Genomic DNA, 356,624 nt, shown 5'->3' on the forward strand with positions numbered 1-356,624 from the left:
TTTATTCCGCCCACGGCACGCCACCACCCCCACGCCCCTCCTTACAGCAGGAAAGCCCCGGGCTTTTATTTACCCCCCGCCCCCCCCCCCCCCCCCCCCCCGGGGGGGGCCCCGGGCCTCTTCGTATGCACGTATATGCGTGCGCGAGCTCTCAGTCCTTCGCGGCCTTCTTCTCCTCCGCGTCCTGAATAACCGCCTCAGCCACCTGCTGCATCGACATCCGACGATCCATCGACGTCTTCTGAATCCACCGGAAGGCCGCCGGCTCGGTCAGCCCATACTCCGTCTGCAAAACCGACTTCGCACGATCCACCAACTTACGCGTCTCCAAACGCTGCGTCAGATCGGCGATCTCCTTCTCCAACTGCTTCAACTCCGTGAAGCGCGAGACAGCCATCTCAATAGCCGGAACCACATCACTCTTACTGAACGGCTTCACGAGATACGCCATCGCACCGGCGTCTCGGGCCCGCTCGACGAGATCGCGCTGCGAGAAGGCGGTCAGCATCAGCACGGGGGCGATGGACTCCTCAGCGATCTTCTCGGCGGCGGAGATCCCATCCAGCTTCGGCATCTTCACATCGAGGATCACCAGATCCGGACGGTGCTCGCGAGCCAGCTCGACGGCCTGCTCGCCATCGCCCGCCTCCCCCACCACGGAGTAGCCCTCCTCCTCGAGCATCTCCTTGAGGTCGAGACGAATCAGCGCCTCGTCCTCAGCGATGACGACACGGGTCGTCAGCGGAGGCACGTGCGACTTGTCGTCGTCGGGCGCGTCTACGGGCTGGGGCGACTCGGGGGCGGTCACGGGGGCTCCTTGTTCAGGGCAGAGGTACTGCTTTCCAAGAGGGTACCCAGCTGCGGTATGGTGGACGGGCAGCGGGTCGGGGTAAACCTTCGATTCACTGGGCCCCGGTAGCCCAATTGGCAGCAGGCAATGGATTCAAAACCCATACAGTGTCGGTTCGAGTCCGACCCGGGGCACTTTTCCTTAGATTCCAAGGTCACAATCAAGAAGCGGATGCTCACGTTGTCGTGAGCATCCGCTTTTTGCTGCGCCCCACTACTTGGGCGCGTCGTCCTCGCCAATGTGATGCACCCGGACCAGGTTCGTCGAACCCGAGACGCCCGGCGGTGACCCGGCCGTGATCACGACGATGTCGCCCTTCTGGCAGCGGCCGATCTTGAGGAGCTGTTCGTCGACCTGGTCGACCATTGCGTCGGTGGAGTTGACGTGGGGGCCGAGGAAGGTTTCGACGCCCCACGTGAGGTTCAACTGGGAGCGGGTGGCGGGGTCGGGGGTGAAGGCCAGGAGAGGGATCGGCGAGCGGTAGCGGGACAGGCGGCGGACCGTGTCTCCGCTCTGCGTGAAAGCGACCAGGAACTTTGCGCCCAGGAAGTCGCCCATTTCGGCTGCCGCGCGGGCGACGGCGCCGCCCTGGGTGCGGGGCTTGTTGCGTTCGGTCAGGGGTGGCAGGCCCTTCGCGAGGATGTCCTCCTCGGCCGCTTCGACGATGCGGGACATCGTGCTGACCGTCTCGATCGGGTACTTGCCGACGCTTGTCTCGCCCGAGAGCATCACCGCGTCCGTGCCGTCGATGACGGCGTTGGCGACGTCGGAGGCTTCCGCGCGGGTCGGGCGGGAGTTGTCGATCATCGAGTCGAGCATCTGGGTGGCGACGATGACCGGCTTGGCGTTCCGCTTGGCCAGCTTGATCGCGCGCTTCTGGACGATCGGGACCTGCTCCAGCGGCATTTCAACGCCCAGGTCGCCTCGGGCGACCATGATCGCGTCGAAGGCGGCGACGATGTCTTCGATGTTGTCGACGGCTTGGGGCTTTTCGACCTTGGCGATGACGGGGAGGCGGCGCCCCTCCTCGTCCATGATCCGGTGGACGTCCTGGATGTCGCGTCCGCTGCGGACGAAGGACAGGGCGATGACGTCGAAGCCGGTGCGCAGGGCCCAGCGGAGGTCGGCCTCGTCCTTCTTGGAGAGGGCGGGGACGGAGACGGCGACGCCGGGGAGGTTCAGGCCCTTGTTGTCGGAGACCATGCCGCCTTCGACGACGGTGGTGTGGACGCGGGGACCGTCGACGGCGGTGACTTCGAGGCAGACCTTTCCGTCGTCGACGAGGATGCGTTCGCCGGTGGTGACGTCGGCGGCGAGTCCGTCGTATGTGGTGCCGCAGGTCTGGCGGTCACCCTGGACGCCGTCTTCGACGGTGATGGTGAAGGTGTCTCCGCGTTCAAGGAGTACGGGGCCTTCGCTGAAGCGGCCGAGCCGGATCTTCGGGCCTTGAAGGTCGGCGAGGATTCCGACGCTGCGGCCGGTCTCGTCGGAGGCCTTTCGCACACGCTGGTAGCGCTCCTCGTGGTCGGCGTAGCTGCCGTGGCTGAGGTTGAAGCGGGCTACGTCCATTCCGGCTTCGACCAGTGCTTTGATCTGGTCGTACGAGTCTGTGGCGGGGCCCAGGGTGCAGACAATCTTTGCTCGGCGCATGGTTTCGAGCCTAGGGCTTACCGGTGGGTAGGGAATTGGCCGTGCATGACTACTCAACGACCTTTACGTGAAGGGCTATTGACAAGTGTTGAATTGTGCGCCGGGGCGCTCCGATGAGCATTTGAGCCAGTTATCAGAGCTCCGGCGGCGCCATCGTAAAGCGGGCATTGACATGGGCGTAGACGTGTTGGCGTTGGGGTTCGAGGTCCAGGGGTGCGGCGGTGGAGTCTTCGGCGGCTGCGGCGTAGCCGGCGCTGCGCATGCGACTCGAGCTCAGAGTTGCGTAACGCTCGCCGTCTTCCGCGCCGATGTCGGCGAGTTCGACCAGCGCCGCGAGTGTCGTACCGAGTGCTTCGGCGTATTCGCGGGCGCGTTGGACGGCTTCGCGTACTGCTTGCTGGCGAGCCTGGCGGTAGGCGGGTGAGTTGGGGCGCAGTGCCCAGAAGGGCCCGTCGACGCGGGTGAGGTCCAGGTCCGCCAACCGTGTTGTCAGTTCGCCCAGTGCGGTGAAGTCGGTGAGCTCGGCGGTGGTGTGGACGCGGCCGTGGTAGGCGCGGATGCGTTCTCCGCGGCCGTGTTTGGTGAGTTCGGGGCTGATGGAGAAGGCGCCGGTTTCCAGGTGCTCGACGGCCTGACCGTATGTCTTGATCAGGTCGAGTGCGGTGGCGTTGCGGCGGGTGAGGTCGTCGAGGGCGGAGCGGCGGTCGGTGCCGCGGGCCATGACGGTGACGCCGATGCGAGCGATTTCGGGGTCGACTTCGAGTTGGGCTTCGCCTCGGACGGCGATGCGTGGTGCCTCCGGTGTGCCGTAAGGGGTTGCGGGCCGGGGTTCCTCTGCGGCTGTGGTCATACGTCCCACTCTGTCACCGGTGGCCCGGTTCTGGGACTGGCCGGTCATCAGATCGAAACCTGAGGGGTCTGTTGCTGCTGGTCATGATCGGGTCAGAATCTACGCGCGTTGTTGACCATGCGTACAGGTGACCGGTTCCCCCGAGGAGTTACGAGACATGCCGTTGAACCGCCGGAAGTTCCTGAAGAAGTCCGCCGTGACCGGGGCGGGGGTGGCGCTCACCGGTGCGGTCGCGGCTCCGGCGGCACGGGCTGCGGAGGCTGCTGCGACGAAGAAGGGCGGGAAGCCGGTGAAGCGGTATGCGTTGACGGTCATGGGCACGACGGATCTGCACGGCCATGTCTTCAACTGGGACTACTTCAAGGACGCGGAGTACACCGACTCGGCGGGCAACGCGCAGGGCCTGGCCCGTATTTCGACCCTGGTGAACCAGATACGTGCGGAGAAGGGCCGCCGCAACACCCTGCTTCTGGACGCGGGGGACACGATCCAGGGCACTCCGCTGACGTACTACTACGCGAAGGTCGATCCGATCACGGCCGAGGGCGGGCCCGTGCATCCGATGGCGCAGGCGATGAACGCGATCGGGTATGACGCGGTGGCGCTCGGCAATCATGAGTTCAATTACGGCATCGAGACATTGCGGAAGTTCGAGGAGCAGTGCGACTTTCCGCTGCTGGGTGCGAATGCGCTGGATGCGAAGACGCTGCGGCCGGCTTTTCCGCCGTACTTCTTCAAGACGTTCCGTGTGCGGGGTCTGCCGCCGGTGAAGGTGGCGGTGCTGGGGCTGACGAATCCGGGGATCGCGATCTGGGACAAGGCGTATGTGCAGGGGAAGCTGACGTTCCCGGGTCTTGAGGAGCAGGCGGCGAAGTGGGTGCCGAAGCTGCGTTCGATGGGTGCCGACGTGGTGGTCGTTTCGGCGCACAGTGGGTCGTCGGGGACGTCTTCGTACGGTGATCAGTTGCCGTATGTCGAGAACTCGGCGGCGTTGGTGGCGCAGCAGGTGCCCGGTATCGACGCGATTCTCGTGGGGCACGCGCATGTGGAGATTCCCGAGCTGAAGGTCACCAACGAGAAGACCGGGAAAACCGTGGTGCTGTCGGAGCCGTTGGCGTATGCGGAGCGGTTGTCTCTCTTCGATTTCGAGCTGGTCTTCAAGGGGGGGCGATGGGTGGTCGAGTCCGTGACGGCCTCGGTGCTGAACTCGAACTCGGTCGCAGATGATCCGGAGATCACGAGGCTGCTGAAGGACGACCATGACGTCGTGGTGGCGTATGTGAATCAGGTGGTCGGGACGGCGACCGAGACGCTGACGACGGTCGAGGCCCGCTACAAGGACGCGCCGATCATCGACTTGATCACGAAGGTCCAGGAGGACGTGGTCAAGGCGGCGCTGGCGGGCACGGAGTACGCCTCGCTGCCGGTGATCGCGCAGGCGTCGCCCTTCTCCCGTACCTCTGCGATCCCGGCCGGCGATGTGACCATCCGGGGCCTGTCGAGTCTGTACGTGTACGACAACACGCTGGTCGCGAAGGTGATGACGGGTGCGCAGGTGCGGGCGTATCTGGAGTATTCGGCGGAGTATTTCGTGCAGACGGCGGCGGGCGCACCCGTCGATGTGGAGAAGCTGACCAATGCGGGTGGCCGCCCGGACTACAACTACGACTACGTATCGGGGCTGACCTACGAGATCGATGTCGCGCAGGCGGCCGGTTCGCGGATCAAGAACCTCTCCTACGAGGGTGCGGCGCTGGATGACGCTCAGGAGTTCGTGCTCGCGGTGAACAACTACCGGGCCAATGGGGGCGGCGCGTTCCCGCATGTGGCAGCGGCTACGGAAGTGTGGTCCGAGTCGACGGAGATCCGTACGCGGATCGCGGAATGGGTGACTCAGAAGGGCACGCTGGACCCGAAGGAGTTCGCTTCGGTGGGCTGGAAGCTGACGCGGGACGGTGCCCCCGTTTTCCCGTGATCCCGCCTTCGATCCTCTCGCCGGGCCTCTCTTCACGCCTGCCTTCGAGGCCGAAGGTGGTGAAGGCCGTGCGCCGCGGCAATGGATAGGGGTCTTTGCCGGTGAGGGAGTTGAGGATGGTGGCGCTGCGCCAGGCGGCGAGGCCGAGGTCGGGGGTGCCGACGCCGTGGGTGTGGAGTTCGGCGTTCTGGACGTACAGGGCGCCCGTGACGGCCGGGTCGAGGGTGAGGCGGTACTGGTCGTCGATGTGGGGGCGTCCGGCGCCGTCTCGGCTCACGTAGGGGTCGAGTCCGGCGAGGAGTGGGTCGAGGGGGCGTTCGCGGTAGCCGGTGGCGAGGACGACGGCGTCGGTGGTGAGGCGGGTGCGGGTGCCCTGCTGCACGTGTTCGAGGTGGAGCTCGATGGCCGTCCTGGCGATACGCCCTGCGGTGCGGACGTGGACGCCGGGGGTGAGGACGGTGTCGGGCCAGCCGCCGTGGAGGGTGCGCTGGTAGAGCTCGTCGTGGATGGCCGCGATGGTGTCGGAGTCGATGCCTTTGTGGAGCTGCCACTGGGCGGGGACGAGCCGGTCGCGTACCGGTTCGGGCAGGGCGTGGAAGTAGCGCGTGTAGTCGGGGGTGAAGTGTTCGAGGCCGAGTTTGGAGTACTCCATGGGGGCGAACGCTTCGGTTCGGGCGAGCCAGTGGATCTTTTCGCGGCCGGCTGGGCGGCGGCGCAGGAGGTCGAGGTAAACCTCGGCGCCGGACTGTCCTGAGCCGATGACGGTGATGTGTTCCGCGGTGAGGAGCCGTTCGCGGTGTTCGAGGTAGTCGGCGGCGTGGATGACGGGGACGCCGGGGGCTTCGACGAGGGGGCGGAGCGGTTCGGGGATGTGGGGGGCGGTGCCGATGCCGAGAACGAGGTTCTTGGCGTACGTACGGCCGTGTGCCGCCCCGCCTTCGCCGCCTTGGCCGTCGGGGTCGAGTCGTCGGGTGAAGTCGATCTCGAAGAGATCCCGCTCGGGGTTCCAGCGGACGGCGTCGATCTGGTGACCGAAGTGGAGCCCGGGCAGGTGGTCGCTGACCCAGCGGCAGTACGCGGCGTATTCGGCGCGGTGGATGTGGAAACGCTCGGCGAAGTAGAACGGGAAGAGGCGGTCGCGGCTGCGGAGGTAGTTGAGGAAGGACCAGGGGCTCACGGGGTCGGCGAGGGTGACCAGGTCGGCGAGGAAGGGGACTTGGAGGGTGGCGCCGTCGATGAGGAGGCCGGGGTGCCAGTCGAAGGCGGGGCGTTGGTCGTAGAAGGCGGTGTCGAGTTCGGTGAGGGGGTGGGCGAGGGCGGCCAGGGAGAGGTTGAAGGGACCGATGCCGATGCCGATCAGGTCGCGGGGTGCTTCGGGTTCGTGGGGTGCGCGGCGGGGCGTCGGGATCATCGGGAGGTGTGTCCTTCCACCAGTTTCAGGAGTGCGGCAAGGTCGCCGGCTGTGGTGTGCGGGTTGAGCAGGGTGGCTTTGAGCCAGAGTCGGCCGTCGGGGCGGGCGCGGCCGAGGACGGCGTGGCCCTGGGTGAGGAGGGTGCGGCGTACGTCGGCGACGGCGTCGTCGGACCAGCGGGCGGGCCGGAAGAGGACGGTGCTGATGCTGGGCGGTGCGTAGAGCTCGAAGCCGGGGTGTGCCGCGACGAGGTGGGCGAACTCGCGGGCGTGGGCGCAGACTTGGTCGACAAGTGCGCCGAGTCCTTCGCGGCCGAGGGATTTGAGGGTGACGGCGATCTTGAGGACGTCGGGGCGCCGGGTCGTACGCAGGGAGCGGCCGAGGAGGTCGGGGAGGCCGGCCTCGGTGTCGTCGTCGGCGTTGAGGTAGTGGGCCTGGTGTTCCAGTACGCGGAGGTCGTCCGGGTCCTTGACGGCGATCAGGCCTGCGGCGATGGGCTGCCAGCCGAGTTTGTGCAGGTCGAGGGCGACGGTGTGGGCACGGGCGAGTCCGTCGAGTCTGCTGCGGTGGCGGTCGCTGAAGAGGAGGCCCCCGCCGTAGGCGGCGTCGATGTGCAGGCGGGCCGCGTGGGTGTGGCAGACGTCGGCGATGGCGGGCAGCGGGTCGATGAGTCCGGCGTCGGTGGTGCCGGCGGTGGCGGCGACGATCAGAGGGCCCGGCAGCTTGGTGAGGGTTTCGTCGAGGGTGGTGGGGTCGAGCGTGCCTCCGGGCGCCGGGACGGTGATGGGTTCGGGGAGGCCCAGGAGCCAGGTGGCGCGGCGGAGGGAGTGGTGGGCGTTCTCCGCGCAGACGAGCTGGACGGTGCCGTTCAGTTCACGGGCGAGGAGGAGGGCGAGCTGGTTGGACTCGGTGCCGCCGGTGGTGACGAGGGCGTCGGCCGGTCTGCCGTACACCTCCTTGGCGAGCGCTGCCGTGACCAGGGCTTCCAGCTCGGAGGCGGCGGGGGCCTGGTCCCAGGAGTCGAGGGATGGGTTGAGGGCCGAGGCGGCGAGGTCTGCGGCGGTGGCTACGGCGAGGGGCGGGCAGTGGAGGTGCGCGGTGCACAGGGGGTCGGCGGGGTCGGCGGCGCCTGCGGCGAAGGCGTGGACGAGGGTGCGGAATGCGTCCGGGTCGCCGTGTTGGGGCAGGGGGTCGCCCAGGACGGTGCGTATGCGTGCGGCGACTGTTTCGGGACCCCCGGTGGGGAGTGGGCCTCTTCTTTCGGCGGCGCCGGTGCGCAGTGCGTCGAGGACCGTTGTGAGCAACGGGCGTAGGGCGGCAAGGCCTTGGGGGCCTGAGGCAAGGTCCGATGCGGGGCCTGTTGCGAGCGGGCTCATGGTCGTCCTCCGGGGCGCGGGGTTGGGCGCGGGGGTTGGGCTGCGCGCCCGGAGGCTCAACGATCGTTACCCGAATGGGGGTACGGGGCGCTCCGCGGGTTGAGCGGAGCGCCTACAGAGGTGGTGCGTTCGGTTCGTGGGCGAGTGCGGGTTCGTCGTGGCTTGTCGCGCAGTTCCCCGCGCCCATGACCGGCCCTGCCCATAAAGGCGCCGTTACGCCTCCCTCACCCTCAACGCTCGCTCCATGTCATCCAGTTGGTCCACCAGCTTGCGGTGCAGCGCCGGTGTCGGATTGCCCTTTGTCAGGCACTTCTTGCCCAGGCGGAGTGTCTCGGTGGAGATCGCGTGGATCGGGAACGCCCAGCGGCCCGCTGCCTCGGCGATCGCGGGGCCTCGGCGGGCAGCCACTGCCGGGGCGTTCTTGAAGTAGCGGGGGACGTAGTCGCGGACCAGGTCGGTCTGTTCGGGTTGCCAGAAGCCCTTGGCTGTGGCGGTGAACAGGTAGTTGGAGAGGTTGTCGGTGGTGAACATGGCCTCCCAGGCCTGGCGCTTGGCTTCGGGGTCGGGGAGGGCGGCGTGGCAGCGGGCGGCGCCTTCCTGGCCGGTGGCGCTGGGGTCCTGCACGAGTTCGGCCTCGATGACGGCGTCGTCGATGGCGCCGAGTACGGAGAGGCGGCCGAGGATGCGCCAGCGCAGTTCGGGGTCGAGTTCCGGGCCGCCGGGGACGGTGCCTTCCGAGAGCCAGGCGGTGATCGTGTCCGGTTGGGCGGCGGCGTCGATGAAGTGGCGTACGGCGGTCAGGCGCAGCCCGGGGTGGGAGCCGTCCTCGGTGCGGCGAATCAGGTCGCGGCACAGGGAGGTGAGGGTGGTGAGGGCGGCGGGCCGGTCCGGGGCGGGCAGGTAGCGGTCGGCGACCTGGGTCGTGGCGAAGGCGAGGACACCCTGGACGAGGGCGAGGTCCCTCTCGTGCGGCAGGTGGGTGCGGGCGGCCTCGAGGTAGGCGGTGGGGGCGAGTTCCCCGTCGCGTACGCAGTCGCGCAGGGCGTTCCAGACGACGGCGCGGGTCAGCGGGTCGGGCAGGGCGGACAGTTCGGCGCGTACGGTCGCGAAGGAGTCGGCATCGAATCGGATCTTGGCGTAGGAGAGGTCGGCGTCGTTGAGGAGAAGCAGGGCGGGGCGTTTGCCGATGGGGTGGGCCGGTTCGTTCTGCGGGACGTCGACTTCGAGGCGTTCGCGGAGGCTCAGTCGTCCCCCGTCGCCGAGATCGCGGTCGTAGAGGCCGACGGCGATGCGGTGGGGGCGGCTGCCGTCCTGGGTGATGGTCAGGGTGCAGGTGCCGTTGCCGGTGGGGCCGATCTTCGGGGTGAGGGTGTCGACTCCGGTGGTGCGCAGCCAGGAGTCGGCCCAGGCGTGGACGTCGCGCTCGGTGCCGTCGGCGAGGGATTCGATGAAGTCGGCGAGGGTGGCGTTGGCGAACTTGTGCCGGGCGAAGTGGGTGTTGATGCCGGCGAGGAAGTCCTTCTCGCCGAGCCAGGCGACGAGTTGGCGCAGCGCGGAGGCGCCCTTGGCGTAGGAGATGCCGTCGAAGTTGAGGAGCGCGGAGGCGGTGTCGGGGACGGCTTCGGGGTCGGGGGCGACGGGGTGGGTGGAGGGCCGCTGGTCGGCTTCGTAGCCCCAGGGTTTGCGGGTGACGCCGAAGGCGGTCCAGGTCCGGCTGAACCGGGTGGCTTCGATGAGGGTCTGGACGCCCATGTACTCGGCGAACGACTCGTTCAGCCAGATGTCGTCCCACCAGCGCAGGGTGACGAGATCACCGAACCACATATGGGCCATTTCGTGGGCGATGGTCACGGCGCGGGTCTGCCGTTCGGTGTCGGTGACGGCGGAGCGGAAGACGTACTCGTCGCGGAAGGTGACCAGGCCCGGGTTCTCCATGGCGCCGGCGTTGAACTCGGGGACGAAGGCCTGGTCGTAGGAGTCGAAGGGGTAGGGCTCCTCGAACTTCTCGTGGTAGCGGTCGAAGCAGCCGCGGGTGATGGTGAGGAGTTCGTCGGCGTCGGCGTCCAGGTAAGGGGCCAGCGAGCGGCGGCAGTGGATGCCGAAGGGCAGGCCGCGGTGTTCGGTGCGTACCGAGTGCCAGGGGCCGGCGGCGACGGCGACGAGGTAGGTGGAGATCAGCGGGGTGGGGGCCGCCTTCCACAAGCCGTCACCCTGGTGCTCGGTGATGCCGTTGGCGAGGACGGTCCAGTCTTCGGGTGCCTTTATCGACAGTTCGAAGACGGCTTTGAGGTCAGGCTGGTCGAAGGCGGCGAAGACCCGCTGGACGTCGTCCATGAACAGCTGGGTGTAGAGGTACGTTTCGCCGTCGGTGGGGTCGGTGAAGCGGTGCATGCCCTCGCCGGTGCGCGAGTAGCGCATGACGGCGTCGATGTGCAGTTCGTGCTCGCCCGGGGTGAGGTCCTTCAGGGGCAGCCGGTTCTCGTCCAGGGTGTCCAGGTCGAGCAGGTGTCCGTCGAGGGCGGCCTTGCGCAGCTCGGCGGGCTTGAGCTCGACGAAGGTGTCCACGGCCTCCAGATCGCTCCGTACCGTGAAGTGGATGACGGTGCGGGAGTCGAAGAGTTCGTCGCCGCGCGTCAGGTCGAGTTCGATCTGGTAGCGCTGGACGTCGAGAAGCCGGGCACGGGTCTGCGCTTCGGCGCGCGTCAGTACGGACATGGGGACATGCTGCCTGATGGATGGGGCGCAGCGCAGGTGAGGTCCGGTTCCGGTCGGCTGCGCCGTACGGGCGCGGTCCTCGTGCTCGTACGTCGTCCTACGCGGTCTGGTCGTGCTTGCGGAGGATCGGCCGCTGTGGCGGTACGTGGGTGTCGAGGCGCGAGTCGGGTTCGAGGGTCTGGCTCGGAGGCGGTAACTCCTTTACCAGCTCCCGGAGTTCGCGTACCTCCTGTGTCATCCGCAGATAGCGCTGGTGGGCGTCGTACAGATAACGCACCTTGGTGCGCAGCGCCCAGGGATCTATGGGTTTCATCACGAGGTCGGCGACGCCGAGCCGGAAAGCGGTGGTGGTGAGCTCGGCGTCCGGGCCGAAACCGGTGACGAGGATGACGGGGATGTGCTGGGTCTGTTCCAGGCGGCGCAGGTAGCGGACGACGTCGAAGCCGTTGACGTCGGGCATGTGCACATCGAGGACGAGCAGGCCGACCTGGCCGCGCAGGACTTCCTTGAGGGCGTCGTCGCCGCTGGTGGCGCGCGCCAGCCGGTAGCCGAGCGGGGCCAGGGCGCTTTCCAGCGCGTAGAGCGTTTCCTCATGGTCGTCGACGATGAGGATCTTGGCATCCGACGGCATCGCGCGAAGTCCCCTCGCTCTGGACAACCAGAATCGTGCCCGAACCGGCTGACAGGGAGTACTCACAAACTGACAAGGAGTGCTCCGCGCAGGATGCCTCATTTCGGCCCCGAGGCCGAGGGGGTGCGCGGACAAAAGCGCGAGAAATGGGTCAGCCGGTTGAAACACCGTTGCCGGAAACGCAGTTGGCGTCGGGACGACTGAGGACGCGCGGGCTACGGCTGTGGCTGTTGGTGCTGAGCACTGCTTGTGTTGTCACTGCTTGTGTTGTCACTGCTTGTTCTGTGGCTATTTGTGTTGTGGCTGTTCTTGTTGTCGGCGATGCTCTCGTGGTGCCGGATGACCTCGGCGATGATGAAATTGAGGAGCTTCTCGGCGAACGCGGGGTCGAGCTTGGCGTTCTCCGCGAGCCGGCGCAGCCGGGCGATCTGGTGGGCCTCGCGGGCCGAGTCGGCGGGCGGCAACTGGTGGGCGGCCTTGAGGTGGCCGACCTGCTGGGTGCACTTGAAGCGTTCGGCAAGCATGTGGACGACGGCGGCGTCGATGTTGTCGATGCTGTCGCGCAGCCGGGCGAGCTCGGCGCGGACGGCCGGGTCCACGTCGCCGGTTCCGTTGTTGCTGTTGGTCATGAGCGTTCACCCTACGGCTCGGCCCAAGGACCCTCGACCCCCACCCGCAGTCGCCGACGGCTTATCGTGGATGTGGGTCAGGGCCTCTTGGGGGGTGCGGGCGTGGCGAACGGCGGTCCCGTCGAGCATGGCTACCCGCACCTGGACACGGTGCGGGCGGCGATCACCGCGCTGTACAAGCGGCTCTCGTACGACACCATCCACACCTTCGACACCAGCGTGGCCCCCGCCGACGTGGCCTTCGCCGATCATGACGACCTGTACCTGGGCACTCAGCGCGTGGCCCGCGAGCTGGTCCACCACTTCCGGCTGCCGGACGCCCGCATGATCGTCAGCTTCCGCGAGATGCACCATGCGGCGAACGTCGAACTCGCCGCGGGCCCCGAGTACTTCATCGAGCTGAACGACCGCTTCCGCACCCACCGCAGGGACATCGGCGCCGCCCTCGCACACGAGATCATGCACGTGTACCTGCACCGTCTGGACCTGTCGTTTCCGGGCACGCGGGACAACGAGATCCTCACGGACACCGCGACGACGTATCTGGGCGCGGGCTGGCTGCTGCTCGACGCGTTCCGCGAGGACGGCGCCTCCTCACAGAAGCTCGGCTATCTGACTCCGGAGGAGTTCGGATACGTCCTCGCCAAGCGGTCGCTGGTCTTCGCCGAGGATCCCTCGACGTGGTTCACCAGCCCGCAGGCGTACACGGCGTACACGAAGGGCATGGCGCGGGCCCGCCACGACGAGCAGCAGCCCCCGCTGACCGCGGCCGGCTGGGCAGGCCGCCGCCGCTACGCCAAGGACCGCCGCCACGCCCAGGACCACCACGGCCGTCCCGTCGGAGTCCCGTACGACTTCACCCCGGACACCCATGGCCCGCTGCGCGTGTCGTTCCCCTGCCCGACCTGCCACCAACGGATCCGGGTACCGGTACGGGGCCGGGTGCGGGCCCGCTGCGCCCTGTGCCGCACGGTGCTGGAGTGCGATACCTAGCCGAGTGCGACGTATGGGCAACGTCACGTAGTTCACGGCGAAATGCTTTGCCCCACACGCGCCTGACGGGCGAAGGTCGAAGGATGAACACGCAAGACCCGGCGGCCGGTCTGTTCACCGCCGTGTACGAGGCCGACCAGGACGCGGTCGTACGGCAGCTGCGCGCGGGCGCGAGTCCGGAATCGGTGGACGAGGACGGCCAGACGGCCCTGTATCTGGCGGCCATGACGGACGACCCCGGTGTCGTACGCCTCCTCCTGGCGGCCGGAGCGGCACCGGACCGCCTCAGCGCGGGCACCGACTCGCCGCTGTGCGGGGCGGCGTGCGGCGGGCACACCGAGGTCGTACGCGCCCTGCTGGCGGCCGGGGCGCGGCCGGATCAGGTGGAGGAGGGCGGGTTCACGGCCCTGACCTGGGCTGTCCAGCGCGGCCACGCACCCGTGGTGGCCGAGCTGCTCGCGAACGGCGCAGACCCGAACCGTCCGGGCCCCACCGGCGAGCCCCCGCTGGTCACGGTCGCACGCCGCGGCTCCCCGGGCTGCGTACGCGCCCTGCTCGTGCACGGGGCGCGGGCCCGGTCCGAGGCGCTGACCGAGGCCCGGCGCTGGCTGAACGTGAACGTGGAGGCGGAGCTGCGGGCGGGCCTGGAGCGCACGCACGGGCCCGGCCATGAGTACGTCACCCACCGTTTCCCGGAGGACGGCGGCGTGACCGTCGAGGTCCAACTGCTCAAGGACGGCCGCCCGAGCTCGGGCAACGACCAGCAGACGGGCCACGCGGCCATCGTCACCCTCCTGGAGACGTCCCTGGGCGTCGCGGCGCCCGCCCCGGAGCTCGCCGCCCGCGCCCTGCGCTGCGGCGACCCCGACAACGACGACTGGACCGAGTCGGTGACCGCGCTCGCCCGGCGCGACGACGAGGAGACGTTCCGGGCGGCGGCCATGTGGTGCGGCGACAGAACGAATCCATTGCGCCAGGCGTTCGGGGCGGATGTGCTGGGGCGGTTGGGGACGGAGGGCAGGCCGGCTCAGGACGAGTCAGCCGTACGTCCCTACGCGGCCCACAGCGTGCCGCTGCTGCGGGAGTTGGCGCGCGAGGCCGAGGAGCCGCTGACGTTGCGAACCGTCGTCGCGGCGCTCGGGCAGCACCAGGACCCCACCGCCCTCCCCGAGATCCTCCGGCACGCCGGCCACCAGGACACCGGCGTACGACGCGCCGTCGCCGTGGCCCTGTGCGGGCTGGTCCCCGCCTCGCACGGGGAGGGTGTCGCGCGGCTCGTCGCCCTGGCGGGGGACGCGGACAGGGACGTACGCAACTGGGCGACAACGGCACTTGCCGTACTCGACACGGACACCCCCGCGCTGCGGGACGCGCTCGCCGCGCTTCTCGACGACCCGGATCCGGAGGTGGTGGCGGAGGCGGCACGCGGCCTTGCGGTCCGTCAGGACCCGCGCGCGATCGCCGCGCTGGAGCGATTGCTCGCCGAGTCGAAGCCTGACAGCACGCCGCGCACGACTGCCGAGGAGGCGGTCGAGCACATACGGGACGACCGCGTACGGACACTCCTGGCGTCGACGCTGCCGCGCCGGATCTGAGGACGCGGGTGGGTGGGGGAAGGGTTCTTTTCCCCAGGCCCGCCCCTTCCCGAAACTGGGGCTGCGCCCCAGGCCCCCGCCAGAGGGTGGGGGTGACAGGTCGTGTCGCGGCTACAAGTGCGTCGTGGCTGGTCGCGCAGTTCCCCGCGCCCCTTGAAAGCAAAAGCCTGCGCCACAACGAACCCGCAGCTTACGAACCGCCATACACCGCCCCCGGCACCTCCGCATCCGCGAGCAACTTGAGCGCCGCGTCCCCGGCCTCAGACGGCGTCCACCGGGCACCCTTGTCCGCGCTCGGCCCGGCCCGCCATCCCTCCATGACGGTGATCCGCCCGCCCTCGGCCTCAAAGACCCGCCCAGTGACCCCCGCACTCGCGGCTGACCCGAGCCAGACGACAAGCGGCGAGACGTTTTCGGGCGCCATCATGTCGAAGCCGCCGCCGGGCGCCGGCGCGGCCATCGCGTCGGCGAAGGCCCGCTCGGTCATACGTGTCCGCGCGGCCGGCGCGATCGCGTTCACCTGCACTCCGTAGCGCCCCATCTCAGCGGCGGCCACCAGCGTGAGCCCGACGATGCCCGCCTTCGCCGCGCTGTAGTTGCCCTGCCCGACCGATCCCAACAGCCCCGCACCAGAGCTGGTGTTGACGACACGCGCCACAGGCGTACGCCCCGCCTTCGCCTCCGCCCGCCAGTACGCAGCGGCCTGCTGAAGCGGCAGAAAGTGCCCCTTCAGATGGACGCGCACAACGGCGTCCCAGTCATCCTCGTCGAGGTTCACAAGCATCCGGTCGCGCAGAAACCCTGCGTTGTTGACGAGCGTGTCGAGCCGCCCGAAGGCGTCGAGTGCCGCCGCGATCAGCGACTCGGCGCCCGCTCGCGTGGCGACGTCCCCGCCGTGCGCGACGGCCTCGCCGCCGGCCGCGCGAATCTCCTCGACGACAAGCGCGGCCGGGCTGTCGGGCCCGGGCGAACCGTCGAGGCCGACACCGAGGTCGTTGACGACGACCCGAGCCCCCTCGGCCGCGTACGCGAGGGCGTGCGCCCGCCCGAGGCCCCGTCCCCCACCGGTGACGATCACGACCCGGCCGTCACAGATTCCGGTCATGTCACTTCTCCTCGTTGACGGTCGCAGCGTCCAGGAAGGCGGGCCGCTCTCCCCCGCCATGCACGAGCAGGCTGGCCCCGGTGATGTACGCGGCGGCATCCGAGGCGAGGAACACGGCCGCCTGGCCGATGTCGGAGGGCGCGGCGAGGCGGCCCAGCGGGACCGTGCGAGACACGGCGGCGATGCCCTCCTCGTCCCCGTAGTGGAGAGGGGACAGTTCGGTACGGACCATCCCGGCGACCAGCGTGTTGACGCGGACGTCCGGCGCCCATTCCACAGCCATCGACCGGGCCAGGTTCTCCAGGCCCGCCTTGGCCGCACCGTAGGCCGCAGAACCGGGAGAGGGCCGCGTCCCGCTGACGCTGCCGATCATCACGACCGAGCCCCGGGCGCGTCTGAGGTGCTCGTAGGCCGCCAGGGACACGGTCAGCGGTGCGGTGAGGTTGAGCTCGATCACGCGAGCGTGCCGTTCGGCGTCCGCGTCGGCGAGCAGCCGATACGGGGTGCCGCCCGCGTTGTTGACCAGGACGTCGAGCCGGGGCAGCGCGTCGAAGAAGGTGCGTACCGCAGCCGGGTCACGCACGTTGAGGGGCATGAACTCGACGCCTTCGACCGGCACTTCGGGTGGTCTGCGGGCGCAGGCCACGACCTCGGCACCCGCCTCGCGGAACGCCCGAGCGATCCCGGCGCCGACGCCGCGGGTTCCGCCGGTGACCACCACGAGTCGCTTGTCCTGCCGGTTGTCCACAGGGCCTCCCGCTGGTCGGCATTCGCTGTTACCTTCACATCAGATCGCACCTAACAAATGTTTGGTGGAAAGGTAGCTGATGCGTCCATGGGTGTCTCCACCTCGTCCCCGGAAAAGGGGATTTCCGTAGTCACGGTCGACTTCCCGCCCGTGAACGCGCTTCCGGTGCACGGCTGGTTCGACCTGGCCGACGCCGTGCGCACGGCGGGCCGCGACCCCGAGATCCGCTGTGTCGTGCTGACCGCCGAGGGGCGGGGGTTCAACGCGGGCGTCGACATCAAGGAGATACAGCGGGGGCAGGACCGGCAGGAGTGCGGGCGGCAGGAGGACGGCCGGCGTGACGCGACGGGCCATGGTGCGCTGATAGGCGCCAACCGCGGCTGCGCGGAGGCGTTCGCTGCGGTGTACGAATGCGAGGTGCCCGTGGTGGCGGCGGTGCGGGGCTTCTGCCTGGGCGGCGGCATCGGGCTCGTGGGGAACGCGGACGCGATCGTGGCGAGCGACGACGCCACGTTCGGGCTGCCCGAGCTGGACCGGGGCGCGCTGGGTGCGGCCACGCATCTGGCCCGCCTCGTGCCGCAGCACCTGATGCGCGCGCTGTACTACACCTCGCGTACGGCCACGGCGGCAGAGCTGCACGCGCACGGTTCGGTGTGGCGGGTCGTGCCGCGTGCCGAAGTCCTGGACGCTGCCCTGGCGTTGGCGCGGGAAATCGCGGCCAAGGACGGGCAGCTGATCCGGCTCGCCAAGGCCGCCATCAACGGCATCGACCCCGTCGACGTGCGCCGAAGCTACCGCTTCGAGCAGGGCTTCACCTTCGAGGCGGGCCTCAGCGGGGTGGCGGACCGGGTCCGGAGCACATTCGGCCATGACGCATCCGGAGAGGAGGACCGGTGAGCGACAAGACCATGTCGGCGGATGAGGTCGTCGGCCGTCTGGAGAGCGGGATGACGATCGGCATCGGAGGCTGGGGGTCACGCCGCAAGCCGATGGCCCTGGTGAGAGCACTGCTCCGTTCCGAGGTCACCGATCTCACCGTCGTCTCGTACGGCGGCCCGGACGTAGGCATGCTCGCGGCTGCCGGGCGGATACGGAAACTGGTCGCCGCCTTCGCGACCCTCGACTCGATCCCGCTCGAACCGCACTATCGCTCAGCGCGCGAAAGCGGTGCTCTCGAGCTGATGGAGATCGACGAGGCGATGTTCATGTGGGGCCTGCATGCCGCCGCGAACCGGCTGCCCTTCATACCGGTGCGGGCCGGCCTCGGCTCGGACGTGATGCGGGTCAACCCGGGGCTGCGGACGGTCACTTCACCGTACGAGGACGCGTCGACGGGACTCCAGGAGACCTTCGTCGCCATGCCCGCCCTGCGCATGGACGCCGCGCTGGTCCATGTGAACCGTGCGGACCGCTGCGGCAACGGGCAGTATCTGGGCCCGGATCCGTACTTCGACGACCTGTTCTGCGAGGCGGCCGACACCGCGTATGTCTCCTGCGAACGACTCGTCGAAAATACCGTCACGGCCGAGCTGACGAAGGAGGCCGCCCCGCAGACCCTGCTGATCAAGCGGCACAGCGTGACCGGCGTGGTGGAGGCCCCGAACGGGGCGCACTTCACGTCCTGCGCGCCCGACTACGGCCGGGACGAGGGCTTCCAGCGGCTGTACGCGACCACGCCCTGGCCGGAGTTCGCCGAGCGGTTCCTGCACGGAGGCGAGAAGGACTACCAGTCCGCCGTACAGGCCTGGCACACCGGGAACGAGCCGGACGCCTCTGACGCCTCGGCCACCTCGGCCACCTCGGCCACCTCGGACAAGGAGCGGCGATGAGCGAGGTACTGAGCGACGTGACGCGAGCCGAGTACTGCGTGATCGCCTGTGCCGAGGCATGGCGGGACAACGGCGAGGTGCTGGCCAGCCCCATGGGCGTCGTCCCGTCCGTCGGAGCCCGGCTCGCCAGGCTGACCTTCGCCCCCGACCTGCTCCTCACCGACGGCGAGGCGATGCTGGTCGGCCCGGACGGCACCGTGGAGGGCTGGCTGCCGTACCGGCAGCACCTCACGATGGTCACCGGCGGCCGACGCCACGTGATGATGGGCGCGAGCCAGATCGACCGGTTCGGCAACCAGAACATCTCCTGCATAGGCGACTGGGAGCGGCCCGCACGGCAGCTTCTCGGGGTGCGCGGCGCGCCGGTCAACACCCTGAACCATCCGGTCAGTTACTGGATCCCCCGGCACTCCACCCGGGTCTTCGTCGAGAAGGTCGACATGGTCTGCGGGGTGGGTTACGACAGCGCCGCGACGGCCGGTCCCACGGCGAGCCGTTACCACCGCATCCCCCGGGTCGTCTCCAACCTCGGTGTGTTCGACTTCGCGACCCCGGACCGCTCGATGCGGCTCGCCTCGCTGCATCCGGGGGTGACGGTCGAGGAGGTCAGGGAGGCGACGGGCTTCGGGCTGACGGTTCCCGAAGAGGTGCCGTACACACGCGAACCGGCCCCGGAGGAGCTGGAGTTGATACGCGAGGTGCTCGACCCGCAGGGGCTGCGCGATCGTGAGGTCAGGAGCTGATGGAGACCGCGCTGACGAAACTCGTCGGGGTACGCCATCCGATCGTGCAGACCGGTATGGGCTGGGTCGCGGGCCCCCGTCTGATCTCCGCCTCCGCGAACGCGGGCGCTCTGGGCATCCTGGCCTCCGCGACGATGACCGTGGAAGAGCTGAGGGAGGCCGTCCGGGAGGTGAAGTCCCGTACGGACGCGCCGTTCGGCGTGAACCTGCGGGCGGACGCGGGCGATGCCCGCGACCGGGTGCGGATCATCATCGACGAGGGCGTGAAGGTGGCCTCCTTCGCGCTCGCGCCCTCCCGTGAGCTGATCGCCGAACTCAAGGACGCGGGTGTTGTCGTCATCCCGTCCGTCGGGGCCCGACGCCATGCCGAGAAGGTCGCGTCGTGGGGCGCGGACGCGGTGATCGTGCAGGGCGGCGAGGGCGGCGGGCACACGGGCGAGGTGGCGACGACGGTGCTGTTGCCACAGGTCGTGGACGCGGTGGAGATACCCGTCGTGGCGGCGGGCGGCTTCTTCGACGGCCGGGGCCTGGTCGCGGCCCTCGCGTACGGCGCGGCGGGCATCGCGATGGGCACGCGCTTCCTGCTCACCTCGGACTCCACGGTCCCGGACGCGGTGAAGGCCAAGTACCTGGCTGCGACGGTCAAGGATGTAACGGTGACGAGGGCAGTGGACGGTCTGCCCCACCGCATGCTCCGCACGGACCTGGTCAGCTCCCTCGAGGGAGCTAGCCGCACGAGATCCTTCACCCAGGCACTGCGCCGAGCCGCCGGCTTCCGCAAGCTCTCCGGCCTCACCTGGCCCGCGATGCTCCGCGACGGCCTCGCCATGAAGCACGGCAAGAACCTGTCCTGGAGCCAGGTCCTGCTCGCCGCGAACACACCGATGCTGCTGCGCGCGTCGATGGTCGAGGGACGCACGGATCTAGGGGTGATGGCCTCCGGCCAGGTGGCGGGAGTGATCGACGACCTGCCGTCGTGCGCGGAGCTGGTGGAACGCGTGATGGCCGATGCCGAACGGGTGCTCCAGGAACTGGCTGCCGCCAGCGGCTGAGGTGACCGGCGGACGTCAGAGCCGCTCGATGATCGTCACGTTCGCCTGACCGCCCCCCTCGCACATCGTCTGCAGGCCGAACCGGCCTCCCGTGCGCTCCAGTTCATGCAGCAGTGTCGTCATCAGCTTCACGCCCGTGGCACCCAGGGGGTGCCCGAGGGCGATCGCGCCCCCGTTGACGTTCACCTTCGCCGGATCCGCGCCCGTCTCCTTCAGCCACGCCAGGACGACCGGGGCGAAAGCCTCGTTGATCTCCACGAGGTCGATGTCGTCGATGGTCAGGCCGGTCTTCTTCAGGGCGTGTGCCGTAGCCGGGATCGGAGCCGTGAGCATGCGGATCGGGTCCTCGCCGCGTACGGAGAGGTGGTGCACGCGCGCGCGGGGCGTCAGGCCGTGTTCGCGTACCGCCCGCTCGGAGGCCAGCAGCATCGCGGCAGCGCCGTCGGAGACCTGGGAGGAGCAGGCGGCGGTGATGGTGCCGCCGTCGATGACCGGCTTCAGGCCCGCCATCTTCTCCAGTGAGGTGTCCCGGCGCGGCCCCTCGTCGACCGTGACGTCGCCGTACGCAACGGTCTCGCGCTCGAAGCGGCCCTCGTCGATCGCCCCGATCGCCCGCTGATGGGACCGCAGCGCGAACTCCTCCTGGTCGAGGCGGCTGATTCCCCACTTGGCGGCGATCATCTCGGCGCCGACGAACTGGTTCACCGGCTGATCCCCGTACCGCGCTCGCCACCCCTCGCTGCCCGCGAACGGCCCTTCCGTGAGCCCCAGCGGCTCGGTGGCCCGCCCGGAGGCGTACCCGATGGGGACCTGCGTCATGTTCTGGACGCCGCCCGCCACCACGAGGTCCTGCGTACCGGACAGGACACCCTGCGCGGCGAAGTGCACGGCCTGCTGCGACGAACCGCACTGCCGGTCGACCGTCACCCCCGGCACCTCTTCGGGCAGTCCCGCCGCCAGCCAGCACGTCCGCGCGATGTCACCGGCCTGCGGGCCCACCGTGTCCAGACAGCCGAAGACGACGTCCTCGACGGCAGCCGGGTCGACGCCGGCACGCGCGACCAGAGCCTTCAGCACATGCGCGCCCAGGTCGGCGGGATGCACCCCGCTCAGGCCCCCTTTGCGCCGCCCGACGGGCGTACGGACCGCTTCGACGATGTAGGCCTCGGCCATGACAACTCCCAGTCAAATCAAGTCGATCCAGTTCGCTTACGGTCGATCCAGTGCGATGTCGATCCAGTTCGGTTACGTACGTACGGCGATCCCGTCCAGCACCATCGACAGGTACTGCCGGGCGATCTCCTCGGGGCCGTGCTGTCCGCCGGGCCGGTACCAGGACGCGGCGACCCACACCGTGTCGCGCACGAACCGGTAGGTGAGGCGTATGTCGAGGTCCTCCCGGAAGACCTCGGCGGCCACCCCTCGCTCCAGCGTGCTCAGCCAGGCCTTCTCGAACTTGCGCTGCGAGTCGGCGAGAAACGCGAAGCGCTCCTGTGACGCCAGATGCCGGGACTCCTTCTGGTAGATGGCAACGGCCGCGCGATGCCGGTCGATCTCCCGGAAGGACTCGATGACCAGGGCCTCCAGCGTCTCCCGGGGCCCGAGCTGGGCATCGAGGACGGTGTCGTACCCCTCCCACAGCTCGTCCAGGAAGGTCCGCAGGATCTCCTCCAGCATCGATTCCTTGGAGTCGAAGTGGTAGTAGAGGCTGCCCGCGAGCATGCCCGCGTGATCGGCGATCTTGCGGACGGTGGTGGCGTTGTAGCCCTGCTCGGCGAAGACCTCTGCCGCGGTGCCGAGGAGTTCACTGCGTCTGGCGGGCGAGGCGGTCACCTGAGGCTTCTTCTTCGTAGGCACGGTTCCATTGTCGTCCTAGGCGTGCTGGCTGCTGACGGAGACGACCTCGCCGGTCATGTACGAGGAGTAGCCGGACGCGAGGAACACGATCACGTTGGCCACCTCCCAGGGCTCGGCGTACCGCCCGAAGGCCTCGCGCTCGGTGAGCTCCTCCAGCAGTTCGGGGCTGGTGACCTTCACGAGGTGCGGGTGCATGGCGAGGCTGGGCGACACCGCGTTCACCCGCACTCCGTACTCGGCCGCCTCCATGGCCGCGCAGCGGGTCAGCGCCATCACGCCCGCCTTCGCGGCGGCGTAGTGCGCCTGGCCGGCCTGGGCGCGCCAGCCGACGACGGAGGCGTTGTTGACGATCACGCCGCCACCGGACTCCCGCATCGCCCGCAGTGCCGCCCGCGTACACCGGAAGGTGCCGTTCAGCGTCACGTCGAGCACCCTCGACCACTGCTCGTCCGTCATGTCGACGAGGTCCGAAGTCCCGCCGAGACCCGCGTTGTTGACCACGATGTCCAGTCGCCCGTGGAGCCGCTGCGCGGCGTCGAACAGCGCCTGCACCTGAGCCTCGTCGGTGACGTCACAGGCGAGCGCCGCAACCCCCTCGAACTCGGCCGCCAGCTCCCCCTCGTACTCCTTCAGCCGCCGCGCGTGCGCGTCGCTGATCAGTACGCGCGCACCCTCCTCCAGGAAGCGGCGTGCCGTGGCCCCGCCTATCCCCGCGCCCGCGGCAGCCGTGATGACGGCCGTACGCCCCTTCAGCAGCCCGTGCCCGGGCACATACGCCGGACCCTCGACGTCTGTCATGGAGCCACGCTAACCTACCAAACACTTGTTAGGGAAGGCCGTTTTCGATTCGATGAGCATCGAGGGACTCCGAGGAAGGTGACCGTGGACCTGAACCACTCCCCCGCCGACGAGGCGTTCCGCGCCGAAGCCCGCGCCTGGCTCGCCGCGCACGTACCGCCCGCACCCCTCCCCTCCCTGGAGACCGAGGAGGGCTTCGCGGCGCACCGCGCGTGGGAGGCCGAACTGGCCGCGGACCGCTGGTCGGTGGTGTCCTGGCCGGTCGCGTACGGCGGCCGGGGCGTCGACATCCTCAAGTGGCTGATCTGCGAAGAGGAGTACTACGCGGCGGGCGCCCCCGGCCGCGTCAGCCAGAACGGCATCAGCCTCCTCGCCCCCACCCTCTTCGACCACGGCACCGAGGAGCAGCGCGCCCGGATCCTGCCGCCCATGGCGTCCGGTGAGGTGATCTGGGCGCAGGCGTGGTCCGAGCCCGAAGCCGGTTCGGACCTGGCCTCGCTCAGGTCCAGGGCGGTGCGCACAGACGGGGGCTGGCGCTTGAGCGGGCAGAAGACATGGTCGTCGCGGGCCGCGTTCGCCGACCGCGCGTTCGGCCTGTTCCGCAGCGAGCCCGACGCCCCGAAACCCCACCAGGGGCTCACGTACGTGATGTTCGACCTGCGCGCGCCAGGCGTCACCGTCCGCCCCATAGGCCGCCTCGACGGAAAGCCGGCCTTCGCGGAAGTCTTCCTGGACGAGGTCTTCGTGCCGGACGAGGACGTGATCGGCGAGCCCGGCCAGGGCTGGCGGGTCGCCATGTCGACAGCGGGCAACGAACGCGGGCTGACCCTCCGCTCCCCCGGCCGTTTCCTCGCCGCTGCCGACAGGCTCGTCGACCTGTGGCGGGCGCACGGCGACCCTGCCGACACGGCCCTGCGCGACCGCGTGGCCGACGCGGTGACCGGCGCCCGCGCGTATCAGCTCTTCACATACGCCCACGCCTCCCGCTTCCTCCAGGGCGAGCCCCTCGGCCCCGAGTCCAGCCTGAACAAGGTCTTCTGGTCCGAGTACGACATCGCACTGCACGAGACGGCGCTCGATCTACTGGGCCCGGAGGGCGAGTTGGCGGACACCGACTGGTGCGACGGCTACGTCTTCTCGCTCGCCGGCCCCGTCTACGCCGGCACCAACGAGATCCAGCGCGACATCATCGCCGAGCGCCTCCTCGGCCTGCCGAAGGGACGCCGCTGATGCGATTCCTCCTCGACGACGAGCAGCAGGTGTTCGCCCGCTCGCTGGACGCGCTGCTGACGGCCGCGGACACCCCGTCGGTCATACGGTCCTGGAGCGCCGGGGATCCCACGGCCGGGCGCGCGCTGTGGACCCGTATGGCCGAGGCGGGAGTCTTCGCGCTCGCGGTTCCCGAGGCGTACGAGGGAATCGGGCCGCTGCCCGTCGAACTGGCCGTGGCCTTCGTGGAGCTGGGGCGGCACGCGGTGCCGGGGCCGCTGGTGGAGACGGTGGCGGCGGCCGTGCTGCTCACCGAGCCGGAGGCGGCCAAGCGGCTGCTCCCCGCGCTGGCGTCCGGCGAGGTGATCGCCACGTTGGCGCCGGAGGGCTCGTACGCCCTGGACGGTGACGTCGCCACGGTCCTCCTCGCGGTCGACGGCGAGGAACTGCGACTGGCCCCCGGACACGGCCCGGTGCGTACGTCCTTGGACCCGGCTCGCCGCCTCACCCGCCTCGGCCCCGGCGGTGAACTCCTCGTCAGGAACCCGCCCCTTCCCCGGGCCCGCACCTGGGCCCGGCTCGCCACCGCCGCCCAGGCCTTGGGGGTCGGTCTCACTCTCCTCGACAGAACGGTCGCGTACGTCAAGCAGCGCACCCAGTTCGGCGTGCCCATAGGCTCGTTCCAGGCGGTCAAGCATCAGCTGGCCGACGCGAAGCTCGCGTTGGAGTTCGCGCGCCCGCTCGTCTTCGGCGCCGCCCTGTCGATGGACCCGGCTGATGTCGCCGCGGCCAAGGTCACGGCGTGTGAGGCGGCGTACGCCACGGCGCGCACGGCACTGCAACTGCATGGCGCGATCGGCTACACCGGGGAGTACGACCTGTCCCTGTGGCTGACCAAGGCACGCGCCCTGCGAACCGCCTGGGGCAGCCCGGGCGAGTGCCGGGCCGCGGTGCTCGGCAGCGGGCTCAGTGGTGGTGGTCGCCGCTCGTGAGTTCCCGGTACTCCTCGGGGGTCGGTTTGGGGATGTGCGTGCCCGGCCCGTACATGACGCGGGCGAGCCGGGCGCGCAGCCGTTCCGTGGGTCTGACCTTCCGGACGACACCGTTCTCGTCGACAGTCGGACCCACTTCGTACGGCGGGGCCTGCTCATGCTGGGTGAGGGTGTACCGCTGGGCCTGCGAGAGCGGCTCGTGCACCTCGATGAACTCGCCGTTCGGCAGCCGCTTGATGGTGCCGGACTCCCTGCCGTGCAGCACCTTGTCCCGGTCGCGGCGTTGCAGCCCCATGCAGATCCGTCTGGTGATGATGAAGGCGAGGACCGGCACCACGAAGAAGCCGATCCGCACGGACCACGTGATCACGTTGATCGACAGATGGAAGCGCGTGGCCACGATGTCGTTGCCTCCGCCGATCAGCAGCACCCCGTACAGACTCAGCCAGGCCACGCCGAGGCCGGTGCGCGTGGGCACGTTGCGCGGGCGGTCCAGGACGTGGTGCTCGCGTTTGTCGCCGGTGATCCAGGCCTCGATGAACGGGTACACGCCGATCGCCAGCATGATCAGCGGGAAGAGGGCGAAGGGGATGAAGACGCCGAGCGCCAGGGTGTGGCCGAAGGCGTTGATCTCCCATGCCGGCATCACCCGGATCAGTCCCTCGGAGAAGCCGAGGTACCAGTCGGGCTGAGCGCCCGTGCCGACCAGGTCGGGTCGGTAGGGGCCGATGGCCCAGACGGGGTTGATGGTCGCGACGGCACCCATCACCGACAGCACACCGAAGACCAGGAAGAAGAAGCCGCCGGCCTTGGCCATGTAGACCGGCAGGAAAGGCATCCCGACCACGGACTTCTGGTCGCGTCCCGGCCCGGGGTACTGGGTGTGCTTGTGATAGAAGACCAGGATCAGATGGGCGACCACCAGGCCGAGCATGATCCCGGGCAGCAGGAGGATGTGGATCGGGTACAGCCGGGCGATGATGTCGTCCCCCGGGAACTCTCCACCGAAGAGGAAGAAGGAGAGATAGGTTCCCACGACCGGCACCGAGAGGATCGCGCCCTGCGCGAAGCGGATGCCGGTGCCGGAGAGCAGGTCGTCGGGGAGCGAATAGCCGGTCAGCCCGGTGATGATGCCGAGGAACAGCAGCGTCCAGCCGAACAGCCAGTTCAGCTCGCGCGGCTTGCGGAACGCGCCGGTGAAGAACACCCGCATCATGTGGATCAGCATCCCGGCGACGAACACGACCGCCGCCCAGTGGTGGATCTGCCGGATGAGGAGTCCGCCGCGCACGTCGAAGCTGATGTCGAGTGTGGACTCGTACGCCCTGGTCATGATGATGCCGTTCAGGGGCTCGTACGAGCCGTGGTAGACGGTCTCGGCGCTGCTCGGTTCGAAGAACAGCGTGAGGTAGACGCCTGTGAGGATCAGGATGAGGAAGGTGTAGAGGCAGATCTCACCCAGCATGAAGGACGGGTGGTCCGGGAACACCTTGCGCATCTGGGCCTTGGCAAGCCCGTAGACCCCGAGCCGCCCGTCGGCCCAGTCCGCCAGCCGCTCGCCCTTGCCCATCTGCACCGGCCGCCCGCCCGTACCGTGCCGGTCCGCCGATCGCGCGCCCATATGCCGCCTCTCGCCGCAGATCCTCCCAGACTGACACGACGGTCACACAAATCCAACGAGGTCGCGAGCGGTCTGTCAGTGGACGATCCCCCGGGCCCGGGCCGCCGACAGCCACTGCGGGAACTCGGCCACCAGACGGTCGTACAACTCACGGTCGGAGACCCGTCGCGGATTGGAACCTGCGTGGAAGAAGCCGGCGTTGTCGACGATCCGCTTACCCGGCACCGCCAGTTCGTCGAGCTTGCGGAGGAAGTCGAACTGTTTGCTCGTCGCGTCGCCGAAGCCGATGAACTGCCAGAAGAGGGGGAGCTTCGCGGCCTTGCACAGGTACCGCTCGGCGGCGAGCTTGTTGATCGGGCCGCCGTCGGTCTGGAAGACGACCAGGGCCGGGTCCTTGGAACCGCTGTCCAGGTAGTGGTCGATGACCGCGTCCATGGCCAGGTGGTAGCTGGTCTTGCCCATGTGGCCGAGGCCCGCGACGATCCGTCCGACACGGCCCTGGTGGTCGTCGAGCGCGATGTCCGTCACCGCGTCGATGTCCGTGGAGAAGAACACCACGGGTACGGTCCCGTCGTCGTCGAAGTGCGCCGACAGACCGAGCACCCGGTCGGCGAGCGCCTGCACGCTGCCGTCCTTGTAGTACGGCTTCATCGAACCCGAGTAGTCGACGACGAGATAGACGGCGGCCCGCTGTCCGCTCAGCCCGTGCTCGGCGAGGCTCGCTCCCGCGCTCTTGTAGAGGGAGACCAGCGCGGGCGCCGTCTCCTCCACCTTTCTGAGGCTGATCCCGGCCAAAGCGGCTCCTTCCGGTCATGCGCCGACCAGCTGAGCGTAGCTCGGGGAACCACTCGCCACGTCCGCGTGCGGCAGAAAGTACCCTGAGCGCCATGAAGCGTGCTGGTTGCCTGCTATTCGCCGCGGTGCCCGTCTTTGTCACGGCCACGGTCTACTTCTTCACGCCCGGGGAGACGGGGTCGGACGGCTCCGGCTCCGGGGCAAAGCCGTCGGCTTCGCAGCCGACCGGGCGGGCAGCCGAGGATGCGCTGATCGCGGATCTGCCGCCCGGGCTTGCGGCGCCGCAGAAGAAGGAACTCGCCAACAAGCTCGTGGCGAGTGCGGAGAACTCCACGCTGAACTGGCGCGGCCAGTACGGCTATATCGAGGACATCGGCGACGGTCAGGGCTACACCGCGGGCATAGTCGGCTTCTGCACCGGCACGCACGATCTCCTCGTCCTCGTCGAGCGCTACACGAAGGAGCACCCGGACAACGGGCTCGCGCGCTATCTGCCCGCTCTTCGCAAGGTGGACGGAACGGACTCCCATGAGGGCCTGGATCCCGGCTTCACGGCTGACTGGAAGAAGGAGGCGGAAGTGGCGGCGTTCCGCGAGGCCCAGAACGAGGTGCGTGACGCCATCTACTTCGAGCCCGCGGTGCGGCTCGCCAAACTCGACGGTCTCGGTACGCTCGGTCAGTTCATCTACTACGACGCCATGGTCATGCACGGTCCGGGCATCGGTCCGACCGGCTTCTACGGTCTGCGTGAGCGCGCCGTCTCCGAGGCGGATACACCTGCGCAGGGTGGCAAGGAGAAGGCGTACCTCGACATCTTCCTGGACATCCGCCGCGCGGCGATGAAGTCCCGGAAGTCCCATCGCGACACGAGCCGTATCGATACGGCACAGCGGCGTTTCCTGTACGACGGGAATCTTGCCCTCGAGGCTCCGCTGGAGTGGAAGATGTATGGAGAAACGTTCCGGGTGTCCAAGTAGCCGGTCGGGCGACTGCGGGGTTTTCGCGGGGGCGGAACACCACAACGCCCGCCCAGCGTCCGGTCGGGGACAAGGGGCGGGCGATGTGTGTTCCGTACGCCTTTGTACGGGACGTTTCGGGGGGTGTCAGACCGCGAGTGCGCGGTCCGTCGGGCGGATGGGGGCCGGGAGGTCGCTCGCGCCCGCGAGGAAGCGGTCGACCCCGCGGGCGGCAGAGCGGCCCTCCGCGATGGCCCAGACGATCAGCGACTGGCCGCGTCCGGCGTCACCGGCCACGAACACACCCGGAACGCTCGTCTGGAAGTCGCCGTCACGGGCGACATTGCCCCGCTCGTCGAGGTCCAGGCCGAATTGCGAGACCATCCCGTTCTCCTGGTCGATGCCCGTGAAGCCCATCGCAAGCGTGACCAGCTGAGCCGGAATCTTCCGCTCCGTACCCGGCTTCTGGTTCAGCTTGCCGTCCACGAACTCGACCTCGACGAGGTGCAGCCACTGCACGTTGCCGTCCTCGTCACCCTCGAAGTGCGTCGTCGAGACGGAGTAGACACGCTCGCCGCCCTCCTCGTGCGCGGAGGTGACCTTGTAGAGCATGGGGAACGTCGGCCAGGGCTGCCCGGCGTTCCGCTCGTCGCCAGGCCGCGGCATGATCTCCAGCTGCGTGACGGAGGCCGCGCCCTGGCGGTGGGCCGTGCCCACACAGTCGGCACCGGTGTCACCGCCACCGATGACCACGACATGCTTGCCCTCGGCGGTGATCGGAGGCGACACATAGTCACCCTCCTGCACCTTGTTGGCCAGCGGCAGGTACTCCATCGCGAAGTGGATGCCGTTCAGCTCACGCCCGGGGACAGGGAGGTCACGCGAGACGGTCGATCCGGCCGCGATGACCACGGCGTCGTACCGCTTGCGCAGATCCGTCGCCTTGATGTCGCGCCCGACCTCGATGCCCGTACGGAAGCGGGTGCCCTCCGCGCGCATCTGCTCGATACGGCGGTTGATGTGCCGCTTCTCCATCTTGAACTCGGGGATGCCGTAGCGCAGGAGGCCGCCGATGCGGTCCGCTCGCTCGTACACCGCCACCGTGTGGCCGGCCCGCGTCAGCTGCTGAGCCGCCGCCAGGCCCGCCGGGCCCGAGCCGACGACCGCGACCGTCTTGCCGGACAGCCGCTCGGGCGCCTGCGGGGCGACATCGCCGCTGTCCCACGCCTTGTCGATGATCGAGACTTCGACGTTCTTGATGGTCACGGCGGGCTGGTTGATGCCGAGGACGCAGGCCGACTCGCACGGGGCCGGGCACAGCCGCCCGGTGAACTCCGGGAAGTTGTTCGTGGCGTGCAGCCGCTCCGACGCCGCCGACCAGTCCTCGCGGTACGCGTAGTCGTTCCACTCGGGGATCAGGTTCCCCAGCGGACAGCCGTTGTGGCAGAACGGGATACCGCAGTCCATGCAGCGCGAGGCCTGCTTGGAGATGATCGGCAGCAGCGAGCCGGGGACGTAGACCTCGTTCCAGTCCCTGACGCGCTCCTCGACAGGACGGGTCCTGGCGACCTCGCGGCCGTGGTTCAGAAAGCCCTTCGGATCAGCCATTGGTCGCCGCCTCCATCATCTTCTCGGTGATCTCGGACTCGGAGAGCCCGGCTCGCTCGGCGGCGTCCTTGGCGGCGAGCACTGCCTTGTACGTACTGGGGATGATCTTGCTGAAGCGGTCCACCGACTCGGACCACTCGGCGAGGAGCTTCCCGGCGACCGTGGAGCCGGTCTCCTCCGCGTGCCGGCGCACCACGTCGTGCAGCCACTGCTTGTCGGTGTCGTCCAGCTTCTCGATGGCGCCGACGTTGCCGACGTTCACGTTGTCGCGGTTCAGGTCGATGACGTAGGCGATGCCGCCCGACATACCGGCCGCGAAGTTGCGGCCCGTCTCGCCGAGGACCACCGCGTGACCGCCGGTCATGTACTCGCAGCCGTGGTCGCCCACACCCTCGGACACGACCGTCGCGCCGGAGTTGCGCACGCAGAACCGCTCGCCGCTACGGCCGCGGAGGAACAGCTCGCCGCCGGTCGCACCGTACGCGATCGTGTTGCCCGCGATCGTGGAGAACTCGGCGAGGTGGTCGGCACCCCGGTCGGGACGCACGATCAACCGGCCGCCGGACAGACCCTTGCCGACGTAGTCGTTTGCGTCGCCCTCCAGGCGCAGCGTGACACCGCGCGGCAGGAAGGCGCCGAAGGACTGGCCCGCCGAACCCGTGAAGGTGATGTCGATGGTGTCGTCGGGCAGGCCCGCGCCACCGAACTTCTTCGTCACCTCGTGGCCGAGCATGGTGCCGACCGTGCGGTTGATGTTGCGGATCGCGACCTGGGCGCGGACCGGCTGGGCGTCGGTCGCACCGGCCGCGGCCAGGGCGTCGGCGGAGAGCTTGATCAGCTCGTTGTCGAGCGCCTTCTCCAGGCCGTGGTCCTGCGCGACGACCTGGTGGCGCACCGCGCCCTCGGGCAGCTCGGGCACGTGGAACAGCGGCTCCAGGTCCAGGCCCTGCGCCTTCCAGTGGTCGATGGCACGCGTGACGTCGAGCGCCTCGGCGTGGCCGACGGCCTCCTCGATGGAGCGGAAGCCCAGCTCGGCGAGGAGCTCGCGGACCTCCTCGGCGATGAACTGGAAGAAGTTCACGACGTACTCGGCCTTGCCCGTGAACCGGTCCCGCAGCGTCGGGTTCTGCGTGGCGATACCGACCGGGCAGGTGTCCAGGTGGCAGACGCGCATCATGACGCAGCCGGAGACGACGAGCGGCGCGGTCGCGAAACCGAACTCCTCGGCGCCGAGCAGCGCGGCGATGACGACGTCACGGCCGGTCTTCAGCTGGCCGTCGGTCTGCACGACGATGCGGTCGCGCAGGCCGTTCAGCAGCAGCGTCTGCTGGGTCTCGGCGAGGCCGAGCTCCCAGGGTCCACCGGCGTGCTTCAAAGAAGTGAGCGGCGACGCGCCCGTACCACCGTCGTGACCCGAGATGAGTACGACATCGGCGTGCGCCTTGGAGACACCCGCGGCGACCGTACCGACACCGACCTCGGAGACCAGCTTCACGTGAATCCGCGCCTGCGGGTTCGCGTTCTTCAGGTCGTGGATCAGCTGGGCCAGGTCCTCGATGGAGTAGATGTCGTGGTGCGGCGGCGGGGAGATGAGGCCGACACCAGGGGTGCTGTGCCGGGTCTTGGCCACCCACGGGTAGACCTTGTGGCCGGGCAGCTGGCCGCCCTCGCCGGGCTTGGCGCCCTGGGCCATCTTGATCTGGATGTCGTCCGCGTTGACCAGGTACTCCGACGTCACACCGAAGCGGCCGGAGGCGACCTGCTTGATCGACGAACGGCGCGCCGGGTCGTACAGCCGGTCCGCGTCCTCGCCGCCCTCACCGGTGTTGGACTTGCCGCCCAGCTGGTTCATCGCGATGGCGAGCGTCTCGTGCGCTTCCTTCGAGATGGAGCCGTACGACATGGCGCCGGTGGAGAAGCGCTTGACGATCTCGCTGACCGGCTCGACCTCGTCGACGGAGATCGGCTCGCGGTCCGACTTGAAGCCGAACATGCCGCGCAGCGTCATCAGCCGCTCGGACTGCTCGTTCACGCGGTCCGTGTACTTCTTGAAGATGTCGTAGCTGCCGCTGCGCGTGGAGTGCTGGAGGCGGAAGACCGTCTCCGGGTCGAACAGGTGCGGCTCGCCCTCGCGGCGCCACTGGTACTCGCCGCCTATGTCGAGGGCGCGGTGCGCGGGCGCGATGCCGCTCGCCGGGTACGCCTTGGCGTGGCGGGCGGCGACCTCCTTGGCGATGACGTCGATGCCGACGCCGCCGATCTTGGTGGCGGTGCCGTTGAAGTACTTCTCGACGAAGGCCTGGTCGAGGCCGACGGCCTCGAAGACCTGGGCGCCGCGGTATGAGGCGACGGTCGAGATGCCCATCTTGGACATGACCTTCAGAACGCCCTTGCCCAGGGCGTATATCAGGTTGCGGATGGCCTTCTCGGGCTCGATGCCGGGCAGGAACGTCCCTGCGCGGACGAGGTCCTCGACGGACTCCATCGCCAGGTACGGGTTCACGGCCGCGGCGCCGTAGCCGATGAGCAGGGCCACGTGGTGGACCTCGCGGACGTCACCGGCCTCGACGAGCAGGCCCACCTGGGTGCGCTGCTTCGTACGGATCAGGTGGTGGTGGACGGCCGCGGTGAGCAGCAGCGACGGTATAGGCGCGTGCTCGGCGTCGGAGTGCCGGTCCGAGAGGACGATCAGGCGGGCGCCGTTCTCTATGGCGGCGTCGGCCTCGGTGCAGATCTCCTCGATACGGGCCGCGAGGGCGTCGCCGCCACCGCCGACCCGGTAGAGACCCGACAGCGTCGCGGCCTTCATGCCCGGCATGTCGCCGTCGGCGTTGATGTGGATGAGCTTGGCCAGCTCGTCGTTGTCGATCACCGGGAAGGGCAGCGTGACACTGCGGCACGACGCGGCGGTCGGCTCCAGGAGGTTGCCCGCGGGCCCGAGGGACGATCGCAGCGAGGTGACGAGCTCCTCGCGGATGGCGTCCAGCGGCGGGTTGGTGACCTGCGCGAACAGCTGGGTGAAGTAGTCGAAGAGGAGACGCGGGCGGTCGGACAGGGCCGCGATCGGCGAGTCCGTGCCCATCGAACCGATCGGCTCCGCACCGGCCTTGGCCATCGGCGCGAGGATGACGCGCAGCTCCTCCTCGGTGTAGCCGAAGGTCTGCTGGCGGCGGGTGACCGAGGCGTGGGTGTGCACGATGTGCTCGCGCTCGGGCAGGTCGGAGAGCTCGATCTCGCCGGCTTCCAGCCACTCGGCGTACGGGTTCTCGGCGGCGAGCTCGGCCTTGATCTCGTCGTCCTCGATGATGCGGTGCTCGGCGGTGTCCACGAGGAACATCCGGCCGGGCTGCAGCCGGCCCTTGCGGACGACCTTGGCCGGCTCGATGTCGAGGACGCCGACCTCGGAGCCGAGGACGACGAGGCCGTCGTCGGTCACCCAGTAACGGCCGGGGCGCAGTCCGTTGCGGTCGAGGACCGCCCCGACCTGGGTGCCGTCGGTGAACGTGACACAGGCCGGGCCGTCCCAGGGCTCCATCATCGTGGAGTGGAACTGGTAGAAGGCGCGCCGGGCCGGGTCCATGGAGTCGTGGTTCTCCCACGCCTCCGGGATCATCATCAGCACGGAGTGCGGCAGCGAACGGCCGCCGAGGTGGAGCAGCTCCAGGACCTCGTCGAAGGACGCCGAGTCGGAGGCCTCCGGCGTACAGATCGGGAAGACCCGGTCCAGGTTCTCCTGCGGGCCGAACAGGTCGGAGACCAGCTGGGACTCGCGGGCGCGCATCCAGTTGCGGTTGCCCATGACCGTGTTGATCTCGCCGTTGTGCGCGACGAAGCGGTACGGGTGCGCGAGCGGCCAGCTCGGGAAGGTGTTGGTGGAGAACCGGGAGTGCACGAGCGCGATCGCGGAGGCGAAGCGGCGGTCGGACAGATCCGGGAAGAAGGGCTCCAGCTGACCGGTGGTGAGCATGCCCTTGTAGACGATGGTGCGCGCGGAGAGCGACGGGAAGTACACGTCGGCCTCACGCTCGGCGCGCTTGCGCAGCACAAAGGCCTTGCGGTCGAGGTCGATGCCCTTGCTGACGCCGTCGCTCACGAAGATCTGCCGGAAGGCGGGCATCGTGGAGCGGGCGGTGGCGCCCAGCAGTTCGGGGGCGACCGGGACCTCGCGCCAGCCGAGGACGGTCAGGCCCTCGTCGGCGGCGATCGCGTCGATCCGCGCCACGGCGTCGGCCGCGTCGTGCTCGGGCAGGAAGGCGATACCGACCGCGTACGCACCGGCCTCGGGCAGCTCGAATCCGGCCACCTCACGGAAGAAGTCGTCGGGCACCTGGGACAGGATGCCCGCCCCGTCACCCGAGTCGGGTTCGGAGCCGGTGGCACCGCGGTGTTCCAGGTTGCGCAGGACGGTCAGCGCCTGCTCGACCAGCGCATGGCTCGCCTCGCCGGTGAGGGTCGCCACAAAGCCGACGCCACAGGCGTCGTGCTCGTTGCGGGGGTCGTACATACCCTGCGCAGCAGGGCGAGCATCCATGAACGACCAGTTCTGGCCGTTCTCGGAATGCTGGGACGGCTGGCGCGGCGTACGCATCGGCTCTCCCGTCGTCGTCATGTGGCATATGCAGATTGCCGAGGGACGACGTTGGCCCTCTGCTGAGATCAAAATTTCGTGCAGGTTACATGATGGAGCGGTTCTCGGGAACCGGATACCGCGTTCCAACATGCGGACACCGCAGGTCGCGGTGGGGGTACCGCTCGTGGCGGTGGAATAAGGGGACCAACGGGGACAGATCCATGCCCGTCGGTCCGGGCACGCGGCGGGCAACGTCGCCCACCGCACTGGTGCACAGCAGGCCTCATTGCCCGCAGCGCTTACGGCTCATGCCCAGTGGTTAAGGAATCGAAACCGCTGAGTAACAGCTACTTATGCAGTCCCATGCATAGAACCCTCAGCCGATCCATCATACGGCCGCACCGAACAGACTGCCCAGGGCGTACGTCACACCCGCCGCGGCACCGCCCAGGGCGAGCTGCCGCAGCCCGCTGTACCACCAGGACCGAGCGGTCACCCTGGCCACGACAGCCCCGCATGCGAAGAGCCCGAGCAGCGCCAGCAGCACGGCAGGCCACAGCGCGGTGGCACCCAGCAGATACGGGAGTACGGGCAGCAGGGCGCCCAGCGCGAACGAGCCGAAGGAGGAGGCGGCGGCCACGGTCGGCGAGGGCAGGTCACCGGGGTCGATACCCAGCTCCTCACGCGCATGGATCTCCAAGGCCTGCTCGGGGTCCTTCGACAGCTGCCGGGCCACCTCGCGGGCGAGTGCGGGGGTGACGCCCCGGCCTTCGTACAGCTGGGCGAGCTCTCGCTCCTCGTCCTTGGGATGCTTGCGCAACTCCCGGCGCTCCACGTCGAGTTCGGCCTCCACGAGCTCGCGCTGCGAGGCCACGGAGGTGTACTCGCCGGCCGCCATGGAGAAAGCGCCGGCGGCGAGTCCCGCGAGGCCGGTGAGGACGACCGTCTGGTGGGAGACGGCCCCGCCCGCCACACCCGTCATCAGCGCCAGGTTCGAGACGAGACCGTCCATCGCACCGAAGACCGCGGGACGCAGCCAGCCACCGTTGACGTCCCGGTGGGTGTGGTTGTCGCGGTGCGCTTCGTGCAGGCTCGCTTCGGTCTCGATGATGGCCACGTCAGGTCCCCCCAGAGAGTTTGATTGGACTAATTCCATTTCTCGACAGCATTAAAAGTACGCCGGAAATTTCCCCTCTGCCAGCAAGGAAGGCCGTACTTACCTGCGCTTTTGTGCGCGTCCAGGCTGCGTGAGGCTCTGCTCATGACGCCTGTCGCCGTACTCGGCACGTCACTGCGGCCTGCGCGGCTGGGTCGATGCCGTACCGCGCCGAGATCGAGGATCGGTACGCCGCGAGGGCGGGCACACCTCATGACGAAGGGGGCGCCCCAAGCACTGGGGCGCCCCCTTCGACGTACAGGCCGAGGTCAGGTCTTCTTCGCCGCCTCGGCCTCGTCCTTCACAGCCTCGTCCTTCACATCGGACTTCGCATCGGAGGAGTCACCGGATTCCGCGGTGGCGGCCTCCTTGGACTCCTTGGACTCCTTCTCGGACTCCTCGCCGGAAACCTCGGCCTCGCCCGCCGGACCGTCGCCGGCAGCCGCCGGCTCCACGACCTCTTCCCGTCCGGGGCGCCGCTTGGCCGACAGCACCATGTACAGGACGGCGAGGAGGAAGACCACGATCGCGGTCCAGTTGTTCAGACGCAGGCCGAGGAATTCATGGGCCTCGTCGACGCGCATGTACTCGATCCAGAACCGGCCCGCGCAGTACGCGGCGACGTACAGGGCGAACGCCCGGCCGTGCCCGAGCTTGAAGCGCCGGTCGGCCCAGATGACGAGCAGTGCGACGCCGATGCACCACAGCGACTCGTAGAGGAAGGTCGGGTGGTACGTGCCAGGAATGCGCCCGTCGTCCGAGGACGTGATCTTCACCGCCCAGGGCAGATCCGTGGCCCGCCCGTACAGCTCCTGGTTGAACCAGTTGCCCCAGCGGCCGACGGCCTGCGCGAGAGCGATGCCCGGGGCGACGGCGTCGGCCCAGGCGGGCAGCGGGATCCCGCGGCGGCGGCAGCCGATCCACGCTCCCAGGCCGCCCATCGCGATGGCGCCCCAGATACCGAGGCCGCCCTCCCAGATCTTGAAGGCGTCGACCCAGTCCTCGCCCTCGCTGAAGTACAGCTGGTAGTCCGTGACGACGTGGTACAGCCGGCCGCCGACGAGACCGAACGGCACCGCCCACACGGCGATGTCGGCCACGGTGCCGGACCGGCCCCCGCGGGCGATCCACCGTTTGTTTCCGAGCCAGACGGCCAGAAAGACGCCGATGATGATGCAGAACGCGTAGCCGCGCAGCGGAATGGGACCGACTTCGACCACACCGCGCGACGGGCTGGGGATATAGGCAAGTTCCATGACAGGGACGACGCTACCCTGCCGGGCGAGAAGTGCGGCAACCCGCCCGGGCTACGGCTCCATAACGGGCACGGGCCCCGGCCCCCGAATTCCTCGCCGACGCTACGACTTGTCCGATTCCTCGACTTCCTCGGCCATCCGCTTCAGCTTCGCGGGGGTCATCGCCCGGTCCTGGTAAATGTTCTCGCCGTTCAGCAGCACGGTCGGGGTGCCCTGGAAGCCGCCGCTCTGGAAGGCCTTGTTGGACTTGGCGACCCAGCTGCTGTGCGTACCGTCCTCGACGCACTTCCTGAACGTGGGGGTGTCGAGTCCGTCGACCTTGCCCGCCAGCCCGATCAGCTTGCCGTTGTCGGCGAACTCGTCGCTCGTCTCCGGAGGCTGGTTCTGGAACAGCACATCGTGGTACGCGGGGAACTTCCCGGCGTTCTGAGCGCATGCGGCGGCATTGGCGGCGCGCAGGGAGCCGCTGCCGCCCATGTTCCCGTCGATCAGCGTGGCGAGATGGTACTCGACCTTCAATTGGCCGGAGTCCGTCAGCTCATGAATCGTCGAGCGGTACGCGTCCTCGAAGCTCCTGCAGGCCGGGCAGCGGAAGTCCTCCCACACCGTGAGCGTCGATCTCGCGCTCTCCTTGCCGACGGGGATGGCGGGACTGTCGTCGCCGTTCGCCCCGGAGGGTGCCCTGACCGGCCCCGCCGTATCCGCCTTGCCGTTGCCCGCGTTCGCGGCCAGGGCACCGATCACCCCCGCCAGTGCCAGTACGCAGACCACGGTGGAACTCACGATCAGCACACGGCGGCGCTTCTCCCCGGCCTTCTGCTTCGCTCGCTCGACCGCCAGCCGCTCGCGGGCGGTGCGCTTTCCTTCACGGTTCTTCTCGCTCACATGTGGCAGAACGAACCGGGGAGACAACGAGCGCCTCCCCGGTCCCAGGTCCACCCGTACGAGTGAGCGGATTGTCCGTTACGTACGCGGAGTTCGGCGGCCGGCCGGACCGCCCGTCACACCGTCCCCCGGACGCCCTTCGCGAGGTCCGCGGCGAGTGTGCGTACGGCCTCCACGGCAGCCGCCTCGTCCGGCGCGTCCAGCATGCGCTTGACGAAGGCCGAGCCGACGATGACGCCGTCGGCGAAGCCGGCGACCTCGGCGGCCTGTCCGGCGTTGGAGACGCCAAGTCCGACACAGACCGGCAGCTCGGTGGTGGCCTTGGTGCGTCGTACGAGGTCCTGCGCCTGCGTGCCCACCGACTCGCGGGTGCCGGTGACGCCCATCAGGGAGGCCGCGTACACGAAGCCGGAGCCCGCCGCGGTGATGTCGGCCAGCCGGGCGTCCTTGCTGCTGGGCGCGACGACGAAGACGGTCGCTAGGCCGTGCTTCTCGGCGTGCTCCCTCCAGAGAGCCGACTCCTGGACGGGAAGGTCGGGCAGGATGCAGCCTGCGCCGCCGGCCGCCGCCAGCTCGGCGGTGAAGCGCTCGACGCCGTAGCGGTCGATGGGGTTCCAGTACGTCATCACGAGCACCGGCTTACCGGTCGCCTCGTATGCCTCGTGGACCGTGCGCATCACGTCCGCGATCCTGACTCCGCCGCGCAGGGCGATGTCGTCGGCGGTCTGGATGACCGGGCCGTCGAGCACGGGGTCACTGTGCGGCAGCCCCACCTCGACGACATCGGCGCCGCCGTCGAAGACGGCCTTGATGGCGTCGATCCCGCCGTCGACGGTCGGGAAGCCGGCCGGGAGGTACGCGATGAGGGCGGACCTGCCCTCTGCCTTCGCTGCCGCGAGGGTGTCGCTCAACAGCTGGATGTTGCCGCTCACTTGGCGTCCCCCTCGATCTCGGCGGTGTCACTGTCGGCATCCGCGGCGACGACGGCGTCGGCGCCCTTGTCGTACAGGCCGAAGTAACGGGCGGCCGTGTCCATGTCCTTGTCGCCGCGCCCGGACAGGTTGACGATGATCAGCCCGTCCTTGCCCAGCTCCTGGCCCACCTCCAGGGCACCGGCGAGCGCGTGCGCACTCTCGATGGCCGGGATGATGCCCTCCGTGCGCGACAGCAGGCGCAGGGCCTGCATCGCCGCGTCGTCGGTGACGGCCCGGTACTCGCCGCGGCCGCTGTCCTTGAGGTACGAGTGCTCGGGGCCGATGCCCGGGTAGTCGAGGCCGGCCGAGATCGAGTACGGCTCGGTGATCTGGCCTTCCTCGTCCTGCAGTACGTAACTCCTCGAACCGTGCAGGATGCCCGGCTCACCTGCGGTCAGGGTGGCCGCGTGCTCGCCGGTCTCGACGCCGTGGCCGGCCGGTTCGCAGCCGATGAGGCGTACGTCCGTGTCGGGGATGAACGCGTGGAACAGGCCGATGGCGTTGGAGCCGCCGCCGACGCAGGCGATGGCGGCGTCGGGGAGCCGTCCGGCGCGCTCCAGGAGCTGGCGCCGGGCCTCGACGCCGATCACCCGGTGGAAGTCGCGCACCATGGCGGGGAAGGGATGCGGACCTGCCACGGTCCCGAACAGGTAGTGGGTGTGCTCTACGTTGGCGACCCAGTCGCGGAACGCCTCGTTGATGGCGTCCTTGAGGGTCCGGGAGCCCGACTTCACGGCGATGACCTCGGCGCCGAGCATGCGCATACGGGCGACGTTGAGGGCCTGCCGCTGGGTGTCGATCTCGCCCATGTAGATGGTGCACTCGAGGCCGAAGAGGGCGCAGGCGGTGGCGGTCGCGACGCCGTGCTGGCCGGCTCCGGTCTCGGCGATGACGCGGGTCTTGCCCATGCGCTTGGTGAGCAGGGCCTGACCGAGCACGTTGTTGATCTTGTGCGAGCCGGTGTGGTTCAGGTCTTCCCGCTTGAGGAAGATCCGGGCGCCACCGGCGTGTTCGGCGAACCGGGGCACCTCGGTCAGTGCGCTCGGACGTCCGGTGTAGTTGACGAGCAGATCGTCCAGCTCGCGCGCGAACTCCGGATCGGCCTTCGCCTTGTCGTACTCCACGGCGACCTCGTCCACGGCGGCGACCAGCGCCTCCGGGATGAACTTGCCGCCGAACGCGCCGAAGTACCCCTCGGCACTGGGAATCTGACCCTCCGGGTCAGGGATGAAGAACTCGCTGGGCATGCGGTTACCTCACAGGGGCGTGGGCCCCGGTTGCAGGTCGGATGACGGTCACGGTGTGCGCGCGTGTGCCTTCAGAGGTGCCCATCGAGTCATGCGGACACCTGCCGGCGGCGAAGGCGCGAGGCGCCGACGCCATCGCATCCCGTTGACCTGCCCCGGCTCGTCCCCGATCACGTACCGCACCCGGCGCCCGTGCACCCGTCGCGCGGGCGCCCGGCACCCTCGCGGACGGCAGCCGCGGGCGAGGCGGGCGTAGGGGTCCCGCGGCGCCGAGGGGGCCGCGGCGGCCGACCGTGCGCACGCCGGACCGCCGTCGGGGCGAGAGCCCGGACGGGTCGCGGTGAGGGCGCGGTCGGCGTACATCCGTGGGTCAGCCCCGTCCGTGGCGCAGGGCCGGGTGGGCGCCCGCTGCCACCAGGTCCGAGACCGCTGCCTTCGGGTCACGGCCGGTGACCAGGGACTCGCCGACCAGGACCGCGTCGGCGCCGGCGTTGGCGTAGGCGATGAGGTCATGGGGGCCGCGGACGCCGGACTCGGCGACCTTGATGATGGTGTCGGGGACCTCGGGGGCGACGCGGTCGAAGGTCGTGCGGTCGACCTTCAGGGTCTTCAGGTCGCGCGCGTTCACGCCGATGACCTTCGCTCCGGCGGCCACCGCCCGCTCGACCTCGTCCTCGTCGTGCACCTCGACGAGCGGGGTGAGCCCGATGGACTCGGCGCGCTCGATGAGGGACTCCAGGGCGGCCTGGTCGAGGGCCGCGACGATCAGCAGGACCAGATCCGCGCCGTACGCCCGTGCCTCCCACAGCTGATACGACGTGACGATGAAGTCCTTGCGCAGTACCGGGATGTCCACCCGGGCGCGTACGGTCTCCAGGTCCGCCAGCGAACCTCCGAAGCGCCGCGTCTCGGTCAGTACCGAGATCACCGCCGCGCCGCCCGCCTCGTAGTCCGCCGCGAGCCCCGCCGGGTCGGCGATCGCGGCGAGCGCGCCCTTGGACGGGCTCGAACGCTTCACCTCGCAGATGACCTTGACGCCTTCACCACGCAGGGCGGCTACGCCATCCTTGGCCGCAGGAGCCTTCGCCGCACGCTCCTTGAGCTCGTCGAGGCTGACGCGTGCCTGCCGCTCCGCGAGGTCGGCACGGACTCCGTCGATGATCTCGTCGAGCACACTCACGCGAGCGGCCCCCTTCCTGACGGTGAACGGTTCAAGCTGTCGAGCTGCTGAGCGGTTGAGTCGAGCGTCGCCCGCATCAGACGAAACCGATGGTCACTGCGATGGTATCCGCAGGAGGACGCTGCCCTCGCATCCGGTTGACGCCGGTCCCACTACCTGGACATTCGCCAGTGGATCAAGGGATGAGCCAGCCACCGAACGGCAGGTTCCGGACAACGGTGAAGACGAACAGCAACGCCCCGATCCCCCACAGATGAACGGACCGCAGGTCGAGATTCAACGGACGGCCCCGGACCGAGCGGACCGCCCAGAGGGTCCACAGCACCGCGAACACGAAGTACGCCAGGACCGCGACCGCGTTTGCTTGAAGCGCCGCCGCGAGGTCCCCGTGCGCGAAGGCGTGCGCGCTGCGCAGTCCGCCGCAGCCGGGGCAGTACACGCCCGCGTACTGCAACAGCGGACAGGCTGGGTAGTGCCCCGGCTCGTTCGGATCCACGGCGGCGACGTACACGAAAGCCCCGGCGACCGCCGCGAGCACACCGCCGGGCACGGCCAGTCGCCGCACCACGGATCCGGGAGGGGACGTCACCCTCTGGCTTTCTGTGTTCACTCGACGCATTCTCCTCGCGAGCAGCAAACCGCGCACACGAAAGAGCACAGGAAAAGGCGGCCCCGGCGAGGGAAGCCGGGACCGCCTTCCTCGACGCCGTGGGCGAGGATCAGCTGTCGGAGGCCACCTTGTGCGGCTGGTGCGTGGACTTCGGCTGGCCGAGGCCCGCAGCGCTCATGGCCATGCCGACCACGCCGCCGAGGACGACGATCACCAAGCCGGCCCAGAAGCCAAGCGGGTTGGCCAGCACCATGAAGGCACCCGCGACGCAGAAACCGATGAAGGCGATGATGACACCGGTCCAGGCGGCCGGGGTGTGACCGTGGTGGTTGCCCGCCATGACTTGCTCCTCGTTGCTGATTGCGTGTGTGGCTGTGTGTGCCTGTGCGAGTCGCCTGAGTGAGTCTGACGCTCGCAGGCCCATTGTCCCGCACGCGCGCGTGCACGTTGATCGGGGGTCCTGCCTCACGCACCCGCGCTAGGCGCCGGTCGGGTCCTCGCCGCGGTCCAGCGCCTTCCACATCTCCTCGGGCCGGTCCGGGTCCGCGGCGGGTCTGGGCTTACGGGGCCTGGGGGTGCCGTCCCGCTCGTAACGGCCCGACATGGCCGGCCACAGCCGTCCGTAGCGCAGCGCGAGCAGTCCCGCGAGCAGGAGCAGCACTCCGCCCGCGGCGGCCACGTACGGCCAGGCTGTATGGCTCATGGAGTCGACGGTCGCGGCGGTGTCGCCGGAAGCCTGCGCGGCCTTGTCGTCGAGTGCGGAACTGTCGGAGGCGCCGAGGAGGGCCGCGGCCACGGTGCCCGCGCCGGAGAGCGCGAGGAGACCGGCGACCAGGAAGCGCCCGGCGCGGCGTACGGCGAAGACGGCGACGAGGGCGGCCAGGCCCACTATGGCGAGGGCCGCGGGCACACCCGTGACGTCGCTGCCGGTGGCGCTCAGCGGGAAGTCGCCGCCGGCCACCGTCGCGGTGCCCTCCGACCAGCCCTGCCGCGAGGCGAGCAGCGCCACGGCCGCGCCGAGCGCGCCGCACAGCAGGGCGATGGCAAGGCTTCGGCGGCCGGACCGGGCGGGTCCAGCCGCTTCGTATCGATAGTGAGGTACAGCAGTCACGTACCCCACTATCGCTTGAACCCCGGGCGAAGGGTCACCCGGGGTTCACGTGAGATGCGTCCCTAGCGGTGGTTCTGCCGGCCGAGCCGGTTGGCCGTGTGCACCGCCCTCAGTACCGCCGCCGCCTTGTTGCGGCACTCGTCGTCCTCGGCCACGGGGTTCGAGTCGGCGACGATTCCGGCGCCGGCCTGCACATATGCCGTGCCGTCCCGCAGCAGGGCCGTACGGATGGCGATGGCGGTGTCGGAGTCGCCCGCGAAGTCGAGGTAGCCGACGCAGCCGCCGTACACGCCGCGGCGGCTCGGCTCCAGTTCGTCGATGATCTGCATCGCGCGGGGCTTGGGAGCGCCGGAGAGCGTGCCCGCGGGGAAGCAGGCGGTCAGCACGTCGAAGGCGGTACGGCCCTGTGCGACCCTGCCGGTCACCGTCGACACGATGTGCATGACGTGCGAGTAGCGCTCGATGGACATGAAGTCGACGACCTCGACGGAGCCTGGTTCGCAGACACGGCCGAGGTCGTTGCGCCCGAGGTCGACGAGCATCAGGTGCTCGGCCCGTTCCTTGGGGTCGGCGAGGAGTTCGTCGGCGAGGGCCTGGTCCTCCTGCGGGGTCGCGCCGCGCGGCCGCGTACCGGCGATGGGGTGCACCATCGCGTGCCCGTCCTCGACCTTGACGAGGGCCTCCGGGGAGGAGCCCACGACGTCGAAGCCGTCGAAGCGGAAGAGGTACATGTACGGCGAGGGGTTGGTGGCCCGCAGTACCCGGTAGACGTCCAACGCGCTTGCCGTACATGGGGTTTCGAAGCGCTGGGAGGGTACGACCTGGAAGGCCTCGCCGGCCCGGATGCGCTCCTTGATGTCCTCGACGGCGATCTGGAAGTCGGGGCCGCCCCACAGCGCGGTGTACTCGGGGAGCTCGGAGGGCGGGAGCACGGCCGGGGGCTGGGAGACGGCACGCGAGAGGTCGGCTTCCATGGCGTCGAGGCGGGCGACGGCATCCGCGTACGCCTCGTCGACACCCGTGTCGAGGTCGTTGTGGTTGATCGCGTTGGCGATCAACAGGACCGTGCCGTTCCAGTGGTCGAGTACCGCGAGGTCGCTGGTGAGCAGCATGGTCAGCTCAGGCAGCTTCAGGTCGTCGCGCTCGCCGGGGCCGATCTTCTCCAGGCGGCGCACGATGTCGTAGCCGAGGTAGCCGACCATGCCGCCGGTGAACGGGGGCAGTCCGCTGTCGTGGACGAGGTCGTGCGGGGTGTGCAGCGCCTCGACGGTGGCGCGCAGGGCGGCCAGCGGGTCGCCGTCGACGGGGACACCGACGGGCGGGGTGCCGAGCCAGTGCGCCTGCCCCTCGCGCTCTGTGAGAGCGGCGGCCGAGCGGACGCCCACGAAGGAGTAACGGGACCAGGAGCGGCCGTTCTCCGCGGACTCCAGCAGGAAGGTGCCGGGGCGCTCGGCGGCGAGCTTGCGGTAGAGCGCGACGGGGGTGTCGCCGTCCGCGAGGAGCGTGCGGCTGACGGGGATGACACGCCGGTCGGTGGCCAGCTTGCGGAACGTCTCGAGGTCCATGGCGGCTGACCTTACTGACCGAGGGGCGGTGCGTCGGACACGGCGTCCTCGCCGGACACGGCGTCCTTGATGACATCGGCCTCGAAGCAGGTGCGGGCGCCCGTGTGGCAGGCGGCGCCCACCTGGTCGACCTTCACCAGGACGGTGTCGGCGTCGCAGTCGAGGGCGACGGACTTGACGTACTGGACGTGCCCGGAGGTGTCGCCCTTGACCCAGTACTCCTGGCGGCTGCGCGACCAGTAGGTGCAGCGGCCCGTGGTCAGCGTGCGGTGCAGCGCCTCGTCGTCCATCCAGCCCAGCATCAGCACCTCTCCGGTGTCGTACTGCTGGGCGATCGCGGGGACGAGCCCGTCGGCGCTGCGCTTGAGGCGCGCGGCGATGGCGGGATCCAGGCGACCGGATGGAGAACTGTGGCGCGAAGCGCCTCGATGGGGGGCGGTGGCCGGGTGACGGGCGGGCGGGGGCGTGCGGGTCATGGAAGCCATTGTGCCGCGCCGGTAGGGGCCGTCCGGCGGGCGTCCACTGTCCGGACCGCGAGCCCGGTCGTAGGCTGGCATACATGTCGACCCATGCAAAGCGTGAACGACTCCTCCTCGCCGACCTGTTGGAAGCCTCGGGCCCGGATGCCCCCACCCTGTGCGAGGGCTGGAACACCCGGGATCTCGCCGCCCACGTGGTGGTGCGCGAGCGCCGCCCGGACGCCGCCGGCGGCGCTCTGATCAAGCAGCTCGCGCCGCGCCTGGACCGGGTGATGGCGGAGTTCGCCGAGAAGCCGTACGAGGAACTGATCCAGCTGATCCGTACCGGCCCGCCCCGCTTCTCGCCCTTCTCCCTCAAGCAGATCGACGAGGCGGCGAACACGGTCGAGTTCTACGTCCACACCGAGGACGTACGGCGCGCACGGCCGGACTGGACCCCGCGCGAACTGGACCCCGTCTTCCAGGACGCCCTCTGGTCCCGCCTGGAGCGAACGGCCCGCCTCGTGGGCCGCGGCGTCCCCACCGGCCTGGTCCTCCGCCGCCCCGACGGCCAGACGGCGGTGGCCCACCGCGGCGCCCCGGTGGTGACAGTGACCGGTGAGCCCTCCGAGCTGCTGATGTTCACGTACGGCCGCCAGAACGCGGCCGACGTCGAACTGGACGGCGACAAGGACGCGATCGCGAAGCTGCACGAGACGAAGCAGCTGGGCATCTAGCGCCGCATCAGGCACCCCTCGCCCTGAACCAGACCGCGATGCGGTTCGGCCACGAGCCGTCGGTGAGCGTGCAGTGGAGTTCAGCAACAACTTCGGCTGTCAGCGGCGGCGCGTCTGGTACGGCACAGGCGCGGGTTGCGGTTCGGGAGGCGCCGGGCACCGTGGTCGTTCACCGATCCGTGGCCGTGAGACCGGCGTCGGCCGGACAGGCGCTGCCGAGGCGGTACTGGCCGGGGAGTTCGGCGCGGCGCACGGGTTCGGGTGCACAGGCCGTAGATGCCGCCCAGGCCGCAGAGCGCGGCGCTGGCGGTGAAGACGGGGGCCGTGCCCCAGAGGCCGATCGCGGCGCCGGTCGGCGGGAAGGTGAGCGGGGCGAGGCCGAGGCCGAAGAGGGTCGAGACGGAGGTCACCCGGCCGAGGTACGCCGGGTCCCGACTCGGTCTGGATCAGCGCCCCGCACAGGGCACCGCTGAGCACGGCGAGCAGGCCGATGCCGAGCGCCACGGCGACGGCGGCGGCGACCGCCGGAACGTACGCGAGCCCGCCGATCGCGACGGCGCCGAGGGTAATCGTCACCGCGTGGCCGAAGATGCTCACGGCGAAGGTCACGGCGGCGGTGACGAGCAGCACGACCACCTTGACCGGGCCCGAGACGGTCAGCCCCAGATGGTCGGCCAGCGCGAACCCGGCGAGCGACCCCAGAGCGAGGTTGACGGCCTCGTACGCGATCGCGACGAGCCAGCCGATGCCCGCGCTGAGCGGCCGGTTTCCGCGTACGCCGTACATCGCGCGGGTCACGACGACGCTGGGGGTGCCGGACGGCGGTCCGCTGACGGCGAGGGTGCCCACGCCCACCCAGTACAGGTTGCCCACGACGAGCACCAGCACGGACTGCCACAAGGTCAGTCCGAGCAGCAGCACGACACCGCCGAGCACGAAGTAGAGGTACGTGATGTTCGCGGCGAACCACACCCAGAAGAGCTCACGCGGACGCCCGTGGCGCTCCGCGTCGGGAATGTGGTCGATGCCGCGCACCTCGACGCGGCCGGGCAGATCGCCACCCGAGCCGCCGGAGCCGCCAGGCCCGCCGGAGCCGTCCGAACCGGGCGGGCCCGTCGCCGACACGGGTGTCAGAACCGGCTGAGGGTCCATGGGTACCACCGCCCAGAAGTTGTTGGCCACGACACTATTGGCCATGAGGCCAACAGATCAGGACGGCAGGAGTCGACCACGGGCGGTGAGAACCGGTCAATAGCTATTGGCCTGTAAGCCAATAAAAGTAACCTGGAGTTTGCACGGGCCGTACCGGCTGACGTAGGAAGACCTCCATGAGCGCACCGCAGCCCACCGCCAGGAGCCGACGTCTGGCACCCGCCGAGCGGCGACAGGAGATCATTCAGGCAGCCGCGGCGGTCGCACTGGAGGAAGGGCTCGCGGCCGTGACGTACCGGGGCGTCGCCGCCCGGCTCGGCTGTGCGCCGGGCCTGGTCCACCACTACTTCGACGCCGTGGAGGCGCTGGAGGCGGAGGCGTTCACCCACGCCGTCACCACCGACTTCGAGCGCACGTTCCAGGAGGTCGAGGAGCTCGGCGACGCGGTGGAGGGACTGCGTCACATGCTGCGCGTCTGGGTCTCGGAGAGCCCGGAGCCGCACAAGACGGTGTGGCTTGACGCCTGGTACATGGCGGCCCGCAAGCCGAGGGTCCACGCCGCCGTGGACCACGCCATGCGCGTCACCCACAGCCGCCTGGCCGCGGTCCTGGAGCGGGGCGTACGCGAGGAACGCTTCACGCCGCACGACCCGGACGCCCTCGCCTGGCAGTTGCTCACGGCCCTGGACGGCGTCATCGTCCACTCCTCGATCGGCGTGAACCAGGGCATCGTGGATGTCCGCCGTACCATCGCCCGCTTCACCGAGAGCGCGTTGGGCCTCGAACGGGACGTGCTGGCGTCGGCGTTCGAGGACTGACGAGCGGTGCCCCAAGGGGCGGACGACGGGAGTTCGACGACAGGACCTAGCGAACCGGAAGCCCCGCCCCCCGCAGCGTCTCCTTCACCTGACCGATTCGCAGGTCCCCGAAGTGGAAGACGGAGGCGGCGAGCACCGCGTCCGCGCCCGCTGTGATCGCCGGCGGGAAGTCGGCGAGCCGGCCGGCGCCGCCGCTGGCGATCAGCGGGACGGTGACGTGCTTGCGTACCGCCTCGATCATCTCGATGTCGTAGCCGTCCTTCGTGCCGTCCGCGTCCATCGAGTTCAGCAGGATCTCACCCGCGCCCAACTCGGCCGCCCGGTGCGCCCACTCGACGGCGTCGATGCCGGTGCCGCGCCGGCCGCCATGGGTCGTCACTTCGAAGGAACCGCTCTCGGTCCGCCGCGCGTCGACCGAGAGGACCAGCACCTGCCGTCCGAAGCGTTCGGCGATCTCACGGATGAGGTCGGGCCGGGCGATCGCGGCAGTGTTCACGCCCACCTTGTCCGCCCCGGCCCGCAACAGCTTGTCGACGTCCTCGGCGGTACGGACCCCGCCGCCGACCGTCAGCGGAATGAACACCTGCTCCGCCGTGCGCCGCACCACGTCGTACGTCGTCTCGCGGTTGCCCGACGAGGCCGTGATGTCCAGGAACGTCAGCTCGTCGGCGCCCTCGGCGTCGTACACCTTCGCCATCTCGACGGGGTCGCCCGCGTCGCGCAGGTTCTGGAAGTTGACGCCCTTGACGACCCGGCCGTTGTCGACGTCCAGGCAGGGGATGACTCGTACGGCGAGGGTCATGCTGTGGACTCTCCGTGTTCTCCGCCGGGGCGGAACGCCTCCACCTCGACCTCGACGACCAGGCTGGGGTCCACGAAGCCGGAGACGATGATCATGGATGCGGCGGGCCTGACGGAGTCGAACAGCTCCTTGTGAGCACGTCCGATGTCGTCCACGTCCCGGGCGTGGGTGATGTACATGCGCGTGCGCACGACGTCGTCGCGGCCGAGACCCAGTTGCTCCAGCGCAGCGAACGCGACGTTGAAGGCGTTGATCGCCTGCTCGTACGGGCCGCCTCCGGCGATCTGGCCGTCCACTATGGACGTGCAGCCGGAGACCAGCACCAGGCCGTTCGGCAGCTCCACGGCTCGGGCGTACCCAAAGGTCTCCTCCCAGGGCGCGCCGGTCACGACGCGTCGTACGTCGCTCACTTGGCTACCGCCTCCAAAGCCTCTTCCAGGGTGAACGCCTTCGCGTACAGGGCCTTCCCGACGATGGAGCCCTCGACACCGACGGGTACGAGCTCGGCGATGGCCCGGAGATCGTCCAGGGAGGACACCCCGCCGGAGGCCACCACCGGGCGGTCCGTCGCCGCGCACACGTTGCGCAGCAGCTCCAGGTTCGGGCCCTGCAGCGTGCCGTCCTTGGCGATGTCCGTCACCACGTAGCGCGCGCAGCCCTCGGAGTTCAGGCGCTCCAGCGTCTCGTACAGATCGCCGCCGTCACGGGTCCAGCCGCGACCGCGCAGCGTCGTACCCCGTACGTCGAGACCGACCGCGATCTTGTCGCCGTGCTCGGCGATGACCTTGGCGACCCACTCGGGGCTCTCCAACGCGGCCGTGCCCAGGTTCACGCGCGTGCAGCCGGTGGCCAGGGCCGCCGCCAGAGAAGCGTCGTCCCGGATGCCGCCGGACAGCTCCACCTTGATGTGCAGTTCCTTCATGCGTTCCGCGACCTCGGCGATCAGCGCACGGTTGTCGCCAGTCCCGAACGCCGCGTCCAGGTCCACCAGGTGCAGCCACTCGGCACCCGCCCGCTGCCAGGCGAGAGCGGCCTCCAGAGGGGAGCCGTACGAGGTCTCCGTACCGGACTCGCCGTGCACCAGGCGGACCGCCTGGCCGTCACGGACGTCGACGGCGGGGAGGAGTTCGAGCTTCCCGGAGGGATTCGACGTCATCAGAGGGTTCCGATCCAGTTCTTCAGCAGCTGCGCTCCGGCGTCGCCGGACTTCTCGGGGTGGAACTGCGTCGCCCACAGGGCGCCGTTCTCCACGGCTGCCACGAAGGGCTTGCCGTGCGTCGACCAGGTCACAATGGGCGCCCGCATCGCCGCGTTCGCGGTCTCCATGGACCAGTCGTGGACGGCGTACGAGTGCACGAAGTAGAAGCGGGCGTCGGCGTCCAGGCCCGCGAACAGCTCCGAACCGGCCGGTGCCGTCACGGTGTTCCAGCCCATGTGCGGCACGATGTCGGCCTGGAGCGGCTCGACCGAGCCGGGCCACTCGTCCAGGCCCTCGGTCTCCACGCCGTGCTCTATGCCGCGCGCGAAGAGGATCTGCATACCGACACAGATGCCCATCACCGGGCGCCCGCCCGACAGCCGGCGATCGATGATCCAGTTGCCGCGGGCTTCCGTCAGTCCCTGCATACAGGACGCGAAGGCGCCGACTCCCGGCACCATCAGCCCGTCCGCGTTCATGGCCTTGTCGAAGTCGCGGGTTATCTCGACGTCGGCGCCCGCGCGCGCGAGAGCACGTTCGGCGGAACGTACGTTCCCAAAGCCGTAATCAAAGACGACTACTCGTTTTGGAGTGGGGCTCAATTCCATACCTCCAGCCGGAGGATCCCCGCCACGAGACACATCGCGGCACCGATGGAGAGCAGCACGATGAGGCTCTTCGGCATCTGCTGCTTGGCGAAGGAGATGATGCCGCCGACCAGGAAGAGTCCGACGACGATCAGTACGGTGGACAGGCCGTTCATGGCTTTACAGCGCGCCCTTCGTGGACGGAAGGATACCGGCGGCCCGCGGGTCGCGCTCGGAGGCGTAACGCAGCGCACGCGCCAGCGCCTTGAACTGGCACTCCACGATGTGGTGCGCATTGCGCCCGTAGGGCACGTGGACGTGCAGCGCGATCTGCGCCTGGGCGACGAAGGACTCCAGGATGTGCCGGGTCATCGTGGTGTCGTACTCGCCGATCATCGGCGCCATCTTCTCGGGCTCCGTGTGCACGAGGTACGGGCGGCCGGAGAGGTCGACGGTCACCTGGGCCAGCGACTCGTCCAGCGGCACCGTGCAGTTGCCGAATCGATAGATCCCCACCTTGTCACCGAGCGCCTGCTTGAAGGCCGCGCCCAGCGCCAGAGCCGTGTCCTCGATGGTGTGGTGCGAGTCGATGTGCAGGTCGCCCTCGGTCTTCACGGTCAGGTCGAACAGACCGTGACGGCCGAGCTGGTCGAGCATGTGGTCGTAGAAGCCGACCCCCGTCGACACATCGACCTTTCCGCTGCCGTCCAGGTCGATCTCGACCAGGACGGACGTCTCCTTCGTGTTCCGTTCGACACGGCCTACGCGGCTCATGCGTTCTGCTCCTTCTTCAGTTCGCGCACCGCATCGAGGAACGCGTCGTTCTCTTCGGGCGTACCGGCGCTGACCCGCAGCCACCCAGGTACGCCGTTGTCCCGGACCAGGACGCCCCGGTCGAGGATCTTCTGCCAGACCTCATGGGCGTCGGCGAACCGTCCGAACTGCACGAAGTTGGCGTCGGACTCGGTCACTTCGTAGCCGATCGCGCGCAGCTCGGCGACCAGCCGGTCCCGCTCGGCCTTCAGCTGCTCCACATATCCCAGCAGCGTGTCGGTGTGCTCCAGTGCGGCCAGCGCGGTCGCCTGTGTGACCGCCGACAGGTGATACGGCAGCCGTACGAGCTGGACGGCGTCCACCACCGCCGGGTGCGCAGCGAGATAGCCGAGGCGCAGCCCGGCCGCGCCGAACGCCTTCGACATGGTCCGCGAAACGACCAGATGCGGCCGGGCTTCGAGCAACGGCAGCAGCGAGTCGCCGTGGCTGAACTCGATGTACGCCTCGTCCACGACCACCATGGACGGCTTCGCCGCCTGCGCGGCCTCGTACAGCGCAACGACCGTCTCGGGCGGAACCGCGTTGCCCGTGGGGTTGTTGGGGGTCGTGATGAAGACGATGTCCGGCCGGTGCTCGGCGATCGCCCGCTCGGCGGCGGCGAGGTCGACCGTGAAGTCGTCGTCGCGCGGGCCGGAGATCCAGCCCGTCCCCGTGCCGCGCGCGATCAGGCCGTGCATCGAGTACGAGGGCTCGAAGCCGATCGCCGTACGACCCGGCCCGCCGAAGGTCTGCAGCAGCTGCTGGATGACTTCGTTCGAGCCGTTGGCCGCCCATACGTTCTCGAGGCCGACCGCGTACTTACCGGTGTCCGTCAGGTACTTGGCCAGTTCGGTGCGCAGCTCCACCGCGTCCCGGTCGGGGTAGCGGTTGAGGTTCCGGGCAGCCTCGCGTACCCGCTCGGCGATCCGCTCGACGAGCGGTTCGGGCAGCGGGTACGGGTTCTCGTTGGTGTTCAGGCGTACGGGGACGTCGAGTTGGGGCGCGCCGTAAGGGGACTTGCCGCGCAGCTCGTCGCGTACGGGGAGATCGTCGATGCCGAAGGCACTCACTTGCTCGGCACCTTCCAGTCGAAGCGCGCCTTGATGGCCGCACCGTGCGCGGGCAGGTCCTCGGCCTCGGCGAGCGTCACCACGTGGTGAGCCACCTCCGCCAGCGCATCGCGCGTGTAGTCGACGATGTGGATGCCGCGCAGGAAGGACTGGACGCTGAGCCCCGAGGAATGGCAGGCGCAGCCGCCGGTCGGCAGGACGTGGTTGGAGCCCGCCGCGTAGTCGCCCAGCGACACGGGCGCCCAGGGGCCGATGAAGATCGCGCCCGCGTTCGTCACGCGGTCGGCCACCGAGGTGGCGTCGGCCGTCTGGATCTCGAGGTGCTCCGCACCGTACGCGTTCACGACCCGCAGGCCTTCGTCCACACCGGAGACCAGCACGATCGCGGACTGCCGGCCCGCGAGCGCCGGGGTGATCCGGTCCTCGATGTGCTTGGTGGCCGCGACCTGTGGCTGAAGCTCCTTCTCGACGGCATCGGCCAGCGCCACGGAGTCCGTGACGAGGACGGCGGCCGCGAGCGGGTCGTGCTCGGCCTGACTGATCAGGTCGGCCGCGACGTGCACCGGGTCGGCGGTGTCGTCCGCGAGGATCGCGATCTCGGTGGGACCGGCCTCGGCGTCGATACCGATCCTGCCCGCGAAATAGCGCTTGGCGGCGGCGACCCAGATGTTGCCAGGGCCCATGACCATCGGCGCCGGGGCGCAGGACTCGGTGCCGTACGCGAACATCGCGACGGCGGTCGCACCACCGGCCGCGTACACCTCGTCGACGCCGAGCAGCGCGCAGGCGGCCAGGATCGTCGGGTGCGGCAGGCCCCCGAAGTCCGGCTGGGCAGGAGAGGCGAGCGCGATCGACTCGACGCCCGCCTCCTGCGCCGGGACCACATTCATGATCACGGTCGACGGGTACACGGACCGCCCACCGGGCGCGTACAGCCCGACCCGGTCGACCGGTACCCACTTCTCGGTGACCGAGCCGCCGGGCACGACCTGGGTGGTGTGCGTGGTGCGGCGCTGCTCGCGGTGGACGAGCCGGGCGCGGCGGACGGACTCCTCCAGGGCCGCGCGCACGGCCGGGTCCAGTTGTTCGAGAGCCGTGGCCAAAGCCTCGGCCGGAACCCGCACCGACTCCAGCCGTACGCCGTCGAACTTCTCGGCGAAGTCGATCAGTGCCGCGTCGCCCCGATGGTGCACGGCCTCGCAGATCGGACGCACCTTCTCCAGGGCGGCCGAGACGTCGAAGTCGGCTCGGGGCAGCAGGTCGCGCAGGGCAGGGCCCTCGGGGAGGGCGTCGCCGCGCAGATCGATTCGAGAGATCACGAAGCCAATTCTCTCAGACGGGGATCGGACGCCGGACGGCTGTATCAATCGCTGATACGAAGCCCGTACCGGCAGATCGCCTTCACTCTACGCGTTCGCATGGTCACTCAGCGGGCATCACATGAACAGCTGTACGAACGCTGAGTGGCACGAGTAGCAGAGGAAGCAGGGAAACCGTGACCGAGGGTGCCGGCATCCGGGACGGGGTCCGGGACGTGGATCCGCCGGGCGATCTCACCGCCGCCGAGAGGGGAATGTGGCAGGCGTTCCGCAACGGCAGCATGTACGACCTGCGCACCGGGGACCCCACCGCGGACGATCCGCACGGCGGCCGTCCATGGGGCCCGGAGCGCAGTGTGCGGGCCCGCGTCGTGGCCATGCTGTTGCTGAACGGGCCGCCCGCGCTGGACGGCCGCGTCTCGTCCCTGAAGCTGACCGGCATCCAGATCACCGGCGTACTCGATCTCGCGGGCGGCACGATCGTCCCGTACGTCGAGATGAAGGACTGCCGTTTCGAGAAGGAACTCCTGCTGCCGGAAGCCCGGTTCACGACCGTGCGCCTGGTCGGCTGCTCGGTGCCGCGTCTGGAAGCGGCCCGGCTGCACACCGAGGGCGATCTGCATCTGCCTCGCTGCCGCTTCCACCACGGCGTACGCCTCACGGACGCGCAGATCGGCACGGATCTGCTGCTCAACCAGGCCGTGGTCCACCGGGATCGGCACGGCCGCTCCATCACCGGCGACGGGATGACCGTGGGTCAGGACCTGCAGGCCGAAATGCTGGAGTCCGACGGGGAGTTGAGCCTGCGCGGCGCCACGGTGGGCGTTTCTCTCAGTCTGCGCGGCAGCCGGCTGAAGAACCCGCACGACCGGCTGGCGCTGAACGCCCCGCAACTGACCGTCGAGCGCACGCTCTATATGACGCCCGCGGGCGTCGGCAATCCGCTGCAGACCAGCGGCCGGACTCCGGCGCGCGGAACGCGGGTGCAGCGCTTCGCGTGCGAGGGCGGGATCCGCCTGGACGACGGGCGGTTCGGGGACGCGGTGGACTTCGAGCAGGCCCGCTTCGTCCTCAGGGACGACCAGGAGATATCGCTGCGTCGCGTACAGGTACCCGAGCTGCGCTTCCTCGGGGAACGGCCGAGGCGCGGGCGGGTCGTGCTGTCCGGCGCCCGGATCGTCAACCTCATGGACGCTGCGAGCAGTTGGCCGGGCGCGGGCCAGCTGCAGATGGGCGGCTTCCAGTACGAGAACCTCGTGCCGCGCGGCCCGTTCCCGCTGGCCCGGCGCCTGGAGTGGGTGGCCGCGGCGACCCCCGAGTACAGCCCGGAGCCGTACGAGCGGCTGGCGGCCGTGCTGCGCGACGGCGGCGAGGACGAGGATGCGCGCGAGGTGCTGCTCGCCAAGCAGCGCCACCGCCGCGAGTTTCTGCCGCTCGCGGCCAGGCTCTGGGGGTACGTACAGGACTGGACGGTCGCCTACGGCTACCGGCCGGGACGGGCCGCCCTATGGATGGCGGTTCTGTGGGCGGCGGCCTCGCTCGCCTTCCGTCATGCCGACCATCCGCCGATCAAGACGGGCGAGCATCCGCCCTGGAACCCCTCCCTCTTCGCCCTGGACCTGCTCCTGCCCGTCATCGACCTCGGCCAAGTGGGCTACTGGCAGCTGCACGGGGGCTGGCAGTGGCTGGCCGCGGCGGTGATCCTGCTTGGCTGGATCCTGGCAACAGCGGTGGCAGCGGGCGCGACACGGCTCCTGCGCCGGGGCTGAACCGTTGCCCGAACACATGCAACCCTTGGGTCGTTTCAGCTGTCTTCCCACCGCAACCATCAATCGAGCAACCACGACGGCGAGCACACGGTCCGCGAGAGCGGTCGCCGGCTCAGGCACAGAGGGGGGAGTCCCAATGGCACTGCTACGCGCGTTCATCCGTACCGCCCGGATGGCACGGAACACCTCCCCGCTCGCCGCCGGTCTGCCCGGCGACGGCGAGGTGCTGCTCGACGCCCCGGACGAGCGGCTCGCGCCGGCGCTGGTCGCCGCGGGCCGGGGCGAGTACGAGGCCGCGGCCAAGCTGCTGGCCACCACCCGGGAGGCCGCCGAGTGGGAGGACCGCAACCGGTACGCCACGCGCCTCGCCGCTTTCGCGCGCTCCCGCCCCGAGTGGTTCGCGCTCTGGCGGTACGCGGCCCCGCACGATCCCGACGCGCTGCTCGTCAAGGCCGAGCTGGCGGTGTGCCAGGGCTGGGAGTCGCCGGCCCGTGCCGAACTGCTGCGCCAGGTCGCGCCGTTGATCACCACGGCCGCCGAGGCCGACCCGCGCGATCCGGTGCCATGGCGGATCGCGCTGGACCACGCCCGGGGCACGAACGCGCCGCACACCGAGTTCGAACAGCTGTGGTCGGAGGCCGTTCGCCGCTCCCCGCACCACCACGGCTGCCATGTGTCCGCCCTCCAGTACCTTTCCGCCGCCTGGTACGGCTCGCACCGCGAGTGCTTCGACTTCGCCGAGCGGGCCGCGCAGGACGCGCTGCCGGGCTCCCTCGTCCAGGCGCTGCCGGTGCGCGCGGCCTTCGCGTATCTGACGGAGGAGGGTGGCGGCTGCACGGTGCCGCGCGAGCGCCTGGATGCGGCGGCCGATCTCGCGATCGCCCTGTCGCAGGAGTACGCGCCCGCCGACCCGTGGCCCGCCCAGGTCCGCAACCTGCTCACCTACGTGCTGGTCCGGCTCGAACGCTGGGAGGACGCGCTGGCTGAGCTGCGCCGGATCGGGCCGTACGCCACCTCCTTCCCGTGGGACCGGATCTCGGACGACCCGCTCGGGCAGTTCCTCGAACTCCGGGACGGCGTACGGCTGGAAGTGGCCGCGCTCACGCCGTTCAAGCTGCGGAGAGCGGCGCCCGCGCGTCCGCTGAGTGACCACGGCGAACCCGCCCACCCCGGCGACCATTAGGCTTTTGCGTCGTGACCACCGTCCGGCTGCCCCTCTTCCCCCTGAACACGGTGCTGTTCCCGGGCCTCGTGCTGCCCCTGAACGTCTTCGAGGAGCGCTATCGCGCCATGATGCGCGAGCTGCTGAAGACTCCCGAGGACGAACCCCGCCGGTTCGCCGTCGTCGCCATCCGCGACGGCCACGAGGTCGCGCCGAGCGCGCCGGGGCTGCCGGACCTGACGGCCGTACCGGAGCGGGGGCCCGCCGCAGGTTTCGGCGACGATCCCGCGCAGGCCTTCCACAAGGTGGGCTGTATCGCGGACGCGGCGACCATCCGGGAGCGGGCCGACGGCAGCTTCGAGGTGCTGGCCACCGGGACGAGGCGCGTACGGCTGCTCTCGGTGGACGCCTCCGGCGCGTTCCTGACGGCCGAGCTGGAAGAGCTGGAGGAGGACCCGGGCGAGGAAGCGGGGGCACTCGCCGAGGGAGTACTGCGGGCCTTCCGCCAGTACCAGAAGCGGCTGGCCGGGGCGCGCGAGCGGTCTCTGTCGACCGGGGGCGAGCTGCCGGACGAGCCGTCCGTCGTCTCCTACCTGGTAGCGGCGGCGGCGATGCTGGACGTCCCGGCGAAACAGCGCCTGCTCCAGGCACCGGACACGGCGTCACGCCTGCGCGAGGAGCTGAAGTTGCTGCGCGCGGAGACGGCGATCATCCGTAACCTGCCCTCACTGCCCGCGTCGGAGCTCACGCGCAGTCCGACGAGCCTCAACTGAGGCGATCGGCGGAATCAGGGAGATCTGCTGAGTCAGCGGGTACGAAATCAGCCACCCAGGCGCCCTGAAATCGATGGAAACCCCGTGATCACCGTCCTTATGGTCACCGCGCCGGCCATGACCGTGGCCATGACCATCGGCAAGGGGGAACAACCAGATGAGTCGTCGGAGCACTGCGACCGTCGCCGCCTGTGTGGCCGCCGGTTCCACGCTCATGATCGCGCCTGCTCACGCGTCCGAGACCAAGGACGCGGGAATCCAGGCCAGGGTCGAGTGCACGCGTCTGAGCAACGGGCAGCTCTGCATTTCCCTGAACACGAGCCCCAGCCGCATCGAGGTCTTCTACACGAAGAGCGGCGGCTCGAAGATCAGCGCGCAGCTCGGACACCGATCCAGCGGCGGTGACACCAGGTGGGGGCCGACGAAGAGCATCAGCACGGGTGAGCGGGCCAACACCACCTGGACCGTGAGCTACCGGTGCGACGTGGACTGGAAGGGGCTGATCAAGGTCTCCGGGCAGGGGACCTTCGAGACCCCGTGGGCGACCTGCTGACCGAGGTCGGCCTCTGACTGAAGGGGCAGTCGCGAACCGCCCCCGCCCGGGCACCGTTCCGGGCGGGGGCGGCCGCGTTCGGCCGTCTGGGATGATGCAGGCCCATGGCGAAGAAGTCGAAGAAACAGCAGCAGTCCGGGGGGACGCCCGCGACGGTGGCCCTGACGGCGGCGGGCGTCGCGTACACGGTCCACGCGTACGAGCACGACCCCTCCCACCCGTCGTACGGCGAGGAGGCCGCCGAGGCGATGAACGTCTCTCCCGACCGGGTCTTCAAGACCCTGGTGGCGGAGGTGGACGGCGAGCTCACGGTGGCCATGGTCCCCGTGGCAGGTTCCCTCGACCTGAAGGCCCTGGCGGCAGCAGTGGGCGGCAAACGCGCCACGATGGCCGACCCGGCGGCTGCGGAGCGCACGACGGGCTACGTCCGCGGCGGCATCTCCCCCCTGGGCCAGCGCAAGAAGCTCCGCACGGTCCTCGACGCCTCGGCCGCGGTCCATCCCACGATCTGCGTCTCGGCAGGCCGCCGCGGCCTGGAGATCGAACTCTCCCCGAACGACCTGACCAAGCAGACGGAAGCGATCTCGGCACCGATCGCCCGCACGTGACCTCTCGACGAATGCCGCACTCTCGGCTAAACCGAGAACATGTCGAAGAAAACACGCAAACGCAAGTGGCGTATGAAGAAGGGCCGCTCGAATCATGGGCATAGGCCCGCATAGGGAAAACGGTGGGCGGCAGGTACCGCCGAGGCGGACCAACCGCCCACCTGCACTCAGCTGCACTGTTCAGCGAAGCCCAGCCACAACCGGCCCGTCTGGGGGCACCTGTCGGCGGTGGCTGGGGAGCTTGAGGACGAGGCCGTTCAGGCCGATGGGGGTCCGGGCGGAGCCCCATCGAGGTCCGGGGCGGAGCCCAGGGATGACGGGGGTTCCCCCGGTCGAGTGAAGCCGAGAGTGGGGAGGGTAGGGGCGGCGCCGAAGAACCGTGGCGCCCGCCCCGCAAGGAACCGCGCCCTATGCCGGGGGCGCCCCGTACGGGCTCTGCGCATAAGGATCCGGCTCAGGATCCCGTGGCCCGAACAACGCGGTCAGCCCCAGATGAACGACCAGCGCCCCCAAGGACCACGCCAGCAACGCCCCCTTCGCCCCAAGCTCCAGCGGCGCAGCGAACGTAACCCCCCGCCCCACCTCCCGCGCATGGGCCGCCACATCCTGCGTAGGCCCCAGCCATATCCCCAGTCGCCAGGCAAGCAACGAACCGACCACACCCCCGACCGTGAGCGCGACAACGATCGGAATCCCACCACGTCGCCGCAGCAGAAACACGAGCAGCGCACTCACCAGGCCGAACCCGAGCGCGAGCAGAGTGAACGTCCCGTCCACCCCGATCGCCTGCTCCCCCTCCGTGTCCTTGAGATAGACCGCGGACGAGTTCGAGACCAACGGCACCTCAGGTGCCAGCCACCACCACAGCACCCCGAGCAACACCCCACCGAGCGCCATCGCCATCGCGATGACACCGGCCTCCCGCAGTTCCGTCTTCATCCCGGGACCGTCCTCCTGATAACCGACGGATCCGCCCGCACCAGCGGCGGCAGGCGGCGACGCCTGCCAGGCAGGGTGCGGAGACTGGTACTCCGGAGGCTGCTGATCCGGAGAAGGACGATGCGGCGGCTGGGGCGGAGTAAGCGGTGCGGTCACCCTGACATCGTGCCAGGCTCGCCCGTCAACCGCGTCATCGGACGGCAGCCCGACGATAAGCCCAGGTCGCAACGGCCAGCGAGACCACCCCGACCCCCGCGCACACGGCGAGGTCGAGTACGACGATCCCCCAGTCGGGATGCGCCCCGAAGGTCAGCCCGAAGGCCTCGACACCGTACGTGGACGGCAGCAGATCACGCGCGTACTGGACGACCGTAGGCAGCCGTTCCGCCGGCAGCACCCCGAGCAGCAGAGCCGCCGACATCCCCAACTGCCCGAGCAACGTGGCCAGTTCGGGCCGCGGCGCCAGCAGTCCGAGCGCGGCTCCGAGTCCGGCGAGCGCCGCGCCCGCGAGCGGGATCACGGCGGCGAGGATCCACAGATGAGACAACGGCAGGCCGAACAGCACGCACCCGAAGACGGCGGTGACCACAGTCCCCGGCACGGTGAAGGAGGCGTACGCACCCGCGGCGCCCAGCACCACCGCCGCCGGTGGCACCGGCAACGTCGCGTAATGGTCGAGGCCACCACTCGCACGCAACTGCCCGAAGTACTGAGCGAGCAGATTCAGCGCGACGAACGCGACGACAAGCACCGACGAGCCCGCCACCACGGCCCGCGCCTCTCCCCCGCCGTCCACCACCCCGCGCATCAGGACCATGATCCCGATCGACTGGAAGGTGGCCACGAACAGCAGCGGAATCCGAGCGACCCGCGCCCGAGACAGCTGCGCCCGGTACACAGCGCACAGCGCAGGCCACAGCCGGGCACGCGGTCCGAGTTCGGCGGCTTGTTCCGCGACGGCGTCCTCGACGGGGAGGGCACGGCCCGGCAGGACCTCGGCGGGTACGACACTCACGTCGCGCGGCTCCTGTTCGCTTCAGCGGTCGTCCTGTTCCGTACGGCCAGAGCGGCCCGAACACTCACGCCTTGACCAACCCCCGTACATTGCCGGCGCTCCCGCCCAGCGCGAGATACACGTCTTCGAGGCTCGGTGTGGCGAGCGTGAAGTCGTCCAGGGCGGCGAACGCGGCCCCGCCCGTGACGGCGGCGACGGCCGCGCGGGCCTCCTCCGGGGCGAGGCGCAGCGCCCAGCGGCGGCCGGACTCGACGGCACGGTCGCGCAGCGCGGCGACCTCGGGAACGTCGAGAGGCGCGCGCTCGCGCCAGACGAGTTCGAGGCGCACCTCGCCCGCGACCTGCTCCTTCAGCCCGGAGGGGGTGTCGCAGGCGATGACACGGCCCTGGTCCATCACCGCGACACGGTCGAGAACCGTCTCGGCCTCGATGACGTTGTGGGTGACCAGGAGAACCGTCGTGCCGTTCTCGGCCCGGCGCCGGTCGACGGCGCCCCAGACTGCGCGACGAGCGATCGGGTCCATGCCGGCGGTCGGCTCGTCGAGTACGAGCAGCGGCCGTTCACCCACCAGCGTGGCGGCGAAGCAGGCTAGCCGCCGCTGCCCGCCGGACAGTTTCCGCAGCGGCCGCGAGGCGAGGGCGGTGAGACCCAGCTCCTCGAGGACGGTGTCCCGCTCGGCCCTCGCGCTGCGCACATCGAGACCGCGCAGCCGCCCGGTGGTCTCCGCGGCGAGCGACACCGTCAGTTCGTCGAGCGCGGTCGACTCCTGTCCCAGGTACGCGAGGATTCGTGCCGCCCGCTCGGGATGGCGCACGACGTCGTGCCCGAGGATCTCGACGCTGCCGCGATCGGGGCGCATCAGTCCGGTCAGCTGCCGTACGAGGGTGGACTTCCCGGCACCGTTGGGCCCGAGCAGCCCGAAGATCTCGCCGCGCCGGATGTCGATCCGAACGCCGTCGGTGGCCCGCACTTCGGGTGTCCCGGGTGCTCCGCGCCGTCCGCGCACCGCCGGATAGGTCTTGGTCAGATCCCGCACCGCGCACACGACATCCCCACCGTGCCCGTTCTGGGCTGTCTGTGCGGTGCGCGTACTCACGAGGGACGAGCCTACGGGGTCGCGGGCGCCGCATCGCGCTCGGGGCACCATCGAGGTGGAAACCGGGACACGGCAGCGCCCGCCGTCCCACTCCCCCGCGGGAGCGTGCTCCGGGCCCCGTCAGGGGCGAAGCGGCCTCGGTGAAGTCCGGAGCGGTACCACGCCCCGTTGATACGGGGCGCGGGGCTGTGACATTTGCGGCTCCGCGCGGGGCGCGACCAGCCCACCGGCCCGCGGGTTTGTCACCACTCGACCAGCGGAGCGCTCAGACGCTCATTCCCCAGCGGGAGCGTGCTCCGCGGCCGTCCGTACATCGATCTCACGCCAGAACCCCGCCCGGATCGCGTACCGGTCATGCTCGTCGATCTGGTCGTCCTTGTGCGCGAGCAGCCCGAACCGCGCCGCGTACCGCAGCAGCTCGCCGTCGATCCGGTGCGGTACCCGCGGATACATCGTGGACAGCTTCTGCAGATGCGCTGGGTCGGACAGCCGCTCCATCCAGCGCCGGGCGAACACCTGCCCGACCTCGTACGGATCCCCGCCCACCGTCGTGATGTCCTCCTCACGGTCGGCCCACCGCTGCTCGGCCGTGGTGAGCTGCGCGAGCGTCGGCAACGCGGCCGCGTCCGCGGACTCGGCGGCGCCGGGCCGGTCGACCCACCCCTTGTCGGACGACCACCGCAGCGTCGCGTTCGCGGGGTGCTGGGCGGCCTGTGCACCGGGCGCTCGCAACGCCGCCAGATCCTTCGGCGTCGGCACCCCCTTCGCGGCCGGCACCCGCTCCTGAGTGCCGTTCTCACTCGGCGCCGACTGCGGGTGCTGCCGCTCCCGCGCGCCCCGCTCGCTCCCGGAGGGCAGCGCGGACTCGGGCAGCGGCGCGGAGAGGATCGCGGCGATCTCGGGCCGCGGCGCGGGCGGCGGCGCGCAGACCCCGCCGAACTCCTTGGCCCGTACGGCTTTGGTGATCCATGTCCGGTCCAGTACGCGGCGCTCGTCGGCCTCCGCGACGAGGTCCTCGGACTGGTTGTAGTCGCCGTCGGCAGCCTGCACCGCCCACAGGTGTACGGCGACCCCGTGCTCTTTGGCGGCCATCATGCCCGGCAGCAGATCCCCGTCACCGGTCACAAGAACCACGTCGGAGCAGGCCCGGTTGCGCGCCAGCTCGGTTAGCTCGGCATGCATGGCGGCGTCGACGCCCTTCTGCGCCCACCGCCCGTCACTGCGGGTCAGCGCACCCAGACGTACGGTCACCCGGGGCATCACACGCAGCCTGCGGTGCTCGGGCTGCGGTACGCGATCGGGGGCGCCGTCGAACCAGTAGATGCGCAACAGGGGCCGTTCCGTGTCGGACTCGGCGCGCTCGCGCAACCCCTGGATCAGGGCAGCGTGGTCCACGGTGATCCGGGACCTCGAAGGCTCCCCGGCGAGGAGACTCGCGGCGGCCCCGAGCAGATACCCGGCGTCCACCAGGACGATGCAGCGGTCCACGCGATCCACCCTCTTTCCGGGAGGTTTGCTTCGGGCTTCCTTCGAGTCTGCCCGACTGCGCGGAGGTTAACGGCCGGAACTCGATCTTCGGCGTGGCGTATCGGAACTTCACTCTCCGACAGGCCTTATTACGCACGGTAATTCTCCGACATGCGCGGCTTCTGCGCCTATGTGAATCTGATCCCGGTCCTGACCCCTAGGTACCCCCACAGGAGGCAGATCACCATGGCCAAGAACAAGAACCGCAAGCAGAGCGGCCCGAACCAGCGCGGCGCACAGGATCAAGCCCGGCGCGGAGCCGAGGAGTTGGCGCCCGCCGCCGATCAGACAGAATCCGCGCCGGGTTCCGCCCAGTTCGTCTCCGGCGGCGGCAAGCGGCAGAAGAAGTTCGGCCACAACTAGGGGGCTGCACAGAACGAGAGGGGCGCACCCGGATTGACCGGGCGTGCCCCTCGTCGCTTTCCGTACGCGGTGCTCCGTACGTACGTCGTTTCAGTACGGGCCTGCTCAGCCGGCCAGGCAGGACGGGCCGAGCAGTACCTTCAAGTCCCCGAAGAGCGCCGGGTCCGGCTTCACCCGATGCCGGTCGAGCCGCAGGACCGTCGTCTTGCGCGGACCCTGGAGCTTGATGCGTACCTCGCTGTCGCCCTTGTGATGGCTGAGGATCTCGCCGAGCCGGCTGACCATGGGCGGGGTGACCTTCAGCGCCGGGATCGTGAGGATGACGGGGGCGTTGGTCCCCGCGTTCGACAGATCCGGGACCTGGAGTTCCATGGCGACGAGGCGGGGTACGTCCTCGCGCTTGTCCAGGCGTCCCTTGACGAACACCACGGCGTCCTCGACGAGTTGGGTTGACACCAGCTGGTAGGTGGCGGGGAAGAACATGCACTCCAGGGAGCCGGCCAGGTCCTCGACGGTGGCGATGGCCCAGGCGTTGCCCTGCTTGGTCATCTTGCGCTGGAGGCCGGAGATGATGCCGCCGATGGTGACGACCGCCCCGTCGCCGAAGTCGCCGCCGGTGAGCTGGGCGATACCCGCGTCGGCCTTGTCCGACAGCACGTGCTCCAGGCCGAACAGCGGGTGGTCGGAGACGTACAGGCCGAGCATCTCCCGCTCCTGGGCGAGCAGGTAGGCCTTGTCCCACTCGTCGTCGGTGAAGCTGACGTCCAGGCCGAAGCCGGGTTCGCTGCTCTCCTGTTCGCCCATGCCGCCGAAGAGGTCGAACTGGCCCTCGGCCTCCTTGCGTTTGACCGCCACCACGTTGTCGATCATCGGCTCGAACTGGGCGGTCAGCCCCTTGCGGGTGTGGCCCATGGTGTCGAAGGCGCCCGCCTTGATCAGCGATTCGGTGGTGCGCTTGTTGCAGACGACGGCCTCGACCTTGTCGAGGTAGTCGGGGAAGGAGGCGTACTTTCCCTTGGCCTTGCGCGAGCGGATGATCGACTCCACGACGTTCGTTCCGACGTTGCGCACGGCCGAGAGGCCGAAGAGGATCACGTCGTCGCCCTGGGCGGCGAAGTTGGACATCGACTCGTTGACGTTCGGCGGGAGCACCTTGATGCCCATGCGCCGGCATTCGTTGAGGTAGACGGCCGACTTGTCCTTGTCGTCCTTGACCGAGGTGAGCAGCGCGGCCATGTACTCGGCGGGGTAGTTCGCCTTCAGGTACGCGGTCCAGTACGACACGAGTCCGTACGCGGCGGAGTGGGCCTTGTTGAACGCGTAGCCGGCGAAGGGGACCAGCACGTCCCACAGGGCCTGGATCGCCTCGTCGCTGTAGCCCTTCTTCCGGGCGCCCTCCTGGAAGAGGACGAAGTTCTTCGCCAGCTCCTCGGGCTTCTTCTTGCCCATCACTCGGCGCAGGATGTCGGCCTCGCCGAGCGAGTAGCCGGCGATGATCTGGGCCGCCTTCTGCACCTGCTCCTGGTAGACGATCAGGCCGTAGGTGACGGCGAGCACCTCTTCGAGGGGCTCTTCCAGCTCCTTGTGGATCGGTGTGATCTCCTGGCGGCCGTTCTTGCGCTCCGCGTAGTTGATGTGCGAGTTCATGCCCATCGGGCCCGGCCGGTAGAGGGCCGAGACGGCGGAGATGTCCTCGAAGTTGTCGGGCTGCATCTGGCGGAGCAGCGAGCGCATCGGGCCGCCGTCGAACTGGAACACGCCGAGGGTGTCACCGCGGCAGAGCAGTTCGAAGGTCTTGGGGTCGTCCAGCGGGAGGGCGAGCATCTCCAGATCGATGCCCTTGTTGGCCTTCACCATCTTGATGGCGTCGTCCATGATCGTGAGGTTGCGCAGGCCCAGGAAGTCCATCTTCAGCAGGCCGAGCGACTCGCACTGGGGGTAGTCCCACTGTGTGATGGTCACGCCGTCGGTGTGCCGCACCCAGATCGGGGCGTGGTCGACGATGGGCTCGCTGGACATGATCACGCCGGCCGCGTGCACACCCATCTGCCGGACGAGTCCCTCGACGCCCTTCGCGGTGTCGATGACCTTCTTCACGTCCGGTTCGTTCTCGTACATCCCGCGGATCTCGCCGGCCTCGCTGTAGCGGGGGTGCGAGGGGTCGGTGATGCCGTTCAGGTCGATTCCCTTGCCGAGGACGTCGGCGGGCATCGCCTTGGTGAGCCGGTCTCCCATCGCGTACGGATAGCCCAGCACGCGTGCGGCATCCTTGATCGCGTTCTTCGCCTTGATCTTGCCGTAGGTGCCGATCATGGCGACCTTGTCGGCGCCGTACTTCTCCGTCACGTATCGGATCACCTCGACGCGCCGACGCTCGTCGAAGTCGATGTCGACATCGGGCATCGAGACACGCTCGGGGTTGAGGAACCGCTCGAAGATCAGACCGTGCGGGATCGGGTCGAGGTCGGTGATGCCCATGGCGTACGCGACGATCGAACCGGCCGCGGAACCACGGCCCGGACCCACAGCGATGCCCTGCTTCTTGGCCCACATGATGAAGTCGGCGACGACGAGGAAGTAGCCCGGGAACCCCATCTGGATGATGACGTCCATCTCGTACTCGGCCTGCTTCTGCCGGTCCTCCGGGATGCCGCCGGGAAAGCGGCGCTCCATGCCGCGGCGCACCTCCTCCTGGAACCAGGTGACCTCGGTGTAGCCCTCCGGGATGTCGAACTTCGGCATCAGGTTCCGCGACTCGAACATCCCGGTGGTGTCGACCTGCTCGGCCACCAACAGCGTGTTGGCACACCCCTGCTGCCAGGCGTCCGAGGAGTCGATGGCGTACATCTCGTCCGTCGTCTTCAGGTAGTAGCCGGTGCCGTCGAACTTGAAGCGGTCCGGATCCGAGACGTTCTTACCGGTCTGAATGCACAACAGGGCATCGTGCGCGGCCGCCTCGTGCGCATACGTGTAGTGCGAGTCGTTGGTCACCAACGGCGGAATGCCCAGCTTCTTGCCGATCTCCAGCAGCCCGTCCCTGACCCGCCGCTCGATCTCGATGCCGTGGTCCATCAGCTCCAGGAAGTACCGGTCCTTGCCGAAGATGTCCTGGTACTCCGCGGCCGCCTTCAGCGCCTCGTCGAACTGGCCCAGCCGCAACCGGGTCTGCAACTCCCCCGAAGGACACCCGGTGGAGGCGATGAGCCCCTCCGACCACTGGGAGATGGTCTCCTTGTCCATCCGCGGCCACTTCTGCAACCAGCCCTCCGCATACGCGTCCGAGGACAGCCGGAACAGGTTGTGCAGCCCGGTCTTGTTCGCCGCCCAGATCGTCTTGTGCGTGTAGCCACCGGAACCGGACACGTCGTCACGCTTCTGGTGCGGCTGGCCCCACTGGATCTTCCGCTTGTTGCGCCGCGACTCCGGCGCAACATACGCCTCGATCCCGATGATCGGCGTGACCCCGGCCTTCTTGGCGGAGTGGAAGAAGTCGTACGCCCCGTGCAGGTTGCCGTGGTCGGACATGGCGATGTGCGTCATGCCCATCTCGTTGCACGCGTCGAACATGTCCTTCAGCCGCGCGGCACCGTCCAGCAGCGAGTACTGGGTGTGGACGTGCAGGTGCGTGAACGGCGGCTTTGACACGGTTTCGGCCTCCAATTAGCAGGTGCGGCGCGAAGCGCCTCGTTGAGGGGCGGTGGTCGGGTGACGGGCGGGCGCGGGTCGACGGGGATCCGACAGGCTGCGGACAGTCTGGGGACAGCGTCGAAGTCTATGCCTCGGCACTGACAATTCGAGGCGTCCCCCGCGTACGTTCACATGCGGAGAACGGGCACTCCCGCGTACCTTCGTCCGTTGGAAGAGGACGGGCGATTTCCGTCCCACTTGTCATGCATCATCCTGCACCTGGAGGCACCCCGCGATGTCGGATCCGCAGCTCAGCGCCGAGCAACGCGGCGAACAGATCCTCGCCGTCTTCGACACCGCCTTCGGCGAGTTGCTGGCCGCCGACCCGGCCGCGTTCCGCGTGAAGTTCCGCAAAATGGCGGCCTCGGCGTTCGCCTTCTACCGCGGCACGGCGTGCCTCTTCTACCACGACCTGGAGCAGGAGAACGCCGGGCGGGGTGGGGGGAGGATCCTCAGTGGGCCGTACCTCGACGAGCGCACCTCGCGCGTGTGGATCCACGGCGATCTGCACGCCGAGAACTTCGGTTCGTACATGGATTCCCAGGGCCGCCTGATCTTCAACGTCAACGACTTCGACGAGGCGTACGTCGGCCCCTTCACCTGGGACCTCAAGCGCCTCGCGGCCTCCGTGGCACTGATCGGGTACGCGAAGGCGCTCAGCGACGAGCAGATCACCGAGCTGGTGCGGATCTACGCGGCCTCGTACCGCGACCGGATCCACGCGCTCGCGACAGGCGCCAAGAGCGACGAGGTGCCTCCCTTCACGCTGGACACCGCCCAGGGCCCTCTCCTGGACGCGCTGCGTGACGCCCGCTCGCTGACCCGCTTCGGGCTGCTCGAGTCGATGACGGAGATCCGCGACTTCGAGCGCCGCTTCGCGCCGGGCGGCGGCTCCATCGAGCTGGACGCGGCCACGCGCTACAAGGTGCTCGCGGCCTTCGACGGCTATCTGGAGACGCTGCCGGAGGCATCCCTGGCCCGCCCGGACTCGTACCGCGTGAAGGACGTCGTGGGCCGCCGCGGCATCGGCATCGGCTCGGCCGGTCTCCCCTCGTACAACATCCTTCTGGAGGGCGCCACCGACGCCCTGGAGAACGATGTGGTGATCTACATCAAGCAGGCCCAGACCCCGGCCGTCTCCCGGCACATCACGGACCCGGCCATCCGCGAGTACTTCCAGCACGAGGGCCACCGCACGGTGATCTCGCAGCGCGCCCTCCAGGCGCACGCCGACCCGTGGCTCGGCTGGACCGAGCTGGACGGCTCGGGCCAGCTCGTCGCCGAGGTGTCGCCGTACGCGGTGGACCTGGACTGGGGCGACATCGACGACCCGGAGGAGATCGCGGCGGTCGTCGCCGACCTGGGGCGGGCCACGGCCACCATGCACGCTGCGGCGGACGACGAGAGCGGCCACTCCGAGCTGGTGCCGTTCTCCACGGAGCGGGCCATCGACGCGGCGATCGCGGCGGACGAGTCCGGCTTCGGCGACCTCCTGGTGGACTTCGCCCACGCGTACGGCGCACGCGCACGCACCGACCACCAGATCTTCGTGGACCTGTTCCGCAACGGACGGATTCCGGGACTGTAGACCGGTCACCGCGCCCTCACGCACAGGGAGCTTTTAGCGCTCCCTTACAGGAGTACGTGACACACTCTCCACTGCTATGGACATGTCCGGGACCCAACTGAGAGCCGTACGCGCGGCACTGTTCACGGCACTCGTCGTGACACTGTCCGTCGCGTCGCACGTGCTGCTGTCCCGGGCCCCGCTGCCGCTGGCCACCGTGGCCGCGCTCACCGCCGCCGTCTTCGTCATCACGTACGCGATGGCAGGCCACGAGCGCGGCTTCGGGCGGATCGCCGCCCTGCTGATCCCGCTGGAGCTGGCCGCCGACACTCTGTTCACAGCGGGCCAGCACGCCTGTTACGGCAGGGCGGGCGGCCCGGTGGCGGGCCCACTGCGGTCGGTCGGCCTCGACTTCCTGTGCGCCGGCGAGGTCGGCACTCCGCTGGCACAATTCAGCGGGGGCGGCGCGCAGCGCCTCTATGAGGGGCGGTGGTCGGGCGGCGGGTGGGATGGTGACGGCGACGGTGCCGCCGCATTCCTCGCCCACGCCGACCCGGCGGCCGCCTGGCTGCTGCTCGCCGCACACGTCTGCGTCGGCCTCCTCGCGGCCGTCTGGCTGCGGCGCGGCGAGCGGGCCCTGGCCCAAGTCCTGTGCGCGGCCGTCGCGTCCACCTTCCGGCCGCTGCTGATCGCCGTCGCCACAGTGACCGTGCGGCCGGCGCCGGTACACCGGCTGCCGCGCCCCTCGCGTCGTACGAGCGCGCCTCGCAGCCACTTCTTCGTGCACTCCCTGGGACGGCGTGGACCGCCGTGCTCGCTTGTTCCCGCCTCAACGGCGTGAACAACGGCTGAGCACAACCGTCCACATCCCATGCCTTCACACGGAGAAAACGATCATGAGCAAGAGGAACAGCCAGTCGGCCAAGATGGCGGCCCGTGAGCGACTGCGCGCCGAGCGCGAGCGCCAGGCCAAGCGGGACAAGGCCAAGCGGCAGATCATCGTCGCCTGCTCCGTCGTCGGTGTCCTCGCGGCAGCCGGCGGCATCAGCTACGCCGTCGTCCAGGGCAACAAGCCCGGCTACTGGGAGGCCGCGCAGGACGACAAGCTCGTCAAGCCGGCCCACACCACCGGCGAGAACGGCACGACCGTCGTCATCGGCAAGAGCAGCGCCAAGAAGACCCTGGAGATGTACGAGGACCCGCGCTGCCCGATCTGTGCCCAGTTCGAGCAGGCGGTCGGCTCGACGGTCGACAAGGGCATCGAGGACGGGACGTACAAGGTCCAGTTCATCGGCGCCACGTTCATCGACGACAGCACCCGGGGTGAGGGCTCCAAGAACGCGCTCAGCGCGATGGGCGCCGCCCTGAACGTGAGCACGGACGCCTTCCTGGAGTACAAGGCCGCGCTCTACTCGGCGAAGTACCACCCCGAGGAGAGCCAGGACAAGTTCAAGGACGACTCGTACCTGATCGAGGTGGCCGACACCGTCGACGCGCTGAAGGGCAACAAGAAGTTCCAGACGGCGGTGGAGAACGGCACCTACGACAAGTGGGCGCTGCTCATGTCGGAGAAGTTCGACGACAGCGGTGTCACAGGCACGCCGACGCTGGAGATGGACGGCAAGAAGCTCACCGGCTCCGACGGCAAGAACACGCCGATGACCGTCGCCGACTTCCAGGCGGCGATCAACAAGGCGCTGGCGGCCTGAGCCCGCTGAGAGCGCTCAAGTCCTGAGCGAACCCGTGTCAAAGAGCGGGCGAACTTTCCGAGTTCGCCCGCTCTCGCCATGTACTGATCAGTAATCTGAGCGCCTGTGACCAGTCGCATCAGATCCCACAACAGCCCCAATTCCCTCAAATCCCCCAACTCGCCCACCCCACGCCGCCGTACGGTCGTCAAGGCGGCAGCCGCGACCGCCGCGCTCGCGGGCCCTCTCACCGCCGCGATACCCGCCCGGGCCGCCGCCGAGGCCCCCGCGTTTCTGCACGGTGTCGCCTCCGGTGACCCGCTGCCCGACGGAATCCTGCTGTGGACGCGGGTGACGCCCACGCCGGAGGCCGTGCCCGGCTCCGGGCTCGGCCCGGACACCGAGGTGAGCTGGACCGTCGCCCTGGACAAGGCGTTCATGAACGTCGTCGCCAAGGGCTCCACCACCGCGTCCGCCGCATCCGACCACACTGTCAAGGCGGACATACGCGGTCTGAAGCCCGCCACCGCCTACTGGTTCCGCTTCTCCAGCGGCGGCACCGACTCCCCGGCCGCCCGCACCCGCACCGCCCCGGCCACCGACGCGGCCGTGCCCGGCATGCGCTTCGGCGTGGTGTCCTGCGCCAACTGGGAGGCCGGCCACTTCTCGGCGTACCGGCACCTGGCCGCACGCGGCGACCTGGACGCCTGGCTGCATCTGGGCGACTACATCTACGAGTACGGCACGGGTGAGTACGGGACGCGTGGCACCGTCGTACGCCCGCACGCTCCCGCCCACGAGATCCTCACGCTCGCCGACTACCGCACACGGCACGGCCGTTACAAGTCCGACCCCGACCTTCAGTCCCTGCATCAGGCAGCCCCCGTCATCGCCATCTGGGACGACCACGAAATCGCCAACGACGCCTGGTCGGACGGCGCCGAGAACCACACCGAGGGCGCGGAGGGCACCTATTCGGCCCGCCAAGCGGCCGCCAAGCAGGCCTACTTCGAGTGGATGCCGGTCCGCCCTGCGATCGAGGGCACGACCTATCGCCGGCTGCGCTTCGGCAAGCTGGCCGATCTCTCACTGCTCGACCTGCGGTCCTTCCGTTCGCAGCAGGTGTCGGTCGGCAACGGCGGCGTCGACGATCCGAACCGTACGCTCACGGGCAGGGCCCAACTCGACTGGCTGAAGGCGGGGTTGGCGGCGTCCGACACCACCTGGCGGCTGGTCGGCAACTCGGTGATGATCTCGCCGTTCGCCATCGGCTCGCTCTCCGCCGAGATCCTGAAACCGCTCGCCAAGCTGCTGGGCCTGCCGCAGGAGGGCCTCGCCCTCAACACCGACCAGTGGGACGGCTACACCGACGATCGCCGCGAACTGCTCGCGCATCTTCGGAACAACGCCATCCGCAACACCGTCTTCCTCACCGGCGACATCCATATGGCCTGGGCCAACGACGTGCCGCTGAATGCCGGTACGTACCCCCTGTCCCCCTCCGCCGCCACCGAGTTCGTCGTCACCTCCGTCACCTCCGACAACCTGGACGACCTGGTCAACGTCCCCGAAGGCACCGTCTCGGCGGTGGCCGCACCGGTGATCCGCGCCGCCAACCGGCATGTCCACTGGGTCGACACCGACCGGCACGGCTACGGCGTACTGGACCTCACCGCCGAGCGCGCGCAGATGGACTACTACGTCCTCTCCGACCGCACAAGCACCAACGCAACAGCGTCCTGGGCCCGTTCGTACCGAACGCGCAACGGCACCCAGAAGGTCGAGCGGGTGTACGCGCCCGTGAACTGACCCCTTCTCCTCTCGCTCAGAGGCTGTCGAGGAAGCCGAGCGCCACCCGCCAGGTGGCCTCGGCCGCCTCCTTGTCGTAGTCCGGCAAGCCGGGATCCGTGTAGAGGTGACCGGCCCCCGCGTATCTGTAGACCTCCACCTCGGCGCCCGCCCTGCCCATCCGGAGATACCAGGCGGTCAGCCAGTCGTCGGGCTCGAAGGGGTCCGGCTCCGCGACATGCAACTGGACCGGCAGCTCGTCCACCGAGGCGGTCTCCGCGATGTCCGAGGTGCCGTGCAGCAGCAGGAGCCCACGCGCCTTCTGGTCGCCGAGCGCCAGCGTCTGGGCGGTCGCGGCGCCGAGGGAGAACCCGGCGTAGACGAGACCTCGCTCCGAGTAGGGCGCGGCGGCCAGGACCGCGCGCTTGAGCAGCTCGTCCTTGCCTATCTCGTCCTGGAAGGCCATGCCCTCCTCGACAGTCTCGAAGGTCCGCCCCTCGAAGAGGTCGGGCGTCCACACGTCGTGGCCCGCCGCGCGCAGCCGGTCCGCCGCGTCACGCACCGCGGGCCGCAGCCCGTAGGTCGAGTGGAAGAGCATGATGTCCATGAGCCCATCGTGCCAGCCGACACCGACAACGTCGCCGGACCGGGATCAGGACTGAAACGGGGACTGGGACCGGGCCTGCATGTCCATGGCGGGCCCGAGCCAGTTACCGTCGAGGGCATGGAGAACGTACTGCGCCCGCTGATCGTTGTCGGCGGCTCCGTCGTCCTCACCCTGGTGATCGGCTGGGCCGTGGACCAGATGATGCGACGCATCGACGAACGGCACAGCGAGACCCCTCTGTGGGGCCTGCTGCGCCGCGCCCGCATCCCCTTCCAGGTCGTGCTGCTCACGGCCTTTCTGAGAGGCTCGTACGACCAGGCACGGATCTTCCCGTCCTACTCCTCCGTGATCGGCCGGACCCTGACACTGGTGCTCATCGGGTCCACCGCCTGGCTGGTGGTGAGGATCGCGGCGGCGATCGTCGAGACGTCGTACGCCCGTTACGCGTCCGCCCACCGCGATCCGGCCCGGCTCCGCCGTGTACGGACCCAGGTGTCACTGATCATGCGCGTGGTCACGGCGATCGTCGGCGTGGTGGCGATCGCCGCCATGCTGTTCACCTTCCCCGCGATGCGGGCGGCCGGAGCCTCGCTGCTTGCTTCGGCGGGCATCCTCGGCATCGTCGCCGGTGTCGCCGCGCAGTCCACGCTCAGCAATCTCTTCGCGGGGCTGCAGATCGCCTTCGGCGACATGGTGCGGCTCGGCGACGTTGTGGTGGTGGACGGTGAATGGGGCACGGTCGACGAGATCACGCTGACGTTCCTGACCGTACGCACCTGGGACGAGCGCCGGATCACCATGCCGGTCTCGTACTTCACGTCCAAACCCTTCGAGAACTGGTCCCGCGGCGGCGTCCAGATGACCGGCACGGTCTTCCTGCACGTCGACCACAGCGCGCCCCTGGAGGGGATGCGCGAACGGCTCCGCGACATCCTGCGCGAGTGCCCGGCGTGGGACGGACGCCACTACGACCTGACCGTCACCGACTCGACCCCCACCACCATGGAGCTGCGCGCCCTGGTAACCGCCAAGGACCCCGACGACCTGTGGACAGTCCGCGTAACGGTCCGCGAACACCTCCTCCGCTGGCTGGCCGAACACCACTCCTACGCACTGCCCCGAGTCAACACAGCCGACGCAATCCTGCCCCCGGGCTCCCGACCGGACGGTTCGGCACCGCGCACAAACCGAGGCCGCGTCCACGCCCCACCACGAACAGACCGCGCCCCCTGAACCAAGGGCCGCGCCCCCGAAGCCACCAGCCACCACGCGCCCGCACTCTCCCACCTGCGGAAGTCGCCGGCCACCATGTGCCCGCACTCTCCCACCTGCGGAAGTCGCCGGCCACCATGTGCCCGCACTTGCCCACCGGCGGGAGGGGACGTGGGCCGGTGCGTCGTATTGCCCGTCGCGTAGTGGAAGCCGAAGGGCCGTATGCCCACCCTGCGACGGGCTGACGCACGGCCCACGGCCCGCACCCACCACCCACCCAGGGGCGCGGGGCTGTACCAATGTGCGGCTCCGCCGCGATGGGGTCCCCCCGCTTGAGCGAAGCCCAGAGTGGGGAAGCGACCAGCCACCCACAAACCCGCACCCGCCCGCAAAGCCTCAGTGGCTACGTTCCGCGCCGCCGTTGACCTGGATGACCTGGGCAGTGATATGGCCGGCAGCCGCTGAGGCCAGCCAATGGAGCGTCGCGGCGACGTCACCAGGCGTCCCGGCGCGCCCGGTCGAAGTCTCCGCGATCAACCGCTCGCGCCGCGCGTCATCCATGGCCTCCCCGAAGAACCCGGTGTCCTCGACATAGCCAGGTGCCACCACGTTCACGGTGACGCCGCGCGACCCCAACTGCCGTGCCAGATCAAAGGCGTACGGGTGCAGAGCGGCCTTGGAGGCGGCATACGGCCCGCTCCCGGACCCCCGGTAGGCGGCGATCGAGCTGAGAAACAGCACCCGCCCACCGGGCGACGCGAGCCGGTCCCGCAGCGCCTCGGTGAGCAGCGCCGCCGTCAACGTGTTGAGGCGGAAGTTGAGCGTCCAGTTGTGCGCGGCGATCACCAGCGGATCATCGCTGCCGACCTTCGGCTCCAGATACCCGGCGCCACCCGCGCTGTGGACGAGTACGTCGACGGTGCCCAGTTCGGCAGCCACGAACCGCTCGACCCCACGCACCCCGTCGACCTCACTCAGATCGGCCGCGTACGTGAGCGCCCCCGGCACCTCCGCCTTCTCAAGCACCTCAGCCCGGCGCCCGAGCAGCAGCACCTGATCCCCGTCCGCTGCGAAGGCCCGAGCCGCCGCGAGCCCGATCCCCGTACCGCCACCACTGATCACCACGTTGCGCGCCATGAGATCGATCCTACGAAGCCTCAGCCACGGCGGCAGGCGACGCTACGCAGGCCGGCTAAAGAGGCTGAAGAGAGCGCCTCATCGCCTGATGAGGAATCCCCGCTTCGAGATACTCCGGTCCATACGCCACATACCCCAGCCGCTCATAGAACCCCAGCGCATGCGTCTGCGCGTGCAGATCGACCGCCGTCAGCCCACGCGCGCGTGCCGCGTCCTCGATGCCCTGAACGAGCGCGATGCCGACACCGAGCCCGCGCGCGGACTTCAGTACGGCGAGCCGTCCCAGGGACCCGACACCCGGGTCTCCCCCGGTCTTGGCGACCGCCGCCGCGCCGTACAGCAGACGCCCCGCCCCGATCGGCACCCCGTCCTCGCGGACGGCGAGGACATGCACAGCGTCGGCGTCGTACGCGTCGTACTCCAGGTCCTCGGGGACCTGCTGCTCGCTGACGAAGACCTCCTTGCGCACCGCAAAGCAGGCCTCGCGGTCGGCGGGGTCCTGGGCCACCCTCACCGCGTACGACGCGCTCATGCGTAAGTCTCCTCCCGCACCTGGTCCAGCGCCTGCTGCAGGTCCGCGGGGTAGTCGCAGGCGAACTCGGCCCACTGCCCGTCCCCGGGGTGCTCGAAGCCGAGCCGCACGGCGTGCAGCCACTGCCGGGTCAGCCCGAGGCGCTTGGCGAGGGTCGGGTCCGCGCCGTACGTCAGGTCGCCCACGCACGGATGCCGGTGGGCCGCCATGTGGACGCGGATCTGATGCGTGCGCCCGGTCTCCAGCTTGATGTCGAGCAACGAAGCCGCGCGGAACGCCTCGACCAGGTCGTAATGCGTCACGGAGGGCTTGCCCTCGGCCGTGACCGCCCACTTGTAGTCGTGGGTCGGATGCCGGCCGATGGGAGCGTCGATCGTGCCGCTGGTCGGATCCGGGTGCCCCTGCACCAGCGCGTGGTAGCGCTTGTCGACCGTGCGCTCCTTGAACTGGCGCTTGAGCGACGTGTACGCGTACTCCGACTTGGCCACCACCATCAGCCCCGATGTGCCCACGTCCAGGCGGTGCACGATGCCCTGGCGCTCGGCGGCGCCCGAGGTCGAGATGCGGTACCCGGCAGCCGCGAGCCCGCCGATCACCGTGGGGCCCGACCAGCCGGGGCTGGGGTGCGCGGCGACCCCGACGGGCTTGACGATCACCACCACGTCCTCGTCGTCGTGCACGATCTCCATGCCCTCGACGGGCTCGGCGACGATCTGCACGGGCGCGGGCGCCTGCGGCATCTCGACCTCCAGCCACGCACCGCCCTGCACCCGCTCGGACTTGCCGACCACCGTGCCGTCGACCAGCACCTTGCCTGCCGCGGCCAGTTCCGCCGCCTTCGTACGGGAAAAGCCGAACATGCGTGATATGGCGGCGTCGACGCGCTCGCCCTCCAGGCCGTCGGGCACGGGCAGGGTACGGATCTCGGGAACTGTGCTCACCCGACGAGTATGCCGGACGTGACCGACAGCGCCGTCGGCGATCGAGCACGGGCCACGGGGGCGCGCTCAATCCTGCGGGCTCAGTTCTTGTGGACGGTGCCGTCCGGGTCGAGGCCGCGGAACGACAGCAGCACGATCAGGATGCCGCCGCAGACGATCGCCGAGTCTGCGAGGTTGAAGACCGCGAAGCCCTTGGGGGCGATGAAGTCGACGACCGCGCCCTCGAAGACGCCCGGCGAACGGAAGATCCGGTCGGTGAGGTTGCCCAGCGCGCCGCCGAGGAGCAGGCCGAGCGCGATGGCCCAGGGCAGGCTGTAGAGCTTGCGCGCGAGGCGGGCGATCACCACGATCACGGCCGTCGCGATCACCGTGAAGATCACGGTGAAGGCCTCGCCGAAGCCGAAGGCCGCGCCCGCGTTGCGGATCGCCTCGAACCTCAGCCAGTCCCCGATGATCTCGATCGGCTCATGGTGCTCCAGCTTCGCGACCACGATGATCTTGCTGATCAGGTCCAGGGCGTACGCCAGGGCGGCAACCGTGAACAGCACGGCGATCCGGCGCTTGCCCCTGGGCCTCTCGGCCTGAGCCGCCTTCTCCTCGGAACCGGAGCCGGATCCGGACGGCTCGGCCGGCTCTCGCGCTCCAGGGGAGTCGGACCGCTCGCCCGACGCCGCGCTCTTGTCGGTGTGCTCCGGCTCGGCCCCAGCCGCCTCCGGGATATCCGGCGTACCGATGATGCGCTCCGCCTCTGCCACGTGTGTCCCTCAACCTAGGTGCCTGACTGAGGACGAGAGTACGGCACGGTCACCCGCCCCCAGGAGTTCCTTGGGCGCACCGGGCGCTCAGTAGCGGCGTTCCGTCTTCTGCTTGCACTCGACGCACAGGGTGGCGCGCGGGAAGGCCTGCATACGTGCCTTGCCGATGGGATTGCCGCAGTTCTCGCAGAGGCCGTACGTGCCCGCGTCCAGGCGCTCCAGGGCGCGCTCGCTCTGCTCCAGCATCTCCCGGGCGTTGGCCGCGAGCGCCATCTCGTGCTCACGCGTGATGTTCTTGGTGCCGGTGTCCGCCTGATCGTCGCCGGCGCCATCGCCGGAGTCGCGCATCAGGCCCGCCAGGGACTCCTCGGAGTTCGCGATCTCGGCTCCCAGTCGCACCACCTCCGCGAGCAGCTCCGCACGTGCCTCAGCGACCTCTTCCGAGGTCCAGGGGTCCTCACCGGGGCGTACGGCGAGCTCGCCGGGCTCCGCCGCGGCGAGCCGCGCCTTGGGAACCGCGGTGGCCTTGCCCGCCGCCGTGGCCGTACCAGGAGTCTTCTTAGCAACCACCGTCGTGGCTCCCGTCGTCTTCGCGGCCTCGGCCGCACCCTCGGCCGCGGAGGCGACCGTCTTCTTGGCCGTACGTGTGCGCGTGACGCTGCGCTTCTTTCCGGCGGCACCCTTGTCGGTGCCCTCCTTGCCGCCGGTCTTCCCGGCCGCGGCCTCGGTGGCCACTCCGGTGGTCTTCTTCAGCGCGGTCTTCTTGACCGCAGCCTTCTTGTCCGATGCCCCCTTGGGAGCGCCGCCCTTTGCCGCTGCCTTCTTGGTGACTGCCTCTCCGGCGGCGGCCTTCTTGGTGGCCCCCTTCTTGGTGGCCACCTTCGATGCCGCCTCCTTGGTGGCCGTTTTCTCAATGGCCGACTTCGTAGCCGCCGTCTGCCCGGCGGCCTCTTCGGTAGCGGCCGTCTTCGTAGCGCCCGTTTTCGTAGCGGACGTCTTCGTGCGAGCCGTCCCCGTAGCGGTCTCCCTGGCAGTCGCCCTCTTCGAAGCGCCCGCTTTCGCCCCGGCAGGGCCGGGAGCGGCGGCCGCCCCTGTAGCCGCCGCCTTCGAAGCCGCCCGCTTCGAAGCGCCGGCTCCCGAACCAGCCGTCTTCGCGGCACCCCGCATGCTCTTCTTGCCGTTCACATCCTTGGCCGCCGCTCCGGCACCGCCCGCCGCCCCCGTGGTTCTCCTGGACGCCGACTGCGGTACGGCCGTCTTCTTCGCCACCATGGCTGCGGCCCCTTCACATATTGTGATCTTGTTCGCGAATCGTGCTGGGACGATAAATCGACTTCTGGCCCGCGGCAACGGGGCACGCTGCCCGATTCACCCGCCTCTCAGGTGCCACGTGGCGAGCCTGCAAGCGTTGTGCCCAGCTCCCCGCCAGGTAATCCGCCGAGTCGGCCGTACCGGGACCCGAACCCCGGACCCTGGCCATTCGGGTCAGTCCGTGCGCCTCCCCTCACGCCGTGTGAGCCCCTGCCCACGGGTCCCGGAAAACCGGTCGGCCGCTGTCTGTCCGGCGCCGTACACTGGGCGGAGCGAAAAGCGTGGATGGGGACGAGTAGCGACGTACGCAGCCATGAGCGACCCGGGGACGGTGCGAGCCCGGGGGCGAGCGCGACGTGAAGATCACCCCGGAGCCGCCGGAAGAAAGCCGCACCCCAGCAGCGGCGAGTAGACCCGGCATCGCGACCCCAATGAGGGGGCTCGCCGGAGCACACAGGGCACCGGAGAGCCAAGGAGGGTGGTACCGCGGGAGCGCGCCGCACACGGCGTAGGTGGCAACACGACTCTCGTCCCTCCGACGGAAGGCAGAAAGTCCGCCGGAGGAAGCTCGCCGATGAAACCGACGCAGTACCGCCAGGTGCCCGCCCAGGTTGACCTGCCCGCCCTTGAGCACGCAGTGCTCGACTTCTGGCGTGAGCAGAAGATCTTCGCCAAGAGCCTGGAGCAGTCCGAGGGCCGCCCGGAGTGGGTGTTCTACGAGGGCCCGCCCACGGCCAACGGCATGCCGGGCACCCACCACATCGAAGCCCGCGTCTTCAAGGACGTCTTCCCCCGCTTCCGCACCATGCGCGGCTACCACGTGGCGCGCAAGGCCGGCTGGGACTGCCACGGCCTGCCGGTGGAGCTGGCGGTGGAGAAGGAGCTCGGCTTCAACGGCAAGAAGGACATCGAGGCGTACGGCATCGCCGAGTTCAACGCCAAGTGCCGGGAGTCCGTGACCCGCCACACCGACGCCTTCGAAGAGCTCACGAACCGCATGGGGTACTGGACCGACCTCAGCGACCCGTACCGCACGATGGACCCGGAGTACGTCGAGTCGGTCTGGTGGTCGCTCAAGGAGATCTTCAACAAGGGCCTGCTGGTCCAGGACCACCGCGTGGCTCCCTGGTGTCCGCGCTGCGGCACGGGCCTGTCGGACCACGAGCTGGCGCAGGGCTACGAGACGGTCGTCGATCCCTCGGTGTTCGTCCGTTTCCCGCTCACCTCCGGTCCCCTCGCGGGCGAGGCCGCGCTCCTGGTCTGGACGACGACGCCCTGGACCCTGGTCTCCAACACGGCCGTCGCCGCGCACCCCGACGTCACGTACGTGGTCGCGACGAACGGCACAGATGGCGCAGATGGCGCAGAGAAGCTCGTCGTCGCGCAGCCCCTCGTGGAGAAGGCCCTCGGCGAGGGCTGGGAGCCCACCGGCCAGACGTTCACCGGCGCCGAAATGGAGCGCTGGACCTATCAACGTCCGTTCGAGCTCGTTGAGTTCCCCGCCGGGGAACAGGCCCACTTCGTGGTGAACGCCGAATACGTCACGACCGAGGATGGTACGGGTCTGGTCCACCAGTCCCCCGCTTTCGGTGAGGACGACCTCAAGGTGTGCCGTGCCTACGGGCTGCCGGTAGTGAACCCGGTCCGTCCGGACGGCACGTTCGAGGAGGACGTCCCCCTTGTGGGCGGCGTCTTCTTCAAGAAGGCGGACGAAAAGCTCGTCGCCGACCTCGAGGCCCGCGGCCGGCTCTTCCGGCACATCCCGTACGAGCACAGCTACCCGCACTGCTGGCGCTGCCACACCGCGCTCCTCTACTACGCGCAGCCGTCCTGGTACATCCGCACCACGGCCGTCAAGGACCGCCTCCTGCAGGAGAACGAGAAGACCAACTGGTTCCCGGAGACGGTCAAGCACGGCCGCTACGGCGACTGGCTGAACAACAACATCGACTGGGCCCTGTCCCGCAACCGCTACTGGGGCACGCCGCTGCCCGTCTGGCGCTGCGAGGACGACCACCTCACCTGCGTGGGCTCCCGGGCCGAGCTGACCGAGCTGACCGGTACGGACCAGTCGAACCTCGACCCGCACCGCCCGTTCATCGACGAGGTCACCTTCCCCTGCCCGCAGGGCGGCTGCGGACAGCCGGCCACACGCGTGCCGGAGGTCATCGACGCCTGGTACGACTCGGGTTCGATGCCGTTCGCGCAGTGGGGCTACCCGTACAAGAACAAGGAGCTCTTCGAGCAGCGCTACCCGGCGCAGTTCATCTGCGAGGCCATCGACCAGACGCGTGGCTGGTTCTACACGCTGATGGCCGTCGGCACGCTGGTCTTCGACAAGTCCTCGTACGAGAACGTCGTCTGTCTGGGCCACATCCTCGCCGAGGACGGCCGCAAGATGTCCAAGCACCTGGGCAACATGCTCCCGCCGATCCCGCTGATGGACCAGCACGGGGCGGACGCGGTCCGCTGGTTCATGGCGGCCGGCGGCTCCCCCTGGGCGGCTCGCCGCGTCGGCCACGGCACGATCCAGGAGGTCGTCCGCAAGACGCTCCTGACGTACTGGAACACGGTCGCCTTCCAGGCGCTGTACGCCCGTACGTCCGACTGGGCGCCCAGCGAGGCCGACCCGGCTCCGGCCGACCGCCCGGTTTTGGACCGCTGGCTCCTTTCCGAACTCCACGCGCTCACCGACCAGGTGACCCAGTCCCTGGAGGCGTACGACACCCAGCGCGCCGGAAAGCTCCTGTCGGCGTTCGTCGACGACCTGTCCAACTGGTACGTACGCCGCTCCCGTCGCCGCTTCTGGCAGGGCGACAAGGCGGCACTGCGCACCCTGCACGAGGTCGTCGAGACGGTCACGCGCCTGATGGCCCCGCTGACTCCCTTCATCACCGAGCGGGTCTGGCAGGACCTGGTGGTGCCGGTGGCGCCGGGCGCCCCCGAGTCCGTACATCTGTCGTCCTGGCCGGAGGCGGACCTGTCCGTCATCGATCCGGAGCTGTCGAAGCAGATGGTGCTCGTACGCCGTCTTGTGGAGCTGGGCCGTGCCACGCGCGCGGAGTCGGGCGTGAAGACGCGTCAGCCGCTGTCGCGCGCGCTGGTCGCGGCGAGCGGGTTCGAAGCGCTCGACCCCGAACTGCACGCGCAGATCACGGAGGAGCTGAACGTCTCCTCGCTGGCGTCGCTGAGCGAGGTGGGCGGCTCGCTGGTCGACACGACCGCCAAGGCCAACTTCCGTGCACTGGGCAAGCGGTTCGGCAAGCGCGTCCAGGACGTGGCCAAGGCCGTCGCGAACGCGGACGCGGCCGCGCTGTCCCTGGCCCTGCGCGAGGGCACGGCCTCGGTGGAGGTCGACGGCGAGACCGTGACGCTCGCCCCGGACGAGGTCATCATCACGGAGACCCCGCGCGAGGGCTGGTCCGTCGCCTCGGACTCCGGCGCGACGGTCGCCCTCGACCTGGAGATCACCGAGGAACTGCGCCAGGCGGGCCTGGCCCGTGACGCGATCCGCCTGATCCAGGAGGCCCGCAAGAACAGCGGCCTCGACGTGGCCGACCGCATCGCCCTGCGCTGGACCTCCACGGACCCGAAGGTCACCGCGGCCCTCACCGAGCACTCCGGCCTCATCGCGGACGAGGTCCTCGCCACGGCCTTCTTGAATGAGCACAGCGGCTCCTGCGAGGCGGACGACACCTACGGCACCCCGTTCACGGACGAGTCGCTGTCGCTGACGTTCCGCCTCCGCAAGGCGTAAGCACGCACGGCACGCACGGCACGCACAGCGGCCCGGGCCCACCGAACTTCCTCGGTGGGCCCGGGCCTTCGGCGTTGCGTACCCACGTACAGACGCTCGCAGGGTCAGCACAAAAGCGCGAGACAAAAGGGCGAGGCCCCCGGAAATCCGGGGGCCTCGCCCTGAACGCTGCCGACGCCTAAGGCGTACTAGAGGCCGTCAGTTGTCGTCCTCGTCAATCAGGAACCCACGCATCGGCGAGGGAGCCTGGCCCATCGGCGACGGGCCCTGCGGCCGCACCGGCGCCATCGGCTGGGTCATGGCCGGCGACATCTGCTGCTGGCCGCCGTAGGACGGACCAGCGGGGGCCGGGCCACCGCCCATCGACTGGTTGCCGCCGTACGACGGCGCGCTCGCACCGGCCGGCGCCATGGACGGCGACGACGACGGCAGCGAGGCGGTCGCGGGCTGGCGCGGCGGAGCCAGCGAGTCGTCCGCCTGGGTCTCCAGCTGACGCAGCTGGGACTCGAGGTAGGACTTCAGCCGCGTACGGTACTCGCGCTCGAAGCCGCGCAGGTCCTCGACCTTGCGCTCCAGCGTGGCGCGAGCGGACTCCAGGGAGCCCATCGCGACGCGGTGCTTCTCCTGCGCGTCCCGCTCCAGGGCGTCCGCCTTGGCACGGGCGTCCCGCTCCAGGCCCTCGGCACGGCTGCGTGCCTCACCGACGATCTTGTTGGCCTCGGAACGCGCCTCAGCGATCGCCTGGTCGGCGGTCTGCTGAGCCAGCGAGAGCACGCGGGCCGCGCTGTCGCCACCCGGACCGCCCTGGCCGTGGCCGCCCATTTGCTGCGGGGGACCGCCCATCGGGCCACCCATGGGACCGCCCATCGGGCCACCCATCTGCTGCGGCAGCTGCCCCTGCATCGGGCCGGGACCCTGGCCCATCGGACCCTGACCCATCTGGCCGGGACCCTGCGGACCGCCCTGCCCGCTGGGGCCCGCGGGCAGCTGCGGTGCACCGCTCGGCAGCTGGGGCGGACCACCCATGGGGCCACCCATCTGCTGCTGCGGCGGGCCCGATATACCGGCGGGCACAGGAGAACCCGGACCGCGCATGCCCTGCGGCGGCCCCTGTTGCCCCTGATCCTGGGGTTCGGGCGGCTTGCGCATGCCCTGCTGCTGGTTCTGCGCGGCGGCACGCGTGGCGGCGGCCAGCTTGGCGCGCAGGTCCTCGTTCTCGCGGAGCAAGCGAGTCAGTTCGGCTTCGACCTCGTCGAGGAAGGCATCGACCTCGTCCTCGTCATAGCCTTCTCGGAGGCGGACGGTCGTGAACTGCTTGTTCCGCACGTCCTCGGGGGTCAACGGCATCTCTTCACCTCAACGTAGTCGTCGGCATCGTCGGCGTTCGGCAAGACCGTATCGTTCACAGCCGGCTCACAACGGAGATCAGGATGTAGACGATGATCATCAGTACGAAGAAGGACAGGTCGAGCGCCACGCCCCCGAGACGCAGCGGCGGGATGAACCGCCGCAGAAGCTTGAGCGGTGGATCCGTGACAGTGTAGGTGGCCTCCAGAACGACCACCATCGGCTTGCCGGGTTGCCATGAGCGGGCGAACTGGAAGACGTAGTCCATGACAAGCCGGAAGATCAGCACGATGAGGAAACACATCAGCGCGATGTAGACAACATCCAAGACCACGCTCATGATCCGCGCTTCCCTCTCCCCTGATTCCGTACTCTGTCCGGTCCTGCGTCTCAGCTCTGGTTGAAGAACCCGCCCTCTGCGATGCGAGCCTTGTCCTCCGCCGTGACATCGACGTTAGCAGGCGACAACAGAAACACCTTCTGCGTCACCCGCTCGATACTCCCATGAAGACCAAACACCAAACCGGCAGCAAAGTCGACAAGTCGCTTGGCATCGGTGTCATCCATCTCGGTCAAGTTCATGATCACCGGGGTGCCTTCACGGAAGTGTTCCCCGATGGTACGGGCCTCGTTGTAGGTCCGAGGGTGCAGTGTGGTGATCCGGTACGGCTCTCGTTCCGACACGACCTTGGGCATGATCACCGGTGCGTTCTTCTCCAGGCTTTGACGTTCTTGTGTGATGGACGCCACGGGGGCGATTCGCGCCGGACGCCCGGATTCCGCCGATAGCGAAGCGGAATGTGACACGGGATCACGCTGCACGGGGGGCTGCACCACTCGTACCGATTCGTCCCGTTGGGACTGATGCGACTGGTGTGACTGGTGCGGCGGCTCGTGCCGCCGGCGGTCCCGCTCAGGCTCCGGATCAAGCTCGGGCTCGAAGTCGTCGTCGGGGTCGAAGCCCCTGCCGTCGTACCCATCGTCCTCCACGAGGCCGAGGTAGACCGCCATCTTGCGCATCGCGCCGGCCATTGCTCTGAGTCCTCCGCTCTGTGGTGGATCGGCTGACTATTGCCAAGTGCCCGCGATCCACGAGGTCGTTATGCCCGCTTTCGGCGGTAATGACCATATTTTCTGCTGTGGTCCGACTTCTTGGCGACGTTACCCGAGCCCGGGACGGACGCCGAGTACCGCGGTGCCGACGCGTACATGTGTCGCTCCGACCGCCACGGCCTGTTCGAGGTCCGAACTCATCCCTGCCGAGACCATGTTCGCAGCCGGATGAGCCCTGCGCAGGTCAGTCGACAAATCCATCAGCCGCTCGAAGGCCGCCCGTTCACGCCCCGCGTACGGTCCGGTGAGCGGAGCGACGGTCATCAGTCCGTCAAGTCGCAACCCCGGAGCCTCGGCGACAAGCTCACCCAACTCTTCGACTCCGTCCGGCCCCACGCCCCCGCGCACCCCCCGGCCGCTCTCGTCCGCGTCGAGCGCGACCTGGATGAGGCAGCCCACCTCGCGCCTGGCGCGTACCGCTTCCTTCGACAGAGCCGTAACGAGCCGGGATCGGTCGATCGACTGCACAATTCCCGCATAACCGACCACGGACCGCACCTTATTGGTCTGCAACTGACCGACGAAGTGCCAGGTGAGGGGCAGATTCGAGCACTCGGCGGCCTTGGGCGCCGCATCCTGGTCCCGGTTCTCGGCGACGTGACGTACACCGAGCTCCGACAGGATCCGCACATCGCTCGCGGGGTAGGTCTTGGTGACCACGATCAGGGTCACCTCTTCGCGCTTGCGGCCCGCGGCCACACAGGCCGCCGTGATGCGTTCTTCAACTTGTGCGAGGTTTCTGGCGATTTGCGCCTTACGGTCCGTCATGCCCCATCAGTCCAGCCACACATAGCCCGCGAGCCGACCGGTGGTGCGATCGCGGCGGTACGAGAAGTGGTCGCCGGATTCGAGCGTGCACACCGGCGACTGCTCCCGGTCGCGCACCCCGAGCCGCTCCAGCTGTGCGTGTACTCCCGCGGTCACGTCAACCGCCGGAGTGCCCCAACTGGTCTCGGCGTACGCCGCCGGCTCGACGGCGGCGACCTCGGCGCGCATCGCCTCCGGCACTTCGTAGCAGCGGCCGCAGACGGCGGGGCCGGTGCGGGCGACGATCCGGCCCGGCTCCGCGCCGAGTTCGACCATCGCCGAGACGGCCGCGGGCACGACCCCGGCGACCATACCGGGCCGTCCCGCGTGAGCGGCGGCCACGACTTCGGCGACCGGGTCGGCGAGCAGGACGGGCGTGCAGTCGGCGGTGAGGACGGCGAGGGCGAGACCGCGGCGGGTGGTGACGACGGCGTCGACCTGCGGCACGGGACGATCTCCCCAGGGTTCGTCGACCACTGCCACCTCCGGCCCGTGCACCTGGTTCATCCAGACGACCCGGCCCGGGTCGAGGCCGAGTGACTTGGCGGCCAGTTCGCGATTGGTGCGTACGGCGTCGGGGTCGTCGCCCACCGCTCCGCCGAGGTTGAGCTCCTCGTACGGAACGGCGCTCACCCCGCCCCACCGGTCGGTGAAGGCGAAGTGCGCGCCGCCCGCTGTGCTCGTTTCGGAGCGATGTCCTATCACTTGAGGAAGTCCGGCACGTCCAGCTCTTCGGCCGCGCTGTCGGAGTAGGTCCGCGACGGCGGGACCGGCGGGGAGACCGGCAGTTCGTTCACCGGCTCGGGGGCGGGTTCCGGCGTCTCCTCGCGCGGCGTGACGCTGCCGAGCGAGCCGAAGGACGGGCGGCTCTCGGAGGGCCGTACCGGCGTGGACTCCTCGCGCTTGGCGGAGGAGCCGAGGACGTTGTCCCGCTTGGACGGGGGCTGCCCGCCGTCGAAGCCGGCCGCGATGACGGTGACCCGGACCTCGTCGCCCAGCGCGTCGTCGATCACCGCGCCGAAGATGATGTTGGCCTCGGGGTGTGCGGCCTCGCTCACCAGCTGGGCGGCCTCGTTGATCTCGAACAGGCCGAGGTCGGAGCCGCCGGAGATGGAGAGCAGGACGCCTCGGGCGCCGTCGATGGAGGCTTCCAGGAGCGGCGAGGAGATCGCCATCTCGGCGGCGGCCACCGCACGGTCGTCACCGCGGGCCGAGCCGATGCCCATGAGCGCCGAACCTGCTTCGGACATCACGGACTTGACGTCGGCGAAGTCGAGGTTGATGAGACCAGGGGTGGTGATGAGGTCGGTGATGCCCTGAACACCGGAGAGCAGCACCTGGTCGGCGGACTTGAAGGCGTCGAGCACGCTGACCTGGCGGTCCGAGATGGACAGCAGCCGGTCGTTCGGGATGACGATGAGGGTGTCGACCTCTTCGCGGAGCTCGGCGATGCCGTCCTCCGCCTGGTTGGCGCGGCGCCGGCCCTCGAATGTGAACGGGCGGGTGACCACGCCGATGGTGAGGGCGCCGAGGGAACGGGCGATGTTGGCCACGACGGGCGCGCCGCCGGTGCCGGTGCCGCCGCCTTCACCGGCTGTCACGAAGACCATGTCGGCCCCCTTGAGGACCTCCTCGATCTCCTCGCGGTGGTCCTCGGCGGCCTTGCGGCCGACGGCCGGGTTGGCTCCGGCGCCGAGTCCGCGGGTGAGTTCACGGCCGACGTCGAGCTTGACGTCGGCGTCGCTCATCAACAGAGCTTGCGCGTCGGTGTTGATGGCGATGAACTCGACGCCCTTGAGACCGACCTCGATCATCCGGTTGATGGCATTGACACCACCGCCGCCGACACCGATGACTTTGATGACTGCGAGGTAGTTCTGCGGTGCTGCCACGTCGAAGGCCTCTCGCCTCGAGTTACGTGTCGCCGCCTCGCGGTGGCCCGCGATCCGACGACTGATGCCGAATGGGACGGTCCGAACGCCGACCCGAACCCTAACGCTGAAGTTTAGGGTTACCAGTGTGTCTGTTCTCTGGACTCTTCCGAACAGGACACTAAGTCGACAAGTGGCGCACGTTCAACGAACACGCCGAACCTCCCGTTTTTCTTTTCACCCTATGTGATCAGCCGTAGCGCTGCCCAACCAGGGTGCTGGCCTGCGCGTATGTGCGTCAACTCCCTGATGACGCAGGGGCGGTGGGAACGCTGACATCGAAGTGCCGTGCCCCGGATGCGGCTTTCATGAGAGCGGTCAGTGTTCTGGCCTTCGCGCGGCCCTTCTCGGCACTACCCCACGCGACGGTCCGGTTTCCGCTCAACTCAAGCGAGATGGAGTCGTACGAACGGACCTTGACCGTTCGGGTCTCGCGTGCGACGGCGGCCGGAAGCGCACCCGCGACGCGCACCGCCTCGCGCACCAGCCGGCCCGTCCCGAAGCGTCTCAGGCTCGCGGACTGAGAGGTTCCGGAGGAGGACTGAGGCGCCGTCAATTTCAGTTCCGGCACGCCCTTCGGGGCGCGCGATACCGTTGCGTATCGCACTCCCTTGGCGTCCACTTCTACGAAGTTTCCACCTTTTTTCACCATCAGAACCGGAGTGCGCTCTTTCACTTTCAGCCCGATTTCGTCGGGCCAGGAACGGATGACATCAACCGAGTCAATTCGGGGCAATTTCCGACGCAGTCTTGCCTCAATCGCCTCGGTGTCGATGGAAATCAACGGCGACCCGACCGGAACGTCCGCCGCCGCGAGCACTTGCTCGTCCGTCAGGACCCGCATCCCCGAAGCCGATACGCGCTCCACCCGCATCCATTGCGAGCCGTAGAGCACCCAGACGCCACCCACGGCAAGGAGCACGACGCAGACGAGCAGCACGAGAAGCGTACGAGGCCGGGGCAGCCTCCTGAGGCGGGGCGGACGGGGTGGGCCGGACTGAGGTCGCTGTCGTTCGCCTCGCTCTGCGGTCGTCGGTCCGGCCACGCTCCCCTGCCTTCTGCCACGCGCTAACGGCGTGACGCGATCGCCTCGTACACCATCCCGACGAGCAGTTCGTCGGCGTCCCGGCGGCCGAACTCCGAGGCGGCGCGGGACATCTCGAACAGCCGGTGTGGATCCGCGAGCACGGGCAGGACGTTGGCCTGGACCCACTGGGGCGTCAGTTCCGCGTCGTCGACGAGGAGTCCGCCGCCTGCCTTGACCACCGGCTGGGCGTTCAGCCGCTGTTCGCCGTTGCCGATCGGCAGCGGGACGTACGCGGCGGGCAGTCCCACCGCGGCGAGTTCGGCGACGGTCATCGCGCCCGCCCGGCAGAGCATCATGTCGGCCGCGGCGTACGCGAGATCCATCCGGTCCACGTACGGTACCGGGATGTACGGGGGCATCCCCGGCATCTGCTGGACGTGCGGCAGTTCGTTCTTGGGGCCGACCGCGTGCAGGACCTGGATGCCGGCCTGCTGGAGGTACGGGGCGACCTGCTGGACCACCTCGTTGAGGCGGCGGGCGCCCTGCGAGCCGCCGGAGACCAGCAGGGTCGGCAGGGCAGGGTCGAGACCGAAGGCGGCGCGGGCCTCGGGGCGTACGGCGGCACGGTCGAGCGTGGCGATGGTGCGGCGCAGCGGGATGCCGATGTAGCGGGCTCCGCGGAGCTTGCTGTCCGGAGAGGACACGGCGACCTGGGCCGCGTACCGCGAACCGATCTTGTTGGCCAGTCCGGGCCGCGCGTTGGCCTCGTGGATGACGATCGGGACGCCGAGGCGCTTGGCCGCGAGGTAGCCGGGCAGGGCGACATAGCCGCCGAAGCCGACGACGGCGTCGGCCTTGGTGCGCTCCAGGATCTGCTCGGCCGCCTTGATCGTGCCGCGCAGCCGTCCGGGGACGGTGATCAGCTCGGGGGTGGGCTTGCGGGGCAGCGGGACGGCGGGGATCAGCGCGAGTTCATAGCCCCGCTCGGGTACGAGCCGGGTCTCGAGTCCGCGCTCCGTGCCCAGGGCCGTGATGCCCACGGTCGGGTCCTGCCTGCGCAGGGCGTCCGCGAGGGCGAGCGCGGGCTCGATGTGGCCGGCGGTCCCTCCACCGGCGAGTACGACATGCACCGAAATTCACCGCTCTCCGGACGAACGCGCCGAGGCACGCCGTCGCATCGTGTTCCAGCTCCGAGGTCTCCGACTGGTTCCGGAACCTCCAGCCCGCTTTCTACCAAAGCGTGGTTGTCGCATCGCAAGCGCCGCCCGCGCAGCGGGATCCTCCCGCGCGAAGGCGATCAGGAGCCCGATGGCGAACATGGTCGGCAGCAAAGCGGAACCCCCGTAGGAGAACAGCGGGAGCGGGACTCCGGCGATCGGCAGCAGACCGAGCACCGCACCGATGTTGATCACGGCCTGGGCCGTGATCCAGGTGGTCACGCCTCCCGCGGCGTACCTCACGAAGGGGTCCTCCGTGCGTCCGGCCACGCGGATACCCGCATAGCCTAGAGCCGCGAAGAGGGCGAGTACCGACAGCGTCCCCGCCAGGCCCAGTTCCTCACCGGTGACGGCGAAGATGAAGTCGGTGTGCGCTTCGGGGAGTTGGCCCCATTTCTCTACGCTCGCGCCGAGGCCGGAACCGAAAATTCCGCCGGAGGCGAGGGCGTAGATTCCGTGCACGGCCTGCCAGCAGGTGTCGTTCGGTCCGGGCTCGGTGGCGCCGATGCAGCCCAGCCGCGCCATACGGTTCGGGCTGGTCGTGATCAGCATCAGACCGATCGTCCCGGCGATGGCCAGTACACCCGCGAAGAGCCGCGTGGGGGCTCCGGCCAGCCAGAGCAGCCCGAACAGGATCGCGGTGAGGATGATCGCCGTGCCCATGTCGCCGCCGAGCATGATCAGTCCGAGCAGCATGAAGGCCACCGGCACGAGCGGCACCAGCATGTGCTTCCACTGGGTGAGCAGCCGCTTGTCCTGTTTGCGGGCGAGTAGATCGGCGCCCCACAGCACGAGCGCGAGCTTGCCGAACTCGCTGGGCTGGAGCTGGAACGGGCCGCCGATGGAGATCCAGTTCTGGTTGCCGTTCACCGCCACCCCTATCCCCGGGATCTGCACCAGGACCATCAGGAAGACCGAGCCCAGGAGCATCGGATACGCCAGCGCGCGGTGCAGCTTGGACGGCATCCGTGAGGCGAGCAGGAGCAGTACCGTGCCCAGCACGGCCGCCAGGAACTGCTTCCGGAAGAAGTACGTCCCCGGCAGCGACAGTTGCAGCGCCGTGATCTGGGAGGCCGAGTACACCATCACGATCCCCAGCACGGTGATCAGCATGCTGCTGCCGAGGATCAGGTAGTACGCGGTCAGCGGCCGGTCCCAGGCACGGCGCGCACTCGTGTAGAGACGGCGCACGGGGTTGTCACCCGGCGGGCTGGAGACTGCGGGGCGCCCGGTGGCGCGCGGAGCGGAGGGCCGGCCGGTGCGGTTACCGGACATCGGCACCGCCCAGCGGCCCACGATGCACCGGCCACGATGGCGTCACGCGTCCCTCCCAGAGGTACCGGGCGCCTCCCGGCGCGGCAGCAGCCGAGTCAGGCGCCGGCGGCGCCGAGTTCGCGGACGGCCTCCGCGAACATGTCGCCGCGCTGGTTGTAGTTGGTGAACATGTCCATGGAGGCACAGGCGGGAGCCATGAGCACCGTGTCTCCCGCGCGGGCGAGCCGCGTCGCCTCCCGAACGGCCTCGAGCATCGCCCCAGTGTCGGTCCGGTCGAGGTCGACGACCGGTACTTCGGGCGCGTGTCGCGCCAGCGCCTGCCGGATCAGGGCCCGGTCGGTACCGAACAGGACGACGCCCCGAAGTCGCTTTGCCGACTTGGCGACCAGCTCGTCGAAGGTCGCTCCCTTGGCCAGCCCTCCCGCGATCCACACAATCGACTCGTATGCCGCCAAAGAGGCTTCCGCGGCATGCGTGTTGGTGGCCTTGGAGTCGTCGATGTAGGCGACCCCGCCGACTTCGGCGATGTGCTGGATGCGGTGCGCGTCCGGACGGAACGCCCGCAGACCGTCTCGTACGGCCGCTGCGGGCACCCCGTAGGCGCGCGCGAGGGCCGCCGCCGCAAGGGCGTTGGTGATGTTGTGCGGGGCGGGCGGCTGGACGTCGCCGACCTCCGCGAGTTCCTGGGCCTGCTTGTGCCGGTCCTCGACGAAGGCGCGGTCGACCAGCAGGCCCTCCACGACGCCCAGTTGGGACGGCCCGGGTGTGCCCAGCGTGAAGCCGACCGCCCGGCAGCCCTCCTCGACGTCCGCCGCGCGCACCAGGTCCTCGGTGGCCTTGTCCGCGACGTTGTAGACGCAGGCGACCCGGTTGCCCTCGTAGATACGGCCCTTGTCGGCGGCGTACGCCTCCATGGAGCCGTGCCAGTCGAGGTGGTCGGGCGCGATGTTGAGCACGACGGCGGAGTGGGCGCGCAGGGAGGGCGCCCAGTGCAGCTGGTAGCTGGAGAGTTCGACGGCGAGGACGTCATACGGTTCCTCGCTCAGCACGACATCGATGATCGGCGTGCCGATGTTGCCCACGGCGGCCGTACGCAGGCCCGCGGCGCTCAGGATCGACGCGAGCATCTGCGTGGTGGTCGTCTTGCCGTTGGTGCCCGTGACGGCGAGCCAGGGCGCCGCGTCCGGGCCACGCAGAAGCCAGGCGATCTCCACGTCACCGACGACGTCCACGCCCGCCATCGCGGCTGCGGCGAAGAGCGGCGAGGTGGGCTTCCAGCCCGGCGAGGTGACCACGAGGTCGGTGCCCTCGGGGAGGGTCTCGGCGTCGGCGAGACGTACCGAAATGCCTTCCGCCTCAAGGGAGTCGGCCCGCTCCCGGTGTGCCGGGGAGGAGCCCCCGTCGACGACCGTGACGGACGCGCCGAGGCCGGCCAGGGCGCGGGCGGCGCTGATGCCGCTCACGCCGAGGCCGGCGACGGTGATGTTCCGGCCCTGCCAAGTGGTCACTTGTCGGCTGCCCACCCTGCGTAGAAGAGACCCAGACCCACGATCACGCACATGCCCTGGATGATCCAGAAGCGGACCACGACAAGGACTTCGGACCACCCCTTGAGTTCGAAGTGGTGCTGGAGCGGGGCCATGCGGAAGACGCGCTTTCCGGTCAGCCGGAAGGAGCCGACCTGGATGACGACCGACATGGTGATCAGGACGAAGAGACCGCCGAGCAGCGCGAGCAGCAGCTCGGTGCGGGAGCAGATGGCGAGTCCGGCGAGCGCGCCGCCGAGCGCCAGGGAGCCGGTGTCGCCCATGAAGATCTTGGCGGGCGAGGTGTTCCACCACAGGAAGCCGAAGCAGGCACCCATCAGTGCCGAGGCGACGACCGCGAGGTCGAGTGGATCGCGTACTTCGAAGCAGGCGGTCGGGTTGGTCAGCGTCTCCCCGTTGGCGCAGGACTCCTGGAACTGCCAGACACCGATGAACGTGTACGCGCCGAAGACCATGACGGAGGCGCCGGTGGCGAGGCCGTCCAGACCGTCGGTGAGGTTCACGCCGTTCGACATGGCGAGGATCATGAACAGCGCCCAGACCACGAACAGCACCGGGCCGATGGTCCAGCCGAAGTCCTGCACGAAGGAGAGCTTCGTGGAGGCCGGCGTCTGGCCCCGGCTGTCCGCGAACTGCAGCGAGAGCACGGCGAAGCTGATGCCGACGATCAGCTGGCCGGCCATCTTGGCCTTGGCCCGCAGACCGAGCGACCTCCGCTTGACGATCTTGATGTAGTCGTCGAGGAAACCGACCAGGCCCATGCCGCCCATCAGCCCGAGGACCAGCAACCCGGAGAACGTCGGCGGCTTGCCGGTGATCACCTTGCTGAGGAAGTACGCGATGATCGTGGCCAGGATGAAGGCGATGCCGCCCATGGTCGGCGTACCGCGCTTGGCGTGGTGCTCTCGCGGGCCGTCGTCGCGGATGTACTGGCCGTAACCCTTGCGGGCAAGGAGTTTGATCAGCAGAGGGGTGCCCACGAGAGTCAGGAAGAGGCCGATGACTCCCGAGAACAGGATCTGGTTCATCATCGGGCGGCGACCTCACCCTCGGCACCCTCGAGCAACGCCTGGGCCACCCACTCGAGACCCACCGATCTGGACGCCTTCACGAGCACGACGTCCCCTGGGCGCAGCTCATTGCGCAACAGGTCGACAGCCGCCTGTGCGTCGGACACGTGCACCGACTCCTCACCCCACGAACCCTCGTTATATGCGCCCAGTTGGAGCCAGGACGCTTCCCTGCCCCCGACCGCGACGAGCTTGCTGACGTTGAGCCGGACGGCGAGCCGCCCGACCGCGTCGTGCTCGGCGAGCGCCTCGTCCCCGAGCTCGGCCATCTTGCCGAGCACCGCCCAGGTCCGGCCCCCCCTTGCCCGTGAGGCTCCGCCCATGGCAGCCAGCGCGCGCAGAGCCGCCCGCATGGATTCGGGGTTCGCGTTGTAGGCGTCGTTGACGACCGTCACGCCGTCCGGGCGCTCGGTGACCTCCATCCGCCAGCGGGAGAGGGAGCCCGCCTCGGAGAGCGCGACGGCGATCTCGTCTGCGGACATGCCCAGCTCATGGGCGACGGCGGCCGCGGCGAGCGCGTTCGACACGTGGTGCTCACCGTACAGGCGCATGGTCACATCGCTTGCACCGGAGGGTGTGTGAAGCGTGAACGAGGGCTGCCCGCTCTCCGTGAGCCGCACGTTCTCGGCCCGTACGTCCGCTTCGCCGGACTCTCCGAAGAGGAGCACGCGTGCCTTCGTCCGGGATGCCATGGCGCGTACGAGGGGATCGTCGGCGTTGAGAATCGCGGCGCCCTCTTCTGGGAGCCCTTCCACCAACTCGCCCTTGGCCTGGGCGATCTGCTCCCGCCCGCCGAACTCGCCGATGTGGGCGGTGCCGACGTTCAGGACGAGGCCGACCCTCGGCGGGGTCAGCTCCGCGAGGTAGCGGATGTGGCCGATACCGCGGGCGCCCATCTCCAGGACGAGGAACTTCGTCTCCTCGGTGGCGCTGAGCGCGGTGAGCGGCAGCCCGATCTCGTTGTTGAGCGAGCCCGGCGTGAAGACGGTCGGCGCCTTGCGCCGGAGTACCTGCGCGATCAGGTCCTTGGTGCTGGTCTTGCCGGCGGAGCCGGTGAGGGCCACGAGGGTCGCGCCGAGCCGCTGGACGACATGGCGGGCGAGGGCTCCCAGGGCCGCCTGGACGTCGTCCACGACGATCGAGGGCACGCCGACGGGCCGGGACGCCAATACGGCGGTGGCGCCACCGGCGACGACCTGTGCGGCGAAGTCGTGGCCGTCCACGCGCTCGCCCACGAAGGCGACGAAAAGGCTGCCTGGCTCCACCTCACGGGAGTCCCTGACGACCGGTCCGGTGATCTGGACCGACGGATCCGGTATGTCGTACGTCTGCCCGCCGACGACTGAGGCGATCTCGGCGAGAGAGAGGGCGATCACAAGTTCATCCCTGGGTCTTCTGGATAGCTTCGCGAAGCACCTGGCGGTCGTCGAAGGGACGGACCACTCCGGCGATGTCCTGGCCCTGCTCATGGCCCTTGCCCGCGACCAGCACGGTGTCGCCTGGCTCGGCACGGGCGACGGCTGCGGCGATCGCGGCGGCCCGGTCCTCGAAGACCTGGACCTCGCCGCGCTCGTGCGCCGGCACGTCGGCGGCGCCCGCGAGCATGGTGGCGAGGATCGCGAGGGGGTCCTCTGAGCGGGGGTTGTCCGACGTCAGTACGGCGGTGTCGGCGAGGCGGGCCGCGGCGGCGCCCATCGGCATCCGCTTGGACTTGTCGCGGTCTCCGCCACAGCCGAGCACGATGTGCAGCTTGCCCTCGGTGACCTTGCGGAGTGCGCGGAGCACGGATTCCACGGCGTCCGTCTTGTGGGCGTAGTCGACGACCGCCAGGTACGGCTGGCCGGCGTCCACGCGTTCCAGGCGGCCCGGCACGCCCGGTACGGCCGCGATGCCGTCGGCCGCGGTCTGCGCGTCGAGCCCCGCGGCGGCCAGGGCGACGATCGCGGCGAGCGTGTTGGCGACGTTGAAGGGGCCCGCGAGCGGCGACTTGGCGCTGATCCGCTCCCCCTTGGGGCCGATCGCGACGAATGTCGAGTCCAGCGGACCCACCTCGACGTCCTCGGCGCGCCAGTCGGCGTCCGGGTGTCCCTCGGCGGAAAACGTCACCACAGGGACGGTGGCTTCCTTGACGAGCCTCCGTCCGTACTCGTCATCAAAGTTGACTACGCCGAACCTGCTGCGCTTCGGCGTGAACAGCTGCGCCTTGGCCCCGAAATAGTCCTCCATGTCGGAGTGGAACTCCATGTGCTCCGGGCTGAGGTTGGTGAAGACCGCGATGTCGAAGACACAGCCGTCGACCCGGCCGAGGACCAGTGCGTGGCTGGAGACCTCCATGGCGACCGCGTCCACGCCGCGCTCGCGCATCACCGCGAACAGCGCCTGGAGGTCGGTGGCCTCGGGAGTCGTCCGCTCCGACTTGATGCGCTCGTCGCCGATGCGCGTTTCCACGGTGCCGATGAGTCCGGTGCTGCGGACCGTCTTGAGGCCGCCCTCGATGAGGTACGCCGTCGTGGTCTTGCCCGAGGTACCGGTGATGCCGATCTGGAGGAGATCGCGGCCGGGGTGGCCGTAGATCGTGGCCGCCAACTCGCCCATCCGTCCGCGCGGATCGTCGACGACGAGGACCGGAAGGCCGGTCTCGGCGGCGCGCTCGGCGCCGGTCGGGTCCGTGAGCACCGCCACCGCACCCAGGCCGGCGGCCTGCGTCACGAAGTCGGCGCCGTGCAGCCGGGCGCCGGGCAGGGCGGCGTAGAGGTCGCCCGGGCGCACGGCCCGGGAGTCGTGGGTGATGCCCGTGACCTCGGCCGCAGCGGGGGCGGTGACACCCAGCTGATCGGCGAGGTCCGCCAGGTCTGTGGCGGAGACCTGAACCGGTCGCGGCGGCCCCGGAAATGTCACAGGAACGCCCTTCTGGGTGGTTTGGGACTGATCAGCGTGTGGCACGGCGGTGAGCGTACCGGGCGCGCCCCCGGCTGGGCGAAGCGAGGGGCGGGGCTCCGGATGTTTCCCCGGATCGGGAGTGATGGTTGTCATGAATTGGTTCCTGCTCGGTGTTCCGGGTTACCGGACGTGTCCGGCGCTGATCAGGGTGTGAAGGTGACCGGAAGCCGGGCGGGCGCGTCTCCGGTGGGCGGCACCTGGAGGGTCTTGAGGGCGAACTCCAGGACCTCCTTGTAGACGGGCCCGCAGATCTGGCCGCCGAAGTAGCTGCCCTTGGTGGCGTTCTGGATCGCGCAGTACACGGTCACCCGGGGGTTGTCGGCGGGTGCGAAGCCGGCGAACGACGAGGTGTAGCCGCGGTAGCGGCCGGTGGCCGGATCCACCCGGTTGGCGGTGCCCGTCTTCCCCGCGACGCGGTAGCCGGGGATACGGGCCTTGGTGCCGGTGCCCTCCTCGTCGTCCACGACGGACTCCAGCATCTGCGCCAGCGTCTTCGCCGTCTTCTCGCTCACGACCCTTGTCTTCTGGGGCTTTGGGGCCGGCGTGAAGCGGCCGTCCGCCCCCTTGGTGCCTCGTACGAGGGTCGGCTCGACGCGCACACCTCCGTTCGCGATCGTCGAGTAGACGGAGGCCGCCTGCATCGCGTTGATCGACACGCCTTGGCCGAAAGGAATCGTGTACTGCTGCGAGGTCGACCACTTCTCGGCGGGCGCCAGAATGCCGTCCGTCTCGCCCGGGAAGCCGAGCCCGGTGGGGCTGCCGATACCGAACTTGCGCAGATACGAGTAGAGGACCTGGTTGGCCTTCTGCTGCGTCTTGCCGAGCTGGCCGGTCGCCAGGATGGTGCCGATGTTGCTGGACTTGGCGAGGACGCCGTTGAGCGTCAGGTACCAGGTCGGGTGGTCGATGTCGTCCCGGAAGAGCCGGTCGCCGCGGTGCAGCCGGTTGGGCACCGTGACATGCGTCGAGGGCGTGGCGACGTTCTCCTCCAGTACGGCCGCGATCGACATGACCTTCGCGGTGGAGCCGGGTTCGTACGCGTCCTGGAGGGCCGCGTTGCCGAGCGCTGTCGAGCGGGCCTTGGAGAGGTCGTTCGGGTCGAAGCCGGGCGAGTTGGCCATCGCGAGGACCTCGCCGGTCTTGTTGTCCTGCACGATCACATAGCCGCGGTCCGCCTTGGACTTCTTCACCTGCTTCGCGATGGCGTTCTGCGCGGCCCACTGAATGTCGCGGTCGATGGTCAGCTCGACCTCGGAACCGGCCACGGCGGGCGTTTCGGTACTGCCCGCGGTCGGGACCCGGTGGCCACCGGCCTGGGCGTAGCGGATCTTGCCGTCCTTGCCGGACAGTTCCTCGTTCAGCTGCTGCTCGATACCGCCGCCGCCCTTGCCGTCGGCGTTGACCCAGCCCAGTATCCCGGCGCCGAGGTCGCCATTCGGATAGACCCGCTTGCTGCTGGGCTCCTGGAAGACGCCCGCGAGCACGTTCACGGCCGTCCTGTCCTTCTGGGCCTTCTCGGCGAGCGTCGTCTTCAGGTCGTTGATCTGCGTCCAGACCTGCGGGGTCTCGCGACGGGCCAGCAGGACGTACTGGGTGCCCTTAGTCCTGAGCTTCTCGGCGAGCTCGGCGGGTTCCTTGCCAAGGATCGGGCCGAGCAGCGCGGCGGCCTGCGCTGGGGCGTCGTCGACCTTCGTCGCCTTCCGCGTGAACATCGTGGGGTCGGCCGTGATGTCGTTCGCGTCCACGCTGGCTGCCAGCTCGACGCCGTTGCGGTCGGTGATCCCGCCGCGTTCGGCCGTCAGCGTGCGGCTCAGGTACCGGTTCTGTTCGGCCTTGGCCGAGTACACGCTCGCGTCGACCGCCTGCACCTGAAGCAGCCGCACCACGAAGGCGATCATCACCAGTGTCAGGGCGAGGCTGACCAGGCGCAGCCGGGGGCGGGGGCTGCCCAGACGGATCATGCGCGGCCCGGGTGAGCGCCCCGCGCGGGCCGCGGCCGGGCGGCCCGCGGGGCGGGCACCGGACCCCGGGCGCCGACCAGGCCCCTGGCGCCGACTGGCGGGGCGCACGGGCCTGGCGGGCGACGGCACGCGGCGGCGCGGGGGTTCCTTGTCGGACACTTCCGTCACCTGCCGGGGGTCGTAGGGGGCTGCGTGGACGGGGTGGAGGGCTTGGCTTTCGGGGAGGGGGCGCGGCTCGCGGTGGGCGTGGGCTTCGGGGTGGGTCTCGACTTCGGCGTGGGCGTGGGCGTCGGCTTCGCAGTCGGCTTCGGCTTCCTCGCGGAGTCGAGCGTCTCGGGCGACAGCACCAAGGGGACGCGTACCGAGGACTGCTGGGCGGCTTCAGGAACCCCTCGCACTGTCCCGTCGGGGTTGAGGAAGGCGGGGTCGCCGCCGGGGACCATACCCAGCTCGCGGGCGCGGCGCTGGAGGGCGTCGGGGGCGGAGTAGGCGTCCACGTCCCGCTGGAGCGCCTGCTCCTCGTCGGTGAGGCTCTTCGTGTCGTCCTGGAGGTCGTCCAGCTTGAACGCCCCTTCGCTCAGTGCGGAGTTCAGCATGAGCAGCCCGATGAGGCCGCCACCCAGGAGGAGCACTACGAGCAGGACGAAGGGCGTACGGGCAGCCTGCCCGGAACCGGACGGGATGAGCCGGGCGAGCCGGGCGGCCCGCCCCCTCAGTTCGGGTTTCCTACTCACTCACCCGCCCCCTTCTTGTGCCTCACGCCCCTCATTCCATGGACTCCCTGATGCGCTGCGCCCCGCGCAGCCGCGCCGGTGCAGCACGCCGGTTCTGAGCGATCTCTTCCTCGGTTGGCAGCTCCGCACCGCGCGTCAGCAGCTTCAGCCGGGGCTGATAGCGCTCGGGCACCACCGGCAGGCCGGCTGGCGCGGTGGTGGCGGCACCGGCCGCGAACACCTGCTTGACCAGCCGGTCCTCCAGCGAGTGATACGACAGGACGGCGATCCGGCCACCGACGGCGAGCGCCTGCACGGCCGCGGGAATCGCCCTCTCCAGGACGGCGAGTTCGCCGTTGACCTCGATACGCAGCGCCTGGAAGGTCCGCTTGGCCGGGTTGCCCCCGGTGCGCTTGGCGGCCTGTGGCAGCGCGTTCCGGATCAGCTCGACGAGACGTGCGCTGTTGGTGAAGGACTCCTTCTCGCGCTCACGCACGATCGCGGACACGATCCGCTTGGCCTGCTTCTCCTCGCCGTACAGCCGCAGGATCCGGACGAGTTCGCCCGGCGGGTACGTGTTGAGCACCTCGGCCGCGCTCACGCCGGTCGACTGGTCCATGCGCATGTCGAGCGGGGCGTCCTGGGCGTACGCGAACCCGCGGTCAGCCTCGTCGAGCTGCATGGAGGAGACGCCGAGGTCGAAGAGGACGCCCTGGACGCGCGGGAGCCCGAGCCGGTCGAGTACGTCCGGGAGCTCGTCGTAGACGGCGTGCACCAGGGTGGCCCGGTCACCGAAAGGGTCGAGCCGCTCTCCGGAGAGGCGCAGCGCCTCCTTGTCGCGGTCCAGGGCGACGAGGCGGGCCTGAGGGAACCGGGTGAGCAGGGCCTCGCTGTGGCCGCCGAGGCCGAGGGTGCAGTCGACGACGACCGCTCCGGGCCGCTCCAGCGCCGGGGCCAACAGGTCCAGGCACCGCTGGAGCATCACCGGGACATGTCGTTGGCTCAAGGGGCCCTCTCAAGTCCGGCGTGGCGTACGTACCACCGGGTCCCCTCTCGCTCGGTGAAGGGGAAGGCCTGCCGGCGCCGGAAGCGTCGTCGACCGGGAGCGGGAGGAGGCCGAGCCGTACGTACGCGCCGCGCACGCGGGGAGATTCCGGCAGGCGCCGGGTCCTCCGGGGGACAACAGTCCAGTTGGGAGACTCTCGCCTCCCAGTTCGCGTCACTTTAGTCCACCGTGTGACGCGGTCAATCAGCCGCCCTGCGCGTCGCGGGACCTCGCCGCCATCGACGCGGCACGCCGCGGAGAACCACCCTTACGGGCAGCTTCGCAGCCGCCATGTGGGTTAGCTCACAACAATGCTTGTTGATGTTCTTTGTCCCCTCTCACAGCAGGCATGTACGGACTGTGACGATTACCGTCATGGGTATGACGACTTCCGCATCCGCTCCCCCCGAACCCGAAGACGCCATAAACGGCGGCGGCACCGTCACCGACCGTCTCGTCGAGGCCAACGAGCGGTACGCCGCCGCGTTCAGCGACCCGGGCATGGATGCCCGCCCGGTGCTGCAGGTCGCGGTCGTGGCCTGCATGGACGCCCGCCTGGACCTGCACGACGCGCTCGGCCTGGAGTTGGGCGACTGCCACACGATCCGTAACGCGGGCGGCGTCGTCACCGACGACGTGATCCGCTCCCTCACCATCAGCCAGCGGGCGCTCGGCACCCGCAGCGTCGTACTCATCCACCACACCGGCTGCGGTCTGGAATCCCTCACCGAGGACTTCCGGCACGACCTGGAGATGGAGGTCGGCCAGCGTCCCGCATGGGCGGTGGAGGCCTTCCGGGACGTCGAACAGGACGTACGGCAGTCCATGCAACGAGTGCGCACTTCTCCGTTCCTTGTTCACACCGACGACGTACGTGGTTTTGTGTTCGATGTGAAAACGGGACTCCTGCGTGAGATTGACCCCACCTGACCCCACCCAAAGGCCGCAAGCCCCGACATATCACAGCCAGTTGTCCACAGGCGAGTGACACGAACCGGTAACGGCAACAAGAATGCGGGTGTGGCGTCACGCGGAACTATTCACGCGTGGTGTCCGTGTTCGAGATGGGCCGGTTCGCGTCGTGAGCGTCGGCCCGGAGAAAGAACGGGCCGAGGAGGGCCGGGTGACGACCTATGACGATCGAGCGAGCCTTACGGATCTGACCACCACTGTGGAGCGAGTCCGCAGTTCGGTGGAGGGAGTGATCGAGGGCAAGCCTGAGGTCGTACGGCTTTCGCTGACCGTACTGCTCGCCGAGGGACATCTTCTGATCGAGGATGTTCCCGGCGTCGGCAAGACCATGCTGGCCAAGGCACTGGCGCGGTCCATCGACTGCTCGGTGCGGCGTATTCAGTTCACGCCGGACCTGCTGCCCTCGGACATCACCGGGGTGTCCATCTGGGATCAGCAGCGCAGCGAATTCGAGTTCAAGCCGGGCGCGATCTTCGCGCAGATCGTGATCGGCGACGAGATCAACCGCGCGTCGCCCAAGACGCAGTCCGCGCTCCTGGAGTCCATGGAGGAACGCCAGGTCACCATCGACGGGCATACCTACGAGCTGCCCAGCCCCTTCATGGTGGTGGCCACCCAGAACCCGGTCGAGATGGAGGGCACCTATCCGCTGCCGGAGGCGCAGCGCGACCGCTTCATGGCCCGTGTCTCCATCGGCTATCCCAGCGCGGAGGCCGAGCTGGAGATGCTGGACATCCACGGCGGTGTCTCGCCGCTGGACGACCTCCAGCCGGTGGCGCACGCCCACGACGTCGTGAAGCTCATAGACGCGGTCCGCACGGTCCATGTCGCCGACCCGGTGCGGCGTTACGCGGTGGACCTGGTCGCCGCCACCCGCACCCACCCCGACCTGAGACTGGGCGCCTCCCCGCGCGCGACACTGCACCTGCTGCGCGCGGCCAAGGCATCCGCGGCGCTCAGCGGCCGGGACTACGCACTGCCGGACGACATCCAGGCGCTCGCGGTGGCGGTACTCGCCCACCGTCTGCTGCCGACCGCGCAGGCACAGCTGAACCGCCGTACGGCCGAGCAGGTCGTGCTGGAGATCCTGCAGCGCACACCTGTGCCCGCGGCTCCTGTGTCGCAGAGCGGTCTGACGATGGGCCGGGCGGCTCCGGAGTACGGCCAGCAGCCGCCCCGGAGGCTGTGATGACCACCGGGGGCATGCCGGCGGCGCAGACCGAGGAGGACAAGGGCGGGCTGCGTACGGCACTCGCCGGGCTCACCACGCGCGGGCGGTCCTTCCTGGCGGCGGGCGTGGCGGCCGCGGTGTGTGCCTACGTCCTGGGGCAGAGCGATCTGCTCCGGGTCGGGCTGCTACTGGCCGTGCTGCCGCTCGTGTGCGCAGCCGTGCTGTACCGCACGCGCTACCGGGTGGCGGGCAGCCGTCGCCTTTCGCCCGGGCGCGTGCCCGCGGGGTCCGAGGCCCGGGTCCACCTGCGGATGGACAATGTCTCGCGGCTGCCCACGGGGCTGCTGATGCTCCAGGACCGGGTGCCGTACGTGCTGGGGCCGCGGCCCCGGTTCGTACTGGACCGGATGGAGGCGGGCGGTCGGCGCGAGGTGTCGTACCGCGTGCGCTCCGACCTGCGGGGCCGTTATCCGCTCGGCCCGCTCCAGCTGCGGCTCAGCGACCCGTTCGGGATGTGCGAGCTGACCCGTTCCTTCTCGACGTACGACACCCTGACGGTCATCCCGCGCGTGGAGCCGCTGCCGCCGGTGCGGCTGACCGGTGAGGCCAAAGGGTACGGCGACGGGCGGAACCGCTCGCTGGCCCTGGCCGGCGAGGACGACGTGATCCCGCGCGGGTACCGCTACGGCGACGATCTGCGCCGGGTCCACTGGCGCTCGACCGCGCGCTACGGCGAGCTGATGGTGCGCCGCGAGGAGCAGCCGCAGCGAGCCCGCTGCACGGTGCTCCTCGACACCCGCGGCATCGCCTTCGAGGGCGCGGGCCCGGACTCGGCCTTCGAGTGGGCCGTGTCCGGCGCGGCGTCCACGCTGGTGCACATGCTCGAACGCGGCTTTTCGGTACGGCTGTTGACGGACACCGGCAATTCGGTGCCCGGCGAGGGGGCCGACGGGTTCGCGGGCGCCAACCAGGAGTCGGCGGACGCGGCGGGTCTGATGATGGACACCCTGGCGGTGATCGACCACTCCGACGGTACGGGCCTTTCCTCGGCCTACGACGTGCTGCGCGGGGGGAACGAAGGACTTCTGGTGGCTTTTCTCGGCGACCTCGACGAGGAGCAGGCGACGGTGCTCGCCAAGATGCGGCAGCGCAGCGGCGGGGCGGTCGCCTTCCTGCTGGACAGTGACTCGTGGGTGCAGGGTGAGGCCCACGAGGACAGCGAGGAGCAGCTTCGGATGCTGCGGGAGGCGGGCTGGACCGCTGTGACCGTGCTGCCGGGTACGGATCTCGCCGATCTTTGGCGGGAAGCGGACCGGCAGCGCAATCAGGTCACGCCGACGGGCGCGGCGGGAGGCCGCTCATGAGCGGGGGCGCGCGACTGGCGCTGTGCGCCACGGCGGCGACTCTGCTGTCGGCGTGCGCGCTGCTGCCGCTGGTCACTCCGGCGACCTGGCTTCTCCAGGCGGCGTTCCTGCTCGCGATACAGACCGGTGTGGGCGCGGCGGCCCGGCGGGTCCCCCTGGCCCGGCCGCTGACGATCGCGGCGCAGGCTCTGGTGACACTGGTGCTGCTGACGCTGACGTTCGCCCGCGAGCAGGCCATCCTCGGGATCATCCCCGGCCCCGAGGTGTTCGAGCACTTCGGGGTGCTGCTGCAGACGGGCGGGGAGGACGTCGGGCGGTTTGCGATTCCCGCGCCGCTGTCCGACGGCATCCGGCTGATGATGGTCGGCGGTGTCCTGGTGATCGGGCTGGCGGTGGACGCCCTCGCGGTGACGCTGCGCAGCGCGGCCCCGGCCGGGCTGCCGCTGCTCGCGCTGTACTCGGTCGCCGCCGGGCTCTCGGACGGCGGCGCGGGATGGCTGTGGTTCCTGCTGGCAGCCGCCGGTTATCTGCTCCTGCTGCTCGCAGAAGGCCGTGACCGGCTCTCGCAGTGGGGCCGGGTCTTCGGCGGCGCGCCCCGCACCCCAGGTCCCGACACGTCGCCGGGCGCGGTCGCTCCGGTCCGCACGGGACGGCGTATAGGCGCCGTCGCACTCGGCATCGCCCTGGTGGTGCCGCTGGGCCTGCCGTCCCTCGACGGCGGCCTGCTGGACGGAACGGGGACGGGTGTCGGCTCGGGCTCCGGAGGCGGCGGCACGATCTCCGCGGTGAACCCGCTGGTCTCGCTCCGCGACAATCTGAACGTGGACGAGGACCGCCAGGTCATGTCGTACAGCACCAACTCCGAGGAGACACAGGACCTTTATCTGCGGATCGTCTCGCTCGACGAGTTCGACGGCACGGCATGGAAGCCGTCCAAGCGCAACATCACGGATGTGCCGGGCAGCTTCCCGACGCCGCCCGGTCTCGGGGACGACGTCCAGCGCACCGAGGTCGAGACCAGGATCTCGGCGGCGGACTGGTACGCGCAGGACTGGCTGCCCATGCCCTACCCGGCCAGCCAGGTGGGGATCAGCGGCAAGTGGCGATTCGAGCCCGTGGGGCGCACGCTCGTCGGCGACCACGGCCAGACCACGCGCGGACTCGACTACTCCGTCAAGAGCCTGATCGTGCAGCCGACCGCCGAGCAGCTCGCCGACGCGCCGGAGCCGCCCGGATGGCTGCGGCGCGAGTTCACCGATGTGCCGGACTCGCTGCCCCCCGTGGTGTACGACACGGCGCGGCAGGTCACGGCGGGTTCGAGCAACAACTACGAGCGCGCGGTGAAGCTCCAGGACTGGTTCGCCCTGGAGGGCGGCTTCGTGTACGACACGGAGGTGCAGGTCGGCAGCGGTTCGCAGGCGATCGAGCGCTTCCTGAGGGACAAGGAGGGCTTCTGCGTCCACTTCTCCTTCGCGATGGCCTCGATGGCCCGCACGCTGGGCATACCGGCCCGTGTCGCGGTCGGCTTCACACCCGGCTCACCCCAGTCGGACGGCACGATGTCCGTGGGCCTGCGGGACGCGCACGCCTGGCCCGAGCTGTACTTCGAGGGCGTGGGCTGGACCCGCTTCGAGCCGACGCCGAACCGCGGCACGGTTCCGGAGTACACCCGGTCGACCACGCCGGGCACCACTCTCCCCGAGCCGGGTACTTCGCAGGAGGCCGCGCCAAGGGCACCCTCGGCCGCCCCGTCGACCAGCGAGAGCTGCACGGCGGAGGAGAAGAGGCTGCAGGAGCCCTGCGGCAGCGAGTCTCCTGAGGCGGCGATCACGGCGATGGACGACGGTCCGCCGTGGCCCCAGATCCTGCTGTGGGTCCTGGGCGGTCTTGCCGTGCTCGCGATACCACTGCTGCCGATGATGTGGCGGGTGAGAGTACGGGCCGTACGGCTCGGCACGCACGGCCGCACCGAGGCCGACGCAGCGGCTCACACGCTGGCCGCGTGGCATGAAGTGACCGATACGGCCTGGGACTTCGGTATCGCGCCGGACGAGTCCCAGACGCCCCGCAAGGCGGCGGCCCGGATCGTGCGGATCGGGCACCTCGATCCGGCGACCGCGACCTCCGTGCACCGGATCGCGGACGCCGTGGAGCAGGTCCTGTACGCGCCGCGGCCCCGTCCCACGCCGGGTCTGGCCGACGACGTCCGCACGATGACCGACGGCCTGCGCGCCACGGTCAGCACCGCCACCCGCCTGAGAGCACTGCTCGCGCCCCGCTCGGCTGTACGGGTGGCGTGGGCGGTCTCGGCGAGCTGGGCCTCGCTCAAGTCCCGGGCGACGGCTCGCTTGACGACGCTGATCCGGCGGCCGTCGGCGGGAGAGGGCAGCGGCTGAGGGGCCTGATCCTGGCCCCTGGAGGGGCGCCTGCCCGGTCGGGTGGGCGCCCCCTTGGTCGTATCGGCCGGGTGTGGTGTCGTACGCCGGTGGGTGCGGGTGCCGTACACCGATGAGGTCCGGTGTCGTACCGGTGAGGTGCGGCCGTCGTACGCCGGTGGGTGCGGGTGCCGTGCTTCAGCGAGGCGCAGGTGCCGTATGCCGGTGCGGCGCGAAACGCCGGGTGAGGCGCGGTGTCGTACGTCAGCGAGGCTCAGTGCCGTACGCCGCTCAGGTGCGGTGCCGTACGCCTCGTGAGCGAGGGCCGGTGAGCGTCGCGTGGGCGAAGCGCGCCGTGCGCGACCGCGGAGGCCGCCGTACTGCACGAACGCGGCCCGCGGTCGACGCCGGAGGAGTGCCGTACGCCTCGTGGGCGAGGTCAGTGACCGAACTCGGCTGAGCAAGCCTCAGTCGGGCAGCAACTCCGGTCCTCCGCGGAGGTGCACGCAGGCATGCCGAAGGGGCGGCCACCGCTGGGTGGTCACCCCTTGCGCGCTGTATTGGCTCTCCGCCCGGGGGCTAATGGCCTTGTTCGTCGCGGCGCCGCTGCCAGCGCTCCTCGATGCGGTCCATCATGGAGCGCCGCTGCCGGCCCTGACGGCGGGCTTGTGGAGCGCTCGGCGCACTGGCACCCGCGGCGGGCTGCTCGCCCGGCTTGGGGGCTTTGCGCCAACCGGTGACGGCGAGCACCGCGCAGCCCAGCATGACGAGGAATCCCACCACGCTGACCCAAATCTGCTGTGCGACCATTCCGGCCATGAGGAGCGCGATACCAACCAGGAAGCCGACGACCGCCTGGTAAACCCGTCGCCGGGTGTACGTACGCAGCCCGCTTCCCTCAAGCGCTGTCGCGAACTTGGGATCTTCGGCGTACAGCGCTCGCTCCATCTGCTCGAGCATTCGCTGCTCGTGCTCCGAGAGCGGCACGGAGTCCTCCTCATCGTGCAGTCGCCGGGGCGACCGGGGGTCCCCTTCAGGATAGGCAGGGAATCGCCCCCGTGAAACCCGCCCCTCTACGCCAATTAGCCAACCGGATTCCGCCATGGCACCCCGGTTCACTGAAGCGTGCATTCCCCAGCGACGGGCCCGTCATGCCGGACGGTCTCCTCCGATCATACGGCTCCGAGCGCCCGATCGGGGGCGCTGTGGCGTACTCCATCTGCCGCCGCGCTCCTGATCAGCGGCCGGGGCAGGGGAGCCCGCTCAGGCATCGGCGGCTTCGCGGGTCTCGCCGAGCACATGGAGCTGGGTCGCCACGGAGTGGAAGGCGGGCAGCTCAGCCGCCGCGGCCTCCAGCTTGAGCAGGGCGTCCAGGGCCCCCGGCTCGGTGTCGACGAGGACTCCGGGGACGAGGTCCGCGAAGACCCGTACGCCGTGTACCGCGCCCACGCGCAGACCGGCGCCCTCGACGAGAGCGGTGAGCTGCTCGGCGGTGAAGCGCCGGGGCACGGGATCGCCCTCGCCCCACCGGCCGTCCGGGTCGCCGAGTGCTTGCCGGGCCTCGGTGAAGTGTCCGGCCAGGGCGCGCGCGAGCACCGCGCCGCCCAGGCCCGAAGCGAGCAGGCTCAGGACTCCCTCGGGGCGCAACGCGGCCACGGCGTTGGCGACGCCCTCGGCGGGGTCGTCCACGTACTCGAGCACGCCGTGGCACAGAACCACGTCGTAGCCGCCGCGCTCGACGACGTCGAAGAGGCCGTGGGCGTCGCCCTGGACGCCCTGGACCCGGTCGGCGACGCCGGCCTCGGCGGCTCGGCGCTCCAGCGCGAACAGCGCGTTCGGGCTGGGGTCCACGACGGTGACGCGGTGACCGAGGCGGGCGGCGGGCACTGCGAACTTGCCGCTGCCGCCTCCCGTGTCGAGCACGTCGAGCGACTCCCGGCCGGTGGCCTTGACCCGGCGGTCGAGGGCGTCTTTCAGGACGTCCCAGACCACAGCGGTACGGAGAGAAGCGCGGGGGCGCGACGGGTCCGACACGGCAGTTGACTCCTCGGCGCGGCACCGCCTCGGCTACGGCGGAGCGATAGGGATGTCTTCCCCGGACCTGTGTGGCCAGGGGAAGGTGCGGGCTCTGCCAACCCTATTGCCTCCGGCCCTCCGCCCGGCCCTCCGTCTCGCGCGACGGACGACCGTGCCTCGCCCCTGGGCGGACGCGACCTCGCTCATCGGGCTCCTGCGCCGTTCATCCCGCATCTGGTACCTCCGGTACCTCCGGCTCCTCCTGGTCGGCGTCCTGCCGTGGCTGGGGCAGTACGGGCTGCAGGACGAGCATGCGCTCGACGAGGCGCAGGAACATCGCCACGTCGCGCAGCAGGTCGTCGGCGTCGCGGCTGCTGGCCGCGCCCTGTATGCCTGCCTCCGCGCGGGCACGACGGCGGGCGCCGGAGGCGAACAGCGCGCTCCACTCGGTTAGTTCGGGCGCGATCTCGGGGAGCACTTCCCAGGCGCTCCGGATCTTCGCCCGGCGCCTCGGGGTGGACTCCGGGCGGCCCCGGGCGGCGAGCACGGCGGCGGCGGTGCGCAGGGCCGCGAGGTGGGCCGTCGCGTAGCGCTCGTTCGGCGTTTCCAGCAGGGCCGCCTCGTCGAGTCCGGCGCGGGCCTGGGCGAGCAGGTCGAGGGCGGCGGGCGGGGCCGTGGCCCGGCGGAGCACGGGGTGCACGTCGCTCGCCGGGCCGGTCAGTGAGGGGGCAGGGCCGGTGGCGCGGCGCCGACGGGCGGCGGCTGCGTGGTGACTGGCCATGACGAACCTCCTGTCGTCTGTGTGACGGCATCGCCATGTCAGGTCGTGCCGTATGTGCCCATCGTGAGGTATGCCACTGACAACGCGTTCTGACCTGGCCTTTTGCTTCGATCTAGCGTTCGGGCTATCTTTTGCACTGACCAGTCAGTTCAAAAGTTCCCGGCTTGTGGGAAGGGGTGCGGAAAGTGGTGGGGGAAGGTTCCGACGGACCGCGTGGTCTCGGCGTCACGGCTGAGGGCTTCGGCCTCAGGGGCCCTCGCGGCCGGGCGTTCCAAGGAGTGACCCTCGACGCGGAGCCCGGCTCGCTGATCGCGATCGAGGGGCCGTCGGGCTCCGGGCGCACATGCCTGCTGCTCTCGCTCACCGGGCGCATGAAGCCCACCGAGGGGCACGCGGCGGTCGGGCCGTTCCGCCTGCCGAAGCAGATGGCGGCCGTCCGCAGGATCAGCGCGCTCGCGCACGTGCCCGGGATCACGGACCTCGATCCCGCCCTGACCGTCGGCGAGCACCTGCGCGAACGGGCGCTGCTCCAGCGGCGGTTCGGCGGTTCCGTACGGGGGCTGCTACGGCCCCGCAGCGAGCATGCGGCGGAGGCCCGGCTGCGGATCGACGCCGCGCTGAACGCCGCCGGGCTGGACCGGGAAGCGCTGCCGAAGGGCTCCCGGACCGCTGTACGCGACCTGGAGCGGGTCGAGGCACTGCGGCTCTCCGTGGCGCTGGCCCTGATCGGCCACCCGCGCCTCCTCGGCGTCGACGACACCGACCTGAAGCTCTCGGAACCCGAACGGGCCGAGGTCTGGACGCTGTTGCGCGCACTCACCGAAGCGGGGACGACCGTCCTCGCGGTGTGCCGGGAGGCACCCGAGGATGCCGTCACCGTGTCCACCGGGTCCGCCGACGAGCCCACCCCCGAGGAAACCGACGAGCCCGCCCACGCGGAACGCGACGAGCCCTCCGACACGGAAGGCGAACAAGACCGACAAGACGGAGACAAGGAGGCGGCGGATGCGCTCGCCGAAGCTGGCCGCGCTTGAACTCAGGCGGTTCGGCAGGGGGAAGCTCCCGCGCGCGGCGATGACCTCGCTCCTACTGCTGCCGCTGCTGTACGGCGCCCTGTACCTGTGGTCGTTCTGGGACCCGTACGGCCGTCTCGACCGCATCCCCGTGGCCCTCGTGAACGACGACAAGGGAACGACGGCGAACGGCGCGAAGATCGCGGCGGGCGACGACATCACCAAGGGCCTGCACAAGAGCGACACCTTCGAGTGGCACGAGGTCAGCGCCGCCGAGGCGCGCAAGGGCGTCGAGAACGGCACGTACTACCTGTCGCTGACCATGCCATCCGACTTCAGTGAGCGCGTCGCCTCCAGTTCGGGCGACTCCCCGGAGACGGGCGCCCTCCAAGTGCGTACGAACGACGCGAACAACTACATCGTCGGGCAGGTCTCCAGGACGGTCTTCGGCGAGGTAAGGACGGCGGCGTCGACGAAGACGTCGCGGTCGTTCCTCGACAGGATCTTCATCTCGTTCTCGGACATCCACGGTCAGACCGTGAGGGCCGCCGAGGGAGCCGATCAGCTGAAGGGCGGGATCGGGAAGGCCAAGAAGGGCTCGAAGGATCTCGCCGACGGGCTGAAGGACGCCAAGAAGGGCAGCGGCAAGCTCTCCGCGGGCCTGAAGAAGCTCAACAAGGGAGCAGGCGACCTGGAGAAGGGCTCACGGCAGGTCTCGGAGGGGACACGGGCGCTGGCGGAAAAGGCCAACGGCGTCGCGGACAAGGTGGGCCCCTTCCTGAAAGGCAACGAGAAGGAGATCGGCGACACGGCACAGCTGGTCGCGGACTCCGCGGCGGCCATCCGTCGCAACCTCGACACGCTGGTGAGGACCGCCCCGGCCGCCGCCAAGTCGGCCCGCACGGCCTCCGACACGCTCAGCGGCGTCTACCAGGCGCGCTGCGAGACCGCGCCGCTGCCCGACGCCGCCTGCCCGCAGCTGAAGGAGGCGAAGGACGCGGCCGCGGACGTGGCGAAGGTCGCCGACGACGTCAACACGCTGGTCGCGGGCCAGGACGGCGATCTGGACGCGCTGGACCGGCACCTGGCCACGCTCCAGAAGCAGGCACAGACGCTCGCCGACCGCTCGCCGCGCCTCTCCGAGGACCTCGCCACCGCCGTCTCCAAGATCAACGCACTCGACAAGGGAGCCGGACAGGTCGCCAAGGGGGCGAAGACCCTGCACACCGGACTCGGCACGGCCAAGACCGGCGCTGCCGACCTCGACACCGGCGTCGGTGCCCTCAAGACAGGGGCGATCGACCTCGAAGGAGGCATGTTCAAGCTCGTCGACGGCTCCGGGAAGCTCGCCGGCGGACTGCACGACGGCGCCGGAAAGATCCCCGACTACGGCAAGAAGGACCGCGACCAACGCACCGAGGTGATGGCGGACCCGGTGCGGCTCGCTTCGAAGGACCTGCACAAGGCGCCCAATTACGGCACCGGATTCGCCCCGTATTTCATCCCGCTCTCCCTGTGGGTGGGCGCGATGGTGGCCTACATGGTGATCCAGCCCCTCAACCGGCGCGCTCTCGCGACGGGCGCCTCCGCCTGGCGCATCGCGCTCGCGGGCTGGCTGCCGGTGGCCGCCCTGGGCGTGCTCCAGACGGCCACGCTGATGGCCGTACTGCACTGGGGGCTGGGCCTTCAGATGGCGCGAGCCGCCGGGACGGTGGGGTTCCTCTGCCTGGTGACGGCGTGCTTCGCGGCGATCGTGCAGTGGCTGAACGCGCGATTCGGAGCCGCGGGCCGAATCCTCGTCCTCGCCTTCCTGATGCTGCAGCTGACGTCGGCAGGCGGCACGTACCCCGTGCAGACCAGTCCGGCCTTCTTCAACGTGATCCACCCCTTCATGCCGATGAGTTACGTCGTCGACGCCCTGAGGAGGCTCATCACGGGCGGCGGCCTCGTACCGGTCTGGCAGGCATGCGTGGTCCTCACGGCTTTCACCGCGGGCGCCCTCGCGCTCACCGCCGTGGCCGCACGCCGCAGGCAGGTGTGGACACTGGACCGGCTGCACCCGGAGCTGAGCCTGTGACAATCAGGGCCATGGAAAGCAGCAAGGCCGTGGACAGCGGCAGCAGCCGGAGACAGGTGACCCGGCAGAAGCTCTACGAGGCGGCCGTGACACTCATCGCGGAGCAGGGCTTCTCGGCCACCACCGTGGACGAGATCGCCGAGCGCGCCGGGGTCGCGAAAGGCACCGTCTACTACAACTTCGCGAGTAAATCCGTCCTCTTCGAAGAGCTGCTCCGGCACGGTGTGCGACTCCTCACCGCCTCCCTCCGGGAGGCGGCAGAGAAGACCGCTCAGGACGGCGGCAGCAAGGTCGACGCCTTGGACGCGATGATCCGGGCGGGGCTCGTCTTCATCGACCGCTATCCGGCCTTCACACAGCTGTACGTGGCGGAGCTGTGGCGTACGAACCGGGCCTGGCAGTCCACCCTGATGGTGGTCAGGCAGGAGGCCGTCGCGGTGGTCGAGGGAGTTCTGCGCGACGGCGTCGCGAACGGCGAGCTGAGCGACGAGATCGACATCCCGCTCACGGCGGCGGCCCTGGTGGGCATGGTCCTGGTAGCTGCCCTGGACTGGCAGGCCTTCCAGCCGGAACGCTCCCTGGACGACGTCCACGCGGCGCTGTCGCGGCTGCTTCAGGGGCGGGTGAGCGGCAACCGCTGAAGCACCGGGGAGCACAGGGGGCCGAAAAGCGAGCGCCGGCCCGAGGTGGCCGCGTCCCCCGCGGGCCACGCCGGACCGGCGCCCTTCTTGTTCCCCCGTAGTCCCCCGTAGTCCCCCGTTTTCGGTCTCCCCCCGGTCCCCCCGTGCCTCGCTCCCGCCCGGCTTCTCGGCGGAAGGAGCGGCCAAGGGCGCTGCACCGTTCCGCCGCCCCGTGTCGGCAGTGCCGGAGCCGCGCCCCTTTCCGTGCCCCCACTCTCCCGTTCGCGCAGGTCGTGCCCCATCCGCGCGCGTACTCATCTCTCTGACTAGGTACGGATACCTAGTCCTGCGCATTCAGGCCCAGAACGCACCGTTGCCGACTGGTTACGAACGCGTCCGCGCTGCTACTCCCCCGCTGCTCCCCCGGCCGGGAATCCGGGACCCGCGCGTGCGAGGCGGTGACAGGCGGACGGTGGCGGCAGGGTTGTCAGTAGCGGCCGATACAGTCCCTGGCATGGCACGAATTGCGGTGATCGGCGCCGGGATGGGCGCGCTGGCGGCCGCCGCCCGGCTGGCCGTCGCGGGCCACCGGGTGGTGGTGTACGAGCGCGCGGCGACGTACGGCGGGTCGGTGGGCGTCGTCGAGCGTGACGGCTTCGTCTTCGACACGGGCCCGGGGCTGTTGCCGCTGCCCGCTGTGTACCGCGATCTGTTCGTCAAGACCGGCAAGGAGCCGCTGGAAAAGTGCGTCGACCTGGTCCAGGTGGACCCGGCCTCGCACCACGTCTTCGCGGACGGCACGGAGGTCTCGCTGCCCAACGCCTCGCGTGCGGGAGTCGTCTCGGCCCTGGACGCGGCCCTGGGGGCGGGCGAGGGAGAGCGGTGGGGCGAGTTCCTGGTACGGGCGCGAGAGGCCTGGGACCGTACGCGCCGACCGCTGCTCGAAGAGACCCTGTGGCCCAACTGGCAGGTTCTCGCCGATCGTGACCCGTATCCGTCGCTCAAGCAGCGCCGTCTGCTGCGCCCCCGGGTGGCGACCACACTCGCGGAGGTCGGCGCCTGGGAACTGCGCGACCCACGGCTCGCGGCCCTCCTGGAGAGCCAGGCCCTCGCGTATGGCCTCGACCCACGCGTCACCCCGGCCGCCGCGGCCGTGCTGCCGTACATGGAGCACGCCTTCGGGACGTGGTATGTGCGCGGTGGGATACGGGGGTTGGCGCGGGCGGTGTACGAGCGGTGCCTGGCCCGCAGGGTCGAGTTCCACTTCGACACGGCCGTCGAGCGGATCGTCGAGAAGGACGGTCGAGCGGCGGGGCTGGAGCCGGCCGACGGCACCATCGAGGAGGCGGACTTCGTGGTCGCGGGCGTGGCGCCCGGAATGCTGGACGGGCTGATCTCCGGGACCGCGCCGCACGGCGACGGCGAAGTGCTGCCCCAGCGGGGACTGCCGAGCCGCCTGACGGTTCACCTGGCGCTGCGCGGCGGGCGGCCGGAGGGGGTGGCTCATCGGACGGTCGTACACGCGGCGGATCGCGAGGCGGAGTTGCACGCGCTGTTCGGCGACCGACCCGGGCGTACGGCTTCTCCGGGCTCCGGGCTCCCGGCCGCGCCCACTGTGACGGTGCTGCGCCCCGGCGATCCCGCGCTGGTGCCGGACGACGACCACGAGGCGGTCACGCTGAGCGTCACGGTGCCGTCAGGCGTGGCGCCGACCGAGGACGATGTGGATCGGGTACTCACCGCCGCTGGGCGCGCGATACCCGACCTGCGCGAGCGCCTCCTCTGGCACGAGGTCCGTACGCCGCTGGACATCGCGGAGGCGACGGGTGCGGACGGCGGCGCGGTTCCGGCCCCGGCGCTGGCCGCCGCGGGCGGACGTCTGCTGCACCCGTCCAACAGCACCCGCCTGCCGGGCCTGTTCACGGTCGGCGGCTGGGCACACCCCGGCGGCGGACTGCCGCACGCGGGCATGTCCGGTGCGCTGGTCGCGGGACTGATCGTGGAGGGACCGGGCTTCCAGGGCTCGCAGTAAGGCGGTTGTCAGAACCGGTACTGCTCGTCGTACCCGTTTCCGTTCCCGTTGCCCTCGTACGGATACTGCTGCTGCTCCGGCGGGAGTTCGCCGCCGTACGGATCGTCGGTGGAGCGCTGCTGTGGGACCCAGACGCCGCCCGGCGGGGTCTCGCCGCCGCCGTAGCTCCCGCCCGCGTACTGGTCCTGGGCGTAGCCCTGCTGCCCGTACTGCTGCTGTGAGGCGTCGTAGGAGGAGTCGTACGAGGCACCCCCGTACGTCTGCGTGCCGAGGTACGGGTCGGAGTAGGCGGCGTACTGCTGCTGGCCGTTGTCGTAGCCGTACTGCTGCTGGTCGTAGCCGGAGTATCCGTCGTACCCGTAGTTCTGGCCGGCGTCCGGGGACTGGGCGGACGCGGCGTAGGACGGGTCGGTGGCCGCGGCGTAGGCGGCGTCGCTGTAGACGCCGTAGTTGCCCGTGTCGTCCGGCAGGGGCTGCGGCTCGTAGACGGCGGTGGACTCGGCCGCCGTCTCGGCGTGCTGCCCGAAGCTCGCGGACTGCTGTCCGAAGGCGTCGGACCGCTGTCCGAAGACGGAGTCCTCGCGGCCGTAGAGGTCGTCGCCCTGGCCGAAGTCGTCCCGCGGACGCATTCCGCTGTCCGCCGCCTGGAGGTCGGAGACCTCGAGCGTCGGATCCCGGTCCGGCTCGCCGCGGCGCCGCTTGCTGGCGCCCGGGCGGCCTGCGACGGCCCAGCCGGCCGCGAAGCCGCGGCGGAACGACAGTGTGACGTATGTCTGCCCGACCGCGAAGGCGGCGGCGCCCAGGCCGATGACCGGCACGGACGGGATGAGCACGCCGAGCACCACGCCGAGGAAGCCCGCGAAGGCCAGCAGCCTCCAGCGCAGCCGTGCCTTGTACTGCAGCAGGACCTCGCCGAGCAGCCACAGCGCGACGATGCCGAACGCGATGTAGAGGACCGTCCAGCCCATGTACGCCCCTCTCCCAGTGACCGTTACGCAGTGTGTCGTACGAGGATGCGTGCGGTCTAGGCCTGCTGTGGGTGGTGCAGCCCCAGATTTTCGTAGATTTCCAAAGACGCGGTCGAGTTGTTCAACGTGATGAAGTGCAGTCCGGGGACTCCCTCGGCCAGCAGCGTCGCGCAGAACTCCGTAGCGAACTCGATTCCAATGGAGCGTACAGCCGTCGGATCGTCCTTGGCTGTGAGGATCCGCTCTTTGAGGGCGTCCGGGAACGAGGCGTTGCTGAGCTTCGGGAGCCGCTCCAGCATCTTCACGCTGGTCACGGGCATGACCTCGGGGATGACCGGGGTCTCGCAGCCGGCCGCGTCGACTCGGTCACGTAGCCGCAGGTACGACTCGGGATGGAAGAACATCTGCGTGATCGCGTAGTCGGCGCCGGCCCGGCATTTGTCGACAAAATGCGCGACGTCCATGTCCCAGTCGGCAGAGCGCGGATGCATCTCGGGGAAAGCCGCGACGCCCACGCAGAAGTCGCCCGACTCCTTGATGAGTCGGACGAGTTCGGCTGCGTAGGTCAGGCCCTGAGGATGCGGGATCCAGTCGCCCATGGGGTCGCCCGGCGGATCGCCGCGCACGGCGAGGATGTTCCGGATCCCGGCGTCCGCGTACTGGCCGATGATGTTGCGCAGTTCGGCGATGGAGTGGTTCACGGCGGTGAGGTGGGCGACCGGGGTGAGCGTCGTGTCCGCGACGATCTGCTCGGTCTCCTTCACTGTGCCGGCGCGGGTCGAGCCGCCCGCTCCGTAGGTCACCGACACGAAGTCGGGAGCGACGGCCTCGACGCGGCGGAGCGCGTTCCACAGGTTCCGCTCGCCCTTCGGGCTCTTCGGCGCCGCGAACTCGAACGAGTACGTCGTCTTGCCAGTGGCGAGCATGTCACGCACAGTGCGTGCGCGGTCAGTCCTGGTGGACGCAGATCCTAGGGCCATACCCGCAGGTTAGTCAGGGGCTGGCGGTCCCCCAACCGGACGATGGAAATTGCCCGGTTTGTCGGCCACTTGTCCACACCTCGGACAACTAACCGTGACGCAATCGTTTCGCGAACTCCCGGGCCGCCGCGCCCGGGTCATCGGCCTCCGTGATCGCCCGTACGACAACGACGCGCCGGGCGCCCGCTTCGAGGACCTCGTCGAGGTTGCCGAGGTCGATGCCGCCGATGGCGAACCAGGGACGGTCGGTGCCGAGCGCGGCCGTGTACCGGACGAGGTCCAGGCCCGGCGCATGGCGGCCCGGCTTGGTGGGCGTCGGCCAGCAGGGGCCCGTACAGAAGTAGTCCACTCCGTCCTCGACGGCGGCGGACGCGGCCTCCGCATCGGCGTGTGTGGAGCGGCCGATCAGGACGTTGTCGCCGAGGATCGCGCGGGCGGCGGGGACGGGCAGGTCGCCCTGGCCCAGGTGCAGCACGTCGGCGTCCGCCGCATGGGCGACGTCCGCGCGGTCGTTCACCGCGAGCAGCTTGCCGTGCCGCGCGCAGGCCTCGGCGAACACCTGGAGGTGCTCCAGCTCCTCGGCGGCTTCCATGCCCTTGTCGCGCAGCTGCACTATGTCGACACCGCCGGCGAGGACCGCGTCCAGGAACTCGGCGAGGTCACCCTGGCGCTTTCGGGCGTCCGTGCAGAGGTAGACGCGGGCATCGGTGAGCTGCGTGTGTGCGGTGGCTTCGGGCATGCGAAAATCCCCCGTTGTCGGTGGCGTACGGACCCTGCCGTGCGGGGCACGGCCCGTACGCCGGACGGTGTGTTCAGGTCAGACGGCGAGCGCCTGGGCTCGGCGCTTCACCTCCGTACCTCGGTTCTCGCTGAGGGCCTGCGCGGGGGTGCCGGGCAGGCTCGGGTCGGGGGTGAAGAGCCACTCCAGCATCTCTTCGTCCGTGAAGCCGTCGTCCCTCAGGAGCGTCAGGGTGCCGGACAGGCCCTTGACGACCTTGTCTCCGTCGATGAAGGCGGCGGGGACGTGCAGCGCTCGGTTCTCACCACGGCGTACGGCGATGAGCTGGCCCTCCTTGACCAGCTGCCGCACACGGGTCACCTCGACGCCGAGCTGTTCGGCGATGTCGGGGAGGGTGAGCCAGGCGGGGACGAGAGCATCGATTTTTGCGTCAATCTCGGTCACGGGATTAAGCGTGCCATCCCGGACTGACAGTCGGAAGTCGTGGCCGCCCCGCCTGGGCCGTTCGCCGGACCCCGGCGGCCCGCCCTGTCGCCCTACGCGGTCGCCGATTTCGCCGATTTCAAGGGCCGGGACGGGTCCGACAGCAGTTCCGGAATCATCGGGACACCTGCTTCGATCAGCTTGCGGCCCTGCGCCAGGTCCCGGGGCCGTCCCACCGCGAGCACGGCGACCAGCCGGTTCTCCCGGAGCCAGCACACCGACCAGGCCGGGCCCGTCGGGTCGCCGCGCCAGATCGTGGCGTCCGCGCGCGCGTGGTGCCCCGCGTACTGGACGAAGCGGCCGAACTGCTCGGACCAGAAGTACGGCACAGGGTCGTAGGCGGCGGGCGTCTCGTCGATGATGTTCGCCGCGACCGTACGGGGCCCCTGGAGGGCGTTGTCCCAGTGGTGGACCAGAAGACGCTCGCCGTACCTGCGCGAAGGGAAGGAGGCGCAGTCGCCGACCGCGTACACGTCCGGGACGGATGTGCGCAGGTGGTCGTCCGCGACCACCTCGCGATGGGCGCCGAGCTCGATCCCGGAACCGGTCAGCCAGGCGGTGGCGGGCCGCGCCCCGATGCCCACGACGACGGCTCCCGCGGGCAGCCGCGAGCCGTCGTCCAGCACGACCGCCCCGGGTTCGACGTGCTCCACGCGCGCGTGGGTGCGCAGCGATGCGCCGCTGTCCGCGTACCAGGCGGTCATGGGCGTGGCCACCTCGGCGGGCAGTGCGCCGGCGAGCGGCCGGTCGGCGGCCTCGACGACGGTCACCGCGCACCCGGCCTCGCGCGCCGCCGTGGCGAACTCGGCGCCGATCCAGCCCGCGCCGACGACCACGATGTCGTGCTGCCGGGCCAGCACGGGCCGCAACCGCTCGGCGTCGTCCAGGGTGCGCAGCAGATGCACTCCCGGTACGCCCTCCGCGCCCGGCAGCCGCATGGGTTCCGCGCCCGTGGCGATGACCAGGACGTCGTACGGAACGGGCCCCATGGCCGTGTCGAGTTCATGATCAACAGGACGTACGCCTGTCACCTCGAGCCCCAGGCGCAGCTCGATGCCCAGGGCCTCGAAGTCGACGTCGAAGGCGGAGCCCTCGGCCGTGCCGAGCAGGACGGCCTTGGAGAGCGGCGGGCGGTCGTACGGCTGGTGCGGCTCCGCGCCGATCAGCGTCACGGTGCCGGTGAAACCCTGCTCCCGCAGGGCGACCGCGGTCTGCACGCCGGCCATGCCCGCGCCGACGATCACGACACGTCGTCGCGCTGCCCGGCTCCGTTCCCGCGTCTGCTCGTTCACCCGATCACCATAGTCAACTGACGTTGTGTCAGTCAGCGGGAGCGATCAGTGACGTCCTGCACAGCCGTCATGACGTCTCGCACGGCCGTCAGAGATCGTCGGCGAGCTGTTCCACCACGCTCGTCCCGCTGCCCGTCTGCGACTCCCACTCCCAGGTCTCCTCCAGGCGTACGCGCCCGTCGGCGAGCTCGACCACTCGGGACAGGCAGTGCCCCGAGGAGGTGCTGCCGTCCCGCTTCAGCTGCACGTACCGGAAGTCGAGGCGGTCACCCTCACGTGTACCCACCAGGTGGCCGCGTACGACGTCGCCGCCCGCGTACTCGGCCCAGATCTCGCCGTCCTTCTCGTGGTACGAGAAGCGGGTGCGCGTACCGACCTGACCTGGGGCTTGGTCTGCGACCGGGGCGAGGACGAGACCGTCGAGCGAACCGGCCATGCCGTGCGGCTCCCTTACTGAGGTGTGACACGAAGAGTTAGGGTGGCCAACCTAGAGCACTCGCGGGAGTCCGGACGCACCGGACTGAGAGGGAGGCTGGGACGGCCTCCGACCGTACGAACCTGATCCGGGTCATGCCGGCGAAGGGAGGGGCTGGACGCCCATGTCGCGTACATCGCTCGCATCACACGCGTCGTCAAGCACATCCGACACATCCGACGTCCTGATCGTCGGGGGCGGGATCATCGGCCTGGTGACCGCCTGGCGTGCCGCGCAGCGCGGCTTCGCCACCGCACTCGTGGACCCCGACCCCGGCGGCGGAGCGGCCCAGGTGGCCGCCGGAATGCTGGCCGCCGTCACCGAGCTCCACTACGGCGAGCAAACCCTGCTCGGCCTCAATCTGGCGTCCGCCCGGCGCTACCCGGAGTTCGCCGCCGAACTCACCGAAGCGACGGGCCTGGACCTCGGCTACCGCGAGTGCGGCGCGCTGGCCGTCGCGCTGGACGCCGACGACCGCGCCCATCTGCGCGAACTGCACGCCCTGCAAGTCCAGTCGGGCCTGGAGTCGGAGTGGCTCAGCGGCCGCGAGTGCCGGCGCCTGGAGCCGATGCTCGCGCCGGGCGTGCGAGGAGGGCTCAAGGTCGACGGCGACCACCAGATCGATCCACGGCGGCTCGCCAAGGCGCTGGTCGCGGCGTGCGAGCGGGCCGGAGTGACATTCCACCGGGTGTGGGCGGAGCGGCTCAGCGTCGTACGGGACCGAGCCACCGGGATCGTCACCACCGACGGGACCGAGCTGATCGCGGGCCAGGTCGTCCTCGCCGCGGGCAGCCTCAGCGGGCGGCTCGCGGGCGTTCCCGACGCCGTACTGCCGCCCGTACGGCCGGTGAAGGGGCAGGTACTGCGGCTGACCGTGCCGAAGCGGTACGCGCCGTTCCTGAGCCGTACCGTGCGGGCCGTCGTCCGGGGCAGCCATGTGTACCTGGTGCCGCGCGAGAACGGTGAGCTGGTCGTCGGCGCCACGAGTGAGGAGCTGGGCTGGGACACGACGGTGACCGCGGGCGGCGTGTACGAATTGCTGCGCGACGCCCACGAGTTGGTCCCCGGCATCACCGAACTCCCGCTCACCGAGACCCGCGCGGGACTGCGCCCCGGCTCCCCCGACAACGCGCCCCTGCTCGGCCCCACAGAACTGGACGGCCTGCTCCTGGCCACCGGTCACTACCGCAACGGCGTCCTGCTCACCCCCGTCACGGGCGACGCCATGGCGCACCTGCTGACCACCGGTGAACTCCCGGAGGAAGCCCGCCCGTTCACACCCAGGCGCTTCAGTACGGCCCGCACGGAGCAGCCCGTATGAACGTCTACGTCATGAACGTCTTCGTCAACGGTGAGCGGCAGGAGATCGCCGCCGGCACCGCCCTCGACACACTGGTCGCCACCCTCACCGCGGCGCCCTCCGGGGTCGCCGCCGCGCTCAACGAAACCGTCGTCCCGCGCGCGCAGTGGCCGGACACATCCCTCTCCGAGGGAGACCGCATCGAGGTCCTCACCGCCGTCCAAGGAGGCTGAACCATGGCCGACGACCCGTTTCTCATCAGCGGTACGTCCTTCACGTCCCGCCTCATCATGGGCACCGGCGGGGCGCCCAGCCTCGATGTGCTGGAGCGGTCGCTCGTCGCCTCCGGCACGGAGCTGACGACGGTCGCGATGCGGCGCGTAAACGCTTCCGTGCATGGTTCGGTGCTGTCCGTGCTCGATCGGCTCGGTATTCGTGTGCTGCCGAACACGGCGGGCTGTTACACCGCCGGGGAGGCCGTGCTGACGGCTCGGCTCGCTCGCGAAGCGCTCGGCACCTCGCTGGTGAAGCTGGAGGTCATCGCTGACGAGCGCACGTTGCTGCCGGATCCGATCGAATTGCTCGACGCGGCCGAGACGCTCGTCGATGACGGGTTCACGGTGTTGCCCTACACGAACGATGATCCCGTTCTCGCGCGGAAGCTGGAGGATGTGGGCTGTGCCGCGATCATGCCGCTCGGGTCCCCGATCGGGTCCGGGCTCGGAATTCGGAATCCGCACAACTTCCAGTTGATCGTGGAGCACGCGCGCGTGCCGGTCATTTTGGACGCGGGGGCCGGGACGGCGTCCGATGCAGCCCTTGCCATGGAGTTGGGGTGTGCCGGTGTGATGCTTGCGTCTGCCGTCACTCGGGCTCAGGAGCCGGTGCTGATGGCCGAGGCCATGAAGCATGCGGTGGAGGCGGGGCGGTTGGCTCGGCTTGCGGGGCGGATCCCTCGGCGGCACTTCGCTGAGGCGTCGTCTCCTGTGGAGGGAGTGGCTCGGCTGGATCCGGAGCGGCCCGCTTTCTGAGCGGGTGGGGGCCAGGGGGTCCTTTCCCCAAGCCCGCCCCTTCCCGGCTGTATCAGTTTGCGGCTCCGCCGCGTGGGGGGGGGGCTGCGCCTCCAGGCCCCCGGGTTGTATCTCGGCTGCGGCTCCGCGCCCCTTACGGGGCGCGACGGGACATAAACCAGCCACCGGCCTCGGAGACGGTGCCACCGGCCTCGGAGACGGTGCTCCCCTCGCGATCACCGGCCTCTGAGACAATGGTCCCCTCTCGATGATGATCCCGGTCTGACCTGCGGTCTCGTCACAGCTCGGCTGCAGTCCGGCTCCGAATCTCCACCGATCACGCGGCGTTGACAGCCTCGGCTCGTACACTCACCTGCGTGGATACGACCCTTCAGGACCCGTTGGTCGGTCAGGTGCTCGACGGCCGCTACCGCATCGACGCACGTATCGCGGTCGGCGGGATGGCCACGGTCTACAGGGCTGTGGACACCCGCCTGGACCGTGTGCTCGCGCTCAAGGTGATGCATCCGACGCTGGCCGCGGACGCCACGTTCGTCGAGCGGTTCATCCGCGAGGCCAAGTCGGTGGCCCGCCTTGCGCACCCCAATGTGGTGCAGGTTTTCGACCAGGGGACCGACGGGCCGTACGTCTATCTCGCCATGGAGTACGTCGCCGGGTGCACCCTGAGGGACGTACTGCGCGAGCGCGGGGCCCTGCAGCCGCGGGCGGCGCTCGACATCCTGGAGTCGGTGCTCGCCGCGCTCGGCGGCGCGCACCGCGCCGGGTTCGTGCACCGCGACATGAAGCCGGAGAACGTCCTCATAGGGGACGACGGCCGGGTCAAGGTGGCCGATTTCGGCCTCGTACGAGCTGTTGACACCGTCACGAACACGACAGGGTCCGTGCTCGGCACGGTGTCGTATCTGGCCCCGGAGCAGATAGAACACGGCACGGCCGATCCACGGGTCGACGTATACGCCTGCGGAATCGTCCTCTACGAGATGCTGACCGGCGACCGGCCGCACCTCGCGGACTCGCCCGCGGCGGTGCTCTACAAGCACCTCCACGAGGACGTCCCGCCGCCGTCGGCGGAAGTGCCGGGCCTTGCCTACGAACTCGACGAACTGGTCGCGTCGGCGACCGCGCGCACCGCGGATGTACGTCCGCACGACGCGGTGGCCCTGCTCGCACAGGTCCGGGACGCGCGCAGCGGGCTGACCGCCGAGCAGCTGGACGCGGTGCCGCCGCAGGCGCTCGCCGAGGGCCACGACATCGGTGCGGACCGTACGAGCGTGATCCCGCGCTCGCTGTCCGTGCCGCGGCCGCTCCCCGTGAACGAGGACGGCGGCGATCACGGGTTCCAGCACACGAGCATCCTGGCGACCCCGCCTCCGAACGCCCCTTCGCGCCGCCGTACCCGCACCCCACTCCCCCGGCGCGGCGTACTCGCGATCGTCGCCGCCGTGCTGCTGGCGCTCGGCCTCGGCGCGGGCGTCTGGTACATCAACTCCGGCCAGTTCACCAAGGTCCCACCGCTGCTCGCGATGACCGAGGCGAAAGCCAAGGATCGGCTCGAGAGCGCCGGGCTCGATGTGGGACCGGTCGAGCGCGAGTACAGCGACACCGTCGAGCGCGGCACGGTCATCAGCAGCGATCCCGAGGCGGGCGCCCGGATCCGTGACAACGACCCGGTGTCGCTGACGATCTCCAGGGGTCCGGAGACCGTACGGGTGCCGAATGTGGAGGGCTTCAAGCTGGACAAGGCCAGGGCGCGGCTGAAGGACGAGGGCCTGAAGGCGGGCATGATCACCAGGGACTTCAGCGAGGAGGTCCCCTTCGGCTTTGTGATCCGTACGGAGCCGGGTGCGGGCACCACGCGCCGCGCGGGCTCCGCCATCGCCCTCACCGTCAGCAAGGGCAGCCCCGTGGATGTGCCGGAGGTCGTGGGCGACGAGCTCGCCGACGCACGGCAGGAGCTCCAGGACGCGGGTCTGAAGGTCGAGATCGCCCCCCAGCAGATCAACTCCGAGTTCGACGCCGGCCAGGTCGCCGAGCAGTCGCCGTCCCCCGACCGGCAGCTGAGCGAGGGCGACACCGTCACCCTGACGATCTCCAAGGGCCCGGAGCAGGTCGAGGTCCCGGACGTGGTGGGCGACAACGTCGACGACGCCAAGCGGGAGCTGGAGGCCGCCGGCTTCGAGGTCAAGGAGGACCGAGGCTTCCTCGGGCTCTTCGGGGACACGGTCAAGGACCAGTCGGTGGACGGCGGCGACACGGCACCGAAGGGCTCGACGATCACCATCGAGATCGAGTGACGGCAGGTCGGCAGGGCTGATGGCATCCGCCGACGGGGCGCGCAGGACCCCATGGCACCCTGAACGGGTGAGCACTCCGCAGTCCCGCAACCCCGTCGGCAGCCATGTCCCGGTGTCCGGCGGCCTTGCCTCCGTAGGCCTGTCGTACGCGCGTGATCTGGGCGCCGAGACCGTCCAGGTCTTCGTCGCCAACCCGCGCGGCTGGGCGACACCACCGGGGAATCCGCGGCAGGACGAGGAGTTCCGCGCGGCCTGCGCCGCGGGGTCGATCCCCGCGTACGTCCACGCGCCCTACCTGATCAACCTCGGCTCGCACACCGAGGCGACCTTGGAGCGGTCCGTGGAGTCGCTGCGGCACTCACTGCGGCGGGGGCGCGCGATCGGGGCACGGGGAGTCGTCGTACACACCGGTTCGGCGACCGGCGGTCGGACACGTGCGGTCGCGCTGAAGCAGGTACGCGAGCATCTGCTTCCGCTGCTCGACGAGTTGACCCACGACGACGACCCGGACCTGCTGATCGAGTCGACCGCGGGCCAGGGCGCTTCCCTGTGCTCCCGGACCTGGGACTTCGGGCCGTACTTCGAGGCACTCGACGCCCACCCTAAGCTCGGCGTCTGCCTCGACACCTGCCACATCTTCGCGGCGGGCCACGACCTCACCGGCCCCACCGGAACGCACCAGACCCTCGACCTGCTGGTGGACACGATCGGCGAGGGCCGCCTGAAACTGATCCACGCCAACGACTCCCAGGACATCGCAGGCGCCCACAAGGACCGCCACGCCAACATCGGCGCCGGCCACATAGGCGAGGACCCCTTCCGCGCCCTGATGACCCACCCCGCCACCGCCGACGTACCTCTGATCATCGAGACGCCCGGCGGCAAGGAGGGCCACGCGGCAGACGTGGAGCGACTCAAGAAACTCCGGGACGGCTGAGTCTCAGAGCCAGGAGACTCAGAGCTCGGGGCCGTCCCCCGGCTCCTCCTGGTACGAGTAGCGCTGTTCGCGCCAGGGGTCGCCGATGTTGTGGTAGCCGCGTTCCTCCCAGAAGCCGCGGCGGTCGGCGGTCATGTACTCGATGCCGCGGACCCACTTGGGGCCCTTCCAGGCGTACAGGTGGGGCACCACCAGGCGCAGGGGGAAGCCGTGTTCCGCGGTGAGGAGTTCGCCGTCCTTGTGAGTGGCGAAGATCGTGCGCTCGGAGGTGAAGTCGGTGAGGCGGAGATTCGAGCTGAAGCCGTACTCCGCCCAGACCATCACATGCGTGACGCTGGGCGCGGGCGGGGCGATCTCCAGGAGTGTACGAGCCGGGACGCCGCCCCATTCGGCGCCGAGCATGCTGAACTTCGTCACGCAATGCAGATCGGCCACGACCGTGGTATACGGCAGGGCCGAGAACTCCTCATGATTCCAGCAATGTTTCTCGCCATCGGCAGTAGCTCCGAAAACCCTGAACTCCCAGCGCTCGGGCCGGAACTTGGGGACGGGCCCGTAATGCGTGACCGGCCAGCCGCGCTGCAGTCGTTGCCCCGGCGGAAGGTCCGACTGCGCTGCTTCTCCAGATTCACGCTCCACCGGCTGACCCATGTCTCCATCCTGACAGACCAAAGACGGTGCAGATGACCAGGCCTGTCCCGATTCGGGCATCTACTACTAAGCCTGCACTTACTGGACGGCCCCAGGTACCGGTGGAATCATGCGGCGCATCCCGCCAGTCCCCCGCGTGGAAGGAGCCTCTGCAATGCAGGGCGACCCCGAGGTCATCGAATTCCTCAACGAGCAGTTGACCGCCGAGCTGACCGCGATCAACCAGTACTTCCTGCACGCGAAGATGCAGGAGAACTTCGGCTGGACAAAGCTCGCGAAGTACACCCGGGCCGAGTCGTTCGACGAGATGAAGCACGCGGAGGTGCTCACCGACCGGATCCTCTTCCTGGAGGGCCTGCCGAACTACCAGCGGCTCTTCCACGTCCGGGTCGGGCAGACGGTCACCGAGATGTTCAAGGCGGACCGGCAGGTCGAGGTCGAGGCGATCGACCGCCTCAGGCGCGGCATCGAGGTGATGCGGAACAAGGGCGACATCACGTCCGCGAACATCTTCGAGTCGATCCTCGCGGACGAGGAACACCACATCGACTACCTGGACACCCAGCTGGAACTGGTGGAGAAACTCGGCGAGGCGCTCTACATCGCCCAGCTCATCGAGCAGCCGGACAGCTGAGCGGCCGCACACCTACGCGGCTTCACGCCTAAGCGGCTTCGTCCAGCTCTGCCAGCTCGGCGAGCGCGGACGGCGCCTGGTCGGCCACCTCGGTACGGCACGCGCCGCGGCCCAGCAGTGCCTGAATCCGCCGTACGCACGAACCGCAGTCGGTGCCCGCCTTGCAGGCCGAGGCGATCTGGCGTGGCGTGCACGCACCCGCTTCCGCGTGCTTCCTCACCTGCGCCTCGGTGACCCCGAAGCAGTTACAGACGTACACGCGGTTCACCACCCGACGGGACAGAAAGCGGGACAGACAGGTCGCCATCCCGATTGATCGGTGAGGCAAACCTAACCTTACCCGTCCGGTGCGCGTCCTAAAAGTGTGATGGGGCGCGGATCGTATGTGATCCGCGCCCCATCGCATGCCCTGTGCACCAACCGATCCGCTACTGGTCGCGGTACATCTCCGCCACCAGGAACGCCAGGTCCAGGGACTGGCTGCGGTTCAGGCGCGGGTCGCAGGCCGTCTCGTAACGCTGGTGCAGATCGTCGACGAAGATCTCGTCGCCGCCGCCCACGCACTCGGTGACATCGTCACCGGTGAGTTCCACGTGGATGCCGCCCGGGTGCGTACCCAGCTCCTTGTGGACCTCGAAGAAGCCCTTGACCTCGTCCAGCACGTCGTCGAAGCGTCGGGTCTTGTGACCGGAGGCCGCCTCGTAGGTGTTGCCGTGCATCGGGTCGGTGATCCAGGCGACGGTCGCACCGGAGGCGGTGACCTTCTCGACCAGCTCGGGCAGCTTGTCCCGGACCTTGTCGGCGCCCATGCGGACGATGAAGGTCAGCCGGCCCGGCTCGCGCTCCGGGTCGAGGCGCTCGATGTACTGCAGCGCGTCCTCGGCCGTCGTCGTCGGGCCCAGCTTGATCCCGAGCGGGTTGCGGATCTTCGAGGCGAACTCGATGTGCGCACCGTCCAGCTGACGGGTGCGCTCACCGATCCACACCATGTGCCCGGAGACGTCGTACAGATGCCCCGTGCGTGAATCGACCCTGGTCAGCGCCGACTCGTAGTCGAGCAGCAGCGCCTCGTGCGAGGAGTAGAACTCGACGGTCTTGAACTCCTCCGGGTCGGTCCCGCAGGCGTGCATGAAGTTCAGCGCCTGATCGATCTCGCGCGCCAGCTGCTCGTAGCGCTGCCCGGACGGGGACGACTTCACGAAGTCCTGGTTCCAGGCGTGCACCTGGCGCAGGTCGGCGTAGCCGCCGGTGGTGAAAGCGCGGACCAGGTTCAGCGTGGAGGCGGAGGCGTGGTACATCCGCTTCAGGCGCTCGGGGTCCGGGATGCGGGCGGCCTCGGTGAACTCGAAGCCGTTGACCGAGTCGCCGCGGTAGGTCGGCAGGGTCACGCCGTCGCGGGTCTCGGTCGGCTTGGAGCGCGGCTTGGAGTACTGGCCGGCGATGCGGCCCACCTTCACGACCGGCACAGAGGCCGCGTACGTGAGGACGGCGCCCATCTGAAGCAACGTCTTCAACTTGTTGCGGATGTGGTCGGCCGACACCGCGTCGAAGGCCTCGGCGCAGTCGCCGCCCTGAAGCAGGAAGGCCTCGCCCCTGGCAACAGCTCCCATCCGGGCGCGCAGCTGGTCGCACTCGCCCGCGAAGACGAGGGGCGGATAGCTCGCCAGCTCGGCGATCACTTCGCGCAGGGCCTCGGCATCGGGGTAGTCGGGCTGCTGCGCCGCGGGCAGGTCTCGCCAGGTCGCCTTGGTGGCGACGGCTTGGGTATCAGCGTTCACGGTCACCTCGCCAACATTACGGGGTCGTGTCGAGCGATTTTCGTCCGGTTCGGCTGGTGAGACAAAACCGTCGATGGAGCGTCCGAGCGGCGTGCGCCCCGCGACCGGGCCCCGGCACGGGATCCGTATGGGATAAGGTGCCGCACATGTTCGCGCACTCGACCAAGACCCAGAACCAGAACTGGTGGTGGACCGCTCACCCGGCGGCCCACTGACTGCGCGTACGCAGGACTTCGCGAAGGCCGCCCGAGGGGCGGCCTTCAGTGTTTCCACGACCAGGGCCGTTCCTCCCGATCACGACATCGATCACCGGCATCGATCGCCGGCGATCACGAGGGAAGAGGAACCCATGCACCTGGCCCGGCTCCTGCACGACGACCGCCCGTTCGCACTGCTGCGGCGCCGTACCCCCGGAATCGACCACGACACCGTAGAAGTCATGCTCGGCCCGGTCGCCACGTACGACCGGCTCGCCGACATCCCCGACGAGGGCCTGGCCCTCATCCCGTTCCGCCAGATCCGCGAGCGCGGCTTCGACGTCCGCGACGACGGTACGCCGCTCGCGGTGCTGACCCCCGAGGAGGCGTACGAACTCCCCCTGGACCAGGCCCTGTCGCAGCTGCCCGCACACGATGTGAAGGTGACGGGCGGTGGCTTCGACGTGGGCGACGAGGAGTACGCGGAGATCGTCGGGCGCGTGCTGCGGGAGGAGATCGGGCAGGGCGAGGGCGCGAACTTCGTCATCCGGCGTACGTACGAGGGGCAGATCCCCGGCTTCGGCAGGGTCGACGCGCTCGCGCTGTTCCGGCGGCTGCTGGAGGGTGAGCGGGGTGCGTACTGGACGTTCGTCGTGCACACCGGGAAGCGGACGCTTGTCGGGGCCAGCCCGGAGGTGCACGTCCGCATGTCAGGTGGAAGGGGCGCGCCCGAAGGGCTCTCGGTTGAGGGCGGTGGTGGGAGACGGGCGGGCGGGACCGTCGTGATGAACCCGATCAGCGGGACGTATCGCTATCCGGCCGATGGGCCGACCCCCGAGGATCTCCTGGACTTCCTCGCCGACGGCAAGGAGATCGAGGAGCTGTCGATGGTCGTCGACGAGGAGCTCAAGATGATGTGCACGGTCGGCGACATGGGCGGGGTCGTCATCGGGCCACGGCTGAAGGAGATGGCTCACCTCGCTCACACGGAGTACGAGTTGCGGGGCCGGTCGTCGCTCGATGTGCGCGACGTCCTGCGCGAGACCATGTTCGCGGCGACCGTCACCGGGTCGCCGGTACAGAACGCCTGCCGGGTGATCGAGCGGCACGAGGTGGGTGGCCGCGCGTACTACGCCGGAGCGTTGGCGCTCGTCGGCCGTGATTCCGGCGGCGCCCAGACCCTCGACTCCCCCATCCTGATCCGTACCGCGGACATCGACTCGGTCGGCCGGCTGCGGGTGCCGGTCGGCGCCACGCTCGTACGCGGCTCCGATCCGGCGAGCGAGGTGGCCGAGACGCATGCGAAGGCGGCGGGGGTGCTGGCCGCGCTGGGGGTACGTCCCGGAAGGCGGCCGGACGAGCGCGTACGGCCGGGGCTGGCCGAGGACCCGCGGGTGCGGGCCGCGCTCGACGGGCGGCGGTCCTCGCTGGCGCCGTTCTGGCTGCGGATGCAGGAGCGTTCGGCTGACTTGGACGGCCATGCGCTGGTCGTCGACGGGGAGGACACCTTCACGGCGATGCTCGCGCACCTGCTGCGTTCGTCGGGTCTCGAGGTGTCCGTGCGGCGGTACGACGAGCCGGGCCTGCGGGAGGCGGTGCTGGCGCACGAGGGGCCGCTGGTCCTGGGCCCCGGTCCGGGCGACCCCTCGGACACCGCCGACCCCAAGATGGCGTTCCTGCGCGGGCTCACCGCCGAGGTGATCGGCGGTCACCGGCACGGCGTGCTCGGTGTCTGTCTCGGGCATGAGCTGATCGCGGCGGAGCTGGGTCTGGAGATCGTACGGAAGGAAGTCCCCTACCAGGGCGCACAGACGGAGATCGACCTCTTCGGGCGGACGGAGACCGTCGGCTTCTACAACAGCTTCGTGGCGCACTGCGACGACGAGCGTGCGGCGGAGCTGGCGGCGCACGGTGTCGAGGTGAGCCGGAGTGACACCGGGGAGGTGCACGGGCTGCGCGCGAGAGGGTTCGCCGGGGTGCAGTTCCACCCGGAGTCGGTGCTGTCGCTCAACGGCACCACTGTCGTACGGGAGTTGATCAGTCAGCTGCGGGGCGCCGGCACGGTCTCCGAACGGCGCCCCGCCGTTTAGGTCGTTTACGTGCGGTTACGCGGCCTCAGCCGAAGAACACACCGACCTCCTCGTACAGCTTCGGGTCCACCGTCTTCAGCTTGGCCGTGGCCTGAGCGATCGGGACGCGAACGATGTCGGTGCCGCGCAGGGCGACCATCTTGCCGAAGTCGCCCTCGCGGACCGCGTCGATGGCGTGCAGGCCGAAGCGGGTGGCGAGCCAGCGGTCGAAGGCGCTGGGGGTGCCGCCGCGCTGGACATGGCCGAGGACCGTCGTGCGGGCCTCCTTGCCGGTGCGCCTTTCGATCTCCTTGGAGAGCCATTCGCCGACGCCGGAGAGCCGGACATGCCCGAACGCGTCCAGCGAACCGTCCTTGAGCACCATGTCGCCGTCCTTGGGCTTCGCACCCTCGGAGACGACGACGATCGGGGCGTACGAGGCCTTGAAGCGGGAGGTGACCCAGGCGCAGACCTGGTCGACGTCGAAGGGCTGCTCGGGGATGAGGATGACGTTTGCTCCGCCGGCCAGTCCGGAGTGGATGGCGATCCAGCCCGCGTGCCGGCCCATGACCTCGACGACGAGGACGCGCATATGCGACTCGGCGGTGGTGTGGAGGCGGTCGATGGCCTCCGTGGCGATATTGACGGCCGTGTCGAAGCCGAAGGTGTAGTCGGTGGCCGAGAGGTCGTTGTCGATGGTCTTGGGTACGCCGACGCAGGGGACGCCGTAGTCGTCGGAGAGGGTGGCGGCGACGCCCAGGGTGTCCTCTCCGCCGATCGCGATCAGCGCGTCGACCTCCTCCTTTTCGAGGTTCTCCTTGATCCGGCGAATGCCGTTGTCCACCTTGAGGGGGTTGGTGCGCGAGGAGCCGAGGATGGTGCCGCCACGGGGCAGGATGCCGCGTACGGCGGGGATGTCGAGCTGGATGGTGTCGCCTTCCAGCGGACCGCGCCAGCCGTCCCGGAAGCCGGTGAAGTCGTAGCCGTACTCCTGCACGCCCTTGCGGACGATGCCACGGATGACGGCGTTGAGCCCGGGGCAGTCGCCGCCTCCGGTCAGTACTCCGACCCGCATTGGAAATGTCCCTTCGCCGCGGTTGCCTGATGAAGGTCACGCTAATAGTGATCCAGGTCACTTAGGCATGGTGCGAACGGTCAATTCCGGTGAATTGTGGGGAGCTTGATCACCGGGATTCACTCGAAGGTGGGTCGCTGACTATTGGGTTGACTCGGTTTCCGGCGGATGCGGGCTACTCGTCGTCGAGGCCGCGCTCTATCGCGTAGCGGACGAGTTCCACGCGGTTGTGGAGCTGGAGCTTGCCCAGGGTGTTCTGGACGTGGTTCTGGACGGTGCGGTGGGAGATGACGAGGCGTTCGGCGATCTGCTTGTAGCTCAGGCCCTTGGCCACCAGGCGCAGGACCTCGGTCTCGCGGTCGGTGAGCTGCGGGGCCTTGGGCCCGTCGGCGCCCGGGGCGGGGGCGGGCTCGGAGGCGAGTCTGCGGTACTCGCCGAGGACCAGGCCCGCGAGGCCGGGCGTGAAGACGGGGTCGCCCACGGCCGTGCGGCGCACCGCGTCGATCAGCTCCTCCGTGGAGGCCGACTTCAGGAGGTAGCCGGTGGCTCCGGACTTGACCGCCTCCAGGACGTCGGCGTGTTCGCCGCTCGCGGAGAGGACCAGGACGCGCAGGGCCGGGTTGGCTCCGACCAGCTCCTTGCAGACCTGGACGCCCGGTTTGGCGGGAAGGTTCAGGTCGAGTACGAGCACGTCGGGGGCTGTGGCGTGGGCACGGCGTACCGCCTGGTCGCCGTCGCCTGCCGTGGCGATCACGTCGAGGCCGGCCTCGGCCAGGTCGCGGGCGACGGCGTCCCGCCACATGGGGTGGTCGTCGACGACCATGACCTTGATCGGGTCCTGTTGCTCACTCATCGCCGCTCCAGCTTCGCCGTGGCTTTTGCTTTTCCCCAGCCCCGCCCCTTCTCGAATCCGGGGGATGCTTCGCCCCCAGACCCCCTAGTGGGTCGTATCTCGGCTGCCGGGCCGTTGTGTGGGTGGTCGCGCAGTTCCCCGCGCCCCTCCGGGGCGCCTTCATCGCCGAGTCGCCTTTCTCGGCACCCTCAGCTCTACCTCCGTGCCCTGGCCCGCGATCGAGATCACCTCTGCCGTGCCGCCCAGGTCGCGTAGGCGGCCTCGGATGGAGAGGGCCACGCCCATGCGGCCTTCGCCCTCTGCCTGGGCCAGGCGGCCCTCGGGGATGCCGGGGCCGTCGTCTCGGACGGTGACGATCACCGCGTCCGGTTCGTCCTCGACGAGGATCCAGGCTCGGGCGTTCTCGCCTGCGTGGCGGTGGACGTTGTCCAGGGCGGCGCCTACGGCGGCCGCCAGTTCCTTCGCCGCGGAGGGGGCCAGGAGGACGGGGGCGCCGGGCTCGGAGAAGGTGACCTTCGCGGTGGCGTACTGGGTGAGCAGCGCGCGGAGGTCGCGGGGGTCGTCCTCGCCGGACCCGTCGCTCTCGTCGGGTTCTTCCACCGCGCGTACCAGGGCTCCCTGCGTCGCGTCCTCCGAGACTCGGGACGCCGGCAGGCCGCCCGAGACCAGCGTGCGCAGCGCCACCTCCTGCTCGCCCGCCATACGGCCGAGCTCCGCCGCCTCGCCACCGAGCGTGGAGCCGCGGCGTTGCACCATCGCGAGGACCTGGAGGACGCTGTCGTGGATGTCGCGGGCCAGCCGCTCACGCTCCCGCGTCGTGGCCTCGATCTCCAGGGCCCGCGCGAGGGTGCGCTCGGAGGCGCGGGCGACCTCGACGACGTATCCGATGGCGATGGAGGCGACCCAGACGAGCAGCACGTTGTGGAGCGTGTCCTGGCTGAGCGTTCCACGCTGGATGACGTTCGCGATGCCGACGAGCGTCGACGCGAAGGCCGCCCAGCGCCAGCCGCCCTTGACCGCGAACGCCAGGACGGAGCCCGCGGTCCATATCGACGGCAGCGTCGGCCCGCCGGCCACGATCCGGTCATGGGAGTCCGCGACCGGCGTGAGCAGGATGCCGGTGAGCGCGACGGTCAGGTCGGCGGCCAGAAACGGCTTGGTGCAGCTCGCCTCGCCGGCCACCTTGGGCAGCGTCACCAGCGTCCACACGAGGAGCACGGAGAGGAAGGCGACGGCCACCTCCGGTCGGGGGAACTCGTCGTACGCGGTGACGAAGAGCCCGATCGCGTAGCACATCGTCAGTACGCGGTAGGCCGAGAGCGCGCGCCACAGCGGCTGCTCGACCGACATCCTCATGACTCTCTCGCGCTTGGCCATGTCCCCCGCCCCCACCTTTGACGATCACCCCACCCCAGACGGACGCTCCTAGGGGCCGGATCGTTCCTTCCCGGCCGCCTTCTCCGCTTCCCGTTCGGCCGCTTGCCGTTCGGCCGCCTTCTCGGCTTCCTTACGTGCCTGCTCGGCCTGCTTCTGCGCCTGTTTCTCCGCCTTCGCAGCCTCCACGAGCTGCCGTTTGGCGGCGGTCGCGTAGATGTCGACGTACTCCTGGCCGGAGAGCTTCATGATTTCGTACATGACCTCGTCGGTCAGGGCACGCAGCACGAACCGGTCGTGTTCCATGCCCTGGTACCGGCTGAAGTCCAGCGGCTTCCCGATGCGGATCCCCGGGCGCATCAGCTTCGGGACGACCTTGCCGGGCGGCTGGATCTTCTCCGTGTCGATCATGGCGACCGGGATGACCGGCGCCCCGCTGGCGAGCGCCACGCGCGCGAGGCCGCCGGGCTTGCCCCGGTAGAGGCGGCCGTCGGGCGAGCGCGTGCCCTCGGGATAGATGCCGAAGAGCTCGCCGCGCTCGAGAACGTCGAGGCCGCTCTTGATGGCCGCCTCGCCCGCGCCACGGGCTCCGGAACGGTCCACCGGGAGCTGGCCGACGCCCTTGAAGAACGCGGCTGTCATACGGCCCTTGATGCCGGGCGTCGTGAAGTACTCGGCCTTCGCGATGAAGGTCACCTTGCGATCGAGGACCGCGGGCAGGAAGAAGGAGTCGGAGAACGACAGGTGATTGCTCGCCAGGATCGCGGGCCCCTCGGCGGGAACGTGCTCGAGGCCTTCCACCCAGGGCCTGAAAGCGAGCTTCAGGGGCCCTCCGATGGAAAACTTCATGGCGCCGTAGATCACCCGAATGCCTCCTGTGTCCGTGGATCAGACCCTAACCCGGAGCACCGTCAAAGGACCCGACGGCCCTGGTCGGTGTCAGTGCCGTCGCGTACGGTGAAGTACACCTCGAAGTCCTGGGGTGATCGTCTTGTCGCCCCTGTGGGATGAACGCCCCTTTTGGACGCCCCTTTTTGTATGTCCCTTTGTACGCCCCTTCAGACGAACAGGAGACCGAAGGTGCCGGTCCTTCCTGGAGCCGAGCCGTACCGCCACGAGGGCGGCGAGGTCGGTGTCCTCCTCTGCCATGGCTTCACGGGTTCCCCGCAATCGCTGCGCCCCTGGGCGGAGTACCTCGCCGAGCGCGGTCTGACCGTCTCGCTGCCCCTGCTGCCCGGCCATGGCACACGCTGGGAGGACATGCAGCTCACCGGCTGGCAGGACTGGTACGCGGAGGTGGACCGTGAGCTGCGCGCCCTGCGTGAGCGCTGCTCCCGGGTCTTCGTCTGCGGCCTCTCCATGGGCGGCGCGCTGGCCCTGCGGCTGGCCGCGAAGCACGGGGACGCGGTGAGCGGCATCGTCGTCGTCAACCCGGCTAACAAGGTGCATGGGCTGTCCGCGTACGCCCTTCCACTGGCCCGCCACGTGGTCCGTACGACGAAGGGAATCGCCAGCGACATCGCCAAGGAGGGCAGCGTCGAGATCGGCTACGACAAGGTCCCGCTGCACGCGGCGCATTCGCTGCGGAACTTCTTCCGGCTGGTCGACGGCGAGCTTCCGCAGGTCACGCAGCCTCTGCTGCTCCTGCACAGCGTGCAGGACCATGTGGTGCCGCCGGCCGACTCGGCGCGTGTGCTGAGCCGGGTGTCGTCGACGGACGTACAGGAGATCGTGCTGGAACAGAGCTACCACGTCGCGACGTTGGACCACGACGCGGACCGTATTTTCGAGGAGAGCTTCGCCTTCGTCGAGCGGCTGGCGCCCGAAGCCGGCAAGGAGACCGACGCGGTTCGGATGGACCAGACAGGTCAGGCAGGTCAGGTGGGTCAGCAGGAAGGGACGGCCACTGGTGGCTGAGCACGACGCGGACCGCGAGCCCGAGGAGAAGGACGCGCCGCCCGGCGAGGAGCAGGGCCCGTCGTTCGACGAGGCCGCGGCCTGGGCTGCGATCGTCGCCGGATACGGCGAGGAACCGCCGGACCCGCCCGGCGCCAAGCCCTTCAAGTCGGTTGAGGACCTGGCCCTCCTGGAGTCGGAGACGAACGGCGCGAACGACGCCGACTCCGAGCGGCCCGGGGACACCAAGGAGAAGCCCAAGGGCTCCGAGGGCGATACGGCGGCCGACAAGAAGGCCGACGCCAAGGCCGACGACAAGGGGGACGACAGGAAGGTGGGCGACAAGCCCGCCGCCGAGAAGCCGCTCGGCAGCTCCGTCGCCTTCCCACCCGGCGTCGGCGGCCCGCGCGACTACAAGGCGCCGGAGCCCTCCGAGGAGGATTTCGACGCGGACGACGAGGGCCACTTCGTACCGCCCGAGCCGCCCCCGCTGCCCGCAGCGGACACCACGGCCAAGTTCGCCTGGCTCGCCGTGCTCGGCGGCCCGCTTCTGCTGCTGCTCGCCGTTCTGCTCGGCTGGCACATGACCTGGTGGCTGGCCACGCTCGGCATCGGCGGCTTCGTGGGCGGCTTCGGCACGCTGGTGCTGCGGATGCGTCCGGACGACGAGGACGACGAGGATCCGGGGCGCGGCGCGGTGGTGTGACCCGCAGCCCCGCACTCCTAGACGGCGGGAACCCTGAGGGCGGCCAGTACGGGCAGATGGTCCGTGGCCGCCCTCAAGTCTGTTTCCGTGATGCCCGGCAGCCCCAAGGGCACGCCGCAGCCCAGGACTTCGATGCCCTCGGTGGCGAAGAGGGCGTCGATCCGCTGATGCGGCTCGACGGGCGTGGAGGTGTACTCGCCGCCCCAGGGAGCGACCGCCCAGCAGTCCTGGAGCTCGGTGGCGAGACGCTTGAACGTACGGCCGCCCGGGCGTTCGTTCAGGTCGCCGCCCCCGATCGCGTACGGCGTCCCCGACGCGGCCAGGCGGTCGAGCAGCATGCCGCCCTGCTCGTACCGCTCGTCCTTCTGCAGCGAGAGGTGGCAGCTCAGCACGCCCAGCCGGGCGCGCCCGAACCGTACGACCGCGGTGGCGAAGCCCCGCCGGTGAAGGCCGGGTGTGAGCGGCAGGAGTACGTCCTCGGTGTGCTCCACCGTTGCTCGGAGCGAGGAGAGGAGGGCGGGGCCGGAAGCGGTGGCCCCGCCGGAGAGGATCACCTGGCCCGACGCGGCGGCCAGGCGGGCCAGCTTTTTGCGCCAGCGGAAGAAGCGGGGGGCTTCTTGTACGAGTACGAGGTCAGGGGCGCAGGCGCGGATGACTCGGGCCAGCGCCTCGGTGTCGTCGCGCATGGAGCGGATGTTGTAGCTCAGCACCCGGATGACTGCCGAACCGTCCGGCTCGGTACGGGAGGTTGGGAGCGGCGTTGCCATGCGGTCAATTTACGTAGGGACCGCGGGTCGGGGGCGCTTAATAGCTCGGGGCGCGAGGTTGTGTGTGCGACTGACGGTCAGGTGTGGCTTGTCGCGCCCACCCGGCGGAGCCGCATATCGACACAATCCCGCGCCCCTTACGGGGCGGGCCCCGCGCGCTACATGATCGGGTCCGGCTCCCTCGCCAGGTCCGCCGCGCCCACCAAACCCGCCTTGTTGCCGAGCTCTGCGGCGATTACGTCGGCCACGGGGCGCCAGTTTCCGCCTACGAGCCAGCGCTTGTACGACTTGCGGATGGGGTCGAGGACCAGCTCGCCCTCGTCCGAGAGGCCGCCGCCCACGATGAAGGCCGAGGGGTCGAAGAGGGAGGCGAGGTCCGCCAGGCCTGCGCCTGCCCAGCGGGCCAGTTCGCGGTAGGAGTCCACGGCTACCGGGTCGCCTTGCCTTGCCGCCATCGAGATGTGCTTGCCCTCGATTCCCTCGGGGGTTCCGTCGCCCAGCGCGAGGAGGATCTCCGCGTTCTCGGGGGTGGCGTTGGCCCGCTGCTTCGCGTACCGGACGAGGGCGCGGCCGGAGGCGTACTGCTCCCAGCAGCCCTGGCTGCCGCAGCCGCAGAGGATGCCGTCGGGGACCATCCGGATGTGGCCGAACTCGGCGGCGACGCCGAAGTGGCCGCGGCGGAGCTTGTTGCCGATGATGATGCCGCCGCCCAGACCGGTGCCGAGTGTGATGCAGATGACGTTGCGATGGCCCTTGCCCGCGCCGAACTTGTACTCGCCCCAGGCCGCCGCGTTCGCGTCGTTCTCCACGACGACCGGCAGCTTGACGCGTGCCTCGACCTTCTCCTTCAGCGGCTCCTGGCGCCAGTCGATGTTCGGCGCGAAATAGACCGTGGAACGCTGCCGGTTGACGTACCCTGCGGCGCCGATGCCCACGCCGACGATCTCGTGTCCGGCACGGGCGCCCTCGACGGCGGAGGCGATGGCGTCCACGATGGCCTCGGGCGTGCCCGGAGTCGGCACCTTGTGGGTCGAGAGGATGTTGCCTTCCTCGTCGACCACGCCGGCCGCGATCTTCGTGCCGCCGATGTCGACGCCGATGGTGAGTCCCATGAATCCCTCAGTTTCGGTCGAGCCCCGCTACGGCCAACCGTACCCGAGGGCCTTCAGTCCAGGTCGATGTGTTCCCCGGGACCGGAGTCCTCGTCGGGCCGGTTCGGGGGCCGGTCCTGGGTCCAGCGGCGCTCCTGCGACTCGACGGCGGAGCGGTACGCGGCGAGCAACTCGTTACCGGCCGCGGCCAGGTGGTCGAAGAGGTCGGGGTTGCGCTCGATCACCGGCTCGACGGCGGCCTTTGCCTGCTGCACGACCTGGTTCACCATCTGCTGGGCCGCACCGCCGGCCACGGCACCGAGCAGCGGCGACTGCAGTCCGGACAGCCGGTCGGTGACGGCGTCGAAGAACTTGCGCAGCTCCTCGCCGGCCGAGCCCGGAGGCGAACCGTACTGGGCGCGACGGCGGGCCTTCTCCGCGGCCAGGTCCTCCGCGCACGCCGTCGCCCAGGCGTCGGCGTCGGTCGCTCGCACCTCGTTGCCGTGCGGCTTTTCGAGCGCGTCCTCCGCGGATTCGGACGTGGGGCGCTCATCGCTCATGGCGGACTCCAAGCATTGGCTCTGTGTCTCTCGACGTTACCCGAACCGGGATGTGCCGTTCACCGTCTCCGGCGCCACAGAATCCCGGACGGGCACGTACGCGGCAAACTCAGCCAACGTACCGGGGTCACAGTCACGTTCCCTGCGGCCACAGCTCCGGGTCCGGTGCGAAACGGATGCGCAGCTCGCCGTCGCGCAGGGCCGCACCGTGCACGGTGCAGCGGCGCAGGGCCGACGGGAGCGGGACGATGCGGTGGAACGGGCCGACTGTGACGACGAGTTCGTCGCCGCGCCGGATGAGCTCGAGGTCGTCCCGTACCGCACCGGGCAGCGGGATGTGCCAGACGATCACGCCGTCGGCGGCGAGGCTGTCGGTCATCGTCCACTCGACCGGGCGCGGGGCCTGGCCCGCGCCGGGCACGGTCAGCGCCGTGAGGTCGTCGGTGCCGCGCGGATCGTGGCCGAGGTGCGGCACCTCACACACCTCGTACGTGCCCCGCCACTCGTCCAGCGCCTTGCGCTGCTGGGCTCCGAGGGCGGCCAGCCAGGTATCGGGGGACGCGTCGGGCAGGACGCGGTTCGCGATCAGTGCGTCGGGGCGCAGTCCGCGCAGGGCGAGGCCGGTGGTGGCGGTGCGTACGGCGTCGGTGCCGGCCGGGCCGGGCTCGGCGACCAGGCGTACGGTCGTCGCCCGGTCCGCCAACACCGCCTCCACGGCGGCGAGTTCGATGTCCCAGCGGGCGGCCGTGTCGTACAGCCGGTCCGTGGGCATCGGGACGCCGGCGAGGCGGCCGAGTACGGGGCGCAGGGCCCGCGCCGCCTGACGCTCCGCGGGGAGCAGGCGGCTGAGGTAGCGGCGCAGTTGCTCCGGGAGCGCGAGGAGGGCGAGTGCGTGCGGGGTGGGCGGCATGTCGACGATCAACAGGTCGTACGTGTCTGCCGTCGCCGCGTCGCGCAGGGCGCGCAGGAGGGCGAGTTCCTCGGCGCCGGGGAGCGGGGTGAGTTCCTCCGCTTCCAGGCGGGTGGCGCCCAGCAGGTCCAGGGCGGAGGCGGCCCGTTCCTGGAAGGCGAGGAGGTCGTCGCGGAAGTCCTCGCCTGCGTCGGGGCGCCAGGTAGCCAGGGACGGCTCCGCGTCCGCGGGGGTTGCGCCGGTGGGTTTGCCCAGAGCGGCGCCGGGGGTGTCTGTGCGGTCTGCGCTCAGGAGCAGGGTTCTTGTGCCCTGGCGGGCGGCTTTCAGTGCCGTGGCTGCGGCGACCGTTGTGCGGCCGGAACCGCCGGGGCCGGTGATCAGGACTGTGCGCATGCGCTCCGCTCGGGGGTGCTTGGTGTGCGGCCTCGCTTATGGCGGCACCCGGTACTCGTGAACTGTGCCCACCCGTTCCGCCGCTGCGGAACGATTGCCCACAGCCGGCCTACTTGCCCGTCTCCACCCTCTTCTTCAGGCCCGCCAGTGCCCTGTCGATGATGACCTTTTCCGCCTTGCGCTTGATCATGCCGAGCATGGGGATCTTGACATCCACCGTCAGTTTGTACGTCACCTCGGTGGCGCCCGAGCCGGCCGGCTTCAGGATGTACGAGCCGTCGAGGGACCTCAGCATCTGGGACTTGACCAGGGTCCAGGAGACCTCGTGGGGACCGGTCCAGGTGTAGGCCAGGACCTGGTCGTCCTTGATGGCGCCGGCGTCCATGACGAGGCGTACCTGCTCGGCGCGGCCCTGCTCGTCGCTGGCGAGCACCTCCGCCTCCTTCACCTCGCCGGTCCAGTCCGGGTAGCGCGCGAAGTCGGCGATCACCCCCATGACGTCGGCCGGTGCCGCCTCGATCGTGATACTCGAGCTGGTGTGCTCCGCCATCGCTGTGGCTCCTCCAGTTGCGGTCCGGACAAGAGGGGTGTTTCTCGGTGCCTTTTAGGTGCTTACCTGCGTATGCAGCGTGAAGGCTACCGCGTGACAGCAGGCCACCCGTCGCCGGGAGCCCTCACCACTCCAGAACCCACGGCTTCCCCGATCCCGCGAAGTGCCCGACGTTGACGCACTCGGTCGCCCCGAGCCGCATCCGCCGCACCAGCGGCTGGTGGACGTGCCCGAAGAGGGAGTACCGCGGCCGGGTCCGCCGGATCGCGTCCAGCAGCGCCCGGCTGCCCCGTTCGAAGCGCCGCGCCACCGTGTCGTAGACGAGCTCGGGGACCTCCGGCGGGATGTGCGTGCACAGGACGTCGACCTCGCCGAGGGCCTCGATCTTGGCCGCGTACTCCTCGTCGCTGATCTCGTACGGCGTCCGCATCGGCGAGCGAAGGCCGCCGCCGACGAAGCCGAAGGTCCAGCCGCCGATCTCGACACGCTGGCCGTCGAGCACGGTGGTGCCGGGTCCGGCGTATTCGGGCCACAGGGCCGGCATGTCGACATTGCCGTACGTGGCATACGTCGGCGTGGGGAACGCGGCGAACAACTCGGCGTACTGCTTGCGTACGGCCTTCTCGATGGCCGAGCCGCGGTCGACGCCCGCCCAGAGCCGGTTTCCGAACTCCCGCGCCTCCTCGTAGCGGCGGGCGGTGCGCAACTCGACGATGCGGTCCGCGTTCTCGGCGCCGAACAGGTCGGGGAAGATGCCGCGCGAGTGGTCGGCGTAGTCGAGGAAGAGCACGAGGTCCCCGAGACAGATCAGGGCGTCCGCGCCGGTGCCGGCTCTTGCCAGGTCACGGGCGTTTCCATGGACGTCGCTGACGACGTGGATCCGCGTTCTGGGGGTACCGCCTCGTGTGCCTGCCATGGCGATCAAGCGTAAGCGTGTGGAGCAAACGTGTGTAGACGTGGTTGGACCTGCGGTGACTTCGTGGGTCGGCCGCAGACTGGACTACGCTCGTCGGAGAACGTCCGAACGCGTGACGCCGTTGTGACGGAGGGAACATCTCCCCGGACCCCCCTGTCGTAGAGGTGGTACTGGCGGGTAACGTCCGGGCAGTCCAGTGTGCTCAGGGTTTCAACAACTGATTCCCCGAGCACCCGCCCGAGCCTTGGACCGCTCCGTCGCAACACACGAGGTCGTGGCGTCGGTGCCCTATGAGGAGCAGCAGTCTTGCGCGAGTTCAGCCTTCCGGCTTTGTACGAGGTCCCTGCGGACGGCAATCTGACCGACATCGTCCGCAGAAACGCCGCGCAGCATCCGGATGTCGCGGTCATCGCCCGCAAGGTGGGCGGCAGTTGGACGGATGTCACCGCGACCGTGTTCCTCGCCGAGGTGCAGGCCGCCGCCAAGGGCCTGATCGCGTCGGGGGTGCAGCCCGGCGACCGGGTCGGCCTCATGTCCCGTACCCGCTACGAGTGGACACTGCTGGACTTCGCGATCTGGAGCGCGGGCGCGGTCACCGTGCCGGTGTACGAGACGAGTTCGCCGGAGCAGGTGCAGTGGATCCTCGGTGACTCGGGCGCGACCGCCTGCATCGTGGAGCTGGACACCCACGCCGCGTCCGTCGAGTCGGTGCGCGACCGGCTGCCCGAGCTGAAGCACGTCTGGCAGATCGAGGCGGGCGGCGTCGAGGAGTTGGGCCGCGCGGGCAAGGCCGTCACCGACGAGACGGTCGAGGAGCGCAGTTCGCGCGCCAAGGCGGACGACCCTGCGACGATTGTCTACACCTCCGGAACCACCGGCCGCCCCAAGGGCTGTGTGCTCACCCACCGCAGTTTCTTCGCGGAGTGCGGCAACATCGTGGAGCGGCTGCGGCCCCTGTTCCGTACGGGCGAGTGCTCGGTCCTCCTCTTCCTGCCTCTCGCCCATGTCTTCGGGCGGCTCGTGCAGGTCGCGCCGATGATGGCGCCGATCAAGCTGGGCACCGTCCCGGACATCAAGAACCTCACGGACGAACTGGCCTCGTTCCGGCCGACGTTGATCCTCGGTGTGCCGCGGGTCTTCGAGAAGGTCTACAACTCGGCGCGGGCCAAGGCGCAGGCGGACGGCAAGGGCAAGATCTTCGACAAGGCGGCGGACACGGCGATCGCGTACAGCAAGGCCCTGGACACCCCGTCGGGCCCGTCGCTCGGTCTGAAGATCAAGCACAGGACGTTCGACAAGCTCGTCTACAGCAAGCTGCGCGCGGTACTCGGCGGCAAGGGCGAGTACGCGATCTCCGGCGGCGCCCCGCTGGGCGAACGGCTCGGACACTTCTTCCGCGGCATCGGCTTCACGGTCCTGGAGGGGTACGGACTGACCGAGTCCTGCGCGGCCACGGCCTTCAACCCGTGGGACCGGCAGAAGATCGGTACGGTCGGTCAGCCGCTGCCCGGCTCCGTGATCCGCATCGCGGACGACGGTGAGGTGCTGTTGCACGGCGAGCACCTGTTCAAGGAGTACTGGAACAACCCGGGCGCGAGTGAAGAGGCGCTGACCGACGGCTGGTTCCACACCGGTGACATAGGCACGCTCGACGAGGACGGGTACCTGAGGATCACCGGCCGCAAGAAGGAGATCATCGTCACCGCGGGCGGCAAGAACGTCGCTCCGGCCGTGATCGAGGACCGTATCCGTGCGCATGCGCTGGTCGCGGAGTGCATGGTGGTGGGCGACGGGCGGCCGTTCGTGGGCGCGCTGATCACCCTGGACGAGGAGTTCCTGGGCCGCTGGGCCGACGAGCACGGCAAGCCGGCGGGTTCCACCGCGGCGTCACTTCACGAGGACGCGGACCTGCTGGCCACCATCCAGTCGGCGGTCGACGACGGCAACGCCGCGGTGTCGAAGGCGGAATCGGTGCGGAAGTTCCGCATTCTGTCCTCCCAGTTCACGGAGGATTCGGGCCACCTGACGCCGTCCCTGAAGCTCAAGCGGAACGTGGTGGCGAAGGACTACGCGGACGAGATCGAGGCGATCTACCGGAAGTAGCACCCGGCGTCCGGGCTCATGGCGCGGTGTCCTCGGCGAGGACCCGCGCCATGGTCCGTTCGGCGAGCGCGGTGATCGTCACGAACGGGTTCACTCCGATCGACCCGGGCACGAGCGAGCCGTCGGTGACGTACAGCTTCGAGTACCCCTTCACCCGGCCGTAGTTGTCGGTCGCCCTGCCCAGCACGCAGCCGCCGAGCGGGTGGTACGTGAAATCGTCGGCGAAGACCTTGTTGGACGAGCCGAACAGGTCGTACCGGTAGATCGTCGAGTTCGCGGAGTTGATCCGGTCGAACAGCTTCTTGGCCATGGAGACGGAGACCGCGCTCTGGGCGGCCGTCCAGCCCAGCCTCACCCCGCCTGTGCCGCTGTCGTACGAGAACGACGCCCGCTGCGGGTTCTTGGTGATCGCCAGATAGAGGCTGACCCAGTGCTCGAGGCCCGTGGGCAGCGGGGCGATCTCGGCGAAGACAGGGTTGGCGGTGTTGGCCCAGTCGTCGATGCCCATGACGGGCATGGTGGACTGGTTGGCCCCGACGGTGTCCCACAGATGGTTGGCCCGCCCGAGCATCACGTTCCCGTTGGTCCCCCAGCCGCTGCCGACGCTCGCGTCCAGGGCGGGAAGCGTCCCTGTCTCCCGCGCGCGGACGAGGAGTTCGGTGGTGCCGAGGCTGCCACCGCCGAGGAAGAGGTACGTGCAGTTGTACTGCTTGGTCTCGACGACCGTGCCGGTGGCGTCGATGCGGTCGGCGGTCAGCACGTACGTGCCGTCGGCGGCCCGGTCGATCTGGCGCACCTTCTCCAGCGTGTGGATGGTCACGTTCCCCGTCCCCAGCGCCGATGCCAGATACGTCTTGTCCAGGCTGCGCTTGCCGTGGTTGTTGCCGTAGATCACCTCCTGGCCGAGCGCCGACCTGGTCGCCGTACCGGCCGCCTCGCGCTGCATGTAGCCGAAGTCGTAGACGTTCGGCACGAACCTGGTCCGCAGGCCGGTGTTCTGAGCGTGTTTGCGGGACACACGCGTGAACTGGTACCACTCGGTCGACTCGAACCAGGCGGGGTCGACGTTGTTGACGCCGAGCACGGACCGGGCGCGCGGGAAGTACGTGCCGTACATCTCGTTCACGTCCACGGTGGGGAACTGCTCGGCGAAGTACGACTGGAGCGGGGTGACCGCCATGCCGCCGTTGACGAGCGAACCGCCCCCGACGCCCCGGCCTACGAACACGGACATGTTGGCGAAGCGCACGCGGTCCAGGACCCCGGGGTACCGACTGATGTCCCTGTTGACGACGTCCAGCCACAGGAAGGTGGCGAGCGGCGCCTCGGTGCGCGTGCGGAACCACATGGAACGCTGGTCGGGGACGGCCGTGGAGCAGAAGACCTTGCCGTCGGAGCCCGGCGTGTTCCACAGCCGGCCCATCTCGAGGACGATCGTGCGGATGCCTGCCTGACCGAGGCGGAGGGCGGCGACGGCACCGCCGTAGCCCGAGCCGATCACGATGGCGGGAGCGTGGTCGACGGCGGCCGGTTCGGCGGCCGACGCCGACTGCAGTCCGATGCGGGTGAGACCGGAGGCCGCGGCGGTCTGGAGGGCCACCATCCCTAAGATCTGACGTCTTGTCAGCTGATGCTGCATCAGTTTTACTGTCATGTGCGCAGCATGTGCGGATTTTCCCGTTCCGCCTAGGGCTCTCGCTACAGCAACGTCCTCAATTTCTCCGCCAGCAGATCCCAGCGCCATGTCTCCTCGACCCACTGCCGCCCTCGCTCCCCCATCCGGCGACGGAGTTCCGCGTCGCCGAGGAGCGTCACGATGCGCTCGGCTGCCGCCTCGGGGGAGCCGCCCCGGACGACCCAGCCCGTTTCGCCGTCCAGCACCGCGTCCGGCGCGCCGCCGGAGTCGCCGGCGACGACCGGCAGGCCCGTCGCGGAGGCCTCCAGGTAGACGATGCCCAGGCCCTCCACGTCGAGCCCGCCCCGGCGGGTCCGGCAGGGCATGGCGAAGACGTCGCCCGCGCCGTAGTGGGCAGGGAGTTCGGACCAGGGCACGGCGCCGGTGAAGTGCACGGAGTCGGCGACCCCGGTCTCGTACGCGAGCTTGCGCAGCTCCCTCTCGTACGGTCCGCCGCCGACGATCAGCAGGACCGCCTCGGGCTCGCTCGCGAGGATGCGCGGCATTGCGAGGATGAGCGTGTCCTGACCCTTGCGCGGGACGAGCCGCGAGACGCAGACGACGACCGGGCGGTCGGTGAGGCCGAGGCGTGCCCGTACGGCGTCTCCGCCCGAACCCGGGTGGAAGGTCTTCTCGTCGACACCGGGCGGCAGTTGGACCATACGGCCCGCCGCCTCGGGCGTCAGCGCGGTGGCGATCCGTGAACGGGTGTACTCGCCGAGGTAGGTGATCGTGTCCGTGGACTTGCCGATACGGCGCAGGAGTTGGCGCGAGGCGGGCAGCTGGGCCCAGCCCGCCTCGTGGCCGTGCGTGGTGGCCACGAGACGCTCGGCACCGGCCTTGCGGAGTGCGGGCGCCATCAGGCCGAGCGGAGCCGCCGCGCCGAACCAAACCGACGTGCAGCCGTGTCCCCGCAGCAGCCCTGCGGCCCGCCGGGTGACGGCCGGTGTCGGCAGCAGCATCGTCGTGCGGTCGCGTACGACGGTGAAGGGCTGCTCGGCGTCGAAGGCAGCGGTTGCCTCGATGCCGTCGCGCCCGCGTTTCCACGTGGACGCGTAGACGACGAGCTGGTCGGAGTCCAGGCGCAGGGCCATGTTGTGCAGGAAGGCCTGGATGCCGCCGGGTCTGGGCGGGAAGTCGTTGGTCACGATGAGGGTCTTGTGCATCTTGCCTCCGGCGGTCGAGCAGGGTGCCTACGGGGGTGGGGGGTTGGGTTCGTTGGGCGGGTGCGGGTGTTCTGTGGCCGGTCGCGCCCCGCGGCGGAGCCGCTGATGTCACAGCCCCGCGCCCCTGGGGTCCGTGCGTGGGTCGGGGCCGTGGGCCGGTACGTCAGCCCGTCGCGGGGTGGGCATACGACCCTGGGCCGGCACAAGGCGCTGGTTTCCTGAGACAGAACCTACGCGACGGGCATACGACGCACCGGCCCACGTCCCCTACCGCCGGTGGGAGGGTGCGGGCACTTCGGGGCGCAGTCTTGTTCGGGGCCTCACAGTCGGACACGTCATCATGGTCGTACGCGGGATCCGTACGAAGAGAACTGGGTGGTCATGGCGCGCGCGAGGGCGACGAGGACGTACGGGCTGCTCGCGGCGTGGTGCCTGACCAGACTGCTGCTGCTCCTTTTCGTCTTCAAGGTGGTCGTGTTCCCGGGTCCGGACGTCACCAGCGACGTTTCGGGGATCTACCAGGGCTGGTATCACACCCTGCGCGACGGCACCTTCCCGCTGAGCGACGTGGCCTGGCAGTATCCGCCCGCCGCCGCGCTCCCGATCCTCTCCCCCGCGCTGCTGCCCTTCCTCGACTACGCCTCGGCGTTCTTCGTCCTCGTCTGCCTCGCCGACCTGTGCGTCCTCGCTCTGCTCCAGTACGCGGGCCGGCGTCCCGGCCAGAGCCCGCGCGGCGCCTGGGTGTGGACGCTGGGTGTCCCGCTGCTCGGTCCGACGGTGTACGCCCGCTATGACGTGATGGTGACGGCCGTCGCCGTGGCGGCGCTGGTCGCCGGGCTGCGGCGGCCGCGGCTGTTGGGTGCGCTCGCGGCCTTCGGCGCGCTCCTGAAGGTGTGGCCGGTGCTGCTGCTGGTGGGCACCACGAAACGCAAGCCCTGGGCCGCCGCGGCGGTGACGGCCGTGGCGATCGTGCTGGTGTTCACCCTGACCATGCCCGGCCCGTTCGCGTTCCTGACCGCACAGCGCGACCGGGGCACCGAGGTCGAGTCCCTCGGTGCCCTGGTCTTCCACGTCGCCCGGCACTTCGGCTGGGAGGGCGAGGTGCTGCTCAACTACGGCTCCGTGGAGTTCGTCGGCCCGTACGTCGGCGTCGTGAGCACCGCGGCTCTCGTGCTGACCGTGCTCGCCTTCGGCTGGCTCCTGCTGTGGCGGCTGCGCGCCAGGCGATTCGCACCGCACACGCTCGCGGACGCCGCGTTCGTGGCCGTGCTCCTGTTCACGGTCACCAGCCGGGTGATCAGCCCTCAGTACCTGGTGTGGCTGATCGGCCTCGCCGCCGTCTGCCTGGTCTTCCGCGACAGCCGGATGACGCTGCCGACCGTCCTGCTCCTCGCGGCGGCCTTCGCGACGGTGCTGGAGTTCCCCCTCTGGTTCGGCAATGTCGTGGTCAGCGACGCCCTCGGCATCACCCTCCTCTTCGCACGCAACGGCCTGCTGCTCGCCGCGACGGCCGTCGCCGCGGTACGCCTCTGGCGCGATACGGTCTCGTACCCGCCGCCGGCTCCGGAGCCCGGGCAGGCGCCCCCGCCCCGTACCGGGCAGCTGATTCAGCCGAGTTGAGAGTTGAGATACGCCCGCCACTGCTCGGTGAACTTCTCCGGGGTCGTATCCAGCACGTCCCGCATCGCGGCCTCCACCGCACCCTCGCGCGTCCCGTTCGCGCCCACCGCACGGTAGAACTCGCCGAGGCGGACCTCGCCCCACCGTTCGGCGATCAGCCGGCAGGCCATCCAGCCGGCCTCGTACGCCTGCGCCAGCTCGCCCGCCTCCCCGCCGAACTCGAAATCTTTGTCGGCCGGGAGACCGCCGGAGATCCGTCCCTCGCGCACCGCACTGCGCAGTTCGGGGGCGACCTGTGCCGGGGTGCGGCCGGTGCCGCGGTAGCCGACCCAGTCCGCGTAGCCCTCGGAGAGCCACAAGGGGGTGGCCGCCGTGGTCTGTGCGCGGGTTGCGACATGGGTGGTCTCATGGGTGAGGACGACCTGCCGGCCGAAAGCGCCGAGGACGGCGTACGCGTCGGGGTTGACCACGATCCGGTCCGCGGGCGCCTTCTCCGCCCCGCCCGCCTCGCCGGTGGTGACCGCCGCTATCCCCCGGTATCCGGACGCGGGCGCCCCGAGCAGCTCCGCCATCTCCTCCAGCGACTTCGGTACGAGGACGACAACCCGTCCCGACCATTCCTCGCCCCACGCCTCGCGTACCGCCGGCACCGCGCGGTCGGCCAGTTCGGTGTACCCGCGCAGGGCTTCGGCCGTCTGCCCCACGCCGAGGACGAGGCTGTGTTCCCCGCGTACGACCTCGACGGCCCCCTGCTCCCACAGCTGCTCGCTGGCGTCCTCGGCGGGCCGGTCGGAGGCAACGTACCAGTGGCCGTCGGCGCGTCTCAGGCTCAGGGTGCGGGCGGCGACCAGGGGCGCCCTGTCGTAGCCGGCTATGCGGTAGCGGAGGTCCGCTTCGGCCGTGGCGCGGTCGCCGGAGCGGTGGAAGCCGGTCACGCGGTAGGACCAGGACTCCAGCGGCAGGGCTCGCAGTCGCTCGAACTCGGTGCGGGCGGCGGCCCGTTGACCGCTCGGCGCCCACGTCGTGACGTACGCGCTCCCGTTGCCGTCGAGCACCGCCCTCGCCCGCCGGTCGAGCAGCCGCTGGACGTCCGTGGCAGCGGGGTCGGAGCCCGTGGAGCCGCAGGCCACCAGACCGGCCAGCAACAGCCCGATCATCCACCACGGCGCACGCCCACGACCAGCCACAGGTCCCGATCGTACGGGCCCGGCAGCGCGTGGTCAGGGGCGCGTCACGGACGAGATCGGCATCATGCCGACAGGGTCGTAGCGCACGGGAGCGCCCGGGTAGGGCGCGTGGACCACCTGTCCGTTGCCCATGTACATCCCGATATGGCTGGCGTCGCTGCGGTACGTGACCAGGTCGCCGGGCTGCGCCTGCGAGAGCGGCACCTGGCGTCCGGCGTGCGCCTGGGCCTGTGAGGTGCGCGGCAGACCGACGCCGGCCTGCGCGTACGACCACTGCGTGAGGCCCGAACAGTCGAAGGCGGTGGGCCCGTTGGCGCCCCAGACGTACGGGCGGCCGACGGCCGAGCGGGCCGCGGCGACGGCGGCTGCCGCGCGTGCGGAGGGCGGGACGACGCCGCCGAGGTCGGGGACGCGGCCGGAGCGGGAGGCCCGGTCGTAGGCGGCGCGCTCCTCGTACGGCAGCGCGTTGAGGAGCCGCCGCGCTTCGGCGAGTTTCTGCTCGACGGTGCGTTTGTGGCGGGCCACGGCCGCGCGGCTCTTCTCCAGCTCGGCGAGGTCGTGGGTGGCTTCCTGGCGGTCCTGGGAGAGCTGCCTCATGGCGCCGCGGAGGTCCCTGAGCGCTCCGGCCTGGCGGGCGCCGATGCGGTCGAGTACGGCCGCCTTGTCGAGGTAGTCGTCGGGGTCGCCGGAGAACATCAGCGCCAGGGTGGGGTCGAGGCCGCCCGAGCGGTACTGGGCACCGGCGAGCGAACCGAGCGCGTCCCGCATGGTGTTGATGCGGTCCTGCTGGCGGGCGAGCCGGTCCTGGGCCGTGGTCACCTTCTCGCGCAGGGTGTCCGCGCGCTCGCCGGCCTTGTTGTGCGCTTCGGTGGCCCGCTCGGCCTCCGCGTACAGCCGGTCCACCTCGGCGCGTGCGTCGTCTTGCGGCGCGGACGGTGCGGACGGTGCGGCGCCGGCGGGAACGAGGCCGACGGCCGCTGCCGCGGCGGACAGTACGCAAAGGGTGGCGCTGCGGGCGCCCCGGTCGAGACCGGATGGTGCGGGACGGCGATGTGACCCCACGGGAAGCCGCTCTCCCTTCCGCTGACGGAACCCCCTGAGTTGGGGGAAGCGCGCCAGACAGTAGCCGCGCGACTACACAACGAACAAAGCCCTCGGCGTGCACGCACCGTGACGGCGCGCCTCAGACGCAGGTCATCGGCGGGACGTACGGCGAGTGGGAGGCGGCGGAATTCCCCCGTTCGGACGGGTGGCGCCGCAGCTCAGGAGCCGCTCGCTCAGCGCAGGTGCCACTCGAAGAACGCCATCGTCCGGTCCATCGAGTCCGGCCACCGGGGCGCGAACGTATGCCCTTCACCGGCGTACTTCACGAACTCGACCCTCTTGCCCGCCGCCTCGAAGTCGGCGACCGTCCGCTCCGACCAGGCGATCGGGCAGGTGTCGTCGGCGGTGCCGTGGTGCAGCAGCAGCGGCTCGGTCACCCGGTCGACGTAGGTGAGCGGCGAGACCTGCTCCCAGAACTCCGGGTTCTCCTTGGGGGTGCCGTGCTTCGCCTCGATCTCGGCGACGATCGGATCGCCGTTACGGCGCTGGAAGTGGTCGAGGTTCTCGGCCGGACGCGAGCTCACGGGCGCGAAGACCACCGCGGCGTCGACGAGGCCGGGTGCCACCACCATCGTGTTGTAGACGACGCCGCCGCCCATCGACCTTCCGAGCAGGCCGATCCGCTCCGGGTCGATCTCCGCCCGGCCGGACGAGCGCAGCGCCATGACGGCACCGATGACGTCCTCGGTGTAGCCGAGGCGGAGGTTCACGTCGTTGTCGGCGTCCTTGTCGGAGCCCGCGTGGTTGCGGTAGTCGGTGTGCAGGACCACGTAGCCGTTACGGGCCAACAGGTCCTGTTCCCGGGCCAGGCCGCGCCCAGTGGTGTAGACGGCAGGGTCGATGTAGCCGTGGGCCAGTACGAGCGCGGGGAACGGTCCCTTGCCTCGGGGGATGTTCATCAGGCCCGAGACGGTGAGCCCGTTCGCCTCGTACGTGACCGTGTAGCTGGTGTAGGCATCGGTCCGGGCACGCACGGCACCGAGGCGCAGGTCCGAGCCCGAGTGCTTGCGCGCGATCAGGCCCGGGATCGACACGGGGTTCACCGGCGAAGGGCTCGGGCTGGGCGTCGCGCTGGGGGCCCTGCTCGCCGCGCGGGACGATGCCGGTGGATTCGTACGCCCGGCCTCGTCGCCGTCACCGCTTCCGGTGCAGCCGACCGCCGCCACCAGGGCCAGTACCAGCCCGGCGGCGATACGGGCCATGCCCCGTATCCGCATGCGGCTCAGTATCCCCCATCGGACACCGATGACAGCGCCCTACGGGGCGGCCCGACAGGCCCTGGAATCAGACGCGGACGCCGAACTGGAAGCTGCCGATCGTGTCCATCGACTCCATGCGGACGACGGCGCCCGGCTTCGGGGCGTGCAGGAGCACGTTGTTGCCCGCGTACAGACCGACGTGCCCCAGGTTGTTGAAGAAGGCCAGGTCGCCGGGCTTGAGCTCGCTGCGGCTGATCCTCGTGCCGTCGTTCTGCTGCGTGTACGTGGTCCGGGTGATCGACACGCCGGCCTGGGCGTACGCCCACTGGGTCAGCCCGGAGCAGTCGTAGGAGTTGGGGCCGCTGCCACCGGAGACGTACGGCTTGCCGAGCTGGGTCTCGGCCGCGGCGAGGGCGGCGGCACCGCGGCCGGAGGCCGGCTTCTCGTTGCCGAGGTCGACGCGGTCCCCGGCGGAGCGGCTGGCGCGCTGCTCCTCGGCGGCCAGATCCGCCTTCTCCTGGGCGGTCAGGGTGTTGAGGAGCTTCTGGGCGTCGGCGAGCTTGCCCTGGATCTCCTTCTTCCTCTCACCCAGGGTCTTGCGGGTGTCGGCGAGGTCCTTGAGCTTCTCGGCGGCTTCCTTGCGCTGCTGGGCGAGCGTGCGCTGCTTCTCCTGGACCTTCTTCAGCGTCTCGACCTGCTGAGAACTCAGCTGGTCCATCGTGGACGCCTTGTCGAGGTAGTCGTCCGGGTCGGAGGAGAGGAACAGCTGCACGGAGGGGTCGATGCCGCCCGAGCGGTACTGGGAGCTGGCCATCAGGCCGAGGCCGTCCCGGAGTTCGTTGAGATCGCCCTGCCCGCGTGCGACCTGATCCTGGAGATCGCTGATCTCCTTCTCGAGCTTGTCCTGCTTCTCCTTGGCCCCGTTGTACTTGTCGGTGGCCAGCTCCGAGTCGTGGTAGAGCTTGTCGACCTTGGACTTGACCTCGTCCTTGCTCGGCTTCTCGCCGGGCGCGGCGTTGGCCGCCTGCGAGGTGAGGGCCACGGCAGCAGCGGCAGCGGTGGTGAGCACGGTCACGCGGGTGCGGCTCGGCTGCTTAGGTCGACGGTGGGACGCCACGTGGGCGAGCTCCTTCATTACCTCAGCCGCCACCGAGAACACCGGTTGGCGGTGCCCCTCCACCGTCACTCCCAATGAGTGATCGCCCGAGTGGGGGTTCGAGGCCAGACCCTAGTGATCCTCCTGTGATCAGATCAAATCCTTGCAGGAAAAATCTCGGCTACCGAGCGTTTTCTTTACTCCGAACTCACATGCGGTAATACGCGCTTGACACTATGTTGCGTGAAGACCATGACAATTCGGGCAAACAGCGCAGAGGTTGCGGTTGGGATCTTTGGTCCTCATGGGGCGGACGCCCCAGAAGCTCTGCCGCGCCGGAGACGACCGGTTCGCCTTCCCCGAACGGGCCCGGCTCAACCCCGCGAAAATCGCTTGAGGAGCACCGCGGAAGCCACCGGCCGCGCGCCCGCCTTGGCCACTCCGTCGGCCACCTCACGGTCGGTCGAGGCGACGATGACGGGCCGCCCGGGCGGCTCGGCGCGCACCAGCTGGCGGATCAGCTCATCAGCGGTGACGCCCGCTTTGGAGAACAGCACCCGCACACCGCGCGGCGGCGCAAGCAGCACCGGCGCGGCCAGCTCGGCCCCGTCGAAGACGCAGGTGACCTCGGCGCCGGTCTGCGCGGCGAGCTGCGAGAGCTGGCCGAGGAGGCGCAACCTCTGCTTCTCCAGGGGCATTTGGGGATAGCCGGTCTTGGTGACGTTGTAGCCGTCGACGACCAGATGCGCCTGCGGCAGAGCGAGCAGCTGGTCGAGGATCGCGGGATCGTTTTCGGACAGCGCGCGGGTGGCGATGTCCTTCGGGGTCATTCGTCCCGGTTCGACCGCGTCCACCGTCTCCGCGGGCCGCACCGAGACGGGCGGCAGAGCCAGCTCACGCCTCAGCCCCTGTGCCGCGTCGAGCACGGTGTCGAGCAGCAGTCGTACGCGCATGTCCTCGACGCTGCGGCCCTCCCGCGCCGCTCTGCGGGCAGCCTCCAGGGCGGCCTCGGTCTCCCCGAGCCGCGACTTGAGCCGGCGACTCTCGCTCTCGGCGGCCGACACCTGGGCCTGCCCCTCGGCCCGTACGGACTCGATCTCGCCCCGTACCTTCCGCAGGGCCGCTTCGCCGCGCTTCACGTCACTGAGGGCCGAGCGCAGCTTGCGATGCAGTGATTCGGCCTCTTTCTTCGCCGACTCCAGCTCCGTGCGCAGCCGTTCGGTCTCGGCCCGGGTCTGCCCGCGGGCCTCGGCGAGTTCCTGGCGCAGCCGCTCCAGCTCGGCGCGGTTCTCCTCGTCGGCGCGCTCGGCGTCCGCCCGCTGGGCCTCCTCGCCCGCGGCGGTCACCAGCTTCACCCAGCCCGTGGGCCGGAGCACATAGGCCGCGGCCGCCACATCGAGCGGGTCCGCGGCCGGGGGCGGCGAGCCCGAGTCGAGGGCGCCGGCGAGCTCCGGCTGGGCCTCTCGGAGCCGCTCGCTGATCCGCTGCCGGAAGAGCGGATCGGTCTCCAGGGCCGCCGCCATGGCGTTCCCCGCGAACTTGGCGCGGCGGGTGGGGGTGAAGCGGGCGTACTGCCGCAGCTGAGCGGGCAGCTCGGCGACCGTCAGCCCGCCGAAGCCGTCCGAGACGATCTGTACGACCTTGCGGCGCACCCCGTCGGGCATCGGACGGTCGAGCACCTCAGCGGCGCCGTCGACCGGCTCCCCGCCTGTGGTCTCCACCATCGGTCACCCCAATACGTCGACGGGGCCCGCTCCCTCAGGAGCCGGCGCCCGGCCTGTCCACCAGTTCCACCTGATCCACCGCATTGCACCAGCGGCAGCGCACCGACTCGATGGTCTCACTGACCACCTCCCGCTCCTCGACCTTCGGCTCACCGGCCAGATCGAGGTGCACGTACTCCACGACCTTCGACGAACGGGTCACGTCGAAGCGCGTGAGATTGCCGCAGAGCGTGCAGCGCCACCGGGTCTCGGCGGTCGGCAGGGGAACCGTCATCGTCGCAGTCGCTCGCTTTCCTCAAGTTTTCGTGCCGCGCCGGGCAGCCCCGGAGCGTGTTGGCTCGTAACCCTACGGCCTGGCGTGTAGTCGACGCCCGTCACCGGGTAACGGCGAGGCACTCTGTGCCGTCTGGTCCGGTTACGTCATGATCTGGTCATGATCGGCAACTGGGGTGCGGCCCTCGTCCGGGCGGCCCGGAATCAGTCCGCACCGGTGACTCACTCACTGATCACCCTGTGCTGTCTGATCTTCCTGGTCGGCCCGGCCTCGGGGCTCAACCCGGTGTACGGCACCGGTGACGAGCTCCTTTCCGCACAGCGGGCCTATTTCGAGCGCTGGGGTGTCGTGCCCGTAGAGCTGTTCAGTGGGGCGCCGCGCGCCGCGCTCACCCCGGCCACGGCGCTCTTCGTGCACGGCAGCTGGCTGCATCTCCTCGGCAACATGCTCTTCCTCTACGTCTTCGGTGCGATGGCCGAGGAGCGGATGGGCCACCTCGCGTACGCCCTCTTCTACCTGGGCTGCGGCTGCCTCGCCCTGCTCGGTTACGCGGCCGCCCACGCCGACTCCGGACAGACCCTGGTCGGCGCCTCCGGGGCGATCTCCGCGGTCCTCGGCGCGTTCCTTTACCTGTTCCCCAAAGCCCGGGTGACCAGTCTCTTCCCGTTCTTGTTCTTCCTGCCGCTGCGGTTACCGGCCTGGGTGGTCCTGCCGTTCTGGGTGTCCCTCCAGTGGCTGGCGGCGACCCGTGAGACCCGGGGTCCGGGAGTCGCCTATCTGGCCCACCTCCTGGGGTTCTCGTTCGGCTTCGGCTACGCGTGGGTGCGCTACCGCTGGACGGCTACAGTGAAATCCCCAGCGACGGCCACCGAGGGAGAAAACCAGCCGTGATCACCGCGATCGTGCTCATCAAGACCAGCGTGGACCGGATTCCTGAGATCGCCGAGTCGATCGCGGCGCTGGACTCCGTCAGTGAGGTCTTCTCCGTGACCGGTACGTACGATCTGATCGCCATGGTCCGGGTGAAGGCCCATGACGATCTGGCGGACATCATCCCCGGGCAGATCAGCAAGATTCCGGGGGTGGAGGCCACGGACACGCATGTGGCGTTCCGTACGTACTCCCAGCACGACCTGGAGGCCGCGTTCGCCATCGGCCTGGACAGCTGAGGGTCGGCCGGCCACTGGATGAAGAGTTCCTCATCTTGGACTCATCCTCTGTGACGGGTTCCGCCCGCAGGATCTGAGCCATGAGTTTCTCTCATCGCATCGCAGCCCTCACGGCCGTCGTGGCCATTCCGCTCGGGATCGCCGCGACCAGTTACGCCCTGACCGACAGCCCGGAGCCCCCCAAGGTGCCCGCCAAGGTGGAGCTCGACAAGGGCGATTCGCCGTCTCGGACCCCCTCCAAGAAACCGACACCCAGTGACGAGGTCGTCTCCCGGCCTCCGGTGACCGACGACGACAACAGCGACGACGGCGGAACAGGGGGCAGGGCGGACGACGGAGCGAGTGGCAGGACGAGTGGCGGCGGAACAGGTGGCGCGGCAGACGACGACGGGGCCGGCGACGACGGGCCCGGCGACGACGACGGGCCCGGCGACGACGGCTGAGCCCGTTCCCGTACGCCGGTGGATCACGGCCCGGGTCCGCATCCTGCTCTGGCTGCTGCTCGTGACGGCGGTCGCCTTCGCGGCGGTGGCCATGACCACGCGCTCGATCCTGCTGCGCGACGTCGACAACCGGGTCAGCCGACTGCTCGCGCAGGAGACCGGCGAGTTCGCCAACTTCGAGACCAGGGGCAAGGACCCGGAGACCGGTCGCCCCTTCACCGACCCCGAGCGGCTGCTGGAGGTCTTCCTGGAGCGGCAGTACGCCGATCCCGACGAGGAGCTGATCGGCCTGATCGGACGGCCGGACCAGGGCCCCGCACAGCGCACCCAGCCACGCGAGATCGACGTCTCCCGGCCCCTGCATGACGACCGGGAAGCCCGCCGCCGCATCTTCGACTCCCCGGACTCCACCGGCACGCTGCACCGCGCCTCCGGAGAGATCCGCTGGGCCAAGGTCGCCGTCGCCCGGTCCGGCGGCGAGCCCGAGGCCGCCTTCGTCGTCGCCTTCCATCCCGGGCGCGAGCAGGCCCGCGCGAACGAGGTGTTCCGTATCCTGCTGGCCATCTCCGGGGTCGCGCTGGTGATGACGACGGGCATCGGCTGGGTGGTGGCCGGGCGGATCCTCAAGCCCGTACGCCTGGTCCGTACTGCCGCCGCGCAACTCACCGAGCAGGACCTCACCCGGCGTATTCCGGTCCATGGCCGGGACGACGTGGCGGCGCTCGCCGAGACGTTCAACGCGATGCTGGACCGGCTTGAGCGAGCCTTCGCCGCCCAGCGGGAGTTCGTCGACGACGCGGGCCACGAGCTGCGCACCCCGATCACGATCGTGCGCGGCCACCTGGAGCTGATGGGCGACGATCCGGCCGAGCGGGACGAGACCATACGCCTGGTCACCGACGAGCTGGACCGGATGAGCCGCATCGTCGAGGACCTGCTGCTGCTCGCCAAGGCCGAGCGCCCCGACTTCGTCACGCCCGAGCCCGTACAGCTCGGCGAGCTGACCGCCGACGTCTTCGTCAAGGCCCGCACGCTCGGCGAGCGCCGCTGGGAGCTGGCCGAAGTCGCCGACGGGGAGATCCGCCTCGACCCGCAGCGCATCACCCAGGCGATGGTGCAGCTCGCGCAGAACGCCGTACAGCACACGGCTCCCGGCCAGTCCGTCCGCATCGGCTCGCGCCTCGACGGCTCCCGTATCGAGCTGTACGTCGCCGACTCGGGGCCCGGGGTCCAGCCGCAGGACGCCGAGCTGATCTTCGAACGGTTCCGCCGTGGCACCGCACGGCGCGGCGCCCGCGGCTCCGGCGCCGGCCTCGGCCTGTCGATCGTCCGGGCCATCGCGGAGGGGCATCGCGGGCAGGTGGAGCTGCGGGACACCGAGGGCGGCGGGGCCACCTTCGTACTCGTACTGGAAGAGGAACGCACATGACGGGGTGTCTCGGATGAACCGGATCCTGATCGTCGAGGACGAGGAGCGCATCGCCTCCTTCGTCGAGAAGGGCCTGCGCGCGGGCGGTTTCACCACGACCGTCGTCGGCGACGGAGACGCGGCCTACGAGTACGCGCTGACCGGTGGCTTCGACCTGGTGATCCTCGACATCGGGCTGCCCGGACGGGACGGCTTCACGGTGCTGCGGGAACTGCGCGAGGCCCGGGTGACGGTCCCGGTGATCGTGCTGACCGCCCGGGACTCCGTACGCGACACGGTGGCCGGTCTGGAGGGCGGCGCCGACGACTGGATGACCAAGCCGTTCCGCTTCGAGGAACTCCTCGCCCGGGTACGGCTGCGGCTGCGTACGGCGGTCAGGGCGCCCGAGGTGACCATGCTGCGCGGCGGTGACCTCACGCTGGACCTGCGCACCCGCAGGGCCCGCGCGGGAGAGCGAACGGTCGATCTGACGGCTCGGGAGTTCGTGCTGCTCGAGTTGTTCCTGAGGCACCCCGGGCAGGTGCTCTCGCGCGAGCAGATCCTGTCCCATGTGTGGGGGTACGACTTCGATCCCGGGTCCAACATCGTGGACGTCTACGTCCGTGCGCTGCGTAAGAAGCTGGGGGCGCAAAGCGTGGAGACGGTGCGCGGGATGGGGTACCGGCTGCCGGGGTGACGCCGGACCCGTCCGCGTGAACTTCCTTTCATCTACGGCTCATTGAGGGCTCACCGCGCGCGTGAACTCTGGATGTCGTGAGCCTGACTTCCCCACGAATACGCCAAGCCGCAGCCCTCTGCGTGGCCCTCAGCATCTGCGCCCTGCTGGTCGTGCCCGGCAACTTCCCCGGTCTCAGCGGTGACGCCAGACTGACGCTCGCCGTCTTCGCCCTGGCGACCTGCGCCTGGATCGGTACGCCCATCGACGACACGTACATCGCCCTGGGCGCCGGACTCGCCCTCACGGTGACCGGGGTGATCAGCAGCAACACGCTCTTCGGCACCCTCGGAGACCCGACCGTGTGGCTGCTGATCTGCGCCTTCGTACTAGCCGCCGCGGTGGCCCGGACGGGACTCGCGGGGCGGGCGGCGGCGTTCCTGGTGAGCGGGGCGCGATGGGGGTCCCCCCGCTCGAGCGAAGCCGAGAGTGGGGGAGTCCGCCAGTTGGCCCATCTGACCACGGCGGCGCTGGTCGTGACGGCCTTCGCGGTGCCCGCCACCTCCGGCCGGGCGGCGCTCGCGCTGCCGGTGTTCCTCGCGCTCGCCAAGGTGCTGGCCGACCGGAAGCGACTGGTCGTGATGCTGGCACTGCTGTTCCCGACCGTGATCCTTCTGTCCGCGGTGGCGACCCTGATCGGCGCGGGAGCGCATCTGATCACGGTGTCGGTGCTGTGGGAGGCGACCGGTAACCGGGTCGGCTTCACACAATGGCTGCTGCTCGGCCTGCCGTTGGCGGTGGCCTCCTCCCATCTGGCCGCCGAGGTCGTGCTGTTGACGACCACGAGGCGCGCGGACCGCCGAGGTCCCGTACGGATCACGGCCGATGACATCCAGCGGCACAGCGAGCAGCCCGTCACCGGCCCCTGGTCGTCCGCCGAGTCGCGCTGTCTGCTGCTGCTCGCCACTGTGGTGGCCCTGTGGTGCAGCGAACCACTCCACCAGGTACCCCCCGCGGTAGTCGCCCTGATCGGCGCGGTCGTCGCGTCCTCGCCCGCGCTCGGCACCGTCCATCTCAAGGACGCCCTCAAGACCGTCCCTTGGTCGCTGCTCCTCTTCATGGCCGCGACGATGGCGATGGGGGTCGCGCTCGCGAACTCGGGGGCGGCGAAGTGGCTGGTCGCCGGCCTTCCGGTCGACGTGGAGCCATGGCTCTTCCTCGCGCTCGTCGTCGCGGTCAGCACGGCGGCACACCTCATACTCCAGTCCCGCTCGGCCCGCTCGTCCGTCCTCGTCCCGCTGGTCGTCGCGGCGGCCGTGGGCGCCGGGGTCAACCCCGTGGCCGCCGCACTGGCGTCCACCGCGGCGGCGGGCTTCTGCCACACGCTCCCGGCCTCCGCGAAGCCGGTCACGCTCTTCGCCGAGATTCCCGGCACGCCGACCTACACACCGCGCGACCTGCTGCGCCTGTCCGGCGTACTGGCCCCGCTGACCGCCGCACTCGTCCTGCTCTTCGCGCTCGCGGTGTGGCCGCTGCTGGGCGTACCGGTCCTCAAGCCCTGAACAGCCCGCCCCCACCCCCTGAAGGAGTACCCCCATGCTGACCCGTTTCGCCGTGGCCCCCAGCGGCTTCAAAGAGTCCCTGTCCGCCCGGGCCGCCGCCGACGCCATCGCGGCCGGTGTACGCCGTGTCGTCCCGGACGCCGAGGTCGACCTCATCCCCCTGGTCGACGGCGGCGAGGGCACGGCCGCCGCCCTTGCCGCCTCGACCGGGGGCCGGCTGGTCGCCCTGCCCGCCACAGGGCCGGTGGGGGAACCCGTCGGCACCCACTTCGCGCTCCTGGGGCCGCGGGACACGGCGGTGGTGGAGATGGCGGCGGTCGCGGGCCTCTCCCTCGTCCCGCACGGCCTGCGCGACCCGGGCGCCACGACCACGTACGGCGTGGGCGAACTGATCCGCGCCGCCCTCGACACAGGCGTACGACGGATCCTGGTGGGCTGCGGCGATTCCGGTACGTCGGACGGGGGCGCCGGTGCGCTCCAGGCACTCGGCGCCCGGCTGATCGACACGGACGGTTTCGAACTGCCGCATGGCGGGCGGGAGTTGAGGCGCCTGCATCGGATCGACCCTTCCGGACTCGACCCCCGCCTCTCCCAGGTGGAGCTGATCGTCGCCTGCAACCCGTACAACGTGCTGTGCGGCGAGCGCGGCGTGGCGCGGGTCTTCGGCCCGCAGAAGGGCGCGACCCCCGCGCAGGTCGAGGAGCTGTCGGCGGCCCTGGAGAACTGGGCGTACGTCCTCAAGCGGGACCTCGCGGTCACCTCCGACCTGTGCGGCGGCCCTGGAACCGGCGCCTCCGGAGGCCTGGGCGCGGGCCTGGCCGCCCTCGGCGCCCGCCTCCTCCCCCGCTTCGAGGTGCTCCTCGACCACCTCGACCTGGACGCCCGCCTCGCCCGCGCCGACCTTGTCCTCACCGCCGAGGGCGCCCTCGACCGCCAGACGCCACGCGGCAAGGTACCCGCGGAAGTGGCCCGCCGCGCCAAGCTGCACGGCCGCCCGGTCCTCGCCCTGGCGGGCACGCTCGGCGAAGGCGCGCACACCGTGCCGGGCGTGGACGCCTTCACCGGCATCCTGCCCGCCCCGATGGCCCTCGCCGAGGCACTGGTCCGCGGCAGCGAACTCCTCACGGACGCGACCGAGCGGGCCCTGCGGATGATCCTGCTGGGGGCCCGGCTACCGGTTCACGCGGAGATTCCGGCAGACGTGCCGGTGGAGGTGTCCGGGACGCAACGCCCGTCCTCCGTGCGGTAGTTCCACCGCGCGCCGTCCCTCACCAGCTCCTTGACCGCATCCACGAACCGCTCCACATGCTCGCCCGGCGTTCCCGCCCCGAAGCTCACCCGGATCGCGTTGAGGGACCTCTCGCCGGGCGCGGCCTCGGGGGCGCCGCACTCGCCCTGGCTCTGCGGATCGCTGCCGAGGAGGGTACGGAGGAGAGGGTGGGCGCAGAAGAGCCCGTCGCGCACGCCGATGCCGTACTCGGCGGAGAGCGCGGCGGCGAAGTGCGAGCTGTTCCACCCCTCGACGACGAAGGAGATGACGCCGACGCGGGCCGCGTCGTCCCCGAAGAGGGACAGGACGCGGACCTCCGGAACCTCGGCGAGCCCGGCGCGGACGGTGTCGATCAGGTACTGCTCCCGGGCCGCAAGCGCGTCGAACCCCGCCTCGGTGAGAGCCTTGCAGGCGGAGGCGACGGCGTAGGCGCCGATGACGTTGGGCGACCCGGCCTCGTGCCGCGCGGCGCTGTCGTGCCACTCGACGTCCACGCCCCCGTCGCTGCGCCGCGACACCTTCCGGCTCGCACCACCACCCGCGAGGTATGGCTCGGCCGTGCGCAGCCAGTCGGAGCGCCCGGCGAGCACGCCCGCCCCGAAGGGCGCGTACAGCTTGTGCCCCGAGAAGGCGACCCAGTCGACGTCCAACTCCCGTACGGAGACGGGGTGATGGGGCGCCAACTGCGCGGCGTCGAGCACGATCCGCGCACCGTGCGCATGCGCGGCGGCGGCCAGTTCGCGTACGGGCCACAGCTCGCCGGTGACGTTCGAGGCACCGGTGACGCAGACGAGGGCCGGCCCTTCGGGGTCGCGTTCGGCGAGGGCGCGCTCGAGGGTGGCGACGGCCTGGGCGGGCGTACGCGGCGCGTCGAGGTACGTGACGCGGGCCTCCCGCCAAGGGAGCAGCGAGGCGTGGTGCTCGGTCTCGAAGACGTAGACCTGGCAGTCGGCGGGGAGGGCGGCGGCGAGCAGGTTCAGCGAGTCGGTGGTGGACCGGGTGAAGACGACCTGGTCCTCGTCACGGCAGTCGAGGAACTCGGCGACGGTCTTCCGGGCGTTCTCGAACAGGTCGGTGGACAGCTGGGACAGGTACCCGGCGCCACGGTGCACGCTCCCGTAGTACGGCGCGTACGCGGCCACGTCGTCCCAGACCCGCTGGAGGGCCGGGGCGCTGGCGGCGTAGTCCAGTGCGGCGTACGTGACCTCGCCGCCGGTGACGAGCGGGACGGTGACGTCCCGTCCCAGCACGGGCAACGGCTCGGCGACGGACTGCTCGGCGACGGCGGAGACAGACATGACACTCCCTCAAGACCAGGACCCCTGGTCTGTGCGAGGGGTCCGCGCTTGTCGCAGGCCTTGCTGCCTACGACCTGGTCTTCACCCGGGGCACCCCGCCACGGACGGAGGGTTGCCGGACAGCCGGCCGGGGCCTTTTGGCTGTCACTCATGACCTGCCATCGAACATACGCAGTCTGATCGTCCGCCCGCAACTCCGGTCCGGATCCCGGACCGACGGGGTCGGGGACAGGGGGTTTCTTCGCCCCGCCGCCCCTACCCGTCCCATCCCAGGGGCGCGTGGCTGTGACATCAGCGGCTCCGCCGCGGGGCGCGAGCAACCACCCACGCACCCGCAGCCGCCCGCGAACCCCAACGCACCACCCCCGCAGGCGCGCTACCCGTTGCTGACCGCCACCCAGCGGTCCAACGTCCGCTTCGCCGCCCCGGAGTCAATGGCCTCCCCCGCCTTGGCCATCCCCTCACGAAGCTGGTCCGCGAGCGGACCGGAACCCGGCGTCAGCGCCACCAGCGCCGCCGCCGAGTTGAGCAGCACAGCGTCCCGCACAGGCCCGGTCTCCCCGTTCAGCAAGCGCAGCGCCACGTCGGCGTTGTACGAAGCGTCGGCGCCTCGCAACGCCTCCACCGGCACCAACTCGATGCCCACATCCCGCGGATCGAACGTCTCCTCGTGGACCTTCCCGTCCTGTACCACCCAGACGCGCGACGTGGACGTGGTGGTCAGCTCGTCGAGACCGTCGTCACCGCGGAAGACGAGCGACGAGTTGCCGCGCTCGGCGAACACGCCGGCCATGATGGGTGCCATCCGCGCATCGGCGACCCCGACGGCCTGTGCCTTCACCCGGGCGGGATTCGTGAGCGGCCCGAGGAAGTTGAAGATCGTCCGGATACCGAGCTGTCCGCGCGCAGCACCCACGTGCCGCATCGCCGGGTGGAACTTCGCCGCGAAACAGAAGGTGATCCCCGCTTCCTCGGCCACCTCCGCGACCCGCTTCGGCGTCAGCTCCAGGTTGACGCCCAGCTTCTCCAGTACGTCCGAGGCCCCGGAGGCCGACGACGCCGCCCGGTTGCCGTGCTTGACGACCTTCGCGCCGGTCCCGGCGATGACGATCGCGGACATGGTGGAGATGTTGACCGTACGGGCCCCGTCCCCACCGGTACCGACGATGTCGACGGTCTCCCCCGGCACCTGGATCACGTTCGCGTGCTCGTACATCGCCCGGACGCACCCGGTGATCTCGCCGACGGTCTCCCCCTTGGCCCGCAGCGCCACCGCGAACCCGGCGATCTGGGCGTCGGTCGCCTCGCCGCGCATGATCAGGTCCATCGCCCAGGCTGTGTCGTCCGCGCTCAGATCACGCCCGTCCAGCAGTCCGTTCAGCAGCGCGGGCCAGGAACGGCCCGCCGCGGTGTCGCCTCCAGCGGGGGTCACAGCGTTCATCAGCCGCTCCTGGTCGTCGTACGTCCCGAAAGGTTGGCACCCACCCTATCCAGCCCCGGGGACGGCAAAGAGCCCCGTCCAGGCAATGGACGGGGCTCTTACCGTGGCAACGATCGGAGATCAGTGGTGGCCGTGGCCGCTCGTGATCTCCCGGTACTCCTCGGCGGTCGGCTTGGGGATCTGGCTGTCCTCCCCGTAGTACGCCTCGCTGAGCTTGGCCCGCAGCTTCTGCGGAGCCTTCACCTTGCGCTCGACGCCGTTCTCGTCGACCGTCGGGCCGATCTCGGCCGGCTGGTACTGCTCGTGCGCGGTGAGCACATGCAGCTGCTCCTGGCTGAGCGGCTCGTGGACCTCGATGAACTCACCGTGCGGCAGGCGCTTGATGATGCCCGACTCGCGGCCGTGCAGCACCTTGTCCTTGTCGCGGCGCTGCAGGCCGAGACAGATTCGCTTGGTGACGACGAACGCGATGACCGGTCCGACGAAGAACCCGATCCGGACGAACCAGGTGACCGCGTTGATCGACAGATGGAAGTGCGTGGCGACGATGTCGTTGCCACCACCGATCAGCATGATCATGTACGCGGTGATCCACGCGACACCGAAGGCCGTCCGGGTCGGGGCGTTGCGCGGCCGGTCCAGGATGTGGTGCTCGCGTTTGTCCCCGGTGATCCAGGATTCGATGAACGGATAGAGCGCGATCACTCCGAGGAAGAGACCGAAGAGCACCAGCGGGATGAACACGCCCAGGACGAGCGTATGGCCGGCGAAATTGATCTCCCAGCCGGGCATGGCGCGGATCAGTCCCTCGGCGAAGCCCATGTACCAGTCGGGCTGGGCGCCCGTGGACACCAGGTCCGAGCGATACGGTCCCAAATTCCAGATCGGGTTGATGGTCGCGACCGCGGCGAGGGCGGAGGTGAACCCGAAGACCAGGAAGAAGAAGCCTCCGGCCTTGGCCATGTAGACCGGCAGCAACGGCATGCCGACGACGTTCTTGTCGGAGCGGCCGGCGCCCGCGAACTGCGTGTGCTTGTGGTAGAAGACCAGGATCAGGTGGCCGACCACGAGCCCGAGCATGATGCCCGGCAGCAGCAGGATGTGGATCGAGTAGAACCGCGCGACGAAGTCGCCGCCCGGGAACTCCCCGCCGAACAGGAACATCGAGATGTACGTGCCGACGATCGGCGTGGCCAGGATCGCGCCCTGGGTGAAGCGGACACCGGTGCCGGAGAGCAGGTCGTCCGGGAGCGAGTAGCCGGTGAAACCGGTGAACATGCCCAGTACGAACAGCAGGAAGCCGAACAGCCAGTTGATCTCACGCGGCTTGCGGAAGGCGCCGGTGAAGAAGACGCGCATCATGTGCACGAACATGCCGGCCAGGAAGATGATCGCCGCCCAGTGGTGGATCTGCCGGATCAGCAGACCGCCGCGGACGTCGAAGCTGATGTCCAGCGTGGAGGCGTATGCCTCCGACATCAGCTGGCCCTGCATCGGCACATAACTGCCGTGGTACTCGATCTCGTTCATCGACGGGTGGAAGAACAGCGTCAGATACACACCCGTGAGGATGATGATGATGAAGCTGTAGAGGCAGATCTCGCCCAGCATGAAGGACCAGTGGTCCGGGAAGATCTTGCGCATATTGGCCTTGGCCAGGCCGTAGATGCCGAGGCGGCCATCAGCCCAGTCGGCGACCCGCTCGCCCGCGGGTGCCTTGCGGCGGTCGTCGGTTGAAGTGCTCATCCGCGCTCCCAGAAAGCAGGACCGACGGGCTCTTCGAAGTCGCCGAGCGCCTCGAGGTAGCCCTCGTCGTTCACGCTGATGCGCAGCTGCGGCAGAGCGTGACCGGCGGGGCCGAAGATCACTCGGGCACCGTCGGAGAGGTCGAAGGTGGACTGGTGACAGGGGCAGAGGACGTGGTGCGTCTGCTGCTCGTACAGGGAGATCGGGCAGCCGACGTGGGTGCAGATCTTCGAGTACGCCACGATGCCCTCGTGGGACCACTCGAGCTCGCGCTGGTCCTTGATGTCGTCGGGCTGCAGCCGGACGATCATCAGGGCCGCCTTGGCGATCTCGGTCTGGAAGTCGTGGTCGTGCTCCTCCAGGCCCTCGGGCTTGGCGAAGGTCAGTGAACCGACCGCGACGTCGGAGGGACGCAGCGGCTCGTTCGTGTTCATGTTGACGAGTAGCTTCCCCTTGGCCCACAGCGTGTGCCGCAGCTTGTCCTCCGGCAGCGGACCGAGGTCGCGCAGCAGGACCACGCCGGAGAGCGGGAACAGGGCCAGCGCGCCGAACATCGTGTTGCGGATCAGCTTGCGGCGGCCGAGGTCGGAGTCCTTGGCACCCTGCCGGAAGTCCTCCATGACCTTGGCCTTGACCTCGGGCGTGGCCTCGATCGCGTGCCGCTCGTCGACGAGTTCCACGTCGGACATCAGCGTGCGGGCCCAGTGGACCGCGCCCGCACCGATGCAGAACAGCGCGCTGCCGAGGGTCATGCCCAGCGCGAAGTTCAGCGCGCTGATGTGGCCGAGCGGCCAGATGTAGACCGACTTGTCGACCGGGATCGTCACGAACGCGGCGATGAAGCCGACCGTGGACAGCATCGACACCGTGAACAGGAGGGCGACCGTACGCTCGGACCGCTTGGCGGCCCGCTCGTCGATGTCCTGGATGCGGTGCTCGTGGGGCGGCAGCCCCGGGTCCGCGAACGGGTGTTTCTCGTCCGCGACGGCTACCCCGCCGTTCTTGTCGGCGGCCTGCTCAGCGGGCAGGTTCTCTTCCGGGGTTTCTTGGTTACTCATGACTTCCTGGCCTTTGCGGTCCGGGCGGCGACCCACACGGCGACGGCGATCAGTCCACCGAGACCGAAGACCCAGCCGAACAGGCCCTCGCTGACCGGCCCGAGGCCGCCCAGCTCCAGTCCGCCCGGGCTCTCCGACTTGTCGCTGTTGACCTCGTCCAGGTACGCGATGATGTCCTTCTTGTTCTTCTCCGTCAGCGTGGTGTCGGGGAAGGACGGCATGTTCTGCGGGCCGGTCTGCATGGCCTCGTAGATGTGCTTCGGATCGACGTCTTCCAGCGTCGGGGCGTACTTGCCGTCGGTCAACGCGCCGCCCTTGCCGGTGAAGTTGTGGCACTGCGCGCAGTTGGTACGGAAGAGCTCACCGCCCTTGGCGATGTCCGCGCCCTCCGGGTTGTACTGGTTCTCGGTCGGCACGGAGGGACCGGCACCCAGCGAGGCGATGTACGCCGCGAGCTGGTCGATCTCGGCCTGCGAGTAGATGTTCCTCTTCTGCGGCACCTGAGCGCCGGGCTGCTGCGCCGGCATACGGCCGGTCGCGACCTGGAAGTCCACGGCGGCGGCGCCCACACCCACCAGACTCGGACCGTCGGTGGTGCCCTTACCGCCGGTGCCGTGGCAACTGGCGCAACCGACGGCGTAGAGCTTCTGGCCCTCCTCGATGGTGAGGGACTGGGCGGTCTCATCGGCCACGGCCTTGTCCGGGGGCGCGACCAGGGTGTAGATCCCCCCGGTGGCCGCCAGCGCGATGAGTAGGACGACGACCGCCGCCAGCGGATGGCGTCGTCGTGCGGAGAGCTTTTTCACGGATTACCCCGGTGTCAGGATCTTCTGCGTCGATGCTTCTGGGATGTGCGCCTGTGGGGCGCTCGGGAGCGGGCCCGGCTACTTGATCATGTAGATCGTGGCGAAGAGGCCGATCCAGACGACATCGACGAAGTGCCAGTAGTAGGACACGACGATGGCGGCGGTCGCCTGCTCGTGCGTGAACCTGTGGGCCGCGTACGTACGCCCCAGGACCAGCAGGAAGGCGATGAGACCACCCGTCACGTGCAGGCCGTGGAAGCCGGTCGTCAGGTAGAACACCGAGCCGTACGGGTCTGACGAGAGCGACAGGCCCTCGTGCTTGACCAGCTCCGTGTACTCGAAGACCTGACCGCCGATGAAGATCGCACCCATGATGAAGGTGACGATGAACCACATCCGGAGCTTCTTCACATCCCCGCGCTCGGCGGCGAAAACGCCGAGCTGGCAGGTGAGGGAGGAGAGCACCAGGATCGTGGTGTTGGCCGCCGAGAACGGGAAGTTGAGGGTGTCCGCCATCTCCTTCCAGTGATCCGGACCGGTCACCGATCGCAGGGTGAAGTACATCGCGAAGAGGGCCGCGAAGAACATCAGCTCGGAACTCAGCCAGATGATGGTTCCGACGCTGGTGAGGTTCGGCCGATTGACCGACGGGTGCGCGTGCCCGGTTTCTACTGTCGTTGCTGTCGCCACGACCGACATTATGTCGGTCGCTTATCCCGCCCTCACCCCGGGGGGTGCCGTTCGGAGTGTCTGCCCGCTGTGCGCTGCTCGGATGGCTCAGGGAAGGGGCTACGGACCGGTGTGTAGCAGGTGTCCGAGGGAGTAGCATCCGCGCATCGGTCCATGACCGTATGACCCATGTCCGTACGACGTTCTTACGACGCGAGTCCCGAAGTCACGGAGGAACAATGCAGGCGACCGCCACGGTGCTGGTCTACAGCGACGACTCCAATACGCGGGAGCAGGTGCGGCTCGCCACGGGGCGCCGGCCGGCGAGTGATGTTCCTCAGGTCGAGTTCATCGAATGTGCGACTCCTGCGGCGGTTCTGAAAGAGCTGGACCGGGGTGGGATCGATGTCTGTGTGCTGGACGGTGAGGCCGTGCCCATGGGCGGCATGGGGATGTGCCGCCAGATCAAGGACGAGGTGTTCAACTGCCCGCCTGTGCTGTTGCTGATCGGACGGCCTCAGGATGCGTGGCTGGCCACGTGGTCCCGGGCGGATGCGACGGCAATCCTGCCGGTGGAGCCTGTCGACTTCGCGTCGGCGTTGGCTTCTCTGTTGCGACAGAAGGCTTTGAGCGCCTGAGAGCTCGGCCCAGTGGGTTGTCCGGCGGCTCCCGGCCGTTGTGGTTGATCGCGCCCACGCGGGGGAGCCGCAAATTGATGCAGCCCCGCGCCCCTTCGGAGCGCCCACTGAGCGTCCGCTTACGCCGGCACCGTCACGCCGATACCGGACTCAGGCGCGCCCTGTCCTGTGGGCTTGGGCCCTCCACCAGTGCGCTGCCCTTCTGCCAGTCCTGCCAGGTGAGGTTCCACTCGCCGAAGCCGTTGCCGAAGGGGGTCATCATGTCGCCGTTCGAGTTGACGACCTTGACCAGGTCGCCGGGGCGGACGGTCTTGAAGAACCAGGCGGCGTTCTCGGTGCTCATGCCGGTGCAGCCGTGGCTGACGTTGGCGGAGCCCTGGGAGCCGGTGGACCAGGGGGCGGCGTGGACGTACTCGCCGCTCCAGGTGACGCGGGTGGCGTAGTACACGGGCAGGTCGTAGTTCTCCGCGCTGCCCTCGGCGATGCCGATGCTGGTGCCGCGCATCCGTACGAAGTACTCCTTGCCGAGCACGACCTTGACGCCGTTACGGGTCTCGAAGCCGGGCTTGCCGGTGGTGATTGGGATCCGCTTGATCTCCTTGCCGTTCCGGTAGACCGCCATCGAGTGCGTGGCGGCGTCCGTGACGGCCTCGACGCGGTCGCCCGTGGTGAGCTTCAGGGGCTTGGCCTTGCCGCCCCAGAGCCGTTCGGCGACCTTTATGCCCGCGAGGTTGCTGGACGCGTGGATGGTGGCGTGGGCGGGCCAGTACTCCCTGGGCCGGTAGTGCAGGGTCTTGTTGTCCACCCAGTGCCAGGCGCCCTGCACGGCGGGCTGTGAGACGACCTTGAGGGCGCGCTCGACGACCTTGCGGGCAGCCTTGTCCTTGAGGGGGGCGCTGAGTTCGGCCGTGACGGGCTGGCCGACGCCGTACGTACCCGCTTTGGGGCCGAACGTGACCCCCAGCCGCTTCTTCGTGGTGGGCCTGCCGGTGTCGAAGGCGAGGACCTTGCGGCCGGGTTCCCCGTCCTCGTTCTCCGTGCTCACCCGCACCGTGTAGCGGGCGCCCGCGGCGAGCGGTGAGGTGCTGTGCCAGCGGGAGCCGTCCGCGGAGAGTTCGCCCGCCACGTACCGCCCGGCGGCGTCCGTGGCCGTCACGTCGGTGATGCGTCCGTCGGAGTCCTCAGCGGTGATCTCCAGCGGCTTGTCCGGGTCGGTCTTCTTGCCGTCGCCCACCGGGGCGTTGAAGGAGATCTGGTCCGTCGCGTCGTACGGACTGGCCGAGAGCGGGTGGCCGTCGGAGCTGCAGGCCGTGACGCCCGCGCCCAGGGTGACCAGTAGCGCGGTGCAGCCGGCTACCGTGCGGTTTCGCCGTGGGCGCGACGGTGTCGAGAGGCTGGGTGCGCGGAGGCCCGAAGGGTCGAGCACGGTCCGACTCTCGACACCGCCACGCGCCGACAGGCGCATATCGGACGCAGTGGCGCCCCGAAAAGACACTGAGAGGCTCATGCGTTCAACGTAGGAACGCATGACCACTGTGGCGCGGCGGGTGGCCCATGTGGGGGACGCGTTGTCCGGCAAACGAGGGAGCCCGGACCCTCCGTGACGGAGTGTCCGGGCTCCAGAGCGCCGAGCGCGTGTTACTGGGTGCGGTTCTCGCCGTGGTAGTACTCGAAGACCCAGCCCCACAGGCCGATCATGATGATCGGCAGCGAGAAGTACAGCAGCCACCAGCCGAAGACGACGCCCATGAAGGCGAGCGCGCCACCGATACCGAGGGAGAGCGGCTGCCAGCTGTGCGGGCTGAAGAAGCCGATCTCACCGGCGTCGTCCGCGACGTCGGCCTCCTTGTTGTCCTGAGCGCCCACGTCGACCCGCCGGGCCGTGAAAGCCAGGTAGTAGCCGATCATGATGCTCAGGCCGAAGCCCAGGAAGAGCGCCGTGGTACCGGCCGGCTCCTTCGACCACACGCCATAGACGATCGCCATGACCAGGATGAAGACGGCCAGCCAGATGAACATCTTGCCTTGGATCTTCACTTGCCGGCCTCCTTGCCACCAGCGAGGGACTTCTCGGCGGGACCGACGTTCTCGAGCTGGTCGATGGCGGCGATCTCCGGGTGGTGCAGGTCGAACGCCGGGGATTCACTGCGGATCCGCGGCAGGGTGAGGAAGTTGTGCCGCGGCGGCGGGCAGGACGTGGCCCACTCCAGCGAGCGGCCGTAGCCCCACGGGTCGTCGACTTCGACCTTCTTGCCGTACTTGGCGGTCTTCCACACGTTGTAGAAGAACGGCAGGATCGACAGGCCGAGCACGAAGGAGCTGATCGTCGAGATCGTGTTCAGCGCGGTGAAGCCGTCGGCCGCGAGATAGTCCGCGTACCGCCGTGGCATGCCCTCGGCACCCAGCCAGTGCTGGACGAGGAACGTGCCGTGGAAGCCGATGAACAGCGTCCAGAAGGTGATCTTCCCGAGGCGTTCGTCGAGCATCTTGCCGGTCATCTTCGGCCACCAGAAGTGGAAGCCGGAGAACATCGCGAACACCACCGTGCCGAAGACGACGTAGTGGAAGTGCGCCACCACGAAGTACGAGTCCGAGACGTGGAAGTCCATCGGCGGCGAGGCCAGGATGACACCGGTCAGACCACCGAAGGTGAAGGTGATCAGGAAGCCGGTGGCCCACAGCATCGGGGTCTCGAACGACAACGACCCCTTCCACATCGTTCCGATCCAGTTGAAGAACTTCACGCCCGTTGGCACGGCGATCAGGAACGTCATGAAGGAGAAGAACGGCAACAACACGCCGCCGGTGACGTACATGTGGTGCGCCCACACGGTGACCGACAGGCCGGCGATCGCGATGGTCGCGCCGATCAGGCCCATGTAGCCGAACATCGGCTTGCGGGAGAAGACCGGGATGACCTCGGAGATGATGCCGAAGAACGGCAGCGCGATGATGTACACCTCTGGATGGCCGAAGAACCAGAAGAGGTGTTGCCACAGCAACGCGCCGCCGTTGGCCGCGTCGAAGATGTGGGCGCCGAACTTGCGGTCCGCCTCCAGCGCGAACAGCGCGGCGGCCAGCACCGGGAAGGCCAGCAGCACCAGCACCGCGGTGAGCAGCACGTTCCACACGAAGATCGGCATGCGGAACATGGTCATGCCCGGTGCGCGCATGCAGATGATGGTGGTGATGAAGTTGACCGCGCCGAGGATGGTGCCGAAGCCGGAGAACGCCAGACCCATGATCCACATGTCGGCGCCGATGCCCGGCGAGCGGATCGCATCCGACAGCGGGGAGTAGGCGAACCAGCCGAAGTCGGCGGCGCCCTGCGGGGTGAGGAAGCCGCCCACCGCGATCAGCGAGCCGAACAGGTACAGCCAGTAGGCGAACATGTTCAGCCGCGGGAACGCCACATCGGGGGCACCGATCTGCAGCGGCATGATCCAGTTCGTGAAGCCGGCGAACAGCGGCGTCGCGAACATCAGCAGCATGATCGTGCCGTGCATCGTGAACGCCTGGTTGAACTGCTCGTTCGACATGATCTGGCTGCCGGGGCGCGCCAGTTCGGCGCGCATCAACAGCGCCATCACGCCGCCGATGACGAAGAACGCGAACGACGTGACCAGATACAGCGTGCCGATCGTCTTGTGGTCCGTGGTGGTGAGCCACTTGACGACGACGTTGCCGGGCTGCTTCCGCCGTACCGGGACCTCGTTCTGGTACGTGTCTTCCGGCGCGGCACCCTGAGGTTCGTTGAGGATGCTCACAGTTGGTTCGTCTCCCGGTTCTTCTCGTGGTCCGTCTGCTCGATACCGGCCGGGACGTAACCGGTCTGGCCCTTCTCCGCGAGCTCCCTGAGGTGGGCCTCGTAACGCTCGGGAGAGACGACCTTCACGTTGAAGAGCATCCGGGAGTGGTCGACGCCGCACAGTTCGGCGCACTTGCCGAGGAAGGTGCCCTCCTTGTTGGGGGTCACCTGGAAGGCGTTGGTGTGGCCCGGGATGACGTCCTGTTTCATCAGGAACGGCACCACCCAGAAGGAGTGGATGACGTCACGCGAGGTGAGGACGAAGCGGACCGTCTTGCCCTTGGGGAGCCAGAGGGTCGGGCCGGGGTTTCCGGTCTGCGGGTTCTCCGAGCCGGGCGTGCCGACGTCGTAGACGCCGCCGGCGTTCGCCGGGAAGTCGTCCTTGAACCGGGTCGGAATCGCGTCCAGGTTCTCGTCGGTCTTCGCGTCGCCGTCCGAACCTTCGACGTCCTCGACGTAGTTGAAGCCCCAGCTCCACTGGTAGCCCACGACGTTGATCGTCACGTCGGGCTTCTTGGAGGTGTCGAGGAGCTCCGACTCGTCGCGGGCGGTGAAGTAGAAGAGCACCGAGACGATGATGAGCGGGACGACCGTGTACAGCGCCTCGATGGGCATGTTGTACCGGGTCTGCGGGGGAACCTCGACCTTGGTGCGGCTGCGCCGGTGGAAGATGGTGCTCCACAGGATCAGGCCCCACACCAGCACGCCGGTGGCGAGCGCGGCAGCCCAGGAGCCCTGCCACAGGGAGAGGATCCGCGGAGCCTCTTCCGTGGTCGGGGTCGGCATACCGAGGCGGGGGAAGTCTTCCCAGTTGTACGAGCAACCAGAGGCTGTCGCCAGAACCAGGCCCGCAGTCAGTGCCTGCAGCAGCTTCCGCCGGAGCGGGCGCCGCGGCGTGGGGGTACCGCCCGCGCCCCCCGGGGCGTGGGGGAGGTCGGAGCCGTTGGGACTCACGTAGCGCCTTCCCGAGAGTCTCGCCCGCGCGTGTTGGCTGCGGCCTTCTCGGTGGTCGGTCGCCGCCCTGCGTCGGGCAGGGGTTTGGATGTTTATGCGGACCAAACCCTAGCCGACGCTCTCCGAGGGTTCGCGGGGAGGGGGCCCCAACGTGCCGCGAGTCGCTCCCGGGGTCACGCCGACGGGTTGGACGCCCTTGGGATCGCTTTCAACCGGCGGGGTCGGGACGCCCAATTGCTCGGTCGTGCGGCTTTGTGCGGCGAGTGCGGGCTGTCCGTGGTTTCTCGCGCCAACGCGGCGGAGCCGCATCTCGACACAACCCCGCGCCCCTGCCGGGGCGGTGCCCTGCTGGAAGTCTTAGCGTTGCTGTGTGGCCTACTTTGACGCTGCTTCCAGCGCTCCTCTTCATCCCGTCGCCCGGCAGGCTCTGCAAGCTTCGCTCGACGAGGGGTGGGCCGATCCCGCGCGGCTCTACCGCGAAGGGCGGCGCGCCCGGCTGTTGCTCGATGCGGCGCGGGAAGCCATGGCCGAGGCCGTTGGGTGTCGGGCGGACGAGCTGGTCTTCACCTCATCCGGTACCTCGGCCGTGCATTCCGGGGTCGCCGGGGCGCTGGCGGGACGTCGCCGTGTCGGGGGCCACCTGATCGTGTCTGCAGTCGAACACTCTTCGGTGCTGCATGCGGCGGAGGTTCACCGGGCCGAGGGCGGGACGGTGACCGAAGTGCCCGTACGGCGCACGGGAGCCGTCTCCCCCGACGCGTACGCCGCCGCGCTTCGCCCGGACACCGCGCTCGCCTGTCTGCAGTCGGCCAACCATGAGGTGGGTACGGAGCAGCCGGTCGCCGCGGCCGCCGCCGCGTGCCGTGCGGCGGGCGTACCGCTGTTGGTGGACGCGGCGCAGTCGTTGGCGTGGGGGCCGGTCGAGGGTGACTGGTCGTTGCTGACGGGCAGCGCCCACAAGTGGGGCGGGCCGTCGGGTGTCGGGCTTCTCGTCGTGCGCAAGGGGGTGCGGTACGCACCTCAGGGCCCCGTCGACGAGCGGGAGTCGGGGCGCGCTCCCGGTTTCGAGAACATCCCCGGCATCGTCGCCGCGGCGGCCTCGCTGCGCGCGGTGCGCGCTGAGGCCGCGGCGGAGTCGGCCCGGCTGCGGGAGTTGACGGACAGGATCCGGGCGCGGGTGCCGAAGCTGGTGCCGGATGTGGAGGTGGTGGGCGAGCCGGTACGCAGGCTCCCCCATCTGCTCACCTTCTCCTGTCTTTATGTCGACGGAGAGACATTGCTGCACGAGCTCGACCGCGAGGGCTTCTCGGTGTCGTCCGGATCGTCCTGCACGAGCAGCACGCTGACGCCGAGCCATGTGCTGAAGGCGATGGGGGTACTGACGGAGGGCAACGTCCGGGTGTCGTTGCCTCTGGGCACGTCCGAGGAAGACGTGGACCGCTTCCTGGAGGTGCTGCCGGGCGCGGTCTCGACGGTCCGCGACAAGCTGGGCGCTCCGGTCCACGCGCCGAAGGCCCCCGCCGCCGAGGACACCCTCACCGTGGACGCGCTCGGCAGGCGCTGCCCCATCCCGGTCATCGAACTCGCGAAGGTCATCGACAACGTCCCACTGGGCGGCACGATCCGCGTCCTTTCGGACGACGAGGCGGCCCGCCTGGACATCCCGGCGTGGTGCGCGATGCGGGGTCAGGAGTACGTCGGGGAGGAGCCGGCGGACCACGGTTCGGCTTACGTGGTCCGCCGGACGTCGTAGCCGGGCGACTGCCGGGCCAGATGTCGGGCCAGATGTCAGGCCGGCCGTCAGGCCAGGTGAGCCTGGACCTCCGCCGCCGCGTCATGGCCGTACGCCTTGGTGAAGCGGTCCATGAAGTGGGTACGGCGCAGCTCGTACTCCTGGGTGCCCGTGGTCTCGATGACCAGCGTGGCGAGCATGCAGCCGACCTGGGCGGCGCGCTCGTGCGACACGCCCCAGGCCAGGCCCGAGAGGAAGCCCGCGCGGAACGCGTCGCCGACGCCCGTCGGGTCGACCTTCGCCGTCTCCTCGGCGGTGCCGACTTCGAGGGTCTCCACGCCGACGGCCTCGATGCGGACGCCGCGCGCGCCGAGCGTTGTCACACGGTGACCGACCCTGGAGAGGATCTCGGCGTCCGTCCAGCCGGTCTTGGACTGGATGAGCCCCTTCTCGTACTCGTTCGAGAAGAGGTACGTCGCGCCGTCCAGCAGTATCCGGATCTCCTCGCCGTCCATGCGCGCGATCTGCTGGGAGAAGTCGGCCGCGAAGGGGATCCCCCGGGTGCGGCACTCCTCGGTGTGCCGGAGCATCGCCTCGGGGTCGTCCGCGCCGATGAGGACGAGGTCGAGCCCGCCGACGCGGTCGGCGACCGACTTGAGCTCGATGAGCCGGGCCTCGCTCATGGCGCCGGTGTAGAACGAGCCGATCTGGTTGTGGTCGGCGTCCGTGGTGCAGACGAAGCGCGCTGTGTGCAGCACCTCGGAGATGCGTACGGACGCGGTGTCGACGCCGTGCCGGTCCAGCCAGGCCCGGTACTCGTCGAAGTCGGCGCCCGCGGCTCCGACCAGGATCGGCGAGGAGCCGAGCTGGCCCATGCCGAAGGCGATGTTGGCGCCAACACCTCCGCGGCGTACTTCGAGGGAGTCGACCAGGAACGAGAGCGAGACCGTGTGCAGCTGGTCCCCGACCAGCTGGTCGGCGAAGCGCCCGGGGAAGGTCATGAGGTGGTCGTTGGCGATGGAGCCGGTGACTGCGATACGCACGGCTAGGACACACTCCTGCGAGGAGGGAGATTGACAGTTCACGCTATCGGGTCGGCTCCACGACTTCGAAGCGGGCAGAACTACCCGATAGTAGGGCTTTTGCCGTAGGCCTTGCGGTGCATACGGTTCCAATATGACGAACCTCAAGATCCACGGATCCGCTCCGCTCGGCCTCGAGGGGTCTGTCGACCTCGAGGGCGGCCTCGCGGAGCTGCGCGGCGACTGCGCGCGGATGGTGCCGCACTGGGCCGCACCCGCCCGGATCACTCCCCTCCCGGTGTCCCCTTCACTCATCCACGGCGTCACGGTTCCGTCGACGTCCGCGCGACTGCTGGACGCGATGTCGGACTACGGGGACTGAAGGCTCCGCTGGGAGGACGATTCAAAGCTGCGGGTTCGTTGTGGCTGGTCGCTCCCCCCCCACTCTCGGCTCCTCCCCTACTCTCGGCTCCGCTCGAGCGGGGCCCCGTGAGCGGGGCCCCATCGCGGCGGAGCCGCACATTGACCCGGCCCCGCGCCCCTGAAGGGGTGCGACGCCGCGAACGGCCCCAGGAGGGAACCATGCGCTCCCCCGCCGCGTCCCATGGCTGTCCCCCGTAAAGGGGAGACGGGATACGACCCTGCTGCGCCCTGCCCTGTCAGGGCTGGGTCTCATGGGACCGCGGTGCGGTAGAAGGAGCGATGCGGTGAACACCGAGCGACCCGATGACGATGCCGTCCGGGAGGAAGCCATCCCGGACGAAACGGTCGGGGACGAGGCTGCCCAAGACGAAACCGTCCGGGACGAAGCCACCCCGGACGAGACCGTCCGCAAGGAAGCCACCCAGGACGAACCCGTCGGGGACGAGGCTGCCCAAGACGAAACCGTCCGGGACGACGTCGGCCGAGGCGAGGCCGGTCAGGACCAGGCCGCCCAGAACGAGGTCGTCCGGGGCGAAGCTGCCCGCAACGAACCCGTCCGGCCGCGCCGGAGGCGTTCAGCGGTCGTCGCCGCCTCGGTCGCGGCCGCGGTGCTGCTCGTCGGAGGTGGCGGGGCGTACTTCGCCACGACCGCGGCGGGCGGTGGTGGCGCCGATGACCGGGGCGGGTCCGGTACGCCGGGCGACGTCGGCGATCCGCCGCCGCTCGCCCTGGACGGCTACACCGAGAGCGGTACGGGCGACCCGAACGGCATCGCGCCCGGCGAGCCCGACCCGAACGGCACGAAGTACCGCTTCGAGGGCAAGGCCCCCCAGGGCCCCGACTCCGCGCCCGTGTACCGCGCGAAGGGCGAGGTCACTGCGGCAGAGGTGGCCGACCTTGCGAAGGCCCTCGGCGTGCAGGGCAAGCCGACAGCGGAGGGCGAGGCCTGGAAGGTCGGGGCCGCCAAGGACGGTTCGGGACCGAGTCTCCAGGTGAACAAGAAGGCGCCCGGCATCTGGACGTACAGCCGCTCTGTCCCCGGCACCGTTCCCTGTGAGAGCACCACGGTGTGCGAGAGCGACGCGACCGCCCCGGACGCCAAGGTCGACCCGGTGAGCGTGGACGCCGCGAAGAAGGCCGCCGCGCCCGTCCTGAAGGCGATCGGCCAGGACGACGCGAAGCTGGACGCGAGTCAGCTCATGGGCACCAAGCGCGTGGTGAACGCCGAGCCGGAGGTCGGCGGGCTGCCGACGTACGGCTGGACGACCGGTGTCCAGATCGGCGCGGACGGTCGAGTCGTGGGAGGCAGCGGCCAGTTGAAGGCCCCGGTGAAGGGCGACACGTACCCGGTGCTCGACGCCGAGCAGACGCTCGACCTCCTGAACCGGTCCGCGGGCGACGGGCGCGTGGGCATCGGCGGGTGCGCCACCCCAGTACCCCTGGAGGACGGGGAGAAGGGGACGGACAATGTCACGTGCGGGCCGTCGACCTTGGAGTTCACGCCCGCTGCGGTAGTCGAGGGCGCCACCTTCGGTCTGGCGTCGCACTTCGTGGACGGGCAGCAGGCGCTGGTGCCGTCCTGGCTCTTCGAGGTACGGACCGAGGGGGCCGAGGAGAGCTACACGGTGACGCATCCGGCGGTCGAGCCGAGGTATCTGACCTCTCCGGACCAGCCGGGGAACACTCCGGCCCCTCCGACCGCGAAGCCCGGGGAACCCGGTGACGAGCCGAGCGCCGCGCCATCCCAGCGGAACGTCAGGGTCGAGGGCTACAGCGCGGACGACACAAAGCTGACCGTGCGCTTCACGGGCGGTGTGTGCAGTGACTACTCGGCGTCGGCCGAGGAGACGGGCAGCACCGTGACGGTCAAGGTGACCGAGACACCGTGGAAGGACAAGGTCTGCATCATGATCGCGAAGACCTTCCACAAGACGGTGGACCTGAAGGAGCCGCTCGGCGACCGCAAGGTCGTGGGCACGGACGGCAAGGCGCTGCCGCTGGAGAAGGACCTGCCGAAGCTGACGAAGTAAACCAAGTAGGCCTGCCGGGCAGGGCCTGAACCCGCGAAGGCGGCGCCCCGTTGGAGGGGGCGCCGCCTTCCTGCGTTACACGGCCTTCTGTACTGGGACGTACGAGGCCGGGCTCCGGGTCAGCTGAAGGAGTCGCCGCAGGCGCAGGAACCCGTCGCGTTCGGGTTGTCGATCGTGAAGCCCTGCTTCTCGATCGTGTCCACGAAGTCGATGGAGGCGCCGCCCAGGTACGGAGCGCTCATACGGTCGGTGACGACCTTCACGCCGCCGAACTCCTTCACGACGTCGCCGTCGAGGGAGCGCTCGTCGAAGAAGAGCTGGTACCGCAGGCCGGAGCAGCCGCCGGGCTGAACGGCGACGCGCAGCGCCAGATCGTCGCGGCCTTCCTGCTCCAGCAGGCCCTTGACCTTGGCCGCGGCGGCGTCCGACAGGAGGATGCCGTCGCTCACGGTGGTGGTCTCGTCCGATACGGACATCTGCTTCTCTCCCGGGTTGTACGGAGACTGCTTGCCGACGGTTGCAACCGGCGGGGCCGCGGATTCATTCCGGGCCGAGCGCGTGTCTTTCGCTTGCTCCTTCATGCTCGCACATGCGGTCGGGACCGGAAAATGTCCTGTGGGAAGCCCGGCGCCGAGCCCGGTGCCTGTGGACAAGCCCGGTACACGCCCGTGCGTACGCCTTGGCGTCCTGGGTGAACGCCCTCGTGTACGCCTTCCCGCAACCTGCCCTTCCGCCGCTTCTCACCCGCCCGGAACCGGATGGGAACGCGGCGGGATTCACGTCACATCGACAATATGGACATCGTCAAACTGACGTGAAGCGGTTATGATAAATAACGTCAATTCGACGAAAAGGCTTGTCCCGCTTGATCGTTCCAGGTGATTCAAGCGAGCCGCAGAACAGAAAGGGTGCGTGTTTCGTGACCACCGCCCAGACCCAGGAGCTCGACGTACAGCCGACGCCCCTCGCCCTGCTGCTGCTCGGCCGCGAGGCCGACCCGAGGAGCGAGCGCGGCGTCGAGTGTCCCGGAGACCTGCCCTCGCCGTCCGACCCGGACCTGGTCGAGCGCGCCCGCGCGGCCAAGGAGAAGCTCGGCGACAAGGTCTTCGTGCTCGGCCACCACTACCAGCGCGACGAGGTCATCCAGTTCGCAGATGTCACCGGGGACTCCTTCAAGCTGGCCCGGGACGCTGCCGCGCGCCCGGAGGCCGAGTACATCGTGTTCTGCGGCGTGCACTTCATGGCGGAGTCCGCGGACATCCTGACGTCCGACGACCAGAAGGTCGTCCTCCCCGACCTCGCCGCCGGCTGCTCGATGGCCGACATGGCGACGGCCGAGCAGGTCGCCGAGTGCTGGGACGTGCTGACCGAGGCCGGGATAGCCGAGCAGGTCGTCCCCGTCTCGTACATGAACTCGTCCGCGGACATCAAGGCGTTCACGGGCAAGCACGGCGGCACGATCTGTACGTCGTCCAATGCCAAGCGCGCCCTGGAGTGGGCCTTCGAGCAGGGCGACAAGGTGCTCTTCCTGCCCGACCAGCACCTGGGGCGGAACACCGCGGTGCGGGACATGGGCATGTCTCTGGAGGACTGCGTCGTCTACAACCCGCACAAGCCGAACGGCGGGCTGACCGCCGACCAGCTGCGGGCCGCGAAGATGATCCTGTGGCGCGGCCACTGCTCGGTGCACGGCCGCTTCAGTCTCGAGTCGGTCGAGGACGTACGGGCCCGGATCCCCGGCGTGAACGTCCTCGTCCACCCCGAGTGCAAGCACGAGGTGGTGGCCGCGGCGGACTACGTCGGTTCGACCGAGCACATCATCAAGACCCTGGAGGCGGCTCCGGCGGGCTCCAAGTGGGCCATCGGCACGGAGCTGAACCTGGTCCGCCGCCTGGCGAACCGTTTCGCACCCGAGGGCAAGGAGATCGTCTTCCTCGACAAGACGGTCTGCTTCTGCTCGACGATGAACCGCATCGACCTCCCCCACCTGGTGTGGGCGCTGGAGTCCCTGGCCGAGGGCAACCTCGTGAACCGCATCGAGGTCGACCGGGAGACCGAGCAGTTCGCGAAGCTGGCGCTGGAGCGGATGCTGGCGCTGCCGTAACTCGGTCCCCGATCCCGCTCACCCCGAGGCGGACTTCCGCTCGGGGTGAGCGGGATCGAGGCTGAAGACCGTGCCGTCCGGGATGGTCACCAGCAGCGCCCCCTCCTGGAGCAGCACCTCGGGCCCGGCAGTGAGGCCGGACGACGACACCTTCTCGGCCCGTGGCAGCGTCTCCCACAGCAGCGTGCCCTTGCGCGTGTCGAGGGCGGCTACGCGGCCGCTGGCACTGGCCAGGTACAGAGCCCGTGTCCGCGGGTCGTACGCGGGCAGGCTCGGCAGTTCCAGGCTGGTCGAGGTCTGCGAGCCCGGCTCGTAGCCTCGTCAACCCGAACGAATGAGGCTCGGCCTCGGGCCGCCGGAGTTCACTCCACCCTTGGACGTACCAGCCCCGACTCGTAGGCGATGACGACCAGTTGGGCCCGGTCGCGGGCACCCAGCTTGGCCATGGCTCGGTTGACGTGGGTCTTCACGGTGAGTGGGCTGACCTCGAGGCGTTCGGCGATCTCGTCGTTCGAATGGCCGCCCGCGACCTGGACGAGGACTTCGCGTTCGCGGCCGGTCAGCGCGTCGAGGCGTTCGGCGCGGGCCGGGTCCCGGTCGTCGTCCCCGTCGCCCTGCGCGAGGAACTTGGCGATCAGTCCCTTGGTGGCCACCGGCGACAGCAAGGCCTCACCGCTCGCCGCGACCCGGATGGCGTTGAGCAGCTCGTCCGGCTCGGCCCCCTTGCCGAGAAAGCCGGAGGCGCCGGCCCGCAGGGACTGCACCACGTACTCGTCGACCTCGAAGGTCGTCAGCATGACCACGCGTACGTGCGTGAGGCCCGGGTCGGCGCTGATCATCCGGGTCGCGGCGAGACCGTCCGTGCCGGGCATGCGGATGTCCATCAGGACGACGTCGGCCCGCTCCTCGCGCGCGAGCCGCACCGCCTCGGCGCCGTCCGAGGCCTCGCCGACGATCTCCATGTCGGGCTCGGAGTCGACCAGCACACGGAACGCGCTCCGCAGCAGGGCCTGGTCGTCGGCGAGCAGGACGCGGATGGTCATGCGGGGTCCCCCGTGGGTGCCGTTGATCTGGCTGCCGCGGGCCTCGACGGCACGTTCGCCGAGGCAGTGCCCCCGACCGTGTCCGCGGTGCGGCTCTTGACCGGCAGGATCGCATGGACGCGGAAGCCGCCTCCGTAGCGGGGTCCGGCGGTGCAACTGCCGCCGAGCGCGCCGACCCGCTCGCGCATGCCGAGCAGCCCGTGCCCGCCGTTCTCGTCCTGCCGGGCCTCCGCGTCGTCGCCGGGTCCGTCGTCCAGCACGGTGATCTCCACGTTCGGTCCCACGCGTACGACGCTGACCTCGGCCTTCGCCTCCGTACCCGCGTGCTTCTGCACATTGGTGAGGGCTTCCTGGATGACGCGGTACGCGGCCAGGTCGACGGCCGCGGGCAAGGTGGTTCCATGGTCGGCGCGGGCCACCTCGACGGGCAGGCCCGCGCTGCGGAAGGTGCCGACGAGTTCGTCGAGCCGGTCCAGGCCGGGGGCCGGTTCTGTGGGCGCCTCGGGGTCGCCGGACTGCCTCAACAGGCCGACGGTGGCGCGGAGCTCGTTGAGCGCGGAGCGGCTGGCCTCGCGTACGTGCGCGAGGGCTTCCTTGGCCTGGTCGGGACGCTTGTCCATGACGTGGGCGGCGACCCCGGCCTGGACGTTGACGAGCGCGATGTGGTGGGCGACGACGTCGTGCAGATCGCGGGCGATCCGGAGGCGTTCCTCGGCGACGCGGCGGCGGGCTTCTTCCTCACGGGTGCGTTCGGCCCGTTCTGCGCGCTCTCTTATGGCGTGCACGAAGGCCCGGCGGCTGCGCACCGCGTCGCCCGCGGCGGCGGCCATGCCCGTCCAGGCGAAGATGCCGAGGTTCTCCTGCTCGTACCAGGGCATGGAGCCGGCGAGCATCGCGACGCCCGTCAGGACGGTCATGGTGAGCAGGCCGACCCGCCAGGTGGTGGGCCGGTCGGTCGCCGACGCCACCGTGTAGAGGGCGACCACGGCGGACATGACGACCGGGGTCCGCGGGTCACCGCTGACCAGCTCCAGGAGGGAGAGGGCGCCCGTTACGGCGAGTACCGGCAGGGGGCCGCGGCGACGGAAGACCAGGGTGACGGCGGCCAGCGTCATCAGGATGAGGCCCAGCGCGTCGGGTGTCTGCGTGCCCCAGGTCTTGCCGCGGTCGTGCTCGTCCGGGGCGACGAACGAGGCGACGATCATGCACCCCAGGACGGCTGCCGCCAGCGCTCCGTCCACTGCCAGCGGGTGGGCCCGCAGCCAGGTTGCGGTGCGCTTGATTGTGGTCACGCGTTCACCGTACGGGGCCACTGCGCTGGGCGGAACGGGGGCGCCTACGGGGCTGGCGGGTTCAGGGTCGTGGGCGAGTGCGGGTTCGTTGTGGCTTGTCGCTCCCCCGCTCTCGGCTCCGCTCGAGCGGGGGGACCCCCATCGCGGCGGAGCCGCACATTGATACAGCCCCGCCCCGTTCGAAGGTCCGGGTTTTCGTCAGCCCGGGATCAGGCCGTCCTCGCTCAGCATCTCCCTGACCTCCTCCAGTGTTGCCTCGGGGGACGGGAGGATCAGTTCCGAGGGTTCCAGGGCGTCGTCGGGGAGTGGCGCGCCCAGGCGGCGTACTGCTGCGAGGAGTGCTCCCAGGGTGCGGCGGAAGCCCTCCTCGTCGCCGGACTCCATTTCTGCCAGGAGTTCGTCGTCCAGCTTGTTCAGTTCGGTGAAGTGGGCGTTGTCCAGCTTCACCTGTCCCTCCCCCATGATCCGTACGATCACGACGCCCTCCTCAAGGCGTGGGACTGCTACGGCGTGGGACTCACTGCTTGTCGAAGCGCGGAGTGTCCCGTGGCTGGTCCTGTGCCCCTGACTGGGACTGGTCCTGGGACTGAGTCTGACCCGTACCGCCCTCGATCGCCTGCTGGGGCGACGAGGGGCCGGCCAGCTCCGCCTTCATGCGCTGGAGTTCCAGCTCCACGTCCGTGCCACCGGAGAGCCGGTCCAGCTCGCTCTGGATGTCGTCCTTGGCCAGCCCGGACGAGTCGTCGAGGGCACCGGAGGCGAGCAGTTCGTCGATGGCGCCGGCTCGGGCCTGGAGCTGCGCCGTCTTGTCCTCGGCGCGCTGTATGGCCAGACCGACGTCGCCCATCTCCTCGGAGATCCCGGAGAAGGCCTCGCCGATCCGGGTCTGCGCCTGGGCGGCGGTGTACGTGGCCTTGATCGTCTCCTTCTTCGTACGGAAGGCGTCGACCTTGGCCTGCAGCCGCTGGGCGGCGAGCGTGAGCTTCTCCTCCTCTCCCTGGAGGGTCTGGTGCTGCGTCTCCAGGTCAGTGACCTGCTGCTGGAGCGCGGCACGGCGCGACAGCGCCTCACGCGCCAGGTCCTCCCGGCCGAGGGCGAGGGCCTTGCGGCCCTGGTCCTCCAGCTTCGAGGACTGGCTCTGGAGCTGGTTGAGCTGCAACTCCAGGCGCTTGCGGGAGGTCGCCACGTCGGCGACTCCGCGGCGCACCTTCTGCAGCAGCTCCAGCTGCTTCTGGTACGAGTAGTCGAGGGTTTCGCGAGGGTCCTCGGCCCGGTCAAGGGCCTTGTTCGCCTTCGCGCGGAAGATCATCCCCATACGCTTCATGACACCGCTCATGGGCTTCGCGCGCCCCCTTCTGACGGACTCCAGCTCCAGCGACTGCAACAGAACCCACGGTACGGGCTCTGCATCCATTACCGCACTGTTCGGGGACGGATGCGCTCATCCCCAAGGACGACTGTGGTCGGTACCGCTCCCGCGTAGGGAGTAGGTGCCTCCCGGGGTTAGGTACGGGACGAGTTCGGGATTACCTCAGGCGCACTGGGGGCGAACCGTCGGCAATGCCCTCTCTGTGTCCCCCCTGTGCCCCTACAGACGACGGGTGTTGCCGGATCGTTCCCCTCTGGACTGTGGTCCATGCCTGGATACCCCTTACCCTTGGGTTTTGTGTTCCGTAGCCGTGCCAAGGAAGAGAAGGCCCCCGCCGACAAGGCGCAGGTGACCGACTCCAAGCAGCCCCGCGACCCGCAGGCCCCCAAGGGTCGCCCCACGCCCAAGCGCAGTGAGGCCCAGTCCCAGCGCCGCAGCGTCGCCAGTACGCCGACGAACCGCAAGGAGGCGGCCAAGCAGCAGCGCGAGGACCGCCGCCGTGCGCTGGCGAAACAGCGCGAGGCGCTGGCCAGTGGTGACGAGCGCTATCTGCCCGCCCGTGACAAGGGCCCGGTGCGCAAGTACGCGCGCAATTTCATCGACTCGCGGTTCTGCGTCGCCGAGTTCTTCCTGCCGATGGCCGTGGTCATCCTCGTACTGAGCATGGTCCAGATCCCGCAGTTGCAGAACATCGCTCTGCTGCTGTGGCTCTTCGTCATCGTGATGATCGTGGTCGACTCGATCGGCATCACGATCCGCCTGAAGAGGCAGCTGAACGAGCGCTACCCGGACGAGTCCAAGCGCGGCGCCCTCGCCTACGCGCTGATGCGCAGCCTCCAGATGCGTCGCCTCCGGCTGCCGAAGCCGCAGGTCAAGCGCGGAGAGCGGCCCTGAGCGCGGCAGCTTTCACAGGTGGTGCGGCGGATGCCTGGCTGAACAAGCTGGGCGGACTGCGTGACGTCGTACGGCAGGAACTGGTGACCCGGCAGCTCGACGAGCAGATAGCCGGGCGGTTCCCGGTGGGGCAGCGGCTGCGGGTGCTCGACGTGGGCATGGGCCAGGGCACCCAGGCGCTCCGTCTGGCGCGGGCCGGGCACAAGGTCACCGGGCTCGAGCAGGACCCGACGATGGTCGCCACGGCCCGCGAGGCGCTCGCCGCCGAGCCGGAGGGGATCCGCAGCCGGGTGCGGCTCTTCGAGGGGGACGGGCGGGAAACCGGCGTCCACTTCCTGCCGGGCAGTTTCGATGTGGTGCTGTGCCACGGCGTGCTCATGTACGTCGAGGAACCCGACGCCCTGATCGCAGGCCTGGCCCGGATGCTGGCCCCCGGCGGACTGCTCTCGTTGCTCGTACGGAACGGCGACGCCCTCGCCATGCGACCGGGTCTCGCGGGCGACTGGGCCGGTGCCCTGGCCTCGTTCGACACAGGCGCGTACACGAATCGGCTCGGCCTCGACGTACGCGCGGACCGGCTCGACGCACTCACCGGCACGCTCGCCGGGATCGGGGCGCCGTTGCACGCCTGGTACGGGGTGCGGGTCTTCACGGATCTGGCCGCGGACGACGCACCCGTTCCGGATGACGTGGAGGCGCTGCTGGCCGCCGAGGAGCGGGCCGGGCGGACGGATCCGTATCGGGGCGTGGCGGCGTTGCTGCACCTGTGCGGGGTGCGCGGCTGAGGGCCCCGGAAACCCGTGGTGGCCGCGACCGTTCGTACGGTCGCGGCCCCCACTGTGTCTCTTGCGGTACGTCTACGAAGCCTCGGCGTGCAGGCTCATCGGGCCGTAGATCTCCGTGGCGTCCTCGAACAGCCGCACCTGGTCCACTCCCCCGTCGGCCAGCGCCTTCCAGTGCTCACCGATCCAGGACTCGGCGTCGCCCTGCGTGGTGAACTCCTCGGGCTGTACCGCGGGCTGGACTTCCGCCCCGTCGGCCTTCTCGAACCGCCACGTCCATGCCGCCATGTCGCCTCCCAAGTACCGAACCAGTACCGAACAAGTACCGAGCAAGATCGGGTTACGGCCCAGACTAGGCGTTCCGCTGGGAGCGCGGGGTTCGCGGCTCCAACACGCCTCCAAAGGGGCCCCTGCCGCGCAAGCGGTGGACCGAGGCGGAAAAATCAACCCCGTGGACATCACTCTGCTCGGGACCGGTGCTCCCGATGGTCTGCCCCGCCCCGGTTGCCCGTGTGCGGCCTGCGCGGCTGCGCTCGGGCGGGATGCGCGGGCTGCCACCGCTGTTCTCGTCGACGGCACGTTGTTGCTCGACCTCACTCCCGGGGCGGCGTTCGCGGCCGCCCGGGTGGGGCAGTCGTTGGCCGGTGTGCGGCAGGTGCTGTTGTCGCATCCGCATGGCGGGCCCCCGGTCGAGGTGCCAGCGGGACTGCCGCAGCCCGGACGGGTCCCGGACGGGCGGGAGCTGGCGCTGCTCACGGGGCACCGGGTGCGGGCGGTGGCACTGGACGCACCCGGCACGGGGTACGCGGTGACCGGGCCCGACGGGCAGCGGCTGCTGTATCTGCCGCCGGGCGCCGCACCCGCGGGGCTCGAGGGTGGGGGTCCCCCCGCTCATGGGGGTCCCCCCGCTCGAGCGAAGTCGAGAGTGGGGGAGAAGCCGAGAGTGGGGGAGGACGAGTCGTACGACATGGTGGTCGCCGACGTCCTCGGGCGGCCGGACGCGCTGGCCCGGTTGCGCGCGGCCGGGGCCGCCGGACCCGCGACCGACGTGATCGCGGTGCATGTCGGCCACGATGTGCCGCCGGGTCCCGAGCTGCGGCGGCGGCTCGCGGCGGCGGGGGCACGGGCGGTGCCGGACGGGACGACGCTGACCGTAGGGGTGTACGAGGACGTTCCTGACGTACCGCGCCGGACGCTGGTCCTCGGCGGGGCGCGGTCCGGGAAGTCGGTGGAGGCGGAACGGCGGCTGGAGGCCTTCCCGGATGTGCTGTACGTGGCGACCGGTGGCGCCCGCGACGGGGACGGCGAGTGGGAGGCCCGGGTGAGCGCCCACCGTGAGCGGCGCCCCGGTTCCTGGCGTACCGCCGAGACCTGCGATCTCGTACCGCTTCTGAAGGAGGACGGGCCGCCGCTGCTCATCGACTGTCTGTCGCTGTGGCTGACGGACGCTATGGACTCCGTGGACGCCTGGGACGACGACGTGTGGGCGGGCGGCGGCGAACGTGCCCTGCGGACGCGGGTGGAGGAGCTGACGGCCGCTGTCCGTGAGACCCGCCGCACCGTCGTGGCCGTGTCCAACGAGGTGGGCTCCGGCATCGTCCCCGCCACGCCCTCCGGCCGCCGGTACCGGGATGAACTGGGTCGGTTGAACGCGGGGTTCGCGGCGGAGTGCGAGCACGTGTTGCTGGTGGTGGCGGGGCAGGCGGTGCCGCTGCGGGGGTGAGTGGGCCGCGGAGCTGTCCAAGGCTCACCGCCGCGCAATCACCCGATACGAGTTGGAGAACCTGGTGCGGCGCAGCAGTGGGGCCAGCGCATGGTCCAGGGCGAACGGAACGGCCAGCGCAGGAGCACACCGGCCGGCCAAGCGCAGCGAAACCGCTCCGGTGAGGTCGTACGGGACATGCGGCGAGCACCGGTCGACGCAGACGACCGCGCAGCCGAGCGCTTCGAGCTCGCCGAGCAGATTGCTCAGCGGCACGAGGTGCAGATGCCTCGGCTGTCCGTACGACAGCCACCACCTGCCGAGCAGCGTGGCGAACGCGCAGTCGGGGTCCGGGACTTCGACCACCAGATGCCCGCCGGGCCGCAGCACGGCGAGCGCGGCGCGCAGCTCCTCGCGCGGGTCGGGGCTGTGCTCCAGGTGGTGGAGCATGCTCACCACGTCGTAGCGGGCCCGCAGCCGCTCGGCCAGGTCCGGCAGCCGGCCGCGGTACTCCTCCTCGACGCGGCCCAGCGTCCGCGCCCTCTCGACGCGTGCACTCGGGTCGGTCCCGTCGAAGGCGGTGTACGGGTGCACCTCCCTCGCGGCGGCCGGGAACCTGCCGTATCCGGTGCCGACGTCCAGCCAGCTCTCGGGCTCGGGGTACGTGAGCATCGCGCGGGCCAAGGCCAGGTGGCGTCCGCGTCCGGCCCGGGTGCGGAGGACGCGTACCGGCAGGGTCTCGTGGGGGAAGTCCCGGTGGTAGTAGGCCAGGCCCTCGGCGGTGAGGCGGGGGTTCTGGAAGGCGTGGGCACAGTCCTGGCATTCGTCGAGGACGAAGATGCCGGGCTTGTGCTGGAGCAGGTCCCTCGTACGCAGAAGGGTGCGCAGCCGCCGCGAGCCGCACCAGGGACAGTCTCGCCTGCGAGGTTCGTGGAACTGGTCGGGATCCAGGGCGAGTTCGCCGGGATGGGCGGCGCCGCGCGCGGCGCCGGCCTGCGGTGTGGGGGGCATGAGCTGCTCCTGCCGGGAGAGAACGACGCGATACGACCCGTACGACAATTCGCTGCAAACCGGAACGTATGAGATCACCCTCACCGATGCAATCACGTCGTGGAGTCGTCACTTCACGTGCCGTGACAGGGGTACTGACAGTGCGGACCGGAGGCCGTGTCGCACGGGCGGCCCGTCCAAGGCCGGCGGCGGACGCTGCCGGTACTGTTCGGCGAATGAGCTCGCTTAATCTCGACGACTTCACCGATCTGATCGAGCGTCCCGACGGCGGTGTGCGCCGGGACGCCGAGGCGCGCCGGGAGCGGCAGATCGTGCCGCCCGGGTCCCTCGGGCGCCTCGACGAACTGGGTGAGTGGCTGGCGGCCGCGCAGTCGGCCGTGCCGGTGCGGGCGATCGAGCGTCCGCGTGTGCTGTTGTTCGCGGGTGACCACGGGGTTGCCGAACTCGGTGTCTCGGCACGACCGCCCGGAAGTGCCGACGAGCTGGTGCGGGCCGTGCTCGACGGCGCGAGCCCCGGGGCGGTGCTGGCCCGGCGGCTGGGCGTGCCCGTACGGGTGGTCGACATGGCGCTCGACTGCGAGCCGGAGACGCTGCCCGACGAGGTCGTACGGCATCGGGTGCGGCGTGGCTCCGGGCGGATCGACGTGGAGGACGCGCTGACCATCGAGGAGGCGGAGGCGGCGTTTCGCGCGGGGGTCGCCCTCGCGGACGCGGAGGCCGACTCCGGGACCGATCTGGTCGTCCTCGGGGATGTGAGCGTGGGCGGGACGACGGCCGCGGCCGTACTGATCGCCGCGCTGTGCGGGACCGACGCCTCCGTGGTCACCGGGCGCGGCGGGCGCGCGATCGACGACCTGGCCTGGATGCGCAAGTGCGCGGCCGTACGGGACGCGCTGCGGCGCGCTCGGCCCGTGCTCGGGGACCAGTTGCAGCTGCTCGCGACCGTGGGGGGCGCCGATCTCGCCGCGATGACCGGTTTCCTGCTGCAGAGCGCGGTACGCAAGACGCCGGTGATCCTCGACGGCGTCGTCTCCGCCGCCTGCGCGCTGGTCGGGCAGCGGGTCGCCTTCCGTGCCCCCGACTGGTGGCTCGCCGGCCAGAACAGCGGGGAGCCCGCGCAGGTGAAGGCCCTCGACCGTATGGCCCTCGAGCCGCTGCTCGACCACGGGGTCACGGTCGGTGAGGGTGCGGGGGCGCTGCTTGCCCTTCCCTTGGTCCAGGCCGCGGCTGCGCTGGCCGCTGAGCTGCCGGAAATGGCCGAGGCGGAGGAGTCCAAAGGTGCGGAAGACCCGGAGGAGCCCGTGAGCCTGGAGCCGCAGGGCCCTGACGGGGCTTGAGCGCTCCGCTGGGTCAGGCGGTTTCAAGCTGCGGGTTCGTTGTGGCTGGTCGCTCCCCCCACTCTCGGCTCCTCCCCCACTCTCGGCTCCGCTCGACCGGGGGGACCCTCATGAGCGGGGGGACTCCCATCGCGGCGGAGCCGCAAATCGATACGCAAGTCCGCCTAGCCTTCGGGGAGCCGCGTCGGGGTCGGGTCCGGTCTGCCGCCGATCCAGTCCTCCATTCGGCGGCGGGGGCCGGACCAGCGGCGGTCGTGGCGGTAGGCGCGCAGGCTTGATCTGGCGCGGGCTCGCGGGCGGCGGCGGTAGAAGCGCTTGGCCCAGGGCGAGCCGGGGCGGGCCAGGCGGATGGCGCCGATCAGGGCGATGAACGGGACGATCACGCCGAAGATGGCGAGACGGGCCTTGCCCTTGCTGAGGGCGAGCAGGGCGATGAGGAAGTTCCCCACCACGGTGCTGATGGCCGCGCCGCGGTCCTGGAGTTCGTTCTCGCTGAGGTCGTTGACCCCGAACGGCAGGAAGCCGAGGAGGACCAGGCCCACCAGCGCCGCCGTGACCGTCACCACCTCGACGCTCTGGCGGCCCTGCTCGCTCCAGTAGACGTCGTCGAGATGCAGGATCAACGCGAACTCGTCGAGCACCAGGCCCACGCCCATCCCGAAGAGGACCGCGCACATCCCCGAGCCGAAGCCTTGCCCCCCGCCCGCCACCGAGCCGAAGCCGCCGACAACGGTCAGGATCACTCCGGGGACGACGTGGTGAATGTGCACGCCGCCGGTCTTGACGTTGCCGAACGGGCCCTTGCCCGCGCGAATGAGCCGGGTGATGACCCGCGTGATCACGAAGGTGAGCACGAACGAGGCGAGCGCCAGCAACAGGGGTAGTTTCCCCGGCTCGTAAATGTTCTGATACCACCAGTCACCCATGGCACCATCCTGCGACCGGATCCGGCGCGCTGCCTGCTGTGCCGTACCCTGCGGCCCGTGTCCAAGCCGGAGAACGAACCCGAGTACGAGCCGGAGAACAAGCCCGAGGGCGAGCCAGGAAGCGAGCCCGCGCCCGAGACGTCCGGGACCCCGTGGCCGGACGGCCTCCGCTTCGCCTTCGGCACCCTCACCGTGTTCCCCGTCGCGGTGTCCCGCTGGGACCGCGAGGCCGCCCGCGCGGGCATGCTCTGCGCTTCTGTCGCGGGTCTGGTCGTCGGCCTGTGCGCGGCTGTGACGGGCGGGCTGTTCCTGCTCCTTGGCGCCGGTCCGCTGCTCGCCGCCGTGGCCACCGCCGCGATACCCGCCGTCCTCACGCGCGGTCTCCATCTCGACGGACTCGCCGATACGGCGGACGGCCTCGGCAGCGGCAGGCCCGCGGCGGACGCGTTGCGCGTCATGAAGCAGTCGGACATCGGTCCGTTCGGTGTCATTGCCCTGCTCTTCGTGCTGCTGGCTCAGGTGGCGGCGCTCTCCCAGGCGTACGGGGCCTCCTGGACCGGTGGGATGTTCGCGGCCGTCGTCTCGGCGACCGCCGCGCGGCTTGCGCTCACCCTTGCCGCTCGTACGGGGGTGCCGGCGGCCCGGCCCGAGGGGCTGGGCGCGGCCGTCGCGGGCACGGTTCCCCTTCGGGGTGCGCTGCTCGTGGTGGCCGTCGTAACGGCCTCAGGCGCGCTCCTGGGGGCGTACGACGGGATGTACGGCGTCGTGCGCGGCGCGCTCGCCGTACTCGGCGCCTGCGCGTCGGCCGAGCTCCTGCTGCGGCACTGCGTCCGCCGGTTCGGGGGAGTCACGGGTGACGTGTTCGGGGGTGTGGCTGAGACTGCCGCTACCACGGCGCTGGTGGTCCTGGCCCTCGGATGAGGGTCCGTGAGGTTGTGTTGGGGCCGCGGGCCGTCTGCGGCTGATCGCGCCCATGCGGCGGAGCCGCACATTGGTACAGCCCCGCGCCCCTGTCGTGGCGCTCGTGCCGGACCCCGCTGAGAAACCGACCCTCACCGCAGTTTCAGCGTCCGCGGCAGCGTGCCCCACGGATGCGTCCCCGTCCCCGGCACCGCGCAGTGCACCATCGCCCCCCGCGCGTGCGCCAGTTCCCCGACCCGGGCACCCGGCGGCACCCCGTACACAAGGTGGCACAGGCGGGTCCGAGTGCCACCCGGCCACGGGTCCGGGCGCAGGGTGCGGTACGTCTCCCAAGGGCCCTCGAAGGTGACGAGGACGTCGGCGAGCCTGCCGTATGCGGGGTGTGGTGGCGCCCCGTGGTTGAAGGCCAGGGTGTCGTAGCCGGCGCCCCAGGCGGCTGTGGCGAGCCGCTGGTAGTAACCGAAATCGCCCAGCCCGGTGGCTACTTGGTCGAGGAAAGCGCCGTCCGTGCCGTACCAGTCGCGGTGTCGGGTCAGGTCGGCGACGACCTCGGCGCCCGGTCTTCGGCCGTAGGCGGTGTCGACGTATCCGAGGACCCGGACGTCCGCCGTGCGCAGTCGCTCCGCGATCTCGGCGAAGGCAGGATCGGGGTGCTCGCCGGGGCCGCTGGCCGGGTTCAGTACGACCCCGTAGAGGCGGGGCGCGGCGGCGACGATCGCCTCCCATTCGGCGGGGCGGACGGACGGGTGCTCGTAGTAGGGGACCAGCAAGCGGCTCACCGGTGGGCCGTCGCTCTGCCCAGCAGCCAGCACACCAGGCCCGCCAGCACCCCGGCGGCCGTGGCGTACACGACGAGGCCGATCAGGTGCGGGTCCGCTCCGTCCACGAGCAGCGCCACGCTCTGGGCGATCCCCGCGGCGCAGCAGACCACGGCGGCGCTCAGGACCGCGCCGAACGACTGGAGCAGCAGGCCCGTCCACAGGACGACGCCGAGGAGCATCAGGGCGGTGAGCCGTACGCCGCCCAGGCCGGGCGCGTCGGGCCACAGCGCGGCGGTGGCGAGGCTGAGCAGGAACAGCGCCACGAGATAGCCGCTGAGGCCCTTCACGAGGGTCACCGCGGTGGTCCGCCAGAACGCGCGGGACGTACGGCTGGAGCGCAGCCCGGCGAGGCTTGAGCTGCGGAACCGGTACAGCAGCCACTCCGCGGGCCCCATGCTCAGCGTGAGCGCCACGGCGGCCGGTGCGGCGATCGCGGCGTCCGAACCGGCGCCCTCGGCCATCACGTCGCCGAGCGCCACGTACACGACGAGGACGCCACTGCCCACCCCGAAGAAGGCGTACGGCAGCGAGGCGCCGAGCCAGGGCGCGGCACTTGTGCCCTTTCTGTCCGAGGTGCCGCCCCGGAGAGGCAGCAGCGCCGCGAACGCCGCCGCCCGGCTGATCCGTTTCCCGTCCCCCGACTCCCGTACGGCTGGGGCGACTTCACGCACTGCGAGCGCCGACACCGCGGCCAGGGAGCCGAGGAGCAGGGCCAGTCTCGCGGCGTCCGGCACCGGGCGGGCCAGTGCCAGGAGGGCGCCCGCCGTCATGGGCAACAGGGCGGCCAGCAGGGCGCGTTCGCGGCCCATCACGAGCAGGACGGTGGCCGCCCCGAGATAGCAGGACTGCCCTGCCGCGAAGGCGACCGCGCCGAGGTGGTCCGAGGCGACGGCCAGGGCAACCAGCGAGCCGAGCAGCGCGCCCGCCGGAGCGCCGAGGAGGAGCGAGCGGCGGGAGGCGGTGCGGTCGCCCAACCCCAGCCAGGAGTACGCCCGATGAGCCAGGCCCTGGTTCCAGGCCCAGCCGCACAGGGCACCGGCCAGCAGCGGCGCCGTACCGGCCGGGAGCCCGAGGCCGTCCTCGGGGCCCGCGAGGAGGGGCGCCCCGAGGACGTAGCCGAGTCCGGGCAGCGCGAAGACGACGCCTCGGAGCAGGCAGCCCAAAAGGCCTATGCGCCAAGGGTCGTGGGCCGGACCGTCCGGTTCGGGGTGTCGGCGCTCGACGCGTGCGTACAGTTCCTCGGCGAGCGAGAAGGAGTCCTTGCAGCCGTACTTCTCGCGTATCTGGTCGTCCGACATGCCGTCGGACTCCAGGAGGGCGGCGATCTCGTCGGGGTGGACGGCGGCGGCGATGAATTCGTCGAGGCGCGTGGCGAGTTCGTCCACCGCGTCGGGTCCCGCCCAGCTGGGCCGGCGCCGGCGCGGTACGGCGGGCAGGGTGTCGGGGCGCGCCCCGGGCGGCATCCGGATCGACCCGCTCACCAGTCGGTCCCGTCCGTGGCGACGGCCTGGTACCAGGGGTCGCGCAGCTCGACGGTCCAGTCGGCGACGGTCTCGACGGTGGGCTCGTACACCTCGGGCAGGCCGGCGAGTTCCTGGTAGATGGTGCGGAAGGCGTCCACGGAACGGCGGAGCGTGAACCGGTCGATGACCCGCTGGCGCGCCAACCGGCCGAGTGTCAGGCGCCATTCGTCGTCCTTGAGCAGCGTGAGCGCCGCCGCGGCCATCTTCTCGGGCTCACGGGGCGGCACCACGAACCCGGTGTCGCCGACCGCCTCGCTCACCCCGCCGACGTCGGTGGAGACGGTGGTCCGCCCGCACGACATGGCCTCGATGATCGAGAAGGGGAAGCCTTCCGATATCGACGACAGCATCACCACATGCCCGGCCGCGTACGCGCGCCACACCTCACTGAGCCGGCCCTCGAAGCTGAGCCCGTCCGTCACACCGAGTTCGGCGGCGAGCTTCTCCAGGCGTGTCTTGTACGCCTCTCCCCCGGGCGGCACAGGACCGAACAGCCGCAGCCTGGTCTCGGGGAGTTCGGCGCGCACCATGGCGTACGCGCGGATCAGTGTCTCCAGGTCCTTGATGGGGTCGATTCGGCCGCACCAGGCGAGCGTGGGCAGCTCCGGCTCGGGTCCGGCGTGCGGGAAGGCGTGCGGGTCGACGCCGTTGTAGACGGTACGGATCCTGTCGGGGTCGGCGCCGCCGCGCTCCTCCCAGCGGCGGTTGTACTGGTTGCACGGGGTGATCAGGTCGGCTGCCTTGTAGCCGAGAGTGTTGAGCTCGCGGTAGAAGCCGAGCATCAGGGCCTTGACGGGCCAGCGCTGGGCCTCGCTGCGGTAGCCGAGATAGCGCTCGCGCAGATAGATGCCATGCTCGGTGAGCAGGAAGGGTGTGCCGTCCAACTCCCGTGCGGCCAGGGCGGGAAGTGTGGCCAGGCCGCTTCCGGTGGAGTGCGAGACGGAGCCCTCGGGGAGCCGTACGCCGAGCGGGCGCAGAGCGTGCTCCAACAGGTCGGTCGCGGTCAGTGCGTCGTGCACGGTGGGCCGTGCGGCGGCGGTCGGCAGATGCGGCATGGTCCAGATCCACATCAGCGAGCGCAGCGCGGCCTCGGTGCGCAGGGCCGCCGACAGCCGTCCATCGCGGGCGAGACGGGCCAGTTCGTAGAGTTCCTCGCCGAAGTCGCAGTGCGCCTCGGGGTCGAGGAAGGACAGCAGGAACCGTTCGTAGGTGTCGATGAAACGGCGGCGGGCGCGCCCCCGTGGTGGGCGCCGGGAGCCGGGGCGCCTGCCCCACAGGGGCACGGATATGTGCCGGTGGACGTTGGACGGCAGCTCCCAGGTCACGGGTTCGCGACCGCTGCCGACGAGCGATATGAGGTTGAACTCGACTTCGGGCATGCCCTTCACGAGCTGGTCGCACCAGGTGCTGACCCCGCCGTGGACCAGCGGATACGTGCCCTCCGTGAGCATGGTGACATGACGGCCGGTGGTCATCGTGGGGTTCCCCCTGGAACATGTCTACGGTTGCGCGCCTCGGCCGGTCCTGGCCGGGGCGGGCCTCGTGCTGTTGCGCTGCGCTCTCGTCGGGCGGGCGGGCGGTCGTTATGCGGGAAGTCTCAGGGTGAGGGCGGTCTGCGAGGCGTCCGGCGTGGTCCAGGCCGAGCGCTCGCCCGCGTACGGAGTGCCGAACTCGGTGGTCCCGAGTGGGAGTCGCTCGAGCGTGCCCTCCGGCGCGGTCACCGGGATCTCGGTCCCGGACGGGGCAGTGACGGTGACGGTGTCGCCGACGCGGTACGCCGTGACGTCACCGTCGGCGACGGCCTGCTGCCAGGCGGCGCGTCGCTGGAACTCGGTGCCGATCGCACTCTGCCGCGGGTTCTCCAGCGGGGTGTTGTCGGCGAACAGCGCACGGTAGTCGGCGAGCACCTTGTCCAGAACCGGGTAGAGCAGCCGGTCCTCGGCCAGGTTGGACTGGTGGACGTAGTGCGGGCGCGGGTCGTTGTTCACGGCGTGCCCGAGGGCGATACGGGCCTCCTGCGGGACGATGTACGACTCGAAGCCTGTGGCCGGGTCGAGCGGGTCCTCCAGGCAGGTGGACGTGGGGTTGTTCTCGCAGACGCCGCTGCCGCCGTCGGCCGCGGACGTGTAGACCCAGTTGTACTCGTCGGTCATCTCGGCGGCCGTACCGACGTTGTAGTACACGTTCATCGGATGGCGCGGCACGGTCAGCGCGGCGCCCACCGAACGCTGGTCCGGTTCACGGGAGTTGTCGGAGGCGATCCACTCGACGCCGTTGTCGGCGAGGGCGCCCGCGAGGTTCGGGTTGTCGTCCGGCTGCTGCGGCAGCGTCTTCAGACCCGAGTGCTCCCCGGTCACCAACTCCGTGGAGTCGACCGGGAGTCCGTGAGCGGCGGCCCACTGGTTGTTGTCACTGATCTGCGCCGAGATCTCGGCGCGGCTCATGTACCGCGTCGTGCCGCCGGCACTCTCGGGGTTCTTGGCGCAGCTCCACGGCACGGTGCTCGTGTCCTGGACGCAGCCGAGGAAGGGGTGCGTGTACGTGTGGTTGATCCAGCGGTACTCGTCCTTGTCGGCGAGCAGTCGGTCGGCCAGCGCGTCCGTGCCGCCGTTCTCGGCCTTCCACTCCTCGCCGGAGCCCGCGTTGTAGACCATGTCGAGCGTGAAGTCGCTGCTCTTCTGCCACTGCGCGGCGTACACCGCGTCGTCCGCGGTCATCCGGATCGGCGTGGTCCCCTCACCGTCACCGCCGACGCAGTCGAAGTCGCCGGGTGTGCAGTTGCGTTCGGTGTCCCAGCGGCTGTCGGGCGCGAAGACGTCGTCGACGTGGACGGAAAGGTAGTTCCTGCTCTGTCCCAGATGTACGCCCTGAGTCAGCCATTCGACGATTCCACGGGCCAGGACCCGGAACTGCTGCTGGTCGTCGTTGTACGCGAAGGTCACCACGAGTTCGCGGCGACCGTCGTGGGCGTACTCGCCGACCAGGCTGCCGCGGCCCGTGCCTCCGGGCACGGCGATGTCGACGTAACTGGTGAAGCCCTCGCGGGGCCGGGCCACGTACCCATAACTCTCCTGTACGGAGCCGGAGTTGTCCTCGAACTTCAGCGGCCCGTCGAGATAGCCGAAATACCCCGCCTGCCCGGCCCCGGTGACCGACGCCTCACGGCCGTCGAGCGTGCCGGCCCAGCCGCCCTCGCTGGTGTAGTCGAGGCCGACACCGGGGTGCGCCCAGGTGTAGGCGTCGACCTGGGGGATGCCGAAGGTCTTCTCGTACGACTCCAGGGCGGCCTGCTCCGCCGAACCCGCCCCGAACGGCGCTTCGTTGGGCAGGACGACGCCTTGGTATCTGGCGCGCGGGACACCGTCAGCACCGTCAGGGGTGTCGCTCAGGAACGCCTCGTCGATCGTCGGGCGGTCCGCATCGTCGAGACGGACGGTGGTGTACGGGACGCCGGTGCTCTTCAGCTCCTCGGTGATGGCCTCGACGGGGCTGTCGCCGTTGTCGACGACCAGCACCTTGAGATCGATACGCGGCCCCCCGGCCGCGGACGCTCCCGGTGCTCCGAGGCCCAGCGCCAGCATGCCCGCCGCCGCCAATGCAACGGCCGCGGTTCTCCAACTGCGCGCGCTCTGCGCCACGGTGACTTCCTCCCCTGACGGATCCTCATGTGGTCAGTCGAAGGAGGATCCGTGGAAATCATGCAAAGCGGAGAGAGGATCACTCACACCAAATGCGACGAGTGTGACTCAGGTCACCTCATGTGAGAGCTGAGAAGTGGCCAGCCCGCCACAGGGGGATGAACGGCCTCTGGAATGAGCGAAACCCGCTGCCGAGCGTAGGCTCGTGTCCGGGACTCCCCCGGTCCGGTCCAGCCTGCCGATCCGCCGTCTCCTAGGCTCCTTCGTCGGGCCCGGCCGAGCCACCCCCCTCGGCCACAGCAACTCAATGAAAGCGAGATTTCACCACCGTGACTGCTCTCACTCTCAGCACCGCCGCAGCGCCCGGCCTGCGCGCCGACGCGATCGTCGTCGGTGTCGCCAAGGGCGGCTCCGCCAAGTCCGGGGACCTGGTCGTCGCACCGGGCGCCGAGGCCGTGGACAAGGCGTACGACGGCGGGCTCGCCGGCGTTCTGGAGACCCTCGGCGCCTCCGGTGGCGAGGGCGAGGTGACGAAGCTGCCGACACCGTCCGGCTTCAAGGCGCCGGTCGTGCTGGCGGTCGGTCTCGGTGCGCAGCCCGACAAGGACGCCTCGTTCGGCACCGAGACGCTGCGCCGCGCCGCCGGCGCCGCCGCCCGCGCGCTGGCCGGCTCGAAGAAGGCCGCGTTCGCGCTGCCGGTCACGGACGCCGCCGACGCGGGCGCCATCGCCGAGGGCGCGCTGCTCGGGGCGTACGCCTTCGACGTGTACAAGGAGAACGGCAAGAAGGACGGCAAGGACGCCAAGAAGGGCGCGAAGAACGGCAAGGCCCCGCTCGCCGAGGTCGCGCTGCTCGGCGGGAAGCCCCGCGACAAGGCGTACAAGGCGGCCGTGGAGCGCGCCTCCGCCGTCTGCGAGGAGCTCAACCGCGCCCGCGACCTCGTCAACACCCCGCCGAACGACCTGAACCCGGAGGCCTTCGCGGCTGTCGCACAGGCCGCGGCCAAGGAGCACGGCATCAAGGTGCAGGTGCTCGACGAGAAGGCCCTGGAGAAGGGCGGGTACGGCGGCATCCTCGGCGTCGGTGCCGGCTCCGCGTCCGCTCCCCGCCTGGTGAAGCTGTCGTACACCTCGTCCAAGGCGAAGAAGCACCTGGCCTTTGTCGGCAAGGGCATCACGTACGACTCGGGCGGTATCTCGCTGAAGCCCGCGGGGCACAACGAGACGATGAAGTGCGACATGAGCGGGGCGGCGGCGGTCTTCGCCGCGGTCGTCGCTGCCGCTCGGCTGGGCCTCGAGGTCAACGTGACCGGCTGGCTGGCGCTGGCCGAGAACATGCCGTCGGGGTCGGCCACCCGGCCCGGGGATGTGCTGCGGATGTACAGCGGCAAGACGGTCGAGGTGCTGAACACCGACGCCGAGGGGCGGCTCGTCCTCGCCGACGCGCTGTGGAAGGCGTCCGAGGACAAGCCGGACGCGATCATCGATGTGGCGACGCTGACCGGGGCGATGGTGCTCGCACTGGGCAACCGTACGTTCGGTGTGATGGCCAACGACGACGCGTTTCGCTCCGCGGTCGTCGAGGCCGCGGAGGAGGCCGGAGAGGCGTCGTGGCCGATGCCTCTGCCGGACCATCTGAAGAAGGGGATGGACTCCCCTACCGCCGACATCGCCAACATGGGTGAGCGGATGGGCGGGGGCCTGGTCGCCGGGCTGTTCCTCAAGGAGTTCGTCGGCGAGGGCATCACCTGGGCCCACCTCGATATTGCGGGCCCGGCCTTCAACGAGTCCGGCCCCTTTGGCTACACCCCGAAGGGGGGCACGGGATCGGCTGTGCGCACGTTGGTGCGGGTTGCCGAGCTCGCGGCTTCGGGGGACCTCGGCTGAGGGCGCCTGTGAACTCGGGGGCTGCGGGGTATTGCGCGACTGCGGGTCGCATGTGGTTGATCGCGGCGGAGCCGCATATGTCACAGCCCCGCGCCCCTGAAGGGGCGCTGCCCTGCACGTCGCGAAAGAGGATGACGTCTCACACACCGGCCCGGCGTCCACGTTCCCGCGGACAAGTGCAAAGATGGGTTCTCGGCAGGACAGGGCCCCACCACAGGGCCGAAGAAAGAGCGGCCGGACACCAGCCGCCGCCCGGTCGGGAGACCGGCGTACGGCGCACATGCATGGAGGACGTGACGTGGCGAACGACGCCAGCACCGTTTTCGACCTAGTGATCCTCGGCGGCGGTAGCGGCGGCTATGCCGCGGCCCTGCGCGGAGCGCAGCTGGGACTTGACGTCGCCCTGATCGAGAAGAACAAGCTCGGCGGCACCTGCCTGCACAACGGCTGCATCCCCACGAAGGCTTTGCTGCACGCCGGCGAGATCGCCGACCAGGCGCGCGAGGCCGACCAGTTCGGCGTCAAGGCCACCTTCGAGGGCATCGACATCGCGGCCGTCCACAAGTACAAGGACGACGTGATCAGCGGCCTCTACAAGGGCCTGCAGGGCCTGGTGGCCTCACGCAAGGTGACGTACATCGAGGGCGAGGGCCGGCTGTCCTCCCCCACCTCCGTCGACGTGAACGGCCGGCGCGTCCAGGGCCGCCACATCCTCCTCGCGACCGGCTCCGTGCCGAAGTCGCTGCCGGGCCTGGAGATCGACGGCAACCGCATCATCTCCTCGGACCACGCGCTGACGCTGGACCGCGTCCCGCAGTCCGCGATCATCCTCGGCGGCGGCGTCATCGGCGTCGAGTTCGCCTCCGCCTGGAAGTCCTTCGGTACGGACGTCACGGTCATCGAGGGCCTCAAGCACCTCGTGCCGGTCGAGGACGAGAACAGCTCCAAGCTTCTTGAGCGCGCCTTCCGCAAGCGCGGCATCAAGTTCAACCTCGGCACCTTCTTCGAGAAGGCCGAGTACACGCAGGACGGCGTCCGTGTGACCCTCGCCGACGGCAAGACCTTCGACGCCGAGGTGCTGCTGGTCGCCATCGGCCGCGGCCCGGTCTCGCAGGGCCTGGGCTACGAGGAGCAGGGCGTCGCGATGGACCGCGGCTACGTCCTGGTCGACGAGTACATGCGCACGAACGTGCCGACCATCTCGGCCGTCGGTGACCTGGTTCCCACGCTCCAGCTCGCGCACGTCGGCTTCGCCGAGGGCATCCTGGTGGCGGAGCGTCTCGCCGGTCTGAAGACCGTGCCCATCGACTACGACGGTGTGCCGCGGGTGACGTACTGCCACCCGGAGGTCGCCTCCGTCGGTATCACCGAGGCCAAGGCCAAGGAGGTCTACGGCGCGGACAAGGTCGTCGCTCTCAAGTACAACCTCGCGGGCAACGGCAAGAGCAAGATCCTCAAGACCGCGGGCGAGATCAAGCTCGTCCAGGTCAAGGACGGTGCCGTCGTCGGCGTCCACATGGTCGGCGACCGCATGGGAGAGCAGGTCGGCGAGGCCCAGCTGGTCTACAACTGGGAGGCGCTGCCCGCCGAGGTCGCGCAGCTCATCCATGCTCACCCGACGCAGAACGAGGCCCTCGGCGAGGCCCACCTGGCCCTCGCCGGCAAGCCGCTGCACTCGCACGACTGACAGCCCTCGGGCGCGACGACACAGACTTCCGCAATTCGTAAGGAGCAACAGAAACCATGGCGGTTTCCGTAACCCTTCCGGCGCTCGGCGAGAGCGTCACCGAGGGCACTGTCACCCGCTGGCTGAAGGCCGAGGGCGAGCGCGTCGAGGCCGACGAGCCGCTGCTCGAGGTGTCGACCGACAAGGTCGACACCGAGATCCCCTCGCCCGCCGCCGGCGTACTGGCGTCCATCAAGGTCGCCGAGGACGAGACGGTGGAGGTCGGCGCCGAGCTGGCCGTCATCGACGACGGCACGGGCGCCCCCGCTGCTGCCCCGGCCCCGGCTGTCGAGGAGGTCGCCGCACCGCCCGCCCCCGAGCCGGCCCCGCAGGCCGCGCCTTCCACCGAGGCCGCCGCTCCGGCTCCGGCCCCGACCGCTCAGGCCGCCACCGGTGGCGGCACCGCCGAGGGCACCGATGTGGTCCTCCCGGCGCTGGGCGAGTCCGTCACCGAGGGCACCGTGACGCGCTGGCTCAAGGAGGTCGGCGAGAGCGTCGAGGCCGACGAGCCGCTGCTCGAGGTCTCCACGGACAAGGTCGACACCGAGATCCCGGCGCCCACCTCCGGTGTGCTCCTGGAGATCACCGTCGCCGAGGACGAGACCGCCGAGGTCGGCGCCAAGCTCGCCGTCATCGGTGCCCCGGGCGCGGCTCCGGCCGCCGCTCCGGCTCCGGCGCAGCCCGCCCCGGCCGCGGCGCCCGCCGCTCCGGCCCAGCCCGCTGCCCCGGCTGCGCCTCCGGCTCCGGCTGCTCCGGCCGCCCCCGCGGCACCCGCTGCCCCGGCCGCTCCGGTTCAGCCCGCCGCTCCGGCCCCCGCGCCGGCCGCGCCCGCTCCTGTCACTCCGGCTCCGGCGGCACCCGCCGCCGCGCAGCCGACCGACGAGGGCGCGTACGTGACCCCGCTGGTGCGCAAGCTTGCCGCCGAGAACGGCGTCGACCTGGCCACCGTCAAGGGCACCGGCGTCGGCGGCCGTATCCGCAAGCAGGACGTCATCGCCGCCGCCGAGGCCGCGAAGGCCGCAGCCGCCGCTCCGACTCCCGCCGCTGCGACTGCCGGGGGCCCTGCCGCCACCGCCGCGAAGAAGGCCCCGGTTCTCGAGGCCTCCCCGCTGCGTGGCCAGACCATCAAGATGCCGCGGATCCGCAAGGTCATCGGCGACAACATGGTCAAGGCCCTGCACGAGCAGGCCCAGCTGTCCTCGGTCGTCGAGGTCGACGTCACGCGGCTGATGAAGCTGCGCGGCCGGGCCAAGGACGCGTTCGCGGCCCGCGAGGGCGTCAAGCTCTCCCCGATGCCGTTCTTCGTGAAGGCCGCGGCCCAGGCGCTGAAGGCCCACCCGGCCGTCAACGCCCGGATCAACGTCGAAGAGGGCACGATCACCTACTTCGACACCGAGAACGTCGGTATCGCGGTGGACTCCGAGAAGGGCCTGATGACCCCGGTCATCAAGGGCGCCGGGAACCTGAACCTCGCCGGTATCGCCAAGGCCACCGCCGACCTGGCGGGCAAGGTCCGGGCCAACAAGATCACTCCGGACGAGCTGTCCGGCGCGACCTTCACCATCAGCAACACCGGTTCGCGCGGCGCGCTGTTCGACACGATCATCGTGCCGCCGGGTCAGGTCGCGATCCTGGGCATCGGTGCCACGGTCAAGCGTCCGGCGGTCATCGAGACCGACGAGGGCACCGTCATCGGCGTACGCGACATGACGTACCTGACGCTCTCCTACGACCACCGCCTGGTGGACGGCGCCGACGCCGCCCGCTACCTGACGGCGGTCAAGGCGATCCTGGAGGCGGGCGAGTTCGAGGTCGAGCTCGGGCTGTAACTCCGTTCGTACGTACGCGCCCTCGTCCTCTTCGGAGGACGGGGGCGTCGTCGTATCTGCACGGGGTATCCGTACGGTCATCCGCACGGCTCTTTACATCGGGCGACCCCCTGGCACCATGTAAGGCTTGTCTCACCTGCGCTGAAGCACCCCCTAGCGCCCCTCTCGGACGGGAACTCGGCCTTATTGTCTAGACGTCAACGCCCTCGGATCCCGCCCGCCGCCCGACCACCGCCCCTCAACGAGGCCCTTCGGGCCGCAGCATTGGATTCAGCGCCCCCTCAGAAGGAGCCCTCATGACCGCGCCCGTCGTCCACTCGCTGCGCGAACAGATCCGCGAGCACATCGTGGACGGCATCGTGAGCGGGCGCTGGAAGCCGGGCGAGCGGATCGTGGAGCGGCGGATCGCCGTGGAGCTGGAGGTCAGCCAGACGCCCGTACGGGAGGCCCTGCGGGAACTGGAGGCGCTGCGGCTGATCGAGTCGGCGCCGAACAAGGGCGTGCGGGTCCGGAGCCTGACGGCGGCCGACTTGGAGGAGATCTATCCGGTACGGGCCGGTCTGGAGCAGATAGCCGCCGAGCTGGCGGCGCAGCGGCTGGCCGAGGACACCTCGGCACTGGAGCCCGAGGTCGCGGCGCTGTACGAGGCGGACCGCGCGGCCGACGGTGAGGCCCAGGTGCGGCACACCGTGGCCTTCCACCGGGAGATGGTGCGGGCGGCCGGGAACAGCGTGCTGCTGCACACCTGGGAAGGGCTGGGCATCGAGGTGTTCACGGCCCTGTCCATCCGCTGGCTCGGCACCCGGCAGCAGTCGTACGCGGAGGAGCACGAGGCGCTGGTCCAGGCATTCAAGCTCCGGGACCCGGACATCGGCCGTCTGGTGAAGGAGCACGTGCTGGGCTGCGCTCCGCGCGCTGACGCTTCGCTGGAAGTGCAGTGATTCGGCTGCGGCGCCGTCGTGGCCGGTCGCGCCCCGCGGCGGAGCCGCATGTTGATACGGCCCCGCGTCCCTGAGAGCCCCGCGCCCCCAAGAGGCCTGCGGTCTCCCCAGGGCGCGATACTGCACCGGACTTCACCGAGGCTGCTCAGTCCGCCGAACGCCCTCCTCCCTGCCGGTCCATCCAGCGGGCCCGCGCAGGGCGCAAGGCGCCCATGCGTGCACATACTGGTACGAGTCGTATCGTCCTCCGGGGCGCCGCCCACGCCCGTAGCCGGCCGATGGTGGAATCCGCATGATGCTGCCAGCGCTCTCCTCCGCGCTCGCCAAGTCCGTGCTCTTCAAGTCCGTCCAGGTCGCGGCCGTACTGCCCGCGGCGATGTACTCCGCGGCGTCCTCCACGGTCCGCTCCGGCGCGGGGCGGCTGACCACCGTACCGACGGTGCTGCTGCGGTCCATGACGTCGACGCCCCGGCTCTGGCCGACCCCCGGAGGCGTGCAGATCGAGGTCCGGCGCCTGGGGCGGCCCGGCACGGCAGCCGCGGCACGCGAGGTGGAGGCCACGCTGCGGAGGGTGCCGGGGGTGAGCCGTGCCGAGGTGAACGGCACGCTGGGCTGCGTATACGTCGGCTGCGGGCCGGAAACCGACCTGGAGCGTGTCACCGGACTCGTCGCCACGGCGGACGCCGCCCAGGAGGCGAAGAGTACGGATGCCCGGCGGGCGGGGGAGGCCAGGCGGGCGCGGAGCCAGGCCGGCTTCCCGGGTGATCCGGGCGCCGCGGTCGGGGCGGCCGTCCGGCTCGGCGCGGGCCTGGTGGCGGTGGGTGTGGCGAGTGTGGGCGACAGGCTCCGGCTGCAGGGCCTGCCGCCGGTGGTGATGTCGGCGTTCCAGCTCGTGGAGTCCGCGCCGCCGCTGCGCGACGGCCTCGCCCGCCGGATCGGCGAGAAGGCCACGGAGCGCGGTTTCGCCATGACGAACCTGCTGCTGACGATGCTGACGTTCCGGCCGCTCGGCGCCGCGGTGGCCACCACAATGGCCACCGCCCGGTACGTGGAAGTGCAGGCCCGGCGCAGGTCGTGGGCGGACTGGGCGAGCAGGCTGGCCGTCCACGAGGGGACGTACCGGCACGACGCGCTGCCAGGTTACGAGCGGCCGGCCAAGCTGCCGCCGGGGCCCGGCGACCGGTACGCGAACGTGGCGGCTCCGGTGTCCCTGGCCGCGTACGGGCTGACGGCGACCGGCACACTCAGCCATGACCGGGGCCTGGCGCTGCTGATCGCGGGGACTCCGCGGGGCCCGCGGTTCGGCCGGGAGGCGTTCGCATCCTCGGTGGCCCGCGCGGTCTCCGACCGCGGGGCACTCGCGCTGCGGCCGGAAACGCTGCGCCGCCTGGACCGGATCGACACGGTGGTCCTCGACGCCCGGGTGCTGGCCACCGGCGGCTGGACGGTCGAGGGGGTGGCGCCCCTGAACGGCGGCCCGGAGGGCACTGTCGAGCAGGAGCCGGACAGTCCGGACGACGACGAACTGCATGCGCGGATCCACGAGTTGATGGAGCCGGACGGTCCTCCGAGGCGCGCCCGGCCGCCCGGTGCCGGTCCCCTGCCGCCACAGCGGCAGGGGGACTGGGAGCTGCGGCCGTTCACCGGCGTGGACGCCGCCCCGGCCGCCGACCTACCCGCGGAGCCTGCCGCGCTCGCCCGGCAGTGGGCCGAGGAGGGCGCGCGGGTCATGCTCGTCCTACGGGAGGGCAGGCCGGTGGCCGTGGCCGCCCTGGCGCCCCAACTGCACCCGCTTGCCCACCATTTGGTGCGCGCGGCGCGGGAGTGCGGCCGGGTGCGGCTGGTGGGCGGCCCGCCGGGGCTGCACCGCCGGTTCGGGCTGCGTGAGGCCGCGCGCACGGGGCACCGGCGTACGGCCTCCCTGGTCCGCTCCCTCCAGTCGCAGGGCCATGGTGTCGCCGTGGTCTCGGCACGGACCCGGCGTGCCCTCGTCCGCGCGGACCTGGGCATCGGGGTGATCACCGGTGGGCGGCACGTGCCGTGGGACGCCGATGTGGCCGCCCCGCCCGATGTCGTCCATCTGCTGCTGACGGCCCTTCCGGAGGCCCGGCGGATCAGCCGGCTCTGCACCCGGCTTGAGGCCGCCGGCGCTGTGACGGGTTCGGGCCTCGCGCTGCTGGTGCCCCGGCCGCGGGCCTGGGCGCGGGCCCGCCTGGTGACCGAAGCGGTGACCATCGCCGGGATCGCGACGGGCTTCTGGGCGGGCTGGCGGCTGCACGGGCGTCCGCCGCCGGCGGCGGCCGAGCGTACGCCCTGGCATGCCATGGCGGTACGTCAGGTGATGACCCGGCTCGGCACCTCGTCCCGTGGCCTGGACGAGGCCGAGGCCGCGCGGCGCAGGCAGTTCGCGGGCCGTGACCGGCATGACGGTGCCGTCACCCTGTTCGGCAGGGTCGTCGAGGAGCTGGCCAATCCGCTCACGCCCATCCTGGCGATCGGCGGCGGCATCTCGGCCGCGCTCGGCTCCGTGGTGGACGCCGGGCTCATCGGCGGCGTACTCGGCGTCGACGCACTGGTCGGCGGGGTGCAGCGGCAGCAGGCCGACCAGGCGGCGGAACGGCTGGTCGAGGCCACCTCGGCGCGGGTGAAGGTACGCCGGCCCGGCCGGACCGAGGCGGTGGAAGCGGCCGGTGAGCACCTGGTGCGCGGGGATGTGACCGAGCTGCGGGCCGGGGACGCGGTCCCGGCGGACTGCCGTGTGGTCCGGGCGCAGGGCCTGGAGGTCGACGAGTCCAGTCTCACCGGCGAGTCGCTGCCTGTCGTGAAGAGCGCCGCGCCTACCGCGGCCCGGGCTGTCGCGGACCGTACGTCCATGCTCTATCAGGGGACGACGGTGGCGGCCGGCGAGGCGCTGGCCGTGGTCGTCGCCATCGGTACTGCCACCGAGGCGGGCAGCGCCGCGGAGGCGGGCCCCGAGGGCGGGCCGCCGGAGAGCGGTGTGGAGCGGCGCCTGAAGGCGCTGGGCCGCTGGTTCCTGCCGCTGTCCGTCGCCGCGGGCGTCTTCCTCTTCGCCGTCGACCTGCTGCGCAGGCGGCCCCTGGGCGCCGCCTTGGGCTCCGCGGTCAGCCTGTGCGTGGCGGCCGTGCCCGAGGGGCTGCCGTTCGTCGCCACGGTCGCGGAACTGGCCGCCGCCCGCCGGCTGTCCACCCGCGACACCCTCGTACGCAGCGCCTCCACCATCGAGGCGCTGGGACGTACCGATGTGCTGTGCTTCGACAAGACGGGCACGCTCACCGAGGGCCGGATCAGTCTCCAGCAGGTCTCCGACGCCCTGGAGGAGCGTCCGCCCGACCAGCTCACCCCGCCGCTGCGCCGGATCGTCGCCACGGCCGCACTGGCGGGCCCACCGGGGCAGGCCGCGACGCTCGCCCATCCCACCGACCGTGCCATCGCGGCCGGCTCCGAACTGCTCGGTGCCCCTCCCGCCCGGGCCGCCGGGCTCGGCACGGACTCCTGGGAGGGCCTTGCGGAGCTGCCGTTCGAGCCGGGGCGCGGCTACCACGCCGTGCTGGGACGCTCCGACTCCGAGACCCGGATCGTCGTCAAGGGCGCGCCCGAGGTCGTACTGGCCCGCTGCGTGAACATCCGCCGGGACGACACCCCTGAGCCCTTCGACGACCAGGTGCGGGAGGAGCTCGAAGCGGAGATCGACCGGCTGGCCCGGCGCGGTCTGCGGGTGCTCGCGGTCGCCGAACGGGTGCTGCCCACGGGTGCCCCCGAGCCGCCGTCGCCGGAGCCGCAGGTGCCGGAGTCGCCGGAGCGGACCGGCACCGCTCCCCCACAGCTCGATGACGAGGACGTCGGCGAGCTGAGTCTGCTGGGCCTGCTCGGCCTTGCGGACCCGGTGCGGTCCACAGCGGCCGGGAGCGTGGACCGGCTGTCCCTGGCAGGGGTACGTATCGTCATGCTCACCGGCGATCATCCCAGCACCGCCGCCGCGATCGCCCGGGAGCTGCGGCCCGAGGAGGAGCCGCGGCTGATGACCGGGACGGAGCTGGACTCCTTGGACGACGCGGCGCTCGCCAGGACACTGCCGGAGATCACGGTGTTCGCCCGGGTCACCCCGGGGCACAAGGTCCGCATCGTCACCGCGTTGCGCGCGGCCGGCCGGATCGTCGCCGTCACCGGCGACGGCGCCAACGACGCGCCCGCCATCCGGATCGCCGACGTCGGCATCGCACTGGGATCCCGGGCCACCCCGGCGGCCCGCGCCGCCGCCGACGTGGTGGTCACCGACGACCGCATCGAGACCATCGTCGACGCCTTCGTCGAGGGCCGGGCCATGTGGGCGTCGGTGCGCAAGGCGCTGGGCATCCTGCTCGGCGGCAACCTGGGGGAGATCGCCTTCACCCTTGCTACCACCCTGCTCACCGGGCGCAGCGCGCTGAACGCGCGCCAGCTCCTGCTGGTCAACCTGCTCACCGACATGCTGCCCGCCATGGCCATCGCCGCCCGTCCGCCCGCCGACCGGACCGACCGGCTGCTCGCGGAGGGCCCGGAGGCCTCCCTCGGCAAGGCCCTGATCCAGCACATCCGGCTGCGTGCCGTCGTCACCACCGCGGCGGCCACCGTCGCCTGGATCGCCGCCCGAGCGACCGGCACCCGGGCGCACGCCGACACCGTTTCCCTGGTCGCCCTGGTGGGATCCCAGTTGCTCCAGACGCTGCAGGACGCGGGCCGCGATCCGGTGGTCGCCGCGGCCGTGGTGGGGTCCTTGGTGGTGCTGGGCGTGGTGGTGAGCGTGCCGGGGCTCAGCCACTTCTTCGGCAGCCGACCTCTGGGTCCCGTGGGCTGGACGATCGCGGTGGCGTCGGCGGTGGGCTCGGTACTGGTGCCGGCCGTAGTGCAGGGTGCGGCCGGTGCCGTCACGCGGATGGGGCGGCCAGCGGGCGGCCGGGCCTGACCTGACCGCAAGGGGATGTTCACGCGCAGGTCACCTTGGGGCAGCCCGCCCGATGACGTCGGGGCGGACAAAGGAGCCGTAACCCCGCACGTCCACATGAAAGGCGGCTCGCCGTGCCGCACATCCTCAGCACGATCCTGACCCAGGTGGCGATCGCCCTGATCGAGGCCGTTCTGGTACGCCTGATCATGCAGCTCTGGAAGTCGTTCGCCGCCGGCGGGCGTCCGGTGGCCGCCACTGCCTGACCGCCGCGCGGACTCCGAACCTCCCGGCAACCCCGGGCATGTTTGTCCGTTTGATGGGTTTATCGGCCCGTATGCATGGAAGGCGGTCCGGGGACAGCGACTCACGCTTTCCAGCATGGGAGTGCGGAGATGATTCCCCCACACGTCAAGCCAGAGCCCCAGGAACCGTCCCAGGAGGAACCGACCCAGGCACAGGGCGAGGAGACCCGCGCCCAGGAGGCGCAGGACCAGGAGAAGCAGACCGGCGGCAAGGTGGTGCACCTGCACACCGCGCACGCCAACGTCCCCATTCCGTACGTGACTCCGGGCGACGCCTTCTCCAAGATCCGGCTCCCCAATGTCCGTACGGTCACTTCCGCGGCCACGTCCGTGGCCACCACCGCGACTTCCGCGGCCACTTCACTGCTCCCCTCACCCCGCAAGCTGGCCTTCTACGGCATCCTCGGCGGCATGACCGCGGCCGGGGCCATCGGCTGGCCAGTGGCGGTGGCGGTCGGCGCCGCCACTGAAGTGGTCACCCGGGAGCAGTCCGCACACCAACGCGAGGAACACGAACGCATCGAGCGCGAACGCGCCGAACGCGAGGAGCGCAGGCAGACTTCCTCCGCCGCAGATCAGCCGGAGGCCGAGAGGCAGACGGCGACCGGATGACGCTGACGTTCCCCGCACCCCTTGAGGACGCGGGGAACTGCGCAGACCAGCCACAACGGACCCGCAGCCTCCAACCGCCCTTCCAACCGAGCCTTTCCCGGCTCGCGCTCAGCTGAGCAGGGAAAACGCGGCACCCGGTGCCTCAACCGGCGGCACCGCATGCCAATTTCTCGACATCGGCAGATTTAGGGCTGCAACCCTTTGATCGATCATCGATCAGGGAGTTACAGTCGCCGACGGGCTGCCACACACAGCCCGCCGCCCTGTCCTGCCAAAGACAAAGGGCACATCCCAACCCCTTACCGCTGAGGGAGACCGTCGAAGGAACCCCCTTCACGTGCCCCTCCGTATCCGGAAGGCGGCGCAATGACCGACCCCACCGCTATCCAGCCGAGCGAGCTCGACCAGCTCCCGGACCGCGACCCCGAGGAGACCGCCGAGTGGCGGGCCTCTCTGGACGCCGTCACCAAGGCGGCCGGGCCGCACCGCGCCGCATATCTGATGCGCCGCACGCTGGAGCGCGCGGAGGCGGGCGGTCTCGCGCTGCCCAAGCTCCTCGAGACCGACTACGTCAACACCATCCCCACCGCCGCAGAGCCGACCGTGGACGGCGACGAGGCGATGGAGGCCCGTATCACCGCGTGGAACCGCTGGAACGCGGCCGCGATGGTGACCCGGGGTTCGAAACACGGCGTCGGCGGCCACATCGCCACCTTCGCCTCCGCGGCCTGGCTCTACGAGACGGGCTTCAACCACTTCTTCAGGGGCAAGGAGGGCGACGGCTCGGGCGACCAGCTCTACATCCAGGGCCACGCCTCCCCCGGCATCTACGCCCGTGCCTTCCTCGACGGCCGCCTGAACGAGACGCACCTCGACAACTTCCGCCAGGAGGCGGGCGGCAACGGCCTCCCCTCCTACCCGCACCCGCGCCGCCTCCCCTGGCTGTGGGAGTTCCCGACGGTCTCGATGGGCCTCGGCCCGCTCTCCGCCATCTACCAGGCACGCTTCAACCGCTACCTCACCAGCCGCGGCATCAAGGACGTCTCGCAGTCCCACGTATGGGCGTTCCTCGGCGACGGCGAGATGGACGAGCCCGAGTCGACCGCGGCACTCGCGCTCGCCTCCCGCGAGGGTCTCGACAACCTGACCTTCGTCATCAACTGCAACCTGCAGCGCCTCGACGGCCCGGTCCGCGCGAACTTCAAGATCGTGCAGGAGCTGGAGGCGCAGTTCCGCGGCGCGGGCTGGAACGTCATCAAGTCCCTGTGGGGCAGCGCCTGGGACGAGCTGTTCCAGCTCGACACCACGGGCGCGCTCGTACGCCGCCTGCGCCAGGTACCCGACGCGCAGGTGCAGACGTACCAGACCCGCGACGCCGCCTACATCCGCCAGGACTTCTTCGGCGCCGACCCCGCGCTCGCCGAGATGGCGAAGCTGCTCAGCGACGACAAGATCCTGGAGTGCTTCCACCTGTCCCGCGGTGGTCATGAGGCGCGCAAGGTGTACGCCGCGTACAAGGCGGCGGTCGAGCACGAGGGCGCGCCGACAGTGATCCTCGCTCAGACGGTGAAGGGCTACACGCTCGGCCAGGGCTTCGCGTCCAAGAACGCCAACCACCAGATGAAGAAGCTGACGACGGACGAGTTCAAGCAGATGCGTGATCTGCTCGAACTGCCCATCTCGGACGCGCAGTTCGTGGACGGGGTCGTCCCGTACGGCCACCCCGGCACCGACTCCCCCGAGGTCCGCTACCTCCAGGAACGCCGCGCGGCTCTCGGCGGTCCGGCGCCGGCCCGTCGTACGCATGCGCTCGCGCCGCTGCCCGCGCCCGCCGAGAAGGCGTTCACGTCGTTCGACAAGGGCTCCGGCACGCAGAACGTGGCGACGACGATGGCCTTCGTACGCCTGGTCAAGGACCTGGTCCGGGACAAGCAGACGGGCAGGCGCTGGGTACCGATCGTGCCGGACGAGGCGCGCACCTTCGGCATGGAGAGCCTCTTCCCCTCCCTCGGCATCTACTCGCCGAAGGGGCAGACGTACGAGCCGGTCGACCGCGACCAGTTGATGTACTACAAGGAGGCCAAGGACGGCCAGATCCTCAACGAGGGGATCACCGAGGCCGGTTCGATGGCGGACTTCATCGCCGCGTCCACGTCGTACGCGACGCACGGCGAGACGATGATCCCCTTCTACATCTTCTACTCGATGTTCGGCTGGCAGCGCACGGCCGACCAGATGTGGCAGCTCGGCGACCAGCTCGGCCGCGGCTTCCTCATCGGCGCCACGGCCGGCCGTACGACGCTGACGGGCGAGGGCCTGCAGCACGCGGACGGACACTCACCGGTGATCGCGGCGACGAACCCGGCGGCGCTGACGTACGACCCGGCGTTCGCGTACGAGGTGGCGGCGATCGTGCGGGACGGCCTCCGCCGGATGTACGGCGAGGCGGCTCCGGGTGAGGACCCGAACGTCTTCTACTACCTCACCGTCTACAACGAGCCCCTGCCCCAGCCCGCGAAGCCCGCCGCCCCCGGCGTGGACGAGGGCATCATCAAGGGCCTCTACCGCTTCAACACGGCCGAGTCCGCGGGCCTTTCGCCCGCCTCCCCCAAACTCTCGGCTTCGCTCGAGCCCGGGGGGACCCCCATCGCCCCGCGCATCCAGCTGCTGGGCTCCGGCACGGCGATCCACTGGACGCTTCAGGCACAGAAGCTGCTCGCGGAGGAATGGGGCGTGGCGGCGGATGTCTGGTCCGCGACGTCCTGGACGGAGCTGCGCCGGGACGCCCTGGAGGCGGACGCGGCGCTGCTGCGGGGCGAGGAGCGGGTGCCATACGTCCGTCAGGTGCTTCATGGCGCCGAGGGTCCGGTCCTCGCGGTCTCGGACTACATGCGCCAGGTTCCGGACCAGATCGCGCAGTGGGTGGAACAGGATTACTCCTCACTCGGCGCGGACGGCTTCGGTCTGTCAGACACCCGCGAGGCGGCTCGCCGCCACTTCGGGGTCGACGCCGAGTCGATCGTGGTCGCCGCCTTGGCCCAGCTCGCCCGCCGGGGGGAGATCAAGGCTTCCGACGTGAAGGAGGCGCGGGAGCGGTACAGGTTGTAAGGGGCCAGGAGGGGGTCGCCCCCGCCGCCCCTACCCGTGCCATCTCCAGGGGCTCCGCCCCGCGCCCCGCAGCAACGGCCGGTTCGTAATCTGCGGGTCCGTCGTTGCTTGTCGCGCAGTTCCCCGCGCCCCTAAGAGGGGTTCGCGCGGGGAACTGCGCGCTCAGCCACCGACAGTGCGCAGATTCCGACCGCCCTTCCCGCAGAGCGCCCGGCATCATGAAGCCATGCGCGCTGCCCGCCTCATCAAGATGGTGCTGCTCCTCCAGTCCCGCCCCTCCATGACCGCCGCCGAACTCGCCCGCGAGCTGGAGGTCTCCGAGCGGACCATCACTCGGGACGCGCAGGCGCTGTCGGAGGCCGGTGTGCCGGTGTACGCGGACCGGGGCCGGGCCGGTGGGTATCGGCTCATCGGTGGGTACCGGACGCGGCTCACCGGGCTCGCGCGGGGTGAGGCCGAGGCGTTGTTTCTGAGTGGGGTGCCGGGGGCGTTGCGCGAGATGGGGCTCGAGGATGCTGCCTCGGCCGCGCGGCTGAAGGTGTCGGCGGCGTTGCTGCCCTCCCTGCGCGACGCCCCGCACAGCGCGGCGCAGAGGTTTCACCTGGACGCGCCCGGCTGGTTCACCGAGCCCAAGACGCCCGAGCTGTTGCCCGCCGTCGCGGAGGCGGTGTGGGACGACCGCCGGATCACTGCCCGTTATCGGCGGCAAGAGGCCGAGGTGGAGCGGGAGTTGGAGCCGTACGGGCTCGTGCTGAAGGCGGGCGTCTGGTATGTGTGCGCCCACGTTCCGAACCCGGGCTCCTTCCGCGTCTACCGCATCGACCGGTTCACGGCGGTCGAGAGCGGCGACGAGCGCTTCGTACGCGATGAGGCATTCGATCTGCCCGGCTTCTGGGCGGAGCGCGCGGTGCAGTTCGCGCGGTCGATCCTGCGGGCGACGGTGGTGATCCGGTTGTCGGAGGCGGGCAGGCGGCAGCTGCAGTACGCCGTCGATCCGCTCTCCGCACAGGAGGCGCTGGCCCAGGCAGAGCCGCCCGACGGCGAGGGCCGGGTGACGCTCACCCTGCCCGTCGAGTCGCACGACGTGGCGTACACCCAACTCCTCGCCCTCGGACCGGAGGTGGAGGTCCTTCAGCCGTCCGGGCTGCGGCAGCGCTTCGCACAGGCGGCGGCCCGGACGGCGGCGTACTACGACGCGCGGGTCACCGATAGCCCGTGACGTCCGCGGACGCACTCGTCTGATCGACCTCGGCGATATAGCGCCAGGCGTCGGGCGCGGACCCGTCGGCGTCCGTGAAGCCGTACTCCCGGGCCAGGCCGCCGCTGGAGAGCGACTGCCCGTTCCAGCGCGCCACATCGGGATCGGCGGCGAGCGCGGCCAGCGCCCGTCCGATGTACGTGGGCGACTCGGAGATCGCAAAGTGCGGAGCCTGCTCGCAGGCGTCCCGCCAGTTCTCCTCGGTGACGTGGAAGGCGCTGTCGAGCATCGCCTCGGAGCGCAGCCAGCCCGGCGTGAGACAGACAGCCGTACAGCCGAACTCCTTCAGCTCCTCGCCGAGGCCGTACGCCATGCGGATCGGGGTCGTCTTTGCGAGGTCGTAGAAGAACGGCTTGCGGTAGGTGGCGCGGTTGTACTCCTCGGTGCCGTCGGTGACTTCGACGAGCAGACCGCCGGGGTTGCGGACCAGGAGCGGCAGGGCGCAGTGGCTGGTGACGATGTGCGACTCGATACCGAGGCGCATGACCCGCAGTCCCTTGTCGAGATCCATCTCCCACAGTTTCGGCTGCTCACGCGACCCCATGTCGAGGAGGGCGTCGCCGCCCCAGAGGTCGTTGACGAGGAGGTCGAGACGGCCCTGTTCCCGGTCGATGCGGGCGACGAGGGCCCGTACCTGATCCGGCTCCAGGTGGTCGGTCGGCACGGCGATGCCCCGGCCTTCGGTTCCGGCCGCCGCGTCGACCAGTTCGGCGGTCTCCTCGATGGTCTCGGTGGACCGGCCGATCTCGCTGACGTGGTCACGGGTCGTGCGTCCCGTGACGTACACGGTGGCTCCGGCGCGTCCCAGCTCCACGGCCATGGCCCGCCCGGCGCCGCGCGTCGCGCCCGCGACCAGGGCGATCTTTCCCTTGAGTGCCTGTGCGTTCTCCATACGCCGAGCATCCCGCCGAAAGGCGACATCTGCTGTCCGGCTTTCCAGGCGACTGTCCGGTGGACTGTCCGTGGCCTTTCCTTCGGCATGTGCACGCATAACGATCTGTCCGTCCCCGGGTGCGCAGGCCGGGTACAGGCCCGATGCTGGTGCACGTGATGGACGAGACGGAGTTCTGGGAGCTGGTGGACACAACCCGCGAGGCCGCCGAGGGCGACCCCGAGGAACAGGCCGACCTGCTCGTCGAACGGCTTCTGGGGCTGGACCCGGACTCGGTGCTGGACTTCGCCCGTCACTTCGAGGCCCGCTACAACCGCGCCTACACCTGGGACCTTTGGGGCGCCGCCTGGATCCTCCTCGACGGCGCCAGCGACGACGCCTTCGACTTCTTCCGCTGCTGGCTGATCGGCCAGGGGCGCGAGGTGTACGAGCATGCCGTGCACGATCCCGACCAGCTCGCCGAGCTCCTGCCCGACTTCGACGACGAGGTCGACGGGGACGGGGAGGAGCTCGGCTACGCGGCGGACGAGGCGTACGAACAGCTCACCGGCGCCGTCGCCCCGGACCTCGGCATCCCGGCGGCACCCCCGGAGCCGACGGGCACGCCGATCGACTTCGAGAACCAGAAGGTGCTGGCGGAACGTTTCCCACGGCTGTGGGAGCGATTCGCGGACTGAGCGCTACCGGCTCTGGACGGGTACGTGCCGGGAAGCGTCCGGGGCGTACGAGCCGGTCCTCGGCGCGCTGTGCGGAGGCGCCGCGTTGGCCCGGTCGAGTGCGGACGCGGTGGCGGCGGAGGGGCCCACCACGACAGCGGCCACCACGCAGGCCACGGTCCATGGGCTCCGTACGGCCCGTGCCCACGGGGACGTCCGCCGGGGCAGCTGATGCCTGTCGTTCTGGTGACTGTTCATGATCCCCACCTCCGGTCAGTGCGTGCCTCGACGCTAGAAGGCGCGGCTCTGGGTGATCGGTGAGCCGGCTGTGGCGTAGCTGTGACTAACGCCTGCCCTGGAGGTGGGCCGCCCGTTCCCGGATCGCGGGGAGACGGGCCGTCAGGGCCGCGCCCGGACAGGCGGTGTAGTAGCCGTCGGCGTGGCCCGCGACGGCCACGAAGGTCCCGGGGGCGCCTGCCCGGTACTTGCTCATGCTGTTCGTGGAGACCAGCCGCACCGGGGAGCGCGGGTCGATGTCGCTGAGGCCCAGCTTCCAGGCGGCGACTGCCGCGATGGCGTCGGTCATGGCCTGTGGGACCGGCACTCCGGCGGTGAAGGTGCCGATCGCGGCGATCCCCGTCGTACCGACGTTGAAGCCCTGCGTGTGCGCCCCGACGACGGGCCGCTCGATTCCTCCCGCCCGGCCCTCGTAGACGGTGCCGCAGCGGTCGACGAGGAAGTTGTAGCCGATGTCGTCCCACTCCCGGCCTCCGGCCTGACCGACGTACATGTCCCGGATGATGCGGGGCACGTCGGCGCAGTCGTAGTCGTTCGGCGAGTCGGTGTGGTGCACGAACACGGCCAGGACGCGGTCGGCGTACCGGGCGGGCGGGCGCGTGTACGCGGCGTCGCCGAGCCAGCGCTCCCTGTGCACGATGGCGGGACGTTCAGCGCGGTGTCCCGCGGGGGTCCGCGCCGTGGTGGGCCGTCCGGCACCCGTCGGCGGCCGGTCGGCGCCCATGGCCAAGAGGACCAGCGCGGTGACGGCCGCGAGGCCGGGCAGACAGACCAGGGCCACCCGCACCGCACGCGGCAGTCGCGACAGCGGTGCACGGAAGACACGCATGAGGCCCACTCTCCGGGACACCCGTGCCGTCCGCGATGTGTGCTGTGCCACCTGGTGGAACCAACACCCGTGCTCAGCACGTTTCTTAGGTTCCACGCGCGCGTGGCCGAAACAGGGGCTCCCCGCTCGCGTGCCTGATCACTGGGCCTGCGGCGCACGTACTGAGGGGCCCAAGAGAAAGGGTGCTCCGTGGACCTGCTCGACATCCTGCTGTTGCTGGTGATCCTCGTTTATGCGGCGTCCGGCTACCGTCGCGGGCTCGTGGCGGGCTGCGTGTCGCTGGCCGGCTTCGTGGGCGGCGCGGTCATCGGCGTATGGGTGCTGCCATGGATGATGGACCTGGTGACGGCGGGGACCACGACGGCGACGCTCACGGCGGTGTTCACCGTGCTCCTGCCGGCCGTGGTCGGGCACGAGCTGGCCGGGCGCCTCGCTCTGCGGCTGCGCCGCGAGCTGGACCAGGGTCCCCTGCGTATCGCCGACGGAGTCGGCGGAGCCGCGGCCAACACCGTGGCCGTCCTGGTGGTGTCATGGGTCGCCGCGAGCGTGCTCGCCGCCTCCGCCTCCCCCGTCCTCAGCCAGGCCATCCGCGGCTCCTCGCTGCTCGGCACGGTCCAGGACGTCATGCCGGAGACGACCCCGGCGTGGTTCTCCCGCGCCACCTCGGCGCTCACGGAGGCGGGCTTCCCGCAGGTCTTCAACCCGTTCGAGAGCGAGCCGGCGACGAGCGTCGCCAAGCCCTCCGGGGACAGCGTCACCGCGGCGGCCAACCGGGCGGCGACGCGTTCCTCGGTGAAGGTCGAGGGTGTCGCGGGCGGCCAGGGCCGCGAGGGCAGCGGCTTCGTGTACGCGTCCGAGCACGTGATGACCAACGCCCACGTGGTGGCGGGCATCGACGAGCCGACCGTACGCGTGGGCGGCACGGGGCGGGCGTACGAGGCGAGGGTCGTCCTCTTCGACCCCGACAAGGACGTCGCCGTCCTCCACGTACCGGGCCTCGAGGCCCCCGTACTGCCCTTCGACAACAGCGCGACCCGCGGCGACGCGGCCGTGGTCGCGGGCTACCCGCAGGACGGCGGCCTGGACCTCCAGGCGGCCACCGTCGCGAACAAGATCCAGGCCAGGGGCCAGAACATCTACGGCTCCGACATCGTCACCCGCGAGATCTACTCCATCCGCTCCACGGTCCTGCCCGGCAACTCCGGCGGCCCCCTGCTGACCACGGACGGCAAGGTGTACGGGGTCGTGTTCGCCCGGTCCACGAGCGACGACGAGACGGGTTACGTCCTGACCGCCGACGAGGTCGCCGACGACGCGCAGCGGGCGGCGAGGTCGTCGACGCCGGTGGACACGGGCGACCTGGTCACGTCCTGAGCGCTGAAGGGGCCGGGACGGTGTCCTGACGGAGGCTCAGAGGCTGCGCCCCATCAGCACGTCGTCGACGTACTTCCCGTCGAGGTAGAACTCTCCCGGCTGGATGCCCTCCACGACGAAGCCCTCCGACTCGTACAGCTTGCGGGCCGGAGTGTTGTGGCCGAGGACGCGCAGCGAGATGCGCAGGGCGCCCTGGCGGCGGGCCTCCGCGATCACCGCACGGATCAACGCCCGGCCCACGCCGAGGCCGCGCGCCTCCTCGGCGACGGCGAGGCCCTGGATCTGCCGTACGTGTGCGTTGGAGACGAGCGGGGTGGGGAAACCGAGGCGCACATAGCCGACGAGGCGTCCGTCCAGCTCCGCTACGAGATGGTCGCGGGGCCCGTAGCGCTCACCGAAGAACGGCTCGTACGGCGGCTCTTCCCGGGGCCTGACCGCATGCAGATACGACCAGGTCGCACGGTCGAGACGGCCCAGGGCGTCCTCGTCTTCGAACAGGGCGGGGCGTATGTGCAGGACGGGCATGGAGGTCACTGTACGGCGGGCGTGCGAGCCCTCGTTCGGTGTTTCGGCACGCTTCGGACACCCCTCGGCACGGTGCCCCGAAGGCCGTGGGCGGAGGATGGGGACATGGAAGCTTCCCGAATCGCCGTGGCCGGGGCCTCCGGTCTCATCGGTGCGGCACTGGTGCGGTCGCTGACCGCGGACGGGCACGAGGTGGTGCGGCTGGTGCGCCGTACACCCCGGACGAAGGACGAGGTCGAGTGGGATCCCGAGCGGCAGTACGTCGACGCGGCGGGCCTCAACGGGTGCGACGCCGTGGTGAACCTCGCCGGGGCCGGGGTCGGTGACCACCGCTGGACGGACGCGTACAAACGGAAGATCCGCGACAGCCGGGTGCTCGGCACGGCGGCGCTCGCGGAGGCCGCCGCCTCCCTCTCCCCGTTGCCGCGGGTCTTTGTGAACGGCAGCGCGATCGGCTTCTACGGAGCGACCGGCGAGCGGGCTGTGGACGAGAGCGCGCCGCCCGGGGACGGGTTTCTGCCCTCGCTGTGCGTGGAGTGGGAGGAGGCGGCGGCTCCGGCCGAGGAGGCGGGCGTACGGACCGTCTTCGCGCGCACCGGTCTGGTGGTGTCCGCCGAGGGCGGGGCCTGGGGGCGGCTGTTCCCGCTGTTCAAGGCGGGGCTCGGGGGGCGGCTGGGTGACGGGCGGCAGTACTGGTCGTATATCGCGCTGCACGACCACGTGGCCGCACTGCGGCATCTGCTCGACACGGAGTCGTTGTCGGGGCCCTTCAACCTGACGGCTCCGCAGCCGCTCACCAACCGGGAGATCACGGCGGCGATGGGCCGGGTGCTGCACCGGCCCACCCTCTTCGCGGTGCCCGCGCCCGCACTGCGGCTCGTACTCGGCGAGATGGCCGGGGATGTGCTGGGCAGCCAGCGGGTGCTCCCGACCCGGCTTTTGGAGTCGGGCTTCTCCTTCGCGTTCCCCGGGATCGAGGACGCGATTCGAGCGGCGGCCCGGGGCTGATTCCGGTGGGGGTACGCGTGGGGCTGGGGTGGGGGTTTCTTTCCCCGGCCCCGCCCCTTCCCGAACTTGGGCTGCCGCCCCCAGGCCCCGCCCGGGGGTGGGGGTGACAGTCCTGTCGCGGCTGCCAGTGCGTCGTGGCTGGTCGCTCCCCCACTCTCGGCTCCTCCCCCACTCTCGGCTCCGCTCGAGCGGAGGGACCCCCCATGACCGGGGGACTCCCATCGCGGCGAAGCGCCCCCGTGCGCCCATGCCCTGCCCATGCGCGGCTCAACGCGGAGCGCCCCGCGCCCTAACCTCTTCCCAAAACTCCGGAATTCCGGAAGCGTGTCGGGGGCATGACGTCCCCAGGAGCCGCGCGACCTCGAGGAGGGGCACGTGCTTGAGCCCGCTTATCAGGCGGACGTCGTCATCGTGGGGGCCGGGGTCGCGGGACTCTCGGCTGCCCACCGGCTGACCAGCGCAGGAGTAAGGACCGTCGTCCTGGAGGCCGCCCCTTACGTCGGCGGCAGGATGTCGACCGAGAAGGTCGACGGTTTCCGGCTCGACCGGATCGGCCGGCTGTTGTCCACCGCGTACCCGGAGTTACGCCTCACTCCGGGGCTCGACGCCCTGACCCTGCGCCCGTTCGCACCAGGCGTCCTCGTCCACGCCGACGGACGTACGCACCGGGCGGGCGAACCCGGGAGCGCGGCGAGCGCCGGGGGCGCAAGGGGCGCACTCGGGGCGGCACGCGCCTTTGTGGCCGCCCCCCGGAGGCCACGCGCCGCCCGGCGGGCAGGGCCGTCGCCCGACGGTGCCGTGGCCCGGGCGGCGCCACCGGCCGCCGCCCCTCCCCTGCCGCGGACGTTCCCACCGCTCGGCGGTGCCGTCGACCAGGCACGGCTCGCCGCCGCGCTCGGCCGGATCGCAGCCGCCCCGGTGGAGCGCCTGCTGGCGCGACCGGACCAGCCGGCCGGTCACGCGCTGGCGGCGCGCGGCATGCCCGCTCGTACCGTCGAGGGCTTCCTGCGGCCGTTGCTGGCCGCGCTGCTCTGCGACCCGGACCTGACGACGTCCAGCCGGTGCGCGGATCTCGCGCTGCGCGCCTTCGCCGCCGGCCGGCTGTGCGTTCCGGAGGGCGGCGCCGACACCCTGCCGGAGCTGCTCGCCGCCGCCCTGCCGCCCGGCACGGTCCGCACCGGCGTGCACGTCACGTCCGTGTCCACGACGTCCGTACGCACCGCGGAACACGGCGACCTCCGTTGCCGGGCTGTACTGGTGGCGACCGGCGCACGCGCCGCCGCCGAGTTGCTGCCCGGGCTGCGGGTGCCGCCGTTCCACCCGGTGACGGTGGTGCACCACACGCCCGACGAGGTGCCCCCGGCCGGAGCGGGGCTGCTCCTCGACGCGGACCGTCGCGGCCCGGTGGCCCACACCGCGGTGCTCAGCGAGGTCGACCCGTCCCGCGCCCCCGCAGGCCGCGCCCTGGTCTCGTCCACGATCCTCGGCGCACCGCCTCCGGACGCCGACCGGGTCGTACGAGCCCACCTCGCCGACCTCTACGGCACGTCCACGCACCGCTGGGAACTCCTCGCCGTCCATCACACCCCGGACGCCGTTCCCGCGATGCCTCCCCCGCACGACCTGCGCCGCCCCGTCCGCCTCCTCGACGGCCTGTACGTCTGCGGCGACCACCGCGACACCAGCACGGTCCAGGGCGCCCTGCACTCGGGCCACCGCGCGGCAACGGCCCTGCTGACGGACCTCGGCGTCAACTCGTCCGCCGTGGCCCCGTTAACGGCCTCGACCGCCGCATAGGCGAGCGAGAGCCGGGGTGGAGGTCCCGTCGCGGGGCAGGGCCTCCACCCCACTGCGCTAGCGCAAAGCCGCGACCTTGTCGCGATACCCCCGCACAGGCCCCGCGTCCCGGTACGGCTCCAGCCGCCGCTCGAAGTCCCGTACGTACTCCACCGCCCGCACCGAGCGCATCTCGGCCGCCTGGGCGGCCGCCTCCGCACCCAGCTGGCAGGCCTGGTCGAGTTCGCCGAGGCCGAGGCGGGCGGTGGCGAGGACGACCCGGCAGAAGAGTCGGCTGCGGGCATAGCTGGGAGCCCGCAGCTGAAGGGACCGTTCGGCGTGCTGGGCGGCGGCCCGGTACTGCTGGAGGTCCCGGTGACAGTGCCCGAACTCGTCCGCGAGCTGCGCCTCGTCGAAGAAGCGCGCCCAGTACGGGACGTCGTCGGTGGGCCGTGCCGCCTCCATCGCCCGCTCGGCGCGTACGAGGGACGCCGTGCAGGCCCGTACCTCGCCGAGCACCCCGTGCCCGCGCGCCTCGGCCGCGTGCAGCAGCGCCTGCACGACGGGCGGCCCGGACGAGCCCACGCCCTGCTGGGCGACCCGCGCCAGCTGCACGGCCTCCCGGCCGTGGCCCAGGTACACGGCCTGCCGACTCATCGTCACAAGGACGTACGACCCGTACGGCCGGTCCCCCGCCGCCTGCGCAAGCCGCAGCGCCTGCACGAAGTACCGCTGGGCGAGTCCGTGCGCGGCGATGTCGTACGAGGTCCAGCCGGCGAGCCGGGTGAGATCGGCCGTGGCGGCGAACAGCTGGCGCCCCGTCTGCTCCCCGTACGTGCCGCGCAGCATCGGCTCCGCCTCGTGCTCCAGATAGCGCACGAGGGCCTGCCGGGCGTGGCCGCCGCCGTAGGCGTGGTCCAGTGCCCGGAACAGCTCCCCGACCTTCCGCAGCGCCGCGATGTCGCCCGTGGTCACCCTCTGCCCGGGCTCCCGCTCGGTCTGCACACGCTGCCGGGGCAGGGCGCCCGGGCGGCCCTGCGCGGGCACCCGTACGACCGTGGGGTCCCCGGTGCGGGCCACGCGGTCGTCGGGCCGCCCGATCAGCCAGTCCCGGCTCGGCACGACGAGCCCCGCCGGGGTGAACGCGATCTTGCGCAGTTCCGCGTGGCTCCCGGAGTCCTTGCGCCACAGTCCGCTGACGATGTCGACGGCCTCCTCGGGCGTGGCCGCGAACTCGAGCCCCGCGTACACGGGGGCACAGGCATCAAGGCCCAGGTCCTGCGCCGTGAGCCGGCGCCCGAGCCGGCGTGTGAACACCTCGGCGATCAGTGCGGGTGTCGTGCCGCGCGGTTGCTGGCCGCGTAGCCAGCGGGTCACCGACGTCTTGTCGTATCTCAGATCGAGCCCGTGCTCGAGACCGAGCTGGTCCACGCGACGGGCTAGTCCCGCGTTGGAAAACCCCGCTTCTGCGATCAGTGCGGCGAGCTGACGGTTGGGGGTGCGCTGCGCGGGTCGTTCCGTCATCTGCGGTGCGAACTCCTGCCTTCCAGGCCTCGGGGGGAATGGCCTCGTGAACGGCGTGAATGTAGCGGTCTGTAAGCGCGCGATTGCAGGCTTCGATACGCATTCATCCGATCGTGTGAGGATTGGCCATAGGTTGCCTCCCGCGCGGAGTGGAGCCGGCGGGACGGGGCCGGACATGGCTGGAACGTGGCCGGACGTACAGTGGCGTGGGGCGCGTACGCGCCTTACGGGTCTTCCAGGGAGGCGTTTGCCGTGGGTGAGTTGCGGTTCGTCCGGATGGGTTTCGGAGCGGACTCCGTCGAGTACCAGCAGGCCTGGGACGAGCAGCGCCGTGTGCACGCCGCCCGCTTCCAGGACGAGATCCCCGACACCTGTCTGCTCCTGGAGCATCCGCCGGTCTACACGGCGGGCCGGCGCACCGCCCCCGAGGAGCGCCCTCTCGACGGCACCCCGGTCGTGGACGTGGACCGCGGCGGCAAGATCACCTGGCACGGCCCCGGCCAGCTCGTCGGCTACCCGATCCAGAAGCTGCCGCGGCCCGTCGACGTCGTCGCCCATCTGCGCCGCCTCGAGGACGCGATGATCCGCGTGTGCGCCGACTTCGGCCTCGAGACCTCGCGGGTCGAGGGCCGCGCGGGCGTGTGGATACTCGGCGACCCGGTGGAACAGCGCCCCTCGCGATATGGAGGGGCAGCGCGTAGCGCTTCGGTTGAGGGTGGTGGTGGGCGACGGGCAGGAGGCCTCTCCCTGGACTTCGACCCGCGGCTCACGGACGACGAGTTCGACCCGCGCCTCAACGGTCCCGAGTACGCCCCCTCGAACGCCGGTCAGCGCCGTGAGGACCGCAAGATCTGCGCGATGGGCATCCGCGTGGCCAAGGGCGTCACGATGCACGGCTTCGCCCTGAACGTGAACCCGGACACCTCCAACTTCGACAAGATCATCCCCTGCGGCATCCGTGACGCAGGCGTCACATCGCTGACCCATGAGCTGGGTCGCGAGGTGACGATCGCGGAGGTGCTGCCAGTGGCGGAGAAGCACTTGCGGGGGGTGCTGGAGAACGCGGACCTGCGCCCGCGGATGACCGCGGATGCCTCCGGCGGTTGAGCGCGGGTGGGTTCGCCGGAGCCGCGGGCTTGTCAGGGGCGCGGGGCTGTATCGATGAGCGGAGCCGAGAGCGAGGGAGCGACAGGCCACAACGAACCCGCAGCCGCCAACGAACCTCAATACCCCAGCCCGTAGGCGCCCCGTTCCACCGCCGGAAGCAGGCGTACTCTGGTGAGCGCCTAAGAATCGAAGCACAGGGAGCCGGACGTGTCCGCAGTCACCCCCGACGGACGCAAGATGCTGCGCCTGGAGGTCCGCAACAGCCAGACCCCCATCGAGCGCAAGCCCGAGTGGATCAAGACCCGGGCGAAAATGGGCCCCGAGTACACCAAGATGCAGAACCTCGTGAAGAGTGAGGGCCTGCACACGGTCTGCCAGGAGGCGGGCTGCCCCAACATCTACGAGTGCTGGGAGGACCGCGAGGCCACCTTCCTCATCGGCGGCGACCAGTGCACCAGGCGCTGCGACTTCTGCCAGATCGACACCGGCAAGCCGGAAGCGCTGGACCGCGACGAGCCCCGGCGCGTGGGCGAGTCCGTGGTCACGATGGACCTCAACTACGCCACGATCACCGGCGTCGCCCGCGACGATCTGGAGGACGGCGGCGCCTGGCTGTACGCCGAGACGGTCCGCCAGATCCACGCCCAGACCGCGAACCGCGAGGCAGGCCGCACCAAGGTCGAACTCCTCGCCCCCGACTTCAACGCCGAGCCGGCCCAGCTCGCCGAGGTCTTCTCCTCCCGCCCGGAGGTCTTCGCGCACAACGTCGAGACGGTCCCGCGCATCTTCAAGCGCATCCGCCCCGGCTTCCGCTACGAGCGCTCCCTGAAGGTCATCACCGAGGCCCGCGACTACGGTCTGGTCACGAAGTCGAACCTGATCCTCGGCATGGGCGAGACCCGCGAGGAGATCAGCGAGGCGCTCAAGCAGCTGCACGACGCCGGCTGTGAGCTGGTCACCATCACGCAGTACCTGCGCCCGACCGTGCGCCACCACCCCGTGGAGCGCTGGGTCAAGCCGCAGGAGTTCGTGGAGCTGAAGGAGGAGGCCGACCAGATCGGCTTCTCGGGCGTGATGTCCGGACCGCTGGTGCGCTCCTCGTACCGTGCCGGACGCCTGTACCAGATGGCCATCGAACTGCGTCAATCAGCTGCTCCGCAGCGGGGTGGCGCGTACGTCGCCTCGCAGGCCGTCTGAGATCTCGTACGGCCCATTTGGTGGCACGGAGTGCCACCCGAGCGTGTGAATCCGCACACAAGACATTACTCGTGAGTAGTGTCCGATACGACGCGGTTCTGACCATTCCCGCAGATGGGAGCCACCGTCAGGGCCGCGTCGGCGTTTTCGGGCCTCGCATCAAGCCTTCATTGGCGTTTGACCGCCCGGTCACGCCCTGGTAACACCAATCAGTGACTCTGTTCTCACGCCACGTACAGACTCATCCCAGAGCCGTCATCCGAGGGGGGACCTCCACTATGCAGGCCGCGCCCGTACGCGCCACAGCGATTCCGTCTTTCACCGATGCACTCCGTGCCGTCGAGTCGATCCTCATGAGCAGCGGACAGCGCACCGCGCGCCGCAACGCATGGACCTCTGTCCTGGAGGACCGCCGCCGGGCCAAGGACAGGGTCGAGGCGCAGCGCGTCCTGGAGCAGTCCGTCCTGGAAGCGTCGTTCGCCCCTCGCCCGTGACCGCCCGCCGACGCGGCACCGCCGTCGTCGGCGCTTCCCGCGCCACGTAGACTTCACGGCATGGCGAGGAAGGACAACGCAGCGGACGCTGCGAACCCCGGGCGACTCAAGCAGATCGCTCTGACCTACAAGATGACCCGCAAGGCCGACTCCAAGATCGGTCTTGTGCTCGCGGCAGTCGGAATCGGCACCCTCGGTGTCTTCCTCGCGATCGGTTTCCTGATCGGTCACCCGGTCTATCTCGGTATTCTCGGCTTCCTCCTCGCCTTCCTCACGATGGCGATCGTCTTCGGACGGCGGGCCGAGCGTGCCGCCTTCGGACAGATGGAGGGACAGCCGGGAGCGGCGGCCGCGGTACTGGACAACATGAAGCGTGGCTGGACGACGACCCCGGCGGTGGCGATGAACCGCCAGCAGGACGTGGTGCACCGGGCCGTCGGCAAGGCCGGCATCGTGCTGGTCGCCGAGGGCAACCCGAACCGGGTGAAGGGCCTGCTGGCCGCCGAGAAGAAGCGGATGGCGCGCATCGTCGCGGACGTACCCGTGCACGACATCCTCGTCGGGACCGGCGAGGGCCAGGTCGAGCTCAAGAAGCTCCGCACCACGATGCTGAAGCTGCCGCGTGTCCTGAGCGGGCCTCAGGTCACCGCGACGAATGACCGGCTGCGCGCTCTGGGTGACCTGATGAGCAACATGCCCTTGCCGAAGGGCCCGATGCCCAAGGGGATGCGGATGCCGCGCGGCGGCCCGAAGACGCGGTGACGCTGCCGCTGGGCTCGGCAGTACGCCTGAGGGCGCCGGAACCTGTGAGTTCCGGCGCCCTCAGGCGTTTGTCAAGGTGGTTCTGCGGTTTGGCGACTGCGGGTCCGTCGTGGTTGCTCGCGCAGTTCCCCGCGCCCCTGAAAGACTGCGCCTCCCCGCGCCCCTGAGTGGGCCACACCCGAAGCCGCGCCCATGGGGGCCGGACCCGAAGCCGCGCCCTTGCGGGCCGCACCCGAAGTCGCGCCTCCGAGTGGGCGTTCCCAAGGGGCCCGCCCACTCACCGGCGCGGTCTCAGATCCGTACCTCGACCGTGCGGGCCAAGCGGTCGTGCAGGCCCCTGCCGTCTCGGTCCCAGATCAGGGCGGGGATGGCTACACACAGCAGGGCCGTGCGCAGGAGGGCGCGCAGGGGGTTGACCGTGCCGGTTTCCAGGGTGAGGACTCGCAGGCCGAACAGGCGCTTGCCGGGGGTGAAGCCGATCGTGCCGACGGTCAGGACGCTCATGACGAAGAAGATCAACAGTGCCCAGTTGCCCGTCGCCTGGTTGTAGCCGTCCGTGAGCAGCCCGTATGCGATCAGGAGGCACAGCCCCCAGTCGACCGCGAGGGCGCCGAGGCGTCGTCCGGGGCGGGCGATCGAGCCCGGGCCCGACTCCGGCAGGCCGAGCTGCTCGCCCCGGTATCCGAAGTCCGCACCGGCTTCCTCCGCGGCCGCGCGCGGTCCGGACAGCCACGATCCGATTGCTTGCCTGTTGTCCACGCGTCCACGGTACTGCGCCGGTTTTGATATGCGGACGGGTGGGGTCAGCCGGGCCGGGGTCGGTTAACTTGGGCGAAACAAATGGGTCACGCTTGAGAAACCACCCGTCCCTATTGTCGGGTCTCAGCGTGTGCCACCGCACTGGCCGCACGAACGAACTACCACCCCGGCACGGACGGTCGGGAGTAGGAGGAGCTGGATGTTCCAGAACGCCGACGAGGCCAAGAAGTTCATCGCGGACGAGGACGTCAAGTTCATCGACGTCCGCTTCTGCGACCTGCCTGGCGTGATGCAGCACTTCACGGTGCCGGCAGAGGCCTTCGACCCGAGCGAGGAACTTGCCTTCGACGGCTCCTCGATCCGCGGCTTCCAGGCCATCCACGAGTCGGACATGGCGCTTCGGGCCGACCTGTCCACCGCGCGCGTGGACCCCTTCCGCCGTGACAAGACGGTCAACATCAACTTCTTCATCCACGACCCGATCACGGGCGAGCAGTACTCCCGTGACCCGCGCAACGTGGCGAAGAAGGCGGAGGCGTACCTCGCCTCGACCGGGATCGCCGACACCGCGTACTTCGGCCCCGAGGCCGAGTTCTACATCTTCGACAGTGTCCGCTTCGAGACCAAGTCGAACGAGGCCTTCTACCACATCGACTCCGAGGCGGGCGCCTGGAACACAGGTGCGCTGGAGGACAACCGCGGCTACAAGGTCCGCTACAAGGGCGGTTACTTCCCGACCCCGCCGGTCGACCACTTCGCCGACCTGCGTGCCGAGATCTCCCTGGAGCTGAACAAGTCCGGCCTCCAGGTCGAGCGCCAGCACCACGAGGTGGGCACCGCCGGCCAGGCCGAGATCAACTACAAGTTCAACACGCTGCTCGCCGCGGCCGACGACCTCCAGCTCTTCAAGTACATCGTGAAGAACGTCGCCTGGCGCAACGGCAAGACGGCCACCTTCATGCCGAAGCCGATCTTCGGCGACAACGGCTCGGGCATGCACGTCCACCAGTCGCTGTGGGCGAACGGCGACCCGCTGTTCTACGACGAGGCCGGTTACGCGGGCCTGTCGGACACCGCCCGCTACTACATCGGCGGCATCCTCAAGCACGCCCCGTCGCTGCTGGCCTTCACCAACCCGACGGTGAACTCGTACCACCGCCTGGTCCCCGGCTTCGAGGCCCCGATCAACCTGGTCTACTCGCAGCGCAACCGCTCCGCGGCCATGCGTATCCCGATCACGGGCTCGAACCCGAAGGCCAAGCGCGTCGAGTTCCGGGCGCCGGACTCCTCCGGCAACCCGTACCTCACCTTCGCGGCCCTGATGCTGGCCGGCCTGGACGGCATCAAGAACAAGGTCGAGCCGGCCGAGCCGATCGACAAGGACCTCTACGAGCTGGCTCCCGAGGAGCACGCGAACGTCGCGCAGGTCCCGACCTCGCTCCCGGCCGTCCTCGACTCCCTCGAGGCCGACCACGAGTTCCTCCTCCAGGGCGACGTCTTCACGTCCGACCTGATCGAGACGTGGATCGACTACAAGCGCACGAACGAGATCGCTCCGCTCCAGCTGCGTCCGCACCCGCACGAGTTCGAGCTCTACTTCGACGTGTGATCGACGCGTAGGCCTCGTAAGCCTGTAGGCCTCCGGCTTCAGAGCCCCGTCACCGCCCCTCGTGGGCTGGTGGCGGGGTTCCGTCGTTCTCTGCCTTGGGAGCGGACCGATGCACACTGGAATCGGGACGAGTGCCCGATGTGTGGTGTGTGGGGTGATCGTGATGCGGAGCCGATTCCAGCCCGACCGGCGGTTGAACACGCGGATGGGGGTCACGCTGTTCCTGCTCGGGCTCCTGTACGTGGCGTTCGTCGCCGCCCTGATCGTGCTGCTGAAGTCGTGGGTGCTGGTCGTGGTGATCGCGGCGGCACTGCTCGGTGCGCAGTACTGGTTCTCGGACCGGCTCGCGCTGTTCGCGATGCGCGGGCGGATCGTGGAGCGCGAGGAGTATCCGCAGCTGCACGGGGTGATCGACCGGCTGTGCGCCACCGCGGACATGCCGAAGCCCGCCGTCGCCGTGTCCGGCATGGAGATGCCGAACGCCTTCGCCACCGGGCGCAACGCCGATCACGCCGTCGTGTGCGTGACGACCGGACTGCTGCGGCGGCTTGAGCCCGCCGAGTTGGAGGGTGTGCTCGCGCACGAGCTGTCGCATGTGGCGCACCGCGATGTCGCGGTGATCACGGTGGCCTCGTTCCTCGGGGTCCTCGCGGGCCTGATCGTACGGTTCGCGTTCTACTCGCAGGTCTTCGGCGGGCACGGCCGCAAGGACCAGAACACGGCCGTCGTGTTCATGACGGTGATGGCGGTGTCCGCGGCCGTCTACGCGCTCAGCTTCCTCCTCATACGGGCTCTGTCCCGATACCGGGAGATGGCAGCCGACCGCGCCGCGGCCATGCTCACCGGCCGCCCCTCGGCGCTGGCCTCCGCGCTGACCAAGCTCACCGGCGACATCGCCAAGATCCCCACCCGGGATCTACGGACCGCGCAGGCCTTCAACGCGTTCTACTTCACGCCCGCGCTCGGCAGGACCCCCGGCATCCAGCGGCTCTTCTCGACCCACCCGAGCCTCGAGGAGCGGCTCGATCAACTGGGCCGGATATCCGGCGAGCTGGGCGAGTCGCCGGCCTCCGGGAAGGCAGGCTGACGAGTATGGGGCTCCTGGACATCCTGCTGGGCCGCAGCAAGCCGGTGGCCCCCGACCTCGACCAGCTCTTCGCGCTGCCGTCGGCCGCGGTCACCCTGGAGGCGGCGGCAGGGTTCACGCCGACCGGGCACGGCTCGGTGTGCTTCGCGACGGTCGAAGGGGCGGCCTTCGACGACGTACGACAGGAAGTGCGGGCATTGTTGGACGCGGACGCCGAGCGGACGGGGCCGCCGGTGGAGGTGAGCCGGGACTCGTACGGGTACACGTGGCTGGTCTCGCGGCGGGAGCCCAGGGATCTGCCCGCGCTCGTGAGTGATCTCCACGCGGTGAACACCGCTCTGGAAGGCAGCGGGTTCGGGCCGCAGTTGCTGTGCTCCGTCGTCGGCTTCGTCGGCTCCGCCGACTTCTGGGACGAGCCCGAGCGACGGACGCTCGGGCTCGTCTATCTCTACAAACGCGGCACCTTTTATCCGCTGTGCACGCGGCCTGGCCGGCAGAAACGCGACAACGCGCTGGAGCTGCAAGTCGCAGCGGCACTGGAGAACGACCTACGGATCGAGCGGGACAAGGCGCGCTGGTTCCCGCTCTGGGACGCTCCCGGACTGGTCGATTGAGTGCCCCTAGAGGCCCTTCCGCTGCCGGGACGCCCAGGGGCGCTCGCGGCGGTACCGGCGCTCCCACCTGGCCTGACGGTCACGGCGCTGACGGTATGCGCGGTAGCTTTCGTCGGCGCGAGCCGGGGAGCCCGCGGGGCCGCCGGATGACGTGGACGGCCCGGTGTGGCCGTAGCGGACATGCAGGTAAAGCAGCGCGGCGGCGGCGATCCACCAGACAGGGTTACTGAACCCCATGACGGCCAGCACGAGGATCGCCAGAATGATCAAGGTACCCATGACGAGCCTCCTTCACGTGATGGGTTGGGACGTCGCGGCTTGCGAACACCCGTTCGTCGGTGGGTTGAGAGTAGTCCTCAGGATGACGGGTGATGCCACTTCGCCGAAACCGAATTAGTCCGCCGGGTTGGGCGGTCGGGGCGGCCCCCCTCCGGTTTCGGGAAGGGGCGGGCTGCTCGGGGAAAGGCCCCCGGCCAAAACACCACGCGCCGGCCACCCCCAGGGGCGACCGGCGCTGGAGAAGAAGCCCGGGGACCTCAGCGGGCGTAACGCATCAGCGCGCGCACCATGTGGCACGTCGTGTCCGACGGCGGGTGGACGCCGATGAGTTCGGCCGTGCTGCGGATCCTCTCGTTACGGGCCTGGTTGGGCATGTAGACACCGGAGTCCAGCAACGCGATGGCGAGCCGCATCGCCTTGAGGCGCCGGTTGTGCGTGATGTACCAGTCACGCGGACGCCCCGGCGGGAGCGGCCGCTTCTCGACGGGCTCGTACGGCAGATCCAGCGGAACCGGCCTCTTGGCTGTGGACTGCGTGGGCAGCGGGAAGAGTGCGGCAGCGGGCACGGGCATCCTCCTGTCGCGGTCAGGGAGCCGTCCGTCGGCGCCCTCGAACACTACTAACAGTTTACTGCCCACCACTGACATCGAGACACTCCGCAGAGCCCGACAAAGGCCCAGGTGAGCACGGGAATTGGCATGCTGTCACCCCAGGTCCGCAAGGTGCGCATGGGGTGCCGTCAAATTCGAACAGAGACCTCGGCGGGCACGCACACGACGGCGGCAAGGTTTCCTCCTCGTGCGGTCGCGCAGGCGGCGCCCCTTGCCCGGACCACGCCCTCCCAGGAGAAGAATTACTCAACTTCCTTTGTGATCTAAGCCACTTGAGTGACTCGTGTTAACCATCGAGTAACTCCGTTCGGTATCTCGTACATAGCGGCGTACTCCCCGCTCACGACCGGGTCGCCGCCAGGGCGGCCGGAGACAGGAGGCGCGCCATGCCGCGTACGTCGCGTAGGAGAACGATCGGCCCGAAGAAGAAGCTCGCGTTGTTGGTGAGCGCCGCGGCGGTCGCCGGAGGCGGGGCCTTCGCTCTGGCGGCCAACTCGAACGCCGCGCCGGCCGGTCAGGCGCCGTCCTCGGCGGTCTGCAAGGGGCTGGCCACGGCGCTCGGGAACAACGAGAAGTTCATCGAGGGGCAACGCGCCAACCCGGATGCGCAGTCCGAGGCCCGGATCGCCAACCGGGAAGCGGTCATCGCGGAGATCGAGCGCAAGCAGGAAGCCTCCGGCTGCACGCCCGGGGAGTCGACTCAGGACACCCCGGCCGAGCAGCCGGCATCGGCTCCCGCAGACACCTCCGGCGACACGACGGGGGTCGCCGGAGGTGAACAGGTCTGCGCAGGTTCGACCGTCACACTCTCCGGCGAGGCGGGCGCCCCGGCCGCGTCCAGCAACCAGTTCCCAGCCGGTACGCAACTGAAGGTCACGAACCTCGACAACAACAAGTCCACGACAGTGGAGGTCACTTCAACCTCCGGCAGCTGCGCCCTCCTCAACAACGCGGCCTTCGAGCAGGTCCGCGAGCCCGGCAAGTTCCTGATCCGTCGGGCGCTGATCGAGAAGGTGGGGTGAGGCTCGGCCCCGGAGGAGTCAGCCACCGAGGAAGTCGATGAGGCGGCGGCCCAGTTCGGCGGGTGCGGCCTGCGGCAACGCGTGATGCGAGATGTCGGGCAGTACCTCCGTCTCCGCGCGCGGCAACAGCCCGCCTGCCTGCGCCGCCACTTGGTAGGCGTCATGAGTCCTGCCGTTGCCGGCCAGGACCAGCAGGACCGGCACCTCCAGGCCCCGCAGCGCCTCCGGCACCGGGCGGGGCCCTGTCACCGGCTTCGCGGAGGGGAAGCCGGCGGCCGTCTCCTGGAGGCGGAGCCAGTCCGGATCGAGGCCCACTCCCCCGGTCTCCCACTCCAGGAAGGCGCGGACGCGGTGGGGCGCGGGACGCAGCAACATCGGCAGGGCATGCAGCAGGTACGCCGCCTTGTACCCGGCGAAGCACTGGGTCGGGTCCAGGAGGAACAGGCGGCGCACCCGGGCGGGCGCCAGCAGCGCGTAATGCAGGGCGATCCAGCCGCCGTACGAGTGCCCACCCATGTCCGCCGTCTCCACACCGAGGCCATCCAGGAGCGCGTCCAGCCAGACGGACAGGTCGGCGACCGTACGGGGGCGACGGTCGCCGACCCGTTCGCTGCGGCCGGGGGCACCGATCAGGTCGACGGCGAGGACGCGGTGGTTGCGGGCGAGGTCGGCGGCCTGGGCGTGCCAGGAGGCGGAGGTCGCACCTCCGCCTCCTGGCACGAGGAGAAGCGGGGGCGCATCGGGCGGTCCGCAGGCATTGACGTACGTCGTACCGAACGGCGTGGAGACGCGGATCGCCTCCCGTTCCGCGGGCCATTTGGCCATGACCTTGTCGTAGGCCGACTGAAAGGCGTCGCTGTCGTACGTACTCATGGAGCCCTCCCGTATTATCTCGCCGAGCGAGATATTCGACGAGCGAGATGATAGCCGGAGGCGGCACATGCGGAACCAGGGCCCCGAGATGGAGATCGTCCATCTCCTGCGAGCGGTGACGGTCGAACTCGGCCTGCACAGCGCCCGGTTCGCGAGCCACAACGGCATGCACCCGACGGACGTACGCGCCCTGATCGAGCTCATGGATGCCTCCCGGGCCGGCGAGGAGATGACGGCAGGGCGGCTCGGTGCCGCGCTCGGGCTCAATTCGGCCGGGACCACTTCGCTGCTCGACCGGCTGGAGGGGGCCGGGCATGTGCGGCGGGTGCGGGACCGGCAGGACCGGCGCAAGGTGGTCGTCGAGGTGGACGAGCGGGCGGTCGAACTGGGGTGGTCCTTCTTCGGGCCACTCATCGGGAAGGCAGTGGAGCTGCTCCAGAGCTGCGACGAGCGGGAGCGGGAGGCGATCCGGGGCTTCCTGGAGGGGATGCGGGACGCCTCGGCCGGGGACGAGTGACGCCCCCCCGTACAGCCTTCGCTTCGCCTCCTCCGCTCCCGTACTCCCTCGTATACGACGGAGCCCACCCGCTCTCAAGGCGGGCACCCAGTCCACAAGCACCAGGTAACACGGGCTTCACAGCCGAGCAATGATCGGGAAATCCCCTGTTGACAGGCTGCGGGCATCCCCGCGGCGCCTCAGTGCCGCAGCGCCGCGCGCCCGTGACGACCGAGCGCAACAAGACCCACCCCGAAGGATGTGGCCCGTGACCTTCAAGGCTGAGTACATCTGGATCGACGGCACCGAGCCGACGGCCAAGCTGCGTTCCAAGACGAAGATCCTGGCCGATGACGCCAAGGGCGAAGCGATGCCGATCTGGGGCTTCGACGGGTCTTCCACGAACCAGGCCGAGGGCCACGCCTCCGACCGCGTGCTGAAGCCGGTCGCCACCTTCCCGGACCCGATCCGCGGCGGCGACGACGTGCTCGTCATGTGCGAGGTCCTCAACATCGACATGACGCCGCACGAGTCCAACACCCGTGCCGCGCTCACCGAGGTCGCGGAGAAGTTCGCCGCTCAGGAGCCGATCTTCGGCATCGAGCAGGAGTACACCTTCTTCAAGGGCTCGCGCCCGCTCGGCTTCCCCGAGGGCGGCTTCCCGGCCGCGCAGGGTGGCTACTACTGCGGTGTCGGCTCGGACGAGATCTTCGGCCGTGACGTCGTCGAGGCGCACCTGGAAAACTGCCTGAAGGCGGGCCTGGGCATCTCCGGCATCAACGCCGAGGTCATGCCCGGCCAGTGGGAGTTCCAGGTCGGCCCTCTCTCCCCGCTCGAGGTCGCCGACCAGCTGTGGCTGGCGCGCTGGCTGCTGTACCGCACCGCCGAGGACTTCGGCGTCTCCGCGACGCTGGACCCGAAGCCGGTGAAGGGCGACTGGAACGGCGCGGGCGCGCACACCAACTTCTCCACGAAGGCGATGCGCGAGGGCTACGACGCGATCATCACCGCGTGCGAGTCGCTGGGCGAGGGCTCGAAGCCGCTCGACCACGTCAAGAACTACGGCGCCGGCATCGACGACCGCCTGACCGGTCTGCACGAGACGGCTCCCTGGAACGAGTACAGCTACGGCGTCTCCAACCGCGGCGCCTCTGTCCGTATCCCGTGGCAGGTCGAGAAGGACGGCAAGGGCTACATCGAGGACCGCCGCCCGAACGCGAACGTCGACCCGTACGTCGTGACGCGCCTGATCGTCGACACCTGCTGCACGGCCCTGGACAAGGCCGGCCAGGTCTGACCCGTACGACCCGGGCCTGATCCCTACGAACGGGTCCGACCCGTACGACTCCGTGAGGGGGCGTCCGCCACAAACGGTGGACGCCCCCTCACCGTCATCTGCTTCATGGGGCCATGGCCAGCCTCCAGAAGCACCCCGCGACAGGTCGCCACGACCTCGAGCCCTTCTGGCAAGCTCGGTGCGGAGCACCGGCGGGCGATCCGGACGGTACGGCGCGTGGGGTACAAGTACGCGCCGCCGCCCGGGCGTTGACAGTCGAGCCTCCGCTCTTCTGTCAGCAGAATCCGTTCCGTCCCGGGATGCGACCGTGCAGAGTCGGTGGCATGAGACTTCTGGTGCTGGGTGGTACGGAGTTCGCGGGGCGGGCCGTCGTCGAGGCCGCGCTCGCCCGCGGCTGGGACGTGACCGTCTTCAACCGGGGGCGGCACCAACCACCGTCGGGCGTACGGTCGTTGCACGGCGACCGCACCGCGCCCGACGGGCTCGCCGCCCTCACCGAGGGCGAGTGGGACGCCGTCGTCGACACCTGGTCGGCGGCGCCCCGCGCGGTGCGGGACACGGCGCGGCTGCTGCGGGGCCGCGCCGGGCGGTATGTATACGTATCGAGCTGCTCGGTGTACGAGTGGGCGCCGCCCGCCGGGTACACCGAGGACGCATCCCTGGTCGAGGGCGCCGAGGCCGGCGCGGAGCAGACCGACTACGCGCGGGACAAGCGGGGCGGTGAACTGGCCGCGATCGAGGCGTTCGGGACGGACCGCTCCGTGCTGGTGCGGGCGGGGCTGATCCTCGGGCCGTACGAGAACGTGGGCCGGCTGCCCTGGTGGCTGGTTCGCATGGCGTGTGGCGGGCCGGTGCTGGCGCCGGGGCCACGGGACCTTCCCCTCCAGTTCGTCGACGTCCGCGACCTCGCGGAGTGGACCCTGGGGGCGGTGGAGCGGGAGCTGGGCGGACCGTACAACCTGATCAGTCCCCAAGGGCACGCCACCATGGGCGAGTTGCTCGAGGCGTGCGTGACCACCGTCGGCGCAGCCGCCGAACTGCGCTGGACCGAGCCGGAAGTCATCCTGGGCGCGGGCATCGAGCCGTGGACCCAGCTGCCGGTGTGGGTGCCGCCGGGCAGTGACATGCACGACGCCCTGCACAGCGCGGATGTGTCCAAGGCCGTCGCCACGGGGCTGCGCTGCCGTCCCGTGGCCGAGACCGTCGCCGACACCTGGCGCTGGCTCCAGGACATCGGCGGTACGGCGCCCATGCGGCCGGACCGGACCTCGAAGGGCCTCGATCCGGAGGTGGAGGCGAAGGTGCTCGCGGCGGGCGAGGGGGGTGTACCTGGCACCACCCCCTGACCGGGGTGCCCGGCCCCGTGTCCCGCTCCCCCGGCTCGTACAGACTGTCGGCATGACCACCACAGAGACGAAGAGCAGCAGCGTCAGCAGGGCGCGGGGCATGGTGCTCGCGGGGGCGCGCGGACTGGGACTCGCGCTGGTGCTGCTGCCGGGGGCGGTGCTCTGCTTCACGCTCTCCCTGGTTTCGATCGCGCTGATCCCGATCGGGGTCGGGATCGTGACGACGCCGTATGCCCTCACGGGGGTGCGGGCGTTCGCGGACTGGCGGCGAGTGCTCGCGGCCCAGTGGGGCGGGGTGAGGATCCCGTCGACGTACCGGCCGGTCCCGAAGGACGCCAACCCCTGGACGCGCACCTTCGGGATGCTTCGCGACCCGGCGACCTGGCGAGACCTGAGGTGGCTGCCGGTGGACATGACGGCGGGTTTCGTCACCGCTCTGCTGCCCGCGGTCCTCGTGCTGTACCCGCTGGAGGGGTTCGCGCTGGCGGCCGGGCTGTGGCGGACGATGACGGGCGGGCCGTACGTCGAGTACGGGCCGTACTGGTACGGATTCGTGCCGGTCAGCGACCAGGCGTCCGCGCTCGGCGCCGGCGCGCTCGGCGCCGTCCTTCTCATCGTCGCCCACCGGTACGCCGTGAGCGCCTTCCAGCTCCACTTCCGCCTCACCCGGGCGATCCTCAGCCCCGGCCAGACTGAACTCGCCGAGCGCGTCAGGGTGCTGACCGAGACCCGGCGCGACGCCGTGGACACCTCCGCGACCGAACTCCGCCGTATCGAGCGGGACTTGCACGACGGCGCCCAGGCCCGCCTCGTCGCCATGGGCATGGATCTCGGCACCATCGAGATGCTCCTCGACAAGGACCCCGCGAAGGCCAAGGAGCTCCTCGCGCAGGCCCGCAAGTCCTCCGCCGAAGCACTCACCGAGCTGCGGGACCTGGTCCGCGGCATCCACCCCCCCGTACTCGCCGAGCGCGGACTGGGCGACGCCGTACGGGCGTTGGCGCTACGGCTGCCAGTCGGCACCGAGGTGGATGTGGAACTGGCGGGGCGCGCGGACGCCCCCGTCGAGTCGGCCGCGTACTTCGCCGTCAGCGAGGTGCTGACCAACGCCGTGAAGCACGCGGACGCCGATCGCATCTGGGTCGATGTGCACCACAGCGACGGCATGCTCCGTGTCGCCGTCACCGACAACGGCAAGGGCGGTGCCGGGATCGGCGCGGGTTCGGGACTCTCCGGAGTCGAGCGGCGACTGGGTACATTCGACGGCGTCCTGGCCGTCAGCAGCCCCGCGGGCGGTCCCACCATGGTGACCATGGAGATCCCTTGCGAGTTGTCCTAGCCGAAGACCTCTTCCTGCTGCGCGACGGACTGGTGCGGATGCTCGAGGCGTACGACTTCGAGATCGCGGCGGCGGTGGAGAGTGGGCCCGAACTCACGCGGGCGCTCGCCGAGTTGGAGCCGGACGTCGCCGTCGTCGACGTCCGGCTGCCGCCTTCGCACACGGACGAGGGCTTGCAGTGCGCGCTCCATGCGCGGCGGGAGAGACCGGGGTTGCCGGTGCTGGTCCTGTCGCAGCACGTGGAGCAGTTGTACGCGCGGGAGTTGCTGGCCGACGGGACCGGCGGGGTCGGCTATCTGCTGAAGGACCGGGTCTTCGACGCCGAGCAGTTCATCGATGCCGTACGCAGGGTCGCCACGGGCGGCACCGCGATGGATCCCCAAGTGATCCAGCAGCTGTTGTCGCGGCGTCAGGCGGAGAGCAGGCCACTGGGGCGGCTGACGCCGCGCGAGCGGGAGGTGCTGGAGCTGATGGCGCAGGGCCGTTCGAACGCGGCGATCGCGGAGCGGCTGGTGGTGACAGAACGGGCCATTGCGAAGCACACCTCCAACATCTTCGCGAAGCTGGACCTTGAGGTGTCGGACGATGACAATCGCCGCGTTCTGGCCGTTCTCGCTTATTTGGACCAGGGCCGCTGAAAAGGAATCGGCGGAGGGCCGGAGAGGACTCGCGGAGGGACCGGCAGAGGACCGGTACAAGACCGACATGGCGAACCGGTATAAGAATTGGCTCGCACCGAAGACTCACTGAATAAGAGTCAGTATTCCCCCCTCAACTGCCGTTGAAACAGGGGGTTCTGTTCCCCTTGAGCCGGAATTGCTCCACCAATCTCTCACCAATTTCTGATGACGCTGAACACCCCATGAGCCCCTTGCGTATTGAACGACGCCGCTTCACCTCCTGTCGGGCGCCTCAATGCCCCGCAAGGAAGCCAGAGGAGTTCCATGGGACGCACAAACCGAAAACGCCGCTCCACGCTCGCCAACCGGGCGATAGCCGCATCGGCGGCTCTCGCGCTGGGTGGCGGCGGCTTGCTGGCGGCCAACATCTACGCTTCTGCGGGAGAGGAGAACTCGCAGCAGAACGCGCAGACGACCGCCGCAGGGGTGGCAACAATCAAATGTCCGGACGTCGGCCAGTCGCTGACCGATGTGCCGGACGGCGCACGCCAGGGTGTCGACCAGGAGCTGGCGAAGCTCGACCAGCAGGTCTCGGAGGCCTACAAGCGTCTCGCGGACACGCGTCAGGCTCAGGCTGGTGACTCCAGCTACGTCGACAACGCCATCCTCGGCCCGCTGAAGGCCAAGCGGACGGCCACCATCGACCGGATGGCCATCAACATCCGGAACGCGGGCGGTCAGCCTCCGCAGGGGGCCGAGCAGATGGCCCAGTGCGAGGGTGTGCCGGCTGACCAGATCAACAACGGTGGAGACCAGGGCGATGGCCAGGGTCAGGACCAGGGCGATGGCCAGGATCAGGGCCAGGACCAGGGTGACGGTCAGGACCAGGGCCAGGACCAGGGTGACGGTCAGGACCAGGGCCAGCAGGGCGGCCCGGTGGCGGCCGACTTCCAGGACATCACCCAGGTCCAGCCGAACGGCGGCCCGCAGGGTGTGGGCGGAAACGGGCTCGCCGCGAACGGCGACTCCGGTTCTACGGGCAGCTTCACCACGAGCTGTGGCACCAACGGGAACGACAACCACAACTCGGACAACATCATCGTCGCTCCGGGTGTCGACAACGGCGCGCAGCACACGCACGACTACGTCGGCAACCAGGACAACAACGCCTTCACCAGCGACGAGCAGTTCCTCCAGGCCGACACCAGCTGCGAGAACCAGGGCGACAAGTCGTCGTACTACTGGCCGGTGCTGCGCCTGCAGAACGGTGAGGACGAGTTCGACGCTAACGACCTCGGTGGCGGTGCGGAAGGCAACATCGGCCCGATCCAGGAGGCCACCGAGGCGGAGCTGAAGTTCGTCGGCAACAAGGCGAGCGATGTCGTCGCGATGCCGCAGGCCCTGCGCATCATCACCGGTGACGCCAAGGCCTTCTCCAACGGCCTCGCCAACGCCAACACGAACTGGAGCTGCACCGGCTTCGAGGACCGGCAGTTGACGGACAAGTACCCGATCTGCCCCGAGGGCAGCTCCGTGGTGCGGACGTCCAACTTCCAGAGCTGCTGGGACGGCCAGAACATCGACAGCGCCAACCACCGTGACCACGTGGCCTTCGTGCAGGCGGACGGCAGCTGCCCCAACGGTTTCCAGGCCATCCCCCAGCTCCAGGCCCGTCTGGTCTACGACGTTCCGGCGCCGCAGATCGAGAACGGACAGGTCGTGAACCCGTTCGCGGTGGACGGCTTCCCGACCGAGCTGCACAAGCCGATCACCGACCACAACGACTTCATCAACTTCTTCGACGAGGAGACGATGAACCAGGTGGTCGAGTGCATCAACAGTGGCCAGGATTGCCAGTAGCAACCCGGTAGCACACCAGGAAGCCGGCGGTGGGTTCTCCCACCGCCGGCTTTCGCTTGTCCTCGAAGTGCCCCGGACCCGGGCGGTCAGCCGTGGTGACCGCCCTTGTTGTGACTGCCACCGGGGTTCATGTGTTCGGACCCCTCCTCCATGATCCCGCCGAGTTGGCCGCGCAGCGCCGTGACCGTCTTCTCCTTGCCGATGGCGACCCACTTGCGGCCGACGAGGTAGTACCCGCCGTAGTCCTTCGCCCCGTTCAGCCACTCGCGCTGACCGCGGTCGGTGGCGAACGTCGCGAGGACGAACCTGCCCCCGGAGTTCTTGCAGATGGCCTGCCGGATCGTGTCCTCGTCCATCTGCATGTTCGGCTTGCAGCCGGCCTGGCCGGCGATCTTCTCCAGACTTCCGGTCGCGGTCGCGGGGACCTTCTCCCCACCGTCGTCCGAGCCGCAGCCGGTCAGCACCAGCAGCGCGGCGGCTGCTCCGGCCGCGGCCAGACCGTGTCGCGTCAACCTCATCTTTTCCTCCGGTCACGTCCGGCGACATGAACTCCACGCCGCAGAGAGCCCCGGCAAGGGCCCTGTACTCGATACGGCTCCCGGGCGCCCCACGCTCAATCGGCCCCCCACCGAACCACACACCCGGCCCCGGCGGCCATCTCCCACAGACACCCACCCGACACCCGTCAGACGCCCACAGACTCACGGAGTGAGGCGCTGGACATGTGAACACCCTTGCGGGACCGTCCCGTTGGAGGCCGGATCCGATCGGTAAGGTGTTCGCATGACAACCGGGGTACAGGTACGCCGCAGGATGGGTGTCGAGGAGCGGCGGCAGCAGTTGATCGGCGTCGCGCTCGAACTGTTCAGCCGACGCTCGCCCGACGAGGTCTCCATCGACGAGATAGCGTCGGCCGCCGGTATCTCCCGGCCCCTGGTCTACCACTACTTTCCCGGCAAACTCAGCCTGTACGAGGCGGCGTTGAAGCGGGCGGCGGACGATCTGGCGACCCGGTTCGTGGAGCCGCAGGAAGGTCCGCTGGGCGCGCGGCTGCTGCGGGTGATGCGGCGGTACTTCGACTTCGTCGACGAGCACGGGCCCGGATTCTCGGCGTTGATGCGGGGCGGCCCGGCCGTGGGCTCCTCCACCACCAACGCCCTCGTGGACGGCGTACGGCAGGCCGCATACCTCCAGATACTGGCGCATCTGGACATCAACCGGCCGCCCGCCCGGCTGGAACTGGTCATCCGCTCCTGGATCTCACTCGCCGAGTCGACGGCCCTGATCTGGCTGGACGGCCGCCGTATCCCCCGCGCCGAACTGGAAGCGCAGCTCGTCCACGACTTCGCGGCGCTGACGGCGGTGAGCGCGGCGTACGACGACGAAATGGCCACGTTGCTGCGCCGCATGCTCAAGGACGAGCCGGCCGAGGGCCCGTTCACGGACCTCGTCGGCCGGCTGATCGCCCTCGCGTCGTAGGCCTCTGGCCTTATTCCTCGAACTTGGTGTACGAGGCGTCGAGGTCCCGCACCTCCGCGGAGGCATGCAGCGTGATCCCACCGGCGGGCTTCACATGGGCCCGTAGCAGCTCCAGCGTCCGCTCGGTCAGCGCTGCCTTCGTCTCCTCCGTACGGCCGGGCAGAAGCGCGACCGTGACATGCACCAGTGCGTGCCCGTCCGCCTCCGCGCCGATCACAAGGTCCTCGGCCGGCCGGAACCGCGTCTTGCACGCCTCCAGCTTCGCGGCAGCCGTCTCCACCACCATCGTGTGCAGCGCGAGCGCGAAGCCCTTCCGGTCGAAGGCGTCGCCAAGCGGCACCGAGTAGTCGACGGTGATCTGCGGCATGGGCACTCCTGTTCTACGGCTCTTGCCGTCAGCCTAGCCTGTGGCCTGCGAGAAGACCGCGACGCTGCGCGCCGGGACAGCGAAGGCACCGGACTCCGTCTCGTACGACGAAGCCTTGACGACCGGGTCCGAGCCCGCGGCCTGCACCGGATGCAGCGCGTACGCCCTCCCCGCGAGCGCCGCGACTCGCTGGGTCTGCCGGTCGGGCGTCGCGTTGAAGACGACGACCAGATCGCCGAGCCGCATGGTGATCACTCCGGGCGTCTCCTCCTTCCCGGACAGCGGGAAGGACAGCTTCGACTGCACCTGGTCCGCCGTGTCGAGGGAGAAGGCACCCTCCGTCGTACGGATCCTGAGCAGCTCCCGGTACGCCGCCGAGGCACCGTCGATCTGCTCGCAGCCGACCTTGACGCTGCCGAGCAGGGGCTTGGCGTACGGCCACTTGGTCGCGTTGTCGGCCGCCATCGGCAGCCCGCGCCCGAAGCCGTTGCCGTCGGCGCAGTTCCAGTGGATGGCGTTGAACCAGTCGCCGCTGTCGTAGGAGTTGCGGTCGAGGGACTTGGAGCGCAGCAGGTCGGTGCCGGCCTGGGAGAGCGCCGGGCCCTGCGAGAGAGTGGCCGTGGCCATGGCGAGGACCTGCATACGGGCGCGGTCGGCCGCACTCGTCGAGGACGGCAGCTTGAAGGCGAGCGCGTCGAACAGCGACTCGTTGTCGTGCGCGTCCACGTAGGCGAGGGCGTCGCCGGGCGCGTCCGCGTAACCGGCGGGTGCGCCGTTGTAGTCGACCTCGGAGCCCTTGACCTCCTTGCCGCTGGTGTCGGTGAAGCGGTAGGCGGCGAGGTTGCCGGACAGGCCGACCTTGATGAGGTCCTGGTAGTGCAGCAGACGGGCCTTCTGCTCGTCCGAAGTGCCGTTGTTCTCCGAGGAGTTGGGGTCGCTGTAGAGACCGGAGGCGAAGCCCTGGACGCCCGGGTCCTCGTCGAACGGGCCGCCGCCGCGTACCGCGTCACGGGCCCGGTCGGAGAAGGTCGCGATGCCGGTGCCCGCCATGTTCTTCTGCGTGGCCTGCACAAAGCGGGCGTCGTCGGCCACCTCGCCGAAGTTCCACCCCTCGCCGTAGAGGATGATCTCCTTGCCGTCGACGCCGTCCTTCTCGAGGGTGAGGGCGTCGAGTGCCTTGCGTACGGCGAGGATGTTGGCCTTGGGGTGGTGTCCCATCAGGTCGAAGCGGAAGCCGTCGACCTTGTACTCCTTCGCCCAGGTGACGATCGAGTCCACCACCAGCTTGCCCATCATGGCGTTCTCGGGTGCGGTGTTGGCGCAGCAGGTGGAGGTGGCAACGGAGCCGTCGGCGAGCAGCCGCTGGTAGTAGCCGGGCACGATCTTGTCGAGCACGGAGGTGTCGGCCTGCCCGCTGGAGGCGGTGTGGTTGTAGACCACGTCCAAGACGACCCGGAGCCCGTCCTCGTTCAGGGACTTGACCATCTGACGGAACTCGACCGTACGGTCCGTACCCTCGGGGTCAGTGGCGTACGAGCCCTCCGGCACCGTGTAGTGGTACGGGTCGTAGCCCCAGTTGTACGCGTCCTTCGCGGCGGTCTTCGCCACGCACTCCTGCTGCTTGTCGGAGTCGGCCGGGTACGAGGCGAGGTCGCAGCCGGGCGTCGCCTGGTCGGACTTCTTCTCCGGGATCGTGGCGATGTCGAAGGCGGGCAGGAGATGGACGTACGAAGTCCCGGACTCCGCAAGCTTCTTGAGGTGCCGGGAGCCGTCGCTGCCCTTGTCGGTGAAGGCAAGGTAGGTGCCGGGGCGCTTCGCCGTCTTGTCCTCGACGGAGAAGTCCCGGATGTGCAGCTCCTGGATCCGGGCGTCCTTCAGCGGGACGGCCTTCGGCTTCCTCAGGCCCGACCAGCCGCTGGGCGCAAGGGACTTGTCGGCGAGGTCGACGACGAGGCTGCGCTCGGAGTCGGTGGTCAGGGCGAGTGAGTAGGGGTCGGTGACCTTGTTGGTGACGACCTTCTGGACCGTCGGCGCCCAGACCTTGACCACGTACCGATAGGGCTTGTTCTTCCAGGACTTGGGACCGGTCACCGACCAGACGCCGGTGTCACCGTCCCGCTCCATCGGCACGACCTTCTCGCCGATCTCCAATGACACGTCCTGGGCCGTGGGCGCCCAGACGGAGAGCGCGGGCTTCCCCTTGCGGAACACCGGACCGAGGCCCGCCTTCGTCGCGTCGTACACATCATCGAGTACGCCCGCGAGTTGCACCCCCGTTCCGGCCACCACGGCGCCGTCGGCGGCTCGTTGGGTTGCGACGACGCGTCCGCGCAGCGCCTCGCGGACCCGGCCGCGGTCGCGTGGGTCGACCGACCAGGCGGTGTACTTCGCCAGGTGCGGGAACTTCCCCTTCTGCGCCTCGGTGAGCTCGCTCCCCCGCAGCCGCAGCATGCGGGCGTCGGAGAGGTCGCCGTCACGGGAGTACAGCAGCTGTGTGGAAGCGGCCGACCTGACGCCGTTCCAGGCGATCGTGTCCGCGTCGAGCCAGACCGCCTCGGCCTTGGTGTAGTCGGGCCCGGTGGCGACGGGCTGCGGCAGCAGGTATTTCTCCTGGCCGCTCAACAGCCACACCTCGTGGCCGTTGGCCTTGAGGTCCAACGACTGATCGGCGGGCAGGTCCTTCTCGTCGCCCTTGTGGACGATGTAGCTGAGACTGCCGGCACCCGCTGCGAGCGGCACCTCGAAGACCGCGCCATACGCGTCAGTCTTCACCGGTTCCAGGGGCTTCGACCAGTCCGTGGGGTTCGCGGCTCCGGTCCAGGTGTGCAGACCCCAGCCCTCGTAGTCACCGTCGGCGCGGTGGTAGTGCAGTACGGCCTTGGTCTTGTCCTGCGGCGGGTAAGCGCCGTCCGGTGCCGTCGTCGCCTGCCCGTCCTCTCCCTGCTCGATCCACACCTCCCCGGTGTCGGCGAGCGGGACGGTGCGCTGCGGGCCGTCCGTGGCGCCGTCGCCCTTGACGACGGTGTACGAGAGGGCATCGGCGCCCTCAGGGACCTTCAGCCAGGCGAACGCGCCGTAGCCGTCGCGGCCGGTGAAGTCCGCCACGCTGTCACCCGACGTGAGCTGCCAGCCGTCGTAGTCGCCGTCGGTCCGCCGGTAGTGGACGACGGCGTACTCGCGCTCGACGGCGCTCGGGTCCTCCGCCGCCGGCGGCCTGCCCGCCGTGGTCGAGGCGCGATCGCTCGCGGTACGGCCCGCCGAGTCGACGGCAACGGCCTTGTAGCGTACGGGAGTTCCCGCGCTCGCCTTGATCGTGTGGGTGACCTTGTAAGGGGCGTGATCGGCGGAGCCGAGTACCTGCCATCTGCCGTTGCCGGTCTGGACGGCGAAGACGACGCGGTTGAGCTGCCCGCCGTCGACGTCCGCCGAGACTTCCACGGTGCCGGTGGCGCCCGCAGGAGGAGCCTTCAGCGTGATGCCCGGCTTGGAGGCGGGTGCGTCGAGCCGGCCCGCCGCCTTGAGGACGACCGAGGAACCGGCCGGGACGGTGACCGTGACCTTCTTGTCGGCATCGCTGGTGAGTGCATCCGACGTTCCGTAGATCCCACGGAACTTCATGCTCGCCGATCCCGTCGCGAAGGTCGCCGTCCTCGCCTCCTCCGCGTTGTTCACGGCGACCACGTACTCGATACCGGTCTTCGCGTCCGTACGCGAGAAGGCGTACACCCCGGCGCCATCCGCGGCGTACCGCTCCGTCTGGACCCCGTCCGCGAGTGCCGGGTTGGCCTTGCGGAGCTTTGCGAGAGCGGTGATCTGCTGGTAGAGCGGTGCACTTGTGTCATAGGCGTCCTGCGCGTGCGTACGGTCCGTGCCCAGCTGGTCGTCGTCCAGGTAGTCCGCGACCTTGGAGCCGAACAGCGTCTGACGGGCGTCCTTGTCGCCGCCGGCGCCGGTAAAGCCCTGCTCGTCGCCGTAGTAGACGACGGGGTTGCCACGGCTGAGGAACATCAGTTCGTTGGCGAACCGGTCCTTCTTCAGCAGCTCGGCGTCGGACGCCCCGGGGCTGTCCTGCTTCAGGAAGGTCCCGATGCGCCCCATGTCGTGGTTACCGAGGAACGTGACCTGCTCGTACGCGTTGGCCTTGTCCGTCGTGTACTTGTAGTCGTCCCCGAAGACCGAGGCCAGCCGCTTCGCGCTGCCGCCTTGCGAGGCGTACGCGCGTGCCGCGTCCTGGAAGGGGAAGTCCAGCGTGGAATCGAGGCGGCCTTCGGTGACGTACCGCGAGGTGATGGACGTGTCCGACGAGTACACCTCGCCGAACATGAAGAAGTCGTCCCGCCCTTGCCTGGCGGCGTACGCGTCCAGTGCGGTGGCCCACTGGGTCCAGAACTCCGTGTTGACGTGCTTCACGGTGTCGATCCGGAAGCCGTCGATGTCGAAGTCCCGCACCCACCGCTGGTAGATCTTCTCCATACCGCCGACGACCTCGGGGCGCTCGGTCCACAGATCGTCGAGGCCGGAGAAGTCGCCGTGTGTGGAGCTCTCGCCGGCGAAGGTCGAGTCACCGCGGTTGTGGTACATCGTCGGGTCGTTGAGCCACGACGGGGCCTTGACGTTTTTCTTCGCGCCGGGCACCACGGGCGTACGCGGGAAGGACCCGGCGTCGACGGAGGGGAACCGGGCAGTCCCGTCCGCGTAGTCGGCGTCGTCGAAGGGCTCGCCGTCCTCGGTGAGGTACGGAAAGGCTCCCTTGGAGAGGTAGTCGTACGACTTCTCCTCATAGTCGACGACATCGGCGGTGTGGTTGGTGATGACGTCGAAGAAGACCTTCATGCCCTTGCCGTGGGCCTTGTCGATCAGGGTCTGAAGGTCCTTGTTCGTGCCGAAGTGCGGGTCGACCTGGGTGAAGTCGGTGATCCAGTAGCCGTGATACCCGGCCGAGACGTCGTCCCCTGACCCCTGCACCGACTGGTTCTTGAAGATCGGCGCCAGCCAGATGGCGGTGGTGCCCAGGCCCTTGATGTAGTCGAGCTTCTGGGTCAGGCCCTTGAGGTCGCCGCCCTGGTAGAAGCCCTTGTCGGTGGGGTCGTAGCCGGTGGCGAAGCGCGAACCGGTAAGCCCGCCTCTGTCGTTGCTCGTGTCGCCATTGGCGAAACGGTCCGGCAGGACGAAGTAGAACTGCTCGCGGGTGGCGTCGTGCCGGGCGGGCTCGGCGGCGAGCTTCGCGTCGGACGGAGGAGAGGGCGGGGTGTCGGCCCGGGCGGCGAGGGGCTGAACGAGCGCCGCGGCGAGCGCGGCCACGGCGACGGCCGCGACCCGTCTCACCTGGGCGGTACGGCGCGTGCGGGGCGCCGGCCATCTCGGTATCACAGGCGTGAACTCCTTGCGATTACGGCTTGATTGCGGGTTCCGACCCCTGCGCCGCGGCACGGTTTCGTCGCCGGGCGCAGGCGCGACCGTATCTCTGACGAAAGCCTTACAGCAAGAGTCTTGAAACTCGGAGCAAGAACTTTCAAGAGCGGAGTGTACGTCCGTACGTTCCGGAGGGTACGGTCGTACGCATGTCGACGGACTACTTCGCTGACGACCCGCGCACGAACCTGGAACGCATGCTCGCGGGCGACCTCTACATCGCCGACGACCCGGAGATCGCACGGCGACAACAGCGTGCGATGCAACTGGCCGCCCACTACCAGGACGCCTACATCCGGGACGCCGACGGCGCCAGGCCCCTCCTGGCCGGCCTGCTCGCGTCGGTGGGCCGGGGCGTCGACGTACGGCCGCCGCTGTACGTCGATTACGGCAGCAACATCACCATCGGAGCCCGCACCTTCGTCAACTACAACCTGACCGCTCTGGACGTCGCACGGATCACCATCGGCGAGGACTGCCAGATCGGCCCGAACGTCCAACTCCTGACTCCCACCCATCCGGTGGAGCCGGAACCCCGGCGCGACAAGCTCGAAGCCGCGCGCCCCATCACCATCGGTGACAACGTATGGCTCGGTGGCGGAGTCATCGTGTGCCCGGGAGTGACCATCGGCGACAACGCCGTCATCGGCGCCGGCGCAGTCGTCACCAGGGACATACCCGCCAACGTCGTCGCCGTCGGCAACCCCGCCCGCCCCGTCCGCAACTGCTGACCGCACATCCCTCATGGCCACCGGACACACCGATCCACAGCGGCGCGAACGGATCCTCGCCGCCACCCTCGACCTGATCACCGAAGCGGGAGTCGCCGGCGTCTCCCACCGCAAGATCGCCACCCGGGCGCAGGTGCCCCTCGGGTCGATGACCTACCACTTCACCGGCATCGACGACCTGCTGCGCCAGGCCTTCACACGCTTCGCCGACCACATCGTGGCCGTCTTCGAGCAACACCTCAGCCGAGCAGACAGCCCTGAGCAGGCCAGGGAAGCCGTCACCGACCTCATCCACACCCTCTCCGAGGGGCCTCGCCGCGATCTCGTTCTCGCCCACGAGCTCTACACCCTTGCCGCCCGCCGGCCGGAATACCGTCAGCTGACCCAGGACTGGATGAACCGCAGCCGCCACCTGCTGGAACAGCACTTCGACACGGACACGGCCCGCCAACTGGACGCGCTGATCGAGGGTCTGACCCTGCACCGCGCCCTGGCCGGCTCGCCCCACGACCGCGCACTGACACGACGGGCCGTCGACCGCATCACTGCCCCGTAGGCGGCACCCAGCAGCCCGTGGGGAGCAGCCCTGACACCGCACCCCACGGGCCCGGAGGGACGGCCGGCGTCGGCCGGCGTCAGCTTGGTGTTCAGCAGCTGGACTTGCCCGCGTGGATCGCCAGGGCCGTGTTGGAGCCGAGGGTGGCCGTGAACTGTCCCGAACTGTTCACCGTGACGGTCGTGTTGCTCTGCACGTCGCAGTACGTGCCCGCCGGGAGCGACGTCTGATACGTGCGGCTCAGTGAGCTCGACTCGTGATTGATGGCGACATAGCCCTTGCTGCCGCGCCCGAAGGCGATCGCGTCGCCCCCGTTGTCCCACCAGTTGCTGACGGACTCACCGCGGGTCGCGTTACGGAAGGCGACCATCGACCTGATCTCCGGCCAGGCGTGCTGGCACTTCCAGCCGTCCTGCCAACAGGCGTTGACCGTACCGCCGTTGGGCGGGCCCGCATCCGTGGACGAGAACTCGTAGCCGGAGTTGATGTCGGGCGCGCCGTAGGGATACGCCAGCATGAAGACGTTCGCCAGGGTGTAGTCGGCGTTGTCCTTGTAGCTGAGCGTGGAGCCGTTGCGCTCGGTGTCATGGTTGTCGACGAAGACACCGGAGACGCCACTGCTCAGGTAGCCCCAGCCCTCGCCGTAGTTCTTGAGATAGGCGAGGTTCTCGTTGTTGAAGACCCGCTTGAGGTCGTACGCGTATCGGAACTCCTGGACGTCCCCGTTGCCGGTGTACTCCGTCGGCTGGACGGCTTCTCCACTGCCGTGGATGACCTCCTGCTTCCAGTACACGGACGGGTTCGTCAGGCGGGACTTGATGTTCGCCAGGTCGGCCGCGTCCATGTGCTTGGCCGCGTCGATGCGGAAGCCGTCGACGCCGAGTGAGAGCAGGTCGTTCAGGTAGCCGGCGATGGCACCGCGGACGTACGACTCGTTTGTGTCCAGGTCGGCGAGGCCGACCAGTTCGCAGTGCTGGACGTGCCAGCGATCCTGGTAGTTGCTGATCCGGCTCGTGCAGTCGTCGAAGTCGGGCGACGAGTACAGGCCGGGATAGTCGTACTTCGTGTATGACGAGCCGCCGGTACCGGTGCCGCTGTCTGCCGACATGTGGTTGATGACCGCGTCAACGACGACCTTGACCCCGGCCGAGTGGCAGGTGTTCACCATGTTCTGGAAGGCGGTGCGGTCGCCGAGCCGGCCGGCGATCCTGTAGCTCACGGGCTGGTACGAGGTCCACCACTGCGCCCCCTGAATGTGCTCGGCAGGCGGGGAGACCTGGACGTAGCCGTACCCGGCCGGGCCGAGTGTGCTGGTGCACTCCTTGGCGATCGAGTCGAAGTTCCACTCGAAGAGGACGGCGGTGACGTCCTTGGCGCCGGGTGGGGAGGCCTGGGCCGCGGTCGGGGTCATGACAAGAGCGGCGGCGGCCACGAGTGTGAGGGCGCCGGAGAGGGTTCTTTTGGCCATGTGGGGGTCCTTCTTCGTTGAAGGCGCCATGGGATGTGGCGTTGAAGGTTCTTGCTGCAAGAAAGCTGAAATCTTTCAGCGGAGCTGACGGTACGAGCCTGTTGTTCAAGGGTCAACCCTCTGGACACGGCTTCGTCACCCGAGCGAAATCCCTTCACGCTCAAGGTCGTTGACCACTGTGGGCAACGGAAAACGGTTCGACGAGCCGGGGCGGGACGGGCCATGATCCGCACTCGTGACGACGCCGAAGCAGTTCCTCGTCCAGGCCGCCGCGCGCAACAACGCCGAGTGGTGCGCAGCAATGAGCCGATCGCACGGCTTGGCAGGCGAGTCCGGGGATGAGGCATGGACGTCGCGGGTCCGCACGCCGCCGTACTACCCCGACGCTGTGACGCTGGTGTCGGGCGCCGACCCGGCTGCGCTGGTGGCCCGGATCGACACCATGGCGCCCGGCGCCTCCGTCAAGGACAGCTTCGCAGACCTCGACCTGACCGAGGCCGGCTTCCGGGTGCTGTCCGAGGCGCAGTGGATCCACCGCCCGGCGGGTGCGCCCGGCATCGTGCCGGATCTCGCGTGGGACGTGGCGGGGGACCCGGACGCTCTGCGGGCGTGGGCGCTCGCCTGGGACGACGGGGACGGAAACGTGGATCTCTTCCGGCCCCAACTGCTCGCTGACGCCGAGACGTTCGTGCTCGCCGGGTACTCCGCGGACGGCGAGGTGGTCGCCGGAGCGGTGGCGACCCGCAGCGACCAGGTGGCCGGAATCTCCAACGTCTTCTCGCTGGACGGCGGCCCTGACGTGGCCTGGCCGGTCGTACTGGGTGCTGTGCACCGGCTGTTCCCCACCCTGCCGGTGGTCGGCTATGAACACGGCGACGACCTTGCGGTCGCCGTGCGCCACGGCTTCGAGCCGGTCGGTCCGCTGCGGATCTGGCTGCACGGCTGATCGGCGCCCGGGCCGCCGTTGGCGGCCACTGTCAATCGCTAACGGCGCTACGGGGCAACCGGATTGCTCGCCCGAACTTCAACTCCACACCGCGGCCCGAAGTGCGGCGCCGGGTCCGCAGTAGGTTGTCCGCGGAATGTGACACCTCCCACCGCGAGTGTCACATTCCCGCAGACACCTACCTGCCTACAGCGGACTCGCCAACTCAGTCCCCGCCGCCCCCACCGCCGCCGCCGTCGCCTCCACCGCCACCGTCGCCTCCACCGCCGCCGTCGCCGTCGCCGCCGCCACTGCCCGCATCCCAGCCGTCCCCGGAGCCGCCGCTGGAGCCGTTGTCGTCGCTGCCGGGGCCGAGGTGGGTGAACCAGGGCTGGTCCCAGTCGGGCTCGTCCCTGGACGGGGCCCGGCGGGCGCGGAAGCGGACCGTGCCTGTCGCGTCGCCGAGGCCGAAGGCGACCGCGAAGGTGTGGGCCATTACGGCATCCAGCGGGTCGGGGCTGTCGTGCCGTACGTCCGCGAGAGGAAGGAGCACCGTGCCCGGCACGAACGCGCCGGGCCGGGGGCGAGTGAGGAGGGCCACGGGATGGCCGTTGCAGGTCAGGCGGGAGGACCGCGCGTTCTCGCGCGTCAACTCCCAGCGGCGCTGCGAGATCTCGACGACCACGCGGCGCTTCGACTTCCGCACGGCGAAGGTGGCGGCCAGCATGGCAGGTGTTTCGCCCACCGTCAGCAGCAGCCCTCGGCCGGGATCTCGGCGGTCGGCCGACACTCCGTGCGGGGCCCGGATCCGTACCGCGAGCGCCGACGGCGACCAGACGTCGACGCGCACGGACCGCCGGTCCACCGCCACTATGACCGGCCCGCCCGGGCCGTCGGCGACACGCCGTGCCATCCACAGGGGCACGCCCTCCGCCCGCGCCCGGTCGGCGAGCGCGGCGACCGCCGCCGGGCCACCGGCATGATGTACCGCCATGTCCCCAAGGACCTGGGCGAATTCGGCGGCCCGGCGCGCCTTCACCGGTTTCGTGGATCCGGTGATACGCGTGACCGGCACGATTCCTGTGCCGGAGGCGAAATGCGCGAACGGCCGCTCGGAGCCACCGCCGCCGAGCCATTGCCCGCGCAGATACGCCTCCGCCATGGCCGCCACATGCAACTCGGCCACCGGAGTCGTCCTGCTCCCCACCTTCAGCCCGCCCTCGGTCACTTCGACTGTCCTGGCCAGCGGATTCCAGGACTGTTCCGCGTACACGGCCTCACTCACCTGTGCGTCCCCCATGTCTCAGGCCGTCCGATGCACTGTTGAAGTGCACTGTTGAAGTCGCTCAGTGCGCCGTGCGCGGTTCCGGTGTCCCTATCGCCGAACTGTCGCGTCGTCATCGACCGAGACTTTGACTTTGTCGGCCCCGATCCGCCGTATGCGTTCGGTGCCCCAACTCCCCAGGGGGGCCAGGGCGGCGTTGAGGGAGATGCCGTGCTCTGTCAGGGAGTACTCGACCTTCGGTGGCACCTCGCGGTACACCTCACGATGCACGAGCCCGTCTTCTTCCATCTCCCGCAGATGCTGAACCAGCATCTTCTCGCTGACGCCCGGCAGGCCGCGGCGCAGTTCGGCGAACCGGCGGGTCCCGTAGTGGTGCAACTCCCAGAGGATCAGTGACTTCCACTTGCCGGCGACCACGTCCATCGCCGCGTCGATGCCGCAGAAGTAGGGACCTCGTCGTGCTGACACTGCCATCCCGTTCCTCCTCAGAGGCACTTACCAAAAGGTGAGTACCCGACTAATTAGTCCGTACTGGTCAACTCTAGCGGCGGCGGAGAGGATCGAGCCGAAGAGCCGACGAGCCGCAGAACACGAGGGGAACCGCGAAGTGACAACGAACAGCGACGTTCAGGTGAGCGTTCTCGGGCTGGGGGCGATGGGGAGCGTCCTCGCGGGCGCTCTGGTGAAGGCCGGGTACGCGACAACGGTCTGGAACCGCTCACCCGGAAAAGCGGACGGCCTCGTCACGCGGGGCGCCAAAGCCGCCACCACGTCCGGCGACGCCGTCCGTGCCGGCCGGCTGGTGATCGTATGTCTGCTGGACCACGCCTCGGTCCATGAAGTACTCGATCCGCTCTCCGATGAACTGGCCGGGAGAACCCTGATCAACGTCACCACGACATCCCCGGCCCAGTCTCGGGAGCTGGCCGCCTGGGCCGCCCGTGCCGGGGTCGCGTACCTGGACGGCGGCATCATGGCCGTACCGCAGATGATCGGCCGGCCGGGGGCATCGGTCCTCTACAGCGGGTCGGCCGAGGTGTTCCATCAGCACAAGCCGCTGCTCGACCTCTGGGGAACCAGTACCTACTTCGGCGAGGATGCCGGGCTGGCGCCCCTGTACGACCTCGCCCTGCTCTCGGGCATGTACGTCATGTTCGCCGGATTCATGCACGGCGCCGCCATGGTCGCGCCGGCCGGCGTGACGGCGGGCGAGTTCGCCGCCATGGCAGCGCCCTGGCTGACCGTCACGACCAGCGCCTTCCAGGAATTCGCCGCAGTCATCGACGGCGGGGACTACACCGTCGAAGGGCAACAGAGCCTCGAGTTCTCCAACCTCGGCGACATCCTGGCCGCCAGTTCCGAACAGGGCATCAGCACCGAGGTGGTGACCACGGTCCAGCGGCTCATCCAACGCCAGATCGACGCGGGCCATGGAGAGGAGGGCTTCGCCCGGATCTTCGAGAGCATCCGGCAACCCGGCTGACAGCCCACACGGACCGGGCCGTGCGCCGCCGCCCCGGAACCGGGGCGGCGGGCCCTGAAAGTCGACGCCGGGCGGCTGCCGGGACAACCGGCCTTTGACGAACGAAGCGGACTGTCAGGCCGTCGTCCACCACACCGTCGTGTCCGCCGGCAGCTTCGCCTCGCCCTCGTCCGTGACGGTCACCTCGCCGCTGGTGAGCAGGACTCGGCCGTACGCCGGTACGGTCACCGCGTCGCTCCCGGTGTTCGCCGTGCAGGCGAACTCCCCGCGGCGGAAGGCGAGGACGCCCTCGGGGGCCTTCAGCCACTCGACCCGGTCACCGGCGCCGAGGTCGGACTGCTCGCGCCGTACGGCGAGCGCGGAGCGGTACAGCTCCAGTGTGGAGCCGTCGGCCCCGGTCTGCGCCTCGATGCTCAGCTCGGCCCACTCGGCCGGCTGCGGCAGCCAGCTGCCGCCGGCGCCGAACCCGTACGACGATCCCGTACGGGACCACGGAATCGGCACCCGGCAGCCGTCACGGAAGCCGTCCTGGCCCTCGCCCCGGAAGTACGCGGGGTCCTGGCGCACCTCGTCCGCCAGGTCGACGACGTCCGGCAGGCCCAGCTCCTCCCCCTGGTAGATGTACGCCGATCCGGGCAGCGCCAGCATCAGCAGGGTCGCCGCCCGTGCCCGGCGCAGGCCCAGGTCGCGGTCGCCGGCGGTACGGATCTGGGTGCCGAGCCCGGCCGGGTTGGCGAACCGGGTCGCGTGCCGGGTCACATCGTGGTTGGACAGCACCCAGGTGGCCGGGGCGCCCACCGGGCGCATCGCGTCGAGGGTGCGGTCGATGCACGCGCGCAGCTCGGCCGCGTCCCAATGGGTGCTCAGGTACTGGAAGTTGAAGGCCTGGTGCAGTTCGTCGGAGCGTACGTAGTCGGCCGTGCGCTCGATGGTCGGGGTCCACGCCTCGGCGACGAAGATGCGGGCGCCCGCGTACTCGTCGAGCACGGTGCGCCACTGCCGATAGATGGCGTGCACGCCGTCCTGGTCGAAGAACGGCATGACATCGTTGCCCAGCAGCTTCACCTGCTCGTGCGTGCCCAGGTCCGGCAGCCCCTCGGCCTTCACCAGTCCATGGGCGACATCGATACGGAAGCCGTCGACGCCCATGTCGAGCCAGAACCGCAGGATGGAGCGGAACTCGTCGCCGACGGCCGGGTGGTCCCAGTTGAAGTCGGGCTGCTCGGGCGCGAAGAGGTGCAGGTACCACTCGCCGGGAGTGCCGTCCGGCTCGGTGACCCGCGTCCAGGCGGGCCCGCCGAAGATGGACTCCCAGTCGTTGGGCGGGAGTTCACCGCTCGCGCCCTTGCCGGGGCGGAAGTGGTAGCGGTCCCGCAGCGGGGAGCCCGGCCCTTCGGCGAGTGCGCGTTTGAACCACTCGTGCTGGTCGGAGGAGTGGTTGGGCACCAGGTCGACGATGATCCTCAGACCCAGCGCATGGGCGTCGCGGATCAGTGCGTCCGCGTCGAGCAGATTGCCGAACATGGGGTCGACGGCCCGGTAGTCCGCGACGTCGTAGCCGGCGTCGGCCTGCGGCGAGGCGTAGAAGGGGCTGAGCCACACGGCGTCGACGCCGAGGTCTCGCAGATACGGGAGTCGGGAACGTACGCCCTCCAGGTCGCCCATGCCGTCGCCGTTGCTGTCGGCGAAGCTGCGCGGATAGACCTGGTAGATCACCGCGTCCCGCCACCAGTCGCGGTGTCTGGCGACAGTGGCGAGAGCCGACGTCGAGGCGGGGGCCGGGGCCGGGTCAGTGGAGTGCTGGCTCATGGCGTCCTTGATGCGTAACTGGGTTCGGTTCACTGAGGTCTGTCGATGCGTCTACGGATTCACGGGGCTGCGGATTCACCGTTCTACGGAATTGTGGCGCTTTCAGGTTTTCGGCGGTTTACAGAAGTCTCGGAGTTTTCCGGGTCACGGATGTGAGACGGCCGCGGTGCCGGCGGGGTCGGACAGGCACCGCGGCCGCCACCCGCGCGGTGTGCGCGCGGGAGCCGTACGGCAGGGACGGTCAGCCCTTTGTGCCGCCCGCGGTGAGACCGGTTACCAGGTTCTTCTGAACAAGGTAGAAGAAAGCGGAGACGGGCACGGCGATCAGCACGGCCGTCGCGGCCATGTAGTGGCGCTGTGCGTCATGCTCGCTGACGAAGCTCTGCAGGCCGACGGCGAAGGTGTACTTCGTGTCGGACAGCATGAACGTCGAGGCGAAGGCGACCTCGCCGAACGCCGTGATGAAGCTGTAGAACGCGGCGACCGCCAGGCCCGGTTTGGCCAGCGGCAGGATCAGCCGTGCGAACGTGCCGAAGGGGGTCAGCCCGTCGACGCGCCCGGCCTCGTCGATCTCGAACGGGATCGTGTCGAAGTAGCCCTTGAGCAGCCAGGCGCAGTACGGCACGGCCGTCGAGCAGTAGACGAGGACCAGGCCAAGGTAACTGTCGATGAGCTGCAGTTCCGACAGAATCTGGTACATGGGCACGATCAGTACGGCGATCGGGAACATCTGGGTCACCAGCAGCACCCACATGAACTTCTTGTAGCCCGGGAAGCGCATCCGCGAGACCGCGTAACCGGTCGTCGCCGCGACCAGCACGCCGATGAGCGTCGTACCGAGTGAGACGACGAGCGTGCTCGTCAGCCAGTCGAAGAACTTCGTCTCCTGGAGCACGAAGACGTAGTTGTCGAAGGTCATCTTCCCGAAGATGCGCCCGGGGTGGAGGTAGTCGTCCTTGTCCGGGCCGAGGGACAGGAAGACCAGCCAGGCGATCGGGAAGAGCGCGATCAGGCTCGCGACGATCAGGATGCCGTGCGAGGCGAGGGAGGCACCGAGGCCGCGCTCGCCGCGGCGGCGGGCCTTGCGCGGCCGAACCGCGTCCGGGGCCTGATCCGCCGCTGAGGTGGTCGGAAGGGTCGTGGTGCTCATGGGGACTCCTGCCTCAGATCGCGAGCTGCGGATCGTTGCGGTTCAGCCAGCGGCGGTAGACGGAGGTGAAGACGATCAGGATGGAGAGGAGCAGGATGCCGTACGCCGCCGACTGCGCGTAGTCGCGTGGCTGCTGGCCGAAGCCCAGGTAGTACGCCCAGGTCACGAGGATGTCGACGTCCGGGGCGGTGTTGCCGAACAGCAGGAAGATGATGGCGAACTGGTTGAAGGTCCAGATGACGCCGAGGAGTACGACGGTGGAGCTGACGGACCTCAGGCCCGGCAGGGTGACGTACCGGAACCGCTGCCAGGCGCCGGCGCCGTCCATCTCGGCGGCCTCGTACAGCGCCGAGTCGATCGACTGCAGTCCGCCGAGCAGCGAGACCATCATGAACGGCACACCGCACCAGGTGTTGACCATGATCGCGGCGAACCGCTGCCAGAAGGTGTCCTCCAGCCACAGCGGCGTCGGCAGGTGCAGCGCGTCGAGGGCCGAGTTGATGACACCGCTGTCGGCGAGCATGAAGCGCCAGCCGAAGACGGTGACGAAGGTGGGCACGGCCCACGGCAGGACCAGGATGAGCCGGTAGAGCGTCCGTCCGCGCAGCTTCTGGTTGAGCAGGAGCGCCAGGCCGAGGCCGATGGAGTAGTGCAGGGCGACGCAGGCGGCCGTCCAGACGATCGTCCAGATGAAGTGCGACCAGAAGCGGTCGTAGGCGGTCTCGCCCCACAGGAGGTCGGCGTAGTTGTCGAGGCCGATGAACTTGTACGTCGCCTCGATCTCGTTGACGCCGATCGTGCGGGCCGTGTTGAGGCTGTTGGCGTCGGTGAGCGACAGGTAGAGGCCGTACCCCAGGGGGTAGAGCACGAGGACACCGAGCACGATGACCACGGGCGTGATCATCGCGTACGCGTACCAGTACTTCTGGTAGCTGTGCCTGAGGCGCCTCAGTGGCCCGGGGCGCGGGGCTCGCTCACCGCGGCGCTTGCCGGTCGCGCGGTCGATGGCGACTGTCATGGTCGACAACCTTCGTGGAGATCTGCGGATCTGGGGTGAGCCGGGTGACGGCAGGCCGGTGGCCGTCGGGTCCCTCCCCCGAGATCAGGGGGACCCGACGGCCACGCGGAGTCACTTGCTGAAGTCCGGGACCAGCTTGGCGATCGCGGTCTGAGCGCTGCTCAGGCCCTCGTCGAGGGACTTCTTGCCGCCGGCGACCTCGTTGAGTTCGGTGTCGAGCGGGGTCCACAGGGAGCTGTACTCGGGCAGCGCCGGGCGCGGCTGGGCGGCGGGGAGCACGGCCTGGTAGCCGGCGATGCCCGGGTCGGCCTTGACCTCGGCGGTGTAGGCGTCCTCGCGGGTCGGCAGCGTGGAGTTCTTGAGGGCGATCGTCTCCTGGGACTTCGCCGAGGTCATGAACTTCAGGAACTTCAGCGAGGCCTCCTGGTGCGCCTGGTCCGAGCCGGCGTACACGGAGAGGTTGTGGCCGCCGGTCGGGGCGCCCGCCTTGCCGGTGGAGCCGGCCGGGACGGTGGCGATGCCGAGGTTGGCCTTGTCCTTGAAGGCCGAGCCCTTGTAGAAGTTCGTGATCTCCCAGGGGCCCTGGATGATCGAGGCGACCTTGCCGCTGACGAACGCCTCCTGGATATGGGCGTACGCGTCGGCGGTGGTGTCGGCCTTGTGCAGACCCTTGCCGTCGAAGAGGCTCTTCCAGGTCTTGTAGCCCTTGACCGCGGCCGGCGACTTCACGGTGACCTTCTTGGCGTCGGCGTCCACCGTGTCGGCGCCCTCGCCGTAGAGGAAGGACTGCGCGTAGTAGGCCTGGGTGGAGCCCCAGTAGCCGTCGACGCCGGTCTTGTCCTTGATGGTGGCGGCGGCCTTCTTCAGGTCGTCCCAGGTGGCGGGCGGCTTGCTGATGCCGGCCTGCTTGAAGAGGTCCTTGTTGTAGACCAGTGCGAGCGTGTCGGTGACCAGGGGGACGCCGTACGTCTTGCCGTCGTACTTGGCCTGCTCCACCAGGCTGGACTGGAACTTGTCCTGGTCCGCGAGGGCCTCGGTGCCGTCCAGCGGCAGGAAGAAGCCCTTCTTGGCGAAGGCGGGGGTCCAGCCGACCTCGGAGCGCAGGATGTCCGGGGCGCCCTTGGCTCCGGCGGCGGTGTCGAACTTGTTCTGCGCCTGGTCGAAGGGCACGTTGACGTAGTCGACCTTGATGTCAGGGTTGGCCTTCTCGAATTCCTTGACCAGGGCCTGGTACGTGGGTGCCTCATTGGTGGCGTTGGAGGTGTCCCACCAGGTGATGGTGAGGGGGCCGTCCGACTCGCCGCTGCCGCTGTCACTGCCGCCGCAGGCCGTCGCCGTGAGGGCGAGGGACGCCACCAGCGCGGTGGCCGCTATGCCACGCCGCATGAGTTCTCCTTGAGGGTGAAAGCCCGTGTGGTTTTGAGAGCGGCCCCGTCCGCCGCTCGCCGCCGACTCGCGGACTGCGTCGCTGCCGCCGCCGGGCGACGCCGAACGTAACAGCGCTGCAAGCGTTACGAAAGAGCTTGCAGCAAAAAAATGCAAGAGATCTTCGAAGTTATCCGGACGTGACCCAGGAGCGACCGGCGTGAGACGCTTGTTTACGGACGTAGAGCAGCCCGTAGCGCCTATGCAAGACTCTGCAAGGCCTTGCCGTCACTTTCATCAGGGAGCGCGATGACCCAGCAGCCCGGACCGGGGCGGTCACCAGGTCGCCCACCACGCCGGATCGGTGTGCACGGCGACATCCGGCCGGTACAGTCCACCCCTGTGACCACACGGCTTGCCGACATCGCAGCCCAGGCGGGGGTGAGCGAAGCGACCGTCAGCCGCGTCCTGAACGGGAAGCCGGGCGTCGCCGCCACCACCCGCCAGTCCGTACTGGCCGCACTGGACGTCCTCGGCTACGAACGCCCGGTACGGCTGCGGCAGCGCAGCGAGGGTCTGGTCGGCCTGATCACGCCGGAGCTGGAGAACCCGATATTCCCGGCGCTGGCCCAGGTCATCGGCCAGGCCCTGACCCGCCAGGGCTACACGCCGGTCCTCGCGACGCAGACTCCGGGCGGCTCCACCGAGGACGAGCTGACGGAGATGCTCGTCGACCGGGGTGTCGCCGGGATCATCTTCGTCTCGGGGCTGCACGCCGACACCTCCGCGGACATGCAGCGCTACGAGCGGCTGCGCGGCCAGGGCGTCCCGTTCGTCCTCGTCGACGGTTTCTCGCCGAAGGTCCAGGCCCCGTTCATCTCGCCGGACGACCGCGCGGCGATGGCTCTCGCCGTCACCCACCTCGTCTCGCTGGGTCATACCAACATCGGGCTCGCGCTCGGCCCGAAGCGGTTCGTGCCGGTACAGCGGAAGATCGAGGGCTTCGTGCGGACGATGCAGGACCTGCTGGGCCTGAGTACGGACGACGTCGAGCAGCGGCTGGTGCAGCACTCGCTCTACACCCTGGAGGGCGGCCAGGCCGCGGCCACCGCTCTGATCGACCGCGCGTGCACGGCCGTCGTCTGCGCGAGCGACATGATGGCGCTCGGTGCGATCCGGGCGGCGCGTCAGCGCGGCCTGGAGGTTCCGCGGGACATCTCGGTGGTCGGCTTCGACGACTCCCCGCTCATAGCGTTCACCGACCCGCCGCTCACCACGATCCGCAAGCCGGTGCCGGCCATGGGACAGGCGGCCGTGCGGACGTTGCTGGAGGAGATCGGGGGGACACCGGCTCCCCACAGTGAGTTCGTGTTCATGCCGGAGCTGGTGGTACGGGGTTCGACCGCTTCGTCCCCTGGGGAACGGAATCGTCCCTAGGCAGTAGAAAACGCGGCGTCCACGGGTCCCTCAGGCGTAGAACATGCGAGCAGGACCCGACGGACGGATGATCGGTGGGGGACGGATTCTCTGGCAGACTCTTCACCCATGGGTGAGACGACGGTGACGACTCTGGAAGGCCTTCAGCAGGCCGGTCCGAGGACCGTCGCGGACGAGGTCGAGGGCCGCGCGGGCCAGGACTTCCTGCGCCGGCTGCGTGCGCCCCGTCGTCCCCGCCTCTGGTTCGAAATCCTGCTGATCGCGGTGAGTTACTGGACGTACTCACTCATCCGCAATGCCGTTCCTGAGCAGAAGGCCGAGGCGCTGCGCAACGCCGACTGGATCTGGAAGGTGGAGCATCACCTCGGGATCGCCGTCGAGGAGACGGTCAACCACGCCGTGAACTCGGTGACCTGGCTCATCATCGGCATGAACTACTACTACGCGACACTGCACTTCATCGTCACGCTCGGTGTCCTGGTGTGGCTCTTCCGTAGCCATCCCGGCCGCTATGCGGCGACCCGTATGGTGCTGTTCGCGACCACGGGTGTCGCCCTCGTCGGCTACTACCTGTATCCGCTGGCGCCACCCCGCCTGATGAACGGCAGCGACTTCATCGACACGGTCGTCGTCCACCAGACCTGGGGCTCCATGGCGTCCGGTGACCTGAAGAACATGTCGAACCAGTACGCCGCGATGCCCTCCATGCACATCGGCTGGTCCGTCTGGTCCGGCCTGACGATCTTCGCCCTCGCCTCCGTCCCCTGGGTCCGGGTCCTCGGCCTCCTCTACCCCACGGCCACGCTGGTGGTCATCGTCGCCACGGCCAACCACTTCTGGCTGGACGCGGTGGGCGGTCTGCTGTGCCTGGCGTTCGGCTTCGCGGTGGCGTGGGTCTGGTACGGGGTACTGCCGTACGGGTTGCCGCGACTGGTACCGACACCTAACCGCGGCAAGGAGCCTCGGCTCCTGGCGACCAGAACCTGAGTCCCATCCCTGGGGCTGCGCCCCCGGACCCCCCTTATCGGCCTGAACGGCCTCGCCACCCTCGGAAGGAACCCATTCGGCTCGCACGCGCGTGGCCGCCCGGGGGTGACCGGTGAGGGGGACGGTCGTGGTCGTGGAGGACAGGAAGCCGGGACTCGGAGAGTTCGTATACGTACGAGTATGTCCACCGCCGTGACCGGGCCGAGCTGCGCTTCTGGCATGACGAGCTGGTGCGGATCACCGTGCGCGACCATACCGAGCGACTCGGCCCCTACTTCGGCTTCCGGGAGGGGAAGGTGCTGTTGTGGCTGGCTTGCTGACGGACAGGGGCGAGCAGGACTACGGGACGCTACCCCCCGTAGAACAGCTCCTCCACCACACCCCGAGCCCGCCGCGTCGTACGCCGGTACGCGTCCAGCATGTCGCCCACATGCCCTGGGCCGAAGCCCAGATACCGGCCCACCGCCGCCAGCTCGCGCCCGCCCGACGGGAACGTGTCGCCGGCCCGCCCCCGCACCAGCATCACCGCGTTCCGCACCCGAGTGGCCAGCACCCACGCCTCGTCCAGTATCGACGCGTCCTCCGCGGAGATCAGTCCGGCGGCGCATGCGGCGGCAAGGGCCTCGCGCGTACGCGTCGTGCGCAGGCCGGGCTCTGCCCAGCCGTGCTGGAGCTGGAGAAGCTGCACCGTCCACTCCACGTCCGACAATCCGCCGCGCCCGAGTTTGGTGTGGAGGGTGGGATCGGCGGCGCGGGGCAGGCGCTCGGATTCCATACGGGCCTTCAGGCGCCGGATCTCGCGTACGGCGTCGTCGCCCAGTCCTTCCGCGGGATACCGCATGGGGTCGATCAGTTCGATGAACCGCTGCCCCAGGTCCGCGTCCCCGGCGACGGGTTCGGCTCGCAGCAGGGCCTGGGACTCCCATACCAGGGACCAGCGCCGGTAGTACGCCTCGTAGGAGTTCAGCGTCCGCACCAGCGGCCCCGACTTCCCCTCCGGCCGCAGATCGGCGTCGATCAGCAACGGCGGGTCGGAGCTCGGGATCTGCAACAGCCGCCGCATTTCCGCGACCACGGCGTGGGCGGTCTGCGAGGCCTCCTGCTCGGGTACGCCCTCGCGTGGTTCGTGTACGAACAACACGTCCGCGTCAGAGCCGTAACCCAGCTCGTGCCCGCCGAACCGCCCCATCCCGATCACCGCGAAGCGGGTCGGCAGCGTGTCCCCCCAGCCCTGCCGTACGACGGCACGCAGTGTCCCGGCGAGCGTCGCGGCCGTCAGGTCGGACACCGCGCCGCCGACCATGTCGACGAGCGCGCCCTGATCGGCGGCGGCGGGCGACTCCTCCGTGCCGTACGAGCGGACGATGTCGGCGGCGGCCGTACGGAACAGCTCGCGTCGCCGTACCCCCCGCGCGGCGGTGACCGCGGCCTCTCCCCCGTCGGCGCGCCCCACGGCGGAGAGGATCTCCTGCTCCAGGTGGGCACGGTCGCGGGGGCCGAGGCCGCCCCCGTCGCCATTGCCGTCGCCGAGGAGCGCCACCGCCTCCGGGGCCCGCATCAGCAGGTCGGGGGCCAGCCGCCCGGCGGACAGGACCCGGGCCAGGTTCTCGGCGGCGGCTCCCTCGTCCCGGAGCAGCCGTAGGTACCAGGGGGTCTTGCCGAGGGCGTCCGACACCTTGCGGAAGTTGAGGAGTCCCGCGTCGGGGTCGGCGGAGTCCGCGAACCAGCCAAGCAGCACGGGCAGCAGCGTCCGCTGGATCGCCGCCTTGCGGGTGACGCCGGACGCCAGCGCCTCCAGGTGGCGCAGCGCGGACGCCGGGTCCGCGTAGCCGAGGGCGACCAGCCGCTCGCGGGCCGCGTCCGCGCTCAACCGGGCCTCGCCGGGCGCGAGTTGGGCCACGGCGTCGAGCAGCGGCCGGTAGAAGAGCTTCTCGTGCAGGCGTCGTACGACGGAGGTGTGCCGCCGCCACTGACGGTTCAGCTCGGTGACGGGGTCGGTGCGCAGGCCGAGCGAGCGGCCGATACGGCGCAGATCGGCGTCGCTCTCCGGCACGAGATGCGTACGCCGCAGCCGGTAGAGCTGGATACGGTGCTCCATCGAGCGCAGGAACCGGTACGCCTCGTCCAGCTGCACGGCGTCGGAGCGCCCCACGTAGCCGCCCGCGGCCAGTGCCTTCAGGGCCTCCAGGGTGGTCCGGCTCCGTAGCGACGTATCGGCCCGGCCGTGCACCAACTGCAGGAGCTGTACGGCGAATTCGACATCCCGCAGTCCGCCGGGACCGAGTTTCAACTCGCGCTCGATCTCGGCGACGGGGATGTTCTCGACGACGCGGCGGCGCATCTTCTGGACGTCGGGGACGAAGTTCTCGCGTTCGGCGGCCTGCCAGACGAGGGGGGCGAGCGTGGCGATGTACTCCTCGCCGAGTTCGATGTCCCCGGCGACCGGCCGGGCCTTGAGCAGGGCCTGGAACTCCCAGGTCTTGGCCCAGCGCTGGTAGTAGGCGAGGTGGCTGGAGAGCGTACGGACCAGCGGGCCGTTTCTGCCCTCCGGCCGCAGATTGGCGTCGACGGGCCAGATGGAGCCCTCGACGGTGGTCTCGGAGCAGATCCGCATCAGGTGGGAGGCGAGCCGGGTCGCGGCGCGCAGGGCCTTGCCCTCGTCGGCTCCGTTCACGGCCTCCGCGACGAAGATGACGTCGACGTCGGAGACGTAGTTCAGCTCCTGGCCCCCGCACTTGCCCATCGCGATGACCGCGAGGCGGCACATGGCGGCGTCCTCGGGGGCGGCGGCCCGGGCGATGGCCAGCGCGGCGCGCAGCGTGGCGGTCGCGAGGTCCGCGAGTTCGGCGGCGGTCTCGGCGAGATCGGTGGTTCCGCATACGTCGCGTGCGGCGATGGACAGCAGGCAGCGGCGGTAGGCGACGCGCAGGGACACCGGGTCGGCGGCTTCGGCGAGGCCGCGTTCGAACTCCGCGATCCCCGGGTGCAGGTCCTGCGGCTCGTACATCACGAGCGCCTGCCAGTCGAGCGGGTGCCGGGCAAGATGGTCACCGAGCGCGGCGGAGGCGCCGAGCACTCCGAGGAGCCGGTCACGCAGCGGCTTCGCCGAGATCAGCGTGTCCAGCAGCTCGCGCTGTCCCGCGTGATCCTTCTGGGCCTCGACGAGCCGTACGAGCCCGAGCAGCGCCAGGTCCGGATCGGCAGCCTCCCCGAGTGCGTCGAGCAGCACCGGGTCGTTCCTTATCGGCGCCAGCTCGCCGCTCTCCAGAAGCCGCTCGGCGGCCGACGGATCGGTGAAACCGTGCCGCAGCAGCCGCGAGAAGGTACTGCTCCTGCGCCCCGGCGTCGCCATCCCGGCCTCCCCTCGGATCAAGGTCGTACGGCCATGAGCCTAACCGGAGTGCCTGCGGGAAGCGCCCGGACGGGAGTGCGGGCGATGAGTTCGGGCGGGCGGCGGAGTCTGTTCCGTTGAGGAGAAATCACGGAACAGAAGACTCGGAGAACGACGAGGCGAAACCGCATGGCATCACTGGAACCACGAGCTGAACTCGACCCCCGCTACAGCAGCGAAGGCGCCACCGCACCGTCCTGGTCCGAGACCGCGGCGATGCTCTCCGAGGCGGAGCTGTTCTGGATCTCGACGGTACGGCCCGACGGGCGGCCGCATGTCACACCGCTGCCCGCGGTGTGGGCGGACGGCGCGCTGCACTTCTGCACCGGGCCCGAGGAGCGCAAGGCGAGGAACCTGGAGCGGAATCCGAACGTCGTCCTGACCACCGGTACCAACACCTGGAACAAGGGTTACGACCTGGTGGTGGAGGGCGAGGCGCTCCGGGTCGGCGACGACGGCCGGCTGCGCGAACTGGCCGACGCCTGGGAGCGCAAGTACGGCAGCTTCTGGCACTTCGAGGTGCGGAACGGCCGTTTCCACCACGGCCCGGGCGACGCCTTCGTCTTTTCGGTGGCGCCACGGGTCGTTTTCGGCTTCGGTAAGGGAGAGCCGTTCAGTCAGACCCGCTGGCGGTTCGAGTGACTCTTTCGTCGGGGCGAACTGGAGGACACCAGTGATTGAGTACACCCTCGAAGTGATCCCGCTGCCGGTCAGCGACCTGGACCGGTCCCGGGACTTCTACCGGGACAAGCTCGGCTTCCACGTCGACATCGACCAGGAGGTCATGCCCGGCATGCGCATCGTCCAGCTGACGCCTCCGGGCTCCGGCTGCTCGATCGCCCTCGGCGACACCGTCTGGGACACAATGGACGGACCGACGCCGGCACCCGGCTCGTACCAAGGGCTTCAGCTGTGCGTCACGGACATCAAGGCGGCCCACGCCGAACTGACCGAGCGCGGCCTGGAGGTCTCCGAGCCGGTGCAGTACTCGCCGGACGACGGCGCCACCTTCATGTACTTCAAGGACCCGGACGGCAACGGCTGGGCCATCCAGGAGTACCGCCGCCGGGCCACAGAGCCCTTGCACGAGCTGCTGGCCGAGCAGAGGCGGCAGCGGGAGGGCTGAGCAGCAGGTACGGGGAGGGGCGCCGACTCGGCGCCCCCGACCGTCTCCGCCTACAACGCGTGCAGCGCCTACAGAACCGGCAGGTTCTTCCGCAGCTCGAAGGCCGTGACCTCGCTGCGGTACTCCTCCCACTCCTGGCGCTTGTTGCGCAGGAAGAAGTCGAAGACGTGCTCGCCCAGGGTCTCGGCGACCAGGTCGCTGCGTTCCATCAGGGAGAGGGCCTCGCCGAGGTTCTGCGGGAGGGGTTCGATGCCCATGGCGCGGCGTTCGGCGTCCGTGAGGGCCCAGACGTCGTCCTCGGCGCCCGGCGGGAGCTCGTAGCCCTCCTCGATGCCCTTGAGGCCGGCGGCCAGCAGGGCCGCGTAGGCCAGGTACGGGTTCGCGCCGGAGTCCAGGGAGCGGACCTCGACCCGCGCGGAACCGGTCTTGCCGGGCTTGTACATCGGGACGCGGACCAGGGCCGAGCGGTTGTTGTGGCCCCAGCAGATGTACGAGGGGGCCTCACCGCCCGCGCCGGCGGTGCGCGCGGCGCCGCCCCAGATGCGCTTGTACGAGTTGACCCACTGGTTCGTCACCGCCGCGATCTCCGCCGCGTGCTTCAGCAGGCCCGCGATGAAGGAGCGGCCCACCTTGGAGAGCTGGTACTCCGAGCCCGACTCGTAGAACGCGTTCCGGTCGCCCTCGAAGAGCGAGAGGTGCGTGTGCATGCCGCTGCCCGGGTGCTCGGAGAACGGCTTCGGCATGAAGGTCGCCTGGACGCCCTGCTCCAGCGCCACCTGCTTCATGACCAGGCGGAACGTCATGATGTTGTCGGCCGTGGACAGCGCGTCCGCGTACCTCAGGTCGATCTCCTGCTGGCCCGGCGCGCCCTCGTGGTGCGAGAACTCGACCGAGATGCCCATCGACTCCAGCATCGTGATCGCCTGGCGGCGGAAGTCCATGCCCACGTTCTGCGGGGTGTGGTCGAAGTAGCCGGAGTTGTCGGCGGGCGTCGGGCGCGAGCCGTCCAGCGGGCGGTCCTTCAGCAGGAAGAACTCGATCTCGGGGTGGGTGTAGAAGGTGAAGCCCAGGTCGGAGGTCTTGGCGAGGGCGCGCTTCAGTACGTACCGCGGGTCCGCGAAGGACGGAGAGCCGTCCGGCATGAGGATGTCGCAGAACATACGGGCCGTACCGGGGGCCTCCGCTCGCCACGGCAGGACCTGGAAGGTCGACGGGTCCGGCTTGGCGATCATGTCGGACTCGTAGACCCGGGCGAAGCCCTCGATCGCGGAGCCGTCGAAGCCGATGCCCTCGTCGAAGGCCTGCTCCAGCTCGGCCGGGGCCACGGCCACGGACTTGAGGAAGCCCAGTACGTCCGTGAACCACAGCCGTACGAACCGGATGTCGCGCTCCTCCAGCGTCCGGAGTACGAACTCCTGCTGCTTGTCCATCTTCCGCTTCCACCCATCCTTGCTGGTCAGGCCGCCTGCTCCCGCGCCAGGGAGGCGGTCGGGCACATGAGCATCCCACCACAACACCATTTCGTGCGCGTTGCGGACCTTGATCGGGCGGCCGACCTCGGTCTGAACGCCTCACGTACGGCAGGTGTCCTGCCCTGCTGCCCATAGTGCCTGCTCACCCCGGCCCCTGTAATGCCGGGGCGGGAAATGTGCCGCCGACAACCAGGTGCCTTATGTACGGCGCTTCCGGCCGGACTACGATCAACCTCACCCGACCGTCTCTCCCTCAAGGCCCCGAAGGACTCACCATGGGTTCCGCGAAGAACAAAGCGTCCGCGTCGCGCAAGGCACGCATAGAGGAGATGCGCCGCGCCGAGCAGGCCCGCGAGCGCCGCAACCGGATCCTCACGATCACCGCGAGCGTGGTCATAGTCGGCGGCCTCGTGGCCGGCGGTGCCTACCTCATCAGCACGCAGTCCGACGACAGCAGCAGCAGCTCGTCGAACAGCCAGAAGGGGAAGTTCGTCGCGGGCGAGGACGGTGTCAGGACCTGGAACACGAAGCTGTCCCAGACCCACGTCAGCGGTGACGTCGACTACCCGATGAACCCCCCGGTGGGCGGCGACCACAACCAGGTGTGGATGAACTGCGACGGCGACGTCTACACCAAGGAGATCAACAAGACGAACGCCGTACACTCCCTGGAGCACGGCGCGGTCTGGGTGACGTACAACAGCAAGGCCTCGGACGCGGACGTGAAGGCGCTCGCGGACAAGGTCGAGAAGACCCCGTACTCGCTGATGAGCCCGGTCGACGACCAGAAGGACCCGATCATGCTCTCCGCCTGGGGCAAGCAGCGCACGGTGACGAGCGCGAGCGACCCGAATGTGAACAAATTCTTCGAGACGTACGTACAGGGCGAGCAGACGCCGGAGAAGGGCGCCGCCTGCACCGGCGGCCTCGACAAGTAGCAGCCCGTACGCAAGAAACGAAGGCAAGTAGAAAGCCGTGGCAACGATGAAGCACGTCGGCTGGATCGCCGGGGCCGCCGCGGCCGTCCTCGTGGCGGCCGGCGGGATCACGTACGCGATCGCGGACGGCGACTCGGGCGTGCGGGTCCCGGCGGCCGACTCCGCGGACGCGGGCTTCGCTCGCGACATGGCGGTCCACCACCAGCAGGCCGTCGAGATGTCGTACATCGTGCGGGACCGCACCGAGGACGAAGAGGTACGCCGTCTCGCGTACGACATCGCGCAGACGCAGGCCAACCAGCGCGGCATGCTGATCGGCTGGCTGGACCTTTGGCAGCTGCCGAAGGTGTCCGCGGACCCGCCGATGACGTGGATGGGCATGGGCGACATGCCGTCCGGCGAGGACGGCGCGCTGATGCCCGGGATGGCGACCGACACCGAGCTGAAGTCGCTCGAGAAGGCGAGCGGCAAGGCCGCCGAGATCCGCTTCCTCCAGCTGATGTACGCCCATCACATGGGCGGCGTGCACATGGCCGAGGGCTGCGTGGAGCGATGCGAGGCCGGGGTGGAGCGCGATCTCGCGCGGGGCATGGTCGAGGCCCAGGAGTCGGAGATGAAGCTGATGACGGACCTGTTGAAGAAGCGGGGGGCGAAGCCTCCCGAGTAGGCGAAGTCCGGTGCGGTACCGCGCCCCTTCGGGGGCGTGCGGCTGTGACGTTTGCGGCTGCGCCGCGGGGCGCGACCAGCCGCAATGAACCCGCAGCATCGAACAGCACCCCGGCAGAGCGCTTACGTGGGGCTCCCCACACCCCATCGCGTCGGTCTGACGATTACACTGGCCGCGTGCCTCAACTACGCCTCGCCCTGAACCAGATCGACTCGACCGTCGGCGATCTCGCCGGAAACGCCGAGTCGATCGTCCGCTGGACCCGGCACTCCGCCGAGCAGGGAGCGCATCTGGTGGCGTTCCCGGAGATGGTGCTGACCGGGTATCCCGTCGAGGACCTGGCCCTGCGGCCGTCCTTCGTCGAGGCCTCCCGCGCGGCCCTGCGGAACCTCGCCGCGCGCCTCGCCGACGAGGGGTTCGGCGGGCTGCCGGTGATCGTCGGCTATCTCGACCGGTCCGAGGCCGCCCAGCCGAAGTTCGGCCAGCCGGCCGGAGCGCCGCGGAACGCCGGCGCCGTGCTGCACGGCGGCGAGGTTGCGCTCACCTTCGCCAAGCACCACCTGCCGAACTACGGCGTCTTCGACGAGTTCCGCTACTTCGTCCCCGGCGACACCCTCCCGATCGTTCGGGTCCACGGCGTCGACGTGGCCCTCGCCATCTGCGAGGACCTCTGGCAGGACGGCGGGCGGGTGCCGGCCACCCGGACCGCCGGGGCCGGTCTGCTGCTCTCCGTCAACGCCTCCCCGTACGAGCGCGACAAGGACGACACTCGTCTCGAGCTGGTGCGCAAGCGGGCGCAGGAGGCCGGCTGCACGACCGCGTACCTCGCCATGATGGGCGGGCAGGACGAGCTGGTCTTCGACGGGGACTCGATCGTGGTCGACCGGGACGGTGAAGTCGTCGCGCGGGCCCCGCAGTTCGCCGAGGGGTGTGTCGTACTCGACCTCGATCTGCCGGCCGCTGCCGCCGAGCCCCCGTCGGGCATCGTGGACGACGGGATGCGGATCGAGCACCTCCTCATCTCCGAGGACCCGCTGCCCGCGTACGAGCCCGAGCTCACCGGTGGATACGCGGAGCGGCTGGACGACGACGAGGAGGTGTACTCGGCGCTCGTGGTCGGCCTTCGGGCGTACGTCGCGAAGAACGGTTTCCGTTCGGTGCTGATCGGGCTTTCCGGTGGCATCGACTCCGCGCTCGTGGCCGCGATAGCCTGCGACGCGCTCGGGGCGGAGAACGTGTACGGGGTCTCGATGCCGTCCAAGTACTCCTCGGACCACTCCAAGGGGGACGCGGCCGAGCTGGCGCGGCGTACCGGGCTCAACTTCCGGACCGTACCGATCGAGCCGATGTTCGACGCGTACATGGGGTCGCTGGGGCTCACGGGTCTCGCCGAGGAGAACCTTCAGTCGCGGCTGCGCGGCACGATGCTGATGGCGATCTCCAACCAGGAGGGGCACATCGTGCTGGCGCCGGGCAACAAGTCCGAGCTGGCGGTGGGGTATTCGACGCTGTACGGCGACTCGGTGGGCGCGTACGGGCCCATCAAGGACGTGTACAAGACGTCGGTCTTCCGGCTCGCCGAGTGGCGCAACCGGGCGGCGGCCGAGCGCGGCCAGACCCCGCCGATCCCCGAGAACTCCATCACCAAGCCGCCGAGCGCCGAACTGCGCCCGGACCAGGTCGACACCGACTCACTCCCGGACTACCCCGTCCTGGACGCGATCCTGGAGCTCTACGTCGACCGTGACACGGGCGCCGACGCGATCGTCGCGGCCGGGTTCGACCGCGACCTGGTCACGAGGACACTCCGCCTGGTCGACACGGCGGAGTACAAGCGGCGGCAGTACCCGCCGGGCACCAAGATCTCGGCGAAGGGCTTCGGCAAGGACCGCCGGCTGCCGATCACGAACCGCTGGCGCGAGCACGCGTAGCGCTGGGCGAGTTTGTTTCGCCCGCCCCCCGTCCCATCCCGGGGCCGGCCCCGGGATGGGACGGGTAGGGGCTGCGGAGGCGAAGCCCGTCAGCGGCGAGCCGCTTCCCGTCGCTGCGGCACATGCGCCGCGACCAGACGGCTGACGTGCGCCGTCGGCACCGCCCGCCGCCGGTCCACCGCGTACGCGAACGCCGCGACCCCCAGTCCCAGCACGGCGAGCGCCGCGCCCGCGAGCGCCGGGGACGTCGCGCCGAAGCCCGCCGCCAGGGCGACCCCGCCCACAAGGGCGCCACCCGCGTTGGCGAGGTTGAAGGCGGCCTGGTTGGCGGAGGAGGCGAGGGAGGGGGCCGCGGAGGCCTTCTCCATGACCATCAGCTGGAGCGGGGAGCCGGTGACGAAGGCGGCCGTGCCGAGCAGGAGCACCGCCAGCGCGGCGCTCCACTGTGTGCTCATCAGCAGCGGGAACAGGGCAAGGACCGCGGCCAGCGCCGTGAGACCGCCGAAGAGGGTGCCTCGCAGGGAGTGGTCGGCAAGGCGCCCGCCCAGCAGATTGCCGGCCGTGGCACCGACACCGAACAACGCCAGCAGCACCGTCACCCGGGAGTCCGCGTACCCGGCGGAGTCCGTCAGCATCGGCGTGATGTAGCTGAACGCGGAGAAAAGCGCACCGAAGCCGGCGACCGTCGTCGCCAGAGCGAGCCAGACGGGGAGCGGGCGCAGGGCGGCAAGTTCGCCGCGCAGTCCGGCGGCGGGAGCCTGCGTATGGTCGTGCGGCAGAAGCAGGGCCAGCGAGGCGATGGCCGCGAGGCCGATCGCGCTGACGCCGAGGAACGTGGCACGCCAGCCGAGGTGCTGGCCCATGAGGGTCGCCACGGGAACCCCCGCGATGTTCGCGACGGTCAGGCCCAGGAACATCAGCGAGACCGAGCGCGCCTTGCGCTCAGGGGCGACCAGGCCGGTGGCGACGACTGCGCCCACACCGAAGAACGCACCGTGGGGCAGACCGCTCAGCAGCCGGGCGGCAAGCAGCCAGTGGTGGTCGGGCGCGAACGCCGAGAGCGCGTTGCCCACGACGAACAGCGCCATCAGGCCGATCAGCACCTTGCGGCGCGACATCTTCGCCGTCACCGCGGCGAGCAGCGGGGCGCCGACGACGACACCGAGCGCGTACGCCGAGACGAGGTGCCCGGCGGTGGGAATGGATATGTGCAGGTCATCGGCGACGTTGGGCAGCAAGCCCATCATCACGAATTCGGTGGTGCCGAGACCGAAGGCGCCCACGGCGAGCGAGAGCAGGGGTGCCAGGGGCATTGAGGGCCTTTCAGAGTTGCAGAGCGAAGTTCCGTACATCGTATGTTCACGTACGGAACAAACCCTCTCAGGCCCAGTATTCCCAGGGGTTACGAGCCGGTGTCCGCAAGCTTCACTCGGGCGGCGATCGGGAGATGGTCACTGCCCGTCTCCGGCAGGGTCCAGGACGTGACCGGCTCGACGCCCTTCACCAGAATCTGGTCGATCCGCGCCATCGGGAACGACGCCGGCCAGCTGAAGCCGAAGCCGCTGCCTGCCGCGCCCTGCGTGGAACGCATCTGCGCGGTGACGGCGTTGAGCGAGCGGTCGTTCATCGTGCCGTTCAGATCGCCGAGCAGGGCAGCCTTCGGCAGCTTCTCGTGGGAGATGGCCTCGCCCAGCGCGTCGGCGCTCTTGTCGCGCTGCCGCGCGGTGAACCCGGCCTCGATCTTCACCCGTACGGAGGGCAGGTGCGCCACGTACACGGCGAGCTGCCCGCCCGGTGCGGTGACGGTCGCCCGCATGGCTCGCGTCCAGCCCAGCTTGATGTCGACGGCCTTGACGTCGCTCAGCGGGTACTTGCTCCACAGACCGACGGTGCCCTGCACGGAGTGGTACTTGTACGTCGCGGCGAGGGCCTTCTCGTACACCGGGACCGCGGTCTCCGTCAGCTCCTCCAGGGCCACCACGTCGGCCCCGGAGGCGGCCACGGCGCGGGCGGTGCCGGACGGGTTCGCGTTGTCCGCGTTGACGTTGTGGGTGGCGACGGTGAGGTCACCGCCACTACCGGTCTTGTCGAAGATCAGTGAGTCGAAGAGGTTGACCCAGACGATCGCGGGCACCAGCACGGCGATCAGTGCGGTCGCGGACCGCCTCAGCAGCGCGAGACCGAGCAGCAGCGGGATGAAGGCGCCCAGCCAGGGCAGGAACGTCTCATTGAGAGAGCCGAAGTTGCCGACCGCGTTCGGGATCTGTGAGTGCAGCACCATCACGAGGGCGAGGAGGACCGCGCATACGGCAAGGACGATGCCGCGCCGCCAGATACGCCGGTCGCTGCGGACGGAGTTGAGCAGGCGCTGAAGCCGGGGCTCTCTGCGATCGGGATCCTGGCCGCCGCTGCCCGTCTCCGTCTTGTACGCCTGCGCCATACTCTCGCCTCACAACATGCCGCTCACACGATCCCCGTACCCAAAACCCTAGGGGATGATCGCGTTCCTTCCGGCCGCCTCGGGGACGGCAGTACGGGCACGATGACGTGCCTGCCTGCATGCCCAGTTCCGATCGTCCACCCGGCGGCCGTGGTCTGTGACAAAACACTCACATTCACTCAGAGGTCGGCCGGGCTTCATGACTTGGTGCCTTTACGTCATGGCACCTTCACGACCTGACACCTTCACGACGTGGCGCCTTCACGACGTGGCGCCTTCACGACGCCTGCGCCTTCACGACGTGGCGGGCCGCAGTCCCTCCAGGACGGTGTCGACGATCTCCTCGGCGAGGTGGTCGGGGAGTTCGGCGTCGGGGCGCATGGCGGTGCGTACGAGCATGGGACCGCTGAACAGGTCACCGACCAGCTCGACATCGACGTCGGAGCGGATCTCGCCGTTCTCCTGCCCGCGGCGCACCACCTCGTACGTGAGCCGGCGCCGTGGCTCGATCACGTTCGCGTGGTACGCGCTCCACAGCTTGGGGCTGCTCTTCATCTGGGCGAAGACGTTGTGCACGAGCGCCGACGACCTGTTGGCCAGGCCGCGCCTGCGTATCGACTCGAGGAGGGCGATCAGGTCGTCGCGCATCGAGGTGCCGGGCAGCTCCGGGTCGGCCTGCTCGGCGGTGCGCATGACGTCGCAGAACAGCTCCTCGCGGCCGCTCCAGCGACGGTAGATGGTGGCCTTGCCCACGCCTGCGGTGCGGGCGACGCGCTCTATGGAGATCTCCGCGAGCGGGACACCGTCCTCCAGGAGCCCGATCACACCCTCGATGATGGAACGCTCCACGCTCTCACTGCGCGGGCGCCCTCTCACGGCCCCACCACGTCCGGCCCCCTGCTCCGCGAGGTCCACGCCAACTCCGTTCGTTCGCCGCCCTGTTCGGGCTCGATTCTCTCAGTGCTCGGCAGCCACCAGTTCGGTTTCCTCTTCCCCGGGCTCCTTCGGGGCCGGGTCCCGGCCCGGCAGGAACAGCGCCACGACCACGGTTCCGACCAGGGCGACACCGGCTCCGCCCACGGCGGTGAGATGCATGGCGTGCAGGAAGGCGTCGTGCGCCGGGGTGACCAGGGCCTCGCCCCGGGGTCCGAGCTCCGCGGCGACGCCGAGGGTGGCCTCGATGGACTCGCCCGCGTGGTGCCGCAGGTCCGCGGGCAGCAGGGTGAGCTTGTCCTCGATTCCCGAGCGGTACGACGCGGAGAGGACCGAGCCGAGTACGGCGATGCCCAGGGCGCCGCCGACCTGGCGGAAGGTGTTGCTGAGCGCGGAGGCGGAACCGGCCTTCTCGCGGGGCATGGTCTGCATGATCACGACGCTGGTGGGCGTCATGACGTGTGCCATCCCGGTGCCCATCAGGAAGAAGATGACCTCGAGGATCCAGATCGGCGTATCGGCGTCGAGGATGGTGAACGCGGCCAGCATCGCCGCGATGAGCAGCATGCCGCCGGCGGTCGTGGCCCGGTAGCCGATGCGGTCGACGACCAGCCGGGCCCGCGGCGCGAAGGTGAGCTGCGCCGCGGCCAGCGGCAGCATCAACAGGCCGGTCTGGAAAGGCGAGTAGCCGCGCACGGTCTGCGTGTAGAAGACCGCGAAGAACGTCACGCCCATCAGCGCGAAGAAGACCAGCCCTATGGCGCCGATCGCCGCCGAGAAGACTCGGTTCTTGAAGTATGTGACGTCGATGGACGGGTGGTCGATGCGCTTCTCGTACCAGACGAATCCGACGAGTACGGCGAGTCCGGCGCCCATGGTCGCCAGCACCTCGGCGTCGGTGAAGTCGGCGAGCTGGCCGCCCTTGATGATGCCGTACACGAGCAGGACGAGCCCGATGACGGACAGCAGCACACCCACCGGGTCGATCCGGCCGGGCTTCGGATCGCGGGAGTCGGGAACCAGCCACAGCATGAGCCCGAGCGCGAGGATCACGATCGGCACGTTGATGAGGAACACGGACCCCCACCAGAAATGATCGAGGAGCACCCCTCCGGTGATGGGCCCGATGGCGATGGCGAGTCCGACGCCACCCGCCCAGATGCCGATGGCCTTCGGCTGCTCGTCGCGCTCGAAGACGTTCATGAGGACGGCGAGGGTGGCGGGCATCACGAAGGCTGCGCCGAGCCCCATCAGGGCGCGGAAGCCGATGAGTTGTTCCGGTGAGCCGGAGAAGGCGGCGAGCGCCGAGGCGCCGCCGAAGACGACGAGCCCGCCGAGCAGCACCTTCTTGCGGCCGAGCCGGTCGCCGAGCAGGCCGGCCGAGAACAGCAGTCCCGCGAAGACGAGCGTGTACGCGTTGATGGCCCACTCGAGCTCGCTCTGGGTGGCTCCAAGACCGATCGGGGCGGGCGTCGAGATGGTCTTGATCGCGACGTTCAGGATCGAGTTGTCGAGCACGACGATCAGCAGGCTCAGCATCAGCACACCGAGGATCACCCAGCGACGCCGATGCACGGCCTCCGGTACACGGGAGCCGGTGGCGGCGGGAGCAGTCATGCCGTCGAGCTTAGCGAATAACGATACGAGACGGTCTCGTATCGCAAATCCTTTACCGAGAACTTACGCGGGACGGGTTGCGGCGCGTTGCAGCGATCACACGGTGTTCGGGGGTGGCCCACTAGCCGTTCGATGGCACGAGGTGCCACCATGGAGGGGATCCGGGGACGCCGTCAGGGCGCCTCGAGATGACAGAAGGAGCCGTTGCGATGACGCAGTTCTCGGCTGCACTGAATCAGTCCGCGGGACGATCCCCCGACAGCAGCAAGACGCTGTACGGCGGCAAGGGCACCCGCCGCATCACTGTGCGCGACCTCAACGCCGCCAAGGAGCGCGGCGAGAAGTGGCCCATGCTCACCGCGTACGACGCGATGACCGCGTCCGTCTTCGACGAGGCCGGCATCCCGGTCATGCTCGTCGGCGACTCGGCGGGCAACTGCCACCTCGGGTACGAGACGACCGTGCCCGTCACGCTCGACGAGATGACCATGCTCTCCGCCGCGGTCGTACGGGGCACCTCGCGGGCCCTGATCGTCGGCGACCTGCCCTTCGGGTCGTACCAGGAGGGCCCCGTGCAGGCCCTTCGCTCGGCCACCCGCCTGGTGAAGGAGGCCGGGGTCGGTGCCGTCAAGCTGGAGGGCGGTGAACGTTCGCACCGCCAGATCGAGTTGCTCGTCGAGTCCGGGATCCCGGTGATGGCGCACATCGGTCTGACCCCCCAGTCCGTGAACACCATGGGCTACCGCGTCCAGGGCCGCGGCGAGGAGGCCGCCCAGCAGCTCCTCCGTGACGCCAAGGCCGTGCAGGACGCCGGGGCGTTCGCCGTCGTCCTCGAACTCGTGCCGGCCGAGTTGGCCGCGGAGGTCACGCGTGTCCTCCACATCCCGACGATCGGCATCGGCGCCGGGCCCGACACCGACGCGCAGGTCCTCGTCTGGACGGACATGCTGGGCCTGACGTCCGGCAAGGTGCCGCGCTTCGTCAAGCAGTACGCGGACCTCCGGTCGGTCATGACGCAGGCCGCGCAGGCGTTCGCCGAGGACGTGGTCGGCGGGACGTTCCCGACGGAGGAACACTCCGTCCACTGATCCACTGATCCACTGATCCACTGCGGTACCGAGGCGGCCCGCCGATCTTCCCCCGTCGGCGGGCCGCCGTTCGCCTCCGGCTGTTGAGCAGGGAGCCTACGGGGGTGGTGGGTTGGGTGCGTTTGGCGCGTGCGGGTGCGTTGTGGCTGGTCGCTCCCCCACTCTCGGCTCCTCCCCCACTCTCGGCTCCTCTCGAGCGGGGGGGACCCCCATCGCGGCGGAGCCGCATATGTCACAGCCCCGCGCCCCTGGGTTCGTGGTGGGTCGGGGCCGTGGGCCGGTGCGGGCGCGTCGAGGCGCAGGCTTTTGAACCCATACCGCCCACGAACCCAACCGCCCACTCGTAACGCCGCGTTCACCGCGAATTGGTCCGCCGCGGGCAAGGGGCCCAACTACCCCACAACGCGGAGGCCCCGATGGCAGTCGGCGCAGCACAAGCGGCAGCAGAAGCATCCGTACCCTTCCGCGCAGGTCAGCACGGCTACACAAGCTTCCGGATCCCGGCCGTCGTCACCACGGCGGCCGGGACTCTGCTCGCTATGTGCGAGGGCCGCGTCGGGTCCCACGACGACTTCGGCAACATCGACATCGTGCTGAAGCGGTCCACGGACGGCGGCCGGACCTGGGGCCCCTTGGAAGTCGCCGCCAAGCACGGCGACAACCTGGCCGGTAACCCCGCCCCGGTCGTCCTGGACACCGGCCGCCTCCTCCTCGTCCACGTCCGCAACGCGGCCCTGGCCACCGAGGCCGCCATCCGACGGGGCAACGTGAGCGCCGCCGACGGTCGTCGAGTCTGGGTCCAGCACAGCGACGACGACGGGGTCACCTGGTCGACGCCACGCGACATCACCGCACAGACGAAGCAGGCGAGTTGGCGGTGGTACGCCACCACACCGGGCCACGCCGTCCAGCTCGCCGGCGGCCGGGTGGTCGTGCCCGCCAACCACTCCCTCCCGCCGTCCGGCCGGGACAACGGCACCGAGGGAAAGTACAACGGCGGCCACTGTCTGCTCAGCGACGACCGCGGCGAGACCTGGCGCATCGGCTACCTCGACGACAACACCGACGGCTACATCAACGTGAACGAGACGACCGCCGCCGAACTCCCCGACGGCCGCGTCTACTTCAACACCCGTAACGACGCGACAGCGCCCGGCACCCGCGCCGACGCCTACTCCACGGACGGCGGCGAGACCCTCGTGAAGCCGTTCCGGCCGCAAGCGGGCCTGACCGCCCCGGTCTGCGAGGGCAGCGTTCTCCAGCTCCGTGACCCCGACGTGCTGCTCTTCTCCGGCCCTGCCGCCCCCGGCCACCGCGCCCTCATGACGATCCGCGCCAGCATCGATGCCGGAGTCACCTGGCGGCCCGTGCACACGGTGGACGGACTGCCCGCCGCGTACTCCGATCTCGTGCGCCTCGACGCCTCGACCGTCGGCCTCCTCTACGAGACGGGCGACTTCAGCGCCTACGAGACGATCACCTTCCGCAGAGTGCCCGTGACGGACCTCACCTGAGCGGTGGGGGGATTCCCCACGGACGTACGGACGTAAAGTCGGCCCATGACCTCTACCGACAACAGTGCACAGCAAGCCGCCAAGGCCCCGGCCAAGGACCCCTGGGACCTGCCCGACGTGTCAGGGCTGGTCGTGGGCGTGCTCGGCGGCACCGGTCCGCAGGGCAAGGGCCTCGCCTACCGGCTGGCCCGGGCCGGGCAGAAGGTGATCATCGGATCGCGGGCCGCGGAGCGGGCGCAGTCCGCCGCGGACGAACTCGGGCACGGCGTCGAGGGCGCCGACAACGCCGAGTGCGCGCGGCGCAGCGACATCGTGATCGTGGCGGTGCCGTGGGACGGGCACGGCAAGACACTGGAGTCGCTCAGGGAGGAGTTGAGCGGGAAGCTCGTCGTCGACTGCGTCAACCCGCTCGGTTTCGACAAGAAGGGTGCGTACGCGCTGAAGCCGGAGGAGGGCAGTGCTGCCGAGCAGGCCGCCGCGCTGCTTCCCGGCTCGCGCGTCACCGCCGCCTTCCACCATCTGTCCGCGGTACTGCTCCAGGACCCGGAGGTCGAGGAGATCGACACCGATGTGATGGTGCTCGGCGAGGACCGGGCGGACGTCGAGATGGTGCAGGCGCTGGCCGGCCGTATCCCCGGCATGCGCGGCATCTTCTCCGGGCGGCTGCGCAACGCTCACCAGGTCGAGTCACTGGTCGCGAACCTGATCTCGGTGAACCGCCGCTACAAGGCCCATGCGGGCCTGCGCGTCACCGACGTATGAGCGCGTGGGGGACACTGGTGCACAGGAAAGCAGTGTCCCCCTGACAGGAGTCCGTCCGATGGCCCTCTTGTTCCCACCCGGCCCAGCCCGGCGACTGGCCCTTTACGCCCTCGTCGTCTGCGTCCTGTCCGTCGCCGCGGCCGTCGTCTCCTTCGCCAAGGGCTACTGGCTGGGCATCGTGTGGGTACTGCTCGCGGGCCTGGCTTCCAACATGGCCTGGTACTACCTGCGGCGCGGCAAGGCGCGGGACGGCTCCGTCACGAACTGACGGTCACGAACCGACGCCGCAGAACTGGTCGGTCTCCGTCCAGAAGCGGTAGAGGTTCTGACCGCAGTACGTACTGATCTCGTCGATCCCCAGGGCGCGCAGGAGCGCGTCGATCACGTCGAAGAACACACCGTTCACCGCCGGGATCCACAGGATGGCGATCACGAGGAGCAGCCCGAAGGGCGCGAGCGGCTCCACCTGACGGCGGATCTTGTACGACAGCCAGGGCTCGAGCACGCCGTAGCCGTCCAGTCCCGGCACCGGCAGGAAGTTCAGCAGCGCGGCCGTGACCTGGAGCAGTGCCAGGAACGCCAGGGCGAACCGGAAGTCGGCCGGCACGCCGTCGAGCGCGTCCAGCCAGAACGGGGCCGTGCAGACCACCGCGAACAGCACGTTCGTCAGGGGGCCCGCCGCCGAGATCAGGCTGTGCTTCCAGCGGCCCTGGATGCGGCTCCGCTCGATCCAGACCGCACCTCCGGGCAGACCGATACCGCCCATGATCACGAAGATGACGGGCAGGACGATGCTCAGCAGGGCGTGCGTGTACTTCAGCGGGTTGAGGGTCAAGTAGCCCTTCGCGCCTATCGAGATGTCGCCGCTGTGCAGGGCCGTACGCGCGTGTGCGTACTCGTGCAGACAGAGCGAGACGACCCAGGCCGCGGTCACGAACAGGAACACGGCGATGCCGGGCTGTTCAGCGAAACCGGTCCAGGTGGCCCAGCCCGTGACCGCCATGACGGCCACGATCCCGAGAAAGACCGGGCTGATCCGCCGGTCGCTGTGGCGGTTGGTGACGGTGGTCATGGGGTCGGGCTCCCTGAGTTTCATACAAACGGGCGTGCCCGACCGTACCGGGCGTGTGTGGAAAACGTCTCGCGATCGGCTGTGAGTTCCGTACAGGGTGGGGGCATGGTGCTACGCCTCGCCGCCGTAACCCTGTGACCTCTACCGAACCCACCAGAGACAATGGACCCCGTGCGCTATCGCATCCTCGGTACCACCCAGGCACTTCGCCCCGACGGCAGCCCCGTTCCTCTCGGCGGGGCGCGGTTGCGTGCTCTTCTGACCGTGCTGGCGTTGCGGGGTGGCCGTACCGTGCCCGCGGGGCTGCTGGTCGACGAGGTGTGGGACGGGGATCCGCCCGCCGATGGCACGGGGGCGTTGCAGGCGCTGGTCGGGCGGTTGAGGCGGGTGCTCGGCGCGGATGCCGTCGTGTCGGAGGAGGGCGGGTACCGGCTCGCCGCCTCGGCCGACGACATCGACCTGCACCGGTTCGAGCGGCTCATCGGCGAGGGTACGCGCGCGTGGGGCGACCGTAACCCCGCCAAAGCGGCCGGCGCCCTCGACGACGCCCTCGCCCTGTGGCGCGAGCCCGCCCTCGCCGACCTCCCCGACCGCACCGCCGAGTCGGCCCGCTGGGAGGCCCGGCGGCTCGACGCCCTCCGTGCCCGGCACACTGCCGCCCTCGCCCTCGGCCACGCCGAGCAGTCCCTGCCCGAGCTGACCGCCCTGTGCGACACCCATCCCCTGGACGAACCCCTCCAGGCCCTACGCCTGCGCGCCCTGCGCGACGCGGGCCGCACGGCACAGGCGCTGGCCGCCTACGAGGACGTACGACAGCTCCTGGCGGACCGGCTGGGATCGGACCCGGGACCGGAACTGCGGGCACTGCACGGGGAGTTGTTGGGGGCGGGAGAGAGCCCCGCCGTGGCCGCATCCGCCCCTGCCGCTCCGGCCGCCGACGGCGGCCGTACCTCCGAGCTCCGTGCCCGTGGCAACCTCCGCGCCCGCCTCACCTCCTTCGTCGGCCGTGAGCCCGACATCGAAGCCATCCGTGGCGACCTCGCGACCGCCCGGCTCGTCACCCTCCTCGGACCCGGTGGGGCGGGGAAGACGCGGCTGTCGCAGGAGGCCGCCGAGAGCGTGCGGGATGTCGTCCGGGACGGGGTGTGGCTGGCCGAACTCGCGCCCGTCGATGACCAGGACGCCGTGCCGGAGGCCGTGCTCACCGCCGTCGGGGCCCGCGAGACCGTGCTGTACGGCGCCGGGGCCGAGGCGATGCGGGCCGGATCCGAGCGACATGACGACCCTGTCGAGCGGCTCGCCGAGCACTGCGGCAAGCGGCGGATGCTGCTGATCCTCGACAACTGCGAGCACGTCGTCGACGCCGCCGCCCGGCTCGTAGAGGAACTGCTGGAACGCTGCCCGGAGCTGACGGTGCTCGCCACCAGCCGCGAACCCCTCGGCGTACCGGGGGAGTTGCTGCGGCCCGTGGAGCCGCTGCCGGAGCCGTACGCGCTGCGGCTGCTCGCCGACCGGGGCGCCGCCGCCCGGCCCGGGTTCCGGATCGAGGACGATCCGGAGGCCGCCGCGGAGATCTGCCGGCGCCTCGACGGTCTCCCTCTCGCCATCGAACTCGCCGCCGCCCGGCTGCGGATGCTCACGCCCCGGCAGATCGCCGACCGGCTCGACGACCGTTTCCTCCTCCTCACCTCCGGCAGCCGTACCGTCCTGCCCCGCCAGCAGACGCTTCGGGCCGTCGTCGACTGGTCCTGGGAGCTCCTGGACGCGGACGAACGGGACGTGCTGCGGCGGCTGTCCCTCTTCGCCGGCGGCTGCGACCTCGCCGCCGCGGAGGTGGTCTGCGGGCCGAAAGCGCTCGAAGCGCTCGGCTCGCTCGTCGACAAGTCCCTTGTCGTGGCGGCCCCTTCGCCCGACGGCGACATGCGCTACCGGCTCCTGGAGACGGTCGCCGAGTACGCGGGCGAGCGGCTCGACGAGTCCGGGCGGCGGGCCGAGGCCGAGCGCGCGCATCTGACGTACTTCCGTGAACTCGCGCGCACCACCGAGCCGTTGCTGCGCGGCTCCGGTCAACGCGCCGCCATCCAGCGGTTCGAGCGCGAGAGCGAGAACATCCGCGTCGCCCTGCACCACGCCGTCGCCGCACGCGAGGAGCAGGAGGCGCTGTGCCTCGTCATGTCGATGGCCTGGTACTGGCAGATGCGTGACCTGCGCATCGTCGCCCGCAACTGGTGCCGCGAGGTCCAGGCCCTCGGCCCCGACCCCTTCACGGAGCCGGTGCGGCCCGCTGCCCCGCTGTGGGAGCGCTGCACGGAGACGCCGCCGCCGTGGACCGGCGGTTTCCTCGACGAGGCGCGGCGCCAGCTGCATCTGATCCATCTCGCGTGCGCGGACACCGAGTTGGATGCCTGGCAGACACCCGAGGCGCAGACGAAGCTGCGGGTCATCTCCGAGACGTACGAGCCCGGACTCCCGCAGGTGAGCCGTTTCCCCGGCACGGTGTGGTTCTTCGCCGTCATGCTCACCGGTGACATGGAGCGGGTGCGCGCGATCGTCAACGCGGCCGTCGACACCTGCCGAGGCGTGCCCGGATACGAGTGGGATCTGGGCGCCAATCTGCAGATGCGCGCCAACCTTCTTGCCAACCGCACCGAATGGGAGGGCGACGCCACCCGCGACGCCGACGAGTCGCTGGAGATCTACCGCCGCCTCGACGATCTGTGGGGCATCGCAGAGGCACTCGCGGCGCGCGCAGAGGCGCATGAGCGCAAGGGCGAGTACGGCTTGGCCGCCGCCGACTTCGAGGCAGCCATCGAACGTGCCGAACGCCTCGGTGCCCTAGCCCAGATGGCCGTGCTCACCGCCCGGCTCGGCGGCGCGCTGATCCAGGAGGGTGAGTCCGAGCGGGGAGAGCGCCTCCTGCGCGAGGTCATCGAGCAGGGGCGCGGCACGACCGACCAGGCGATGCCCTTCGCCCGGCTGTTCCTGGCCGGCTGGCTCAGCATGACCGACCGGATCCCCGAGGCACGTGAGCAACTCCGGTTGCTGCGCGAGGAGTTCACGATTGCCTACTTCATCATCTTCGACGCGTACATCCTCGGCGTCGAGGCCTGGGTGGACGCGGCCGACGGCCGGCACGCGGAGTCCCTGGACACGATCGGGCGCGCGCTGGAACTCGCCGAGGACCCCCTGTCCGAGGCCATCGCCCCGCAGATGCGCTCCGGGTATCTGAACACCGCCGCGTTCGCCCTCGCCCACGTCGACGGCGGCAGCCGCGCCCGCGACGCCGCCCGCTGCCTCGGCGCCGCCGACGCGGCTCTGCCGCCCAGGCACTGCGCGTCGCCCCAGGAACGTGAGGTGCACCGGCGGGCGGTGGAGCGAACGCGCGCCGTGCTCGGCGACGAGGCGTACGAGGCGGCGTACGCGGAGGGCGGCGGCCTCTCCTCCGTAGAGGCCGCCGCCCTGATCTGACGCGCACCGGCGCGGGGCCGGGTGCGTCAACGTCAGTTCTTCGTACGGAACTTGTGGATGGCGATCGGAGCCATGACCGCCGTGAGCCCCACCGACCAGGCAACCGTCACCCACAGGTCCTGCGTCACCGGGCCGCCCACCATCAGCCCACGCGCGGCGTCCGCGAGTGAGGACAGCGGGTTGACGTCGGTGAAGGACTGCAGCCAGCCCGGCATCGAGTCGGTCGGCGCGAAGATCGACGATCCGAACTGGAGCGGCATCAGCACCAGGAAGCCCAGTCCTTGCACGGACTGCGCGCTCTTCAGCACCACGCCGAGGGTGAGGAACACCCACATCAGGGCCGAGCCGAACAGTGCGGCCAGCGCCACGGCCGCGAGCAGCCCGCCCCAGTTGGTGATGTCGAAGCCGACCAGGACACCGACGATCAGCATGATCGTGGTGGCGAGCATCATCCGCAGCAGCTCCACCGCGATCTTGGCGAAGAGCACCGAGCCACGTCCGATCGGCAGGGACCTGAAGCGGTCCATGACACCGGAGTTGAAGTCGGTGTTGAAGCCGGTCCCGACCGACATGGCCATGCTCATGCCCATCATGGCCATCATTCCCGGCACGACGTACTGCACGTAGTCGTCCTGACCGCCGCCGAGAGCCTGCCCGATCGAGCCACCGAAGACGTACACGAACAGCAGCGTGAAGACGATCGGCATCAGGATGGCGTCGAACATCGACTCCGGGTCCTGCCGGATCCACAGCAGGTTGCGGCGGATCAGGGCGCCGGTGTGCCGCAGGTGGGCGCGCGGACTGATCCGCGCATCGCCCTTCACAGCGTCGGCAGTGGTGATGGTGGTGGCAGTCATACGGTGACCTCTTCGCGGGCGTCGGTGGGCACGGCGTCCTGCGGGGCGCTCGCGCGGTGGCCGGTGAGGGACAGGAACACCTCGTCCAGGCTGGGCAGTTCGGTGGTGATCGAGGCGATCGTGATACCGCGTGCGGTGACCGCGCCGACCACGGCGGTGAGCTGCTCGTCGCTGAGAATCGGCACGAGGAGGGTGCCGTTCGCGCTGTCCACCGTCGTTGTGGCGAGCCCGGTGATGCCCAGGTCGTCGAGCGCGCCGGCGAGCGGGCGCAGCTCGATCGGGTCGGCCGGGCGGATGCGCAGGGACCGGCCGCCGACCTTCGACTTCAGCTCGTCGATGGCGCCGTTCGCGATGACCTTGCCGCGGTCCACGACGGTCAGCTCGGAGGCGAGCTGCTCGGCTTCCTCCATGTACTGGGTGGTGAGCAGTACGGTCACGCCCTCGCCGACCATGCGCTTGACCTCCGTCCACACCTCGTTACGGGTGCGGGGGTCGAGGCCGGTGGTCGGTTCGTCGAGAAACAGCACCGTCGGCTGCCCCGTCATCGACGCGGCCAGGTCCAGGCGGCGCCGCATCCCTCCGGAGTACGTGTTCACCGGGCGCTTCGCCGCCTCGGTGAGCGAGAAGCGCTCCAGCAGCTCGTCCGCACGGGCCCTTGCCTCCTTGCGGGGCAGGTCGAGCAGGCGGCCGATCATGTAGAGGTTCTCCCAGCCGGGGAGCTTCTCGTCGACGGAGGCGTACTGGCCGGTGAGGCCTATCACCCGGCGCAGCTGGCGGGGCTGTCGTACGACGTCGTAGCCGGCGACGGTCGCCTGGCCGGCGTCGGCCTGGATCAGAGTGGACAGGATCCGTACGAGGGTGGTCTTGCCCGCTCCGTTCGGCCCGAGCACGCCCATCACTGAGCCCTCGCGTACGTCCAGGTCAACGCCGTCCAGTGCCTTGGTCTCGCCGTAGTGCTTGACCAGTCCCCTGACGGTGACCGCGCTCCGTGCGCGGGTGTCGGGGTCGTTGTCGATTCGTGTCATGCCGCAAACGGTGCCAGCGCCCACTGACAAACCGCCGACAGCCCGCCGACAACCGCCGACGGCTGGGCGGTTGGGTTCGTGGGTGGTTGGGGCTCGGTGCCGACCGCAGGTCCGTCGTGGCAACGACTGGCACACGGGGAGTCGGTCGGCGATCGTACGTCCTTGCAGGGCACGGCAGAGGTGGTCGGCGTGCGCCCAAGATCTTGGCTACGACCTTGTCCGCGACAGTGATGTCTCCGCGCGCCCCCGGAGGGGTGTCGGCACCCCTGCGGCCTTAGCGAGGCCGGGGCTCCGGCGGCTGTGGCCATCGCTTCGTTGCAGACGTCATTCCGGTGAGGGTGATGTCAGTCCCGGTGCATCGGTGGCGTCGTCATCGACGTAGGTGGGGATCTGGGAGTGCACCTGCAAGGCGATCTCGCCGGCGTGTTCGAAGCGCAGGGTGATCCACACGTAGTCCCCGCCCCGGATCTGCTGGCGCACGTCTCTGAGCAGCAGGTGTGCGCGCCCCTCCTCCAGTTCGACAAGTCTGTCGGTGGGCAGTGCGACCGGTCCTCGTACCGCGCCGTCGGCTCCCACGATGTCGACGGACCGTGCGACGGTCGTCTCCGCACCGAGCAGCCTGTCGGTCTCTTGCCCCTGGTTGAAGAGCCAGACGTAGAAGGGCGCGTCGTCCCCCGTCTCCCACGGACCGTCGGGGGGTTCGGCGATATGGGCGTAACGAATCAGGACCGACCCGACACGAGCGTTGGCGCCAGGTGGGTTGTAGTCGCCCCCGTCACCGCCGCACCCCGTCGCGCCCCAGACGGCGGCGAGACAGCCCACCACAATGAACGTGACTGCCCTGCGCCACGGCCTTGATGTTCTCAGCTTCATGCCGCTACGCATGCCACGCCCACCACTGCCACATCTCAGTTCTTGGACCAATCGGAGGACGCGGCAGCCGGTGAGGTTCTCCAGGGCACTTCGGCCGGGGCGAGGCCCGTCCGCCGGAGCGGGTACGACGGCGACGGGGCAGCGGGCCGTGTGCAGCGACGGTCAAGGCGGGGAACGCCGCCCGGGCCACGCCTCGAACGGTCCACGACCGCCGCCCCTCGCTGCACCAGGGAGCCCCGCCGGGCCTCGTTCTCCCTCTCCCAGCCGAAGGGGCCGGACAGCACGATGGCGTGGGCAATGTGCAGGGGCCCCTCGCATCATCACGGTATTGATCGTGTCGACACGTCGTGCCAGGGCCGGATCGCCATCGGCCAGACATCGCTTGATGAGCTTGGTGAGCTTGGTGAGCTTGGTGAGGGCGAACGCGCGCGCATCGTGCGCGGAACTCATGAGGTGCCCCTGCGGGATGTCACCGTGGGGCGGAGACGACGACCGCGTAGCTGCCGACGCCCAGGAGCTCGTCGCCAGGGATCTGCTCCTCGGCGGTCAGCAGGTGGCCGATGCGTCCTGACTGCTCGTCGAACTCGACGTCGATCACGGTGCCCTTCTCAAGCCCCGTCTCGGTCAGTACGGCCTTCCCGAGAGGGTCGTGCACGGCACTGGCGGGATCGCTGGGATCCATGTCCTTCTCGTCGCGGATCCGGTCAGCTCCATCGACGGCGACCGCGTCCGGACCGAACGTCTGGACGTCTTCCCAGGGAAGGGTGTGGTGTCCGCGACCCCGGGTCTTCAGGCGCAGACCGGCGATACGCGCCGGCGAGGGAGCGACGGTACACGCGGCGACCGTTCCGACCGTCTCGGCCGTCGTGAGGTCCATGACGGTCTCGCCCTGAGCCTTGCTGAACAGCATCGGTCATCCCTCCTGCGGGTCGTGCCGGAGGCGGTCGCGCAGGCTTTTCACGGCGGTTCCGAACCCTCCCAGGTCACCCGCACTGTGCTCCGCGGTGGCATCGGGGACGAGTACACGCTCACCGGAGACGGTGACCGGGCCGGCGACCGGCAGCAGGACCCGTCGGCGCTCGGCGGTTTCCACCTCGTAGCCCGCCACCACCGGTGCCCTGCCGGTCGCGACGACGGCATCGGTGACGGTACCCAGCTGCGCGCCGCCGCGGGTCGTGACCGCGACACCGAGCACGTTGACCCCGGCGCTCTCCTCCACTCCCGGCCCGGCGGCGGAGTCGTCCTCCTCCAGTGCGTTCTCGTCGCGCACCATGACCGCGTGCGGCCCCAGGGCGTGGACGTTCCGCCACAGAAGGGCGCGGTGGAGTGGACCCGACAGGAGGCCGCGGCCGGCCAGGGTGAAGCATCGGATGCCGCCTGTCGAGGCGTCGAAGACGAGGTCCTTGACCTGCCCGACGTCCTCACCCGACAGGGTCACCACAGGTTTCCTGATGATCTCGCCGGCTCGCATGTAGACAGTCATGGCGTCCGGCCTCCTCCGCCAGGAGGCCGGCGGCCCTGCGCTATCACGCCACCGGACCGGCGCCGCGCCTGAAGCGCCACGACGCACCCGGCGACAGCCGCAAGGATCGCGAGCGCGATGATGAGCCAGATCCACCATTCCATTTCGGCGCTCCCCTTTGCCCGCACAGCGACCGTGCGTCTCCTCCTTCAGGATCTCTCCGGACCTGTTCAGGTGTCGACCGGTCAGGGACAGCGGTGCGGCGGTACGGCGTCGTCACGGGGCGGGGATGGTGAGGACGCCGTCGTCGTAGTCGACGGTGATCGACCCGAAGTCGCTGAGCACATCCGAACCGAGCAGGCCCTGAATGCCTCCTCCTCCCCTGGGAGGCCCCAGGTCGATGACGGTGACCTCGCCTGGGTCGAGGCGTACGTCGCCGACTTCCCACTGGTCCACCCTGGCAACGGGAACCTCCCCCGTACCGAGGACCCCACTCACCGAACGTCGCTCGCCGGTGCGTTCCAGGCCGACCCGCTCCGCGACATTCTCGTCGACGACGCTCGTGGAGGCTCCGGTGTCCAGGGCGAACGAGAAAGGACCCCGTCCTTCGATGCTCACGGGGACGAACGCCAGCGTCCGGCCGCCCTGCTCCACGACCCTGAGCGGTACCTCGCGCGCCCCGCCCGGAGAAGTCCGCGCCGCACTCGGGTCGTCGCGTTCGACCGCGACACAGCCCGCCAGCAGAGGTACGGCCACGAGCACCGCGAAGAGTCGGCGGGGCCTGCGCCGATGCCTCGCGCCGGACGCTCTGTCGTCCCGCGTGCTCATGCGGCCGGGGTGCCCGCCCAAGAGCCGCACAAACGCGCGTCGGCGGCGGCTCCACCATGTGCTCGGAAGGCAGGGGCCTCCGTACGCTCGGGAGCCCGCGACGCGTGCTCGACGGCGTGGATCATCCGATCGGCGACCGATGCCGGGAGCCCGTGTCAGGCACCTGACTTGGGGTAATCGGTCACCAAGGCCGGAGGAGGAGGTGAGAGCGATGCTCATGCTGGCGCTCTTGCTCGTGCTGGCCACGGGCGCGTTCGCGGCCGTCGCCGTCGTGGAGAACTTCTCGGGCGGCCCCGACTACGCGGTGGAGATCTTCGGCAATCAGATCGCGACGCTGACCGCGCCAGGAATTTTCCTTTCCGGCGTGGCACTGACGCTGATCTTCTGCCTCGGACTGGCCGTGCTCACGGCCGGACTGAAGCGGCGTCGTCGCATGCACGGGGTCCCTGCATCCGCACCGGTCACCCGGGCGACAGAAGAGCGAGAGGGGCCGCACCCGCAGCCGTCCCGGTCGAGGCATCGCCGTCGCGGTCGGCATATCTTCGGGCACTGACGTACCCGTCGGTGCGGAGTTGCCGTCAGAGGCTCGGCTGTTCGCAGGAGCCCGGCGATGGACCGACCGGGCGGCGGGGCAGGACGCACGGCTCTCGCGACGAGCCAATCGGCGTTGCCGCCGTCCGCACCACGACCATCGAGCACGAACCGGGAGGTGGCTCCCATGCGGGCCACGTTCTCACTGGGCCGTGTGGCCGGTATCCGGGTGGGCGTGCACTGGAGCGTCCTGGTCATCTTCGTCCTGATCCTGGTGGGGCTGGCAGGCGGCAGCTTCCGGGAAGCTCATCCGGACCGCCCGCCTTGGCAGTACTGGCTTGCGTCCGGGGTGACCGCGGTGCTGTTCCTGCTGTCGCTGCTGGCCCATGAGATCAGCCACGCACTGGTGGCCCGTCGCAACGGAGTATCCGTCGAGGACATCACCCTGTGGTTGCTCGGCGGACTCGCACGGCTCAGGAGCGAGGCAGCCACCCCCGGAGCGGAACTGCGCATAGCCGGCGTAGGGCCTCTGGTCAGCCTGCTGCTCGGAGGGCTGTTCGCTCTGGCGGCCGGAGTGCTGGCCGCATTTTCCGAGGCCGGGCTTGCGGTGGAGGCGCTGGCCTGGCTTGCGGGGATCAACATCCTGTTGGCCGTCTTCAACTCCCTGCCCGCCGCGCCACTGGACGGCGGTCGGCTGTTGCGAGCGGCGGTGTGGTGGAAGACCGGAAGTCCGCTGCGCGCCACGGCGGCAGCCACTGCTGCGGGACGGTTCCTGGGGTGGGCGCTGGTGGTCGGCGGCCTGTACCTCGTCCTGGTCGGAGCCGTGTTCAGCGGCATCTGGCTCGTGGTCGTCGGCTGGTTCATCATCGCGGTGGCCACGGCGGAGGGCGGTCAGGCGAGACTGCGTGAACTGCTGGGCGGAATCCCGGTGAGCGATGCGATGACACCGGCCCCCGTGACCGTCCCGGCCGCCACCACGATCAGCGAGTTCCTTGCCGACCCCCGTTTCCGCTACCGCCACTCGGCCTTCCCTGTCGTGGACGGCTACAACACCGCGGTCGGCCTGGTCACCCTCAAGGGCGCCGACGCGGTCGCGGAGACGGAACGCTCCTCCACCCCTGTCACCCACGTGATGGTGCCGGTCGACGACCTGCCGACTCCCCGCCCCGACGACCCGCTCACCCGGCTGGTTCCCGAGTTGGAGGCCAATCCCGCCCACCGCGCCCTCGTACTGGAAGGAAGCCGAGTGGCAGGCATCGTCACTTCTTCCGACATCAGTCGGGTCACGTCCTGGCTGAGCTCCTCATCCGTCTGGCGGAAGCGGACCTTGTGACGGCCGCAGGCCAACCGGTCGGCATGATTCCGGCCAGGGACCACGATTCCGGCCCGGGACCCACAGTGCTGGCCATGACATGACCACGATTCTGGCCGGGACCTGACATCCAGTGGGAGTCGCCCAGCCGTCGGCAGGGTGGCCCGGGCGATCCCCGCGGACGGGTACTCCTCTGGCCTGCTCGCGGCGTGGGGCCCTTCGCAGGCGACTGGCCGGCCAAGGGATCACCGGTACCTGCCTGCCGGGCGCGACGCGCCGTTGGTCTGCTCACGGATCCGCCTCGCGCGTCCACCGGGTGCCCGTCTCTCGGCGCCGGCACGCCCCTCTTCGCCACCGGCGATGCCGAGGCTGCCCTTCCGTTGCGGCGTCGGCCTTGGAGGTGTCGCCGTAGCTGAGGACGAATGGGGCTGCGATGAGCCAGGCGCCCGCCGCCATGACGAGCAGTCGGAGGCGGATCCCCCACGTCGTACGAGACGGGCCACGGCCACCGGCGTCAGAATCCGCCCGCCGTGGTCCTCCACGGTCAGGGCGACACATACCTTCGCGCCGTCTTCGCGGCATGCGTCGGTGAGACACACGCTCGCTCCCGTCCCTGGCCAGGCAGGGGGTGATGAATGCCCCCAAGCCGCGGGCCGCACCAGTGACCATGGCATGTCAGCCGGACACGCCTGCGTGAGCACCAGACGTCGAGGCCGTGCCTTTCGACTGCTCCACTGACCGGGCGGGTGCCACGCCCAACAGCCGAATGAGCTGGCAGCAGGAGCCGAAGAAGTGGCTTCTCGTGGCGTCGGCGAGGCGAATCCCGAAGAGCGGCGGCTGCGGCTACGGTCTGGCACGTATGCGCTCCCGGGACATGAAGGTGACGACCAGCCGACTGCCCGCCCGGCGCGCTGTGTGTCCGACCGGCCTTGTTCTGACGCTGTTCATGGCCCTGAGCGCGTGTGTGGGGCCTTCGTGGTCGGAGACCGACTATCAGGAGAAGGTCGCCAATACAGCAGAGGCAGCACGGTCGGCGGTGCAGACGGCACGCCTCGTCGTCCAAGCGGCCGAGGAGGGCAAGGCTCCCCGCCCGTATACGGCCAGGGCCTTGTCGGACGCGGAAACGGCCTTGGACTCCGTCGCCACGCACATCGGCGCCGTCCAGCCCCCTACTGCGGGCAGCACGGCGCTGCGAAGCAAAGTGACATCCCTGTTGACCGACTGCCGAACCGCGCTGGCCGACCTGCGGATCGCCGCCCGGGAGGGGCGATACGGCGAGCTGGCCCGGCTTGCTGAACCTTTGCCGCGGCTTGCTGCTCGGCTGAAGCGGCTCGAAGAGCTGAGGCCCACGTGAAGAAGATCCTCAGCCTGGCACTTGGTGTCTTCACCGCGATCGGTGGGTTCATCGACATCGGTGATCTGGTCACCGACGCGCTGATCGGAGCCCGGTTCGGGCTGGCTCTGGTGTGGGTCACCGTCGTCGCGGTGGTCGGCGTGGCCCTGTACTCGGAGATGGCCGGCCGGGTCGCCGTGGTCACGGGCAGGACCGTCTTCGACCTGATCCGCGAGCGGATGGGCGCCCGGACGGGCCTGGCGGCCGTGGCGGTTTCCTATCTCGTCAACGCAATTGCTCTTGTCGCGGAGCTGTGCGGCATCGCGCTGGCGATCGAGCTGCTCACGGATGTGCACTATCTGCTGTGGGTGCCGCCGGTGGCGTTCCTGGCGTGGCTGGTGATCTGGCGGGTGCCGTTCGAGATGATGGAGCGCGCATACGGGCTCGCTGGGATGGCGCTGTTCGTGTTCGTCGTTGCTGTCTGGCATCTGGGCCCGGAATGGGAGCAGATGGCGCACGACGTGACGCACCCGAGTCTGCCGTTCGGTGAGGGACTGCCCACGTACTTCTTCTACGCGCTGGTAATGCTGGGCGCGCAGATGACCCCGTACGAGGTGTTCTTCTTCTCTTCGGCAGCCATCGAGCACCGCTGGAGGGCGCGGAATCTGTTCGAGGTGAGGATGAACTGCTGGATCGGCTACCCGATCGGAGGCATCCTCGCCATCGGCATCCAGGTCGTCGCCTACCAGGTGCTGATGCCGGCCGGCATCCAGGTCGAGCACCTCAGCCAGACCGTCCTGCCCGTCGTACTGGCGCTGGGCAAGGTGGGGTTCGCGCTGGCCATCCTCGGTATCGTCGCCGCGGTCTTCGGCTCCACCATTGAAACCCTGCTCTCCTCCAGCTACACCATCGCCCACCACTTCGGCTGGACCTGGGGCAAGACGCCCCGCCCGGCCGACACCAGCCGCTTCCACACACTGCTGATGGTCACCCTGCTCGCCGCGGCGGCGGTCGCCCTGACCACGATCAACCCGGTCACGATCACCATCTACGCCGTCTACCTCGGGGCCGCCGTCCTGCCGGTGACCTACCTGCCGATCCTCGTGATCGCCAACGACCGCCGCTACATGGGCAACCGGGTCAACGGGCGCCTGGCCAACGCAGTCGGGGTGGTCTATCTGGTCATCGTGCTGGCCGGAGCGGTGGCCGCACTGCCCCTGCTGATCGCGACCAAGGCGGGACTGTGACCGAGTTCCTGGATGCCGGCCTTCAGCTCCTCGACCGCCAGGTCGTCGACAGCAGGGGGACTGCCCTGGGAAAGATCGACGATCTGCTATTCGCCGAGGGAGACGAAGGGGGCCCGCCCGTCCTGGCGGCAGTGCTCATCGGGCAGCGAGCCTTCGCAGACCGTCTCGGTGGCAGGGCGGCACGGTGGTGGGCGGATCTCGCCGAGCGGCTCTCCGGCCGCCAGGGCCCGATCGCAGTGCCGGTCGCCGCGATCGACGACGTCGGCACCGTGGTGCGGCTGGCCTCCCCGGCCGAGGCGTTCCCCTCGCTGACGGCCCCGGAGCGGTGGCTACGCCACCGTCTGATCTCACGGCTTCCGGGAGGTATGCGTGAAAGCGACTGACCTGCTCGGCGCGGAAGCGCTCGACACCGACGGCCGCCGACTCGGCCGGGTCCACGATGTGCGTCTCGCCCGCGCCGGGCAGGGCGCACCATGGCGGATCGATGCGGTCATCGTGGGCCCATCGGCCCTCGCGTACCGCCTCGGCTATGCCGAGCACGCTGTCGAAGGCCCCGGGCTCCTGGCCGTCCTGGTGCGCTGGCTTGGCCGCAGCGACCGTCAGATCCCGTGGAGCCAGGTCGTCTCCGTCCAGCAGCGGCGCCTGGTGGTACGCCCCGACCAAGGGCAGGTCGCCTCATGACCACCGAAGGACTGGCGGTGCTGTTCGCGTGGCTGGAGTACCTCGCACTGGTTGCCGTCCTGGCCTGGCTGGTGCTGCGCCGTGGCCCCCGCGATCGCGGCCCGCGCCGATAGGCGAACTCCTCTCTGGGGCGGGAATCGCCAGGAACGGCCTGAAACGGCCGCCGACGAGTCAGGGCAGCGCCAGGCCCACTCCCGCCCGGTGGTGGGCCCCTTGACGGAGATCCTCGCCTCGGCCGCACCGCTGATCACGACAGCAAGGGTGCTCAGCGCCATCTCGGCTGATGTGAGCTCACGGCGGATCGGCCACGCACTGCCCAACCTGCTCGATCACCGGAGCCGACCTCGTTCGCCGGCCACGGACGTCTCCGGGACCAGCATCCTGGTGGTCGCCGCCGTCATCGCCGTCCGCAAGGCCGCCCGCCCACGCTGACCACCCCCTGCCCAGGGCATCGAAGTCCTGGGCGACAAGGCCCTGCTCAGCACCTGGCTGCGGGCAGCGGGCGACTGGCTGCGCAGGTGATCAGTCGTCCTCTCCGCCGCGTGGAGTGCCATCCTGCCAGCGGGGGTCCGTCTCCCATTCCAGATTGCGCTCGCGAGCGAGCTCCATCGCGTGGGAAGCCTCGGCTCGGCTCGTGTACGGGCCGAAGCGGTCCTTGCCGGGGCATTCGGGGCCCTCTTCGACCTTCTTGTGCTCCAGGCAGTAGTACCACTCGCCCGGTTTGCCGACCGTGCGCTTCTTGAACAGGGCCATGGCTGGGGCTCCTTTCGCCAGGGTCATCGTCCCCCAGCGGCGGCTGGTTAGACTCGCTGGCATGTCTGGCCAGTCGCTGCTCGTACCAGGGGAGCTTTCTCCCACCCGTCCCGTCCCGGGAAACATCAGGCGTCCGGAGTACGTGGGCAAGCCCGCACCCACGCCGTACAAGGGTCCGGAGGTGCAGACCCCCGAGACGGTCGAGGCCATGCGGACCGCCGGGCGGATCGCCGCGCGAGCGCTGGCCGAGGCCGCGAGGAAGATCGCGCCCGGCGTCACCACGGACGAGCTGGACCGGGTCGCCCACGAGTACATGTGCGACCACGGAGCCTATCCGTCCACGCTCGGTTACCGCGGTTTCCCCAAGTCGTTGTGCACCTCGGTCAACGAGGTCATCTGCCACGGCATTCCGGACTCCACGGTGCTGCGGGACGGCGACATCATCAACCTCGATGTGACGGCGTACATCGGCGGGGTGCACGGCGACAACAACGCCACCTACCTCGTGGGCGAGGTGGACGAGGAGTCGCGGCTGCTCGTCGAGCGGACCCGTGAGTCCCTGAACCGCGCCATCAAGGCCGTCAAGCCCGGCCGGCAGATCAACGTCATCGGGCGGGTCATCGAGTCGTACGCGAAGCGGTTCGGCTACGGGGTCGTACGGGACTTCACCGGGCACGGGATCAACTCGTCGTTCCACTCCGGGCTGATCATTCCGCACTACGACAACCCGAACGCGACCACTGTCATGCAGCCCGGGATGACCTTCACCATCGAGCCGATGCTCACGCTGGGCTCGTACGAGTACGACATGTGGGACGACGGGTGGACGGTCGTGACGAAGGACCGCAAGCGGACGGCTCAGTTCGAGCACACGCTGGTCGTCACCGACAGCGGGGCCGAGGTCCTTACGCTGCCCTAGCCACGCCGCGTCACAGCATCGGAGCCGCCCGCTCCCTCCCCCCGGGAGCGGGCGGCTTTTTCATGCGGGTCCGACATGTGGGTGTGGTGGCGTTTCGGGGTAGGGTTTTACCGACAGGACGTCGGGAAACTCGTTGACTTAGGTAAGCCTAACCATAGAAGATGAGCCCGGCCTTGTCTCCCCTTCGGCCCCGGAGGTCCACATGAACTCGTCGAGTACACCGTTCTCGACGCTCATCCGCACGGCGTCGCACGAGCTGCACGGCGAGGCGCACGACTCGACGTTCATGAGTGACCTGCTGGGCGGCAGGCTCGGCGTGGATGCGTACACGCGATACACCGAGCAGCTGTGGTTCGTCTACCGGGCGATCGAGGAGAGCGGGCGCGAGCTGGCCGACGACCCCGTGGCGGGACCGTTCATCCGGCCCGAGCTGACGCGACAGGGGGCCCTGGAGCGGGACCTCGCACATCTGCGGGGCGCGGGGTGGCGCGAGAGCATCACCGCACTGCCCGCCACGGAGGAGTACACGGCCCGCATCAAGGAGTGCGCGCGTACGTGGCCGGGTGGATACGTGGCGCATCACTACACCCGCTACCTCGGCGACCTCTCCGGTGGGCAGGTCCTCCGGAGCAGGGCGGAGACGACGTGGGGGTTCGCGCGCAAGGGGGACGGGGTGCGGTTCTATGTGTTCGAGGACATCAGCAACCCGGCCGCGTTCAAGCGGGATTATCGCGAACTTCTCGACGGGGTTCTCGCTGATGATCTGGAGAAGCAGCGGATCATCGGGGAGTGCAAGCGGGCGTTCACATTGAACATCGCGGTTCTTCGTGCGTTGAGTGAGGAGTTCCGCGTCAGCGCGTAAGCGCTCCGCTTGGAGGGCGGTTCGCTGTCTGCGGGGTTGTGGGTGCTTGCTCGCGCAGTCCCCGCGCCCCTGAGGGGGCGCCGGTTCGGGGACGCGTCCGCACAAAAAGGCCGGTAGCCCTCAGCGCTCCAGGAACACCCGGCCGCCCACCTCTACCCATCCCTCCGGCTGTGGTGCCGTGAGGATCTGCGAGCCCGCGCCCTGGGTGATGTTCAGGGCGCGGCCCAGTTGGGCTGTGAGCTGGAGGGCCGCCGCGCCCGTCGCCTCGTCCTCCTCTATGCCGTCGCCACGCCCCGGGAAGGCACGAGCACGGACACGTCCCGCCGCCTCGTCCTGCCAGGCCCAGGCGTAAAGCCAGTCCCCGGGCGGAGGCACCTCCAGCGCGTCGACCTCGGCGACCGACCCGTACCGACGTAGCGTCCGTGGCTCCGGCCACTCCGGGCGCGCCTCGATCCAGCTGAACTCGCCGTCGAGGCGGGTACCCACCACACCCGCCGGTGTGACGAGTTCGGGCACGTCCAGGAGCCAGGCCGTGCCGACGCAGGGGTAGCCGGCGAAGGGCAGCCGCACGCTGGGCGTGTAGATGTCGATGATCCCGCGCTCGGGGTCGTCGACGAACACCGTCTCGCTGAAGCCGAGTTTGGCCGCGAAGGCCTGGCGGTCGTCGCGTTCCGGCATCAGGGTGCCGTCGCGCACGACCGCCAGGCGGTTCCCGTGTCCTCCACCTGGCCCGCAGAACACACGCAGCACGTCGTAAGCAGTCACGCGGGCATTCAAACACCAACCCGCGGCCGGCTGGGGATCAGCCCTGCTCCCCGGCCCTCCGCCGGCGTACCGCGAAGACCACACCCGCGCCCGCCGCCACCGTCACGGCGGCTACGGCGCCGAGGGCGCCGGCCGGGACGGAGGAGCCGGTGGCGGCCAGGCCGCCACCCGTTACGCCGCCGCCCGTGGTGGAGCCGGTGGAGCCCGCCCCCGTGCCGCCGGTCGTGCCCGAACCGGAGTCGGAGGTCGGGGTGGCGGAAGCGCTCGGGTCGTCATTCGGGGGAAGCTCGGCGTCAGCCGAAAGGGCCACCGAGAGGTCCACCGGGTCGAGTTCGGCGCCGGCCTGGTAGAAGCCGCCGAAGGCGTCCGCTCCTGCCGCGGTGAGCTTGGCGGTGACGTCCGGCAGCGTGATGACGTCGTCCTCGGCGACCAGGTCCGCCGACCTCGGCCGAAGGTCGGCGACGACCACGTCGTCGGACTTGTCGCCGAGGCTGTTCACGTCGGCGGTCAGCGTGCCCGAGTCGCCGTCGATCTTCGCCTTGAGGTCGCTGAGGGTGAGGTCGAGTCCGTAAGTCCCGTTCTCCTCATGCCCCTTGAAGTTGACGGACCCCTTGAACGCGGCGGAGAGGGTGTCGGCCTCGGTGTCGTATGTGCCGGAGCCGTCGACGAAGGTGAAGGCCCCGTTGCCGGAGGCCTGTGTCGCGCCGCCGGAGACGGTGATCTCGCCCTTGGCGACGCCGTCCACGACGTACGTACGGAAGGACTGCTTCACGCCCCAGCCGAGGGTGCCGTCGGCGATATCGCCCTTCGTGGGGGCGGCGGAGGGCGGGGAGTCCGCGGGCTGCGTGGTCGAAGGCGACGTCGGGTTGCCGGCCGTGGGGGGTGTCTGGGTGTGCGGGTCCGAGGGAGGCGTCGTGGGCGGCGTGGTCGGGTCCGTAGGAGGCGTTGTCGGGTCCTCAGTGGGAGGCGTCGTGCCCTTGTCCACCACCGTCAGCGGGTCTCCGGCCGCCCCCTGGTAGCTCGCACTGCCGAAGGCGTCCGCCGCCTCCTTCGTCAGTTTGGTCGCCATGTCCTTCATGTCGCGTGTGACGGTGACGTCGGCGAGCGGTACGTCCTGCGTCGTCGCACCGCCCTTGGTCACGTCCGCGGTGATCTCGGCGCCCTTGCTGTCGAACTTCACGTCGGACAGCGTGAGTTCAAAACCGTGCGCCTTGGACTCGATCTTCAGGCTGCCCTTGAAACCCAGGTCGACCGTGTGGGCCTCGGAGTCATAGGTGCCGGTGCCCTCCACGAAGGTGAACGCCCCGTTGCCCGCCGCCTGCTTCGCGCCGTCCGCGGGCGTGAAGCTGCCGAGCGCCATCCCGGTCACGTAGTTGCGGTACGACTCCTTGATTCCCCACGTCAACTCGTAATTCGAGATCGTCTTCACGCTCGGCCTCGGCAAGAGCGTTGTCGCCCGCGACATCACCGCCACCTTCGAGCAGGCGAAGAAGCTGCCGGTGGTCACCCGCAATCACGATGTCTCCGCCGAGAGCGTCCTCTCCCTCAAGCCCGACCTGGTGCTCGCCGAGTCGACCACCGGCCCCGCCGAGGCCATGGACCAGATCCGCGACGCGGGCATCCCCGTCCTGGTCGCCGCCCCGGCCAAGGGCCTCGACGACGTGGGCCCGCGGATCGAGGCAGTGGCCCGCGCCCTCGGCGTACCGGCCGCCGGGGACGAGCTCACGCAGCGCTCCGAGGACCGAATCGCCGCCGTACGCAAGGGAGTTCCGGAAGACGGCGACAAGCCGCGCGTCGCATTCCTCTATCTGCGAGGCTCCGCCTCCGTCTATCTGATCGGCGGCAAGGGATCGGGCGCCACCTCGCTGCTCGAAGCGGCGGGAGCGGTGGACGCCGGGGCGGAGTCGGGGCTGAAGAAGGACTTCACCGCGATCACCACGGAGGCCCTCGCACAGGCCGCGCCCGACGCGATCCTCGTGATGTCCAAGGGCCTCGAGTCCGTCGGCGGCATCGACGGACTCGTGAAGATCCCCGGCATCGCGCAGACCCCGGCCGGCATGGAGCGCCGGGTCGTCTCGATCGAGGACGGCGTACTCCTCAACTACGGGCCGCGTACGGACGAGGTACTGAAGTCGCTGGTCGGTCAGTTGTACGGGGACGCCGAGTGACCGTGACGGACAAGGGAGCGACGCCCGAAAGCGAGGCTCCGGTCCAGGAGGTACCGCCGGCTCCCGATCCCCGCACAAGACCCCGTCGCGGCACCCCCTGGCTGCTCACCGCCGCCATGACCGCCCTCCTCGCCCTGCTCACCCTCACCTCCGCGGGGCTCGGCGCGTACGACATCTCCCCCGGCGACGTACTCACCTCCATCGCCCACCGCGCGGGCCTCGGCGGCGGCGAACTCTCCCGCGTCCCCGAGTCCGTCCTCTGGAACGTCCGCTTCCCTCGCATCGTCCTCGCTCTGCTCATCGGCGCGTCGCTGGGCTGCGCGGGCGCGTTGATGCAGGGCGTGTTCGGCAACCCCCTCGCAGAACCGGGCGTCATCGGCGTCTCCTCGGGTGCGGCGGTCGGCGCGGTCGCCGCGATCTCGCTCGGCCTGAACTTCCTCGGCAACTGGACCATCCCGGCCTTCGCCTTCGTGACGGGCCTCGGCACGGTCCTGCTGGTGTACGCGATGTCGCGCTCGGGCGGCCGTACGGAAGTGGTGACGCTGATCCTCACGGGTATCGCCGTGAACGCCTTCACGGGCGCGCTGATCGGCCTGTTCATCTTCTTCGCGGACACGGCGGCGGTGCAACAGATCACGTTCTGGCAGCTCGGTTCGCTCGCCCAGGCCACCTGGCCGAAGGTGCTCGCGGTACTGCCGTGCGCGGCCGTCGGACTGGCCGTCGCGCCGCTGTACGCACGCAAGTTGGACCTCCTGTCCCTCGGTGAACGCCCGGCCCGGCATCTGGGCGTGGACGTCGAACGGCTGCGGATCGTCCTCGTCCTGGTCATCGCGCTGCTGACGGCCGCGGCGGTGTCGGTCTCCGGAATCATCGGCTTCGTGGGCCTGGTCATCCCGCATCTGCTGCGGATGGCGGCCGGTCCCGGCCACCGTTTCCTCATTCCCGGCAGCGCGCTGGGCGGTGCGGTGGTGCTGCTGGCGGGTGACCTCGCGGCCCGCACCGTCGCCGAGCCCGCCGAGCTGCCGCTCGGGGTGCTGACCGCGCTGTTCGGCAGCCCGTTCTTCTTCTGGCTGCTGCGCAGGACCCGCCGTAGGCAAGGGGGTTGGGCATGAACGGCATGAAGTGGCTCCGGTTGCCCGGCGCGAGGCCCACGCCTCCCGCCGCCGTGCACCCCGGCGACGTACTCGCCGAGGCCGAGGCCCTGCACGTACGGCTCGGCGCCCGCGAGGTGCTGTCCGGCGTGGACGTCACGGCTCGCGCGGGCGAAGTGCTGGCCCTGGTCGGTCCCAACGGGGCGGGTAAGTCGACGCTGTTGAGTGCGCTCGCCGCAGATCTCCCGGCCGCCGAGGGAGTCGTACGACTCCACGGGCGCCCTGCGTCCGCATGGTCGGCGCATGAACTCGCCCTGCGCCGGGCCGTTCTGCCGCAGTCCGCGACGCTCTCCTTTCCCTTCGTGGTCGAGGAGGTGGTACGGATGGGCCGGGCGCCCTGGGCCGGTACGGCGCTGGAGGACGAGGACGACCGGGCGGTGGCCGCGGCCATGGCGGCGACCGAGACGGAGGACTTCGCGAACCGCCCCTTCTCGGCTCTCAGCGGCGGCGAACGAGCCAGGGTCGCACTCGCCCGGGTGCTCGCCCAGCGCACCTCCCTCCTGCTCCTCGACGAGCCGACCGCCGCCCTGGACCTGCGCCACCAGGAACTGGTGCTGCGGATCTGCCGTGAACGGGCCCTCGCCGGGGACGCGGTGGTCGTCGTCCTGCACGATCTGGGGCTGGCGGCGGCGTACGCGCACCGGGTTGTGATCCTGTCCGCGGGACGCGCCGTGGCCGACGGGCCGCCCGCCGGTATCTTCACGGACCGGCTGCTGTCGGACGTCTACCGGCAGGCCGTCGAGGTCTTTCCGCATCCGCGCAGCGGGGAGGTTCTGGTGGCCCCGGTCCGGCGATCTTGACCGTCACGGAAGAGGAACACGCTCGCCCGGCGAGGCCAGGCCCTGCTGCTCAGTGGCGCTGCCCCGAACGGTGTTGGGCAGGCTGGTTACCCGCGTTCGCTCCACCACCGGTGATACGCATGTTGTGCGCGGTCCGGGTGGATGGGGGCGGGGTTCCTCGCGCCGCCGGGTGGACGGCACCCGCAGGGACCGGCTGAGCAAGTTCGTGTGAGTGGGCATCGGCGTCGCCGTCGGCATCTCCCTCGGCTTCGGCTTCGCGCTCGAATTCGGCTCCCAGGAGCTGACGTTCAAGGCGCAGGAGGCGCTCGGCGGTTCGCTGTCGGTCCTCGCGGTGGGCCTGGTGACATGGATGGTCTTCTGGATGCGGCGTACGGCCCGCCATCTGAAGGCCGAGTCGCACGGGAAGCTGGATGCGGCGCTGCAGTTGGGCACGGGTGCGCTGGTCGCGACGGCCTTCCTGGCCGTGGGGCGCGAGGGCCTGGAGACGTCCCTGTTCGTCTGGACGTCCGTGCGCGCCTCGGGCGACGGCAGCCAAGAGCCCCTGATCGGCGCCCTGTTGGGCATTGTGACCGCGGTCGTACTCGGCTACCTCTTCTACCGCGGGGCCCTGCGGATCAACCTCTCCAAGTTCTTCACCTGGACCGGCGGCATGCTGGTGATCGTGGCCGCGGGCGTTCTCGCGTACGGCTTCCACGATCTGCAGGAGGCCGACTTCCTGCCCGGCCTGACGAACAAGGCCTTCGACATCAGCACCGCCATCCCGCCGGACAGCTGGTACGGCACGCTTCTGAAGGGCATCTTCAACTTCCAGCCGGACCCGACCGTACTCCAAGTCACCGTGTGGGCACTGTACTTGGTACCGACGCTCGCCCTCTTCCTGTGGCCGATGCGGCTCGGCGGCGGGACGGAGAAGACGCCCGCCCCGGTTCGCGAAAAGGTCGAGGAGGCCTGAGCGGAGGCCGGTGGTCACCCTCGTACGTGATCCCACGGTGCGGCGCGTTTCCCTGCCCCGATAGGGTTCGCCTCCGGGAAGGGGAAGGTGAAGACGATCCAATGAAGACACCGCAGACGCCGCAGACACTTCGCAGGTGGGGCCGACTGAGCACGTCGGCGGCAGCGGTCACCGTGCTGTCGGTGACGGCGAGCGGGTGCATGGTGGTGCACGGGGAGCGGGAGATCCTCCCCGGGGCCACGAAAACCGAGGCCGCACGTGCCCTCAAGGACTTCACGGCCGCCTACAACGAGGCCAACGCGGCCAACGACCAGGCCTTGGACGCCGACCGGGTCACCGGCCCGCTCGCCGACATCGACGGCGCCAAGCTCAGGGCGGGCGCGAAGAACCAGCCTGGCGGCAATCCCGACTATGCGCCGCTGAAGCTGACCGACACCGAGTTCACCATCCCGAAGAAGGCCGGCTGGCCGCGCTGGTTCGTCGCCGACTCGCAGGCCAACAAGGGCTCCGACAACACCCGCTGGCTGCTGGTCTTCACACGGGGTGGCGCGGAAGAGGTGTGGGAGGTGTCGTATCTGACGATCCTCGCCGCCGACGAGGTACCGGAGTTCAAGAAGGACAAGGACGGCTGGGCCGAGCCGGTCACCGCGAACGCCGGGGACCTGGCCGTACCGCCGCAGGATCTGGCCGAGACGTACGCGACATACCTGCAAGAAGGCGGCGCCGCCTTCGCTCCGGGCACGCACACCTCCGCATGGCGGGACGCCCGCCAGAAGAACGCGGAGAAACCGGGCCTGGTCCGCCAGTACCTGGACGAGCCGCTGACCTCCGGCGACTACGCCCCCCTGGGCCTGCGCACCACGGACGGCAGCGCCCTGGTCTTCTTCACCACCCGCCACTACGAGAAGCAGACGGCGGCCCAAGGCGTGCCACTGAACGTCTCCGACGCGAACGTGAAGGCCCTGATGACGGGCGAGGCCAAGCAGTCGATCACGCTGGAGTCGGTGTCGAACCAGGCGGTACTGGATCCGGGGCCGGGTGCGGCGGACCAGAAGGTGGAGTTCTTGGCGAGGATTCAGGGGCTTACGGGGGCGAAGGGGGAGTAAGGCCTCGCTTGGGAACGGGGGGTGCAGTCAGGGGCGCGGGGCTTTGACATTTTGCGGCTCAGGCGTGTGCGACCAGCCGCAACGGACCCGCAGACGCATCGCAGCCCTGCGGAGCGCTTGGCGTCAGCTCCGCATGGGCCAAGCCAAGTGCTCTGGCTGGGCCCCCGCGTACCGGGCGCACTCGTCCGTCAGGATCTCGAGCAGGGTCAGCGGGTCCGGAAGCGGATGCTCGGGGCCGCGAAGCCAGGTGACCGCCAGGTCACCGGGAAGCTGCGCGGGCGGCACCAACACGTACGACCCACGACAGTGCCACCTCAGCCCGGGATGCTCATCCATCGTCTCGGGATGACAGTCCAGCTCGCAGGGCCACCACTCGTCCTCTTCCTCTGGCGTACCGCGAGTCGCCGTGAAGAAGAGCATCCGGTCACCGCCGGACTCGGCGACGGGCCCGACGTCGATGCCGGAGGCGAGCAGCCGCTCCAGGGCCTCGCGGCCGGCTTCGAGGGGCACGTCGAGTACGTCGTGGACCATGCCCGTCGCGGTGATGAAGTTGGCCTGCGGCTGGTGCCGGGCCCACCGCTCGATCTGCGCGCTGTCGGTCGTGGACTGGGTCTGCCAGGCGAACGAAACGGGATGCCGGGCGGGAGTGGGACAGCCGACGCGGTCGCAGGAGCACCGGTAGCCGGAGGGGTAGGCGGCGGGCGCGAGCGGCAGCCCGGCTCCGGCGGCGGCGAGGAGCAGTTCCTCACGGCTGGTGTCGTCGGCGGCTTCTGCCATCAAGGGACGTCGGCGGCCGCGCAGCCACTGGGAGATCCTGCCCTGCCCGCCTGAACGGCGGCCGAACTCTGCGCTCATCTATCCCCTCGCCTCGCTGTTGTGCGGACAGCGTGTTGCGGACAGCATGCCTCATGGTCCCACGATCCGGCGGCACGGGGTGCCGAAGCGCCCGTCCTGGGGTGGGTGGGGCGATGCGTACGCGACACAGGGATCAGGCGCTATCGCGCATTTTGAGGGGATTTGAGTGCCGGTTCCAAGTACCCCAGGTGTCGCCCTGGTCACAATTGCGGGTCAGCGCGGGGCGAGGCCGTGGAGGGCGTAGTCGACGAGGGTGTCGACGTACTCGTAGGAGATCGGGCCGGTGTACTGGAGCCAGCGCTGGGCCAGCGGGGAGATGAAGAACTCCAGGGCGATGCGCGGGTCGATGTCGGGGCGCACCTCACCGGCCTCCTGCGCGGCGTGCAGCCGGTCGACGTAGAGCTGGAGTGACGGTTCCATGAGCGTGGCCGCGCACCTTCGGCCGAGTGCTTCGTCGACCAGCCCCTCGGCGGCCAAGGCCCGCGACGGCGCCGCATACCGGGGGTCCTTCAGCTGGTCGACGGTGGCCCGCAGGACGGCCTTGATGTCCGCGGCGAGGTCACCGGTGTCCGGGATGACGTACGGCTCCGCACCCGCCTCCCGCGACGCCTGCGCGAAGAGGTCGAGGAACGCCTCCAGCAGTACGTCCGCCTTCGACGACCACCACCGGTAGATCGTCTGCTTGCCGACCCCCGCGCGGGCGGCGATGCCCTCGATCGTGGTCTTGGGGTAGCCGAGCTCGACGACGAGTTCGAGGGCGGCCTCGTAGATCGCGCGACGGGACTTCTCGCTACGACGGGTGGAGTTGGGGGCGGGCTTCGTCGGGGACGGGGCCGGGGGCCGGCTCTGGTGCTGCTCGGTGGATTTCTGGACCATGGGCGCAATTTATCAGGTTGACAAGACGGTTCGTCTCGCCTGAGAGTGGGTGAGCTTTCGCGAGACGGCTCGTACCGTCTCGGCCAATCTTCCGCACCGTGACCAAGGAGCCCAAGATGACCCGATCCGGATCCGGAAACATGCTCGGAGTAGGCGGAACCCGCAACAAGCTGGGCCGCAAGGCACTGCGCGGCGGCGACCGTGGCGCCCGAACCGGCGCACGACTCGACCCGCAGGCCCAGAAACGGGAGCTGCTGCGCAAGCTCCAGGAAGAACGCGCGGCACGCGATGCCTCCGAGCAGCAAGCGAACTGACCCGACTGCGTGAACACGTGCCGCCGCGAGGCAGGAGCTATGCGCCCGCAGGGGGCCACGCGTCGCCCCAGTCCGCGTCACGGGCCGCCCGGTAGAGCGCACCGTGGCGCTTCGTCACCGTTTCACGCCGCAGGTGCTCCTCGGTCTCGCACAGGTCGAGGAGCACCTGCCCCTTGCGGATCTGCGGCCGCCGGACCACGCGGGCGGAGGCCGGCGTCACCGGAAAGCGAGCAGCGGCGACGTAGCTGAACTTCTCGTCCTCGTATGACAGGGAGCCGCCCTTGACCTGCCGGTGCAGCGAGGAGCGGCTGACCCGGACCGAGAAGTGGCACCAGTCCTCGCCGGGGACGATGGGACAGGTCGCGCTGTGCGGGCAGGGCGCCGCGATGTGGAAGCCGGCGTGGATCAGGCGGTCGCGGGCTTCGATGACCCGGGCGTAGCCGTCGGGGGTGCCGGGCTCGACGACCACGACGGCCTGCCCGGAGGCCGCGGCGGCGTCGACGACGGCGGCACGGTCGCCCTCGGTCAGCTCGCCGAGGACGTACGAGATGGTCACGAGATCAGTGCTCTCGATCGTGAGCGCCGCTCCAATACGAGAGCGCTGCCACTCGGCGGCCTTCAACTCCGGGTTGGCGGTGGCGATTTCGCGCCCGAGCGCCAGCGCGGGCTCGGCCCAGTCGAGCACGGTGACCGCCCGCTCCCCCTCCCAGGTGGCGCTGACGGCCCAGGTCGCCGCCCCGGTCCCGCCCCCGATGTCCACATGACCGCCGGGCACCCACCCGGGCACCGCCGCCGCGAAGGCCTCAAGCGCCGAGCACACCGCCTCGTACGTCGCCGGCATCCGGTACGCCGCATACGCGACAACATCCGAGCGGTCCCGCAACACCGGCGCATCCGTCGGCGTCCGTCCTCGATAGTTCGTGATCAGCCGCTCGACCGCCTGCGCGGCCACCTTCGGCGGCAATCCGTCGACCAGCCCGGCCAGGGCGGTGCGCAGGGAGTCGTCAGGGGACAGTGAGACGTTCACATGGTGATTCTAGGGTTGAGGGCACCACGACGACCGAGAGCAGTCCGGGAAGGACCGACACATGATCATCTTTGGCACCAAGGGATACCTCTACCAACTCGCGATCCTGACGTTCATGTGCGGCAGCTGCGGCAACCCCGCGGCGCACACCCTCAAGAAGCGCGTCACGAAGTTCACGCTGTTCTTCGTGCCGCTGTTCCCGTTCTCGACGAAGTACATGACGCAGTGCACCTTCTGCGGCGCGGAGCAGCGCATCACCAAGGAGCAGGCGGAGCAACTGCAGGCACAGGGCACGAACGGCCCCGGCGGCCAGGCATACGGACAGGGGCGGCCTCAACAGCAGCAGCCGTACCAGTCATGAGAGCACCGCTCACCGCAAAGAGCGCCGCTCACATCCCCCGAACCGCCTCCGCCAGCCGCGTCCCCACCGCGGCTCGCGGGCCGTTGTCCGGGACGGGTCGTCGGCGCGGATGCACCGCGTTCGTCAGCAGCACCAGGAACGTGTCCGTCGCCGGGTCCAGTACCAGTGACGTACCAGTGAAGCCCGTATGCCCCGCCGCCCCCCGTCCCGCCAACTCCCCCATGAACCAAGGCTGGTCGAGCGCGAAGCCCAGGCCCGGCGGCGTGAACAGCAGCCCGACGTAGTCGGGGCCGAGGACGCGGGCCGTGCCGTACGAGCCGCCCGCGAGCAGCGTGCGGCAGAAGACCGCCAGGTCGCGGGCCGTCGAGAAGAGGCCGGCGTGGCCCGCGACGCCGCCGACGGCCCAGGCGTTCTCGTCGTGGACCACGCCGCGCAGCATGCCGCGGTCCGCCTTGGCCCAGGGTCTTCGCTGGTCCTCGGTGGCCGCCGCACCCGGGCACGGCCCGAAACCGGTCGCTGTCATCCCGAGCGGCCGGGTGATCCCCTCCCGTACGAGCACGTCGAGCGGGAGCCCGGTGATCCGTTCCAGGACCTGCTGGAGGAGGAGCATGTTGAGGTCGGAGTACGCGTACGGCCCGCCCGGCTCCGACACCGGCGCCTCCGCCCTCAGCAGCGCGAGCCGTGCCGCGTCGCTTCGGCAGTCGTACAGCGGGAGTTCGGGACGCAGCCCGGAGGTGTGGGTGAGCAACTGCCTTACGGTGATGCCGTGTTCGGCCGCGGCCGTGAAGTCCGGGAGGTACGCCGCCACGGGCGCGTCGATGCCGAGCGTGCCACGTTCGAGTTGCTGGACGGCGGCGACGCTCGTGAAGAGTTTCGTGAGGGACGCGAGGTCGAAGGGCGTGTGCACACTCGCCGGCACCCAGGCGCTGCGCGGCAGTTCGAGGCCGCGGCCGGTGTCCTCGTCGTAGGCGGAGTAGCGCACCGCCCAGCCCGCCGCCTCCTCGACGGCGATCACGGGGCCTCGTCCGGCGATCACCACGGCGCCGGCGGCCCAGGGCGGGTCCCCGCTGGTGAGTTCGCGGACCTCCCGTACGAGTTGAGCCAGTTCATCGGGATCGAGCCCGGCACGTTCCGGTGTGCCGGGGCGCAGTCTCGGTGCGCTCAGCTGCCTGCTCCCTTCAGGTCCGCGCGTCGCTGCCAGGGACGGCACAGTCCCATGAAGCAGCCCACTGCCACCAGTGCACAGGCCAGTTGGACGACGGCCATCGGGACGGCGGTGTGTTCGCCGGCGATGCCCACGAGGGGTGTGGCGATCGCACCGACGAGGAAGGAGGAGGTGCCGAGCAGGGCGGAGGCGGAGCCCGCGGAGTGCGGGGTGCGCATCAGGGCGAGCGCGTTGGTGTTGGGCAGGCACAGGCTCATCGCGGACATCAGGACGAACAGGCCGACGGCGATCGGTACGAGACCCACTTCGCCGAAGACTCCCGCCGCCATCAGCAGCAGCGCGAGGGACGCGGCGGTGACGATCGCGAGTCCGATCGTGAGCACCTTGTCGAGGCTGACCCGGCCGACGAGGACCTTGCCGTTGATCTGGCCGACGAGTACGAGTCCGACGGAATTGACGCCGAAGAGAATGCTGTACGTCTGCGGTGAGGCGCCGTAGATCTCCTGGATCACGAACGGCGAGGCCGAGACGTACGCGAAGAGTGCGGCGAAGGCGAAGCCGCCGGCGAGCAGGTAGCCGGCGAAGACGCGGTCCGCGAGCAGTCCGCGCATGGTGCGCAGGGCCTCCAGCACGCCGCCGCCGTGCCGTTGTTCCGGCGCGAGCGTCTCGGGCAGCAGACGCCAGACGACGACGGTCAGGACGACGCCGACGGCCGTCAGGACGTAGAAGACGCCCCGCCAGTCGGTGATCCGCAGTACCTGCCCGCCGATGAGCGGCGCGACGATCGGCGCGACTCCGGAGATCAGCATGAGCGTGGAGAAGAACCGGGCCATGTCCACGCCGTCGTACAGATCACGTACGACGGCTCGCGCGATCACGATTCCGGCCGCGCCCGCGAGCCCCTGGAGCAGCCGGAAGGCGACGAGCAGTTCGACGGTGGGTGCGAACGCGCAGACGGCGGTGGCGACGATGTAGACCAGCAGTCCCGCGATCAACGGCCGTCTGCGCCCCCACTTGTCGCTCATCGGCCCGACGACCAGCTGCCCGAGCGCCATCCCCGCGAGGCACGCGGTGAGCGTCAGCTGCACGGTGGCCGCGGGCGCGTGCAGCGAGGCGGTGACCTCCGGGAGGGCCGGGAGGTACATGTCGATGGACAGCGGCGGTACGGCGGTGAGTCCACCGAGGATGAGCGTGACGAGCAAGCCTACGGAGCGGCGGGCGCCCGGCGACGGCACGCCGCGCTGCACGCCCGATGGGGGTACGGGCGTCGCGTCCCCCGATGCGGGTAGGGGCGTCGCGTCCGCAGCGGTCGCTTCCGTGACTGAAGCGATCGCCGCGCCCGGCATGTGGCCCTTTCCGCCCCCCTGGCTGCTCTGCCCGTCCTCGTCCCGTCTCGTACCGCCCTGCTCGGGCATGTGCCCCTCCCTGCCGGTTGAACGCTGGACCTATGCTCTCAGCTCGGACAAGGTGGCGAATCACAGATCCATGGAGCGAGGGTTCGAGGATGGCGGAAGTGGCGGCAGAACGGGTGCGCTGGGGTGTGCTGGCGACCGGAGGGATCGCGGCGGCGTTCACGGCGGACCTGGTGGATCTGCCGGACGCGGAAGTCGTGGCGGTGGCCTCGCGGACCGAGGAGTCGGCGAAGGCGTTCGCAGACCGGTTCGGGATACCCAGGGCGTACGGCGACTGGAGCGCCCTCGCGGCGGACGAGGACGTGGATGTGGTGTACGTCGCCACGCCGCACTCCGCGCACCGGGCCGCGGCCGGGCTGTGTCTGGAGGCGGGGCGCAATGTGCTGTGCGAGAAGGCGTTCACGCTCAACGCGCGTGAGGCCGAGGAGCTGGTCGCCCTCGCGAAGGAGCATGGCAGCTTCCTGATGGAGGCCATGTGGATGTACTGCAACCCGCTGATCCGGCGCCTCAAGGAAGTCGTCGATGACGGCGCCATCGGTGAAGTCCGCACGGTACAGGCCGACTTCGGCCTGTCCGGCCCCTTCCCGCCCACTCACCGGCTGCGCGACCCGGCGCAGGGTGGTGGCGCGCTGCTCGATCTGGGCGTGTATCCGGTGTCGTTCGCGCACCTGCTGCTCGGGGAGCCCTCGGAGGTCACGGCGAGAGGGGTGCTCTCCGACGAGAGGGTCGATCTCCAGACGGGAATGCTGCTCTCCTGGGAGAGCGGCGCTCTGGCTTCGTTGCACTGCTCTCTCGTCGGCGGCACGTCCGTCTCCGCCTCGGTCACCGGATCGCAGGGCCGTATCGACCTCCCGTACGGCTTCTTCCACGCCGACCGTTTCGTACTGCACCGCGACGGCCGCGATCCGGAGGAGTTCACCTCGGCCGACGCAACACGGGCCAGCCTCAAACACGAGGCCATCGAGGTCATGCGCTGCCTGCGCGCGGGCGAGACCGAGTCTCCCTTGGTCCCGCTGGGCGGCACCCTGGCGGTGATGCGGACGCTCGACGCGGTACGGGACCGCATCGGCGTCCGCTATCCCGGAGAACTCGGTCAGCAGGACCTCACACCGGCTTGAGCCCCTGCTCCCCCACCTCGGTGACGAACGACGCCGCGGTAGTGATCGGCGCCCCCGGCGTAGTCACGGCGTTCACCGTCTTGAAGTCCACGTTCGCGGCATCCTGGCCAAGCGCGACGGTCACATAACCGCGCTGCCCGTTGTAGTGCTTCATGTGCGGGTTGGCGGCCAGATAGCCCGCCCAGTTCGGCGGCTGCGCGGCCCCGTTCTGCCCGCTGCTGATCGACGTGGTGACGATCTCCGTACCCATCGTGCGGGAGTTCTGGTTGTCGAAGTCGCGCTTGATGTCGAAGCCGTACGACACATGGACGTCACCGGTGAGCACCATCAGGTTCTCCACGCCGGCCGCCTCGGCACCCTTGAGGAGACGCTCGCGGGAGGCCGGGTAGCCGTCCCAGGAGTCCATGCTGCGGGTGGTGTTGCCGGGGGTCGCGTGGTTGCGGCGGGCGAAGACGACCTGCTGCGGGAGGACGTACCACAGCGCGTTCGACTGCTGCCAGCCGTCGGTCAGCCAGCGCTCCTGCTCCAGGCCGGGCAGGGTCTGCGACTCGGCCTCGGACTCGGGTGTCGGCGTCTTCCAGCCGTCACCGTTGGCCTGGTTGGTGCGGTACTGCCGGGTGTCCAGGATGTCGAACTGCGCGAGCCGGCCCCAGCTCAGCCGTCGATAGAGCCGCATGTCGGGGCCCTGCGGCTGCTGCGGACGGCGCAGCGGCTGGTTCTCCCAGTACGCGCGGTAGGCGGCGGCGCGGCGCAGCAGGAACTCCTCCGGCGGTACGTCGTTCTCGGGGATGTCGTCCGCGTAGTTGTTCTCGGTCTCGTGGTCGTCCCAGGTGACCACGAAGGGGTGCGCGGCGTGCGCGGCCCGCAGATCCGGGTCGGACTTGTAGAGGGAGTACCGCAGCCGGTAGTCCTCCAGCGTGACCGTCTCGCGGTTGAAGACGTCGGGCAGCGTGCGGTCCGTGTAATTGCGGGCGCCGCCGACGGAGTTGACGGCGTACTCGTAGAGGTAGTCGCCGACGTGGAAAACGATGTCGACGTCGTCCTCGGCCAGGTGCTGGTACGCGGTCCAGTAGCCGTCGTGGTACGCCTGGCAGGAGACGGCGGCCAGCGTCAGCTCGGCGGCACGGGCGCCGGTCGCGGGCGCGGTGCGCGTACGGCCTGTCTCGCTGACCCAACGGCCCGTACGGAAGCGGTAGTAGAAGGTGCGGCCGGGTTCGAGGCCGGCCACCTCGACATGCACGGCGTGGTGGAACTCGGGGTGCGCGGCGATGGTTCCGCGTCTGGCGATCCGCCGGAACTTCGCGTCGTGCGCCAGCTCCCACTGGACGGGGACGCGCTGCCGGGGCAGTCCGGAGTCGGCTTCGAACGGGGCCGGCGCGAGGCGGGTCCACAGCAGTACGGAGCCCGGCTGCGGGTCGCCGGAGCCGACGCCGAGGGTGAAGGGATCGTCGGTGATCTTCGCCGCGTCGAGCTCGGCGGCGCCGGCCACGCCCGCGGTCGGCAGGTTGGTGGCGAAAGCGAGCGCGGCGGCGGCGCCGGTGACGGTGAGAAAGCGACGCCGGCCGAGGTGACGGGCTGCGGCGCGAAGCTCGGGGGCGTGCCGCGAAACGCTTTCCTGCGGCGGTAGTTGACGGGCTGCGGGTGTCATCTGGCCCTCCCCTGACGGTTGTTGTACGACGCATTGGAGTGGCCAGGGTCGACGGCAACCCGTCGTGTACACAACAGACGGGTGTCGGGAGGATGAGTTCCGGATGCCGGGCCCTCCCGTACGCTGCGGGCCCATGAACGACAAGGAAACGAAGATCGCGCTGGTCACCGGGGCGGGCTCCGGCATCGGCCGCGCCGTGGCCCTGGAACTCCTGCGCACCGGCTGGTCCGTGGCGCTCGCGGGCCGCCGCCCTCAGACACTGGAGGCGACGGCGGCCCTGGCGGACACCCGGGCGGGAAACAGCGCCTCCCTCTGCGTACGCGCCGACGTCTCACGGCCCGATGACGTGGCCGGGCTCTTCGCCGCCGTACGGGAGCGCTTCGGGCGGCTCGATCTGCTCTTCAACAACGCCGGTACGTTCGGGCCGGGTGGCGTCCCGTTCGAGGAACTGCCCTACGACGCCTGGCGCCACGTCGTCGCCACCAACCTCGACGGCGCGTTCCTGTGCGCGCAGGCGGCGTACCGGCAGATGAAGGAGCAGGATCCGCAGGGCGGACGGATCATCAACAACGGCTCGATTTCAGCGCAAACACCCCGCCCGCTGTCGGCTCCGTACACGGCGACCAAGCACGCCCTGACGGGGCTCACCAAGTCGCTGTCACTGGACGGCCGTCCGTACCGGATCGCCTGCGGTCAGATCGACATCGGCAACGCGGCGACCGACATGACCGAACGCATGCGGACCGGGGCCCTCCAGGCGAACGGAGAGGTGGTTCCGGAACCCGTCATGGACGTCACCGACGTGGCCTGCACGGTGCGGCACATGGCGGAGCTGCCGCTGGAGGCGAACGTGCAGTTCGCGACGGTTCTCGCGACGACGATGCCGTTCATCGGTCGTGGATGAGCACACCGTAACCGGAACCTGCACAAACGGAATGAAAAGGTCCGGTGCATTGGTGCCGGTGGCAGGCTTATGCTCGACACTCCTCCATCGGAGCTTCACATTTGGAGCACGAGATTTCCCGATCCACCTTCACGGGGGCCGGGGGGTGGGCAGCCGTTCCGGGCCACACGGATGGGGTGGGCTCCCGCGCGGGACCGCGGGAAGACCCGGGCGACGGAACGGCTGCCCCGTAATCAACGCCGGTGACCACCGTGGCCGGACCGGTCAGCGAGCCAGGATGCCCTCTATCTCGCTCAACTGGTCCGCGGTGAGCGGGCCTTGGCCGAGCGCCCCGGCGTTGTCCTCGGCCTGTGCGACCGAGCGGAAGCCCGGGATGGGGATCGTGCGCGGGCTGCGGGCCCACAGCCAGGCAAGGGCGCCCTGGGCGAGCGTACGGCCCTCGCTGGTGAGGACGGAACGCAGGGCGTCGACGCGGCGCAGCCACTGCGCGTCGGCACCCTCGCCCCGCTGGAAGCCGGGCAGCCAGGCGGGCGGCGCACTGCGGATGTCCCCGGCTTCGAGGGGCTGTCCGGCCGCCCGCTTACCCGTCAGCAACCCCATCGCGAGCGGGCTGCGGTTGATGCTCGCAAGCCCCGACTCCTCGCAGAGCGCGAGCATTTCGGGCGCGTCCTGGAGCACGTTGAGGCGGTGCTGCACGGCCGTGCAGTGCGGCCCCCGGGCGAACACGGCGGCCCGTTCCGGATCGTCGGTGCTCCAGGCGTACGCGCGGATGAGCCCCTCGCGCACGAACTCCTCGCAGGTGTCGCGAAGTTGGGCCGCACGCTCCAAGTCGGCGTCCGAGATGTGCAGTTGGTAGAGGTCGACGTAGTCGGTACCGAGGCGCTTCAGGGATGCGGTCAGGGCCCGGCGGGCGTACTCAGGCGTGTCGTCCTGGCCGCTCGCCGTGCGGGTCGCCTCGTCGAAGACGTTGCCCCACTTCGTGGCGACGACGACGTCCGTACGACGCTTGCCGAGAGCCCTGCCGAGCACCCGCTCGCTGTGCCCGGTGCCGTAGGCGTCAGCCGTGTCGAAGAAGGTCACGCCGAGTTCGAGCGCGCGGTGAACCGCCCGTACGGACTCCTCGTCGTCGACCTTGCCCCAGCCCAGGGGCTGCCCGTCGACGGTCTGCCACTCCCCGCCGATGGCCCAGCACCCGAAACCAAGAGCACTGATCTCGATGTCGCTTCGGCCCAGCGTTCTGTGCCCGTTCCTGTGCTTGATGCTCTCCATGCCTGCGAACGTTAGGAGTTGGAGCACAGGCGAAGGCAAGGGTGAGCGCGGGAATGGCCGCCCTTGCATGGCACGCTGGCCGGCATGAGCGATCACGACGCGGCGGCGGCCTCGGCCACGTACGACGAAATGTGGGACACGGTGGAACGCCTCCAGGAGTGGCTCGTACGTACGCAGCCCTCGCGTCCCCCTCAAGAGGCCCTGCTCCTGCGGATGTTGAAGCTCTCCGAGGAGGTCGGCGAGGTCGCCGAGGCGGTCATCGGCGCCACCGGCCAGAACCCGCGCAAAGGTACGAGCCACACCTGGGACGACGTCCAGTCGGAGCTGTGCGACGTGATCATCACGGCAGCCGTCGCCCTGCGCTCACTGACACCCGACGCTCGTGAGGTCTTCACGAGCCACTTGGAGCAGGTGCGGAAGCGTTCGCTCGGCTCGGGTCAGCTCCCCTGACGTCCGCCCTCAAAAGTTGATCATGTGTCCGGCGAGTCCGTGCACCGCCTCCTTGACCGCCTCGCCGAGCGTCGGGTGGGCGTGGACGTTGCGGGCCACCTCATGGACGGTCAGGTCCCACTGCTGGGCGAGGGTCAGTTCGGGGAGGAGTTCGGTGACGTCCGGGCCGATGAGGTGGCCGCCGAGGAGTTCGCCGTACTTCCCGTCGCTGATCAGTTTCACGAAGCCGGTGGCGTCGCCCAGGCCGTGCGACTTGCCGTTCGCGGTGAAGGGGAACTTGGCCACCTGGACGTCGTAGCCCTGCTCGCGGGCCTGGGCCTCCGTGTAGCCGAAGCTGGCGATCTGGGGCTGGCAGTAGGTGGCGCGCGGGATCATCACGTACTCCAACTCCATGGTCTCCGCGTCGGCGATGGTCTCGGCGGCGACGATGCCCATCGCCTCGGCGGCGTGCGCGAGCATCAGCTTGGCGGTGACGTCGCCGATGGCGTAGATGTGCGGAACGGAGGTGCGGCAGCGTCCGTCGACGTCGATGGCGCCGCGGTCCGTGACCCGTACGCCGGTCTTGTCCAGGCCGTAGCCCTCGATGTTCGGGGCGAAGCCGATCGCCTGGAGCACCTTGTCGGCCTCCAGCACCTGCTGGGTTCCGTCCTTGGCCGTCACCGTGACGCGGACCTGCGGGCCGGACTCGTCGATCGCGTCGACGCGGGTGGAGGTGAGTACGTCGATACCCAACTTGCGGTACTGCTTGGCGAGTTCGGTGGAGACCTCGGTGTCCTCCAGCGGTGTCATACGGTCCAGGAACTCGACGATCGTGACCTTCACACCGTAGTTGTGCAGCACGTAGGCGAACTCGACGCCGATCGCGCCGGCGCCCGCGATCACGATCGACTGCGGCAGGTCCTCGGCGAGGATCTGCTCCTCGTACGTCACCACGCGGGAGGTGCGGCGGGTGCCGGGCAGCAGCTTGGGGGTCGCGCCGGTGGCGATGATGCAGTGGTCGAAGGCGATGGCGCGGGTGTTGCCGTCGTAGTCGGCCACCTGGAGGGTGTGCGCGTCGAGGAAGGTGCCGCGACCGCTGAGCTCCGTGATCTTGTTCTTCTTCATCAGGTAGTGGACGCCCTTGACCCGGCCATCCGCGACCTTGCGGCTGCGCCGGAAGGCCTCGCCGTAGTCGAAGGAGACCTGCCCGTCGACCTTGATGCCGAAGGTCTTCGCCTCACGCGTGAAGATGTGCGCCAGCTCGGCGTTGCGCAGCAGGGCCTTGCTGGGGATACAGCCCACGTTCAGGCAGACGCCGCCCCAGTACTTCTCCTCGACCACCGCGACGCGCTTGCCCAGTTGGGCGGCCCGGATGGCGGCGACGTAGCCGCCGGGGCCCGCTCCGAGTACGACGACGTCAAAGCGCTCACCCTGCTCGTCCATGGGGTGTCCTTTCCGATGAGAGGTGGCGACCCGGCGCCTTGCCGCGACCGCCCTCGGCCTCAAACAGCATGCGCCATCGGGGGCGACGGCCCGTCACCCTGGTCACCCGGACGGCGCAACAGCCGTCTCTCCTCGGGGCTTCGCCCGAAACCCCACCAGGGGCTCATCCTCCGTACGGCCACGCCCGGCCACAGTCGTCTACAAACCCGCCCCCGCCGGAGGCACACTCACGCCGTGAGAAAAGATCACCCCCGGGTCCGACGGGGCCTGGTTCAGGACCCAGAGGCCGATCAGGGTGGCGAGGGTGAAGACCACCGCTATCAGGACGGCCAGGACCACGCGGCGGCGGCGTTCGCGGCGGAGCCAGTCGCCGCGGGCCGTGCGGTAGGCGTCGGGGGCGGCTTGGACACCGCCGGCCAGCGTTCCGAGCGCTTCGCGCAGCGCCTGCTCCGTACGATCCACTTCGTTCATCGCCGGGCCTCCATCGCCTGGGTCAGGGCGGCGATACCGCGCGAGGTGTGGGTCTTGACCGATCCGGGGGAGATCCCCATCGCGGCGGCTATCTCACTCTCCTTCAGGCCGAGCCAGTGCCGCAGCACCAGCGCTTCCCGCTGGCGGGCGGGCAGTTGCTGCAGGGCGTCGATCAGTACGCGCTGGTCGTCGCGGAGCAGCGCCGTGCTCTCGGCGGAGGCGACGACCTCGCTCGGCGGCTGCTGGACGTGCTTGCGGGCGACCTGAAGGTGGCGGATGCGCATACGGGTCAGATTGCACACCGTGGAACGCAGATACGCCTCAGCCGCCTCGGCGTCCTTGAGGCGCCGCCACTTCCGGTAGATCTGGTAGTACGCCTCGGCCACCACGTTCTCCGGGTCGTCCGCGCCGAGGAGGACGGCCAGGCGCAGCATCGAGGCGTAGTGCAGCTCGAAGAGCCGGGCCAGGGCGGCCTCCCGTTCGAGGTCGGCCGGATCGCTCACGGGCGGGGACAGCACCTCGTCCCCAGTCGGGTCACCGGTCGGCGAGGGCGTCGCCGTCTCGCCGGTGGCGGCGGGCCCCGGGATGTGGTCGGTCACGGCGGGCCGTGGGATACGGGGATCGGTGACGGCGGCCGGAGCGGCCTGCGGCACCGGCAGTCGCGTGTGCTGTCTGCGTCTCACGGGTTGCTCGCTCCCGTCTCGGGGCGCCGCCTGACGGTCAGGCGGGACGGTAGGTCGGTGAGGTCGGCGCCCCGCGGGACGCCGAAGCGTTCGAGGGCCGCGGTGCCGGCCACCGCGACGCTCAGGTTGAGCAGGAGGGCGACGAGCCCGGCGTAGATCTCCAGCGGCTGGTCGCCGCCGCCGAACGGCACGATGGACGAGAACCCCTCGCGGACCACCAGGAAGGTGCCGGCCGCCATGCCCACGGCCCACCCGGCCAGCAGAGCCCGGGGATGCAGCCGGCCCGTGAAGAGCCCTATGGCCACCGCCGGGAAGATCTGCAGGATCCATACGCCGCCGAGGAGTTGGAGGTTGATGGCGTCCTGGTCGCGCAGCCCGAACACGAACGCCACCGCCCCCACCTTCGCGGTCAGCGAGACCGCCTTGGCGATGCGGACCTGTCGCTTGGGCGTGGCGGTGGGGTGAAAGTACTCGACGTACACATTGCGTACGAAGCAGGTGGCGGCCGCGATCGACATCACGGCCGCCGGGACCAGCGCCCCCACGGTGATCGCCCCGAAGACGAGTCCGGCGAGCGGGCCCGGCATCAGCCGGTCGACCAGCATCGGTACGGCGGTCTCGGCGCCGCCCTCGGGTGCCCGTACTCCCGCCGCGAGTGCCGCGATGCCGAGGAGGCCGAAGAGGGCGAGCAGTCCTGTCCAGGCGGGCAGCGCCACGGAGACCTTGCGCAGGGTGCGCGGGCCGTCGGCGGCGAACCCTGCGGTGAGCACGTGCGGATACATCAGCAGGGCCAGGGCCGAGCCCAGGGCGAGCGTGGCGTAGGCGGGCTGCTGCTCGGGTGACAGCAGCAGGGCGGAGTCCGTGACTCCGGTGCCGCCGAGCCGTCGCGCCGCGCCGTCGAAGACCGCGCCGGGTCCGCCGAGCCGGGCCAGGACCAGCCAGCACACGGCGGTGAGGGAGACGAAGACGGCCACTGCCTTGAACGCCGAGATGACGGTCGGTGCCCGCAGCCCGTGGCGGTACGTCGCCGCCGCGAGCCCCGCGAACAGCGCGATCAGCACCAGATCGCCGCTCGCGCCCCGCGGGTAGACGCCCCCGGCGGTGAGCACCGCGCGGATGCCCAGCAGCTGCAGCGCGAGATAGGGCATCGTCGCGAGGATCCCGGTCAGCGCCACCACCAGGGCGAGCGGTGGTGAACCGTACCGCCCGCGCACGAAGTCGGCGACGGTGATGTAGCCGTGCCGGCGGGCCACCGTCCACAGCCGGGTCAGCAGGACGAAGGCGAGCGGACAGACGATCACCGTGTACGGCACGGCGAAGAAGGCGGGCGCCCCGTTCCCGTACGCCAGTCCCGGTACGGCGGTGAAGGTGTACGCGGTGAAGATCGTGCCGCCGAGCAGCATCCAGGTCCAGACGGGGCCCAGGCTGCGGTCGGCCAGTGCCCAGCCCTCCAGCGACGGCAGCCGGTCGCTGGGCCGCAGACGGCGCGCGGTGACGGCGAGAAGCGACGCTCCGCCGGTCACGGCGAGGAACGTCGCGGTCATGGCGCCGTCCGCCATGGGTCACCGTCCTTGGTGTGCCTGAGGTCCTGTGGCCTGTCCGCCGGACAGGCCACAGCCCGAGCCCTTGCCGGAGAGTTGCGCGGGCAGCCCGTCCGGTTGACACGGTTGAGGGAAAACCGGCGGGAAATCTTCTGGAAATTCCCTGTCAACCAGTTCCGGCCGGCGGGCAACTCTTGCACAGACCGACAGAGAGCGGGAGAGGGAACGGGAAAGGAGCGCAGGTCATGACATCGACTGACACTGGTCACCACCGGCTACGGCGCCTCGCGGTCGCCGTACTGCTTCTCGCGCCCGCCGCAGGACTGCTGTGGGTCCCCTGGTACGCCGACGCCGACCCGCGGCTCGCCGGGACGCCGTTCTTCTACTGGTATCAGCTCGCCTGGGTGCCGGGGTGCGGACTGTGCCTGCTCGCCGCGTACGCGCTGACCAGGCACGACCGCGACAACCGGCACGACCGGCCGGATCCCTGAGCCACCTTCCCGCCCCTTCCGCACCGCGTATCGCCCGGCACCACCACCCAGTAGCGCCGCACACGATCACCCCGTAGCGCCGCACACCATCACCCAGCACCACGGCCAGGAGCCGCCATGCCTACGTCAGCCATGCCCGAATCCGCTCCCCCGGCACCGGAAAGCCCGCCCCCCTCCGGGTCCGCCCGGCCCCGTATGACCCCCCGGTCCGTCCTCGTGTGGACCATCGTCGCCCTGGTGGGCGCCGTCTGCTGGGGTGTCCTCGCGCTCTCCCGGGGCGAGGAGATCTCCGCGGTCTGGCTGGTGCTGGCCGCCCTCGGCTCGTATGCCATCGCCTACCGCTTCTACGGCCGCTTCGTCGCCCGGCGCGTACTGAAGCCGGACGACCGCCGTGCCACTCCCGCCGAACGGCTCGAGGACGGCGTCGACTTCCAGCCCACCGACCGCCGGGTGCTGCTCGGCCACCACTTCGCGGCGATCGCCGGGGCCGGACCGCTGGTGGGGCCCGTACTCGCGGCGCAGATGGGGTATCTGCCCGGCACGATCTGGATCGTGGCCGGCGTGATCTTCGCGGGCGCGGTGCAGGACATGGTGGTGCTGTTCCTGTCGATGCGGCGGGACGGGAAGTCGCTCGGGCAGATGGCCCGTGACGAGATCGGCCGGGCGGGCGGAGCGGCGGCCCTGATCGCGGTCTTCGCCATCATGATCATCCTGCTCGGTGTGCTGGCCCTCGTCGTCGTCAACGCCCTCGCCCACTCCCCCTGGGGCACTTTCTCCGTCGCCATGACCATCCCCATCGCGCTGTTCATGGGCTTCTGGCTGCACCGGATCCGGCCGGGCCGGGTCGTCGAGACCAGCCTGATCGGTGTGGCGCTGCTGCTGCTCGCGATCATCGGCGGCAGCTGGATCCAGGACTCCTCGCTGGCCGACACCTTCACCCTGAGCCCGACGACCCTGGTGTTCTGCCTGGTGGGATACGGCTTCGTCGCCTCCGTACTCCCCGTGTGGATGCTGCTCGCGCCCCGCGACTACCTGTCCACCTTCATGAAGATCGGCACCATCGCGCTGCTCGCGGTCGGAGTCGTCATGGCCGCGCCCGTCATGCGTGCGGAGGCGGTCAGTGACTTCGCCTCCTCGGGGGCCGGACCCGTCTTCGCGGGCTCCCTCTTCCCCTTCCTGTTCATCACCATCGCCTGCGGCGCCCTGTCCGGCTTCCATGCGCTGGTCGCCTCCGGTACGACTCCGAAGCTGATCCAGAAGGAGTCGCAGGTCCGGATGATCGGCTACGGCGCCATGCTGATGGAGTCGTTCGTCGCGATCATGGCGCTGATCGCCGCGGCCACTCTCGAACCCGGCCTGTACTACGCGATGAACGCGCCCGCCGGGCTCCTCGGTACGACCGCCGAGTCCGCCTCGCAGGCGGTGGCGGGCCTCGGCTTCACCATCAGCCCCGACCAGTTGACGCAGGCGGCGAAGGCCGTGGAGGAGCAGACGCTCATCGCCCGCACCGGCGGTGCGCCCACCCTCGCGGTCGGTATGTCGGAGATCTTCTCCGGGGTCTTCGGCGGCGCCGGGATGAAGGCCTTCTGGTACCACTTCGCGATCATGTTCGAGGCACTGTTCATCCTGACGACGGTCGACGCGGGCACCCGGGTCGGACGCTTCATGCTCCAGGACATGCTCGGCAACGTCTGGAAGCCGATCGGCCGGGTCACCTGGAAGCCGGGCATCTGGCTGTGCAGCGGCATCGTCGTGGCCGCCTGGGGCTACTTCCTCTACACCGGCGCCACCGACCCCCTCGGCGGAATCAACCAGCTCTTCCCGCTCTTCGGCATCGCCAACCAGCTGCTCGCAGCCATCGCCCTCACCGTCTGCACCACCGTGCTGATCAAGTCCGGGCGGCTGCGCTGGGCCTGGGTCACCGCGGTCCCGCTGGCCTGGGTGGTCGCGGTCACCTTCACCGCCGGCTGGCAGAAGATCTTCTCCGACGACCCGCGGATCGGCTTCTTCGCCCAGCGCGACCGGTACGCCGACGGCATCGACGCCGGCGAGGTCATCGCGCCCGCCAAGAACCTCGACGACATGCACACCGTGGTCACCAACTCCACGGTCGACGGAGTCCTGATCGCCCTGTTCCTGCTGCTGGTCGCCGTGGTGATCGTCAACGCTGCGGTGGTGTGCGTACGGGCCATCCGCTCGCCGGGGTCGCCGGCGACGACGGAGGCGCCGTACGTCGAGTCCCGTATCGACATCCCCGAGCAGGCGGGCGGACCGCTGGTGGGAGCCCGTCCATGAGCATGCCGTCCACGACCGTCCGGCACTGGACCAGGGGCGTGCGCTGGGTGCAGTGGTATCTGCGCGAGCTGACCGGCGAGGCGGAGTACGACCGCTACTGCGCGCACCACCGACGCCTGCACCCGGGCGCTCCGCTGCCCGGCCGACGGGAGTACGAGGTCCTGCGGACCCACCACCGGGAGAACCATCCGCAGAGCCGCTGCTGCTGACGCACGGCACGCACCACGGACCGCGGGGCGGGCACGCCATCAGCCCTGACGCGATGCCCGCCCCGCGCACCACGTAGCACCCCAACACTCAACTCCAGTCGAGATTCGAGATGCTGAGACGCCGCCCCGCCCTGCTGATCCGGCCCGAACTCGACGACGACGCACTGCACACCATCCTGGCCGAACTCCGCCCCGCCCAGCAGCTCCACGGCCTCGGTGCGGGCCGCACCCGCCCGCTCTGGGAGCCGGTCGCCGAGCTGCTGCACACCACCGGCCGCGACTGGGACCGCCGGGTGCACCGGATCTCCGTACTGGCGAAAAGCCTGCCGGCGGCGGTGGCGCAACGGTGGATCGGCGACCGGCCGGGGGACGGGGACGCCCTGGTCCTGCAGGCGTTCACCCTGTCCGGGCGGGCCCCCGCCGAAGGGCCGGCCGCCGCCCGGCGGGCCGAGCAGGCATGTCTGCGCGCCGCGCAAGCCTGTCCCGAGGACCCCACCCCCTGGCTGGCGTTGCTGTCACTCCTGCACTCCATCGCAGCTCCCGCCCGGGACGTCGTGCCCGTGTGGAGGGAGGCCGTCAACCGCGCCCCGTGGAACAGAACCGCCCATCACCGGCTCCTGCGCTATCTGTCCCCGCGCGCACACGGAACCGTCCCCGACATGCTGGACTTCGCCGAGCAGTGCGCGGCCCACGCACCGTACGGCTCACCCCTGGCCCTGCTGCCCGTGGCGGCCCGCGTGGAACTCGTCGCCCACCGACTGCGGCAGGACCCGCTCGCCGCGCTGGGGGCGAGCGGGTCCTGGAACGAACCACGGGCGGCCAAGGAGATCGACGGGGCCCTGACCGGCTGGTTCCACACCGCCGCCGCACCTCACGCGGAAGCGGTCACCGACCTCAACTTCCTTGCCTTCGCCCTGACCCGCACCCACCGCCCGGCCGAGGCAGCCGCCGTCTTCCACCGCATCGGCCGCCATATGACGAACCACCCGTGGGACCTGCTGCCGGATCCGCAGCGCACGTTCCTCTACTGGCGGGACCGGTCGGCAGGCCGCCGCGGGAAGTAGACCCGGTGGTTCCGTTCCCAGAACGGCTGAGCGACGACTGGGCAACGTTCGTCGCATCCGCTGGAGCCGGCTCGGCACGGGATGTGACGGTGAGGCGCATGAAGTCTCGCATCGCCTTGTCAGCCGTCACCGTGGGCGTCGTGCTCGCCTCGCTCACCGGATGCGGCAGCGACGGAACGGGCCGCGAGCCGTCACCCTCGGACGGCGGGTCGTCGGCCGCCCGGGTCCCCAGCGCGCCTGCCGAGAGCCGGGCGCCGACGCCGGGGAAGGGATCGAAGGACCCCGACGACATCAACGGCGACGGGCATCGCGATCTCCTGGTGCCCGTCCAGGTCCGCGGCAATCCGGAAACACCCGGCCTCGACCAGCGGATCGGTGTGGTCTACGGATCGGCCGAGGGACTCGACCCGGCGACCCGAACGGTCTACGGGCGCGGTGATCTGGGCCTGCCCGGTCTGCCGCCGGGGTCGGCGGATCCCGACAGTGTTTTCGCCGAGTCCACGGTCACCGCCGATCTGGACGGCGACGGCTTCCCGGACTTCGTCACGAGCGTCGCGGGCGAGCAGGTGAAGGACGGGCAGATCATCGCGCCTCGCTCCGTCCCGTACGTGGCGTGGGGCGGACCTACCGGGCCCAGGACGGGTGCCGAGGCGACCGAGGTGCGGCTGCCGCAGAGCGTGTCCAAACTGGGCGCGGGATCCGTGGTGCGCGGCGACTTCGACGGCGACGGGCACCACGACCTCGCGGCAACTGCGGAGAACCAGTCGTCGCTGGTGGTGCTGTACGGCCCGTTCACGCGGTCGGGTGTGCCCGCGCGCACCGACACCAGCCTGCCGTGGTCGGACGGCTCGGCCATCCCGGACGACATCGACCCGACGGGCAAGGCGCGCGCGACCTCTCTGCTGCTCCAGGGGGCGGACGACGGCGAGCAAGCCGCCAACACCCTCTACCCGGCCCGCAGCGGCGAGGGCCTGTCCGCGAACGGCCGGCAGCTGCGCCTCGGGAGCGCCCACGCCTTCGGCGACTTCGACGGCGACGGGCAACGCGATGTGGCCATCGGAGACGACGGCGGCCGCAACGACGAACCCGGCTACGAGACCGAGGCACCCGAGGTCGACGGATCGCTCGCCGTGTACCCCGGCAGTGGCGGCGCACCGGTCACCCACCGGCTGCCCGAGGCACCCGAGGGCGCGAAAACCGACTATGGCCCCGGAGGTTTCGCAGCCGCCGACCCCGACGGCGACGGCAGTGACGGCATCCTCGTCGCCACGTACGAGGGCGCCACGCTCATCGACGGCGACAAACGCACCCCGGTGCTGCGCGAGGGGCCGGCGAAGGCCGACGGCAAGAAGACGTCGGCCAGATGGCGGCACGCCCGGCCCGCGGGAGCAGCCGACTTCGACGGCGACGGCAAGGACGAGCTGATCCTCAACTGGGCGGCCCACACGCTGTTCGGGTTCTACGGCCAGTACCCCACGCACTGGTGGATCACCGACGGCACAACGCCCAGGGACAGGACGACCTTCACGACGACGGGCTTTGCCCCGCCCGGCTCCTGAGAAACTGGACGGCCGGGCGGGGCCTGGATCCCGCGGGGACTTTTCCGCGCGATGCGGGCGCTACTCCCTGCTACTCCGCGTAGTACGTCGCGTCCTGCCGGTCGAGGCTGGTGCTCATCGGCTGGATGTACAGCAGGTTCTCGTAGTGCCGGATGTAGCGGCCCGGGAAGTTGTACGACTCGAAGGAGACACCGCTCGCGGAGTCGGCGAGGCCCGCGCGCTGCGAGAAGGTGGCGTCGTTCCTGAAGATGGTCGAGCCGTCGTTCTTCTCCACCCACAGCTCGTAGTTCTTGTGGCGCAGGTAGTAGCCGGGGAAGTTCGCCGACTCCAGGGAGACGGTGCCGCTGCCGGACAGGCCGGCGACGACGCGGAACTGGGAGTCGGCGAGGTTGGTGACGTTCGGTTCGAGCTTCGCCCGGTACTCCCAGTGGCGGATGAAGCGGTCGGGGAAGTTGTACGAGGAGAAGCGGACCGGAGTCACACCGTCCGCGACCGGGATGCCGAAGTTGGGTGTGCCGTCGGCGTTCCAGTACAGCTTCTGGTAACGGGTGCGCCGGTTGGGGTCGTTGAGCGGATCGCCGCTGATGTCCTTGTAGTTGCGGGCGTGGTAGACGAGTACGTCCGACGTGCCGTCCTCGGAGACGGTGAAGGTGTTGTGGCCGGGCCCGTACTGGCCGGTGGCGTCGTTGCTCCTGAAGACGGGCTGCGAACTCTTCGTCCAGACCGCCGGGTTGAGCAGATCGGCCGAGGCGGAGGCGGTCAGCAGGCCGAGGCAGTAGTTGGCGTCGGTGGCGGCGGCGGAGAAGGCCATGAAGACCTTGCCGCCCCGCTGGATGACGGCCGGGCCTTCGTTGACGCGGTGGCCCACGGTCTCCCATGCGTGTGTCGGCGTGGAGATCCGTACCGGAGTGCCGGCGATGGTCCACGGGTTGGACAGCTTCGCGAGATAGAGATTGGTCCCGCTGCCCACGGCCGGGTCGTTCTGCGCCCAGCTCAGATAGCGGCTGCCACCGACGACGAAGGTGGTCGCGTCGAGCGAGAAGGTGTCAAGCGGCAGGGCGATACGCCCCTTCTCGGTCCAGGTCCCGGTCAGTGGGTTGGCGGAGCTGCTCTCCAGGACGTACGGCCGGATCTTCCAGATGTCGTTGGAGGCGCCGGCGGCGAAGTAGACGTACCACTTGCCGTCGATGAAGTGGATCTCCGGCGCCCAGATATGGGCGCCCATCTCACCGCTCGCGTGCTTGGTCCAGATGGTGGTCTCCGGGGCGGTGGAAAGGCCCTGGAGGGTGGTGGCCCGGCGCATCACGATGCGGTCGTACGCGGGCACGGTGGCGGTGAAGTAGTAGTAGCCGTCGGTGTGTTTGTGGATGTGCGGGTCGGCGCGCTGCAGGGCGATCGGGTTGGTGAAGGTCACGGCGGGCGAGGCGGGGGCGGCTGCGTGGGCGGGGCCGCCCGCGGCCAGTACGGCCGGCCCGGCGGCCATCGCGGTGGCCGCCCCGGCAAGGAAGGTTCTGCGTCTCATGAGGGTCTCCCGATCAGGCGGTGGTCAGGCGGTGGTGGGCTGGATGCGCCACTGCTGGCAGTTGTTGTTGAGCCAGGTCCACTGGCGTACGTCGGTGCCGTTGGCGGTGCCGCAGTCGGCGACGTCCATGACCTTGCCGGTGGCGGCGCTGACGATCCGCACGTAGTCACCACCGAGGTAGACCATGCGGAACTTCTGGCAGTTGTTGTTCAGCCAGGACCACTGCCGGACGTCGGCGCCGTCGGCGGTGCCGCAGTCGGCGATGTCGGCGACCTTGCCGGTGGCGACGTTGACGAGGCGGCTGGTGTCGTCGGCGCGGTCCTCGATGCGCCACTTCTGGTTGGCCCCGCCGTTACAGGTCCACTGGAAGATGTTGGCGCCGTCGGCGGTGCTGCCGCCGTTGACGTCGAGGCACTTGCCGCTGTTGCGGTTGACGATGGTGTAGGCGGTCGGGGTCGTGGCCGTCTCACCGGAGGGGCCGGGCATCGTCGTGCCGAGGGCGGCCGGGGTGCCGAAGTTCGGAGTGCCGTCGGCGTTCCAGGTGAACTTCTGGGCGCGGGTCGTACGGCCGTTGTCGCAGCCGTCGCCCGCCGCGTCGTTGGCGTGGTAGACGATCCAGTTCTCCGTGCCGTCGGGGGAGGTGAAGAACCCGTTGTGACCCGGCGCGTACACGCTGTTCGCGTCGTTGCGCTGGAAGACCGGGGTCTGCTTCTTCGTCCAGGAGGAGGCGAGGAGCGGGTCGGAACCGGTCAGCTCCAGCTGGCCGAGCTTGTAGTCGGGGCCCCAGCAGGCGCTCGCGGAGTAGACGAGGAAGGTGCGTCCGTTGCGGTAGAGCGGCTCGGGCCCTTCGTTGACCTCACCACTCTGCGTCTCCCAGCTGAGCGTCGGGCTGGAGATGACGGTGAAGGTGGAGCCGGCGAGCGTGTACGGGTTGCTGAGCGGCGCGATGACGAGGCTCTGCTTGCTGCCGCCGACCGAACCGCTGCCCACCAGGTACAGCTTGTTGTTGTGCTTGAGCACGCTGGCGTCGATCAGCCAGCCGTTGGGGTTCAGGTTGGAGCCGGTGAAGGTGTTCTTGTAGGTGTACGGCCCCATCGGGTCGGAGCCGGAGCTCTCCAGCACATGGGTGCGCTGGTCGTCGCAGCAGGCGGAGCCGCGCGGCCCGGCGGAGTAGTACAGATACCACTTGCCGTCGAAGAAGTGGATCTCCGGGGCCCACATGTTCCAGTTGCGGCTGGAGGTGCTGTCCGACCACACCTGCACGCTGGGCGCGGTGTTCAGCCCGGCGAGCGTGGGCGACTTGCGCATGGTCAGCTCACCGGTGAACGAGGTCGTCACCAGGTAGTAGTTGCCGTTGTAGTACTCCAGCCAGGGGTCGGCGCCTTTCTGCGTCTTGACGGGGTTGGTGTACGGCCGGCCTTCGGCGGCGACCCCGGGCTGCGCGGTGACGAGCGACCCCAACAGGGCCAGTAGCGCCGCCCCGAGGATGAACCAGTGGCGTGTGCGGAACACGGTAAGTCCCTTCTGGGGCGGCAGCTTTGGACGACTGCCCGGACGGCAATGGGTTCGAGATTTCGAACACCGTGCGTAACTTCGACCAGAAGGTAAAGGTGGGGCGGAAGAAGCGTCAATGGATGCGACGGGTTTGGTTTCGATCAGTTTTCCGAGGCGTGACGGCTTCCCGGTACATGAGGGCTTCCTGGGGCGCGACGGCTCAGTTTTTGTTATTCACCGCCGGCCCACGCGTCTCCTGTCGGTACGCCTACGCATCGGCACGCACCCGACACCTGAGGACCGAAGCCGTGAAAGCAGAGATCAACCGCCGGAGCATGCTGAAGATCGCCGGTACGGCCGCGGGCGCGGCAGCCATCGGCGCCGCCGTCCCCACGACCTCCGCGTCAGCGGCAGGCACGGCGTTCGCGCACCCCGGCCTGCTGCACACCCGAGCCGACCTCGACCGCATGGCGGCCAAGGTGAAGGCGGGCGCGACCCCGTACACGGCGGGTTTCGCCAAGCTCACCGCCAACCGCCACTCGCAGACCGGCTGGAGGCCCAACCCGCAGACCGCGGTCTACCGGGGCGCGGGCTCGCCGCAGAACTACGCGATCCTCTACAACGACATCCACGCGGCCTACCAGAACGCCCTGCGCGGCCATGTCACCGGCGAGAACGGGCACTTGGACACCGCCGTCGCCATCCTCAACGCCTGGTCAGCGAAACTGACCAGCGTCGAGGGCTCCGCGGACCGCTTCCTCGCGGCGGGCCTCTACGGCTACCAGTTCGCGAACGCCGCCGAACTCGTCCGCGACCACGACGACTTCGACCTTCCCCGCTTCCAGAAAATGATGCTGGACGTCTTCTCCCCGCTCAGCGAGGACTTCCTCAAGAACCACAACGGCGCCGTCGTCTCCAACTACTGGACCAACTGGGACCTGACGGCCATGTGCTGCGTCCTCGCCATCGGCATCCTCTGCGACGACAAGGCCAAGGTCGACACCGCGGTCGAGTACTTCAAGCACGGCGAGGGCCTGGGCGCCATCAAGAACGCCATTCCCGTCGTGCACCCCGACGGATTCGCCGAGTGGGTCGAGGCCGGCCGCGACCAGGGCCACGCCCTGCTGGGCATCGGCCTGATGGGCACCTTCTGCGAGATGGCCTGGAGCCAGGGCATCAATCTGTACGGCTACGACGACAACCGCTTCCTCAAGGCCGCCCAGTACGTGGCGAAGTGGAACCTGGGCGAGGACGTGCCGTTCACGCCCAACACCCGCGACAAGGGCGCGATCAACGGCTGGTCGGGCACGGAGACCGTGAGCGAGGAGGCCCCGGTGGATCCGGCCATGACGCGCCCGGTCTGGGCCATGATCGCCAACCACTTCACCAAGCGCCGGGGCCTGTCGGCCTCCTACCTCACCCGGATAGCGGCGAAGTCGGCACCGGAGGGCGGCGGTGGCGACTACGGCCCCAACAGTGGCGGCTACGACCAACTCGGCTTCGGCACCCTGGCGTTCACCCGAGACCGCTCCACCAGGCCGGAGTCCCCGGCCTCCCCGTCGGCGTCGCCTTCCCCCGCGTCCAACTCCGGCTCCGGCGCCGCGCCCGCCGCGCCCTCCCCCTCGTCCAGCCCTCAGGGCGGCAGGGACGGCGACCTGGCCGCCACCGGCACCTCGGACCTCCCGGCCTGGACCGCCGCCACCGGCCTCACCGCCGTCGCGGGCGGCCTGCTCCTCCTACGGCGCCGTGCCCGCGCGAACCGCGACGCCCAGTGACGGAGCACCCGGGCCCCTGAAGACGGACCCACACGAACGAGGGCTCTGCCGAGGCCTTACGACCTGGGCAGAGCCCTCTCGGTGTGATCTGCGCCACTCCCTGCTGACTGGCAGTGATGTTTCACGGATGGGACTCGCTTGGTTCATCGCCACCTGAGTGACAGGTGGTTCGTTTGTGAGGCATTTTTCCTAGGGGTGGGGCAAGTTGAGTCCACGCAAGACCCATGCGTACACACCGCTGAGTTTGAAGCGAAGAGCATGGCTGACGATTGGTGCCGTCCTCGTGGGTGGTGCGGGCGTGGTGACCTATGCGGTCGCCGGCCCCACCGATGACCCCGCCGCGACCGGCAGGGCCAAGCGGCCGGCGAAGGTCTACGACCTGGCTCTGAAGGGCACCGGCAACAGCAGGCGCGAGCTGCCGCGCACAGAGACCGAGCTGTTCTCGATGCTCGGTGTCTCCTGGACCGAGGTTTCCAAGAAGGTCCAGGGCACCGCCCAGGTGCGCACCCGCAGCACGGAGACCGGCGAGTGGACCGACTGGCAGGACCTGGAGCTCGATCTGGACCCGCCGGAGGACGCCACCGCCAAGACGCGCGGAGCCTCCGAGCCGCTGTGGGTGGGCCCGTCCGACGGCGTCGAGGTACAGGTCGTGCGCGAGAACGGCACGACAAGTGCCGGGCTGCCCAAGGGACTCGAAGTCAACCTCGTCGACCCCGGTGTGGTGACGGCCGCGGAGTCCGAGTCCACCGGCACCGAGATCGAACCGGCCGCGTACGTGGCCGAGGAGATTCCCGGCGCCGCGACCACAGAGCCCACCGAGACCGACACCGCGCCCGCGCCGAGTGAGTCCGAGAGCACCGACCCCGCCCCTGCGGAAACCACGTCCGACGCCACGGACCCCGCCTCCACGACCCCCACCGACACGGCCACGGCCACCGACACGGCGCCTCCCCCGCCCACCGAGACCAAGCCGACCGCCCCGCCTTCCACCGTCACCCAGCCGCCCGTCATCAGCCGGGCCGGGTGGGGCGCGGACGAGTCGAAGGTCGACGACCCGCCCGCGTACAACGACAAGGTGCAGTCCGTCTTCGTGCACCACACCGTCGGCTCGAACAGCTACAACTGCGCCCAGTCCGCCTCGCTGGTGCGCGGCCTCATGGCGTACCACATCGACGCCAACGGCTGGAACGACCTGGGCTACAACTTCCTGGTCGACAAGTGCGGCCAGATCTTCGAGGGCCGGGCCGGCGGCATCGACGTGCCGGTGATGGGCGCCCACACCTACGGCTTCAACAGCTATTCCACGGGCATCGCCGTGCTCGGCGACTTCGAGGGCGACCCGGCCAAGGGCATCCCGGCAGGCAAGCCGACCCGCGCCACCCAGGAGTCGGTGGCCCGCGTCGCGGCCTGGAAGCTGGGCCAGTACGGCGGTGACCCGAAGGGCACCGTCACGCTGACCGCCAAGGGCGACACCGGCGTGTGGAAGAACGGCCAGGCGGCCACCCTCAACCAGATCTCCGGCCACCGTGACGCGTTCGCCACCGAATGCCCCGGTGCCAACCTCTACTCCAAGCTCGCCGAGATCCGCCGGTACGCGGCGAGCGCCGGCAAGAACTCAGCCATCCCGACCGCCGACTTCAACCGCGACGGCATCAACGACCTGGTCGCCGGTGTGCCGAAGGCCTCGAGCAGCGTCGGAAACGTCGTCGTCGTCCCCGGCGGCACCGACGGGCCGGTCGCCGGCTCCAAGGTGAAGCTCACCCAGTCCAGCCCGGGCGTCCCCGGCGGCTCCGAGTCGGGCGACAGCTGGGGCGCGTCGACCGCCTGGGGCGACATCAACGGCGACGGCCACGCCGACCTCGCCATCGGTGCGCCGGGCGAGGACGACACCTCCGGCAACGCCGACCGCGGTTCGGTCACCGTCCTGTACGGCCCCGGCCTGAACTCCGGCTTTTCGTACGCCACTTCGGGCGTCACACGGGCCGGCGCCAAACTTGGCTCGACCGTCACGGTCGGTGACTTCAACGCTGACGGCAAGGCCGACGTGTTCGCGGCCGGCACCGGCAAGGGCGGCAACTGGAACGCACGCCTGACCGGAGGCGCCACCCAGTACGGCACGCTGACCACCGCGACCGGCTCCGTCGCCTACACCGACGCCGCAACCGGCGACTTCAACCGCGACGGCTACGCGGACGTGGCGCTCAACTACCGCGACACGTCCGGCATCGGCCGGGTCACCTGGTTCAAGGGCACCAGCACCGGCCTGACCAAGGTCAGCGTTCTCTCCGTCAAGGGCGGCCGCTCCCTCGCCGCGGCCGACGTGAACGGCAACGGCTACGACGACATCGTCATCGGCCAGCCGTACACCGCCGAGTCCGGCGCCTACAAGGGCGGCCAGGTCACCGTGATCCCCGGCACCTCGACCGGGTTCACCACCACCGGCATGCGCACCGTCCACCAGGACACCTCCGGTGTGCCCGGCGCCGCCGAGGCGGGCGACGCCATGGGCTGGTCCGTCTCGGCCAGCGACTACAACCTCGACGGCTACGCGGACGTCCTCACCGGCCTCCCGAACGAGGACATCACCCGCAGCGGCGCCAACCAGACCAACGCGGGCATGACCCTGCTCCTGAAGGGCACCTCGACCGGCCTGACCGGCTCCGGCGCACGCTCCTTCAGCCAGGACACATCCGGCATCACCGGCTGGACCGAACCCAACGACAAGTTCGGCTCCTCGGCCGTACTCCAGGACCTCTCCGGCTGGGGCCGCGCCGACCTCGCGATCGGTGCCGAGGGCGAGAACGGGTACGACGGCACGATCCTGCAACTGGACTCGGGCAGCACCGGCGTCGACACCACGAAGGGCGTGTACTACGGCCGCGACGGGCTGGGCACGCCCGGAGGCGCGCACCTGGGTCAGACCCTGACCCCGTAGACACCGCCGGCACACGACACGGCGAGCATCACCAGGGTGGGGTCCTCCACACGGAGGGCCCCACCCTGGTGCGTCACCCGCGCAGGCCCCGGCGCCTGGACCGGGGCCTGGCACCCGGCGTCAGTCATCGAGGTCCTGCGCCCTGTTCTCCCTCCGCCGCGCCGGTCACACACCGTGAACGGCTGGCTCACTGCCTTGCGGGAGGCACCGGGAAGAGCATGCAGCTGCTGGTGGCGTGGGCGAGGAGACGGTCCTTCGCGTCGACCAACTGGGCCTGAGCCAGGGCGGTTTGGCGGCCCTGGCTGACGACCGTGCCGATGGCGCGCACCGTGCCCGTGTCCACCGTGATCCGCCGCAGGAACTTCACCGTCAGATCGAGTGAGGTGTACGCCATGCCCTGCGGGAGGGTGGACTGGACGGCGCAGCCCGCCGCCGAGTCCAACAGGGTGGCGAAGATGCCGCCGTGCACGCTGCCGATGGGGTTGTAGTGCTCCTCCCCCGGCGTCAGGGAGAAGACCGCCCTGCCGGGCTCCACCTCGTCCAGGGCGAAGTCGACGGTGTAGTTGATGGGCGGCCCCGGCAGTCGCCCCGCATGCAGCTCGCGCAGGAAGTCGATGCCGGCCATACGTCCGGCTGCTTCCGCCAGGATCGCGGGATCTTCCCAGTTGTACGTACGTGTTCGTCCCACGACCGAGGCCTTCCCATCTGACTTTTGCAAGTGAAGCTAGTATCTGTGCACCTGACTGTCAATGGCGAAGCCAGAGCCGTACGATGGCGTGATGGAGTGGCTTGAGGCGAGCACGGAGAACTGCCCCGTCCAGCGCACGCTCGACGTGGTCGGGGAGAAATGGACGCTGCTGATCCTGCGGGACGCCGTCAACGGCGTCCGCCGCTTCGACGACTTCCACCGCCACATCGGCCTGTCGGAAGCCGTCCTCAGCGACCGCCTCCGCAAGCTGATCTCGGCCGGCATCCTGAAGACGGTCCCCTACCAGGAGCCCGGCAGTCGCTCCCGCAACGAGTACCGCCTGACCCGCAAGGGCTGGGACCTCTGGCCCGTCCTGATGGCACTGAGCCAGTGGGGCGAGACGTACGCCCTCGGCTCCGAGGGACCTCTTCTGGACGTCCGCCACACCGACTGCGACGCCCCGGTCCGCGTCGTCGTCGAGTGCTCAGCGGAGCACTCCACCCTCACTCCCCGTGAAGTCACCGCCCGGCTGGGACCTGGCGCCCGCCTCAGGTCCTGAAGGACGGCTTCGTACGGAATCCCGGCGTCGTGCAGCGCTGCCCGGGCGGCATCCTCGGCCATGACGGGGTAACTCGCGCTTCTGCCGGGCTTGCTGGCCACCCCGGCGGGTCCGGACACGGCAGTCAACGAGCACCGCCCGCAAAGGTCACCCATTCGACCCGAGAACCTGCGTTCCCTTCCCGAAGAACGGAGACCAAGAACGCACCCCACGGCAAGGAAGACCGTCCCGGCGCGAATGCCGAGCGCCAGCCAACCGCATCCGGCCCTGGCCTCACTCACGCTCACCAGAAGTCACTCTCGCTCAGTACACCGGCAGCAGTTCCTCACCCCCGCCACCCGCAGCTTGTCAGCCATGCGAACCCCTGTGCAGCAGACGGGATCTGACCTCGCCCTTGAGGATCTTGCCGACCTTCGACCGGGGGAGGTCCGGCCACACCTCGACCTGCTTGGGGGCCTTGACACTGCCGATGCGGGCCTTCACGAAGGCGTGCACCTCGCCGTCGGTGACGCTGTGTTCAGGGTGGAGCTGCACGACCGCCGTGACCCGCTCGCCCCACTTGTCGTCCGGTAGTCCTACGACCGCGCAGTCCTGGACGGCCGGGTGCTCCATCAGCGCCTGCTCGACTTCGGCGGAGTAGACGTTGAAACCGCCGCTGATGATCATGTCCTTCGCGCGGTCGACGATGAAGAGATAGTTGTCGGCACCGAGGTAGCCGATGTCCCCGGTGTGGTGCCATCCGTGCCGGGAGGTCTCCTCGGTGGCCGACGGGTTCTTGTAGTAGCCCGCCATCACCAGGGAGCCGCGCACCACGATCTCGCCGTGCTCACCGGGCGGCAGCAGCCGCCCCTCGCTGTCCATGATGGCGACGGTCACCAGCGGGGCAGGCCGCCCGGCGGAGGTGAAGCGCTCGACGGCGAGCGAGCCGTCGGCGTGGAAGTGGTCCTCGGGTGCCATCGTCGAGATCATCATCGGCGCCTCGGACTGGCCGAAGAGCTGTGCCATCACCGGGCCGATCCGGTCGATGGCCTCCGCCAGCCGGGCCGCCGACATGGGGGCCGCGCCGTACCAGAGGCAGCGCAGTGACGTCAGGTCGGTGGACGCCAGGTGGGGATGGCCGAGGAGCATGTAGATCAGGGTCGGGGGCAGGAATGTGTGGGTGACGCGGTGGCGTTCGATCTGCGCGAGGAAGTCGGTGAGGTCGGGGGTCGGCATGATGACGATCTCGCCGCCGAGGGTCATGACGGGGAAGCACAGCACCCCGGCCGCGTGGGTCAGCGGGGCCAGCGCCAGGTAGACCGGGCGGCTGCCGAAGGGGTAGCTCATCAGTGTCAGCGCCGACATCGTCTCGATGTTCCGGTCGGTGAGCATGACGCCTTTGGGGCTGCCGGTGGTGCCGCCGGTACCGACGAGCATGACGGTGTCGTCGGCCGGCGAAGCTTCCCACGGCTCGGCCGGCAGGCCTTCCAGCCAGCGTGCGAAGGGCGTGGCCAGGACGTGGGATCCGTCCGGGGATCCGTCGAGGCAGACCAGCGTGGTCAGCTTCGGCAGGTCCGGGAGGATCTTCGCGATCAGTGGGGCGTACGCCTCCTGGAAGATCAGGCAGGTGCAGTCGAAGAGGTCCAGTAGCTCCCGGTTCTCGGCGGCTTCGTTGCGGGGGTTGACCGGGCACCACACGGCGCCCGCCCGGGAGATACCGAAGACGCAGGAGAAGGCGGTGGGATCGTTGGCGGACAGGACCGCCACCTTGTCCCCCGGCCGTACGCCTGACCGGTCCAGGGCTCGGGCCACCCGCCAGGACAGTTCCTGGACCTCGCCATAGGTGAGGGTGCGATCCCCTGTGGTGAGGCAGGGCGCTCCGGGGCCCAGGGAGGCGCCCTTGTCGAGGTAGTCGGTCAGACGCACGGCAGCACCTTTCAGCTGTGGACGGTGAGCACCGGGTCGAGCACGAGCCCGAAACTCTTGAGTACGCCGAGCAGTTCGCGGTGGCCGAAGGCCTGGCAGGCCGAGGCCAGGCCGGCGCGCCGGGGCGGCTGCTGCAGCAGTGAGTACGCGGCGTATGCCTGGAGCAGCCCGGTCTGCTTGTAGTTGCTGTTGCCGTGGATCACGCAGTGGGCGCGGCCAAGCGGGCCCGATGCGTGCACGGAGTCCACCGAGGTGTTGATCCGGGGGTTCTCCCGGGGTGGCATGCCGGCCTGGACCGAGGCGGCCACTTCGGCCAGGGCGGCGTCCTGTTGGTCGGCCGGGAGGGTCTTGATCTGCGACTCGACCATCTTCACCGTGTCGACGACGCCCTGCATGACGGCGCGGTCCATGACCCCGCCGAGCACCCTGCAGGTCGCCACCCTGGGGTCGTTCCTGAACCACACGGGGTGGCTGGTGCCGCCCCACGGCAGGGTCAGCGCCGTTTCGTGCTGTCCGGGGACGGCGACTTCGACGGCGGTGAGCGGGTCCCACTTCTTGTACTGGTTCTCCTCCAGGTAGTGCCAGTCGGCCTTCAGGATGGTGAAGATCGTCTGCGTCGAGGCGTACGTCGGGAATCCCTTCCACAGCACGAGGATGTCGAGGGTGTCCAGTCCGGGGGTCTCCAGGCAGATGTTGGCCGCGATCTCCCCGGTGGTGTACATCTGCGCGACGCCCGGGGAGAGCAGGAGGCCCTTCTCGGCGTACTGGTCGCCCCACCGTGCCTGGGCGTCGAGGACCCAGTCCTGCTCGCCGGTGGTGTCGAGGTAGTGGCAGCCGGCCGCGAGGCCGGCCTCCACGACCTCCGGCCCGTACTTGATGAACGGGCCGACCATGTTGCTCACGACCTTGGCGCCGCGGAAGAGCTCGGTCAGCGGTCCGACAGCGTGCTCGACCTCGACGACCTCGTGGTCCACGGTGTCGATGCCGGGGACCTTGTCGAGGACTTCCTGGATGCGCGCCTTGTCGCGTCCGGCAGCGATGAAGGGGACGTTGTACTCGCGGAGGTACTCGCAGACGAGGCGGCCGGTGTAACCGGAGGCACCGTAGACGACGACGGGCTTGTCATTGCTCATGGTCATACGTCCTTTCGGAGGAGGAAGGGGACGAGGGGCCCGTCACATGCCCATGCCGCCGTCGACCGGCAGGCCGGCGCCGGTGATGAAGCGGGCGCCGTCGGAGGCGAGGAAGACCACCGCGTCGGCCATGTCGGCGACCTCGCCGAGCCGGCCGAGCGGGGTGAGGCCGATGACGTCGCCGACGGCCGCCTCCGCGCTGGGCCAGAGGCCGAGGGTCACCATGTCGGCCGCGAGCTTGGCGCCCATTTCGGTCGGTACCAGTCCGGGATAGACGCAGTTGACGCGTACGCCGTAGCCGAGCTTGCCGGACTCCAGCGCGGCCACCCGGGTGAGCCGGTCGACCGCCGACTTCGTCGCGGCGTAGCCCGCGATGCCGGGGAACGGGATGGTCGCCGCGACCGACGAGATGTTGACGACCGCACCGCCACCGCCGGCCGGCCCGTCGGGGCGCATCGCGCGGAACGCGTGCTTGACGCCGAGCGCCGTCCCGAGGACGTTCACCTCCAGCATCCGGCGGACGTCGGCCGGGTCGAGGTCGACGACCAGACCGGAGAGCTCGACTCCGGCGTTGTTGACGACGATGTCCAGGCCGCCCAGCTCGGCGATCGTCTGGGAGACGGCCGATTCCCAGCTCGCGTCCTCGGTCACATCGAGTGAGACGAACCCGGCGGTGGCGCCGGACTCCCTCAGCGCATCGGCCGTCGCCTTGCCCAGTTCCTCCTGGACGTCGCCGATGACGACGGCGGCGCCGGCCCGGGCAAGCGCCTCGGCCATCCCCGCACCCAGTCCGCGGGCACCGCCCGTCACCAGGGCCTTGCGTCCGGTCAGGTCGTACACACTCATGGAACATCTCCTCATTGAGATGGCTGCACTGCGTGACAGCGCCGCACGCTCAGCCGCAGGCCGACAGGCCGGACCGTGAGACGCAACGCCAGCGTAGGCACTTCTGACAGTCGTCAAGACTTCCTTGGACGATCGTCAAGATTTTTGCCGGAGCCGGTCACGGGCCGCGATAACCTGGTGCGGGACCCGCACGGTGCGGGCGGGCGGAAGGGCCGACGTAGGCGGGGAGACATGCTGTGACCCAGGTCGTGGGCAAGAACCAGGATCGGATCTCCCGGCGGCAGGTCGACAAGTTCGCCGAGCGGCGGGCCCAACTCGCCGCGTCCGCACTGCGGACCCTGTCCGAGCTCGGCTATGCCCGTACGAGTCTGCGCGAGATCGCACAGAACTCCGAGTTCTCCCATGGCGTCCTGCACTACTACTTCCGCGACAAGGTGGAGCTGATCACCTACTGCGTGCGGCAGTACAAGGCGGAGTGCGTCACCCGCTACGACCGGATAGTGATCACCGCCGGCTCGGCCGAGGAGCTCAAGCACGGCTTCGGCACGGCGATGGCCGGCACGTTGCGTGAGGACGCGACGATGCACCGGCTGTGGTACGACCTCCGGAATCAGGCCTTGTTCGAGGAGTCGTTCCGCGACGATGTCCTCGAGATCGACGAGAGCCTGGAACAGATGATCTGGCGCATCGTCAGCCAGTACGCGGAACTCGTCGGCTCACCCGCCGCAGCCTCCCCCGCGATGGCGTACGCACTCTTCGACGGGCTGTTCCAGCAGGCACTGCTCAGGTACCTGACCGGTCACGACAGTGCCCCGGCCGATCTGCAGGCAGGTGTGGAACAACTCTTGGAGCGGTTGGTCCCCCACGCGTGAGTCGGAAGGTGCGCGTGAGCCCGGCGCCCTGGATGTTCTGCCCACGGAAGTTGGGGACAGCGATCACTGACGTGTGCCTGTGCCTACCCGGGTCCTGTTCGTCGGCGCCTCCCGTGCCCACCGGCTGACCCGCGCAGGTGGTGCAGGGCTCGTGCGGCGGCATGGGCGCCGCACATTCCGTGCGCGCCCGGGCCGGGCGGGGTGGCCGCGGAGCACAGGTAGTGGCCGGGCAGACCGACGTCGTAGGGCTGCAGGGTGAGCCGTGGGCCGGCGATCAGCTGGGGGATGTCCTTGGCGCCGGTCATGATGTTGCCGCCGACGTAGTTCGGGTTGTACGAGGCGAATCCGGGCGTGGTGCGCACGGCGGTGCCGATGATCCGGTCCCGGAATCCCGGGGCGAACCGTTCGATCTGGGCAGTGATCGCTTCGGTGGCGTCGCCGGAGTAGCCGTTCGGGACATGGGCGTACGTCCACACGGGGTGCACGGTGCCGGCCGACCGCGACGGGTCGGCCAGGTACTGCTGCCCGACCAGGACGAAGGGCCGCTCCGGCATCCGCCCGGCGTGGATCTCGCGCTCGGTGGCGGCGATCTCGGCGAACGTGCCGCCGACGTGCACCGTGCCGGCCCGCCGTGCCGCTTCGACGGTCCAGGGGACTCCGCCGTCGACCGCGAAGTCGACCTTGAATGCCCCCGGGCCGTAGCGGAACCGCCGGTAGGAACGTGCCACCCGCGGCGGCAGCCGGTCGCCCAGGATGTCCGCCAGGGCTGTGGGGGTCACGTCCCAGACGGTCACGTCCGTGGGCGGCAGCTCCGAGACCGACCGCACCGGGACACCGGTCTCGATCTTTCCGCCGAGGTCCAGCAGCAGCGCCGCCATGGCGTCGGTGATACGGCGCGATCCCCCTTCCGCGACGGCCCAGCCATGACGGTGCCCGGCGGTGAGGATGCCGAGCCCGATGCTGGCGCTGAGCGGCCGGTGCAGGGGATGGAAGGCGTGCGCGGCGACTCCGCCGAAGAGCGCCCGGGCCTCCTCACCGGTGAACATCTTCGCCAGTAGCGACGCGGGGGCCAGGGCGGGGATGCCGAAGCGGGCGAGGTGCACGGGGTGCCGTGGGATCCGCAGCAGCGGGCCGAGGATGTCGTCGCTCAAGGTGTCGTACGCCGCTGACGGGCCGTCGACCAGCCGACGCCAGCGCCGGCCGTCGGCGCCGAGACCGGCGGCGGTCTCGGCGACCGAGCGGTGCAGCACCCCGGCCGTGCCGCCGTCGAGCGGATGGACGCAGTCGATCTCCGGCAGCGTCCACTTCAGCCCGTAGCGGGCCAGGCCGAGGCTCTTCAGGAACGGTGATCCGACGGCCATCGGGTGGACGGCGGAGCAGTGGTCGTGCAGCAGTCCGGGAAGGATCGCCTCACCGGAGCGCGTGCCGCCGCCGATCTCGTCGGCCGCCTCCAGCACCGTGACCTGTACGTCCGCCCGGGCCAGGGCGATGGCGGCGGCGAGGCCGTTGGGGCCTGCGCCGACCACGGTCGCTGTGCTCATGTCGGCCTCTCCTTCCTGGGGTTCTTCCTCAGGTTTCCCAGGGTTGTTCCTTGAGGTTGTTCCCAAGGGGTTGTTCCTGGGGTTCTTCCTGCGACTCGGCCGGGATGCATGCGGTTGTTCTACGGTGCCAGTTGTTCCGCCACGTCGGGCCGCACCGCCGACGCAGGCGTCGGCTGCGCCCGTGTCCAGGTGACGTCGAGCGGGATCGGGCCGTTCGGCAGCCACGGCTGCTCCTCGACCGCGTCGGCGACCTTCCACGTGCCTCGCTCGATCACCCCGAGCGCGGCGTCGATCACCTGGTACTGCTGAGTCCCGCGGTGGATGGGCTGCGACTCCACCCAGACGATGATCCACTCCCCGGGCGCGAACCCGATCCGCGACTGCACGGCGTTGATCAGGTCGATGTTGTGCAGGTGGCCGTCGCCGAAGTTGAACCCGATCAGCGAGTTGCACGCGAACTCGGCCTCCCGCACGGTGCGTCGGTCCAGATCGGGAAGGTTCCTCAGCAGCACCGAGAACAGGCCGCGGCCCTGGCTGTGCATCGACCGCCAGGCGATCGTCTGCTGCATGGTGACCTCGGCGACCGCCTGCGGGTAGCCCATCGCCTGGAGCTGGTCGACCTGGTTCTTCGTCGGTCGGTGCGGCAGCGAGTTCAGCTTCTCCTCCGCGCCCGGCGCGAAGGCCCAGAGCGCGGAGGCCCAGTTGCCCGCGTACTGCCGCATCGATGGCAGGAACGACACCAGGTCCGGGCGCAGGTTGCCCAGGATCGGGAAGAACGCCAGCCCGGCGGCGATTCCGGCGGCCAGCCATGGCGAGGACATGTCGCCGACGCCGAACCCGTCCCAGGCCGGGAAGCCGAGGAACAGGAAGACCGAGAGGTACGCGAACAGGAGGTTCCACTCCAGCGGCACCGCCAGCGGGAACGTCGAGGTGATGAACAGGTGGAAGACGACCATCAGCACGACCCCGGCGATGGTGAGCCAGCGGTTCGTGGAGAACAGCAGCACCAGCGGGGTGACGATCTCGACGGTCGAGCCGCCGACGTGCGCCATGAAGGTCGCGGTCCTCGACGGGCGGACGTCGCGGGGAAAGTCACGGTAGTGCAGCCGCTTGATCCACTTCGCCGGGACGAAGGGGCTGTTGGAGATCATCGGCGAGACGACGTTGGTGAAGTGCCGCCCGAACTTCGAGATCCCGGCGCCGAGCCAGACCGCGCAGATCAGCAGCTTCGCCGCGATGACCATGTCGGTGAACGGCAGGACCGCGAAGAACACCAGCGCGGGCAGGTATTGCTCGCCCCGGGCGGCCAGGAAGACCGTCTTGTCCCGCAGGCCGTTCAGCACGTACAGCACGATCGGCGCGACCAGCAGGGACGGGCGCACCAGCCCGGAGGTGTTGTCCGGCAGCACCTCGGTGAGCGACGCGCTCGGCACGCCGGGCATCAGGACCGCCACCAGCAGGGACACCAGGAAGGCCAGGTAGAGCAGTACATCGCCCACCGTTCGGCGGTCCCCGCTCGTGAACGGCACCCGCTTCCACGGCCGCAGCCGGATGGTGCCGGGGCGGGCCCAGAAGAGGATGCCGCCGGTCATCGGCTTGAACTTGCCGGCGATCGGGCCCCACGACCCCGCCACCCCGACCGTCTCGAGGAAGACCGTCCAGAGCACCAGTTTCTGGTAGACGACCGGCTGGTTCCACCAGTGCGTGACATCCCAGAACGGGCCGGTGTCCGAGGTCCAGGTCGCCAGGGCCGTACCCCCGAGAACGTAGAGAAGGAGGACCTTGACCACATAGGTCGCCGGAATCATTTTCGGCGTGCCGAAGCCGTATTCCACCCAGTGCAGGGCCAGCGCTCTCAGGCGTTCCTGAAGCGGCTTCTCCGGAAACGTCTCCAGGTCCACCGGCGGAAAGTCACCCGTCTTGAATCCCATTGTTCCCACCTTTCGTGTGCCGTTTTCGGGCATGACGGCCCGCACCCGGAAATCCCCGGGTGAATACAGAGCCTGAATACTCAGCGTGATCACCGGGCGTGATTGCCGGGCGTGAATCCTTTTAAGAGTTCAAGATGATGGAGCGAAGGCGCCGTTTGTCGATCTTTCCCACCGGATTCCTCGGCAGCGACTCGGTGACGACGACCGTCACCGGTACCTTGATCCGGGCCAGCGAGCCGCGGCAGTGCTCGATGAGCTCACCGGCGGTGACCACCGCGCCCGGCAGCGGCACGACGTGCGCGACCGGGACCTCCCCGAGCACCGGATCGGGGGCGCCCACCACCGCCGCCTCCAGCACCGCCGGATGGGTGTGCAGAACGTTCTCGATTTCCTTGGGGTAGATGTTCTCCCCGCCGCGGATGATCATGTCCTTGATCCGGTCGACCAGGACGAGATAGCCGTCGGCGTCGAAGCGCCCGACGTCGCCCGTGTGCAGCCAGCCGTCGACGATGGTTCTCGCGGTCTCGTCCGGCAGTCCGAGGTAGCCGCGCATGACGTTCGGGCCCCGGACCACCACCTCGCCCGCCGACCCCGCGTCGAGAAAGTTGCCTTCGCCGTCCATCACGGCGACGGTCTGCCCGGGCAGCGGGAGCCCGACCGTGCCGGGCTTGCGCGGCCCGGCGAGCGAAGCGAGATGGGGGTGCCCCCGGCCGGAGGCTGGGGGAGGGTTCAGCGTCGAGGCACAGGTGCCCTCGGACAGCCCGTAGCCCTCGACGATCGGCACGGCGTACCGGTTCTCGAACCGGGTGATCAGCTCGGCGGGCATCGGCGCGGCCCCGCAGATCACCCGACGCAGCGACGAGGTGTCCGGGCGCACCTCGTCGGGCAGCGACACCAGCATCGCGTAGATCGCCGGTACCGCCGAGAAGTAGGTGGGCCGGGCACGTTCCACCGAGGCGAAGAACGTCGACGCCCGGAACCGGCCGGCGATCGTCGCGCGCCCTCCCGCCAGCAGCGGCGACAGCACGCTCACCACGATCCCGTTGACGTGGAACAGCGGCAGGACCAGCAGGCTGTGGTCGGTCTCGTCCAGGCCGAGAGTGTCAATGATCATCCGGCACATCGCGGCGACGTTGGCGTGGTCGAGCATCACGCCCTTCGGGCGTCCCGTGGTTCCGCTCGTGTAGATGATCAAGGCGAGAGCGTCGGCTGTCCGATCACCGGCGTCCACGACGGTGTCCTCCGCACTCTCCGCGCCCTCCGCGCCCTCCGCCGCGAGCGAGTCGTCCACGACGGTAGCCACGTCGAGCGTCCCGACGGCACGGGCGCTGTCGTCGGTGATCACCACCTTTGCCGCGGAATCCTCGATCTGATGGCGGGCCTCGGCATCGGTCAGCCCCGGATTCACAGGCGTGACAGCGGCGCCCAGCCGCCATGCCGCGAACATGATGACGACGAGTTCCAGGCGATTCGGCAGAACCACCGCCACCACATCCCCGGCTCCTATTCCGTGAGCACGCAAGACAGCCGCCGCGGTCCGGACCCGCTCCAGGAACTCCAGATTGCCCAGCTGCTCGTGGTCGTCCCCGATACAGGGGGCCGTGGGATTCCGGGCGGCCCGGACATCCGGCAATTCGGCGATATGCAGCACGTTTCCTCACCATTGAGTCGCACCGTGACGAAGGTAGTGAGGAAAAAGGTAGAGAGGACGAACGCGGCCGACTATGGGCTTGCGCCCCAGCCCGGACCCGCCGCTTTGTGCCACCGGCACAAAGTCGACCCGAAGTCGCCGAACGCCCGCCCCGGATCCCGCTCCAGGCGGGGCGCCGGGCGTGTTCAGCCGGGGCTCCGCGCCCGTGTGAACCCGCCCAGCGGGATCCGCCGCACCGCCGGCCACTTTCCGGACAGGAACCGTTGGCCTAACGTCCCGGTATGAGCCCCGATGCCGACGGAGTCGTGCGGGATGTCGCCAAGGGCATCCAGGCCGATCTCGAGCACCTCACCGGCGAGATGACCTCGATGTTCGTCGACGTCATCCCCGAGTTCCGCCACGACGACGCCGTACGGCGGCTGATGGTCGCGAGCACTTCCTCGAACCTGACGGCCATCCTCGACATGCTGGCGCTGAGCATCTCCCTCGACGACATCACCGTGCCGCCGGCCGCGGCCGAGTACGCCCGCCGCTTCGCCCAGCACGATCTGTCACTGGAAGCGCTGCTCCGTGCCTATCGCCTCGGCGAGCACATGGTCCTGCAGTGGGCCATGACCGCCCTTCGGCGTCTCGACCTGCCCACGGACGAGGCACTGGCGGCGACAAGCCGGATCGCGCTCCTGATCAACAGCTATATCGACCAGGTCATCGAGGGTGTCATCGACATCTACGAGAACGAACGCAGACGTTGGGACGCCCGCTCCGACGCGACCCGCGCCGCCCAGGTCCGCGCCGTGCTCGACACCGACGGACTCGACCTCGCCTCGGCCGAGAAGATGCTGTCGACGTCTCTTCGTGGCTGGCACCTCGCCGCGATCATCTGGAGCGGGCCCGGCTCACCCGGCCTCGCCTCGGTCCAACTCCGCGCGGGCGCGGCGATGCTGGGCGCGGCCACCGGCAAGGCGCCGCTGACGATCTCCGCCGACGAGCAGACCTGCTGGGCGTGGATCTCCTCCACCGGCAAGCCGGCCCTCGACCTCCCCCGGCTCGAAAGCGAACTCCGCGAGCACCCCACGCTCCGTATCGCCATCGGAGACCCGTCGTCCGGACTCGACGGATTCCGTCAGACGTTCCGGGACGCGCAGCGTGCCCGCGACGTCGCCGCCACCGGAGCCGACCCGGACCGCGTGCTCGTCCTCCACTCCCAGGTCGCGCTGGTCGGCCTCCTCGTCGATCACCTCACCGATGTCAGAGCCTGGGCCGGTCGCGTCCTCGGCGACCTCATGCGCGACGACGAGGCCACGGTCCGCGTGCGCGAGACCGTGCAGGTCTTCCTCGACGCACGAGGCAGCTTCACCGACGCCGCCGCTCGTATGCACATCCACAAGAACACGGTCCACTACCGCGTGCGCAAGGCCGAGGAGATACTCGGCCACCCGCTCACCGAGAACCGCCTGGACATCGAGGTGGCCCTGCGGGCCTGCGCGCAGCTCGGCATCCGGTACGCCGAGGGCGCATAGAAGCGCGGTGCCCGCCGGTGACGCCAGGCTCGGCGCGAGCGACAGGGCGTGCGGTACGGTCGCCGCCGCGCCGGCCCCCATAAGGGCCCGGGAAGCACAGGGCCAGTACGGCCGGGAGCAGTGTCATGGCCACGGTCAGCATGACGGCGACGGCCACCATGACGCCGAAGGCCATGGAGCGGAACACGGGCGCACGTACGAGCAGCAGACCAGCGACCGAGATCAGCACAGTGAACCCGGAGAAGAGCACGGCCTTGCCGGCGCTGGCCATGGTGGCGCCCACCGTCTGCGCGATCGGGCGGTTGGGCTGCGCCTGGAGCTCCTCACACTGGCGGGTGACGATGAACAGGCAGTAATCGATGCCCAGCGCCAGGCCGAGCATGGTGACGACGGCTTGGACGAAGGTGTCGAAGCTCGTCAGATAACTGAGCGCGCCCAGCACTCCGAACGACGTCATCAGCGCGGCCACGCCCAGCAGGATCGGCAGGCCGGCCGCCACCAGGGTCCCGAACGCGACCAGCAGCACGAGCAGCGCGATGGGCACGCCGATGGACTCGGCACGTGCGAGGTCCTTGTCCTCCTGCTCGATCACGGCGGCGTTCAGCGCGCTGGAACCGGTCAGCATGACGTCGACACCGACGCCAACACGAAGCCGACGCCATGCAGGCCGTGATGGGCAGCGAGACACCGGCCGCCGACCGCCTGCAGCATCTGGTGCGTGCATTCGCCAGCGACCTGACGAAGAACCCCGACCGGGCTCCCTTGGCCCTGGAACTTCTCGCCCTGGCCCGCACCATCCCCGACATCCGTACCTGCTTCGACTCCCATCACGAACAGTTCGTCGAGCACATCGCAACTCTGCTGGCCCAAATGAGCAGTTCCGGCGCACGCAAGCCCGACACGCACCTTGCCGCCCTGGCTTTCGCATCCATGATCGACGGGATGGTGCTGCGCTGGACCCTGGCCAGGTCTCCGTTCGATCTGGAGAGCGCATTGTGGGAGGCCACACAGGTCCTGCTTCGGGGGGTGGCGACGCCTCAGGGGCTCTGAGCAGCGACGAAGCCGCAGCGAACTCCGAACTCGTAGACCAGGCACATCTGACAGTCATGCGGCCGCGGCCGCCACTACCGATCGGCGCGGTGACAGGCACTGGCCAGGACGCCGCCTACTCCCAGACGGAGGGCCTCGCCCTGGCCGCGAAGAACCTGCACAGCGCGGCGGCCGGGGTGTCGCCCGGCCGCTTACGGGGCGACACCCACCCTGCGAAAAGCGTGAACGATCTGGACAGTTTCGCGGGCACTCAGCCAACGCCGGGGTGTTATCGAAGGTCCACCCACAGCGCGGAGGCGACCGCGCGAATGTCGCCCCCCGCCGTGGCCAGAGCAACACCCATCTGGTGTTTCCGTCCTACCTCCGAGATGACCCACGCGTAGGACACGAGCCGTGAGGAGACCGGCACCGGCCGGAGCAGCCGTGCCGTGAGCGAGGCCGTCACGGCCCCCTCCCGCAACCTCCCCCGCAGCCGACCCGCCGCGTTCCCGGGGCAGTCGAGCGCCCCCCACACCAGCTCCGCCCGCAGGTTCCCTTCCGTGTCGGCGACTGCGGGCCCGGCCGTCCACGCCGCGGCCACCAGTTCCCGTCCTGGCACGACTCCGCAGTGCAAGCGCAGCCCGGTGTCGGGCGTGCGGTCAAGTCCACACCCGAAGCAGTCCACAGCCCCCTTCGGCGGAGCCGCGCGGTACGCCTCGGCTGCCGCCGATGCCTCGTCCCAGGAGGGCGGTTCGGGGATTTCGAGGTCCGGTTCGTCGGGCGTGGCCACCGCAAGCACCCCGTCCGCACCGGTCAGCACAGCCCCGCCATCGGCGGTCTCCGTGAGACCCACCGGCACCTCAACCGGGGTCGGCCGTCGGAAGTCCACCCGTACGGTCTTGGCCGCCGCCCGCCCGGCGAGCATCCCCGCTATGTATCCGCCGAACGCCACCCCGGGATACCCCCGCAGAAGCCGGGGCACCGTGATCGTCTCGATGTCGGTCATGGCGTCCACTCCACCACACCTACGTTGTCCGGGGAGGGCGGCGGCCAATTGCGGTTCGGCAGTGAGCAGCTCCAGCAGCGTCTCGCGCTCGTCGGCCTTGGCCCCGCTCAGGGCACCGTCTCGGGCTCAAATGATCCTTGGCTGCTCAAGAGGAGCGGGTCTGTGGGAGGCAGCAGTTCACGAGGCCCACCCCCGGCTGACCATCACGCTTAGGGCCGTCCTTGTCGTCGACTGGGTGCCACCCCACGGTCCATGGGACGACCAGATCACCTTCGTTTTCGACGCCGGAACCCTCGACGACCACACCGCCACCGCACTTCGCCCCCGCGACAACGAGTTGTCGGAACTGAGGTGCCTCCCCCTCCCTCAGCGACCCCGGGCACATAGCAATCGGCGATCCGCGTCTGACCGCGGGCTTCCGACGGCGTGAAACGACTGACGCCCACCCAGCACCGTTGACAATCGCCCGTCCCGAACCGACACTCACGTGCCAGCCAAGGGTGAACCAACTTTCACCACACGAACACCTGCGACCGTCTACTCCTCACTCCAACCCCCCACGCGAGAAGGAGCTAGCCCTATGCACTTGCGCATACGCTCATCGTCAGGACGGTCGCCCTCGCGGCGCGTTCCCCTGGCGCTGGCGACGGCAGCCACAGCGGTGGCCGCAGCGACGGCCCTCGTCACGACCGCAGGGGCAGCCACCCCCTCCCCCACAACCGCGAAGACTCCCGAGGTACAGGTGACCAAGAACCTCGCCTACGCGCCCGCCCAGCCCGCCGGCACCGAGGGCCACCTGCTCGACCTGTACGTGCCCCGTTCCAAGCAGCCCGTCCCGCTGGTGATCTCGACCCGCGGCTCCGCCTGGCTGGCCGACAACGGACGCCGGGACGCCGACAAGGTGGCCGCCGAACTCAACCCGGCCGGGTACGCCGTCGCCGGCGTGTCCATCCGCTCCAGCTCCCAGGCCCGGTTCCCGTCCCAGCTCCACGACATCAAGGCCGCCATCCGGTGGCTGCGCGCCAACGCCAAGAAGTACAACCTCGACCCCGAGCGCGTCGCGATCATGGGCGACTCGTCCGGCGGCTGGACCTCCGCGATGGCCGCCGTCACCAGCAACAACCCCGCGATGGAAGGCGAGGTCGGCATAAGCGGTCCCTCCAGCGCCGTGCAGGCGGCCATCCCGTTCTACCCGCCGACCGACTTCCTCCAGATGGACGCTCACATGCCGGACAACTGCGAGGAGTTCAACGCCATCATGAGGATCACGGGCTGCCACAACGACCCACGCTCGCCCGAGTCGCTGGTCCTCGGCTGCACCATCACGGAATGCCCCGACAAGGTCGCCGCCGCCAACCCGCTCACCTACGTGGGCAAAAGGCCCATCCCGCCGACTCTGATCTTCCACGGTGAGCCGGACGCCCTCGTCCCCTACCACCAGGGCCGCCTGCTGTTCGAGAAGCTGGCCGCCGACGGCCACGACACAGGCATGTACTCCTTCCCGAAGGCAGCCCACGGCACGCTCTTCGACATGCTCACCGACGACACGGTCCGCGAAGGCGCCTACAGCGAGACCGCCCGAAGCGGCCACACAACACCCGACCACCCGGCCACCCCGACCTGGAACACCATCATCACGTTCCTGAACAGGCACCTGCGCTAGCACCGTAGGACCGCACAGCGGACGCCATGACGGCCGGTCCTGCCCTTGCGTGGCCTGCAGGACCGGCCGCTGTCCCCATTGAGCCCCATTCGATCGTCATCCTGGGCGCCTCCTGTGCGACCCGCGTCATCACACACCGGGCTGGTCGCAACGAGGCCGAGCATGGTGCGGGTTAGGAGCGAGCCGGCAGGAGTCCTGAGCCACGACGGCCCCGGTGCTCGAGGTGACCGATCGTCACGATCGGATCCCTGTCCGGCCCCGCACGATGCCGAACAGGCCATTCCGTGGTGCAGTCGACTCATGGCCTCACCGCCCCAGGACGACCAGGACACCCCGGCGCCTTCCCAGGCCCGCGAACGCCCCTCTTGGCTGATCGACATCGTGGTCGCCCTGCTGTTCCTGATCGCGGACGCGGTCATCGTCGTCGTCGCCGTGATGCTGCTCTTCATGGTCGGCATGGGCACACAGGCGCCGCGCTCCTCCGCAACCGTGCATTCCCGCGACGTCCCCGTCCTGATGTGGCTCACCATCTGGGGCGTCCCCGCCGTGGCGGCGACCAGCGCCGTCGTGCACACCCGCCTGAGGATGCCGGTCACCGCCGTCGTGCAGACCCTGTTCACGCTCGCCTGCACGATCCTGGCCGTGGCGGGGACGCGAATGCTGCTGTCGTGACCGCGCACAACCGGCGCCGGTCAGCGCACGCCGACCACGAACGTTCCGCTGCGCGGTGGTGTCGGGTTCTTGCCGAGCAAGTAGCCACCCTCGATGCCCCCGGCCCCCTTCGCCGGGCGGAACCCGATATCAGCGAACACGGTGACGGCGAGCCCACACCTGCTGTCCGCGCAGCCTCAGCCCAGTGAGTGCCCGCTCGGTCCGGTTCCTTTCTGCGAACCGCGCTGTCGAGCGGGATGGCCGGCACATGCTGGACCGGCTGGTCGGCCAAGAGCTCGGCTGACCGCGTCAGTTCCTCACTCCCCGGGGAGGCCGTACTCCGCCCAGACCGTCTTGCCCGGGCCGTCCGGGCGCGGATGCCAGTCCCAGCGGGTGGCCAGGTGGGATACGAGGAGCAGGCCGTGGCCCGACTCCCCCGTGCGGGTCGGGTCCGGCACGGCCGGGCGCCGCGGGAAGCGTTCGGCGCGGGTGTCGGTGACCTCGACGCGTACGGTGCGACCGTCGGCCGGGACGTGCGCACGCAGGTGGAAGTCCCGGCCGGGCACGCGGCCGTGCGTCACGGCGTTCGCCGTCAGCTCGGCGGTGATCAGCACGATCGCGTCATGGGCCGTGGTGCCGTACGGGATGCCCCAGGCGTCCAGCCGGACGGCCACCAGGCGGCGGGCGAGCCGGGCTCCGCGGGGTGTTGAGGTGAAGCACATCCCGAAGGTGCGGTCAGCCGGTTGGGGAACGGGGCTCAAGTCCGGGGCAGGGGGTGTGAGTTGTGTGGTGCTGGTGGGGCTGTCGGGCTTCGTCGTCATGGTCACCACGGTCCCCTTGGTGGCGTAGCGTGACCAGTCATAACGCACCGACGTGGACCGGTTGTACGCGCCGCGTGTGTGCGGGTACGAGGCGCGCGGCGTGACGGCGTCCCCCGCCGGGGCGTTGGGCTGGGGAGGCGGTAGCTGATGACAGAGCGTACGAGTGAGGCCGCGGGAGCGGAGTCCGTTCCGGGCGGTGACGGTGGAGCGGTCGTGAACCTCGGGGATGGTTGGGAGAGCGACGACGGGGGTGGGCTGCGACCCCAGGACGAGGCCGGGCGGGGCGTCGTCACGGCGTTCGGGCAGACCATGAAGACGCTACGGGTCCGGGCGGGGCTGGAGCGCGAGGAGTTCGGGAAGCGACTCGGCTACTCGGCCTCGACGATCGCGTCGTTCGAGCAGGGGCGAAGGATTCCGTTGCCGCGGACCATCGAGCGGGCGGACCAGGTGCTGCGGGGCGATGGGTTGTTGTGCCTGTGGATCGAGCAGGTGGAGCGGGCTCAGTATCCGGTGTTCTTTCGGGGGATGGCGGCGCTGGAGAAGGAGGCCATTGAGCTGCTCTCGTACAGCACGCTGGTCCTCAACGGACTGGTTCAGACAGAGGAGTACATGCGGGCGGTGCTGGCCATGCGACGCCCGGTCCTGGACCAGGAGACCATTGAGCTGCGGGTGGCGGCGCGACTGGCCCGCCAGGACATCTTCGACCGCTGGCCCGCCCCACTGCTGAGCTTCGTGATCGAAGAGGCGGTGCTGCGACGCCGATACGGCGGAAAAGACGTGCTGCGGGGGCAGTTGGAGCACCTGCTCCTGATCGGCCAGAAGCGGAACGTAGAGATCCAGGTCATGCCGCTCGACTGCGAAGAAAGCGCAGGCGTGGACGGGCCGTTCGCCGTCGTCACACGCAAGGACGGCAAGAAGTTCGTGTACGCCGAGGCACAGGGGACCAGCGCCCTGCAGACCGACCCGGAACAGGGGGCCCTCGCCGCAGCACGCTATGGGATCATCCGATCGCAGGCTCTCAGTCCGCGAGAGTCACTGAAGCTCATCGAAGGGTTGCTGGGATCGCTATGAACAACGCTGAGTCCTCGACCGTCGCCGCCGGCCTCGTCTGGATCAAGAGCAGCTACAGCGGAGCCGAGGGCGGCGAGTGCGTAGAGATCGCGACCGGCACGGCAGTTGTGCACGTCCGGGACTCCAAGGCCGTCGCCGGACCCGTCGTCACGGTGTCACGTGAGGCGTGGGCAGGGTTCGTCGGGTCGGCCCCGTTGGAGCGGTGTCTCTGACGCTCGTACGGTCACGTGAGCCCTGCCGGTTCCTCTCGGATGGCAGGGCTCACGCGGCGTCCTAGGCCTTTCTGTCCCTGCTTCCTCGGTACGGCATGAACGCGGACGACTCAAGCAGCCGACTGACCCCGACCTGAGCCGATCCAAGATCTTGTGACTCCCCACCCCGAGGTGTGCAGTCAACGTCTCCCTACCGGCGAAAATGGACGGACACCGGCTTTCCGCAATTGGCCAACGGACTTACCTGTCCTCATATTCCGTGTCCGCCGCCGGGGCTCACCTGCGCCCCGTTCACGAATGGAGGGCACATCCCGCGCGCCCGGGCCAGCCCATCCGACACGGATCCACGGCGACGTCTCCACGGCGTGCCGAACGCTCAACTCCCGCCGCAGACACGGCCATCAGCGCCGATCCACCTCATGCGTCAACCGCTGAAAAGGAGCGGTTGCAGTGCAGTCCGGGCGAACCGGCAGATCTCGACCGGCTCCCGCAGAAGCTCGGATTCATAGGCATTTATTACTGGTTCCTTACCGCTCGCCTCCGACAATCACAGCGAGACGTGCACCGGAGATGCCAGGTGCCGCCCAGTCGATGGGAGCTTGCTGTGACGCACGACTCGGACCAGGAACACCCCGGCCACGACCCGCACTCGGGCGCGGGCGTCGACGCGGATTGGGAGGTTTTCTCCGGTCCGGCCGGGCCGGAGAGGGAGCCCGGGGCGCTCGCCGCCACGCTTGAGCGGTGGCAGCGGCAGCCCGCCCGGGCGCGGACGGTGACCACAGTGGCCGCCGTCGCCGTGCTGGCCCTCGGCGGCGGGGTCGCCTACGCCACGACCTCGGGAGAGCCTTCCGGCGGGACTACGCCCGCGGCGGCTGCCTCCGACTCGGCACCCCCGTCGCCCGACGACTCCGACGACTCCCGCGACCGCCCCCGGGGCGGCCCGTGGTTCGGGCTGGGCGGCGGCGTGCACGGCGAGTCGACCGTCCAGGACCCCGACTCCGACGAGTGGGTGGTACGGGCCTGGCAACGGGGCACCGTCGAGAAGGTGGACGGCGACCAGGTCACCGTCAAGAGCGAGGACGGCACCGAGTGGACGTGGACGGTGGACGAGGACACCCGCGTGCGCAGCATGGACCGCACGTCGGACTCCGGGGCGGACGACCTGAAGGAGGACGACACGGTCTACCTGACCGGCATCCGCTCCGACGGCGACCTCACCGCCGACTACGCCGTGTCGGGCACCTTGGAGGACAAGGACTCGGACTCGCGTGACCGGCGCGACTGGCGCGGCGGCTTCCCGGGCCCCTGGGGTGGGGAGAAGGAGGACCGCACCCCGTCGGCGGACAGCTGAGCGACGGCGCCCACGGGCGCGCCCCACGGGTCTGCCGTAGGCCACGCGATCAGTCGCGGGCCGCGCGGATCACCCCTGCCGGAGGCGCCGCCGGGTGGCCGGTGAGAAGGGGCCTTGGTGGCAGACGAGTCGGGCTGTACGCCGGGGACAATCGCCACAACGCTACGACCTGCACAAACATGCAGGATGGCCCCCACCACGGCTACTTACACTTCCCGACCTCCTCCACGCCTGCGCAGCAGCGCCTCCGGTACATCACCAACGAGGCGCGAGTGCGTCAGCCTCCCGGGAGCAGCGACGGGGGCTGTCACGCAGACGCGTCAGCCCAACTTAGTCGGAGCATGTACGCGGTCCTTGCGCTCTGCGCCAGCTGCTCGCGAAGCTCCGGTGGCAGCTTCCCCTCGGGATCCATCCGGCGTTTAAATCGATCAAGGAACGCCTTCTTTCCCGGCGCCCTGCTCGCGGCCCGGTCACTGATGTTCGCCCATGACGCCTTTCCGGGCACCTACGCGGCGTTCTGTGCGGCGAGAGCAAGCTTGCGGTGGGTGCGGACCATCATGGCGCGGGCCATGAAGGGGTGGACCCTCTTCACAGCACCCCAGTAGAGCCTGGATCGCCATGCGTTCGTCTTTACCGAGCTGCAGAGGGTGACGTACTTCTCGTCGATGACGATCGAGGCCCAGGCGTCGAGACCGGCTGTGCTCACGTCCATGAGCGCCTCGCCGTCCTGCTGCGCCGCGATCGGGAAGGCGTCACGCAGGATACCCGTCCAGGCCGCCGGATCGCGCGGCATTCCCGGCCGCAGCTCCATGGCGTACGCGTCCTGATAGTCGGGCCGGTCCACGGCTGTCCTGATCAGTCGGGCGCCTTCGGGAAACCCCACCGCTACGGGCTTGTCCTTGAGCATCACGTACCTCCATACGCTAGCGTATGGAAAACCATACGGTAGCGTATGGACATGGTGCAACGGCAGCAGACCAAGAAGGCCAGGCTCAGCGCCCGCGACTGGGCAGATGCCGCGCTCGCCGCCATTGGCGAAGGCGGCGGCCTCGCGGCGGTGGCTGTCGAACCGCTCGCTGCCCGCCTCGGCGCCACGAAGGGCAGCTTCTACTGGCACTTCGGCAATCGCGAGGCACTGATCGAGGCCGCTCTCACCCGATGGATCGAGGCGGACACCGAGGAGATCATCACGGCCGTGGAGACCGAGCCGGACCCGGAGAAGCGTCTGCGCAGACTGTTCACCGAGATCACCAAGCCGGACACCGCCGATCCGCTCGAGGTATCACTGCTCGCCAGCACCGACCACCCTCAGGTCGCCGCCGCCCTGCGGCAGGTCACCGAGCGTCGGATCGGTTACCTGACCGGGCTCTTCACCGAACTCGGCTTCGCCGAGGACGAGGCGCGGCGGCGCGGGCTGATGGCGTACAGCTTCTATCTGGGACACACCCAGCTCGGCCATGCCGTGCCGTCCGCGCTGCCGTCGCGCGAGGAGTTCCCCGCGTACGTGGAGGAGACCATGGATGCACTTCTCCGGCGCGAATAGCGCCCCGTCAGGGGCGCGGGGAACTGCGCGACAAGCCTCCCACGGGCCCGCAAGTTCATCATCGTTCTTCCAGCGGAGCGCTCAGCACGGTAATGCCGCGGCGCAGTCATGCCTCGCTGGTTCCGCTGTGAGCAGGCCGAGTTCGACCGCGTGCACTCCGGCCTGGAAGCGGGATACGGCTCCCAACTCCTGCATCAGCTCAGCGACATGACGGCGATAGGTGCGGACCGACAGGCCGAGGCTCTGGGCGGCGGCCTCATCGGTGTTTCCCGAGGTGAGACAGCCAAGCACCTGGCGGGCGATCTCGGTCCGGCCGCGTGCGGAGACCCGGCGGTAGCTCTGCGCCGGTGTCGCACTGGACCAAGCGCCCGTGAACAGGGTGTCCAGCGCCCGCAGCACCATCGGAACGCGGATGGTCACGGCCTGCGGGCCTGCCACTCCGAACTCGGCGCGCATCAGGGCCATCCGCCCGTCCACGATCAGCACTTCCTGGTGCTGATGCGCCGAGATCCTGACGTCGAAGGCCGGCCGTGGGGGCAAGGGAGCCAGGTGACGCCGGACATTGCGGTCGTCGAGGATCCCCGGACCGCCGAGCACACGGACTCCGACACCAGCGGCGGAGATCTCACGCAGCATGTCGAGAAGGCTGCTCAGGGCCTCCGACATGGTCACCCGACACGGCAGTGCCAGTGAGACCGAGCGACGCGCGGTGGAGATCAGGCGCGCGGCGCTCCGCCGAATCCGCTCATTGCTGGGATCAGCCACCACGGTCAGCGCGCCCTGGGCGGCGCCCGCCCGGTGCCGGGTCTTGGAGACCGCGTCGTCGACCAGTGCCCGCATCCGGAGCAATGTCTGTTCCAGTTCGTCTCCCCCGCCGGATTCCTCGCTATGGCCGAGGCCGAGCCTTGAACTCGCCATGTTTGTCCCTCCTGTTCGGTCATCGCCGACGCGACTCCGCGCCTGCCTGTGCGGTGTTGTCAGTCCTTGATTTCGCAGATGAAGGCGCCGGAGGTGACGGAGGCGCCGATCTCCGCGGTCAAGCCCTTGATGGTGCCTGAGCGGTGGGCGTTCAGGGGTTGTTCCATCTTCATGGCCTCCAGGACGACGATCAGGTC

The 356,624-nt window shown here is 69.7% G+C and carries 318 protein-coding genes, 1 tRNA gene, 4 pseudogenes and 2 riboswitches; of the genes and pseudogenes, 143 read left to right on the plus strand and 180 right to left on the minus strand.

Annotation, left to right across the window (positions count from 1 at the left end):
* Nucleotides 1–151: 151 nt before the first annotated feature.
* Nucleotides 152–808 (minus strand): ANTAR domain-containing response regulator, encoded by a 657-nt coding sequence (locus tag ACFYO0_RS20680; RefSeq protein WP_386345795.1) that lies wholly within the window; start codon nt 806–808, stop codon nt 152–154.
* A 101-nt stretch (nt 809–909) separates the two neighbouring features.
* On the opposite strand from ACFYO0_RS20680, the gene ACFYO0_RS20685 reads away from it, so the two are divergent.
* Nucleotides 910–984 (plus strand) — tRNA-Leu (locus tag ACFYO0_RS20685).
* Nucleotides 985–1,063: 79 nt separating this feature from the next.
* Here ACFYO0_RS20685 and pyk read toward each other — a convergent pair.
* Together pyk and ACFYO0_RS20695 are read right to left on the minus strand one after the other, a co-directional pair.
* Nucleotides 1,064–2,500 carry a pyruvate kinase gene (gene pyk / locus ACFYO0_RS20690; protein ID WP_388677807.1) on the minus strand — a complete coding sequence of 479 codons (1,437 nt, stop codon included), beginning with the start codon at nt 2,498–2,500 and terminating at the stop codon, nt 1,064–1,066.
* A gap of 133 nt (nt 2,501–2,633) precedes the next feature.
* Nucleotides 2,634–3,350: an SIMPL domain-containing protein gene (locus ACFYO0_RS20695; protein ID WP_388677810.1), complete on the minus strand. Its 717-nt coding sequence runs from the start codon at nt 3,348–3,350 to the stop codon at nt 2,634–2,636.
* A 157-nt stretch (nt 3,351–3,507) separates the two neighbouring features.
* On the opposite strand from ACFYO0_RS20695, the gene ACFYO0_RS20700 reads away from it, so the two are divergent.
* A complete protein-coding gene (locus ACFYO0_RS20700; RefSeq protein ID WP_388677813.1) occupies nt 3,508–5,325 on the plus strand; it encodes a bifunctional metallophosphatase/5'-nucleotidase in 1,818 nt (605 codons plus the stop codon).
* Between the two features lie 37 nt (nt 5,326–5,362).
* Here ACFYO0_RS20700 and ACFYO0_RS20705 read toward each other — a convergent pair.
* From ACFYO0_RS20705 to ACFYO0_RS20725, 5 genes and pseudogenes are all read right to left on the minus strand, one after another.
* Nucleotides 5,363–6,736: pseudogene (locus ACFYO0_RS20705) on the minus strand (lysine N(6)-hydroxylase/L-ornithine N(5)-oxygenase family protein); the annotation flags it as partial.
* Complete coding sequence (locus ACFYO0_RS20710) at nt 6,733–8,112, minus strand: pyridoxal phosphate-dependent decarboxylase family protein (RefSeq protein WP_388677816.1); 1,380 nt, start codon at nt 8,110–8,112, stop codon at nt 6,733–6,735. The gene ACFYO0_RS20710 and the pseudogene ACFYO0_RS20705, both read right to left, overlap by 4 nt.
* Nucleotides 8,113–8,325: 213 nt before the next feature.
* Nucleotides 8,326–10,827, minus strand: a complete 2,502-nt coding sequence (pepN, locus tag ACFYO0_RS20715; protein WP_388677819.1) for an aminopeptidase N — start codon at nt 10,825–10,827, stop codon at nt 8,326–8,328.
* Between the two features lie 97 nt (nt 10,828–10,924).
* Nucleotides 10,925–11,458 (minus strand): two-component system response regulator, encoded by a 534-nt coding sequence (locus ACFYO0_RS20720; protein WP_388677822.1) that lies wholly within the window; start codon nt 11,456–11,458, stop codon nt 10,925–10,927.
* Between the two features lie 215 nt (nt 11,459–11,673).
* A complete protein-coding gene (locus tag ACFYO0_RS20725) occupies nt 11,674–12,087 on the minus strand; it encodes a chorismate mutase (RefSeq protein WP_388677824.1) in 414 nt (137 codons plus the stop codon).
* A gap of 102 nt (nt 12,088–12,189) precedes the next feature.
* On the opposite strand from ACFYO0_RS20725, the gene ACFYO0_RS20730 reads away from it, so the two are divergent.
* Together ACFYO0_RS20730 and ACFYO0_RS20735 are read left to right on the plus strand one after the other, a co-directional pair.
* Nucleotides 12,190–13,080 (plus strand): hypothetical protein, encoded by an 891-nt coding sequence (locus ACFYO0_RS20730; protein WP_388677827.1) that lies wholly within the window; start codon nt 12,190–12,192, stop codon nt 13,078–13,080.
* A gap of 83 nt (nt 13,081–13,163) precedes the next feature.
* Nucleotides 13,164–14,675 (plus strand): ankyrin repeat domain-containing protein, encoded by a 1,512-nt coding sequence (locus tag ACFYO0_RS20735; RefSeq protein ID WP_388677830.1) that lies wholly within the window; start codon nt 13,164–13,166, stop codon nt 14,673–14,675.
* A gap of 190 nt (nt 14,676–14,865) precedes the next feature.
* On the opposite strand, the gene ACFYO0_RS20740 is transcribed toward ACFYO0_RS20735, so the two are convergent.
* Nucleotides 14,866–15,780 (minus strand): SDR family oxidoreductase, encoded by a 915-nt coding sequence (locus ACFYO0_RS20740; protein WP_388677833.1) that lies wholly within the window; start codon nt 15,778–15,780, stop codon nt 14,866–14,868.
* A gap of 1 nt (nt 15,781) precedes the next feature.
* Nucleotides 15,782–16,528 (minus strand): SDR family oxidoreductase, encoded by a 747-nt coding sequence (locus ACFYO0_RS20745; protein ID WP_388677836.1) that lies wholly within the window; start codon nt 16,526–16,528, stop codon nt 15,782–15,784.
* A gap of 87 nt (nt 16,529–16,615) precedes the next feature.
* On the opposite strand from ACFYO0_RS20745, the gene ACFYO0_RS20750 reads away from it, so the two are divergent.
* Genes ACFYO0_RS20750 through ACFYO0_RS20765 form a run of 4 tightly spaced genes read left to right on the plus strand, consistent with a single transcriptional unit; the run spans nt 16,616 to nt 20,152 of the window.
* A complete protein-coding gene (locus tag ACFYO0_RS20750; protein WP_388677839.1) occupies nt 16,616–17,425 on the plus strand; it encodes an enoyl-CoA hydratase family protein in 810 nt (269 codons plus the stop codon).
* Nucleotides 17,422–18,357 carry a CoA transferase subunit A gene (locus tag ACFYO0_RS20755; RefSeq protein WP_388677841.1) on the plus strand — a complete coding sequence of 312 codons (936 nt, stop codon included), beginning with the start codon at nt 17,422–17,424 and terminating at the stop codon, nt 18,355–18,357. The genes ACFYO0_RS20750 and ACFYO0_RS20755 overlap by 4 nt, the downstream gene beginning before the upstream one ends.
* Entirely contained in the window at nt 18,354–19,100 is a 747-nt protein-coding gene (locus ACFYO0_RS20760; RefSeq protein ID WP_388677844.1) for a CoA-transferase subunit beta, read from the plus strand. Before ACFYO0_RS20755 ends, ACFYO0_RS20760 begins: the two co-directional genes overlap by 4 nt.
* Nucleotides 19,100–20,152 (plus strand): NAD(P)H-dependent flavin oxidoreductase, encoded by a 1,053-nt coding sequence (locus ACFYO0_RS20765; RefSeq protein WP_388677846.1) that lies wholly within the window; start codon nt 19,100–19,102, stop codon nt 20,150–20,152. The genes ACFYO0_RS20760 and ACFYO0_RS20765 overlap by 1 nt, the downstream gene beginning before the upstream one ends.
* A 15-nt stretch (nt 20,153–20,167) precedes the next feature.
* On the opposite strand, the gene ACFYO0_RS20770 is transcribed toward ACFYO0_RS20765, so the two are convergent.
* The 3 genes from ACFYO0_RS20770 to ACFYO0_RS20780 all read right to left on the minus strand — a co-directional run bounded on the left by ACFYO0_RS20770 (nt 20,168) and on the right by ACFYO0_RS20780 (nt 22,807).
* A complete protein-coding gene (locus ACFYO0_RS20770) occupies nt 20,168–21,325 on the minus strand; it encodes an acetyl-CoA C-acetyltransferase (protein ID WP_388677849.1) in 1,158 nt (385 codons plus the stop codon).
* Nucleotides 21,326–21,397: 72 nt separating this feature from the next.
* A complete protein-coding gene (locus ACFYO0_RS20775; protein WP_388677851.1) occupies nt 21,398–22,009 on the minus strand; it encodes a TetR/AcrR family transcriptional regulator in 612 nt (203 codons plus the stop codon).
* A gap of 15 nt (nt 22,010–22,024) precedes the next feature.
* Nucleotides 22,025–22,807, minus strand: a complete 783-nt coding sequence (locus tag ACFYO0_RS20780; protein WP_388677854.1) for an SDR family oxidoreductase — start codon at nt 22,805–22,807, stop codon at nt 22,025–22,027.
* An 84-nt stretch (nt 22,808–22,891) separates the two neighbouring features.
* Here ACFYO0_RS20780 and ACFYO0_RS20785 point away from each other — a divergent pair, with 84 nt between their 5' ends.
* Both ACFYO0_RS20785 and ACFYO0_RS20790 read left to right on the plus strand, forming a co-directional pair.
* Complete coding sequence (locus tag ACFYO0_RS20785; protein ID WP_388677857.1) at nt 22,892–24,037, plus strand: acyl-CoA dehydrogenase family protein; 1,146 nt, start codon at nt 22,892–22,894, stop codon at nt 24,035–24,037.
* On the plus strand, nt 24,037–25,008 hold the full coding sequence (locus ACFYO0_RS20790; protein ID WP_388677860.1) for an acyl-CoA dehydrogenase family protein: 972 nt from the start codon (nt 24,037–24,039) through the stop codon (nt 25,006–25,008). Before ACFYO0_RS20785 ends, ACFYO0_RS20790 begins: the two co-directional genes overlap by 1 nt.
* Here ACFYO0_RS20790 and ACFYO0_RS20795 read toward each other — a convergent pair.
* Entirely contained in the window at nt 24,983–26,629 is a 1,647-nt protein-coding gene (locus ACFYO0_RS20795) for a cytochrome bc complex cytochrome b subunit (protein ID WP_388677863.1), read from the minus strand. The genes ACFYO0_RS20790 and ACFYO0_RS20795 overlap by 26 nt on opposite strands.
* 75 nt (nt 26,630–26,704) lie before the next feature.
* On the minus strand, nt 26,705–27,424 hold the full coding sequence (locus tag ACFYO0_RS20800; protein ID WP_388677866.1) for a vWA domain-containing protein: 720 nt from the start codon (nt 27,422–27,424) through the stop codon (nt 26,705–26,707).
* 92 nt (nt 27,425–27,516) lie between these two features.
* On the opposite strand from ACFYO0_RS20800, the gene ACFYO0_RS20805 reads away from it, so the two are divergent.
* The gene (locus ACFYO0_RS20805) at nt 27,517–28,401 is read left to right on the plus strand and encodes a chitosanase (RefSeq protein WP_388677868.1); all 885 of its coding nucleotides are present in this window, start codon (nt 27,517–27,519) and stop codon (nt 28,399–28,401) included.
* Between the two features lie 126 nt (nt 28,402–28,527).
* On the opposite strand, the gene ACFYO0_RS20810 is transcribed toward ACFYO0_RS20805, so the two are convergent.
* The 14 genes from ACFYO0_RS20810 to hisI all read right to left on the minus strand — a co-directional run bounded on the left by ACFYO0_RS20810 (nt 28,528) and on the right by hisI (nt 45,018).
* Nucleotides 28,528–29,988 (minus strand): glutamate synthase subunit beta, encoded by a 1,461-nt coding sequence (locus ACFYO0_RS20810; RefSeq protein WP_388677870.1) that lies wholly within the window; start codon nt 29,986–29,988, stop codon nt 28,528–28,530.
* Nucleotides 29,981–34,576, minus strand: a complete 4,596-nt coding sequence (gltB, locus tag ACFYO0_RS20815) for a glutamate synthase large subunit (protein ID WP_388678567.1) — start codon at nt 34,574–34,576, stop codon at nt 29,981–29,983. The genes ACFYO0_RS20810 and gltB overlap by 8 nt, the downstream gene beginning before the upstream one ends.
* 370 nt (nt 34,577–34,946) lie before the next feature.
* Nucleotides 34,947–35,675, minus strand: coding sequence for a VIT1/CCC1 transporter family protein (locus ACFYO0_RS20820; protein ID WP_388677874.1), 729 nt, complete (start codon nt 35,673–35,675; stop codon nt 34,947–34,949).
* Nucleotides 35,676–35,983: 308 nt separating this feature from the next.
* Nucleotides 35,984–36,970, minus strand: a complete 987-nt coding sequence (gene lgt / locus ACFYO0_RS20825; RefSeq protein ID WP_388677877.1) for a prolipoprotein diacylglyceryl transferase — start codon at nt 36,968–36,970, stop codon at nt 35,984–35,986.
* Between the two features lie 102 nt (nt 36,971–37,072).
* Nucleotides 37,073–37,855, minus strand: a complete 783-nt coding sequence (locus ACFYO0_RS20830; RefSeq protein ID WP_388677879.1) for a DsbA family protein — start codon at nt 37,853–37,855, stop codon at nt 37,073–37,075.
* A 116-nt stretch (nt 37,856–37,971) separates the two neighbouring features.
* Nucleotides 37,972–38,787: a tryptophan synthase subunit alpha gene (gene trpA / locus ACFYO0_RS20835; RefSeq protein ID WP_388677882.1), complete on the minus strand. Its 816-nt coding sequence runs from the start codon at nt 38,785–38,787 to the stop codon at nt 37,972–37,974.
* Complete coding sequence (gene trpB, locus ACFYO0_RS20840; protein ID WP_388677884.1) at nt 38,784–40,076, minus strand: tryptophan synthase subunit beta; 1,293 nt, start codon at nt 40,074–40,076, stop codon at nt 38,784–38,786. Before trpB ends, trpA begins: the two co-directional genes overlap by 4 nt.
* A gap of 48 nt (nt 40,077–40,124) precedes the next feature.
* A complete protein-coding gene (gene trpM, locus ACFYO0_RS20845) occupies nt 40,125–40,439 on the minus strand; it encodes a tryptophan biosynthesis modulator TrpM (RefSeq protein ID WP_388677887.1) in 315 nt (104 codons plus the stop codon).
* A 7-nt stretch (nt 40,440–40,446) separates the two neighbouring features.
* Entirely contained in the window at nt 40,447–41,256 is an 810-nt protein-coding gene (gene trpC, locus ACFYO0_RS20850) for an indole-3-glycerol phosphate synthase TrpC (protein WP_388677891.1), read from the minus strand.
* A 175-nt stretch (nt 41,257–41,431) separates the two neighbouring features.
* On the minus strand, nt 41,432–41,875 hold the full coding sequence (locus ACFYO0_RS20855) for a DUF2752 domain-containing protein (protein ID WP_388677894.1): 444 nt from the start codon (nt 41,873–41,875) through the stop codon (nt 41,432–41,434).
* A gap of 100 nt (nt 41,876–41,975) precedes the next feature.
* Nucleotides 41,976–42,206: an HGxxPAAW family protein gene (locus ACFYO0_RS20860; RefSeq protein ID WP_344392233.1), complete on the minus strand. Its 231-nt coding sequence runs from the start codon at nt 42,204–42,206 to the stop codon at nt 41,976–41,978.
* A 138-nt stretch (nt 42,207–42,344) separates the two neighbouring features.
* Nucleotides 42,345–42,986 carry a TIGR02234 family membrane protein gene (locus tag ACFYO0_RS20865; RefSeq protein ID WP_388677897.1) on the minus strand — a complete coding sequence of 214 codons (642 nt, stop codon included), beginning with the start codon at nt 42,984–42,986 and terminating at the stop codon, nt 42,345–42,347.
* A 53-nt stretch (nt 42,987–43,039) separates the two neighbouring features.
* Complete coding sequence (locus tag ACFYO0_RS20870; RefSeq protein WP_388677899.1) at nt 43,040–44,542, minus strand: anthranilate synthase component I; 1,503 nt, start codon at nt 44,540–44,542, stop codon at nt 43,040–43,042.
* A gap of 11 nt (nt 44,543–44,553) precedes the next feature.
* Nucleotides 44,554–45,018 carry a phosphoribosyl-AMP cyclohydrolase gene (hisI, locus tag ACFYO0_RS20875; RefSeq protein WP_388677902.1) on the minus strand — a complete coding sequence of 155 codons (465 nt, stop codon included), beginning with the start codon at nt 45,016–45,018 and terminating at the stop codon, nt 44,554–44,556.
* Nucleotides 45,019–45,101: 83 nt separating this feature from the next.
* On the opposite strand from hisI, the gene ACFYO0_RS20880 reads away from it, so the two are divergent.
* Nucleotides 45,102–45,737, plus strand: a complete 636-nt coding sequence (locus ACFYO0_RS20880) for a TIGR03085 family metal-binding protein (RefSeq protein ID WP_388677905.1) — start codon at nt 45,102–45,104, stop codon at nt 45,735–45,737.
* 99 nt (nt 45,738–45,836) lie between these two features.
* Here the strand turns inward: ACFYO0_RS20880 and ACFYO0_RS20885 are convergent, their stop codons facing one another.
* Nucleotides 45,837–46,934: a cytosine permease gene (locus tag ACFYO0_RS20885; RefSeq protein ID WP_388677907.1), complete on the minus strand. Its 1,098-nt coding sequence runs from the start codon at nt 46,932–46,934 to the stop codon at nt 45,837–45,839.
* A gap of 131 nt (nt 46,935–47,065) precedes the next feature.
* On the opposite strand from ACFYO0_RS20885, the gene ACFYO0_RS20890 reads away from it, so the two are divergent.
* Nucleotides 47,066–47,707: a TetR/AcrR family transcriptional regulator gene (locus tag ACFYO0_RS20890; RefSeq protein WP_388677909.1), complete on the plus strand. Its 642-nt coding sequence runs from the start codon at nt 47,066–47,068 to the stop codon at nt 47,705–47,707.
* 46 nt (nt 47,708–47,753) lie between these two features.
* Here the strand turns inward: ACFYO0_RS20890 and hisF are convergent, their stop codons facing one another.
* Genes hisF through hisD form a run of 8 tightly spaced genes read right to left on the minus strand, consistent with a single transcriptional unit; the run spans nt 47,754 to nt 53,496 of the window.
* Entirely contained in the window at nt 47,754–48,509 is a 756-nt protein-coding gene (gene hisF, locus ACFYO0_RS20895; RefSeq protein ID WP_388677912.1) for an imidazole glycerol phosphate synthase subunit HisF, read from the minus strand.
* Nucleotides 48,506–48,919 (minus strand): RidA family protein, encoded by a 414-nt coding sequence (locus ACFYO0_RS20900; RefSeq protein ID WP_388677914.1) that lies wholly within the window; start codon nt 48,917–48,919, stop codon nt 48,506–48,508. Before ACFYO0_RS20900 ends, hisF begins: the two co-directional genes overlap by 4 nt.
* Complete coding sequence (gene priA / locus ACFYO0_RS20905) at nt 48,916–49,665, minus strand: bifunctional 1-(5-phosphoribosyl)-5-((5-phosphoribosylamino)methylideneamino)imidazole-4-carboxamide isomerase/phosphoribosylanthranilate isomerase PriA (RefSeq protein WP_388677916.1); 750 nt, start codon at nt 49,663–49,665, stop codon at nt 48,916–48,918. Before priA ends, ACFYO0_RS20900 begins: the two co-directional genes overlap by 4 nt.
* Nucleotides 49,665–50,315: an imidazole glycerol phosphate synthase subunit HisH gene (gene hisH / locus ACFYO0_RS20910; RefSeq protein WP_388677920.1), complete on the minus strand. Its 651-nt coding sequence runs from the start codon at nt 50,313–50,315 to the stop codon at nt 49,665–49,667. The genes priA and hisH overlap by 1 nt, the downstream gene beginning before the upstream one ends.
* A complete protein-coding gene (locus ACFYO0_RS20915) occupies nt 50,306–50,470 on the minus strand; it encodes a hypothetical protein (RefSeq protein ID WP_033318048.1) in 165 nt (54 codons plus the stop codon). Before ACFYO0_RS20915 ends, hisH begins: the two co-directional genes overlap by 10 nt.
* A 4-nt stretch (nt 50,471–50,474) precedes the next feature.
* A complete protein-coding gene (hisB, locus tag ACFYO0_RS20920) occupies nt 50,475–51,068 on the minus strand; it encodes an imidazoleglycerol-phosphate dehydratase HisB (protein WP_344392247.1) in 594 nt (197 codons plus the stop codon).
* Complete coding sequence (locus ACFYO0_RS20925; RefSeq protein WP_388677925.1) at nt 51,065–52,177, minus strand: histidinol-phosphate transaminase; 1,113 nt, start codon at nt 52,175–52,177, stop codon at nt 51,065–51,067. The genes hisB and ACFYO0_RS20925 overlap by 4 nt, the downstream gene beginning before the upstream one ends.
* Entirely contained in the window at nt 52,174–53,496 is a 1,323-nt protein-coding gene (gene hisD, locus ACFYO0_RS20930) for a histidinol dehydrogenase (protein ID WP_388677928.1), read from the minus strand. The genes ACFYO0_RS20925 and hisD overlap by 4 nt, the downstream gene beginning before the upstream one ends.
* Before the next feature lie 176 nt (nt 53,497–53,672).
* On the opposite strand from hisD, the gene ACFYO0_RS20935 reads away from it, so the two are divergent.
* The 5 genes from ACFYO0_RS20935 to ybaK all read left to right on the plus strand — a co-directional run bounded on the left by ACFYO0_RS20935 (nt 53,673) and on the right by ybaK (nt 58,361).
* Nucleotides 53,673–55,265, plus strand: coding sequence for an oxidoreductase (locus tag ACFYO0_RS20935; protein ID WP_388677931.1), 1,593 nt, complete (start codon nt 53,673–53,675; stop codon nt 55,263–55,265).
* Nucleotides 55,266–55,401: 136 nt separating this feature from the next.
* Nucleotides 55,402–56,448, plus strand: a complete 1,047-nt coding sequence (locus tag ACFYO0_RS20940; protein ID WP_388677933.1) for a hypothetical protein — start codon at nt 55,402–55,404, stop codon at nt 56,446–56,448.
* An 11-nt stretch (nt 56,449–56,459) separates the two neighbouring features.
* On the plus strand, nt 56,460–57,200 hold the full coding sequence (locus ACFYO0_RS20945; protein ID WP_388677935.1) for an LON peptidase substrate-binding domain-containing protein: 741 nt from the start codon (nt 56,460–56,462) through the stop codon (nt 57,198–57,200).
* A 157-nt stretch (nt 57,201–57,357) separates the two neighbouring features.
* Nucleotides 57,358–57,753, plus strand: coding sequence for a hypothetical protein (locus ACFYO0_RS20950; protein ID WP_388677937.1), 396 nt, complete (start codon nt 57,358–57,360; stop codon nt 57,751–57,753).
* Between the two features lie 104 nt (nt 57,754–57,857).
* Nucleotides 57,858–58,361 carry a Cys-tRNA(Pro) deacylase gene (gene ybaK, locus ACFYO0_RS20955; protein WP_388677940.1) on the plus strand — a complete coding sequence of 168 codons (504 nt, stop codon included), beginning with the start codon at nt 57,858–57,860 and terminating at the stop codon, nt 58,359–58,361.
* A gap of 408 nt (nt 58,362–58,769) precedes the next feature.
* Here ybaK and ACFYO0_RS20960 read toward each other — a convergent pair whose 3' ends face one another.
* The 4 genes from ACFYO0_RS20960 to ACFYO0_RS20975 all read right to left on the minus strand — a co-directional run bounded on the left by ACFYO0_RS20960 (nt 58,770) and on the right by ACFYO0_RS20975 (nt 62,899).
* Nucleotides 58,770–59,456 (minus strand): AAA family ATPase, encoded by a 687-nt coding sequence (locus ACFYO0_RS20960; protein WP_388677943.1) that lies wholly within the window; start codon nt 59,454–59,456, stop codon nt 58,770–58,772.
* Nucleotides 59,457–59,490: 34 nt separating this feature from the next.
* Nucleotides 59,491–60,315: an ABC transporter permease gene (locus tag ACFYO0_RS20965; protein WP_388677946.1), complete on the minus strand. Its 825-nt coding sequence runs from the start codon at nt 60,313–60,315 to the stop codon at nt 59,491–59,493.
* Nucleotides 60,316–60,379: 64 nt separating this feature from the next.
* A complete protein-coding gene (locus ACFYO0_RS20970) occupies nt 60,380–61,411 on the minus strand; it encodes an ABC transporter ATP-binding protein (RefSeq protein WP_388677949.1) in 1,032 nt (343 codons plus the stop codon).
* Nucleotides 61,412–61,684: 273 nt separating this feature from the next.
* The gene (locus tag ACFYO0_RS20975; protein ID WP_388677952.1) at nt 61,685–62,899 is read right to left on the minus strand and encodes an NYN domain-containing protein; all 1,215 of its coding nucleotides are present in this window, start codon (nt 62,897–62,899) and stop codon (nt 61,685–61,687) included.
* A 225-nt stretch (nt 62,900–63,124) separates the two neighbouring features.
* Between ACFYO0_RS20975 and ACFYO0_RS20980 the strand changes: the two genes are divergently transcribed.
* Nucleotides 63,125–63,301 (plus strand): hypothetical protein, encoded by a 177-nt coding sequence (locus ACFYO0_RS20980; protein WP_388677955.1) that lies wholly within the window; start codon nt 63,125–63,127, stop codon nt 63,299–63,301.
* A 105-nt stretch (nt 63,302–63,406) separates the two neighbouring features.
* Here ACFYO0_RS20980 and dnaE read toward each other — a convergent pair whose 3' ends face one another.
* Complete coding sequence (gene dnaE / locus ACFYO0_RS20985; RefSeq protein WP_388677957.1) at nt 63,407–66,946, minus strand: DNA polymerase III subunit alpha; 3,540 nt, start codon at nt 66,944–66,946, stop codon at nt 63,407–63,409.
* A 277-nt stretch (nt 66,947–67,223) separates the two neighbouring features.
* Between dnaE and ACFYO0_RS20990 the strand changes: the two genes are divergently transcribed.
* The 4 genes from ACFYO0_RS20990 to ACFYO0_RS21005 all read left to right on the plus strand — a co-directional run bounded on the left by ACFYO0_RS20990 (nt 67,224) and on the right by ACFYO0_RS21005 (nt 72,052).
* Complete coding sequence (locus tag ACFYO0_RS20990; protein WP_388677960.1) at nt 67,224–68,576, plus strand: DUF2252 domain-containing protein; 1,353 nt, start codon at nt 67,224–67,226, stop codon at nt 68,574–68,576.
* Nucleotides 68,577–68,652: 76 nt separating this feature from the next.
* The gene (locus ACFYO0_RS20995) at nt 68,653–69,396 is read left to right on the plus strand and encodes a hypothetical protein (RefSeq protein WP_388677963.1); all 744 of its coding nucleotides are present in this window, start codon (nt 68,653–68,655) and stop codon (nt 69,394–69,396) included.
* A 55-nt stretch (nt 69,397–69,451) separates the two neighbouring features.
* Nucleotides 69,452–70,264 (plus strand): thioredoxin domain-containing protein, encoded by an 813-nt coding sequence (locus ACFYO0_RS21000; RefSeq protein ID WP_388677966.1) that lies wholly within the window; start codon nt 69,452–69,454, stop codon nt 70,262–70,264.
* Between the two features lie 105 nt (nt 70,265–70,369).
* A complete protein-coding gene (locus ACFYO0_RS21005; protein WP_388677969.1) occupies nt 70,370–72,052 on the plus strand; it encodes an alkaline phosphatase D family protein in 1,683 nt (560 codons plus the stop codon).
* Between the two features lie 16 nt (nt 72,053–72,068).
* Here the strand turns inward: ACFYO0_RS21005 and ACFYO0_RS21010 are convergent, their stop codons facing one another.
* The gene (locus ACFYO0_RS21010; RefSeq protein ID WP_388677971.1) at nt 72,069–72,638 is read right to left on the minus strand and encodes a dienelactone hydrolase family protein; all 570 of its coding nucleotides are present in this window, start codon (nt 72,636–72,638) and stop codon (nt 72,069–72,071) included.
* Between the two features lie 117 nt (nt 72,639–72,755).
* On the opposite strand from ACFYO0_RS21010, the gene ACFYO0_RS21015 reads away from it, so the two are divergent.
* Nucleotides 72,756–73,871: a mechanosensitive ion channel family protein gene (locus ACFYO0_RS21015; protein ID WP_388677974.1), complete on the plus strand. Its 1,116-nt coding sequence runs from the start codon at nt 72,756–72,758 to the stop codon at nt 73,869–73,871.
* Nucleotides 73,872–74,246: 375 nt separating this feature from the next.
* Here ACFYO0_RS21015 and ACFYO0_RS21020 read toward each other — a convergent pair whose 3' ends face one another.
* The 5 genes from ACFYO0_RS21020 to ACFYO0_RS21040 form a co-directional block, all read right to left on the minus strand.
* Nucleotides 74,247–74,987, minus strand: a complete 741-nt coding sequence (locus ACFYO0_RS21020) for an SDR family NAD(P)-dependent oxidoreductase (protein ID WP_388677977.1) — start codon at nt 74,985–74,987, stop codon at nt 74,247–74,249.
* Between the two features lie 55 nt (nt 74,988–75,042).
* Complete coding sequence (locus ACFYO0_RS21025; protein ID WP_388677980.1) at nt 75,043–75,519, minus strand: GNAT family N-acetyltransferase; 477 nt, start codon at nt 75,517–75,519, stop codon at nt 75,043–75,045.
* Entirely contained in the window at nt 75,516–76,460 is a 945-nt protein-coding gene (locus ACFYO0_RS21030) for an RluA family pseudouridine synthase (RefSeq protein WP_386345901.1), read from the minus strand. Before ACFYO0_RS21030 ends, ACFYO0_RS21025 begins: the two co-directional genes overlap by 4 nt.
* An 80-nt stretch (nt 76,461–76,540) precedes the next feature.
* Entirely contained in the window at nt 76,541–77,215 is a 675-nt protein-coding gene (gene lspA / locus ACFYO0_RS21035; protein ID WP_388677985.1) for a signal peptidase II, read from the minus strand.
* Between the two features lie 87 nt (nt 77,216–77,302).
* Entirely contained in the window at nt 77,303–78,487 is a 1,185-nt protein-coding gene (locus ACFYO0_RS21040) for a TraR/DksA C4-type zinc finger protein (RefSeq protein ID WP_388677987.1), read from the minus strand.
* 613 nt (nt 78,488–79,100) lie between these two features.
* On the opposite strand from ACFYO0_RS21040, the gene ileS reads away from it, so the two are divergent.
* Nucleotides 79,101–82,283 carry an isoleucine--tRNA ligase gene (ileS, locus tag ACFYO0_RS21045; RefSeq protein WP_388677990.1) on the plus strand — a complete coding sequence of 1,061 codons (3,183 nt, stop codon included), beginning with the start codon at nt 79,101–79,103 and terminating at the stop codon, nt 82,281–82,283.
* Between the two features lie 198 nt (nt 82,284–82,481).
* On the opposite strand, the gene ACFYO0_RS21050 is transcribed toward ileS, so the two are convergent.
* The 16 genes from ACFYO0_RS21050 to rsmH all read right to left on the minus strand — a co-directional run bounded on the left by ACFYO0_RS21050 (nt 82,482) and on the right by rsmH (nt 100,237).
* Nucleotides 82,482–83,630: a DivIVA domain-containing protein gene (locus tag ACFYO0_RS21050; protein ID WP_388677993.1), complete on the minus strand. Its 1,149-nt coding sequence runs from the start codon at nt 83,628–83,630 to the stop codon at nt 82,482–82,484.
* Between the two features lie 55 nt (nt 83,631–83,685).
* The gene (locus ACFYO0_RS21055; RefSeq protein ID WP_386345908.1) at nt 83,686–83,970 is read right to left on the minus strand and encodes a YggT family protein; all 285 of its coding nucleotides are present in this window, start codon (nt 83,968–83,970) and stop codon (nt 83,686–83,688) included.
* 50 nt (nt 83,971–84,020) lie between these two features.
* On the minus strand, nt 84,021–84,662 hold the full coding sequence (locus ACFYO0_RS21060; protein ID WP_386345910.1) for a cell division protein SepF: 642 nt from the start codon (nt 84,660–84,662) through the stop codon (nt 84,021–84,023).
* A gap of 129 nt (nt 84,663–84,791) precedes the next feature.
* The gene (locus ACFYO0_RS21065) at nt 84,792–85,511 is read right to left on the minus strand and encodes a YggS family pyridoxal phosphate-dependent enzyme (protein ID WP_388677997.1); all 720 of its coding nucleotides are present in this window, start codon (nt 85,509–85,511) and stop codon (nt 84,792–84,794) included.
* Nucleotides 85,512–85,517: 6 nt separating this feature from the next.
* Nucleotides 85,518–86,255 (minus strand): peptidoglycan editing factor PgeF, encoded by a 738-nt coding sequence (gene pgeF / locus ACFYO0_RS21070; RefSeq protein ID WP_388678000.1) that lies wholly within the window; start codon nt 86,253–86,255, stop codon nt 85,518–85,520.
* On the minus strand, nt 86,252–87,442 hold the full coding sequence (ftsZ, locus tag ACFYO0_RS21075) for a cell division protein FtsZ (RefSeq protein WP_388678003.1): 1,191 nt from the start codon (nt 87,440–87,442) through the stop codon (nt 86,252–86,254). Before ftsZ ends, pgeF begins: the two co-directional genes overlap by 4 nt.
* Nucleotides 87,443–87,719: 277 nt before the next feature.
* Nucleotides 87,720–88,526 carry a cell division protein FtsQ/DivIB gene (locus ACFYO0_RS21080; RefSeq protein ID WP_388678006.1) on the minus strand — a complete coding sequence of 269 codons (807 nt, stop codon included), beginning with the start codon at nt 88,524–88,526 and terminating at the stop codon, nt 87,720–87,722.
* Nucleotides 88,527–88,549: 23 nt separating this feature from the next.
* Nucleotides 88,550–89,638, minus strand: coding sequence for an undecaprenyldiphospho-muramoylpentapeptide beta-N-acetylglucosaminyltransferase (gene murG, locus ACFYO0_RS21085; protein WP_388678009.1), 1,089 nt, complete (start codon nt 89,636–89,638; stop codon nt 88,550–88,552).
* Nucleotides 89,639–89,644: 6 nt separating this feature from the next.
* The gene (ftsW, locus tag ACFYO0_RS21090) at nt 89,645–91,000 is read right to left on the minus strand and encodes a putative lipid II flippase FtsW (protein ID WP_388678012.1); all 1,356 of its coding nucleotides are present in this window, start codon (nt 90,998–91,000) and stop codon (nt 89,645–89,647) included.
* A 95-nt stretch (nt 91,001–91,095) separates the two neighbouring features.
* On the minus strand, nt 91,096–92,508 hold the full coding sequence (gene murD, locus ACFYO0_RS21095) for a UDP-N-acetylmuramoyl-L-alanine--D-glutamate ligase (protein WP_388678015.1): 1,413 nt from the start codon (nt 92,506–92,508) through the stop codon (nt 91,096–91,098).
* Nucleotides 92,505–93,578 (minus strand): phospho-N-acetylmuramoyl-pentapeptide-transferase, encoded by a 1,074-nt coding sequence (gene mraY / locus ACFYO0_RS21100; RefSeq protein ID WP_344392300.1) that lies wholly within the window; start codon nt 93,576–93,578, stop codon nt 92,505–92,507. The genes murD and mraY overlap by 4 nt, the downstream gene beginning before the upstream one ends.
* Complete coding sequence (gene murF, locus ACFYO0_RS21105) at nt 93,575–94,993, minus strand: UDP-N-acetylmuramoyl-tripeptide--D-alanyl-D-alanine ligase (protein ID WP_388678019.1); 1,419 nt, start codon at nt 94,991–94,993, stop codon at nt 93,575–93,577. The genes mraY and murF overlap by 4 nt, the downstream gene beginning before the upstream one ends.
* Before the next feature lie 4 nt (nt 94,994–94,997).
* A complete protein-coding gene (locus ACFYO0_RS21110) occupies nt 94,998–96,515 on the minus strand; it encodes a UDP-N-acetylmuramoyl-L-alanyl-D-glutamate--2,6-diaminopimelate ligase (RefSeq protein ID WP_388678022.1) in 1,518 nt (505 codons plus the stop codon).
* Nucleotides 96,516–96,700: 185 nt separating this feature from the next.
* The gene (locus ACFYO0_RS21115; protein WP_388678569.1) at nt 96,701–98,677 is read right to left on the minus strand and encodes a peptidoglycan D,D-transpeptidase FtsI family protein; all 1,977 of its coding nucleotides are present in this window, start codon (nt 98,675–98,677) and stop codon (nt 96,701–96,703) included.
* A gap of 5 nt (nt 98,678–98,682) precedes the next feature.
* A complete protein-coding gene (locus ACFYO0_RS21120; protein WP_388678024.1) occupies nt 98,683–99,252 on the minus strand; it encodes a hypothetical protein in 570 nt (189 codons plus the stop codon).
* A 31-nt stretch (nt 99,253–99,283) separates the two neighbouring features.
* Nucleotides 99,284–100,237, minus strand: a complete 954-nt coding sequence (gene rsmH, locus ACFYO0_RS21125; RefSeq protein WP_388678027.1) for a 16S rRNA (cytosine(1402)-N(4))-methyltransferase RsmH — start codon at nt 100,235–100,237, stop codon at nt 99,284–99,286.
* 420 nt (nt 100,238–100,657) lie between these two features.
* On the opposite strand from rsmH, the gene ACFYO0_RS21130 reads away from it, so the two are divergent.
* The 4 genes from ACFYO0_RS21130 to ACFYO0_RS21145 all read left to right on the plus strand — a co-directional run bounded on the left by ACFYO0_RS21130 (nt 100,658) and on the right by ACFYO0_RS21145 (nt 106,179).
* Nucleotides 100,658–101,206, plus strand: a complete 549-nt coding sequence (locus tag ACFYO0_RS21130; protein ID WP_388678029.1) for a beta-class carbonic anhydrase — start codon at nt 100,658–100,660, stop codon at nt 101,204–101,206.
* Between the two features lie 193 nt (nt 101,207–101,399).
* Nucleotides 101,400–102,437, plus strand: a complete 1,038-nt coding sequence (locus ACFYO0_RS21135) for an AAA family ATPase (protein WP_388678032.1) — start codon at nt 101,400–101,402, stop codon at nt 102,435–102,437.
* Complete coding sequence (locus ACFYO0_RS21140; RefSeq protein ID WP_388678034.1) at nt 102,437–103,783, plus strand: DUF58 domain-containing protein; 1,347 nt, start codon at nt 102,437–102,439, stop codon at nt 103,781–103,783. Before ACFYO0_RS21135 ends, ACFYO0_RS21140 begins: the two co-directional genes overlap by 1 nt.
* Nucleotides 103,780–106,179 carry a DUF3488 and DUF4129 domain-containing transglutaminase family protein gene (locus ACFYO0_RS21145; protein ID WP_388678037.1) on the plus strand — a complete coding sequence of 800 codons (2,400 nt, stop codon included), beginning with the start codon at nt 103,780–103,782 and terminating at the stop codon, nt 106,177–106,179. Before ACFYO0_RS21140 ends, ACFYO0_RS21145 begins: the two co-directional genes overlap by 4 nt.
* Nucleotides 106,180–106,737: 558 nt before the next feature.
* On the opposite strand, the gene ACFYO0_RS21150 is transcribed toward ACFYO0_RS21145, so the two are convergent.
* The 3 genes from ACFYO0_RS21150 to ACFYO0_RS21160 all read right to left on the minus strand — a co-directional run bounded on the left by ACFYO0_RS21150 (nt 106,738) and on the right by ACFYO0_RS21160 (nt 108,955).
* Nucleotides 106,738–107,145 carry a DUF3040 domain-containing protein gene (locus ACFYO0_RS21150; RefSeq protein ID WP_388678040.1) on the minus strand — a complete coding sequence of 136 codons (408 nt, stop codon included), beginning with the start codon at nt 107,143–107,145 and terminating at the stop codon, nt 106,738–106,740.
* 276 nt (nt 107,146–107,421) lie between these two features.
* On the minus strand, nt 107,422–108,192 hold the full coding sequence (locus ACFYO0_RS21155; protein ID WP_388678043.1) for a class I SAM-dependent methyltransferase: 771 nt from the start codon (nt 108,190–108,192) through the stop codon (nt 107,422–107,424).
* A gap of 205 nt (nt 108,193–108,397) precedes the next feature.
* Nucleotides 108,398–108,955, minus strand: coding sequence for an SAV_6107 family HEPN domain-containing protein (locus ACFYO0_RS21160; RefSeq protein ID WP_388678046.1), 558 nt, complete (start codon nt 108,953–108,955; stop codon nt 108,398–108,400).
* A gap of 188 nt (nt 108,956–109,143) precedes the next feature.
* On the opposite strand from ACFYO0_RS21160, the gene ACFYO0_RS21165 reads away from it, so the two are divergent.
* From ACFYO0_RS21165 to ACFYO0_RS21180, 4 genes are all read left to right on the plus strand, one after another.
* Complete coding sequence (locus ACFYO0_RS21165) at nt 109,144–109,989, plus strand: ATP-binding cassette domain-containing protein (protein WP_388678048.1); 846 nt, start codon at nt 109,144–109,146, stop codon at nt 109,987–109,989.
* On the plus strand, nt 109,961–112,045 hold the full coding sequence (locus tag ACFYO0_RS21170; RefSeq protein ID WP_388678051.1) for a YhgE/Pip family protein: 2,085 nt from the start codon (nt 109,961–109,963) through the stop codon (nt 112,043–112,045). Before ACFYO0_RS21165 ends, ACFYO0_RS21170 begins: the two co-directional genes overlap by 29 nt.
* A gap of 11 nt (nt 112,046–112,056) precedes the next feature.
* On the plus strand, nt 112,057–112,686 hold the full coding sequence (locus tag ACFYO0_RS21175) for a TetR/AcrR family transcriptional regulator (protein ID WP_388678053.1): 630 nt from the start codon (nt 112,057–112,059) through the stop codon (nt 112,684–112,686).
* Nucleotides 112,687–113,179: 493 nt separating this feature from the next.
* Nucleotides 113,180–114,697, plus strand: a complete 1,518-nt coding sequence (locus tag ACFYO0_RS21180) for a phytoene desaturase family protein (RefSeq protein WP_388678056.1) — start codon at nt 113,180–113,182, stop codon at nt 114,695–114,697.
* Between the two features lie 8 nt (nt 114,698–114,705).
* On the opposite strand, the gene ACFYO0_RS21185 is transcribed toward ACFYO0_RS21180, so the two are convergent.
* The 6 genes from ACFYO0_RS21185 to ACFYO0_RS21210 form a co-directional block, all read right to left on the minus strand.
* Nucleotides 114,706–115,665: a hypothetical protein gene (locus ACFYO0_RS21185; protein WP_388678058.1), complete on the minus strand. Its 960-nt coding sequence runs from the start codon at nt 115,663–115,665 to the stop codon at nt 114,706–114,708.
* A gap of 56 nt (nt 115,666–115,721) precedes the next feature.
* Complete coding sequence (metF, locus tag ACFYO0_RS21190; RefSeq protein WP_388678061.1) at nt 115,722–116,645, minus strand: methylenetetrahydrofolate reductase [NAD(P)H]; 924 nt, start codon at nt 116,643–116,645, stop codon at nt 115,722–115,724.
* 88 nt (nt 116,646–116,733) lie between these two features.
* Nucleotides 116,734–117,384: a thiamine phosphate synthase gene (thiE, locus tag ACFYO0_RS21195; protein ID WP_388678064.1), complete on the minus strand. Its 651-nt coding sequence runs from the start codon at nt 117,382–117,384 to the stop codon at nt 116,734–116,736.
* A 78-nt stretch (nt 117,385–117,462) separates the two neighbouring features.
* On the minus strand, nt 117,463–117,828 hold the full coding sequence (locus ACFYO0_RS21200) for an Rv2175c family DNA-binding protein (RefSeq protein WP_053671919.1): 366 nt from the start codon (nt 117,826–117,828) through the stop codon (nt 117,463–117,465).
* 92 nt (nt 117,829–117,920) lie between these two features.
* Entirely contained in the window at nt 117,921–119,159 is a 1,239-nt protein-coding gene (locus ACFYO0_RS21205) for an NAD(P)/FAD-dependent oxidoreductase (RefSeq protein WP_388678068.1), read from the minus strand.
* Between the two features lie 88 nt (nt 119,160–119,247).
* On the minus strand, nt 119,248–119,595 hold the full coding sequence (locus tag ACFYO0_RS21210) for a hypothetical protein (RefSeq protein WP_388678070.1): 348 nt from the start codon (nt 119,593–119,595) through the stop codon (nt 119,248–119,250).
* 52 nt (nt 119,596–119,647) lie between these two features.
* A riboswitch (TPP riboswitch) is annotated at nt 119,648–119,761 on the plus strand.
* Between ACFYO0_RS21210 and thiO the strand changes: the two genes are divergently transcribed.
* From thiO to ACFYO0_RS21235, 5 genes are all read left to right on the plus strand, one after another.
* Entirely contained in the window at nt 119,759–120,955 is a 1,197-nt protein-coding gene (gene thiO / locus ACFYO0_RS21215) for a glycine oxidase ThiO (RefSeq protein ID WP_388678073.1), read from the plus strand. It overlaps the preceding riboswitch by 3 nt.
* Nucleotides 120,956–120,966: 11 nt before the next feature.
* Nucleotides 120,967–121,167: a sulfur carrier protein ThiS gene (gene thiS, locus ACFYO0_RS21220; protein ID WP_388678571.1), complete on the plus strand. Its 201-nt coding sequence runs from the start codon at nt 120,967–120,969 to the stop codon at nt 121,165–121,167.
* A 3-nt stretch (nt 121,168–121,170) separates the two neighbouring features.
* On the plus strand, nt 121,171–121,965 hold the full coding sequence (locus ACFYO0_RS21225; RefSeq protein ID WP_388678076.1) for a thiazole synthase: 795 nt from the start codon (nt 121,171–121,173) through the stop codon (nt 121,963–121,965).
* A 356-nt stretch (nt 121,966–122,321) separates the two neighbouring features.
* Nucleotides 122,322–124,259 carry a Stk1 family PASTA domain-containing Ser/Thr kinase gene (pknB, locus tag ACFYO0_RS21230; protein ID WP_388678079.1) on the plus strand — a complete coding sequence of 646 codons (1,938 nt, stop codon included), beginning with the start codon at nt 122,322–122,324 and terminating at the stop codon, nt 124,257–124,259.
* A gap of 19 nt (nt 124,260–124,278) precedes the next feature.
* Nucleotides 124,279–125,196 carry a deoxyribonuclease IV gene (locus ACFYO0_RS21235; RefSeq protein ID WP_388678081.1) on the plus strand — a complete coding sequence of 306 codons (918 nt, stop codon included), beginning with the start codon at nt 124,279–124,281 and terminating at the stop codon, nt 125,194–125,196.
* A gap of 18 nt (nt 125,197–125,214) precedes the next feature.
* Here the strand turns inward: ACFYO0_RS21235 and ACFYO0_RS21240 are convergent, their stop codons facing one another.
* The gene (locus tag ACFYO0_RS21240) at nt 125,215–125,847 is read right to left on the minus strand and encodes a sulfite oxidase-like oxidoreductase (protein ID WP_388678084.1); all 633 of its coding nucleotides are present in this window, start codon (nt 125,845–125,847) and stop codon (nt 125,215–125,217) included.
* Nucleotides 125,848–126,001: 154 nt separating this feature from the next.
* On the opposite strand from ACFYO0_RS21240, the gene bfr reads away from it, so the two are divergent.
* Nucleotides 126,002–126,481 (plus strand): bacterioferritin, encoded by a 480-nt coding sequence (gene bfr, locus ACFYO0_RS21245; RefSeq protein WP_033327421.1) that lies wholly within the window; start codon nt 126,002–126,004, stop codon nt 126,479–126,481.
* A gap of 28 nt (nt 126,482–126,509) precedes the next feature.
* On the opposite strand, the gene ACFYO0_RS21250 is transcribed toward bfr, so the two are convergent.
* Nucleotides 126,510–126,749: a bacterioferritin-associated ferredoxin gene (locus tag ACFYO0_RS21250; protein WP_388678087.1), complete on the minus strand. Its 240-nt coding sequence runs from the start codon at nt 126,747–126,749 to the stop codon at nt 126,510–126,512.
* A gap of 160 nt (nt 126,750–126,909) precedes the next feature.
* Nucleotides 126,910–128,265, minus strand: coding sequence for a class II 3-deoxy-7-phosphoheptulonate synthase (locus ACFYO0_RS21255; RefSeq protein ID WP_386345967.1), 1,356 nt, complete (start codon nt 128,263–128,265; stop codon nt 126,910–126,912).
* Between the two features lie 140 nt (nt 128,266–128,405).
* Here ACFYO0_RS21255 and ACFYO0_RS21260 point away from each other — a divergent pair, with 140 nt between their 5' ends.
* Entirely contained in the window at nt 128,406–128,474 is a 69-nt protein-coding gene (locus ACFYO0_RS21260) for a trp operon leader peptide (protein WP_386346433.1), read from the plus strand.
* Nucleotides 128,475–128,608: 134 nt separating this feature from the next.
* Entirely contained in the window at nt 128,609–130,546 is a 1,938-nt protein-coding gene (locus ACFYO0_RS21265) for an anthranilate synthase family protein (RefSeq protein ID WP_388678090.1), read from the plus strand.
* 25 nt (nt 130,547–130,571) lie between these two features.
* Here ACFYO0_RS21265 and ACFYO0_RS21270 read toward each other — a convergent pair whose 3' ends face one another.
* From ACFYO0_RS21270 to ACFYO0_RS21285, 4 genes are all read right to left on the minus strand, one after another.
* Nucleotides 130,572–131,600 (minus strand): 6-phosphofructokinase, encoded by a 1,029-nt coding sequence (locus ACFYO0_RS21270; RefSeq protein WP_388678092.1) that lies wholly within the window; start codon nt 131,598–131,600, stop codon nt 130,572–130,574.
* A gap of 175 nt (nt 131,601–131,775) precedes the next feature.
* Nucleotides 131,776–132,453, minus strand: a complete 678-nt coding sequence (locus tag ACFYO0_RS21275) for a response regulator (protein WP_386345973.1) — start codon at nt 132,451–132,453, stop codon at nt 131,776–131,778.
* Between the two features lie 159 nt (nt 132,454–132,612).
* On the minus strand, nt 132,613–133,830 hold the full coding sequence (gene macS / locus ACFYO0_RS21280; protein ID WP_388678096.1) for a MacS family sensor histidine kinase: 1,218 nt from the start codon (nt 133,828–133,830) through the stop codon (nt 132,613–132,615).
* Between the two features lie 48 nt (nt 133,831–133,878).
* A complete protein-coding gene (locus ACFYO0_RS21285) occupies nt 133,879–134,676 on the minus strand; it encodes a lysophospholipid acyltransferase family protein (protein ID WP_388678098.1) in 798 nt (265 codons plus the stop codon).
* Between the two features lie 231 nt (nt 134,677–134,907).
* Here ACFYO0_RS21285 and ACFYO0_RS21290 point away from each other — a divergent pair, with 231 nt between their 5' ends.
* Together ACFYO0_RS21290 and ACFYO0_RS21295 are read left to right on the plus strand one after the other, a co-directional pair.
* Nucleotides 134,908–135,744, plus strand: a complete 837-nt coding sequence (locus ACFYO0_RS21290; protein WP_388678101.1) for an alpha/beta hydrolase — start codon at nt 134,908–134,910, stop codon at nt 135,742–135,744.
* Nucleotides 135,737–136,429: a hypothetical protein gene (locus ACFYO0_RS21295; RefSeq protein WP_388678103.1), complete on the plus strand. Its 693-nt coding sequence runs from the start codon at nt 135,737–135,739 to the stop codon at nt 136,427–136,429. Before ACFYO0_RS21290 ends, ACFYO0_RS21295 begins: the two co-directional genes overlap by 8 nt.
* 17 nt (nt 136,430–136,446) lie before the next feature.
* On the opposite strand, the gene ACFYO0_RS21300 is transcribed toward ACFYO0_RS21295, so the two are convergent.
* The 6 genes from ACFYO0_RS21300 to ACFYO0_RS21325 all read right to left on the minus strand — a co-directional run bounded on the left by ACFYO0_RS21300 (nt 136,447) and on the right by ACFYO0_RS21325 (nt 141,616).
* On the minus strand, nt 136,447–137,196 hold the full coding sequence (locus ACFYO0_RS21300) for an endonuclease/exonuclease/phosphatase family protein (RefSeq protein WP_388678106.1): 750 nt from the start codon (nt 137,194–137,196) through the stop codon (nt 136,447–136,449).
* A 158-nt stretch (nt 137,197–137,354) separates the two neighbouring features.
* The gene (locus tag ACFYO0_RS21305) at nt 137,355–138,308 is read right to left on the minus strand and encodes an ROK family glucokinase (protein ID WP_388678109.1); all 954 of its coding nucleotides are present in this window, start codon (nt 138,306–138,308) and stop codon (nt 137,355–137,357) included.
* A gap of 53 nt (nt 138,309–138,361) precedes the next feature.
* Complete coding sequence (locus ACFYO0_RS21310; RefSeq protein WP_388678113.1) at nt 138,362–138,847, minus strand: DUF5304 domain-containing protein; 486 nt, start codon at nt 138,845–138,847, stop codon at nt 138,362–138,364.
* A gap of 133 nt (nt 138,848–138,980) precedes the next feature.
* The gene (locus tag ACFYO0_RS21315; protein WP_388678116.1) at nt 138,981–140,150 is read right to left on the minus strand and encodes an ArsA family ATPase; all 1,170 of its coding nucleotides are present in this window, start codon (nt 140,148–140,150) and stop codon (nt 138,981–138,983) included.
* Nucleotides 140,151–140,259: 109 nt separating this feature from the next.
* Nucleotides 140,260–140,700 (minus strand): SRPBCC family protein, encoded by a 441-nt coding sequence (locus ACFYO0_RS21320; protein ID WP_386345985.1) that lies wholly within the window; start codon nt 140,698–140,700, stop codon nt 140,260–140,262.
* Nucleotides 140,701–140,824: 124 nt separating this feature from the next.
* Nucleotides 140,825–141,616, minus strand: a complete 792-nt coding sequence (locus ACFYO0_RS21325; protein ID WP_388678118.1) for a metallophosphoesterase — start codon at nt 141,614–141,616, stop codon at nt 140,825–140,827.
* Nucleotides 141,617–141,922: 306 nt separating this feature from the next.
* Here ACFYO0_RS21325 and ACFYO0_RS21330 point away from each other — a divergent pair, with 306 nt between their 5' ends.
* Nucleotides 141,923–143,719, plus strand: coding sequence for an AMP-dependent synthetase/ligase (locus ACFYO0_RS21330; protein ID WP_388678121.1), 1,797 nt, complete (start codon nt 141,923–141,925; stop codon nt 143,717–143,719).
* Between the two features lie 16 nt (nt 143,720–143,735).
* Here the strand turns inward: ACFYO0_RS21330 and ACFYO0_RS21335 are convergent, their stop codons facing one another.
* Entirely contained in the window at nt 143,736–145,322 is a 1,587-nt protein-coding gene (locus tag ACFYO0_RS21335; RefSeq protein ID WP_388678123.1) for a GMC oxidoreductase, read from the minus strand.
* A gap of 95 nt (nt 145,323–145,417) precedes the next feature.
* The gene (locus tag ACFYO0_RS21340; protein WP_388678125.1) at nt 145,418–146,560 is read right to left on the minus strand and encodes a glycosyltransferase family 4 protein; all 1,143 of its coding nucleotides are present in this window, start codon (nt 146,558–146,560) and stop codon (nt 145,418–145,420) included.
* 381 nt (nt 146,561–146,941) lie between these two features.
* Between ACFYO0_RS21340 and ACFYO0_RS21345 the strand changes: the two genes are divergently transcribed.
* Entirely contained in the window at nt 146,942–148,180 is a 1,239-nt protein-coding gene (locus ACFYO0_RS21345) for a glycosyltransferase 87 family protein (RefSeq protein WP_388678128.1), read from the plus strand.
* Here ACFYO0_RS21345 and ACFYO0_RS21350 read toward each other — a convergent pair.
* From ACFYO0_RS21350 to ACFYO0_RS21375, 6 genes are all read right to left on the minus strand, one after another.
* On the minus strand, nt 148,168–149,337 hold the full coding sequence (locus ACFYO0_RS21350; RefSeq protein WP_388678574.1) for a hypothetical protein: 1,170 nt from the start codon (nt 149,335–149,337) through the stop codon (nt 148,168–148,170). The two genes, ACFYO0_RS21345 and ACFYO0_RS21350, sit on opposite strands and share 13 nt — an antisense overlap.
* Before the next feature lie 63 nt (nt 149,338–149,400).
* Nucleotides 149,401–150,429, minus strand: a complete 1,029-nt coding sequence (locus tag ACFYO0_RS21355; RefSeq protein ID WP_388678131.1) for an NlpC/P60 family protein — start codon at nt 150,427–150,429, stop codon at nt 149,401–149,403.
* Nucleotides 150,430–150,644: 215 nt separating this feature from the next.
* Complete coding sequence (locus ACFYO0_RS21360; RefSeq protein WP_388678134.1) at nt 150,645–151,688, minus strand: alpha/beta hydrolase family protein; 1,044 nt, start codon at nt 151,686–151,688, stop codon at nt 150,645–150,647.
* A 67-nt stretch (nt 151,689–151,755) separates the two neighbouring features.
* Nucleotides 151,756–152,787: an NlpC/P60 family protein gene (locus tag ACFYO0_RS21365; protein ID WP_388678137.1), complete on the minus strand. Its 1,032-nt coding sequence runs from the start codon at nt 152,785–152,787 to the stop codon at nt 151,756–151,758.
* Nucleotides 152,788–153,140: 353 nt separating this feature from the next.
* Nucleotides 153,141–154,490 carry an NYN domain-containing protein gene (locus ACFYO0_RS21370; protein ID WP_388678139.1) on the minus strand — a complete coding sequence of 450 codons (1,350 nt, stop codon included), beginning with the start codon at nt 154,488–154,490 and terminating at the stop codon, nt 153,141–153,143.
* Between the two features lie 34 nt (nt 154,491–154,524).
* Nucleotides 154,525–154,764: a hypothetical protein gene (locus ACFYO0_RS21375; protein ID WP_033327390.1), complete on the minus strand. Its 240-nt coding sequence runs from the start codon at nt 154,762–154,764 to the stop codon at nt 154,525–154,527.
* Nucleotides 154,765–154,923: 159 nt separating this feature from the next.
* On the opposite strand from ACFYO0_RS21375, the gene ACFYO0_RS21380 reads away from it, so the two are divergent.
* The 7 genes from ACFYO0_RS21380 (at nt 154,924) to ACFYO0_RS21410 (ending at nt 161,271) form a co-directional block, all read left to right on the plus strand.
* Nucleotides 154,924–155,655: a rhomboid family intramembrane serine protease gene (locus ACFYO0_RS21380; RefSeq protein ID WP_388678142.1), complete on the plus strand. Its 732-nt coding sequence runs from the start codon at nt 154,924–154,926 to the stop codon at nt 155,653–155,655.
* Nucleotides 155,652–155,933 carry an Lrp/AsnC family transcriptional regulator gene (locus ACFYO0_RS21385; protein ID WP_386346004.1) on the plus strand — a complete coding sequence of 94 codons (282 nt, stop codon included), beginning with the start codon at nt 155,652–155,654 and terminating at the stop codon, nt 155,931–155,933. Before ACFYO0_RS21380 ends, ACFYO0_RS21385 begins: the two co-directional genes overlap by 4 nt.
* 80 nt (nt 155,934–156,013) lie before the next feature.
* Entirely contained in the window at nt 156,014–156,376 is a 363-nt protein-coding gene (locus ACFYO0_RS21390) for a small secreted hydrophilic protein (RefSeq protein WP_388678146.1), read from the plus strand.
* A 91-nt stretch (nt 156,377–156,467) separates the two neighbouring features.
* Complete coding sequence (locus ACFYO0_RS21395) at nt 156,468–157,805, plus strand: ATP-binding protein (protein WP_388678577.1); 1,338 nt, start codon at nt 156,468–156,470, stop codon at nt 157,803–157,805.
* A gap of 13 nt (nt 157,806–157,818) precedes the next feature.
* Entirely contained in the window at nt 157,819–158,481 is a 663-nt protein-coding gene (locus ACFYO0_RS21400) for a response regulator transcription factor (protein WP_165340769.1), read from the plus strand.
* Nucleotides 158,482–158,564: 83 nt separating this feature from the next.
* Nucleotides 158,565–160,022 carry an SLC13 family permease gene (locus ACFYO0_RS21405; RefSeq protein ID WP_388678580.1) on the plus strand — a complete coding sequence of 486 codons (1,458 nt, stop codon included), beginning with the start codon at nt 158,565–158,567 and terminating at the stop codon, nt 160,020–160,022.
* 34 nt (nt 160,023–160,056) lie between these two features.
* On the plus strand, nt 160,057–161,271 hold the full coding sequence (locus ACFYO0_RS21410) for a glycerate kinase (protein WP_388678150.1): 1,215 nt from the start codon (nt 160,057–160,059) through the stop codon (nt 161,269–161,271).
* Here ACFYO0_RS21410 and ACFYO0_RS21415 read toward each other — a convergent pair.
* The 6 genes from ACFYO0_RS21415 to ACFYO0_RS21440 all read right to left on the minus strand — a co-directional run bounded on the left by ACFYO0_RS21415 (nt 161,202) and on the right by ACFYO0_RS21440 (nt 168,340).
* Entirely contained in the window at nt 161,202–162,590 is a 1,389-nt protein-coding gene (locus ACFYO0_RS21415) for an aminotransferase class V-fold PLP-dependent enzyme (RefSeq protein WP_388678152.1), read from the minus strand. The two genes, ACFYO0_RS21410 and ACFYO0_RS21415, sit on opposite strands and share 70 nt — an antisense overlap.
* A gap of 39 nt (nt 162,591–162,629) precedes the next feature.
* Nucleotides 162,630–162,746, minus strand: a riboswitch (SAM riboswitch).
* Nucleotides 162,747–162,966: 220 nt separating this feature from the next.
* Nucleotides 162,967–164,031 carry an anthranilate phosphoribosyltransferase gene (gene trpD / locus ACFYO0_RS21420; RefSeq protein ID WP_388678155.1) on the minus strand — a complete coding sequence of 355 codons (1,065 nt, stop codon included), beginning with the start codon at nt 164,029–164,031 and terminating at the stop codon, nt 162,967–162,969.
* 120 nt (nt 164,032–164,151) lie between these two features.
* Complete coding sequence (locus ACFYO0_RS21425; RefSeq protein ID WP_388678157.1) at nt 164,152–165,777, minus strand: cytochrome bc complex cytochrome b subunit; 1,626 nt, start codon at nt 165,775–165,777, stop codon at nt 164,152–164,154.
* Nucleotides 165,774–166,835 (minus strand): Rieske 2Fe-2S domain-containing protein, encoded by a 1,062-nt coding sequence (locus tag ACFYO0_RS21430; RefSeq protein WP_388678160.1) that lies wholly within the window; start codon nt 166,833–166,835, stop codon nt 165,774–165,776. Before ACFYO0_RS21430 ends, ACFYO0_RS21425 begins: the two co-directional genes overlap by 4 nt.
* The gene (locus ACFYO0_RS21435) at nt 166,832–167,641 is read right to left on the minus strand and encodes a c-type cytochrome (protein WP_388678163.1); all 810 of its coding nucleotides are present in this window, start codon (nt 167,639–167,641) and stop codon (nt 166,832–166,834) included. The genes ACFYO0_RS21430 and ACFYO0_RS21435 overlap by 4 nt, the downstream gene beginning before the upstream one ends.
* 78 nt (nt 167,642–167,719) lie before the next feature.
* On the minus strand, nt 167,720–168,340 hold the full coding sequence (locus tag ACFYO0_RS21440; protein ID WP_386346018.1) for a heme-copper oxidase subunit III: 621 nt from the start codon (nt 168,338–168,340) through the stop codon (nt 167,720–167,722).
* Nucleotides 168,341–168,549: 209 nt separating this feature from the next.
* Between ACFYO0_RS21440 and ACFYO0_RS21445 the strand changes: the two genes are divergently transcribed.
* Nucleotides 168,550–168,948: a hypothetical protein gene (locus tag ACFYO0_RS21445; RefSeq protein WP_344392396.1), complete on the plus strand. Its 399-nt coding sequence runs from the start codon at nt 168,550–168,552 to the stop codon at nt 168,946–168,948.
* Nucleotides 168,949–169,081: 133 nt separating this feature from the next.
* Here the strand turns inward: ACFYO0_RS21445 and ACFYO0_RS21450 are convergent, their stop codons facing one another.
* From ACFYO0_RS21450 to coxB, 4 genes are all read right to left on the minus strand, one after another.
* The gene (locus ACFYO0_RS21450; protein ID WP_388678167.1) at nt 169,082–170,374 is read right to left on the minus strand and encodes an Ig-like domain-containing protein; all 1,293 of its coding nucleotides are present in this window, start codon (nt 170,372–170,374) and stop codon (nt 169,082–169,084) included.
* Nucleotides 170,375–170,586: 212 nt separating this feature from the next.
* The gene (locus tag ACFYO0_RS21455) at nt 170,587–170,985 is read right to left on the minus strand and encodes a cytochrome c oxidase subunit 4 (protein WP_344392398.1); all 399 of its coding nucleotides are present in this window, start codon (nt 170,983–170,985) and stop codon (nt 170,587–170,589) included.
* A complete protein-coding gene (ctaD, locus tag ACFYO0_RS21460) occupies nt 170,982–172,715 on the minus strand; it encodes a cytochrome c oxidase subunit I (RefSeq protein ID WP_388678170.1) in 1,734 nt (577 codons plus the stop codon). Before ctaD ends, ACFYO0_RS21455 begins: the two co-directional genes overlap by 4 nt.
* Nucleotides 172,712–173,710: a cytochrome c oxidase subunit II gene (gene coxB / locus ACFYO0_RS21465; RefSeq protein ID WP_344392401.1), complete on the minus strand. Its 999-nt coding sequence runs from the start codon at nt 173,708–173,710 to the stop codon at nt 172,712–172,714. The genes ctaD and coxB overlap by 4 nt, the downstream gene beginning before the upstream one ends.
* 370 nt (nt 173,711–174,080) lie before the next feature.
* Between coxB and ACFYO0_RS21470 the strand changes: the two genes are divergently transcribed.
* On the plus strand, nt 174,081–175,463 hold the full coding sequence (locus ACFYO0_RS21470) for a cysteine desulfurase/sulfurtransferase TusA family protein (RefSeq protein WP_388678174.1): 1,383 nt from the start codon (nt 174,081–174,083) through the stop codon (nt 175,461–175,463).
* 47 nt (nt 175,464–175,510) lie between these two features.
* Here the strand turns inward: ACFYO0_RS21470 and ACFYO0_RS21475 are convergent, their stop codons facing one another.
* Nucleotides 175,511–176,485 carry a carbohydrate kinase family protein gene (locus ACFYO0_RS21475; protein WP_388678177.1) on the minus strand — a complete coding sequence of 325 codons (975 nt, stop codon included), beginning with the start codon at nt 176,483–176,485 and terminating at the stop codon, nt 175,511–175,513.
* Between the two features lie 133 nt (nt 176,486–176,618).
* Here ACFYO0_RS21475 and ACFYO0_RS21480 point away from each other — a divergent pair, with 133 nt between their 5' ends.
* Together ACFYO0_RS21480 and ACFYO0_RS21485 are read left to right on the plus strand one after the other, a co-directional pair.
* Complete coding sequence (locus ACFYO0_RS21480; protein WP_386346028.1) at nt 176,619–176,846, plus strand: hypothetical protein; 228 nt, start codon at nt 176,619–176,621, stop codon at nt 176,844–176,846.
* 325 nt (nt 176,847–177,171) lie between these two features.
* On the plus strand, nt 177,172–178,917 hold the full coding sequence (locus ACFYO0_RS21485) for a hypothetical protein (RefSeq protein WP_388678179.1): 1,746 nt from the start codon (nt 177,172–177,174) through the stop codon (nt 178,915–178,917).
* Between the two features lie 119 nt (nt 178,918–179,036).
* Here ACFYO0_RS21485 and ACFYO0_RS21490 read toward each other — a convergent pair whose 3' ends face one another.
* The gene (locus ACFYO0_RS21490) at nt 179,037–179,393 is read right to left on the minus strand and encodes an iron-sulfur cluster assembly accessory protein (protein ID WP_165262550.1); all 357 of its coding nucleotides are present in this window, start codon (nt 179,391–179,393) and stop codon (nt 179,037–179,039) included.
* A gap of 443 nt (nt 179,394–179,836) precedes the next feature.
* On the opposite strand from ACFYO0_RS21490, the gene nadA reads away from it, so the two are divergent.
* A complete protein-coding gene (gene nadA, locus ACFYO0_RS21495) occupies nt 179,837–181,021 on the plus strand; it encodes a quinolinate synthase NadA (protein WP_388678183.1) in 1,185 nt (394 codons plus the stop codon).
* An 18-nt stretch (nt 181,022–181,039) separates the two neighbouring features.
* Here nadA and ACFYO0_RS21500 read toward each other — a convergent pair whose 3' ends face one another.
* The 5 genes from ACFYO0_RS21500 to ACFYO0_RS21520 form a co-directional block, all read right to left on the minus strand.
* Nucleotides 181,040–181,171 carry a hypothetical protein gene (locus ACFYO0_RS21500; RefSeq protein ID WP_388678185.1) on the minus strand — a complete coding sequence of 44 codons (132 nt, stop codon included), beginning with the start codon at nt 181,169–181,171 and terminating at the stop codon, nt 181,040–181,042.
* 212 nt (nt 181,172–181,383) lie between these two features.
* A complete protein-coding gene (locus ACFYO0_RS21505; protein ID WP_388678188.1) occupies nt 181,384–182,064 on the minus strand; it encodes a response regulator in 681 nt (226 codons plus the stop codon).
* On the minus strand, nt 182,061–183,356 hold the full coding sequence (locus ACFYO0_RS21510) for a sensor histidine kinase (protein ID WP_388678191.1): 1,296 nt from the start codon (nt 183,354–183,356) through the stop codon (nt 182,061–182,063). The genes ACFYO0_RS21505 and ACFYO0_RS21510 overlap by 4 nt, the downstream gene beginning before the upstream one ends.
* Before the next feature lie 198 nt (nt 183,357–183,554).
* Complete coding sequence (locus ACFYO0_RS21515) at nt 183,555–183,833, minus strand: hypothetical protein (RefSeq protein ID WP_388678193.1); 279 nt, start codon at nt 183,831–183,833, stop codon at nt 183,555–183,557.
* Between the two features lie 40 nt (nt 183,834–183,873).
* Nucleotides 183,874–184,692: a PspA/IM30 family protein gene (locus ACFYO0_RS21520; protein WP_386346049.1), complete on the minus strand. Its 819-nt coding sequence runs from the start codon at nt 184,690–184,692 to the stop codon at nt 183,874–183,876.
* Nucleotides 184,693–184,992: 300 nt separating this feature from the next.
* On the opposite strand from ACFYO0_RS21520, the gene ACFYO0_RS21525 reads away from it, so the two are divergent.
* Both ACFYO0_RS21525 and ACFYO0_RS21530 read left to right on the plus strand, forming a co-directional pair.
* A complete protein-coding gene (locus ACFYO0_RS21525) occupies nt 184,993–185,619 on the plus strand; it encodes a DUF3043 domain-containing protein (RefSeq protein WP_388678195.1) in 627 nt (208 codons plus the stop codon).
* An 83-nt stretch (nt 185,620–185,702) separates the two neighbouring features.
* The gene (locus ACFYO0_RS21530; RefSeq protein ID WP_388678198.1) at nt 185,703–186,404 is read left to right on the plus strand and encodes a class I SAM-dependent methyltransferase; all 702 of its coding nucleotides are present in this window, start codon (nt 185,703–185,705) and stop codon (nt 186,402–186,404) included.
* A 72-nt stretch (nt 186,405–186,476) separates the two neighbouring features.
* Here the strand turns inward: ACFYO0_RS21530 and ACFYO0_RS21535 are convergent, their stop codons facing one another.
* Entirely contained in the window at nt 186,477–186,689 is a 213-nt protein-coding gene (locus ACFYO0_RS21535) for a hypothetical protein (protein WP_344392422.1), read from the minus strand.
* Nucleotides 186,690–186,852: 163 nt separating this feature from the next.
* Between ACFYO0_RS21535 and ACFYO0_RS21540 the strand changes: the two genes are divergently transcribed.
* Nucleotides 186,853–188,124 (plus strand): bifunctional adenosylcobinamide kinase/adenosylcobinamide-phosphate guanylyltransferase, encoded by a 1,272-nt coding sequence (locus ACFYO0_RS21540; protein WP_388678201.1) that lies wholly within the window; start codon nt 186,853–186,855, stop codon nt 188,122–188,124.
* Nucleotides 188,125–188,148: 24 nt separating this feature from the next.
* On the opposite strand, the gene ACFYO0_RS21545 is transcribed toward ACFYO0_RS21540, so the two are convergent.
* Nucleotides 188,149–189,114, minus strand: coding sequence for a class I SAM-dependent methyltransferase (locus ACFYO0_RS21545; RefSeq protein ID WP_388678205.1), 966 nt, complete (start codon nt 189,112–189,114; stop codon nt 188,149–188,151).
* Between the two features lie 215 nt (nt 189,115–189,329).
* Here ACFYO0_RS21545 and cobT point away from each other — a divergent pair, with 215 nt between their 5' ends.
* A complete protein-coding gene (gene cobT / locus ACFYO0_RS21550) occupies nt 189,330–190,451 on the plus strand; it encodes a nicotinate-nucleotide--dimethylbenzimidazole phosphoribosyltransferase (protein ID WP_388678208.1) in 1,122 nt (373 codons plus the stop codon).
* A gap of 164 nt (nt 190,452–190,615) precedes the next feature.
* Here the strand turns inward: cobT and ACFYO0_RS21555 are convergent, their stop codons facing one another.
* Complete coding sequence (locus ACFYO0_RS21555; RefSeq protein ID WP_388678211.1) at nt 190,616–191,377, minus strand: hypothetical protein; 762 nt, start codon at nt 191,375–191,377, stop codon at nt 190,616–190,618.
* Between the two features lie 192 nt (nt 191,378–191,569).
* Between ACFYO0_RS21555 and ACFYO0_RS21560 the strand changes: the two genes are divergently transcribed.
* Nucleotides 191,570–192,298, plus strand: a complete 729-nt coding sequence (locus ACFYO0_RS21560) for an adenosylcobinamide-GDP ribazoletransferase (RefSeq protein ID WP_388678583.1) — start codon at nt 191,570–191,572, stop codon at nt 192,296–192,298.
* 131 nt (nt 192,299–192,429) lie between these two features.
* Here the strand turns inward: ACFYO0_RS21560 and ACFYO0_RS21565 are convergent, their stop codons facing one another.
* The 4 genes from ACFYO0_RS21565 to ACFYO0_RS21580 form a co-directional block, all read right to left on the minus strand.
* Nucleotides 192,430–193,077, minus strand: coding sequence for a spherulation-specific family 4 protein (locus tag ACFYO0_RS21565; protein WP_388678213.1), 648 nt, complete (start codon nt 193,075–193,077; stop codon nt 192,430–192,432).
* Nucleotides 193,074–194,600: a hypothetical protein gene (locus tag ACFYO0_RS21570; protein ID WP_388678216.1), complete on the minus strand. Its 1,527-nt coding sequence runs from the start codon at nt 194,598–194,600 to the stop codon at nt 193,074–193,076. Before ACFYO0_RS21570 ends, ACFYO0_RS21565 begins: the two co-directional genes overlap by 4 nt.
* A complete protein-coding gene (gene pelF / locus ACFYO0_RS21575) occupies nt 194,597–196,117 on the minus strand; it encodes a GT4 family glycosyltransferase PelF (protein ID WP_388678219.1) in 1,521 nt (506 codons plus the stop codon). Before pelF ends, ACFYO0_RS21570 begins: the two co-directional genes overlap by 4 nt.
* Nucleotides 196,118–196,225: 108 nt before the next feature.
* The gene (locus tag ACFYO0_RS21580) at nt 196,226–198,223 is read right to left on the minus strand and encodes a hypothetical protein (protein ID WP_388678585.1); all 1,998 of its coding nucleotides are present in this window, start codon (nt 198,221–198,223) and stop codon (nt 196,226–196,228) included.
* Nucleotides 198,224–198,609: 386 nt separating this feature from the next.
* On the opposite strand from ACFYO0_RS21580, the gene ACFYO0_RS21585 reads away from it, so the two are divergent.
* The 9 genes from ACFYO0_RS21585 (at nt 198,610) to ACFYO0_RS21625 (ending at nt 214,848) form a co-directional block, all read left to right on the plus strand.
* Nucleotides 198,610–200,166, plus strand: a complete 1,557-nt coding sequence (locus tag ACFYO0_RS21585) for a leucyl aminopeptidase (RefSeq protein ID WP_388678221.1) — start codon at nt 198,610–198,612, stop codon at nt 200,164–200,166.
* Between the two features lie 298 nt (nt 200,167–200,464).
* Nucleotides 200,465–201,853 (plus strand): dihydrolipoyl dehydrogenase, encoded by a 1,389-nt coding sequence (gene lpdA / locus ACFYO0_RS21590; protein WP_388678223.1) that lies wholly within the window; start codon nt 200,465–200,467, stop codon nt 201,851–201,853.
* 56 nt (nt 201,854–201,909) lie between these two features.
* Nucleotides 201,910–203,721, plus strand: coding sequence for a 2-oxoglutarate dehydrogenase, E2 component, dihydrolipoamide succinyltransferase (gene sucB, locus ACFYO0_RS21595; protein ID WP_388678226.1), 1,812 nt, complete (start codon nt 201,910–201,912; stop codon nt 203,719–203,721).
* 296 nt (nt 203,722–204,017) lie between these two features.
* Entirely contained in the window at nt 204,018–204,662 is a 645-nt protein-coding gene (locus tag ACFYO0_RS21600) for a GntR family transcriptional regulator (RefSeq protein WP_388678228.1), read from the plus strand.
* A gap of 292 nt (nt 204,663–204,954) precedes the next feature.
* Entirely contained in the window at nt 204,955–209,625 is a 4,671-nt protein-coding gene (locus ACFYO0_RS21605) for an HAD-IC family P-type ATPase (protein WP_388678231.1), read from the plus strand.
* Nucleotides 209,626–209,738: 113 nt separating this feature from the next.
* Nucleotides 209,739–209,870 carry a hypothetical protein gene (locus tag ACFYO0_RS21610; RefSeq protein WP_388678233.1) on the plus strand — a complete coding sequence of 44 codons (132 nt, stop codon included), beginning with the start codon at nt 209,739–209,741 and terminating at the stop codon, nt 209,868–209,870.
* 129 nt (nt 209,871–209,999) lie between these two features.
* Entirely contained in the window at nt 210,000–210,521 is a 522-nt protein-coding gene (locus tag ACFYO0_RS21615; protein WP_388678235.1) for a hypothetical protein, read from the plus strand.
* 366 nt (nt 210,522–210,887) lie between these two features.
* A complete protein-coding gene (gene aceE / locus ACFYO0_RS21620) occupies nt 210,888–213,629 on the plus strand; it encodes a pyruvate dehydrogenase (acetyl-transferring), homodimeric type (RefSeq protein WP_388678237.1) in 2,742 nt (913 codons plus the stop codon).
* A gap of 226 nt (nt 213,630–213,855) precedes the next feature.
* On the plus strand, nt 213,856–214,848 hold the full coding sequence (locus ACFYO0_RS21625) for a helix-turn-helix transcriptional regulator (RefSeq protein ID WP_388678239.1): 993 nt from the start codon (nt 213,856–213,858) through the stop codon (nt 214,846–214,848).
* Here the strand turns inward: ACFYO0_RS21625 and ACFYO0_RS21630 are convergent.
* The gene (locus ACFYO0_RS21630) at nt 214,832–215,779 is read right to left on the minus strand and encodes an SDR family oxidoreductase (protein WP_388678242.1); all 948 of its coding nucleotides are present in this window, start codon (nt 215,777–215,779) and stop codon (nt 214,832–214,834) included. The genes ACFYO0_RS21625 and ACFYO0_RS21630 overlap by 17 nt on opposite strands.
* 158 nt (nt 215,780–215,937) lie before the next feature.
* On the opposite strand from ACFYO0_RS21630, the gene ACFYO0_RS21635 reads away from it, so the two are divergent.
* Complete coding sequence (locus ACFYO0_RS21635; protein WP_344396269.1) at nt 215,938–216,456, plus strand: DUF4240 domain-containing protein; 519 nt, start codon at nt 215,938–215,940, stop codon at nt 216,454–216,456.
* A 3-nt stretch (nt 216,457–216,459) separates the two neighbouring features.
* On the opposite strand, the gene ACFYO0_RS21640 is transcribed toward ACFYO0_RS21635, so the two are convergent.
* Both ACFYO0_RS21640 and ACFYO0_RS21645 read right to left on the minus strand, forming a co-directional pair.
* Nucleotides 216,460–216,693, minus strand: a complete 234-nt coding sequence (locus ACFYO0_RS21640; protein WP_388678244.1) for a hypothetical protein — start codon at nt 216,691–216,693, stop codon at nt 216,460–216,462.
* A gap of 85 nt (nt 216,694–216,778) precedes the next feature.
* On the minus strand, nt 216,779–217,561 hold the full coding sequence (locus tag ACFYO0_RS21645; protein ID WP_388678247.1) for a peptidoglycan recognition protein: 783 nt from the start codon (nt 217,559–217,561) through the stop codon (nt 216,779–216,781).
* A 189-nt stretch (nt 217,562–217,750) separates the two neighbouring features.
* Here ACFYO0_RS21645 and ACFYO0_RS21650 point away from each other — a divergent pair, with 189 nt between their 5' ends.
* Complete coding sequence (locus tag ACFYO0_RS21650) at nt 217,751–218,935, plus strand: MarP family serine protease (RefSeq protein ID WP_388678249.1); 1,185 nt, start codon at nt 217,751–217,753, stop codon at nt 218,933–218,935.
* Between the two features lie 36 nt (nt 218,936–218,971).
* Here the strand turns inward: ACFYO0_RS21650 and ACFYO0_RS21655 are convergent, their stop codons facing one another.
* Nucleotides 218,972–219,460 (minus strand): GNAT family N-acetyltransferase, encoded by a 489-nt coding sequence (locus ACFYO0_RS21655; RefSeq protein WP_388678251.1) that lies wholly within the window; start codon nt 219,458–219,460, stop codon nt 218,972–218,974.
* A gap of 105 nt (nt 219,461–219,565) precedes the next feature.
* On the opposite strand from ACFYO0_RS21655, the gene ACFYO0_RS21660 reads away from it, so the two are divergent.
* The gene (locus tag ACFYO0_RS21660) at nt 219,566–220,468 is read left to right on the plus strand and encodes a TIGR01777 family oxidoreductase (protein ID WP_388678254.1); all 903 of its coding nucleotides are present in this window, start codon (nt 219,566–219,568) and stop codon (nt 220,466–220,468) included.
* Nucleotides 220,469–220,843: 375 nt separating this feature from the next.
* Nucleotides 220,844–222,265 (plus strand): NAD(P)/FAD-dependent oxidoreductase, encoded by a 1,422-nt coding sequence (locus ACFYO0_RS21665; RefSeq protein WP_388678256.1) that lies wholly within the window; start codon nt 220,844–220,846, stop codon nt 222,263–222,265.
* A gap of 57 nt (nt 222,266–222,322) precedes the next feature.
* Here ACFYO0_RS21665 and ACFYO0_RS21670 read toward each other — a convergent pair whose 3' ends face one another.
* The gene (locus tag ACFYO0_RS21670) at nt 222,323–223,768 is read right to left on the minus strand and encodes a regulator (protein ID WP_388678258.1); all 1,446 of its coding nucleotides are present in this window, start codon (nt 223,766–223,768) and stop codon (nt 222,323–222,325) included.
* Nucleotides 223,769–224,020: 252 nt separating this feature from the next.
* Here ACFYO0_RS21670 and lipB point away from each other — a divergent pair, with 252 nt between their 5' ends.
* The 4 genes from lipB to ACFYO0_RS21690 all read left to right on the plus strand — a co-directional run bounded on the left by lipB (nt 224,021) and on the right by ACFYO0_RS21690 (nt 227,328).
* Entirely contained in the window at nt 224,021–224,875 is an 855-nt protein-coding gene (gene lipB / locus ACFYO0_RS21675; protein ID WP_388678260.1) for a lipoyl(octanoyl) transferase LipB, read from the plus strand.
* A gap of 207 nt (nt 224,876–225,082) precedes the next feature.
* Complete coding sequence (lipA, locus tag ACFYO0_RS21680) at nt 225,083–226,072, plus strand: lipoyl synthase (protein WP_388678263.1); 990 nt, start codon at nt 225,083–225,085, stop codon at nt 226,070–226,072.
* A gap of 278 nt (nt 226,073–226,350) precedes the next feature.
* On the plus strand, nt 226,351–226,566 hold the full coding sequence (locus tag ACFYO0_RS21685; RefSeq protein WP_388678266.1) for a hypothetical protein: 216 nt from the start codon (nt 226,351–226,353) through the stop codon (nt 226,564–226,566).
* Nucleotides 226,567–226,626: 60 nt separating this feature from the next.
* Nucleotides 226,627–227,328, plus strand: a complete 702-nt coding sequence (locus ACFYO0_RS21690; protein ID WP_388678269.1) for a DUF4191 domain-containing protein — start codon at nt 226,627–226,629, stop codon at nt 227,326–227,328.
* Nucleotides 227,329–227,619: 291 nt separating this feature from the next.
* Here the strand turns inward: ACFYO0_RS21690 and ACFYO0_RS21695 are convergent, their stop codons facing one another.
* On the minus strand, nt 227,620–228,087 hold the full coding sequence (locus ACFYO0_RS21695) for an RDD family protein (RefSeq protein ID WP_386346102.1): 468 nt from the start codon (nt 228,085–228,087) through the stop codon (nt 227,620–227,622).
* A gap of 199 nt (nt 228,088–228,286) precedes the next feature.
* On the opposite strand from ACFYO0_RS21695, the gene glnA (ACFYO0_RS21700) reads away from it, so the two are divergent.
* The 3 genes from glnA (ACFYO0_RS21700) to ACFYO0_RS21710 all read left to right on the plus strand — a co-directional run bounded on the left by glnA (ACFYO0_RS21700) (nt 228,287) and on the right by ACFYO0_RS21710 (nt 231,397).
* Nucleotides 228,287–229,696 carry a type I glutamate--ammonia ligase gene (glnA, locus tag ACFYO0_RS21700; RefSeq protein ID WP_388678272.1) on the plus strand — a complete coding sequence of 470 codons (1,410 nt, stop codon included), beginning with the start codon at nt 228,287–228,289 and terminating at the stop codon, nt 229,694–229,696.
* A gap of 163 nt (nt 229,697–229,859) precedes the next feature.
* The gene (gene htpX / locus ACFYO0_RS21705) at nt 229,860–230,783 is read left to right on the plus strand and encodes a zinc metalloprotease HtpX (protein ID WP_388678275.1); all 924 of its coding nucleotides are present in this window, start codon (nt 229,860–229,862) and stop codon (nt 230,781–230,783) included.
* Between the two features lie 5 nt (nt 230,784–230,788).
* A complete protein-coding gene (locus ACFYO0_RS21710) occupies nt 230,789–231,397 on the plus strand; it encodes a hypothetical protein (RefSeq protein ID WP_388678277.1) in 609 nt (202 codons plus the stop codon).
* A 6-nt stretch (nt 231,398–231,403) separates the two neighbouring features.
* On the opposite strand, the gene ACFYO0_RS21715 is transcribed toward ACFYO0_RS21710, so the two are convergent.
* The gene (locus ACFYO0_RS21715; protein WP_388678280.1) at nt 231,404–231,676 is read right to left on the minus strand and encodes a hypothetical protein; all 273 of its coding nucleotides are present in this window, start codon (nt 231,674–231,676) and stop codon (nt 231,404–231,406) included.
* Between the two features lie 257 nt (nt 231,677–231,933).
* On the minus strand, nt 231,934–232,242 hold the full coding sequence (locus tag ACFYO0_RS21720) for a hypothetical protein (RefSeq protein ID WP_388678283.1): 309 nt from the start codon (nt 232,240–232,242) through the stop codon (nt 231,934–231,936).
* Nucleotides 232,243–232,673: 431 nt separating this feature from the next.
* Between ACFYO0_RS21720 and ACFYO0_RS21725 the strand changes: the two genes are divergently transcribed.
* Complete coding sequence (locus ACFYO0_RS21725; protein ID WP_388678285.1) at nt 232,674–233,309, plus strand: hypothetical protein; 636 nt, start codon at nt 232,674–232,676, stop codon at nt 233,307–233,309.
* A gap of 18 nt (nt 233,310–233,327) precedes the next feature.
* Here the strand turns inward: ACFYO0_RS21725 and ACFYO0_RS21730 are convergent, their stop codons facing one another.
* Nucleotides 233,328–234,182 carry an alpha/beta fold hydrolase gene (locus tag ACFYO0_RS21730; protein ID WP_388678287.1) on the minus strand — a complete coding sequence of 285 codons (855 nt, stop codon included), beginning with the start codon at nt 234,180–234,182 and terminating at the stop codon, nt 233,328–233,330.
* 67 nt (nt 234,183–234,249) lie between these two features.
* On the opposite strand from ACFYO0_RS21730, the gene ACFYO0_RS21735 reads away from it, so the two are divergent.
* The 7 genes and pseudogenes from ACFYO0_RS21735 to ACFYO0_RS21765 all read left to right on the plus strand — a co-directional run bounded on the left by ACFYO0_RS21735 (nt 234,250) and on the right by ACFYO0_RS21765 (nt 241,140).
* A complete protein-coding gene (locus ACFYO0_RS21735) occupies nt 234,250–234,699 on the plus strand; it encodes a MarR family transcriptional regulator (protein WP_388678290.1) in 450 nt (149 codons plus the stop codon).
* A 247-nt stretch (nt 234,700–234,946) separates the two neighbouring features.
* A complete protein-coding gene (gene glnII, locus ACFYO0_RS21740) occupies nt 234,947–235,975 on the plus strand; it encodes a glutamine synthetase (RefSeq protein ID WP_388678293.1) in 1,029 nt (342 codons plus the stop codon).
* A gap of 171 nt (nt 235,976–236,146) precedes the next feature.
* A pseudogene (locus ACFYO0_RS21745) lies at nt 236,147–236,227 on the plus strand (winged helix family transcriptional regulator); the annotation flags it as partial.
* Nucleotides 236,228–236,298: 71 nt separating this feature from the next.
* Nucleotides 236,299–237,321 (plus strand): SDR family oxidoreductase, encoded by a 1,023-nt coding sequence (locus tag ACFYO0_RS21750; protein WP_388678296.1) that lies wholly within the window; start codon nt 236,299–236,301, stop codon nt 237,319–237,321.
* A gap of 52 nt (nt 237,322–237,373) precedes the next feature.
* Nucleotides 237,374–238,660: a sensor histidine kinase gene (locus tag ACFYO0_RS21755; RefSeq protein ID WP_388678298.1), complete on the plus strand. Its 1,287-nt coding sequence runs from the start codon at nt 237,374–237,376 to the stop codon at nt 238,658–238,660.
* A complete protein-coding gene (locus ACFYO0_RS21760; RefSeq protein ID WP_388678301.1) occupies nt 238,645–239,298 on the plus strand; it encodes a LuxR C-terminal-related transcriptional regulator in 654 nt (217 codons plus the stop codon). Before ACFYO0_RS21755 ends, ACFYO0_RS21760 begins: the two co-directional genes overlap by 16 nt.
* A gap of 306 nt (nt 239,299–239,604) precedes the next feature.
* Nucleotides 239,605–241,140 carry a DUF1996 domain-containing protein gene (locus ACFYO0_RS21765; RefSeq protein WP_388678304.1) on the plus strand — a complete coding sequence of 512 codons (1,536 nt, stop codon included), beginning with the start codon at nt 239,605–239,607 and terminating at the stop codon, nt 241,138–241,140.
* An 86-nt stretch (nt 241,141–241,226) separates the two neighbouring features.
* Here ACFYO0_RS21765 and ACFYO0_RS21770 read toward each other — a convergent pair whose 3' ends face one another.
* A complete protein-coding gene (locus tag ACFYO0_RS21770; RefSeq protein ID WP_388678307.1) occupies nt 241,227–241,658 on the minus strand; it encodes a hypothetical protein in 432 nt (143 codons plus the stop codon).
* 265 nt (nt 241,659–241,923) lie between these two features.
* On the opposite strand from ACFYO0_RS21770, the gene ACFYO0_RS21775 reads away from it, so the two are divergent.
* Nucleotides 241,924–242,619: a TetR/AcrR family transcriptional regulator gene (locus ACFYO0_RS21775; protein WP_388678310.1), complete on the plus strand. Its 696-nt coding sequence runs from the start codon at nt 241,924–241,926 to the stop codon at nt 242,617–242,619.
* 10 nt (nt 242,620–242,629) lie between these two features.
* On the opposite strand, the gene ACFYO0_RS21780 is transcribed toward ACFYO0_RS21775, so the two are convergent.
* Nucleotides 242,630–242,986, minus strand: a complete 357-nt coding sequence (locus ACFYO0_RS21780; RefSeq protein WP_388678313.1) for a 5-carboxymethyl-2-hydroxymuconate Delta-isomerase — start codon at nt 242,984–242,986, stop codon at nt 242,630–242,632.
* Between the two features lie 33 nt (nt 242,987–243,019).
* Nucleotides 243,020–248,356 (minus strand): pullulanase-type alpha-1,6-glucosidase, encoded by a 5,337-nt coding sequence (pulA, locus tag ACFYO0_RS21785; RefSeq protein WP_388678315.1) that lies wholly within the window; start codon nt 248,354–248,356, stop codon nt 243,020–243,022.
* 191 nt (nt 248,357–248,547) lie between these two features.
* Between pulA and ACFYO0_RS21790 the strand changes: the two genes are divergently transcribed.
* On the plus strand, nt 248,548–249,129 hold the full coding sequence (locus tag ACFYO0_RS21790) for a sugar O-acetyltransferase (protein ID WP_388678318.1): 582 nt from the start codon (nt 248,548–248,550) through the stop codon (nt 249,127–249,129).
* Between the two features lie 13 nt (nt 249,130–249,142).
* The gene (locus ACFYO0_RS21795) at nt 249,143–249,685 is read left to right on the plus strand and encodes a TetR/AcrR family transcriptional regulator (protein ID WP_388678321.1); all 543 of its coding nucleotides are present in this window, start codon (nt 249,143–249,145) and stop codon (nt 249,683–249,685) included.
* A gap of 91 nt (nt 249,686–249,776) precedes the next feature.
* On the opposite strand, the gene ACFYO0_RS21800 is transcribed toward ACFYO0_RS21795, so the two are convergent.
* Nucleotides 249,777–251,153 carry an alpha-amylase family protein gene (locus tag ACFYO0_RS21800; RefSeq protein WP_388678324.1) on the minus strand — a complete coding sequence of 459 codons (1,377 nt, stop codon included), beginning with the start codon at nt 251,151–251,153 and terminating at the stop codon, nt 249,777–249,779.
* A 235-nt stretch (nt 251,154–251,388) separates the two neighbouring features.
* On the opposite strand from ACFYO0_RS21800, the gene ACFYO0_RS21805 reads away from it, so the two are divergent.
* Nucleotides 251,389–252,099, plus strand: coding sequence for a hypothetical protein (locus ACFYO0_RS21805; protein ID WP_388678326.1), 711 nt, complete (start codon nt 251,389–251,391; stop codon nt 252,097–252,099).
* 205 nt (nt 252,100–252,304) lie between these two features.
* Here the strand turns inward: ACFYO0_RS21805 and ACFYO0_RS21810 are convergent, their stop codons facing one another.
* Both ACFYO0_RS21810 and ACFYO0_RS21815 read right to left on the minus strand, forming a co-directional pair.
* Nucleotides 252,305–253,378 carry a hypothetical protein gene (locus tag ACFYO0_RS21810; RefSeq protein ID WP_388678328.1) on the minus strand — a complete coding sequence of 358 codons (1,074 nt, stop codon included), beginning with the start codon at nt 253,376–253,378 and terminating at the stop codon, nt 252,305–252,307.
* Between the two features lie 75 nt (nt 253,379–253,453).
* Nucleotides 253,454–253,837 (minus strand): winged helix-turn-helix transcriptional regulator, encoded by a 384-nt coding sequence (locus tag ACFYO0_RS21815; protein ID WP_388678331.1) that lies wholly within the window; start codon nt 253,835–253,837, stop codon nt 253,454–253,456.
* A gap of 133 nt (nt 253,838–253,970) precedes the next feature.
* Between ACFYO0_RS21815 and ACFYO0_RS21820 the strand changes: the two genes are divergently transcribed.
* Nucleotides 253,971–254,846: an NAD(P)-dependent oxidoreductase gene (locus tag ACFYO0_RS21820; RefSeq protein WP_388678334.1), complete on the plus strand. Its 876-nt coding sequence runs from the start codon at nt 253,971–253,973 to the stop codon at nt 254,844–254,846.
* Between the two features lie 114 nt (nt 254,847–254,960).
* Here the strand turns inward: ACFYO0_RS21820 and ACFYO0_RS21825 are convergent, their stop codons facing one another.
* The 4 genes from ACFYO0_RS21825 to ACFYO0_RS21840 form a co-directional block, all read right to left on the minus strand.
* Nucleotides 254,961–256,655, minus strand: a complete 1,695-nt coding sequence (locus tag ACFYO0_RS21825; RefSeq protein ID WP_388678336.1) for a glycoside hydrolase family 13 protein — start codon at nt 256,653–256,655, stop codon at nt 254,961–254,963.
* 241 nt (nt 256,656–256,896) lie between these two features.
* Nucleotides 256,897–257,805 carry a sugar ABC transporter permease gene (locus tag ACFYO0_RS21830; protein WP_388678339.1) on the minus strand — a complete coding sequence of 303 codons (909 nt, stop codon included), beginning with the start codon at nt 257,803–257,805 and terminating at the stop codon, nt 256,897–256,899.
* A gap of 13 nt (nt 257,806–257,818) precedes the next feature.
* Complete coding sequence (locus ACFYO0_RS21835; RefSeq protein WP_388678341.1) at nt 257,819–258,823, minus strand: carbohydrate ABC transporter permease; 1,005 nt, start codon at nt 258,821–258,823, stop codon at nt 257,819–257,821.
* Nucleotides 258,824–258,934: 111 nt separating this feature from the next.
* Entirely contained in the window at nt 258,935–260,209 is a 1,275-nt protein-coding gene (locus tag ACFYO0_RS21840) for an extracellular solute-binding protein (RefSeq protein WP_388678344.1), read from the minus strand.
* 381 nt (nt 260,210–260,590) lie between these two features.
* Between ACFYO0_RS21840 and ACFYO0_RS21845 the strand changes: the two genes are divergently transcribed.
* Complete coding sequence (locus ACFYO0_RS21845) at nt 260,591–261,625, plus strand: LacI family DNA-binding transcriptional regulator (protein ID WP_388678347.1); 1,035 nt, start codon at nt 260,591–260,593, stop codon at nt 261,623–261,625.
* A 108-nt stretch (nt 261,626–261,733) separates the two neighbouring features.
* On the plus strand, nt 261,734–262,612 hold the full coding sequence (locus tag ACFYO0_RS21850) for a phosphatase PAP2 family protein (protein ID WP_388678349.1): 879 nt from the start codon (nt 261,734–261,736) through the stop codon (nt 262,610–262,612).
* A 349-nt stretch (nt 262,613–262,961) separates the two neighbouring features.
* Here the strand turns inward: ACFYO0_RS21850 and ACFYO0_RS21855 are convergent, their stop codons facing one another.
* Nucleotides 262,962–265,964, minus strand: coding sequence for a bifunctional [glutamine synthetase] adenylyltransferase/[glutamine synthetase]-adenylyl-L-tyrosine phosphorylase (locus tag ACFYO0_RS21855; protein WP_388678352.1), 3,003 nt, complete (start codon nt 265,962–265,964; stop codon nt 262,962–262,964).
* Nucleotides 265,965–266,132: 168 nt separating this feature from the next.
* On the opposite strand from ACFYO0_RS21855, the gene ACFYO0_RS21860 reads away from it, so the two are divergent.
* The gene (locus ACFYO0_RS21860) at nt 266,133–266,645 is read left to right on the plus strand and encodes a pyridoxamine 5'-phosphate oxidase family protein (protein WP_388678355.1); all 513 of its coding nucleotides are present in this window, start codon (nt 266,133–266,135) and stop codon (nt 266,643–266,645) included.
* A 34-nt stretch (nt 266,646–266,679) separates the two neighbouring features.
* Nucleotides 266,680–267,129: a VOC family protein gene (locus tag ACFYO0_RS21865; protein ID WP_388678588.1), complete on the plus strand. Its 450-nt coding sequence runs from the start codon at nt 266,680–266,682 to the stop codon at nt 267,127–267,129.
* Between the two features lie 68 nt (nt 267,130–267,197).
* Here ACFYO0_RS21865 and glnA (ACFYO0_RS21870) read toward each other — a convergent pair whose 3' ends face one another.
* A complete protein-coding gene (gene glnA / locus ACFYO0_RS21870; RefSeq protein WP_344396146.1) occupies nt 267,198–268,559 on the minus strand; it encodes a type I glutamate--ammonia ligase in 1,362 nt (453 codons plus the stop codon).
* A gap of 317 nt (nt 268,560–268,876) precedes the next feature.
* Here glnA (ACFYO0_RS21870) and ACFYO0_RS21875 point away from each other — a divergent pair, with 317 nt between their 5' ends.
* From ACFYO0_RS21875 to ACFYO0_RS21885, 3 genes are all read left to right on the plus strand, one after another.
* The gene (locus tag ACFYO0_RS21875; RefSeq protein WP_388678359.1) at nt 268,877–269,539 is read left to right on the plus strand and encodes a DUF3105 domain-containing protein; all 663 of its coding nucleotides are present in this window, start codon (nt 268,877–268,879) and stop codon (nt 269,537–269,539) included.
* Nucleotides 269,540–269,585: 46 nt separating this feature from the next.
* The gene (locus tag ACFYO0_RS21880; protein WP_388678590.1) at nt 269,586–270,206 is read left to right on the plus strand and encodes a DUF305 domain-containing protein; all 621 of its coding nucleotides are present in this window, start codon (nt 269,586–269,588) and stop codon (nt 270,204–270,206) included.
* A 176-nt stretch (nt 270,207–270,382) separates the two neighbouring features.
* Nucleotides 270,383–272,137: an NAD+ synthase gene (locus ACFYO0_RS21885; RefSeq protein WP_388678362.1), complete on the plus strand. Its 1,755-nt coding sequence runs from the start codon at nt 270,383–270,385 to the stop codon at nt 272,135–272,137.
* 89 nt (nt 272,138–272,226) lie between these two features.
* Here ACFYO0_RS21885 and ACFYO0_RS21890 read toward each other — a convergent pair whose 3' ends face one another.
* From ACFYO0_RS21890 to ACFYO0_RS21905, 4 genes are all read right to left on the minus strand, one after another.
* Nucleotides 272,227–273,450, minus strand: coding sequence for an MFS transporter (locus tag ACFYO0_RS21890; protein WP_388678365.1), 1,224 nt, complete (start codon nt 273,448–273,450; stop codon nt 272,227–272,229).
* Nucleotides 273,451–273,539: 89 nt separating this feature from the next.
* The gene (locus tag ACFYO0_RS21895) at nt 273,540–274,577 is read right to left on the minus strand and encodes an endonuclease/exonuclease/phosphatase family protein (protein ID WP_388678368.1); all 1,038 of its coding nucleotides are present in this window, start codon (nt 274,575–274,577) and stop codon (nt 273,540–273,542) included.
* Nucleotides 274,578–274,871: 294 nt separating this feature from the next.
* Nucleotides 274,872–275,492: a TetR/AcrR family transcriptional regulator gene (locus tag ACFYO0_RS21900; protein WP_388678371.1), complete on the minus strand. Its 621-nt coding sequence runs from the start codon at nt 275,490–275,492 to the stop codon at nt 274,872–274,874.
* A gap of 42 nt (nt 275,493–275,534) precedes the next feature.
* Entirely contained in the window at nt 275,535–277,127 is a 1,593-nt protein-coding gene (locus ACFYO0_RS21905; protein WP_388678374.1) for an MFS transporter, read from the minus strand.
* Nucleotides 277,128–277,336: 209 nt separating this feature from the next.
* Between ACFYO0_RS21905 and panB the strand changes: the two genes are divergently transcribed.
* From panB to ACFYO0_RS21925, 4 genes are all read left to right on the plus strand, one after another.
* Nucleotides 277,337–278,215 (plus strand): 3-methyl-2-oxobutanoate hydroxymethyltransferase, encoded by an 879-nt coding sequence (gene panB / locus ACFYO0_RS21910; RefSeq protein WP_388678378.1) that lies wholly within the window; start codon nt 277,337–277,339, stop codon nt 278,213–278,215.
* Between the two features lie 416 nt (nt 278,216–278,631).
* On the plus strand, nt 278,632–279,729 hold the full coding sequence (locus ACFYO0_RS21915; protein ID WP_388678380.1) for an exo-alpha-sialidase: 1,098 nt from the start codon (nt 278,632–278,634) through the stop codon (nt 279,727–279,729).
* A gap of 45 nt (nt 279,730–279,774) precedes the next feature.
* The gene (npdG, locus tag ACFYO0_RS21920; RefSeq protein ID WP_388678383.1) at nt 279,775–280,491 is read left to right on the plus strand and encodes an NADPH-dependent F420 reductase; all 717 of its coding nucleotides are present in this window, start codon (nt 279,775–279,777) and stop codon (nt 280,489–280,491) included.
* Nucleotides 280,492–280,549: 58 nt separating this feature from the next.
* A complete protein-coding gene (locus tag ACFYO0_RS21925; protein WP_388678386.1) occupies nt 280,550–280,759 on the plus strand; it encodes a hypothetical protein in 210 nt (69 codons plus the stop codon).
* A gap of 3 nt (nt 280,760–280,762) precedes the next feature.
* Here the strand turns inward: ACFYO0_RS21925 and ACFYO0_RS21930 are convergent, their stop codons facing one another.
* Entirely contained in the window at nt 280,763–281,563 is an 801-nt protein-coding gene (locus ACFYO0_RS21930; RefSeq protein WP_388678388.1) for a site-2 protease family protein, read from the minus strand.
* Nucleotides 281,564–281,725: 162 nt separating this feature from the next.
* On the opposite strand from ACFYO0_RS21930, the gene ACFYO0_RS21935 reads away from it, so the two are divergent.
* Entirely contained in the window at nt 281,726–285,031 is a 3,306-nt protein-coding gene (locus tag ACFYO0_RS21935; protein ID WP_388678391.1) for a BTAD domain-containing putative transcriptional regulator, read from the plus strand.
* Between the two features lie 32 nt (nt 285,032–285,063).
* On the opposite strand, the gene ACFYO0_RS21940 is transcribed toward ACFYO0_RS21935, so the two are convergent.
* The 6 genes from ACFYO0_RS21940 to ACFYO0_RS21965 form a co-directional block, all read right to left on the minus strand.
* Nucleotides 285,064–285,888 (minus strand): ABC transporter permease, encoded by an 825-nt coding sequence (locus tag ACFYO0_RS21940; RefSeq protein ID WP_388678394.1) that lies wholly within the window; start codon nt 285,886–285,888, stop codon nt 285,064–285,066.
* Nucleotides 285,885–286,913 (minus strand): ATP-binding cassette domain-containing protein, encoded by a 1,029-nt coding sequence (locus ACFYO0_RS21945; RefSeq protein ID WP_388678397.1) that lies wholly within the window; start codon nt 286,911–286,913, stop codon nt 285,885–285,887. The genes ACFYO0_RS21940 and ACFYO0_RS21945 overlap by 4 nt, the downstream gene beginning before the upstream one ends.
* 324 nt (nt 286,914–287,237) lie before the next feature.
* Nucleotides 287,238–287,735: a copper chaperone PCu(A)C gene (locus ACFYO0_RS21950; protein WP_388678400.1), complete on the minus strand. Its 498-nt coding sequence runs from the start codon at nt 287,733–287,735 to the stop codon at nt 287,238–287,240.
* 520 nt (nt 287,736–288,255) lie between these two features.
* Nucleotides 288,256–288,696: a PRC-barrel domain-containing protein gene (locus ACFYO0_RS21955; RefSeq protein WP_388678402.1), complete on the minus strand. Its 441-nt coding sequence runs from the start codon at nt 288,694–288,696 to the stop codon at nt 288,256–288,258.
* A gap of 3 nt (nt 288,697–288,699) precedes the next feature.
* Nucleotides 288,700–289,269: a PRC-barrel domain-containing protein gene (locus ACFYO0_RS21960; RefSeq protein WP_388678405.1), complete on the minus strand. Its 570-nt coding sequence runs from the start codon at nt 289,267–289,269 to the stop codon at nt 288,700–288,702.
* 255 nt (nt 289,270–289,524) lie between these two features.
* The gene (locus tag ACFYO0_RS21965) at nt 289,525–290,076 is read right to left on the minus strand and encodes an aspartyl protease family protein (RefSeq protein ID WP_388678408.1); all 552 of its coding nucleotides are present in this window, start codon (nt 290,074–290,076) and stop codon (nt 289,525–289,527) included.
* A 211-nt stretch (nt 290,077–290,287) separates the two neighbouring features.
* Between ACFYO0_RS21965 and ACFYO0_RS21970 the strand changes: the two genes are divergently transcribed.
* The 7 genes from ACFYO0_RS21970 to ACFYO0_RS22000 all read left to right on the plus strand — a co-directional run bounded on the left by ACFYO0_RS21970 (nt 290,288) and on the right by ACFYO0_RS22000 (nt 295,612).
* Entirely contained in the window at nt 290,288–290,629 is a 342-nt protein-coding gene (locus ACFYO0_RS21970; RefSeq protein WP_388678410.1) for a hypothetical protein, read from the plus strand.
* Between the two features lie 165 nt (nt 290,630–290,794).
* Nucleotides 290,795–291,940: a site-2 protease family protein gene (locus ACFYO0_RS21975; RefSeq protein ID WP_388678412.1), complete on the plus strand. Its 1,146-nt coding sequence runs from the start codon at nt 290,795–290,797 to the stop codon at nt 291,938–291,940.
* 745 nt (nt 291,941–292,685) lie between these two features.
* Entirely contained in the window at nt 292,686–293,273 is a 588-nt protein-coding gene (locus ACFYO0_RS21980) for a hypothetical protein (protein ID WP_388678415.1), read from the plus strand.
* Entirely contained in the window at nt 293,270–294,499 is a 1,230-nt protein-coding gene (locus tag ACFYO0_RS21985) for an NRAMP family divalent metal transporter (RefSeq protein WP_388678417.1), read from the plus strand. The genes ACFYO0_RS21980 and ACFYO0_RS21985 overlap by 4 nt, the downstream gene beginning before the upstream one ends.
* Nucleotides 294,496–294,882: a hypothetical protein gene (locus tag ACFYO0_RS21990; RefSeq protein WP_388678419.1), complete on the plus strand. Its 387-nt coding sequence runs from the start codon at nt 294,496–294,498 to the stop codon at nt 294,880–294,882. The genes ACFYO0_RS21985 and ACFYO0_RS21990 overlap by 4 nt, the downstream gene beginning before the upstream one ends.
* Complete coding sequence (locus ACFYO0_RS21995) at nt 294,869–295,180, plus strand: PRC-barrel domain-containing protein (RefSeq protein WP_388678422.1); 312 nt, start codon at nt 294,869–294,871, stop codon at nt 295,178–295,180. Before ACFYO0_RS21990 ends, ACFYO0_RS21995 begins: the two co-directional genes overlap by 14 nt.
* Before the next feature lie 213 nt (nt 295,181–295,393).
* Nucleotides 295,394–295,612 (plus strand): hypothetical protein, encoded by a 219-nt coding sequence (locus tag ACFYO0_RS22000; protein WP_388678425.1) that lies wholly within the window; start codon nt 295,394–295,396, stop codon nt 295,610–295,612.
* 90 nt (nt 295,613–295,702) lie between these two features.
* Here ACFYO0_RS22000 and ACFYO0_RS22005 read toward each other — a convergent pair whose 3' ends face one another.
* Nucleotides 295,703–295,933, minus strand: coding sequence for a hypothetical protein (locus ACFYO0_RS22005; protein ID WP_388678428.1), 231 nt, complete (start codon nt 295,931–295,933; stop codon nt 295,703–295,705).
* Nucleotides 295,934–295,994: 61 nt separating this feature from the next.
* Here ACFYO0_RS22005 and map point away from each other — a divergent pair, with 61 nt between their 5' ends.
* Together map and ACFYO0_RS22015 are read left to right on the plus strand one after the other, a co-directional pair.
* Nucleotides 295,995–296,852 (plus strand): type I methionyl aminopeptidase, encoded by an 858-nt coding sequence (gene map, locus ACFYO0_RS22010; RefSeq protein ID WP_388678430.1) that lies wholly within the window; start codon nt 295,995–295,997, stop codon nt 296,850–296,852.
* A 202-nt stretch (nt 296,853–297,054) separates the two neighbouring features.
* Complete coding sequence (locus ACFYO0_RS22015) at nt 297,055–297,714, plus strand: heme oxygenase (biliverdin-producing) (protein ID WP_388678432.1); 660 nt, start codon at nt 297,055–297,057, stop codon at nt 297,712–297,714.
* A gap of 120 nt (nt 297,715–297,834) precedes the next feature.
* Here the strand turns inward: ACFYO0_RS22015 and ACFYO0_RS22020 are convergent, their stop codons facing one another.
* On the minus strand, nt 297,835–298,479 hold the full coding sequence (locus ACFYO0_RS22020) for a PhzF family phenazine biosynthesis protein (protein ID WP_388678435.1): 645 nt from the start codon (nt 298,477–298,479) through the stop codon (nt 297,835–297,837).
* 37 nt (nt 298,480–298,516) lie between these two features.
* Nucleotides 298,517–299,986, minus strand: coding sequence for an HtaA domain-containing protein (locus ACFYO0_RS22025; protein ID WP_388678438.1), 1,470 nt, complete (start codon nt 299,984–299,986; stop codon nt 298,517–298,519).
* Between ACFYO0_RS22025 and ACFYO0_RS22030 the strand changes: the two are divergent.
* The 5 genes and pseudogenes from ACFYO0_RS22030 to ACFYO0_RS22050 all read left to right on the plus strand — a co-directional run.
* A pseudogene (locus ACFYO0_RS22030) lies at nt 299,895–300,647 on the plus strand (hemin ABC transporter substrate-binding protein); the annotation flags it as partial. The gene ACFYO0_RS22025 and the pseudogene ACFYO0_RS22030 overlap by 92 nt on opposite strands.
* On the plus strand, nt 300,644–301,759 hold the full coding sequence (locus ACFYO0_RS22035; RefSeq protein ID WP_388678440.1) for a FecCD family ABC transporter permease: 1,116 nt from the start codon (nt 300,644–300,646) through the stop codon (nt 301,757–301,759). The pseudogene ACFYO0_RS22030 and the gene ACFYO0_RS22035, both read left to right, overlap by 4 nt.
* Nucleotides 301,756–302,598, plus strand: a complete 843-nt coding sequence (locus tag ACFYO0_RS22040) for a heme ABC transporter ATP-binding protein (RefSeq protein ID WP_388678443.1) — start codon at nt 301,756–301,758, stop codon at nt 302,596–302,598. The genes ACFYO0_RS22035 and ACFYO0_RS22040 overlap by 4 nt, the downstream gene beginning before the upstream one ends.
* Before the next feature lie 211 nt (nt 302,599–302,809).
* A pseudogene (efeU, locus tag ACFYO0_RS22045) lies at nt 302,810–303,550 on the plus strand (iron uptake transporter permease EfeU); the annotation flags it as partial.
* Nucleotides 303,551–303,651: 101 nt separating this feature from the next.
* Nucleotides 303,652–304,656 carry a hypothetical protein gene (locus ACFYO0_RS22050; protein WP_388678445.1) on the plus strand — a complete coding sequence of 335 codons (1,005 nt, stop codon included), beginning with the start codon at nt 303,652–303,654 and terminating at the stop codon, nt 304,654–304,656.
* 123 nt (nt 304,657–304,779) lie between these two features.
* On the opposite strand, the gene ACFYO0_RS22055 is transcribed toward ACFYO0_RS22050, so the two are convergent.
* Nucleotides 304,780–305,511 (minus strand): bifunctional DNA primase/polymerase, encoded by a 732-nt coding sequence (locus ACFYO0_RS22055; protein ID WP_388678448.1) that lies wholly within the window; start codon nt 305,509–305,511, stop codon nt 304,780–304,782.
* A gap of 213 nt (nt 305,512–305,724) precedes the next feature.
* Nucleotides 305,725–306,387: a TetR/AcrR family transcriptional regulator gene (locus ACFYO0_RS22060; RefSeq protein ID WP_388678451.1), complete on the minus strand. Its 663-nt coding sequence runs from the start codon at nt 306,385–306,387 to the stop codon at nt 305,725–305,727.
* Nucleotides 306,388–306,503: 116 nt separating this feature from the next.
* Here ACFYO0_RS22060 and ACFYO0_RS22065 point away from each other — a divergent pair, with 116 nt between their 5' ends.
* Nucleotides 306,504–306,701, plus strand: coding sequence for a DUF6243 family protein (locus tag ACFYO0_RS22065; protein ID WP_388678453.1), 198 nt, complete (start codon nt 306,504–306,506; stop codon nt 306,699–306,701).
* Between the two features lie 37 nt (nt 306,702–306,738).
* Here the strand turns inward: ACFYO0_RS22065 and ACFYO0_RS22070 are convergent, their stop codons facing one another.
* Nucleotides 306,739–307,728 (minus strand): small ribosomal subunit Rsm22 family protein, encoded by a 990-nt coding sequence (locus ACFYO0_RS22070; protein ID WP_388678456.1) that lies wholly within the window; start codon nt 307,726–307,728, stop codon nt 306,739–306,741.
* A gap of 61 nt (nt 307,729–307,789) precedes the next feature.
* Here ACFYO0_RS22070 and ACFYO0_RS22075 point away from each other — a divergent pair, with 61 nt between their 5' ends.
* Nucleotides 307,790–308,089, plus strand: coding sequence for a zinc-ribbon domain-containing protein (locus tag ACFYO0_RS22075; RefSeq protein ID WP_388678458.1), 300 nt, complete (start codon nt 307,790–307,792; stop codon nt 308,087–308,089).
* A gap of 28 nt (nt 308,090–308,117) precedes the next feature.
* Here the strand turns inward: ACFYO0_RS22075 and ACFYO0_RS22080 are convergent, their stop codons facing one another.
* Together ACFYO0_RS22080 and ACFYO0_RS22085 are read right to left on the minus strand one after the other, a co-directional pair.
* On the minus strand, nt 308,118–309,299 hold the full coding sequence (locus ACFYO0_RS22080) for a serine hydrolase domain-containing protein (protein WP_388678460.1): 1,182 nt from the start codon (nt 309,297–309,299) through the stop codon (nt 308,118–308,120).
* Nucleotides 309,251–310,669 carry a Bcr/CflA family multidrug efflux MFS transporter gene (locus ACFYO0_RS22085; RefSeq protein ID WP_388678462.1) on the minus strand — a complete coding sequence of 473 codons (1,419 nt, stop codon included), beginning with the start codon at nt 310,667–310,669 and terminating at the stop codon, nt 309,251–309,253. The genes ACFYO0_RS22080 and ACFYO0_RS22085 overlap by 49 nt, the downstream gene beginning before the upstream one ends.
* Nucleotides 310,670–310,758: 89 nt before the next feature.
* Here ACFYO0_RS22085 and ACFYO0_RS22090 point away from each other — a divergent pair, with 89 nt between their 5' ends.
* The gene (locus tag ACFYO0_RS22090) at nt 310,759–311,784 is read left to right on the plus strand and encodes a Gfo/Idh/MocA family protein (protein ID WP_388678465.1); all 1,026 of its coding nucleotides are present in this window, start codon (nt 310,759–310,761) and stop codon (nt 311,782–311,784) included.
* On the opposite strand, the gene ACFYO0_RS22095 is transcribed toward ACFYO0_RS22090, so the two are convergent.
* On the minus strand, nt 311,771–313,432 hold the full coding sequence (locus ACFYO0_RS22095) for an alkaline phosphatase D family protein (RefSeq protein WP_388678467.1): 1,662 nt from the start codon (nt 313,430–313,432) through the stop codon (nt 311,771–311,773). The two genes, ACFYO0_RS22090 and ACFYO0_RS22095, sit on opposite strands and share 14 nt — an antisense overlap.
* A gap of 133 nt (nt 313,433–313,565) precedes the next feature.
* On the opposite strand from ACFYO0_RS22095, the gene ACFYO0_RS22100 reads away from it, so the two are divergent.
* Nucleotides 313,566–314,336: an SDR family oxidoreductase gene (locus tag ACFYO0_RS22100; RefSeq protein ID WP_388678469.1), complete on the plus strand. Its 771-nt coding sequence runs from the start codon at nt 313,566–313,568 to the stop codon at nt 314,334–314,336.
* Between the two features lie 264 nt (nt 314,337–314,600).
* On the opposite strand, the gene ACFYO0_RS22105 is transcribed toward ACFYO0_RS22100, so the two are convergent.
* A complete protein-coding gene (locus tag ACFYO0_RS22105) occupies nt 314,601–315,605 on the minus strand; it encodes an aldo/keto reductase (RefSeq protein ID WP_388678471.1) in 1,005 nt (334 codons plus the stop codon).
* A gap of 84 nt (nt 315,606–315,689) precedes the next feature.
* Here ACFYO0_RS22105 and ACFYO0_RS22110 point away from each other — a divergent pair, with 84 nt between their 5' ends.
* Nucleotides 315,690–316,055 carry a MazG-like family protein gene (locus ACFYO0_RS22110; protein ID WP_388678474.1) on the plus strand — a complete coding sequence of 122 codons (366 nt, stop codon included), beginning with the start codon at nt 315,690–315,692 and terminating at the stop codon, nt 316,053–316,055.
* A gap of 9 nt (nt 316,056–316,064) precedes the next feature.
* On the opposite strand, the gene lpdA (ACFYO0_RS22115) is transcribed toward ACFYO0_RS22110, so the two are convergent.
* The 4 genes from lpdA (ACFYO0_RS22115) to ACFYO0_RS22130 form a co-directional block, all read right to left on the minus strand.
* A complete protein-coding gene (gene lpdA / locus ACFYO0_RS22115) occupies nt 316,065–317,477 on the minus strand; it encodes a dihydrolipoyl dehydrogenase (protein WP_388678476.1) in 1,413 nt (470 codons plus the stop codon).
* Nucleotides 317,478–317,675: 198 nt separating this feature from the next.
* Nucleotides 317,676–317,948, minus strand: a complete 273-nt coding sequence (locus ACFYO0_RS22120; protein ID WP_386346212.1) for a hypothetical protein — start codon at nt 317,946–317,948, stop codon at nt 317,676–317,678.
* Nucleotides 317,945–318,631: an RNA polymerase sigma factor gene (locus ACFYO0_RS22125; RefSeq protein ID WP_388678479.1), complete on the minus strand. Its 687-nt coding sequence runs from the start codon at nt 318,629–318,631 to the stop codon at nt 317,945–317,947. The genes ACFYO0_RS22120 and ACFYO0_RS22125 overlap by 4 nt, the downstream gene beginning before the upstream one ends.
* Entirely contained in the window at nt 318,628–320,190 is a 1,563-nt protein-coding gene (locus tag ACFYO0_RS22130) for a sodium:solute symporter (protein ID WP_388678482.1), read from the minus strand. Before ACFYO0_RS22130 ends, ACFYO0_RS22125 begins: the two co-directional genes overlap by 4 nt.
* 227 nt (nt 320,191–320,417) lie before the next feature.
* On the opposite strand from ACFYO0_RS22130, the gene ACFYO0_RS22135 reads away from it, so the two are divergent.
* The 5 genes from ACFYO0_RS22135 (at nt 320,418) to ACFYO0_RS22155 (ending at nt 325,790) form a co-directional block, all read left to right on the plus strand.
* Entirely contained in the window at nt 320,418–320,663 is a 246-nt protein-coding gene (locus ACFYO0_RS22135; protein WP_388678485.1) for a DUF3311 domain-containing protein, read from the plus strand.
* A gap of 117 nt (nt 320,664–320,780) precedes the next feature.
* On the plus strand, nt 320,781–322,958 hold the full coding sequence (locus tag ACFYO0_RS22140; RefSeq protein ID WP_388678487.1) for a carbon starvation CstA family protein: 2,178 nt from the start codon (nt 320,781–320,783) through the stop codon (nt 322,956–322,958).
* Nucleotides 322,955–323,167, plus strand: a complete 213-nt coding sequence (locus ACFYO0_RS22145) for a YbdD/YjiX family protein (RefSeq protein ID WP_388678489.1) — start codon at nt 322,955–322,957, stop codon at nt 323,165–323,167. Before ACFYO0_RS22140 ends, ACFYO0_RS22145 begins: the two co-directional genes overlap by 4 nt.
* 110 nt (nt 323,168–323,277) lie before the next feature.
* Nucleotides 323,278–324,231: a hypothetical protein gene (locus tag ACFYO0_RS22150; protein ID WP_388678492.1), complete on the plus strand. Its 954-nt coding sequence runs from the start codon at nt 323,278–323,280 to the stop codon at nt 324,229–324,231.
* 98 nt (nt 324,232–324,329) lie between these two features.
* A complete protein-coding gene (locus ACFYO0_RS22155) occupies nt 324,330–325,790 on the plus strand; it encodes an FG-GAP repeat domain-containing protein (RefSeq protein ID WP_388678495.1) in 1,461 nt (486 codons plus the stop codon).
* A gap of 70 nt (nt 325,791–325,860) precedes the next feature.
* Here ACFYO0_RS22155 and ACFYO0_RS22160 read toward each other — a convergent pair whose 3' ends face one another.
* Together ACFYO0_RS22160 and ACFYO0_RS22165 are read right to left on the minus strand one after the other, a co-directional pair.
* Nucleotides 325,861–327,273, minus strand: a complete 1,413-nt coding sequence (locus ACFYO0_RS22160; protein WP_388678593.1) for a family 43 glycosylhydrolase — start codon at nt 327,271–327,273, stop codon at nt 325,861–325,863.
* A gap of 63 nt (nt 327,274–327,336) precedes the next feature.
* Entirely contained in the window at nt 327,337–328,824 is a 1,488-nt protein-coding gene (locus ACFYO0_RS22165) for a family 43 glycosylhydrolase (RefSeq protein ID WP_388678498.1), read from the minus strand.
* A 317-nt stretch (nt 328,825–329,141) separates the two neighbouring features.
* Between ACFYO0_RS22165 and ACFYO0_RS22170 the strand changes: the two genes are divergently transcribed.
* Nucleotides 329,142–330,581 (plus strand): alginate lyase family protein, encoded by a 1,440-nt coding sequence (locus ACFYO0_RS22170; RefSeq protein ID WP_388678596.1) that lies wholly within the window; start codon nt 329,142–329,144, stop codon nt 330,579–330,581.
* 244 nt (nt 330,582–330,825) lie between these two features.
* Nucleotides 330,826–333,516, plus strand: coding sequence for an FG-GAP-like repeat-containing protein (locus tag ACFYO0_RS22175; protein WP_388678501.1), 2,691 nt, complete (start codon nt 330,826–330,828; stop codon nt 333,514–333,516).
* A gap of 187 nt (nt 333,517–333,703) precedes the next feature.
* Here ACFYO0_RS22175 and ACFYO0_RS22180 read toward each other — a convergent pair whose 3' ends face one another.
* Nucleotides 333,704–334,204 (minus strand): PaaI family thioesterase, encoded by a 501-nt coding sequence (locus ACFYO0_RS22180; RefSeq protein WP_388678504.1) that lies wholly within the window; start codon nt 334,202–334,204, stop codon nt 333,704–333,706.
* Between the two features lie 91 nt (nt 334,205–334,295).
* Here ACFYO0_RS22180 and ACFYO0_RS22185 point away from each other — a divergent pair, with 91 nt between their 5' ends.
* Complete coding sequence (locus ACFYO0_RS22185) at nt 334,296–334,763, plus strand: winged helix-turn-helix transcriptional regulator (RefSeq protein WP_388678507.1); 468 nt, start codon at nt 334,296–334,298, stop codon at nt 334,761–334,763.
* Between the two features lie 348 nt (nt 334,764–335,111).
* Here the strand turns inward: ACFYO0_RS22185 and ACFYO0_RS22190 are convergent, their stop codons facing one another.
* From ACFYO0_RS22190 to ACFYO0_RS22200, 3 genes are read right to left on the minus strand one after another with little or no spacing between them, the layout of a single operon-like run.
* On the minus strand, nt 335,112–336,668 hold the full coding sequence (locus ACFYO0_RS22190) for a long-chain fatty acid--CoA ligase (RefSeq protein ID WP_388678510.1): 1,557 nt from the start codon (nt 336,666–336,668) through the stop codon (nt 335,112–335,114).
* An 11-nt stretch (nt 336,669–336,679) separates the two neighbouring features.
* Nucleotides 336,680–337,801, minus strand: coding sequence for a DUF5938 domain-containing protein (locus tag ACFYO0_RS22195; RefSeq protein ID WP_388678513.1), 1,122 nt, complete (start codon nt 337,799–337,801; stop codon nt 336,680–336,682).
* A gap of 42 nt (nt 337,802–337,843) precedes the next feature.
* Nucleotides 337,844–338,647, minus strand: a complete 804-nt coding sequence (locus ACFYO0_RS22200; RefSeq protein WP_388678515.1) for an SDR family NAD(P)-dependent oxidoreductase — start codon at nt 338,645–338,647, stop codon at nt 337,844–337,846.
* A gap of 236 nt (nt 338,648–338,883) precedes the next feature.
* Between ACFYO0_RS22200 and ACFYO0_RS22205 the strand changes: the two genes are divergently transcribed.
* Nucleotides 338,884–339,519 (plus strand): TetR/AcrR family transcriptional regulator, encoded by a 636-nt coding sequence (locus ACFYO0_RS22205; RefSeq protein ID WP_388678517.1) that lies wholly within the window; start codon nt 338,884–338,886, stop codon nt 339,517–339,519.
* 83 nt (nt 339,520–339,602) lie between these two features.
* Here the strand turns inward: ACFYO0_RS22205 and ACFYO0_RS22210 are convergent, their stop codons facing one another.
* The 3 genes from ACFYO0_RS22210 to ACFYO0_RS22220 all read right to left on the minus strand — a co-directional run bounded on the left by ACFYO0_RS22210 (nt 339,603) and on the right by ACFYO0_RS22220 (nt 344,642).
* Nucleotides 339,603–341,060, minus strand: coding sequence for a phytoene desaturase family protein (locus ACFYO0_RS22210; RefSeq protein WP_388678520.1), 1,458 nt, complete (start codon nt 341,058–341,060; stop codon nt 339,603–339,605).
* 119 nt (nt 341,061–341,179) lie between these two features.
* Nucleotides 341,180–342,991 carry a DUF3556 domain-containing protein gene (locus ACFYO0_RS22215; RefSeq protein WP_388678522.1) on the minus strand — a complete coding sequence of 604 codons (1,812 nt, stop codon included), beginning with the start codon at nt 342,989–342,991 and terminating at the stop codon, nt 341,180–341,182.
* A 121-nt stretch (nt 342,992–343,112) separates the two neighbouring features.
* Nucleotides 343,113–344,642: a class I adenylate-forming enzyme family protein gene (locus ACFYO0_RS22220; RefSeq protein WP_388678525.1), complete on the minus strand. Its 1,530-nt coding sequence runs from the start codon at nt 344,640–344,642 to the stop codon at nt 343,113–343,115.
* A gap of 281 nt (nt 344,643–344,923) precedes the next feature.
* Between ACFYO0_RS22220 and ACFYO0_RS22225 the strand changes: the two genes are divergently transcribed.
* Complete coding sequence (locus ACFYO0_RS22225; protein ID WP_388678527.1) at nt 344,924–346,162, plus strand: helix-turn-helix domain-containing protein; 1,239 nt, start codon at nt 344,924–344,926, stop codon at nt 346,160–346,162.
* On the opposite strand, the gene ACFYO0_RS22230 is transcribed toward ACFYO0_RS22225, so the two are convergent.
* Nucleotides 346,083–346,787, minus strand: coding sequence for an MMPL family transporter (locus ACFYO0_RS22230; RefSeq protein ID WP_388678530.1), 705 nt, complete (start codon nt 346,785–346,787; stop codon nt 346,083–346,085). The genes ACFYO0_RS22225 and ACFYO0_RS22230 overlap by 80 nt on opposite strands.
* Before the next feature lie 35 nt (nt 346,788–346,822).
* Between ACFYO0_RS22230 and ACFYO0_RS22235 the strand changes: the two genes are divergently transcribed.
* Nucleotides 346,823–347,212: a TetR family transcriptional regulator C-terminal domain-containing protein gene (locus ACFYO0_RS22235; protein WP_388678532.1), complete on the plus strand. Its 390-nt coding sequence runs from the start codon at nt 346,823–346,825 to the stop codon at nt 347,210–347,212.
* Nucleotides 347,213–347,480: 268 nt separating this feature from the next.
* Here ACFYO0_RS22235 and ACFYO0_RS22240 read toward each other — a convergent pair whose 3' ends face one another.
* Entirely contained in the window at nt 347,481–348,197 is a 717-nt protein-coding gene (locus ACFYO0_RS22240) for a hypothetical protein (RefSeq protein ID WP_388678535.1), read from the minus strand.
* A 580-nt stretch (nt 348,198–348,777) separates the two neighbouring features.
* Between ACFYO0_RS22240 and ACFYO0_RS22245 the strand changes: the two genes are divergently transcribed.
* A complete protein-coding gene (locus ACFYO0_RS22245) occupies nt 348,778–349,860 on the plus strand; it encodes an alpha/beta hydrolase fold domain-containing protein (protein ID WP_388678537.1) in 1,083 nt (360 codons plus the stop codon).
* A 300-nt stretch (nt 349,861–350,160) separates the two neighbouring features.
* The gene (locus ACFYO0_RS22250; protein ID WP_388678540.1) at nt 350,161–350,532 is read left to right on the plus strand and encodes a hypothetical protein; all 372 of its coding nucleotides are present in this window, start codon (nt 350,161–350,163) and stop codon (nt 350,530–350,532) included.
* A gap of 296 nt (nt 350,533–350,828) precedes the next feature.
* On the opposite strand, the gene ACFYO0_RS22255 is transcribed toward ACFYO0_RS22250, so the two are convergent.
* Nucleotides 350,829–351,332 carry an ATP-binding protein gene (locus ACFYO0_RS22255; protein ID WP_388678543.1) on the minus strand — a complete coding sequence of 168 codons (504 nt, stop codon included), beginning with the start codon at nt 351,330–351,332 and terminating at the stop codon, nt 350,829–350,831.
* A 147-nt stretch (nt 351,333–351,479) separates the two neighbouring features.
* Here ACFYO0_RS22255 and ACFYO0_RS22260 point away from each other — a divergent pair, with 147 nt between their 5' ends.
* From ACFYO0_RS22260 to ACFYO0_RS22270, 3 genes are all read left to right on the plus strand, one after another.
* The gene (locus ACFYO0_RS22260; protein WP_388678546.1) at nt 351,480–352,403 is read left to right on the plus strand and encodes a helix-turn-helix domain-containing protein; all 924 of its coding nucleotides are present in this window, start codon (nt 351,480–351,482) and stop codon (nt 352,401–352,403) included.
* On the plus strand, nt 352,400–352,615 hold the full coding sequence (locus ACFYO0_RS22265; protein WP_388678548.1) for a DUF397 domain-containing protein: 216 nt from the start codon (nt 352,400–352,402) through the stop codon (nt 352,613–352,615). Before ACFYO0_RS22260 ends, ACFYO0_RS22265 begins: the two co-directional genes overlap by 4 nt.
* A gap of 604 nt (nt 352,616–353,219) precedes the next feature.
* Nucleotides 353,220–353,966 carry a hypothetical protein gene (locus ACFYO0_RS22270; RefSeq protein ID WP_388678551.1) on the plus strand — a complete coding sequence of 249 codons (747 nt, stop codon included), beginning with the start codon at nt 353,220–353,222 and terminating at the stop codon, nt 353,964–353,966.
* Between the two features lie 505 nt (nt 353,967–354,471).
* On the opposite strand, the gene ACFYO0_RS22275 is transcribed toward ACFYO0_RS22270, so the two are convergent.
* Entirely contained in the window at nt 354,472–354,873 is a 402-nt protein-coding gene (locus ACFYO0_RS22275) for a hypothetical protein (RefSeq protein ID WP_388678554.1), read from the minus strand.
* 45 nt (nt 354,874–354,918) lie between these two features.
* Here ACFYO0_RS22275 and ACFYO0_RS22280 point away from each other — a divergent pair, with 45 nt between their 5' ends.
* On the plus strand, nt 354,919–355,509 hold the full coding sequence (locus ACFYO0_RS22280; RefSeq protein ID WP_388678556.1) for a TetR/AcrR family transcriptional regulator: 591 nt from the start codon (nt 354,919–354,921) through the stop codon (nt 355,507–355,509).
* 81 nt (nt 355,510–355,590) lie between these two features.
* Here the strand turns inward: ACFYO0_RS22280 and ACFYO0_RS22285 are convergent, their stop codons facing one another.
* A complete protein-coding gene (locus ACFYO0_RS22285; RefSeq protein ID WP_388678559.1) occupies nt 355,591–356,427 on the minus strand; it encodes a LuxR C-terminal-related transcriptional regulator in 837 nt (278 codons plus the stop codon).
* 59 nt (nt 356,428–356,486) lie between these two features.
* A partial coding sequence (locus tag ACFYO0_RS22290) for an acetyl-CoA carboxylase biotin carboxyl carrier protein subunit (protein WP_388678599.1) occupies nt 356,487–356,624 on the minus strand: 138 nt, incomplete at its 5' end.

This window comes from Streptomyces sp. NPDC006365, from assembly GCF_042870755.1.
In the GTDB taxonomy this organism is placed as follows: Bacteria; Actinomycetota; Actinomycetes; order Streptomycetales; family Streptomycetaceae; genus Streptomyces; species Streptomyces xiangluensis.

Bases quoted from the DNA above. Each gene is read 5' to 3' on its own strand.
- pyk (WP_388677807.1), bottom strand. From the start codon at position 2,500: ATGCGCCGAGCAAAGATTGTCTGCACCCTGGGCCCCGCCACAGACTCG.
- ACFYO0_RS20695 (WP_388677810.1), bottom strand. From the start codon at position 3,350: ATGACCACAGCCGCAGAGGAACCCCGGCCCGCAACCCCTTACGGCACA.
- ACFYO0_RS20700 (WP_388677813.1), top strand. From the start codon at position 3,508: ATGCCGTTGAACCGCCGGAAGTTCCTGAAGAAGTCCGCCGTGACCGGG.
- ACFYO0_RS20710 (WP_388677816.1), bottom strand. From the start codon at position 8,112: ATGAGCCCGCTCGCAACAGGCCCCGCATCGGACCTTGCCTCAGGCCCC.
- pepN (WP_388677819.1), bottom strand. From the start codon at position 10,827: ATGTCCGTACTGACGCGCGCCGAAGCGCAGACCCGTGCCCGGCTTCTC.
- ACFYO0_RS20720 (WP_388677822.1), bottom strand. From the start codon at position 11,458: ATGCCGTCGGATGCCAAGATCCTCATCGTCGACGACCATGAGGAAACG.
- ACFYO0_RS20725 (WP_388677824.1), bottom strand. From the start codon at position 12,087: ATGACCAACAGCAACAACGGAACCGGCGACGTGGACCCGGCCGTCCGC.
- ACFYO0_RS20735 (WP_388677830.1), top strand. From the start codon at position 13,164: ATGAACACGCAAGACCCGGCGGCCGGTCTGTTCACCGCCGTGTACGAG.
- ACFYO0_RS20740 (WP_388677833.1), bottom strand. From the start codon at position 15,780: ATGACCGGAATCTGTGACGGCCGGGTCGTGATCGTCACCGGTGGGGGA.
- ACFYO0_RS20750 (WP_388677839.1), top strand. From the start codon at position 16,616: ATGGGTGTCTCCACCTCGTCCCCGGAAAAGGGGATTTCCGTAGTCACG.
- ACFYO0_RS20760 (WP_388677844.1), top strand. From the start codon at position 18,354: ATGAGCGAGGTACTGAGCGACGTGACGCGAGCCGAGTACTGCGTGATC.
- ACFYO0_RS20765 (WP_388677846.1), top strand. From the start codon at position 19,100: ATGGAGACCGCGCTGACGAAACTCGTCGGGGTACGCCATCCGATCGTG.
- ACFYO0_RS20770 (WP_388677849.1), bottom strand. From the start codon at position 21,325: ATGGCCGAGGCCTACATCGTCGAAGCGGTCCGTACGCCCGTCGGGCGG.
- ACFYO0_RS20780 (WP_388677854.1), bottom strand. From the start codon at position 22,807: ATGACAGACGTCGAGGGTCCGGCGTATGTGCCCGGGCACGGGCTGCTG.
- ACFYO0_RS20790 (WP_388677860.1), top strand. From the start codon at position 24,037: ATGCGATTCCTCCTCGACGACGAGCAGCAGGTGTTCGCCCGCTCGCTG.
- ACFYO0_RS20795 (WP_388677863.1), bottom strand. From the start codon at position 26,629: ATGGGCGCGCGATCGGCGGACCGGCACGGTACGGGCGGGCGGCCGGTG.
- ACFYO0_RS20805 (WP_388677868.1), top strand. From the start codon at position 27,517: ATGAAGCGTGCTGGTTGCCTGCTATTCGCCGCGGTGCCCGTCTTTGTC.
- ACFYO0_RS20810 (WP_388677870.1), bottom strand. From the start codon at position 29,988: ATGGCTGATCCGAAGGGCTTTCTGAACCACGGCCGCGAGGTCGCCAGG.
- gltB (WP_388678567.1), bottom strand. From the start codon at position 34,576: ATGCGTACGCCGCGCCAGCCGTCCCAGCATTCCGAGAACGGCCAGAAC.
- lgt (WP_388677877.1), bottom strand. From the start codon at position 36,970: ATGGAACTTGCCTATATCCCCAGCCCGTCGCGCGGTGTGGTCGAAGTC.
- trpB (WP_388677884.1), bottom strand. From the start codon at position 40,076: ATGCCCAGCGAGTTCTTCATCCCTGACCCGGAGGGTCAGATTCCCAGT.
- trpM (WP_388677887.1), bottom strand. From the start codon at position 40,439: ATGTACGCCGACCGCGCCCTCACCGCGACCCGTCCGGGCTCTCGCCCC.
- ACFYO0_RS20855 (WP_388677894.1), bottom strand. From the start codon at position 41,875: ATGCGTCGAGTGAACACAGAAAGCCAGAGGGTGACGTCCCCTCCCGGA.
- ACFYO0_RS20860 (WP_344392233.1), bottom strand. From the start codon at position 42,206: ATGGCGGGCAACCACCACGGTCACACCCCGGCCGCCTGGACCGGTGTC.
- ACFYO0_RS20870 (WP_388677899.1), bottom strand. From the start codon at position 44,542: ATGGACCTCGAGACGTTCCGCAAGCTGGCCACCGACCGGCGTGTCATC.
- hisI (WP_388677902.1), bottom strand. From the start codon at position 45,018: ATGACCCGCACGCCCCCGCCCGCCCGTCACCCGGCCACCGCCCCCCAT.
- ACFYO0_RS20880 (WP_388677905.1), top strand. From the start codon at position 45,102: ATGTCGACCCATGCAAAGCGTGAACGACTCCTCCTCGCCGACCTGTTG.
- ACFYO0_RS20885 (WP_388677907.1), bottom strand. From the start codon at position 46,934: ATGGCCAATAGTGTCGTGGCCAACAACTTCTGGGCGGTGGTACCCATG.
- ACFYO0_RS20890 (WP_388677909.1), top strand. From the start codon at position 47,066: ATGAGCGCACCGCAGCCCACCGCCAGGAGCCGACGTCTGGCACCCGCC.
- hisF (WP_388677912.1), bottom strand. From the start codon at position 48,509: ATGACCCTCGCCGTACGAGTCATCCCCTGCCTGGACGTCGACAACGGC.
- priA (WP_388677916.1), bottom strand. From the start codon at position 49,665: ATGACGTCGAATCCCTCCGGGAAGCTCGAACTCCTCCCCGCCGTCGAC.
- hisH (WP_388677920.1), bottom strand. From the start codon at position 50,315: ATGGAATTGAGCCCCACTCCAAAACGAGTAGTCGTCTTTGATTACGGC.
- ACFYO0_RS20915 (WP_033318048.1), bottom strand. From the start codon at position 50,470: ATGAACGGCCTGTCCACCGTACTGATCGTCGTCGGACTCTTCCTGGTC.
- hisB (WP_344392247.1), bottom strand. From the start codon at position 51,068: ATGAGCCGCGTAGGCCGTGTCGAACGGAACACGAAGGAGACGTCCGTC.
- ACFYO0_RS20940 (WP_388677933.1), top strand. From the start codon at position 55,402: ATGGCACTGCTACGCGCGTTCATCCGTACCGCCCGGATGGCACGGAAC.
- ACFYO0_RS20950 (WP_388677937.1), top strand. From the start codon at position 57,358: ATGAGTCGTCGGAGCACTGCGACCGTCGCCGCCTGTGTGGCCGCCGGT.
- ybaK (WP_388677940.1), top strand. From the start codon at position 57,858: ATGGCGAAGAAGTCGAAGAAACAGCAGCAGTCCGGGGGGACGCCCGCG.
- ACFYO0_RS20980 (WP_388677955.1), top strand. From the start codon at position 63,125: ATGGCCAAGAACAAGAACCGCAAGCAGAGCGGCCCGAACCAGCGCGGC.
- ACFYO0_RS20990 (WP_388677960.1), top strand. From the start codon at position 67,224: ATGTCGGATCCGCAGCTCAGCGCCGAGCAACGCGGCGAACAGATCCTC.
- ACFYO0_RS20995 (WP_388677963.1), top strand. From the start codon at position 68,653: ATGGACATGTCCGGGACCCAACTGAGAGCCGTACGCGCGGCACTGTTC.
- ACFYO0_RS21000 (WP_388677966.1), top strand. From the start codon at position 69,452: ATGAGCAAGAGGAACAGCCAGTCGGCCAAGATGGCGGCCCGTGAGCGA.
- ACFYO0_RS21010 (WP_388677971.1), bottom strand. From the start codon at position 72,638: ATGGACATCATGCTCTTCCACTCGACCTACGGGCTGCGGCCCGCGGTG.
- ACFYO0_RS21015 (WP_388677974.1), top strand. From the start codon at position 72,756: ATGGAGAACGTACTGCGCCCGCTGATCGTTGTCGGCGGCTCCGTCGTC.
- ACFYO0_RS21020 (WP_388677977.1), bottom strand. From the start codon at position 74,987: ATGGCGCGCAACGTGGTGATCAGTGGTGGCGGTACGGGGATCGGGCTC.
- ACFYO0_RS21025 (WP_388677980.1), bottom strand. From the start codon at position 75,519: ATGAGCGCGTCGTACGCGGTGAGGGTGGCCCAGGACCCCGCCGACCGC.
- ACFYO0_RS21040 (WP_388677987.1), bottom strand. From the start codon at position 78,487: ATGGTGGCGAAGAAGACGGCCGTACCGCAGTCGGCGTCCAGGAGAACC.
- ileS (WP_388677990.1), top strand. From the start codon at position 79,101: ATGAAACCGACGCAGTACCGCCAGGTGCCCGCCCAGGTTGACCTGCCC.
- ACFYO0_RS21050 (WP_388677993.1), bottom strand. From the start codon at position 83,630: ATGCCGTTGACCCCCGAGGACGTGCGGAACAAGCAGTTCACGACCGTC.
- ACFYO0_RS21055 (WP_386345908.1), bottom strand. From the start codon at position 83,970: ATGAGCGTGGTCTTGGATGTTGTCTACATCGCGCTGATGTGTTTCCTC.
- ACFYO0_RS21060 (WP_386345910.1), bottom strand. From the start codon at position 84,662: ATGGCCGGCGCGATGCGCAAGATGGCGGTCTACCTCGGCCTCGTGGAG.
- ACFYO0_RS21065 (WP_388677997.1), bottom strand. From the start codon at position 85,511: ATGACGGACCGTAAGGCGCAAATCGCCAGAAACCTCGCACAAGTTGAA.
- ftsW (WP_388678012.1), bottom strand. From the start codon at position 91,000: ATGTCCGGTAACCGCACCGGCCGGCCCTCCGCTCCGCGCGCCACCGGG.
- mraY (WP_344392300.1), bottom strand. From the start codon at position 93,578: ATGATGAACCAGATCCTGTTCTCGGGAGTCATCGGCCTCTTCCTGACT.
- ACFYO0_RS21130 (WP_388678029.1), top strand. From the start codon at position 100,658: ATGACGACTTCCGCATCCGCTCCCCCCGAACCCGAAGACGCCATAAAC.
- ACFYO0_RS21140 (WP_388678034.1), top strand. From the start codon at position 102,437: ATGACCACCGGGGGCATGCCGGCGGCGCAGACCGAGGAGGACAAGGGC.
- ACFYO0_RS21145 (WP_388678037.1), top strand. From the start codon at position 103,780: ATGAGCGGGGGCGCGCGACTGGCGCTGTGCGCCACGGCGGCGACTCTG.
- ACFYO0_RS21160 (WP_388678046.1), bottom strand. From the start codon at position 108,955: ATGGCCAGTCACCACGCAGCCGCCGCCCGTCGGCGCCGCGCCACCGGC.
- ACFYO0_RS21170 (WP_388678051.1), top strand. From the start codon at position 109,961: ATGCGCTCGCCGAAGCTGGCCGCGCTTGAACTCAGGCGGTTCGGCAGG.
- ACFYO0_RS21175 (WP_388678053.1), top strand. From the start codon at position 112,057: ATGGAAAGCAGCAAGGCCGTGGACAGCGGCAGCAGCCGGAGACAGGTG.
- ACFYO0_RS21180 (WP_388678056.1), top strand. From the start codon at position 113,180: ATGGCACGAATTGCGGTGATCGGCGCCGGGATGGGCGCGCTGGCGGCC.
- ACFYO0_RS21185 (WP_388678058.1), bottom strand. From the start codon at position 115,665: ATGGGCTGGACGGTCCTCTACATCGCGTTCGGCATCGTCGCGCTGTGG.
- metF (WP_388678061.1), bottom strand. From the start codon at position 116,645: ATGGCCCTAGGATCTGCGTCCACCAGGACTGACCGCGCACGCACTGTG.
- thiE (WP_388678064.1), bottom strand. From the start codon at position 117,384: ATGCCCGAAGCCACCGCACACACGCAGCTCACCGATGCCCGCGTCTAC.
- ACFYO0_RS21210 (WP_388678070.1), bottom strand. From the start codon at position 119,595: ATGGCCGGTTCGCTCGACGGTCTCGTCCTCGCCCCGGTCGCAGACCAA.
- thiO (WP_388678073.1), top strand. From the start codon at position 119,759: ATGTCGCGTACATCGCTCGCATCACACGCGTCGTCAAGCACATCCGAC.
- thiS (WP_388678571.1), top strand. From the start codon at position 120,967: ATGAACGTCTTCGTCAACGGTGAGCGGCAGGAGATCGCCGCCGGCACC.
- ACFYO0_RS21225 (WP_388678076.1), top strand. From the start codon at position 121,171: ATGGCCGACGACCCGTTTCTCATCAGCGGTACGTCCTTCACGTCCCGC.
- ACFYO0_RS21235 (WP_388678081.1), top strand. From the start codon at position 124,279: ATGGCATCCGCCGACGGGGCGCGCAGGACCCCATGGCACCCTGAACGG.
- ACFYO0_RS21240 (WP_388678084.1), bottom strand. From the start codon at position 125,847: ATGGGTCAGCCGGTGGAGCGTGAATCTGGAGAAGCAGCGCAGTCGGAC.
- bfr (WP_033327421.1), top strand. From the start codon at position 126,002: ATGCAGGGCGACCCCGAGGTCATCGAATTCCTCAACGAGCAGTTGACC.
- ACFYO0_RS21265 (WP_388678090.1), top strand. From the start codon at position 128,609: ATGCACCTGGCCCGGCTCCTGCACGACGACCGCCCGTTCGCACTGCTG.
- ACFYO0_RS21270 (WP_388678092.1), bottom strand. From the start codon at position 131,600: ATGCGGGTCGGAGTACTGACCGGAGGCGGCGACTGCCCCGGGCTCAAC.
- ACFYO0_RS21275 (WP_386345973.1), bottom strand. From the start codon at position 132,453: ATGAGTGAGCAACAGGACCCGATCAAGGTCATGGTCGTCGACGACCAC.
- macS (WP_388678096.1), bottom strand. From the start codon at position 133,830: ATGGCCAAGCGCGAGAGAGTCATGAGGATGTCGGTCGAGCAGCCGCTG.
- ACFYO0_RS21285 (WP_388678098.1), bottom strand. From the start codon at position 134,676: ATGAAGTTTTCCATCGGAGGGCCCCTGAAGCTCGCTTTCAGGCCCTGG.
- ACFYO0_RS21300 (WP_388678106.1), bottom strand. From the start codon at position 137,196: ATGGCAACGCCGCTCCCAACCTCCCGTACCGAGCCGGACGGTTCGGCA.
- ACFYO0_RS21305 (WP_388678109.1), bottom strand. From the start codon at position 138,308: ATGGGACTCACCATCGGCGTCGACATCGGCGGCACGAAGATCGCGGCC.
- ACFYO0_RS21310 (WP_388678113.1), bottom strand. From the start codon at position 138,847: ATGAGCGATGAGCGCCCCACGTCCGAATCCGCGGAGGACGCGCTCGAA.
- ACFYO0_RS21315 (WP_388678116.1), bottom strand. From the start codon at position 140,150: ATGCGCACAGTCCTGATCACCGGCCCCGGCGGTTCCGGCCGCACAACG.
- ACFYO0_RS21320 (WP_386345985.1), bottom strand. From the start codon at position 140,700: ATGGCGGAGCACACCAGCTCGAGTATCACGATCGAGGCGGCACCGGCC.
- ACFYO0_RS21325 (WP_388678118.1), bottom strand. From the start codon at position 141,616: ATGGCAGGCACACGAGGCGGTACCCCCAGAACGCGGATCCACGTCGTC.
- ACFYO0_RS21335 (WP_388678123.1), bottom strand. From the start codon at position 145,322: ATGGTGGCCCTCCAGACCGCCGCGGCCTCCGGTCTCACCCGCATCGGA.
- ACFYO0_RS21340 (WP_388678125.1), bottom strand. From the start codon at position 146,560: ATGCACAAGACCCTCATCGTGACCAACGACTTCCCGCCCAGACCCGGC.
- ACFYO0_RS21345 (WP_388678128.1), top strand. From the start codon at position 146,942: ATGGCGCGCGCGAGGGCGACGAGGACGTACGGGCTGCTCGCGGCGTGG.
- ACFYO0_RS21350 (WP_388678574.1), bottom strand. From the start codon at position 149,337: ATGATCGGGCTGTTGCTGGCCGGTCTGGTGGCCTGCGGCTCCACGGGC.
- ACFYO0_RS21360 (WP_388678134.1), bottom strand. From the start codon at position 151,688: ATGCGGATACGGGGCATGGCCCGTATCGCCGCCGGGCTGGTACTGGCC.
- ACFYO0_RS21370 (WP_388678139.1), bottom strand. From the start codon at position 154,490: ATGGTGGAGACCACAGGCGGGGAGCCGGTCGACGGCGCCGCTGAGGTG.
- ACFYO0_RS21375 (WP_033327390.1), bottom strand. From the start codon at position 154,764: ATGACGGTTCCCCTGCCGACCGCCGAGACCCGGTGGCGCTGCACGCTC.
- ACFYO0_RS21380 (WP_388678142.1), top strand. From the start codon at position 154,924: ATGATCGGCAACTGGGGTGCGGCCCTCGTCCGGGCGGCCCGGAATCAG.
- ACFYO0_RS21390 (WP_388678146.1), top strand. From the start codon at position 156,014: ATGAGTTTCTCTCATCGCATCGCAGCCCTCACGGCCGTCGTGGCCATT.
- ACFYO0_RS21395 (WP_388678577.1), top strand. From the start codon at position 156,468: ATGACCACGCGCTCGATCCTGCTGCGCGACGTCGACAACCGGGTCAGC.
- ACFYO0_RS21400 (WP_165340769.1), top strand. From the start codon at position 157,819: ATGAACCGGATCCTGATCGTCGAGGACGAGGAGCGCATCGCCTCCTTC.
- ACFYO0_RS21410 (WP_388678150.1), top strand. From the start codon at position 160,057: ATGCTGACCCGTTTCGCCGTGGCCCCCAGCGGCTTCAAAGAGTCCCTG.
- ACFYO0_RS21415 (WP_388678152.1), bottom strand. From the start codon at position 162,590: ATGTCTGTCTCCGCCGTCGCCGAGCAGTCCGTCGCCGAGCCGTTGCCC.
- trpD (WP_388678155.1), bottom strand. From the start codon at position 164,031: ATGAACGCTGTGACCCCCGCTGGAGGCGACACCGCGGCGGGCCGTTCC.
- ACFYO0_RS21425 (WP_388678157.1), bottom strand. From the start codon at position 165,777: ATGAGCACTTCAACCGACGACCGCCGCAAGGCACCCGCGGGCGAGCGG.
- ACFYO0_RS21430 (WP_388678160.1), bottom strand. From the start codon at position 166,835: ATGAGTAACCAAGAAACCCCGGAAGAGAACCTGCCCGCTGAGCAGGCC.
- ACFYO0_RS21440 (WP_386346018.1), bottom strand. From the start codon at position 168,340: ATGTCGGTCGTGGCGACAGCAACGACAGTAGAAACCGGGCACGCGCAC.
- ACFYO0_RS21445 (WP_344392396.1), top strand. From the start codon at position 168,550: ATGCAGGCGACCGCCACGGTGCTGGTCTACAGCGACGACTCCAATACG.
- ACFYO0_RS21480 (WP_386346028.1), top strand. From the start codon at position 176,619: ATGACGAACCTCAAGATCCACGGATCCGCTCCGCTCGGCCTCGAGGGG.
- ACFYO0_RS21490 (WP_165262550.1), bottom strand. From the start codon at position 179,393: ATGTCCGTATCGGACGAGACCACCACCGTGAGCGACGGCATCCTCCTG.
- ACFYO0_RS21505 (WP_388678188.1), bottom strand. From the start codon at position 182,064: ATGACCATCCGCGTCCTGCTCGCCGACGACCAGGCCCTGCTGCGGAGC.
- ACFYO0_RS21520 (WP_386346049.1), bottom strand. From the start codon at position 184,692: ATGAGCGGTGTCATGAAGCGTATGGGGATGATCTTCCGCGCGAAGGCG.
- ACFYO0_RS21525 (WP_388678195.1), top strand. From the start codon at position 184,993: ATGCCTGGATACCCCTTACCCTTGGGTTTTGTGTTCCGTAGCCGTGCC.
- ACFYO0_RS21535 (WP_344392422.1), bottom strand. From the start codon at position 186,689: ATGGCGGCATGGACGTGGCGGTTCGAGAAGGCCGACGGGGCGGAAGTC.
- ACFYO0_RS21545 (WP_388678205.1), bottom strand. From the start codon at position 189,114: ATGCCCCCCACACCGCAGGCCGGCGCCGCGCGCGGCGCCGCCCATCCC.
- cobT (WP_388678208.1), top strand. From the start codon at position 189,330: ATGAGCTCGCTTAATCTCGACGACTTCACCGATCTGATCGAGCGTCCC.
- ACFYO0_RS21555 (WP_388678211.1), bottom strand. From the start codon at position 191,377: ATGGGTGACTGGTGGTATCAGAACATTTACGAGCCGGGGAAACTACCC.
- pelF (WP_388678219.1), bottom strand. From the start codon at position 196,117: ATGACCACCGGCCGTCATGTCACCATGCTCACGGAGGGCACGTATCCG.
- ACFYO0_RS21580 (WP_388678585.1), bottom strand. From the start codon at position 198,223: ATGCTGGCGCTGGGCCTCGGAGCACCGGGAGCGTCCGCGGCCGGGGGG.
- sucB (WP_388678226.1), top strand. From the start codon at position 201,910: ATGGCGGTTTCCGTAACCCTTCCGGCGCTCGGCGAGAGCGTCACCGAG.
- ACFYO0_RS21600 (WP_388678228.1), top strand. From the start codon at position 204,018: ATGACCGCGCCCGTCGTCCACTCGCTGCGCGAACAGATCCGCGAGCAC.
- ACFYO0_RS21605 (WP_388678231.1), top strand. From the start codon at position 204,955: ATGATGCTGCCAGCGCTCTCCTCCGCGCTCGCCAAGTCCGTGCTCTTC.
- ACFYO0_RS21615 (WP_388678235.1), top strand. From the start codon at position 210,000: ATGATTCCCCCACACGTCAAGCCAGAGCCCCAGGAACCGTCCCAGGAG.
- aceE (WP_388678237.1), top strand. From the start codon at position 210,888: ATGACCGACCCCACCGCTATCCAGCCGAGCGAGCTCGACCAGCTCCCG.
- ACFYO0_RS21625 (WP_388678239.1), top strand. From the start codon at position 213,856: ATGCGCGCTGCCCGCCTCATCAAGATGGTGCTGCTCCTCCAGTCCCGC.
- ACFYO0_RS21630 (WP_388678242.1), bottom strand. From the start codon at position 215,779: ATGGAGAACGCACAGGCACTCAAGGGAAAGATCGCCCTGGTCGCGGGC.
- ACFYO0_RS21635 (WP_344396269.1), top strand. From the start codon at position 215,938: ATGGACGAGACGGAGTTCTGGGAGCTGGTGGACACAACCCGCGAGGCC.
- ACFYO0_RS21640 (WP_388678244.1), bottom strand. From the start codon at position 216,693: ATGAACAGTCACCAGAACGACAGGCATCAGCTGCCCCGGCGGACGTCC.
- ACFYO0_RS21645 (WP_388678247.1), bottom strand. From the start codon at position 217,561: ATGCGTGTCTTCCGTGCACCGCTGTCGCGACTGCCGCGTGCGGTGCGG.
- ACFYO0_RS21655 (WP_388678251.1), bottom strand. From the start codon at position 219,460: ATGCCCGTCCTGCACATACGCCCCGCCCTGTTCGAAGACGAGGACGCC.
- ACFYO0_RS21660 (WP_388678254.1), top strand. From the start codon at position 219,566: ATGGAAGCTTCCCGAATCGCCGTGGCCGGGGCCTCCGGTCTCATCGGT.
- ACFYO0_RS21670 (WP_388678258.1), bottom strand. From the start codon at position 223,768: ATGACGGAACGACCCGCGCAGCGCACCCCCAACCGTCAGCTCGCCGCA.
- ACFYO0_RS21685 (WP_388678266.1), top strand. From the start codon at position 226,351: ATGCAGGCCGCGCCCGTACGCGCCACAGCGATTCCGTCTTTCACCGAT.
- ACFYO0_RS21690 (WP_388678269.1), top strand. From the start codon at position 226,627: ATGGCGAGGAAGGACAACGCAGCGGACGCTGCGAACCCCGGGCGACTC.
- glnA (WP_388678272.1), top strand. From the start codon at position 228,287: ATGTTCCAGAACGCCGACGAGGCCAAGAAGTTCATCGCGGACGAGGAC.
- htpX (WP_388678275.1), top strand. From the start codon at position 229,860: ATGCGGAGCCGATTCCAGCCCGACCGGCGGTTGAACACGCGGATGGGG.
- ACFYO0_RS21710 (WP_388678277.1), top strand. From the start codon at position 230,789: ATGGGGCTCCTGGACATCCTGCTGGGCCGCAGCAAGCCGGTGGCCCCC.
- ACFYO0_RS21715 (WP_388678280.1), bottom strand. From the start codon at position 231,676: ATGGGTACCTTGATCATTCTGGCGATCCTCGTGCTGGCCGTCATGGGG.
- ACFYO0_RS21725 (WP_388678285.1), top strand. From the start codon at position 232,674: ATGCCGCGTACGTCGCGTAGGAGAACGATCGGCCCGAAGAAGAAGCTC.
- ACFYO0_RS21730 (WP_388678287.1), bottom strand. From the start codon at position 234,182: ATGAGTACGTACGACAGCGACGCCTTTCAGTCGGCCTACGACAAGGTC.
- ACFYO0_RS21735 (WP_388678290.1), top strand. From the start codon at position 234,250: ATGCGGAACCAGGGCCCCGAGATGGAGATCGTCCATCTCCTGCGAGCG.
- ACFYO0_RS21750 (WP_388678296.1), top strand. From the start codon at position 236,299: ATGAGACTTCTGGTGCTGGGTGGTACGGAGTTCGCGGGGCGGGCCGTC.
- ACFYO0_RS21755 (WP_388678298.1), top strand. From the start codon at position 237,374: ATGACCACCACAGAGACGAAGAGCAGCAGCGTCAGCAGGGCGCGGGGC.
- ACFYO0_RS21765 (WP_388678304.1), top strand. From the start codon at position 239,605: ATGGGACGCACAAACCGAAAACGCCGCTCCACGCTCGCCAACCGGGCG.
- ACFYO0_RS21770 (WP_388678307.1), bottom strand. From the start codon at position 241,658: ATGAGGTTGACGCGACACGGTCTGGCCGCGGCCGGAGCAGCCGCCGCG.
- ACFYO0_RS21775 (WP_388678310.1), top strand. From the start codon at position 241,924: ATGACAACCGGGGTACAGGTACGCCGCAGGATGGGTGTCGAGGAGCGG.
- ACFYO0_RS21780 (WP_388678313.1), bottom strand. From the start codon at position 242,986: ATGCCGCAGATCACCGTCGACTACTCGGTGCCGCTTGGCGACGCCTTC.
- ACFYO0_RS21790 (WP_388678318.1), top strand. From the start codon at position 248,548: ATGTCGACGGACTACTTCGCTGACGACCCGCGCACGAACCTGGAACGC.
- ACFYO0_RS21795 (WP_388678321.1), top strand. From the start codon at position 249,143: ATGGCCACCGGACACACCGATCCACAGCGGCGCGAACGGATCCTCGCC.
- ACFYO0_RS21800 (WP_388678324.1), bottom strand. From the start codon at position 251,153: ATGGCCAAAAGAACCCTCTCCGGCGCCCTCACACTCGTGGCCGCCGCC.
- ACFYO0_RS21810 (WP_388678328.1), bottom strand. From the start codon at position 253,378: ATGGGGGACGCACAGGTGAGTGAGGCCGTGTACGCGGAACAGTCCTGG.
- ACFYO0_RS21815 (WP_388678331.1), bottom strand. From the start codon at position 253,837: ATGGCAGTGTCAGCACGACGAGGTCCCTACTTCTGCGGCATCGACGCG.
- ACFYO0_RS21825 (WP_388678336.1), bottom strand. From the start codon at position 256,655: ATGAGCCAGCACTCCACTGACCCGGCCCCGGCCCCCGCCTCGACGTCG.
- ACFYO0_RS21830 (WP_388678339.1), bottom strand. From the start codon at position 257,805: ATGAGCACCACGACCCTTCCGACCACCTCAGCGGCGGATCAGGCCCCG.
- ACFYO0_RS21835 (WP_388678341.1), bottom strand. From the start codon at position 258,823: ATGACAGTCGCCATCGACCGCGCGACCGGCAAGCGCCGCGGTGAGCGA.
- ACFYO0_RS21840 (WP_388678344.1), bottom strand. From the start codon at position 260,209: ATGCGGCGTGGCATAGCGGCCACCGCGCTGGTGGCGTCCCTCGCCCTC.
- ACFYO0_RS21850 (WP_388678349.1), top strand. From the start codon at position 261,734: ATGGGTGAGACGACGGTGACGACTCTGGAAGGCCTTCAGCAGGCCGGT.
- ACFYO0_RS21855 (WP_388678352.1), bottom strand. From the start codon at position 265,964: ATGGCGACGCCGGGGCGCAGGAGCAGTACCTTCTCGCGGCTGCTGCGG.
- ACFYO0_RS21860 (WP_388678355.1), top strand. From the start codon at position 266,133: ATGGCATCACTGGAACCACGAGCTGAACTCGACCCCCGCTACAGCAGC.
- glnA (WP_344396146.1), bottom strand. From the start codon at position 268,559: ATGGACAAGCAGCAGGAGTTCGTACTCCGGACGCTGGAGGAGCGCGAC.
- ACFYO0_RS21875 (WP_388678359.1), top strand. From the start codon at position 268,877: ATGGGTTCCGCGAAGAACAAAGCGTCCGCGTCGCGCAAGGCACGCATA.
- ACFYO0_RS21880 (WP_388678590.1), top strand. From the start codon at position 269,586: ATGAAGCACGTCGGCTGGATCGCCGGGGCCGCCGCGGCCGTCCTCGTG.
- ACFYO0_RS21890 (WP_388678365.1), bottom strand. From the start codon at position 273,450: ATGCCCCTGGCACCCCTGCTCTCGCTCGCCGTGGGCGCCTTCGGTCTC.
- ACFYO0_RS21895 (WP_388678368.1), bottom strand. From the start codon at position 274,577: ATGGCGCAGGCGTACAAGACGGAGACGGGCAGCGGCGGCCAGGATCCC.
- ACFYO0_RS21905 (WP_388678374.1), bottom strand. From the start codon at position 277,127: ATGACTGCTCCCGCCGCCACCGGCTCCCGTGTACCGGAGGCCGTGCAT.
- panB (WP_388678378.1), top strand. From the start codon at position 277,337: ATGACGCAGTTCTCGGCTGCACTGAATCAGTCCGCGGGACGATCCCCC.
- ACFYO0_RS21915 (WP_388678380.1), top strand. From the start codon at position 278,632: ATGGCAGTCGGCGCAGCACAAGCGGCAGCAGAAGCATCCGTACCCTTC.
- npdG (WP_388678383.1), top strand. From the start codon at position 279,775: ATGACCTCTACCGACAACAGTGCACAGCAAGCCGCCAAGGCCCCGGCC.
- ACFYO0_RS21925 (WP_388678386.1), top strand. From the start codon at position 280,550: ATGGCCCTCTTGTTCCCACCCGGCCCAGCCCGGCGACTGGCCCTTTAC.
- ACFYO0_RS21930 (WP_388678388.1), bottom strand. From the start codon at position 281,563: ATGACCACCGTCACCAACCGCCACAGCGACCGGCGGATCAGCCCGGTC.
- ACFYO0_RS21935 (WP_388678391.1), top strand. From the start codon at position 281,726: ATGGACCCCGTGCGCTATCGCATCCTCGGTACCACCCAGGCACTTCGC.
- ACFYO0_RS21940 (WP_388678394.1), bottom strand. From the start codon at position 285,888: ATGACTGCCACCACCATCACCACTGCCGACGCTGTGAAGGGCGATGCG.
- ACFYO0_RS21945 (WP_388678397.1), bottom strand. From the start codon at position 286,913: ATGACACGAATCGACAACGACCCCGACACCCGCGCACGGAGCGCGGTC.
- ACFYO0_RS21955 (WP_388678402.1), bottom strand. From the start codon at position 288,696: ATGCTGTTCAGCAAGGCTCAGGGCGAGACCGTCATGGACCTCACGACG.
- ACFYO0_RS21960 (WP_388678405.1), bottom strand. From the start codon at position 289,269: ATGACTGTCTACATGCGAGCCGGCGAGATCATCAGGAAACCTGTGGTG.
- ACFYO0_RS21965 (WP_388678408.1), bottom strand. From the start codon at position 290,076: ATGAGCACGCGGGACGACAGAGCGTCCGGCGCGAGGCATCGGCGCAGG.
- ACFYO0_RS21970 (WP_388678410.1), top strand. From the start codon at position 290,288: ATGCTCATGCTGGCGCTCTTGCTCGTGCTGGCCACGGGCGCGTTCGCG.
- ACFYO0_RS21975 (WP_388678412.1), top strand. From the start codon at position 290,795: ATGCGGGCCACGTTCTCACTGGGCCGTGTGGCCGGTATCCGGGTGGGC.
- ACFYO0_RS21980 (WP_388678415.1), top strand. From the start codon at position 292,686: ATGAGCTGGCAGCAGGAGCCGAAGAAGTGGCTTCTCGTGGCGTCGGCG.
- ACFYO0_RS22005 (WP_388678428.1), bottom strand. From the start codon at position 295,933: ATGGCCCTGTTCAAGAAGCGCACGGTCGGCAAACCGGGCGAGTGGTAC.
- map (WP_388678430.1), top strand. From the start codon at position 295,995: ATGTCTGGCCAGTCGCTGCTCGTACCAGGGGAGCTTTCTCCCACCCGT.
- ACFYO0_RS22015 (WP_388678432.1), top strand. From the start codon at position 297,055: ATGAACTCGTCGAGTACACCGTTCTCGACGCTCATCCGCACGGCGTCG.
- ACFYO0_RS22040 (WP_388678443.1), top strand. From the start codon at position 301,756: ATGAACGGCATGAAGTGGCTCCGGTTGCCCGGCGCGAGGCCCACGCCT.
- ACFYO0_RS22050 (WP_388678445.1), top strand. From the start codon at position 303,652: ATGAAGACACCGCAGACGCCGCAGACACTTCGCAGGTGGGGCCGACTG.
- ACFYO0_RS22055 (WP_388678448.1), bottom strand. From the start codon at position 305,511: ATGAGCGCAGAGTTCGGCCGCCGTTCAGGCGGGCAGGGCAGGATCTCC.
- ACFYO0_RS22060 (WP_388678451.1), bottom strand. From the start codon at position 306,387: ATGGTCCAGAAATCCACCGAGCAGCACCAGAGCCGGCCCCCGGCCCCG.
- ACFYO0_RS22065 (WP_388678453.1), top strand. From the start codon at position 306,504: ATGACCCGATCCGGATCCGGAAACATGCTCGGAGTAGGCGGAACCCGC.
- ACFYO0_RS22075 (WP_388678458.1), top strand. From the start codon at position 307,790: ATGATCATCTTTGGCACCAAGGGATACCTCTACCAACTCGCGATCCTG.
- ACFYO0_RS22085 (WP_388678462.1), bottom strand. From the start codon at position 310,669: ATGCCCGAGCAGGGCGGTACGAGACGGGACGAGGACGGGCAGAGCAGC.
- ACFYO0_RS22090 (WP_388678465.1), top strand. From the start codon at position 310,759: ATGGCGGAAGTGGCGGCAGAACGGGTGCGCTGGGGTGTGCTGGCGACC.
- ACFYO0_RS22095 (WP_388678467.1), bottom strand. From the start codon at position 313,432: ATGACACCCGCAGCCCGTCAACTACCGCCGCAGGAAAGCGTTTCGCGG.
- ACFYO0_RS22100 (WP_388678469.1), top strand. From the start codon at position 313,566: ATGAACGACAAGGAAACGAAGATCGCGCTGGTCACCGGGGCGGGCTCC.
- ACFYO0_RS22105 (WP_388678471.1), bottom strand. From the start codon at position 315,605: ATGGAGAGCATCAAGCACAGGAACGGGCACAGAACGCTGGGCCGAAGC.
- ACFYO0_RS22110 (WP_388678474.1), top strand. From the start codon at position 315,690: ATGAGCGATCACGACGCGGCGGCGGCCTCGGCCACGTACGACGAAATG.
- lpdA (WP_388678476.1), bottom strand. From the start codon at position 317,477: ATGGACGAGCAGGGTGAGCGCTTTGACGTCGTCGTACTCGGAGCGGGC.
- ACFYO0_RS22120 (WP_386346212.1), bottom strand. From the start codon at position 317,948: ATGAACGAAGTGGATCGTACGGAGCAGGCGCTGCGCGAAGCGCTCGGA.
- ACFYO0_RS22130 (WP_388678482.1), bottom strand. From the start codon at position 320,190: ATGGCGGACGGCGCCATGACCGCGACGTTCCTCGCCGTGACCGGCGGA.
- ACFYO0_RS22135 (WP_388678485.1), top strand. From the start codon at position 320,418: ATGACATCGACTGACACTGGTCACCACCGGCTACGGCGCCTCGCGGTC.
- ACFYO0_RS22140 (WP_388678487.1), top strand. From the start codon at position 320,781: ATGCCTACGTCAGCCATGCCCGAATCCGCTCCCCCGGCACCGGAAAGC.
- ACFYO0_RS22145 (WP_388678489.1), top strand. From the start codon at position 322,955: ATGAGCATGCCGTCCACGACCGTCCGGCACTGGACCAGGGGCGTGCGC.
- ACFYO0_RS22150 (WP_388678492.1), top strand. From the start codon at position 323,278: ATGCTGAGACGCCGCCCCGCCCTGCTGATCCGGCCCGAACTCGACGAC.
- ACFYO0_RS22155 (WP_388678495.1), top strand. From the start codon at position 324,330: ATGAAGTCTCGCATCGCCTTGTCAGCCGTCACCGTGGGCGTCGTGCTC.
- ACFYO0_RS22160 (WP_388678593.1), bottom strand. From the start codon at position 327,273: ATGGCCGCCGGGCCGGCCGTACTGGCCGCGGGCGGCCCCGCCCACGCA.
- ACFYO0_RS22170 (WP_388678596.1), top strand. From the start codon at position 329,142: ATGCTGAAGATCGCCGGTACGGCCGCGGGCGCGGCAGCCATCGGCGCC.
- ACFYO0_RS22185 (WP_388678507.1), top strand. From the start codon at position 334,296: ATGGAGTGGCTTGAGGCGAGCACGGAGAACTGCCCCGTCCAGCGCACG.
- ACFYO0_RS22195 (WP_388678513.1), bottom strand. From the start codon at position 337,801: ATGAGCAATGACAAGCCCGTCGTCGTCTACGGTGCCTCCGGTTACACC.
- ACFYO0_RS22200 (WP_388678515.1), bottom strand. From the start codon at position 338,647: ATGAGTGTGTACGACCTGACCGGACGCAAGGCCCTGGTGACGGGCGGT.
- ACFYO0_RS22210 (WP_388678520.1), bottom strand. From the start codon at position 341,060: ATGAGCACAGCGACCGTGGTCGGCGCAGGCCCCAACGGCCTCGCCGCC.
- ACFYO0_RS22215 (WP_388678522.1), bottom strand. From the start codon at position 342,991: ATGGGATTCAAGACGGGTGACTTTCCGCCGGTGGACCTGGAGACGTTT.
- ACFYO0_RS22225 (WP_388678527.1), top strand. From the start codon at position 344,924: ATGAGCCCCGATGCCGACGGAGTCGTGCGGGATGTCGCCAAGGGCATC.
- ACFYO0_RS22230 (WP_388678530.1), bottom strand. From the start codon at position 346,787: ATGCTGACCGGTTCCAGCGCGCTGAACGCCGCCGTGATCGAGCAGGAG.
- ACFYO0_RS22235 (WP_388678532.1), top strand. From the start codon at position 346,823: ATGCAGGCCGTGATGGGCAGCGAGACACCGGCCGCCGACCGCCTGCAG.
- ACFYO0_RS22240 (WP_388678535.1), bottom strand. From the start codon at position 348,197: ATGACCGACATCGAGACGATCACGGTGCCCCGGCTTCTGCGGGGGTAT.
- ACFYO0_RS22245 (WP_388678537.1), top strand. From the start codon at position 348,778: ATGCACTTGCGCATACGCTCATCGTCAGGACGGTCGCCCTCGCGGCGC.
- ACFYO0_RS22250 (WP_388678540.1), top strand. From the start codon at position 350,161: ATGGCCTCACCGCCCCAGGACGACCAGGACACCCCGGCGCCTTCCCAG.
- ACFYO0_RS22255 (WP_388678543.1), bottom strand. From the start codon at position 351,332: ATGACGACGAAGCCCGACAGCCCCACCAGCACCACACAACTCACACCC.
- ACFYO0_RS22260 (WP_388678546.1), top strand. From the start codon at position 351,480: ATGACAGAGCGTACGAGTGAGGCCGCGGGAGCGGAGTCCGTTCCGGGC.
- ACFYO0_RS22265 (WP_388678548.1), top strand. From the start codon at position 352,400: ATGAACAACGCTGAGTCCTCGACCGTCGCCGCCGGCCTCGTCTGGATC.
- ACFYO0_RS22275 (WP_388678554.1), bottom strand. From the start codon at position 354,873: ATGCTCAAGGACAAGCCCGTAGCGGTGGGGTTTCCCGAAGGCGCCCGA.
- ACFYO0_RS22280 (WP_388678556.1), top strand. From the start codon at position 354,919: ATGGACATGGTGCAACGGCAGCAGACCAAGAAGGCCAGGCTCAGCGCC.
- ACFYO0_RS22285 (WP_388678559.1), bottom strand. From the start codon at position 356,427: ATGGCGAGTTCAAGGCTCGGCCTCGGCCATAGCGAGGAATCCGGCGGG.